The 461,373-nt window shown below is 70.1% G+C and carries 350 protein-coding genes, 1 tRNA gene and 3 pseudogenes (2 of these 354 only partly in view); 189 read left to right on the top strand and 165 right to left on the bottom strand.

The genetic code is table 11. The features are described from left to right. The 3 genes in view from G6O69_RS32490 to G6O69_RS32480 are tightly spaced (at most 22 nt apart) and all read right to left on the bottom strand, a layout consistent with a single transcriptional unit that may run on beyond the window. Positions 1-195 carry the start of an acyl-CoA dehydrogenase family protein gene (locus tag G6O69_RS32490; protein WP_255215933.1) on the bottom strand. 1,050 nt of this gene lie to the left of the window's left edge, so the window shows 195 of its 1,245 coding nt (coding positions 1-195); the start codon lies at positions 193-195; its stop codon lies beyond the left edge, outside the window. 14 nt (positions 196-209) lie between these two features. Continuing rightward, on the bottom strand, positions 210-1,382 hold the full coding sequence (locus G6O69_RS32485) for an acyl-CoA dehydrogenase family protein (RefSeq protein WP_172307352.1): 1,173 nt from the start codon (positions 1,380-1,382) through the stop codon (positions 210-212). Between the two features lie 22 nt (positions 1,383-1,404). Further along, complete coding sequence (locus G6O69_RS32480; protein ID WP_172307351.1) at positions 1,405-3,429, bottom strand: hypothetical protein; 2,025 nt, start codon at positions 3,427-3,429, stop codon at positions 1,405-1,407. A gap of 259 nt (positions 3,430-3,688) precedes the next feature. Here G6O69_RS32480 and G6O69_RS32475 point away from each other — a divergent pair, with 259 nt between their 5' ends. Together G6O69_RS32475 and G6O69_RS32470 are read left to right on the top strand one after the other, a co-directional pair. Further along, positions 3,689-4,309, top strand: a complete 621-nt coding sequence (locus tag G6O69_RS32475) for a TetR/AcrR family transcriptional regulator (RefSeq protein WP_255215932.1) — start codon at positions 3,689-3,691, stop codon at positions 4,307-4,309. 383 nt (positions 4,310-4,692) lie between these two features. Next, complete coding sequence (locus G6O69_RS32470; protein WP_172307349.1) at positions 4,693-6,036, top strand: IS701 family transposase; 1,344 nt, start codon at positions 4,693-4,695, stop codon at positions 6,034-6,036. A gap of 69 nt (positions 6,037-6,105) precedes the next feature. On the opposite strand, the gene G6O69_RS32465 is transcribed toward G6O69_RS32470, so the two are convergent. Next, positions 6,106-6,936 carry a hypothetical protein gene (locus tag G6O69_RS32465; protein ID WP_172307348.1) on the bottom strand — a complete coding sequence of 277 codons (831 nt, stop codon included), beginning with the start codon at positions 6,934-6,936 and terminating at the stop codon, positions 6,106-6,108. Between G6O69_RS32465 and G6O69_RS32460 the strand changes: the two genes are divergently transcribed. Continuing rightward, positions 6,935-7,132, top strand: coding sequence for a hypothetical protein (locus G6O69_RS32460; protein ID WP_176397221.1), 198 nt, complete (start codon positions 6,935-6,937; stop codon positions 7,130-7,132). The two genes, G6O69_RS32465 and G6O69_RS32460, sit on opposite strands and share 2 nt — an antisense overlap. Here the strand turns inward: G6O69_RS32460 and G6O69_RS32455 are convergent. The 3 genes from G6O69_RS32455 to G6O69_RS32445 form a co-directional block, all read right to left on the bottom strand. After that, on the bottom strand, positions 7,122-8,516 hold the full coding sequence (locus tag G6O69_RS32455; RefSeq protein WP_172307347.1) for a DUF1552 domain-containing protein: 1,395 nt from the start codon (positions 8,514-8,516) through the stop codon (positions 7,122-7,124). The genes G6O69_RS32460 and G6O69_RS32455 overlap by 11 nt on opposite strands. A 2-nt stretch (positions 8,517-8,518) precedes the next feature. Next, a complete protein-coding gene (locus G6O69_RS32450) occupies positions 8,519-10,630 on the bottom strand; it encodes a DUF1592 domain-containing protein (protein ID WP_172307346.1) in 2,112 nt (703 codons plus the stop codon). Positions 10,631-10,827: 197 nt separating this feature from the next. After that, complete coding sequence (locus G6O69_RS32445) at positions 10,828-12,246, bottom strand: NlpC/P60 family protein (RefSeq protein ID WP_172307345.1); 1,419 nt, start codon at positions 12,244-12,246, stop codon at positions 10,828-10,830. A 121-nt stretch (positions 12,247-12,367) separates the two neighbouring features. Between G6O69_RS32445 and G6O69_RS32440 the strand changes: the two genes are divergently transcribed. Together G6O69_RS32440 and G6O69_RS32435 are read left to right on the top strand one after the other, a co-directional pair. Then, positions 12,368-12,868, top strand: a complete 501-nt coding sequence (locus tag G6O69_RS32440) for a hypothetical protein (RefSeq protein WP_172307344.1) — start codon at positions 12,368-12,370, stop codon at positions 12,866-12,868. Positions 12,869-13,350: 482 nt separating this feature from the next. After that, entirely contained in the window at positions 13,351-14,292 is a 942-nt protein-coding gene (locus G6O69_RS32435; protein WP_255215931.1) for a fibrinogen-like YCDxxxxGGGW domain-containing protein, read from the top strand. Between the two features lie 107 nt (positions 14,293-14,399). Here G6O69_RS32435 and G6O69_RS32430 read toward each other — a convergent pair whose 3' ends face one another. The 3 genes from G6O69_RS32430 to G6O69_RS32420 all read right to left on the bottom strand — a co-directional run bounded on the left by G6O69_RS32430 (position 14,400) and on the right by G6O69_RS32420 (position 17,463). Beyond that, on the bottom strand, positions 14,400-15,686 hold the full coding sequence (locus G6O69_RS32430; RefSeq protein WP_172307343.1) for a penicillin-insensitive murein endopeptidase: 1,287 nt from the start codon (positions 15,684-15,686) through the stop codon (positions 14,400-14,402). A 15-nt stretch (positions 15,687-15,701) separates the two neighbouring features. Beyond that, entirely contained in the window at positions 15,702-16,166 is a 465-nt protein-coding gene (locus G6O69_RS32425) for a hypothetical protein (protein ID WP_172307342.1), read from the bottom strand. A 79-nt stretch (positions 16,167-16,245) separates the two neighbouring features. Beyond that, entirely contained in the window at positions 16,246-17,463 is a 1,218-nt protein-coding gene (locus G6O69_RS32420) for an FIST N-terminal domain-containing protein (protein WP_172307341.1), read from the bottom strand. A 40-nt stretch (positions 17,464-17,503) separates the two neighbouring features. On the opposite strand from G6O69_RS32420, the gene G6O69_RS42500 reads away from it, so the two are divergent. Further along, positions 17,504-18,382 (top strand): methyltransferase domain-containing protein, encoded by an 879-nt coding sequence (locus G6O69_RS42500; protein WP_172307340.1) that lies wholly within the window; start codon positions 17,504-17,506, stop codon positions 18,380-18,382. Here the strand turns inward: G6O69_RS42500 and G6O69_RS32410 are convergent. Then, positions 18,375-19,547, bottom strand: a complete 1,173-nt coding sequence (locus G6O69_RS32410) for a S1 RNA-binding domain-containing protein (protein WP_172307339.1) — start codon at positions 19,545-19,547, stop codon at positions 18,375-18,377. The genes G6O69_RS42500 and G6O69_RS32410 overlap by 8 nt on opposite strands. Before the next feature lie 797 nt (positions 19,548-20,344). On the opposite strand from G6O69_RS32410, the gene G6O69_RS32405 reads away from it, so the two are divergent. Then, positions 20,345-21,235, top strand: a complete 891-nt coding sequence (locus tag G6O69_RS32405; protein WP_172307338.1) for a hypothetical protein — start codon at positions 20,345-20,347, stop codon at positions 21,233-21,235. 106 nt (positions 21,236-21,341) lie between these two features. On the opposite strand, the gene G6O69_RS32400 is transcribed toward G6O69_RS32405, so the two are convergent. From G6O69_RS32400 to G6O69_RS32370, 7 genes are all read right to left on the bottom strand, one after another. Next, on the bottom strand, positions 21,342-21,860 hold the full coding sequence (locus G6O69_RS32400; protein WP_172307337.1) for a tyrosine-protein phosphatase: 519 nt from the start codon (positions 21,858-21,860) through the stop codon (positions 21,342-21,344). Positions 21,861-21,862: 2 nt separating this feature from the next. Next, positions 21,863-22,552 (bottom strand): ATP-binding cassette domain-containing protein, encoded by a 690-nt coding sequence (locus tag G6O69_RS32395; RefSeq protein WP_172307336.1) that lies wholly within the window; start codon positions 22,550-22,552, stop codon positions 21,863-21,865. A gap of 18 nt (positions 22,553-22,570) precedes the next feature. After that, on the bottom strand, positions 22,571-22,966 hold the full coding sequence (locus tag G6O69_RS32390) for a hypothetical protein (protein WP_172307335.1): 396 nt from the start codon (positions 22,964-22,966) through the stop codon (positions 22,571-22,573). Positions 22,967-23,045: 79 nt separating this feature from the next. Further along, positions 23,046-23,543, bottom strand: coding sequence for a hypothetical protein (locus G6O69_RS32385; RefSeq protein ID WP_172307334.1), 498 nt, complete (start codon positions 23,541-23,543; stop codon positions 23,046-23,048). Between the two features lie 26 nt (positions 23,544-23,569). Continuing rightward, a complete protein-coding gene (locus G6O69_RS32380) occupies positions 23,570-24,178 on the bottom strand; it encodes a hypothetical protein (RefSeq protein WP_172307333.1) in 609 nt (202 codons plus the stop codon). Then, positions 24,175-24,813, bottom strand: a complete 639-nt coding sequence (locus G6O69_RS32375) for a hypothetical protein (protein ID WP_172307332.1) — start codon at positions 24,811-24,813, stop codon at positions 24,175-24,177. The genes G6O69_RS32380 and G6O69_RS32375 overlap by 4 nt, the downstream gene beginning before the upstream one ends. Positions 24,814-25,545: 732 nt before the next feature. Then, positions 25,546-27,018 carry a serine/threonine-protein kinase gene (locus tag G6O69_RS32370; protein ID WP_176397220.1) on the bottom strand — a complete coding sequence of 491 codons (1,473 nt, stop codon included), beginning with the start codon at positions 27,016-27,018 and terminating at the stop codon, positions 25,546-25,548. 224 nt (positions 27,019-27,242) lie between these two features. Here G6O69_RS32370 and icmF point away from each other — a divergent pair, with 224 nt between their 5' ends. Then, on the top strand, positions 27,243-30,578 hold the full coding sequence (icmF, locus tag G6O69_RS32365; protein WP_172307330.1) for a fused isobutyryl-CoA mutase/GTPase IcmF: 3,336 nt from the start codon (positions 27,243-27,245) through the stop codon (positions 30,576-30,578). 167 nt (positions 30,579-30,745) lie between these two features. Here icmF and G6O69_RS32360 read toward each other — a convergent pair whose 3' ends face one another. Next, positions 30,746-32,350: a hypothetical protein gene (locus G6O69_RS32360; protein WP_172301281.1), complete on the bottom strand. Its 1,605-nt coding sequence runs from the start codon at positions 32,348-32,350 to the stop codon at positions 30,746-30,748. Between the two features lie 159 nt (positions 32,351-32,509). Here G6O69_RS32360 and G6O69_RS32355 point away from each other — a divergent pair, with 159 nt between their 5' ends. Continuing rightward, complete coding sequence (locus G6O69_RS32355; RefSeq protein ID WP_172307329.1) at positions 32,510-34,348, top strand: DUF2330 domain-containing protein; 1,839 nt, start codon at positions 32,510-32,512, stop codon at positions 34,346-34,348. An 88-nt stretch (positions 34,349-34,436) separates the two neighbouring features. Here G6O69_RS32355 and tsaB read toward each other — a convergent pair whose 3' ends face one another. Both tsaB and rseP read right to left on the bottom strand, forming a co-directional pair. After that, the gene (tsaB, locus tag G6O69_RS32350) at positions 34,437-35,189 is read right to left on the bottom strand and encodes a tRNA (adenosine(37)-N6)-threonylcarbamoyltransferase complex dimerization subunit type 1 TsaB (RefSeq protein ID WP_172307328.1); all 753 of its coding nucleotides are present in this window, start codon (positions 35,187-35,189) and stop codon (positions 34,437-34,439) included. Between the two features lie 4 nt (positions 35,190-35,193). Then, positions 35,194-36,864 (bottom strand): RIP metalloprotease RseP, encoded by a 1,671-nt coding sequence (gene rseP, locus G6O69_RS32345; protein ID WP_172307327.1) that lies wholly within the window; start codon positions 36,862-36,864, stop codon positions 35,194-35,196. Positions 36,865-37,024: 160 nt separating this feature from the next. On the opposite strand from rseP, the gene G6O69_RS32340 reads away from it, so the two are divergent. Both G6O69_RS32340 and G6O69_RS32335 read left to right on the top strand, forming a co-directional pair. Then, positions 37,025-37,654: an MXAN_5187 C-terminal domain-containing protein gene (locus G6O69_RS32340; protein WP_172307326.1), complete on the top strand. Its 630-nt coding sequence runs from the start codon at positions 37,025-37,027 to the stop codon at positions 37,652-37,654. A gap of 90 nt (positions 37,655-37,744) precedes the next feature. Continuing rightward, positions 37,745-38,494, top strand: a complete 750-nt coding sequence (locus G6O69_RS32335) for a PA14 domain-containing protein (RefSeq protein ID WP_172307325.1) — start codon at positions 37,745-37,747, stop codon at positions 38,492-38,494. A gap of 82 nt (positions 38,495-38,576) precedes the next feature. Here G6O69_RS32335 and G6O69_RS32330 read toward each other — a convergent pair whose 3' ends face one another. Next, the gene (locus tag G6O69_RS32330; RefSeq protein WP_172307324.1) at positions 38,577-39,302 is read right to left on the bottom strand and encodes a dienelactone hydrolase family protein; all 726 of its coding nucleotides are present in this window, start codon (positions 39,300-39,302) and stop codon (positions 38,577-38,579) included. 108 nt (positions 39,303-39,410) lie between these two features. On the opposite strand from G6O69_RS32330, the gene G6O69_RS32325 reads away from it, so the two are divergent. After that, complete coding sequence (locus G6O69_RS32325) at positions 39,411-40,340, top strand: M14 family metallocarboxypeptidase (RefSeq protein ID WP_172307323.1); 930 nt, start codon at positions 39,411-39,413, stop codon at positions 40,338-40,340. Positions 40,341-40,364: 24 nt separating this feature from the next. On the opposite strand, the gene G6O69_RS32320 is transcribed toward G6O69_RS32325, so the two are convergent. Genes G6O69_RS32320 through G6O69_RS42490 form a run of 3 tightly spaced genes read right to left on the bottom strand, consistent with a single transcriptional unit; the run spans position 40,365 to position 45,645 of the window. Continuing rightward, positions 40,365-41,684 (bottom strand): hypothetical protein, encoded by a 1,320-nt coding sequence (locus tag G6O69_RS32320; RefSeq protein ID WP_172307322.1) that lies wholly within the window; start codon positions 41,682-41,684, stop codon positions 40,365-40,367. Next, on the bottom strand, positions 41,681-43,054 hold the full coding sequence (gene bioA / locus G6O69_RS42495) for an adenosylmethionine--8-amino-7-oxononanoate transaminase (protein ID WP_172307321.1): 1,374 nt from the start codon (positions 43,052-43,054) through the stop codon (positions 41,681-41,683). Before bioA ends, G6O69_RS32320 begins: the two co-directional genes overlap by 4 nt. Next, on the bottom strand, positions 43,051-45,645 hold the full coding sequence (locus G6O69_RS42490; RefSeq protein ID WP_172307320.1) for a serine/threonine-protein kinase: 2,595 nt from the start codon (positions 45,643-45,645) through the stop codon (positions 43,051-43,053). Before G6O69_RS42490 ends, bioA begins: the two co-directional genes overlap by 4 nt. Before the next feature lie 242 nt (positions 45,646-45,887). Here G6O69_RS42490 and G6O69_RS32305 point away from each other — a divergent pair, with 242 nt between their 5' ends. The 12 genes from G6O69_RS32305 to G6O69_RS32250 all read left to right on the top strand — a co-directional run bounded on the left by G6O69_RS32305 (position 45,888) and on the right by G6O69_RS32250 (position 58,516). Continuing rightward, entirely contained in the window at positions 45,888-46,370 is a 483-nt protein-coding gene (locus tag G6O69_RS32305; RefSeq protein WP_172307319.1) for a hypothetical protein, read from the top strand. A gap of 203 nt (positions 46,371-46,573) precedes the next feature. Then, positions 46,574-47,026, top strand: a complete 453-nt coding sequence (locus tag G6O69_RS32300) for a winged helix-turn-helix domain-containing protein (RefSeq protein WP_172307318.1) — start codon at positions 46,574-46,576, stop codon at positions 47,024-47,026. A 103-nt stretch (positions 47,027-47,129) separates the two neighbouring features. Further along, complete coding sequence (locus G6O69_RS32295) at positions 47,130-47,552, top strand: hypothetical protein (RefSeq protein ID WP_172307317.1); 423 nt, start codon at positions 47,130-47,132, stop codon at positions 47,550-47,552. Between the two features lies 1 nt (position 47,553). Next, a complete protein-coding gene (locus G6O69_RS32290; RefSeq protein ID WP_172307316.1) occupies positions 47,554-49,275 on the top strand; it encodes a sigma 54-interacting transcriptional regulator in 1,722 nt (573 codons plus the stop codon). A 6-nt stretch (positions 49,276-49,281) separates the two neighbouring features. Beyond that, positions 49,282-52,347: a tetratricopeptide repeat protein gene (locus G6O69_RS32285; RefSeq protein WP_172307315.1), complete on the top strand. Its 3,066-nt coding sequence runs from the start codon at positions 49,282-49,284 to the stop codon at positions 52,345-52,347. Then, positions 52,344-52,829: a hypothetical protein gene (locus tag G6O69_RS32280; protein ID WP_172307314.1), complete on the top strand. Its 486-nt coding sequence runs from the start codon at positions 52,344-52,346 to the stop codon at positions 52,827-52,829. Before G6O69_RS32285 ends, G6O69_RS32280 begins: the two co-directional genes overlap by 4 nt. 72 nt (positions 52,830-52,901) lie before the next feature. Continuing rightward, on the top strand, positions 52,902-53,300 hold the full coding sequence (locus G6O69_RS32275) for an acyl-CoA thioesterase (protein ID WP_172307313.1): 399 nt from the start codon (positions 52,902-52,904) through the stop codon (positions 53,298-53,300). Between the two features lie 79 nt (positions 53,301-53,379). Then, entirely contained in the window at positions 53,380-53,532 is a 153-nt protein-coding gene (locus tag G6O69_RS32270; protein WP_172307312.1) for a hypothetical protein, read from the top strand. An 88-nt stretch (positions 53,533-53,620) separates the two neighbouring features. Beyond that, complete coding sequence (locus tag G6O69_RS32265) at positions 53,621-54,550, top strand: hypothetical protein (protein WP_176397219.1); 930 nt, start codon at positions 53,621-53,623, stop codon at positions 54,548-54,550. Positions 54,551-55,415: 865 nt separating this feature from the next. Then, a complete protein-coding gene (gene argB / locus G6O69_RS32260; protein WP_172307310.1) occupies positions 55,416-56,243 on the top strand; it encodes an acetylglutamate kinase in 828 nt (275 codons plus the stop codon). Positions 56,244-56,324: 81 nt separating this feature from the next. Beyond that, complete coding sequence (locus G6O69_RS32255) at positions 56,325-57,623, top strand: hemolysin family protein (protein ID WP_172307309.1); 1,299 nt, start codon at positions 56,325-56,327, stop codon at positions 57,621-57,623. A 158-nt stretch (positions 57,624-57,781) separates the two neighbouring features. Then, positions 57,782-58,516 carry an MYXO-CTERM sorting domain-containing protein gene (locus G6O69_RS32250; RefSeq protein WP_176397218.1) on the top strand — a complete coding sequence of 245 codons (735 nt, stop codon included), beginning with the start codon at positions 57,782-57,784 and terminating at the stop codon, positions 58,514-58,516. A 96-nt stretch (positions 58,517-58,612) separates the two neighbouring features. Here G6O69_RS32250 and G6O69_RS32245 read toward each other — a convergent pair whose 3' ends face one another. The 4 genes from G6O69_RS32245 to G6O69_RS32230 form a co-directional block, all read right to left on the bottom strand. Then, positions 58,613-59,362, bottom strand: coding sequence for a glutathione S-transferase family protein (locus G6O69_RS32245; RefSeq protein ID WP_172307307.1), 750 nt, complete (start codon positions 59,360-59,362; stop codon positions 58,613-58,615). Positions 59,363-59,519: 157 nt separating this feature from the next. Beyond that, a complete protein-coding gene (gene nadE, locus G6O69_RS32240) occupies positions 59,520-60,515 on the bottom strand; it encodes an NAD(+) synthase (protein WP_172307306.1) in 996 nt (331 codons plus the stop codon). Between the two features lie 238 nt (positions 60,516-60,753). Continuing rightward, on the bottom strand, positions 60,754-62,811 hold the full coding sequence (locus G6O69_RS42485) for an ATP-dependent helicase (protein ID WP_172307305.1): 2,058 nt from the start codon (positions 62,809-62,811) through the stop codon (positions 60,754-60,756). 16 nt (positions 62,812-62,827) lie between these two features. After that, the gene (locus G6O69_RS32230) at positions 62,828-65,515 is read right to left on the bottom strand and encodes a DPP IV N-terminal domain-containing protein (RefSeq protein ID WP_255215927.1); all 2,688 of its coding nucleotides are present in this window, start codon (positions 65,513-65,515) and stop codon (positions 62,828-62,830) included. Here G6O69_RS32230 and G6O69_RS32225 point away from each other — a divergent pair. From G6O69_RS32225 to G6O69_RS32205, 5 genes are all read left to right on the top strand, one after another. After that, the gene (locus G6O69_RS32225) at positions 65,514-65,981 is read left to right on the top strand and encodes a hypothetical protein (protein WP_172307304.1); all 468 of its coding nucleotides are present in this window, start codon (positions 65,514-65,516) and stop codon (positions 65,979-65,981) included. The genes G6O69_RS32230 and G6O69_RS32225 overlap by 2 nt on opposite strands. 112 nt (positions 65,982-66,093) lie before the next feature. Then, positions 66,094-66,387: a phosphopantetheine-binding protein gene (locus G6O69_RS32220; RefSeq protein ID WP_172307303.1), complete on the top strand. Its 294-nt coding sequence runs from the start codon at positions 66,094-66,096 to the stop codon at positions 66,385-66,387. After that, positions 66,384-66,638 carry an acyl carrier protein gene (locus tag G6O69_RS32215; protein WP_172307302.1) on the top strand — a complete coding sequence of 85 codons (255 nt, stop codon included), beginning with the start codon at positions 66,384-66,386 and terminating at the stop codon, positions 66,636-66,638. The genes G6O69_RS32220 and G6O69_RS32215 overlap by 4 nt, the downstream gene beginning before the upstream one ends. An 18-nt stretch (positions 66,639-66,656) precedes the next feature. Further along, on the top strand, positions 66,657-68,531 hold the full coding sequence (locus G6O69_RS32210; protein WP_172307301.1) for an AMP-binding protein: 1,875 nt from the start codon (positions 66,657-66,659) through the stop codon (positions 68,529-68,531). Then, positions 68,528-69,268, top strand: a complete 741-nt coding sequence (locus tag G6O69_RS32205) for a glycosyltransferase family 2 protein (protein ID WP_172307300.1) — start codon at positions 68,528-68,530, stop codon at positions 69,266-69,268. The genes G6O69_RS32210 and G6O69_RS32205 overlap by 4 nt, the downstream gene beginning before the upstream one ends. 32 nt (positions 69,269-69,300) lie before the next feature. Here the strand turns inward: G6O69_RS32205 and G6O69_RS32200 are convergent, their stop codons facing one another. Further along, the gene (locus tag G6O69_RS32200) at positions 69,301-69,798 is read right to left on the bottom strand and encodes a hypothetical protein (RefSeq protein WP_172307299.1); all 498 of its coding nucleotides are present in this window, start codon (positions 69,796-69,798) and stop codon (positions 69,301-69,303) included. A 108-nt stretch (positions 69,799-69,906) separates the two neighbouring features. After that, the gene (locus G6O69_RS32195; protein WP_172307298.1) at positions 69,907-70,881 is read right to left on the bottom strand and encodes an alpha/beta hydrolase-fold protein; all 975 of its coding nucleotides are present in this window, start codon (positions 70,879-70,881) and stop codon (positions 69,907-69,909) included. Positions 70,882-71,011: 130 nt separating this feature from the next. Between G6O69_RS32195 and G6O69_RS32190 the strand changes: the two genes are divergently transcribed. From G6O69_RS32190 to G6O69_RS32160, 7 genes are all read left to right on the top strand, one after another. After that, positions 71,012-72,061: a lipid A biosynthesis acyltransferase gene (locus G6O69_RS32190; RefSeq protein ID WP_172307297.1), complete on the top strand. Its 1,050-nt coding sequence runs from the start codon at positions 71,012-71,014 to the stop codon at positions 72,059-72,061. Continuing rightward, the gene (locus G6O69_RS32185; protein ID WP_172307296.1) at positions 72,058-73,617 is read left to right on the top strand and encodes an aromatic amino acid ammonia-lyase; all 1,560 of its coding nucleotides are present in this window, start codon (positions 72,058-72,060) and stop codon (positions 73,615-73,617) included. The genes G6O69_RS32190 and G6O69_RS32185 overlap by 4 nt, the downstream gene beginning before the upstream one ends. A gap of 8 nt (positions 73,618-73,625) precedes the next feature. Continuing rightward, the gene (locus G6O69_RS32180; RefSeq protein ID WP_172307295.1) at positions 73,626-74,354 is read left to right on the top strand and encodes an outer membrane lipoprotein carrier protein LolA; all 729 of its coding nucleotides are present in this window, start codon (positions 73,626-73,628) and stop codon (positions 74,352-74,354) included. A 98-nt stretch (positions 74,355-74,452) separates the two neighbouring features. After that, the gene (locus G6O69_RS32175; RefSeq protein ID WP_172307294.1) at positions 74,453-75,397 is read left to right on the top strand and encodes a hypothetical protein; all 945 of its coding nucleotides are present in this window, start codon (positions 74,453-74,455) and stop codon (positions 75,395-75,397) included. A gap of 35 nt (positions 75,398-75,432) precedes the next feature. Next, positions 75,433-76,443 carry a 3'(2'),5'-bisphosphate nucleotidase gene (locus G6O69_RS32170; RefSeq protein WP_172307293.1) on the top strand — a complete coding sequence of 337 codons (1,011 nt, stop codon included), beginning with the start codon at positions 75,433-75,435 and terminating at the stop codon, positions 76,441-76,443. A gap of 182 nt (positions 76,444-76,625) precedes the next feature. Next, positions 76,626-77,744 carry a hypothetical protein gene (locus G6O69_RS32165; RefSeq protein WP_172307292.1) on the top strand — a complete coding sequence of 373 codons (1,119 nt, stop codon included), beginning with the start codon at positions 76,626-76,628 and terminating at the stop codon, positions 77,742-77,744. 32 nt (positions 77,745-77,776) lie between these two features. Further along, positions 77,777-78,667, top strand: a complete 891-nt coding sequence (locus G6O69_RS32160; RefSeq protein ID WP_172307291.1) for an oxygenase MpaB family protein — start codon at positions 77,777-77,779, stop codon at positions 78,665-78,667. 39 nt (positions 78,668-78,706) lie between these two features. On the opposite strand, the gene G6O69_RS32155 is transcribed toward G6O69_RS32160, so the two are convergent. Next, complete coding sequence (locus G6O69_RS32155) at positions 78,707-79,945, bottom strand: ATP-grasp domain-containing protein (protein ID WP_172307290.1); 1,239 nt, start codon at positions 79,943-79,945, stop codon at positions 78,707-78,709. Positions 79,946-80,025: 80 nt separating this feature from the next. Between G6O69_RS32155 and G6O69_RS32150 the strand changes: the two genes are divergently transcribed. From G6O69_RS32150 to glgA, 9 genes are all read left to right on the top strand, one after another. After that, positions 80,026-81,240 (top strand): ATP-grasp domain-containing protein, encoded by a 1,215-nt coding sequence (locus G6O69_RS32150; RefSeq protein ID WP_172307289.1) that lies wholly within the window; start codon positions 80,026-80,028, stop codon positions 81,238-81,240. A gap of 145 nt (positions 81,241-81,385) precedes the next feature. Further along, the gene (locus tag G6O69_RS32145) at positions 81,386-82,558 is read left to right on the top strand and encodes a hypothetical protein (protein WP_217909954.1); all 1,173 of its coding nucleotides are present in this window, start codon (positions 81,386-81,388) and stop codon (positions 82,556-82,558) included. Positions 82,559-82,592: 34 nt separating this feature from the next. Continuing rightward, positions 82,593-83,609, top strand: coding sequence for a hypothetical protein (locus tag G6O69_RS32140; protein ID WP_172307287.1), 1,017 nt, complete (start codon positions 82,593-82,595; stop codon positions 83,607-83,609). Continuing rightward, a complete protein-coding gene (locus tag G6O69_RS42480) occupies positions 83,606-84,817 on the top strand; it encodes an alpha/beta hydrolase-fold protein (protein WP_172307286.1) in 1,212 nt (403 codons plus the stop codon). Before G6O69_RS32140 ends, G6O69_RS42480 begins: the two co-directional genes overlap by 4 nt. Positions 84,818-84,879: 62 nt before the next feature. Continuing rightward, on the top strand, positions 84,880-86,136 hold the full coding sequence (locus G6O69_RS32130) for a hypothetical protein (RefSeq protein ID WP_172307285.1): 1,257 nt from the start codon (positions 84,880-84,882) through the stop codon (positions 86,134-86,136). Beyond that, positions 86,136-86,873, top strand: coding sequence for an alpha/beta hydrolase-fold protein (locus G6O69_RS32125; protein ID WP_172307284.1), 738 nt, complete (start codon positions 86,136-86,138; stop codon positions 86,871-86,873). The genes G6O69_RS32130 and G6O69_RS32125 overlap by 1 nt, the downstream gene beginning before the upstream one ends. 128 nt (positions 86,874-87,001) lie before the next feature. Continuing rightward, the gene (locus G6O69_RS32120; RefSeq protein ID WP_172307283.1) at positions 87,002-88,024 is read left to right on the top strand and encodes a hypothetical protein; all 1,023 of its coding nucleotides are present in this window, start codon (positions 87,002-87,004) and stop codon (positions 88,022-88,024) included. Positions 88,025-88,034: 10 nt separating this feature from the next. After that, positions 88,035-89,435 (top strand): glucose-1-phosphate adenylyltransferase, encoded by a 1,401-nt coding sequence (gene glgC, locus G6O69_RS32115; protein WP_172307282.1) that lies wholly within the window; start codon positions 88,035-88,037, stop codon positions 89,433-89,435. A 69-nt stretch (positions 89,436-89,504) separates the two neighbouring features. Next, complete coding sequence (glgA, locus tag G6O69_RS32110) at positions 89,505-90,950, top strand: glycogen synthase GlgA (protein WP_172307281.1); 1,446 nt, start codon at positions 89,505-89,507, stop codon at positions 90,948-90,950. A 327-nt stretch (positions 90,951-91,277) separates the two neighbouring features. Here the strand turns inward: glgA and G6O69_RS32105 are convergent, their stop codons facing one another. After that, entirely contained in the window at positions 91,278-92,492 is a 1,215-nt protein-coding gene (locus G6O69_RS32105; protein WP_172307280.1) for a cytochrome P450, read from the bottom strand. Positions 92,493-92,574: 82 nt separating this feature from the next. On the opposite strand from G6O69_RS32105, the gene G6O69_RS32100 reads away from it, so the two are divergent. From G6O69_RS32100 to G6O69_RS32060, 9 genes are all read left to right on the top strand, one after another. Then, positions 92,575-93,279, top strand: coding sequence for a TetR/AcrR family transcriptional regulator (locus G6O69_RS32100; RefSeq protein ID WP_346017111.1), 705 nt, complete (start codon positions 92,575-92,577; stop codon positions 93,277-93,279). Between the two features lie 65 nt (positions 93,280-93,344). Further along, complete coding sequence (locus G6O69_RS32095) at positions 93,345-95,801, top strand: MMPL family transporter (RefSeq protein WP_172307278.1); 2,457 nt, start codon at positions 93,345-93,347, stop codon at positions 95,799-95,801. Next, positions 95,801-96,532: a DUF3261 domain-containing protein gene (locus G6O69_RS32090; RefSeq protein WP_172307277.1), complete on the top strand. Its 732-nt coding sequence runs from the start codon at positions 95,801-95,803 to the stop codon at positions 96,530-96,532. The genes G6O69_RS32095 and G6O69_RS32090 overlap by 1 nt, the downstream gene beginning before the upstream one ends. An 87-nt stretch (positions 96,533-96,619) precedes the next feature. Further along, positions 96,620-97,822 (top strand): beta-ketoacyl-ACP synthase, encoded by a 1,203-nt coding sequence (locus G6O69_RS32085; RefSeq protein ID WP_172307276.1) that lies wholly within the window; start codon positions 96,620-96,622, stop codon positions 97,820-97,822. Continuing rightward, a complete protein-coding gene (locus G6O69_RS32080; RefSeq protein WP_172307275.1) occupies positions 97,819-98,700 on the top strand; it encodes a beta-ketoacyl synthase chain length factor in 882 nt (293 codons plus the stop codon). Before G6O69_RS32085 ends, G6O69_RS32080 begins: the two co-directional genes overlap by 4 nt. Next, on the top strand, positions 98,697-99,182 hold the full coding sequence (locus G6O69_RS32075; RefSeq protein WP_172307274.1) for a hypothetical protein: 486 nt from the start codon (positions 98,697-98,699) through the stop codon (positions 99,180-99,182). Before G6O69_RS32080 ends, G6O69_RS32075 begins: the two co-directional genes overlap by 4 nt. Then, positions 99,179-99,937, top strand: a complete 759-nt coding sequence (fabG, locus tag G6O69_RS32070) for a 3-oxoacyl-ACP reductase FabG (protein WP_172307273.1) — start codon at positions 99,179-99,181, stop codon at positions 99,935-99,937. The genes G6O69_RS32075 and fabG overlap by 4 nt, the downstream gene beginning before the upstream one ends. After that, positions 99,934-101,166 (top strand): beta-ketoacyl-ACP synthase, encoded by a 1,233-nt coding sequence (locus G6O69_RS32065; protein WP_172307272.1) that lies wholly within the window; start codon positions 99,934-99,936, stop codon positions 101,164-101,166. Before fabG ends, G6O69_RS32065 begins: the two co-directional genes overlap by 4 nt. A gap of 97 nt (positions 101,167-101,263) precedes the next feature. After that, the gene (locus G6O69_RS32060) at positions 101,264-102,472 is read left to right on the top strand and encodes an FAD-dependent oxidoreductase (protein ID WP_172307271.1); all 1,209 of its coding nucleotides are present in this window, start codon (positions 101,264-101,266) and stop codon (positions 102,470-102,472) included. Between the two features lie 24 nt (positions 102,473-102,496). Here the strand turns inward: G6O69_RS32060 and G6O69_RS32055 are convergent, their stop codons facing one another. Both G6O69_RS32055 and G6O69_RS32050 read right to left on the bottom strand, forming a co-directional pair. Further along, positions 102,497-103,630 (bottom strand): STAS domain-containing protein, encoded by a 1,134-nt coding sequence (locus G6O69_RS32055; RefSeq protein ID WP_172307270.1) that lies wholly within the window; start codon positions 103,628-103,630, stop codon positions 102,497-102,499. 184 nt (positions 103,631-103,814) lie between these two features. Beyond that, positions 103,815-104,609, bottom strand: a complete 795-nt coding sequence (locus G6O69_RS32050; protein WP_172307269.1) for a lysophospholipid acyltransferase family protein — start codon at positions 104,607-104,609, stop codon at positions 103,815-103,817. A 281-nt stretch (positions 104,610-104,890) separates the two neighbouring features. Between G6O69_RS32050 and G6O69_RS32045 the strand changes: the two genes are divergently transcribed. Next, positions 104,891-106,153 carry an FG-GAP-like repeat-containing protein gene (locus G6O69_RS32045; protein ID WP_172307268.1) on the top strand — a complete coding sequence of 421 codons (1,263 nt, stop codon included), beginning with the start codon at positions 104,891-104,893 and terminating at the stop codon, positions 106,151-106,153. A gap of 37 nt (positions 106,154-106,190) precedes the next feature. Here the strand turns inward: G6O69_RS32045 and G6O69_RS32040 are convergent, their stop codons facing one another. Both G6O69_RS32040 and G6O69_RS32035 read right to left on the bottom strand, forming a co-directional pair. Further along, complete coding sequence (locus tag G6O69_RS32040) at positions 106,191-111,074, bottom strand: hypothetical protein (RefSeq protein WP_172307267.1); 4,884 nt, start codon at positions 111,072-111,074, stop codon at positions 106,191-106,193. After that, positions 111,053-112,768: an ATP-binding protein gene (locus G6O69_RS32035; RefSeq protein WP_172307266.1), complete on the bottom strand. Its 1,716-nt coding sequence runs from the start codon at positions 112,766-112,768 to the stop codon at positions 111,053-111,055. Before G6O69_RS32035 ends, G6O69_RS32040 begins: the two co-directional genes overlap by 22 nt. Before the next feature lie 70 nt (positions 112,769-112,838). On the opposite strand from G6O69_RS32035, the gene G6O69_RS32030 reads away from it, so the two are divergent. Then, positions 112,839-114,662: a CRTAC1 family protein gene (locus G6O69_RS32030; RefSeq protein ID WP_172307265.1), complete on the top strand. Its 1,824-nt coding sequence runs from the start codon at positions 112,839-112,841 to the stop codon at positions 114,660-114,662. A 91-nt stretch (positions 114,663-114,753) separates the two neighbouring features. Here G6O69_RS32030 and G6O69_RS32025 read toward each other — a convergent pair whose 3' ends face one another. Next, positions 114,754-115,788, bottom strand: coding sequence for a hypothetical protein (locus tag G6O69_RS32025; protein ID WP_176397217.1), 1,035 nt, complete (start codon positions 115,786-115,788; stop codon positions 114,754-114,756). Positions 115,789-115,939: 151 nt separating this feature from the next. Further along, positions 115,940-117,352 carry a DUF4397 domain-containing protein gene (locus G6O69_RS32020; RefSeq protein ID WP_255215926.1) on the bottom strand — a complete coding sequence of 471 codons (1,413 nt, stop codon included), beginning with the start codon at positions 117,350-117,352 and terminating at the stop codon, positions 115,940-115,942. A gap of 166 nt (positions 117,353-117,518) precedes the next feature. Between G6O69_RS32020 and G6O69_RS32015 the strand changes: the two genes are divergently transcribed. From G6O69_RS32015 to G6O69_RS32000, 4 genes are all read left to right on the top strand, one after another. After that, positions 117,519-118,823 (top strand): acyltransferase, encoded by a 1,305-nt coding sequence (locus G6O69_RS32015; protein ID WP_172307262.1) that lies wholly within the window; start codon positions 117,519-117,521, stop codon positions 118,821-118,823. Further along, positions 118,820-120,760 (top strand): hypothetical protein, encoded by a 1,941-nt coding sequence (locus tag G6O69_RS32010; RefSeq protein WP_172307261.1) that lies wholly within the window; start codon positions 118,820-118,822, stop codon positions 120,758-120,760. The genes G6O69_RS32015 and G6O69_RS32010 overlap by 4 nt, the downstream gene beginning before the upstream one ends. 77 nt (positions 120,761-120,837) lie before the next feature. Then, positions 120,838-121,836, top strand: a complete 999-nt coding sequence (locus tag G6O69_RS32005; protein WP_172307260.1) for a glutathione S-transferase family protein — start codon at positions 120,838-120,840, stop codon at positions 121,834-121,836. Positions 121,837-121,894: 58 nt separating this feature from the next. Then, on the top strand, positions 121,895-122,401 hold the full coding sequence (locus tag G6O69_RS32000) for a hypothetical protein (RefSeq protein ID WP_176397216.1): 507 nt from the start codon (positions 121,895-121,897) through the stop codon (positions 122,399-122,401). 261 nt (positions 122,402-122,662) lie between these two features. On the opposite strand, the gene G6O69_RS31995 is transcribed toward G6O69_RS32000, so the two are convergent. Then, complete coding sequence (locus G6O69_RS31995; RefSeq protein ID WP_172307259.1) at positions 122,663-124,357, bottom strand: hypothetical protein; 1,695 nt, start codon at positions 124,355-124,357, stop codon at positions 122,663-122,665. 238 nt (positions 124,358-124,595) lie between these two features. Between G6O69_RS31995 and G6O69_RS31990 the strand changes: the two genes are divergently transcribed. Next, positions 124,596-125,279, top strand: coding sequence for a TerB family tellurite resistance protein (locus G6O69_RS31990; protein WP_172307258.1), 684 nt, complete (start codon positions 124,596-124,598; stop codon positions 125,277-125,279). Positions 125,280-125,673: 394 nt separating this feature from the next. On the opposite strand, the gene G6O69_RS31985 is transcribed toward G6O69_RS31990, so the two are convergent. The 4 genes and pseudogenes from G6O69_RS31985 to G6O69_RS31970 form a co-directional block, all read right to left on the bottom strand. After that, entirely contained in the window at positions 125,674-128,118 is a 2,445-nt protein-coding gene (locus tag G6O69_RS31985; RefSeq protein ID WP_172307257.1) for a WD40 repeat domain-containing protein, read from the bottom strand. 223 nt (positions 128,119-128,341) lie between these two features. Further along, positions 128,342-129,625: a citrate synthase gene (locus G6O69_RS31980; protein ID WP_172307256.1), complete on the bottom strand. Its 1,284-nt coding sequence runs from the start codon at positions 129,623-129,625 to the stop codon at positions 128,342-128,344. Between the two features lie 1,596 nt (positions 129,626-131,221). Then, positions 131,222-131,470: pseudogene (locus G6O69_RS42475) on the bottom strand (DUF167 domain-containing protein); the annotation flags it as partial. A 45-nt stretch (positions 131,471-131,515) separates the two neighbouring features. Next, positions 131,516-132,805, bottom strand: a complete 1,290-nt coding sequence (locus G6O69_RS31970) for an alanine racemase (protein WP_172307255.1) — start codon at positions 132,803-132,805, stop codon at positions 131,516-131,518. A 33-nt stretch (positions 132,806-132,838) separates the two neighbouring features. Here G6O69_RS31970 and G6O69_RS31965 point away from each other — a divergent pair, with 33 nt between their 5' ends. From G6O69_RS31965 to G6O69_RS31945, 5 genes are all read left to right on the top strand, one after another. Then, positions 132,839-134,026, top strand: a complete 1,188-nt coding sequence (locus G6O69_RS31965) for an alanine--glyoxylate aminotransferase family protein (protein ID WP_255215925.1) — start codon at positions 132,839-132,841, stop codon at positions 134,024-134,026. Beyond that, positions 133,974-135,068 carry a hypothetical protein gene (locus tag G6O69_RS31960; protein ID WP_176397215.1) on the top strand — a complete coding sequence of 365 codons (1,095 nt, stop codon included), beginning with the start codon at positions 133,974-133,976 and terminating at the stop codon, positions 135,066-135,068. The genes G6O69_RS31965 and G6O69_RS31960 overlap by 53 nt, the downstream gene beginning before the upstream one ends. Positions 135,069-135,159: 91 nt before the next feature. Then, a complete protein-coding gene (locus tag G6O69_RS31955) occupies positions 135,160-136,647 on the top strand; it encodes a (2Fe-2S)-binding protein (protein WP_172307253.1) in 1,488 nt (495 codons plus the stop codon). Further along, positions 136,644-136,994: a (2Fe-2S)-binding protein gene (locus G6O69_RS31950; protein WP_172307252.1), complete on the top strand. Its 351-nt coding sequence runs from the start codon at positions 136,644-136,646 to the stop codon at positions 136,992-136,994. The genes G6O69_RS31955 and G6O69_RS31950 overlap by 4 nt, the downstream gene beginning before the upstream one ends. Further along, a complete protein-coding gene (locus G6O69_RS31945) occupies positions 136,991-138,235 on the top strand; it encodes an FAD-binding oxidoreductase (protein WP_346017110.1) in 1,245 nt (414 codons plus the stop codon). The genes G6O69_RS31950 and G6O69_RS31945 overlap by 4 nt, the downstream gene beginning before the upstream one ends. 45 nt (positions 138,236-138,280) lie before the next feature. Here the strand turns inward: G6O69_RS31945 and G6O69_RS41705 are convergent, their stop codons facing one another. After that, positions 138,281-141,124, bottom strand: a complete 2,844-nt coding sequence (locus tag G6O69_RS41705; RefSeq protein ID WP_172307251.1) for a serine/threonine-protein kinase — start codon at positions 141,122-141,124, stop codon at positions 138,281-138,283. Between the two features lie 425 nt (positions 141,125-141,549). Between G6O69_RS41705 and G6O69_RS31935 the strand changes: the two genes are divergently transcribed. After that, complete coding sequence (locus G6O69_RS31935; protein ID WP_172307250.1) at positions 141,550-142,020, top strand: hypothetical protein; 471 nt, start codon at positions 141,550-141,552, stop codon at positions 142,018-142,020. A gap of 89 nt (positions 142,021-142,109) precedes the next feature. On the opposite strand, the gene G6O69_RS31930 is transcribed toward G6O69_RS31935, so the two are convergent. Genes G6O69_RS31930 through G6O69_RS31920 form a run of 3 tightly spaced genes read right to left on the bottom strand, consistent with a single transcriptional unit; the run spans position 142,110 to position 144,338 of the window. Beyond that, complete coding sequence (locus G6O69_RS31930) at positions 142,110-142,934, bottom strand: glutathione S-transferase C-terminal domain-containing protein (RefSeq protein WP_172307249.1); 825 nt, start codon at positions 142,932-142,934, stop codon at positions 142,110-142,112. A 16-nt stretch (positions 142,935-142,950) separates the two neighbouring features. Beyond that, the gene (locus G6O69_RS31925) at positions 142,951-143,676 is read right to left on the bottom strand and encodes a YggS family pyridoxal phosphate-dependent enzyme (protein WP_346017109.1); all 726 of its coding nucleotides are present in this window, start codon (positions 143,674-143,676) and stop codon (positions 142,951-142,953) included. Next, a complete protein-coding gene (locus G6O69_RS31920; protein WP_172308379.1) occupies positions 143,673-144,338 on the bottom strand; it encodes a Maf family protein in 666 nt (221 codons plus the stop codon). The genes G6O69_RS31925 and G6O69_RS31920 overlap by 4 nt, the downstream gene beginning before the upstream one ends. A 76-nt stretch (positions 144,339-144,414) precedes the next feature. On the opposite strand from G6O69_RS31920, the gene G6O69_RS31915 reads away from it, so the two are divergent. From G6O69_RS31915 to ruvA, 8 genes are all read left to right on the top strand, one after another. After that, positions 144,415-145,332 (top strand): hypothetical protein, encoded by a 918-nt coding sequence (locus G6O69_RS31915; RefSeq protein ID WP_172307248.1) that lies wholly within the window; start codon positions 144,415-144,417, stop codon positions 145,330-145,332. A gap of 82 nt (positions 145,333-145,414) precedes the next feature. Beyond that, complete coding sequence (locus G6O69_RS31910; protein WP_172307247.1) at positions 145,415-146,884, top strand: DUF4397 domain-containing protein; 1,470 nt, start codon at positions 145,415-145,417, stop codon at positions 146,882-146,884. A 142-nt stretch (positions 146,885-147,026) separates the two neighbouring features. Beyond that, positions 147,027-148,532 carry a DUF4397 domain-containing protein gene (locus tag G6O69_RS31905; RefSeq protein WP_172307246.1) on the top strand — a complete coding sequence of 502 codons (1,506 nt, stop codon included), beginning with the start codon at positions 147,027-147,029 and terminating at the stop codon, positions 148,530-148,532. Between the two features lie 129 nt (positions 148,533-148,661). Further along, positions 148,662-150,542, top strand: a complete 1,881-nt coding sequence (locus tag G6O69_RS31900) for an Ig-like domain-containing protein (protein ID WP_172307245.1) — start codon at positions 148,662-148,664, stop codon at positions 150,540-150,542. A 39-nt stretch (positions 150,543-150,581) separates the two neighbouring features. Then, positions 150,582-152,831, top strand: a complete 2,250-nt coding sequence (locus G6O69_RS31895; RefSeq protein ID WP_172307244.1) for an ATP-dependent RecD-like DNA helicase — start codon at positions 150,582-150,584, stop codon at positions 152,829-152,831. Between the two features lie 26 nt (positions 152,832-152,857). After that, the gene (locus G6O69_RS31890; protein ID WP_172307243.1) at positions 152,858-153,607 is read left to right on the top strand and encodes a YebC/PmpR family DNA-binding transcriptional regulator; all 750 of its coding nucleotides are present in this window, start codon (positions 152,858-152,860) and stop codon (positions 153,605-153,607) included. Continuing rightward, positions 153,604-154,191, top strand: a complete 588-nt coding sequence (gene ruvC / locus G6O69_RS31885) for a crossover junction endodeoxyribonuclease RuvC (RefSeq protein WP_172307242.1) — start codon at positions 153,604-153,606, stop codon at positions 154,189-154,191. The genes G6O69_RS31890 and ruvC overlap by 4 nt, the downstream gene beginning before the upstream one ends. Further along, positions 154,191-154,844, top strand: a complete 654-nt coding sequence (gene ruvA / locus G6O69_RS31880; protein WP_172307241.1) for a Holliday junction branch migration protein RuvA — start codon at positions 154,191-154,193, stop codon at positions 154,842-154,844. The genes ruvC and ruvA overlap by 1 nt, the downstream gene beginning before the upstream one ends. A 14-nt stretch (positions 154,845-154,858) precedes the next feature. Here ruvA and G6O69_RS31875 read toward each other — a convergent pair whose 3' ends face one another. Next, positions 154,859-155,656 carry a thioesterase family protein gene (locus tag G6O69_RS31875; protein ID WP_172307240.1) on the bottom strand — a complete coding sequence of 266 codons (798 nt, stop codon included), beginning with the start codon at positions 155,654-155,656 and terminating at the stop codon, positions 154,859-154,861. A gap of 17 nt (positions 155,657-155,673) precedes the next feature. Between G6O69_RS31875 and G6O69_RS31870 the strand changes: the two genes are divergently transcribed. Further along, entirely contained in the window at positions 155,674-156,291 is a 618-nt protein-coding gene (locus tag G6O69_RS31870; protein ID WP_172307239.1) for a TetR/AcrR family transcriptional regulator, read from the top strand. Between the two features lie 170 nt (positions 156,292-156,461). Here the strand turns inward: G6O69_RS31870 and G6O69_RS31865 are convergent, their stop codons facing one another. The 8 genes from G6O69_RS31865 to G6O69_RS31830 all read right to left on the bottom strand — a co-directional run bounded on the left by G6O69_RS31865 (position 156,462) and on the right by G6O69_RS31830 (position 166,516). Then, positions 156,462-158,636 carry a hypothetical protein gene (locus tag G6O69_RS31865; protein WP_172307238.1) on the bottom strand — a complete coding sequence of 725 codons (2,175 nt, stop codon included), beginning with the start codon at positions 158,634-158,636 and terminating at the stop codon, positions 156,462-156,464. 68 nt (positions 158,637-158,704) lie between these two features. Beyond that, positions 158,705-159,802, bottom strand: a complete 1,098-nt coding sequence (locus G6O69_RS31860) for a leucine-rich repeat domain-containing protein (RefSeq protein WP_172307237.1) — start codon at positions 159,800-159,802, stop codon at positions 158,705-158,707. 92 nt (positions 159,803-159,894) lie between these two features. Next, the gene (locus tag G6O69_RS31855) at positions 159,895-160,845 is read right to left on the bottom strand and encodes an ATP-binding protein (RefSeq protein WP_176397213.1); all 951 of its coding nucleotides are present in this window, start codon (positions 160,843-160,845) and stop codon (positions 159,895-159,897) included. 232 nt (positions 160,846-161,077) lie between these two features. Continuing rightward, a complete protein-coding gene (locus tag G6O69_RS31850; RefSeq protein ID WP_217909953.1) occupies positions 161,078-162,319 on the bottom strand; it encodes a GAK system CofD-like protein in 1,242 nt (413 codons plus the stop codon). A gap of 45 nt (positions 162,320-162,364) precedes the next feature. Then, a complete protein-coding gene (locus G6O69_RS31845; protein ID WP_172307235.1) occupies positions 162,365-163,555 on the bottom strand; it encodes an HprK-related kinase B in 1,191 nt (396 codons plus the stop codon). Further along, positions 163,552-164,478: a GAK system ATP-grasp enzyme gene (locus G6O69_RS31840; protein WP_172307234.1), complete on the bottom strand. Its 927-nt coding sequence runs from the start codon at positions 164,476-164,478 to the stop codon at positions 163,552-163,554. Before G6O69_RS31840 ends, G6O69_RS31845 begins: the two co-directional genes overlap by 4 nt. Before the next feature lie 62 nt (positions 164,479-164,540). Continuing rightward, entirely contained in the window at positions 164,541-166,244 is a 1,704-nt protein-coding gene (locus G6O69_RS31835; protein WP_172307233.1) for a PhoU domain-containing protein, read from the bottom strand. After that, entirely contained in the window at positions 166,241-166,516 is a 276-nt protein-coding gene (locus G6O69_RS31830) for an amphi-Trp domain-containing protein (RefSeq protein ID WP_172307232.1), read from the bottom strand. Before G6O69_RS31830 ends, G6O69_RS31835 begins: the two co-directional genes overlap by 4 nt. Positions 166,517-166,643: 127 nt before the next feature. On the opposite strand from G6O69_RS31830, the gene G6O69_RS31825 reads away from it, so the two are divergent. From G6O69_RS31825 to G6O69_RS31815, 3 genes are read left to right on the top strand one after another with little or no spacing between them, the layout of a single operon-like run. Next, on the top strand, positions 166,644-167,045 hold the full coding sequence (locus G6O69_RS31825; protein ID WP_172307231.1) for a co-chaperone GroES family protein: 402 nt from the start codon (positions 166,644-166,646) through the stop codon (positions 167,043-167,045). A 56-nt stretch (positions 167,046-167,101) separates the two neighbouring features. Continuing rightward, positions 167,102-169,762, top strand: coding sequence for a S49 family peptidase (locus G6O69_RS31820; protein WP_172307230.1), 2,661 nt, complete (start codon positions 167,102-167,104; stop codon positions 169,760-169,762). Next, positions 169,759-170,811: an SUMF1/EgtB/PvdO family nonheme iron enzyme gene (locus G6O69_RS31815; protein ID WP_172307229.1), complete on the top strand. Its 1,053-nt coding sequence runs from the start codon at positions 169,759-169,761 to the stop codon at positions 170,809-170,811. The genes G6O69_RS31820 and G6O69_RS31815 overlap by 4 nt, the downstream gene beginning before the upstream one ends. Before the next feature lie 76 nt (positions 170,812-170,887). Here G6O69_RS31815 and G6O69_RS31810 read toward each other — a convergent pair whose 3' ends face one another. From G6O69_RS31810 to G6O69_RS31800, 3 genes are all read right to left on the bottom strand, one after another. Next, on the bottom strand, positions 170,888-171,493 hold the full coding sequence (locus G6O69_RS31810; protein WP_172307228.1) for a hypothetical protein: 606 nt from the start codon (positions 171,491-171,493) through the stop codon (positions 170,888-170,890). 167 nt (positions 171,494-171,660) lie between these two features. After that, a complete protein-coding gene (locus G6O69_RS31805; protein WP_172307227.1) occupies positions 171,661-172,257 on the bottom strand; it encodes a hypothetical protein in 597 nt (198 codons plus the stop codon). Between the two features lie 79 nt (positions 172,258-172,336). Continuing rightward, positions 172,337-172,789 carry a DUF192 domain-containing protein gene (locus G6O69_RS31800; RefSeq protein WP_172307226.1) on the bottom strand — a complete coding sequence of 151 codons (453 nt, stop codon included), beginning with the start codon at positions 172,787-172,789 and terminating at the stop codon, positions 172,337-172,339. 110 nt (positions 172,790-172,899) lie between these two features. Here G6O69_RS31800 and G6O69_RS31795 point away from each other — a divergent pair, with 110 nt between their 5' ends. Genes G6O69_RS31795 through G6O69_RS31770 form a run of 6 tightly spaced genes read left to right on the top strand, consistent with a single transcriptional unit; the run spans position 172,900 to position 180,660 of the window. Further along, entirely contained in the window at positions 172,900-173,295 is a 396-nt protein-coding gene (locus tag G6O69_RS31795; protein WP_172307225.1) for a DUF4150 domain-containing protein, read from the top strand. Then, positions 173,292-175,628 (top strand): type VI secretion system tip protein TssI/VgrG, encoded by a 2,337-nt coding sequence (tssI, locus tag G6O69_RS31790; protein WP_172307224.1) that lies wholly within the window; start codon positions 173,292-173,294, stop codon positions 175,626-175,628. The genes G6O69_RS31795 and tssI (G6O69_RS31790) overlap by 4 nt, the downstream gene beginning before the upstream one ends. Beyond that, the gene (locus G6O69_RS31785) at positions 175,625-178,354 is read left to right on the top strand and encodes a DUF2169 domain-containing protein (protein ID WP_172307223.1); all 2,730 of its coding nucleotides are present in this window, start codon (positions 175,625-175,627) and stop codon (positions 178,352-178,354) included. The genes tssI (G6O69_RS31790) and G6O69_RS31785 overlap by 4 nt, the downstream gene beginning before the upstream one ends. Next, on the top strand, positions 178,351-179,442 hold the full coding sequence (locus G6O69_RS31780) for a pentapeptide repeat-containing protein (protein WP_172307222.1): 1,092 nt from the start codon (positions 178,351-178,353) through the stop codon (positions 179,440-179,442). The genes G6O69_RS31785 and G6O69_RS31780 overlap by 4 nt, the downstream gene beginning before the upstream one ends. A 2-nt stretch (positions 179,443-179,444) precedes the next feature. Continuing rightward, a complete protein-coding gene (locus tag G6O69_RS31775; protein ID WP_172307221.1) occupies positions 179,445-180,128 on the top strand; it encodes a DUF3540 domain-containing protein in 684 nt (227 codons plus the stop codon). Positions 180,129-180,174: 46 nt separating this feature from the next. Next, positions 180,175-180,660 (top strand): DUF3592 domain-containing protein, encoded by a 486-nt coding sequence (locus G6O69_RS31770; RefSeq protein WP_172307220.1) that lies wholly within the window; start codon positions 180,175-180,177, stop codon positions 180,658-180,660. Between the two features lie 158 nt (positions 180,661-180,818). Here G6O69_RS31770 and G6O69_RS31765 read toward each other — a convergent pair whose 3' ends face one another. The 4 genes from G6O69_RS31765 to G6O69_RS31750 form a co-directional block, all read right to left on the bottom strand. Next, complete coding sequence (locus tag G6O69_RS31765; protein ID WP_255215924.1) at positions 180,819-183,149, bottom strand: di-heme oxidoredictase family protein; 2,331 nt, start codon at positions 183,147-183,149, stop codon at positions 180,819-180,821. Between the two features lie 21 nt (positions 183,150-183,170). Continuing rightward, the gene (locus tag G6O69_RS31760; RefSeq protein ID WP_172307218.1) at positions 183,171-184,169 is read right to left on the bottom strand and encodes a hypothetical protein; all 999 of its coding nucleotides are present in this window, start codon (positions 184,167-184,169) and stop codon (positions 183,171-183,173) included. A 310-nt stretch (positions 184,170-184,479) separates the two neighbouring features. Next, positions 184,480-185,820, bottom strand: coding sequence for an Ig-like domain-containing protein (locus tag G6O69_RS31755; protein WP_172307217.1), 1,341 nt, complete (start codon positions 185,818-185,820; stop codon positions 184,480-184,482). Between the two features lie 15 nt (positions 185,821-185,835). Further along, positions 185,836-188,559 (bottom strand): serine/threonine-protein kinase, encoded by a 2,724-nt coding sequence (locus tag G6O69_RS31750; protein WP_217909952.1) that lies wholly within the window; start codon positions 188,557-188,559, stop codon positions 185,836-185,838. A 277-nt stretch (positions 188,560-188,836) separates the two neighbouring features. Between G6O69_RS31750 and G6O69_RS31745 the strand changes: the two genes are divergently transcribed. The 4 genes from G6O69_RS31745 (at position 188,837) to G6O69_RS31730 (ending at position 193,452) form a co-directional block, all read left to right on the top strand. Continuing rightward, positions 188,837-189,874, top strand: coding sequence for an SUMF1/EgtB/PvdO family nonheme iron enzyme (locus G6O69_RS31745; protein ID WP_176397212.1), 1,038 nt, complete (start codon positions 188,837-188,839; stop codon positions 189,872-189,874). Positions 189,875-189,982: 108 nt separating this feature from the next. Then, on the top strand, positions 189,983-190,264 hold the full coding sequence (locus G6O69_RS31740) for a hypothetical protein (RefSeq protein ID WP_176397211.1): 282 nt from the start codon (positions 189,983-189,985) through the stop codon (positions 190,262-190,264). Positions 190,265-190,377: 113 nt separating this feature from the next. After that, positions 190,378-192,033 carry a hypothetical protein gene (locus G6O69_RS31735; RefSeq protein ID WP_176397210.1) on the top strand — a complete coding sequence of 552 codons (1,656 nt, stop codon included), beginning with the start codon at positions 190,378-190,380 and terminating at the stop codon, positions 192,031-192,033. 171 nt (positions 192,034-192,204) lie between these two features. Then, on the top strand, positions 192,205-193,452 hold the full coding sequence (locus G6O69_RS31730) for an adenylate/guanylate cyclase domain-containing protein (RefSeq protein ID WP_172307212.1): 1,248 nt from the start codon (positions 192,205-192,207) through the stop codon (positions 193,450-193,452). Here G6O69_RS31730 and G6O69_RS31725 read toward each other — a convergent pair. Together G6O69_RS31725 and G6O69_RS31720 are read right to left on the bottom strand one after the other, a co-directional pair. After that, a complete protein-coding gene (locus tag G6O69_RS31725) occupies positions 193,392-194,588 on the bottom strand; it encodes an STM4014 family protein (protein WP_172307211.1) in 1,197 nt (398 codons plus the stop codon). The two genes, G6O69_RS31730 and G6O69_RS31725, sit on opposite strands and share 61 nt — an antisense overlap. A gap of 60 nt (positions 194,589-194,648) precedes the next feature. Continuing rightward, the gene (locus G6O69_RS31720; protein ID WP_172307210.1) at positions 194,649-195,974 is read right to left on the bottom strand and encodes a WGR domain-containing protein; all 1,326 of its coding nucleotides are present in this window, start codon (positions 195,972-195,974) and stop codon (positions 194,649-194,651) included. 184 nt (positions 195,975-196,158) lie between these two features. Between G6O69_RS31720 and G6O69_RS31715 the strand changes: the two genes are divergently transcribed. The 3 genes from G6O69_RS31715 (at position 196,159) to G6O69_RS31705 (ending at position 198,844) form a co-directional block, all read left to right on the top strand. Beyond that, complete coding sequence (locus tag G6O69_RS31715) at positions 196,159-197,730, top strand: hypothetical protein (RefSeq protein ID WP_172307209.1); 1,572 nt, start codon at positions 196,159-196,161, stop codon at positions 197,728-197,730. Between the two features lie 101 nt (positions 197,731-197,831). Then, complete coding sequence (locus G6O69_RS31710) at positions 197,832-198,455, top strand: hypothetical protein (RefSeq protein ID WP_172307208.1); 624 nt, start codon at positions 197,832-197,834, stop codon at positions 198,453-198,455. 65 nt (positions 198,456-198,520) lie between these two features. After that, on the top strand, positions 198,521-198,844 hold the full coding sequence (locus tag G6O69_RS31705) for a hypothetical protein (protein WP_172307207.1): 324 nt from the start codon (positions 198,521-198,523) through the stop codon (positions 198,842-198,844). 37 nt (positions 198,845-198,881) lie between these two features. Here G6O69_RS31705 and G6O69_RS31700 read toward each other — a convergent pair whose 3' ends face one another. Both G6O69_RS31700 and G6O69_RS31695 read right to left on the bottom strand, forming a co-directional pair. Further along, the gene (locus G6O69_RS31700) at positions 198,882-200,810 is read right to left on the bottom strand and encodes a patatin-like phospholipase family protein (RefSeq protein ID WP_172307206.1); all 1,929 of its coding nucleotides are present in this window, start codon (positions 200,808-200,810) and stop codon (positions 198,882-198,884) included. Next, on the bottom strand, positions 200,807-201,829 hold the full coding sequence (locus tag G6O69_RS31695) for a hypothetical protein (RefSeq protein ID WP_172307205.1): 1,023 nt from the start codon (positions 201,827-201,829) through the stop codon (positions 200,807-200,809). Before G6O69_RS31695 ends, G6O69_RS31700 begins: the two co-directional genes overlap by 4 nt. Positions 201,830-201,911: 82 nt before the next feature. Here G6O69_RS31695 and G6O69_RS31690 point away from each other — a divergent pair, with 82 nt between their 5' ends. Continuing rightward, a complete protein-coding gene (locus G6O69_RS31690) occupies positions 201,912-203,261 on the top strand; it encodes a hypothetical protein (protein WP_172307204.1) in 1,350 nt (449 codons plus the stop codon). Between the two features lie 56 nt (positions 203,262-203,317). Here the strand turns inward: G6O69_RS31690 and G6O69_RS31685 are convergent, their stop codons facing one another. Further along, entirely contained in the window at positions 203,318-204,163 is an 846-nt protein-coding gene (locus G6O69_RS31685; protein WP_172307203.1) for an SDR family NAD(P)-dependent oxidoreductase, read from the bottom strand. A 2-nt stretch (positions 204,164-204,165) separates the two neighbouring features. Further along, a complete protein-coding gene (locus G6O69_RS31680) occupies positions 204,166-205,029 on the bottom strand; it encodes an SDR family oxidoreductase (RefSeq protein ID WP_172307202.1) in 864 nt (287 codons plus the stop codon). A gap of 629 nt (positions 205,030-205,658) precedes the next feature. Here G6O69_RS31680 and G6O69_RS31675 point away from each other — a divergent pair. Further along, complete coding sequence (locus tag G6O69_RS31675; protein WP_176397209.1) at positions 205,659-206,360, top strand: hypothetical protein; 702 nt, start codon at positions 205,659-205,661, stop codon at positions 206,358-206,360. 328 nt (positions 206,361-206,688) lie between these two features. Further along, complete coding sequence (gene rsgA, locus G6O69_RS31670; protein ID WP_172307200.1) at positions 206,689-207,783, top strand: ribosome small subunit-dependent GTPase A; 1,095 nt, start codon at positions 206,689-206,691, stop codon at positions 207,781-207,783. 66 nt (positions 207,784-207,849) lie between these two features. Here rsgA and G6O69_RS31665 read toward each other — a convergent pair whose 3' ends face one another. Together G6O69_RS31665 and G6O69_RS31660 are read right to left on the bottom strand one after the other, a co-directional pair. Then, positions 207,850-208,731 carry an acyltransferase gene (locus G6O69_RS31665; RefSeq protein WP_172307199.1) on the bottom strand — a complete coding sequence of 294 codons (882 nt, stop codon included), beginning with the start codon at positions 208,729-208,731 and terminating at the stop codon, positions 207,850-207,852. Beyond that, positions 208,728-209,726 (bottom strand): ketoacyl-ACP synthase III, encoded by a 999-nt coding sequence (locus G6O69_RS31660; RefSeq protein WP_172307198.1) that lies wholly within the window; start codon positions 209,724-209,726, stop codon positions 208,728-208,730. Before G6O69_RS31660 ends, G6O69_RS31665 begins: the two co-directional genes overlap by 4 nt. Positions 209,727-209,854: 128 nt before the next feature. On the opposite strand from G6O69_RS31660, the gene G6O69_RS31655 reads away from it, so the two are divergent. After that, complete coding sequence (locus G6O69_RS31655) at positions 209,855-213,796, top strand: serine/threonine-protein kinase (protein ID WP_176397208.1); 3,942 nt, start codon at positions 209,855-209,857, stop codon at positions 213,794-213,796. 70 nt (positions 213,797-213,866) lie between these two features. On the opposite strand, the gene G6O69_RS31650 is transcribed toward G6O69_RS31655, so the two are convergent. From G6O69_RS31650 to G6O69_RS31590, 13 genes are all read right to left on the bottom strand, one after another. Then, positions 213,867-214,334 carry a GatB/YqeY domain-containing protein gene (locus G6O69_RS31650; protein ID WP_172307196.1) on the bottom strand — a complete coding sequence of 156 codons (468 nt, stop codon included), beginning with the start codon at positions 214,332-214,334 and terminating at the stop codon, positions 213,867-213,869. Positions 214,335-214,371: 37 nt separating this feature from the next. Further along, the gene (locus G6O69_RS31645) at positions 214,372-214,704 is read right to left on the bottom strand and encodes a hypothetical protein (RefSeq protein ID WP_172307195.1); all 333 of its coding nucleotides are present in this window, start codon (positions 214,702-214,704) and stop codon (positions 214,372-214,374) included. Between the two features lie 77 nt (positions 214,705-214,781). After that, positions 214,782-215,945 (bottom strand): hypothetical protein, encoded by a 1,164-nt coding sequence (locus tag G6O69_RS31640; RefSeq protein WP_172307194.1) that lies wholly within the window; start codon positions 215,943-215,945, stop codon positions 214,782-214,784. 230 nt (positions 215,946-216,175) lie between these two features. After that, a complete protein-coding gene (locus G6O69_RS31635) occupies positions 216,176-218,050 on the bottom strand; it encodes a Na(+)/H(+) antiporter subunit D (protein ID WP_172307193.1) in 1,875 nt (624 codons plus the stop codon). After that, positions 218,047-218,361: a hypothetical protein gene (locus G6O69_RS31630; protein ID WP_172307192.1), complete on the bottom strand. Its 315-nt coding sequence runs from the start codon at positions 218,359-218,361 to the stop codon at positions 218,047-218,049. The genes G6O69_RS31635 and G6O69_RS31630 overlap by 4 nt, the downstream gene beginning before the upstream one ends. A gap of 49 nt (positions 218,362-218,410) precedes the next feature. Beyond that, on the bottom strand, positions 218,411-220,012 hold the full coding sequence (locus tag G6O69_RS31625; RefSeq protein WP_172307191.1) for a proton-conducting transporter membrane subunit: 1,602 nt from the start codon (positions 220,010-220,012) through the stop codon (positions 218,411-218,413). Position 220,013: 1 nt separating this feature from the next. Then, positions 220,014-221,561, bottom strand: a complete 1,548-nt coding sequence (locus G6O69_RS31620) for a monovalent cation/H+ antiporter subunit D family protein (RefSeq protein ID WP_172307190.1) — start codon at positions 221,559-221,561, stop codon at positions 220,014-220,016. An 8-nt stretch (positions 221,562-221,569) separates the two neighbouring features. Continuing rightward, a complete protein-coding gene (locus G6O69_RS31615; RefSeq protein WP_172307189.1) occupies positions 221,570-221,959 on the bottom strand; it encodes a cation:proton antiporter subunit C in 390 nt (129 codons plus the stop codon). Continuing rightward, on the bottom strand, positions 221,959-222,447 hold the full coding sequence (locus tag G6O69_RS31610) for a Na(+)/H(+) antiporter subunit B (RefSeq protein WP_217909951.1): 489 nt from the start codon (positions 222,445-222,447) through the stop codon (positions 221,959-221,961). The genes G6O69_RS31615 and G6O69_RS31610 overlap by 1 nt, the downstream gene beginning before the upstream one ends. 9 nt (positions 222,448-222,456) lie before the next feature. Then, entirely contained in the window at positions 222,457-223,131 is a 675-nt protein-coding gene (locus G6O69_RS31605; protein ID WP_172307188.1) for a DUF4040 domain-containing protein, read from the bottom strand. Further along, positions 223,113-223,787 (bottom strand): monovalent cation/H(+) antiporter subunit G, encoded by a 675-nt coding sequence (gene mnhG, locus G6O69_RS31600; protein ID WP_176397207.1) that lies wholly within the window; start codon positions 223,785-223,787, stop codon positions 223,113-223,115. Before mnhG ends, G6O69_RS31605 begins: the two co-directional genes overlap by 19 nt. After that, on the bottom strand, positions 223,787-224,131 hold the full coding sequence (locus G6O69_RS42470; RefSeq protein ID WP_217909950.1) for a monovalent cation/H+ antiporter complex subunit F: 345 nt from the start codon (positions 224,129-224,131) through the stop codon (positions 223,787-223,789). The genes mnhG and G6O69_RS42470 overlap by 1 nt, the downstream gene beginning before the upstream one ends. Then, entirely contained in the window at positions 224,128-224,817 is a 690-nt protein-coding gene (locus G6O69_RS31590) for a Na+/H+ antiporter subunit E (RefSeq protein WP_176397206.1), read from the bottom strand. The genes G6O69_RS42470 and G6O69_RS31590 overlap by 4 nt, the downstream gene beginning before the upstream one ends. Positions 224,818-224,821: 4 nt before the next feature. Here G6O69_RS31590 and G6O69_RS42465 point away from each other — a divergent pair, with 4 nt between their 5' ends. Next, complete coding sequence (locus G6O69_RS42465; protein WP_172307186.1) at positions 224,822-227,629, top strand: Smr/MutS family protein; 2,808 nt, start codon at positions 224,822-224,824, stop codon at positions 227,627-227,629. Positions 227,630-227,886: 257 nt separating this feature from the next. On the opposite strand, the gene G6O69_RS31580 is transcribed toward G6O69_RS42465, so the two are convergent. Continuing rightward, positions 227,887-229,146 carry an FxLYD domain-containing protein gene (locus tag G6O69_RS31580; RefSeq protein ID WP_172307185.1) on the bottom strand — a complete coding sequence of 420 codons (1,260 nt, stop codon included), beginning with the start codon at positions 229,144-229,146 and terminating at the stop codon, positions 227,887-227,889. Positions 229,147-229,582: 436 nt separating this feature from the next. Here G6O69_RS31580 and G6O69_RS31575 point away from each other — a divergent pair, with 436 nt between their 5' ends. After that, entirely contained in the window at positions 229,583-231,181 is a 1,599-nt protein-coding gene (locus G6O69_RS31575; protein ID WP_172302564.1) for an IS1182 family transposase, read from the top strand. Between the two features lie 215 nt (positions 231,182-231,396). Here the strand turns inward: G6O69_RS31575 and G6O69_RS31570 are convergent, their stop codons facing one another. Then, a complete protein-coding gene (locus G6O69_RS31570; protein ID WP_176397205.1) occupies positions 231,397-231,573 on the bottom strand; it encodes a hypothetical protein in 177 nt (58 codons plus the stop codon). A 305-nt stretch (positions 231,574-231,878) separates the two neighbouring features. On the opposite strand from G6O69_RS31570, the gene G6O69_RS42460 reads away from it, so the two are divergent. After that, on the top strand, positions 231,879-232,592 hold the full coding sequence (locus G6O69_RS42460; RefSeq protein WP_172307183.1) for a DUF6444 domain-containing protein: 714 nt from the start codon (positions 231,879-231,881) through the stop codon (positions 232,590-232,592). 409 nt (positions 232,593-233,001) lie between these two features. Here G6O69_RS42460 and G6O69_RS31560 read toward each other — a convergent pair whose 3' ends face one another. Next, complete coding sequence (locus G6O69_RS31560) at positions 233,002-234,318, bottom strand: hypothetical protein (RefSeq protein ID WP_172307182.1); 1,317 nt, start codon at positions 234,316-234,318, stop codon at positions 233,002-233,004. A gap of 3 nt (positions 234,319-234,321) precedes the next feature. Here G6O69_RS31560 and G6O69_RS31555 point away from each other — a divergent pair, with 3 nt between their 5' ends. Further along, positions 234,322-234,492, top strand: coding sequence for a hypothetical protein (locus G6O69_RS31555; protein WP_176397204.1), 171 nt, complete (start codon positions 234,322-234,324; stop codon positions 234,490-234,492). Positions 234,493-234,769: 277 nt separating this feature from the next. On the opposite strand, the gene G6O69_RS31550 is transcribed toward G6O69_RS31555, so the two are convergent. Then, on the bottom strand, positions 234,770-236,647 hold the full coding sequence (locus tag G6O69_RS31550) for a hypothetical protein (RefSeq protein ID WP_172307181.1): 1,878 nt from the start codon (positions 236,645-236,647) through the stop codon (positions 234,770-234,772). A 423-nt stretch (positions 236,648-237,070) separates the two neighbouring features. Here G6O69_RS31550 and G6O69_RS31545 point away from each other — a divergent pair, with 423 nt between their 5' ends. Then, positions 237,071-237,916 (top strand): transposase, encoded by an 846-nt coding sequence (locus tag G6O69_RS31545; RefSeq protein WP_172307180.1) that lies wholly within the window; start codon positions 237,071-237,073, stop codon positions 237,914-237,916. 234 nt (positions 237,917-238,150) lie between these two features. On the opposite strand, the gene G6O69_RS31540 is transcribed toward G6O69_RS31545, so the two are convergent. The 3 genes from G6O69_RS31540 to G6O69_RS31530 form a co-directional block, all read right to left on the bottom strand. After that, entirely contained in the window at positions 238,151-239,131 is a 981-nt protein-coding gene (locus tag G6O69_RS31540) for a hypothetical protein (protein ID WP_217909949.1), read from the bottom strand. A gap of 78 nt (positions 239,132-239,209) precedes the next feature. Further along, the gene (locus tag G6O69_RS31535) at positions 239,210-240,985 is read right to left on the bottom strand and encodes a hypothetical protein (protein ID WP_172307178.1); all 1,776 of its coding nucleotides are present in this window, start codon (positions 240,983-240,985) and stop codon (positions 239,210-239,212) included. A 101-nt stretch (positions 240,986-241,086) separates the two neighbouring features. Further along, positions 241,087-242,094: a Gfo/Idh/MocA family oxidoreductase gene (locus G6O69_RS31530; protein WP_172307177.1), complete on the bottom strand. Its 1,008-nt coding sequence runs from the start codon at positions 242,092-242,094 to the stop codon at positions 241,087-241,089. Between the two features lie 509 nt (positions 242,095-242,603). On the opposite strand from G6O69_RS31530, the gene sppA reads away from it, so the two are divergent. The 3 genes from sppA to G6O69_RS31515 all read left to right on the top strand — a co-directional run bounded on the left by sppA (position 242,604) and on the right by G6O69_RS31515 (position 246,848). Further along, on the top strand, positions 242,604-245,273 hold the full coding sequence (sppA, locus tag G6O69_RS31525) for a signal peptide peptidase SppA (RefSeq protein ID WP_172307176.1): 2,670 nt from the start codon (positions 242,604-242,606) through the stop codon (positions 245,271-245,273). A gap of 23 nt (positions 245,274-245,296) precedes the next feature. Next, complete coding sequence (locus G6O69_RS31520; RefSeq protein WP_172307175.1) at positions 245,297-246,019, top strand: TerB family tellurite resistance protein; 723 nt, start codon at positions 245,297-245,299, stop codon at positions 246,017-246,019. Positions 246,020-246,086: 67 nt separating this feature from the next. Further along, entirely contained in the window at positions 246,087-246,848 is a 762-nt protein-coding gene (locus tag G6O69_RS31515) for a hypothetical protein (protein WP_176397203.1), read from the top strand. Between the two features lie 15 nt (positions 246,849-246,863). On the opposite strand, the gene G6O69_RS31510 is transcribed toward G6O69_RS31515, so the two are convergent. Together G6O69_RS31510 and G6O69_RS31505 are read right to left on the bottom strand one after the other, a co-directional pair. After that, positions 246,864-247,511: a hypothetical protein gene (locus G6O69_RS31510; protein WP_172307173.1), complete on the bottom strand. Its 648-nt coding sequence runs from the start codon at positions 247,509-247,511 to the stop codon at positions 246,864-246,866. Positions 247,512-247,583: 72 nt separating this feature from the next. Continuing rightward, entirely contained in the window at positions 247,584-249,515 is a 1,932-nt protein-coding gene (locus tag G6O69_RS31505) for a hypothetical protein (protein ID WP_172307172.1), read from the bottom strand. 158 nt (positions 249,516-249,673) lie between these two features. On the opposite strand from G6O69_RS31505, the gene G6O69_RS31500 reads away from it, so the two are divergent. From G6O69_RS31500 to G6O69_RS31490, 3 genes are all read left to right on the top strand, one after another. After that, positions 249,674-250,465, top strand: coding sequence for an N-acetylmuramoyl-L-alanine amidase (locus G6O69_RS31500; RefSeq protein WP_172307171.1), 792 nt, complete (start codon positions 249,674-249,676; stop codon positions 250,463-250,465). A gap of 993 nt (positions 250,466-251,458) precedes the next feature. Further along, complete coding sequence (locus tag G6O69_RS31495) at positions 251,459-253,414, top strand: alpha/beta hydrolase (protein WP_172307170.1); 1,956 nt, start codon at positions 251,459-251,461, stop codon at positions 253,412-253,414. A 138-nt stretch (positions 253,415-253,552) separates the two neighbouring features. Further along, positions 253,553-254,677 carry a peptidoglycan-binding protein gene (locus tag G6O69_RS31490; protein ID WP_172307169.1) on the top strand — a complete coding sequence of 375 codons (1,125 nt, stop codon included), beginning with the start codon at positions 253,553-253,555 and terminating at the stop codon, positions 254,675-254,677. Between the two features lie 192 nt (positions 254,678-254,869). Here the strand turns inward: G6O69_RS31490 and G6O69_RS31485 are convergent, their stop codons facing one another. Beyond that, positions 254,870-256,195, bottom strand: coding sequence for a CHAP domain-containing protein (locus G6O69_RS31485; RefSeq protein ID WP_172307168.1), 1,326 nt, complete (start codon positions 256,193-256,195; stop codon positions 254,870-254,872). A gap of 146 nt (positions 256,196-256,341) precedes the next feature. Between G6O69_RS31485 and G6O69_RS31480 the strand changes: the two genes are divergently transcribed. From G6O69_RS31480 to G6O69_RS31450, 7 genes are all read left to right on the top strand, one after another. Then, a complete protein-coding gene (locus G6O69_RS31480; protein WP_172307167.1) occupies positions 256,342-257,622 on the top strand; it encodes a hypothetical protein in 1,281 nt (426 codons plus the stop codon). Next, positions 257,619-262,214 carry an RHS repeat-associated core domain-containing protein gene (locus G6O69_RS31475; RefSeq protein WP_172307166.1) on the top strand — a complete coding sequence of 1,532 codons (4,596 nt, stop codon included), beginning with the start codon at positions 257,619-257,621 and terminating at the stop codon, positions 262,212-262,214. Before G6O69_RS31480 ends, G6O69_RS31475 begins: the two co-directional genes overlap by 4 nt. 14 nt (positions 262,215-262,228) lie before the next feature. Then, entirely contained in the window at positions 262,229-262,921 is a 693-nt protein-coding gene (locus G6O69_RS31470; protein WP_172307165.1) for a pentapeptide repeat-containing protein, read from the top strand. A gap of 79 nt (positions 262,922-263,000) precedes the next feature. Then, positions 263,001-263,645, top strand: a complete 645-nt coding sequence (locus tag G6O69_RS31465; protein WP_172307164.1) for a hypothetical protein — start codon at positions 263,001-263,003, stop codon at positions 263,643-263,645. An 11-nt stretch (positions 263,646-263,656) separates the two neighbouring features. Then, positions 263,657-266,341: a type VI secretion system tip protein TssI/VgrG gene (gene tssI / locus G6O69_RS31460; protein WP_172307163.1), complete on the top strand. Its 2,685-nt coding sequence runs from the start codon at positions 263,657-263,659 to the stop codon at positions 266,339-266,341. Positions 266,342-266,422: 81 nt separating this feature from the next. Continuing rightward, on the top strand, positions 266,423-267,892 hold the full coding sequence (locus G6O69_RS31455) for a serine hydrolase domain-containing protein (protein WP_172307162.1): 1,470 nt from the start codon (positions 266,423-266,425) through the stop codon (positions 267,890-267,892). A gap of 138 nt (positions 267,893-268,030) precedes the next feature. Beyond that, on the top strand, positions 268,031-269,236 hold the full coding sequence (locus G6O69_RS31450; RefSeq protein WP_176397202.1) for an alpha/beta hydrolase fold domain-containing protein: 1,206 nt from the start codon (positions 268,031-268,033) through the stop codon (positions 269,234-269,236). A gap of 170 nt (positions 269,237-269,406) precedes the next feature. Here G6O69_RS31450 and G6O69_RS41700 read toward each other — a convergent pair whose 3' ends face one another. The 11 genes from G6O69_RS41700 to G6O69_RS31395 form a co-directional block, all read right to left on the bottom strand. Next, positions 269,407-271,332: a hypothetical protein gene (locus G6O69_RS41700; protein ID WP_172307160.1), complete on the bottom strand. Its 1,926-nt coding sequence runs from the start codon at positions 271,330-271,332 to the stop codon at positions 269,407-269,409. Then, positions 271,329-272,180 carry a UbiA family prenyltransferase gene (locus G6O69_RS31440; protein ID WP_172307159.1) on the bottom strand — a complete coding sequence of 284 codons (852 nt, stop codon included), beginning with the start codon at positions 272,178-272,180 and terminating at the stop codon, positions 271,329-271,331. Before G6O69_RS31440 ends, G6O69_RS41700 begins: the two co-directional genes overlap by 4 nt. Positions 272,181-272,247: 67 nt before the next feature. After that, positions 272,248-273,612, bottom strand: a complete 1,365-nt coding sequence (locus G6O69_RS31435) for a response regulator (protein ID WP_172307158.1) — start codon at positions 273,610-273,612, stop codon at positions 272,248-272,250. A 676-nt stretch (positions 273,613-274,288) separates the two neighbouring features. Continuing rightward, entirely contained in the window at positions 274,289-276,304 is a 2,016-nt protein-coding gene (locus G6O69_RS31430; protein ID WP_172307157.1) for a hypothetical protein, read from the bottom strand. Positions 276,305-276,675: 371 nt separating this feature from the next. Then, the gene (locus G6O69_RS31425) at positions 276,676-277,845 is read right to left on the bottom strand and encodes a geranylgeranyl reductase family protein (protein WP_172307156.1); all 1,170 of its coding nucleotides are present in this window, start codon (positions 277,843-277,845) and stop codon (positions 276,676-276,678) included. A 13-nt stretch (positions 277,846-277,858) separates the two neighbouring features. After that, positions 277,859-279,748 (bottom strand): serine/threonine protein kinase, encoded by a 1,890-nt coding sequence (locus tag G6O69_RS31420; protein ID WP_176397201.1) that lies wholly within the window; start codon positions 279,746-279,748, stop codon positions 277,859-277,861. Positions 279,749-279,801: 53 nt separating this feature from the next. Continuing rightward, on the bottom strand, positions 279,802-282,261 hold the full coding sequence (locus G6O69_RS31415) for a protein kinase (RefSeq protein WP_176397200.1): 2,460 nt from the start codon (positions 282,259-282,261) through the stop codon (positions 279,802-279,804). Positions 282,262-282,486: 225 nt separating this feature from the next. Further along, positions 282,487-283,056: a GAF domain-containing protein gene (locus G6O69_RS31410; RefSeq protein WP_172307154.1), complete on the bottom strand. Its 570-nt coding sequence runs from the start codon at positions 283,054-283,056 to the stop codon at positions 282,487-282,489. A 131-nt stretch (positions 283,057-283,187) separates the two neighbouring features. Further along, complete coding sequence (locus tag G6O69_RS31405; RefSeq protein WP_172307153.1) at positions 283,188-284,462, bottom strand: DUF1501 domain-containing protein; 1,275 nt, start codon at positions 284,460-284,462, stop codon at positions 283,188-283,190. A 16-nt stretch (positions 284,463-284,478) separates the two neighbouring features. Further along, positions 284,479-286,794 (bottom strand): DUF1588 domain-containing protein, encoded by a 2,316-nt coding sequence (locus G6O69_RS31400; protein WP_172307152.1) that lies wholly within the window; start codon positions 286,792-286,794, stop codon positions 284,479-284,481. A 94-nt stretch (positions 286,795-286,888) separates the two neighbouring features. Next, positions 286,889-288,094 (bottom strand): hypothetical protein, encoded by a 1,206-nt coding sequence (locus tag G6O69_RS31395; RefSeq protein WP_172301279.1) that lies wholly within the window; start codon positions 288,092-288,094, stop codon positions 286,889-286,891. 388 nt (positions 288,095-288,482) lie between these two features. Between G6O69_RS31395 and G6O69_RS31390 the strand changes: the two genes are divergently transcribed. The 3 genes from G6O69_RS31390 to G6O69_RS31380 all read left to right on the top strand — a co-directional run bounded on the left by G6O69_RS31390 (position 288,483) and on the right by G6O69_RS31380 (position 292,962). Next, positions 288,483-289,955 carry a CapA family protein gene (locus tag G6O69_RS31390; protein ID WP_172307151.1) on the top strand — a complete coding sequence of 491 codons (1,473 nt, stop codon included), beginning with the start codon at positions 288,483-288,485 and terminating at the stop codon, positions 289,953-289,955. A gap of 60 nt (positions 289,956-290,015) precedes the next feature. Next, positions 290,016-291,200: a HEAT repeat domain-containing protein gene (locus G6O69_RS31385; protein WP_172307150.1), complete on the top strand. Its 1,185-nt coding sequence runs from the start codon at positions 290,016-290,018 to the stop codon at positions 291,198-291,200. Between the two features lie 223 nt (positions 291,201-291,423). Then, entirely contained in the window at positions 291,424-292,962 is a 1,539-nt protein-coding gene (locus G6O69_RS31380) for a hypothetical protein (protein WP_176397199.1), read from the top strand. Between the two features lie 228 nt (positions 292,963-293,190). Here G6O69_RS31380 and G6O69_RS31375 read toward each other — a convergent pair whose 3' ends face one another. Further along, entirely contained in the window at positions 293,191-299,157 is a 5,967-nt protein-coding gene (locus G6O69_RS31375; RefSeq protein ID WP_172307148.1) for an alpha-2-macroglobulin family protein, read from the bottom strand. A gap of 102 nt (positions 299,158-299,259) precedes the next feature. Further along, complete coding sequence (locus G6O69_RS31370; protein ID WP_172307147.1) at positions 299,260-301,101, bottom strand: UbiD family decarboxylase; 1,842 nt, start codon at positions 301,099-301,101, stop codon at positions 299,260-299,262. Between the two features lie 106 nt (positions 301,102-301,207). Between G6O69_RS31370 and G6O69_RS31365 the strand changes: the two genes are divergently transcribed. Then, positions 301,208-302,347: an SUMF1/EgtB/PvdO family nonheme iron enzyme gene (locus tag G6O69_RS31365; RefSeq protein WP_217909948.1), complete on the top strand. Its 1,140-nt coding sequence runs from the start codon at positions 301,208-301,210 to the stop codon at positions 302,345-302,347. A gap of 82 nt (positions 302,348-302,429) precedes the next feature. On the opposite strand, the gene G6O69_RS31360 is transcribed toward G6O69_RS31365, so the two are convergent. Next, positions 302,430-303,542, bottom strand: coding sequence for a hypothetical protein (locus G6O69_RS31360; protein WP_172307146.1), 1,113 nt, complete (start codon positions 303,540-303,542; stop codon positions 302,430-302,432). 23 nt (positions 303,543-303,565) lie between these two features. Between G6O69_RS31360 and G6O69_RS31355 the strand changes: the two genes are divergently transcribed. The 3 genes from G6O69_RS31355 to G6O69_RS31345 all read left to right on the top strand — a co-directional run bounded on the left by G6O69_RS31355 (position 303,566) and on the right by G6O69_RS31345 (position 307,938). Next, positions 303,566-304,117 carry a DUF3575 domain-containing protein gene (locus G6O69_RS31355; RefSeq protein ID WP_176397198.1) on the top strand — a complete coding sequence of 184 codons (552 nt, stop codon included), beginning with the start codon at positions 303,566-303,568 and terminating at the stop codon, positions 304,115-304,117. A gap of 180 nt (positions 304,118-304,297) precedes the next feature. After that, a complete protein-coding gene (locus tag G6O69_RS31350) occupies positions 304,298-305,497 on the top strand; it encodes a pectin acetylesterase-family hydrolase (RefSeq protein ID WP_172307144.1) in 1,200 nt (399 codons plus the stop codon). A 173-nt stretch (positions 305,498-305,670) separates the two neighbouring features. After that, positions 305,671-307,938 (top strand): vWA domain-containing protein, encoded by a 2,268-nt coding sequence (locus G6O69_RS31345; protein WP_172307143.1) that lies wholly within the window; start codon positions 305,671-305,673, stop codon positions 307,936-307,938. Here G6O69_RS31345 and G6O69_RS31340 read toward each other — a convergent pair whose 3' ends face one another. Further along, positions 307,939-309,174, bottom strand: coding sequence for a hypothetical protein (locus G6O69_RS31340; protein ID WP_172307142.1), 1,236 nt, complete (start codon positions 309,172-309,174; stop codon positions 307,939-307,941). 122 nt (positions 309,175-309,296) lie between these two features. Here G6O69_RS31340 and G6O69_RS31335 point away from each other — a divergent pair, with 122 nt between their 5' ends. Then, on the top strand, positions 309,297-310,784 hold the full coding sequence (locus tag G6O69_RS31335) for a leucyl aminopeptidase family protein (RefSeq protein ID WP_346017108.1): 1,488 nt from the start codon (positions 309,297-309,299) through the stop codon (positions 310,782-310,784). 241 nt (positions 310,785-311,025) lie between these two features. After that, positions 311,026-313,629 (top strand): M1 family metallopeptidase, encoded by a 2,604-nt coding sequence (locus tag G6O69_RS31330; RefSeq protein ID WP_172307141.1) that lies wholly within the window; start codon positions 311,026-311,028, stop codon positions 313,627-313,629. Between the two features lie 42 nt (positions 313,630-313,671). On the opposite strand, the gene G6O69_RS31325 is transcribed toward G6O69_RS31330, so the two are convergent. Together G6O69_RS31325 and G6O69_RS31320 are read right to left on the bottom strand one after the other, a co-directional pair. Further along, entirely contained in the window at positions 313,672-315,549 is a 1,878-nt protein-coding gene (locus G6O69_RS31325; RefSeq protein ID WP_172307140.1) for a lysyl oxidase family protein, read from the bottom strand. A 102-nt stretch (positions 315,550-315,651) separates the two neighbouring features. Beyond that, complete coding sequence (locus G6O69_RS31320; protein WP_172307139.1) at positions 315,652-316,812, bottom strand: hypothetical protein; 1,161 nt, start codon at positions 316,810-316,812, stop codon at positions 315,652-315,654. Positions 316,813-316,848: 36 nt separating this feature from the next. Between G6O69_RS31320 and G6O69_RS31315 the strand changes: the two genes are divergently transcribed. Further along, the gene (locus G6O69_RS31315) at positions 316,849-317,127 is read left to right on the top strand and encodes a hypothetical protein (RefSeq protein ID WP_176397197.1); all 279 of its coding nucleotides are present in this window, start codon (positions 316,849-316,851) and stop codon (positions 317,125-317,127) included. 88 nt (positions 317,128-317,215) lie between these two features. Here G6O69_RS31315 and G6O69_RS31310 read toward each other — a convergent pair whose 3' ends face one another. Then, entirely contained in the window at positions 317,216-317,689 is a 474-nt protein-coding gene (locus G6O69_RS31310; protein WP_172307138.1) for a DUF2505 family protein, read from the bottom strand. 93 nt (positions 317,690-317,782) lie between these two features. Between G6O69_RS31310 and G6O69_RS31305 the strand changes: the two genes are divergently transcribed. Next, on the top strand, positions 317,783-319,075 hold the full coding sequence (locus tag G6O69_RS31305; protein WP_172307137.1) for a CoA transferase: 1,293 nt from the start codon (positions 317,783-317,785) through the stop codon (positions 319,073-319,075). A 93-nt stretch (positions 319,076-319,168) separates the two neighbouring features. Next, positions 319,169-319,789, top strand: coding sequence for a hypothetical protein (locus tag G6O69_RS31300; RefSeq protein ID WP_172307136.1), 621 nt, complete (start codon positions 319,169-319,171; stop codon positions 319,787-319,789). Between the two features lie 30 nt (positions 319,790-319,819). Here the strand turns inward: G6O69_RS31300 and G6O69_RS31295 are convergent, their stop codons facing one another. Both G6O69_RS31295 and G6O69_RS31290 read right to left on the bottom strand, forming a co-directional pair. Further along, a complete protein-coding gene (locus G6O69_RS31295; RefSeq protein ID WP_172307135.1) occupies positions 319,820-321,322 on the bottom strand; it encodes an NAD(P)/FAD-dependent oxidoreductase in 1,503 nt (500 codons plus the stop codon). A gap of 54 nt (positions 321,323-321,376) precedes the next feature. Next, entirely contained in the window at positions 321,377-321,985 is a 609-nt protein-coding gene (locus G6O69_RS31290) for a DUF924 family protein (protein WP_172307134.1), read from the bottom strand. A 92-nt stretch (positions 321,986-322,077) separates the two neighbouring features. Between G6O69_RS31290 and G6O69_RS31285 the strand changes: the two genes are divergently transcribed. After that, complete coding sequence (locus tag G6O69_RS31285) at positions 322,078-324,411, top strand: FG-GAP-like repeat-containing protein (protein WP_172307133.1); 2,334 nt, start codon at positions 322,078-322,080, stop codon at positions 324,409-324,411. 90 nt (positions 324,412-324,501) lie between these two features. Here G6O69_RS31285 and G6O69_RS31280 read toward each other — a convergent pair whose 3' ends face one another. Both G6O69_RS31280 and G6O69_RS31275 read right to left on the bottom strand, forming a co-directional pair. Then, a complete protein-coding gene (locus G6O69_RS31280; RefSeq protein ID WP_172307132.1) occupies positions 324,502-325,452 on the bottom strand; it encodes a hypothetical protein in 951 nt (316 codons plus the stop codon). A gap of 220 nt (positions 325,453-325,672) precedes the next feature. Further along, complete coding sequence (locus G6O69_RS31275) at positions 325,673-326,875, bottom strand: aminotransferase class I/II-fold pyridoxal phosphate-dependent enzyme (protein WP_172307131.1); 1,203 nt, start codon at positions 326,873-326,875, stop codon at positions 325,673-325,675. A 258-nt stretch (positions 326,876-327,133) separates the two neighbouring features. Here G6O69_RS31275 and G6O69_RS31270 point away from each other — a divergent pair, with 258 nt between their 5' ends. From G6O69_RS31270 to G6O69_RS31240, 7 genes are all read left to right on the top strand, one after another. After that, positions 327,134-328,210, top strand: coding sequence for a hypothetical protein (locus tag G6O69_RS31270; protein WP_172307130.1), 1,077 nt, complete (start codon positions 327,134-327,136; stop codon positions 328,208-328,210). Positions 328,211-328,396: 186 nt separating this feature from the next. Further along, a complete protein-coding gene (gene mdh, locus G6O69_RS31265; protein WP_172307129.1) occupies positions 328,397-329,344 on the top strand; it encodes a malate dehydrogenase in 948 nt (315 codons plus the stop codon). Positions 329,345-329,378: 34 nt separating this feature from the next. Further along, on the top strand, positions 329,379-330,575 hold the full coding sequence (gene sucC / locus G6O69_RS31260; protein ID WP_172307128.1) for an ADP-forming succinate--CoA ligase subunit beta: 1,197 nt from the start codon (positions 329,379-329,381) through the stop codon (positions 330,573-330,575). Continuing rightward, positions 330,572-331,447 carry a succinate--CoA ligase subunit alpha gene (gene sucD, locus G6O69_RS31255; protein ID WP_172307127.1) on the top strand — a complete coding sequence of 292 codons (876 nt, stop codon included), beginning with the start codon at positions 330,572-330,574 and terminating at the stop codon, positions 331,445-331,447. The genes sucC and sucD overlap by 4 nt, the downstream gene beginning before the upstream one ends. A 115-nt stretch (positions 331,448-331,562) precedes the next feature. Next, positions 331,563-332,045, top strand: a complete 483-nt coding sequence (locus G6O69_RS31250) for a PepSY domain-containing protein (RefSeq protein WP_176397196.1) — start codon at positions 331,563-331,565, stop codon at positions 332,043-332,045. Positions 332,046-332,216: 171 nt separating this feature from the next. Continuing rightward, a complete protein-coding gene (locus G6O69_RS31245) occupies positions 332,217-334,307 on the top strand; it encodes a GNAT family N-acetyltransferase (RefSeq protein WP_176397195.1) in 2,091 nt (696 codons plus the stop codon). After that, positions 334,304-334,786, top strand: coding sequence for an ASCH domain-containing protein (locus tag G6O69_RS31240; RefSeq protein ID WP_172307124.1), 483 nt, complete (start codon positions 334,304-334,306; stop codon positions 334,784-334,786). Before G6O69_RS31245 ends, G6O69_RS31240 begins: the two co-directional genes overlap by 4 nt. Positions 334,787-334,804: 18 nt before the next feature. Here the strand turns inward: G6O69_RS31240 and G6O69_RS31235 are convergent, their stop codons facing one another. Continuing rightward, positions 334,805-336,082, bottom strand: coding sequence for a homospermidine synthase (locus tag G6O69_RS31235; protein ID WP_172307123.1), 1,278 nt, complete (start codon positions 336,080-336,082; stop codon positions 334,805-334,807). A 56-nt stretch (positions 336,083-336,138) separates the two neighbouring features. Here G6O69_RS31235 and G6O69_RS31230 point away from each other — a divergent pair, with 56 nt between their 5' ends. Beyond that, the gene (locus G6O69_RS31230) at positions 336,139-337,083 is read left to right on the top strand and encodes a methyltransferase domain-containing protein (protein WP_172307122.1); all 945 of its coding nucleotides are present in this window, start codon (positions 336,139-336,141) and stop codon (positions 337,081-337,083) included. Further along, complete coding sequence (locus tag G6O69_RS31225; RefSeq protein WP_172307121.1) at positions 337,080-338,141, top strand: hypothetical protein; 1,062 nt, start codon at positions 337,080-337,082, stop codon at positions 338,139-338,141. The genes G6O69_RS31230 and G6O69_RS31225 overlap by 4 nt, the downstream gene beginning before the upstream one ends. 9 nt (positions 338,142-338,150) lie before the next feature. Here G6O69_RS31225 and G6O69_RS31220 read toward each other — a convergent pair whose 3' ends face one another. Both G6O69_RS31220 and G6O69_RS31215 read right to left on the bottom strand, forming a co-directional pair. Further along, on the bottom strand, positions 338,151-340,949 hold the full coding sequence (locus G6O69_RS31220; RefSeq protein WP_172307120.1) for a tetratricopeptide repeat protein: 2,799 nt from the start codon (positions 340,947-340,949) through the stop codon (positions 338,151-338,153). Positions 340,950-341,060: 111 nt separating this feature from the next. Further along, the gene (locus G6O69_RS31215; RefSeq protein WP_172307119.1) at positions 341,061-342,374 is read right to left on the bottom strand and encodes a hypothetical protein; all 1,314 of its coding nucleotides are present in this window, start codon (positions 342,372-342,374) and stop codon (positions 341,061-341,063) included. A 644-nt stretch (positions 342,375-343,018) separates the two neighbouring features. On the opposite strand from G6O69_RS31215, the gene G6O69_RS31210 reads away from it, so the two are divergent. The 7 genes from G6O69_RS31210 to phoU all read left to right on the top strand — a co-directional run bounded on the left by G6O69_RS31210 (position 343,019) and on the right by phoU (position 351,075). Then, positions 343,019-344,476: a MiaB/RimO family radical SAM methylthiotransferase gene (locus G6O69_RS31210; RefSeq protein WP_172307118.1), complete on the top strand. Its 1,458-nt coding sequence runs from the start codon at positions 343,019-343,021 to the stop codon at positions 344,474-344,476. 38 nt (positions 344,477-344,514) lie between these two features. Then, complete coding sequence (locus G6O69_RS31205; protein ID WP_172307117.1) at positions 344,515-345,255, top strand: response regulator transcription factor; 741 nt, start codon at positions 344,515-344,517, stop codon at positions 345,253-345,255. An 88-nt stretch (positions 345,256-345,343) separates the two neighbouring features. Then, on the top strand, positions 345,344-347,230 hold the full coding sequence (locus G6O69_RS31200; protein ID WP_172307116.1) for an ATP-binding protein: 1,887 nt from the start codon (positions 345,344-345,346) through the stop codon (positions 347,228-347,230). Between the two features lie 330 nt (positions 347,231-347,560). Then, the gene (gene pstC / locus G6O69_RS31195) at positions 347,561-348,475 is read left to right on the top strand and encodes a phosphate ABC transporter permease subunit PstC (RefSeq protein ID WP_172307115.1); all 915 of its coding nucleotides are present in this window, start codon (positions 347,561-347,563) and stop codon (positions 348,473-348,475) included. Further along, a complete protein-coding gene (locus tag G6O69_RS31190) occupies positions 348,472-349,287 on the top strand; it encodes an ABC transporter permease subunit (protein ID WP_172307114.1) in 816 nt (271 codons plus the stop codon). The genes pstC and G6O69_RS31190 overlap by 4 nt, the downstream gene beginning before the upstream one ends. After that, on the top strand, positions 349,284-350,045 hold the full coding sequence (locus G6O69_RS31185; RefSeq protein ID WP_172307113.1) for a phosphate ABC transporter ATP-binding protein: 762 nt from the start codon (positions 349,284-349,286) through the stop codon (positions 350,043-350,045). Before G6O69_RS31190 ends, G6O69_RS31185 begins: the two co-directional genes overlap by 4 nt. A 292-nt stretch (positions 350,046-350,337) precedes the next feature. After that, positions 350,338-351,075 (top strand): phosphate signaling complex protein PhoU, encoded by a 738-nt coding sequence (gene phoU, locus G6O69_RS31180; RefSeq protein WP_172307112.1) that lies wholly within the window; start codon positions 350,338-350,340, stop codon positions 351,073-351,075. Positions 351,076-351,219: 144 nt separating this feature from the next. On the opposite strand, the gene G6O69_RS31175 is transcribed toward phoU, so the two are convergent. Further along, a complete protein-coding gene (locus tag G6O69_RS31175; RefSeq protein ID WP_172307111.1) occupies positions 351,220-352,098 on the bottom strand; it encodes a helix-turn-helix transcriptional regulator in 879 nt (292 codons plus the stop codon). 79 nt (positions 352,099-352,177) lie between these two features. On the opposite strand from G6O69_RS31175, the gene G6O69_RS31170 reads away from it, so the two are divergent. After that, the gene (locus G6O69_RS31170) at positions 352,178-352,444 is read left to right on the top strand and encodes a helix-turn-helix transcriptional regulator (RefSeq protein ID WP_172307110.1); all 267 of its coding nucleotides are present in this window, start codon (positions 352,178-352,180) and stop codon (positions 352,442-352,444) included. A gap of 40 nt (positions 352,445-352,484) precedes the next feature. Here the strand turns inward: G6O69_RS31170 and tsaA are convergent, their stop codons facing one another. Further along, entirely contained in the window at positions 352,485-353,177 is a 693-nt protein-coding gene (tsaA, locus tag G6O69_RS31165; protein WP_172307109.1) for a tRNA (N6-threonylcarbamoyladenosine(37)-N6)-methyltransferase TrmO, read from the bottom strand. Between the two features lie 251 nt (positions 353,178-353,428). Between tsaA and G6O69_RS31160 the strand changes: the two genes are divergently transcribed. Beyond that, positions 353,429-355,015, top strand: coding sequence for a protein kinase (locus G6O69_RS31160; protein ID WP_172307108.1), 1,587 nt, complete (start codon positions 353,429-353,431; stop codon positions 355,013-355,015). Between the two features lie 3 nt (positions 355,016-355,018). On the opposite strand, the gene G6O69_RS31155 is transcribed toward G6O69_RS31160, so the two are convergent. Beyond that, on the bottom strand, positions 355,019-356,128 hold the full coding sequence (locus G6O69_RS31155; RefSeq protein ID WP_172307107.1) for a hypothetical protein: 1,110 nt from the start codon (positions 356,126-356,128) through the stop codon (positions 355,019-355,021). On the opposite strand from G6O69_RS31155, the gene G6O69_RS31150 reads away from it, so the two are divergent. Beyond that, positions 356,127-356,906, top strand: coding sequence for a hypothetical protein (locus G6O69_RS31150; RefSeq protein WP_172307106.1), 780 nt, complete (start codon positions 356,127-356,129; stop codon positions 356,904-356,906). The two genes, G6O69_RS31155 and G6O69_RS31150, sit on opposite strands and share 2 nt — an antisense overlap. A 44-nt stretch (positions 356,907-356,950) precedes the next feature. On the opposite strand, the gene G6O69_RS31145 is transcribed toward G6O69_RS31150, so the two are convergent. After that, positions 356,951-359,008: a hypothetical protein gene (locus tag G6O69_RS31145; RefSeq protein WP_172307105.1), complete on the bottom strand. Its 2,058-nt coding sequence runs from the start codon at positions 359,006-359,008 to the stop codon at positions 356,951-356,953. A 73-nt stretch (positions 359,009-359,081) separates the two neighbouring features. Here G6O69_RS31145 and G6O69_RS31140 point away from each other — a divergent pair, with 73 nt between their 5' ends. The 3 genes from G6O69_RS31140 (at position 359,082) to G6O69_RS31130 (ending at position 361,370) form a co-directional block, all read left to right on the top strand. Further along, positions 359,082-359,960 (top strand): 5'-3' exonuclease H3TH domain-containing protein, encoded by an 879-nt coding sequence (locus G6O69_RS31140; protein ID WP_172307104.1) that lies wholly within the window; start codon positions 359,082-359,084, stop codon positions 359,958-359,960. Positions 359,961-360,071: 111 nt separating this feature from the next. Then, entirely contained in the window at positions 360,072-360,860 is a 789-nt protein-coding gene (locus G6O69_RS31135) for a hypothetical protein (protein ID WP_172307103.1), read from the top strand. 117 nt (positions 360,861-360,977) lie between these two features. Then, a complete protein-coding gene (locus G6O69_RS31130; protein WP_217909947.1) occupies positions 360,978-361,370 on the top strand; it encodes a thioredoxin domain-containing protein in 393 nt (130 codons plus the stop codon). Between the two features lie 7 nt (positions 361,371-361,377). Here G6O69_RS31130 and G6O69_RS31125 read toward each other — a convergent pair whose 3' ends face one another. Beyond that, on the bottom strand, positions 361,378-362,013 hold the full coding sequence (locus G6O69_RS31125) for a DUF2378 family protein (RefSeq protein WP_172307102.1): 636 nt from the start codon (positions 362,011-362,013) through the stop codon (positions 361,378-361,380). A 263-nt stretch (positions 362,014-362,276) separates the two neighbouring features. Continuing rightward, positions 362,277-363,224: a ferredoxin--NADP reductase gene (locus G6O69_RS31120; RefSeq protein WP_172307101.1), complete on the bottom strand. Its 948-nt coding sequence runs from the start codon at positions 363,222-363,224 to the stop codon at positions 362,277-362,279. A 105-nt stretch (positions 363,225-363,329) separates the two neighbouring features. On the opposite strand from G6O69_RS31120, the gene G6O69_RS31115 reads away from it, so the two are divergent. Further along, positions 363,330-364,835, top strand: a complete 1,506-nt coding sequence (locus tag G6O69_RS31115; protein WP_172307100.1) for an FAD-binding domain-containing protein — start codon at positions 363,330-363,332, stop codon at positions 364,833-364,835. A 70-nt stretch (positions 364,836-364,905) separates the two neighbouring features. On the opposite strand, the gene G6O69_RS31110 is transcribed toward G6O69_RS31115, so the two are convergent. The 3 genes from G6O69_RS31110 to queF all read right to left on the bottom strand — a co-directional run bounded on the left by G6O69_RS31110 (position 364,906) and on the right by queF (position 367,568). After that, positions 364,906-365,421 carry a FixH family protein gene (locus G6O69_RS31110; RefSeq protein WP_172307099.1) on the bottom strand — a complete coding sequence of 172 codons (516 nt, stop codon included), beginning with the start codon at positions 365,419-365,421 and terminating at the stop codon, positions 364,906-364,908. 298 nt (positions 365,422-365,719) lie between these two features. Continuing rightward, complete coding sequence (locus G6O69_RS31105; RefSeq protein ID WP_172307098.1) at positions 365,720-367,120, bottom strand: OmpA family protein; 1,401 nt, start codon at positions 367,118-367,120, stop codon at positions 365,720-365,722. Positions 367,121-367,205: 85 nt separating this feature from the next. Next, positions 367,206-367,568 carry a preQ(1) synthase gene (queF, locus tag G6O69_RS31100; protein WP_172307097.1) on the bottom strand — a complete coding sequence of 121 codons (363 nt, stop codon included), beginning with the start codon at positions 367,566-367,568 and terminating at the stop codon, positions 367,206-367,208. Positions 367,569-367,684: 116 nt separating this feature from the next. Here queF and G6O69_RS31095 point away from each other — a divergent pair. Then, a tRNA-His gene (locus G6O69_RS31095) sits at positions 367,685-367,758 on the top strand. Between the two features lie 111 nt (positions 367,759-367,869). On the opposite strand, the gene G6O69_RS31090 is transcribed toward G6O69_RS31095, so the two are convergent. Beyond that, a complete protein-coding gene (locus tag G6O69_RS31090) occupies positions 367,870-368,100 on the bottom strand; it encodes a hypothetical protein (RefSeq protein WP_172307096.1) in 231 nt (76 codons plus the stop codon). A gap of 613 nt (positions 368,101-368,713) precedes the next feature. On the opposite strand from G6O69_RS31090, the gene G6O69_RS31085 reads away from it, so the two are divergent. Next, positions 368,714-369,664: a glycoside hydrolase family 25 protein gene (locus G6O69_RS31085; RefSeq protein ID WP_172307095.1), complete on the top strand. Its 951-nt coding sequence runs from the start codon at positions 368,714-368,716 to the stop codon at positions 369,662-369,664. A gap of 94 nt (positions 369,665-369,758) precedes the next feature. On the opposite strand, the gene G6O69_RS31080 is transcribed toward G6O69_RS31085, so the two are convergent. Then, on the bottom strand, positions 369,759-370,631 hold the full coding sequence (locus G6O69_RS31080; protein ID WP_172307094.1) for a hypothetical protein: 873 nt from the start codon (positions 370,629-370,631) through the stop codon (positions 369,759-369,761). A 202-nt stretch (positions 370,632-370,833) separates the two neighbouring features. Here G6O69_RS31080 and G6O69_RS31075 point away from each other — a divergent pair, with 202 nt between their 5' ends. Then, positions 370,834-372,078: an MFS transporter gene (locus G6O69_RS31075; RefSeq protein ID WP_172307093.1), complete on the top strand. Its 1,245-nt coding sequence runs from the start codon at positions 370,834-370,836 to the stop codon at positions 372,076-372,078. A 19-nt stretch (positions 372,079-372,097) separates the two neighbouring features. On the opposite strand, the gene G6O69_RS31070 is transcribed toward G6O69_RS31075, so the two are convergent. The 3 genes from G6O69_RS31070 to G6O69_RS31060 are packed head-to-tail and all read right to left on the bottom strand — an operon-like array spanning position 372,098 to position 374,702. Beyond that, positions 372,098-372,952, bottom strand: coding sequence for a hypothetical protein (locus G6O69_RS31070; RefSeq protein WP_172307092.1), 855 nt, complete (start codon positions 372,950-372,952; stop codon positions 372,098-372,100). Next, complete coding sequence (locus G6O69_RS31065) at positions 372,945-373,505, bottom strand: RNA polymerase sigma factor (RefSeq protein ID WP_172307091.1); 561 nt, start codon at positions 373,503-373,505, stop codon at positions 372,945-372,947. The genes G6O69_RS31070 and G6O69_RS31065 overlap by 8 nt, the downstream gene beginning before the upstream one ends. A gap of 54 nt (positions 373,506-373,559) precedes the next feature. After that, a complete protein-coding gene (locus G6O69_RS31060) occupies positions 373,560-374,702 on the bottom strand; it encodes a hypothetical protein (RefSeq protein ID WP_172307090.1) in 1,143 nt (380 codons plus the stop codon). Positions 374,703-374,890: 188 nt separating this feature from the next. Here G6O69_RS31060 and G6O69_RS31055 point away from each other — a divergent pair, with 188 nt between their 5' ends. Beyond that, a complete protein-coding gene (locus G6O69_RS31055; RefSeq protein WP_172307089.1) occupies positions 374,891-375,610 on the top strand; it encodes a hypothetical protein in 720 nt (239 codons plus the stop codon). Between the two features lie 84 nt (positions 375,611-375,694). Here the strand turns inward: G6O69_RS31055 and G6O69_RS31050 are convergent, their stop codons facing one another. Next, the gene (locus G6O69_RS31050) at positions 375,695-376,156 is read right to left on the bottom strand and encodes a hypothetical protein (protein ID WP_172307088.1); all 462 of its coding nucleotides are present in this window, start codon (positions 376,154-376,156) and stop codon (positions 375,695-375,697) included. A 110-nt stretch (positions 376,157-376,266) separates the two neighbouring features. Here G6O69_RS31050 and G6O69_RS40765 point away from each other — a divergent pair, with 110 nt between their 5' ends. From G6O69_RS40765 to G6O69_RS31025, 5 genes are all read left to right on the top strand, one after another. After that, positions 376,267-378,015, top strand: a complete 1,749-nt coding sequence (locus G6O69_RS40765) for a serine/threonine-protein kinase (RefSeq protein ID WP_255215918.1) — start codon at positions 376,267-376,269, stop codon at positions 378,013-378,015. Then, positions 378,012-380,135 (top strand): hypothetical protein, encoded by a 2,124-nt coding sequence (locus tag G6O69_RS31040; RefSeq protein ID WP_176397194.1) that lies wholly within the window; start codon positions 378,012-378,014, stop codon positions 380,133-380,135. The genes G6O69_RS40765 and G6O69_RS31040 overlap by 4 nt, the downstream gene beginning before the upstream one ends. Positions 380,136-380,227: 92 nt before the next feature. Continuing rightward, complete coding sequence (locus G6O69_RS31035; protein ID WP_172307086.1) at positions 380,228-381,127, top strand: SUMF1/EgtB/PvdO family nonheme iron enzyme; 900 nt, start codon at positions 380,228-380,230, stop codon at positions 381,125-381,127. Positions 381,128-381,144: 17 nt separating this feature from the next. Next, on the top strand, positions 381,145-381,936 hold the full coding sequence (locus G6O69_RS31030) for a redoxin domain-containing protein (RefSeq protein WP_172307085.1): 792 nt from the start codon (positions 381,145-381,147) through the stop codon (positions 381,934-381,936). Between the two features lie 99 nt (positions 381,937-382,035). Next, positions 382,036-382,188 (top strand): hypothetical protein, encoded by a 153-nt coding sequence (locus G6O69_RS31025; RefSeq protein ID WP_176397193.1) that lies wholly within the window; start codon positions 382,036-382,038, stop codon positions 382,186-382,188. Here the strand turns inward: G6O69_RS31025 and G6O69_RS31020 are convergent. From G6O69_RS31020 to G6O69_RS31005, 4 genes are read right to left on the bottom strand one after another with little or no spacing between them, the layout of a single operon-like run. After that, positions 382,167-382,943: a hypothetical protein gene (locus G6O69_RS31020; protein WP_172307084.1), complete on the bottom strand. Its 777-nt coding sequence runs from the start codon at positions 382,941-382,943 to the stop codon at positions 382,167-382,169. The two genes, G6O69_RS31025 and G6O69_RS31020, sit on opposite strands and share 22 nt — an antisense overlap. 8 nt (positions 382,944-382,951) lie before the next feature. Then, positions 382,952-384,853: a DUF4150 domain-containing protein gene (locus tag G6O69_RS31015; RefSeq protein WP_172307083.1), complete on the bottom strand. Its 1,902-nt coding sequence runs from the start codon at positions 384,851-384,853 to the stop codon at positions 382,952-382,954. Positions 384,854-384,871: 18 nt separating this feature from the next. Then, a complete protein-coding gene (locus G6O69_RS31010; RefSeq protein WP_172307082.1) occupies positions 384,872-386,245 on the bottom strand; it encodes a hypothetical protein in 1,374 nt (457 codons plus the stop codon). A gap of 30 nt (positions 386,246-386,275) precedes the next feature. Further along, the gene (locus G6O69_RS31005) at positions 386,276-386,791 is read right to left on the bottom strand and encodes a DUF6484 domain-containing protein (protein WP_217909945.1); all 516 of its coding nucleotides are present in this window, start codon (positions 386,789-386,791) and stop codon (positions 386,276-386,278) included. Between the two features lie 58 nt (positions 386,792-386,849). Between G6O69_RS31005 and tssI (G6O69_RS31000) the strand changes: the two genes are divergently transcribed. Further along, a complete protein-coding gene (gene tssI, locus G6O69_RS31000) occupies positions 386,850-388,793 on the top strand; it encodes a type VI secretion system tip protein TssI/VgrG (RefSeq protein WP_172307081.1) in 1,944 nt (647 codons plus the stop codon). Here the strand turns inward: tssI (G6O69_RS31000) and G6O69_RS30995 are convergent. The 4 genes from G6O69_RS30995 to G6O69_RS30980 all read right to left on the bottom strand — a co-directional run bounded on the left by G6O69_RS30995 (position 388,786) and on the right by G6O69_RS30980 (position 392,378). Next, positions 388,786-389,736: an oxygenase MpaB family protein gene (locus G6O69_RS30995; RefSeq protein WP_176397192.1), complete on the bottom strand. Its 951-nt coding sequence runs from the start codon at positions 389,734-389,736 to the stop codon at positions 388,786-388,788. The two genes, tssI (G6O69_RS31000) and G6O69_RS30995, sit on opposite strands and share 8 nt — an antisense overlap. A gap of 84 nt (positions 389,737-389,820) precedes the next feature. After that, positions 389,821-390,732, bottom strand: coding sequence for an AraC family transcriptional regulator (locus G6O69_RS30990; protein ID WP_172307079.1), 912 nt, complete (start codon positions 390,730-390,732; stop codon positions 389,821-389,823). A gap of 58 nt (positions 390,733-390,790) precedes the next feature. Then, positions 390,791-391,543, bottom strand: a complete 753-nt coding sequence (locus G6O69_RS30985) for a hypothetical protein (protein WP_172307078.1) — start codon at positions 391,541-391,543, stop codon at positions 390,791-390,793. Positions 391,544-391,610: 67 nt separating this feature from the next. Further along, a complete protein-coding gene (locus tag G6O69_RS30980) occupies positions 391,611-392,378 on the bottom strand; it encodes a thioesterase (RefSeq protein ID WP_172307077.1) in 768 nt (255 codons plus the stop codon). 180 nt (positions 392,379-392,558) lie between these two features. Here G6O69_RS30980 and G6O69_RS30975 point away from each other — a divergent pair, with 180 nt between their 5' ends. From G6O69_RS30975 to G6O69_RS30945, 7 genes are all read left to right on the top strand, one after another. Further along, entirely contained in the window at positions 392,559-394,640 is a 2,082-nt protein-coding gene (locus G6O69_RS30975) for a serine/threonine-protein kinase (RefSeq protein WP_172307076.1), read from the top strand. Next, entirely contained in the window at positions 394,537-395,019 is a 483-nt protein-coding gene (locus G6O69_RS30970) for a hypothetical protein (RefSeq protein WP_172307075.1), read from the top strand. The genes G6O69_RS30975 and G6O69_RS30970 overlap by 104 nt, the downstream gene beginning before the upstream one ends. Positions 395,020-395,219: 200 nt before the next feature. Continuing rightward, the gene (locus tag G6O69_RS30965) at positions 395,220-396,914 is read left to right on the top strand and encodes an N-acetylmuramoyl-L-alanine amidase (RefSeq protein WP_172307074.1); all 1,695 of its coding nucleotides are present in this window, start codon (positions 395,220-395,222) and stop codon (positions 396,912-396,914) included. After that, the gene (locus G6O69_RS30960; RefSeq protein WP_172307073.1) at positions 396,911-398,140 is read left to right on the top strand and encodes an LpqB family beta-propeller domain-containing protein; all 1,230 of its coding nucleotides are present in this window, start codon (positions 396,911-396,913) and stop codon (positions 398,138-398,140) included. Before G6O69_RS30965 ends, G6O69_RS30960 begins: the two co-directional genes overlap by 4 nt. A 66-nt stretch (positions 398,141-398,206) precedes the next feature. Continuing rightward, on the top strand, positions 398,207-399,757 hold the full coding sequence (locus G6O69_RS30955) for an ATP-binding protein (RefSeq protein WP_346017107.1): 1,551 nt from the start codon (positions 398,207-398,209) through the stop codon (positions 399,755-399,757). Between the two features lie 419 nt (positions 399,758-400,176). Further along, positions 400,177-400,605: a hypothetical protein gene (locus G6O69_RS30950; RefSeq protein WP_172307071.1), complete on the top strand. Its 429-nt coding sequence runs from the start codon at positions 400,177-400,179 to the stop codon at positions 400,603-400,605. Further along, on the top strand, positions 400,602-401,462 hold the full coding sequence (locus tag G6O69_RS30945; RefSeq protein WP_172307070.1) for an STAS domain-containing protein: 861 nt from the start codon (positions 400,602-400,604) through the stop codon (positions 401,460-401,462). Before G6O69_RS30950 ends, G6O69_RS30945 begins: the two co-directional genes overlap by 4 nt. 66 nt (positions 401,463-401,528) lie before the next feature. Here the strand turns inward: G6O69_RS30945 and G6O69_RS30940 are convergent, their stop codons facing one another. Together G6O69_RS30940 and G6O69_RS30935 are read right to left on the bottom strand one after the other, a co-directional pair. Continuing rightward, complete coding sequence (locus G6O69_RS30940; protein WP_172307069.1) at positions 401,529-402,173, bottom strand: sterol desaturase family protein; 645 nt, start codon at positions 402,171-402,173, stop codon at positions 401,529-401,531. A gap of 291 nt (positions 402,174-402,464) precedes the next feature. Further along, positions 402,465-403,130: a tetratricopeptide repeat protein gene (locus G6O69_RS30935; RefSeq protein WP_172307068.1), complete on the bottom strand. Its 666-nt coding sequence runs from the start codon at positions 403,128-403,130 to the stop codon at positions 402,465-402,467. A gap of 73 nt (positions 403,131-403,203) precedes the next feature. Between G6O69_RS30935 and G6O69_RS30930 the strand changes: the two genes are divergently transcribed. From G6O69_RS30930 to msrB, 4 genes are all read left to right on the top strand, one after another. Then, positions 403,204-405,621 carry a hypothetical protein gene (locus tag G6O69_RS30930; protein WP_172307067.1) on the top strand — a complete coding sequence of 806 codons (2,418 nt, stop codon included), beginning with the start codon at positions 403,204-403,206 and terminating at the stop codon, positions 405,619-405,621. Further along, on the top strand, positions 405,581-406,492 hold the full coding sequence (locus G6O69_RS30925) for a sulfotransferase domain-containing protein (protein ID WP_172307066.1): 912 nt from the start codon (positions 405,581-405,583) through the stop codon (positions 406,490-406,492). Before G6O69_RS30930 ends, G6O69_RS30925 begins: the two co-directional genes overlap by 41 nt. Before the next feature lie 43 nt (positions 406,493-406,535). Then, a complete protein-coding gene (locus tag G6O69_RS30920; RefSeq protein ID WP_172307065.1) occupies positions 406,536-412,055 on the top strand; it encodes an AAA family ATPase in 5,520 nt (1,839 codons plus the stop codon). Between the two features lie 80 nt (positions 412,056-412,135). After that, positions 412,136-412,573 (top strand): peptide-methionine (R)-S-oxide reductase MsrB, encoded by a 438-nt coding sequence (gene msrB, locus G6O69_RS30915; RefSeq protein WP_172307064.1) that lies wholly within the window; start codon positions 412,136-412,138, stop codon positions 412,571-412,573. A 15-nt stretch (positions 412,574-412,588) separates the two neighbouring features. On the opposite strand, the gene G6O69_RS30910 is transcribed toward msrB, so the two are convergent. Next, entirely contained in the window at positions 412,589-413,662 is a 1,074-nt protein-coding gene (locus G6O69_RS30910; protein ID WP_172307063.1) for a hypothetical protein, read from the bottom strand. Between G6O69_RS30910 and G6O69_RS30905 the strand changes: the two genes are divergently transcribed. Beyond that, complete coding sequence (locus G6O69_RS30905; RefSeq protein WP_176397190.1) at positions 413,661-415,955, top strand: GNAT family N-acetyltransferase; 2,295 nt, start codon at positions 413,661-413,663, stop codon at positions 415,953-415,955. The two genes, G6O69_RS30910 and G6O69_RS30905, sit on opposite strands and share 2 nt — an antisense overlap. Positions 415,956-415,983: 28 nt before the next feature. After that, a complete protein-coding gene (locus G6O69_RS30900) occupies positions 415,984-418,416 on the top strand; it encodes a serine/threonine-protein kinase (protein WP_172307061.1) in 2,433 nt (810 codons plus the stop codon). Between the two features lie 66 nt (positions 418,417-418,482). Here G6O69_RS30900 and G6O69_RS30895 read toward each other — a convergent pair whose 3' ends face one another. From G6O69_RS30895 to G6O69_RS30880, 4 genes and pseudogenes are all read right to left on the bottom strand, one after another. Then, positions 418,483-418,929 (bottom strand): CoA-binding protein, encoded by a 447-nt coding sequence (locus G6O69_RS30895; protein ID WP_172307060.1) that lies wholly within the window; start codon positions 418,927-418,929, stop codon positions 418,483-418,485. 27 nt (positions 418,930-418,956) lie between these two features. After that, positions 418,957-419,847, bottom strand: a complete 891-nt coding sequence (locus tag G6O69_RS30890; protein ID WP_176397189.1) for a hypothetical protein — start codon at positions 419,845-419,847, stop codon at positions 418,957-418,959. Positions 419,848-419,874: 27 nt separating this feature from the next. Next, a complete protein-coding gene (locus tag G6O69_RS30885; RefSeq protein WP_172307059.1) occupies positions 419,875-421,392 on the bottom strand; it encodes an outer membrane beta-barrel protein in 1,518 nt (505 codons plus the stop codon). A gap of 82 nt (positions 421,393-421,474) precedes the next feature. Then, positions 421,475-422,302, bottom strand: a pseudogene (locus tag G6O69_RS30880) (neutral zinc metallopeptidase); the annotation flags it as partial. A 120-nt stretch (positions 422,303-422,422) separates the two neighbouring features. Here G6O69_RS30880 and G6O69_RS30875 point away from each other — a divergent pair. The 3 genes from G6O69_RS30875 (at position 422,423) to G6O69_RS30865 (ending at position 425,707) form a co-directional block, all read left to right on the top strand. Continuing rightward, positions 422,423-423,505 (top strand): NAD-dependent epimerase/dehydratase family protein, encoded by a 1,083-nt coding sequence (locus G6O69_RS30875; RefSeq protein ID WP_172307058.1) that lies wholly within the window; start codon positions 422,423-422,425, stop codon positions 423,503-423,505. 282 nt (positions 423,506-423,787) lie between these two features. Continuing rightward, entirely contained in the window at positions 423,788-424,888 is a 1,101-nt protein-coding gene (locus G6O69_RS30870; protein WP_172307057.1) for a hypothetical protein, read from the top strand. 63 nt (positions 424,889-424,951) lie between these two features. Then, entirely contained in the window at positions 424,952-425,707 is a 756-nt protein-coding gene (locus tag G6O69_RS30865) for a DUF1295 domain-containing protein (protein WP_172307056.1), read from the top strand. Between the two features lie 92 nt (positions 425,708-425,799). Here the strand turns inward: G6O69_RS30865 and G6O69_RS30860 are convergent, their stop codons facing one another. From G6O69_RS30860 to G6O69_RS30840, 5 genes are all read right to left on the bottom strand, one after another. Beyond that, positions 425,800-426,282: a helix-turn-helix transcriptional regulator gene (locus G6O69_RS30860; protein ID WP_172307055.1), complete on the bottom strand. Its 483-nt coding sequence runs from the start codon at positions 426,280-426,282 to the stop codon at positions 425,800-425,802. Positions 426,283-426,507: 225 nt separating this feature from the next. Further along, positions 426,508-427,119 (bottom strand): hypothetical protein, encoded by a 612-nt coding sequence (locus G6O69_RS30855; protein ID WP_172307054.1) that lies wholly within the window; start codon positions 427,117-427,119, stop codon positions 426,508-426,510. A gap of 171 nt (positions 427,120-427,290) precedes the next feature. Then, complete coding sequence (locus G6O69_RS30850) at positions 427,291-429,615, bottom strand: serine protein kinase PrkA (protein WP_172307053.1); 2,325 nt, start codon at positions 429,613-429,615, stop codon at positions 427,291-427,293. Between the two features lie 40 nt (positions 429,616-429,655). Then, positions 429,656-430,216, bottom strand: coding sequence for a protein-disulfide reductase DsbD family protein (locus tag G6O69_RS30845; RefSeq protein ID WP_172307052.1), 561 nt, complete (start codon positions 430,214-430,216; stop codon positions 429,656-429,658). Positions 430,217-430,235: 19 nt separating this feature from the next. After that, positions 430,236-433,328: a carboxypeptidase regulatory-like domain-containing protein gene (locus G6O69_RS30840; RefSeq protein WP_172307051.1), complete on the bottom strand. Its 3,093-nt coding sequence runs from the start codon at positions 433,326-433,328 to the stop codon at positions 430,236-430,238. A 404-nt stretch (positions 433,329-433,732) separates the two neighbouring features. On the opposite strand from G6O69_RS30840, the gene G6O69_RS30835 reads away from it, so the two are divergent. Next, positions 433,733-435,091, top strand: a complete 1,359-nt coding sequence (locus tag G6O69_RS30835; RefSeq protein WP_172307050.1) for a serine/threonine-protein kinase — start codon at positions 433,733-433,735, stop codon at positions 435,089-435,091. 16 nt (positions 435,092-435,107) lie between these two features. On the opposite strand, the gene G6O69_RS30830 is transcribed toward G6O69_RS30835, so the two are convergent. Continuing rightward, a complete protein-coding gene (locus G6O69_RS30830) occupies positions 435,108-435,584 on the bottom strand; it encodes a hypothetical protein (RefSeq protein ID WP_172307049.1) in 477 nt (158 codons plus the stop codon). Positions 435,585-436,463: 879 nt separating this feature from the next. On the opposite strand from G6O69_RS30830, the pseudogene G6O69_RS30825 reads away from it, so the two are divergent. Continuing rightward, positions 436,464-437,024, top strand: a pseudogene (locus tag G6O69_RS30825) (transposase); the annotation flags it as partial. Between the two features lie 189 nt (positions 437,025-437,213). Here the strand turns inward: G6O69_RS30825 and istB are convergent. Together istB and istA are read right to left on the bottom strand one after the other, a co-directional pair. Next, a complete protein-coding gene (gene istB, locus G6O69_RS30820) occupies positions 437,214-437,972 on the bottom strand; it encodes an IS21-like element helper ATPase IstB (protein WP_172301648.1) in 759 nt (252 codons plus the stop codon). Then, a complete protein-coding gene (gene istA / locus G6O69_RS30815; RefSeq protein WP_172301650.1) occupies positions 437,969-439,414 on the bottom strand; it encodes an IS21 family transposase in 1,446 nt (481 codons plus the stop codon). The genes istB and istA overlap by 4 nt, the downstream gene beginning before the upstream one ends. Positions 439,415-439,516: 102 nt before the next feature. Between istA and G6O69_RS30810 the strand changes: the two genes are divergently transcribed. Beyond that, entirely contained in the window at positions 439,517-440,551 is a 1,035-nt protein-coding gene (locus tag G6O69_RS30810; RefSeq protein ID WP_172307047.1) for a transposase, read from the top strand. Between the two features lie 246 nt (positions 440,552-440,797). Here the strand turns inward: G6O69_RS30810 and G6O69_RS30805 are convergent, their stop codons facing one another. From G6O69_RS30805 to G6O69_RS30785, 5 genes are all read right to left on the bottom strand, one after another. Continuing rightward, positions 440,798-441,598 (bottom strand): hypothetical protein, encoded by an 801-nt coding sequence (locus G6O69_RS30805; RefSeq protein WP_172307046.1) that lies wholly within the window; start codon positions 441,596-441,598, stop codon positions 440,798-440,800. A gap of 98 nt (positions 441,599-441,696) precedes the next feature. Continuing rightward, positions 441,697-442,350: a prepilin-type N-terminal cleavage/methylation domain-containing protein gene (locus tag G6O69_RS41695; protein WP_172307045.1), complete on the bottom strand. Its 654-nt coding sequence runs from the start codon at positions 442,348-442,350 to the stop codon at positions 441,697-441,699. Positions 442,351-442,427: 77 nt separating this feature from the next. Further along, complete coding sequence (locus G6O69_RS30795; protein ID WP_172307044.1) at positions 442,428-443,096, bottom strand: prepilin-type N-terminal cleavage/methylation domain-containing protein; 669 nt, start codon at positions 443,094-443,096, stop codon at positions 442,428-442,430. Between the two features lie 334 nt (positions 443,097-443,430). Continuing rightward, positions 443,431-444,849: a sigma-54 dependent transcriptional regulator gene (locus tag G6O69_RS30790; protein ID WP_346017106.1), complete on the bottom strand. Its 1,419-nt coding sequence runs from the start codon at positions 444,847-444,849 to the stop codon at positions 443,431-443,433. Positions 444,850-444,939: 90 nt separating this feature from the next. Then, positions 444,940-446,070 carry a class I SAM-dependent methyltransferase gene (locus tag G6O69_RS30785; RefSeq protein ID WP_172307043.1) on the bottom strand — a complete coding sequence of 377 codons (1,131 nt, stop codon included), beginning with the start codon at positions 446,068-446,070 and terminating at the stop codon, positions 444,940-444,942. 66 nt (positions 446,071-446,136) lie between these two features. Here G6O69_RS30785 and G6O69_RS30780 point away from each other — a divergent pair, with 66 nt between their 5' ends. From G6O69_RS30780 to G6O69_RS30765, 4 genes are all read left to right on the top strand, one after another. After that, the gene (locus tag G6O69_RS30780) at positions 446,137-447,117 is read left to right on the top strand and encodes a response regulator (protein WP_172307042.1); all 981 of its coding nucleotides are present in this window, start codon (positions 446,137-446,139) and stop codon (positions 447,115-447,117) included. A gap of 255 nt (positions 447,118-447,372) precedes the next feature. Then, positions 447,373-450,141: a valine--tRNA ligase gene (locus G6O69_RS30775; protein WP_172307041.1), complete on the top strand. Its 2,769-nt coding sequence runs from the start codon at positions 447,373-447,375 to the stop codon at positions 450,139-450,141. A 21-nt stretch (positions 450,142-450,162) separates the two neighbouring features. Next, complete coding sequence (locus tag G6O69_RS30770; protein ID WP_172307040.1) at positions 450,163-450,654, top strand: low molecular weight protein-tyrosine-phosphatase; 492 nt, start codon at positions 450,163-450,165, stop codon at positions 450,652-450,654. Positions 450,655-450,678: 24 nt separating this feature from the next. Continuing rightward, a complete protein-coding gene (locus G6O69_RS30765) occupies positions 450,679-451,593 on the top strand; it encodes a fructosamine kinase family protein (protein WP_172307039.1) in 915 nt (304 codons plus the stop codon). Here G6O69_RS30765 and G6O69_RS30760 read toward each other — a convergent pair. Both G6O69_RS30760 and G6O69_RS30755 read right to left on the bottom strand, forming a co-directional pair. Then, positions 451,585-452,868, bottom strand: coding sequence for an MYXO-CTERM sorting domain-containing protein (locus G6O69_RS30760; protein ID WP_172307038.1), 1,284 nt, complete (start codon positions 452,866-452,868; stop codon positions 451,585-451,587). The genes G6O69_RS30765 and G6O69_RS30760 overlap by 9 nt on opposite strands. A 64-nt stretch (positions 452,869-452,932) precedes the next feature. Continuing rightward, a complete protein-coding gene (locus G6O69_RS30755; protein WP_172307037.1) occupies positions 452,933-453,385 on the bottom strand; it encodes a thioesterase family protein in 453 nt (150 codons plus the stop codon). Between the two features lie 68 nt (positions 453,386-453,453). On the opposite strand from G6O69_RS30755, the gene iadA reads away from it, so the two are divergent. The 6 genes from iadA to G6O69_RS30725 all read left to right on the top strand — a co-directional run. After that, complete coding sequence (gene iadA, locus G6O69_RS30750; RefSeq protein ID WP_172307036.1) at positions 453,454-454,683, top strand: beta-aspartyl-peptidase; 1,230 nt, start codon at positions 453,454-453,456, stop codon at positions 454,681-454,683. Positions 454,684-454,737: 54 nt separating this feature from the next. After that, positions 454,738-455,055 (top strand): peptidylprolyl isomerase, encoded by a 318-nt coding sequence (locus G6O69_RS30745; protein ID WP_172307035.1) that lies wholly within the window; start codon positions 454,738-454,740, stop codon positions 455,053-455,055. Between the two features lie 95 nt (positions 455,056-455,150). Beyond that, entirely contained in the window at positions 455,151-455,990 is an 840-nt protein-coding gene (locus G6O69_RS30740; RefSeq protein WP_172307034.1) for a cyanophycinase, read from the top strand. Positions 455,991-456,131: 141 nt separating this feature from the next. Further along, positions 456,132-459,005 carry a cyanophycin synthetase gene (cphA, locus tag G6O69_RS30735; RefSeq protein WP_172307033.1) on the top strand — a complete coding sequence of 958 codons (2,874 nt, stop codon included), beginning with the start codon at positions 456,132-456,134 and terminating at the stop codon, positions 459,003-459,005. A gap of 9 nt (positions 459,006-459,014) precedes the next feature. Further along, positions 459,015-460,868, top strand: a complete 1,854-nt coding sequence (locus G6O69_RS30730) for a Mur ligase family protein (RefSeq protein ID WP_172307032.1) — start codon at positions 459,015-459,017, stop codon at positions 460,866-460,868. A 225-nt stretch (positions 460,869-461,093) separates the two neighbouring features. Continuing rightward, a protein-coding gene (locus G6O69_RS30725; protein WP_172307031.1) for a hypothetical protein crosses the window boundary here: on the top strand, positions 461,094-461,373 show its 5' end (the start). Its footprint extends 1,373 nt past the window's final position; only the first 280 of its 1,653 coding nucleotides appear in the window; its start codon is at positions 461,094-461,096; its stop codon lies off the right edge, out of view.

Here is a 461,373-nt window from a genome sequence, read left to right as displayed (position 1 = left end):
TCCGGCGCGGTAGGCCGCGGCTTGCCAGGTGCACAGATAGTCGAGCTGACGGCGCTCGGCGATCTCGAGCGGGCCTTGGGGCAGGGCGAAGTCGGGGCGTGGCGGGAGGTTGTCGCGCAGCCACGCCCGACAGTGCGCGGCGAAGGCCTCGCGGTCGTCTGGGTCGATCTTCAGGGCTTGCATCGTTGCGGTCATGTCTCGACCTGACTTCAGGCCTTGGCGGCGCGCACGAATTGGCGCTCGTCGAGGCCGAGCTTGCGGCCGATGATCTCGGCCATGATCTCGCTGGTCCCGCCAAAGATCCGCGTGACCCGGGCGTCGCGATACATGCGGGCGATTCGATACTCCTCCATGTAGCCGGCCCCGCCGTGGAGCTGGAGGCAGTCGTCGATGACTCGGCCCTCGAGCTCGGTGGTCAGCAGCTTGGCGCCGCTCGCGACCTCGGCCGAGAGCGCGCCGGCGTTGGCCAGCATCACGCAGTGGTCGATGTGGCTCTGGAGCGCGTCGATCTCGGCGCGCATGCGGGCGAGGCGAAAGCGGGGGCTCTGGAAGGTGCCCACGGGGCGGCCGAAGGCCTCGCGCTCCTTGACGAAGTCGAGGGTCAAGGAGAACGCGACCTGAGCGTGGGCGATCGAGCCAATTGCGATCTGCAGGCGCTCGACGGCGAGCGCCTGGGCCAGGTAGCGAAAGCCCGCGCGCGGGTCCCCGAGCACGTTTTGCTTGGGCACGACCACGTCGGAGAAGAACATCTCCGCGGTGTCCTGAGCGTCGAGGCCGAGCTTGTCGAGCTTGCGCCCGCGGGAGAAGCCCGGCATGTCGGCCTCGACGACGAACAGGCCGATCTCGTGCTTGGCCGCGCCGGTGCGCGCGGCGACGACGATGAGATCGGCGAGCAGGCCGTTGGAGATATAGGTCTTGGCGCCGTTGAGCAGCCAGTGGTCGCCGCGATCTTCGGCGTGGCTGCGCATGCCGGCGAGGTCCGAGCCGGCGGCGGGCTCGGACATGGCCACGGCGAGGATCTTCTCGCCGCTGATGGCGGGCGGGAGCCAGCGCTGCTTTTGCTCCTCGCTGCCGTGATGGCCGATATAGGGCCCGACCACGCGGGAGTGCAAGGTCAGGCACAGGCCAGGATCACCGTGGAGGTAGTTCTCCTCCTGGATGATCTGCTCGTAGCGCATGTCGTCGACGCCTGCGCCGCCGTAGTCCTCGGGCGCCCACATCAGCAGCAAGCCGTGGGCGCCCGCGTCCTCGAAGATCGCTCGATCGACGACCCCCTCCTGGCGCCAACGTGGGACGTTGGGCGCCGCGCGTGTCTGGAAGAACTTCCGGACCGAGGTTCGGAAGATTTCATGCTCGGGGTCGAAGATCGTGCGAGGCGTCATTTGTGGCACTGTAAGGCCCGAATTAGAGGGTCTTCATATACTCGATAATCGCCCAACGTTCATAATCGGTCAAGGTCTGCGTGAACTCGTGACCCTGGTTTCCGTTGCCGTAGAGGTGGCTGTTGAAGGTCATGCGCGACCGAATTTGCTTGTTCGTGATCGGCGGCGGCGACTGGTAGGCCAGCGAGTTGTACTTTGCGACCCAGTTGGCGATGTTGGCGAACAATACGTCGATCGTCGCCATGTCCTCGGAGCAGGGCAAGAAGGGATCGTTGAAGATCCAGTCGCTGCATTGCTTGTCGGTATATTTCCAGCCGAGCAGATCCCAGTCGTAAGAGTCGTGGCTGGGATCGTAGCCCTCGTTCGCCCCGAAGATGTTGCCCGAGGTGGTGTGGCGCTGCCACACGTCGGGGCGGGAGTCGGGGTCGAGCACGCCCCAGATGTCGGGCACGCTGCCGTTGTGGAAGAAGGGCGCGTTGCCCCACACGCCGTAGAGCGGCGGCGCCATGTAGCCGAAGGGCTCGATCCACTTGTTGGGGCCCTCGGGCGAGAAGATCGGACCGGTGCCCTTGTCGTAGGCGGCGCGCGGGACCCGGTTGAGCTCGCTGGTGATCAGATCGTCGGCGAAGCCCGGGTGATCGGGGCTCATGTCGTTGTAGGCCAAAAACGAGGTGTCCCAGGCCCGGCGCTTGCGCTCGTCGGCCATCAGCTCGACGCGCGCGGGGTCGGTGCCGATGGTCTCGGTCGGGGTGATCACGCCGGCGATGCCCTTGAGGCGCGGATCGGGCAGGTAGTCGGTGTCCTCGGCGTAGAGCGGCGAGTAGACCCCGTGACAGCTCGCGCACGAGCCGTTGCCCTCGGGCTTGGGGATCTCCGCGTTGCCGCCGAACTCCCATAGGTCGCGCTCGTGGAAGAGCACGGCCCCGAGCTCGGCGAGATCCTCGTCGATCTCATAGGGGTAGGTGGGCGGCGACATCGAGAGGAAGAAGTTGTCGATGTCTTCGAACTCGGCGGTCAGCGCCCGGCGCTCCTCGGCCGAGCGCAGCAAGTTGGCGATGCCAAAGGCCATCTCCGAGCGCACGTTGTCCGAGGACAGCGCGCCGTCCCAGAACTGACGGGTCTTGAACGCGCGGTACCACCAGTTGGGGGCCTTGGACATGCCGCCGGCGTGGGAGGGGAAGTACTCGAGCAGGCTCGGCGCGAACATCATCGTGTCCATGTCGAAGAGCGCCGGCAGGAGGTCGACGATGCCGATGGCGTCGGTCGTGCCGCGGCCCGTGCTCCAGGGGATCGGCGCGAGCATCGCGATGCTGAGGATCTCGTTGTTGCGGAACAGGTCCGAGGCGATCACGCCAGCGTCGTTGGCGTCGTTTGAGCGCCCCCAGTGGAAGTAGGCCTCGTTGTCGGTGCCCAGGCGCGAGTCGTGGCAAGACGAGCAGCTGACCGAGATCAGCCCGTTCCAATTGCCGCTCTCGTCTTGGCCCTGGAGGAAGCCCAGGGGCAGCTGGCCGCTGCCGCCGTTGGTCAGGTTGGGGTTCTCCCAGGGGTAGGGGTAGGGGTTGTCGTAGGGCGCCTCGGTCAGGCCGTAGCGCTTCATCACCTGCTCATCGAAGTCCGAGGGCGGGAGCAGGTAACCCCACAGCTGGTAGAGGGTGTAGAAGCCCTCGGCGGTCGAGAAGGGCTGAAAGTAGGGCCGACGCTCGATGTTGTACTGGCCGCGCTCGATGCTGTCGCGAAATTCGCCGCAGGTGGTCGGGTTCGGAGCGAGGTTCGAGACGTAGGGCGCGGGTGGGTCGTGCATGTCGACCCAAAAGGCGTTGAACTGCACGGCGGCGCTGGGGTTGGTGTTGACCCCAGGCACGACCAGGGTGCGCGCGTCGACGGGCAGGGGGGTCGCGTCGGGCTGGCCATCGCAGGCGGCCATCCACGGCGAGCGAATCTCCTGCTGGTCGAGGAGGGGAGGATCGTCGGCCTTGGCCGAGCTGGCGATCAGGGTGATTGGCGCGGCGATGAGCGCCGCTGTCCATACGGAGGGTCGAATCAACATGGGTCCACATCCCTTCAATGGAGCTGTCGGCGAGCAATGAGGGGTGGTCGACAGCTCTAAAACTTGTTGGTGACAAGCAAGTTAGAGAGGTGGTTTGACTGCTGTCAACAGGGAAAAGAGGGCGCTCGAATATCGCCGTTATCGCGGTTTTATAGGGTTCTGGGACGTTGTTTGAGGATGAACGTGATCACCGTTGCGCAGGTGTGGTCCGGGCTTTACTTGTCGTCGACAAGTTAAAGTGCGGTAAGAATCATCGGCTTTGGCGGGCAAGAAGCGGCGACAGAGTGAGCGGACTGCGCTGTCCGAGCAGGCGATGACGGAGGCCGCCGTGGGCTTGATCGTCGAGCGGGGGATCGCCGGCACGACCTTGGCCAGCATCGGCGAGCGATCGGGCTACTCCAGGGGTCTGGTCACGCACCGCTTCGGCTCCAAGGCGGGGCTCTTGGCCCACGTGCACGATAGCGTCGCGGCGCAGTGGCTCGAGCACGTCGAGCGCTGGGTCGACGGAGCCAGCGGCATCGCGGCGCTCCAGCGGGTCGCCGACGCGCTCTACGACTTCATCGTTCACGAGCCCGAGGAGCTGCGCGCGATGTACCTGCTGCGTTACGCGAGCATCGATCCGAGCGCCGAGTATCGGGCCAACGTCGCCAAGCTCAACGCCGCGCACATCCGGGCGCTGAGCGGGTGGATCGAGGAGGGACAGGCCCAAGGCGAGATCGCGGCGCAGATCGACCCTCGGCTCGCGGCGGAGCTCTTCGCCAGCGTGGTCGACGGGCTGCTCTATCGCTGGCTGGTCAGCCCCGAGATCCCGATCGAGGCGCTCCACCAGCTGCTGCGCGAGCACCTCGAGTCCTCGCTACAGGCCGAAGCCGAAGCCTAGGAGCCCGTGGTGGAACCCAGCGCGGCTCCTGGCGCCGGGTTTTTCGTCGAGGGCGCGAAGCCAAAACGCCGCTGTACCGGGCGTACTGCAAGTTTTGGCGACAAAGCCCTCGGCGAAAAGACCAAGCCAGGTGTCGTGTTGGGTTTCACCACGGGCTCCTAGAGCGGCAATCAGTTTGGAGGCGCGCTCTCAGGCACATCTGGGCGGCCCCGTGGTCTTTGTCGCTCGGCGCTCGCAGTGGGTCCACCACAGCTTCGGCCTCGCTCCTCGCCACGAGACCGCCCAGACGCACCTGAGAGCGCGCCTCCAAACTGATTGCCGCTCTAGGACTACTTGGTCATATGGGGATCGACAACGATCCCCGGCTGTGATCTGCTACGGGGGTGACTCCAGAACAAATCTCCCGGGTGGGGGCCGAACTCGAGGAGTTTCTCGGCTACATCACTCATCAGATGGGTCGCAGCGAGCGGCGCGAGGCCCTCGCCAACTACATGCGTGGGCTTCTCCTCGATGGCGAGCGCAAGAGCATGGTGCCCATCGCTCAGCGCCTCGCAGCCGCGCCCGGTGACAGCGAAGCCATCCGCCAGCAACTCCAGCAGGCGATCACGATCGCTAACTGGGACGAGTGGGAGCTGTTTCGCCGACTCGCCCTTCGCGTCGAGGACAAGCTCCCGGGCCTCGACGCCTTCGTCATCGACGACACCGGCTTCCCCAAGAAGGGCAAGCACTCCGTCGGGGTACAGCGTCAGTACTCGGGGACGATGGGCCGCCTCGACAATTGCCAGGTCGCAGCAAGCCTCCACCTCGCCAGCGAGGCGGGCGGCGCTTGCATCGGCATGCGCTTGTTTCTTCCCGAGGTCTGGGCCAACGACCCAAGGCGCCGGACCAAGGCAGGCGTCCCCGAGGAGCTCTCCCATCAAACGAAGCTCGAGCTCGGCCTCGGCATGCTCGACCGCGCCCTCGAGTGGGGGCTCGCGCCTCGACCGGTGCTCGCCGACGCGGCCTACGGCGACTCGACGGAATTCCGCAAGGGACTCGAAGAACGCGGGCTCCACTACGTACTGCGCATCTCCGGCAACGCGGTCGTATGGCCGCCAGGGACGTGCCCGAGCCCTCCTCCGTCCAAAGCTCCCGGCACCAAGGGGCGGCCACGAACAAAGTGGGTCTCCCCTGAAGGAGTCGAGCCCGTCTCGGTCGAAGAGCTGGCGAAGAACTTGCCTGCTAGGCGCTTCCGTCACGTCGAATGGCGCCACGGGACGCGCGGGCCTCAGCGGCGGCGCTTCGCGGTGCTACGCATCCGAACCGCGCACCGGCATCGGTCAGGGCACCCACCGGGTGAAGTGCAGTGGCTGCTGTGTGAGTGGTCCTACAAGAAGAAGGAGCCAACCGCGTTTTATTTGTCGAACTTGCCCGCGAAGACCACGGTCAAGAGGCTGGTCTACCTGGCCAAGCTTCGCTGGCGGATCGAACGGGACTACCAGGAGATGAAAGGGGAGCTCGGCCTCGACCACTTCGAGGGACGAACATGGCGAGGCTTCCACCACCACGTCGCCCTGGTCGCCGCAGCTCACGCCTTCCTCACGCTCCACCGCGTGATTTTTTCCCCGGAGGACCCGGAGGCGGAAAGCACAGCGAGCCGAGCCCGGGCTGACCATCCAGGCATTCCGAGCGTTACTACAAGTGGTCCTGCTTCACTTGCTGGGTCACTGTCCCATGTGCGGACGTGACATCGACCCACGGGGGCCACCGATCAGGCCCTCGCGGATGTGATCAAGTCGTACTAGGCGCCCGCGCACTCAGCCCTGGTCGGACCAGGGCGGCAGCAGGTAGCGATACTGGGCGACCTGGAGCTCGCCTTGGGTCGAGGGGTCCCAGCCTTCGATGAGCCGCAGTTGGCCGCCCTGGGCGACCCAGCGCCCGTCGAGCTCGTGGGTCTCGATGGCGTAGAGCACGGCGAGGATGCAGGGGCCCTCGCTCGCGCGCTCGATGTCACCGCGCGAGAGCAGCAGGCGATCGCCGGCGCCCTCGGTGCCCCGGACCTCGACGCGGACGGCCTCGGCCCCGCGCAGGCACACGAGCTCGCAGCCCCCGGGCTTGCGGGTGACCCGGGTCGGCCGCCAGCTCATGGTCCGCAGCTGGGCGGTCACGGTGGTCACCGCGTGGTTCTCGATCGCCTGGATCTGATCGGGGTTGCGGTGGCCGGGGGCGCGGGCGAAGCGGGCGTAGGTCAGGGTCGAGACGCTCTCGAGGTCGTCGGCCCCCGGCAGGTTGCTGGGCAGGAATTCCGCCGGCGCCTGGGTGACCAGGGCCAGCAGCCAGCGCGCGCTGGCCTCGACGCCCGTGGGCAGGCGCAGGTGCAAGCTCAGCGGGCGGCCCTGGCTGACCTCGAGCAGGGCGCGGGCGAGCTCGGGCTCGGGCTCGCCGCGCACGCCGAGCGCCTTGTCCTCGCTCCAGGCCGCGAGGATCTGCGCGCCGCCGAGGCGCAGGCGCGCGACGACCAGCTCGAGGCCGCGGGCCTGGTCGGCCCCGGTGTCGAGGTGAACGGCGAGCGCTGGCTCGAGGGTGACGCGGGCGCGGGCGTCGATCTCGACGCCCTCGTCGGTGTGAATCTCGATCTCGTCGGACATGCGCCGATCGATTGTCGGCCGCGGCGCTCGCAGAGGCCAGCCGGCGGCGCGCGCCGACCTCGAGGCGGGTCAGGACCGTGAGCAGCCCAAAATGAAGGCCAGCGCGCCTTCGAGTGCGTCGCTGGCCGTCATCGAGGACCGCTTGGTCATGCTCGACTTCGCTCGCGCCCCAGGGGCGCGCGTCTTCAGACCGTGAGCCCGGCGAGGGGCGCGATGCCGTCGTCGCCGAAGCTCGAGATGTCCACGCCGAGGGACTGGAGCATGGTGATGAACAGCTCCGAGACCTTGCCCTCGTCGAAGCTCAGGTGCTGGCCGTTGATGAACTGGCCGCCGGCGCTGCCGGCCAGGATGATCGGCATGTTGTAGTGGGAGTGGCTGTTGCCGTCCTCGATCTCGCTGGAGAAGTAGACCAGCGAGTTCTCGAGCAGGTTGGACTCGCCCTCGCTCACGCCGCGCATGCGGTCGAGCAGGTAGGCGAGCTGGGCGACCTCCCAGGTGTCGATGATCCGCAGCTGGTCGAGCTTGACGGGGTCGCTGCCGTGGTGGCTGATGTCGTGGTGCGAGGCGGGCACGCCGATGAAGTCGTAGTTGCGCCCGCTGCCGCCGTTGCTGAGCATGAAGCTGACCACGCGGGTCAGGTCGCAGGACATCGAGAGCACCATCAGGTCGAGCATCGCGCGGACGTGGCCGGTGACGTCCTGATAGGCGTAGGAGTAGGCGCTGGTGTCACACACGCCGGCCTCGGTCTCGATGCGCAGCTCGAGGTCGCGGATGCCGTCGAGGTACTGCTCGAGCTTCTGCCTGTCGGTGGCCCCGAGCTTGGACTGGAGGGCGGTCGCGTCCTCCTCGACGTAGTCGAGCACGCTGAGCCGGTAGGCGCGGCGGCGGGCGTTCTCCTCGGCGGTGGCCTGGGGATCGTAGCCGCCAAAGAGCAGGTCGAAGGCGACCTGGGGCGAGGTTAGCTTGGGCAGCGGGTTGGCCGAGTCGGCCCACGAGATGTTGCGCGAGTAGGCGCAGGAGTAGCCGCTGTCGCAGTTGCCGATGCTCGCCCCGCCGTCGATGCCGAGCTGCAAGCTGGCGATCGACGTGGTGTCGCCCAGGGCGTTGGCGTAGACCTGGTCCATCGAGATCCCGTTGACGATGTCGGTCTCGCTCTTGTTGGCGCTGCGGCAGGTCAAGAAGGCCGCGGTCCCGGCCGCGTGGTCGCCGGCGCCGTCGGGCTTGGCCGGGACGTTGTCGAGGCCGCTGAGCACGAGCACGTTTTGCTCGAGCATCAGATCGAAGAGCGGCTGGAGGATCGCCGTGGCCGCGTAGTCCGGGCCGGTGGTCGCCGGGACGAAGTCGTCCATGTCGATGCCGTTGGGCACGTAGAAGGCGACGAGGCGCAGCGGGTCGTCGCCGGGCTCGGCCTTGGCCGAGCGGATCCACCGGCTGCGCGGGGCGAGGGACTCGAAGAAGGGCAGGGCGACGGCCACTCCGGCCCCGCCCAAGAAGGCGCGGCGACCAAAGCGGTTGTCGAAGCCAGGACGCTGGGCGTAGCCGGGCTGGAGGTGGCGCTTGTTACGGAGTTGGAACTTCATGGTCAGTTACCCTCCTGCTCGCCGCGGCGCGCGGTGAACAGCTCGCTGGTGACGATGAGCTTGACGAGGTCGGGGAAGCGCATGGTGGTGGCGAACTCGGCCTCGATCTCGTCGAGGTAGGGGATGTCGTCGAGGGTCAACCCGCGCCCGAGGGCGTAGGTCATGGTCTTCTTCATGGTGCAGCGCGGGAACTCGGGGTCGTCGGCCATCAGCTCGGCCATGCCCAGGGCGTCGGCGAAGGCGTCGCCGTCCGTCGGCATCTCGCCGCTGGGGTCGATCTCGAGCCCCTTGTCGAGCAGGCGGTAGCGGCCGATCGGATCGTAGTTCTCGAAGGCCAGGCCGATCGGGTCGATCAGCGAGTGGCAGGACGCGCAGACCGGGTCGGAGCGGTGGGCGTCGAGCTGCTCGCGCATGGTCCCGGTCGCCTCGGGGTCGGGCTGGGGGATGTCGATGTCCGCCGGCGGCGGCGGCGGCGGCACGCACAGCAGCTGGTCGAGCACCCACTTGCCGCGCTTGACCGGCGAGGTGGTGATCGGGTGCGAGAGCACGGCCATCAACCCCGGGGTGGTCAAGAAGCCCGCGCGGGGCAGCGCGGAGATGTCGACCGCGACCGGCTCGGCGCCGACGGGGTCGAGGCCGTAGAGCGGGGCGAGGTTGTCGTCGATCATGGTCTGCGTGCCCGTGAGCAGCTCGGTCATCGGCCGCTCCTCGACGATGAAGGCGCGGAAGAAGCTCTGCATCTCGGCGCGCATCGACGCGCGGACCTCGTCGGTGAACTCGGGGAAGGTGACCGTGTCCTTGAACAGGTCGTCGAGGGCGCGGATGTACAGCCACTGCCCGGCGAAGTTCTCGACCAGGGCCTCGGACTTGGAGTCGGCGAGCATGCGGTCGACCTGCTGCTCGAGGACCTGCTGGTCCTGGAGCTTGCCCTCGCGGGCGAGGGCGAAGAGCTCGTCGTCGGGCATCGAGCTCCACAGGAAGTAGCTCAGCCGCGAGGCGAGCTCGTAGTCGCTCAGCGGGTGGGGCTCGAGATCCTCGGGGGTGGGGTCGAGCTCGACGCGGAAGATGAAGTGCGGCGAGGTCAGGGCCGCCGAGAGCACCAGGCGCAGCGCGTCCTCGAACTCGCCGCCCTCGGTCTCGACCGTGGCGTAGAGGCCCATCAGGTCGTCGACCTCCGCGGTGGTCAGCGGCCGGCGCCAGGCCCTGGTCACGAACTCGTCGATGACCTGGCGCAGGCAGGGATCCTCGCCGTCGACCCCGGGGTCGCAGGTCAGGATCATGTCGCGCAGGGGGTTGGGGATCGGGTCGTTGGGCCCCTCGATCTGCAGGTAGTCGACGTAGAGGTTGCGGTCGGTGTTGAGGTCGGCGTCGAGGGCGTCGTTGGTGAACACCACGGCGAGCTTGTGGACGCCGGCGTCGAGCTGGACCTCGACTTGGTGGACCTCGGCGAGCTCGCTCTCGGTCGCCGCGATGTCGGACTCGTAGACCACCTGGCTGTCGATGGTCATCTGCATGTGCGCGAGGTCGTCGCCCGACTGCGAGGCGTAGGCCCGGGTCTCGAACACGAAGGTCCCGTCGCCGGCGGCCTCGAAGGTCGAGAACACCTCGCCGTTCGACCACAGGTTCCAAAACCCGCCCGAGGCGCCGCCGACCGAGGCCTCTGCGTCGGCCTCGGCCTCCCAGGCGTGGAGCTCGGCGTCGGCGACGATGCGCAGGGCCTCGTCGACCAGGTTCTCGGCCGTGCGCGCGTAGAGCTCGAAGTGCAGGGGCGAGAGGCTCTGGACGTCGGAGATGTTGTCGAAGCCGTAGCTGTGCTCGTCGGCGGGGAACTCGTCTGCCGGGGAGACGTCGAGCATGCCGAAGAAGAGGTCGCGGACGGTGTTGTTGTACTCGGCGTTGTTGAGCCGGTGCATCGTCACGCGGCCGGGGTCGAGGAGGTCCTCGCTCTCGCCGGTGTCGTTGCCCTCGCTGCCCTCGGAGCCGCCGTCGGCCGTGGCCGCGTCGTCGGATGCCTCGTCGTCGCCGCCGGGCCCCGAGCCCGAGTAGCAGGCGGCGAGGGCGAAGGGCAGACAGAGCGCGGGGAGCAAGCTGCGGTCCACGGGTCGCTTGGCCATGGACGCGAGTGTGCAGAGCTCGCAGATGTGGAGCCAAGAACTTTTTGGTCGGCGGTATGTTTGGGATCCACGACTGCTCGATCGACGCGGGCGGAGCAGCTTTTGGGCGTCGGCAGACTGTGGGCTTGGAAAATCGCGTCTGCGAGCTCGCGGACTTCGAGGCTGGCTCGTGGTGCCGCGCGAAGCCGTCCCCTTGGCTATTCGAACACGGCGAGTCGAGTAATACGCTCGATGAAGGCCCGCCGCTCGCTCCCGCGGCCGAGCTCGAGGGTGGTCAGGGCGACGCGGCTGATCTGGTGGACCGTGTCTGCGCCGCCCGGGCAGGGCTCGAGCCACTCGCCGATCGCCGACACGCCGTAGTCGTGGCCGCCGTCCTCGCCGAGGTAGAGCATGATGTGCCCCGGCATGTAGAGCAGGACCACGCCCCGCTCGGCGGCCGCGTGGATCGCCTCGCGCTTGGCCTGCTCGTCGAGCTCGGAGACGTCGACGCTGCGCGTGCCGAGGCGCGACTGGACCGCGGAGTTGCGAGGCAGGCGGAGATCGAACTGCGCGAACAGGTCCATCAGGTAGCGCGAGCAGTCGCGCAGGCCAGCGCGCCCGCCCCAGCCGTAGGGATCGTCGAGCTGGGCGAGGGCCTGGGTGAAGAGCTGGCGGCGCGTGAAGGGCAGGGGGGCGTCGCCGGCCGCCACGCTGGCGGCCACCGGGGAGGCGGTCGGCCCCTCGGGGGTGGGCAGCAAGATGGCGCGGCTGCTGCCCTCGGCGAGAGGAAAGTGCGAGCCGGCGCGCAGGGGGAGCGCGTCGGTGAACAGCCACAGCTGGGGCAGGGCCGCGCGGGCGCGCAGCGCCTCGTCGCTCACGGCTGGACCGACGCTTTGTTGACCCGTGCTGTCCTCGGCGCGGATCCAGCCGACGCTGTGGCCGGCGTCGACGTAGAGCCAGCGCGCCTCGGGGCCGCGGGCGATCACGCGGACGAGCTCGCCGAGGTGCAAGGACGCGCAGCGGTTGCGATCGAAGTCGAGGTCGACGGGCTCGGTGTAGAGCCCGGCGGTGGTCGGCACGCACCAAAGCGGGGTCTCGCGCAGGACGTCGTGGACGCTGCCGCCCTCGGGGAGCAGCTCGGCGGCGCGGACCGTAGCCGCGGCCGCGGCCAGGGCCCCGGGGCTGGTCTCGACGTACTTGCCCTCGTCGACGCGCCCGCGCAGCCAGGCCAGGCGCTCGTCGAGCTCGGCGTGGACGTGGTCGGGGTCGGCCAGGCTGGGATCCGTGACCTCGCGCCAGCCCCCGGGCAGGGCGCGGACCTGGGCGGCGAGCTCGCGGCGCTCGTCGTCGTCGAGGAGCGGGCGATCGGCGGCCTCTGGGGGCAGCTTGGCCAGCCAAAACTCGGCCCGCTCGAGCTCGGGGCGGACATCTGGGGCGCGGGTCTCGGGGATGGGCGCGCTGGGGCAGTCGTCGGCGCTCGCGCGCGGGTCCGCGTCCTGCCCTGGGGCTGGCGCGTCATCGACGAAGGGCGCCGACTCGACGCGGGCGGACTCGGGCGTAGAGCCGCCACAGGCGCCCGAGAGCACGGCCAGGGCCGTGGCCAGGCGCCAGCGAGCAGCGCGGGGACGAGACGTCATACGCTTCGCGGACGCGGGCATGGTCGAGAAGATTCCGGGGACGCCGGCGGGCACTGGACGACCAGTATCACGGCCGCGCGGCTTTCTGGGTCATCTGCTCGGGGATCCCTAGGATGGCCGCGTGAAGGCGCTCGCGCAGCTGTGGGTCGGGGATGGGCCATCTTGGTGGTGGGCGGTCGCGGGCCTGGTCCTGGTGTTCCTCGGGCTGCGCCTCGGGGTGTGGTCTCAGCGGCGCCGAGAGGCCCGCAGGGCCCACCGCGCGCGCAAGGTGGGCAAGGAGGGCGCGCGGCGCAGCCAGCGAGCCCTGCGGCGCGCGGGCTACGAGATCCTCGAACTCGAGGTCCGCGGCTGGTCCGAGCTCGAGGTCGACGGTCGGCGGCGACGCTACGCGATCCGCGTCGACGCGCTGGTCAGTCGCGGCGGTCGTCGCTACGTGGCCGAGTTCAAGGCCCGCGAGCGGGGCGCGAGCCTGCGCAATCGAGACACGCGCCGCCAGCTGATCGAGTACGCCCTGGCCTTCCCCGACTGCGAGGCCGTGCTGCTCGTCGAGGGCGAGCGCGGGCGGGTGCAGGAGGTGCGCCTGCCCGCCGCGCAGCGCCTCGGGGCCCAGCGACGCACCTGACGACGTGCGGGAAAAAATCACAGACTCTGAGTGCAGGTCGTCGGCGCGGCCCCCTCGGGCCAGGCTGAACCGGCCTCACTGCGCTGATTTGTCTCGCTGTGTGGATTGATCTCGCTGTGCGGATTTGTCTCGTCGCGTCGAACCTGTCTCGTGGCACCCTCCTGGGGAGCGGCGGCGTGTCAGCGGCATGTAGCGACGGCTCCAGCCTGGGATGTGTGTCGCAGCCTGCGAGGCGTGCCCGCTGCGCAGCGACACGCAGCGCGCTCGCGTCTCTCCGCCATCGCGCCTGCTCATCGCGATGCTTTGACCTGGTTTGACCTCGCGCCCTCGACGTTGCAGGATATTCGCATTCATCGCGGACGTGATGACGCCAGCCCCATGTTTTGGGGTGGTGTCTGGGCTTCGTCGGTGCTCACGAGGAGGACGGCTGCGCGTCCGCGCTGTCTCGATCGACACATCATTCATTGTCAGGAGATACATCCATGAAGACCCATTATTTGATTGAGCTGGCGGCCATCGCGGCGCTGGTGACCTCGGCCTGTAGTGACGACGGCAACGCAGACACGACCGGAGAGGACATCGGCACCGAGACGGACACGGACACGACCGACACGAGCACGGAGACGACGACCGACACGGGGACGGAGACGGACACGACGACGGACACGGAGACGGAGACGGAGACGGGGACGGAGACCGACACGGACACGGGGACGGAGACCGACACGGAGACCGACACGGACACCGAGGGCGGGGCCTGCGTTGGCAACGACGGCACGAGCGAGGAGACGGCGGCGAGCTCTTGCCTGGAGATCCTCGAGAACGGCTGCTCCGTGGGGGATGGGAGCTACTGGGTGATGCCCGGCGAGGTGGCCTTCGAGACCAACTGCGACATGACCACGGACGGCGGCGGCTGGACCGAGATCTCGCTGCCGCACCTTTGCAACGGCGACCTGGTCACGACGATGACGGCGATCGAGGCCGCGGAGGAGGAGGGCATCGACGACGCCTGCCGGCCCTTCACCGCCGACGGGGCCGGAGACCACACTTATGTGTTCGACGTCGAGTTCCCGCCGACCTTCGAGGCCTTCTACCTGAGCGACTACTCGATGCGGGCCAACGGCGACGACCCCTCGGGGATCCTCGGGGCCCTGTTCACGCAGAGCGACTGGAACGACGCCAACGGCGGGACCGTGCAGGGCGACGTGTCCTTTGGCTCGGCCGACGACCTCGGCCCGGTGGTCAGTTATGGCTCCGAGAACGAGGAGGTCAATTGCGACAGCTGCGAGACCGTGTTCGCGAGCAATGACACCCCCTTCAGCGTGGGCGCGGCCTCGGCGAGCTTCCGCATCGGCTGGGGTGAGGCTGGGAGCGAGGACGAGGGCTGGTACCCCTGGTGGGCCGGTTCGGTCTACCTGCGCTGAGCGCATCGCCCTGAGCGAGGAGTCCGTGGAGGAGCCCGGCGCACTCGGGACGGCGTCGACGCCTCCATGGGCTCCCGCGCCTACGCTCGACGCCCTCTCGTGTGCGCTCAGGGTCGCGGAGTGACGTCCACGGGCAGCTTGCCCTCGACCCAGCGCAGGTGGACGTGGTCGGCGTGGGTCGGCCAGTAGCCGCGGTTGTCGGCGTGCAAGAAGCGCCTGCCCGGGCGGCGGTCGCCGACCTGCTCGTCGAAGGGCGCGAGCACGTTGGCGTCGTTGTGGACGAAGTAGGCGACCGCGTCGATCTCGAACACGATCTGCGCGAGGATGCGCAGGCGCTGGCTGGTCGCGGTCAGCGAGAGCTCGTCGTTGGGGTCCAGGCGGGGCTCTCGCTCGCCCTTGCCCTTGGGCTTGCTGGTCCACATCGAGACGCCGCGCTTGATGTGGCTCCACCACACCCGCGGGCGCCCGTCTTTGTCGGTGTCGGCGGGATCGAGGAGGTAGAGATCGGCGTCGACGCCGTGCTGGTGGGTCCAGTGATCCGAGATCTTGCCGCCGGTGACGTGGCTGATGTCGCCGACGCCCAGGGGCAGGCCCGTGCGCTGGCGGTACTCGGCGGCGATCTCGACCACGGACTCGATGGTCGAGACGGCCCCCCACTGGCGGTGCAGCGACTCCTCGGTGTTGGACTTGAACACCAGGTAGTCGCGGCCCGGGGTGATGTAGTCCGAGAGGTTGACCCAGCGCTCGCCGGCGACCCAGGCCTCGTGCTCACCGTGCGCGTCGGGGCCCTGGGCGAGGCCCCGAGGGGGCACGACGATGTGCAGATAGGCGAGCTGGGGGCCCTTTTTCTTGTCGCTGAGGGTGATGACGAGGTCGTAGCCGGCCAGCGGCCCGCGGCGCAGCTCGGCGCCGGGCTCCTCGCTGGCGAACTTGGCGAGCGCGGCCCACTCGCGGACCTGCTCGAAGCGGCCCTCGAGGTTGATCGCTCGGCCCTCGCGGTAGGCCTCGCGCAGCGCGGAGCCGGCGGGCAGGGGTCCGCGCGGGGTGTCGCGGGGGCGGAGCTTGATCTCGCTCGCGCGCAGGAGCTCGCGGGCCTCGTCGAGGCGCGCGGCGATCTGCTCGGCGTCGAGAGGGGCGCGGGCTTGATCGCCCGCGGGGTCGCGCTCGGACTCGTCCGACTCGCTGGGCTCGCCCTCGGGCGCCGCCGCTTGGGGCTGGGCCGCGGGCGGCGGGGGGCTGGCGAGGCGCTGTGCGAAGGCCTGGACCGTGGTGCGCACGGCGTTGGCTTCGCTCGCGGCCTCGTCTTCGCCGTCTTCGAGCAGCGGGTAGGCGCACGCGAGGCAGAGCAGGGGGAGCGCCCAACAAAGACGCCTCACTCGCTCGCCGCCACGCATGCGCTTCAATCTACCTCACTCGGCCTCGGTCTGGGCCGCCTCGTCGCTGGCCGCCGGCGCCGCAGCGCCCGACTCGCCCGGGTGGTTGATGGCGAAGTACGCAGACACCGCGGCGAGCAGGGGGAAGAGGAACCAAAGCGCCTTGCTCCACTCGGGCTTGCGGTTGAACACCGCGGGGGCCGCAGCGAAGAGCACCCAGATGAAGAGCTTGGGGTGCAGCCAACCAGGTAGGCCAGCTTGCATGGAGCGCACGCGGGCGAGCATGCCGAAGCCCGCGATGATGATCAGCAAGATGCCGACACCGTGGGTCGCAGCGAGCAGGGCGCGGGCTTTGTTGGTCTCCTTGGTGCCCCCGGAGATGCCGTGGAAGGCCCATCCGCCGAAGGCCATGAACACGAGGATGATGCCGAGGACGTGGAGCAGGTTGTAGAGCTGGTAGGAGAACATGTGGGTGGCCCGGGCGAAGGTTGCCGCGGGCACGGACGGGGCGCAAGCGGACAGATCGGCGCAGGGCGCCGCGCGCCGGGGGGAGCGGGCCGTGGGAGCAGCCGCGCGCCGCTCAGATCACCGTGGCGGGGCGCACCAACATGATCGCGCTGGTGTAGCCGTGCATGAAGGTGTGCCCCGAGATCGGCCCGATCTCTGCGTTGCAGAAGAAGCCGGCGATGGGCAGGCCAGGATCGAGGAGCTCGCGGATGGCGTTGCTGTCGTGGTCGGGCTCGCCGTAGAGGACCTCGCCGCGGCCGAGGCAGGAGAAGAGCAGGGCGACCTGAGGGCGCTCCGCGCGGCGATCGTAGGCGTAGTCCGCGAGGAGCTCGCGCAGCTCGTTGGCGGAGGTCTCGGCGTCGCGGACGTGGAATTGCACGACCGGGTTGCCCTGGAGCTCGGCGGCGACCCCGATGGCGCCGCTGGTCGGGTCGACGCCCACGAGGTTGCGAACCAGGAAGTCGCCCTGGTCGTAGACCTCGCGCTCGGTGGTCATGGACACGCCGATGAACAGGCTCGAGTGGGCGAGGGCGCGGTCTTCGGGGGGCAGCTCGTCGAGCAGCTGCTGGAGGACCTCGACGGAGGCGCGGCCGTCGAGCTCGTAGATCACGTTGCCCTGGCGGCGGGTGGCGAACAGCGGCGTGCCCACGGGGCGGCAGCCCTGGGCGACGATGGTGTCGACCTCGATGTTGCCGCGCATGGCCAGGCCGACCATGCCGCGGTGGTGGCAGGAGCGCTCGCAGAACATGCGGTGCTCTCCCGGGCGGCGCCCGCCGGACACGAGGCCGCCAATCTTGGCCCCGCCTGGGAACGCACGATCGAGGCTGGCGAGGAGCTCGGGGCCGCTCCAGGTGAAGGGATCCGGGAGCAAGATCAGGTGGGGATCGGGGCCGTCGGGGATGCCGATGGCTCGCAGCCAGCGCTCGCGCTCGGCTCGGGGATCGGCCGCGGGATCAGGCTCGGGGTCCGGGGTGCGCTCGCTGGGGATGTGGAAGGCGGTGAGCTCGACGCCCGGCAGGCGAGCGGCGGTGAGGGCCAGGCCGGGGCCCTCCTCGAGTTCGTGGCCGTCACCGATCACGCCCCCGGCGGTGCAGCCGAGCACCGTGGCCGAAGGGAAGCGATCGCGGAGCAAGGCAGGGAGCTCGTGCCAGCGGTGCTGGTGATCGCGGCTGACGAAGACGAGCAAGAGATCGGGGGCGTCGCCCTCGAGCTGGGACTGCAGCTCATCGGTGCTCTGCTCGATGGCGACCTCGAGGTCGTCCGCATCGCTGATGGCGGAAGCCCAACGCACGGGCGGAGGGTAGCAGGCACAAAGCGGGTATGCTCCCGCCGTGGCCGAGCGAACCCACGAGGTCCGAGTCCCGGGGCTCCCGCCCTGGGTCGAGCTGCGCAGGCTGCTCGGGCCGACCGCGCGTGGCGACGACGCTGGCGCTGGCTGGGAGCTGGCCGAGGCGGGCTCCGAGGCAGGTGCCACGCTGATCGAGGCGAGGGCGCAGCTGTCGACGGAGCTGGCGGCGGACCTGGCCGCGCGGCTGCGCGGTCTCGTCCTCGACGGTCGGCGCGTCGAGTGTGAGATCGAGCCCGAGCTGCGTCGCCCAGCGGTTCGCCGGGCGCGGACCGAGGACGCCCGTCGACGGCGCGCGACCACGCCGGGCTTCACGCGCGGCGGGGTGCGCCTCGATGAGGAGGGGCGCTGGTCGCTGACCCCCGAGGCGCTCGCGCTTCGCATGGCCCGCTGGGCGCGAGGCCGCCCCGTCGTCGACGCGGGCTGTGGCGTGGGTGGCAACGCCATCGCCTTCGCCCGGGAGGGGTGCCCGGTGGTGGCGCTCGAGCGCGACGCCGAGCGTCTGGCCATGGCGCGCCACAACGCGAAGGTCTACGGCGTCGCGGGCCGAGTGCGCTTCGTCCAGGGCGACGCCCTCGCCCTCGCGCCCGAGCACGGCGGCCCGGACACGCTGCTCTTCGTCGATCCGCCCTGGGGTCGAGAGGGCGCACGAGCCCGGCGCGAGCTCGCCGATCTCCCGCCTGTGGCCGAGCTCGCCGCGATCGCAAAAGATCGCTACGCCGCGCTGTGGGCCAAGCTCCCGCCCTCGGCGACCCCGGCGGAGCTGCTCGCCGGGGGCGGTGAGGTGCGGGCGCTCTTCGGCGAGGCCGAGGGCGACTACCGGCGGATCAAGTTCTTGCTCGCGAGCACCGCTGGCTTCAGTTGAGCTTCTGCTTGAGGAGCTCGCCGAAGCTGCCGAGGTCGGCTTTCTTGTCTTGCTTGCGCTGCTTGGCCCGGAACTGGTTGTAGTTGCTCCGGGCCTCGACCTCCTCGACCCGGCGGATCGAGTAGCGCGTGCGGCCCTTGTCGTCGCTGCCCATGGCGACCACGCGGATCTGCTTGCCGACCGGGAAGGCGCGGCGCGGGTCTCCGCCCGGGGGCAGGTCGAGCTCGCGGGTGGGCACGATGCCGGCGCCGGTGGCGGTCTCGATGAACACGCCAAAGGCCTCCACGCGCACGACCTCGGCGTCGACGACCGCTTGCTCGTTCTTGCCGGAGCCGCCGGCGTCGCCGGAGCCCTGGCTGGCCTGGCGCAGCGAGAGGCTGATGCGCGGGGGCTGATCCGGGGCGCCGACCTCGATGTTGAGGACCTTGACGCGGATCTGCTCGCCCACGGAGACCACGTCCTCGACGCGCTCGACCCGGCCGTGGCCGAGCTCCGAGATGTGGACCAGGCCCTCGGCCCCGCCGAGATCGACGAAGGCGCCGTAGGGCTGGATGGTCTGGACGGTGCCCTCGACGATGGCCCCCTCGCTGAGCGAGGCGAGCAGCTCTCGCCCGGCTTCGGCGCGCTGCTCCTGGAGCAGCGCCTTGCGCGAGACGATCACCGAGCGGCCGTTGTCGCGGACCTCGATGACCCGAAAGTCGAGGGTCTGGCCCTCGTAGATCGAGATGTCCGGGGTGTAAGAGATGTGCACGTGCGAGGCCGGGCAAAACGCGCGGGCTTTGCCGATGCTGACCTCGAGGCCGCCCTTGACCGCCTTGGTGACCGTGCCCGAGATCGGCGCCCCGGACTCGAGGGCGAGCTCGAGGTCGACGCCACCGGCGCCTGCGCCGAGGCGCGTGACCAGCTTGGGCTTGTCGCCGCCGCGGGCCACCGTGAGCCGCAGGCGGTCGCCGATGGCGACCTTGAGGTTGCCGTCGCGGTCCTCGAGTTCGTGGCGATCGATCTCGCCCTCCGAGCGGGTCCCGACGTCGACGAACACGACCTGTCGGCCAATCTGAACCACCGTGCCCTGGACGGACTCCCCGGGGGAGAGCTGGCGTCCGCCCGCGCTCCTGCCACCGCCGGATTGCTCGAAAAGGGCCGCGAAGTCTTCGTCCTCGACCATGGTCGTCGCTTCTATCACACCTGTGGGCGGCGTACAGGGGCGCGGGCAGCTCGCTGTCGATGGCCGCGCGGGAGGCTGGGGCGTCGTTTTGAGCCACCTAGGGGGTGCTCGGGCGCGGGGCTGCCAGTTCGGCGCGACTGGGGCAGCGCGGCGGGATCAGGCCGACCCGGATCGATGACGACCCGGATCCATGACGACCAGACTCGCGAAGAGTCACGGGGGCTCGGAGGGCAGAGGGGGAAACGAGCAGAGAGGGGAGGGGCTGGACGCGAGTGCGAGTGGACGCGAGGCGCCAGCGAGGGAGGGGGCCGGCGACGGGTGGTGGAGCTGGAGGCGAGCGCGAGGATCGGGTCGATGAGGACGCGTCGAGGAGCGCTCGCCGTGGTGGGAGGCGAGGTGAATCGATGCACATCGGCGCGAGTGAAAATCGAATCGATGCACTTCGACTCTCTCCAATATCGGACACATGAGTTCATCGCAGGCGCCGTCGGCTCGGATGGCGCTGGGTGGCGCTGCGTCGCGGATATATCCAAGATGTATCCAATTTTGGTGCCATCACTTGCGATCGCTAAAATCCGTGTCATCTTGTAGTAGGTCGGTGCGTGTCCCGTGGATCCGCCAGTCGGATTCGGTCGATACGAGACGGGTGTCCATCAAATCGATGATCAGTGCTCGGCCTCTGGGCCGAAGGAAGGACGGCGATGCAGGAAGCTCATCAACAGACGAATCACGAAACCACCACTACCACGGACTCCAGCGTTCGACTTTTTCGCCATCACATGCGGCCACATTGGGGCGTGGCCGTGCTGCTCTGGCAGCGCGACGGAAAGCGCGGCTATCAGTTCTCCGACGGCCGCCAGCGCGTGTTCAAGGAGGGCTTCTATCACCTCTTCAAGCCCGCGGTGGCGCCGGGAGACGGCAGCGCCAAGACGGTCGTTCGCCTGGCGCGGCTGGCCGGCGACGAGCAGGTCCTCGACAGCGGCCGGCGACTGCCGAGCCTGCGCGATCAGATCGGTCTATTCCGCGAGGACTACCCCGAGGGCTTCCACGGCGAGGCGTGGCAGGCCGATCACCGTGGCCTCGGCGCGAAGCGACGGCTCAAGCGTCACCGCGATCCCGCCATCGCCCAGGCCGTGGGCTTGTCGCGGGCCAAGCTCGGCGCCCTGGTCGAAGCCAAGGACTGGGCCGGAATTCACGAGCGCGTCCACGAGCTGCTCAAGGGCTCGGATCTGGTGCCGGCGCCCCACGCCAAGCGCTTCGCCGCGCTCGCCCCGAGCGCAGAGCTCGGTGAGGCGCTCTACGGCTGGCTCTACGGCGAGGAAGAGGGCCCGACGCGCTTCGCCCGGTTCGAGCGCGCGCTCGGCCGCAAGGTCTCGACCTGGCCGGTGATCTCGGCGATCGGCGCGCTGGTCGACCCCGAGGGGCACACCTGCGTGCGACCCAGCGTGTACCGCGTCCAGGCCAAGATGCTGCTGCCCAACTTCCAGGTCAGCGCGCGGCCCAACTGGCTGAGCTACAGCCGCTACCTGCACATGGCGAGCACCGTCTACGACGAGCTCGAGGCCGCCGGCCTGGCGCCCAACGATCTGCTCGACGTCTACGACTTCATCTGGCACACCCTGCGCCCCGCAGCCCAGGCCCGCCTCGGGGTCGACGCCAAGGCTGCGCCTGCGCGCAAGACCGGCTGAGTGCGCTCGCTGGGTGGGTCGACTCGCTGAGCGGGCCGACTCGCTGAGCGGGTCGACACGTCGAGCTGGGTCGAGGCGCTCGCGCCCGCGCCCAGCTCGACGCAGCTCAGCTCGGCGCTTCTTTGCGCAGCGCCTCGATGCTCGGCTCTGCGCCGTCTTCAATCCACTGCGCGTAGTGGCCGATGAAGGCGGCCTGGGCCGGGCTCTGCACGTAGTTGGGGTTGATGGCGCGAACCTCCGCGAGGGCCTCCTTGGGCCCGCGCCCGAGGGTGACCAGGCAGCAGGCGGCCACGGTCCCCGTGCGACCGAGGCCGCCGCGGCAGTGCAGCAGCGTCGGTCGGGTCTCGAGCTCCTCGACGATCGAGCGACACAGCGAGGCGCAGGCTCGCGGTGTGGGGATGCCCATGTCGGCGATTGGGAAGTGCACGACCTGAAAGCCCGCCTCGGCCACGGCCTCGGGGAGGACCTTGGTGGTCAGGTTGACCACGCGGGCGATTCCCTTCGAGCGCAGGAAGGTCAGATCATCGGTGAGCTCGCGGAGCAGCCCCGGGCGCGCCGATCCGGCCAGTCGTCCGGGGATGAACCAGCTGAAGCTGGCGAGTGATTCACGAGAGCGGCGACGCATGATCAAGTGCCCCATTGTAGGAAGCGGCGGGTTCGCGGATGGCGAGCCCGGCAAAAGAAGTCCTCGGTCGGGCCAGACTCGATGAGCGCGCCGTCGATCAACAAGGCGACGCGATCACCGATCTCCCGGGCCAAGGGGAGGTAGTGAGTGACGACGATCAGGGTCTTCCCGCGGCTTGCGAGCGCGCGCAGACCCGCTGTGATCTGCGCGGACCAGGGCTCGGGCAGCGAGAAGATCGGCTCGTCGAAGAGCAGCAGCGGCGCGGGCTCGCGCGCGACCAGGGCGAAGCTCAGGACGCGACGCAGGTGGTCGGGGACCGCGGCCAAGCTGCGGTCGAGGTTGGTCTGGAGGACGTCGCGCTCGCTGGCTTCGAGCAGCCAGCTGAGCTCCTCGACGGCGAGCAGCTCGCTGATCCGATCACGGGCGAAGCTCCCGTGCTGGTTGAGGCGGCGGCAGGTCTCGACCGAGACGTCGACCTCGCCTCGCCACCACAGGTTCTGGGGATCGGGAGGGGCGTCTAGAATGATGGCCTCGAGGGCGCGCAGCAAGGTGCTCTTGCCGCTGCCCCCGGGGCCAACGACACAGAGCACCTCGCCGGCGTTGACCTCGAGTTGGAGCTGAGGCAGCACGCAGCGCGGGCCCCAGCCGACGCTCAGCCCGCGCAGGGAGAGCATGGGTGGCTGTGTGTCCACGGTTGTCCTGGCTGGTGGCTAGATGGTCTCGGAGCCGGTGATCGAGCGCATCTTCATCAGCCCGAGGCCGAGGTTGGTGTCCGAGCGGCAGACCGCGACGACGACCACGGACTGCATGGACTTCACGCGCGCGAAGATGTGCACGAGGTTGGTGGACATCACGATGATCTCCTTGAAGTAGCGCTCGGTGGTCTCCACGCCACGGACGCGCTTGAAGGTGTTCTCGATCGTCGTGACGTTGTCGCCCTCGAACAGGTCCTTGGTCGCGGCCGAGACGAGGTCGAGGACCTCCTGCGGGTGGCTGTCGATGGTCTTGACGCCGAGCAGCATGCCGGTGGACATGTCGACGACGCCGCACGCGACGGCCTTGGGGACTTCTTTCATGGTCTTGGTCAGGATGGTTTCGACGCTCATGGGGTGCTCTCTCGTTCGGTGAAGGGTGGAGTCAGAGGTAGTCGGTGTTGGGACTTGGAAGCGGAGAAAGGGGGCTCGCTCAGCGCACGCGCAGCTGCTGGAGGCAAGAGCTCAGGCGGCTGTCCTCGGGCAGCAGCAGCGTGCAGGCCCGGCAGACCGCCTTGGCGGTCGCGAAGTCGCGGTTGGCGTAGGCCTGCATGGCGGCGGCGAAGAGGTGGGCGACGACGACGTCCTCGCTCGCCGACGAGCTGCGCTTGGCCGCGCGGTTGAGGTTGGCGCGGACCTGGGCCTCGACCTCGTCGTGCCACTCGCGGGCGAGGTCGGGGGCGGTGATGTGGTCGGCGGCGACGTCGAGCTGGCGCCGCCAGGTCTTGAGCACGCGCCCGCGGAAGTCGACGATGGTGACCAGCGCCGCCGGGTCGCCGGTGATCTCGGTCTGCACGGTCATCAGCCCGCGACCCGTGCGGATCAGCGAGGTCAGCCCCGGCCGCGAGGACGCGCTCGGCATGCTCGCCGGGGAGGGGGAGTAGGGCTGCTGGACGCTCGTGGACGTCTCGATCGCGGTCGCGGTGTTCATGAGGGCCTCGCTGGTGATCCGAGGGGTCAGTGGTGCAGTCGACGCCGCGCGGCGCGGCGCAGGGTCATGGCTTCGTGGAGGTGGGTACGCTCGCGCTCGCTGAGGGCCTCGAGGCGGGCGAGGCGGCGCAGCTCGACGCCGCCGTCCTGGCTGAGCTTGGCGAGCAGCGCGTCGGGCTCCTCGCTGCCCTCGAGCAGCTCGACGAGCTCGCTGCGCAGCGCGCTGAGCTCATCGCAGCGCGCGGCCGCCAGGGCCTGGCGCAGGTGCAGACGGATGCGGTTGCCGTAGAGCATGACCATCCCGCTCTGCATTCGCCCGGAGAACACGACCGTGAGGGTCATGCGGCCGTTCTCGAGCGTGTCGGTCTCGGCCAGCTCCTCGAGCGGCCACACGGCGACGCAGCTGTTTTTCGCGTTGAGCAGCACGCTGCGGTCGCGCTGGGACGCGCCGAGGCTCTCGAAGCAGGTGCTCGCGGCGCGGTTGAGGGCGGCGAAGCCCAGGGCGATGTCGTGCTTGGCGTTGCGCTCCCAGCTCCAGGCGATCAGCCCATCCGGCGCGATCGACAGGACGACCGCGCGCAGCCCCTCCATTGGGCCGATGATCTCGGCCAGGGCGCGATCGAGGCTGGGTTTCATTGGTCGCTGTCTCCGACGCTCGCGGTGATCTCGTCCTCGAGCAGGCGCAGGCGCAGGCGCTCGAGGTTGGCGGCGCACAGCAGGTCTCCGGGCAGGAGCTGCTCGCGCTGGCCGAGCAGCCGGCGGGCGCGCTCGCGGTCGCCCCCGAGGTAGGCCTCGACGGCCGCCCAGTCGAGCAGCTCGGTGGCCAGGCGACGGGCGCGGGTGAGCGCGTGGTCCTCCTGGACCTCGACCGGATCAATCTCTTCGATCAGGCGCTGCTTGGGCTCGCTGAACAGCTCCTGGAGCTCGCTGCGGATCGCCTCGAGCCGCTGCGCGCGGCCGGGGGAGGCGCCCCAGATGCTCTCGTCGACGAGCTCGCGCCAGGGGCTGCGGACGGTGTGCAGCTCGGTCGACCACAGCTCGGTGGTGATGCGCACGGGCAGGCGGGCGAGCAGGGTCAAGGCTGGATCTCCGCTCGCGCCGGGGAGCTCGGCGTGGGTCACCTGGCCGTCGCGCAGCCCGACCAGGCCGACCTCGAGGGCGCCAATCCACAGGCGGAGCCCGAGGTCGAGGCTCTGGAGCTCGGCGACGATCAGGTAGTCGACGAGGGTCGGGCGCTGGAAGCTTCCGGATACGTCGGCGTTGATGCTCATGATGATTCGTGACCGTCCTCGGCGGGAGGCGGGAGTTACCTAAGGATGATTGCGACTCGTGCCAAATAGAGTGTTGGCTCTTGGTACAGTCTGCAATCGTATGCCCCGTTTGGGCTATGGATTCAGGCTATCAGCTAGCTTTGTCACGATCAATGAGAGCTTGTCAGAAAAGTACGCCTCAGTGCATTTTTGTCGCGTATTGGCCAGTCTGAGGGAGCGAGCGTGTCTGGTGTATGCCCAATCTCGAGGATGGGCTATCTGTATAGGTGTGATGAATTGTTGGTTGCGTACTGCGTTTTATACAGAATCGGCCATGGACTTCGGTACATGACTGTGGACTTTGGAAACAGTGGGGAGCGGGCACAGCTCGCGACGCCCCGGCCTCGCGGCGGGGCCCAAATGGGGCATCGCGTGGCGTGAGCGCGACGAAAATGCGCTGCGTCGTGTCCTCGCGTGGTCCTAAACGCGCGCGGCGTTCGGGAGTGCCCGTCCGCGACACCAGCCGAGCGGCCACAGGCGCGAATTCAAAGCGAGGATCTTGCAGCCCTCGAGCCCGGCCCTGGTGGGCGGCTCTCGAATTCAACACAGGTGAGGGGCGCGCCGGGGCCTCGCCTGCGGCGAAGCGCGCGGCGAGTACAGGCCTCTCGCGCCGCGCTCGCCTGGGCGTGCGCGCGCTCGCAGCTGCTTGCCTGAGGGCGCGCGCTCGCGGGGCGAGCCCGTTAGTCGAACTCGTTAGTCGAGCTCGAGCTTGAGGTCGGCCGGCTTGAGATCGGGCAGCTGAGGCGCGGCCTCGGTCACGCTGGACGGACGCCACTTGCCCATGACCTCGATGTAGCCGTCCTTGCGCAAGATCAGCTCGTGGTCGATGTCGTCGCCGACGGGGACCTCGATGGTGCAGGGCGTCTCGCACTGAAAGTCGCCGTCGAGGAAGACCCGCGCGCCCTCGACGTTGGTCGTGATCGAGGCCCGGTTCTTGGGCAGCTCGTCGGCGTCGCTGGGATCGTCGGCGAGGGTCGGGGCGTCCTTGCGCGCGCGCTCGTCCTCGCGCTCCTCCACGCCGTGGTCACGATCGCCGCCGCCGAAGATCATCGCGCCGACGATCAGCACGAAGGCCAGGGCGAGGCCGCCGATGACCAGCTTGTTGACCACGCTCTGACCGCTGGGGAGCGGCGCGGACGGGCTCTTGCCGACGGTCGGGAGGTCGTTGACCGCGGAGATGGGCCCGGTGGAGTTGGCGCTGCGTCGCAGCGGGCTCTCGGGCGGCTGGCGGCCCTCGGCGCGGGCTCGCGCGGCGCCGATGCACTCACCGAGCAGCTCGGCGAAGCGACCGCAGTCTTGGATCCGCTTGTTGCGATCCTTGCGCAGCGCCATCATCAAGACCTTGACGGTCTCGCGGCAGCAGTGGCGCGGGGTCGGGACCTTGCTCTTGACGTGCTTGAGCATGGTCGCCATCGGCGACTCGGCCGAGAAGGGCGGGCGGCCCTCGATCATCTCGTAGAGGATGCAGCCGAGGGAGTAGATGTCGGTGCGGTGGTCGAGGGCGAGGCCGTTGCACTGCTCCGGCGACATGTACTGCGGGGTGCCAAACACCTCGCCAGCCTTGGTCAGCCGGGTGGCGTCGAGGCCACCGGCGATGCCGAAGTCGAGCACCTTGACGACGGTCGACACGCCGACGCTCTCGATGAAGATGTTGTCGGGCTTGAGGTCGCGGTGGAAGATGCCGTTCTCGTGGGCCTCGGACAGGCTCTCGGCGATCTGCCGGGCGTACTGGAGGGCCTCGATCTCGGGGATGCGTCCGCGCTCGAGCCGCTCGGCGAGGCTCTCGCCGGTGAGCAGCTCCATGACCATATAAGGTCGGCCGTCCTCGGCCTCGCCGTGCTCGAACACGCGAATGGTCGAGGGATGGCGCAGGCGCGTGGTGACCTCCATCTCGCGCCTGAAGCGGGTCAGGAACTTGCGGTCGGACAGGCACTCGCTGCGTACGACCTTGATCGCTACATCGCGATCGACCTGGGTGTCGTAGGCCTCATAGACCACCCCCATGCCGCCTTCGCCGATGATGCGACTGATCTGGTAACGGGAGGCGAGGGTGCGGCCAATGTCGTCGTTCACGGCCATCTCCATGCTCATGCTCGCGCCCGAGTGTTCTTCATCGAGCGCGAGCCGTCGCCGGCTCGCGGGCGGTCCTTTGGGTTGGTGTGCCATGCAGGCAGGTGTCGGGCCGACGCAGTGTATCCCAGGACGCCTGCTTGGCGTGGTCCCGGGGCGGAGGCGGTCGGCGCCGAATTCCGTGGCTGGGGTGTAGCGTGAAAACGCTTGCGCGCCAAGGTGGCGAAATTGCTTCCAAAGTGTGGAAACTGGCGTGACGTTGGGCGTGAATGGTCTTTGGCTGGCTTCGCGTGGGCTTGATCCGTACCCTGCCGGCGACCATGCCCAACGCCGCTGCGACCAGCCATAGCCCCAATCAGGCCCCAACCGAGCGCTATCAGGCCGCCAACAAGATTCGCGTGGTCACGGCGGCCGCGCTCTTCGACGGGCACGACGCGGCGATCAACGTGATGCGTCGGATTCTACAGGCCCAGGGGGCGGAGGTGATCCACCTCGGTCACAACCGTGGCGCCGCAGAGATCGTCGACGCCGCGATCCAGGAGGACGCCCAGGCCATCGCCGTGAGCTCGTACCAGGGCGGGCACATGGAGTTCTTCAAGTACATGGCGGACTTGTTGCGCGAGCGTGGTGCAGACCACGTGACGATCTGGGGCGGGGGCGGTGGCGTGATCGTGCCCCGGGAGATCGAGGCGCTGCATGCCTACGGCATCAGCCGCATCTTCTCGCCGGAGGACGGGCGCCGCTACGGCCTGGAGGGCATGATCGAGCTGATCATTCGTGGGGCGGACTTCTCCACGGCACCCGAGGATCCGCTCGCCGAGCTCGGGGCGCTCCTCGACGCAGGGGCCTCCAAGCAGGACGTGGTGCCTCGCCTCGCGCAGCTGATCTCGGTGATCGAGTCCGCGCACGCCAGCGAGGGCGAGGCGGCGCAGGCGTTGCTCCATGCGGTCCGCGAAGCCAAGTTGCCCTCGGTGCCCGTGCTTGGGCTCACCGGGACCGGCGGCGCGGGCAAGAGCTCGCTGACCGACGAGCTCGTGGCCCGCTTCGCGCGTGAGAACCCCGATCGCCGGATCGCCGTGATCTCCGTCGATCCCTCGCGCAGGCGCACGGGCGGGGCGCTGCTCGGCGACCGCATCCGCATGAACAGCCTGCGCCACCCGAACGTGTTCATGCGCAGCATGGCCACGCGCAGCTCCGGGGCCGAGCTCTCGGCGGCGACCCTCGACGCCGTCCGCCTGTGCAAGCTCGCCGGCTACGAGCTTGTCTTGGTCGAGACCTCGGGCATCGGCCAGGCCGACGCGGCCGTCGACGAGGTCGCGGACGTCTGCGCCTATGTGATGACCGCCGAGTACGGGGCCCAGAGCCAGCTCGAGAAGATCGAGATGCTCGACGTCGCGGACTTCGTGGTCATCAACAAGTACGAGCACAAGGGCAGCAAGGACGCGCTGCGAGACGTCCGCAAGCAGGTCCGGCGCAACCGCAACCTGTTTCACGAGGTCAGCGACGAGCAGCTCCCGGTGTTCGGTACCGTGGCCAGCCGCTTCAACGACAGCGGGGTCAACGGGCTCTACGCGGCGCTGTGCGGGCGCCTGAGCCAGGTCGCCGCGCCGGAGTGGACGTGCCGGATCCCCGCGGACCAGCAGGCCGTGGCCAGCGACACCCGCGACATCATCCCGCCCGAGCGCGTCCACTACCTCGCCGAGGTCGCGCACTCTGTCCGCGCCTACAAGGCGCGGGTCGACCAGCAGATCGAGATCGCGAGGACCCTCGAGCACCTGCGCCAGACCAGGGCCCTGGCCGCGGCCGCCGGGGTCGACGCCCTGTCGGCGGGCGAGGCCGGGGACTGGCTCGACGCAGAGATCGCCGCGGCCGAGGGTCGCCTCGACGGTGACGCTCGCCGGGCGCTGGCGCTGCTGCCCGAGCTGCGCGCCGAGTACGGCGCCGACGAGTACGTGGTCAAGATCCGCAACCGCGAGGTCCGCTACCCGACACACGTCACGACCTTGTCCGACAGCCGCGTCCCCCGGGTCGCGCTGCCGGCCGACGACGAGCCCGGCGCCACGCTGCGCTACATGCTGCTCGAGGGCCCGCCAGGCCACTTCCCCTACACCGGCGGCGTGTTCGCCTTCAAGCGCGAGGGCGAGGACCCCAAGCGGATGTTCGCCGGCGAGGGCGGCCCGGGGCGGACCAACGAGCGCTTCAAGTACCTGTCGGCGGGCGAGCCGGCCAAGCGCCTGTCGACGGCCTTCGACTCCGTGACCCTCTACGGCTGGGATCCGGAGCAGCGCCCCGACGTGTGGGGCAAGATCGGCGAGAGCGGTGTCTCGGTCTGCACCCTCGACGACGCCAAGGAGCTCTACGCGGGCTTCGACCTGTGCGCCCCGAGCACCTCGGTGTCGATGACGATCAACGGCCCGGCGCCGATCGTGCTCGCGCTGTTCATGAACGCGGCGATCGATCAGCAGGTCGAGCGCTTCGCCGCCGAGCACGGCCGAGCGCCCGCGGGTGAGGAGCTCGAGCAGCTGCGCGATCGCACCTTGGCGCAGGTCCGCGGCACGGTCCAGGCCGACATCCTCAAGGAGGATCAGGGCCAAAACACCTGCATCTTCTCGATCGAGTTCGCCCTGCGGATGATGGGCGACATCCAGGACTACTTCATCCGCAAGCGGGTGCAGAACTACTACTCGGTGTCGATCAGCGGCTACCACATCGCCGAGGCCGGGGCGAACCCGATCTCGCAGCTGGCCTTCACCTTGGCCAACGGCTTCACCTACGTCGAGTACTATCGCTCGCGGGGCATGGCCGTGAACGACTTCGCCCGCAACCTGAGCTTCTTCTTCTCCAACGGCCTCGACGCAGAGTACACGGTCATCGGTCGGGTCGCGCGGCGGATCTGGGCGATCGCGATGCGCGACCTCTACGGCGCCGACGAGCGCAGCCAGAAGTTCAAGTATCACATCCAGACCAGCGGGCGCTCGCTGCACGCCATGGAGGTCGACTTCAACGACATCCGCACGACCTTGCAGGCGCTGTTCGCCTACTACGACCACTGCAACAGCCTGCACACCAACGCCTACGACGAGGCCGTGACCACGCCGACGGAGGAGAGCGTGCGCCGGGCGATGGCGATCCAGATGATCATCACCAAGGAGCAGGGCCTGGCCAAGACCGAGAACGTGCTCCAGGGCAGCTATATCGTCGAGCAGCTCACGGAGCTCGTCGAGGAGGCGGTGCTCGACGAGTTCCTGCGCCTCGACGAGCGCGGCGGCGTGCTCGGGGCCATGGAGCGCCAGTACCAGCGCGGCAAGATCCAAGACGAGAGCCTCAAGTACGAGCGTCTCAAGCACACCGGCGAGCTGCCGATCGTTGGCGTGAACACCTTCATCAATCCGAACAAGAGCGCGGATCAGGAGGCCGACGGCCTCGAGCTCACGCGCGCCAGCGGCGACGAGAAGAACGCGCAGATCACCCGCCTGGAGGGGTTTCAGGACCGCCACGCCGACGAGAGCGCCGCGGCCCTCGCCCGCCTCGAGGCGGTCGCGCTCGCCGGCGGGAACATCTTCGAGTGTCTGATGGACGCGGTCCGGGTGTGCTCCCTGGGCCAGATCTCGAACAAGCTCTTCGAGGTCGGCGGCGAGTATCGCCGCAACATGTGATCCTAGAGCGGCGATCGGTTTGAATTCGCACCGCCAGGCACATCTTGGCGGCCCCGTGGTCGTTGTCGCTCGGCGCTCGCAGTGGGTCCACCACAGCTTCGGCCTCGCTCCTAGCCACGGAACCGCCAAGACGCACCTGACGGCGCGCCTTCAAACCGATCGCCGCTCTAGTCGCAAAGGTCGGCGGCCGGCTCGGGGACAGAGCCGTCGAAGCCCCGGACGAAGCGCCAAAAGGCCTGGAGCACCTCGAGCTGCTCGCCGCTCTCGCAGTAGAGGTGGCGCTCGAGCAGCTCGGTGCTCACGCTGCCGAGCGGCTCGATGTCGGCGTAGAGCGTGGCCATGGCCGCGCGCAGCTCGTCGACGCCCATGATCGCCGCGAGCCCGGCGAACACGGCCCGCCCGGTCCAGTAGGAGGCGTTGGGCGTGTCGCGGGCGAAGGGGTGGGCGTCGTAGAGCTCGGTCGGCGCGTCGTCCCAGTCGAAGGGCTCGACGGTGAAGCTCAGGCCCAAGGTGGTGTTGTACATGTCCCAGGCCTCGTCGATCCACCCGTCGGCGTAGGTCGCGGGGTGGACCCCGCGGGCCCACCAGCTGTGGAAGGCCTCGTGCTCGAGGTCGCTGGGCTTGGTGGTGAAGCCGCCGTCGTACTCCATGGAGCGCGCGCTGGCGCTGACGTAGCCGAGCATCGCCGGGTGGAGAAAGTCGCCGGTCGAGGTCACGAACTCGTCGATCGCGTCGAGCAGCCGGGCCTCGAGCGAGGTCAGGCTCTCGCCGGCGGTCTCGTGGCGGACGAGGGTGTAGGGGATGTCCTGGGCGTTGGCGGCCTGGTGGACGCCGGTGCTCGCGCTGATCTGCTCGCTGGGCACGACGATGATCAGCGGGGCCATGGCCGTGGTCGTGTCGGGGAACTCGAGCTTCCAGTCGTGCTCCGAGAATTCCTCGATCTCCGCGTTGCTCAGCAGCGTGTGGGGCACGCCCGCGTCCTCGAGGACCAGGTAGAGGGTCAGCGCCTGGCGATCGAAGGGCAAGTTGGCGGGCAGCCAGGACTCGAGGTAGCGGCCGGGGTTGAGGTCCGAGAGCCAGCTGTCGAAGTACAGGCGGTTGGGCGCTGTGCTCCACTCGAGGCCGCCGGCCTCCGGGGCGTCGGGGACGTCGAGGGCGTACTGCAAGGTCAAGGTGTGCTCGGTGCAGGGCTCGAGCTCGAACTCGAGGATCCGAAAGCCGTAGTCCAGGCCCTTGCCAAAGTCGTGACGCTGGGCCGCCGCGGGGTCGATGAATTGCTGGTCGAAGGTGCCGGCGTCGATGGTCTGACGGAGATCGAAGATCGGCATGCCGCCCTCGGGCCCGACCCGGAAGTCGACGCTGACCTCGGCGATGGCGTGCTGGCTGCCGAGGGAGAAGAAGATGGTGGCCTCGGTCGCCAGGATGTCGATGGGCGTGGCGAAGAGCCCGTCGATCTCGGTGGCTGGGGGCGCGTACTGGAAGGCGCCCTCGATGGAGCAGTCGAGGTTCTCGTCGCCGGTCTCACTGGAGTCGGAGTCGGTGCTGTCGGAGTCGCTGCTGTCGGAGTCGGAGTCGGAGTCGGAGTCGGTTTCGGTGCTGTCGGAGTCGCTGCTCGAGCCGGTCTCTTCCGTTCCCAGGGTGTCCTCGGTGCTCTCGCTGCCGATCTCATCGTCAACGTCACCGGCGGAGGGGTCTCCACAACCGCTCGAAAACGCGCAGGAGATCGAGAGCGAGAGGGAAGCTGTCTGGAAGGCGCGGTGCGTGACGCTCACGAGAGCACGGTAGCAAGCGGGGGCCGGGCCGTGGCGCATTTCATCGTGCGCGGGCCGGAGTGCACCCCATGCCTGATTTTTTCCAGGCCCGAGGGCTTTTTTTGATTCGGCCATGATCGACGCGCCTCGCTGGTGGCACCTGTGGGTTCAGAGGCCTCCATGATCACTCGCCGCCTACTGACTTGTCTCGCCGCCCCTGCCGCCCTCGCGCTCCCGCTGCTGCTCAACCCCTCCGCCGCGTCTGCCTGCGGGGGGACCTTCTGTGACACGGGGCCCACGTCCATGCCTGTCGACCAGACGGGGGAGAACATCCTCTTCGTCATCGACGGCAACATCGTCGAGGCCCACATCCAGATCCAGTACGACCCGGAGAACGACGCCGAGAAATTCGCGTGGGTGATCCCGATGACGGCGGTGCCGGAGTTTTCGGTCGGCTCGGAGACGCTGTTTCAAAACCTGCTCGCCGGCTCGGTGCCGACCTACGGCTTCAACACGGTCCAGGAGCCTTGCGGTGACTCTGGGGACGACTTGGGCGAGAGCACGAGCACCGGGGACGATGGGTGGGGCGACACCGGCACCGACGATGGGGGCGATACGGGCGGGCCGAACGTGATCCTCCAGCAGATCGTCGGCGCCTTCGAGGTCACGGTGCTCGAGGGCGGGACCGTGGAGGGGGTGATGCAGTGGCTGGACGCCAACGGCTACCAGCAAGACCCCGCGGCCGAGCCGATCCTCGGCGAGTACTTGAACGAGGGCCACCTCTTCGTCGCCCTCAAGCTCGCCTTCAACGCCGACGTCGACGAGATCCACCCGATCGTCTTGCGCTACGAGGGCAACGAGTCCTGCGTGCCGCTCCGCCTGACGCGGATCGCCGCCAGCGAGGACATGGACATCCGCGCCTTCGTGCTCGCCAACGGCCGAGCGGCGCCGACCAACTATCGCCACGTGATCGTCAACCCCTTGATGATCGACTGGATCAACTTCGCGGAGAACTACAAGGAGGTCGTGTCGATGGCCGTCGACGCGTTCGCGGCCGAGGGCAACGCCTTCGTGACCGAGTACGCCGGGACCAGCGGCGTGGTCTCCCAGGCCGGGCTCTACGAGGACAGCTGGGACGCCGCGCCTTTCGCCGAGCTCCAGGACACGCCCGAGAACACGATCGAGCTGCTCGAGAGCCAGGGCCTGGCCTACTGCTACGAGGGCCAGTGCGAGCTGCTCCACCCGCTCTTGCCGGCGCTCGTCGAGTCCTTCTTGCCCACGCCCGATGGGGTCGAGCCGGCGGACTTCTACGGCTGCCTGATCTGCTACGGCGGGCTGATCGACGAGGACGCCTGGGACGCGGCGGCGTTCTCGGCGGCCCTCGACGAGCGGATCATCGCGCCGGGCAAGCACGCCGTGGGGCTGCTCGACAGCTGGTCGTACCTGACCCGCATGTACACGACGATCTCGCCCAACGAGATGTACGAGGACCCGATCTTCCATGTGAACATGGATCTCCAGGACGTGCCGGCGATCCGCCAGGGCACGCACCGGCTGCTGTGCGAGGGCGGGGCCGAGTTCATCTTGCCCGACGGCCGCTCGGTCTACATGCCCGACCCCTTCGCGTGGCCGGAGATCTCCGGCGAGATGCCCTGGGAGCAAGAGGTCTCGCTCGCGGTGCAGGCGGGCCCCAACCAGGTGCTCAGCGATCGCACGGACACGATCAACCAGCTGCTCGACGCCTGGAACGCCGCGCACGGCTGGCCGCCCTCGGAGTCTGGGGACGGCGACGGCGACGGTGAGGGCGGGAGCGACGAGATCGGCGACGAGGGCGACAGCGGCGGTGACGACTCGGGCAACGACGGCACTGGCGGCGCCGGGATCGAGGATGGCGCCGCGAGCTGTGCGTGCTCGAGCGAAGGGCAGGGCGAGGGCCGCGTGGGCTGGGGCCTGCTGGGTCTGCTCGGCCTCGGCCTGGTTCGCCGGCGTCGGACCGCGCCTCGCTCGCGTGAAGTTTGACGCTTGGCTTCGTTATTAGGGTGACGCCCGCCGTCGTTCCCGGGGGGGAGGCGGCGGCGGGCGAGCATCCGCCTTGGCGGCGTCCGTATCAGACGAAGGGGCTGACGAAGACGGGGCGCTTGGGCTTGTTGACCCCCATCTCGGCGTAGCTCACCCGCAGGTAGGCGACGTCGAGGGCCTCGGGGCTGACGGCCTGGCCGCCGCGGGCCGCGGCCAGGGCGGCCCGCCACAGTCCGCGGGCGTCGGGCCCCGGGGCGAGCTGGCTGCGCGCGCGCAAGGCCGCGGGCAGCTGCTCGGCGTAGGGGCCGCAGCCCGGGCCGAAGGCGAGCACGCGCTCGTCGTCGAGGGCCGGGCCGAGCGCGCTGACGAGGCCCTCGAGCTCGATGACGCGCTCTTCGCCGGGGGGCAGCGGGCTCGGCAGGCCCTCGGCCCCGAGCTCGAAGAGCCCGCCGTAGACCTGCTTGCGCCGGGCGTCGAGCAGGGCGAGCACGCGCCCGCCGGGGCGCCCGCGGGGATCCGAGGCGGCGAGGGCGGCCAGGGTCGAGACCGGGGCGATCGACAGGCCGAGGCCGAGGGCGAGGCCTTTGGCGGTGGCCACGGCCACGCGCGAGCCCGTGAAGGTCCCCGGGCCGCGGCCGCAAGCGAGCATGGCGAGGTCGGCAGGGCGCAGGCCGGCGGTGGCCAGAGCCTCGGCGAGGCGCAGGTGCAGGCGCTCGGAGGTCTGGTTGGCGCCGTCCTCCCGCTCGTCGGCGACGGCGAGCGCACCGGTGTCGAGGTTACCCACGGCCACGCAGGTGCGCGGGGCCGAGGCGTCGAGGCAGAGCATCCAGCGAGCGGTCATGGGCTCAGTCCATCCAAAATCGGATCACGTCATTGCGCAGGGCGATGAGCATGAGCAGCAAGACGATCACGAGGCCGACCGCGCTGGCGATCTCGCGCGCGCGCTGGCCGAGGGGCTTGCGGCGCACGGCCTCGATGGTGAAGAAGAGCAGGTGCCCGCCGTCGAGGATCGGGATCGGCAGCAGGTTGACGAAGCCGAGGTTGAGGCTGATCAGCGCCATCAGCATCAAGAATTCGGTGGGCCCTTGCTCGGCGGCCGTCCCCGCGAACGCGAAGATCCCGACCACCGAGCTGAGCTCGTCGACGCCGCGCTGGAGCGTGACCATCTGGCGCAGGGCCGTCCACATCATCTCGAGCATGTAGACGCTCTCGTCCCAGGCCGCCCGCGTGGCGTAGGTGAAGCGCCCGCGGATCGGCTCGAGCTGGGGAGGCTGGCTGATCCCGTAGGGCTCGGCGCCGAAGTACAGGTAGGTGTACTCGGTCTTGTAGATGTCCTTGCGCGTGCGGATCTCTTGCTGGAGGGTGAGCTCGCGCGGCTCGTCGCCGACGGACTGGACGAGCAAGGTGACGGGCTCGTCCTTGAGGCGGTCGAGGATGTTGGCGACGGACTCCCAGCGGGTCACGGCCTGACCGCCGACCTCGAGTACGCGGTCGCCCGGGAGCAGGCCGGCGCGCGCGGCCGGAGAGTCGTGGGCGACGGCGCGGACGAAGGTGTTCGCGGGCAGCAGGCCCGTGGGCGAGGCGGCGGCCGTGGCCGCGTCGCCGAGGCCGGGGCGCGTGCGCGACTCGGGCCGCGGCAGCAGCTGGGCGTGGTTGCTCTCGAACCACAGCAAGGTCCCGAGCTGAAACTGCGTGGCCTTGGGCCGCAGGTAGGTCAGGCGGACGAGGGAGTCCGGGGGGTCGGCGATCAGCGCCTCGAGATCCTCGATGGTGCGCACGGGCTCGCCGTCGATGGAGGTGATCACGTCACCCGTGCGCAGGCCGCCGGCGTAGGCCGGGGACTCGGGATCCACGATGCCGATCTGCGGGGCATAGAAGTGCGCGTAGACGCCGAGCAGCCCGCGCGGCTCCGGGACGCCGAGGGCGTTTTCGAAGAAGCTGCGCCTCGGGGTCACGAAGCGCTCGACTCGCTTGCCCTGCTTCTCGATCTCCAGGCGCAGCTCGACGTCGGGCGAGGTCGCTACCTTGCTCTGCATCTCCTTCCACGAGCGCACGTCGTCGCCGTCGATCTCGACGATGCGATCGCCGGGCTCGAGGCCGGCGAGGGCGGCCGCGGAGCCGTCGAGGACCGTGCCGATCACCGGGGGCGGCTGCACGGCGTGGGTCAAAAAGAAGAAGAAGTAGAGTAGCAGCGGGAGCAGCAGGTTCGCGGCTGGCCCGGCGGCGAGGACGAAGTAGCGCGCCCACAGCGGCTTGCTGGACAGGGCGCGATCGCGGTCGGCCTCGGCGATCTCCTCGTAGGGGTTTTGGCCCAGCAAGGTGACGTAGCCGCCCAGAGGGATGGGGGCGAGACAGTATTCGGTCTCACCAACTCGGCGGCGCAGCAGCGGCGGGCCAAAACCCAGGGAGAACCGGCCAACCTTCACATCGACGAGCTTGGCGGCGAGCAGGTGGCCGAGTTCGTGGATGAAGATCAGCGGGCCGATCAGGAGGATGAAGGCGAAGATCTTGCTCATCGGGCCGCCGGGGGTCGATAGCACAGGCTAGCGCAGAGCGTCTGGCGCGGTCGGCGCGAAAGATTCTCGTGAAAGTGCGTGGATCACCCACCGGTGGCCCAGCGGTGCCGTGGGCTGTTAGCATCCCTCGGCGTTGGCCCGGCCCCAGAAGCAAGCCCCCGTGAGGGTCACACCGGACGACCTCGACGATCTCGAGGAGAGCATCGAGTTGCTCAAGGTCGCCTATGAGCGTTACTTCAACGGGGTCGATCGCATCCCGCCCGCCCGCGAGCACGACGCCGTCAAGCGGATGATCCGCGAGCTCACCAAGCGGACCAAGAGCACGACGGCGCTGCGCTTTCGCATGAACACCCTGCGCTCGCGCCTGGTCACCTACGAGCACTACTGGACGCGCATCCTGGGTCAGATCGAGCGCGGCACCTTCAAGCGAGTGCTCGCCGAGTCCGCGCGGCGCGAGCGTGAGTTCCTGGCCAAGCGCGCGGCGGAGGCCGAGGCGGAGGCCAAGAAGAGCGGGCAGCCGGCGCGCGCGGCGCGGGCTTCGGGTGGGTCTCGACACCAGCTCCCCGATGGCGTGGACGCCAAGCAGGCGCGCGAGCTCTACAAGCAGTTCGTGGCCGCCAAGAAGGCCGCGGGCGAGTCGACCTCCGGCTTGACCTACGGCAAGCTGGTCGACAGGCTTGCGCGTGAAGTGCCCCGGCTGCGCGAGCAGCATGGCGACAATTTCCGCTTCGAGGTCGCCTCGGTCGGCGGCAAGGTCCGGCTCCGGGCTCGCCGCAAGAAGGTTGGCTGAGCGAAGCTCGCTGAATCCACTCGACCCGGGGCCCGTCACACCGGCCCCCGAGAGCTCTCTCCCCCCAAGACGCCCCCTAGGACGCAAGACATGACTCGATCCTCTCTGACCTTGACCACCGCCTTCGTCGCGTTTGCCCTGGCGGGCTGCGCCAAGAACAAGGCCGACGACACGGAAAACCCCGACGACGCGGCGGCGAGCGACGGCGACGCGACGGACGACGACGGCACCGCGACCGCCAGCCGCGCCCGCGGCAGCACCTCCACCCGGGGCAGCGGCAGCAAGGCCGCCGCGCGGACCTCCCTCGAGGCCAAGAAGCCGCCGCGAACCACCCCCGACAGCAGCGAGGACGAGGACACGGGCCCCAACGGCTTGCTCGCCGAGGTCTTCACCCTCGACGAGGCCGATGGGCTGCCCGGCTTCGAGACCATCGGTGACCCCTCCGAGACCTTCGAGGTCGCGAGCATCGACTTCGACGAGGCCGAGGCCAGCGACGGCTTCCCCGGCGCGAGCTCGGCGACCGAGAACTACGGCATCCGCTTCACGGGCTGGCTCAACGTGGCCACCGAGGCCGAGTACGAGCTGTGCCTGCACAGCGACGACGGCTCGGCGCTGCTGCTCGAGGGCACCTTGGTCGTCGACAACGACGGCGTCCACGACGAGCCCGTCGAGGCCTGCGAGCTGGTCTACCTCGCGGCTGGCGAGTATCAGCTCGAGATCGACTACTTCCAGTCCACCGGCCCGCTCATGGCCATGCACTTCGCGTGGGCCATCGACGGCGGCGACAAGGTGATCGTCCCCACCGAGGTGCTGTTCAAGCCCGACGACGCGACCCGCTGAGCGGTCGATCGAACGACGCTGAAAAAGAGCGCGGCGCCCCTTGGGCGGCCGCGCTCTCTCGCGTTTGGGCCAGCGCGCGCGGCTACTCGTCGCGCAGGTGGGCCGCGAAGAAGGCGAGGATCCGCCGGCGGGCGTCCTCGGCGGAGGGCCCGTGATAGCCGCTGCCGCCGGTCGCCCAGCTCATGAAGCGAAAGATCGCCGGAACCTCGCGCAGATCGTGATCATTGAGGAAGGCGTGGCCGGCGTCGGGGTACTCGTGAACGTCGTGGGCGACGCCCGCCTCGCTCAAGATGCCCTCGAGGCGAGCCGCGCTCCCACGCAGGCCCTTGTCCTTGGCGCCGTAGCTGGCGACGATCGGGCAGGCGGTCTTCAGCTGGGTCTCCGCCTCTTCCATCAGCCCGCCATAGTTGACGCTCGACGCCGAGAAGCCGTGGCTGCGCGGGGCGAGGGCGAGGGCGAAGCCGCCTCCCAGACAAAAGCCGAGCACGGCGATCTTCTTGGTGCAGTCTTCGCGCGTCGCCAGCCACGCCCGCGTAGCCTCGACGTCCAAGAAGGCCTGGCCCTCGCCGCGGGTCACCGCGCGGGCGACCGCGATCATGCAGCGCAGGCCAGCCTTGCCGCGGTAGAGATCGGGGCCCGCGGCGAGGTAGCCCGCGCCGGCCAGCCACTTGGTCTGCGCGCGAAGATCGTGGCTCATGCCCAGGGCGTCGTGGAGCACGACCACGCCGGGCCATGGCCCCGCGCCCTCGGGTCGGGCCAGGCAGGCTTGGAGCGGTGGGCTGGCTCCGGGGATCTCGACCATCGTCATGACGAGCGTGCGCTGGAGCGTACACTCGGGTGTCGCGTGGCTGTGGTGCTGCGGTGCGCAGCTTTTGCCCCGCGTGACTCGCCGTGGCCGCTGTGTCACAGTCGCGGCGTGAGCGAGACAGGGACCCCCGAGCGCTTCTATCCCATCGGCACGCCTGGACAGCCGTGGACGGCCAGCGAGCGCGCGGCCTGGCGCGCGCGCCAGCGTGTCCAGCGAAGCTACGCCGAGGAGGTCCTGGCCAAGCTCGAGACCGTGGATCCGCGCTTTCGCGTCGTGAATTACGGGGCGCTGAGCGTGGATCCGCAGCGCTACCCGCTCTACGTGGTTCAGCCGGCGACCGAGCTCGCCGACGCGCCCTGGGTGCTGATCACCGGCGGCGTGCACGGCTACGAGACCAGCGGCGTGCAGGGAGCCCTGCGCTTCCTGGCGACCCGCGCGGCGAGCTACGCCGACCGGCTCAACCTGGTGATCGCGCCTTGCGTCAGCCCCTGGGGTTACGAGGTCATCAACCGCTGGAACCCCGACGCCATCGATCCCAACCGCTCCTTCGTGGCCGACAGCCCCGCCGAGGAGTGCGCGGCGCTCATGGCCATGCTCGCGGAGATCGGGGTCGACTTCCTCGTGCACATGGATCTGCACGAGACCACCGACAGCGACGAGCAGGAGTTTCGTCCGGCCCTCGCGGCGCGCGACGGCCAGGCCTTCGTGCCCGGCCACATCCCCGACGGCTTCTACACGGTGGGCGACACCGAGAACCCTCAGGCGGGCTTTCAGGCGGCGATCATCGCGGGCGTCGAGCAGGTCACGCATATCGCCGAGGCCGACGCGGCCAGTGAGATCATCGGCACCAAGATCAGCCAGCGCGGGGTGATCGACTACCCCCTCGACGCGCTCGGGCTGTGCGCGGGCCTGACCGAGGCGCGCTTCACCACGACCACGGAGGTCTACCCCGACAGCCCGCGGGCGACGGCGGAGATCTGCGACGCGGCCCAGGTCGCGGCGGTCTGCGCTGGCCTCGACTACGCCCTCGCTCACTGAGCGCGCCTGGGCAGGCCGGGCGGCTCAGCCGTCGATGCAGTCGACGCGGATCACCTGCGGGACGTCGTCGCTGCGATGGAGCAGCAGGTGGCCGACGCCGGCCTGCTCGAAGCCCGTCATCCCCTCGAGGGTGTGGAGCTCGAGCTCCGTCCACCGCGGCCAGCTCTCGGCGTCGATCAGCGGGATCGCCAGCAGGTTGTCCTCGTCCGCGGTCATCATCGCGCTCTCGCTGGCGAGCTGGACCAGGCGCCCGCGGCCGGGGGAGGGCACGAACTCGAGGGTCTGGAGGTAGTCGTCGCTGATCGTGTCCACACGCAGCAGGGCCTCGTCGGTGGACAGGGCCGCCGAGCGGGCGTGGAGCTGGATCGAGTAGGGGTCCTGGGACATCTCGACCAGGCCGAGGGGCACGCTGTCGCTCTGGACCCAGACGGCGCGGAAGGTCAGCAGGCGCGCGTCGGGGCCGCTTTGGGGCATGCGCAGGTCGAGGACCGAGAGGTCGGTGCTGCGTATGTCGGGGGTGGCGCCAAAGGGATCGGTGAAGGCGCGAACCTGGGAGAAGCCCACGCTCACCCGGCTGGCGGCGGGGAAGCGCGTGGTCCCGGCGGAGATGATGTCTTCGATGGTGTAGTTGAGCTCCGCGGCGCACAGCTCTGGATCCGAGGACAGGGCGCAGGGATCGAAGCTCAGCGTCCACGAGGTGAGGGCATCGAGGGTCTCGGGGTCGAAGGTCGCGAGCTCGAAGGCGAGCTCGGGGCCGTCGACGCACTCGGGCATGGCGAGCAGATAGGGGCGGCCCTCGATCAGCAGGAGCTCGCGCTGCCAGTCCCCGGGGCAGCCGCTGCCGCCACCGAAGGCGGGGAAGCTGTCGAGCTCGAGGTTGCTGGCGACGACCCCCTCGCCGACCTCGAGCGCGAGCAGGGCGACCGTGGCGGGGGTGTCGAGCAGGACCCACAGCGAGCGCTTCGCCACGCCCGCGCGCAGCTCGACCTGATCGGCGAAGCTGGGGGCGAGGTCGAGGAAGACGGTCGCGGTCTCATCCTCATCGGCGCTCGCGGGGACCCGGGCGATGGCGAGCTCGGGCTCGGTGGCGTTTTGCTTGTAGGCGCTGATCAGCGCCCAGCCGCCGGTGGTGCTCCCGCCGTCGGCGAGGTAGGCGTGGACGGCCTCGCCGAGCTCGAGGCGATCGTGGACGACGCTGACGCAGGCCTGATCCGTGGCGTCGACCTCGCTGAGGTCGAGGGGCCCGCGGGGGTCGCTCTCGCAGGCGCCGAGGCCCGCCGCGCAGCTGAGCACGAGCCGCGCGGGCGCCGGCCCTGGGACGGACGAGCGCCGGCGCGGGCTCATCGCGGGAGGACCTCGTCGATGATCTCGCTGGTGACGAGGGCGAGGCGCTCGAGCTCGTCGGGGCCGACGTTGAGTGGCGGCATCCAGTAGAGCGCGTCGTGGAGCGGGCGCAGGAGCACGTCGCGGGCCATGGCGGCCTCGCGCAGGGCGAGGCCGAGGCGGCCGTCGGCGGGGCCGCGCGCACGGTCGACGACGAAGGCGGCGACCAGGCCAGCCTGGCGGTGCGCGACCACCTGGGGGTGGCGCTCGGCGAGCTCGCGGCGCAGCCACGCCATGGCCTCGATGCGCTCGGGGAGCCTGGCGAGGGTCTGCTCCTCGTCGAACACGGCCAAGCTGGCCAGCGCGGCGGCGCAGGTAATCGGGTTGCCCGTGAAGGTGTGGCTGTGGGCGAAGCTGCGCTCGGGGCCGCCGTGAAAGTCGGCCTCGAAGCCCGCGCGGATCAGCGTCGCGGCCAGGGGCAGGGCGCCGCCGGACAGGCCCTTGCTCAGGCACAGGAGATCGGGGGCGAGCTCGGCCCACTCGCTGGCGAAGAGCCGGCCGGTGCGTCCGAAGCCCACGGCGATCTCGTCGGCGATCAGGTGGATGTCGAGGCGCCGGCAGGCCGCGGCCAGGCGGCGGTAGAAGCCCACGCCGGGCATGCGCATGCGACCGGCGCACTGGATCAGCGGCTCGACGATCAGCGCCGTGAGCTCGTCGGCGTGGGCCTCGAGCGTGGCGACGGCGCGCTCGGCCTCGGGGCTGTCGGCGCCGAGCTCGGGGCATGGCCCGCGAAAGTCGAGGTCTTCGTGCTCGTGGCGCGCGGGCTCGGGCGTGGGCAGGTAGAGCGCGTCGCTGAGCAGGGCGCCAAAGGGCTCGCGCCAGGCCGGGCTGCCGCAGACCGAAAGGGCGCCCAGGGTCTCGCCGTGGTAGCTGTTTTGCAGCGCCGCGAAGCGCCGCTTGTTGGTCTGGCCGCGGAGCACCCGGCTCTGGTAGCTGAGCTTGAGGGCGACCTCGATCGAGGCCGAGCCGCAGTCGCTGTAGAACACCTTGCCGTAAAAGGGGGCGTCCGCGTCGGGCTCGCGCGGGCCGAGCTCGAGCAGGCGCTCGGCGAGCTCGACGGCTGGCGCGTGGGTGAAGCCCGCGAACATCACGTGATCGAGGCGGGCGACCTGGTCCTGGATCGCCGCGACGATCCGCGGGTGGGCGTGGCCGTGGACCGAGGTCCACCACGAGCCGATGCCGTCGAGGATCCGTCGCCCGGACTCCTCGGTCAGCCACGCGCCGCGGGCCTCGACGATCGCCAGGGGCGGGACGCGCTCGAGGTCGCCGAAGTGCGTGGCGGGGTGCCAGAGCGCGGCGCGATCGCGCTCGACGAGGCTGGGCGCGCTCACGGGGCCTCCTCGGTGGCCGTGTCCGCGGCGCGCTCGCCGTCGCCGCCACGCGAGCGGCTCTGGCCGAACACCGGGCTGGACTCGAACTCGAGCACGTCCTCGTCCTCGTCTTCGGCCGCCGCGTCCTCGTCGGGGATCGCCAGCAGCCGGCGCAGGTCTCGGATCAAGGGCAGGTCGTCGTCGGCGTTTCGCCAGCGCTCGGCGGCGCGGCGGCGCTTGTCCTCGGCGGAGGTGCTGGAGCCGTAGGCCTCGTCGACCTGGGCGTCGATGAGCAGCGCCCAGGGATCCGCGGGGGTCTGCGCGACCAGGCCCTCGGCGAGGCGCCGCGCGGTGTTGAGGTTGCCGTCCTGGCCGGAGCACAGCGCCGAGGTGATGTCGAGCTGGCGCAGGTAGGTCTCGAAGGGAGCGGCTGCTTGGGTGATCACGCTGAGGTTGGCGCCGCGGATCAGGCACTCGCGGCTGTTGAGGTCGGCTTGTTGGTTGATGATCGCGCGCTCGAGGATCGACATCGCCCGCTGATCGTCGATGCCGCTCTGGGCCCGCAGCCACAGGCTGTGGACCAGGCCCGGCGAGATCGAGCCGCAGCGCGCGGGCGCGGGCTCGATCTGGAAGCGGTAGGCGTAGCCGCACCACATGTCGACGAGCTGGTGGAGGTGAGGGTGGGTGCCGCGGCTGATCGCGTAGCGATCCATGAGCGCGGCGGCGTCGCGCAGCCGACCCTGGTCGAGGAGCATGCGCACCGCGGGGCGAGGATCGAGGTCGGCGAGCGCCTCGGCCCAGCGCGCCGCGAGCTCGCGCTCGCCGATCAGCGCGTGGAAGTTGGCCGCGCGGGCGAGCACCAGGGGAGTCTGCGGGTGCGCCTCCAGGAGCTCGTCGAGGGTCGCGCGGGCCTCGTCGAACATGCCCAGGGCCAGGCGCAGGTCGACGCGCGCGAGCTGCCAGCGGGTCGCCAGGGCCGGGCCCTCGCTGAAGTCCGGGGGCGAGTCGAGCCGGCGCAAGGTGGTCTCGGCCTCGTAGAGCAGGGTGTCGCCGGGCTCGCGGGCGGCCTCGAGGCGGGGGAGCAGCGACTCGTAGATCGCCACCGGCAGCCAGCTCTCGGGCAGGCGGCTGACCGAGTCGGGATCGAGGAGGGCGCGCATCGGAGAGCTGATGCTGTAGCCCTCGGCGCAGGCGCGCAGGGCCTGCTCTTGCCACAGCGCGCTGCCGGTCCACTGCTCGGGGGTGTCGCCGGGCTCGTAGCCGGCGCGCTCGCAGTAGTCGAGGCGGCCGGGCTCGTCGTCGAGCTCGTGCTCGAGGGTCGCCCGCCAAAACACGACCGCGGCCGAGGTGGGGGCGCGCTGCTCGAGGCGCTCGATCAGCCGCCGCGCGGCCTCGAGGTCGCCCGTGTCGTAGGCGCGCACGAAGGCGTCGAGGTCGGCCGCGGCCACGGTGTCGGGCAGGCCGAACTCGCGGTGGCGCTCGTTGCCGCGGCTGAGCACCAGGGTCGCGGCGGCGGTGAGCACCGCGAGCACCGCGACGATGATCAGCCAGCGCCAGCGCCGGGCGAGCGGGGCCACGAAGTTGGCCGCGGCCGTGGCCGTGGGCGGGCGCCGCTCGGGGTCGTGGTCCATGCAGCGCGAGACCAGGAAGACCAGGTTCCAGGGCGCGTCCTTGCGCAGCGTCCGGATCGGCGCGGGCTTCTCGGACTTGAGCTTGACCAGAAACTGCTTGGCGTTGGGCGCCTCGATGGGCAGGCGCCCCGTGAGCATCTGGTAGAGCATCACGCCAAAGGAGTAGAGGTCGCTCTGGATCGTCGCGGGCGAGCCCTCCCACAGCTCCGGGGCCATGTAGGCCGGGCTGCCGAAGATCGTCCCGGCCTCGGTGCGGACGAGCGAGCGGGCCTCCGCCGGGTTGGGGCGCACGCCGGGGGTGGGCGCGTCGAAGCCCGCGACCCCGAAGTCCATGACGATGGCGCCGCGGTGGGTGAGCAGCACGTTGGCGGGCTTGAGGTCGCGGTGGACGATGCCCGCGTCGTGGGCCGCGGCCAGACCCGAGAGGATCTCGAAGCTGATCTCGCGGATCTCTCGCAGGGTCATCGGCGGATCGCCGAGCGGCACGTCGTCGGCCTCGAGGGCGCGGCTGGCCTCGATCAGGTCCTCGAGGGTCTGGCCCTGGAGGTACTCCATCGAGAAGAAGGGCAGGCTGTCGGCCTCGCCCGTGTCGTAGATGCGCACGACGTTGGGGTGCGTGACCGAGTGGGCGAGGGCGACCTCGCGGAGGAAGCGGCGCACGGTCTCGCGGCTCTTGGCGAGGTCCGGGCGCAGGACCTTGAGCGCGACTTGCTTCTTGAGCAGGCGATCGCTGGCCAGGAAGACCTCGCCCATGGAGCCGCTGCCGAGGCGACGCTCGAGGGTGTAGCGATCGTTGATGATCGCGCCTTCTTCCCAGACGCCAACCTTCGCGGGGGGCTCGTACTCGCTGCGGCCCTCGGTGAGCGACTCCGTGGCCGCGGCGACGTCCGCGCGCAGCGGCTTGCGGCCTGCTGGCGTACTGAGCTCCGCGGTTTGATCGGGCGGGAACACGCGACCCTTGATGTTAGCAGGACCTGTCACTTTGCTCCGATTTCCGAGCAATGGGAGGTGAGGTGTCGCAGGTGGAGGGGGGAGGGTCGGAGGTGGGTCAGGGTGGGCAAGGGGGGCGCGGAGAACTCCGGGGCGGGCTCGCGTGGGGCGGGGGGAAAGCCCCCTGGTGGGGGCGTGGAAGGCCCCCGAGACGCGCTCGTGGCAAAGCGGCTATCGTTGGCTCCCCGGCTGCCTCGGCCCTCGCCCCAGTCGCCGGCTCCAGGAGCACCGCCATGACCCGTCTTCGCTCGCGCCTCTCCCTGCTCTCCCTCACTTTCCTCAGCGCCGCCAGCGTCGGCTGTGTGCTCTATGTCGAGGACACACAGTGCGGGGAGTTCGCCTACGCCTACCAGGGCGATTGCTACTGCGAGGATGGTTACCAAGGAGACGATCCGCGTGGTGTCGGCTGTGATCCCGTGATGAGTTTCCTGATCACGGACGCCTGCGACGACGGCGCTGACATCGAGTGGAAGCTCTTCTCCGACGACCGCGACTGGACGTGGCCGACGGGCGACGACGTCTACCGGACGTCCGGTTTCGACGTCGACAATCGCGAGTACATCGTGTGCGAGCAAGGCGAGATCATCTGCTTTGGAGCCCAGGGAGCCGAGGGGCTGACCTGGGGCGTGGGCGTCGACTACTCCGAGAGCTGCGACGACTGCTGCTTCAGCTGTGGGAGCTACGAGCAAGATCTCGGGTTCTTGACTTGCAACTAGTGCGGGGTGTTCCGAAGCCGCGTTCCCGCATTGAACGCAGGCGCGAGGGCGCCCGCTTTGGGTGTTTTGAGCGTGAGTTCGGCCGTCTCGGGGCCGCCCACGCGAGCCCGGCGCGGCTTGGCAGATCGTCGAAGTGGTGGCATATTCCGCCCACATTTCGACCGCCACCGTGGCTCAGGATGACCGCGGGGATTGGACGATTCATGCTGGATATCGCCCGACTTCTCGAGAAAAAGCTGGCGGACAACCGCTCGGGGCTGCGCACGGCCGCGAAGCAGACCGTCGCCAAGGCCTCCCTCACCACGACCATCCGCGAGCTGCTCGCCAGCGAGGCGGGTGAAGCCATTCGCCAGCTGACGATCGGCGATCTGGAAGAGGCTCTGGTCCTCGCCGGAGGCGGCCCGCGGGCCGAGGCTCCGCGTCCCCGCGTGGTCGCCGTGACCTCGGCGGACAGCCAGAGCCGCGAAGAATTCATGTACCGACGGATTCTCGAGGTCCTCGCCGAGACGCCCGGGCTGACCATCGGCCAGCTCGCCAAGCAGATCGACGTCGACACCACGGAGCTGCGCGGCTACGTGTCCTGGATGCGCAGCAAGGGCAAGATCAGCAGCGTCGGCCGTGCTCGCGCGACGCGGTACTCTCTGGCCCCGGCCTGAACCCCGGCGAGCGGGCTGACTCGCCCGTCGCGGCGAGGATCGGATCGGCCTGATGCAGGCCCGGGCGCTGGACTCCGAGGGCGAGAGGCGGGATGCTCGTATCGTGCCCGGAGGAGCCCATCCGCCTGAAGAGCTGCTCGAGCAGGTCGCCGCGCTCAAGCACGATCTCGGCAAGTACGTGGCCTGGACCTCCGCCAACCTCGATGACGGGGTGTGGGAGGGGCCGGTGGAGGACGAGCTCGTGAGCGCGCTGCGGGCAGATCTGCTGCAGACCCGCAAGCACGGCGAGCGCTGCGAGGCGGCCTGGGAGGTCTGGCGAGCGCACCGTGCAGGGCTCCCCGAGGCGCTCGAGCCCGAGCTGGCGGCCGTCGAGCGAGCCGTCGCCAGCCTCGAGCGAGCGGGCCGAGCGCTGGCCGAGGACGATCGCCAGGCGCTCGCCGAGCAGCGTGGAGTGATCCGCGCAGCCCAGCAGGACATCCGCCTGCAGCTGCGCAGCCTCCACCGTCGCCTGCTCCGGGAGCGCTGAGATGTCGTCGATCCTGATCATCGACGACGAAGACAAGTACCTGGAGCTGTGCCGGCGCTTCATGCCGGAGCACGACTTCGTCGGCCCCGCGCGCAATTATCGCGAGGCGGCGCAGCTGCTCGCGCGCGAGCGTCGGCGCGTCGACCTGGTGCTCCTCGACGTCCACTTCGACATCCCCGAGGCCGATCTCCTGCCCGAGGACAAGGCCGCGCTGCTCGCCAAGGGCGATCGTCAGCGAGGCGTCGAGCGCCTGCGGCGATCGCAGGGCCTGCGGATCCTCGATCGCCTGCGCGGCCGCTACCCGGATCTGCCGGTGATCGTGATGACGGCCCTCGACGATCTGCCGCTCGAGGCCGACGCCGAGCGCCTTCACGCTGAGGACTACACCTACCTGCTCGACGACGAGTACCTCGACGCTCGCGCGCTCAAGGTTCAGGTCGAGGGCATCCTCGCCCGGGACCAGCGCCCGACCGAGGACGACGGGCCGTTTTATTGGGGCACCGCCGGGGCGATGGTCGACCTGCGGCGGCGGGCGGCGATCCTCGCCCGCGGCCAGCTGCCGATCATCATCCAGGGGGAGACCGGCACCGGCAAGAGCCTGCTCGCTCGCGAGTACATCCACCCGCACTCGGGGCGGACCGGACCCTTCGTCGCCGTGGATCTCTCGACGATCCCCTCGGAGCTCATGGGCGCGCACCTCTTTGGCGTGGTCAAGGGCGCCTACACCGGGGCGAGCAGCTCCCGCGAGGGCGTGCTCGCCCGGGCCCACGGCGGCACGCTCTTCCTCGACGAGATCGGCAACCTCTCGCTCGAGCTGCAAAAGTCGCTGCTCTTGGTGCTCCAGGAGGGCCGCTATCGGCCGATCGGCTCGGTCGAGGAGCGCGTCGCCGACGTCAAGTTGATGGTCGCGACCAACGAGAACCTGGCGCTGATGGTCCGCGAGGGCCGCTTCCGCGAGGACCTCTACATGCGCCTCAACCCGGCCACGGCGGTGACCCTGCCGAGCCTGCGCCAGCGTCGCGACGACTTCCAGCACCTGCTCGAGTTCTTCCTCGATCGCGTGTGCCAAGGCGGCTACAACCGCGACCTGCTCGAGCAGTACGCGGCCCAGCGCGGGCTGTGGATCCCCGAGCAGGGCGAGCGCGTGCGGATCAGCGTGGGCCGCAAGGTCCCGGCGCGCATGGACCTGCGGCGCATCCACCTGCTGCTCCACCAAAACAGCTACAAGCTGCTGCAAGACTTCGGCTGGCCGGGCAATTTTCGCCAGTTCGAGATGGTGCTCTCGAACCTGGTGACCTTCACCCTCGTCGAGCTCGTCGATCGCGTCGAGCAGATCGAGCCCGAGGCCGAGGCCGGAGAGATCGACGCGCGCCCGGACGTGATCGTGATCCAGCCGCGGACGATCCGCGACCTGCTGCGGCCCTTCGCCGAGGCCGGCCTCGACGCCGCGCCGGGGAGCGGAGAGGACGAGGCCGGGCTCGAGGAGGTCGACGGCGGCCTGAGCATGCGCATGCTCGTGGCCCCGGGCGAGTCCCTCAACGCGGTCAGCTGCGAGGTCGAGCGCCAGTACCTCGAGCGCCTCTACCTCCACTTTGGCGGCGACCTCTCGCGGGTCGCCGAGTTCTTGCTCGCGGACGCCGCGGCGGGTCGCAAGGTCCAGCTGCGCATGAACCAGCTGGGGATCAAGCTGCGCGCGCTCAAGCGCGGGCGGGCGGGGAGCTAGCAGGCGATGGCGACGCGGCGAGGGCAGGGCAGGGCAGGGCGGGGCCGCTTGGTCGCCCTCGGGCTGTGGCTCGGGCTGTCGGGTGCCGCGCTCACGGTCTCGGCCGCGCCCCCCCGCGACGAGCTGCCCGCGCCGGATCTCGACGAAGGCGGCGAGCTCCCCGGCCTCGAAGAGGGCGAAGAGGGCGAGGAGGGGACCGAGACTGGCGAGGCGCTCGATCCCGCCGCGATCGAGCAGCTGCGCGAACTCGAGTTCGCCGATCACCTCGGCCGGGCCCGTCGTGCGGCGCAGCAGCGCCGCTACACCGAGGCCATCGCCGAGTTCTCGGCGGCCCTCGACATCCACGACGGCGATCCGGAGGCCTTGCGTGGTCGGGCCCACGCGCACAAGGAGGCGACCCCCCAGGGCCGCTGCCCTCGCCTGGCCATCGAAGATCTGACCTTGCTCGAGGTCTACGATCCCCGCGGGCTGTGGCTGTCCGAGCGCCCGACCGCCGTGGCCTGGATGGGCGAGTGCGGCGACGTCTATGCGCAAGAGCGGCTCGCGATCGCCGAGGACCTCGTCGAGCTCGAGCTCGGTGAGCCCGGGCGCCCGGAGGACATCCGGGTGGTCGCCGCCTCGCTCCACGCGGCCGAGGCCGAGGTCGTGCGCAGCGACGCCCAGCGCCGCCGTCACCTCGAGGCCGCGATCGCCCAGCTGGTCGCCTACCGCGGCGAGTGCGAGCTTCAGGGCACGACGCCGATCCTGTCGGCGCTGCGCCTCGAGGGCGAGCTCTACCGCCTCAGCGAGCAGACCGAGGACGCCGTCGCCGCCTACGAGCGCGTGCTCGCCCTGCACCCCAGCGAGCGCGAGGCGGTCCGCGAGGCTCGCAAGTGGATCGACGAGCTGCAGATCCAGCTGGCCGTCGCCGAGATCCAGGAGCTCCAGGGCGGCGAGCCCACGCCCGAGGCCAAGGACGCTTACAACGGGGGCCTCGACGCCCTGCGCCGCGGCGACCTCGACCGCGCCGAGGCCATGCTCTCCCTCGCCGTCGAGAAGTCGCCCTGGTATCCGCGCGCGCACTACTTCCTGGGCGAGGTCTACGCCCGGCGCGAAGAATTCCCCGAGGCCGTCGAGTCGCTCAAGCGCGCCGTGGCCATGGAGCGCTACGACTACTCGGCGCACATGGCCCTGGGCCTGCTCTACAAAAAAGAGTTCTCCGGCGCCGAGGACGAGCAGGCGCGCATGCACCTCGACAAGGCCCTGCGCCTGCGCCCGGACCTGATCGTGCTCCACTTCCACCTCGGGGAGCTCTACGCGCGGACCGACAAGGAGCGGGCGATCGAGCACTTTCGCCGGTTCATCGAGCTCGGCGACGCCGACGATCCCAAGCGCGACGCGGCCCGCGAGGCGATCGACGCCCTCGAGCGCGAGGTCGAGGAGGCCGAGCCCTTCGTCCCCCCGCCGCCCCCCGACGACTTCTACCGCCTCGACCCCGGGCTCCACCGGCTGATCAGCGAGGCCTACGTGCTCGGGGCCGAGCACGGCGAGTGGGACCGGGCCGAGAAGCTGCTGATCCAGGCGCTCCAGCGCTACCCCTCCGAGCCCGCGCTGCTCAACATCCTCGCCCAGGTCGTCGACGCCCAGGGTCGCCAGGGCATGGCCCGCTCCTACTGGGAGAAGAGCCTGGCCGTCGACCCCAACCAGATGGAGGTCCACGAGCGCATCGGGCTGATGCTCGGCGACTCGGAGGAGGGGCTGATGCACCTGCGCCGCGCGGCCGAGCTCGGCTCGGTGATCGCCCGCTACCGCCTGGCCAAGCTGCTGTGGGACAAGCTCGAGCTGTGGCAGGCGAGCGAGGAGCTCGACGTCTACCTGCGCGAGGCCGGGCCCTACGACGTCTACTGGGACAGCGCCCAGGCCCTGCGCAAGCACATGGACGCGGTCTTCCTCAAGATCTACCTGGGCGCCGCCCTGGCCGCGTTGATCTTGCTCTCGATCCCTCTGGCCCTGGTCTGGCGCCGCGTCCGGGGCTCCTCGCTGCCCCAGCTGCTCGAGCGCGCGCCGACCAGCTTCCCGGAGGTCGCGCGCATCCTCAGCCTGATCCGCCACGAGATCCTCAAGCACAACACCGCGTTCTTGTCCGACGTCGGCCGGGCCCTCGAGATGGACGAGCCCGACGCCGAGGCCCGGGCCACGCTCCTCGCCCGGCGGCTGTTCGGGGACGACGGCAGCGTCGACCACGGCGGCGCCGGCTCGATGACCCGGGGTGAGCGGCGGGGGATCTACGGGCGCTTCTTGGGCTACGTCGGCGAGCTCGAGCAGGTCGCCCGCGCCCACGGCGTGACCTTGAACCTGCGCCGCAAGGACCCCACCTTCAAGGCCATGCTCCGCGCCTTCGACGAGGTCGCGGGCAAGGCCAACTGGCTGCGCCACCCCGGCGGGCTGCGAGCCAGCCGCAAGCTCGAGCTCGCCCGGGTGCTGCTGCGCGCCGGCGACGTGCTCGGGCGCAAGGCCTTCGACCAGCTCAGCGGGATCATCCGCGAGCTGTGCATCGCCAGCGTCGACGCCGAGTTCATCGCCGCGGTCTACGAAGAGGTCGCGACCGAGGACAAGTTCGCCAAGCTCGAGATCCGCCCGCTGGAGATCAGCGGGGAGGGCGAGCGCGTGCGCATCTTTCCCACGGATCTCCACGATATCCTCGCCAACGTGCTGCGCAATTCCCTGATGTCCTCGGCGATGTACGCCCAGCCGCCGATCGGCCTCGGCGTCGAGCTGGACACGGAGATCGACGACATCACGGGGCTGTCGACGCTGGCGATCCGCATCAAGGACCGCTCGCCGGAGCGGCTGACCAACGAGATGCTGCGCGGGCGCTACGTCGAGCGCGGCATGGGCATCACCGCCGACCTGCTCTCGCGCTACGACGGCTCGATCGCCGTCGAGCCCGAGGCCGGCTGGGAGAAGGCGGTGGTCCTGCGCTTCTTCGCGCTCGAGGACGAGGACGCCGTCGCCGCTGACGAGGCCCCGCGGGCCGAGGACCTCAGCGGCGCCCAGTCCGTCGGCGGCGCGATCACCCGGGGGATGACATGAGCAGCGACGCGCACGAGCCAGGCGAGCGACCGATCCGCGTGCTCGTCGTCGAGGACGGCGACGAGTACATCACCAACTTGACCACCTTCGTGGCCGAGGGCATCGACTACCGCCAGGCCAAGAGCGGCGGGCGGGCGTGCGAGATGCTGGCCGAGGTCGAGCCCGATCTCGTCTACCTCGACATGCGCTTCGATCGCACGCCGGTCGAGGAGCTGCTCGGGGACATGGTCCAGCTGACCGGGCGCTTCAACGGCGACATCGGCCGCGCGCGGCGCTTTCAGCAGGACAACCAGGGCCTGTTCATCCTCCGCGCCCTGCGCGACGCGGGCTTCCGCAAGCCGGTGATCCTGTCCTACGACTTTGGCGCGGAGGAGCGGCGCTTTCGCGCGCTCTCGGCCAAGGATCCGGCGCTCTTCTATTGCCCCGACTACGCCGACGCCAAGACCATCCGGCGGGCGATCCTCGCGGTCGTCCGCGGCTGATCCCACAGGGGGCGAGCTTCGCGGCGATCCTCGCGGTCGTCCGCGCCCAGAGCCCGAAGTAGGATGCCGACGATGTCGCCCAGCTTCGAGCTCGATCCCCAGCCTGCGATCCGCGTGACCATGATGCCGGCGGACACCAACGCCCACGGCACCATCTTCGGCGGCAAGATCCTCAGCCTCATCGACCAGGCCGGCGCGATCGCGGCGCACCGCATCGGGGTCGGCCGGGTGGTGACCGTAGCCATGCGCGAGTGTGTCTTCAAGCACCCGGTGCGGGTCGGTGACATCGTCAGCTGCTACGCCGACGTGCTGAAGGTGGGCAAGACCTCGATCACCGTATGCGTCCGGGTCGTGGCGCACCGGCCCACGGACGTGAAGCGCAGCGTCGAGGTCACCAAGGCCGAGGCGATCTATGTGCACATCGACGAGGCAGGGCGGCCGATCCCGATCGCCGAGGGTGAAGAAGTCTAGGAGCCCGTGGCTCTAGAACGGCAGCCAGAGCGGTTTGACTCGGTTGACGGCGCTGCGTCCGCTGGTCCAACCTCTCCGCATGCGTACTCTCTCCTCCCTGGTCATCGCCACCGCGCTCCTGTCCTTCACCACCGCCTGCGCCGAGCAAAAGGGCGAGAAGAAGGACGACAAGAAGGAAGAAAAAGCGGACGACAAGAAAGAAGACAAGAAGGACGCGGCCGCCAAGGAGTAGGTCCTCGAAGGACCCCGAGCGCGGGGTCTGGAAGGGGCGGGCGGAGACCGGGTAGGCTGCGCCCTCGTCTCGAGAGACGGCCATCCGCGTGCGTCTGCCCCTTCGTCACCCGCCCCCCAGCGCGCCTTCGCCGAGGCAGCGCTGTGAACATCTCGCGCTCCTCGCCGAGGCGGCGCGCGGCCTGCCGCTGGGTCCGGCCGCGCGTGCCTTGAGCGGCGCGCGAGGCCGCGGTCGCCACGGCAACGCGCTGCAGTGGCACCTGGGCCTCGAGCCCCACGACAGCGTCCCCGAGCCCGACTGGGAGGGGCGCATCGAGATCAAGCTGATCAGCGTCTGGCAGCTCGCCGATGGCCGCCTGGGCTGCGATCGCATCAAGGTCTGCGAGGTCGGGGTCGACCCCTGGCACAAGCTCAGCAACGTGCTCTTCGTGTTCGCCGATCGCCTGACCCGGGTGGTCCTCGGCCACCGCTTTTTTCATCTCGGCGCCGCCAGCCTCGACGCCCTCGCGCGCAGCTGGACGCTCGACCCACACTTTGGCCGCCCCGATCTCATGGTCGAGTCGCGCGAGGGCCCCGAGGGCATGTCACCGGCCTACTATCTGTCGCGGCGCTGGCTGAGTCAGGAGGGGCTGCTGCCCACGGAGCCGGTGCGCTTCGGCTACCGCTTCGACGCCAATTGGTGGCGGAGCGTGCGGGCCGAGTTCGCCGGCCGTGACCCGCTGCTCACGCTGGCGCGGGTCGATCATGGCGAGCAGGCGCCCTGCCCACGCTGCCGCGGGACCCTGCGGGCAGATCTCTCGCGGGTGTTCGAGGTCGGCTGGGCCCCTGCCACGCACGCCATGCCTCTGGGGGAGCGCTGCGCGCTGCGTGGCCACGCGCTCATCGATCCCCGCCGCCTGCCCGAGCCGGCCGCCTGCTCGGACGAGGAGCAATTCCTGGCCGTCGAGGGAGCGCTGCCCGAGCACCGGATCTGGCGCCTGGCCGATCGGGTGCGCGAGCCCGAGGATCACGGTCACTGAGCCGAGCGCGGCCACCAAGCGAGACGCACCGTGATTTGCGCGGTCCGCAACAACACGAAGGCCGGACACGAACCACTGCGGGGTGGCTCGTGACCGGCCTTCAAACACGGAGCCCAGGACGGGGACCAAACCGCCCTGGGCAAAGAATCAGCACCGACCTATGAAAGTGAGTCGCGTTAGCTCGAGGAAGTCAGGCTCAATTTAAGTTTGAAGCAGGCTAAGAGCGGCAGAAGCCAAGTGTATGAAGCCAGGTTCTGAAGCTAAGTGAGAAGCCAGGAGGAAGAAGCCAAGGTCTGAAGCCAAGTAGTGTCTCGGGACGAGGCGTCAGGTCAGTTCAAGTCGGGTCGAGCTCGGGCCAAACGAAGAAGGTTAGGGTGTCAGGCCAGAGCAAGTCAGTTGAAGAAAGGTCAAGACAGTAAGTCAGGTTCGTCGTCGAGACGCCCGCCCTAAATGCACTTGGCGGGCCACAAACGTAAATGTTTGAAAATTCTATGGTTATCCTTTCTCTCTATGCGTGAGATGCGCATGTGTTGGCCTAGGTATGACGTCGATGTCCGACAAAGCGGCGTGCGTAGCATGCGCGGCATGACATCGATGTCGTGGTCTCCGAGACCCGCGAGAGGTCGAGACCAGAAAAGATCGCGTCGGCAGCCTAGATGTCGGCTCCATGAGCTCCAAGTGCCCAATAAACGACGTTACTGGATCCTGGAGCGAGGGAGGACTCACATCAGACGGCGATGTACGCCGCCCGTAGCCGTGCTAGAGCGCCGCCCGCCCACTGACTTTGGTGCCGATCGTGCGCCAAAGCGCGCAAATTGATTCACGTGTGGGCCGCGCGCAGCTTGGCACGCGTGACGAGGCCACCATGAGCGACACTCGAGTGAAGGCAGTTCTCAAGTTTGGCGGTGAGGTCATCGCCGACGAGGCGCGCCTGAACGCGGTCCTCGAGGAGGTCGCGGCGCTGCGCGCTCGCGGCTGGCGCTTCGTCCTCTGCCATGGCGGCGGCCCGCAGGCGACGCAGCTCGGCGAGCGCCTGGGCCTCGAGGCGATCAAGGTCGCGGGCCAGCGGGTGACCGACGCCGCGACCTTGGACGTGGTCTGCCAGGCGATCGCCGGGGGCGTGTCCTGCCGCGTGGTGGCGGCCGCGCGAGCCCAGGGCGTGCCGGCCCTGGGTATCTCCGCTGGGGTCGTGCACGGTCAGCGGCGGCCCCCGGTGGCCGTCGCCAGCGAGGGTGGGCGGGTGGTCGACTACGGCTTCGTGGGTGACGTGACGGCCGTCGACGTCACCGCGATCGAGGCTTGCTGGGCCGCCGAGCGCACGCCGGTGCTCAACCCCATCGGTATCTGTGGTGAGCCAGCTGGTCTGTTGAACATCAACGCTGACACGGTCGCCGCCTCGGTGGCGATGGCCGTGGCTGCGGACCACCTGTTCTCGATGACCTCCGTGCCGGGCGTGCTCCGGGAGCGAAGCGAGCCGAGCTCGCGGATCCCGGCCCTGCGCGAGCCCGAGGCCCGCGCGGCGATCGCCTCTGGGGTCATCGCTGGCGGGATGATCCCCAAGGTCGAGGAGGCCCTGGCGGCCCTGGCCGGGGGGGTCGGCGCGGTCCACATCCTGGCCGCCGAGTCCGGCGCGCTGGCGGGTGAGGCGAACGCCGCGGGCAGTCGTGGCACGGTGTTGCTGCCCGCCTCGTGATAAAGTGAAGGGCCAAGTGAAGGCAGAGCCTCCTCTATATCCTCACGAGCAGCGGACCGCGCTCGCTGGCGAGGGCCAGCGATGAGTGAAGCCGACCTGCTCTCGCTTTTGATCTTCGTGCTGTGCCTGTTCGGCAGCATGTTCTTCTCTGGCAGCGAGACGGCGATCACCAGCTTCGGTGATCGCCGCGCGCGCCGAGCCAAGGAAGAGGGCGGCCGAGAGGGCAAGGTGCTCGGCTGGTGGGTCGACAGCCCGGTGACGGTGCTGTCGACGATCCTGCTGGGCAACAACATCACCAACACCTTGATGGGCGCCACGGCCACGGCCCTGGCGATCCGTCACCTCGAGAACACGCGCTGGGGCACCTGGGCGGTGCCCGTGGCCGTGGTCGTGACCACCGGCTTGCTGCTGGTCTTTGGCGAGATTGTCCCCAAGGCCCTCGGCAAGCTCTACAGCCGCCGCGCGACGATCCCCGTGCTCACCGCGCTGCGGCTGATGAACCGCCTGACCTACCCGGTGGTTTGGTTCCTGGCCAAGATCACCGAGCTGGTCATCCGTCGGGCGGCCGAGTCCCCCGACACCAGCGCGGCCAAGGTGACCTCCGGCGAGCTCGGCTACCTGGTCAAGGTCGCCGAGCGCGAGGGCTCGATCCCCGCCGAGCAGGCCGAGCTGCTCCAGCAGGTGTTCCGCTTCGAAGAAAAGATCGTCCGCGACATCATGGTCCCGGTCGATCGCGTGGTCGCGGTGGACCTCCAGTGGGACGTGGACAAGATCAAGCGCGTCGCCCACGCGACGGGCCACAGCCGCCTGCCGGTCTACGAGGGCGACCTCGACGACATCCGCGGCATCTTGCACATCAAGCAGATCGTCGGCCTCGAGCAGGCCCCCGCCGCGGAGCAGCGCGAGCAGCTGGTCAACCTGCTGCGCCAGCCCTTCTTCGTCAGCGAGAGCCTGCTCGTCCACGACCTGCTGCGCCGCTTCAAGGAGGAGCGCGTGCACCTGGCGATCGTCGTCGACGACGGCGGCGACACGGTCGGCGTCGTCACCCTCGAGGACGTGATCGAGCAGCTCGTCGGCCAGATCTTCGACGAGACCGACCGCGCCCCGCTCTACGCCCCGCTCGACAATGGCGTGCGCTATGTCGACGGCCAGGCCAGCTTGCAGACGATCAGCGAGGGCATGAACCTGGAGTTCGAGGACATCGACGGGGTCCACAGCGTCGGCGACCTGCTCACGCGCCTGGCCGGACAGATGCCCATCGCCGGCTCGGTCTTCGTGTGGGAGGGCGTTCGCTTCAAGGTCCTGGCGGCCGATGCTACGCGGATCATCCGGGTCAGCGTCGAGCGCGTCGAGGTCGAGGACGACGACGACGAGGACTGAGGTGACCTCGGCATGGCGTGACCTCGGCCGCGGCCTCGGCATCGGCATCGGCATCGGCATCGGCATCGGCCTCGGGGCCTGCGGCGCCAGGCCGAGGCTCAGAAGAAGAAACGCGCTCGGGATCATCGATCCACGGGCTTGGTGGCACAGCCAAAGACGTGCGTACACGGCTCGCGTTGACCCTCGGATTTTGCCTGCTTCCCACGATCGCCCTCGCCGGGACGGAGACGGGGACGGACACCGGTACCGACACCGACACCGACACCGACTCGGAGACGGGGACAGGGACGGGGGGCGAAACGGACACCGACGACTGGAGTGAGGAGGAGGGGGCCGAGTGTGGCAGCTGCACCTCGCCCCCCGGCGGACCCGTGTGGATCGAGAACCTGGAGGATGGCGCGGTCGTCAGCTCGCCCTTCGATGTCGACGTCGACGCGTCCTACTTTTGCTACTGCGACGACTGCGGCTGCAACTCCCAGCAGGTCGGGTACGTCCACCTCAGGGCGAACGGGGACACGATCGCCACGGGGGCGCCGCAGACCTTCGAGGTCGCGCTCTCTCCTGGGGAATACGAGCTGCTCGTCTACGTCGCCGAGGATGAGGACTACGCCTACTCGATACACTCCGACGCCATCTCGATCACGGTCATCGAGGGGGAGGGCGAGAGCGGGAGCGAAGGCGGGAGCGAGAGCGAGGGGCAGGGGAGCGAAGGCGAGAGCGGGAGTGATGGTGGGGGCGCCGACGGGGGCTCGGACGAGGGCGGCGGTGGCGGCTGCGGTGGCGGTGGTGGATGCTCGAGCAGCGAGGGCGGCCCCGCGGGGAGCTTGGGCCTGGGCCTGGGCCTGCTGCTCATGCTGCGGCGCCGCCGTCGTCGAGCGGGAGCGCCCAAGTGAGCGCGGACGACCACGGCCCCGAGCGCCCTCACCCGCGACGCTCGAGCTGTGCTCGAGGACCGCGAATGATGACGCTCTTTTGGCTCGGTCGCGTGCTCACGGTCGGTGTGCGGCGTACAGGCGATCTCGCCAGGCGACCAGCGCCGCGAAGCGCTCGGCGAGCTCGGGCCGCGTCCAGGTCCGGCGCGTGGCGGGCATGTCCGCGAAGGTACGCTCGAGCGGGAGGATGCCGTTGATGACCACCGCGGCGACGATGTCGGCGTAGCTCAGGGCGTCGCCCAGGAGGTGCTCGCCGTCGCCGAGGCTGGCTTCGACCGCCTCGCAGAAGCGAGAGACGGTCGCGGTGTGGGCCGCGATGGCGCTGGGATCGGTGTCGTACTTGCGGGCCAGAAAGCCGATACCCATGGCCGAGATACCGCGCATGGGCGCGCGCAGCGGGCCAGGGACCAGCGGGGGGACGAGCTCGACTTGGGCCTGCGTGTCCGCGTTCATGGCCGCGAGGACCAGGGCGCGCACGGACCTGAGGGCCTCGTCGCTCCGGCTCGCCCAGCGATCGATGGCCGGGTCGTGTTCGGCCGAAAAGAGCGGCGCCCCGCTGCCCACGGCCTCGGCGTGGCGGGCGATGGCGTCGGACTCGGTCCATACGCCGTGGGCGTCGATCAGCAGGGGCACCGAGGCCGGCCGCCCCGCGGGGCGCTTGCGGGCGCGCAGGCGCAGGGCCGGCTCGCCCAGCAAGGGCGTGTGCTCGCGGTAGCGGTAGGGCAGGCGGTGGTGCTCGACTGCCCAGCGCGCCTTCTCGGTCCAGGGAGAAAAGCTCAGTCCCCAAAAGGTCGCGGTCTCGGCCATCTCAGAGTCTGTGAATTTTTCCCGCACGTCGTCAGGTGCGTCGCTGGGCCGCGAGGCCTAGGAGCCGAAGGCATACCGGGTGTATTTCGAGGCTTCGGGACACCGGCATCGGGTCCAGAGGCGTGCATGGCGTTGTGGGGGAAAGATTCACAGACTCTCAGACCTCCGGGAGCGCGTTGTCGAGGACGCCGGCTTCGATGAGCGGCGCGCGGCTGCCCAGGCTGGGGCAGTTGGGGTTGGCCTTGTGCCGGGTCATCTTCTCGAGCGCGCGTGCCGACTCGAGGAAGGTCAGGGTCACCGCGTGGTTGCGGCGAAAGAGCGGCTCGGCGGCCTTGGCCAGGCGCTCGAGCTCCTGCTCGGGCAGCTCGGCGTCGCGCAGCAGCTCGGGGTGCTGGTCGAGGAAGCGGCTGAGGATCTCGATCGTCCCGACCTTGGTGTACTTGCCGGTCTCCCAGTCGATCCGGCTGTAGGTCCAGTCGACGCCGCTGAGCGCCCGGATCTCGTCCTCGTCGTTGTGGGCCTCGCCGACGCCGTGGAGGTCGGGGGAGGGCAGGGCGTCGATGATCGAGCGCGGCACGCCGAGGGCCTTGGCGAGCTGGTAGACCTCGCCCTTGGAGAGCATCGCTATCGGGTTGGTGTCGACCTCGCCGTCGCCGCCCTTTTGGTAGAAGCGCAGCCAGCGATCCTCGCACTCGTTGCCCGTGCCGTGGCGGATGCCGCCGCCGCCCATGCGGTTGAAGCCCCGGCCCACGGGCGCGCGCAGGCACGAGCGGATCGAGCCGAGCACCGTGGGATCCCGGCGCAGGCGGGCGTCGACCTCCTCGGTGTCGCGGCCGGCGGCGATCAACGCCGCGCGCATGTCCTTGGTCAGGGTGTCGAAGATCTCGGTCAGATCGAGCTCGATGAGCTGGACCCCGAAGGCCGCCGCGGCCTCGCGGGCGCGGTCGCGGGAGTCCGTCGACGAGTGGATGCTGGTGTAGACGGCGATGATCTGCTCGGGGCCGATGGCCTTGGACAGCAGCCCGAGCAAGGTCGCCGAGTCGACGCCGCCGCTGACGTCGAGCTCCGCGACCTTGGAGCCGACGTGGGCGTGGAAGCTGTGGATCGCGCGGACGCGATCGTCGATGAGTGCCTGCGGATCGAGGACGGGCATGTGGTCTCGCTTTCCGGGGCCGGGCCCCGAGATGATGTTAGTGTGAAGTCGACACTAAGCAAGGGGCGCGGCCAAATTTGTCTCGGCGGCATCATAGCCCCTGCGAGGGCGCCGCTGGGGGAGAGGTTGCGCGGGCGGGCGCCTGGGCGCAAAGCCACAGCCACAGCCGGGGAACCTGGGCGCCGGGCGTTGTCACCAGCCCGGTGGTGGTGGGGAGCGAACGCGGGCGCGCTCAGCCTCAGCCCTCGTCGCTGGGCTCGCGGGGGACCTCCTCGATCTCCCAGCGCTCGAACACCGGCGGCGAGAAGTCGAGCTCGGCCACGAAGCGGCTCGCTCGCAGGATCGTCGACGGTCCGTCGCGCCCCTCCTCGATGGTGGGGTAGAGCATGTAGAGCTCGTCGGCGGCCCGGGTCGCGGCGACATAGAAGAGCCGGCGCTCCTCCTCGAGGTCGCTGGCGCTGCGCAGGGCCTGGGCCATGGGGAAGCGGCCCTCGACCATCCACAGCACGAACACCACCGGCCACTCGAGGCCCTTGGCCTGGTGGATCGTGCTGAGGATCAGCTTGTCGTCGGGCTCGTCGCCGACGACCACGTTCTCGGCCGAGATGCCCTGGACCAGGGCGAGCTCGCTAAGGAACTCGGCGGCCTCGGGCCAGCGCTCGGCGAAGGTCGCGAGGTTGTCGAGGTCCTCGCGGCGGGCGTCGACGTTGGAGAAGGTGCGCTCGGCATAGTCGGCGTAGTGCTCCTCGACGACCAGGCGGATGGCCTTGCCGGGGCTGCGCCCGCCCGGGTCCTCGAGGCGCTCGAACAGCCCGGCGAGGCGCTCGAGGGCCGGTCGGGCTCGACCGTGGGCCTGCTCGGCCTCGGCGCGCAGCAGCGCGGGGATCGGCCCGCGCGGACCCATGGGGAGCTGGAGCGCGCGCCCCTCCTCGTCGACCTCACCGCTGAGCACGGCGGCGACGCGCTCGGCCGTGCGCGCGCCGATCCCCGGCCACAGCCGCAGCAGGCGCAGCCACGCCAGGCTGTCGCGCGGGTTCTCGCGCGCGCGCAGGTAGGCGACCACGTCCTTGATGTGCGCCTGCTCGAAGAAGCGCACGCCCGAGCGCACGGCGAAGGGGATGTTGCGCCGGGTGAGCTCGACCTGGAGCTCGAGGCTGTGCGCGTGGTTGCGGTAGAGCACGGCCATCTTGCGCAGCGGCAGGCCGTCTTCGTGGTGGAGCTCGAGCACGCGCTGGGCGACGAGCTCGGCCTGCTGGACCACGTCGCGCAGGGGGATCAGCGCGGGCTTCATGGCCGAGCGGCGCACGGCCTGGAGCTGCTTGGGGTGCTGCTCGCGGTTGAAGCGGATCGAGCGGTTGCTGAGCTCGAGGATCTCGGGGGTCGAGCGGTAGTTGATGGTCAGCTGGAGGACCTGGGCGTCGCGGTGGCGCAGGCGAAAGTCGTGGATCTGCGAGAAGTCGGCCCCGCGAAACGAGTAGATCGACTGGGCGTCGTCGCCGACGCAGGTCAAGCTGCGGTGGACCTTGGCCATCTCGTCGATCAGCGCGCCCTGGAGGGCGTTGATGTCCTGGTACTCGTCGACCAGCAGGTGCTGCCAGCGCTCGCGCAGCTGCTCGGCGACGCCGCTGCAGTCGGGGTTGCGCAGCAGCTCGAGCCACAGCGCCAGCAGGTCGTCGAAGTCGACCACGTTGAGCCGGCGCTTGCGCTCGCGGTAGCCCGCGATCACCCCCTCGATCAGATCGCTGAGCTCCAAGAAGCGGGTGAAGCGGCGCTCGATCAGCGCGGGGACGGTGTGCAAGGTGCCCGTGGCCAGGCCCGAGAGGTTGACGAGCAGCTTGGGGGTGGGGAAGCGCTTGCTGGTCAGGACCGGCTTGCCGAGCTCCTGGACCACGGTGGTCATCAGATCGCGGGCGTCCTCGGGATCGAGGATCCCAAAGTCCTTGCCGAGGCCGATGGCCTCGCCGTAGCGGCGCAGGATCCGGTTGCCGACGTGGTGGAAGGTGCCGGAGGCCGAGCGGCCCATGTCGACGCCGAGCAGGCCCTCGACGCGGCTGACCATCTCGCGCGCGGCCCGGTTGGTGAAGGTCACGAGCATGATCCGCTCGGGCGGGCAGCCGCCGGCGACGAGCTTGGCCACGCGGTAGGTCAGCGCGCGGGTCTTGCCCGTGCCTGCGCCGGCGAGCACCAGCAGCTCGCTCGCCGGCGCCTCGACCACCGCGCGCTGCTGGGGGTTGAGGTCGCGCTCGAGGTCGATCCTGGGCTTGGGCGAGCGGGTCTTGAGGCTGTACTTGACCACCGGGAGTCGAGTCGGGTTAGAGGTTCGCGCGCAGGAAGTCGAAGATCCGCCGCTCCATGTACACGCGGTCGGCGAGCTTGCGCGGCATGTGGCGCTCGTCGGGGTAGAGCTGGAGCTCGTAGTCCTTGCCGGCGCTGATCATCGCGTTGATCAACCGGGCGCTGTGGCGAAAGTGCACGTTCTCGTCGATCAGCCCGTGGACCAGGAGCAGCTCGCCGCGCAGGCCGTCGAGGTGGGCCATGACGCTCGAGCGCGCGTAGCCCTCGGGGTTCTCCTGGGGCAGGCCCATGTAGCGCTCGGTGTAGTGGGTGTCGTAGCCGTCCCAGTGCGTGACCGGGGCGCCGGCGATCGCGACCGAGAAAGTCTCGGGCGCGCGGGCCAGGGCCATCGCCGACATGTAGCCGCCGTAGCTCCAGCCGTAGATCGCCACGTGCTCCGGGTCGGCGAGGCCCTGGGCGACGAGCCACTCGACGCCGGCGACCTGATCGTCGACCTCGACGCTGCCCATGTCGTGGCGCAGGGCGCCTTCGAAGGCCAGGCCGCGCCGCGACGCGCCGCGGTTGTCGAGCTTGAACACCAGGTAGCCGTGGTCGCGCAGGTACTGGGCGCGCAGGTCGACGGTCATGCCCCAGCTCTGCGTGACCCGCTGGGCGTGGGGTCCCCCGTAGACGCTGATCACCGTGGGGTAGGGGCCCGGGCCGTGGACGGCCGGATCGGGCTGATAGATCGCGCCGTAGAGCGTGGTCTCGCCGTCGGCGGCCTTCAGCTCGACGAGCTTCGGGGGCTCGAGCGCGAGGGCGGCGACGCGCGGGTCGAGGGGGCTGTGCTCGCTGGGGTGCAAGGTGTGGATCTCCGCGCCGTCGTCGAGCTCGCGCAGCGTGACGCTGGGCGGGGTCTCGAGGTCCGAGCGGATGTCGACGAAGCGGGTGAAGGCGCGGTCGATGGCCACGCCGTGCATGCCCGGGGTCTCGGTGATCTTGCGCAGGCCCTGGCCGTCGAAGCCGACGACGTAGAGGTGGCGCTCGCGCGGGTCGTCCTTGGTCGCGGTGAAGAACACCCGCTGCCCGGCCTCGTCGACCTTGGCGCTCTCGACCATCCACTCGCCGGAGGTCAGCTGGCGCAGCTCTCGGCCGTCGGCGTCGTGGAGGTAGAGGTGGCGAAAGCCGGTCTTCTCCGAGGCCCACAAAAAGCCCCCGACCTGCTCGGGGTGGGCGGCGGCCGTGTCCGCGTCGAGCTCGAGGGGGATGAAGAGGTCGTGGAGGTTGATCCACACCTCGGAGGTCTCGGTCAGCAGGGTCTTGGCCGGGCCGCGGCCGCCCGCGTCGAAGCACAGCAGGCGCAGCTCGAGCTGGCGGCGATCCTCGATCTGCGCGCACAGCCGGCCGTCGGGCATCCAGTCGACGCGGGCGAGGTAGAAGTCCTCGGCGGGGTCGCTGGTCCACGCGCCGGCGCCCTCGGTCCAGGCCGCGGGGAGCTCGAGGTCGATCCAGCGGATTGAGCCGCCGCGGCTGGGGACCACGCCGAGGCGGACCCGGGCGTTGTCGTGACCGGCGAAGGGGTAGCCGTGGTCCTCCTGGGCGAGGCCGCCGACCTCGTCCTTGCCCTGGTGGACGATGCGATAGGCCGGGATGTGGGTCTCGTCGACCTCCACGAAGGCGATCGCCGAGCCGTCGGGGGACCACCAAAAGCCGTCGTGGCGACCCATCTCCTCGGCGGCGATGTACTCGGCGAGGCCGCGGGTCTTGCCGGCCTCGAGGCCCTTGGTGAGCTGCTTGGGCGCGGGCGGCTCGTCGCCCTCGGAGGCCGCCGCGGGCACGACCCACAGCTCGCCACCGCGGACGAAGGCGACCTGCTCACCGTCGGGGGAGAGCTTGGGCTGGAGCGCCGGGCGAGGGTCGTCGGCGGGCGCGTCGCCCTGGTCCGCGGACGCCTTGCCGACGAGCTTGCGCAGCTGGCCGTCGACGCCGTCCTGGACCCAGATCTCGCCGGTCATGGGGATCAGCATGCGGCCCTCGGCGCCCGCGCTGGGGTGCTCGGGGAAGGCGTACTGCGTGACTCCGAGGGCGCGCTGGCGCAGGCGCTCGCGGGCGAGCTTCTCTTCGGGCGAGAGCTTGTCCTCGCTGACCCCACCGTCGGGCGGGGAGACCACGCGGCGCGGCTCGGCGAGGGGATCTTGGTCGAGGTCGAGGGCGAAGAGCTCGCGGCTGAGGCTGTCGTCGGGGCTGTCGAGGAAGGTCAGCCAGCGGCCGTCGGGGGAGAAGCGCAGGGCCCCGGGCGTGGCCGTCCCGGGGAGGGGGTAGGTGGCGATGTCCTCGAGGGTGATCTTGCTGGTGGTCGGCATGCGCTCGGACTCCTCGCTGCCCGCGTCGGTGGCCGCGGTAGCATCGATAGCCTCGACGCCCGCGCGCGGGTCGTCGGCTGCGCGCGCGTCCTCGCCCGGGGGCTGGGCGGGCTGGCTACAGGCGAGGGCGGCGACAGCCAGGATCGCGGCGCCCGCCAGGCCCACGCGGCGGATGGTCGGGCCCATGGGGCGGGGGCGGTGGGCGGCGTCCATGCCGACGATGGTCGCAACGTGACCCGCGCCCGTCCAGGACGCTGGGTTCCACCACGGGCTCCTAGCGAAGGGCGCGCCATGAACGCTGAGCGGGGTCGAGCGGGGCCTCGCCTTGCGCTGGCGGGCCGCCGCGGGGTAGAGCCCCGCCATGGCCAGCTTGACCGATCAGCTCTTGCGCCCGGGGACCCGGGAGATCGTCGTCGACAGCTGCTGCGAGCTCGTCGGCCGCGAGGTCGAGGGCAAGCGGGGCTTCTCCGGCGCGGCGGTCAAGGCGGGCTTCGCCGTGGTCACGCGGGTCAAGCCGGGCTTCGTCCGCGAGGTCGTGAGCAAGCTTCTGCCCGAGTTCGCTGGCGCCCTCGAGCCGATCTACCAGCGCAGCGCCGAGGAGGTCGGGGAGGGTGCCGCCGAAGGGGCGGTCGCCGACGCCTTCGTGGCCCGGGTCACACGCGAGCGCGCGAGCGTGGCCGAGGCGCTGCTCGGGGTCACGGATCGCCGCATCGGCGACGCGCGCCCCTCGATCCGCAAGGCCTATGAGCGCCTGCGCCCCAACGCCCTCGACAACGTCGAGGCCGCGCTGCCAGGTCTGCTCACGGCGATTCGCCCACACCTGGATTGAATCCGTCGAATCTCGCGCCAGGGAGCCCGAGTGGCTCCTGCGTCAGCGCTCGGCGAGGACCCCGCGGGCTCCCTGGACTCCCCCGGATCCTGCCCGTAACATCCGCCCAGCCATGCCCGGGGACGCCGCAGCAGTGAACTCTCAAGCGCAGCTCGAGCTCGAGCTCAAGAAGCTGATCGTCGAGGCGCTCAAGCTCGAGGACACCTCCCCCGAGGACATCGACAGCGAGGAGCCCCTCGTCGGTGATGGCCTGGGTCTGGACTCCATCGACATCCTCGAGCTGGCCATGGCGATCCATCGTGCCTACGGGGTCAAGACCGGCTCGGACGACAGCCAAAACCGCGAGGTCTACGCTTCCGTGCGCACGCTGGCGGCCTTCATCCACGAGCAAAAGGCCAAGCAGTGACCCGCGAGCAGCTCTTCGAGCGCGTTCGCGAGATCATGGTCGAGCTCTTCGAGCTCGAGCCCGAGCAGGTCCAGCTCGAGGCCAGCGTGTTCGACGATCTCGATCTCGACAGCATCGACGCCATCGACCTCGTGGCCAAGCTCCAGCAGCTCACTGGGCAGCGCATTGAAGAGGAGCAGATGCGCGGCGTCCGACGTGTCGCCGACATCGTCGATCTGCTGGCCAACCAGCTCGCGGATCGCGCGTCCTGAGCGGCCCTCCTTCGTCCCATGACCGAACGACACCCCGTCCCGGGGCTCCCGCAGGCCTCTTCGTCCGTGTCGGTGGCGACCCTCGCGTCCGTCGTCGCGCCCCGCTTGGTCCGGGCACCCGGGCTCTCGCCGATCCTGGCGCACCACCAGCCGGAGGCGCCCGTGACCTTTGGCGCCGCCGGGATCCGCAGCGCCGAGCGCCTGCGCATCGACGTCGCTCGCGTCGCGGCGGTGCTCCCCTCCCAGGAGCCAGGCGGCGGTGACGAGCGCGAGATCCTCTGCGTCGCCAGCGATCGCTACCACTTCACGGTCGCCCTGCTCGCGGCCTGGCAGCGCGGCCACCGGGTCGCCCTGCCGCCCAACGCCCAGCCCGAGTTCTTGCGCGGCCTCGCCGAGGACCCGGCGATCTCGCTGGTCATCCACGACACCGACGAGATGACCGGGCTGGACCTGCGCCCGCTCCTGGCCGAGGAGACCCGGGCCACGCCGCCGGCCGAGCCCCTCGAGCTCGCGCCCCTCGCCGCGGATCGCCGCCTGGTCTCGATCTGGACGTCGGGGAGCACGGGGGAGCACCAGCGCCACGCCAAGACCGCGGGCCAGCTCTTCGCCGAGGCCCTGGTGCTCGCGGATCACTTTGGCCTCGCCGCGATCCCGGGCAGCCGCGGCGATCACAGCGATCGCGCGGGCGTGCGGGTGGTCGCCACGGTGCCCTCGCACCATATCTACGGCCTGCTCTTCTCGGTCCTGGTCCCGCTGGTCAGCGGCGGATCCTTCCTGCGCGAGACCCCGCTGCACGCGGGTGTCGTGCGCGCGGCGATCGTCGACAACCGCGCGGACGTGCTGGTCAGCGTGCCGGCGCACCTCCGCGCCCTGCGGATCCTCGATCCCGGGCAGCTCCCGCCGCTGGCGCGGGTGTTCTCCTCGGGCGCGGCCTTGCCCGCGGCGACGGCCGCCATGCTCGACGAGCGCTTCGACCTGGCGATCACCGAGATCCTCGGCTCGACCGAGACCGGCGGGATCGTCTGGCGGACCAGCGAGGGCGGGGCACCCGGGACATGGACGCCGCTGCCCCACGTGCGCGTGGACGTCGACCCCGAGGAAGACCAGGGCAGCCGCGGCCAGCTGCTTGTCGACTCGCCCTTCTTGCCCCCGGACGGCTCGCGCCCGTGGCGGACCGCCGATCGCGTCGAGCTGCTCGCCGGCGGCCGCCTGCGCCACCTCGGCCGCGTCGACGGGGTCGTGAAGATCGGCGGCAAGCGGATCGCCCTCGCCGAGATCGAGCGGCGCCTGCTGGCCATCGAAGGGGTCGAGGACGCGGCCGTCGGTGTCGTCGAGGTCGGGGGGGCGCGCGGTCAGGAGACCGTGGCCCTCGCCGTCGCGCCCGGGCTCTCGCCGGAGCTGCTGCGCCACGAGCTGCGGCGCTGGCTCGACCCCGTGGTCGTCCCTCGCCGCCTGCGCCTCGTCGACGCGCTGCCGCGCGAGGACAACGGCAAGCTCCCTCGGCGGCGGCTGCTCGAGGCCCTCGAGCAGCCCAAGCCCAAGGTTCGCAACCTCGAGTGCGCGCTGCTCGAGGCTGGCGACGACCAGGGCGCGGGGGCCTCGTGGGCCGAGTACGCGCTCTACGTCCCTCGCGACCTCTACGCGCTGCGCGGCCACTTCCGCAGCTTCCCCATCGTCCCTGGGGTGCTCGAGCTCGCGCTCGCGCGGGAGCAGGCGGTGGCTCGCTGGCCGCAGCTCGGGCGGCTGAGCTCGGCCCGGCGCCTCAAGTTCCTGCGCCCGCTGCGTCCTGGCGAGCGCCTCCAGATGAGCCTGCGCCGTCGCGGCCAGCGCGTCGACTTTCAGCTCTACCGCGGCGACGACAAGGTCGGCGTCGGCACGCTCGAGTTCGTGTGAGCACCTCGTCGGAGCAAGCGGGCGAATTTCGGCCCTGCGCCGTGATCCCCACCTACGACAACCCCGACACGGTGCGCGGGGTGGTCGAGGCCGTGCGCGCGCACCTGCCCGTGGTCCTGGTCGACGACGGCAGCGGCCCGGCCGGCCGCGAGGCGGTCGCTGGGATCGGTCGTGACGGCCTCGCCCACGTCCACCACCGCGAGCAAAACGGGGGCAAGGGGGCCGGGGTCACCACGGGCTTCGAGGTTGCCAGCGGGCTGGGCTACTCCCACGCCCTGCAGATCGACGCCGACGGCCAGCACGAGCTCGGTGACATCCCCACCTTCTTGGCGGCCGCCCGAGAGCAGCCCGAGGCCCTGGTCCTCGGCGCGCCGATCTACGACGAGAGCGCGCCCAAGGGTCGCCTGGTCGGCCGGCAGATCACCCGCTTTTGGACCAACATCGAGACCTACGGCCGGGTCATCGACGATCCAATGTGCGGCTTTCGGGTCTACCCGCTCACGCCCACGCTGCTCGCCGTCGCCGATCGCTGCGGCAAGCGCATGGACTTCGACATCGAGATCGCCGTGCGCCTGGTCTGGGCCGGGCTGCCGGTGCTCAACTTGCCGACCAAGGTCCGCTACCCCGAGGACGGGGTGTCACATTTTCACATGGTCCGCGACAACCTGCGGATCTCGTGGATGCACAGCAAGCTGGTCGTCGGGAGCTGGCTTCGCCTGCTTCGCCCGGGTTCCTAGGAGCCCTAGAGTTCCTAGGGTGAGCGGAGCGCTCAGGAGGCCTGGGCGAGGCCGTGGTGGTCGAGCTGGGCGAGGAAGGACTCGAGCAGCGCGCGGCGGTCGAGGAACATCAGGTGCTCGCCGATGAACTGGATCCCCTGCTCGGGGGTGGCCACGACCTTGTAGGGGTAGGGGGGCGGCGCTAGCCAGAACACCGTGGACAGCACGCCGCGGACGAAGGTCGAGTTGGTGGCGAGGGCGTAGGCGGCGGTGCTCTGGGCGAGCTGCTCTTTGTGATCCTCGAGCACCTTGGCCAGGGCCCGGCGCCGCGAAGCGTCCATGTTCTTGGTCTCTGGCGCGTAATAGAGCACGCCGATCTTGTGTCGAGTCGAGCGCGCCTGGATGTCGGCGGCGAGCTGGTCGAGGTGGGCGTGGTAGGCCTCGTCGTCGAGCTCGGGGCCGACATAGGCGCAATGCACCTGGCGATAATTGGCGAGCAGCCAGCCGTTGCCCGTGATCAGCTGCTCTGGCTCGAGGATTGATGCATTCATCGCCACGCTCCGAGTCTAGGCCCGCATGGGCCCCGGAGCCATGTTCGTATCGCAGCGCGCGAAAGTTGCGAGCTCGAGCAGAAGACTCGCAACATTTTGACCGGCCATTCAGCCGGCGGGGCTGCTCGCACGCTGAGCCGCGAGCACGCCAAACACCTCGGGGTCGCGCTCCAGCGCGAAGAAGCGGTCCTCCTCGAGTTCGCAGCTCGACTTGCGCATGTGCAGGCATAGGGCCACGGGGAAGAGCTGAGACCACGAGCGCCAGTCGTGGCCGCCGCGATACTCGATGTAATGGTGCGGAATCTGGGCTGCCTCGAGGTGCGCGTGAAATTTGCGGTTGCTCCGCAGCAGGCCGGGGAGGTCTCGTCGCCCAGCTCCGATCAAGAGCTGCGTGCCGTGGAGGTCCGCCGCGGTCTGGAGCTTGGCGAAGGGGTTCTCGGTCCGGGCGGTCTCGCGGGCGACCTCGGGCGGCCCGAACAGGCGCTCGTGGGGCATGCCGCGGAACATCTTGCCCTCGGCCAGGCGAGTGAAGCGCTGCTCGTCGAAGATCGGCGCGCTCAAGACCGTGGCCGAGGCGAAGGTCTCGCCGTGGTGCAAGGACGTGAACAAGGTCCCCGCGCCGCCCATGGAGATGCCCATCAGGTGGAGGTTCTCGCGGCCCGGGGCGATCGGGTAGCGGGCGCGGACCGTGGGGATCACGTCGTCGACGACATAGTCCTCGTAGGCGTGGGAGCCGTCGTACCAGTTGGCCCAAAAGCCGCGCTCGCCATTGGGCGCGACCATGATGAAGGGATCGAGGCGGCCGGCGAGGATCCACTCGTCGAAGGTCGCGGTGATCGCCGTCTTCTCGGCGAGCACGCGCTCGTCGTCGCCGCCTCCGTGGAGGAAAATCACCAAAGGCAGGGGGGTCTCGCCGTCCCAGCCGGGCGGGGTGTAGACGGAGTAGCCCATGCTTCGGCCCTCGGCGGGGCTGTCGAGGGTCTCGATGTGCACGCGCTCGGGGGCGCTGGGGCTGGCGCAGGCGCAGGCGAGGAGGGCGGCGCACGAGGAGGTGGCGAGGGCCGAAGAGGCGAGCCGGGGCATGGGCCATGTCATAACCAAGGCCGGGGCGGACGCACGCGGGGGCCCCGAGGCAGGGGAGCGGCTCGGCGCAGGGAGGCGTGGGCCCTCGCGCCGGCTCTGCGCCGTTGGCGCTGTGGACGCTGGGGCCACGATGGACCAAGGTCTCGCCGTGCCGGAGGCCCGATCAGCCGAGCTGTCTGCCACGCCCGGGTCGCAGGAGCCGAGCGCCGGCGTGGACGCGCTGGCCGTGCACCAGGCCGAGGCGGACGCGAAGGCCCGCGAGCGCGAGGCCTGGCTAGCCCGGCGTGAGCGAGGTTCGCGGGTGGGCATCCGCGCGCTGCTCGTGGTCACGCGCGTGCTCGGCCGCCGCGGCGGGCACCTGCTCCTGCGCGTGATCATCTTCTACTTCACGCTCTTCGCCCCCAAGCCGCGCCGGGCCTCGCGGGCCTGGCTCGCGCGCGTGCGCGGGGAGTCGAGCTTCTGGGCGGCCTACCGCCACTTCCTGCGCTTCGCCCAGGTCGCCCTCGATCGCGTGTTCTTCGTCCAGGGCCGCCTCGAACCCTTCGAGTTCGATCGTCAGGGCACGCAGCTGATGCACGAGCAAGTCCACAGCGGGCGCGGGGCGATCTTGCTGGGCGCGCACTTTGGCTCCTTCGAGGCCATGCGCGCCGCCGGGCGCAGCTCGAACCTGCCGATCAACATCCTCGCGCACAATCAAAACGCGCGGATGATCGCCACCTTCCTCGACGAGGTCAGCGGCGGGCGCTCGCAGGTCCGGGTGATCGAGATCGACCCCGAAGACCGGACCTACATCCTCACGGTCAAGGAGCGGATCGAGGCGGGGGAGCTGGTCGCGGTGCTCGGCGATCGTCTGGGCCTCAACGACCGCTGGGCCGACGCCGAGTTCTTTGGCGCCCCGGCGCGCTTCCCAACGGGCCCCTACATCATGGCGTCGGTGCTGCGCTGCCCGATCTTCACGGTCTTTGGCGTGTTCGAGGCCCCCAACCGCTACCGCCTGCGCTGTGAGCCCTTCGCCGAGCGCGTCGAGTTGCCCCGGGGCAAGCGCGACGAGGCTCTCGCGGCCTACGCCCAGCGCTTCGCCGCGCGCCTCGAGCACTACGCCGGCCAGGCCCCCGACAACTGGTTCAATTTCTACGACTTTTGGTACCACCCACCAACGCCCCCAGGAGAGCCGCATTGAGCCAGAGCGCCAAGCAAGCCAGCCGCGCCGCGACCGTCGAATTCGGGGCCGCGGCGATCACCGTGGACCAGGTCCTCGCCGTCGCCGATGGCCGCGCGAGGGTCTCGCTCTCGCGAGACCCCGCGTTTCGCCGCCGCCTCGGGGCCGGGGCCGCGCGCCTCGCTGAGCGCCTGGCCGCGGGCGAGCGCGTCTATGGGGTGACCACGGGCTTCGGTGAGTCCTGCGTCACCGACGTGCCCGCGGACGCCGTGTCGAGCCTGCCTCTGAACCTGCTGCGCTTCCACGGCTGCGGCACCGGGCGGATCCTCGACGAGGCAGAGGCCGCGGCCGTGGTCACGGCGCGCCTGGCCTCGCTGGTCGGCGGCTGGTCGGCGGTCCGCCCGGCCCTGGTCGAGCGCCTGGTCGCGCTCCTCGATCATCGCGCGCTGCCGCGGATCCCCGCCGAGGGCTCCGTGGGCGCGAGCGGTGACCTGACCCCGCTGAGCTACGTGGCCGCGCTGCTCGTGGGTGAGCGCGAGTGCAGCTTCGAGGGCCGGGTGCGCACGGCGGCCGAGGTCCACGCGGCCCTCGGCCTCGAGCCGCTGCGGCTGGTCCCCAAGGAGAGCCTGGCGATCATGAACGGGACGTCGGTGATGACCGGCCTGGTCTGCCTGGCCCTCGGTCGAGCGCGCCGTCTGGCCCGGCTGAGCGCGGCGCTGACCGCTGCCGCCAGCGACGCGATGCTCGGCAACCCCGCCCACTTCGACGCGCGGATCTTCGCCGCCAAGCCCCACCCCGGGCAGGCCGCCTACGCCGCCTGGGTCCGCGAGGATCTCGAGTACCGCCCCGGCCCGAGCTTCGAGGGCCGGATCCAGGACCGCTACTCGATCCGCTGCGCCCCCCACGTGGCCGGGGTGCTCCTCGACGCGCTGCCGTGGATGACCCAGTGGACCGAGACCGAGCTCAACGGGGCCAACGACAACCCGCTGATCGACCCCGAGAGCGGCGAGGCGCTCCACGGCGGCAACTTCTACGGCGGCCACGCCTGCTTCGTGGCCGACGGCCTCAAGAACCTGGTGGCCAACCTCGCCGACCTCCACGATCGCCAGCTCGCGCTGCTGTGCAGCTCGCAGACCAACAACGGCCTGCCCGAGAACCTCAACGGCCAGGGCGGGGCCGAGTGTGCGGCGCATCACGGCTTCAAGGCCATGCAGATCGCGGCCTCGGCGCTGGCGGCCGAGGCCTTGAAGAACACCATGCCGGCGAGCGTATTCAGCCGCAGTACCGAATGCCACAACCAGGACAAGGTCAGCATGGGGACGATCGCCGCCCGCGAGGCGCTGCGGGTCGTCGAGCTGACCGAGCAGGTGGTGGCGATCGTCGCGCTGGCTGCGGCCCAGGCCGTGGATCTGCGCGAGCGCGCGGGTGGTCGTTGCCACCCGCGGAGCCGGGCCCTGCGCGACGCGATCCGCGAGCGGGCGCCCTTCGTCGATCGGGATCGTCGCCAGGACGGCGACATCGCGGCGACGCTGGCGATGATCCGCAGCGCGGAGCTGCCCGAACACTTGCTGACCTGAGGTCCCCCATGTCCCGCACTCGTCCCGACTCCTCGAAGCCCTCGAAGATCGCGCGCGCCTCGCTGGTGGTCGCGCTGGCCGTGGCGGCGCTCCTGCCCACGCTCGCGCCGCGCACGAGCGAAGCGGCCCCCGCCGCCACCAAGAGCGCGAAGACCACCCCCACCCCCGACACGATCAGCATCGACGAGCTGCTGCGGGGCTTCGCCAAGATGCCCGGGCTCTACGCGGAGTTTCGCCAGGAGAGCCACATGGGCCTGCTCGCGGAGCCGCTCGTCGACGAGGGCACGCTGCACTTCGCCGACGGTCGCCTCGCCCGGCGGATCACCGCGCCCACGCCCTCGGTGGTCGTCATGGACGAGCGCGGCATCGAGTACGGCGACGGGCACACGAGCGAGCGCATCGACCTCGCGGGCAAGCCCGCCCTGCGCCAGTTCGTCGACGCCTTCACCAAGATCTTCGCCGGGGACGAGCCGGGCCTCGAGGCGCTCTACCGCGTCGAGATCACCGCAGGGCCCGCGGTCGAGGGCGGGCGCAGCTGGACGATGACCCTGACCCCCAAGGTCTCGCCCATGAAGGACATCATCGCCAAGGTCGAGGTCGAGGGCGTGGAGCTGGCCATCGCCAAGATGCGCGTGGTCGAGATCGGCGGCGACGAGACCATCAACTTCTTCTCGAAGGTCGACACCAAGCGGAAGTACAGCAAGGCCGAGAAGGCGGCGCTGTTCTCGGTTCAGTGAATCTGCGCACGTTTTTGGCCGCCAGTGCGTAGCGCTGGCCTCGGGTGGCACAGGTGCGCTAGGTATGGGCCACGCCCGCTCGCGCGGGCGATGCCGACATGGACACCGCCAACCTGCTCCAGTTGATCGAGACCGCCGTCGCCATCGAGGCGAAGGAGGGTCACCTCGCCCACTACCTCGCCGAGCGGGCCCAGTCGAAGGGGGCGTCCTTTGGGGACGAGCAGCGCGTCGAGGCCCTCGAGCTCTTCGAGGGCTATGTGCGCAGCGTCCCCAAGCTCCTCGCCAGCGCGCTGACCTCGTCCGTGGGCACGCCGGTCGAGGCGCTGATGGCCAAGGTCGTGCGCGCGGCCGCGGCCTACTGGGACGAGCCCGACGACCTCGTGCCCGACTCGCTGGGGATCCTCGGCCTGCTCGACGACGCCTACTACTCGCTGCGCATGCTCCAGCTGGTCTCCGAGCGCCTCCAGGCCGAGTCCGGCCAGGCGCTGATCGCCGAGGACCTCTCGGCCCTCGACGCGGTCGTCCGCGACATCCTGGGCGAGGTCGCCGACGCCCTCGACGACCTGGTGATCCTCTCCTTGTCCAACACCCCCGTCGACGAGCTGATCGCGACCTTGGACGAGCACGCCGGCTCCTTCCGCCTGGCCTCGGCCGAGACCTCGTTCACCGGCATGTCCGTCGAGGCCCTGGTGTCCGAGCGCCTGAGCTTCGCCCAGCCCGAAGACGGCGCGCTGGTCGACGAGATCGGCGAGGTCCTCGAGGCCCTCGGGCGCAGCTTGGCCGAGGGCTTCGCCGCGGCCGGCGGCTTCGATCTGCGCGCGGCGGTCCGGGGGGGCAGCGAGGCGCTCGAGCTCGTGTTGCGCCGCGCGATCCTCAGCGAGGGCGCGTCCGACGAGGCCGCCGAGGAGATCGACGAGGCCGACCTCGCCCTGGCGGTCTCGCTGCTGGTCGGCGCCGTGGTCCAGCGCGCCGCCCTCGGCGAAGCGGTCGACCGCGAGCTGGTCGTCGACTGCGTGCAGATCGTCCTCGAAGGCGTGAGCTGAGCGCTCTCGCGCGCGCTTCTGGTAAAACCGCGGCCATGTCCCTCGAGCGAGAGCGAAGCGTCGCCGTCGCGGCCGTGCGTACGGCCAGCCGTCTGTGTGCCAGTGTGCAGCGCCGCCTGGTCGCTGGTGCGACCCTGGCCAAGGGAGACCGCTCGCCGGTCACCGTGGCCGACTTCGGGGCCCAGGCCGTGGTCAGCCGGCTGCTCACCGACGCCTTCCCTGCGGATCCCCTGGTTGGAGAAGAGGACGCTGGGGCGCTGCGTCAGCCCGAACACCGCGCGCTGCTCCAGCAGGTCCGCGCGGGCGTCGAGGAGCAGCTGCCCGGCATGGGCGAAGGGGAGCTGCTCGCGGCCATCGATCGTGGGACTCACGCCGGCGGCGCGACGGGGCGCTTTTGGGTGCTCGATCCCATCGACGGCACCAAGGGCTTCCTGCGCCTCGAGCAGTACGCCGTCGCCCTCGCGCTGGTCGAGGACGGCCAGGTGGTGCTCGGGGTGTTGGGCTGTCCCAACCTTCCGCGGCGCGCGGACGCGCCCGAGGGCCCGCGCGGCTGCCTGTTTTTGGGGGTGCCTGGCGAGGGCGCCTGGCAGCTGGGCCTGGAGGCGGAAGAAGAGGACGCGGCGATCGCGGTCGATGGCCTCGGCGAGGCGAGCCGCGCCCGCTTTTGCGAATCCGTCGAATCGGGTCATACGGATCACTCGGACGCAGCGCGGATCGCCGAGCGTCTGGGCATTGATGCCCCGCCGCTGCGCATGGACAGCCAGTGCAAATATGCAGCGGTCGCCCGCGGGGATGCATCGATCTATCTGCGCCTACCAACCACGCGTGGCGGGGCGGAGCGCTATATCGAGCGGATCTGGGACCACGCCGCTGGTCTGGCGGTGATCGAGGGCGCTGGCGGCCGGGTCAGCGACGTCCACGGGCGGGCGCTCGACTTTGGGCGTGGACGCGGTTTGGAGGTCAACGAGGGCGTGATCGTGACCAATGGTGGGCTCCACGAGCGCGTGCTCGCGGCCGTCCAGGCGGTGATCGGTCGCTCGAGCTGATCGGTCGCGGTGTGCCCAGCCATGGGGCGGGCGTAGTGCGAATGAACGAGCTGTGTATCGTGTCTCTCCGTGCAATTTGCATATTGCAGGAGGCATGTTTCCATCTGTCGTCGTCGAAGCTTTTTGGTGTTTCGACATTTTAAATTCAAGCGTGAGGAACCCCGACTGCTACCGTCATTTTCATGATCGCTCGTTTTACATCGTCCAAATCCATCGTGTTCTCGACGTTGATCATCGCGTCGACGCTCGCTTGCTCCGATGACGGTGGCGCGGGCGAGGCCGCGAGCGGGTCGGAGAGCGAAGGCGAGTCGGGCGAGGACGACGTGGGGAGCAGCGAGTCGAGCGACTCGGAGTCGAGCGGATCTGGCTCGGGGGAGACGGCGAGCACGGATACGGACAGCGAGTCGGGGGAGGGCGAGACGGGAGAAGGCGAGACGGGAGAAGGCGAGACGGGAGAAGGCGAGAGCGAGGGCGAGTCGGGCGAAGGGGAGTCGGGCGAAGGGGAGTCGGGCGAAGGGGAGAGCGGCGAAGGGGAGACGGAAGGCGAGAGCGGGGAGGGCGAGAGCGGGGAGGGCGAGACCGAAGGGGAGACGGAAGGCGAGACCGAAGGGGGGACCGGCGAAGAGGTCGCGCCCTGGCTGCTCCACGTCCGCAACGACACGGAGCAGCTGGTCAAGATCGACGTCGAGACCGGCGACGAGACGGTGATCTGCGACTTCGAGGGGGACGTCAATTATCCCTCGATCACCTTCGGGATCGGCGGCGAGCTGTTTGGCTCGCGCGCGGGTCAAGAGCTGGACCTGATCGATCCTTGCACCTGCGAGGTCCAGTACATCGGCGACATGGGCTACACGGGGATCAACGGGATCACCGCCAACGGCCTCGAGATCCTCCGGCTCTATGGGATCTCGACGGATGCCGACGTGCTCTTGAACGTCGACACCACGACCGCGGACGCGCTCGAGGTCGGGATTGGCCTGGGCGTGGACTTTGGCTTCTCGGGCTCGACCTGGTCGAGTGACATCGTCGGGCTATTGGCGATCAACGCCAACAACGACGTGCTCTACGAGGTCGAGATCGTCAGCGGTCTCGCCACGGAGGTCGCCGATCTCGACGTCAATTTTGGGACCGTGGGGATCGAGTGGCATCCGGTCACGGGGGAGCTCTACGCGTGCACCAACAATCACCTCTACGCTGTCGACACGGAGACGGGGACGACCACGGAGATCGGCAACATGAACCACAGCTGTAACAATTTGGCGGCACCGTGGACGGCGGTGGCCTGCATCGACGCGCTCTGACCGCGGGGCGAGATCGTGTGACAATCGCCACCATGATCCTCCGACGCGACGGCAGCTGGGAGCGACGCATCGACGCCCTCGACCCGATCGAGGACTGCGAGGAGATCGTCGACATCCTCAGCAATCACGTGTTCCCCCTCGACGTGTTCGTGGCCACGGAGCTCGCGCAGCTGCGGACCTTCACGATCCCGACGATCAGCCGCCTGCTCCACGCGACCGGTGAGTACGAAAAGCGCGGGGGCAAGCGCGTCGACGACACCAAGTTGGTGCTCACGGAGATCTTCGATCCCGGCCTCGACACCGCAGCGGGGGCCGAGATGATCTCGCACCTCAACCGCATCCACGGGGTCTACCGGATCGCCAACGACGACTTCATCTACACGCTCTCGGTGTTCACGATAGACGTCGACGAGTGGCTCGCGCGCTGGGGCTGGCGAGCGATGCGGGCGAACGAGCGGGCGGCGCTCTACGAGCTCTATCGTCGCCTGGGAGAGCGCATGCAGATCCGCGATCTCCCGGCGACCTTCGCCGAGATGCTGGCCTGGAGGCGCGCCTACGAGGCTCGAGCGCAGCGCTACGATCCTGCCAACGAGGCGGTCGCCGACGGTCTGCTGCGGGCGCTGGCGGAGCTCGTGGGGCCGGCGAGGCCGCTGGTCTCGAGCGCGGTGCGGACGGCCTTCATCGGCGACGAGGCCCTGGCCATCCTCGGTCTCGAGCGGCCGGGGGCAGGCGTGCGGGCGGCGTGGACGGGCGCGCTGCGCCTGCGCCAGCGAGCGGGTCGACACCTCGCCACCTTTCAGACCCAGCGCTTTTGGGACTCGGCGATCTTCCGTCGCTCGCCGACCTACCCCGAGGGCTACGAGCGCATGCGCCTCGGTCCGAGCAAGCTCCTGGCTCGCTTCGACGCAGCTTCGGCGGCCTGAGCGGCCTGCTTCGGCGGCCTGAGCGGCCCGCTTCGGCGGCTATTGGGCGTAGAGCTTGATGTCGGTCGCCGCCGCGGCGCAGATCCGCCGGCAGGTGTCCCAGTCGCCGTGGCGGACCATCAGGTAGCCGTCGCTGACCAAGGTGGCCTTCCAGTCGCGCCGCGGCGTGCCCGGGCGCGAGAGCTGGTCTTCGACCAGGGCCCCGCCGATGCTGCGCTTGAAGCTCTCGAGCCCCTCGATGCGGGTGATCCGGCCGTTGCCCAGGGCGCGCTTGAAGATGACGCCGCAGTTGTACTTGCGCGCGGTCGAGGCCTCGAAGGCGTGCCAGCACGCGGCCCGAGCCCACTCGCGAAACAGGTCGATGTCGCCGGTGTAGTTCATCTGATCGACGAGGCGCGCGCCCCCGGGACGGCAGCCGATCTCGCCGAACACGGCCTCGCCCTTGGGCGTGTAGAACCACTCCATGTGCGTGAAGCCGTCGCCCATGTTCAGGGCGTCGAGGACCTGGCGCCCGAGCCTCGAGCCGGCGCGGATCTTGGGCTGCGCGAGGTCGCGGACCGTGATGATCACCGGGCTTATCCACTGCTGGCTGCGGGCCTCGAGCGGCTTGGGCAGGTACTGGGCGACGTTCTCGTAGATCGGCTCGCCCTCGACGCAGACCGTGTCGTGGGTGAACTCTTCGCCCTCGATGTACTCCTCGACGCTGAGCTCGCGGACGTGGGCCGTGGCCGCGATCGCGGCGTCGAGCTCGGCGCGGTCGCGGCAGGCGTAGGTGTCCGCGCTGCCGGCCCCGGCGATCGGTTTGAGGATCAGCGGCGAGCCGACGCGCTCGGCGGCCTCGCGCACGCGGGCGTCGCTGGCCCGGCGATCGTGGTCCCGGACGACGCGCTCGGATCGCGGCACGCGGACCCCGGCGGCGGCGACCCGCTCCTTCATCAGCTGCTTGTCGCGGAAGCCCTCGACGGTGTCGACGCTCATGCCGGGAATGCCCCAGCGCTCGCGCAGGCGGGCGGCGAGGACCACCGTGGGCTCCCAGTTGCTGAGCACGCGGTCGATGCTGCGGCCGCGCAGCCACGCGGAGCAGCGCGCGATCACGTCGTCCTCGTCGAGCAGGCGCGGGACCTCGAGGTAGGCGGAGAGGTAGCGCTCGAGCGAGGGGGGGAGGGCGGAGACGGGCGTGTCGCCGACGCCATAGACCTCGGCGCCGACCTCGGCCAGACCGCGGGTGAACTGTTGCATCTCCTGGGGGTAGGAGGGGCCGAGGAAGAGCACGCGCATGTCGCTAAGCTAGCCCGAACGCTCGAATGTCGATAGAGGGGGCTCGCTCCGCGGCGGCTTTCTCTGTAGCTTCTCGGCGCATGCGCACCGTCATCTTCGTCGCCCCCTTCCCCCTCGACACGACCATGCGCTTCGTCCGTGCGGCCTCTGCGCTGCCGGGCGTCCGACTCCTCGGTGTCATGCAGGAGCTGCCGCGCCCGGAGCAGCGCCACTACTTCTCCGATATCGCCGTGGTCCGCGACGGGCTCTCGCTCTCGGAGCTCTTCGAGGCCGTGGAGCTGCTGCGCCGCAAGCACGGCCAGCCGGCGCGGATCATCGGGGTGCTCGAGCCCATCCAAGAGATGATCGCGGCGGTCCGCGAGCGCTTTGGCATCCCGGGCACGGATCTCGCCACGGCCCAGCGCTTCCGCGACAAGGCCAAGATGAAGGATCACCTGCGCGCCGCCGGGATCCCCGTGGCCCGGCACCGACTGCTCACCAACCTCGACGACGCCATGTCCTTCGCCGGGGAGGTCGGCTTCCCCATGGTCCTCAAGCCCCCGGCGGGCATGGGCGCCAAGGCGACCTTTCGGGTCCGCGGGCGCGAGGAGCTGGTCGCGGCCCTGCGTGGCCTGGGTGCAGGGCCGCAGCGCCCCGTGCTGGCCGAGGAGTTTTTGCAGGGGGAGGAGGGCAGCTGCGATACGCTGCTCCTCGGCGGGGTGCCCAAGATGGTCTCGGTCTCCTGGTACCAGCCCAGCTGCCTCACGGCCCTCGAGAACCCGTGGATCCAGTGGTGCTGCGTGCTCCCCCGGGAGAACCAAGGGCAGGGCTTCGACGACATCAAGGCGCTGGCCGTGCAGACCAGCCGGGCCCTGGGCCTCGAGTCCGGCTTCACCCACATGGAGTGGTTCCGCCGGGCCGACGGCAGCCTGGCCGTCGGCGAGATCGCCCAGCGGCCCCCGGGCGCCCACATCACGCGGATGATCGGCCTGGCCTACGACATGGATCCCTACCGAATGTGGGTCCGGACCGTGGTCGACGAGCGCTTCGATGGCCCCTGGGAGCGGCGCTACGCCGTCGGTTGCGCCTTCTTGCGCGGCATCGGTCGCGGCCGCGTGGCCTCCGTGACCGGGGTCGCCGAGGCCAACGCGGCCGTCGGGGCGGCGGTGGTCGAGGCCCGCATGCCCACCCCGGGGATGCCCAAGAGCGACGCCTATGAAGGAGACGGCTACGCGATCGTCCGCGACCCGCGCACGTCCGTGGTCCAGGCGGCCCTCGGCACGATCATCGGCAAGGTGCGCGTGCGCTATGCCTGAGCGCGCCGTCGATCTTCGTGCAAGCTGACGCTTGGCGGCGGGGTGCCGCCCCGCTAGCCTGGCGAAGCTCCGCGAGCGCTGAGGTCCCATGCCCGTCGACGTCGTCTTCCTCGAGCCTTGTTTCCCCCGTAATCAGCGGGAATTCGTGCGTGCGCTCCATGCCGTGGGCGCGCGGGTGATCGGCGTCGGCGAGCGGCCCAAGGAAGCCCTCGACGAGCAGATGCGCCACTGGCTGACCCACTACGAGCAGGTCGGCAACGTGACCAGCCCCGAGCAGGTCATGGGCGCCCTGAGTGTGGTCCGCGACAAGGTCCGCATCGATCGCCTCGAGGCCACGGTCGAGGCCCACATGATGTGCGCGGCCAAGGTCCGCGAGGCTCTCGGCGTGCCCGGGACCAGCGTCCAGACCACCTTCTTGTGCCGCGACAAGCCGGCCATGAAAGAGGCCCTGCGCGCGGCCAAGGTGCCCTGCGCCCAGTCGATCGGCTCCGGTGACGTCGACGAGATCCGCAGCTTCGCGGCCGGCGTGGGCTTCCCGGTGATCGTCAAGCCGCGCGACGCCGCCGGGGCGGCGGCGACCTACCGCTGCGAGAACGTGGCCGAACTCGACGCGGCGCTGCGCGAGTGCGGCGTGGGCAGCGGCCGCAGCGTGGCCGTCGAGGAGTTCATCGAGGGCCACGAGGGCTTTTGGGACACGATCTGCGTGGGCGGCCAGGTCGTCCACGAGTTCGTCTGCCACTACTACCCCAACGTGCTCGAGGCCATGCGCACGCGCTGGATCAGCCCGCAGTTCATCTGCACCAACCGCGTGGACTCGGCCGATGGCTACGGCGAGATCAAGGCCATGGGCCGCCAGGTGATCGCGGCCCTGGGCATCGAGACCAGCGCCACGCACATGGAGTGGTTCTACGGGCCCAAGGGCCTCAAGTTCAGCGAGATCGGTTGCCGCCCGCCGGGCGTCGGCGCCTGGGATCTCTACTGCGCCGCCAACGACGTCGATCTCTACCGCGAGTGGGCCGAGGCGGTGGTCTGGCACACCCGCAAGCAGACGCTCTCGCGCCGCTTCTCGGCGGGGATCGTCGCCCTGCGCCCCGACCGTGACGGGCGGATCCTCGGCTACGAGGGGGTGGGCGAGATCGAGCGGGCCTTTGGTCAGTGGATCATCGACGCCCACTTCCCCCCGCCGGGTACGCCCACGCAGCCCGTCTCGGCCGGCTACATGGCCAACGCCTGGCTGCGCATGAAGCACCCCGACTACGACGAGCTGCGTCGCATGCTCGACGCCGCCGGCCGGACGATCCAGGTGCGCGCAGGCTGAGCGAAGACCGCTGCTCTGCTCGTTGCCTCCTCGAATGGCCTACCCCGATAGCAACCACGTGATCGCTGCCGCCGAATCATCCGCTCCCCTCCACACCCGCCGCGTGAAGGACGTCGTCCTGCTCGGCGCGCAGCGCTTCGACTCGACCCTGGGCGCGATCGTCCGCGGGCTGGACTGCGACGGGCCGATCGCGCTGATCACCGCCGGCTGGCGCGACCGCGAGGACGAGGACGAGGCCCTGCGCACGCACCTGGCCTGCGAGACCGTCAACTTGCGGCTCTACCACCGCACGCAGGACGTGTTCGCCCGCGACGTCGAGCTCGCCGAGGCCCACCGGGCCATGCAGATCGAGCTGCGCCACAAGCAGGACTTCTATCGCATCCGCCTCGAGCACGAGCTCGCCGCCAACCACGTCATCCGCCAGCGCCAGGCCCCGGCCAAGGTCCTGGCCGAGGAAGAGGCGGCGTCCATGGGCGCGATCCGCCTGCTCGACGGCTACCACCTGGCCCACTGCATGCGCGTCCGCGCCGAGTTCGAGCGCCAGGTCGAGCTCGAGACCCGGCCGGTGGTCGTCGAGCACCGCGCGCAGATCGCCGAGGCCCTCGCGGGCTGCCGGGGGATCGCCATCGCCGGCGGCCACGTGGCCTCGATGCTCAACCGCATGCGCCTGTTCGGCATCGACGAGCTCCTCGACGGCCAGGCCGTGTTCGCCTGGTCCGGGGGCGCCATGGCGATCAGCGAGCGGGTCGTGCTCTTCCACGACTCGCCGCCCCAGGGCCGCGGCGCCGCCGAGGTCCTCGCCTACGGCCTCGGCCTGGTCTCCGATCTCGTCGTGCTCCCGCACCCCGAGACCCGCCTGCGCCTCGACGACCCCGAGCGCGTCAGCCTGCTCGCCCGACGCTTCTCCCCGGCGCGCTGCCTGGCCTTCCCCGCGGGGGCGCACCTGACCGTCCGCGAGGACGAAGAGGGCGCGGCCCAGCTTCAAGCCAGCGGGCTGACCCAGCTGTGCGAAGACGGGGGCTGCGTGGGCTTCGAGGAGGTGGGGGCGTGACCGCGGCCGTACGCACCCTCCTCGCGGAGATCGCCAGCTTGCAGCGCGGTGAGGCCCTGGGCGGGGCCGAGGCGCCGGCGGACCAGAGCGATGGCGCGCGCGCGGCCCGGGTCCGCGCGCACATCGATGGCTGGCTCCAAGGTCGGACCGTGCCCGTCGTCGAGGGCAAGAACGCCAGCTTCTTTTGGCGCGGCGAGGCCGACGAGGTCCGCCTGCGCCACTTCATCTTCGGCCTCGAGACCTCCCAGCCCCTGGCCCGGGTCGAGGGCACGGACCTGTGGGGCCTCGACGTCGAGATCCCGCCGCGCTCGCGGGTCGAGTACAAGCTCGAGGTCCGCCGCGGCGACCACAACGAGTGGATCCGCGACCCCCTCAACCCGCATCTGGCCCGGGACCCCTTCGGGGCCAACTCGGTGCTCCAGGGCGCGGGCTACGAGATCCCCGAGTGGACGCGCCACGACCCCAAGGCGCGGCCCGGGACCCTCGAGCCCTTCACCATGCACAGCGAGGCCTTCGGGGCCCCGCGCAGCGGCCAGCTCTACCTCCCGCCCCGCTTCCGACGCACGCGCCAGTACCCGCTGCTGGTCGTCCACGACGGCTCGGACTACCTCAACTACGCGGGCATGAAGACCGTGCTCGACAACCTGATCGAGCGCCTCGAGATCCCCGAGCTGATCGCCGTGTTCGTCGACTCGCCGGATCGCCTGGTCGACTACGCGAACGACCCTCGCCACGCCCGCTTCATCACCGAGGAGCTGGCCGCCCGGGTCGTCGCGCGGCTGCCGGTCAGCGATCGCCCGCGCGCGCGCTGCCTGATGGGGGCGAGCTTCGGCGGGGTCGCGGCGCTGTCCACGGCGGTGCGCTACCCGGGCTTTTGGGGCCGGCTGCTGCTCCAGTCGGGCTCCTTCGCGTTCACCGACATCGGCCACCAAAACCACCGCGGCCCGGTCTTCAACCCCGTCGTCCGCTTCATGAACGCCTTCCGCGAGGCCCCCAAGGCGGTCAGCGAGCGGGTGTTCGTGAGCTGCGGGGTCTACGAGTCGCTGATCTACGAGAACCGCTCGCTGGTCCCGCTGCTCGACGAGACCGGCATGCAGGTGCGCTTCGTCGAGGCGCGCGACGGTCACAACTGGGAGAACTGGCGCGACCGCTCCCGCGAGGGCCTGTCTTGGCTCTTCCCTGGACCGTTGATGATGATCTACGAGTGAGAGGCTCCGCGCGAGTGTCGGAGCAGCAACGAGCACGAGAGAGCACCACCGAGTGAGGCATCATGGCTGAGAGCGTTCGCAAAATTGGTCTGTCCCTGGGCGCCGACCTGTGCTGGCCGGCTTGCTACGAGGCGATCATGCGCCGCCTCGACCTGCGTGTCCCGAGCCCCGTCCCCGGGGAGTCGGGCACGCTGCGCTTCGAGGTCGAGCGCGTGACCATCGAGCCCTACGATCTGCGCCAGCCCTGTAGCTACGACCTGGTCATCGACCGCCTCACGCACTGGTTCCACACCTCGCGGGAGTGGATCAAAAAGGCGGTGATCATGAACGACCTCTACGTGTTCAATAACCCGTGGTCGGTCCAGTCCATGGAGAAGCACACCGCCTACGCGGCGATGATGCACCTGGGCATGCCCGTGCCCGACACGTGGATGATCCCGCCCAAGTCCTACGCGACCACGAACCCGGACCTGCGGCCCACGCTGATGCGCTACGCCAGGCTCTTCGACATCGGCAAGCTCGGGCCCAAGCTCGGCTACCCGATGTTCGTCAAGCCCTACGACGGCGGGGGCTGGCGATCGGTGCGCAAGGTCGACGACGAGGCCGAGCTGCGCGCGGCCTACGAGGACAGCGGCGCCGACGTGATGCACGTGCAGGCCGGGATCCTGCCCCACGACGGCTTCGTGCGCAGCGTCGGCCTCGGACCGCAGGTCCGCCACGTCAGCTACGACCCCGACCAGCCGCTGCACGACCGCTACCGCATCCTCCACTACGAGGGCCTGGGCGAGGACGACCTCGAGACCCTGCGCAAGGTCACCCTGACCATCAACACCTTCTTTGGTTGGGAGTTCAACAGCTGCGAGTCGCTGCGTCAGGGCGGCGTCTGGCACCCCATGGACTTCGCCAACGCCTGCCCGGACTCGCAGGTCACGAGCCTGCACTACCACTTCCCGTGGCTGGTCAAGGCCTACATCCGCTGGAGCCTGTTTTGCGCGGCCACGGATCGCCCGATGCGGCGCACGCTGGACTGGGCGCCCTACTACGAGATCGCCGCCAGCGATCGCAGCTACGCGGAGAAGCTCGACGCTTATGGGGCGATCGCCGACGAGCGCCTCGAGACCGCGCGCTTCGAGGAATTTTGCGCCGAGCACCTCGGGGAGCTCGACGCCGTCGCGGCGGATTTCTTCGCCAGCGACGAGGCCCGCGCGGCCGTCCGCGACAAGGTCGCGGCGCTCTTCCCCAAGCACGAGATCGAAGAATTCACCGCGCTGTTTTGGGATCGCATCCAGCAGTGGCGGCGAGAAGAAGGCGAAGGCTGATGTTCGACAAGTCGACCTGGTATTCGGAGCGAATGCGGCGCGAGTCCACCCTCGCGCGTTGGGGCAGCTACGGCCAGCCCGTGCTGCTCTTCCCCACCGCGGGCGGCGACGCCGAGGAGATCGAGCGCTTCTTGATGATCCGCGCGCTCGCGCCCTTGATCGAGGCTGGGCGCATCAAGATCTACTCCTGCGACAGCGTCGCGGGCCGGGCGATGATCGAGCAAGAGGGAAGCCCTCAGCACCGCATGTGGCTGCTCGATCAGTTCCACCGCTACATCCGCCACGAGGTCGTGCCGGCGATCCGCGCCGACTGCAAGCGCGACGACATCCCGATCTGGACGGCGGGCTCGTCGATCGGCGCCTTCCATGCCGTCGCCGCGCTGTGCCGCTGGCCCAACGTCTTTCACCGGGCGATCGGGATGAGCGGGACCTGGAACATCCTGCGCTTCTTCAACTGCGGCCCGCACTACACCGAGGACTACTTCGTGTCCTCGCCCCTGCAATTCTTGCCGACCCTCAGCGGTCCGCACCTCGAGGAGCTGCGCAAGCGCTTCGTGCTCATCGCCTCGGGCGACGGCCGGGCCGAGGACATGGGCGAGAGCTGGGGCATCGCCAACGCCCTGGGGCGCATGGGCGTGCCCAACCGCGTCGATCCCTGGGGCCCCCAGTGGCACCACGATTGGCCGACCTGGCGCGAGATGCTGCCCAAGTATCTCGGCGAGTGGACGCAGGACTGAGGCGTCTGGCGGCCTGGTCCCGGGACGGGCGGCCCGTGTGTTGGCCGCTCGTCCGCCGTCGCCCCACGCCAAACATCCGAGATCATTGAAGGTCGCGGCTCGCAGGGCGCTTGCATCGAGCGAGCGCCGTGGCACCTCTGGACATCCTCGCCAGCGTGCACGAGAGCCTCGTGCATCTGCTGGTGGCGCTCCTGCGTCGGGAGCCCGAGGCGCTGCTCGCCATCTTTGCGCGGGCCCGGGGTGAGCTGCCAGGGAGAGTCACGCACGAGCGCCTGCCGTCTTTCGAACTCCCCGGCTTGCGCCGCCGGGCACATCGACGCGCGGCGGACCTGCTGATCTCCGTCGAGGGGAGGGGAGGCGAGACCGCGCTGGTCCTGGCCATCGAGGTCCAGGTCTGCGTCGACGCGGAGAAGCGCTGGCGTTGGTCGGAGCTGGCGGTGGCCGCGGCGGCCGAGTTTCGGGCCGAGGCACAGGTCGTCGTCTTTGCGCTCTCGCCCGCGCTGCGCCAGTGGATCCGTGGGCTCGCGGCCGGGATGAGCGTCGCGCCCGTGCTGGTGGAGCGTGAGCACGTGCCGCTGCTGACGAGTCTCGGGGACGCGCGGGGGCGTCCGCTCGCTACCCTCCTCGGCGCGCTCATGCATGCGAGGGGCGTCGCCCGAGCGGTGCAGGTGGCCGGTGCACGGGCCGCCCTGGTCGCCCTGAGCTGCCTCGACGAGCGGATGGGCGAGCGCTACGGTGTGCTCATGGCGGATATGTTCTCTGCGGACGTGCTCGAGCAGGCAAAGCGGTCGCTGCATCAGTCGAGCAGCCTTGGGACGCGGGAAGCGAGGGCGCTCGAGCGTATCGATGACTTCGTGCGCGAGAGCTACTCCTTCGTCTTCGGCCACCGCGAGGGGCAAAAGGAGGGCTTGGAGGCGGGGCGCCAAGCGGGTCACCAAGCGGGCAGGGCCTGGGCGACGCGGCGGGCTCTCTTCGACCTCCTGGCGCTACAGGGCGTGACCCTCGACGAGCCGCGCCGCGCAGCGATCGCCGCCGTGGAGGATCCGGAGACCCTCGAGGCCTGGTACGCCCTGGCTCGCGCTTCGAAGTGCGACCGGCTGGCCGAGATCTTTGACGAACTCGTGATACCCATCGACCCAGCCCCCTGTTAGGCTGGGCGCCATGGGGCCGGAGTTCCACGTAAACCGTACGCCGATCCTCGTGCTCGCTGGGGGGAAGGGCTCTCGCCTCGCGCCGCTCACCTGTCACCGGGCGAAGCCGGCGGTGCCCTTCGCGGGGCGCTATCGCATCGTCGACTTCGTGCTCTCCAATGTGATCAACTCGGGCTACCGCCGGGTCTACGTGTTGACCCAGTTCATGGCCTCGAGCCTGATCCGCCACATCAACCGCAACTGGCACCTCGACGGTATCCAGGAGTTCATCGAGATCGTGCCCGCGCAGATGCGCATGGGGCCGTCTTGGTACAAGGGCACCGCCGACGCGGTCTGGCAGAACGTCAACTTGCTCCACCAGACCCGCGCGGCGACCGTGGGCATCTTCAGCGGCGACCACATCTACAAGTTCGCCATCGATCAGATGCAGGCCCTGCACCAGGATTCCGGGGCCGACCTGACCATCGCCGGCTGGCCGGTGCCCATCGAGGAGGCCCACCAGTTTGGGGTCATGGAGATCGACGAGAGCGGTCGCCTGGTCAGCTTCCAGGAGAAGCCCAAGAACCCGCGGCCGATGCCCGGGGACCCCACGCGGGCCCTGGTCAGCATGGGCAACTACTTCTTCCGCCGCCAGCGCCTGATCGAGCTCCTGCGCGAGGACGCCGTCAACGAGGAGTCGGCCCACGACTTCGGCAAGAACATCATCCCTCGGCTGCTCGAGGGGGGCGGAAAGATCCAGGTCTACGACTTTGGGACCAACGAGGTGCCGGGGGAGCGCGGGGGCACGGTGCCCTACTGGCGCGACGTCGGCACCCTCGAGAGCTATTTCGCCGCCAACATGGAGGTCCGCGGCTCGCTGCCCGCGGTCAACCTCTACAACCGTCAGTGGCGCATCCGCACCGCGCAGCGCGACTATCCGCCGGCGCGCCTCGTCCGGCACTCGAGCGGCCACCCGCCGACCTCGGCCATCGACTCGCTGGTCTGCGAGGGGGCGATCGTCTCGAGCAGCGTCCTCGACCGCGTGATGCTCGGCTACGACACCTTCGTCCACCCGGGCTGTGAGCTCGAGGAGAGCGTGATCCTCTCGGGCTGCAACATCGGTGAGGGCGCCAAGCTGCGCCGGGTGCTGCTCGACAAGAACTGTCGGGTCGAGCCGGGCACGCAGATCGGCTTCGACCCCGAGGCCGATCGCGAGCGCTTCCCCTTCTTCACGAGCTCGGGGATCGTGGTCCTGCCCAAGGGCACGGTGGTCCCGCGCTCCGGCCCGATCCGCCTGACCTTCGACATGGCGGCGCTGATGCGTCGTGACCCCGACACCAAGGCGGCCATGCAGGCCTTCGAGGGGCGCTACGACGTCACCGACGTCACCCAACACAGCCATCACTCCTCCGGCCCTCGCTACGAGAGCTGAGCGACGAGGCGACGGGCTACCAGCCGACTCGAGCGGGTCCTGCGGCCCGACAACCGCGAAGCCGAAGCAATGCGTATCCTCCATGTCTCCAGTGAGTGCGCGCCCTGGGCCAAGTCCGGTGGCCTGGGCGATGTCGTCGGGGCGCTCCCCGACGCGCTGTGTCGGGCCGACGACGGGGTCCAGGCCGCCGTCGTCATGCCCTTTTATCGCAAGGCACAGGTCGCCCTGGCCAAGCGCGGGCTGGCGCCCTCGGACACGGGGATCGTCGCCGACGTCAGCCTCGGCCCGGCGACGGCGCGGGTTCGCTTCTTGCGCCTCGACCGACCCGGGCGCGCGCCGGTCTTCTTCGCGGCCAACGACGCCGCCTTCGGCCGCGACGGCCTCTACGGCTACGACGACGACTCGCTGCGCTTCATCTTGTTCAGCAAGGCCGTCGTCGGGGTGGCCCGCGAGCTGCTCGGCGCGCCGCCCCACGTGATCCACTGTCACGACTGGCACACGGGGCTGATCCCCGGGCTCGTCGCGACCAACGCCCGCGCTCTGCTTCCGGGCACGCGCACGGTGATGACCGTGCACAACCTGGCCTACCAGGGCATCTGTAGCAAGGAGCTGCTGCCGCTCACGGGTCTGTCGTGGGACGTCTTTCACCTCGACGCCTACGAGTGGTTCGACCACATCAACCTGCTCAAGGGCGGCATGGCCCTGGCCAACGCCGTGACCACGGTCAGCCCGACCTACGCCCGGGAGATCCAGACGCCGGAGTTCGGCGCCCAGCTCGACGGCTTCCTGCGCCGCCGCCGGGTGTTCGGGATCCTCAACGGCATCGACACCGAGGAGTGGGATCCGACCAGCGATCCGCATTTGGCCGCGCACTACGACGCCGATCATCTCGATGGGAAGCGCGCCGTCCGGGCGGCGCTGCTCCAGCGCTGCGGCTGGTCCGAGCAGCCCGAGGTGCCGGTGCTCGGCGTCGTCAGCCGGATGACCGCGCAAAAGGGCCTCGACCTGGTCCTCGCGCTGATCTCCGAGCTCTACGCTTTCCCCGCGCGCCTGGTGGTCCTGGGCACGGGCGTGCCCAGGCTCGAGGACGGCTTTCGCCTGGCTGCGCGCCACTACGGCCGCAACGTCCGCGCGCAGATCGCCTTCGACGTCCCGCTCTCCCACGCGCTGATCGCCGGCTGCGACGCGCTCTTGGTGCCCAGCCGCTTCGAGCCCTGCGGGCTCACGCAGATGTACGCCATGCGCTGCGGGACCGTGCCCATCGTCCACGCCACGGGCGGCCTCGCGGACACGGTCCGAGACCCCGGCGACGGCGGCCTCGCCGGCGGCGAGGGCACCGGCTTCGCCTTTGGTCACCCCACGGCCGTCGGCCTGCGCTGGGCCATCGGGCGGGCGGTGCGGATGTTTCGCGAGCACCCCGAGGGCTGGCGGACCATCCAGCGCACGGGGATGGCTCGGGACTGGAGCTGGTCGCGCTCGGCGGCCGACTACCTGCGCCTCTATCGTGCGCTCTGAACACGACGGCCGCGAGTGGTGTCGAGAGCGGGAGGCGGTCTCGCCTCCCGCCGGGGAACCCTCCCGAGGGCCCTAGGAGCCCGTGGTGAAACCCAACACGACACCTCGCTTGGTCCTTCCGCCGATGACGTTGTCGCCAAAACTTGCGGTACGCTCGGTACAGCGGCGTTTTGGCTTCGCGCCCTCGACGAAAACCCCAAGCGAGGTGTCGTGTTGGGTTTCACCACGGGCTCCTAGGGGCTCGCGCTCGAGGGGACGCTGGCCTGCGCCCGCGCGAGCCCTCGTCGAGGGGATCGCGCCCGCTCGTGCTGGTCGCAGGTCGCTCGCTCAGGCGCGTGAGTCGAAGCGCAGGGGCAGGCGCGCGAGCCCGCGCAGGTGGAAGTTGGGGTTCCACTCCAGCGGCCCCGGCTCGCGGGAGAAGGCCGGCAGACGCTCGAGGATCTCCTCGAAGGCGACCTTGCCCTCGAGCCGCGAGAGCGGGGCGCCCACGCAAAAGTGGATGCCAAAGCCAAAGGTCAGGTGCGCGGGGTTGCGGGTGATGTCGAAGCGCTCGGGGTCTTCGAAGCGCGCGGGGTCGTGGTTGGCCGAGTCCATCAGCACGCCGAGCTGGGCGCCGGCGGGCAAGGTCACGTCGCCCAGGGTGGTCTCGCGGGTGGTCGAGCGAGAGCCCATCACCGCTGGCGGACGGTAGCGCAGGGCCTCCTCGATGAACCCGGGGATCAGCGAGGGATCTTCGCGCAGCTGGGCCTCGACCTCGGGGTGGTTGAGCAGCTCGGCCGTGGCGTTGCCGATCAAGTTGGTGGTGGTCTCGTTGCCCGCGATCAGCAGCACGCTGGCCATGGTCAGGACCTCTTGGGGGCTGAGCTTGTCGTCCTCGACCTGGGCGCGCACGAGGTCGCTGAGCAGGTCGTTTTTTGGCTCCTCGACGCGCTCCTCGATCATCTCGCGGAAGAAGTCGGCGAGCTCGTAGCGGCTCTTGATGATCCGCTCGATCTCTGCTTCGCTGAACACGGCGTTGAAGTTGGAGCCGATCACGATGTCGTCGGACCAGCGCTTGAAGTCTGCCCGGCGCGAGGGATCGACGCCGAGCATCTCGGCGATCACGATCACCGGCAGCGGCACGGCGAAGTCGGCCATCATGTCGAAGCTGTCCTTCTCGAGGATCGCGTCGATGAGCTCACCGGTGATCTCGCGGACGCGGCCCTCGAGCCGGGCGATGGCCCGCGGGGTGAAGGCCACGCTGACCAGCTTGCGCAGGCGCGTGTGCGCTGGCGGATCCGAGGAGATCACGGAGTCGGTGCCGATGAGCAGGTTCATGCCATCGAGCAGCCGGGAATCTTTGAGCCGGGCACCCTCGGCCATGTGCGCCGACGAGAACAGCTCCGGGTTCTTGAGGACGCGCTGCACGTCCTCGTAGCGGCTGACGAGGTACATGCCGAACTCCGGCACGTGGACCGCGGCCCCACGCTCGCGCAAGGCGGCGTAGATCGGGAAGGGGTTGTCGTAGCTCGTGGGGGAGAAGAGTTCGTGGATGATGCTCATGGCGCATATCGCAACTTTTGGTTGCGTTCGGAGCCTGGCACGACCAAAGGGTCACAGCAATAAAAAGTTGCGATGCGTTTTGGTGTCGGATGCTAGCGTCCGCAGTCGCGGGCGGGTGATGAGCAAGAAGCGCCGAGTCGGAGAGAGCAGCAAGCGCAAGGTCGTCCGGGGCGAGCCAGTGATCCGCAAGGTGCTGGCGGCGACCCTGGAGGAGGTCGCGCGCGCCGGCTACCACGGGCTGCGCATCGAGGACGTGGCCACGCGCGCGGGGGTCAACAAGACCACCGTGTATCGGCGCTGGCCGACCAAGCAGGAGCTCGTCCGCGAGGCGCTCTTGTCGATCACCACCGAGGCCTTCACGGCGCCCAAGACGGGCTCGCTGCGCGGCGACATCGGGGCGATCGCCCATCGGACCGTCGAGTTGGCCCGCAAGCCCGAGTACCAGGGCCTGTTTCGGATCATGCTCTCGGGCGGGGACGACGACGAGCTCCGGGAGATCGTCGACGGGCTCCGCGACACGCTCGGGGGGATGCCGATGGAGGTGCTCGCCGCCGCCGAGGCGCGCGGAGAGATCGCCTCGGGCATCGACCCCATCATGGTCTTCGAGGTCCTCAGCGCGACGATCAATTGGTGGGTGTTCGTCCGCCGCAGCGGGGCCGAGGAGAGCCAGCTTCAGGCGCTGATCGAGCTCCTGCTCCACGGCCTGGTCGGCCCGCGGGACACCGCGAGGCCCATGGCCAAGACCAAGCCCAGGGCCAGGACAAAGGCCAAGACCAAGCCCAAGTGAGCGATACAGGGGCGGGCGCCGGGGTCGCGCAAAAGCTTCTGGCAATGCAGTAGACTCCGCGGCTCGTGACGAAGGCTCCCAAACCCCCCGCCTCGCGCTCGGGCCCGCGTTGGCTCCCGGTGGCCATTGGCGGGCTCTTGCTCGCGCTGATGGGCCTCTTTGTCGCCCTGCGCCTCGAGCTGACCACGGAGATCACCCACTTCCTGGCCGCCGGGGAGGACGCACGCCTGGCCAAGCTCAGCCGCCAGCTCGCCGAGTCGGAGCTGACCAAGACGACGATCCTGGTGGTCGGGGTCGATCGGGGTGGGGATGGGGACAGTGAGGGGGCGACCGAGCGGGCGATCGCGGCGGTGGACGAGCTCGCCGCGAGCCTGGCCGAGCACGAGGAGGTCGCCTGGGTGCGCTCCGGCTGGCGCGAGGACAACAGCCAGGCGATCTACGAGCTCTACTTTCCCAGGCGGGTCTACTTCACGGCTGGCGAGGCGGGGGCCCTCGAGGCGAGCCTGAGCGACGCGGGCCTCGAGGCCGCCGCCGAGGCGCTCCAGCGTCAGCTGCGGCTGCCCACGGCGGCGATGATCAAGCGCGTCGCGCCCGAAGATCCGCTGCTCCTCTACCCCGCGATCCTCGAGCGCCTCGAGCACGCCCGGGCGGGGCCGCTGAGCGTCCGCGACGGGCACTTCGTGACCGCCGAGGGCGACGCGGTGCTCTTCTTCGCCACGGTCCACTCGCCCTTCCAGGCCGCGCACCAAGGTCCACTCCAGGCCGAGATCTCCGAGCGCTTCGCGGCGATGCAGGCCGAGGACCCGGGGCTGAGCCTGCGCCAGAGCGGCGTGGGTCGCTTCGCGCTGAAGTCGGAGGCGCAGATCCGCGGGGACATCACACGGATCTCGACGATCGCCACCGTCGGGGTGCTCGCGCTCTTCTTGCTGCTCTTTCGCAGGCTTCGCCTGGTCTTGCTGCCGATGCTCCCGCTCGCCGCCGGAGTGCTCACGGCGACGACCCTGTGCCTGCTCTTCTTTGGGCGGATCCACGGGCTGACCCTGGCCTTTGGGGCCTCGCTGATCGGCGTGTGCATCGACTACCCGGTGCACCTGTTCAATCACCACGTGCTCGAGCCCGATCCCGAGGGCGCGGCGGGGGCGGCTCGGCGCGTGCGCCCGGGGCTGCTGCTCGGCGCGGCGACGACGGTCGCGGGCTTCGTGGGTCTGGGCTGGACGTCCTTCCCCGGGGTGCGGGAGATCGCCGTGTTCGCGGCCGCGGGCGTGGCCGCCGCCCTGGCCGCGACGCTGTGGCTGCTCCCCCCGCTGATGGGCGCCGCGCCCCCGCCGGTGGCGATCCAGCGCGAGCTGGCGCAGCGGGCAGGGGCCGTGGTCGAGGGCCTCGGCGCGCGCCGTCGGGCGCTGCTCGTCCTGCCGATCCTCGCGCTGATCCTGATCGCCGTGGCCGCGCCGCGGCTGCGCTTCGTCGATGATGTCTCCGCGCTGACCGAGCGCGACCCCCAGCTGCTCGCCGAGGACGAGGCCGTGCGCGAGCTGGTCTCGCGCATGGACGCGGGGCGCATGGTCGTGGCGATCGGCGACGACGACGAGCAGGCCCTGGCCAAGAACGACCGCGTCCACGCGGCTCTGGTCGCCGCGCGCGAGGCCGGGGAGCTGGCGGACTTTCAGTCGATGCACGAGCTGCTGTGGTCACAGGCGCGCCAGCGCGAGAACCTCGCGGCTTATGGCGAGCCGGAGGCGTTCATGGCCCGGCTCGACGCGGCCTATGCCGCGCATGGCTTCCGCGCTGGCGTGTTCTCGGGCTTCGGCGAGGCCCTCGAGGCGCAGCGCGCCGGCGAGGGGGCACCGCCGCTGGACTGGCCGACGCTGGCGGCCTCCCCCCTGGGCGACGCCGCGGCGTCCATGCGCGTCGAGCTCGACGGCCAGATCGGGATCCTCAGCTTGACCCGCGGCGTGGACGATCCCGAGGCCGTGGCCGCGCGCCTCGACGCCCTCGGCCTCGACGACGTGCACCTCTTCGATCAGCGCGCGCTGATGGCCGAGCTCTACGGTCGCCACCGCCGCTCGACCCTCGAGCTCGTCGGACTCGGGCTGTTCGCGGTGCTCGCGATGATCGGCCTGCGCTACCGCAAGCTCGGCCCGACGCTGGCGGCGTTCACCCCGGCGCTGCTGGCCGCGGGCACGACCGTCGCGCTGCTCGTCCTCGCCGGCTTCGAGCTGACCTTGCTACACGTGGTCTCGCTGCTCTTGGTGCTGAGCATGGGCGTGGACTATGGCGTCTTCCTGGTCGAGAGCCGGCACTCGCCCGGCGAGGTCGCGGCCACGGTGCTCAGCTTGATGGCTTGCTGCCTGTCGACGGTCCTGGCCTTTGGCCTGCTCGCGATGTCGAGCAACCCCGCCCTGCGGGCGATCGGGCTGACCACGGGGCTGGGCGTGCTGCTCAGCCTGGTGCTCGCGCCGACGGCCTTGATCTTGTTCACAGGCGCGGCGGCGGCCGAGGGTGCACACTCCGGGAAGAACTGATGCTGCGCGACGCGTGTAAATCGAAGGGCTCGAGGGCGTGTGCGCTCGCGCTGACCTTGCTGAGCTCGATGAGCCTGGGCTGCCGGACCAGCGGATCCGCTGACGCCCCCGGTAGCTCGAGCGCGAGCGAGCGGGCGGTCGCGGATGCGGACGAAGGGCAGGGGGCCGGCGAGGCCGAGCCGCCCGGCTACCCCGGAGAGCTGATCTCGACCACGGCGCTCACGGACGCGTTCTTGGTCCGCCAGAAGCTCTCGGGGCGCTACGGGGAGCGCAAGTTCTCCTTCGAGGCGGTGCTCCAGCTGCGCGATGGCCAGCTCACCGTGCTCGGGCTGACGCCCTTCGGGGCCAAGGCCTTCGTGCTCGAGCAGCGCGGCACCGAGGTCGACTTTCGCGCGCTGATCGATCGCGACATGCCCTTCCCGCCGGCGTTCATGCTCCAGGACATCCACCGCGTGTGGCTGTGGCATCACCGCCTGCCCTGGGGGGCGGGTCCGCCCGCCGAGGACCAGCCCGTGGTGGAGATCGCGGGGGAGCGCGTGCGTGAGGAGTGGTCCGAGGGAGTTTTGAATGCGCGCAGCTTCGAGCGCCTCGACGGCTCGCCGGCGGGGACGATCCGCGTGGAGTACGTGGGCGGGCAGCGAGAGGGGGCGCCGGCCGAGCGGGTGATCCTCGACAACGGCTGGTTCGGCTATCGGCTGGAGATCGAGACCGTCGAGTGGCGCTCGCTGTGATCTGAACACGCTCACAGCGACCCCGTCCAAGCCGCCTGTTCGAGCTGTTCAAGCTGTTGCGCCGCTGCTATTTTCGCCCGTCCATTCATGCGCTCAGGCGTCCCCATCACCGCATACTCGGCCTGCAACGGCCTGGGCCAGCACACCGAGGCCGTGCTCGACGGGCTCTTCGCCGGGCGCCGAGGCCTGCGCCCTGCCGAGTCGAGCTACGGCGTCAGCACCTGGCTGGGCGCGGTGCCCGAACCGCTGCCGGCGCTGATGCCCGCGGTCGCGCGCTTCGAGGGGCGGCAGGCTCGTATCGCGCAGCTGGCCACGCTGCCCCTGCTCGACGCCGTCGAGGCCGCCAAGAGCCGCTGGGGCGCCGAGCGCGTCGCCCTGATCGTGGGCACCAGCACCGCTGGCATCGCGGACAGTGAGCGCGCGTGGATCCACCACCGCGAGCACGGCCGGCTGCCCGAGGGCTACGACATCGCCCGCCAGCACGCCATCTACGCCTGCGTCCAGGTGATCCGCTCGCTCACGGGTGTCACCGGCCCGGGCTACGCCGTGTCCTCCGCCTGCTCGTCGAGCGGCAAGGTGTTCGCCTCGGCGCTGAGGCTGATGCGCGCGGGGATCGTCGACGCGGCGGTGGTCGGCGGGGTCGATAGCCTGTGCCAGATGACCGTGCGCGGCTTCGCCGGCCTCGAGGTGCTCTCGGCGGATCCCTGCCGGCCGTTCTCGAGCGAGCGCCAGGGCATCAACATCGGCGAGGGGGCCGGGCTGCTCTTGCTCGAGCGTGAGGCGCCCGCTGGTGGGGGCACTGGCGTGTCCTTGCTCGGCGTCGGCGAGAGCTCGGACGCCCACCACATGACGGCCCCGCACCCCGAGGGCCTGGGTGCGCGGATGGCGATGGCGCGCGCCCTCGACATGGCGGGGGTCCCGGCGCGCGAGGTCGATCAGATCAACGTTCACGGCACGGGCACCATCAAGAACGACGAGACCGAGGCCCGCGCCATCCGTGAGCTCTTCGCCGCCGGGCAGGACTCGCTGCCGCGCTCGCTGGCCGTCGTCGCCACCAAGGGCTACACGGGTCACATGCTCGGCGCCGCAGGAGCCACCGAGGCGATCTTCGCCTGCGCGACCATCGAGCGCGGGCAGCTGCCGGCGAGCGTTGGCGCGGACCCCATCGATCCCAGCTTGGGTGTCGAGCTCGACGCTCGCCCCCGCGACCGCGCCAGCCGGCGGGTGCTCAGCAACTCCCTGGCCTTCGGCGGCTCCAACGTCAGCGTGCTCTTGGGGGCCGAGGGATGAGCGAGCTGCGAGCGCGGATCCGCGGCGTCGGCTTGTGGGCCGCGCAGGCGCCGAGCTTCTCGGCCTGGGTGGACGCGGGCTGTCCCGAGCAGCTCGCGGACGCAGACGAGGCCGCCAGCGCCCTCCGCCCGCCGGCGAACCTGCTCCACCCGCGCCTGCGCCGGCGGACCAGCACGCTGACCCGCGCCGTGGTCACGGCCGTCGAGGCGGCCGCGGCCCAGGGCGGCGCGGACATCGGTGACGCCCGCTACGTGCTGGTGTCGAGCTACGGCGAGATCGAGACCACCGTCGACCTCCTCGGGCAGCTCAGCGCGTTTGGGGCACCGATCTCGCCGACCAAATTCCACAACAGCGTGCACAACACGGCCACCGGCTACCTGTCGATCGCCTCGGGCAACCACCGCAGCTCCACGGCCCTGTCCGGGGGCAGCCACGGCCTCGAGGTCGGCGTGCTCGAGGCCCTCGCGGGGCTCCAGGAGCCCGGGGCCGGCGATTGCTTGCTGCTCTTCGCCGAGGAGCAGCTGCCCGCGCCGATGGATCGCCCGGACTCGGATCCGACCTTCGCCGTGGCCTTCCACCTGTCGGCCGACGCCGGCGAGGCGACGCAGCCGGGCGCACTGGATGTCGAGCTTTGCCTCGTTCCTTCCTCGGGCGCCGCAGGTCCGGGCGCCGCAGGTCCGGGCGCCGCGGGTCGGGCAGGGGACTCCCTGGGATCGGTGTGGCAGGCCCTCTTGCCCTTGCTGCGCGGCCTGGCCGAGCTCGAGGCGGGCGGCGACGCGGTCTTTGCCCCCTTGGCCGTCGCGCCCGAGCCCGGCGTCGCGCTGCCCTGGCAGCTGCGCCTGTGCCGGCGGCCCAGCGCCTCCGAGAAGGCGTCATGAGCGAGGCGCCCCCCGTGGACGCAGGGCCGCCCTGGCCGCCCGTCGCCGAGCTCGTCCCCCACGAGCCGCCGATGCTGCTGATCGAGGCGGTCCTCGACTGGAGCCCGGAGCGCGCGAGGATCTCGGCGACGGTCCGGCCCGGCAGCCCCTTCGTGCACGAGGGCCGGCTCGAGGCGAGCTACTGCCTCGAGTACATGGCCCAGGCCATCGCCGCCGCCCGCGGCCTGCAGGTGCGGCTGAGCGGCGAGCCGCCGAGCATGGGCGTGCTCCTGGGCAGCCGCGAGCTTCGCCTCGAGGTCGAGAGCCTCGCGGTCGGGGACGCGCTCGAGCTCGTGGTCGAGCGCGTCTACGTCGAGGGCAAGCTCGGCAGCTACGCCTGTGAGACCTGGCGGGCCGGGCAGCGCGTCGCCTCGGCGACGATCAACGTGATGTCGGCGTCCGCCGAGGACCTCGCCGGCGGGGAGGGAGCGCAGTCGTCATGAGCGAAGAGCAAGGCAACGCGGACCACCAGGGCCCCGCGCGCTGGGCCCTGGTCACCGGGGCGAGCCGCGGGATCGGAGCGGCGATCGCCGAGCAGCTGGCCGCGGCCGGCTACGGGGTGATCATCAACTATCGCAGCAACCACGCGGCCGCCCAGGCCGTGCGCGCGCGCATCGAGGCGGCCGGGGGCGCCGTCGAGCTCGCGCCCTTCGACGTCGCCGACGCCGACGCCAGCGCGGCGGCCCTCGACGAGCTCCTGGCCAGCGGCAAGGACATCGCCGTGCTGGTGAACAACGCGGGCGTCAGCGCCGACGCGGCCTTCCCCGCCATGACCCGCGAGGCCTGGACCAAGGTCCTCGCCCCGAGCCTCGACGGCTTCTACAACGTCACCCAGCCCCTGGTCATGCCCATGGTCCGCCGCCGCTTCGGGCGGATCATCAGCATCAGCTCGGTCTCCGGGCTGATCGGCAACCGCGGCCAGGTCAACTACTCGGCGGCCAAGGCCGGGCTGATCGGGGCCACGCGCTCGCTGGCCCGGGAGCTCGCCAAGCGCAAGATCACCGTCAACGCCGTGGCCCCCGGGCTGATCGAGACCGAGATGAGCGCCCACGCCCCCGCCGACGAGATGGTCGAGCTGATCCCCATGCGCCGCCTCGGCGCGGCCGAGGAGGTCGCCAAGCTCGTGTGCTTCCTGGCCAGCGAAGACGCCGCGTACATCACCGGCCAGGTCATCGCGATCGACGGGGGGCTGACATGAGCGAGGCGCGGCGGGTCGTCGTCACTGGCATGGGCCTGTGCAGCCCGATCGGCAACGAGCTCGACGTGGTCAGCGAGGCGCTCCAGGTCGGCCGCGGGGGGATCCAGGCGGTGCCCGAGTGGCCGGCGCGCTACAAGATGAACACCGGCGTGGCGGGCCTGGTCGAGGGCGTGGAGCCGCGGCTCTACCCCCGGCGCAAGGTCAGGACCATGGGCCGCGTGGCCCTGCTCGCGGCCTTCGCCAGCGAGCAGGCGGTGAGCGACGCGGGCCTGGTCCGCGAGCAGCTGGCCGACGGGCGCGTGGGTCTGGCCTACGGCTCCACCCACGGATCCTCGTCCGAGACCGAGGCCTACTGCCGCGAGGTCTTCGCGCACGACAGCCTCCAGGGCATCGCTGGCAGCCAGTTCCTCAAGTTCATGAGCCACACCTGCGCCGCGAACCTCGCCGAGTTCATGGGCGTCCGCGGCCGAGTGCTGCCGACCTGCTCGGCCTGCACCAGCGGCAGCCAGGCCATCGGCGCGGCCTACGAGTCGATCCGCTACGGCATGGCCGACGTGATGATCGCCGGCGGGGCCGAGGAGGCCCACTTCATCCCCGCGGGCATCTTCGACGTGATGTTCGCGGCCTCGAGCAAGTTCAACGCCACCCCCGAGGCCACGCCGCGGCCCTTCGACGCGGCCCGCGACGGCGTGGTGATCGGCGAGGGCGCGGGGACCTTGGTGCTCGAGTCCTACGAGCACGCCCGGGCTCGTGGGGCGCGGATCCACGGCGAGCTGCTCGGCTACGCCACCAACTGCGACGGCATCCACCTGACCAACCCCTCGTGGGAGGGCATGGCGGCGTGCATGCAGCTCGGCCTCCAGGCCGCGCGCGTCGAGGCCAGCGACGTCGACTACGTCAACGCCCACGGCACGGCCACCGAGCTCGGGGACATCGCCGAGTCGCGCGCCACCGCCCACGTGCTCGGGGTGCACACCCCCGTGTCCACGCAAAAGAGCCACACCGGCCACACCCTGGGCGCCTGCGGGGCGCTCGAGGCCGTCTTCTCCCTGCTGATGATGCAGCGCGGCTTCATCGCGGCGAACCGCAACCTCGAGCGCGTCGACCCGCGCTGCGCGGGCCTCGACTATGTGCGAGGAGACGCGCGCGGCGCCAAGCTCGACGTGGTCATGAGCAACAATTTCGCCTTCGGTGGCATCAACACCAGCCTCGTCTTTCGGCGCGTCTGAGCGCTGACGAGCAGGCGAGCCTGGGTGCTCCATGGGGCCCTGGGCGCCCGCGATCCGCCTGCTACCCTCACTTTCCCGCCCCATCTCCATGACCTCCATGGTTCAGCTCGAAGACGTCATCGTGATCGGCGCCGGCCCAGCGGGCTCGGCCGCCGCCAACCTGCTCGCCCAGGCCGGCCATCGCGTGCTGGTCTTCGAGCGCGAGCACTTTCCTCGCTTCCACATCGGCGAGTCTCTGCTGCCCACGGAGCTGTCGAGCCTCGCCCGCCTCGGCGTCGACCTCGACGCGGTGCCCTGCTTGCGCAAGCGCGGCGCGGTGTTCATCGACGAGCGCGACGGTCGTCGGACCTCCTTCTCCTTCGACGAAGGCCTCCCCGGCACGCCTGGCCACGCCCACCAGGTCGAGCGCGCGACCTTCGACCACCTGCTGCTCCAGGCGGCCGAGCGCGCGGGGGCGCGGGTGCGCCAGGGTCATCGGGTCGTCGAGGTCGAGGTCGGCGATGACGCGGTCCGCGTGGTCGCGGAGACGACGGAGGGGGAGCCCACGCGGGTGGAGGCGCGGGCGCGCTACCTCGTCGACGCCAGCGGTCACAAGGCGCTGCTCGCCCGGCAGGCCAAGGCCATCGAGCCCTACCGCGACTTTGGTCGGGCCGCCGTGTTTCGCCGCTACACGGGCCTGCGTCCAGAGATCGCCGCCGAGCTCGAGGCGCGCGGAGAGATCATCATCAAGATCGTCGACGACGGCTGGATGTGGATGATCCCCCTGCTCGGCGGCCAGCTCAGCCTCGGCCTGGTCAAGGCCAGCGGCAAGGTCGAGGCGGCCACCTTGGACGCGGAGATCGCCGCCTCCGCGCTGATCCAGCGGCTGACGGCGGGCGCCGAGGCCTCGCCCGCGGCGTGCATCGGCAACTTCTCCTATCGCAACACCGCGCCCTACGGCCGGCGCTACGCCTGCATCGGCGACGCGGCCTGCTTCTTGGATCCGGTGTTCTCCTCGGGGATCGCCCTGGCCTTCGCCGGGGCCGAGGGCCTCGCCGAGCTCCTCGGACCGGCGCTCGCGGACGACCGGGAGGCCGAGGCCGAGCTCATGGCCCCTCTCGGCGAGCACATGGAGCGCGGCTACGAGGCCTTCCGCCGGTTCATCTATCGCTTCTATCACTCGGGCCTGGTCGACAACATCTTGCTCGCCGAGCGCCATGGCCACCAGGTGTTTCGCCAGGGCGTGATCTCGGTGCTCGCCGCCGACGTCTGGCGCGATGACAACCCCTTCCAGGACATGCTCCTGCGCGCTCGTCGGTGGCGCTGACTGGCCCGCTCGGCGAGCGCCTGCTCAGCGGGTCTGGTGTAGGCCGTCGGCGAGGCTGCGCAGGATCGTGATCTCGCCAAGGTCGAGCCCCGAGTGGATCAGCTCCTTGGCGAGCTGCGGGCGGATCCCCGAGATCATCGCCTTCGCCCCGAGCAGGCGCAGGGCGCCGAGCAGCTGACGCACGCGCTCGGGGCTGCGCCCGTCGACCATCGCGACGCCGGTCACGTCGAGGATCACTCGCCTGGCCCGGCGCGAGACCACGGCCTCGAGCAGCCGGCTCGTCAGCGAGTTTGCTTGGTCGTCATCGAAGGTGCCGATGATCGGGACCGCCAAGGTCCGGTCCCCGACGTCGAGGATCGGCGCCGACAAGGTCAGGATCTCCTGGCGCTGGCGCTCGACGAGCTCGAGGGTCGCGCTGAGCGAGTCGATGCGTTGGCTGCGGGCCTCGGCGAGCTGCTCGGCCTCGATGCGCGAGGTCTCGTCGGCGTGCTCGACGAGCACGCAGTGCTCCTTGGTCACGGGATCTTGGATGCGCTGGGCGACGATGCTGTGCCAGCGCTGGCCGGCCTGGGCGCGCACGCGGGTCAGGACCCGAGTGGTCTTCCCCGCGAGGGTCGCCGCGAGCAGGGCCTCGGCCTCGGCCCGATCCTCGAACCAATCGAGCCACGAGTCGGTCTCGCCGATGGCCTTGTCGACCTCGGCGTTTTTCGAGAGCAGGGCGCCCTCGCGGCCGACGAGCACGCGGATGAAGGCCGACTGCTGGGCCATGGCGAGCTTGCGCTGGACCAGGGGTGGGGCCGCGTCGTGGATCGGCATCGCCTGGTTGAGCAGGCCGTAGCCGCCCGAGGGCAGCGCCACGCCGCATAGATCGAGGAGCAGCAAGATGGGCTCACCCATCTGAAAGAAGGTCCACTCCTGGCTGATCCGCTTGCCGGCGGCGATCTGCTGCATGAGCAGGGCCGCACGCTCGATCTCCGACTCGGTTGCCTCCGAGGTCACGTCGCGGGCGTAGAGCTCCTCGGGACCGCTGGCCTGCCAGAGCTCGAGGGCAGGGGCGTTGGCCCAGCAGATCAGCAGCGTCTGGACGTCCAGCACCCAGCTCGGGAGCGGTGACTGCTGGAGCCCCGCCTCGCAGCTCGCAAAGTCGATGAGCTGCACCTCATTGGATGCTATGGGTCCCAACTGTCAGCGACACTATCGAAGTCAGCCGACATCCGTCAATGTAGTGACTGTTTCGTTGCTATCGGGATGGCCCGAGACTGGATATGGCCCAGCCCTGAAGCTGAGGCTGGGCGCGTCCTCGGGGGCGCGGGTCCGGAGATCAGCGCCGGGGATGGCTGCCTCAGTTTTCTGCACGGTTTCGAGCGACCGTGCGTTCACGTGCGGCTTCGAGGCGGACTGCGAGCATGTTGCGGAGCTCGGTGGTGAGCTCTCGAGAGCTGCGATTGGCCGTATCAATCATTGGTAGGACTTCGAGCTCGAATTCGGGCACACGCTTTGGCATGTCGTACCACTTGTCCCCCTTTTTCAGCACAGGTGGGTCATTGAGCACGAATATCGGCAAGATCGGGACGCCGGCACGGATCGCGGCCTCGGCTGCGCCCCGACGGAAGCGGTGTAGGCGCCAGGCCGGCGAGCGGGTCCCTTCGGGGAAGACCAGCACGCTCCGACCGGCGCGCAGGCGCTCGACGAAGATGTCGAGGACGGCCGTTTTGCCGAAGGTCTGGCCCTCGCCGTCGGGGCCCTTGAAGTCGCCGCTGGCCATGAAGATCCGGCGCAGGGAGGGGGACTTGAAGAGCGCGGCCTTGACCAGGACGACCACGCCCGGGAGCGAGGCCTTGATGAAGAGCACGTCGATCAGCGAGGGGTGATTGGCGACGATGACCTTGGGCCCCGGGGGGATCTTCGAGGTGTCGGGGAGCCGGTAGTGCATCAGGCCCAGGCGGGCCATGAAGCCGATGGCGAACGCGTAGGTCCGCATGAAGAAGCGATCGAGGGCCAGGCGCTGCTCGTCCGCGGGGAGGTGGCGGAGGCGGTGGCGCTCGATCGGCAGCAAGATCCAGGCGATGGCGCTGGCGCAGCCGTAGAAGATCAGGAAGGCCAGGCCCGACAGGGGGATGCGAAGGAAGCGAGGCACGGTGTTCGCGGCGATGATTTCACGGCCGCGGCCGGGGGCCAACCTCCCGGGGGGGGCGAGCGCGCCGGCGCGAAGCCGAGCGGGGGCGAAGGGGAGGGCCGAAGGGGGATGGGAGGGGCCGAAGGGGAGCTGCGCTGAGCGCGTCGTCGCCGGGACGAAGACAGCTCGGCTGGGTTCCACCACGGGCTCCTAGGGGATGAAATCTGCGTGCGTGAGTCCGTTAGTGATCGGCCCAGGGGTTTGATGAGACCATCAACCTGCCGCCCCCCCAGAGGTCCGCCATGTCCATGCCCCAGTTCTCCCGTGCTCCCCGCCTGATGCTCCCGAGCCTCGCCTGCGTCGCCCTCGCCGCCGGCTGCAACCGCGTCGCCGATGAGGGGGAGGAGGGCTTCGGCGATGATATTGGCGACGAGGTCGGCGAGGCCCCGGGCAGCGGCGGGGAGGTCAGCGAGAGCTGCTGGGACGAGGAGGTCCAGCCCGGAGAGCTGTGCCAGGTCCAGGATCCGCCCCAGGACGCGGGCATCGACCCCTGCTCGCTGAGCGTTGCCGACTTCGACGGCGACGGCCGCCCGGACCTCGCCGTGCCCAACTCCGACTGGCTGCTGCCCGCGGGCAGCGAGCACGTGACCAACGTGCTGCGCGGCTACGGCGACGGCAGCTTCGCCCCGACCGAGGCCCACGACGCGGGCGAGGAGCTGCCCGTGGGCCTCGCCGTGGGCGACTTCGACGGCGACGGGGACCTCGACATCGCCACGGCCAACAACCAGGCAAACGCGGCCTTCTTGGCCTTCAACGACGGCCAGATGGGCTTCGGCGCCGCCGTCGGTGAGTCCGTGGGCACGACGGCGAGCTCGATCGCGGCGGGGGACTTCGACGGTGACGGCCGCGATGACCTGGTCGTGACCACGAGCGAGGGCCTCGCGCTGCTGCGTGGCGGGCCCGGGGGCGCCGAGTGGATCGGCAGCCTCAGCGTCGGCGAGGGCGTCCCCATGCACGCCGAGCTCGTCGACATCGATCTCGACGGGAGCCTGGACCTCGTCACCTCGGTCGTCAACAACCTCGGCAGCGAGGGCCGGGTGGTGGTCTTTCACGGGGCGGGCGACGGCAGCTTCCCCGAGCAGGTCGAGTACGCGATCAGCAGCGATCCATGGTGGGTCACCACCGGCGACCTCAACATGGACGGGCACCTCGACCTCGTGGTCGCGGGCTACGGCGACGACTCGATCTCGGTGCTGCTCGGCAACAGCCAGGGCGCCTTCTTGGCGCCGACGCGCATCGAGGTGTGCGGGGGCCCGCAGTCCGTGGCGATCGGCGACATGAACAACGACGGCGCCGAGGACATCGTGGTCGGCTGCATGGGCACCAACCTGATCGAGATGTGGATCCAGGCCCCGGGCGGCGAATTCGAGCGCCGGCGCTGGTGGGGGACCGGGAGCACGCCGGTCTCGGTCCAGGTCGCCGACCTCAACATGGACGGGGTGCTCGACGTGGCCTGGGCCAACCAGTACGGCAACAGCGTGGGCACGGCGATGTCGCACCCCTGAGCGCGAGTAGCGGGCGTGGCGGGCCCGCTCCCGCCCGCTACTCGGTGAACGACTCGGTGAACGACTCGGTGAACGAGGCCGAGAGCAGGTGCGCCGCGTGGTGGGCGTGGAAGCGCAGCTCGTCCTCGTCGGTGACCGACTCGAGCCAGGTGTTGAGGGCGGTGTAGGCGGTCGAGGTCAGGAAGCTGATCCAGACCGGATCCGGGTCGTCCATGGCGCGGATGAAGTGCGGGTGGGCCTGGTCGAAGAGCACCTTGTCGTCGATGGACACGAGCTGCTCGCCCGGGCCGTCGAGGACGTCGATCTCGTCGAGGAGGCCCTCGCTCAGCAGCGCCTGGTCGCGCTCGCGGATCAGCCTGAGCTCGGCGCGGATGCGCTCGAGCACGCGGCCCACGGGGTCCTCGGGCGGGGCTTTGTCGGCGGCTGCTTCAGCAGTCGTGTCGGCAGTCGTTTTGGGGGTCGTGTCGGCGCCCTGGGGATCGGCCTCGTCGGCGAAGAGCGCCTCGCTGGCGCTGGGGAGTACGCCGGCGCCTGGGCGCTGCGTCCGTTGATCGGGGAGAGGCTGCTGGGCCTGGGGAGACTGCGGGGCGCTCGGTGAGGCGGGGGCGGGGTGCTCGTCCCACAGCCGCAGGTGGAGCAGCTCCGTGGGCCGGGCCTCGCGAGCGGCGTCGAGGGAGATCAGCCGCCCAGTGCCGAGCTTCAGCAGCGGGAGCTTGCACAGGCGCTGGTAGAGCCCCTTCGAGATCGCGTCGAAGCTCTCCCCGCTCCGCACGAGCGAGTCGAGGGTCAGCAGGGCGTCGCGCAGGAGAGCCGTGCGCAGGCCTCGGAGGCACGCGGCCTCGGGCGCCGAGAATGCGGCGCGATCGGGCCGCGCGAGGTCATCGCGGTGGTCCTCGAGCAGCTTGGAGTACAGGCGGATCACTCGGTTGGTCAGCAGCCGCGTCTGCGCGCCGCTGAACGCCGGCTCGGTGAAGCGGTCGTCGCAGGGGGCCCCGGACACGACGCCGCAGCAGGGCAGGGCGAGGTAGGGGCGAATGGTGGCGACGAGCTTGTCGCTGTCTCCACACGAGACGTCGGGGGGGAAGTGCCTGGACGCGGGGAGCCACAGCACGCCGCGCAGGCCCTGGCGCTCGACCGGGACCGAGACCAGCGCGTCGGGTGGGGCCTCGAGGGCCGGCAGCTGTGGGGCCTCGGCGCGGCGCTGGCGACCCTCGACGAAGTCGTGCCAGCGCGGGCTGTAGTCCTCGAGGCCGCCGAACATCGCCTCGGCCAGCTCTCGCGCGCCATCGTCGAGCAAGACCACGGGGAAGGGGGGCGCGAAGGCGAGGCCGAGATCGCGCTCGACGTAGTCGAAGCAGCCGCGCGCAGCGTAGCGCTCGCTGAGCTCGGCCAGCGAGCGCGGCTCACCGTCGAGGTCCTCGAAGAGGGGGAGCGCAGCGAAGCGTCGGCCGAGGGCGTCGAGGCGGCTGGGGTGCTGGCCGGCCCGGGGGCAGACGCGATCGAGGTAGACGCAGATCCACGCGCGGGCGAGCTCTCGCTCGTGGGCCTCGAGCTGGGCGTAGCCCTCGGCGAGGGCCGGGAGCAGGCGCTCGCGCAGGGTCATGGCCATGAACGCGCGCAGGGTCTTCATGCGCGTGCTCTGGGCATCGACGCCCGCGTAGTTGGTGTCGAGCTCGGCCTGCGCGTCGTCGACGATGCCGACCGCGGGCACGACCGCGAGCAGCCCGAGCCGCTGCACGCGTCGCCGCTGGTAGCACAAGGTCACGCTCATCTCCTCGGACAGGGCTGGCGCCCGCGGGGGGATCGCCAGCTCTCCGACGAAGCCCTCGGCGTCGAACTCGACGCTGATCATCCGCTCGCCCTCGGGGACGCGCAGCTGCTCCTCGGGGCGGGCCTGGAAGTCGGCGGCGCGGCGTCGCTCGTGGATCCAGTCGCTGGCCTCGATCAGGGCCGCGGCCCCGAACAGATGCGACAAGGCGAGTATATCGATGCGATCGAGGGCGAGGATCAGGCGCTCGTCGCCCATGTCCTCCATGTCACCCATGTCGGCGAGGGCGAGGCTGGCGTCGACGTAGGCGATCTCGTTGGTGCGCTGATAGTGGGCGTCGAGCTCGGCCAGGCTCAGAGGGGCGTCGCCGAGGCTGCGCAGCAGCGGGACGCCCTCGAAGCGCGGGTGGTGTTCGAGCAGGGGGAGGCGGGCGCCGTCGAGCTCGGCGCTGGGCGGCTGGGGCGGGCGCTCGGCGATCTCGAGCGTCCGCGCGTAGGTCGGGAGCTCGCCCGCGTCGAGCAGCAGCTCGACGGCGGCCTGGAGCGTGGTCGGGTGGAGCGCGGGGGCGAGCGCGACGAGCTGGGCGTAGGCCTCGACGGCCTGGGCGTGATCGTCGGGGCTGGCCTGACGCAGCGCTCGCCAGGCCGCATACATCGCGCTCGAGGCGAAGGGCGAGAGCGCGCAGGTCCACAGCAGCTGCCGCAGGCCCTGGTCGTGGACGTAGCCGCTCGCGCGCTCGGCCTCGCGGGTGAAGAGGTCGACGAGGGCGAGGTCGAGGGCGAGGCGCAGGGGGGTGCTCGGCCCATCGAGGCGCGTCCACTGCCCATCGACCGGGGCCTCGTCCCAGGCGACCGCGGCCGTGACCCCCGGCTGCCAGGTGTCGAGGTCGAGCCAGCACAGCCTGCGCTCGTCGACGATCAGCTCGACCCGGGCCGTGTGCTCCTGACCGATCTGCCAGCCGCGGGCCGCAGGCCTGGCGACGCCGACGAAGCCGCGCATGCCCGCGGACTCGAAGGCGCTCGTCCACTCGGCCTCGGGCCGCGTGGGCTCGCAGACCGGGCGCTCGAGGTATTCGAGGCGGCCGAGCTGGGCGAGGTAGGCCTGGCCATGGTCGCGCAGGGCCCCGTCCCCGAACACGCGCGAGAGCAGGCGCTGCTCGTGGGGCTGGAGGCGGAGCAGGAGCGCCTCGCTGGGGTGCGCTGGGAGCTCGGGATCGAGCCACAGCAGCTCGCCCCTGGCGTGGAACTCCGCGCTGAGATCGCTGAGCCCGACCTTGTCCCCGTTGATGGTGTAGAAGCGCAGCAACCGGGCGATGTCCTTCAAGGACAGGGGCGGCCCGAGCTGCTCGAGCAGCTGCCGGGCGCGCTCGCTGCCCCAGCCAAAGGCCACCAGCCAGCGCTGGGCGAAGCTGGCGTCGGCCAGGTGGGGCATCGCCTCCTCGATCACCCGCCGCTGGTCGGCACCCGCATCGTAGGCCCAGGCCGCGGCGAGGGCGGGGACCTGGGCCAGGGCGAGGTGCAGGCCCCTGGCGAGGGGGAGATCGAGCAGCGGCGCGTCGTAGCCGGGCGAGGTCCCAAAGGGGCCGCTGAGCACGAGCGCGACGCCGAGCTGGGCGAGGCCGAGATCGACGGTGGGCTTGAGGATGCACAGCAGGTGGTCGTCGACGACGATGCGCACGTCGTTATGACCCCCGGGGAACAAGGCGATCTCACCGGACACGCCGTGCTCGGGAGCGGCGAAGCGCTTGGACCTCCAGTTCCCCCGCGGGAGGCGATCGTCGTGCGCGCGGGCGCGCCAGGCCAGCCGCGCCCGCTCGTTTGCGAGCGCGGTCCGCAGCGCCTCGGTCACGTCGCGGTGCTCCGGGTGGACGCGGGCGAAGACCTCGCCCTGCTCGGGGCTGCGCATGTAGATGACCGGCTCCCAGCCCGGAGGGAGCTGCTTGCCGAAGTCCTCCGTGCTGACCATGATTTCGCGGCGCTCGGCGATGCAGATGGGGCTGATCCACTCGTGCTGGGTGGTCAGCCACAGATGGAGCTGGGCGAGCGTGCCGAGGGGGCCGGCGTCGGGGCGCAGCCACGAGGCGTCGGCGTGGCGCTGAAAATAGTCGCGCAGCACGCCATAGGCGAGCTTGGCGAGGAGGGTGACCTCGCCCGTGACGAAGGCGCCGTCGAGGAGCATCTGCGCGAGCTTGGCGAGGAGCGCCTCGGTGACGTCGCCGAGCGCCTCGAGCATGCGCTCGTAGGTTGGATCGTTGCGGACCACGTCCGCCTGCGAGACGTCCTTGCGCAGGCGCGGGGAGTCGACGACGAAGCGCAGGCCAGGGGGGAAGCGCTCGGCGGGCAGCTCGTGAGTGGTGATCCACACCCCGTTCGAGAGCAAGACCAGCTCGGCGGGGCGCTGGTGCTCCGTGAAGACATAGGCCGCGAGGCCGCGGAAGTCTTCGCGCTCGAAGGCGACCTCGGTGAGCTGCTCGCCGTGCGGGAGGCCGTGGCCGAGGTTGCGGCCGCGGAGCATGATCGTGGCGCGCGAGTACTTGCAGCGCTCGCGCAGCAGCCGCTCCTCGGGGAGGTCGGCCCCGGACAGCTGCATGGCGGCGCGGGCGAGCACGCCGGAGTGGAAGCGCTCGCGCAGGTGGATGTAGGTGGTTGGGTAGAAGTGGGGCGCGCAGGCCTCGTGGAGCAGGTCGCGGGCGGGGTCGTCGGCGGGGAGAGTCTCGACCACGTCGGGGCGGTCGGGGTAGAGCATGGCACGGACGACCGCCCCGCCCTTGCCCGCGCAGCTGACGACCCCGAGGAAGCGGGGATCGAGGGCCATGGCGGTGTTGCAGGCCAGGGCCAGGTTTCGCCGCGCGCTGAGGGTCGAGGTCTCGTGCTTGGCGAAGAGCGAGGTGTAGAGCTCGTCGAGGTCTTCCTTGGTCAGCGCGTCGCCGTCGAAGGCCACGCGCATGTCGTTGCTGTCGATGTCGAAGCGGAGCTCCTTGGCCCCGAGCTGCGTGGCGGCCTCGACGATCAGCAGCACGTAGCGGTGGTGCTCCGCGAGCTGGAACTGGCGTAGCTTGCTGCGGGCCTTGTCGCGGTCGAGGGAGAAGTCGCCGTCCGAGTCGAACTCGGCCGCGTTGGTCAGGTTCTCGATCAGCTCTGTGGCCTTGGACATCGCGCCTCTCGCTTGGACATGGCGGCGCTGGCCAGCGCCGAGTCTTGGGCGGGGGAGATCGCGCCCCCGTGGACGAAGAACAGCTTGATCAGCTGATAGGCCGCGAGCTCGACCTCGCGCTTGGCGAGGCCGAGCAGCGTGCGGACGGCGGGGTTGTCCGCGTCGACCACCAGGACGCGGCGGCGGCTGAACAGGCCCTTGGTGATCTCGCCGGCCTCGTCGACCGGGGTCAGCTCGCCGTACTCTCGCTGGCTGATCGCCACGCGCCCGGCGAGCGCGCTGCCGCTGCGCTCGAAGCAGCCAAAGCGACAGCCGCCGATCTTGTGCCCCGTGTCGTCGAGGATCTCGGCCACGGCCGTGGCCAGGGGCTGCCACCCGCGGCGCTCGGCGAGCGGGGGATCGGTGGGTATGAAGAAGCGCTCCTCGAGCCAGCGGCTGGCGCCGGCGTCCTCGCGCAGGGCGTCGAAGGCCGCGAGCATGGGCGCGAGGTCGGGGGCGCGGGCGAGCTCGGCGTGGCTCGAGGGGGTGACCCCCGCGTAGGTGGCGACGACGACCAGGTCCTGGGCCTCGGCGGCGTCGCTCAGCGGGCTGGGCTCGGCGCACAGCAGGAGATCGTCGCCGTCGCGCACGGCCCCGCGCAGCTCGTTCCAGGTGTAGACGCGTCCGCTGGGCGAGCGCGCGCAGGCCAGCTTGGCGGTGATCCGCGACAGCCCGGAGGCGCACAGGTGCCAGTGCGCGGCCTCGTAGAGCAGGTGCAGGCGCTCGGCGGCGGCGCCCGGCTCCCGCGGCCACTGTGCGCGCACGCAGGCGTCGAGCTCGGCGAACACGAGCTCGCGCAGCGGCCCATGGGCGAGCTCGACGAGGCGGGCGGCGACCTTGGCGTGGTGCGCGTCCTTGATCACGTCGTCGCGGGTCAAGGTGTGCTCGAGGTAGCGAGAGGACACCTTGAAGACCAGCCCGCGCAGCTGGGTCATGACGCTGTTGTGGCTGCCCTCGGCCTCGACCAGGGTCAGGCCGCCGTTGAAGTAGGCGTGGCGGGTGGGCGAGCCGGGCTCGTGGCCGAGGAAGATATGCGAGAACTCGTCGCGGTACTCGTGGCAGAGCGGGGCGTCGAGGCCGAAGGGCTCGGAGATCAGCGCGCCGTCGACCCAGACCTCGCCGTTGGCGTGGCGGCACCAGTAGCGGATGACCTCGCTGGCCCGGGCCACGAAGCGCTCGTAGTCCTCGCGCTTGCTCGACTTGATGATGCGGATGCTCGTGCCCTCGAGGGCCTGGTCGAGGCGCAGGCGCTTGAAGTTGCGCTGCTTGTCGAAGAGCACCCGCCAGGCCTCGCCAGCCCGGGCGGTGTCGACACAGACCGCGTCGGGCTCGATAGCGAACACCGACACGAAGCCGATGCCGAACTTGCCGATCTTGGTCATGTCGCCGTCTTTGGCCGAGGAGAACAGCCGCGTCAGCCGGCTGTCGATGATCTCGCGGTCCATGCCCTCGCCGGCGTCGACGATCGACACGACCATCGCGCCCTGATCCGGGTTGTCGGCGTTGGCTTCGAACTCGAAGCTGACCTCGACCTCGGCGCTGCCGGCGTCGAGCGCGTTTTGGATCAGCTCGCGGAAGAAGGACATCGGGTCGGCGAACTGGTTGACCAGCTCGTCGAGGGCGTCTCCGACATCGAGCGCTGCGGGGGAGGCCATGGCGCTCGACGGTAGCCCGACGGGGGGGCCCGCGTCGACCGGCGCGCGCGCGGGCTGCTAAGCTGTCGACATGTGTCATGTCCTCCGCCACGGCCTGGCGTGGGCCGGCCTCGGTCTTGGTCTCGGGGGATGCCTCGTCGCGCCGACGATAGAAGGCGGGGGCTGGGATGAAGGTGGGAGCTGGGATGACGACGCCGGCAGCGAAGGCTCGACGGCGCTCGACCACGGCGTCGAGTCGGACGGCCTGGAGGACGCCACTGGCCCGCAGGAGGGGCCGGGCTCGGGGGACATGGAGGACGGCGAGGTCACGCCCTCGGATCTCGGCTGTTGCACAGCTGAACAGGTCCTGTTCACCGAGGTCAGCGTGAGCGCGGGCATCGATCACAGCCACGGAGACGGCTTCCCGCTGCCCGGGGACTGCCTGATCGACACCTTGCTCCCGCCCAAGGAAAACTTCTTTTGCGCGATCGACTGGTCGACCGCCGGGGCGGCGGCAGGCGACGTCGACGGCGACGGCTGGGTCGATCTCTACGTCACCCGGTTGTTCGAGCCGGGCATCCTCTATCGCAACCGGGGCGACGGCAGCTTCGAGGACGCGACCGCCGAGTTTGGCCTCGCCGGCCTCGATCACCAAAGCGGCGCGAGCTGGGCGGACTTCGACAACGACGGGGACCTCGATCTCTACGTGAGCACCGTCGGGGATCTGCGCCATCGCCTGCTGATCAACTACGACGGCTGGTTCATCGACGAGGCGGGGCCGCGGGGCGCCTCGCTCGAGAGCGGGCACCCGCAGACGGGGACCAGCGTCGCGCCGGGCGACTACGACAACGACGGTTGGCTGGACCTCTACGTCGGCGACTGGCACACAAACGCGATCGGTGAGTTCCCGGCCCACGCGCGCCTGCTCCACAACCGCGGCGCCGCCGAGCCGGCGATCTTCGACGACCTGACGGAGGCGGCGGGGGTCGTCGTCGACGACGTCTATTTGGAGTCCTCCACCGAGACCCCGAGCGTGGGCACCTTCGTGCTCGGCGTGGCGTGGGCCGACCTCGACGGCGACGGCTGGGTCGAGCTCGTGCAGTCGGCGGACTTTGGCTGCTCGCGGCTGTTCTGGAACCAGGGCGAAGGCAGCTTCCTCGACGGGACCTTCGCCTCGGGGGTGGGCACGGATCGCGACGGCATGGGCACGGCGATCGCCGACTATGACCGCGACGGTGACCTCGACTGGTTCGTGACCTCGATCATGGGGCCCTATAACGACGGCAACCGGCTATACAGGAACCTCGGGGCCCGCCAGTTCGACGATCAGACCGACGCCCTCGGCGTGCGCGACGGCTTTTGGGCCTGGGGGGCGGTGTTCTTCGACCAGGACAACGACGGAGACCTCGATCTCGCGCTGACCAACGGCTGGCGGGCGACGCTGCACTTCGACGACCCGATCGTCTCGTGGACCAACGAAGGCGGGGTGATGGTCGAGAACCCCTCGACGCTGGGCCTCGCCGACACCGGACAGGGACGCGGGATGATCCGCTTCGACTATGATCGCGATGGGGACATCGATCTCTTCGTGGCCAATCAGGGCGGGGCGCCCAAGCTGTTTCGCAACGACACGATCACGGCCAACCACTGGTTGGAGGTCGAGCTACGCGGGACGAGCTCGAACCGCGACGGGCTCGGCGCGCGGGTCGAGATCGAGGTCGAGGGTGAGCGTCAGCTCCACGAGGTCGGCGCGGGCGACGTCAGCTACCTCGGCCACTCCGAGCGCGCCGCTCACTTCGGCCTCGGTCAGGCCGAGCAGGTCGGGCTGGTCCGCGTGACCTGGCCGGCGAGCGGCGTGGTGCAGGTGTTCACCGACCTGGCCGTGGATCAGCGGGTGCTGGTCGTCGAGGGCTGAGAGTCTGTGAATTCACAGACTCTGAGCTCGGCGCGGGCAAAGAAAAAGAGGGCTCGCGGTGGCGAGCCCTCTTCGGCGCCTTGGCGTGGACTCAGCAGGCTGCGCCGCAGTCGTCGGTCGCTTCGTCGACGCAGATGCTGTCCCAGTTGTTGTCGCAGCAGTAGGAGTCGAGGGCGCAGACGCAGTCGAGGATCGCGTCGACGTCACAGGTGCCCGCGCTGCCGCTCGTGCAACAGGTCCCCGAGGTGCACGAGCCGGTGTTGAGGCTCGTGCAGCTCGAGCATGTCGCGGTGCCGGTGGAGTAGGTGTCGGGGTCGACGGTCGCGCAGGACTGGTTGCCGTCGCAAACTTCGCCAGCGTCGATCACGCCGTTGCCGCAGCTCGAGCAGCCCGAGGTATCGAAGCCGCTGCAGTCGGCCGTGCAAGCCAGGCTGCCGCCGCTGAAGCCCTGGGTCGCGCAGGTCTCCCCGTCGAGGGCGCTGCCGTCACAGACCTCGTCGCCGCCGATCTGGTTGTTGCCGCAGGTGTAGGTGCAGGCGCTCTCGTCGAAGGCGTTGCAGCCCTCGACGCAGGCGAGGGTGCCTGCGTCGTAGCCCTGGCCGACGCAGTTGGCTCCGCCGAGGTTGCTGCCGTCGCACAGCTCGCCACCGTCGATGGCCCCGTTGCCGCAAGCTTCGCTCTCGCAGGCGCTGGCGTCGAAGGCCGTGCAGTCGTCGGCGCAGGCCAAGGTGCCGCTGTCGAAGCCCTGGCTGAGGCAGTCTTGATCGTCGAGGGCGTCGCCGTCACAGACCTCCCCGTCGTCGATCACTCCGTTGCCGCAGTTCTCCGAGTCGTCGGTGCTCTCTTCTCCGGAGGTGCTCTCTTCTCCGGAGGTGCTCTCCTCTCCGGAGGTGTCCGTGCTCGTCGTCTCCTCGGAGGTGTCCGTGCTCGTCGCGTCTTCGCCCTCGCTGCCGATCTCGTCGCTGGAGTCGTCGTCGTCTTCGGTGTTGTTACCCGCCGATGTCGAGAAGCCGCCGAAGCTCTCGGATTCGGCGTCTCCTGACGCGCAGCCAGATACAGCGACGAGGCTCGATACCAAAGAGATGAGAATCGAGCCTGAGCGGATTTGCGCGAGCGGTGAGGCCATGCGCAAATCCTACGAGCTTGGTCAGGGGAGGGACAAGTAAACGGGCGAAAAGAACTGTGTATCTTGGCTATGCGAGGTGGGTCTCGGGCTTTGCGCTGGTGAAATGTCGGTATCTCGCGACCCTGATATCCGAGCCCCTATTGGAGAGAAACTAGGGACAAATGGCGCCGCAGTCGTCGGTGGCTTCGCCGACGCAGATGCTGTCCCAGCCGTTGTTGCAGCAAAAGGAGTCGAGCGCGCAGACGCAGTCGAGGACCGCCTGGACGTCGCAGCTGCTCGCGTCGCCCGTCGAGCAGCAGGTCCCCGAAGAGCATTCACTCGTGTCGGTGGTGGTGCACTCGGAGCACGTGGCGCTGCCCGAAGAGTAGATCTCGGGATCGATCTCGGCGCAGGATTGATCACCGTCGCAGATCTCCTCGCCCTCGATCACGGCATCGCCGCAGGTCGAGCAAGACGTGCTGTCGAGGGCGCAGGTGTCCGAGCAGGCGAGGGTGCCGAAGTTGAAGCCGAGGGTCTCGCAACTCTGGTCATCAGGAACTGCGCCGTCGCAGTCCTCGCCCCACTGGAGCTCGCCATCCCCGCAGACGTCGGCGGGGATCGGCACGACCGAGCCGTCCGGCATGTGCGCGAGCATGAGCGCTGGCGCGCCACCCGACTCGGTGGTCAAGTAGAGGTCGATGAGGATCTCCGCGCCGAGATCGGGGACGCTGAAGGTGTGGTCGGGGACCTCGTCGTCGTCGACGTCGATCCCGAGATCCATGGCGCCCACGGGGGCAAGCAGGGGGGCGGTCGCGCCGAAGTCGAGGTTCTCGACCAGCAAGACAGGCGGATCCGCGAGCTGCCACATGTCGACCTGGCCAAGGTCGGGAGCTGCGTTCGAGACCTGGAAGAGCACGGTGTCCGCCTCGATGGCGCTGTCGTCGTCGACGAGCAGCATCACGGACAAGCTGGCCAGGTAGTCGTAGGCCGCCGCCGAGTACATCGTCTGCGCGGCGAGTTCGACCTCGACGCTGAGCACCGCGTCTTCGATTGGCTGGCCGGTGGCCGTAATCGATACCGTGTGCATGCCCTCGGGGACCTCGAGGTAGTTGGTGCCCGATTGGAAGGGGAGATCGGAGACGGCCGGAGCGTCGGCGTCGTCGATGTAGATGTCGACGTTGGGCGCGTCGAGGCCCGCGTGGAGCACCCGCAGCATCGCCATCTCGGGCGGCACGTCCGTGGTCTCCGAGGTGTCGGTGTCGGTGTCGGTGTCGGTGTCCGTGTCCGTCGAGCCGGAGTCGGTCTCGGTCGAGCCGGAGTCGGTCTCGGTCTCGGTCGAGCCGGAGTCGGTCTCGGTCGAGCCGGAGTCGGTCTCGCCGATGTCGTCGTCGGTGCTCGACTCGGAGTCGGTCCCGGAGCTGTCAGTCTCGGGGGTGCCGACATCGTCGGTGTTGGTCGTGGTGTCGTCGGAGCAAGCGAAGGCGGCGAAGCCGAAAACACATACACCAATCGTGAGGGGGAGGCGATGATTCGAGCGGTACATTGAAGCTATCCATGCGTGCGTCGTGGACATCCAGCTGTCCATGATGCGCGACTTTCACAGTTTAGGAGGACGGTTCGAGGACCGCCACAAAAACGTGCCAGTGACGGCTGGAAAATCTCCAGCCAGCCAGCCAGCTGCCAGGGCGTGCGCGCTTTTGCGCCTGATGCGCGATTTCTCCCGTCGGCCCCTTCTCGCCTATGCTCCCGCAATGTCCGAGGCCAAGGCCACGCGCTCGAGTGCCGCGAGCAGCCAGAACATCGCCTACATCGAAGGCCTCGATCACCTGCGCGGCTTCGCGGCCTTCATGGTGCTCTTCCACCACGGCTTTTGGGTCTCACTGGGCATGCACTACCCGCCGGCGGTGACGTGGAACAATTGGCCCAAGGCACAAAACCCCCTGTTCGCGCCAATCATCGAGACCCACGTGTTCGTGACGGTCTTCTTCATCGTCAGCGGGTTCATCTTCACGCTCGTGGGCTTCGGCAAGCAATTGGCCTACGGAAAGTACCTGCGCAACCGCGTGCTGCGGGTGATGCCGGTGTTCTTGACGGCGCTCTTCTTTGGCATCGCCTTGTTCCCCGATCGCTTCGAGTGGGACCGCTTCGTGACCACGGCGACGATCTTCGGGGACATGAGCGCGGCCAGCTTGCGCCTCCACCCGGTGACCACGGCGTTTTGGACCGTGGCCGTGGAGTTTCAGTTCTATCTGATCTTCCCCTTCTTGATCGCGATCATGACCCGCCAGGGGCCGCGGCCGCTGGTCTGGATGATCGCGCTGATGCTCGGCCTGCGCACCGTGGGCTTCTTCTTGGGCGACAGCATCCGCGACTTGCACTACTGGCACCTGATCCCCGGGCGCCTCGACGCCTTCTTGATCGGCATGCTCGGCGCGCGGATCTGGCTGCGCTGGCGCGACGACCCGCGGGCCGCCGCGCTCGGGCCCGGAGATCCGCTCAGCGCCGGCCTGGCCCGGGCCCTGCGCGAGCGCCCGTGGGCGAGCTTCGCCACGGCGATGGTCGTGCTCCTGGCCTGGGAGTGGTTCCTGAGCCAGAGCGGCGGCTACCCCAAGCAGGCGTGGTGGAAGATCTGGGCGCCCACCTGGGAGTCGCTGGTCTGTCTGCTCGCGGTCCTCGGCTACCTGGCCGTGGCCGGCAAGATCTGGGCGCCGATCAAGCGGACCTTCGCCTTCCTCGGGGACATGAGCTTCTCGACCTACATCTGTCACTTCATGATCGTCGGGCTGGTGATCGGCGATCCCCTCGACCGTGAGCACATGCCCGGGTTGATGCTGCCCTTTCACCAGTGGTGGCCGGGCATCCACCCCATGCTCGACGCCACCTTGAACACCCTGCTGCTGGCCTTCCCCGCGGCGATCCTGCTCTCGCTGCTCTTCTTCAACGCGGTCGAGCGGCCCTTCATGCGCCTGCGGACCCGCTACGTGTCCGACGTTGGCGTCGGCGTTGCCGCCAACGCTGCCGCCAACACCAGCGGTGGGGGAGGGAGCGCCTCGTGAGCGCCGCCCGACGCCTCGCCGCGCTCTTGATCGCGAACTCGCGCGAGCCGGAGGCCCCGGGCGAGACCCTGCGCTGGGCCGTGGGTCTGCTGGTCCTCGCCGTGGCCGCCGTGGCCCTGCGCTGGCCGGCCACGCGCATCGGCCCGATGAGCGACGACTACATGCAGTACGCCATGGTCGCGGGCATCTTCCCCGGCGACGGCTACGTGCCCTTCGATCTCTACGCCTTCTTGCGCCGCGGGCCGCTCATGATCGAGCACGTCGAGAAGGGCACGGCCCCGTGGTGGTCCGAGCCGGGGCTGCACGGCACCGTGTTTCGCCCGCTCTCGAGCCTGCTGCTGTCCATCGACCACTGGTTCCTGCCGGGGGCCCGGGCCTGGCACGCGCACTCGCAGCTGTGGTTCGGGGCCTCGATCGTCAGCTTTGGCCTGCTCGCGCGGGCGCTGCTGCCCCGCGGCCCGGCGCTGCTGGCCGTGCTGCTCTACGCCTGCGAGGCGGGCTTCGTCTCGCCCCTGGGTTGGCTGGCCAACCGCTGCGTGCTGGTCTGCGCGACCTTCGGGTTCGCGGCCTTTCGCGTGCACCTGCGCTGGCGGCGCGGGGAGGGCGGCCCCAAGATGGCGCGCTTCGGCCCGTGGCTCGAGGGCCTGCTCGTGGCCCTGACCATGACCGGAGGCGAGTACGGTCTGGCGATCTTGCCCTACATCCTGATGTGGGAGGTGGTCATGGGCGAGGGCGACTGGCGCACGCGCGGGCGCGGGCTGCTGCCCGCGCTGATCCCCACGCTGGCCTACCTCGCCGTGCACAAGGCCCTGGGCTACGGGACCTTCGGCGCCGACGTCTACGCGGACCCGGTCCACTCGCCGGCGGGGTGGTTCAAGTGGGCGGTCATGCGCATGCCCAAGCTGATGACCGGCGCGTTTTGGTCGGTCCCCGCGGCGACGATCCACGTGTTTCGGCACCCCGCGGCGGTGTGGTGGTACGAGCTCACGGTCCCGCCCAACCCGGTGCCCATGGACTACCACCGGATCCACGCGATCCTCGGCTGGCTGGGCGTGGCCGCGGCCGGGGCGAGCGTGGCCCTGGCGCGGGTGGCCCTGAGCGAGGATGAGCGCCGGACCATGCGGGCGCTGCTGCTCGGCGGGATCTTGGGGCTCTTGCCGGTGACCGTGGCGCCCTCGCACTCGCGGCTGCTGATCATGGTTCAGCCGGCGACTTGCGCCGTGGTCGCGCTGGTGCTCTTTGGCTGCGCGCGGCTGCTGTGGGCGCGCAAGTGGGCCCGCGGCCTGGCGCTGCTGCCGGCGGCGCTGGTCTTGTTCGGGCTCCACGTGCCCATGGATATCGCCTGGGGTCAGCGCTACATCCGGCACCTCGATGGCATGCAGGCGGGGAACATCCTCGCGTTCACCGAGGGCGACCTGCTTCAGCAGCCCCTCGAGGGCCGCGACGTCATCGTGCTCAACGCGCCGAGCCAGACCGCGGGGCTCTACGGCGAGTACGTGCTCCACCAAAACGGCGCGCCCACGCCCCGCAGCTGGCGTCCCCTGGCGCTGAGCGCCGAGTTCCCCATGGCCGCCTTCCGCCCGCAGGCCGACACCCTCGAGCTCACGGCGATCGCCGGGGGGGCGTGGATGTATACCGCCGGAGAGCTGTTCTTTCGCCGCGACGAGGCTCGGCTGCGCACCGGCGAGGTGCTCGAGTACCCCACGCTGCGCGTCGAGATCCTCGCCGACACCGACGACGGCCACCCCACCAAGGTCCGCTTTCGCTTCGCCCGCGACCTCGACGATCCGCAGTACCTGTTCATGATCTCGACGCCCAAGGGGTTGATGCGCTGGACCGTACCGCCGGTGGGGGGGCGCGGGGTCGTGCCCTTCGCGAGGCTGCCGCCGCCCGAGGACCCCGACGTGATCCTCATCCCGCCGGTCAAGCGCGACTGAGCGAGTGCGTCGCTCCGGGCGCGCGCCGGCGCGCTCGGGGTAACAGGCGCTCGTCGGTGGCGTAAGCTGGTCCCGCAATGGGACGGCTCGTAGACGGAGAGTGGACGACGCAGTGGTACGAACCCGACGAGGACGGCCGCTTCGTGCGGCCGCAGACGCACTTTCGTGGTCGGGTCAGCCGTGACGGGAGCACGCCCTTCGCCCCCAGCGATGGCCGCTATCACCTCTATGTATCGTGGGCCTGCCCGTGGGCGCACCGCACCTTGATCATGCGCGCCCTCCAGGGCCTCGAGCGCGCCATCGACATCTCGGTGGTCGATCACTACATGGGGGAGGATGGCTGGCGCTTCGATCCCTCGGTGCCCGGCGCGACGAAGGACGCGATCCTCGGCAGCCGTTATCTGCGCGAGGTCTACGTAGCCGCCGACGCCCACTACACCGGCCGGGTCACGGTGCCGGTGCTCTGGGATCGCGAGACCGGGACGGTGGTCAACAACGAGTCGCGCGAGCTCGCCCGCATGCTCGACCACGAGTTCGTCGCGCTCGCCGAGCACCCCATCGACCTCGCCCCGGCGGACACCTGCGCCGAGATCGAGGCGACCATCGACGCGATCTACGAGCCGATCAACAACGGCGTCTACAAGGCCGGCTTCGCCAGCTCGCAGGCGGCCTACGAGGAGGCCGTGGGCGAGCTCTTCGCGGCCCTGGATCACTGGGAGCAGGTCCTCGGGCGTCAGCGCTGGCTCGTCGGGGATCGGCCCAGTGAGGCGGACATCTTCTTGTTCACCACGCTGATCCGCTTCGACCTCGTCTATCACACCCACTTCAAGTGCAACCGCCGGCGGATCGTCGACTACCCCAACTCGTGGGGCTTCGTGCGCGAGCTCTACCAGGCCCCCGGGGTCGCGCAGACCTGCAACTTCGAGCACATCCGCAAGCACTACTATCGCAGCCACCCCAAGGTGAACCCCTCGCGGATCGTCGCCGTGGGTCCGCAGCTCGAGCTCGACTCGGCGCACGGGCGAGAGGCGGTCGGCGGGCTGGGCCTGGCCGAGCTGATCGCCAGCGGAAAGTGAAGCGAGGCCGAGGGAGGCGAGCGGTGCGCGAAAACGGGCGTTGGGCTATGCTCGGCCCATGCTTCGCACGTCACCACTCGTGATCTCGCTGTGCCTGTCCTTCTCGCTCGCTGGCTGCAAGCCGGCCGCGAAGGAGTCGGAGCCTGGGGGATCGGTGGACGCGCCCAAGTCCGACTCGAAGGCGGGAGAGAAGGAGGCGGAGGGGGGAGCCGCCGCTGAAGCCGAGGCTGGCGAGGCCGAGGCCGAAGCCGGAGAGGCGGACGCGGCGGGGGACGCTGGCGCAGGTGAGGCTGGATCTCCAGAAGGGGGCGAGGGGGGCGAAGGGGGCGAAGGGGGCGAAAGGGGCGAGGGGGGCGAAGACGAAGGCGTCGAGGTCGTCGACTGCAACGGCACGCCTTGTCAGGCGCCCAAGCGCTGCCTGAGCTACTACGGCATCGCAGGCCCCTCGGGCCCGACCTTCTACGCGTGCGAGCAACCCTGCGATCGCGCGGCCAAGGACTCGCGCTGCCCCGAGGGCACGCGCTGCACGACCATCGCGGACGGCCCCGGCGACGTCTGTCGCTGAGCGCGTGAAAATGCGTCGACTCGAGGCCGCGAGCGCGCCCTGGTGACGGCTCCAGATCTAGTGTGCGCGGCAGAGGACTTGAAGGGTCCCAGGCTTGGAGCACCGGCCGCTGACTTCGTTGCTCGTCAGTCATTTGTGCCCGACAAACTCCCTCCTCGCGCCTCGTCAGCAACCGGCGGTCCGGCGCCTGGGACCCTTCAAGTCCTCTGCCGCGCACACTAGAGACGGATGGGGCTCCTTCAGGAGCCCCATCCGCATTCGCTAGTTGGAGATGCAGTTGGTCAGCCAGGTCTCGCCGCGGCCAGTCGCCAGGTTGATGGGGATGACCAGCGTCGCAACGGGGAAGGACCCGCTGCAGGCCTCGGGGAAGGGCCCGAGGTAGATGTCCTGCCCGCCCAGGGTGCCAGGCTCGATCACCTGCCCAGGCTCGAGGATCGAGCTGTCGACGGAGTCCTCGATGTCCTCGATGCAGCCGGTGAAGGCCTCGTAGTTCTCGGGGATGGTGTTCTCCTCGGACACGCCGCAGCCGTCGATGATGCTGTCGACGATGCCCTGCCACTGATCCCCGAGGATCAAGAACACGTTGAAGCTCGGATCCGTGTTGAAGTTCGAGCCGTAGGCCCAGGTGTCGTAGCCCGGCAGGGCGTAGCCGACGCTGGAGCTGGCCTGGAGGATGTCGATGATCGGCCCGTTGGGATCCGCGGGCAGGAAGTAGTCGATCAGATCGTTGAGGATCAGGTTGTTGATGCTCTTGTCGAGGGCCGCGAAGGCGTCGCCGTACCACTCGTTGACGAGCTTGATGCGGATGTAGCTTTGGTTGAACAGGCCCAAGGTGACGCCAAACAGGCCAAAGCGCGCGGACACGCCCTTGCTCGCGGGCGCGTAGCCGAAGACGCCCTCGGCCTCGATCTGGGCGCGGGCGATGATGTAGGCGTTGACGGCGGCGACCGCCGGGGCGAGGCGGTCGCGGGTGAGCAGGGCGAGGCTCTCGCGGTTGGCCAGCCAGCCGTGGACCGTGGGCTCGAGGGCGCTGGCGGCGTCGAGGGCCGCGCTGAGCGTCGAGCCCACGAGTTCGAGCTGGTCGAGGTCGGCCTGGGTCGGCTCGCTCGCGGGGTCGAGGCCCGCGTAGAAGGCCTCGAGATCGTCGAGGGCCGCGGCGACCTCGTCGAGGGCGGGGGCGAGGGCGTCGTCGTCGGCGGTGGCGGCGATGCCAGCCTGCTCGAGCGCGGCGGTGGTCGGGTAGCCGTGGGGGACGGGGCGCAGGACGTCGTCGAGGTCGGCGATCTCGACGGCGGCGATCTCGGCCTGGGCGGCCTCGAGCTCGGCGACGGCGTCGGCGAGGAGTTGGTCGTCACCGCCGTCGGCCGCGAGCACCGCCAAGGCCGCGATGACGCTCGAGCCCAGGCCCCCGCCGAGCGTGGCGAAGCGCGGATCGATGGCGTCGTCGAGCACGGCGATCTCGCCCTCGACCTCGAGCAGCTCCCCGTCGACGGTGGCGCTGCAGCTGAGGTTCCAGGTCCCGAATTCGGGGAAGGCCCAGCCCTCGGCGGTCTCCTCGACGCCCTCGGCGGGGCTCAGCGCGTAGCTGAACGCGGGCTGCTCGGCGGCGGGGAGGCCGTCTTCGAGCAGGGCGCAGCTGGCAGAGAGGGCGCCCTCGTTGTCGGCCTCGAGGACGAGGTAGCTGCTCGGCAGCAGCGCGAGAGCCAGGCCCTCGGTGACGCCGTCGGTCTCGCCAGACTCGTCCGTGCCCTCGGTCCCAGCGTCGGCGCTGTCGGTCTCCGAGCCGTCAGTGTCGGCACTATCAGTGGAAGTGTCCGCCGAGTCACTCGAGTCCTCGGAGCCGCTCGCGCTCTCCTCGGCGGTCTCGTCCTCGCCCTCGCCCATGGTCTCGTCGGCCTCGTCGGTGCCTCCGCTGCTGTCGGAGCAGGCGAGGCTGAAGCTTGATAAAACGGCCAAATATAGCGATGCATGCAGGTTTCGCATGGCCGGAGTCTCGCACGGGGCCTGTGGCGAAGAGGTGACGCAGACGTCGGTCTGTGGTCAATGTCCCAGCAAAAACGGTGAACTAGCTCACTGAAAGTGGCCATCCCTACGGAGAGTGGGCACGTGCGCCCTGCGCCTGGATGGGCGCGCGTGCTTTGCTGGCGTCGGCGGTCGGAGCCAGGGGCGAAAGGCCCTATGCTTCGCGCGGAGCATGAGCCACGTCTGCCCCTACTGCCACGAGCGAGACCTCGAGACCGTGGCGTCCGTCCCCTACGTTCGGGGTCTGGTCGTCGCCTACACCGTGGGTGTCAAAAAGTTCATGGGCTGCCGCCGGTGCGTGCGGCGGGCCATCTACAAAGAGGTCGGCAAGTCCTCCGTGCTCGGCTGGTTCAGCATCACCGCAGCGGTGATCAACCCAGTCATGCTGACCTACGGCGCCGTCCGGGGGCTCTTCGTCCGCCCGAACCCGCAGGCGGTCCGCCGCGCGCTGGATCAGGCCGGTATTCCCGAAGACGGCATGCATATCGATCCCCTGCGCGTGGCCTATGGCCTCGCGGCGGCGATGATCGCCGCCGACGGCAAGCTCCAGGACGAAGAGGTCTCCGTCGCCATCGAGATCGGCCGCCAGCTGTTCACGGACTTCAGCGCCGATGACTTCTTCCGGGTGCTCAAGAACCACAAGGATCTGCCCGGGGTCGAGGAGCTGGCCTACCTGCTGGGGCAGATCCTCGAGGACAACGAGAAGGCGCTGATCTATCAGTACCTGGCCGAGATCGCGGCCTCGGATGGGGAGGTGGCGGACGAGGAGCAGGAGATGCTGGAGCGGGTGCGGTCGAACTTGGGGATCCGGGATCAGGCGGCGATGTCGATGGCTCGGCGGCAGTTGTCTGTTTGAGCCCCCCGCGGTGCGTCAGCAACTGGGGCCATGCACGTCCGTGGGGTGCTTTAGCCCCCCTCGGTGCGTCAGCAACTGGGGCCATGCACGTCCGTCCGCTCCGCGGACGAACGCCCCCTCTACGAGGGGGATGGGCTGGGTATGTAGTTGGCGGTGAGCACGTGGTGGCCCCCCAGAGGGGGGCCTGGTCTGCTTGGGGGAGCGGGGTCGCTTGGAGGCCTGGTCTGCTTGGGGGAGCCTGGTCTGCTTGGCAGGGTCTGCTTGGGGGGAGCAGGGTCTGCTTGGGGGGAGCAGGGTCTGCTTGGGGGAGCGGGGTCTGCTTGGGGGAGCCTGGTCTGCTTGGGGGAGCAGGGTCTGCTTGGGGGGAGCAGGGCCTGCTTGGGGGAGCGGGCTCCTAGGGGAGGTCGGTGCAGGTCTGGGCGACTTCTTCGTGTTCGGGGAAGGTGCGCAGGGTTTGGCAGGCGCGGTGGAGCCAGGCCTTTGTGGTGGTGTCCCATAGCCTGAGGGTGTTCTCGAAGCTGGCGGTGGCGAGGCGGGTGCCGTCGGGGGAGAAGGTCAGGAAGTAGAGGGGGCGGGTGTGGCCGCCGAAGGTTGCGATGGGTTGGCCGGTGGTGGCGCTCCAGAGCTTGGCGGTGCGGTCGTTGCCGGCGGTGGCGAAGCGCGTGCCGTCGGGGGAGAAGGCGATGGCGTTCACGAGCTTCTCGGGGTCGTAGTCGAGGGTGCTGGGGGGCGGGGTGAGGGGCTGGCCGGTGGTGAGGTCCCACAGCTGGATGCCGCCGTGGGTGGCGGCGGTGACGAGCTGGGTGCGATCGGGGGAGATGGCGACGGCCGTGAGCTCGCCGAGGGCGTCGAGGTGGAGAGCTGCGACGGCGCGCTTGCCGTCGGTGGTCCTCCAGTGGTTGAGCTCGCCCTTTTCTTCGATCGTGATGACCTGGCCGCCGTCGAGGGAGAAGGCCACGTCCAGCACGTCGTGGTGGTAGACGCCCTCGAGGGCCCTGATGGCGCGGCCGGTGGCCGTGTCCCAGAGGCCGGCGGCGCCGGCTGCGGTGGCGAGGTGGCTGCCGTCGGGAGAGAAGGCGAGCTTGCGGATCGGCTCTTGGTGGCCGGTGAGGGTCGAGATGTACTCGCCTGTGTTCGCGTTCCAAAGCCGCGCGCTCTCGTCGAAGCTGCCGGTGGCGAGCAGGCTGCCGTCGGGGGAGAAGGCCAGGGTCTGGACCTCTCCGCGATGGCCGTCGAGGGTGGCGATGAGCTGGCCGGTGTCGACGCGCCACAGCTTGGCGGTCTTGTCGAAGCTGCCGGTGGCGAGCAGGCTGCCGTCGGGAGAGAAGGCCAGGGCGTGGAGCGGGGCGCCGTGGCCGTCGAAGGTGGTGAGGAGCCGGCCGGTGGTGGCGTCCCATAGCTTCGCGCTCTTGTCCTCGCTGGCGGTGGCGACACGGCTGCCGTCGGGAGAGAAGGCCGCCGCGAGCACGGGGTCCGTGTGGGCGTCGAAGATGGTGCTGGGCTGGGCGGGGTCGATGGCCCACAGCCTGACGATGTCGCCGTTGGTGGTCGCGAAGCGCTCGCCCTCGGGAGAGACGGCCAGGGTCCAACGCCAGCTCGTGGTGTCGTCGTCGAGGGTCGTGACGAGGTGGCCCGTGCTCGCGTCCCACAGCCTGGCGGTGTTGTCGCTGCTGGTGGTGATGAGCAGGCTGCTGTCGGGCGTGAACGCGAGCGCGTGCACGCGATCGCTGTGCGCGTCGAGGGTAGCGATGAGCCCCTTGGTCCTCGCGTTCCACAGCTTGGCGGTGTTGTCGACGCTGGCGGTCGCGAGCCGCTCGCCGTCGGGAGAGAAGGCCAGGGTGGTCAAGGGCGCGAGGTGGCCGGTGAAGCTCGCGATCGAGTCGCCCGTGGCGGCGTCCCACAGCCTGGCGGTGTCGTCGAGGCTGGCGGTGGCGAGCCTTTTGCCGTCGGGGGAGAAGGCCACCTCGATCAGCGCTGCGCCGTGCCCCCGCGAGCTGGCGACTGGCTGGCCGGTGGGCACGGTCCATAGCCGTGCGAGCTTGTCTTCGCCCGCGGTGGCGAGCAGGCTGCCGTCGGGGGAGAAGGCCAGCGCGGTCACGCTCTCGAAGGGGGTGTCGATGGTTGCGAGCAGTCGGCCTGCCTCGGCGTCCCATAGCTTCACCGAGTCGAGGCTGGCAGTGGCGAGCAGGCTGCCTTGGGGGGAGAAGACCAGCGCGGGATCACTCGAGCTGGTCTGGTCGAGGCTGGCGAGGGGCTGACCGGTCTCGACCTTCCATGACTTCGTGGTTCCGTCGCTGCTGGCAGTGGCGAGCAGGCTGCCGTCGGGGGAGAAGGCCAGCGCGTTCACGTCGTTGGTGTGGCCGGCGAAGGTCGTGATCAGCTCGCCCGTCGAGGCGTCCCACAGCTTGGCGGTGTGGTCGTCGCTGGCGGTGGCGAGGCGCTCGCCGTCGGGGGAGAAGGCCAGCGCGTTCACGCCGAGGGCGTGACCGTCGAGGACCAGGCTGCGGCGCGCGTGGTTGAGGGCATCGACGAGGCCCGTCGTGGCCGCTGGGGGAGGGGGATCGTGGGCCGCGACCGACGCGATCGCGAGCACGAGGGCGTCGCGCTCGCGGCCGGGGGTCTCGGCCAGGAGCGAGGCGTGGCGTCCCTGCTCGCGCCGGAGCTGATCTTCCGTGATCGACGTGTGCGCGCGGAGCTTCGCCTGCGCGAGGGCACGAGGTTGTGAGCTCGCGCGAGCCGCCTGGAGCTGAACCAGCGCGAACCCGAGCGCGCCTGCCGAGATCAGGCTCGTGGCCCCGAGGAGCGAGAGTCGTCGCCGCTGTCGTCGCTGGTCGTTCATCCCGCGCGCTCTACCTCCCCGAAGGGCTCGACGAGTCTATCGGAGCGCGAGGTGCTGGCGGGGGGGCCACGCCGTGCCAAGGCGGCGCACGAGCGCGAGACGAGGGCTGTCTCGTGATGACGGTTGTGACACGAGCGCAGCCAGTCCGCGCGTTGGGGCGCTGAATTGAGAAGAGCCCCAGAGGAGGATCCTCGGGGGCTCTTCGCGCGCGTGAGCGCGGGGCTCAGCGCTCGTCGACGGGGACGTAGGGGCGCTCGTCGTAGCCGGTGTAGATCTGGCGGGGACGGGCGATCTTCTGCTCGGGGTCCTCGAGCATCTCCTTCCACTGCGCGAGCCAGCCGGCGGCGCGGGGGATGGCGAAGAGCACGGGGAAGAACTCGACCGGGAAGCCGATCGACTGGTAGATCAGGCCCGAGTAGAAGTCGACGTTGGGGTAGAGCTTGCGGCTCACGAAGAAGTCGTCGTCGAGGGCGATCTTCTCGAGCTCCAGGGCGATGTCGAGCAAGGGGTTCTTGCCGGTGACCTCGAAGACCTGGTGGGCGAGGCCCTTGATGATCCGCGCGCGCGGGTCGTAGTTCTTGTAGACCCGGTGGCCGAAGCCCATGAGCCGGCGCTCGCGCTTCTTCACGCCCTCGATGAAGGCGGGGATCTCGCTGACGCTGCCGATCTCGCGCAGCATGCGGAGCACGGCCTCGTTGGCGCCGCCGTGGAGCGGGCCGTAGAGCGCCGCGGAGGCGGCGGCCAGGGAGCAGTAGGGATCGGTCTCGGCCGAGCCCACGGCGCGGGCGGCACTGGCCGAGCAGTTCTGCTCGTGGTCGGCGTGCAGGATGAAGAGCACGTCGAGGGCACGCTCGATGATCGGGTCGGGCTTGTAGCGCGGCTCGGCCATGCGGAAGAGCATGTTCATGAAGTTGCCGGCGTAGCTGAGCTCGTTGTCCGGGTAGATGTAGGGCCGGCCGAGCATGTGCCGGTAACACCACGCGGCGATCGTCGGCATCTTGGCGATGATCTTGACGATGTGCTCGCGGCGGACCTTGGGGTCGCGGACCTTCTTGCTGTCGCCGTAGAAGGTCGACAAGGTGCCGAGCATCGAGACGACCTTGCCCATGGCGTGGGCGTCCCACTTGAAGCCCTCCATGCCACGGAGCACGTACTGGTGCACGTAGGTGTGGTGGGTGACCTCGTTGACCCAGCTGTCGAGCTCGCTCTTGGACGGGAGCTCGCCCCACAGCAGCAGGTACGCGACCTCGAGGAAGGTCGACTGCTCGGCGAGCTGCTCGATGGGGTAGCCGCGGTAGCGAAGGATGCCCTTGTCACCGTCGATCAAGGTGATCGACGAGCGGCAGGCGGCAGTGTTCTTGAAGGCTGGGTCGTAGACCATCAGCCCGAAGTCTTCTTCGTCGACCTTGATGTCTCGTAGGTCGATGGCCTTGACGGTGCCATCGTTGATGGCGAGTTCGTAGGTCTTTCCAGTTCGGTTGTCGGTGACTGTGAGCGTGTCCGCCATTGCAGCTCCGTGGGCTGCCCCGAGGGTCGTCGTTTCGCTGGCCGGTGGGGCGACGGCCGCGAGAGATAATGCGCAGGATGGATGGAGGCGTCGAGTGAAATCAGCGTCGCGTCAGGGATCGATGGCGGGCATGAAGACCTGCCAGCGATCCAGCGCAGTGTCGTCGCCGTCGACGCCACCGACCAGGAAGGTAGCACCAGTGGCGAGTGAAACGGAATGGCCTCCGTGCGCGCGTAGAGCGGAGCTCTCGGGCTCGGAGACACTCTCCTCGGACCGATCGATGCGGAACCACCGACTTTCGCCTTGCGCGTACAGCGCAAGGTCGTCTGCGAGCAGGAGAGGATCGGCCATGGCGACGGGCAAAAACCCGGAGACCAACGAGGTCTGCGCGCTGGCGGGATCGAGGAACAAGCCGGCGTCGCTGCTCAGATCGTCGAGCGTGCCGCCGACGCAGAGCACCCTGGACTGCTCGTCTGCGCCGGGCTCGTCGAGGCTGGGCCCGCGCAGGAGCGCGCAGGCGTGGCCCGTGAGCAGGCCGAGGTCTTCGCCAAAACCCTCGCCGGTGCTGGCGAGGACCGCGGGGGCGCCGGTGCTGTCTGCCTCGCCGCCGCCGACGATCAGCGCGTCGGCGATGGGATCGTCGGCGCTGGGCAGCCACAGCGCGACGGCGCCGGGGCGCGGGCGGTCGAGGGCGAAGTCGGCGACGGGGGCGGCGGCGAGGGTGCCCTCGTCGTCGACGAGGAGATCGATGGCCACGGCGTCGGTGTGCTCCCCACCCCCGAGCAGGTAGATCCGGGTCTGATCGGGATCGACGAGGACCGCGGCCCCGGGCAGCGGGCCGATCTCGTCGGAGCCGTCGACGCTGAGCTCGGTCCAGGTGTCGTCGCTGGGCTCGTAGCGCCAGGCCTGGGGGGCGAGGTCCTCGTAGGCGAGGCGGATCACGCCGCCGTCGGAGGCCGTGAACAGGCCGCCATCCTCGACGCCGAAGTCGACGCTGTCGGGGAGCCGGGCGCCGGTCTCGAGCTCGAGGGTGAAGTGGTTGAGCAGGTAGGTGTCGCCGTCGCTCTCGACCAGGAGCATGCCCCGGCCCGCGGCGACGGTCGCGAGCAGGTCGGGGTCGGGGGTCTCGAGGGCCTCGGGCCAGGTCGAGAGCCGCCCCGGCCGGGCCAAGAAGAGCGCCAGCGCGTCCTCCTCGACGCTCGCGGCCGTGGCGAAGCTCGGCGTCGAGCCCCAGGCGAGCAGGCTGTCGCCCTCGGCGAGGTAGAGCTCGAGCTGCTGGAGGGTCGTGCTCGGCTCACCCTCGAGCTCGAGGGTGAAGGAGGTGCCGTCGACGGCGAAGGTGTAGGGATCGCCGCCGGGGCGGAGGATCAAGCTGGCGTTGTCGGCCCGCTCGAGATCGCTGGTGTCCGCGGGGAGGAGCACGGTGATCGGCAGCTCGCGGGCCTCGGTGCACGCGGCCGGGCCGACGCTGGCGCTCAGGGTGAGGAGGCTCGCAAGCAGGGCGCTCGGCGATGAAGCGCCCGATCCCGATCCCGATCCCGCGTTGCTGTTGGTGGGCAGCTCGAGGCCGAGCTTGGCGAGGATCACCTCGCGGCCGAGGCCACAGATCTTCACGGTCTTGCGCTTGCCCGTCTGCCCGCGCAGGAGCTCGAGGTCTTCACGGCCGACGCCCAGGACCTTGCGCAGCAGTCGAAGCAGCGCCTCGTTGGCCTCGCCGTCCACCGGCGGCGCCTTGACGTGGATCTTGAGGCGATCGCCGTGGACCTTTCCGACCGCGTCCCGAGAGGCGCGGGGGACCGCCTGGACGTCTAGCTCGACGTCGCCGTCTGGGCGCAGGCGGAGCACTCGCGCACGATAAAGGGGGCGGAGGGGGACGTCAAAGCCCGAAGTTCAGGGCGAGGGGGCGCTCGCCCGGTGTCCAGCCGCGCCCACGGGCCCGCGGCCAACGCAGCGATCGCCGCGGATCCACAGCGCCTCGCGGTGGAGGTTGACGGTCGTGCACACGTGATCGGGGATCAGCAAGACCAGCTCGCCCAGCTCGGGTGCTGGCTCGGCGGGATCGGTGTGGGCGCAGGGGAGGTGCTCCTCGCTGGCGCCGAGGGGGCGCAGGTCTGGGTGGCCGAGGACCGCGCAGCTCGGTCGAGCGCCGGCGTCGGGGGTGATCGCCTTGCTCCCGGCGTCCAAGGTGACGCGCCCGGGGGCTGCGCTGATCACTCGGCTGGCCACGTAGGCGGCCTGGCGCAGGCCGATGTCCGCCGCCGCCGGGGCCGAGCGGAGATCGTCGAGGACGATGGTCCCGGGGGAGATCCGGTGGCGCCAGGGGCCGCTGGCCAGCGCGGGGTGGTCCAGGGCGTGGGCGTAGCTGTGGGTGCCCGAGGTCAGCAGCTCGAGGGTGGCGAGCTCGCTGCCGAGGCGCGCGCCGAGCTCTCGGGCGAGGGCGCAGAGCTGGTCGTAGCCGGCGAAGGCGGCCGCGCGCTCGTCCCAGCGCAGGTGCCCGTCGTAGCCGTGGAGCCCGGCGAGGGCGAGGCGGGGTGTCAGGGGCAGCTCGGTGTCGCGCCATGCAGCCGGCGGCGCGCCGGTGCGGGCCATGCCCAGGTCGACGTCGAGCAGCACCGGGAGCGGCCCGGGCCAGCCCAGCTCACCGGCCCAGCGGCCGAGGGCGTCGAGGTGCGCCGGGGAGTCGGCGAGCAAGGTCACCCGGGGGCGGGCGTCCGCGGCGTCCGCGGCGTGGGCGCGAAGCAAGGCCAGGGCGCCGGCGAGGGCGGCCCGCTGGAGCGGATAGGCGACGACGATGTCGATCGCTAGCTCGCGCTCGCGCTTCGTCATGGGGGGCCGAGCTGCCCAGGCCGCCCAAGTCTCGAGGGTGAGGGCGAGCTCGTCCAAGGTCGCGACCTTGAAGTGGCGCAGGCCCGCGCGGAGCATGCTGTCGACGACCACGGCCTGCTTGCTGGTCTTGAGGTGCGGGCGCCAGCGCTCGGCCGCGCCAAAGCGGGCGACGCTCGCCGCCAGGTTGTGCTCGAGGGCGTCGAGGTCGAGGACGAGCGCCGGAGTGATCAGCGTGTCGGTCAGCGGCGCGAGGGCCTGACGCAGGCGGGCGGCCTCGCGCCTCGCGGCCTCGGCGTCGGTCGCGACAGCGGCAGTGTTCACGAGATCGGCGCGCGGGCTCCCGGGCTCGGGCATGACCGGACGATAGGTTACAACCACCCCGAGATCATGCCTGCCCCCGAATTCCCGCCCTTCGAAGCCCCCCAACGCATCTTGATGGGCCCCGGCCCCAGCGACGTCCACCCGCGGGTGCTCGCGGCCATGGCCCGCCCGACCGTCGGCCACCTCGATCCGGCCTTCGTCGGCCTCATGGACGAGGTCAAGCAGCTGCTCCAGTACGCGATGCGCACGCAAAATCAGCTGACCTTCCCGATCTCGGCGCCGGGGTCGGCGGGCATGGAGGCCTGCCTGGTCAACCTCGTCGAGCCCGGCGACGGCGTGGTGGTCTGTCGCAACGGGGTGTTCGGCGGGCGCATGCGCAGCATCGTCGAGCGCTGCGGTGGCCGGGTGATCCCCGTCGACGACGCCTGGGGGGCGCCCGTGGATCCCGGCAAGGTCGAGGACGCGCTGAAGGCCAACCCCGACGCCAAGCTCGTCGCCTTCGTCCACGCCGAGACCTCGACGGGGGCGCTGTCCGACGCCAAGGCGCTGGCCGAGCTCGCCCACGCACACGGCTGCCTGGTGGTCGTCGACGCCGTCACCTCTCTGGGCGGGGTGCCCCTCGAGGTCGACGCCTGGGGGCTCGACGCCGTCTACTCGGGCTCGCAAAAGTGCCTGTCCTGCGCGCCGGGGCTCTCGCCCGTGTCCTTCTCGCAGCGGGTCATCGAGCGCGTGCAGGCCCGCTCCACCCCGGTCCAGAGTTGGTTCTTGGATCTCGGCCTGGTCATGGGCTACTGGGGCGGCGGGGCCAAGCGGGCCTACCACCACACGGCGCCGGTCAACGCGATCTACGGGCTCCACGAGGCCCTGCGCATGCTCGCCGAGGAGGGCCTCGAGGCCGCCTGGGCGCGCCACCGCCACCACCACCAGGCGCTGGCGGCGGGCCTCGAGGCCATCGGCCTGCCCCTGCGGGTCGCCGCCGAGCACCGCCTGCCTCAGCTCAACGTCGTCGAGCTGCCCGAGGGCTTCGACGAGGCCGCGGCGCGCCGGCGCCTGCTCGCCGACTACGGCCTCGAGGTCGGCGGCGGCCTCGGTGATCTCGCCGGCAAGGTCTGGCGCATCGGGCTGATGGGCTCGGCCTGCTCGCGGCGAAACGTGCTGGCTTGCCTCGCGGCGGTCGACGACGTGATGCGCGGCGCCCTCGATGGCGCCGGTCAGGGCCGCGGCGTCGCGGCGGCCCTGGCGACCTACGGCTGATCAATCCGAGCCGGCCGAGCCGACCGAGCCGACCGAGCCGACTGATCAATCCAAGCCGGTCGAGCCGGTCGAGCCGGTCGAGTCGACCCGCGCAGTGGCGCGGGGCTGGTACCATCGCGCGGTGCTGGCCTCGCGCATGTCCCTGGCGCTCTCGCTGACGCTGACCCTCGCCGCGGCCTGCTCGTCGGGCAACGTCAACCCCGCCCCAGGGGTCCGTGGTGAGACCCAAGACGACACGGCGGCCGTCGACGCGGGCGCGGCCCAGCCTCGGCCGAGCCCCGCGTCGAGCGAGGCGCGCGAGCTCCCCGAGGGGCTGCGCGTGCTGGTCACCGGCTTCAACGACTGGCGCGAGCTCGGCGAGCCGCCCAATGTCTGGCGCTGCCGCGACAACCCGAGCTGCCGCCTGCTCGTCGGCGACGAGCGCAGCGGGGGAGACGAGATGGCGTGGGAGGGCCCGCTCGTCGATCGTCTGCGCGCGGCGGCCCCCGGCGTCGAGTGGCGCTTCTCGACCTTGCCCGTGACCTGGGGGGTGTTCGCCGAGGTCCCGCGCGACGTCGACGTGATCGTCAACATCGGCCTGGGGATCTACGATCGCACCGACGCCCTCCAGCTCGAGGCCGGGGCCTTCGATCTACGGGCCGGCGCCGACGCCCTCGGCGAGGAGCGGCCCGGGCCGATCGGTCTGCCCCCAGGGATCTCCGGCGAGGTGCTGCCGGCCCCCGAGGGCAGCGCGATCCCGGGACAGATCGACGCGCTCGCGGGGGAGACCCTCGCGGGCTACGAGATCCTCGTCGCCCAGGCGCGGCGAGAGAACACCTACCTGTGCAACGAGACCCACTTCAACGCGCTCGCGGCCGTGCACGAGGCCGACCCGGGGCAGCGTCTGGGTGAGGTCTACTTCCTGCACATCCCCTACGCCGAGCAGGGCGACTACGACTCGCTGGCGGCCGGCGTGGCCGAGGTCGTGCTCGGGCTACTCTCCCAGCCCGAGTCGGGTCGAGGGGGAGGCCCAGCTGGCGCTGCGATCGCCGGTTCACTGTGACCGTGGGCGCGCGGCGATCGAGCCGGCGCGAGCACGAGGGCGGACGCGACGGGAGCGATTTTCGCGGGAAAACCTGCTAACAACGTGAGCCGTGAGCCGTGAGCGACCGCTGCTCGTGCCCGCCGGACCGCCCGGCTCGCCCGTTCATCTGCGCTTCGACGAGGCGCTGGTCGAAGCCCAGGCCACGGACACGCTGGCGACGGCGTTGATCGCCGCGGGCGCGCTGATGACCAGCCGCTCGGCGAAGTACAGGCGCCCGCGCGGACCCTACTGTCTCAGCGGCGACTGTGGCACCTGCCTGGTCCGCGTCGACGGCCGACCCAACGTCCGCGCCTGCACCACGGCGGTGCGCGAGGGCATGCGGGTGAGCTCGCAAAACAGCTACAAGCCGCGCCGCCTCGACCCCACGGCGATCGTCGATCACCTGTTCCCGGGGGGCATGGATCACCACCACCTCATGGTCCGCCCGCGCCTGGCCAACGAGCTGATGCAGGCCTTCGCCCGCAACCTCACCGGCTTTGGCGAGCTGCCCGAAGGCGTGGGCGAGCGGGCCTGCGAGCACGTCGATCATCACCTGCCGGTGGTCATCGTCGGCGCGGGCGCGGCCGGGCGCGCGGCGGCGGCGACCTTCGAGCGCCTCGGCGTGGATCACCTGGTCGTCGAGCGCCGCGATCGCGCGCAGCTCGAGGCCGCGCTGGCCGAGGGCGAGGCGCTCCCTGCTCAGCTGGTCGCTCGCTGCGGCGCCTTTGGCCTCTATCCGGGGCCGTGGTCGCCCGCGGGCGAGGTCCGGGCTGTGCTCGCGACCAGCGAGATCGATCGCCGTGTAGGCGTGAGCGGGGGCGGGGACGCGGGGGAGGGCGAAGAACTCGAGCGCCTGCGCAGCGTCCGGCCGCGCCACCTGATCTTCGCCACGGGCTCCCGGGATCCGATGATCCCCTTCGCCAACAACGACCTCCCGGGGATCGTCGCCGCGCGCGGGCTGATCCGGGCGCTGCGCCGGGCCGACGCGCGCATCGCTGGGCGCTGCGTGGTCGTGGGCGAGGGCGAGTGGGCCGAGACGCAGCGCGCGGCTCTCGACGCGCTGCGCAGCCCAGGCGCGCCCAGGGTCGAGTGCGTCGCCCCCGAGGACATCGAGCGGGCCGTGGGCGGCGATCGCCTCGAGGCGCTCTTGTGTCGCGGGGGGCGGATCAGCTGCGCGCTCCTGGCCGTGGCGGCGCGCCCGGCCGCGGCCCACGAGCTCCCGGCCATGGCCGGGGTCGAGCTGCGCTTCGACGGCGCGGGCTTTTGTGTGGTCCGCGAGGCGCAGGGGCGCTGCGGGAGCCTGGGCGCGACGAGCCTGTGGGCTTGCGGAGACCTGTGCGGCTTCATCGGCGACGGGGCGGCCGCGCGCGACGGGGCGCGGGTCGCCGAGGCCGTGGTCTCGGCCCTGGCCCTCGACGCGCCCAGCGACCGCGCCCGCCACTTCGTCCCCGTCGAGCCTCCGGCGCCCCCGGTCATGCGCGAGCGCCCGGTGGTCGGAGACGCCTTCGCCGATCCCGAGCCTGCGCCCGAGCCCGCTTCCGACGGAGGCCAGCCATGAGCGATCGCGTGTTCTTGTGCCGCTGCGAAGACGTGGCGCTGAGCGACCTCGACCACGCCCTCGCGGCGGGGCTCTCGACCATCGAAGAGATCAAGCGCTACACGGGCCTGGGCACCGGGCCGTGCCAGGGCAAGGAGTGCGTATCGGCCCTCGCTTGCGCGCTCGTTCGCCGGGGGATCGTCGCGCCCGAGCGCCTGCGCCCCTTCACCGCGCGGCCGCCCGTGGAGCAGGTCAGCTTCGGCGCCCTGGCCACGGTCCCCGATCCCTTCATCGATCCCTCGCCGCCGGAGCACGCCACGGGGGAGCCGGGAGGGGAGCCCTCGGGGGAGGAGGCCAGGGAGCCGTGAGCGTCGCCCTGGGCAGCCCGCGGGCCGAGCTCGCCGAGGAGCTCGACTTGTTGATCATCGGCGGGGGGATCATGGGCCTGTCGCTGGCCTACAACCTCGCCGAGCTCGCGGCCGCGCCGGCTGGGCGCGGGGCGAGCAAGCTCGGGACCATCGACCCGAACAAGATCGCGGTGGTCGAGCGCAGCTACCTGGTCTCGGGGGCCTCCGGGCGCAACGGCGGAGGCCTGCGCATGCAGTGGGGCGACGCCGGCAACGTCGCGCTGATGCGCGAGAGCATCGAGATCTGCCGCCACCTCGCCCAGCGCCTGAACATCAACCTGTGGTTTCGCCAGGGCGGCTATCTGTTCCTGGCGCGGACCGAGTCGGGCGAGCGTCGCCTGCACCGCAACGTGGCGATCCACGAGCAAGTCGGCGCGCCGACGCGCCTGCTCGCGGCCCGCGAGGCCCTCGAGCTCGTGCCCGAGCTCGACGTCTCCGAGGTCCGCGTGGCCGCCTTCAACCCCGAGGACGGCGTGGTCTTCCCCTGGCCGTTCGTGTGGGGCTACGCCGGCCAGGCGGTCGCTCGCGGGGTCAGCCTGCGCACGCACACCAGCGTCGAGTCCCTCGAACCCGCGTCCGGGAGCGGCTACGTGGCGCGCCTGTCCACGGGCGAGCGCGTGCGGGCGGCCCGGGTGATCAACGCGACCGGGGCCTGGAGCGTGGGCATCAACCGCGGCCTGGGCATCGAGCTGCCCAACCATCCCCACCGCCACGAGATCCTGTCGAGCGAGCCGCTCAAGCCCTTCTTGGATCCCCTCGTCGTCGACCTCGAGACCGGGCTGTACTTCTCGCAGAGCACCCGCGGCGAGATCGTCACCGGCATCACCATGCCCGATCCACCGGGCAAGCCCACGGCCGAGGGGGTCGAGCTCGGCTCGAGCCTGCGCTTTTTGTCCAACGTCTCGCGGGCGCTGATCCGCGTGCTGCCCGTGGCCCGTCACCTCTCGCCGCTGCGCCAGTGGTCGGGGCCCTACGACATCTCCCCCGACGGCGACGCGATGGTCGGGCCGAGCCCCGATCACCCGGCGCTGATCCAGGTGTGCGGGTTCACGGGTCACGGCTTCATGATGGCCCCCGCCGTGGGCCGCCTGCTCGCGCGCTGGCTGGTCCTCGGCGAGGCCCACCCGATGCTGACGCGCTGGGATCCCTGCCGCTTCCGCGACGGCCGGGCGGCGCGGCGCGAGGACATGATCATCGGCTGAGGCGCGCGCGGGAGCGGTTACTGGCTATGGGTTACTGGCTATGGGTTACTGGGGCTGAGACTCGGGCTTGGGCTGAAGCTCGGCGGGCGGCGGCTCGCTCAGCGGCACCTGGCGCAGGGCCTCGGCCTCGGTGCGAGCACGCTCGGCGAAGAGGCTGCGCCCGCGGGCGTCCTCGACCTCGGCGAGGGTCTCGTAGAGCAGGGGCAGCAGCCCGGCGGCGCGCTCGCCGGTGGCTTTGCCCTCCTCGAGGCCGTCCTGGCAGGCCCCGGCGGCGTCGCTCCACAGCGCCGCCTTGGCGAAGAGCCGGCAGCGACGCAGGTGCAGGCGGACGCGGGAGTAGTGCGGCTCGGGGTGGAGCCGATCATAGATCTCGAGGGCGCGATCGTAGGCCTCGCGGGCCTGCTCGTAGTCGCCGAGCTCCTGCCACATGCGCCCGATGTTGATCTGCGCGACGGCGAACTCGCTCGACTGGGTCCCGCTGTCGGCGACGAAGATCTCGGCCGCGCGCTGGAAGTCGACGAGGGCCTCCTGGTGCCGGCCACGCTTGGTGTTGACGTTGGCGATGGCCTGGAGGACCACGGCGATGTGCGGGGAGTCGGCGCCAAAGACCTGCTCGCGGATGTCGAGGGCCGCGCGCAGGGCTTCGTCGGCCTTCTCGAGGTCGCCGTCGAGGGTGTAGGCGTTACCGAGGTTGATGTAGACCGCGGCGAGCTTGGGGTGGGTCGGGCCGTAGACGTTCTTGTAGCGGGTCGCGGCCTCGCGCAGCAGGGTCTTGGCCTCGTCGTAGCGCTCGAGCGATCCGAGCGCGCCGCCGGTGTTGACCATCAGCAGCAAGGTGATCGGATCCTCCTCGCCAAAGACCTCGCGGGCGCGCTCGAGGGCGGACTGGTAGCGCTCGAGGCTCTCGGCGTACTTGCCGTCGCGGTGCAGCAGGGCCGCGTAGGCGTTGTCGTAGCGCAGCCACAGCTCGGGCTGGTCGCCGGCGCGGATGATCGCCGAGCTCGCGGCGAGGGTCCACGCCTTGCCCTCGATCGGGCGATCCTGGCGGTAGCCGATCGCGTGGATCAGCCGCGTCCACGCGCGGGCCTCTTGCTCGGGGTCATCGAGCTGCGCGGCGAGGCCGATGGCCTCGCGCAAGCTGGCCTCGCCGCCCTCGGCGTCGCCGGTCTCGAGCTGGGACTCGGCGAGCTCGAGCAGCGCGCGCAACAAGGTGCTCGGGTGATCGAGGCCGCGGGCGCGCTCGACCGCGCGCGACTGCAGGGGCAGGCTCTCGTCGAACTTGCTCAGCCGGGCGCGGGCGCGGGCGCGGTCGAGTTCGCTGTCGATGGCCGCGAGCTTCTCGAGGCTCAGGGCGTCGAGGACCTCGGGATCGGACTCGTCGCTGGCCTTGACCGTGGCGCAGACCGTCGGCCTGCGCAGACCCGAGGCCGCGCCCGTGGACCGCTCGACGACCTCGTCGTCGGCCTCGGTGAGCACGTCGACGAGGGCCGAGAAGTCTTGCCGGGCCTGATCGAGGCAGTCCATGCGCACGTCCATGAGCCGCTCGGACTGCTCGCCGACGACCTGTGTCGCCCGGCAGATCTCGGTGCGCTCGGCCGCCCAGGTCTCGGCCCAGACGTCGAGGGTCTGGATCACCCGCCTGGCCGAGTCGTTGGCGAAGGGCTTGCTCGACTCGGCGAACACGGTCTGGATGCGCTCGCGCTGGAGCTCGCCCCAGGACTCGTGGATCTCGTCCCCGACGCCGTCGCATAGATCGTCCTCGTCCTCCTGACCGAGGGCGAAGCCGAGCACGCCCGCGGCCACGCCGAGGAACACGAGGGCGATCAGCGTGACCCGTCGGCGCCGGCGCTTGGGGTCGCGCTGGAGCGCGTCGAGCAGGGCGCCCATGGACGGCCAGCGCTCGGCGGGCTGCGGGGCGAGGCCGCGGGCGATGACCTTGTGCACCCACAAGGGCACGGCGCGGGCGTTGCCCTCGCGCGGCGGCGGCGGGAGCTTGCCCGCGGTCATCTTGGCCAGGCGCTCGCGGCGATCGAGGCTCTCGAAGGGCAGGCGGCCGTAGAGCGCCTCGTAGAGGCTCACGCAAAAGGCGTACTGATCGGTGTAGGGCCCGAGGCGCAGGTCCATGTGCTGCTCGGGCGCCATGTAGGCGGGCGTGCCCACGAGCCGCCCGGCGACGGTCAGCTCGGCGTCGGCGTTCGACTGGATCTCCTCGATCAGCGCGTCCTCGGCCGTGCCGTCGATGGAGTCGCCGTCGATGGTCCGGCGGTGTCGATCGAGCTCCGCGCGCTCGGCCTCGCTGTCGGGCGCGGCGCGCTGGCTGTCCGCGCCGCGAGGGCGCTCCTTGGCCACGCCAAAGTCGGCCACGCGGACGTCCCCCTCCTTGCTGAGCAGCACGTTCGAGGGCTTGAAGTCGCGGTGGATGATGCCCGCCGCGTGCGCGGCCTCGAGGCCGCGCCCGGCCTGGATGAACTTGTCGAGCACGGCCCCCCAAGGCCGCGGGGCGTCGCGCAGCCACTCGCGCAGGTTCGTGCCCTCGACGAACTCCATCGCGATGTAGACCTGATCTTCGAACACGTCGACGTCGTGCACGGTCACGACGTTCGGGTGGCTGAGCCGCGCGAGGGCCTGGGCCTCGCGGAACAGTCGGCTGCGTCCCGAGGTGTTTGTCTCGTCGCCGCTCGCGTTGCGCAGCAGCTTGAGCGCGACCTTGCGGTTGAGCTTGGGATCGTAGGCCGCGCAGACCAGGCCCATGCCACCCATGCCGATCGAGTCGAGGATGATGTAGCGCCCGACGGTCGAACGGACGCGCGCCTCGCCCGGATCGCTGTCCAGGTCCGCGACCGTGTAGTTGGTCATCTGTGACCTGTCGAGCTTGGGCTCGGAGTCCATGAGCGCGACGCCATTGTATCGCGCGCTCGTGTTCGCACTCAGTGGCGCTGATTGCTCGAAAACACACACCCCAACCCACCGTTCCGGCCATGAGTAGAGGGATAATTTTCCTAATCTCTGACCTTTTTTTTCGTCACTGTGGAACACGATTTCAGTGACACTGAAAAGATGCACAAAAATGCGAATTTGGGCAAAGGGCGCAGTCTGGAGTAGGCTACAGCCCTATTTTTTTTCCATTTTGATCTGGCTTAAAATTGTAGTTTCACTCATATTTACTCCATAGTCCGAACGACGGAGACCCCTCCATGCGCAACACTACGCTCGCCCTCTCGCTCCTTCCTCTTCTCGCCCTCACCCCCGCCTGTGATGGCGCTGAGAACGCCCAAAGCGAGAGCTTTCGCGAGGCGGATGATGTGTGCATCGAGTTGAGTCAAGCTAGTGATGAAGATGACGAAGATGACGGTGACACCGTCATCTGGCAGCTCCTCGATATCGACGTCTATCACGGCGGCGGCGCCAACATCGGAGAGCTGGTGCTGAGCTTCGACGACGTCGGCATCTACGACGCCGAGGACAACCAGACCTGCGCGTTCGAGTTCACCAAGGGCGCCGCCACCTTGCGCGACCTCAACGCCAGCACCCCCGAGGACGAGGTGTTGTTCACGCTAGTGGGTGATCGCGTGTTCGCGGGTGAGGTCGACGTCCCCCGCCTGCGCGACAAGGACTGGCGGGAGTGGGACAAGCTGCAGCTCACCTACTCGGGCGCGGGGGTGTGGTGGGGCAACTACGAGGTCGTGGCACTCGAGGCGAACGTCGATCTCGAGCTGACCACCGACACGCGCAAGCTGCTGATCGCCGCGCTGCTCGACGGCCGCTGCGGCAGCGCAGGCCTCTAAATAGAAGCTTCTCGAGGAGAGCGAGAGCGGGGCGACCCCGAGATCGGCGCAGCCGGCCTCGGGGTTCGTCTTTTGGGCGGGGCGGACGCTCAGCGGGTCTCGTGCTGGCCGACGCGACAAGGCAGCGCGCGCCGACCACGGTGCTCGGCGAACATGCGCAGGACAAAGGCGCCGGAGGGCCGCGCGCGCAGCTGACGAGCGCGGGCCTCGAGCTCGCCGCCGAGGGCGTCGAGCTCGGGGATCCACGCGCCGTAGCCATCGCTGTGGCCGACGCCGAGGGCCAGGGAGGCGAGCGCGGCGAAGCTGAGATCGGCGGCGCTGAAGCGATCGCCGCACAGGAAGGGGCGGCCGTCATCGAGGCGGGCGTCGACCTCGTCGAACATGGCCGTGATGCGCGACCAGGCGCGCTGCGCTCGATCTTCGCGGACACCCAGGCGCTCGCGCAGGCCGACGCGGATCGCGGGCAGGCTCGCAATGAACACCCCCGCCTGGACGGGGCCGACGCTGCGGCGGGCGAGCTCGATGAGCAGGTCCGTGTGGGGCAGGAGCGTGTGATAGACGGCGACGCGGACGTCGGCGCCGAAGCGACCGCTGAAGTGGCGCTCGAGCTCGGCGGCCTCCGGTGTCCAAAACAGGTCGCGCTCGCGGTCGTTGGCCTGGACGTTGGCGAAGGCCAGGATCTCGCTCGAGTCGGTCAGCGCGCGCGCGCCGGTGATCAGCGCTGGCGTGGAGAAGCGCGTCGACTGGGGATCGGCCCGCCCGGCCTGCCGGGGGAGGAGCGCGGCGACCACCGCCGGGAAGTGCAGCATGGGCAGCTGGGGCCGCTCGACGTAGGGGAGGCTGAAGTAGTCGAGGGCCCAGCGAGCTTTTTCACAGTAGTGCGAGGGCCGGATGGTGATCAGTCGCCAGGTCATTGCGAGCCTCGGTGCCTCAACGTGACCCAAAGATCGCCGTGCCCACGCGGATCATCGTGGCGCCTTCTTCGATCGCAACCTCGAAGTCGGCGCTCATGCCCATGGACAGCTCGCCGAGGCTGACGCGCTCACGCGGGAGGCGGGGGCACAGCTCGTCGCGCAGGCGATCGCGAAGCTCTCGCAGCGCGCGAAACCACTGTCGGGTCTGCTCGGCGTCGCCGGCGGGAGGGATGATCATCAGGCCGCGGCAGCGGACCGCGCCGTGCTCGGTCCAGGCGCAGGCCTCGAGCAGCTCGGGCAGCGCGTCGATGGGGGCGCCGGCCTTTTGCGCCTCGCCGGCGATCGCCACCTCGAAGAGGATGTCCTGGACGCAGCCGGCCTCGTGGGCGCGGCGATCGATGGCGGAGATCAGCTCGCGGCGGTCGACCGTGTGGATCATCGCGGTCTTGGCGACGAGGTACTTGAGCTTGTTGGATTGGATCGCACCGATGTAGTGCCAGCTAGCTGGGAGCAGCCCTGGCCAGTCGTGCTGTTTGTCGCGCAGCTCCTGGGCGTAGTTCTCACCGAAGTCGCGCAGCCCGGCGGTGTGCGCGGCGATCAGCTTGGCGAGGGGCTGGCGCTTGCTGACACCGATCAGCCGGACATCGGGGCCCGGCCCGCGGCGCTCGATGGCCGCGGCCACGCGGGCCTCCACTGCGTGCAGGCGCTCGGCGATCGGATCGGAGGTTGGCGTGTCGGTCACTGCGTGGGTTCCTGGGCGAGGGCGTCGACGACCTGCGCGAGGGGCAGGCCGACGACGGAGGTGTAGCTGCCGTCGATGCGGGTGACCAGGGCTGCGGCGCGGCCTTGGATCGCGTAGCCGCCGGCCTTGTCCGTCCACTCGCCGGCGTCGAGGTGCGGCTCGATGAATTCGTCGAAGGCAGGGCCGACGAGCTCGCGCATGTGGACGGTCGTGGTCTCGACGAGCTCGCGCCGCCACAGCTCGGGTCGCCCGGGATCGCGGCGAGCGATGGCGCAGGCCGTGGTCACCTCGTGTGGCCGCCCGGCGCAGAGCTCTCGCAGCATCGCCCGGGCGTCGTCGCGGTCTCGGGGCTTGCCCAGGGGCGCCCGGGCGACGTCGAGCCACACGGTGGTGTCGGCGCTGAGCAGCACGAGAGGGACCTCGGTCGGCCCAGAGGCAGAGGTAGAGGCAGAGGTAGAGCCAGAAGCGAAGGCGCGCTCGAGCTCGAGCTTGGCGACGGCCAGCTCGAGCTTGGCGCTCGCGACCCTGCGCGCGTAGTCGACGGGGGCCTCGCCGGGCCGCCAGCGCTCGTCGCAGTCGACGGGCTGCTGCTCGAAGCGCAGCCCGGCCATGGTCAGGAGCTCGGCCCTGCGAGGGGAGGCCGAGGCGAGGATCAGCTCGATGGGGCGCGAGGCGGCGATGCGGACATGCTCGCTCGTGGATGGCGTCCGCGCAATCGGGCTCGGCTACACTTTCCCCATGTCAGCGCCCGCCCAGGCTTCGGTGCCCCCTCACATCCTCTTCGCCCTGCTCGGGGTGCCGCTCGCGGTCGGTTCCGCGCTGATGACCTCGTCTTCGCCGCCCTGCGCCCTCGAGCACGAGGGTCCGGTCGACGCGGTCACCCAGCCCGAGGCGGCGCAGCAGGACGTCCTGCGTGGGCTGTGGACGCGCTACGAGGGCCGCAAGGAGGGCGATCCCCTGCGCTTTTGGTACTTCCACGGCGAGGGCAAGGGTCTGTATCGCTACGGCAAGGTCGGCCTCGCCCACACGCACAGCTTCGACTACGCCGTCGACGGGGACGCGCTCGAGCTGCGCTTTCGCAAGCTCGGCGACACGCAGCGCACTCGCCTGCGCCTGGGTCGAGACGAGGACGGCCGACGCTGGATGAGCCTCGACGAGGATCCGCGTGAGCCAGGCGCACGCTACTACCTGGTCGATAGTGATCTCGACCTCGCCGCGGCCGCGGACTGCTGGCGAGGGCGGGGGGAGGGGGAGGGCGAGGGCGCAGACGCGAGCGCGGCGCTGGGCGATCGCCTGTGGATCGACTACCGCAACTATGCCACGGGTGGTGCGGGCTTCCACATGTATCAGCTCGCAGCCTCGGCCATGGACGGGCGCGGCGTGGGTTGGTTTCACCGCGGCGACTTCGACGACTGGACGACCGAGTCGCTGACCTACCGCATCGACGGCGATCAGATCGAGCTCTTCTTCGACCTGCGCGAGGAGCCCAACGTCACCGCCTTCGATCTGCGCGAGGTCGAGGGCGGGCGGGTGCTCGAGCTCGCCGAAGATCCGCGCGACTTCTGGGCGCGGCACCGCTATCGAGACGGCGGGCGTTCATTTGGTGCCCATGCCTTCGACCGGGTGATCGGCCTCGAGGCGCTGGACTGTCACTGAGTCGAGGTGAGGCGGCCGCGCCGCGTGGGGCTGCGCGAGAATTCGTCCCCAAAGCCAGGGGTCGATCTGGTAGTTGAGTGAAGTGCGCAACACGCAGACGCTCACCTCGTTCATCTCGCTGTCTCTGCTCGCGCTCGCGGCCTGCTCCGACGACGCCACCGGGAGCAGCGAGACACAGACGAGCACCGACGACGAGGTCGGGAGCTCGACGGACTCGGACACGGGGGAGAGCGAGACCGAGACGGACGAGAGCGAGACCGAGACCGACACGACGGACACGGACGAGAGCGAGACCACGGACCTGATGGGCAACGCCGCGCTGCGGGTGCTCAACGCCAGCCCCAACGCCGAGGCGGTCGACATCTACCTCGACGATGACGACTTGCCGCATATCTATGGCCTGTCCTTCCCGGGGAGCACCGGCTACGTCGAGGTCCCCTCGACGACCCAGCTGATGACCGTGACGGTTCAGGGGGTCCCCATCGACGAGGACGCGCTGAGCTTCGCGCTCGATCTGAGCGCCTACAGCTACTTCACCGCGGTGATCCATGGCTACGCGGACGGGCCCATGGGAATGCAGCTCGACGATCAGGCCGAAGCCGTCCCGGCCGCGCAGATGCGTTATCAGCAGTTCGTCCACGTCGCCCCCGACGTGGGGCAGGTCAACGTGTTCATGGCCGACGGGGATCTGGAGCCGCTGGTTCCAGACCTCGACTACACGGGCAGCCAGACCGTCGAGCTGCCCGTGGGCGCGCAGGATCTACTCCTCGACATCGACGGCGACGACGCCCCCGACCTGAGCTTCTCGGTCCCCGATCTCGGGGGGAACACCTTCATGTCGCTCTACGTGGTCAACGAGGTCGAAGAGGGCGCGGACGAGGATCGGGTGTTCTTGCTCGCGCAGCTCTTCGAGCTCTGGTCCAGCGAGGTCGTGCGCGTCGACGCCGACCGCTGTGGGGATGGGGTCATCGACGAGCTCGAATTTTGCGACGAGGTCGTCCCCTACGAGATGACCTGCGAGGACCTCGGCCTGCTCGGCGGGGCCTTGGGCTGCTCCGCCGACTGCATGGGCTTCGACTCCGGGCGTTGCTTCGACGTCGAATACTGCACCGACGATGCGCTGGCGATCCCCGACAGCGACGACGCGGGGGTGTCGCAGGAGCTGGTGATCGCCGACGCGGTCGGGGCATTCACCGAAATCAACATCTATCTCGACGTCAGCCACAGCTGGCTCAACGACCTCGACTTCGAGATTCAGAAAGACGGCGGGACCACGGTGCTGCTCGCCGATCACTTCCTGGCCCAGGACACCACCTCTTGTGGCGGTACCGACATGCTAGCGATCCTCGGCGACGCCGCGTCGATCTCGATCGTCGATGCCTGTGACGAAGAGGTCATGCCGGCGATTGACGGATATTTCATCCCGCAGGGCTCGCTGGCGGACTTCGACGGAGATGTGGCTCAAGGGACCTGGAAACTGTCCGTCAGCGACTCCGGGCTCGGCGACAGCGGCCAGGTCAACCATTGGTGTGTGCGTTTCGACCTCGAGTGAGTGGGGTGGCTAGCAGACTATTCAGGCTGGGTATGTAGCCATTGCGGTGCTCGGCACTGAATGACTGCTCTGGCTTTGCACAAATTGGCCCTCGGGTCGCCTTCCTCACCCCAAGTCGGCGTGAATCTGGTACGCATGAAAAATGCGTAAGAGCCTGATTGTTTTGCCGCTCTCGTTGGTCTTCCTCGCGTCCGCGTCCGCGTGCTCGGACGACGCGATTGGCGAGGACCTCGACACTTTGACGGACACTGACGACGAGGTCGGAGACACGGAGACCGACACGGCGGAGACCGAGACGAGTAGCACGGACACGGACACCGGCGAGACGGACACCGGCGAGACGGACACCGGCGAGACGGACACCGGCGAGACGGACACCGGCGAGACGGACACCGGCGAGACGGACACCGGACAGGTGGAGGGCGAGGCGGGCCTGCGGGTGCTCCACGCTGGCCTCGACGCGGGGGATGTCGACGTCTACCTCGACGGCGCGGACGATCCTCTGGTCGCGACGCTGCCCTTCGAGAGCGGGGTCGCGTACATCACGGTCGAGGCGGGCAGCCACACGATCGTCGTGACCCCGGCGGGGGGCGCCATCGAGGACGCGATGTTGACCACCGACATCGAGCTGCAGATGGACAGCGACTACTCCTTCGCCCTCTACGACTACCTGGCGAATTTCTCGGGCCTGCTGCTCGAGGACTCCTACGACGGTCCCGCCGAGGGCAACACCCTCTTCCAGATCTCACACGTGGCGCCGGACGTCGACCAGGTCGACCTCTACATGCTCAGCGAAGAGCCGATCCAGGCGCTGGTCTCGGACCTCGACTTTGGTGCGGCCCAGGTCGTCGAGGCGGCCGCTGGCGCGCTGCCGGTCGGGATCGACGTCGACGACGACCAGGTCCCGGACCTGACCTACACCCTGCCCGACTTCGGCGCGGACGTGCTCGTCGATCTCTACGTGGTCAACCAGGCCGACGAGGCCGTCGTGTTCTTGCTCGCGCAGCTCAGCGATGGCTCGGTCGTGCGGATCGACAGCGACGTCTGCGGAGACGGCGTGGCGCAGTACCTCGAGCTCTGCGACGGCGAGGACTTCAAGGAGCTGACCTGCGCGGACATGGGCAAGGCCAGCGGCGTGCTCACCTGCAACGCGGCCTGCGGCGTCGAGATCGACGCGTGCACGGACTACTACGAGTTTTGCTCCGAGGAGGTGCTCGACATCCCCGACAACGACCAGGATGGCGTGACCCAGGACATCGTGATCGCGGACGAGATCGGGACGGTCGGCGACATCGACGTCTACCTCGACGTCAGCCACACCTGGCTCAACGACCTCAACTTCGACCTCACCAAGGACGGCGGGACCAACGTGCTGATCGTCGATGGGTTCTTGGATCAGGACAACAGCAGCTGCGGCGGCGACGACATGATCGCGGTCCTCGACGACGAGGCCGCGACCTCGATCGTCAACGCCTGCGACACCGACATCGATCCGCCCGCGATCAACGGGACCTTCGCGCCCGAGGGGGCGCTCGCCGACTTCGACGGTGAGGCCGGCACGGGCACCTGGACGCTGCATGTCTACGACCAGTTCAACCAGGACACTGGTGACGTCAACCAGTGGTGCGTGCGCATCACGCCTGAGTGAGCCCTGCGCTCGCGCAGAGGCCGGCGTGGACCTTGGTCGCGCCGGCCTCGTCATTTGACTGAGCGCGAAAATTTCAAAAAAAAGTTCGAGCGCGCCGCACCGGCTCGGGCCGCGGGCCGAAGACAGGTCGTGGACCCGAGCGAGCCGAGCTTCGAACGCACTGCCTGTCCCTCTCGACCTGCCCTGGGCGCGCGCGGCCCTGCTCGGCCAGAGGGGGGTCCGGCGGCCTTCGCCGACTCGGGCGCGCGCAGGCGAGATGTCGGGGGAGCTCGCCTCGGGCTGGCTCGGGTCGGGCTGGCTCGACTGGGGCTGGGCGCGCTGGCGATCGCCGGGGCGTCGGCGGGCTGCGTCGACGCACCGCGGGTGGATCTCGACGGTCCGCAGGTGGTGGCCAGCGCGCTGGATGACGCGCCCGTCGAGGTCTCGGTGCTCCCCGAGCTGTGGGTCGAGCTCGACGAGGCGCTGGACCCCGACTCGATCCACGCCGGCGCGGTGGCCGTGGTCCCCTGGGAGGTGGTGGGCGACTGCTCGCTGAGCTTGCTGTGCGAGGAGGGGCAGTGCGCGCGCGGTCGCTGCTGGGTGGAGGCGCTGTCTTCGAGCGACCGCCGAGCCCTCGACGCCGGGACCTTCGCGGGCGGCGTGGCGCTGAGCTTCGCGCTCGGGGACGGAGGGAGCGATGGGCGAGGGGAGGGGGCGCGCCTGTCGGTTCGACCGCTGCGTCCGCTCGCGGCCCACACCCGCTACAGCCTGGTCCTGGGCGCGGCCGTGCGCGATCGCAGCGGCGCGGCCCTGGGCGGGCCGGGGGGCGAGCCGCAGGCCTGGGCGCGGGACTTCGTGACCGCGGCGGCGGGCAGCGCTGGCCCCGAGCCGCAGCTGGTCCAGCCCGCGCCGGGTCAGCGCGGCGTGCCCACCAACCTCGCGTGGGTCGACCTGGCCGTGTTCCCGCCGGTGCCGCTGCCCCAGGCCGAGGCCGAGCTGATCCTCGAGGCCGAAGACGGCGGCCCCCCGGCGCGCCTGGGCGAGGCCTCGACCTGCCCCGGCTGGGTCCCGGGGACCTGCCTGCGCACGCGCCCCTTGGCGCCGCTGCGGCCACAGACGCGCTATCGCCCGGCCGGGGGCAGCCTCGTCGACGCCGCGGGGCGCTCGGCCCTGACGCCGGCGGCCGAGCGCGAGACCTGGTTCGAGACCGGCGCGGGCGAGGACCTCGAGCTGCCGGCGCCCGCGCTCTCGTCGGGGCTGCGCGGGCGCTGCGTGGTGATAGCCCTCGACAGCGCCGAGCCCCTCGAGCTCGAGCTGGCGGTCGAGGGCGCCGTCCGGCGCGGGAGCGTGGCGGCCCCCGGTGGGCTGATCGGCCTGGCCGCCGCGGCCCGCAGCGAGGGCGAGGCGGTGCCCTGGACGCTCTCGGTCCGCGACCTCGCGGGCAACGCCGCGGCGTTCTCGGGGGCGCTCACGGCCGGGGCGAGCTTCGACCCCGAGCTGCCGGCGGTGGACATCACCGAGGTCCTCGCCAACCCCGCTGGTCCGGAGCCCGACGCCGAGTTCGTCGAGCTGCGCCTGTCGCCGGACGCCGCGGGGCCCGCGGAGCTCGGCGGCCTCGTGCTCAGCGATCTCGATCCCGCGAGCTTGGCCACGCTCTACGCCGCCGGCGAGACGATCCCCGGAGACACCTTGCCCGCGCTGAGCCTCGCGCCCGGGGAGCTCGCGCTGCTCGTGTCCAGCGGCTGGGCGCCGGGCCTGGGGGAGGACCCCGCGCCGCCCGCGGGCGCGGCGATCCTCGTCCTCGACGCCAGCTTGGCCAGCGGCGGGCTCAAGAACGCCGGCGAGGCGCTGAGCCTGTGGCGCCCCGGGCCAGCGGGGCCCCAGCTCGTGGCCAGCTACGGCGACTGGATCGACACCGGCGCCTCGGCCCACAACGGCCGCAGCGTGGTCGGAGAGGGCGGCGGCTGCGATCTCCCGGATCGCTGGCGCGCGCACCCGCAGGGCCGCTCGGGGCCGGGGCTGCTGCCCTGACTTTGCCAAGCCGGCCTGTGAATTGGATGCTCGGTCGACATGCCCGAACGACGCGGCGAGCCCCAGGAGCTCGAGCTGCTCGAGGGCGTGGTCGAGCGCACCGTCTACCACGACCTCGACTCACGCTGGACGGTGCTGCGCGTGCACGTCCAGGGCGAGGCCACGCTGGTCACCTTCGTGGGCCGCAGCCTCGGGGTCGAGGACGGCGCGGAGGTCAGCGCCCACGGGCGCTGGACGGTCCACCCCAGCCACGGGCGCCAGTTTCAGTTCGAGCACCTCAAGCTGCGCCAGCCGACCACCGAGACCCAGATCGTCGCGCGCCTCAAGACCTACCCGGGCATCAAGGACGTCATGGCCGAGCGCATCGTCAAGCGCTTCGGCACCGACACCCTGGACATCTTCGACAAGCAGCCGCGGCGCCTGCTCGAGGTCGCCGGCCTCGGGCAAAAGACCCTCGAGGCGATCACCGAGCACCACGACTCGCGCCAGGGCCCGATCGCCGGCCTCGAGAACCGCCTGCTCGAGCTCGAGGTCTCCCCGCGCCTGGGCAAGATCCTCCATGATCGCTACGGCGACGGGGCCATGGCGATGCTCGAGCACCACCCCTACCGCCTCGCCCGCGAGGTCCGGGGCATCGGCTTCGCGACCGCCGACAAGATCGCCCGGGCCCTGGGCGTCGACCTCGACAGCGACGAGCGCGTCGACGCGGGCATCGTCCACGCCCTCGAGCGCGCGCAAAACGAGGGCCACTGCGCGCTGCCGCCAAGGCAGCTGATCGAGCAGGCCCGCGCCGTGCTCGGCCTGCCGAGCGCCCGGGTGGAGACTGGCGTCGACCGGCTGATCGACGACGGCGAGCTCGTGCCGCGGCTGCGCCCGGCCGACGAGGGCCCCGAGGAGCTCTACTTCCTGCGCCGCTTCGACGTCGCCGAGGACAACCTCGTCGAGCACCTGCGCGGCCTGGCGATGAACCCCTGCGCGGCCTGGCCGGTGGGCGACCTGCCCGATCACCTCTCGCCGGGGCAGCGCCGCGCCGTCGAGGCCGTGGCTCGCTGCGGGGTCGTGATCCTCACCGGCGGCCCGGGCACGGGCAAGAGCACCGTGGTCGCCAACGTCATCGCCGTGGCCGCCGCGGCCGGCGAGGCGCTGATCCTCACCGCGCCCACGGGCCGGGCCGCCAAGCGCCTCGAGCAGACCACCGGCAAGTCCGCGAGCACGGTCCACCGCCTGCTCGAGGTCCGCCCGGAGTCCGGCGAGTTCAACTACTGCGCCAACAACCCACTCGACTCGGGCCTGGTCGTCGTCGACGAGAGCTCGATGCTCGACCTCGAGCTCGCCGAGTCACTGATCACCGCGCTGACCCCCAAAAATCGCCTTTTGCTCGTGGGCGACGCGGATCAGCTGCCCTCCGTGGGCCCCGGCAACGTGCTGCGCGACCTGATCCGCGCCGCCGAGCAGCTCGGGCCGACGGGGCCGATCCCCGTGGTCCGCCTCGACACGATCTTTCGCCAGCAAGAGGGCTCGACGATCGTCACCAACGCCCACCGGGTGCTCCACGGCGAGGCCCTGGTCCCCGATCAGCCCAGCCGCGGCAAGACCGGGGAGTTCTTCGTGCTCCGGGCCAGCGACGCCGAGCGCACCCACGCGCGGATCGTCGAGATGGCGGCCGAGCGCGTGCCCGCGGCCTACGGCCTCGATCCGATCGGCGAGATCCAGGTGCTGTGCCCGATGCACAAGGGCAAGGCCGGGACCGAGGCCTTCAACCTGGCGCTCCAGGCTCGCTACACCGGGGACAACGAGGGCCTCGAGATCCCGGGGCCGCGCGGCGCCGATGCGCGGCTGTTTCGCGTCGGGGATCGCGTCATGCAGATCCGCAACGACTACGACCGCGGGGTGTTCAACGGGGACATCGGCGTGGTCAGCCGGGTCAACCAAGGCGCCGGCGACATGACCGTCGACTTCGACGGGGTCTACGCCACCTACGCGCGCAAGGACCTGGGGTCGCTGCGCCTGGCCTACGCGATCTCGATCCACAAGAGCCAGGGCAGCGAGTTCCCGGCGGTGCTCATCCCCCTGCTCGGCGAGCACCACGTCATGCTGCGCCGCAACCTGCTCTATACGGCGATCACCCGGGCGCGGCGGCTGTGCGTGATCGTCGGGGACCCCCGGGCCATCGAGCGGGCGATCCGCCGGGCCGACGCCGCGCGCCGGTGGACGGGCCTGGCCGAGCGCACCGTGGCCTTCTTCGCGCCCCAGGGCGATCTCGGCGCGGTGATCGAATTCGAAGAATAGCCGCGGGGTGTGCTATCCAAGCGGCCATGTCGGGCCACAGCAAATGGTCGACCATCAAGCGCAAGAAGGGGGCGACCGACGCCGCCCGCGGCAAGGTGTTCACCAAGATCGCCCGCGAGATCATGGTCTCGGCCAAGATCGGCGGCGGCGACTCCGATGGCAACCCGCGCCTGCGCGCGGCCCTGCTCGCGGCTCGGGCCGCGAACATGCCCAAGGAGAATCAGGAGCGGGCGATCAAGAAGGGCCTCGGTGAGCTCGAGGGGGTCGACTACGAAGAGATCCTCTACGAGGGCCGCGGGCCCCAGGGCACGGCCTTCATCCTCGAGGTCCTGACCGACAACCGCAACCGCACGGTCCCCGAGCTGCGCCACGCCTTCAACAAGAACGGCGGCGAGATGGCGGCGAGCGGGGCGGCCACGTGGATGTTCGACCACAAGGGCGTGGTCGTGATCGCCAAGCACAAGATCGCCGAGAACGCGCTGATGGAGCGGGCCCTCGAGGCCGGCGCCGACGACGTCCAGGACGACGAGGACGTGTGGGTCGTGACCTGCGAGCCCGGCGAATTCTCCGGGCTCAGCGAGGCCCTCGAGGCCCTCGAGCCCGAGAGCGCGGAGATCCGCTGGCTGGTCAAGCCCGAGAACGCGCTGAGCTTCGCCGACGCGGACGCGGAGGCCATCGCGGGGCTGTGGGCCAAGCTCGACGAGCTCGACGACGTGCAAAAGGTCTACTGCAACGCCGACCTGCCCGACGAGGTCATGGAAGCGCACGGGCTGTGAGCGCGGTCGCCAGCTCGGGGGGCTCTCGACTCGCCTCGCCCGTGGCTGGCGAGCGGATCTTGGGGGTCGACCCGGGCACCCGGGTGGTCGGCTACGCCCTCGTCGACGTGCCCACGCCCGGGCGCTACGACTACCTCGAGTGCGGCGTGCTCCAGGTCCGTGCCAGCGACGACCTCCACGCGCGCCTGCTCGAGCTGGCCAGCGGGCTGCGCGAGCTGATCGCCGAGTTTCAGCCGACGACCCTGGCGATCGAGCAGGCCTTTCACGGCGTCAACGCTGCCAGCGCGCTCAAGCTGGCCGAGGCCCGCGGGGCGCTCAAGCTCGTCGCCCTCGAGAGCCGGCTGCGCGTCAGCGAGTACGCCCCGGCGATGATCAAGCGCGCCGTGGTCGGCCGCGGGCGCGCGACCAAGGCCGAGGTCCAGGCCCGCGTCCGCCTGCTGTGTCGGCTCAGCAAGATCCCCAAGCCCGACGCCGCCGACGCCCTGGCGATCGCGATCTGTCACGTGCAGGCCAGCCGCCTGCCCAACTTCGAATCCAAGACCCGCCCACGCTCACGGCGCGCGGGCAAGACCGGCAAGTCCTGATGATTGGTTGGCTGCAAGGAAAGGTCGTCCACCGCAACCCCGCGGCGGGCATCGTCATCGTCGAGTGTCAGGGGGTGGGCTGGGAGCTTCAGGTCTCCATCCAGACCCTGGCCAGCGTCCCCGCCGAGGGCGGGCGCGTGACCTTGTGGGTCCACACCCACGTGCGCGAGGACGTGATCGCGCTGTTCGGCTTCGCCGACGAGCTCGAGCGCAGCTTGTTCCGCATGCTGACCTCGGTGCCCAAGGTCGGCCCGCGCAACGCGGTCTCGGTGCTCGGTGGCTTCCCAGCCGTGGAGCTCGTCGAGTGCGTGGCGGCCCGCGACGCCGGCAAGCTGGTCAAGATCCCCGGGATCGGCAAGAAGACCGCCGAGCAGATCGTGCTGACCTTGGCCGACAAGGCCGTGACCATGCTCGAGCTCCTGCGCGTGCAGGGGCGGATCGCGGGCGAGGCCGCGCAGACCGAGCTGCCGCAGGTCGAGGAGAACGCGGAGTTCGGGGCCGAGGCCCGCGAAGTGCTGACCTCCCTGGGCTGGAAGGGCAAGGTCGTCGACAAGGCCCTGGCCAGCGTCGGCGAGGAGCTGGGGGACGCGGCCGGGAGCACGGATCTCGACGCGGTCGTGCGCGCGGCCCTGGCCAAGCTGATGGATCGCTAGGAGTTGCTGGCAGCTCAGGCGCCGGTCCAGCACGCGAGCTGGCGCGACTGGACGATCAGCTGGCCCTCGGCGTCGTGGACCAGGGCGTCCTCCTCGAGGAAGCCCCCGCCGACCTGGGTGGAGCTGGCGACGACGCCCATCGGCCCGGGGCAGGGGCGGCCGCGCACGTGGGCGGTGAGCTCGACGGTGGGGACCCAGCCCTTGGCTCCGAGCACGGTCCAGATCGCGGGCGCGGTGACGTCACAGGCGATCAGCGCGGTGAGCTGGTCGACGCGCGAGGCCTCGACGCTCGCGCGCAGCTCCGCCGTGGTCCGCGAGCGGTCACCTTCGGGGCTGAAGTTGAAGGTGTCGAGGTCGATGCGCAGCTTCATGCGCTCGGCGATGGCGGGCAGAGCTGGCGGTGGCCCCGAGACGGCCGGGGGCGCGAGCTTGGCCGTGCGCGGGTTCCAGGCCGGCGCGGCCGACCACTGCGGGCCGTCGAAGCCCTCGCGGTCGCCGAGCTTGGCGAGGATCGAGAGCACGGTGCGATCGCCTTGGATCGCCCGAGCGTGGAGGGAGTGGAAGCGCCGGCTGCTCCCGACCGGCTCGATCTCGAAGCGGATCGGGCCGACCGCGGCCTTGCGCAGGTAGTGGATGGTGATGCTGAAGAGATCGGGCTGAGCGCTGGCGGTCAGCGCCGCGGCGCCGGCGAGGGCGGCGAGGTAGCCACCGTGGGGGATGCCGTAGACCTCCCAGCCCGCGTGGACATCGGCCGTGACCGTGCGCTCGTCCTCGAGACGCGTTGCCAGCGCTTCTTCGATTTCATATGACATCGTCATATGACACTATCATGTTCGTGCCGCCCCGCAACGCCCCCCTGACGCGCGCTGACGTGGTCGCCGCGGCCGAGCGCCTCTTGGTCGAAGACGGCGCCGACGCGCTGTCGATGCGCCGGCTCGCGGCGGCGCTGGGGACCAGCTACCAGGTGGTGTACTCGCGGGTGGGAGACAAGGCGGCGGTGACGCGAGCGCTCCACGACGAGGGCTTCGCGCGGCTGACCGCCTGCGGCGAGGCCAGCATCGAGCGGGCGCGCGCGGACGGCCTGAGGCCCGCGCAGATCTTGGTCGAGCTGGGCCGCGCTTACCTGAACCTGGCCGCGTCTCACCCTGCGCTCTTCGATGTGATGTTCGGCGTGCCGATCCCCGACTTCACCCGGGACGAGGCCGCCCGCGCCGTCGCCCGCGAGGGTTTTCGGCGCACGTGGATCGTGGCCACGCGGATCTGGCTGGACGAGCACTACCCCACGCGACCGCGCCGCGCGGCCTCGCGCCTGGCCTGGCGGCTGTGGACGGCCGTGCATGGGATCACGGTGCTCCACATCGCGGGCCACGAGTGCCCCTCGGGGGACGCGGGTCGGGAGATCGAGGGGGTGATCAACCGGCTCTTGGTGGATCCGCCCGATCTCTAGGAGCCCGTGGTGAAACCCAACACGACACCTGGCTTGGTCTTTTCGCCGAAGGCTTTGTCGCCAAAACTTGCAGTACGCCCGGTACAGCGGCGTTTTGGCTTCGCGCCCTCGACAAAAATCCCGGCGCCAGGAGCCGCGCTGGGTTTCACCACGGACTCCTAGCGCGGGGATCAGGACGCGTAGGCGGCCTCGAGATCGAGGGTCTGGGCCGCCGGATGTCCGCGCAGCCCGTCGAGCTCGCGCAGCCACGCGTCGGGCGAGAGATGGGGGTAGGGGGCGAGGGCGCCGCGGGAGCGGACGCGTAGCTCGCGACAGGCGGCCTCGCGCAGCGGGCCGTCGGGGGTCCGGGCGAGGACGTCGAGGAGCTGTGAGAGCGTGCGCGGTGCTCCGTCGAGGTAGCGCCGCGCGCTGTCGAAGCGCGAGCGGTGCTCGCCCCACCAGCGCTCGGCGGCGGCCCTGCGCGCGTCGAGCTCTCCGCCCGGGTCGGGCCAGCCGGTCTGCTCCGCGAAGCCGTCGAGGGCCGGCGAAGCGAGCTCGGGATCCGCGGCCGCGCTCAGGCAGCGCTCGATGGCGCAGGGGTAGCCCGAGTGGCTCAGGGCGCGCAGCGAGGTGGGCGTGGGGGCGCCGAGCGAGGCGGCGAGGCCCTCGACCTCGGCCTGCGCGCCCAAGCCGGCAAAGAGCGCCGTGATCCGCGGGTAGCTGGGGTTGAGGGCGAGCTGCTTGCACAGCGTCCACGCGGTTTGGTTGTCGCAGACCAGGGCGGTCTCGATGGCCTGCCCGCGGACCTCGGGATCGGCGTCGAAGAGCGCGGTGCTCAGGCTCCCCTTGGCGCTGGGCAGGGCCGCGGTGACCTCGGGCCGGGCGAGCAGGCGCAGGCCGGCGCAGCGCAGCGCGGCGGAGGACGTGGCCAGGGCGCGGGCGACCAGCTCGCTCGGGGGCGGCTCCTCGAAGGCCTCGGCGAGGACGAGCCACTCGGCCCAGCTGGGCTTGCCCTCGCTCGCGCGCAGCCCCGCCATGAAGATCGCGCTGGCTTGGGGCGCGTCCCAGGACGCCAAGGTGCGCAGGGCGAGGGTCCGCAGCGCTGGCGAGAGCCCCTCGACCAGCGCGGGCAGCTGCTGGTGGGGCTCCCAGCGCTCGCTGTCGAGCAGGGCGAGGACGATGACGATGGCGCGGGGGTCCGCGTCTTCGAGGGGCTCGAGGCGCTCGATCAGCGTCTGCGGATCTTCGCAGCCGAGCACGCCGTGGTGCCCCTCCCAGGCGCTGTAGGTACTGGTCGAGGTCGCGGACGAACGACCCTCGCCGAGGCTGCGGTGGAGGGCGCTCAGGGCCTCGGCGCCCAGGCGGATATGCTCGTCGATGGGGTCCGCGGCCGGGCGAGCGGCGTCCGTGCTGGTCGCGGTGGCGTCGAGATCGGGGCCGTCGAGGGCGGTCGCTGGCTCGCGGTGAGCGGGGGAGAGAGGGGCAGGTGTCGAGGTCGGCGCGGGCGTCGACTCGAACACGCTCGGCGGGAGGCTCGGGGGCGCGAAGAGGCTCGCGGTGGCGGTGGCCTGGAGCTGGGGCACGCGCGCGGTGGTGTCGTCTCTCGGCGCGTCGGGGAGCTGGGCGGGAGGTTTGATGAATTCGGTGGCGTCCTCGGCCTCGGGAGAGGCGGGAGGCCTGATGAACACGGTGGCGTCCTCGCCCTCGGGAGAGGCGGGGGGCTCGAGGAACACGGTGGCGTCCTCGCCCTCGGCCGCAGACCTCTGGGCGGGATGTTTGATGAATTCGGTGGCGTCCTCGCCCTTGGTCGCAGGGAGCTGAGCGGGGCTGATGAATTCGGTGGCGTCCTCGCCCTCACCTCCGGTGGCGGGGAGTCGCGCGGGATCGATGAACTCGGTGGCGTCTTCCCCCTCACCTCCGGTGGCGGGGAGTCGCGCGGGATCGATGAACTCGGTGGCGTCTTCCCCTTCGGCGCCGGCGGCAGGGAGCAGGGCAGGGTCGACGAACTCGGTGGAGTCTTCCTCGTGCTCAGCGCGGGCGCCCGTGCTGTGCTGTCGCTGGGGGGCGTCGGCGTCTCGGGCGGCCCCCGGCGGCGGGGCGACGAACTCGGTGGCGTCCTCGCCCTCGGGAGACGCGGCGGCGGGTGGCTTGGGCGGCGGCACGACGCGGACGACCTCGGTCCTGTCCACGCTGCGTGCTCGCGGTCCCGTCGCGCGCTCGGGGGGCGCTGGCTCGAGCGGCTCGGGGGGGGCGTTGCGGGAGCGCTGGAGCGCGCGCACGCGCAGGCCCAGCCACAGGGCGACGCCCGCGAAGCCGAGCATGGCGACGAAGCTCGTGATGATGACGAGATGCTGGGAGTCGGGCACGTCGATTCGCTCCCCGGTTTACCACGGGCTGCGCTGGCGCAGGGCGAGCGTGTCGCCGGCGCGCGGCGTCATTGCTCCTGGGCTGCGGCCTCGCGCTTCCAGGCGTCGTCGAGGATCAGCGTGTAGGGCATCGCCAGCTCGAGCGCGCTGATCTGCTCGGAGCTGGCCGCGGTCCCCCGCAGATCGAGGGTCTGCAGCCCCTGCATCTTGGCGAGCGGCTCGATGTCTTCGAGCGGGGTGTCGGCCAGGCGCAGGACCTCGAGGCGCTCGAGGCCGAGCAGCGGGCGGATGTCGCTGACGCGGGTGCCATCGAGGGAGAGCTCGACCAGGCCGCCGAGCTTGGCGAGCTGACGGACGCTGCGGACCTGGGTGTTGTCGAGGCGCAAGGTGTTGAGCTTGCGGAGCTTGGCGATCGGCCGGAGATCGCGGACGCTGGTGTCGGCGAGATCGAGGACCTCGAGCTGCGAGAGCGCGCGCAGGGGCTCGAGATCGCGGATGTTGGTCTCGCTGGCGAGGAGCATGCGCATGCGCGTGGCCCCGGCGATGGGCTCGAGATCGGAGACGCCGGTGCCGCGGATGTCGAGGTGCTCGAGCGCGTCGAAGCCGGCGATCGGCTCGAGCTCGACGATGTAGGTGTCCCAGAGCACGAGGGTCTCGACGGCGTCGAGCTTGGCCAGGAGCTCGAGGTCGGTGAGCTGGGAGCCGCCGAGGTCGAGCTTGCGCAGGCCGCTGACCTCCTCGAGGGCCAGGGCGATGTCGGCCTGGCTGGCGCCGCGGCCGAGCTTGGTGATCGAGGGGCCGTCGAGGTCGAAGCGCTCGACGTCGACGTGCGCGGCGACGAGGGGGGCGTCGATTCGCTCTCGCGTGTAGCGATCCTCGCGCGCCGTGGCGACGCGAAACTCGGGGACCAAGGCGAAATTGACCGGCGGGTTGCGCAGCGCGGCGGGCTGGGCCTCACCCGCAGCCTGGGGGCCTCGGGCCGCGATCGCCTGCGGAGCAGCGGCCGGCTCGGAGGCCGGCGGCTCGGAGGCCGGCGGCTCGGAGGCCGGCGCGGGCTCGGGGCTGCTGGCCGCCGCCGCTGTCGGGGCGATCGCCGCGGGGGCGCAGGCGAGCAGGGGAGACGAGGCGAGCGCGAGCACGAGCGCGAGGGTGTGGGGGGTCGACATGAGAGGTGTGGCCACGCGCAGCGACCCAACGCAAGGCTAGCGCGAAAGTTCACCCGCGCAGGTGATCGAGCGGATATGGGCTGGCGCGCACACTAGTGTGCGCTGTAGATCATCTCGGCGATGCGGCAGCGAAGCTGCGGGTCGTCGAGGCGGCGGGGGCTCGAGCCCACGACGCGGGGGGTGGTGCTCAGCAGGCTGATCAGGGCGAGGCCGTGCTCGCGGGCCACGGTCCGCCCGACACCGTGGCGGGCGGCGAGGCCGTCGACGAGGCCGTCGAGGTGCGAGCCCGTGGCGATCTGAAAGAGATTGACGAAGCCGATCTGCGCGGGCCGGCAGGCCGGGCGTAGCCAGGACCAGGCCAGCTCGACGCGCTGCTGCTCCCAGGTCGCGCCGCGGGTGTGCACCGTGGAGCCGTCCCAGCAGGGCTGGCGGCGAATCCACGCGCCGAGGCCAGCTTCGTCCGCGAGCCGGCGACCGTCGAATTCCACGCGCAGCGAGGGGCACAGCCAGTGCACGCGCTCGAGCAGGGCCTCGACGTCGCGGCGGGTGGGCAGCTCGACGCCGCGCTCGCTGGCCTCGGGCCAGACCCGGACGCAGGTGCCGGTGCCCTCGCAGCCGCCTAGCAGCTCGGCGCGAGCGCGCAACTGCCCGCCCTCGAACACCCAGCGCCGCTGCTCCTGCGCGCGGCGGACCTCGATCTCGAGGCGCTGGGCGAGGCCGTTGACCCCCGATAGCCCGAGCCCGACGCCGCGCAGGTGGACGTGGACGCGGTCGCAGGCGCGCCGCGTCATCCTGCGCGTGGCGGCCGCGACGAGCGCTTCGTCGCGGATCCCCGGCCCGTCGTCAGCCACACAGAAGTGATCGTGGGCCATGCTGACGCGCAGCCGCGAGGCGAGGCCGGCGAGGTGAAGATCGATGACGTTGTCGATGATCTCGATGAGCAGCTGTAGCGCCCCCGACACGAAGTGTTCGGGCATGGCGGGCACGCCGGCCACGGCTGCGTGGTGTCGACATCCACGCGCGTCTTCGCCATCGTGCTCCATCGCGCTTCTCATTGGTGCGTTGGATCATTGTGATTGACGATACTGGGAGCGCAAGAAGTAAATCGTTATGTTTGATAATACTGAAACATTACAGTTGGACGTACGAGGAGAAATGCGGCAATCGACTGTAATAGTTACAGTGAGCTCAAAACAACGTCATCGCGGCTCGAAAACAACGCAGTGTCCCTACGACCAGGGCGCTGCGCCTTTGACCAGTGAGATGCTCAAATCGCTATACAAGCGACAGTAGCAGCTCGACGAGGCGGCGCGGCTCGATCAGCGGCGCGGTCTCTTCGCTGACGAGGGCGCTATCGATCACCTCGACACCCAGACGCTCGATCGCGGGGATGTCGAGGCCGCCAGCGTACTCACCGCGTTCGCTGTCGACGACCACGAAGTGGAGCAGGGCGTCGGTCGGGGTGTCCTCCCCGGCGTCGCGGCGCAGCTGCTCGAGGAGCACGCGGACCTGGTCGTGAGGGGCGAGTCCGAACTCCTCGGGGTCCTCGCCGCAGTTGGGCACGTAGACCTTGGGGCAGCCGGCGCGGGCGACGGCCGCTCCCACCCCGCGGGGCAGCAGGCAGGCCATCACCGACGTCCAGAAGCTGCCGACGGGGAAGCAGATCAGCTCGGCCTGATCGATGAGCTGGCCGGTGCGGTCGTCGATCTCGACCTCGGCGAGCTGCTCCGGGGCGGCGACGGTCTCGGTCAGCCGTAGCTCGCGGATCGGTGCGCTCAGCGGGGTCTCGCGCCCGGTGATCAGGTGCTGGCCGACGACCACGGTGCCGTCTTCGAGCTCCGCCGAGAGGTGCAGGTTGCTGTCGACGACGGGGCGGACGACGCCGCGGACGGCGACGAGCTTGGAGAACAAGAAGATGACCGCGTCGATGTCGCGGCGGTTGTTGAGGTAGCCGCCGGCGAGGATCAAGTTGCCCACGCTGGCCCCGCGCAGGTCGAAGGTCAGCGGCATGTGCTCGATGAAGTAGCCGAGGTGGTTGCGGATCAGCTTGCGCAGCGGCTGGGGCACGGCGGAGACCATGGGATCGTGGCCCGCGGCCATGTCGGCGAGGCGGTGGCGAAGATCGTGCTGGCTGGCGTCGTGGGGGAAGCGGGTGTCGAAGAGGCGGTAGACCTCGGGGTTGCCGCGCAGCGCCGTGTCGGCCAGGGCCATCAGCCGGTTGCGCAGATCGCCGACGGAGATCATCGGGAAGGCGTCGCGGAGCTTGGCCGAGCTCCCGCCCGAGTCGAAGGGGGTGATCAGGTGGATCGAGTTGTGGGTGAACTCGGTCAGCGCGCGGCTGGTCTTGCGCAGGGCCGAGCCGCCGGAGAAGAAGAGCACCGTGGGCCCGAGCTCGGGCGCGCGCAGGTAGCGAGCCAGGCGGATGGGATCGGGGACCAGCCGGGTCTGGGTCAAGGTGATCCGCCTGCGGCGCTCCGCGGGGATCGTGGACTCGGCGTCGGGGGTGTCCTCCATCATGTCGCTCGGGGACCGCCGCGCCCTGTCGGCGCGGCGGTCGGGGGACTATAGCCCGAGCAGCTCGAGGGCTGCGTTGCGACCTCGCTCGAAGTCGACGCCGCCGGCGAGCTCGAGCACCTCGACCCCGCGCAGGCGCTCGACGTAGCGCTGCGGATCGGGCTGAGCGAGGTCGAGGCCGGCCTCGAGATCCTCGCCGCGGGGCAGATAGAACACCCCTGCGGCCTTCATCAGCGCGGGCAGCAGCTCGAGGCGCTCGCTGACGTCGATGCGCCGGGGCTGGGTCGCGCCGCCCTCGCGCGACCAGTTGAGCAGGACCAGGCCGACGAGCTGCGCGCGCAGCACGAAGCGCTGGTTGGGGAAGCACTGGCCGATCAGCGCGTCGTACTTGTGCTCGAGCTGCCACAGCTCGCCGGGCTCGAGGGCCATGAAGCGCCGGCGCTCCTCGGGCTGGAGGATCGCCCCGAGGGCGGCGTTGTGGAGGATCGTCCCCGGGTTGATGCGCGGGTGCTTTGGCACGCCCTGCACGATCGGGGGCGCGCCCGGGTCATCGCTGGCGCCGGCGTGGATCATCACGCGGTCGTTGCTCAGGAAGTCGAGGCGGCGATCGTTCATCAAGTTGAGCGAGAGCGTCGACTTGCCCATGCCCGAGAACCCGGCGATGGCGATGGCCCGGGGCGGGTCCGCGTCACCGGGGCGCCCGCCGATCGCGACGGCGGCCGCGTGCCCGAGGATCGCCCCGTCGTGGAGCGCGCGCTGGATCATCCGGTTGTTGACGAAGTTGATCACCTGGTTGGGGTTGGCCGTGCACGGGCCGATGGCCAGGTGCTCGTCGCGGCCGAACAGGAACCACATCCCGGTGCGCAGCTTGTGGACCACGCGGCCGTCGGCGACGTCGAAGAAGGCCTCCTTGGGCCCGCGCACGCTCGGCTTGTACTCGCCGATGGTCATCTCGACGCCGGCGCCGAGATCCGGCGGGTCGGCCTGGAGCGCGCTGATCCGAGTCAGCGGCGCGCCCGCGGCCAGCGCGGCGAGATCGGGCTCGGGGCCCGCGCCGGGCAGGCGGCGAAAGTCGACGAAGTAGCGCTCGAGCTCGGCGATCAGCGCGGGTTCGTTGCTGTCGACCCAGACCGAGAAGCCGTCGAAGTCCCAGCCGGCGCCGGCGCAGCTCGGGTGCTCGCGGCGCAAGCTGGCGACGGCCTCGCTGACCGAGGACAGGGGGGCGCTCAGGGGGCTCACGAGGACACCTCCTGCTCGCTGCCGCTGTTGCGTTTGCCCTCGCGCAGGCAGGTCAGGGCGTAGTCGGCGTAGCGGGCGGCCGCGTCGACCTCGCATGCGTGGAGCAGGCCGCGGAAGCCTCCGAAGGCCGATACCTCGAACACCTTGGGGCCTTCGGCGGTCTCGACCACGTCCACGCAGGTGAAGTCGAGGTCGAAGAGCGCCTGGGCCCGGCGCGCGAGCTCGATGATCTCGGGGCTGGGGTCGTGGCGCTCGTACTTGCCGCCCTTGCTGGTCGAGGTCGACCACGAGCCGCCGCTGACCCGGGCGTAGGTCGCCAGGTACTCGCCGCCGAGGAAGACCACGCCGAGGTCGCGGCCGGGGATGTCGACGAACTTTTGCAGGTACATGACCTGATTGTCGGCCTGGAAGGCGGCGACGCGGGCGTCGAGCTCGGGGTCCTCGGCGCGCAGGATGACCATGCCGCGGGCCTTGGAGGTGTACAGCGGCTTGGCGACGGCGGCCCCGAAGCTGCGCACGATCTCGGCGGCCGCGCTGGCGCACTCGGTGACCTGCGTGGCGGGCATCGGGATGCCGCCGAGGCGCAGCTTGACCGTGCCCGAGAGCCGGTTGATCAGCGGGTACATCGACGCTGGCGGCGAGAACACCCGCACGCCGCGGTCGCCGAGGACCTGGAGGATGTCGACGCGGTCGAGGGCGTCGGGGGTGTAGTCGCGGGCGATCTTCTTGACGATCACGCCGTCGAGCTCGCTGAGGTCGTCGCCGCGATGAAGCACGCGGCCGGCCTCGAGGTCGAGGACGACCTCGTCCATCTCGATCAGCCGACGGTAGCCGGTCTTGGCTTCGACGGCGTCGAGGAGGCGCTGGGTCGACCAGCCGTCGGCGATGCCGATTACGCCGATGCGCGGGCTTGCTCGGGTCATGCTTGCGGTCCTCTTTTACTTGCGGGGGGGCGGGCTGAAGGATGGAAGGGAAGGGGGCGCGCTCAGGGGACGAGCGTGGCCTCGTCGAGGTGGAAGTCGGCCCACTGCTCGGGGGCCATGGGGTCGCGCTCGCCGGGGCTGTCGAGGGCGACGCCCGTGACCTGAGCGCGGAAGTCGAGCAGGCGCTCGAGCAGGTAGCGCGCGCGCAGGGCCATGGCCGCGGAGAACTCCGGGTCCATCTCGAAGCGCGTCGAGGTCAGCAGCGAGCGGGCCAGGCCCAGGGCCAGGCGGGCCTGGAAGCTGGCGTCGCCGTGGGCCGCGGCGAAGCCCTTGGCGTAGCGGAAGAACTCGCGGCTGACCTGATCGAGGCGCCGGCGCGGGCCCGGATCGAAGATCTTGAGCCGGAAGTTGGAGACGATCAGCACCGACACGTCCTGGAGGTAGTCGAAGGGCCGCGAGCGGTGGAGATCGATCAGGTGGACGCGGCGCTCGCCGAGGTTGACGATGATGTTGTCGGTGTTGAAGTCACCGTGGATCAGCACGCGGAAGGGCGCGTAGAGCTCGGCGTCCAGGCCCCGAGCCTGGCGCAGCAGCGCCTCGAAGCCGGGGATCTCGAGCGCGCCGATGCGCGCGGCGCAGGTCCGAAACTCGGGGTGGACCTTGAACACGTCGGGCAGCCGGCTGGCGACCTGGCGCATGAAGTTGGGCTTGCAGGCCACGGCCTCGAAGGTCCGCTCCCACACCCGGCCGACGGTCTCGGTGACCATCTTGTAGGCCGTGGCGCACACCCGGCCCTCGGCCTCGAGCATCACGCGCTGGAAGGTGGTGCCGCGCAGGTACTCGAGCAGCAGCGAGGCCTTGGGCCCGTGGTCGTGGTAGCCAAAGATCCGCGGGGGCAGGCCGGGCTCGAGCTGCTCCCAGCGCTCGAGGGCGAGCTTCTCCTCGAGCACCTTCTTGGTCCGCCCCTCCTTGAACACGACGGAGCGACCGCCCGAGTCCGTGGGGTGGACCATGCCGATGCGGCTGCCCGAGCGCGTCTCCCAGATGCCCTGGTAGTCGACGTCCTGAAGGTCGAGCTCGACCTCGGAGTTGGCCAGGGACTCCTCGAGGGCCTGGAACTCGCTGACCTTGAGCTTCTCGCCGACGGTCGCGAAGATCGCCGCCTCGCCGATGTTGAGCAGCGAGTCGCCGCTGCGCTCGAGGTAGCGGTAGATGAACAGGGTCGTGACCAGGTTCTCGGGCGAGTCGCCGGCGCGCAGGTCGTCCATGATCTGGCGGAACACCGCGTCGTAGAGCTCGTCGATCTCGAGCTCCGAGCGGCAGATCGCCAGGGCCAGGGACATGTCGCGGCGAAACAGCGCGTCCTCTACACCGGCGAGGGCCGTGAACAGCTCCTTGAAGAAGGGCTCCGGCTCGAAGCGGTGGAGGACCTCGAAGTCCGAGACGTACTGGAGCTGGCCGATGATGTTGACGGCGAAGTCGGCGATGCGCTCGAGGTTGTTTGTCGAGACGTTGATCGCTCGGATCAGGTCGACGGTGCCCTCGTCGAGCTCCTCGCTGGTGAGCAGGCGAAAACACTTGTTCTCGATCATGCTCTTGAGGTTGTCGACGTAGTCGTCGCGGGCGGCGATCTTGCCGATGCCCTCGGCGCGGGGATCGGTGAGCACTCGCTGGGTCTCCTCGAGCAGCTTGACGACCTCGAGCACGAGGAACTTGAAGTTCTCGCGCACGCCCGCGACGGCGATGGCTTCGCTGCTCGTGCTCATTCGTCGACCTTGATGGTCAGCGCGTCGGCGCCGGGCTCGGCTTCTTCGAGCTCGCGCCAGCCGAGCTTGATGGCCAGCTTGACCCGCCCGCCCTTGCGCTTGGCCCGGACCTGAAGCTCGAGCAGGCCGCTGGGCTCGAGATCGAAGAGCTGGTCGGCCGCGCCCAGCTGGATGTGACCGCGCTCGATACCAGCGGTGATCGCCCGCAGGTATTTGACGATCGATTGCTGATCCTGGACCGATTCGTGGCGAAAGTCGTCGTCCGCTGCCATGCTGCTCCCGCACCGCGTCTAGCAGGTATGACCCCGTCGGACCAGCCGGGCGGGGTCTGGACACAAGATCAGCGCGCAGCGCACTCCCCCCTGGCGCTCGCGGCGTTGACGGCTTGTAATGGGGGTGATGACAAGCGAGCCCCCGCCTCCGCCGCCGAAGGTCACGCGCCACGTCCAGCCCCTCGGGCCGCGCGTGCTGGTCCGCCTGATCAAAGACTCCGACCGCCTCGACTCGGGGCTCTTCCTGCCCGAGGGCGCCAAGGAGGCCGCGGGCCAGGCCCTGCTCGGCGAGGTCATCGAGGTCGCCCGGACGATGCCCAAGATGGAGCTCGATCTCGACGACGACGATGACGACGAGGACGGCGGCTTGGGCCTGGGCGAGAACGTCAGCGGCGTGCCCCTGGGCGCCAAGGTGCTCTTTGGCAAGCAGCGCGGGCTGGCGGTCCCCTGGGACGAGAGCCTGCGCATCGTCGACGTGCGTCACTTGCTGGCGATCGTCGAGGAGATCCCCGAGGAGGCGATGCAGTGAGCTCGCGGTCGCCGAGGACGCGCGCGCGCCCTCGCGCTTCGCTCGCGGACCGCGGTGTGTCCGCCTCGCGCGGGGTGACCGTGGGGCGCGGGATGATCGGGCTGCTCGGTCTGAGTGTCGCCAGTGTCACGCTCGCGCCACGCTCGGCTCTCGCCGCGGATCCCGTCGCCGAGCACCGCGAGGTCCACGACGGCGTGGATCGGGCGATCCACGATCGCTCCGGCGAAGGTGACGCGAGCAGCCTCGAGCTCAACCCGGCCCTGCTCAACTCGGTCTACGGCATCGACCTGACCGTGCTCGGCTACCAGACGGTCTACGACTTCGCCCGCGGGGCGGGCTTTGGGGCCTTCGCCTCGCTCAACCTCGGCTGGGGCTTTGCCCTGGGCTTCGGCGTCCAGGCGATGGAGCCGGGCTTTCGCGGCGACAATTTCGACTTCGACCTCGGCCACAACCGGCCGACGACCAAGCTCAGCTTCGGCCTCGCCGCGGGCGCGGGCGAGTGGGGGAGCATCGGCGTGGGCGTGCACGGCCTGCGTCGCTCGGGTCAGCGCCTGCGCGCGCCCGAGGTCGACCTCGGCGCGGTGTTTCGCCTGACCAACTACGCCAGCTTTGGCGCGGTCGCCCGCATGGGGCCGGCGGACCTGCGCGACTCGGGCTACCGCCCGGTGCTCGATCTCTCGGGCGAGCTCTCGCTGCGCCCGCTGGGCACGCGCTGGCTCGAGCTCGCGGGCGGGGTCACGGCCCGGGCCGACCAGAGCGAGGGCCGCGGCTTCGGCAACTTCGACGTCGGCCAGGATCTGCTGCCCTACGGCCGGGTGATCCTGCGCTATCAAGGCCTCGAGCTCGCCGGCGAGGTCCAGCAGGTCCAGACCGACCTCCTCGACGAGGACACGCTGGAGTTGATCGGGACGAGCACGGCCATGCGCGGCTCCGTGTCCCTGGCCGTGGCCTGGGACTATGGCGTCGTGGGCGTGGGCGTGCACGCGGGGCTCGGTGAGGCCGTCGACGGCGTGGCGATCAAGGCGCGCTTCACCAGCCAACGCCAGGGCCGGGCCTACTGGGGGCGGCTGGTCGACGTCGAGGCCATCGAACTCGGTGGGATCGGCAGCCAGCGCGGGCTGATCGCCACGCTGCGCGCCCTCGAGCGCGCCGAGGCGGCGGGCGATCGCGCGGTGATCCTGATCAAGGCCGACGGCTTCGGCCTCGGCTGGGGCGCCGGCCAGGAGCTGCGCGACGCCCTGCGGCGGGTCCGCGACGCCGGCGGCCACGTGTTCGCCTGGGCCGAGACCCCGAACCTGCGCGACTACTGGATCGCCAGCGTCGCCGAGCAGGTCTACACCCACCCCGCGGGCCACTTCTCCACGGTCGGCATCGGCTCGCGGCGACTCTACTTCAAGGACGCCCTGGCCAAGCTCGGCGTCGAGGTCGAGGCCGCGCACATCGAGGAGTACAAGAGCGCCCACGAGAACTTCACGCGCAACGATCGCAGCCCCGCCGACACGGAGCAGCGCGTGGCCCTGCTCGACGACACCTGGGAGGTGGTCGTCCACGACATCGCCCAGGCCCGCGGCCTGTCCAAGGCCAAGGTCCGCGAGCTGATCACCGCCTCCCCGCTGAGCCCCGAGGCCGCGCTCGCGGGCGGCCTCGCCGACGCGGTCATGCACCGCGACGAGATCGGCGAGAACATCGGCGAGGACATCGGGGCCAAGGTCTCGCTGCGCGAGTTCGGCCCGACCACGCCCGAGCGCGAGACCTGGGGCGTCGCGCCCTACCTGGCCGTGGTCCTGATCGAGGGCACGATCATCGACGGCAAGAGCCGCTACATCCCGCTGCTCGGCTTGCAGTACACCGGCGGTGACACGATCGCCGAGACCCTGCGTCAGCTGCGGGCCGACTCGGCCTGTAAGGGCATCGTGCTGCGCGTCGACAGCGGGGGCGGCTCGGCCTTCGCCAGCGAGGTCATGTGGCGCGAGGTTCAGCGCACCCACGCGGCTTGGGAGAAGGACAAGCGCGGCTCGCCAGCGATCGTCGTGTCGATGTCCGACGTCGCCGCGAGCGGCGGCTACTACGTGCCCGTGGCCGCCGACGAGATCTTCGCCGAGCCGCTGACGATCACCGGCTCGATCGGCGTGGTCTCGATGCACTTCGACGTGTCGGGGCTGATGGACATCCTCGGAGTCGGCATCGATCGCGTCGATCGCGGGAGCGAGGCCATCGACATGAACTCGATCTGGCAGCCCTGGTCGGAGGTCCAGCGCGAGAAGGTCCGCGAGGGCATCGAGCAGATCTACGCGCTCTTCCTCGAGCGCGTGGCCAAGGGGCGGGGCAAGACCGCGGACGAGGTCGACGCCGTGGCCCGCGGTCGGGTGTGGTCGGGCAAGCGCGCCAAGGACATCGGGCTGATCGACGAGTACGGCGGCCTGCGCGAGGCCCTGGCCGAGGTCCGCGCGCGCAGCGGGCAGCCCGGCTTTCGCGAGCTCGAGCTGCGCGTGCTCCCGCGCCGCCTGACCTTGGTCCAGCTGATCCTCCGCGGGGCGGGGTCCTTGGTGGTCGAGCCCGTCGAGCGGGCGGTGAGTGCCAAGGAGCGTGAGGCGCGGGAGGGCGAGGTCCTGCCCCAGCTGCTCGACGCGGCCGCGGCTCGCCTGCCGCTCTCGTTGCTTTTCTTGCCCCAAGACGAGGCGCTGACCATGATCCCTGGGGAGATCGAGATTGAATGAAGACTGAGATCACGAAGAGGTGGGCTGCTGTCCTGACGCTCGGGCTCGGGTTCGGGCTGTGGGGATGCACGGAGGTCGTCGAGGCGACGTCGAGCTCGGACGACAACGCGGGCAGCGAGTCGGACGCGGAGTCCGAGTCGGCAGGCGCCGACGAGATCGACGAGTCGGAGTCGAGCAGCGAGTCCGAGTCCGGGAGCGAGTCGGAGTCGAGCGGCGAGTCCGAGTCCGGGAGCGAGTCGGAGTCGAGCGGCGAGTCCGAGTCCGGGAGCGAGTCGGAGTCGAGCGGCGAGTCCGAGTCCGGGAGCGAGTCGGAGTCGAGCGGCGAGACCGGGTCCGAGGCCTGCGCAGACCTATGCGGCACGCCTGGCTGCGGGACCTGCCCCGACGCGCCGATGGTCGAGGGCGAGGGCTACCGCATCGATCGCACGGAGGTCAGCGTCGCGGACTACGCCCTGTTCATGGCCGCGGACGTCCAGCCCGAGTTCCTCGGCCCGGTCTGCGGCTGGAAGGTCGACTACGGCGGCTTCGAGCCCGAGGCCTGGGAGGATCAGCTCGATGACGACCACGACAAGCCGGTCGCTGGCGTCGACTGGTGCGACGCCGAGTCCTACTGTCGCTGGGCGCAAAAGCGGCTGTGCGCCGACGTCGGCGGGGACGCCCCGAGCTACGACGACCTCGAGGGCGACGACGACGAGTGGTTCCAGGCGTGCAGCGGCGGGGGCGACAACACCTATCCCTACGGCGACGACTACCAGCAGCTGGCCTGCAACGACGAGGCCCTGGGCGTCGGTGACGTGGTCCCGGGCGGCACGCTCCCGGCCTGCGAAGGCGGCCTCGACGGCCTCTACGACATGAGCGGGAACGTCTGGGAGTGGACGGCGGCCTGCGACGACGAGGACGGCCTCCAGGACCACGAGCAGTACTGCCGGCGACGCGGCGGCTCTTGGTACACCACCGATGACTCGCTGATGCGCTGCGGGGTCAAGAGCGGGCGGACCCGGGCGGCGCGCTCGAACAACATGGGCATCCGCTGCTGCGCGACGCCCTGAGCTCGCCCTCGCCAAAGGACAGCGCCCTCGCTGGCCGCGGTCGAGACCCGCGCGGCCGCGAGGGCGCTCGCCTCGCTCAATAGCAGACCGCGTCGGCGTCGAAGTAGGCGCTGTAGTTGGCGCCGAGGTTGCTGTCCCAGTAGCCGTTGGCCTCGGCGGCGACCTGGATGTCCCAGTCGTTGCGGTTGCCGAACTCGTCGTAGGCCCAGTAGAACAGGTGGTTCTCGATATCGGTGGGGTCGTCGCAGTGCCAGATGCCGCTCGAGTCGGGGGAGTCGCCGGGGACGTCGATCTCGTCGCAGATGTCCGCGTCCGAGGGCGAGCCGCCGGTCGGGCACCACACGCAGTTGCGCGGCCCCGAGTTGAGCAGGATGTAGGCGTCGCCGTTGCTGCCCGCGCTGGCGCCGATGAACGCGTCGTTGCCGTTGAGCGAGATGTAGATGTTGATGTCCTCGTCGGCGTAGTAGTCGCGCAGGTAGCCGCGGTAGGCCACGGTCAGCTTGGTGACGTGATCGCGGACGGGATCGAGGATCAGCTCGAAGGGGCCGGAGTAGGCGTAGTCGTACTCGCTGCAGATGTCGAAGTCGGGCGGGTAGTTGGAGGCCTGGGCCTGCGCGGGGAGGGCGAGCAGGGTGGAGATGGCGGTCAGGGTGAGGAGGGCACGGGACAGTCGGCTGGTCACGAATCCCATGTGCATCCGCGCGAGGGAGCGCGTCAAGCTAGACCTGCTGGACCTCGGGGGGGCGCTGTCGATGGCACGCGGAGGCCCTCGACGCGTCGCGAAGCTGCCGACGCGAGGGTGCGTCGGCAGCTTCGCGCGAGCCTCTGCAGCTGCGGTCGAGGCCAGGCTCAAAAGCAGGTCGCGTCGGCGTAGAAGTAGGCGCTGTAGTTGGCGCCGAAGTTGCTGTCCCAGTAGCCGCCGGCCTCGGCGGCGACCTGGATGTCCCAGTCGTTGCGGCTGCCGTATGCGTCGTAGGCCCAGTAGAACAAGTGGCTCTCGATGTCGGTTGGGTCTTCGCAGTGCCAGACGCCGCTCGAGCCCTCGGGGATCTCGATCTCCGCGCAGATCGGCGCGTCCCAGGGCGTGCCGCCGGTCGGGCACCACTCGCAGTCGCGCGGCCCCGAGTTGAGCAGGATGTAGGCGTCGTCGTTGCTGCCCGCGCTGGCGCCGATGAACGCGTCGTTGCCGTTGAGCGAGATGTAGATGTTGATGTCCTCGTCGGCGTAGTAGTCGCGCAGGTAGCCGCGATAGGCCACGGTCAGCTTGGCGATGCCGGTGCGGACGGGATCGAGGATCAGCTCGAAGGGGCCGGTGTAGGCGTAGTCGTACTCGCTGCAGACGTCGTAGTCGGGCGGGTAGTTGGAGGCCTGGGCCTGCGCGGGGAGGGCGAGCAGGGTGGCGATGGCGGTAAGGGTGAGGAGGGCAGGGGACAGTCGGCTGGTCACGAACCCCATGTGCATCCGCGCGAGGGAGCGCGTCAAGCTGAACCTCGGGCGGGGGCGGCGAGGGCAGCGAGCTGGCCGCTCACCACTGCACGCGCTGGCCGGCCGCGATGGCCACGCTGTCCGCCGGGAGCTCGAGCACCGCGTCGACGCTCACACCCTCGGCGATCACCGGGCAGCTCGCGCAGGGCTCGGCGCAGGGCTCGAGGCGCTCGACCGCGAGCACGAGCTCGTCGCGGATCAGCGCGACGTCGATGGCCTCCGTCAGGGCACAACCCCAGACCGGGAGCTCGCTGGCCGGGAGGTCGGGGATCAGCAGCAGGGCCTCGCGATCGCAGCGTCGATGCTTCCACCCGCGATCCCGCTCGACCGCCTCGTCCGCGAGCTCGGCGTCGAGCTCGAGCTCGAGCTCGACGATGGTCAGCGCGGTGGTGTCGAGGACCTGGGCGCGGATGTCTTCCTCGCAGACGGGTTCGGGCCCCGGGCAGGCGAAGAGGGCGAGGGAGAGCGTCGGCGCGAGGGCGAGCGAACGCATGGTGCACCTTACCTCTTTTGCAAGCCGACGAGCGCCCAGCGTGAAGTCTCGAGTCCGGCTCGTCACGCAAAGTGCAATGATCTATGATTCCGGCCTCGAAGGAGTCGTCAATGTTCGCCAACACGCAGATGATGGGTATGGACACGGGCTTCCCCGATGTCTGCCTCACGCCCTCGCCAGCGGGTCCTGTGCCCATCCCCTACCCGAACATCACGGCTGGGCCCATGGGCGTCCCCGCGGCCTATCGGGTCTTGTTCATGTACGCGCCGGCCCACAACATGGGCACCTCGATCCCAATGACCAATGGGGACAACCCTGGTGTGGCCACGGGCGTGGCATCGGGCATGGTCATGGGGCCCTCGCGGCACCTGACCGCGTCCTTCACCACCCTCGTCGGCGGTCTGCCGGCGACCCGGGTGACCAGCGCTTCTTTGCAAAATTCGACCAATTGCCCGGGCGTCCGCATCGTCCCGAGCCAGGTCAAGGTTTTGGTTCTGGCGCCATGAGTGACTCCGAAAATTCCGTCGCCCTTCGCTTTGACGCCAGCGCCGACGTCGACGGCACCTGGAAGATCGAGAACATGTCGATCCGCCAGCGCTTCAACGAGCCGGGCGCGGCGACGATCAAGCTGCACAGCCAGGATCTGATGGCCGAGCCGTCGCTGATGCTCGGGACCTCGGCCACGGTGGTGATCGAGCGGGCCGGGGCGATTCATGAATTCTCGGGTATCATCGAGCGCGTCGAGGACGGCGTGGGCACAGGCCACGAGCTCGTGGCCACCGTGACCATGGTCCCGGCGCTCGTCGCCCTGCGCCACCGGAAGAACAGCCGAATCTTCCAGGAGATGACGATCCCGGAGATCCTCGAGCAGGTCCTCGGCGAGGGCCTGGGGGCCTACGAGCGCGCGGTCGATCTCGGCTACCTGTCGGGCAAGTATTCGACGCAGGAGTACACGGTCCAGTATCAGGAGACGGACTTCGACTTCGTCCACCGGCTGATGGAGGAGCACGGCATCGGCTATCACTTCATCGACAGCGACGGCAAGGAGGTCATGACCCTCCACGACAGCGACGCGGTCTACGTCGACCTGCTCTCGCTCGGGAACTCCGACGGCATGCTGCCCCTGGTCAGCAGGGGCGACGACGCCGGGCTGACCGAGGACCTGCGCGAGTTTCGGCGCATGTCCAAGCTGCGCTCGACCGTGGTCCGGACCAAGGTGTTCAACTGGCTGTCGCCGAGTGCCGGCTACGACGGCGAGAGCGTCGAGGCCGCCGAGCTCGAGACCGCCAACGGCGCGAGCCTCGAGCCGGAGCGCGAAGAGTACATCCACGACGAGCCCAGCGGGCTGTCGAGCTACCGCAGCGCGGGGCTCGAGCCCGACGACGTCGATCACGATCTGGCGATCCGCCGCGCCGTCCACCAGCGCGACGCGATCCGCTGCGCCGGCGCGAGCACGGCGATCGCCATGGCCCCGGGGGCGCGCTTCGAGCTCCTCGATCACCCTCAGCCCGACATGGCGGATCAGTACGTGGTCGTCGCCGTTGAGCACCGCTACGGCTCGCACAGCCTCGGCGTGGACGGCTACTCCAACATCATCGAGTGCATCCCCTCGGAGGTCGAGTGGCGACCCGAGCGTCGGCGCAGGCGCCCGCGCATGCCCTCGCTACAGACCGCCACTGTGGTCGGCCCCGCCGGCGAGGAGATCCACACCGACGAGCACGGGCGCATCAAGGTCCAGTTTCACTGGGACCGCGAGGGGCAAAACGACGAGAACAGCTCGTGCTTCGTCCGCGTGGTCCAGCCCTGGGCCGGCAACGGCTGGGGCTTCGTGTTCTTGCCGCGGATCGGCATGGAGGTCGCGGTCAACTTCATCGAGGGCGACCCCGATCGCCCGATGGTCATGGGCTGCGTCTACAACGGCGACAACGTGCCGCCCTATGGGCTGCCCGGCGACAAGACCAAGAGCACGGTCAAGTCGAACAGCTCGCCTGGCGGCGGCGGCTTCAACGAGCTGCGCTTCGAGGACGCGTCTGGCTCCGAAGAGATCTTCATCCACGCCCAAAAGGACTTCAACGAGACCGTCCTCAACGACCACAACACGACCGTCGGCAACAACCAGACCAACAACGTCGACGTCGATCAGACCCAGACCGTCCACGGCAACCAAAGCGAGACGGTGGACGGCAACCAGGACATGTCCGTGGGCGGAAACCGCAGCGTGGTCGTCAGCGGGGACTTCTCCGAGGAGGTCTCGGGCTCCGAGTCTCGGACCGTGACCGGGAACGTGAGCGAGGACTTCGCGGCCAACGAGACGCGCACGGTCGCCGGTAACCACGCCGAGACCGTGACCGGCAACGTCGACCAGACCGTGAGCGGCAACGTCAGCCAGACCATCAGCGGCAACCTCACGGACACGGTCAGCGGCTCCATGTCCGAGACCATCACCGGTGGGATCACCACCACCACGCCCGCGAACCTGGCCGTGACCGCGGCCGGCGGCATCAACATGACCACGACCGGCTCGTTTTTGGTCAACGCGGCCGGTGGCTTCACGGTCCTCGCGCCCGGCGGGACCAAGACCGTGGACCAGGATTTTTGGTCCTTCGGCGGTGGTCAGGGCGCGATCTTTGGGTTTGCGATCGGCTACACCGGGGCCAAGGCAGAATACACCGGCGTCGCGATGGGCATGACGGGCATCAAGCTCGAGGTCACCGGCTTCAGCAACGGGCAGACTGGCGTGATCGTCAAGGACCGCGGCCTCGAGTTCGAGAACGCCGGGCTCGCGGCCTACGTCGCCGCGGCCAAGGTCTACAACGCCGCGATGAACATCATCGGATGAAGGTCATCAAACCTCAGCAGCTGGGCGTGCTCACGCGCTGCTTCGAGCACGGCCGGCGCTTCTACATGGGGGTCTCGGCCCTGGCCATGTTCCCCCTCGGCCGCACGGACACGCTCAGCCACGAGGTTGGGATGTGGAAGCTGGCGGCCGAGCGCCTCGGGGCCGAGGGCGCCCTCGACTATGCGATCCCCAAGTCGCGCGCCGAGTTCTTGCTCGGCGGGATCGCCTTCCCCCCGGGGGGACAGCCGGCCCCCGCGGTGCCGGTGCGCGCGAGCGTCGGCGGGCTTCAAAAGGACCTCGCCGTGTTCGGAGACCGGTTTTGGACCGGCGACTCGGCCACCGAGCCGCAGCCCTTCACGCAGATGGCGATCAACTGGGCCCACGCCTTTGGCGGCAAGGCGTACCCGCACAACCCCTTTGGCAAGGGCATCGACGAGGTCGAGCTCGACGGCTTCGCGGTCACGCCGCTGCCCAACGTCGAGGCCCCCCGCGAGCTGATCGACTCACCCAACGATCGCCCGCAGCCGGCTGGCTTTGGTCCCCTCGATCTCGCCTGGCCGCAGCGCCAGCGCCTCGCCGGGACCTACGACCAGGACTGGCTCGAGAACCTCTTTCCCGGCTACGCGCGCGACGTCGACTGGGAGATCCACAACATCGCCGCGCCGGATCAGCGCCGCGACGGCTTTTGGCAGGGGGGAGAGCGCTACCGCTTCGACAACCTCCATCCCAGCAAGGTCGTCGAGGGCGAGCTGCCGCGCTTTCGCGCGCGGGTGTTCATCAACCGCTCGCACGCGATCGGCGAGGCCCGGCCGCCCGGCCCGGATCTCAAGCAGATGGTCAAGCAGGTCCCGGCGCGGCTCGAGGAGATCCAGCTCGCGCTTCAGACCCTGTGGTTCTTCCCCGACGCCGAGCTCGGCGTGATGATCTGGTCGGGCTCGACGATCGTGGCCGAGGAGCTCGGCGAAGACATCGTCCACCTGCTCGTCGCGGCCGAGCACGACGACCGCCCGCGGCCGGTCGAGCACTACCTGAAGGTCGCCAGCGATCGCCTCGATCCCGAGACCGGCGCGCTGGCGATGCTGGTCGACGACGAGCTGCTGCCCGAGGGGCTCGGTGAGACCGAGTCGCCCCTCGACGAGGAGCTCGAGCTGTCGAAGTTCGAGAGCTTTCGCGGTCAGAACATGCGCCGCAGGCAGGTCGAGCTCGCCGAGGCCGGCCGGGCCGAGGTCGCCAGCCACGGCCTCGACCCGGACGTCCACGGCCCGCCGATCCCCGAGCCCGTCGACTTCAGCCCGCCTTCGCCAAAGCAGCTGCCCGCGCTGATCGAGGACATGAAGGCGAAAAAGGAGCAGCTCGACGTCGAGAGCAAGGCGAAGATCGCCAAGGCCCAGGCCGAGGTCGACGCGATCATCGACGACGCGGGGATCGATGACTTCACGAGCGAGACCCTGCACGAGGAGCAAAACCAGCCCGGACAGATCGGGCCGCCGACCTACACGGCCGCCGCGATCTTGAAGATGCTGCAAGACATGGCGGCGCAGACCCGGGCGACCGGCTACATCAACGACGAGATCGAGGAGATGATCGTCGACGAAGAGCTCTACGCCCAGTGGGAGGAGGCCGAGCGCGGGCAGCGGCAGGCCTACCACATGGGCGCGCACTTCCAGCAGCCCGCGCCGGCGATGCCGGCCGAGATGCGCGGGCCGACGCGGGCGCGCCTGCGCCAGGCGATCGCCGCGGGGGAGGACTTCACCAACCTCAACTTCACGGGCGCCAACCTCTCGCGCATGGACCTCAGGGGCGTCGACTTGTCGGGGGCCTACCTCGAGAGCGCCGACTTGAGCGACTCGAACCTCAGCGGCGCTCGCCTCGACGGGGCCGTGCTCGCCCACGCGAAGCTGACGAGGACGCGGCTCGAGGGCGCCTCGCTCGTCGACGTGAACCTCGGCAAGGCGAAGATCTCGGGGGCGATATTCACCGACGCCGATCTCAGCGAGGCGAACCTCTACGGGGCCAGGTTCGAGGAGAGCAGCTTGATCCGCGCCAAGCTGAAGGGGGCGAAGGTGGTCGAGCTGAGCCTCGAGCGCTGCGACGCGAGCGGCTGCTTCGCCGATGATCTGGTCTTCATCAAGGTCGAGCTGCGCGCGGTCAACCTGCGCCACGCCCGCCTCGATCGCACGCTGTGGCACGAGAACGACCTGCGCGGCTCCGCCTTCGACGGCGCGTCTTTGGTCTCGGCGACCTTCCTGGGCGTGGATATCCGCCAGGTTGGCTTTCGCGAGGCGAAGCTCGACAACGCCCGCTTCGTCGAGGACTGCAAGCTCGACGCTGTCGTGTTCAGCGGGGCGTCGATGCTCGGGACCTACTGTCGAGGCTTGCGCATGCGCGGCGCCGAGATCCGCCACGCGACCGTCGACGGCGCGGACTTCAGCGAGAGCGACCTGGCCGAGGCCAAGTTTTATCGAGTCGTCGCCCGCGGGGCGAGCTTCGAGATGGCGAACCTCCGCCAGGCCGAGATGATCTCCGGCAACTTCATGAACGCGAGCTTCGCCCGCGCGGTCATCGAGGGCGCGGACTTTCGGGCTGCCAACCTCTACGCCGCCGACATGGCCCGGGTCCGCAGCGACGCGGCGGTCCAGCTCGAGGACGCGCTGCTGACCAAGGTCCGCATCCACCCGCGCCTCGACGACCAGGTTGGCGCCGAGGGGGGAGGGGCGTCGACGTGAGCCACGGGATCGACGACCGCACCGACTGGGTGGTGCCGGAGACCGCCGAGGCCCTGGCCAGGCACGTCTACCGCGGGCTCGAGGCCGAAGGCTGGGACCTCTCGGGTCGGGACTTCGCGGGCATCGATCTACGCGGCGCGACCTTCAACAAGGTCGACCTGAGCGGCGCCGACCTGCGCCGCGCGGACCTGCGCGAGGCCACCTTCGTCGCCTGCAAGCTCGACGGCGCCCGTCTCGACGGGGCGAACCTGCACCTGACCACGCTCTACCAGTCGGGGCTCTCGGGCGCCGTGCTCAGCGGCGCGGACCTGACCCGCGCGCGGATGATCGAGCTCGACGCGAGCGAGGCGGACTTCAGCCAGACCGACGCGCGCCAGGCCCTGTTCGCCAAGTGCGGCCTCGAGCGGGCCAGGTTCACGGGCTCGCGCCTCGATCGCAACATCATCAGCGAGTGTCGGCTCGACGGCCTCGATCTGCGCGGCTGCAAGCTCGAGCAGGTCACCTTGATGAAGGCCGACCTGCGCCAGGTCTTGCTCGAGGGGGCGGAGCTCATCCAGCTGGTGCTCGTCGAGTCCGACCTCAGCGGCCTCGACCTGTCTGGCGCCACGCTGTGCCGGACCCAGTTCACCGAGTCCAAGCTCCAGGGCTGCAACTTCAGCGGCGCGGACTTGCGCAACGCCAACTTCAAGAGCGCGGACCTGGCCGGCGTCGTGCTGGCGAAGGCGAACGCCAGCAACGCCTTGTTCGTCGAGGCCGATCTGAGCGAGGCGGACCTGCGCGGTGCCAGGCTCGCGCAGTCGATCTTCATCGACGCCACGCTCGAGCGTGCGCGCTGCGGGGGCGCGGGCATGTATCAGTGCATCTTTCAGCGCGCGAAGTGTGCCCAGGCCTCCTTCGCTGGCGCGAACCTGACCTACGCCGACTTCTCCGAGGCCGACATCAGCGGGGCCGACTTCAGGGGCGCCCAGATGTTTCGCGCCAACCTCCACGCGGTCGACGACGCCGGCGCGCACATCCCCAACCGGGCCGTGACCCTCGGGACCGACCCCGAGCTCGCCGCGGCCCAAAACTGGAAGCCGAAGTATTAGCCATGCAAGCACGCGAACAAGACATCGAGCTCGTCAGTACGCCCTTCAGCACGAACCCGCGGGGGCATCAGGGCACGGCGCTGATCCTTGGTCAGGCCGATCAGGCGGAGGGCGGCGCGTGGTTGGTCGAGGACGCAGGTCAGCCGCGGGCGGCCAAGCGCGCCGCGAGCTGCCTGCTCGAGCCGGCGGTGGGCGACCAGGTGTGGATCGTGGTCGAGGGCGAGCGCTGCTACGTGCTCGCCGTGCTCGAGCGCGCCGCCGAGCAGACACCAGCGAGCTTGCGGATCGAGGGCGACGCGGCCTTGCATGTCGAGGGCCGCCTCGAGATCCACGCCGCGGACGACCTCCAGCTGCGCAGCGCGGCCGAGGTCGGCGTCGCCGGTGAGGCGCTCCAGGTCCAGGCTCGCACCGGCCGCGTGTTCGTGGGCGAGTGCAAGGCGGTGCTCCGTTCGTTGGTCACCCACGCGACCCGCTCGACCCTGGTCTCGAAGCTCGTCGAGACCCTCGCCGACCGCGTCCAGACCTCGAGCAAGACCTCGGCGCGCACGGTCGTCGAGATCGACGAGCTGCACGCGGGGGTCATCGATCATCGGGCCAGCGAGCTCGCCCAGCTGGCGGGGGACAAGGTGATCGTCAACGGCGGTGAGATCGCCAAGGTCGAGGCGGGACAGATCCACCTGGGCTGAGCGCGATCATGGACCGCGGTGGGATGCGCTTGCTATCGTCCCGGCGATGTCTGACGCGACCTTGCTGATCCTCGGCGGCCTCGAACTCGCGGGGATCGTCGGCGTGTTTGCGCTGTCTCGGCGAAACAAGGCCCGGCGAGCCGCAGGTCAGCCGCGCCCGCCCGTGCCCGTGCGCGTCGCCTCGGCTGTGCTCTTGCTCGCGGTCGTGATCGGCTTCCCTGCCGTGATCGTGCTGGCCTTCATCAACCCGAGCTTGCAGACCGAGCGGCTGCACGAGCGCCTCGTCGAAGAGGGCGTCCCGGCGACCGCGACGATCACCCGCGTGCAGGAGACGGGCACGGTCGTCAACAAGCAGCCGGAGGTCCAGGTCTCGGTCGAGGTTCAGCCCGAGGACGGGCCGGCCTTCGCCTCGCAGTCGACCTGGGTGTTCTCGGTCAGCGACACCCAGAGCTACTCGGCCGGGACCAAGGTGAAGGTGTTCTACGATCCCGAAGACCGCAGGGCGGTGGCGATCGTCGGCGTCGCCGACTAGGAGCCCGTGGTGAAACCCAGCGCGACACCTCGCTTGGTCTTTTCGCCGAGGGCTTTGTCGCCAAAACTGGCAGTACACCCGGTACAGCGGCGTTTTGGCTTCGCGCCCTCGACGAAAATCCCGGCGCCAGGAGCCGCGCTGGGTTCCACCACGGGCTCCTAGAGCGACTCGAGGAAGCTCAGCAGCAGCACGCGATCGTCGTCGCTCAGCCCCTCGAAGGCCACGCGCACCGCCTGCGCCTCACCGTCGTGGGCGAGGATCGCTGCCTCCACGGTGTCGGCCGAGCCGTCGTGCATGTAGGGCGCGCTCAGGCGCAAGCCCCAAAGCGGCGCGGTCCGGAACATCAGCTGCTCGGCGGCGAAGTCGACGATGCCCACGGCGCCCTCGGGGGCGACGACGTGGAGCAGGAAGTCGCTGTAGGCGCGCACGGGGCCGCTGACCCCGGGGAGCTCGACGACGTGGCAGCCGTCGCAGCCGACGGACTCGAACACGGCGAGGCCCTCGGGCAGCTCGGCGGCGGGCTCGGGGGCGGCGAGGCCGGCCATGAAGGTGGTCAGCGAGTTGATGTAGGCGGTGTCGACCTCGGGGTCCGGGATGTCGTCACCGTCGCTGAGCAGGCCGTAGCTGAAGCTGTCTTCTTCGGGGACGGTCAGGCCCATCTCCGCGCTCAGGGCGTCGCGGGCGAACTCTCGCAGGCTGGGGACCTGGGCCTTCCAGCCGAAGCGACCCAGGCGGCCGTCGGGGAGGAGATGGGCGACGCCGCGGATGCCGTCGCCGTCGAGGTCGTCGGGGTCGGCGTTGGCGAGGATGTCGTCGTCGGCGATGCCCTCGACGCGGCCGAGGCCGAGCAGCGAGGGGGTCTGGCGGGTCTCGAACACGTTTTGCGAGGGGTCGTGCTCGGGCCGCTCGGCCCCTGGGATCGCCAGGCGGTGGAGGATCGTGCCGTAGTCCGGGGCGATGAACTCGCCCTCCATGTCGATGGTGCCGTGGCGCATGACGTTGAGGTCGATGGGCCCGGCGCCGCCGATCACGGGATCGAAGTGGCAAGCGCGGCAGCTGTCGCCGTTGAAGGTGGGGCCGAGGCCGTCGACGATGTCGGCGTCACGGTCGAAGAGCGCGCGGCCGGCCTGCCACTGGGCGAGCATGGCCTCATTGGCGTGGATCTCCGGCTCGGGGCAGCCAGGGGTGCCAGTCGGCGGGATCACGGCGTCGGCCGGCAGCAGGCCCTCGCTGAACTGTTCGCGGCCGCCGAGGCTGGCGAGGAACTCGAGCAGGGCGTCGCGCTCGCTCTGGGGCAGGGCCTCGTAGGCGTCGCGCGAGCGCTGGGCCTCGCCGCCGTGCCAGAGGATCGCCTCGTCGAGGGTGTCCGCGCGGCCGTCGTGGAGGTAGGGGGCGACGGCGACGATGCCCCACAGCGGCTGGGTGCGGAACTCGGCGCCGGTGGCCACGCCCTGCTGCATGCCATCGGCCATGGCCTCGCCCATGTCGTGGAGCAGCAGGTCGGAGTAGAGCGGGACGAGGCCGCGGGGGCCCTCGAGGGTCGGCGCGTGGCAGTCGTCGCAGCCGATCTCGGCGAAGTTGGCCTGGCCGCGCAGCCCGAGCTCGTTGTCGCCGAGGTCTTCGGGCTCCGGGGCCGCGAGCAACATCGCGAAGGACACGAGGTCGAAGAGGTCCTCCGAGGGCATCTCGGGGTCGGGGGTGTCGTCGTCGTCGAAGAGCGGCTCGTCGGGGGCGGCGGCCTGGCGGAAGGCGAGCGCGGCCTCGGGGTCGATGGCGCGCAGGGCCGAGTCGGCGGCGCTCGAGGGCACGGGCAGCGCGGCCTTTTGGGCCTCGGTCAGCGGGTCGGTGGTGATCCCGAGGTGGTTGTTGAGCGGGCCGCGGATGAAGCCCTCGATGCTCACGGTCTGCGACTTGCGACCAAAGCGACCGACGAAGCCGCGGTCCCAGTTGGGCCGCCCGCTGATCCCGTCGCCGTCGGCGTCGTCCTCGTCGGCGTTGGCGAGGATCGAGCTCTCGGACAGCTCGGCGATCAGCCCGGTGCCGAAGAAGGGGATGGCGTTGCGGTGGGCGATGACGTTGACGCCCTCGTCGAGGCCCGGGCGCGTGGGCGCGCCGTTGAAGCCGAAGGAGGTGACCACGCCGCCGTGGCCCGTGGCCAGGAAGCTGCCGTCGTCGAGCTCGGTGCCGGTGAGGAAGAAGTCGCGGTAGCGCGGGCCGCTGCCGCCGAACACCGGGCGCTCGTGGCAGCTGGTGCAGAAGCTGACGTTGACCAGGGGGCCGAGGCCCTCGTCGGGGGCGAAGCGCCGGGTGGCGATCTGTTGTCCGCGCTCGAAGGTTGCCTGCTGCTCGGCGGTGGCCGTGGGCAGGATCGTGCCCATGGGTCCGTAGATGTCCTCGGCCAGCTCGGGCTCGGGATCGGGCTGGCAGGCGGCCAGGCCGATGAGGGCGAGGCTCGGGAGCAGGGCGTGACGCAGCGGAGCGGAGGACATGGCGGCGGGCATGGGAGGGCCTCAGGGCAAGTATTGAACGATCACCCCGGACCAGGGGGGCGAAAAGAGCAGGCTGCCGCCGACGCCAAAGCGGGCGCCGTCGGCCAGACCAAAGCTGCCGTGCAAGGTGTTGGGGCGGACGGAGCGATCGAGCAAGGTCCACTCGAAGCCGCCCGGGGCGACCTCGATGACGACGCCGTCGACGCCCACGGAGGTGGCCGTGCCGTCCTCGGCGACCCAGACGCCGTTGAGCCCGGGGAGCTCGCCGATCACCTCGCTGGTCCAGGCCTCGCCGTCGTAGCGGGCGATGACGCCGTTGGAGCGGCCGCCGACGGCGACGATCTCGTCCGGGCCGGTGCCCCACAGGCTGATGAGGTCGCGGGTCACCCCGGAGGGCTGCTGGACCCAGGCATCGCCATCGTAGTGGAAGATCACGCCCTGGTGGCCGACGGCGAACACGTTGTCGGGGCCGGTGCCCCAGACCTTGAGCAGGGCGTCGAACTCTCGGTCGGCGTCGGGCAGGGTCTCGAGGGACCAGGCGCTGCCGTCGAAGTGGGCGAGGACCGGCGCGTCGCCGGGGATGTCGCCGCCCACGGTCCACACGTCGGTCGCGCTCGAGCCCCAGATGCCCCACAGCGCGGCGCTGGTCCCCACGTTTTCGCTGGTCCAGCTGCCGTCGGCCGCCCGGTGACCCACGGTGCCCTCGTTGCCGGCGATCCACAGGTCCGAGCCGGTGCCGTAGACCCAGTTGATCAGGGGCATGTCGGCGGGGATCTCGGCCTCGACCCAGCCCTCGCCGTCGAAGCGGACCATGGCCCCGGCCTCTGGGTTGCCGCCGACGGCGTAGACCTCGTCGCGGCTCGGCCCCCACACGCTCAAAAAAGCGCCGACGCTCTCGTCGGTCTGCTCGCCGATGGTCCACTCGGGCTCGGACTTCGGCTTGTCGTCGGGGCAGGCGCTCAGGGCCAGAGGGGCCAGGAGCAGCGCCAGCCGGGCGGGGGCTTGGGGGAGGGCGGACATGGGGGCGGAGGGTAGCGCGGCCGATGGGGCGCTGATTGGGTGGTATCCCGAGGTGGGGATTTCGATCACTCGCCTCGGCCGATGGGGACGGCGGTGGCTCACGTGCGGGGTGTGCGCTGGTCACATGCGCGCGTCGGTGGGCCCGCTCCTAGGAGCCCGTGGTGGAACCCAGCGCGGCTCCTGGCGCCGGGCTTTTCGTCGAGGCCGCGGAGCCAAAACGCTGCTGTACCGGGCGTACTGCAAGTTTTGGCGACAAAGCCCTCGGCGAAAAGACCAAGCCAGGTGTCGTGTTGGGTTTCACCACGGGCTCCTAGCCCGGCGCGTAGTCGCCAGGCAGCGTCGAGTCGAGGCGGTCGAACTCGAAGTACTGGCCATAGTCCGGGTCGTAGCCGTCGGCATGGGACCCTTCAGGGACGGCGGCCCAGCACGACTCTTCAAACGCGGCCTCGCGGAGCATGCCCAGGTGCAGGGCGATGGTCCCGGGATCCTCGAGGTCGGACCAGGCCACGCGCAGCTCGACGAAGTCGCCGGAGGCAGCCACGTCGTCGCTGCCGGCGATCGGCCCGAAGCCGGGGTCGGTCCAGTCGGTCCCGCTCCACTCGAGGGCGCCGCCGTAGTCGTCGCTGGCCTTCCAGCGCAGGTGCCAGCGGGCCGAGAAGGGCAGCGCCGGCTGCTGGGTGTTGTAGGTGACGCCGGCCTCGGTCCCCGCGGCCCCGCCCAGGTAGGCGACGAACCAGTTTTGAGCGTCGTCCTCCGCGAGCGCCGGGCCGCGCATGCCCAGGTAGAGGTAGCTCTCGTCCCAGGCCACGTAGCCGGCGTGCTCGGCCGTCGAGGTCGAGAAGGTCTCGCCTGCGTCGAAGTCGTTGACGCCGTCGATGACGATGCTGTGGAAGTAGCGGACCGTGAAGCCTTCGTTGGTGGTGAAGTCGGCGGCCATGGCCGTGCCGCCGGCGTCGGTGACCTCGGCGAGCACGCGCAGCTCGTAGGTGGTGGCGCTCGCGAGATCGCCCGCGGGGGTGAGCGTGAAGGTGGTGTCGTCGCCGGAGCTCGGGGCCGCGGCCATCTGCACGCAGGTCGAGAACCCGTCGGCCGAGACCTGGACGCTGCCCGAGCAGCTGGTGTTGGCGGTGTTGGTGGTCAGCGTGGCCGCGTCCATGGCCGCGCTGAAGGTCACGCTGATCGTCGCGTCCGGGGCGACGCCGGCCTCGAGGTCCTGGGGATCCGTGGCGGCCACGAAGGGAACGCCCTCTTCTCCGGTGGTCGTCGACTCTGACTCGGAGGACTCTGACTCGGAGGATTCAGACCCGGAGGACTCGGACTCCGAAGCGCTCGAGTCCGACTCGGAGGACTCGGACCCGGAGGATTCGGACTCGGAGGACTCGGACTCGGAGGACTCGGACTCGGAGGACTCGGATTCGGACTCGGAAGATTCGGACTCGGACTCCGAAGAGGTGGTGTCGGCGGTGCTCGACTCGCCCTCGCTGGTGTCGTCGCTCGCGCTGCCAAAGGTCGCCACGCCCTCGGCGCTGGTCTCGGAGTCGGTCTCGGAGCCCGCGCCGATCTCATCGTCTCCGCCCTCGTCGTTACAGCCAGGGGCGATGAGCAGGCCGAGACCGAGGAGCAGGCTGGAGACCGAATTCACGCGACGCATCGCGCGATGGTAGCCCTATCCCTCCCAGATGGCCCAGCCGCCCGCGGTCCAGTCGTCCTCGGGCCCCGCAAAGGCGCCGAGCCAGCGCGCGTCGGGGTCGAAGAAGCCGTCGTCGGGGGGACCCGAGAGCCCTTTTGCGAGGGGAATCGGGCTCGCGGGGAGCATGCCCGCTGGGGGCGGCTGGCAGCTGGGGAAGCTGGGGGCGCCCGGGCTCGCGCGGGTGAGCACGCCGCGCTCGGGGCTGGCGAGCCAGGCGACCTCGTCGAGGCCCTCGTCGTCGTCGCGCTCGTCGAGCTCGGCGCCGGGCTGGTCGACGAGCGCGAGGCCAGAGAGCGTGGGGCTGGTGCCGAGGTCGCGGATGTCCAGGGCGTAGTCGAAGCCGCTGAGCAGCAGGCCGTGGAGCTCGGGGGCGGCGGCGCGGCGGATCAGCAGGGCGTAGCTCGGGGTCTTGGCCGCGTGCGCGCCGCAGGCCGTGGCGTTCCAGATCCGCGGGGCCGTGCGCGGCTCGACGCCGGCGCCGCGAGGATCGTTGTCGAACTCGAAGGCGTTGCTGGGCTCCTCGTCGTGTTCGGTCGCGGGCAGGTCGCGGACGAGGAGGTGCTGGAGCCGGCCCTGGTAGCCGTAGTCGAAGTCGAAGGCGTCGTCCCCGGGCTGGTCGCAGATCAGGTGCTTGGCGTCGACGGTCCCGCCGAAGAACTCGAAGCAGTCGTCGCTGGTCGCCCGGACCTGGATGTGGTCGAGGGTCGTGCCCCGGCCGACGCCGGCGAGGGTCAGGCCGTTGAGCTCGTTGGCGGGGGCGAGCTCGACCCCGGGATATTCGATGCGGACGTAGCGGAGCACGCCGCTGTCGTCCTCGGGGTCGTCGCCGCCGTAGCTTCCCCCGGCGAGGATGCCCTCGACGAGGCCGTGGATGGCGTGGCCGTCGGCGTCGCGGAGGTTGAGGGGGGCCTGGCCGAGGAGCACGACGCCGCCCCAGTCGCCGGCGCGGCGCTGGGTTGGCGGGCGGCTGCTGGTGAACACGATCGGGCGCTCGGGGGTGCCCTCGGCGACCAGCCGCGCCCCCGGCTCGACCACCAAGGTGCCCTTGGTCTCGCGGTCGCCGAGGATCGTGGTCCCGGGCTCGATGGTCAGGGTGACCCCGGTGGACACGCGGGCCTGGAAGCGCAGCAGGTAGTTGCGATCGCAGCGCAGGGTCGCGTCGGCCTCGATCTCCCCGCTGAGCTCGACCTGGGGCTTGTTGGGCGCGTCGCAGTCGCCAAAGCGCCCGCCGAGCGTGGCCTCGCCGGGCTGGGGCAGCGCGACCTCGGGCAGCCCGATGGATGCCTCGCTCGAGGGCGGGGCGCTGCGCGACGTGGGCACAGACCGATGGTTCGCGCGGTCGATGCTCGAGAGCACGATCGGCGTGAGCGAGACGACGCCCAGGGCGATGATCCCCCCGACCACCCAGGTGCGCGGGATGTCGGCGCGGCGCAGCAGCCCGCGGCGGATCGACGAGAGCTCCGGGTGGGCGCCGCTCGGCGTGGCGTCTTCGCGGGTGCGCTCGCTCGCGGGCAGGTAGCGAGGAGGCTCGCGCAGGGCGAGGCTGCCCCGGGCGATCGGCCCCTCGTTGACCGTGGCCTCGTCGGGATCCGGGCGCAGATACTCGCCGGATCCCAAGGTCCGCTCGCTCTGCTCGCCGCGGTAGGGCTCCCGCCACAGCTCGAGGGAGGGCAGGTCCCCCGAGCTCGGGGCGCCGACGATGCGCAGCAGCTCGGCGTCGATGCGGTTGCGCATCTGGGCGCGCTCGCTGGCGAAGGCCGCGGCGACCCGCTTGCCGATCGCCCGCGAGCTGGCGTCGAGGCCCTCGGTGTCCATGTAGACCTCGAGCTCGTGGCGAAAGAGCTCGGCGCTGGAGTAGCGCGCGGCGGCGTCGGGCTCCATGGCGCGGCGACAGATCTCGAGCAGCCGCGGCGGGAGCTCGGGGGCGTCCAGGGCCGGGAGCTCGTCGACGCTCAGCTGTCGGGCGATGCTCGCGGCCTGGGTGTCGCCCCATAGCCGCCGGCCAGACAAGAGCTCCCAGAGCATGACCCCGGCCGCGAACAGGTCGGCGCGGCGATCGAGGGCCTCGCCGCGGGCCTGCTGCGGGGACATGTAGGCCAGCTTGCCCTTGAGCCCGCTGCCCTCGGTGCGGGTGATCGCGCCGCTGGCCTTGGCGATGCCGAAGTCGACGAGCTTGATCTGCCCGTCGTAGGTGATGAACAGGTTCTGGGGCGAGACGTCGCGGTGGACGACGTCGAGGGGCGAGCCGTCGTAGTCGCGCAGCTCGTGGGCGTAGTGCAGGCCCTCGAGCATCTCGGTGATCACCCGCAGGCGCATGCCCAAGCTCATGGTCTCGCGGCGGAGCACGCGGCTGAGCGGCTGGCCGTCGAGGAACTCCATCGTGATGTAGGGGATCGGCCCCTCCTGGCCGACCTCGAAGGTCTGCACGACGTTGGGGTGATGCAGGCGCGCGGCCAGTCGGGCCTCGTCCATGAACATCGACAGGGCCTCGGGCTCGTCGAGGAGCGAGGCTCGCAGCTGCTTGGCGACCAGCAGCTTGTTGACCCCCGCGGCGCTGGTGACCACGGCGAGGTAGACGTCCGACATGCCGCCGTGGCCGATGGCGAAGAGCAGCTGGTGGCGACCCAGGGACACGGGGGGCCGCGCCATGGATGCGTTCGCGCCCGTGTCATGGCGCCGCTCTCGAGCTTCTTCGCGCACGTTCTCTCGGCCGTGGTGTGTCCATCGATTCGAATCGATTCGAACCGATGCGCCGCGAAGGTATGGGCCCGAGCGGACATGGGCAAGTCACATGTTGGCCATCGAATTGCCGAGTTTTGCCGCCTACGCGGCGTGGGCGTGTTGGCCCCAGTGATGGAGGAGTCCCACGCGAGGGTGGTGCGGCGAGCTGATCTCGTCTGGGTGTGCGCCAATCTGCGACATGGCGTGTGACATCGGCGGGTAGACCCAGGCGGCGCGAGAGACGTTCGCTCCTGCCATGCACGAAGGACGGGGCTATGGTCTACCGGTGCGGGCGCGAAGCGAGCGAGGACTGGCCAGGCTCTCGCTGGTGATGCTCCTCGGCGCGGGCTCCTTGCTCGGCTGCCACGACCCGGGCGCCGCGAGCAACGAGCCCGATGCGGTGGGCGCGAGCGAGGGCAGCGAGCTCGCGTGGGTCGCGGGTGAGCAGGGCGAGGCAGGCGAGGGGGAGGGTGCCGAGCCCGAGGACGATGGCAGCCACGACCTGCTCTGCCAGCAGGACCCCGAGGCCCCGGGCTGCCCGTGGGACCGCAACGCGACCAACTTCGTCGACGAGGGCGTGTGGGGGAACCACGATCCGAGCACCATGCCCCTGCCCGAGCCGGCCGGGCCCGAGCGCTGTCCCGACGACGCGGTGCTCGGCGAGATGATCGAGATCCCCGCGGGCGAGTTCGTGATGGGCTGCGACATCCGCAACAGCCAGCTGTGCGGTCAAAACGAGCGCAAGCTGACCACCGTGGAGCTGCCCGCCTTCGCCATCGATCGCACGGAGGTCACCCAGGCGGCCTACGAGCGCTGCATCGAGGCCGGCGTGTGCGAGGCGCCCGCGGCCGGGTTCTCGCCGGGCGAGGACTGCACGCACCCGGTGGTCAACGTCAGCTGGCAGCAGGCCGGGCAGTACTGCGCGTGGCTCGACAAGCGCCTGCCCACGGAGGCCGAGTGGGAGAAGGCCGCGCGCGGCGACGACGGGCGGCTCTTTCCCTGGGGAGACGAGGCTCCGACCTGCGAGCTCGCCAACTTCGAGGGCTGCGGCCTGCGTGCGCCGCAGCCGGTCGCCAGCCACCCGGCGGGGGCCAGCCCCTACGGGCTGATGGACATGGCCGGCAACGTGCGCGAGTGGGTCTTCGATCGTGAGGAGGGCCGCAAGCGCCAGCCCAAGCGGGGCATCCGCGGTGGGATGTTCACCGATCAGGCCACGCACATTCGTGCAGTCCGGCGCACCTGGGGGGACGTCAACGTGAGCGACATCGGGATCGGCTTTCGCTGCGCCAAGTGAGGCGCGCATCTGGTCGATCTGCGTCCGCGTGCCGGACGCCGCGCCTGTGCGCGGACGCGAGCGTCAGGGAGCGCACCCCTCGGAGGGCGAGTGCTGTACCATCACGCCATGCTTCGGCGAGGCCAAGAGCGAGCCAAAAGCGCGCGCGCATCATGGTGGTTGGTCGGTCTCGGCGTGGGGCTCTCGCTCGCAGCTTGCCGGGCGGAGGAGGCCGACTGCGAGGCCCTGGCGACTCATATCGCCAAGCTGGCCGAGGCCGAGGGCAAGGGCGGCCCGGGCTCGGCACTGGCCATCGAGGGGGACTGCAAGCAGCTGCGGCCGACCCGGAAGTTGGTCGAGTGCATGCAGGCCGCGCAGAGCCTGGCCGAGGTCGAGGCCTGCGGCGCATAGCTCGGTGAGCGGGGCTCACTTCTTCGCGAGTGGGTCCGCCGATGGGTCAGCCGCTCGGTCGCTGGGCTGGGCTGCGCTAGCCCCCGAAGCCCCATCCCTGCTAAATCTCGGGTATGCGCCAGCGCTCTTGGCTGCTCTTTGGATTACCACTCTTGGGCTGCCAGCCCGTGACCGAGGGAGTGCCCATCGCGGACGATACCGGGACGAGCAGCGAGGAGGTGGGCTGCATCGAGGGCCAGCTCGACTGCGCGTGCACACCCGAGGGCAGCTGCGACGCCGGCTTGGTCTGTGATGGCGCGCTGTGCATCTCCGAGGGCGAGGAGAGCAGCTCGAGCGGGGAGGACACGGGCACGGACACGGAGTCGGACAGCGAGGACACCGGGAGCTGCTCGGGGGAGGGGTGCCCCTGCGAGGCCGGGGCCAGCAGCTGTGATCCTGGGCTGAGCTGCGTCAACGGCGAGTGCGTCGACAGCTGCGGCAACGGGGCCCTCGACAACGGTGAGCAGTGTGACGACGGCAACGAGGCCGAGGGAGACGGCTGCGACAACGACTGCAGCTACACCGAGGTCCTCGCGATCTCGCTGGGCTATCAGTCGACCTGCGCGGTGATCGAGGGCGGGCGGCTGCGCTGCTGGGGCGACAACGCCTACGGTCAGCTGGGCTACGGGAACACCGCCGACATCGGCGACACCGAGACCCCGGCGAGCATCGACGACGTGATCTTGCCGGCGCCGATCGAGTTCGTCGACCTCGGGTCGCTGCACGCCTGCGGGGGCTTCGCCGACGGGGAGGTCTACTGCTGGGGGCAGAACTTTCACGGTCAGCTCGGCTACGGCAACGCGGGCCTCGACACTCATATTGGTGACGACGAGCTGATTGGTGAGCCCGGCCCCGTATCCGTGGGCGAGGATACGCTGAGCATGAGCCTGGGCGAGCACTTCGGCTGCGCGCGCCTGGACAACGCCAAGCTGCGCTGTTGGGGGCAGAACCTCTATGGGCAGCTCGGTCAGGGCAACCTGTTAAACATCGGTGACGACGAGCTCCCGAGCGACTCGGAGCTGCCTTTCATCGGCGCTGACGTCAGCGCGGTCTCGGCCGGTCGCTACCACGTCTGCGTGATCACCACGGACAGCCAGGCGCGCTGCTGGGGTCGAGGCAACAGCGGCCAGCTGGGCTACGGCGACAACGCGACCATCGGCGACAACGAGGCGCCCAGTAGCGCGGGCGACGTCTCGCTCTACCCCAATGGCGTCGAGGGGGTCCTCGCCCAGCTCTCGCTCGGCGAGGAATTCAGCTGCGCGCGCTTCTCCTCCGGCGAGGTCCTGTGCTGGGGCAAGGCAAACGAGGGCCAAGTCGGCCAGGGGAACAAAGAAGATTACGGCAACCAAGACGGGGAGCTGCCCTCGGCGCTCTCGCCGATCAGCCTCGGCGGCTCGGCCACGGCGATCGCCGCCGGGGGGCGCCACGTCTGCGCCCTGCTCGACTCCGGTCTCATCCGCTGCTGGGGCGCCAACGACTACGGCCAGCTCGGCCTCGGGAACGACGAGGACATCGGCGACGACGAGCTCCCGAGCGAGGCCCCGACCGTCGACGTCGGCGGGAGCGCGATCATGATCGCGGCCGGTCAGGACCACACCTGCGCCGTGCTCGAGACCTTCGAGGTGGTCTGCTGGGGCCGCAACCCGGACGGGCGCCTGGGCTACGGGCACACGGAGACCATCGGCGACGACGAATCTCCGGTGGTCGCCGGGACCATCGACCTGCTCTGAGCCGCGGCGACTCGAGGCGTGACCGTCGCTCCAGAGCGCTCTCGCAGCCCGTGGTGAATCCCTGCGTGCGACGGGTTGCTGGGCGCGGGACGCTGGCAGCCGGTGTCCGCCCATGCTGGGGACCTGGCGGACAGCCAGCCCAGAGTCTGGGCGATTGGCTACCATGGAGGCGTGCACCGCAGCGATGAGCTGAGCTCGATCTTGAAGGCCGAGCTCTCACCGCGCGCCGAGCTCCCTTACCTGGCGGCGGTGTGGATCTCCTTGTTCACCCACCTCGGGCTGCTCGTGCTCTTCGCGGTGTTCGAGATCTGGCCGATGGTCGCCTTCAACGTGTTGAGCATCACGCTCTTCGTGGTGGTCATGGCCCTCGTCCGTCGCGGCTGGGTGCGGCTCGGGATGGTCCTCGCGCTCGGCGAGGTGATCGTCCACCAGATCCTCGCGGTGTACTTCACGGGCTGGACCCCGGGCTTTCAGTACTACCTCCCGGTCGTCGGCGCGCTCCCGCTGATGCTCCCGCGGGTGTCCACGCGCCGGCAGATCCTCTCGGCCTGCGTGCCCGGGCTGGTGTTCGTGATCCTGATCTTCACCCACGACCCCGCGCCCCCGCACCCTTTCCCCGAGCCGATCGCCGTCGCCCTCGGCTACATCAACTTGCTGCTCGGCTTCGCCGCGTCGTGGACCTTCGTGTTCTACTTTCGCCGCGGCGCGGAGCTGGCCGAGGCTCAGCTCGCCGACGCCGTGCTGCGAGGCGAGCGGCTGCTGCGGGGGATCTTGCCGCCTTCGATCGTCGAGCGCCTGCGCGCCGGGGAGGTCGTGGCGGACTCCTTCGACGACGTCTCGATCTTGTTTTGCGACATCGTGGGCTTCACCCCGCTGGCCGAGCAAAAGTCCCCCGAGGCGCTGGTGCGCATGCTCGACGAGGTCTTCGCCGGCTTCGACGACCTCGTCGCGGCTCACGGCCTCGAGAAGATCAAGACCATCGGCGACGCCTACATGGTCGCGGCGGGGGTGCCCGAGCCGATCGAGGATCAGGCCCAGCGCCTCGCGGCGCTGGCCTTGGAGATCCGCGAGTCGGCCCTGGCCTACGCCGAGCGCGAGGGCGAGGCGCTCTCGCTGCGCCTGGGCATGCACCGCGGCCTGGCCGTCGCCGGGGTGATCGGCAAGACCAAGTTCGCCTATGACATCTGGGGGGACGCGGTGAACACCGCGGCGCGCATGGAGTCCCACGGCCAGCCCGGGCGGATCCACGTGTCGGCGGCGATGGCCGAGGCGCTGGGCGAGCGCTTCGAGCTCCACCCGCGCGGCGAGGTCGAGATCAAGGGCAAGGGCAAGATGCAGACCTTCTGGCTCGAGGGCGTTCAGTGTCCGCCCGTGCTGGCGGCCAACCAGCGCGGGGCCGCCATGATCTCCCACTCGTAGATGTCGAGGCCGTCGCGGGTCAGCCCCGGCAGCAGGTCGCCAAAGGCGTTGGCCTCGATCACGCGGTGGCCGACGAGGTCGCCCTCGAAGAGCAGGTCCACGCCCAGGTGCAGGCAGCGGTGCTGGGCGTGGACCCGGGCGCAGCTGGCCATGGCGGCGTCCCAGGCCGCGGGGTCGATCTGGGCGCGCAGGGCCTCCAGATCTCCGCGCGCGCCGCCCAGATGGAGGTTGGTGATCGGGTGGCGGCTGGTCCGGACCACGCAAAAGGCCGGCTCGCCGGCGATCACCACCACGCGCAGGTCGAAGCTGCGTCCGCCCAGGCGCGGCTTGGGGATCGCCCGCTCGATCTGCGTGCCCTGGGCCAGCAGCCAGGTCAGGAGCGCGTCCACGGACCCGCGGTCCTCGAGCCGCTGCAGGCGCAGCGAGTTGAAGCGGCCGGCGCGGCTGTTCTCCACGGTGGTCAGCAGCATGTCCCCGCGCCGCGGGAGGTAGCGGTAGAGCGCCACACAGGACGCCGAGGAGCCGCACGAGAGCTTGACGAAGACCGAGGGCCAGCGCAGCGCGACCATGGCCTCGCGCAGCTGATCGGGGGTCTGGGGGTCGAAGCCGGCGTGGACGGGGAGGGGATCGGGCACGGGCACCCCGGCGGCCGCGTAGCGCCGGCTGGTCGCGCGCTTGTCGAAGCACAGACGAAGATCCGGGATCGGGTTGAGCACGCGCCAGTGCGGGCGCGCGCGCAGCTGAGTCGCGAGGGCATCGAGGTAGCGCTCGAAGCCGAGGTGGTGCTGGCGCGGGGCGAGGATCTGCCCGTACTGGGGCGGGGCGGCGGCGAGCGCCTCGGGGCTGACGCGCTCGAAGTGTGGCGGCATTTGGGCCTCGGGCAGGGCCTGGACGGCCTCCCAGCCGAGCTCGAGCAGCGCCCGCTCGACCACGGGGGACTCTCCCGCCGAGTCGATGCGCACCCACAGCGCTTCCCCGCCGAGCGCCGCGTCGAGCTCGGCGAGGCGCTCGGGAGCGGCGATCAGCTCGGCGTGATCGACGACGATGGGCGCTGGCTGACCACGCCGACGCAGCGCCGCGCAAAAGCCCTGGGCGCGGCGGTTGTCGGCGTTGGCGATCAGCAGGTAGCGGGGCACTCGCTCACCGAAGACGCAGTCGCAGGCTCGTCGCCAAATCCGTCGGGCGCGCTGCGCTGCTCACTCGCCGACGACGCTGTAGTAGTAGTACTCGTCGTCATACTGGTCGGGGGTGCGCTGACGCCCGAGGTTGACCATCTCGCCGAGGGCTTTGTGCAGCGCGGAGACTTGCTCCCAGGGGACGTAGTTCTCGCTGAGGTCGAGGGACTTGAGGTGTTTGAAGCGCTTGGCGGCGGTGATGATCGCCTGGGCGCCGGGTTCGCGCATCGTCCCCATGGACAGGTCGACGCTCGCCAGCTGGTCGAGGATCTCGGAACTGGCGAGGGCCGCCGCGATCTCGTCTTGCATCTCGGAATTCTTGAGCCCGAGGTGCTTGAGGGCGGGCAGGGTCTTGGACGACCACAGCGCGTCGAGGGCGGAGACGTCGGTGGTCCCGCGGTAGTCCTCGCGACCGAACCACACCTCGAGGTGCGCGAGCTTGGGGGCCTTGGCCGTGGCGATCTGCTCGGCACACTCGCGCGGCAGACCGCCGGTCTCGATCTCGAGGCGCGTCAGCGCGCCGTGCTCGAAGTTGGTGATCGCCACCTCGCCGCCGCGGAGCCGCAGGGTCTGGAGGTTGGGCGCGGCCTGGAGCACGCGGCCGAGGTCGCCGATCGAGGTCCACGAGATCTCGGTGTCTTGGGGGTAGGAGAAGTCGCCGACGAAGAGATACTCGAGGGCGCTGCGATCGGTCTTGGCGAGGCTCTCGAGCCTGAAGTAGGGGTCTTCGAAGGATGGCAGGCCGAGGGTCAGGCGACGCAGGTAGCGGGACACGGGGGCCTCGAGCAGAGCCTCGAGGACCGCGTCGGGCTTGGGGCCGTCGTGGTCGTAGCTCGGCGCGGCGACCCGTGCCTCGACGACGTAGCCGGCCTCCCACTTGAGCCGGGCGACCTTGGAGAACTCTTTCTCGGCCATCAGCGCAGGTAGAGCGTCGCCGTAAAAGTGGGCCTGGTGGGCCGCGTCGAGCTCGTCGAGCTGCTTTTTGAACTTGCGCTTGCCGCTGCCCTTGGCGGCGTCCCAGGCCTGGAAGAGCACGATCCGCTCGCCCCAGGGGTCGCCCTTGCCCTGGAGCTCGTCGGCGAGCACCGCCCAGTCGTTGGCGTCGCGCCGCTCGCTGCCCGCCGGCTTGGCCGCCGAGGTGACCGCGACCTCCGCGTAGCCCTTGCTGGTCTTTTGGCGGATCTTCTTCTCGGCCTCGGCGGCGGCCTTCTCGTCGCTGGGGTAGCTCTTGGTCTGGGTGACGCCGTCGGTGCCCACCTTGCCGTAGCGGACCGTGAAGCTCGAACCTTCGACATTGATCTCCCAGAACTTGTAGGAGCGGGCGTCTTTGTACTCGAAGCGGCGCATCGCGGTGATGATGGCCTCAGTCGTGCGCGCAGTGCCAGAGAAAACGTCACTGCTCGTCTGAGTAGGCGAGCTGGCCTCGGGGCTGCTGGCGCATGCGGAGCCCTGCGCCGGTGATGGAGGCGTAACATGAAGCATGGCGCGTGCACTCGGTCTTCCTTCAGCGTGTCCATTGGTAGCGGGGCTGGTGGCTGGTCTGGTCGTTGGCTGCGGCGATCCTGACTCGGCCGGTGAGGGGTCAGAAGACGCGCTTGGAGAGACGCAGGGTGACGAGGCGGGGAGCGACGAGCTCGGTGACGATGGGCCGCAGGGAGAAGACGGGGGCGGGGGAGATGGACAAGGTGATGAACAGGGCGATGAAGGGGAGGGCGAGCCCAGCTGCGCCGAGCAGCCGGGGCCCTGGGACGCGGGCTACGCCCTGACCCGGGCCGACACCCCCGCTGGCGACCCCGCGCTCGGCCTGTCGATCCTGCTCGAGGAGGACTACGTCGCCTGCGGGATCCCCCTGAGCCTGTTCGGCATCGCCCAGACCTTCCTGGGCAAGTACACCCAGGGCGAGTCGCTGGACTGGCGCGCGGGCAAGAACGCCGACGTGCCCTACAGCTGGAACGTGATCACCTTCGAGGACGGCTCGGAGATGGTCGCGCCCAATTGCTTCAACTGCCACGGCGCCCAGCTCGACGGCGAGCTGGTCCTCGGCCTCGGGCGCACCGACGTCGACTTCACCCAGGACATGGGCACGGCGCTCGCGCTGATGCCTACTTTTCCGCCGCTGACCGAGGCGGGCGTGGCCTTCAACAAGATGATCGAGCGCTTCGAGGTCATCAGCCCGCCCGCGCAGATGCGGACGATCGGGACCAACCCGGCGATCATGTACGCGCTGGTCCTGGTCAACCACCGCAACCCGCTCACCTTGGCCTGGCTCGACGAGCCGATGGCCGAGCTGCCGCCGGAGATGATCCTCCCGGGCGACCCGCCGCCGTGGTGGCGGGTCAAGAAGAAGGCCGCCCACTTCGCCAACGGGATGTCGCGGGGTGACCACCGCGGCACGATGATCCTGGCCTCGTCGGTGTGCACCGACACGACCGCCGAGGCCTCGGTGATCCTCGACGACTTCGTGCACGTCAACGCCTACATCGAGAGCCTCGAAGCCCCGCTGTGGCAGGACTTCTCGGGTCCGGCGATCGATCAGGCCCTCGCCGAGCGCGGGCGCGAGGTGTTCGAGTGCAGCTGCGCGGGCTGCCACGGGACCTACGACGAGGACCCGGAGGTCGAGACCTATCCGAACCTGCTGATCCCCCTCGACGTGATCGGCACGGACTCGGCGATGGCGGCCTACGCCGCCGACCAGCTCGGCTACCTGACGCAGTGGTTCAACGCGTCCTACTACGGGCTGGTCACCGATCTCGTGACCAAGGATCCCTTCGCGGGCTACGTCGCGCCGCCCCTCGACGGCGTGTGGGCGACGGCGCCCTACTTTCACAACGGCTCGGTGCCGACGCTGGCCGCCGTCCTCGACAGCAGCGCGCGGCCTCGTTACTGGCGGCGCGTCGATGACGACAGCACCCACTACGACTGGAGCGCGCTGGGCTGGATCCACGAGGTCCTCGACTACGGCCAGAGCGAGGCGGCCCTCGATGAGCGGACGAGCATCTACGACACCGACCTCTTTGGTCACGGAAACGAAGGGCACGCCTTTGGCGACTCGCTCAGCGCCGAGGACCGGGCGGCGGTGATCGAGTACATCAAGACGATCTGAGCGCGGCGGGCCGCCGCGTGTTTTTGTGGTGGTTTTCGTGACGGGATCGGCGGCGCGGCGCACTATCTTCGAGGACGGGCCGAGCCCCGTACACAGCGAAGATGCCCACGCACCAAGGTCAGACGCAAACAGACATCACCCTCGCTGGCAGTCGCGGCAGCAGCGACTCGATCGTCGAGGGCACCAGCTTCGACTTCTCGGCGACCCACGCCTTGAGCGGGGCGCTCCAGGTCGAGGACCTCGCCGCCGGGACGGACCGCCAGTACACGGCCTATGAGCTCGTGGTCAGGGATCCGACGGGGGCGACCCTGGCGACCCTGGCCGCGCGCTACAAGGCCTGGGTCGACCGCGGCTCCGCCGAGGGCGCCAAGGACGTAGCGATCGACAGCGACTACGACCCCGCAGCAGCCGGGAGCTCGCCGAGCTGGCCGATCTCCGCCGCGACCGTCGCCGAGCGCAGCTGGAAGGTCGAGACCTTCGACGACGTGGGCAACCTCTTCGCCACGGCGCATGCGAGCTGGCAGGTGCGATCCACGGTCCAGGCCGGCGCGCGGGTGATCCAGACCGTCGTCGACCAGAGCGACGCGCTGCTGCGCGTGCACCTGGTCTATCTCGACGGCGACGTGGTCCTCCTCGACATGGTCGTGTCCATGACCGGCGGCGTGAGCGTGGCTGGGAGCATTAGCGCGGATCCGGCGGACGTCAGCGATCGCTTCACGCCCTGAGCGAGTCGCGGCACCGAGAGCAACGTTGCTTGCGCCACTGGCGCTTGCTGCGATAAGTGTGCCTCATGTTCTCCAAGTCCATCCCCGCTCTCGCAGCCGCAGCCTTGTTCCTGGTCGCCTGCTCCTCTCCGGAAGACAAGGCCAAGGAGGAGCTCGACGACTTCGAAAAGCTGGCCTGGGGGAAGTGCAAGGAGATCACCGAGGAGGCCGACGCCACGCCTGGGACCCACTACTGCTCGAAGGTGACCTCCATGGCCCTCGAGATGGCGCTGGAGGACACCGGCCTCGACGCGGCGGCGCAGAAGAAGGCCATCGAGGACTGGGCGAAGAGCAGCGAGTATGGGGCGTTCTATGCGGACGAGACCGCGCGCGAGGCCATCCCGGACTGAGTCCCGGACTGAGCTCCAGGTCTGAAGGGGCCGCGGCTCAGATCACCGCCAGGCTGAAGCTGGGCTCGAGCGGCGGCGTGGAGGTGACGCTGGCGAAGCTCAGCTGGCTCGGCGGCAGCCCCGAGGCGGTGGTGATCAGCGACTCGAAGCTGGGCGTGGTCGGGATCGCCGGGGGGTCGCTGAGGGTCACGGCCAAGGTCGCCCCCCTGAAAGCCACGAAGGCGCCGAGCTCGGCGAGGACGAGCTCGGCGTCGTCGCTCAGGCGCGGGAGGCCCGAAGGCGCGAGCTCGAAGCCGATGTGCACGCCGGCGGCGATCTCGATGGCGCCGGTGTCGAGGTTGACGCGCACGCGCCCCGGAGGATCCCCGAGCAGCGCGTCCCACATCATCTTGGCGTCGTCGATGGCGTCGAGGAGGGCCTGGGAGCTGGCGGCCTCGGCGGCGATGCGCGGGCCGGCGAACCAGGTGCCGGCGCCGGAGAATTTGGTGGTCGCGTTGTAGAACACCTGGGCGTACTGCTCGGCCCCGAGGGCGGCCTGGCGGTAGAGCATGATGTAGCCGCGGTAGTAGTCGAGGCTGCGCCAGTAGGGGTTGAGCAGGGCCGCGACCTTGAGCCAGTAGGGCACCGGGACCGAGTTGGGCAGGTGCGGCAAGGCCATGGGCTTGGGGATCGCCTGGGCGGCGAGGACCAGGCTCGCGCCCGCCGAGATCAGCACCGCGGAGGGCACGTCCTCGGTGAGCCCGCCGTCGAGCAGGCGCTCGTTGCCGATATAGGTGGCCATGAAGGGCGGCTGCGAGCCGCTGGCCATCAGGTTCTTGGCGATCAGGCCCGAGAGCAGCTGGACGCCCTCGCCCTCGTCGGCCGAGCTCGCGCCGACGATGGTCGGCTGGGCGAGCTCGCCGAGGTCGACGAAGTTGGTCGCCCAGGCCAGCCACCAGGTCAGGGGGATGTTGTTGACCACGGCGAAGAACACCCCCCAGCCGATGGTGTTCGAGTTGAGCAGCATCCGCATCAGCCCGCGGTCACCGAGCGCGGCATAGAAGGCGCCGATGAACGCGCCGGTGCTGGTGCCGGCGATGATGTCGATCGGTACCCCGGCGTCCTCGAGCTGCTCGATGAAGGGGATGCACACGTAGGACTGGGCCCCGGCGCCGCCGAGGGCGACGCCGACGCGGCGCTGGGTCACCGTCCGCGCCCAGCGGCTGAGGCTGCGCGTGGTGGCCTCGGGGGCGGGGAGCGGGGCCGTGGGGTCGCCCTCGAAGCGCAGGCGCAGGGCGTCGAGCGGCCAGGGGGCGGGGCGGAGGCGGACCGAGCTGTAGATCTGCGAGACCGCGGCGACCCAGCGGCGCAGCCACCGACGCAGGCGCTGCTCGGTGCGCGCGTGCTGGATGAAGTTCTGCAGCGCGGTGCCGGGGTCGGGGCCCGTGAAGATCGTGGTCAGCTCGACCAGCAAGTTACGCAGCAGCTGGACCTCGGGCATCGGCCCGAGCAAGGCCACGGGCTGGACCGGGACCACCGGGAGCACGCCCAGGATGGCCGGCAAATTGTCCCAGACCTCGGGGTCGTCGAAGAGGTAGTCGATGCTCGCTTCGCAGGGCAGGCCGACCATCGCGGCCCACAGCGCGGCGTTTTGCAGGCCCGTCGGGTCGACGCCGCTGGCCTCGATGAGGACCTGGTCGAAGCACAGGCCCCAGCGCTCGTTGAACACGATCAGCGCGTCGTGGACGTAGGTCTCGAGGTCGACGATCGGGGGGACGCGGATCTGCGTGGGGGGGCTGGACTGGGGCGGCAGGCCCGGGTCGTCCCAGACCACGTGGAGCACCCAGGTGAGGTCGTCGAGCTCGTCGCGGATGGTGGTCGCGAGCAGCTCGGTGAGCGCCGCGATCGGGAGCTCGCTGCGCTCGACCGCCTGGTCGACGAGGACCATGGTCATGGCCGCGCGGGTCAGCACCGGATAGTCGCTCATGCCTTCCCTCGCTTGCTGCGCTCGAGCGGGCCGAGGCTGCGGGCGAAGCCCGGGGTGGTCTGGATCATGCGCTCGACCGCGTCGCGGCTGAGCGCGACGGCGAGGCAGCGCTCGGCGCTTGCGGCCCAGGGCGTGGTCTGGGTGTCGGCGTCGGTCTCTTCTTTGGTCATCGGCGCGAAGAGATCGGGGCCGTCGAGCTCGCCGCTGCGCAGCGCGAGCAGCTGGCGCGCGACCGGGACGCGGAGCTCGCCGCTGAGCACGTAGTAGAGGCAGCGGGCGCGCTTGGTCTCCTGCTTGGCGGCGACGATGTCGCTGGCGGACAGCTCGTCCTCGTCCTGATCTTGATCCTGATTGGGCGAGGGCACGGGGATGAGCTCGTCGTCCGGGCTCGGGAGCTGGTCCTTGGCGTCGTCCTCGAGCTTGTCCTCGGTGCTGCCAAAGTCGTGCATCGGCGCGCTCTCGAGCAGGCGAAACAGGCTCTGGGGGCTCGCGCGGCCAAAGTCGACGGTCTGGCGCAGGGCCGCCACGATGTCCGGGGCGTGGACGATGGTCGGGAACATTGCGAGCAGGCGCTGGAGCAGGGCGCGGTCCGGCGTGGCCTCGAAGACCGCTGCGAAGCGCTCGGGGGCGAGCTCGAGCACCCACAGCGGACCCTTGCAGCGGCAGCTGATCGTCGGCAGCCCGCGGCGTAGCCACGCGCTGACGATGTCGCTGCGCCGGGCCCAGTCGTCGACCGCGCCCAGGCCAAAGAGCGAGCCGGGCCCGAGCTCCCAGGCGCCAGGGTGCTCCGCCGCCCGCGACGAGGACCAGGTCGCGTGGCCGTGGATGATCAGCCGCAGCGGGTGATCGGCGTCTGGGATCGCCTCGACGAAGAGCCGCGTGCGGTCGTCGTAGCGCGCCAGCGTGAGCGCCTCGGCCAGCGGGGCGAGCTCGTCGTCGGCCAGGCCATGGAGCATCGGGCAGGTCCGCAAGAAGCGGAGGACTTCGCCGGGTGAGGGCTTGGGAAGCTCGCTCGCCATCGCAGTGTGGCCCAAGTATAAACGCGGCGCCCCGCAGATCGAAGGCCGTCGAGCGCTTCGAGGGCCGGGTGGGGAGGTTGGAGTGAACCGCTACCTGACGACCAGCGAGCGCACCTTCTTGGCCATGGCGCGGGAGGTGACCATGAACCCGGTGGTGATGGTCCGCTGTAGCGGCCCGCTGCCGGTCCCGGCGTTGAGGCGGGCCCTGGTCGCCATCCAGGCCAAGCACCCTGCTCTGCGGGTGAAGGTGGTGCGGGGTGACAGGCCATGGTTCAGTGACCGAGAGGTCGGTCCAATTCCGCTGAAGGTGGTCGAGCGCCGCGACGACGAGCACTGGCGCGAGCTCGTCCGCGAGGAGCTCAACGTGCCCCACGCCGTCGAGGACGGCCCGCTGATCCGCTTCGTGCTCGTGCAGGGCGAAGCCGCCAGCGAGCTGATCTGCACCACGGATCACGTCAACGCCGACGGTCGCTCGGGCCTGTTCGTGCTCCGCGACGTGCTCCGGCTGATCGACGACCCCGAGCTGCGCCTGGTCCCCCTGCGCCCGCGCGGCTGCTTTGACGACTACCTGCCCCACGGCCCCTGGGACGGCCGCCTGCCGGACTCGCTGCGCGGGCTGTGGGCCGAACGCACGCGCTCGCTGCTCGCCCGGGTGGAGGCCCGCGGCCGCCGGGGCGTGCTCGGGGACCTGGGTGTCGTCGCCCGCGAGCCCCTCGAGCCGGCGCCGGCGGCGATCGAGCTCGTCCACCGCCGCGTCGACGCGGCGCGGGCCGAGGCCCTGGTTCGCGCCTGCCGATCCCGAGACAACACGGTGCTCTCGGCCCTGGTCGTCGCCTGCGCCCACGCGGGCGCAACCTTGGAGGACGAGGCCGCCTCCGGGCTGATCGGCTGCGTCACGCCGATCGACATTCGGTCCATGCTCTCGCCCTCCGTGGGCGACGACTTCGGGATCTTCGCCTGGGCCCCGACCTCGCTGCACCCGGTGGGCCCCGGCGCCGACTTTTGGGGCCTGGCCCGGCGGACCCGGCGGATCGTCCGGGCCTACCGCAGCATGCCCGCCCTCGCCGGCATGCGCCGGCTCCTCGACGCCATGGAGTTCGTCGAGGGCACGGCCTTCGCCGGGCTCTACGAGCAGCTCGGGCGCAACGTCCTCGACGGCCTGATGGTCGTCAGCAACCTCGGCCGGGTGTGGGTGCCCGAGCGCGTCGCCGGGGTCGAGGTCGAGGGCTTTGGCTTCTTTGCGATGATCCCCAACATCGACTTCGTGCTCGGCGTGCAGAGCTTTCGCGGGGTGCTGGAGCTCAACTATTGCTATTCGCCGCAGTGGATCCGCGGCGCGGCGGTCGAGGGCGTGGCGGATCGCGTGGAGGCGGTGCTCGACGCGGCGATCGGGCTGCCGGCGCGGGGGAGCGCGCGGCAGCTGAATTTCTAGCGCTCAGGCTCGCCTGCTGGGCTGGTCCGCCGAGCAGGCTCGCCGAATTGAGGTTCTCAGCTGCGAAAGATCCGCAGCATCTGCTGCTCCCACCACGTCTCGACCGCCGGCCCAAAGCTCAGCGCCGCGAGCCGAGCGTCGGGCCCCACGGCGTGGCGCAGCCGCGGTCGCCTGGCGATCGCCAGCTCGGCGACGCGCTCGCCGACGGCCTGGGGATCTGCGAACGGCGCGATCAGCCGCTGGGCCTGGGCGGTGTCGGCCTCGAGCCGCGCCCAGCTGCGCGCGTGGGGCGAGTCGGGGCCGGTCTCGACCTGGCGGTTGCGGCCAAAGATCTGCGTGGGGAACATACCCGGCTCGATCAGGCAGACGAACACGTTGTAGGGCAGCAGCTCGTAGCGCAGGGCCTCGGACCAGCCCTCGAGGGCGAACTTGCTGGCGCAGTAGGCCCCGTGCCCGGGGATCGCCCGGCGGCCCGCGGCGCTCGAGAGGTTGATGACCCGCCCCCATCGACGCTCGCGCATGGCCGGGACCAGGGCCTGGGTCAGGCCCACGAGGGCGAAGAAGTTGGTCTCGAACTGGGCGCGCAAGCTGGCCTCGTCGACGTCCTCGCAAAAGCCCGTGACCATGACGCCGGCGTTGTTGACGAGCACGTCCACGGCTCCGCGCTCGGCGAGCACGCGCGCGCACAGGGCCTCGCGCTGGTCGGCGTCGCAGACGTCGAGGGCGGCCAGCTCCACGCTGGCGTCGAAGCCCCGCTCGGCCAGGGCCGCGCGCAGGGCCTCGCCGCGATCGAGGTCGCGCATGCTCGCGATCACCTCGAAGCCGCGGGCGGCCAGGGCCACGCAGGCGCGCAGACCAAAGCCGCTCGATGAGCCGGTGACCAGGGCGACGCCGCGGCGCACGCTCAGCCTCGCTTTTGCACGTGCTCTTGGACCACGTCCATGAGCAGCTGGTAGACGGCGTGCATCTGCCCGCCGGTGAAGTCGATGATCGCGCTGTTGAACCACGCCCCGCGATCGCCCGCGAGCACCGAGACGAAGGCCGCGACCTCCTCCATGGTGTTCATGCGCCCCGCGGGGAACATGCGATCGTGGACGGCCTTGACCTCGCTCCAGATCTCCTCGGGAAAGATCCACTGCAAGGCCGCCGACTCCACCGTGCCGAACTTGAGCGCGTTGACCCGGTAGCCCTTGGGCCCGAGCTCGAGGGCGAGGTGGCGGACGTAGGTCTCGAGCGCGGCCTTGGACGCGGCGATCACCGAGAGGTTGGCGAGCAGCGACTCGTTGATCGCGTTGTCGAGGGCGAGGATCCGCGCCCCGGGGGCGAGGGCCTCGCGGCGCAGCAGGGCCTGGGTCCAGTACACGAAGGAGTGGGCCATGCTGTTGAAGGTCTTGGTGACCTGCTTGGGGTGCATCCACGCCTCGGGGTCGCCGCTGGCGAGCAGGCCCACGGAGGCGTTGGCGATCGAGTGCACGACGATGTGCACGCCCTCGCGGCCGACCTGCGCGAGCACGGCGTCGGCCTCGTCGTCGATCAGCTCGGGGCGACCGGCGTCGGCGATCAGCCAGCGCATCTCTCGGCCGGCGGCCTCGACCGCGCGCTCGACCTCTTCGGCGCCCTCGGGGTGGTTGCCGCGGTGCAGGCCCATGATGTCGAGGCCCGGGGTGTGGGCCAGGGCCTTGCAGATCGCCGCGCCGGCGCCAGAGGTGGCGCCGAGGATCAGCGCCCAGCGACCGGCGGGGGGCTGTGGTTGGTCGGGTTGGTTCATGGCTTTGCTTTGCTCGGCTTGGGCGCTGGACCGGCTGCGGTCATCGAGTGAAGCGATGATGGCACGGCGGCCCCGGGCGGCCAAGTTGGTCCGCGAGCTGGGTGTTGGGAGGTCGGCGCGCACGCTCCGGGGCGCAGTGCGAGGCCTCGAGCCTCAGGTCTTCGATGACGACTCGCGATGCGATGCGGCTCGACTCGGACCTGCTCGAGTCGAACCGCATCACGTAGCGAACCAAATCACGTCGCGAACCAAGGCGTGACGCGAGCGTCTCGAGGGGCCCCGGACTCGGCGCACCAAGGGCGCGGGTCATTCGTGCTCGGCGAGCTCCCGCTTCGTTGCCCACCGTCGACGCGCGTGTCGAGCGGGCCACGGCCTTGCCGCGAGCCTGTCGCGAGATGAGATGAAGCCGGGTGAGACGATGCCGGCGGCGATAACTTCGACGGGACCGGACCATTTTCATGGTGATGTGCACAATGAAGATTTGGTCGTCTGGGAGACAGTTGTGACGGCGATCATGAAAAGTTTCGCAGCGGGGAAATGACGCTGTAAGCCGAGGTCGCGCGGTTCGTAGGCGGCCCATGCGTTCAAAATCTTCCCCAATCTTGTGCCTCGCTTTGTCTCTGTGTGTCTTGGCCTGTGAAGATCCTGGCTCCGATGACACTGATGAGTCGAGCGATACTGGTGACACTGCCGATAGTGGAGACACCGCCGATGGTGGCGACTCCTCCGATGGTGGCGACACCACCGATGGTGGCGACACCACCGATGGTGGCGACACGACTGATACTGGCGGTAGCACCGATACGGGCGGCACCACGGATACTGGTGATACGAGCGATACGACCGAGGGGGGATCGCTGTGTAGCGACGCCTGCGCTGTCGTGAACGAGTGTGGCGGATCGAACTTCGACGAGTGCCTCGTCGAGTGCGAGGAGTTCCTCGCCGAGATCAGCGAACTCCCCGAGTGCGTCCCGCCCAACGAGGCTGTCTACGCTTGCATCGCTGGCCTCAGCTGCGAGGAGTACGACGCGCTGAACGCGGGCGAGTCTCCCTATCCCTGCGAGGACGAGATCGAGGGGCTGGGCGAGTGTGGCGACCCTGGCTGCGAGACCGCGGCCGGCGGTGCCATCGACGGGACGAGCTGCGAGTTCAGCTACCACTGCACCGGCGAGGAGACCTACAGCGTCGAGTGCAGCCAAGGCGAGGGCTGTAGCTGCGCGATCGATGGTGAGCCGGTGGCGAGCTGCGAGGACGCCTCGCTGGTGTGCTCGGAGGTCATGGGCGAGGGGGTCGTCGACGCCGTCAACGAGTGCTGCGGCTGGGAGCTCTGAGGTCGACATCGACCGCGCTTCACCTTCGAGCGCCCCGCCGCCGGGGCGCTCGAAGGTGCTGACGCTCGTCGCGTTGCACGAGACCTCGCTGTCGCTTGCACACCCGGCCGCGTCGAGTCACAGTGCTCGCGGATGACTGTCGTCGCCTGACCCACGCGCGAGCGAACCCTGCTCGCGCGTAGCCACGAACAAGCAGCGAGCCGTGCACGTGTACGGCTCGAGGCTGCTGTTTTCGCGTGAGCGGCGACCGCCCGAGGCCGAGTGAGCGATTGAGCTCTCGTCCGAACCCCGTGCCGCTCACCGAGATGCCTCGGGCGCGGTTGGGACGATGAGTAAAGATCCAGACGACAAAGACGACAAAGACGAGGGCGCCCTCGCGCGCCTCGGCTTCACCCCTCACTTCAGTCAACAATTCGAGCTTCACGCCACACCCGGTGCCATCCCGGGTCGGGTCGCGCGGGTCGAGCCCGCCGCCTGCACGCTGTTGAGCGCCGCGGGCCCGCTGCGGGCGAGCGTGCCCAAGCGCCTCGCCCGTCGCCGCCCGCCGGTGGTCGGCGACTGGGTGATCGCCCGCGAGGACGGCGGAGAGCTCCGTGTGCGCCGCGTCCTCGAGCGCGCGACGAGCCTGACCCGGCGGGCGGCTGGTCGCGAGGGGCGCCCGCAGGTCATCGCGGCCAACCTCGACCTCGTGATGATCGTCTGCGGCCTCGATCGCGACTTCAACCTCGGCCGGATCGAGCGCTGGCTGAGCCTGGTGCACGAGGGCGGCGCCCAGCCGGTGGTGCTCTTGAGCAAGGCCGGGCTCGTCTCCGAGGCGGAGCTCGGGCGTCGCGTCGAGGCGGTCGCGGGCGTGGCCCTCGGCGTGGAGGTCGTCACCTATGACCTGCTCACCGGTCTCGGCCTCGGGGCTCTCGAGGTGGCGCTCGCGGGGGGCCGGAGCCTCGCCTTCGTCGGCTCCTCTGGCGCTGGTAAGTCGACGCTCGTCAACTACCTGTGCGGGGAAGAGATCATGGCTACGGGGGAGATCAGCGCCGCTCACGGCAAGGGGCGGCACACGACCAGTCACCGCGAGCTCATCGTCCTCCCCGAGCGCGACGCGCTCGTCATCGACACGCCGGGGCTGCGCGAGGTCGGGCTGTGGGGGGCGGGACGAGGCGTGGATCAGACCTTCGCCGAGATCACCGAGATCGCCGAGGGCTGCCGCTTCTCCGACTGCACGCACACGCGCGAGCCGGGCTGCGCCGTCTTGGCGGCCCTCGAGCGCGAGGAGCTCGACCCGCGGCGCGTCGCTGCTCACGCTCGGCTATGCCGCGAGCGCGAGGCCACGGCGCGGCGCGCCAGCGAGCACGAGCGTCGCGCCCATGAGCGCAGCTTCGCCAAGCTCGTGCGCAGGACCCTCGCCGACAAGAAGCGCGACTCGTGACCCGCCGCGCGCGGACGAAGACCAGTGGAGCGCCTACGCTCGGCTGGTCTCGTTCGCGGCGGCGCTTCACTCGAATTGTTTCGCGCGATCGAGCGCACGCAGCAGCCGCGGGATCGCCACGCGGGCGCGCTGGATCGGCCCAGGCTGGAGCGCCCGCGGGTCGTTGCCCGGGGACAGGGCGTGGGCACAGGCCTCGTCGAGGAGCGCTTGCACGCGCTGCTGCACGCGCTCGTGGAGGGCGAGCAGGGCGTCGCGGTCGCCGAGCAGGCGGCGGCGCTCGTCCTCGGGGTAGACGGGGATCACTGGGGCGCCGACGATCTGGTGGACGCGGGCGCGAAAGGGGGGCGAGAAGGGGTAGGTCCCCAGCGGGCCGACGCCGGTCCACAGCGTGGCCTTGGAGTCGCCGGACAGGCCCAGGCGTCGGCGCAGAGCGTTGAGGCCGTCGCGGGCGGCGGCGTTGTCGAACAGGCCAAAGTAGGCCTCGTCGACCCCCGAGGCGGCCACGGGCACGACCTCGAGGCCGCGGGAGATCGCCAGGCGCAGGTAGCCGAGGCCGCGCCAGTCGACCTCGTAGCGGACCCAGCCGGGGCGCAGGCCCTCGCGCTCGCCGCCCGGGGCGAGGATCACGTGGCGGCCCTCGGCGATCGCGGCGTCGAGGATCGGGCCCTTGCCCGTGCTCCACTCGAGGCCCTCGGTCAGCCAGCGCAGGTAGGGCCACTTCATGAAGTCGTAGTGGACCAGGGCCAGGGGCAGGTAGCCCTGCTCGCGGTGGATCTCGGCGCCGAGCATGAACAGGTCCCAGGCCAGGGGGCGCCCGTGGTAGCCGACGACGATCTTGCACTCGTGGGTGCGCAGGTGCTCGAGGCCCTCGACGCTGTAGTTGAACCATCGCCGCCACGCGGCCATGGTCGCCAGCCAGTGGGCTTCGGTGAGGGGGTGGGTGCTCACGGCGTCTGCCCGACCTGATAGACCATACCGCCGTAGCTGATCCCGGAGCCCACGGCGACCATCAGCACGCGCTCGCCTCCGCGCAGCCGTCCGCTACGCCACAGGCGGTCGAGGCTCACGGGGATCGAGGCCGCGCCGACGCTGCCGATCTCGTGGACGACGCGGACGAGCTTGCGCGCCTCGACGCCGAGCTCACGAACGAGCAGATCGAGCATGCGGCCGTTGGGCTGGTGCGGGAGCACCCAGTCGATCTCGTCCATGGAGAGATCGGCCTGGCGCAGCGCTGTCTTTGCGCTCTCGAGCACGGCCTCGGTCGCCTCTTGGGTGATCTTCTTGTTGGATACACCGAAGCGGACGATCTCGCGCTGGCCGGTGAGCCCCGAGTGGGCGAGGGTGACGCTGCCTCGCAGGGCGCCGTCGTTGCGCAGCCACGACGAGCGCAGGCCCTCGTCGCCGCGCCCGGGGCCGATGATCACGGCCGCGGCCGCGTCGCCAAAGACCACGAAGGAGCGCGGATCCGCGGGCTCGAGGTGGCGGGACCACAGCTCGGAGACGACCACGCCGACGGGGTGCAGGCCGGTGGCCGCGCTGCGCGCTGCGACGTCGAGGGCGGTCAAGAAGCCGGTGCAGGCGTTGTTGAGGTCGATGCAGTCGCAGCTGCCGTGGAGGTCGAGGCGGTCCCCGATGGCGTTGGCCGTGGCCGGGAGCAGGGTGTCCCCGCCGGTGCAGTTGACCTGGATCAGGCGCGTGAGCGCGCTGGCCTCGAGGCCGGCGCGCTGGAGGGCGAGGCGCAGGGCGTCGGCGGCGAGGGAGGCGTGGCTCGTGCCAGCTTCGGCCCAGTGTCTGGTCTGGATGCCGGTGCGCTCGACGAGCTCCTCGGGGTCGCGCCCCGGGTATGCGCGCGCGCAGACCTCGGCTGTGGTGATCGCGGGCCCAGGCAGGACGCTGCCCGAGCCGAGGATGCGCATGGGGATCGCTGGACCGTCGGCGGTCATCGGGTCAGGGGATGATGGCACGGGCTCTGCGGGCGGCCAAGGCGGTCCTGGAGCCGGTCGCCTGGGGTTTTTTGGAGGCGGTCCTGGGAGGTCGGTCGCGGTGCGGCGAGGCGTTGCGACGCGCACACATGTTCGCCGCACAACGTGTATGCTCGAAGCAGTTCAGGCCCTTGTCGACCCACGGACATACGCCCGATCCCGACCTCCTGTCCCACGGCGAGGAGACGATCATCGAGCGCTTCGGCGGCCCCGGCACCCTCGACGGTGAGGACGAGCTGCTCGCCCAGATCAGCGAGCGCCACGGGCCGGGGGAGCAGCTCGGTCCCTACGAGATCCAGCTCAACCTCGGCGCCGGTGGCATGGGCGAGGTGTTCGCGGCGCGCCACACGGTCACCGACGAGGTGGTCGCGCTCAAGATGCTCTCGCGCACGACGCCGGGGCTGCTCTATCGTTTCAAGCGCGAATTCCGGGCTCTGGCGGACGTCTCGCACCGCAACCTCGTCAGCCTCGGCGAGCTGATCGTGCTCCCCAGCGGCACGGCCTTCTTCACCATGGAGCTGGTCGACGGCATGCCCTTCGTGACCTACGTGCGGCGCGAGGTCATGGCCGGGAGCTTGCCCAACATGGTTCGCCTGGGCCGGGCCTTTCGCCAGCTGGTCGCGGGCCTCGACCGCCTCCACCAGGCCGGCTGCGTCCACCGAGACATCAAGCCCTCGAACGTGCTGGTGACCCGCGAGGGCAGGGTGGTGATCCTCGACTTCGGCCTGGTCTCCGAGCTCGCGGAGCCCGACGAGGGCATCTCCCGCGACGGGCAGCTGCTGGGCACGCCGGCCTACATGGCGCCGGAGCAGGCCGCGATGAGCGAGGTCAGCCCGGCCTCCGACTTCTACGCCGTGGGCGTGCTGCTCTACGAGAGCCTGTGCGGGCGCCTGCCCTTCAAGGGCTCGCCCCTCGAGATCATGCTCGCGAAGCAGGATGGCGAGGCCCCGGATCCCGCCGAGCACGTCGCGGGCATCCCCTCGTCGCTGCGCACGCTGTGCCGCGAGGCGCTGGCGGTCGAGCCCGCGGACCGGCCCGACGCCAACACCTTGATCAGCGCCTTTGGCCGGCTGGCGGGGGGCTCGGGGCCGATCAGCGTGAGCGATCAGCTGCCCAACCTGCGGACGCGCAAGCCCTTCGTGGGGCGACGCAGCGAGCTCGGCCTGCTCAGCCGCGCCCTCGCCGACGTCCAGCTGTGCGGCGAGGCGGTCACGGTGCACGTGCACGGGGCCAGCGGCCACGGCAAGTCGGCGCTGATCAGCCGCTTTTTGTCCGAGGTCCGCCGCGGCGACGAGGCCCTGGTCTTGCGCGGGCGCTGCCTCGAGCGCGAGTCGGTGCCCTACAAGGGCGTGGACTCGGTGGTCGACGCGCTCTCGGCCCACCTGCGCCGGCGCCCGGAGGTCGAGCTCGCGGGCTTTCGCCCGCGCTACCTCGCGCCCCTGGTCCAGATCTTCCCGGTCCTCGCCGACGTCTGGAGCCTCCGCGGACGGCCGGTGCGGCGCTTCGAGCCGGGCGAGATGCGTCGCCTCGGCCTCGCGGCGCTGCGCGAGGTGTTCACCCGCCTCGCCGACGAGCGCCCCCTGGTCGTGCACATCGACGACTTTCAGTGGGCCGACGTCGACGGCGCCCGCCTGCTCAGCTCGCTGGTCCGCCCGCCGGATCCCCCGGCGATGCTGCTCCTGGTCTCGTTTCGTGACGAGCCCGAGAGCGAGCAACCCGAGGCGCTGCGCGAGCTGCTCTCGTCCGAGGCGCGCCTCGGTCGCGACCTCCGCGATATCGTCCTCCAGCCGCTGCCCGAGGACGACGCCAGGCGCCTCGCGGGCCTGCTCCTGGGCGCGGACCAGGCGGGGTCTCGGGCCAAGCGCGAGCAGGTCGAGAAGCGGGCGGCGGCCTACGCCCGCAGCGCCCGGGGCAACCCCTTTTATATCGGTCAGATGGTCCTCGACGCTGGCTCGACCGTCGGCGACACGCAGGCCGGAGACGATCGCATCGTCGCCCGGCGGATCGTCGCGCTCGCGCCCCAGGCTCGGCGCGTGCTGGCGATCGCTGCGGTCGCGGGCGGGCCCACGCCGATCCCCGTGGTCCGCCGCGTCTACGAGAGCCTGTCGGCCGACGAGTCCTGGGTCGAGGGCATCTCGGTGGTCGACGAGGTCATGGACCGCCTCGTCGAGCTCGACCTGGTCTCGATCCGCGACGAGATCGACAGCCAGGACAGCATGCTCGGCAGCTTGCCCGGCTCGACCCTCGACGCCGCGCACGGGCGCATCCGCGAGGTCATGGTCGGGGAGCTCGCCCCCGATGAGCTGCGTCGCGTTCACCTCGAGCTCGCCCGCGCCCTCGAGCACCTCGGCGGCGAGCCGGAGGCCCTGGCCGAGCACTACGAGTACGGCGGGGAGCCGCTCCAGGCCGCGGCCTTCGCCGAGGAGGCCGCGGAGCAGGCGGTCGAGAACCTGGCCTTTGGTCGCGCCGTCGAGCTCTACCGTCGGGCCCTCGAGCTCAGCGAGGCGGAGGGCGACCCCAAGCGGCGCCTGCGGCTGCGCGTGGCCCTGGCCACGCAGCTGGTCAACTTCGGCCACTCGAGCGAGGCCGGTCGGCTGCTGCGGACCCTCGCCGACGAGGTCGATCCTGCCCGCGCGCTGAGCTTCAAGTGCGAGGCCGCCGAGCAGCTGCTCCACGCCGGCCACCTCGAGGAGGGCCTCGCGCTCTCGGCCGAGGTGCTCGAGAAGAGCGACGAGCCCACGCCCAAGAGCACCTGGCGGACCATGCTGCGCTTCGTGTTCGGGCGCCTGCGCCTGTGGCTGCGCGGGATGAATTTCACGAAGCGGAGCGAGGACGAGGTCCCGGCCGCGACCCTCGAGCGCATCGACACCTTGATGACGATCTACCGCGGGCTGCTGCTGCACATCGAGCTGCACTCGTGGGTGCTCCACAACCGCCTGCTGCGCCTGACCCTCGACGCGGGCGAGCCGCGGCGCCTGGGGGCGATGCTCGCCTACGAGATGACGATGACGGCGGTGTTTGGCGGGCAGGGCAAGGTCCACGCCATGGCCAGCCAGGCGCGGGAGCTCGCCGCCGAGGTCAACGACCTCGAGCTCGATCGCGTGATCGACTTCCAGCGCGACATGGTCGACTACGCCCTCAACCGCTTCAGCGACGCCACGGATCAGCTCCGCGATCTGCTCCCGCGCCTCGAGGACGTGCCCGGGGCCGACTGGATCCGCTTCTCCTCGGTGCTGGTCTACTCGAGCCTGTGCACGATCACCGGGCGCTGGCGCGAGCTCTCGCGCAACCTGGCCCAGTGGCTGGCGGCGGCCCGGGACCGCGGCAACCTGCGCGAGGTCGTCGAGCTCGAGGCCTACGCCGCGCTGACCGAGCTGCACCGCGGAGACGTCCGCCAGGCTCGCTATCACATCGAGACCGGGCGCGCCGCCTGGCAGGCCACGCGCTACACCTTCACCGGCTTCACCATCGACCGCGCCGAGATCTTCTTGCTGCTCGGCGAGGGGGAGGGCGACAAGGCCCTCGCTCGGGTCGATCAACTGACCAACAGCGTGTGGCGATCGATGATCGCCCTCAACCCGGTGGTCAAGCGCTTCGTCGAGCAGCTCACCGCGCGCTGCCTCGCGCTGGCGGCCATGCGCCGGCCGACGGACACCCAGCTCCAGACTCGCCTGCGCAAGATCAGCAAGACCATGCGCAAGTCGAAGATCTCGCTCTACGTCGGCGAGGCCGTGCTCGCCGACGCCGCGCTGTGCTCGCTGGCCCGCGACGTGTCTGGTGCGCGCAAGCACTGGCGCGTGGCCGAGCTGCTCTTCGACGAGCACGGGATCCAGTGCCACCTCGCGGCCACGCGCTGGCAGCTCGCCCAGGTCACGGAGGGCGAGGAGTCCGAGCGCTTCGCCAAGCAGGCGCGGACCTACTTCGAGCTCAACGGGATCAACCAGCCCGAGGTCGTGGCTGGCTTGCTCGCGCCGAACATCGACATGCCGAACGCCGCCTTCGCTGCGACGATCGATGCTGAAGAAATCTGAGCTCCGCTGCGGGGCCGAACACAGCCGAGCCCAGCCGTGGTGACCACAGCTGGGCTCGCGCTCGATGCGTCTAGGACAGGACCTTCTCGGCCGCCTTGCGCGCGAGGTCACCGTCGACCTCGTCGCGGTGGTTCTTCATGATCAGCCCCATCAGCCGACCCATCTGCTTTTTGTCGGTGATGCCGTTGTCGGCGGCGAGCTTGGCCACGAGGGCGTCGGTGGCCGCCTCGTCGAGCTTCTTGGGCAGGAACTGGTCGCAAAACTCGAGCTCGAAGCGCGCCTCGGCGAGGGCCTCCTCGGCCCGCTCCCCGAGGCCCTCGAGCTCGGCGATGGTCTTGCGCACCTGCTTGGCGTAAGCGGCGACGGTCTCGAGCCACAGCTCGTCGGTCTCGGTCGCCCCCGAGCCCGACTTGAGCTCGGTGAGGACCTTGTTCTTGAGCATGCCGATGACCGTCTTGGTCGGCTCGTCGCGCTCGAGCCGAGCCTTGCGGAAGGCCTTGTCGATCTGCGCCTTGATGCCCTTGGCTGCGTCAGTCATGCGGCGCAGCGTAGTGGCTCGGCCAGCCCGGGGCAAATCAGATGTCGCGGCTGACGCTGCTGAGCGCGTCCATGAAGTGCGGGCGGATCGTGATCATGCTGGCGTGGATCGTGGCCAGCGGCCCGCGGACGATGGCGCCATTGGGGCTGAGGGTCTCGCCGTCGATGGTGTCGCCGTCGTCGATGACGATCTCGCGGACCCCGTTGGCGTGCTGGGTGACGGTCGCGCCCTCGTCGCTGTCGACCCAGGTCTGGCTGCCCGAGTCGGGGCTGGGGGCCGCGAGGGCGGCGCTGGGCAGGAGCAGGAGGGCGGCACACAGGGGGAGCAGCAGCGGCTTGGTCGGCTTGGTCGGCTTGGTCGACTTGGTCATGGGTTCTCCGTGGGGAGAGCGAACGGACCGGCGGCGCCGACGGTCTGCGCGAGCCGTGATTCTTCGCTCCGCCGGGCTCAATCGGAGGCGAGGCCGTGCTGACCGGAGGCGCCTTGCTCGATCTGGCCGCGAAGCGGGGGGTGGCGCAGCCCAAAGGCGTAGTTGATCTCTGCCGCTCCGGGTCGGTGGCCTTCGGACTGCACGAAGAAGGTCAGCCGAAGCATGGTGTGGGCTGGATCGGGCGCGTCGACGGCGTCGGCGCTGGCCGTGCGCAGAGCCGTGAGCACGCAGCGCTCGGCCGAGGCGTCGAGGCGGTGCTCGCCTTCGAGCTCGACCTCGGCCGAGGCGTCGGCGCGCCAGGTCAGATCGATGGCAGCGCGCTCGACCACGTCTGCGCCACGGCCCAGGGCCTGCTCGTAGCAGCGCTCGAGCTCGGGCCGGGCGGCGGCGATCAGTGCATGGTTTTGCTTGCGCGTCCGCAGCCCTGCCACCTGACTCGTCCAGCCACGCACGAGCACCCGGGCGGGGTGGAAGGGCTCGAAGGGCTTGCCGAAGAGCGAGGGCCCCTCGGCCCGGGGATCGCGGAAGAAGGCCTGGACGCGGGGATCGTCGGGCTTCGCCCAGGCGATGCGCTCGACCTCGATCTCGCGGACCATGCGATCGACCGTCGCCGCTCGGGTCCGACCCTCGCCGTGGTCGAGAGCCGCGATGGTCTGCTCGTTCAGCGCGCGCAGCTGTGTGTTGACGTCGGGAGGGGGTTGGGCGTCGCGGCGCAGGGCGTACTGACCGAGCAGCTCGTAGATCGCCTCGCGCTCACCGGCCGACTCGGGCAGCAGGGCCTCGTGCTTGACCAAGTAGCGCTCGAGCATGCGTTCGCCGCGGTCGAGGGCGTCGGTTCGAGCGTGGACGTCATGGCTGCCGAGCAACGACCAGGCGATCTGCTGGACCAGCAAGTTGCGGAGGTGATCGGCGCTGGGATCGCGGGGCAGGGAGAGCAGCAGCTGAGCGAAGAGCTGGGCGGCCTGCTCATAGTGGCCGGTGTTGAAGTCGTGGATCGCCAGGGCGTAGCGAGCCGAGCGCTCGCGGGCGACCCGGGCGTCCTCGCTGGGCGTAGCCTGGGCGGCCGCAGCCGCTGGATCGGAGGTCGATGCGCTCGGACCAGCTCGGCTCGCTACGCGCTGGGTCGCGGCGCAACCGAGTGTCGCCAAGCCGAGGATTCCCACGAAGATCTTGGAGGTCACCGCGACCAACGACGCGCGAGTGCCGGACTTGCATCGTGCGCGGAGGGAGGGACACAGCCACACGTGAGTTTCTCGCTAGATGCGCGTTCTGGCCGGTCTTTGCGGGTCGAGAGTGTGCGTGTTTTTTTGCGGCATGCAGAGGCACTGTGCGGCAGGCGAGACATATCGGCATGAAAAAGCCCGCCTCACCGAGCCGGTGGGGCGGGCTTCGCTGCCTCGACGAGGACTCGCTAGTCGCCGAACAAGTTGAGGACCAAGAAGGCGAGCAGCACGACGGTCAGCAGCAGCACCGTCCGGCCCACGCCCCAGGGGCGATAGCTGTTGTCTTCGCCCGCGGCGCGGCTGCCCGCGCCGAACTCCTTGGCGGCGATGCGCGGGAGAGCCTGGGTCGCGCCGCGGTGGAAGGGCTCGGCGGCCAGGAGCAGCGGGCGGAAGATCCACTGCCACAGCCCCGGGAACATGCGTCGATAGATCCAGTCGAAGTCCAGCGTGATCGTCAGCGTGCGCTTGAGCAGGCCGAGCAGCAGGAAGAAGGCCAGGCCCGAGAACAAGAGCAGCTGGAGCTGGTTGACGACGTGGGCGTAGTTGTAGGCGTGGTAGTGCTCGACCCCGGCGTTTTGCGGGTTGAAGGGCAAGAACTCGTAGAGCGGCCCGGGCACGATGCCGATCGCGACGCAGGCGAGCGAGAACAGCAGCATCGCCGCCTGCATGTTCTTGGGCGGGTCGAGCTTGCGATCGTCGTTGGCCGGCGCGGGCTTTTGAAAGAACACGAACCACGGGAACTTGATGCCCGCGTGGAGGAAGACGCCGGCCGAGGCGGCGACGAGCACGAACCAGGCGATGCTCGGGTGCAGGCCAAAGCTCGTGGCCCACACGGTCTCGCCGCTGGCGGTCAGCTCGGTCGGCGCCCACAGGTGGATCTGCGCCGAGGCGTCGGTGATCATCGACTTGGTCGTGAAGCCCGAAGTCAGCGGCATGGCGGAGATCGCCAGCGCGCCGATGATCCCGCACCACATGGTCACGGGCATGGCCTTGTAGAGCCCGCCGAGGTCCGTGCACTTGCGCTTGCCGGTCATGTAGAGCACGGAGCCGGCCGACATCAGCAGCAGGGCCTTGTAGATGATGTGCGCGAAGGCGTGGGCGGTGGCGCCGTTGACCGACAGCCCCGTCCCGATGCCGACCGCGCAGACCATGAACCCGACCTGGTTGACGATCGAGTAGGCGAGGATCCGCCGCATGTCGTTCTCGAGGATGGCGTAGACGATGCCGTAGACCGCCATCAGCGAGCCGACCCAGACCAGCACGTTGCAGCCGGCGAAGAGCACGATCAGCACGTAGACCGAGGTCTTGGTCGTGAACGCCGACAAGAACACGGTGCCCGAGGGCGAGGCCTCGGGGTAGGCGTCGGGCAGCCACGAGCCAAAGGGCGGGGCGCCGGCGTTGATCAGCACGCCGATCAGCATCAGCCAGGCCCCGGGGCTGTCGAGCTGGGGCAGGGTCCAGGGCGCGCCGCCGCGGGTAGTCAGGGCCACGGGGTCGTCGAGCGTGGCGCCCATGCTCATCTGTGGCAGGGCCAGCGAGCCGCCCGCGGTGACGTGCAGGGCGATGCCGGCCATGAGGATCGCGCCGCCCACGAGGTGGACGTTGACGTAGCGCCGACCGGCCTTGCGCGCAGCCTCGCCGCCGCCGGCCCATACGACCACCGTGGAGCCGATGGCCATGAGCTCCCAGAAGATGAACAGGGTCATCAGGTCGCCGGCGAAGGTCACCCCGATCGCGCTGCCGGCGTAGAGCATCGCGCCGCTGAGCTCGACCCGACGATCCTGGTTGTAGGCGAACAGCGCCCCGGCGAAGGCCATGATCGAGAAGATTGTGGCGAAGGCCCGGGTCGGGAGGTTGACCTGGGCGACGATCAGCCGATAGTCGAGCCACTCGAAGGCCAGGCGCTGGTCCGTGGGGAACATCCAGATCACCGCGAGGGTGACCAGGGGCGCGACCAGCGACCACATCTTGTGCAGCTTGCCGGGGCTCGAGGCGATCAGCAGGGCGCCGACGATCAGGTAAAAGCCCGGCGGCGTGTGGGTCAGGACCGAGAGCGCGCTCATTGCGAGAGCCTCCTGCCCTTTTGATCCCGGGTCGGGTCGAGGGGCGAGTGGTCGTAGTAGGTGTCGGGGCGCATGAGCAGCGCGCCGACCAGCTTCTTGCTGACCACGACCATGACCACGCAGCAGACGAAGCCGTAGATCGGGTAGAACTCGGGCCAGCCGTCGACGATGAAGTGGGCGGCGTGGTGGGGGTCGTGCTCGAGGATGTGGACGAGCTCGAGCAGCTTGGGATCGGCGAGCACGAGCAGGCCGAGCACGACGTAAAAGCCGATCCACAGCTTGCGGATGGTCTTGGGGTCTTCCAGGCTCATTTGGACCTCCAAGGCTGCGCAGGGGGCCGGGCGGGCTCGTGGCTGTGGTTCATTTGGGCATCGCCTCCGCGAGCATGCTGGCGTAGCCGGCGAAGAGGTCGGGCTGGAAAAACAAGAGCACGGTGGCCGCGGCCGTGCAGGTCAGGGCGAAGACGATCGGCAGCGGGGCCTCACCGTGGTCGTGGTGGTCGCCATGCTCGTCATGGCCGTCCGCGTGTTCACCCGCGTGCTCGTCGTCGTGCTCGTCGTCGTGGGCGTGCTCGTCGGGCGGGGCGCGGAGGAAGGCGCGGTAGACGATCGGCAGGAAGTAGGCGGCGTTGAGCAGCGTCGAGGTGCACAGCACGGCGATCGCAAACCCGTTCTCGGCCGTCCACGCGCCCTGCATCAGAAACCACTTCGAGATGAACCCGCCCGTGGGCGGCAGGCCGATCATCGACAAGGTGCCGACCGCGAACGCGCCCATGGTCCAAGGCATCTTGCGGCCGATGCCGTCGAGCTCGCTGATCTTGGTCTTGTGCGCGGCCGTGTAGATCGAGCCAGCGGCGAAGAACAAGGTGATCTTGCCGAAGGCGTGGGCGGCGATGTGCATGGCCGCGGCCTTGACCGAGACCGGCCACAGCAGCGCGGCGCCCAAGGTGATGTAGGACAGCTGCGAGATCGTCGAGTAGGCCAGGCGGCGCTTGAGGTTGTCCTGGAACAGGGCGATGAAGCTGGCGATCACGATGCTCGCGCCGGCCACGTAGACCAGCCACCCGCCCTGGCCGTAGAGCCGCAGCTGGTCGACGCCGATGATGTAGACCGAGATCTTGACCACCGAGAACACGCCGGCCTTGACCACGGCGACGGCGTGGAGCAGGGCCGAGACCGGGGTCGGGGCGACCATCGCGGCGGGCAGCCAGCGGTGCGCGGGCATCAGCGCGGCCTTGCCCACGCCGTAGACGTACATCGCAAAGATCAGCCCGAAGAGCCCCGGGGTCAGCACGCCCTCGGCCAAGGGCTGGGCGAACACGCCGCCTTGGGTGAAGTCCAAGGTGCCGGTGTAGACGTAGGTGGCGATCATCGCCGGGAGCATCAGGCACACGCTGGTGCCCATGAGGATGCCCAGGTAGACGCGGCCGGAGCGGAGCGCCTCGGGGGTGCCCTTGTGGGTGACGAGCGGGAAGGTGGCCAGGGACAGCGCCTCGTAGAACACGAAGAGCGTGAACATGTTGGCCGCGAAGGCGATGCCCATCACGCTGGCGATCGACAGGGCGAAGCACACGTAGAAGCGGGTCTGGTGCTTCTCGTTGTTCCCGCGCATGTAGCCGATCGAGTAGATCGAGTTGAGGATCCACAGCGAGCTGGCGATCAGCGCGTAGATCATGCCCAGGGGCTCGAGGTTGAAGGCCAGGGGCATGCCGGGCACGACCTCGGCCAGGGCCTCGGGCTCGCTCGGGGCGCTGCCCAGGAAGTTTGTCAGGTTGCCGACGACCCACAGCAGCGCGATGGCCGTGACCAGGGTCGTGGCCTCGCGCAGGTTGGGCCAGCGGTCGGCCATGGCGATCAAGAAGGCGCCGATCAGCGGGACCGCGATCGCAACCATGGGCGAGAGCTGGAGCTCCCAGGTCGGCAGGCCGGCGAGGCCGGCGAGGCCGGCGATCAGGGCCGTCATGTCAGGGTCCTCCTCCGAGCAACAAGTTGGCAGCCGCGGCGGCGCTGTTCGCCGTCCACGAGGCGTTGAGCCCGAAGAACACGCTCGCGGCGATCAGGATCCACATCGGGATCAGCATGGTCAGCGGCGCCTCCTTGATGGGCTTTTGGGGATCGTCGGGCTGCTTGAAGTAGATGATCTCGACCAGCCGCCACACGTAGATCAGGGCGAGCACGCCGCCCAGGAGCACGACCAGGGCGAGCAGCCAGTAGCCCTCGTTCATCGCGCCGACGACCAGGTACCACTTGGACACGAAGCCCGCGGTCATCGGCACGCCGATCAGTCCGCAGCCGCCGACGGTGAACGCGGCCATGGTCAGCGGCATGCGCCGGCCGAGGCCCTTGAAGTCCTCGACGCGGGTCCCACCCACGCGTAGGGCCACGGCCCCGCAGGCCATGAACATCCCGCCCTTGATCACCGCGTGGTTGAAGATGTGGATGACCGAGGCCGTGACCCCGGACTCGTTGGCCAGCGAGAAGCCGAGCACGATGTAGGCGATCTGGCCGACGCTCGAGTAGGCGAGGACCTTCTTGACGTCCATCTGGCGGATCGCCGCCAGCGAGGACACGATCACCCCGGCGCCCGCGCACAGCGCGAGGAAGTAGAGGTCCGCCGAGCTGTCGAACACGCCGCCGCCGTAGATCGTGAACACGAAGCGGAAGGTCATGTACACGCCGACCTTGGTCGCCGTGGCCGCGACCAGGGCCGAGACCGCCGAGGGCGCGTAGGTGTAGGCGTTGGGCAGCCAAAGATGCAGGGGGAAGAGCGCCATCTTGAGGCTGAGGCCGACCATCAAGAAGGCGAAGCTGACCAGCACGGTCTTGTTGTCGGCGAGCTCCCCGGCCGCGCGCATCTTCATGAGCTGGTCGTGCATGTCGGCCATGTTCAGCGTGCCCGTGAGCATCAGCAGGTAGCCGATGCCGAGCAGGATGAAGGTCGCGCCGATGCTCCCGAGGATCAGGTACTTGAGGCTGGCGGTCAGCGCCCGGCGGTCGCGCTCGCCGCCCAGGGCGATCAGCGTGTAGACCGTCAGCGAGCTGATCTCGAGCAGCACGTAGATGTTGAAGGTGTCGCCGGTGACCGTGATGCCCACGAGGCCGGCGAGGGCGAGCAGCCAGACCGCGTAGAAGAGGTGGTGGCGGTCCCGGGGGATCTCGGCGGCCACGCTCTGCTTGGCGTAGATCGTGGTCAAGAACCCGATCAGCGCGACCACGAGGATCACGTAGCCGTTGAGCGGGTCGACGCTGTAGCCGATGCCCCACTGCTCGGGCCACGAGCCCAGGCGGTAGACCAGGGGCGCGTCGCTCTGCTGGACCGTGAACAGCATCGCGGCCGCGCACAGCAAGGTCAGGCCGGTGATCAGCACGGACCACAGCCACGCGAGCACGCCGCCGCCGCGCTGGATCAGCCCGGTGAACAGGGACAGCAGCCCGCCGAAGAGCGGGAGGATCACGACCAGGACCGGGAGGTGGTCGCGGGCGAAGTCGGGGAGCGGGATCGGGAAGTCCATGGTCGCCTTCAGCTCGCCGCTTGCTCGTCGCGCATGTCGGCCGCGAGGATCTCGTCCTCTTCGATGGTCCCGTACTTGCGCTTGATGTTGACGATGATCGCCACCGCCACCGCGAGGGTGCTGACCGAGACGACGATCGCCGTCAGCATCAGCACGTGGGGCAGGGGGTTGTCGTAGGGCAGGTCCTTGGCCGCGTTGGTCCAGATCGGGGCGGTCCCCGGGGTGCCGTCGTGGGTGCGGACCACGCCCATGCTGACGTAGAACAAGAACACGCCGGTCTGGAACAGGCCGAGGGCGATCGCCTGCTTGAGCAGGTTGCGCTTGGCGATGACCCCGTAAAAGCCGATCATGATGATCACGATCGCCAGCCAGTAGTTGAAGTGGCCGAGGGCCTCCATCAAAGGCTCTCCTCTCCGGGGCGGATGGTCGAGCGCCGCTCGCTGATCTGGAGGTAGATGGTGACCATCACCGAGCACACGGTCAGACCGACGCCGTACTCGACCAGGCTCATGCCCAGGGCCTCACCGTCGCCGGCGCTGTTGCTGCGCAGCATGCCGTAGTCGAGGAAGGTGCCCCCGTAGAACACGCAGGCCAGGCCGACGCTGGCGTAGAGCAGCGCGCCCAGGGCCATGCAGGCGTCGATGATCGCCGGGGGGATCCGCCGGCGGAGCTCGTCGGCCCCGAACACCAGGCCGTAGAGGATGAAGGCCGCGGCGAGGATGACCCCGCCCTGGAAGCCGCCGCCGGGGCCGAGCTCGCCGTGGAGGATCACGTAGAAGCCGAAGATCAGGATGAAGGGGACGGTCATCTTGGCGACGACCCGCAGCAGCGTCTGCTGGCTCATCTGCGAGCCGGGCTTGCTGCCCTGCGTGTCGCCATAGTCCATGACAGGCATCTACTCGGCCTCCTGGGAGATGGTCGGTCCGGTTTCCTGGCGCCCGCTGGCGTCGGACACGGGCACGCCGAGTTCGCCCTCGCGGCGCCGGCGTAGGAGCAGCAACAAGCTGACCCCGGCCACGAAGATCACCGTGGTCTCGAACATGGTGTCGTAGCCGCGGTAGGCCGCGAGCAGCGAGGTCACGGTGTTGGGCACGTGGCCGTTGAAGTCGTCGGCGGGGTGCCCGTGGTGCGGGCTGCCCTGGCTGCGCGGGGCCGCGCTGGGGTGCTTGCCGACGCTCTGCTGGTAGAGCTCGGGGACTCGGTGGGTGTGGATCGGCGCGTCGGGGTCGCCGAAGCGCGGCATGTCGAGGGTGCCGTAGATCAGCACCAGGCCGGTGGCCACGCAGATCAGCAGGGCGGGGACGTGCACGCCGCGCTCGGCCTTGGAGAAGCGCTTGGTCCGGACCAGGGCCCCGAGCAGCAGGATCGTCGAGATCCCCGCGCCCACGGCCGCCTCGGTGAAGGCGACGTCGAGGGCGTGCATGTTGGTCCAGACCAGGGCCATCAGCAGGCTGTAGATGCCCGAGAGCACCGTGGCCGAGAACAAGCTGCGCACGGAGATCACGGCGATCGCCGTGGCCGCGACCAGCATCAGCAAGATGACGTCGACGATCAGGACTTGGTTGAGCATGGGTCGCCTTCCTCGTCGGCGTCTTCGGGTGCCCCGGCCGCTGCGTCGGGGCTGGGGTCGCTGGCTTGGTCGCTCGCGGCCGGCTCGGCCGAGGCGTCGCCTGCTTCGCTGGGGGCGGCTTCGCTGGGGGTGGCTTCGGGCTGGGGCTCGGCCGGCGGCTGACCTTCGATCTCGGCGCGATCGGGGTCGTCGTCGACGTCGAAGACCGCCGCCTCGGGCTCCTCGAGCCTCTCCGCGATGTCGCCGTCCACGGGGATCTCCGAGACCCGCGAGACCGCCGGGTCGTCTTCGACGGGGATCTGCGTGTGGCGATCGAGGCGCGCGGCCTTGGAGATCGCGTGCGTCGCGGTTGGCGCGGTCAGGAAGAGCAGCAAGCTGAGCAGCACGAGCTTGAGCAAGATGTTGGCCAGGCCGATGAGCTCGGTCCGCCAGTGCTCACCGCCGGCTCCCTCGGCCAGCCACAGGTCGAGGAACTCCTGGCCGGCGAAGAGCGCGAGGCCGAAGAGCACCAGGCCCTGAGCCAGCGTGTCCGACTTTCCCGCGGGATGGAGGCGCGAGTAGAAGTCGGGCATGCGCAGCACGCCGACGGAGCCCGTCAGCGCGAGCACGCAGCCCACGGCGATGCACAGCGTCCCGACGATCTCGAGCGGCCCCATCAGCTCAGCCTCCGATACTGGATGTATTTGAGGATCGCGATCGTGGCGACGAAGTTGACCAGCGCGTAGACGATGGAGGTGTCGAGGAAGAAGCTTGGGTTGCCGTTTTTGAGGTCCAAGAAGGCGATGCAGGCGACCAGGACCACGGTCTTGGTGCCCAGGGCGTTGATCGCCAAGATGCGATCGAAGACCGTGGGCCCGCGCAGGGCGCGGATCAGCAGGAGCAGGGCGCCGACGAGCAAGACGATGCAGGCGACGAAGACCACCGAGGAGGCCGCGGCGTGATCGCTGCCAGCTTCGGCGTGGGGCCCGGAGAGCAGGGCCAGGAGGAGGGGAGGGCTCACTGTTCTGGCGCTCCTTCTTGCGCGCTGTCCTGCACGCTGTCGCGGCCGTCGCCGCGATGTTGCTCGTCGCCGCTGGTGCCCTCGACGACCTTGACCCGCCGGTGCATCTCGCCGCTGAGCAGGTCCTCGGCGGCGGCCTTGGTCAGCGCGTGGACCAGGAGCTTGCCCTCGCCCACGTCGACGGTGACGGTGCCAGGGGTCAAGGTGATCGAGTTCATGTACGTTGCGAGGCCGTAGGGCGTGCGCAGCTCGTGGGGGACGACGATCATGTGGGGGCTGATGTCGAGCGCGCCGGGCTTCCACACCCGCTTGAGCACATCCCAATTGGCGAGCACGACCTGCCACATCAGCCAGGGCAGATAGAGGGCGGTGCGCGGCCAATAGTGGTAGGGCATGCCCTCGTCGTCGACGATACCCAGGCGCAGGGCGAGGAGCGTGACGAGCAGGCAACAGACCGCGCCGGCGAGCATCAAGAATCCGCTTTGGATCTGCCCGGAGAGCACCACATAGAAGGCGAACAGCGACACGAAGAGGAAGAAGGCGTTCTTCATGGGAGCTTCACCGAGGGCCACCGCCAAACGTGGCGAGAGCGTGGTCTTGACCCCAGCGAGGACGATGGTACGCCCGCGGGCCCCTCCAATGCTAGTGTCGATCCGCGGCCGAAACGGCTTGCAATCGAGGTGCATACTCGTGCGAAACTCCTCCCGAAGTCAGGCTCAACGTCGACGGTCCGCGCACCCTCGCTCGGTCGAACGACAAGCGCGCGCGCAAGCTGAAGACTCGAGCGGCGCGGACGTTCAGCTTGGCGCTTGGCTGGCCGAAGGACGGGGCCACGCGCTGCGCCACCTGGGCTGGCCACGGCTGATCCGTGCGCTCAGCGAGGGCCTGCGCATCGACTGGCTGCGCGCCCGGGTCCTCGATGAGCTCGAGGCCATGGAGGCGCTGATGGCCGGGGAGTCGGTGGCCGAGATCCGCGAGACGCGTGACCCCGCGGTGGCCGCAGCCCTGGATCGTCTGCCCGCGATCCGCCCAGAGACGTGCGCTGCGGCGGCGCGGCGGCGTTTTGACGAGCTCGATGGTTGCGCAGATCTGTGGGCCTGCGAGGGCGTGGCCGAGATCCTGCGTCCCGGTCTGGGCGAGCTCGAGGTTCTGGGTCCGAGCATCGCGGCGGCCCGCGGTGGTGGGGTGCTCTCGGTCTTCGAGTTGATCGCGGTGATCGAGCTGTGTCGCTGCGCGCAGGCCCTCGCCGAGGGTCTGCAAGCCAGCGCGGCGGTCGTGCCCACACCTTCGCAGCCCGCCGGCGAGCGAGCGCGCGGGCTCGCGGCCCTGCGCGCGCGGCTCTTCGATCGGCCTGACGCCGAGCCGCCGCAGGCCGGCGCGCTGCTGGCCACGATGGCGCGATCGATCGAGCGAGATCCGCCCGGCGGCGGCGATCCACGGCTGGCAGAGGGCGCGAGCCCGGCCCTGGGGCAAGCGCGCAAGCAGCTGCGCGCGCAGAGGCAGTCGTTGATCGCCAGGGCCGAGCGCAGCTTGCGGAGCGCCGAGCTCAACGAGGCGCTGCGTGACGGCTACTGGACCGAGCGCGACGGACGTGTGGTCTTTCCCGTGCGCAGCGACGCCCTGGGGGGCGTGCGCAGGCGCGGGGCGATCATTCATGGATCGTCGAGCACCGGCCAGACCTTCTTCGTGGAGCCAGCCGAGCTCGTCGAGGCCAACAACGCCATGCGCGAGGCCCAGCTCGAGGTCGCCCGCGTCGAGGCCGAGCTGCTCGCGGCGCTGACCGAGGCCGTGGTCGAGGAGGCCGACTCGCTCCTGCTCATGCAGCGGGCCTGCGTCGAGCTCGATCTCTGCGTCGCTCGCCTGGAGCTCGGCGATCGTCTCGAGGCCGTGCGCCCGCAGCTGATCGACGATCGCTCGCCGAGTGGGGCCGAGGACGAGGACGAGCTCGACGCCGCGCCGCCGATCTCGCTGACCTCGGCTCGCCACCCGCTGATGCTCCTCGACGATGTCGACGTGGTCCCCAACGACGTCGAGCTGGCCCGCGGCCACGCGCTGATCATCAGCGGCCCCAACGCGGGCGGCAAGACCGTGGCGCTCAAGACCCTGGGCCTGTGCGCGCTGATGGCCGCGGCCGGCCTGCGCCTGCCCTGCCGCCGGGCCAAGCTGCCGGTCTTTCGCCACCTGATCACCGACGTCGGCGACGACCAGTCGCTGACCGCCAACCTCTCGACCTTCTCGGCCCACATCGCCCACGTGCTCGAGGCGCTGGCGCTGGCGGCCGGCGACGGCCCCGGGACCTTGGTGCTCCTCGACGAGGTCGCCGTGGGCACGGACCCCGAGCAGGGCGCGGCGCTGGCCGAGTCCCTGCTCGTGGAGCTGGTCGAGCGCGGGGCCACGGCCATGGTCACGACCCACTACGACGGCCTCAAGCTGCTCGCGACCCGAGACCCGCGCTTTCACAACGCGGCCGTGGGCTTCGACCTCCAGCGCATGCTGCCGACCTTTCGCCTGAGCATGGGCGTGCCGGGGAGCTCGAGCGCGCTGGCGGTGGCGCGGCGCCTGGGCATGCCCGAGGCGGTGCTCGAGCGCGCCGAGGCCATCCTCGGCGACGAGGGCGTGCGCGTGGACGAGCTGCTGCGCGACATCGAGGCCGAGCGGACCTCGCTGGCCCGCACCCGCGAGCGCCTCGAGCGGGAGACCCAGCGCCTCGCGGCCCGCGATCGCGAGGTCCGCGGCCGCGAGCGCCGGGTGCTCGAGGGCGTGCGCAGCCGCAAGGCCAAGGCCTACACCTCGGCCATGGACCAGCTGCGCGCCCTCGAGCGCGAGCTCAAGCAGCGCCGCAAGGCCCTGCGCGAGATCCAGCCCGAGCGCGTCGAGGCGCTGCCGACCCGCGCGGAGCTCAGCGCCGACGCCCGCGCGACCCTCGAGGCCCACCGCGAGCAGCCCGAGGCGCCGCCGCCCGAGGACCGCGTGGATCCGCGGCGCCTGGCCGTGGGCGACAAGGTCCGCGTGCGCAGCATGAAGCAGGAGGGCGAGATCGTCGGGCTCAGCGGGCGACCGCCCAAGCGGGCCACGGTCCAGCTGCCGCTGCTGCGGACCACGGTCAAGATCAGCGACCTCGCCCCGGTCCGCGTCGAGGCGCCGCGGCGCAAGATCAAGGCGACCAAGGCCGCGCCGGTGCTCAACTTCGAGGCCGCGGTCACGGCCCAGGCGGCCTCGCACTTCGGCGAGGGCGCCGTGGCGATCAAGCGCAGCGTCGACAACGTGTTCGATCTTCGTGGCAAGCGCTTCGACGAGGCCGAGCGCGGGGTCGCCGACGCGGTCGCAGAGGGCCTCGCTCGTGATCAGGACGTGATCCTGATCCGCCACGGGCACGGGGGCGGGGCCGTGCGCAAGGCGGTGCGGGACTGCTTGGGGCGGCTCGCCAATGTCCGCGAATTTCGCCCGGGGCTCGCGGCGGAGGGGGGCGAGGCCGTGACCGTGGTCTGGATCGAGTAGCGCGGACGGGCTCCTAGCGCGGCAGGCTGTCCACGAAGCGTCGAACATCGCGGGGCGAGCTCAGCAGGTAGACCGCCTTCCCCATGGCGCGCGCCCGCTCGGCCCACGCCAAAACTCCAGGTTGAAGCGCTGCGCTGCGTAGCACAGATGGCTGGCTGTTTTGCGGCGGATCGGCGCCAGTGCGGGGCCTCGCAGGGCACGAAAAAAGGGCCATCTCGATGGCCCTCCTTTCGTGTCTTGGTTTCGTGTCCTGGAGGCTAGTCGTTCGCGACCCGACCCGAGACCCAGTACTCGAAGTGGTCGGGCTTGCTGGCGATCTCCATCGAGAGCGTCTGCCAGCGCGCCGAGCCGCCGGGGGAGAGAGTGTCGCCGTCGGCGTAGGCCGCCTGCGCGCCGAGCAGCGTGCCCTCGGCGTCGAAGGCCTGGATCACGACCTTGACGAACTTCGCGGGGACCTCGGCCTCGCTGATGACCTTGCCCTCGATCTTCCAGCCGTAGCGCTTGCGCTTGGGCGTGAGGGCTTCGACGCGCAGCCCCTTGACCTGCTCGGTCAGGTATTCGGCGCGCTCGGCCTCGTACTCGTAGCGGATCGAGGCGTGGGCGGGGGGATCGCTGATGAGGATCGTGACCGGAGCCCGGACGCCCGGGGCGACCTGATCGATCATCGAGTAGCCGGAGAAGGTGCCGACCTCGGCGCCCCCGTCGTCGAGGAGCACCGCCGTGACCTTGGGATCGGTGAGGTAGACCCCGGAGGTGTTCTCGACGTAGCCGACGGCCCAGAAGGTCTTCTTGTAGCCCTTGATCCGCGACTGGAAGGTGTAGGTCCCGGCCGGCGGGCCCGAGGCGTAGGAGCTGCGGGCGTAGACCTCGAGGTCGTCGAGGGCCCCCTCCCAGGTCAGCTTGCTGATGTCGCCGCCGGCGCGCCCGAGGCAGCGGGAGACGAAGGCCGAGACCGACTCGACCTGCGGCCGGAGCAGCGGGCACATCTCGAGCACGGCGGCGTCGGTGGTCTCGCTGCGCGGGAGAGCTGCGGCGGCGTCGAAGAGCTCGAGCTGCGAGATCGGACCCTCGCCGCCGGCCTTGACCAGCTCGAGCATCACCGCGACGCTCTCGTCGGGGCGCTCGAGATCGGAGTAGACCTTGGCCAGGGCGAAGCCGACGTAGGTGTTCTCGGCGTTGATGCCACCGGCGGCCTCGAGGCGCTGGCTCAGCGCGGCCTCGAGCTCGGGGGTCCAGGCCGGGTCGACCTGCATCGACTCGTCTTGGCGGGCCTCGGCGAGGGCGACGCCATATTCCCACAGCTGCTGCGGCGTGGAGGCTGGATCGAGGGCAGCCTCGCGCTGCTTGGCCAACGCGGCGCGGGCCTCGGCGAGCTCCGCCTCCTGGGCCTGCTGCGCCTCCTCGTCGGCCTTCTTGGCTTTGCTCTTGTTGACCGCGTCGAAGATGAACGAGCAGCCGGAGAGGCCGAAGCTCAAGCCGAGCAGGAGCGCCACACGTCGGGGTGAAGGATTCTTCATGGTGGGAAAACTACCGGTCAGAACCTGGAGGTCAACGCCCCGTGCGCATGTCAGGTACCCGGCCGCGAGGCCAGGGAGCCCGCCCCTCAGGAACCACCTCGAACGCTGAAAACGCCGTAATCCCTACCCTGTAGGTGTGGAAGAGGGAGTTGGTCTTTAGATCATGAGTTCATTTTCGCACGCAGAGCCAGCGCTATCGAGACATAGCCGAGTTTACTCATGTCGGCGCTCATGCGATCTGCGAGCGCGCAGGCGCAGGGCAGCGCTCGAGCCCACGGCGCACGCATGTGTCGATAGTCGACCGCGGGGACGCCGGACCCTTCCGTAGGTCTAGAGCGGCGATCAGTTTGAATTGTTAATAGATTCCGATCGCTTAGCGGCGCGGTTCGACAACGTCTGGCGGTCGTGATCCCGTAGGCCTCGCACGAGGCCACGCATGACGCTCCCCCGCTGGAACCCTCCCGTCACTCTGTCTCCCCGCGAAGCCCGCATCCGCAAGCGCGTCGGCAAGAAGCGCAAGCTGTTTGGCTTCCTGTGTGACCACCGGCTCGAGCTGTTCGACGACGACTTCCAAGCCGAACTCGAGCAGATGTACCGCGACACCGGAGCCGGGAAGAACCCGATGCCGCCCGCACTGCTCGCCATGGCCCTACTGCTTCAGGGCTACTCCAACGCGTCGGACTCGGAGGCCGTCGAACTCGCCGCTTGTGATGCTCGATGGCAGCTGGTCCTCGGCTGCCTTGGTTGCGATGACCCGCCGTTTTCCCAGGGCTCGCTGTTCAACTTCCGCGAGCGGCTCATCGCTCACGACATGGACCGCAAGCTGCTCGAGCGCACTCGGGAGCTCGCCAAGCGAACTGGCGCCTTCGACTTCAAGAAGCTGCCCAAGAAGCTCGACGTCGCCGTGGACTCGAGCCCGCTTCGAGGTGCGGGTCGGGTCGAGGACACCTTCAACCTCCTCGCTCACGCGGCGTGGAAGGTCGTGCTGTGCGTCGCCGAGCTACGCGCTCGACCGGCGGAGCTGCTTGTCGACGAGCTCGGCATCCCGCTGCTCGCGGAGCCGAGCATCAAGAAGGCGCTCGATATCGACTGGTCCAACCCTGCGGCCAAGAGCGCGGCGTTGAACCGTTTGCTCGGACAGATTGAGACGCTCGAACAGTGGGTCGAGACGAACCTGTCGAGCGAGAGCAGCAAGCCTCCGTTGCAAGACCAGCTCGCGCTACTCGAGCAGCTACGTGGACAGGATCTCGAGCCCGACCCCGACCGTGGAGGCCAGCGCATCAAGCGGGGCGTGGCGAAAGACCGGCGTGTGTCCGTCGAGGACCCCGACATGCGTCACGGTCGCAAGACCAAGACGAAGTCCTTCAACGGATACAAGCGCCACGTCGTCGTCAGTCTTCACACCAAGCTCATCCTCGCTGTGACGGTGGCTCCGGCGAACCAGCCGGAGAAAGACAGCCTCCCCACGCTCGTCGACCGAGTCGAACATCTGGGCCTCGAACTCGCGAGCCTGCACTTCGACCGGGGCTACATCGAGAGCTCGGACGTCCCCGAACTCGTGGCCAGCGGCGTCGAGGTCATCTGCAAGCCATGGCGGCAGTCCAACGGCGACAAATTCGCCAAGACCGACTTCAGCCTCGACTTCGCCAGCCAGACGGTGACCTGCCCAGGGGGACAGACCCAACCCATGCTCCTCGGCGAGAGCGCCCGCTTCGAGGCTGATGTCTGCAACGCCTGCGAGCTCAAGCCCAAGTGCACGACCTCGGACCGGGGCCGAGGCCTCCGAATCGCCGCCAACGAGCCGTTGCAAGCGAAACTACGGGTCCTCCAACGAGCACCGCGCGGACGCGCGCGACTGCGACAGCGCGTCGTCGTCGAGCATACGCTCGCTCATGTCGGCCAGCGCCAAGGCAACCGAGCTCGCTACCTCGGCATGCGCAAGAATGAGTACGACTCCACGCGAGCGGCAGTGCTCGTCAATCTGCAGGTCATCCAGCATGAGCTGGAGTGCCCGAAGCTGGCAAATGCGGCGTAGCTCACCGAATTCAAACTGGTCGCCGCTCTAGGAGCCCGTGGTGAAACCCAACACGACACCTCGCTTGGTCTTTTCGCCGAGGGCTTTGTCGCCAAAACTTGCAGTACGCCCGGTACAGCGGCGTTTTGGCTTCGCGCCCTCGACAAAAAGCCCGGCGCCAGGAGCCGCGCTGGGTTCCACCACGGAATCCTGAATACGCCCCTAAGTCATCGAGATCAAACAAGTTTCTGGAGCCCGGCTAGACCGTCTCCACCATGTCTCCACTCCCGACCGGCGAGTCGGGCGAAGGAAGTTCGAGGAGCTTGATCGCCCGCGGTCATGGGCAGCTCGAGCATCTCGATCTCGAGGGGCATCGCCTCGATGATCCGCCAGCGGACGGCGACCTCGAGCATGGTCTTGACCTGCCCGAGGAGCTTGTTGACGGTGCTGTTGGCGAGGTGCTTGCGCTGGCCCTTTGGTGTTCTTGACGGTGGTCGGCTTGTGCCGGTTGGCGTACACGTGTCCTTCGAGCGGAACTCCAGGTGCGGCAGCTGTGCTCAACGCCTTTCGGCATCAAGGCAAGGAAGACGAGATCGAGGGCCCCGACGGTCCGGTTAGCAACCTGCAGTGTAACCGTTCAGACCCCGAGAAAGTCGGTGTGACCGATCTCGCGACCGCAGGGATCGACATGCGACGACGGTCGTGATCAAACGGTCATGTGGGGGCTGATGAGAACGCGGAGCTACCGGACGCCGAGGTCCGGGACGCAACGCTCTCGGCCGCCGAGTTCGAGACCAAGCTCGCCGAGAAGGACGCCCGGATCGCCGAGCTCGAGGGCGAGGTCGCCCGGATCGCCGAACTCGAGGACAAGGTCGCCAAGCTCGAAGCCAAGATCGAGCAGCTGCTCGAGAAGCTCGGCCAAAACTCGAGCAACTCGCACCTGCCCCCGTCGAGCGACGGCCCCGGGGCCGGCAAGAACGAGCGCAAGCCCAAGTCGAAGGGCAAGCGCAAGCGCGGCGGTCAGAAGGGCCACCGCGGCGCGCACCGGGAGCTGCTGCCGCCCGAGCGCGTCGACGAGGTCATCGACCTGTTCCCCGAGGTCTGTCTGGACTGCGGTGTGACGCTGCCGCAGCTCGTCGACGACGAGCCGCGCCGTCATCAGCTGCTCGAGCTCGAGCCGAGCGGCCCCCACGTCACCGAGTTCCGTCGGCACGAAGTGGCGTGCAGCCGCTGCGGCGGCCGGACTCGCGTGTCGTGCCGCGAAGCGAAGATCCCCGCGTCGTCGTTCGGGCCGCGCCTGGTCGCCGTCGTGGTGATGCTGACTGGCGTCTACCTTCTGCTCGCACCTCGCCATGCGGGGCTCCAGCGAGGTCGATCCAGGAACTGGCAGGACACGCAAACCTCCAGACGACGCAGCGCTACATGCATCTGAGCCCTGCTGCGCTGGAGCGAGCGATCAAGCTGCTCGAACTTCCTGCTCCCGGTCTGCCGGCCGGGGATGGCGACATCGTGGAGACGCGTTGAAGCTTAGTTTGCAAAGCTGAGTGATATCGATGACTTACGGGCTCTTCTGAGTTTCCGTCGAGCTCGTCGAGCGAGCGACCATGTCGCGCGCATACCCGGGCGAGCCGGTCGTGGGTCCACCTCGCAACTTCGACGAGCTCCTCGGCCGTGGGTGACGCGTGGATAGTCCCATGTGCATGAAGCCCTTCTCCGGCTCATAGATTGCGCTTCGTCGGTCTCGATTGGGCCCATTGGGGACCTTAGCAGGGTCTCCCAGGTTTCGTGCCACGACTGTCCAAGCAAACTGGCGCCCGACTTCGCCGTTGGCTCGATCGCCGTCAGTCGGTGTCCGGTGGAAGGTCGCTCAGACCAACGGTGACCCGAGCATAGCCGTTGGTCGCCTTGACGGGCGGGAACGGGAGCGCCTCCTGGGGAACCGAGTAGTCCCACGTGAATTGGATGAGACTCTCTCCCTTGCGCTCCGCCAACTCGACGTTCATGGAGCTGCCCTGCGGGGGAGTCCCGATCAGACGCTTGATGGGGACGCGCCAGGTGTCGGAGCCGCCCCGGTGCACGGTCCACCACCCCGATTCATACTTACGCCTGGCCTTGGGCCCGACGAGTTCGAAGGTCACGTCGGCTTGCTCGGGCTCTCGCCAGCCATGGAACTTGAAGTACTCGGTCTTGATCTCGATCGAGCGCTGCTCGAGCTCGTGCCACGGCCAGCCGCCCCAGTGCTCCCTGAGCTGCTTGTCGTCGTAGATCTTCATGATCTCGCGGACCGGCTTTTTCCAGAAGCGAGGATTCTTGACCGAGATCGTCATCGCCCCCTCGGTCCGCGACCCGGCCCACTGCTTGGACTCTTGGTCGTGAAAGCTCTGTCCGCGCTTGGTCGGGGGGCCGAAGGTCTCGAATTTCCAGTTGAGGTTCTCCTCGACGTTCTCGCCGACGGCCTCGTTCTCGGCCGTGACTCGATCGTGGCCCGGGGCGAGGATGACTCCAGCGAAGTGGTATCCCCACCGGGTCGGGTTGTCGTAGCTGGCGACGATGGTGTAGGCGTCACCCACGCCTGGCATCGCGTAGCGGTTGATCCCTGCTTTCTCGTCCTCGGCGTCGGCCTGGTCCTCGTTCTTGCTCATGTACGCGTCCCTGTCCGAGCCCATCCAACCGAGGATCTCGGACCGGAACGTCGAAGGTTGAGCCGAGACCGCGCTCTCCTGGTCATCGCCATACTCGGCCTGCGCTGCGGGCTTGCCCTTGAGGCCCATGATCGTGTTCGCCGCCCGGCCGCAGTCACGGCTGAGACACTGCGGGTTCTTGCTATCCGGGAACCGAGCCGTGACTTCGACGAGACGCTCACCGTCGATCTCGATCGCGTTGCTCGTGTTCGTCGTCAGCTCGATACCACTGTCGATGGCGGCCAACTTGCGCTTCGCGCTCTTGACGATGGCCGTGGTCGCAAACAGGACCTTGGACCTCCGGTTCGCGGAGATGATCGAGTTTGTCAGGGTCTCGGACGTGTCGGACACCTTGATCGGGTAGTCGAGCCCAGCGAGCGCCGGTCCTGTGGCCGGGATCCCGATCTCGTCCCCGATCCAGAGCGTATCGGCGTCGAACGACGTGAACTCCGTGTAGGGTCGGGTCGCGCTGGCCACGGGTTGCCCGCAACTGTGGTCGAGGAGGGGGCGCGCCGAGCGACCTGCGCCGATCTGTTCGGCGACAGCGTGAGCATGGCCTTCAGGACCGAGCCCGGCGTCTCGGCTCAGGCCGGCGTGCTGCATGAGGTGGGCAGCCTCGTGGGCCGCGACCGTCAAGGGAGGATCGGGTGACGCGAAGGTCGTGGTTGTGCCCTCGGTGAACGCCTGAACCCCTCTGGCTTCGCAGCTTCGAGCTTCGACACGCCAGTCTCCCGGCAGTCTCGCCGAGGCCGGCCTCGATCCGTGAGCGATGCGGGAAGGACACGGACGTTCCGCCAAAGGGGCGCCGACGTGGACCGCTCGACCGAGGTACGAGTTGTGCGAGAGAACGCAGGGCCATACCTCGACCGTGACACGGCGAGCGAAGCCCGACAACGGCCGAATGGAGGGGGGAGGAGCCCATCGCAGCTCAGATCCCCGCGAGATGCAGGAGCATCGCCCGTTCTTCGTCCTTGGCCAGCGCGAGGAGCTCTCCCAGCCGCCCTCGCCAGCGCGCCTCGGATCCGGCATCCCCCCGCCACCGAGCCGCCTCGGCGCGAGCCCAGATCGCCTCGCGCCCGAGCCTCGACAGCTGATCAACGAACGCGAGGTCGAGCCAGACCTCGGCGTCCCCTTGCCACGCGCCCTGGCCGAGCAAGACGGCGCCGAGGTCGGGACAGTCCGGGGCCACCGGAAAGGACGAGAGCGCCGGGCGCTCCGCCTCGGCGAACTCGAGGTCCCGGGCGAGGCGGAGGTGCCAGGCCAGCGTCGCCGGGGTCCACCCGTCGCCGGCCTCGGTCGCCAGCGGGAGGCCGCTCGGCGTGGGCTCGTGCAGCTGCAGCGCGAGGGCGAGGTACCAGGTCGCGACCGCGAGCGCGTGGCGGTCGCTGCGTCCCTCGAGGTCGCTACGGAAGCGTCCGGCTCGAGCGAGGGCGCGCTGCCAGTCGCCGCTCGCCGCGAGCGCGCGCAGCTCGAGCTCGGCGAGCCGCTCGCGCTCGCCGACGGGCAGCGCGTCGCCCTGCGCGAGTCGAGCGTGGATCTCGTCGAGCACGGCCCGCGCGTCCCCGACGAGGATGCGCGGGCCGTGCAGGACCCAGGCGTCGGTCGCGTCGATGTGGCGGCCCGCGAGGGCGAGCGCGGCCCTCGCTTCGGAGGACGAGCCCCGGGCGATGAGCTCGACCGCGGCCTCCGCCGCGATCAGGCCCGCGAGCGCGCGCGAGCTCGCGCTGACCCCGTCGGCGGCGATCGTGGCTTCTGCCGCCCGGAGCATCGTCCCAGGGTCGTAGACGATGCCCGTCGTTCGCGGGACGTGAGCCGTGATGACCCCGCGCCCCGCCTGCAACAACCTCGGCGAGGGCGAGAGCTCGCGGCCGTGCGCGAGCGCTTCGAGCGTCGTCGGATCTCGAGCGACCGCCTGCGCCAGCACGGGCGAGCGTTCGCCGGCGTCGAGTCGCCCGAGCCAGGCCTCGGCCGTCGCGTCCCCGCGCGCGACCTCCCGAGCTGCGACCCAGCCGCGGTAGCCCGGGCCCTCGAGGGGTCCGAGCTCGGGGTCGATGGCGGCGCCCGTGCATGCGGCGAGCGCGACGCGGATCGCGTCGAGGTTGGCGTCGTCCTGGCCTCGCTGCCCGAGCGCGTCGGCGGCCTCGCGCAGGGCGGCCTCGCCGAGCTGCACCTCGTCGAGCAGGCACAGCCACGCCCCGCGCTCGAGCGCCGCGGGCCAGCTCGTCGGCGCGGTCGGGGACGCGCGCCACAGATCCCGGAGTCGCTCGAGCTGCCCGCGGCCCAGCGTCGCGCGAGCGACGAGCTCCGGGTGGCTCGTCGGCCGTCCGGCGTCCGGCCCCAGTCCGTCGGCGGCTGCACCGAGAGCGCCGGCGTGGACGAGATCGGGAGCGAGCTCGCCCGCGTCGAGCCCGAGGTCGACGAGCGCGTCCGCGTCGAGCAGCAGCCGCGCGGCCGCGGCATCGCGCGCGGCCGCGTCGACGCCCTGGCGCGAGGCATGCTCGAGCGCGATTCGGTCGCGGGCGTAGTCCGTGCGGGCGATGAACTCGAGCGCGGACCTGCGCGTCACCGGCGAGCGAAGCGAGGCGGCGACGCGGGGTCGAGCCCGGCAGTCGTCGAGGATGGCGATGTCGTCCCGCGCGTAGCGATGGCAGCGCTCGACCTCGGCGCGAGCGCGCTCGAGCTGGCGCTTCGGCGCGCGCCAGAGCACAGCGTAGGCGAGGCCGAGACCGAGGAGCGCGGCGCCGCTTCGCAGGGCGATGCGCCCACGTCGGCCGCGGGTTCGAGCGCTCGCCTCCGCGTCGGTCACCGCCCGATGCTAACTCGCGCTCTTCGCTTCGCCGAGAGCGATTGCACGCGTGTTCAGCAGCCCGAGCGCGGACGCACCCGGCCACGCCGGCCGGGTCCGCGCTCCGCCCCGTGGTCGGCTTGCCCGCCGAGTCCGCGGTGGTACCGTCGCCGAAGTGGCAACGTCGAAGTGGCAGCGTGCGTGTAGGAACTCCAAACGCATGAATTACGGGCCGTACTTAGCGCATGTCAGATGCATGGGGCGCGGCGCTGGGGACGCTTCCCGGGACCTCGGCAGGGACGAGAGGACGAGCGCGGCTTCGCTTCGAGCTCGCTCGGCGGGTGACTTGTCGGAACTGCGGGCGCCGCGTATTGACCCGCCGTTCTAGGACTACTTGGTCAGATGGGGATCGACAACGATCCCCGGCTGTGATCTGCTGCGGGGGTGACTCCAGAACAAATCTCCCGGGTGGGGGCCGAACTCGAGGAGTTTCTCGGCTACATCACTCATCAGATGGGTCGCAGCGAGCGGCGCGAGGCCCTCGCCAACTACATGCGTGGGCTTCTCCTCGATGGCGAGCGCAAGAGCATGGTGCCCATCGCTCAGCGCCTCGCAGCCGCGCCCGGTGACAGCGAAGCCATCCGCCAGCGACTCCAGCAGGCGATCACGATCGCTGATTGGGACGAGTGGGAGCTGTTTCGCCGACTCGCCCTGCGCGTCGAGGACAAGCTCCCGGGCCTCGACGCCTTCGTCATCGACGACACCGGCTTCCCCAAGAAGGGCAAGCACTCCGTCGGGGTACAGCGTCAGTACTCGGGGACGATGGGCCGCGTCGACAATTGCCAGGTCGCAGCAAGCCTCCACCTCGCCAGCGAGGCGGGCGGCGCTTGCATCGGCATGCGCCCAAGGCGCCGGACCAAGGCAGGCGTCCCCGAGGAGCTCTCCCATCAAACGAAGCTCGAGCTCGGCCTCGGCATGCTCGACCGCGCCCTCGGTAGGCGACGTGTAGAGGTCGAGCAGGCTGGTGGCGCGGCCGTCGGCCGGGAGCTCCTCGAGCACGCCGGTCACGCCGTCTCCGAGCCCGCAAAACACGTAGTTCGCCCCCGAGGTCGCATGCACGGTGAGCAGGGTCTGCTCGCCACAGGGGGCGTGGTTGTCGATGGTCTCGGGCGCGACGATCCGCGAGCCCTCGGCCCTTCTCCGTCCTCGACGCGCTCGTCGAGCTGCTGCGAGGCGTCCTCGACATCTTGGAGGTCGACGAGCTCCTCGAGGTCTTCGAGGTTCTCGTAGTCCTCGGGGGACTGATCACAGCCGATCAGGGCGACGCCAGTCGTGAGCAGGATGGAGAGCTCGAGTTGCTTGGTCATCATGCTCTCGTGGTTCCGACGGCAGGGCGCCAGATCACGACTGGATCGATTTTTTTCAGGTGCCCGACGGGGGGCGCGCGGCTGCGTAAGAGAGAGCAGACCCCGGACGAGATTGTCCGGGGCCTGCTCCCGACCGGGTTGCTCGACGTCGCTCAGACTACTGGCAGCCGTCCATCCACTTGACGAAGATCGTTTTGTAGTAGTGGTATGCGCCTGGCTCGCTGTTTCCGGTGAAGCGCATGTTGTCCCTGTCGGCGGTTCCGGCGCAGCTCTTGGCGCTGTTCGCATACATCTTCCAGGTAGCGACCGATCCCTCGGAGACCCAGTAGCTGAGCGAGGTGGACCACGACGAGTCCGAGTCTTCTTTCTTCAGCGCCTCGAACAAGGTGACGCCATCGCAAGACAGGACATGCTCCTTCGCGGCGCAGGCACCCGACCAGGGCGCCGAGCCGTACTCGGCGTAGACCTGATAGGAGCTCGCGGTCCGCTGGTGCGCGCCCCATGGATAGCTTTGTGTGGTGTACCAGATGTGGTTCTCGCAGGCGGATTGGTCTGCGACGAACTCCTCGATGAAGGGCAGGAAGGAGTTGAGCCATCCATATTTGCTGTTGAAGCCGGGCACGTCCGAGCAATAGCCAGTGGCCACAGGCACCGGCGGCTGACTGATCCCGACCTCGAGGACCTCCGCGGGCGCGACCCCCGGATCGAGCTCGCCGCGCTCGACGGCGGTGACGATCTCACTGGGCACCTTTTCGTCCTCGGGGGTGACAGCGTGCAGGAGCTCGGTCGGCGTCGCGTAGAGGTCGATCAGGCTGTCGGCGCGTCCGTCTGCCGGCAATTCCTCGAGCACCCCAGTCATGCCGTCTCCGAGCCCGCAAAACACGTAGGTCGCTCCTGAGGTCGCGTGCACGGTCAGGAGGGTCTGCTCGCCACAGGGAGCGTGATTGTCGATGGTCTCGGGCGCGACGACCCCGGAAGCCTCGAGCCACTCACCGTCCTCGTCGTCGTCGCGGTCGGCGAGCTGCATGGAATCGTCCTCGACGTACTCTAGGTCACCGTAATCTTCGAAAGATTTGTCACAGCCGACCAGCGCGATGCCGGCGGTGAGCAGCAGGGAGACCTTGATTTGCGTGGTCATCATGCTGCCGTAATACCGAGGGCGCGGATGTGGATGGTTGGTCGAGCTATTTTTTTACTTGGCTTCGTTGCGCGGCCTTCACGGCCAGTCCTGACCTTCGTAGGGAGCCACGATTACGGAGCGCCAGGGGTGGTAGGGGCCCATGTCGACGGGCTCGACCGTGCCGGGGTTGGCGGCGGTCGCCAGCACGTAGTCGGTGCCCTCGCCGCGCAGGGCGAAGTCGCCGAAGCGCGAGTAGCCCGGGCTACGCGAGGTCGTGCTCAGCACGGGGGTCAGCGCTTGGAAGCTGCCCTGGGGGTCGGTGTAGTCCATGATCCACAGCTGATTGCCCTCACCGTGGAGGCTGACGAAGGCGCGGGTGGGGAAGCTGGTCCACTGCGCATAGTTGGGGTACTCCGCGAACAGCGGCCAGCTGTCGGTGACCAGGTCATCGACGATGCGCACCAGCTCGATGTCGTAGCCGTCGTCGGCCCCCTGCAAGTTGAGCAGGGTCAGGCCGTCGACGCCGGGGCTGAAGGTGAAGATCTCTTGCTCGCCGGCGTCGGTGCCCAAGATCGGCTCGTAGCTGCCCAGCACTGGCCCGCGGTAGAGGCTGCCGTTCTCGCTCTGCATCGACAGCGTCTCGCCGTCGAACAGGCCGTAGTAGAGCGGCCCGGGGATCTCGATGGGGGTGACGCCGATGGCGTCGGGGCCGAGCTCGAGCCAGCGCAGCACCCGGTCGCTGCCGTCGATCTCCTGCCACAGACCGATCTGATCGGCGGCGCTGGCCCAACTGATAATACCGTGGGAGCCGGATCCGCTGATCGACATTTGCCCGTCCGGGCCGTCGATGTCGAACCACCACAGATCATTGCTCAAGTTGACGCCCTGTTCGAAGAGCAGCTCGGTGCCGGTGGGGCTCAGGTGCAGCCCGCTGGGAGAGCCGCTGCCGTGGTTTTGATTGATCGGCCCGAGAAAGCGCGGCGACTGCGAGGGATCGAGCAGGTCGACGACGTACATGCCCAGCACGCCGGATTCGGCGCCATGGACCGCCAGGGTCGAGAGATCGGCCGAGACCGCCTGCAGCGCGGGGAAGCTCAGGCTGTCTGCGAGCGTGGCCTGCGGGGTCAACAGCGCCGGCGTCCCTGGGCTGCCGTCGGCCTCGATGGGCACACGCCACAGCTGGTCGAGGCCCTCGAGATCGGTGCTCTTGACCACCCAGGCCTCGGAGCCAGGGAGCAGCACGCCCCCCTTCGCGCTGACGCCATCGAGGGCGAGGAACTGGTGGATCGCCGGCGGCTCGACGCCAAAGTCGGCGTAGCAGCTGCTGCTCTCGCTCGAGTTCTCCAGGGGCACGAAGCGGCCGTCGCTAGCGCTCTGCTGCGTCGGCTTCCACATCCCCGGTAGCAGGAGATCGAGGGTCGAGAGTGGATCCTCGACGTCGAGGCGCATGAAGAACAGGGCCCTGTCGTTGCTGTCGTCCTCGTGGACGACCTGAAAGAACGCCACGTTGGGGCTGTCGAGATCGGGATCGGGCTCGGTGTCCGTGCCCTCGGTGTCGGAGTCTTCGCTGCCGGAGCTGTCTGTCTCGGAGTCTTCGCTGCCCGAGCTACCCGAGCTGTCGGTGTCGGAGTCTTCGCTGCCGGAGCTGTCTGTCTCGGAGCTGTCTGTCTCGGAGCTGTCTGTCTCGGAGCTGTCTGTCTCGGAGCTCTCCGTACCCGTGCTGCTGGTGCCCGAGCTGTCCGTGTCCGAATTGTCCGTATCGGCGCTGTCCGTACTGTCCGTGTCCGTGTCCGTGTCCGTGTCCGTGCTGTCGATATCATCGCCCTGGCTGTCGGTTTCGATGCCGGGAGGCTCGACGCAGGCACAGGTCATGGCCAGAAGGAGGAGCCCTCGATGATCTCGATGCATGGCCCTAGATGACGAGGAACACGCGAGCCTTCATGGGTTTTTGTGCCCTTCGTGAGCGAGCGCGGCTACTCGAGCGCTGGGTCGGCGCTCAGATCGATCGCCAGCTCTGCGCCATCTTCGGCGATCGCGTCGAGGACCATGAGGTTGCCGAGCAGCTCGCGGGCGTCGCGGTGATCTCGGGCGTGGATCGCGGTGAAGAAGTCGAGCAGCTGGGCGCGAAAGGGATCGACCCGGGTGAACTCGAGCTCGCGGGCCAGCGCTCCGACCGGGCGGACCCAGACCTCACCATCGTCGCGGGTGCCGAGCGTCCCGACGCACTCGATCTCGCCGGACTCTCCGCTCAGGATCAGCTGGGGTTGGGCGCTGTGGGTGATCGCCACGCTCGCGTGAACCAGGACGCCGCCGCAGTCGATGCTGAGCTCGGCGGCCTGATCGACCTGATCGACGGCGAGGGGGGGCGTGGTCAGGCAGGTGACGCGGCTCGGCTCCTCGCCGCTGAACCAGCGCCCGAGATCGATGCAGTGCGTCCCGAGGGCGGAGACGGCCCAAAATCGCCCTTCGCCTCTCGCTCGCCAGCCGCTGGTCTTGGGGTCGGGCCAGGCCCAGCGCATCGAGATCGCGCGCAGGCGGCCGATGAGCGCGGGGTAGCGCTCGCGGACGGCGACGTGAGCGGGGTGGTAGCGAAGGTGATAGCCGACGCGCACGACCACGTCGCGGCGACGCGCGAGCATCAGCGCCTCGCGGCCGGCGTCGACGCTGGTGGCCAGGGGTTTTTCGACGAGCACATGGACGCCGCGCGCCGAGCAGCGCAGGAGCTGCTCGGTGTGAATCGGATCGGGTGTCGCGAGGACCACGGCGTCGCAGGTGCCCGCGTCGAGCATCGCGTCGAGGCCGATGTAGCTGCGCGTGTGATCGGGGACCTCGAGCTCGCGGCGATAGGTGTCGAGCTTGGCGTGGTCGCGCCCGCACACGCCGACCCAGCGACACGCGCCCTCGCGATCGAGGTGACGCAACGCGCGTCCATGGTAGTGCCCCGCGTTGCCGAGGCCGACGATGCCGATTCTGAGTCGCATGAAGGCGCCAGTCTACTCGGCGCCTTCACAGCCGGTGGGCTGGTCCGTGTGAGACCGCGAACGTCGGCTGGGCGGAAGCGGCCCGTCGGCCGAAGTGGTGCTCGGCGGAGCTTCCGGCGCCCGAGACGTCGCTGGTATCGCTGGGCGATAGTGGACCTGTTGGCAGCGTCGTGTTTCGAGTTGCGAATCTCGATCTTCGTCGAGCCAAGCGTTTGAGCACATGAGTCGCCAATCGCTCCGCCCGATGACGTCGACCCTGCTCTCGACGCCGCTCGCTTCGGCCTGCGAGGAAGAGGGGGCTCGACGATGACCTCCGCGCAGATCTCGACGACGAGGCGTCCACGAGCGACTCGCTCGGGCGGCGCTTGGGTCTCTCGTCGCAGCTCATCGGCGCCTCGTCGACGCCCGCGAGCCCCGCTCCGACCCCGGGGGGCTCGCCTTGGCGGGTGGCGAGGCCGTGGCTGTCGTTTGGATCGAGTCGCGCCGAACGCCCGTGTTATCCATGTCTCATGGCCCGGCGGCGCGCAGGCAGGGGAGGTGTCTCGGGGTCGCTCGCGGTGCTGCTCGCGATGGTGGCGATCGTGCTCGGCCTGGGCGCAGCGCTGGCGCCCGCGCCCTGCTGGGCGGGCAACGGCGGCGAGGCGCGCTCGATCCTGCGTGACGCCGACCGGCCCTACACGGTGGTGGCCGGGGAGGCCGACGCGAGCGCGGTGATCCAAAACCCCGCCAACCTCGGCTACCTCCAGGGCCTCAACGCCGTCATCGACATCGCGGTCAGCTCGCAGCTCAGCGGCCGGCGCAGCAGCGGGGTAGGGGCCTTCATGGCGCTGCCGCTGCCCTGGGACGTGCTCGCCATCGGCGTCGGCGTCCAGGCCATGTGGCGGACGCAAGACAGCGGAGATCCGACCGCCACGGCGATCGACAGCCCCTACGGCAAGCTCAGCCTGGCCGTGTCCGTGCCCTTGATGCGCTGGGCCCCGGGGCTGTCCGTGGGCCTGAGCTACGCGCGGCTGTTCTCGCCCAACAACCTGGTCGCGCGCGGGGCCAACACCGTCGATCTCGCGCTGAGCTGGCGGGCCAACCGCTACGTCAGCTTGGCCGTGGTCGCGCGCCACCTCAACGCGCCGCGCCTCGAGGGCGAGCGCTATCCCGTGACCCTCGACCCCGAGCTCGCCCTGCGCCCGCTGGGCACCCCGGTGCTCGAGTTCGCCGCTGGCGTGCGCACGAGCTTCCGTGGCCCCGACGCGCAGCTCTTCGGCTACCCCGCGGAGCCGCGGGTGCGCGTGCTCGTGGGCGGCCGGGGCTTTCGGGTGTTCGCCGACGCCGAGCTCATGGCCTACTACGACCTCGCGGAGCTCAGCGATCGCGAGGAGGCGGCGGTCCGGGTCAACCTCGGCGTGCAGTTCGACACCCCGCACTTCGGCGTGGCCGCGGGGCCGAGCTTCGCCCTGGGCACCCGCGGGGCCGAGCAGCCCCACGGCGCCGTCGCGCGGATCCGGGTCTCGCGGGAGCGCTACGAAGAGGTCCTACCCACGCGCCCGCGCCGGGTCACGCGCCTGTCCCTGGCTGGCAAGCGTGGCGATCGCGAGCTCGCGGAGCTGGTGTGGATCATCGACGACCTCGCGCGCCGCCGGGGCGGGGTGATCCTCGTGGAGCTCGCGGGCACGGGCTTTGGCCTGGCCCAGCTCGAGGAGCTGCGCGAGGCGCTGCTGCGCTTTCAGGGCGCGGGGGGCAAGGTCGCGGTCTATCTCGAGGGCGCCGACCTCTCGGACTACTTCCTGGCGGCGATCGCCGACCGGGTGATCGCCCACCCCGAACGCAAGCTGGCGATCGTCGGCTACTCGGCGCACACCTTCTACTGGGGCGAGCTCCTGGCGCGGCTCGGGGTCAAGGCCGAGTTCGTGCGCATCGCCGAGTACAAGGGATCGCCCGAGAAGCTCATGCGCAGCGGGCCCTCGGCGCCCGTGGCCGCGGCCAACCGCGCGCTGGTCACGGATCGCTGGAACCACGTCGTGCGCCTGGTCGCGCGGGCGCGGGCGCGTGACCCCTCGGTGGTCTCGGGCTGGATCGACGCCGCCCCCTGGTCCGCCGAGGCGGCCCGCCGGCGCGGGCTGGTCGATGAGCTCGCCTGGCCCGACGAACTCGACGCGCGCCTCGAGGCCTGGCTGGGCAGGCACCTGCGCATCGAGGCGCCGCCCAAGACTCCGGTGCGGCCAGAGGGCTGGCGAGATCCGGCGCACGTGGCCGTGCTCCACATCAACGGCGACCTGGTCGAGGGTCCCTCGCTGCACATCCCGCTCCTCGATCGGGACGTCGCGGGTGCCGAGACCCTGACTCGACAGATCGAGGCGCTGCGTGACGACAGCGACGTCAAGGCGATCGTCGTGCGCATCGACTCGGGGGGCGGCTCGGTCGCGGCCTCGCAGGCGATCGCCCGGGAGCTCGATCTGACCCGCGCGCAAAAGCCAGTGGTCGTGTCCATGGGCCGAGTCGCGGCCTCGGGCGGCTACTACGTGGCCACGGGCGGCGACTACATCTTCACCGACGCGACGACGATCACCGGGAGCATCGGGGTGTTCTATCCCGAGCTCGACCTCAGCGGGCTGCTCGAGAAGTTTGGCGTGGGCATCGACCAGATCTCGATCGGGGATCGCGCGACCATGGTCTCGAGCTGGCGGTCGCAGACGCCGGAGGATCGCGCGGCGATCCTCGCTGGCGTGCAGCAGCAGTACGACCGCTTCATCGAGCGCGTGGCCGCCGCGAGGGCCATGACTCCCGAGGAGGCCGACGCCGTGGCGCGAGGGCGGCTGTGGAGCGGGGTCCGGGCCATGGAGGTCGGGCTCGTCGATCGCTACGGTGGCATGCACGAGGCCGTCGCCCGGGCGGCCAAGATGGCGGGCCTGAGCGAGCAGCTCGCTGTGGTCCACTACCCCCCAAAGCCGACCCTGGTCGATCAGCTGCGCGCGCTCTTCGGGATCAACCTCGCCTTGCCCCTCGGGCGGACCGGCGGGGCCACGGGGGCCATGGGCATGGCGAGCGCCGATCCGCTCACGGGCCGGGCGCTGCGCTTCGCGGATCCGCTGCTGCGGGTCCTCGGGCGGGTCCCTGCGGCGCTGTGGCTGGCCGACGGGCCCGAGGCCATGGCCCTGGCGGAGGGCGAGCTCGAGTTCGAGGATTGAGCTCGACGCGCTACCATGCTGCCATGGCCGCCGAGCTCAGCCCGGAGCAAGAGTGGACGCTGATCACTTGTGGGCTGATCGCCCACGCCGACGACATGCTCGAGTTCGGCGAGTGGGATCAGATCCTGAACTTGATCGATGCGCGGGTGGAGGACGAGGCGATGCAGCCCTGGCTCGACATGCTCGGCGATCGCCGGGCCCTCGAGCGCCGCTTCCTCGAGCTCGAGCCGCCGCTGCCGGACTTCGCCGAGGTGCTGCTCGAGCAGGGCTGGCGCATGGCCCTGGCTGACGGCGCGGCGTCGGAGGTCGAGGCGGCGGTCCACGATCGTGTCGCCGAGCGCCTCGGGGTCTCGGCCGAGCGAGCCGCCGCGCTGCGGGCGGATTGGACCAAGGACGCGGCGGCCCGGGCCGAGCTGGTGATCGCCTTCGCCGCTGCCCTCGCCAACCTCGACGGGCGCATGGAGAGCGCCGAGGCAGCCCAGTTCGACTCGCTGCTCGAGCGCATGCCGGTGTCGGTGGCCCGCCGCGTGGAGCTGGCGGATCTGCTCTACGCGCCGCCCGAGCTCGGGGCGCTGGGGGATCGGCTGGTGGCGCTCGGGGCCGATGCTCGGCTCTCGGTGCTGCGGGACATCGCGCCGCTGGTCAGCGCCAGCCACAGCGGCGCGCGCGAGCGAGCGCTCTTCTTCGAGCTCGCGGAGCTCGCGGCCATCCCTGCGGAGCGCGCGGCGGCCTTGCTGCAAGTGTGAGCGCTCGCTGCCATCGAGTGGCACGGCCAGGTTGCCCGTGGGGGGACAAATACTGCACGATCCCCCCGTGCGGAGCTTTGGCTTGATCTGTGTGTGTGCGCTGACCATCGTCGGTTGCTCGACGGGCGAGGCCGACGACAGCGGCAACGGCTCGATCTTCACGACCTCGACGACGGCCACGACGGGCCCGGGGACCTCTGCTGGGGACACCGAGGAAGACGACGAAGAGGGCGAGGACGACGGCTCCTCGGACAGCGCCGACACCAGCGAGTCCTCGACCACCGCCGACGATCCGCTGTGCGGCAACGGGGTCAAGGAGTCAGGCGAGGAGTGCGACGGCAACGACCTCGGCGGGCTCAGCTGCATCGACTTTGGCCACGACAACGGCACGCTGCTGTGCGCCAACGACTGCACCTTGTTCTCCAACGCGTGCTCGACCTGCGGCGACGGCCAGCTCGCGGCCACCGAGGCCTGCGACGGCAACAACTTCGGCGGGCTGACCTGCACGGACCTCGGCTACGCCAGCGGCAGCCTGTCGTGCGCCTCCGACTGCTCGCAGGTGTTCGAGGACGGCTGCGAGGCCTCGGTGCAGTGCGGCAACGGGCTGATCGACGACGGTGAGGCCTGCGACGGCGGCAACCTCAACGGCGAGACCTGCCTGACGCAGGGTTTCGACGGCGGGAGCTTGTCGTGCAGCAACTGCGTGTTCGACACCACCGCCTGCACCATCGAGACCTGCGTGTCGCTGCTCGGCTCGTGCAACATCCTGCTCCAGGACTGCTGCGAGGGCCTGACCTGCGGGCTGCTGGTCTGCGTGCCCGAGGAGTAGGCGCGGGGGAGCGAGTCAGCGCGAGCGCCCGCCGTTGAGGTGGCGGCGCAGGTGATCGGTGCGCTGCTCGGCCACGGCCAGCGCCCGGCGCTGCTCGGCGAGCTCGCGCTCGAGCTCGTCGAGGCGCTTGCGCGCCGTCTCGTCGCGGGCGCGGAGATCCACGAGCTGGGCCTGGGCGAGGTCGTATTTCTCGCTCAGGGCGTCGCGCTCGCGCGTGCGGGCGCGGGCCTTGGTCCGCCACTCGTCCTGGGTCCGGCGCAGAGTGTCCCGCTCTCGCGTGAGCCGATCGATCTCGAGCAGCTGGGTCTGTAGCGCCTCGCCGAGGGCCTGGCCATCTGGGCCTGAGGCAGACGCCTGGGCCTGCGTGCGCCCGAGGGCCTCGAGGGCCGCCAGGGCTCGCTCGCTGGTGTCCTCGGCCTCGACCCTGGCGGCGCGCTCCCTGGCGAGGGCCGCCTCGAGCTCGGCGAGGCGGCCCTCGAGGGAGGCGCAGCGCTGGGCCTGGAGGTTGGCCTGGGCCTCGGCGCGGGCGATGGCCTGCGCGGCCTCAGCCGAGACCTCGGGTGTGGGCTTGGGCAGAGGTCGCCGCGCGGCCTCGAGGCTGGCGGCGAGGCGCGCCTGCAGAGCGTCGATACGAGCCTCGAGGTCGAGCGCCACCGGATCCACGGGTCGACTCTATCAGCGCCCCGGCGAGCGCGGTGCGCTGATAGACAGCATTTGTGGCGCGCGTCGCCGCGCTCAGGCGCACACGCGAGCGAGGGCGCGGACGAGGGCCTCGAGGGCGTCGACGCGCAGGCCCGAGAGATCGCGTCCGAGCTCGACCTGGGCGCCGGCTTCCCAAGCCCGCAGGTAGGCCGTGGAGAAGCTGCTCAGCGCGTCGAGGGGCGCGTCCCCCCAGGCTTCGAGGGCGCGGATGTCTCCGTGGACCCGGTGGGAGCGCGCGATCAGGTGAGCGGGGCGTTGGCCGCGGTCGCCGGGCTCGGCGAGCAGCTCGAAGATCGGATCGCTGCGCCCGGGCAGGCCGACGATCAGCTCGACGCGCACGCCCACCGTCTCGACGCGAGCGATGAAGTCGAAGGGCACGCCGTCGAGCTCGTCGCGGAGGTTCACGGCCACGCCGCGGGGACCCTCGACCTGCGTGGGGGGCGAGGTGTGCAGGCGCTCGGCCAGGCCCTCGAAGCAGGTGAGCAAGGCCGCGCGCCCGGTCTCGGGATCTCGCGCGGCGCTGGCCGAGGCGTCCTCGGGGCTATCTGGATCATCGGGGTCGCCGAGCTCGCCGAGTTCGAAGTCGCCGCCAAAGCCGGGGCCGGGGCCGAAGGGGTTGTGTCGCAGCTCGCGGTGCGGGGCGCCGGGCAGCAGGGTCTCGATGAAGAGCAGCGCGCCGACGCCGAGCATGAGCACCAGGTGTGGGCTCGAGAAGCCCAGCCCGGCGATCAGCATCAGCCCCAAGCTGACGCCGCGGACGCGATCTTCGGTCGAGACCAGGGCGGCGTAGACCGCGACGTGGAGGAAGAAGAGCCCCATCATCAGCGCCGCCGAGCGCAGCTCGTCGACGTAGGAGGGGTAGGGGACGCGGAAGCCGAGCAGCGACTCGAGCAGGCCGCCAAGGCCGTCCTCGAGCTCGCCGAAGCCCTGCTCGTAGAACAGATAGAACAAGGTGCTGGTGATCAGGCAGAGCACGCCGACGACGACCATCACCCACAGCTCGAGGCGCGGGCGGAGCAGGACCAGCAGGGTCATCGCGCTGACGACGATCGCCGCGCCGAGCCAGGGCACGAGGGCCGGGGGCACGAGCGCGCCGGACAGGGCCTCGGGGCCGGCGAGGGCCAGGCGCGTGAGCACCGGGAGCAGCAGCAGGGGCGCGATCCACCGGCGCTGGGGCGGGGCCATGCGCGTCCAGAAGGTCGCCATGCTCAGCGGCCAGCTGCCGAGCAGCAGCGCGCCGCCGAGGCTGGCCACCCAGCGCTCGCCCAGCCAGGGCGGGCCCATGTGCAGGGGGGCGAGGTGGGCCCCGATCAACAAGGCCGCGCCGGGCAGGGCGAGCGCGGCCGGGAGCGGGCGCAGCCGGCCGAGGCGAGGGTCCCGGGCCCAGCTCAGCGGCAAGGTCACCGCGAGCACCAGGCACAGCAGGGCCGAGAAGTGATGGAGGACGAACTCGCCGTGGTAGGCGAGGCCCAAGATGGTGACCCGCTGGTGCAGGCCCAGCCACAGCCCCACCGGCCAGATCAGCGCCAGGGCCACGGCGATCAGCGGGCGCTCGCGGACCAGCCAGATCGAGAACACGCCCGCGGTGATGAGCGCGGCGGCGAGCATGTAGATCTGCGGCGACTCGCTGGCCGCCGCCGCGAAGCGGTCGACCCGGGCGAGGCCGAGGGCGATGCTGGCCAGCACCTGCAAGATCCCGGCGATCAAGGCGATGTTCGCCACGCCCCAAGGGGCGCGCTCGCTGGCGCCCGGGGGGCGCTTGCGGCCCTCGTCGCCCTCGTGACCCTTCTCGTCGGAGGTCCGCTGCTGTCCGGGTTCGGCGCTCACCGTCGGCTCGGCCCCAGCGGCCCTGCGCTCGCGGCGGCCGTGGACGCTGAGTCTACTGGATTTAGCATCGAGGCGCCCAGTCGAGCAGCCGTCGAGACGCCCGTCGAGGCTCGCGCGCTCGGCCATGGTGCTGGCCATGGGCAGGGTGGCGCATCGGGTGGCGCATGATGACGGGATTGCTCGCTGGCCCACCGCTGGGACGTGCGCGGGCCAGCCTCGGCCCTGTGCGTTGCCGGCGCGACCCAAAGGCGCGACGCTTTTTTGGCGACCATCAGACAAAGTCCTACATGTAGGACATGAAACGTCGAGCCTTCCTCCTGGCCGCAGCCTCCACCGCCGGAACCGCGCTCTTGGCGCCCCGACGGAGCTGGGCCGCGCCGCGGCCGGTGACCGAGCAGCGCTTCCGCGTGGTGATCGACCCCGGTCACGGCGGTGAGAACGCCGGCTGCCATGCCCACGACGGGTCCGTGGACGAGAAGGCGCTGACCTTGGTGATGGCCCAGCGTCTGGCCGAGCGCCTCGTGGCGATCATGCCCCACGCCGAGGTCCTGCTGACCCGCGAGCGCGACGAGACCCTGCACCTCAACCAGCGCGTGGCCTTCGCCAACGACTGCGGCGCGGACCTGTTCTTGAGCCTGCACTGCAACGCCTCGCCGCACAGCGACCAGACCGGCTTCGAGACCTTCGTGCTCGACGCCGACGCCTCGAGCAAGGAGGCCGCGCTCACGGCCCAGCGCGAGAACGACGAGGGCTTCTCGCGGCCCGTGGGCGGCGAGGACGACGAGGTCGCGCAGATGCTCCGCGAGCTCGGCATGAGCGGCAACCGCCAGCAGGCCCTGCGCTTCGCCAAGGCGATCCAGGACGAGCAGGTCCGCCGCTTCCCCGAGCGTCCCAACCGCGGCGTTCGCCAGGCGGCCTTCGACGTGCTCAAGGGCGCGCGCATGCCCGCGGTGCTCCACGAGGTCGGGTTCTTGGACCACGCGGATGAGGGCGAGCTGCTGCGCAGCGAGGCTGGGCAGGCGCGGATCGTCGAGGGGCTGGCGCAGGCGACCTTGCGCTACTTCAACGAAGTGGCGCGGCGGGCTTGAGAGTGGGGGGCCGTGGCAGGCCCCGTGTTCTGCATCGAGGCAAGCTGGTGAGAGCGCGACTGGCCACGACCCCATGAGGGTGTTGGCGATCTCCGATGGCTCGATCGTGGCCACCATGAGCGCAGGCAATTGCGCTTCGTCCTCGGGAAATATGGGCTCATTGTGTCATGGCGGAACTGCCCATTTGGGATCGCCCCGCCAACGAGCTCACTCGAGTTGGGGGTTCACCGATATGTTTTGCAACCCTCTTCGTATATGTGTGCCGATTGAGATGCCGAAGTGAAACGAGGGGCGGCGTGCTTCACACTCAAAAGTCTGCTTGGTGAGCTCCCCCGCCTCGCAGTCGATCTCGATCGCGATCGACTCGCGCGCGTACTCGCCGAGCGCCCTCGCCCTTTGCGCTCGCGGTCCGCGGCGTCGCGATAGCGAGCCGAATTTCACGGTGGCGATGCCGCTACCGTGCAGGGTCTTTTACGGCCTGAGTCACACGTCCCGCGCGCTCGCGCGAGGTCACTCTACGCGAGCTTTTGATCACGCTGCGAAGACGCGATTGCACCTCGCGTCGTATCGATCGTGCGATCATCAACTTTGGAATTCGTAGCGCTTTCGCGGCGATCAAGCTTCGTTGCGTATGACACCGAACGCTTCGTGCAGCGAAACCATCGCTTCGTTGGGCGCGTCCCATGGTGACCTCGGGACACGCCCTTCGCACGAAACGACGAGGAGGACGGCGGGCCGCTTGACACCCCCAAACCCCCCCGTTATGGACGTGCCGAGACGTGAAGCATGTGGCTTCGGCCGCAGGCGCTTCACGTTCAAACGAACGGTCTAATCTTACGAGAACGCCGTTCTGAGCATGCCCTTGCTCCAAAATGATCTTTGGCGCATCCGGGCTCTCGCACCTTCCTCGCGTGCGATTGTGACACCAAACCTGGCCCAAGGCTGACTTCGGTCCTTGGGGGATAGAGAACGATGGCCCACCAACGCTTCATCATGACTCGTGCTTGCTTGCTGCTCCCTCTGCTCGTCGCCGCGTGCGACGACTCGACCGTAGCGAGCGAGACCTCGACGCTTCGATCCTCGGACGTCGACGATGCCTTCGACCCCAACGAGAGTCCCGAGGACTCCTTCACCGTGGTCGGCGCGCTGACGCCCGAGGCGTGGTCGTGGGGCGAGCTCGAGCTCCTCGAGGGACACCAGATGTTCCGCACCGAGGCCTACAACTATCGGACCGAAAAACTGCGTGCTTCCGACACGTTTCAGTCCTCGGATTACCCGCTGGGGACGTACTTCGGCGACCTCAACCAGGCGATCGTCGACACCTTCAACCTCGCCTACGGCAGCTCGTGCGTGGACGGCTCCTCGGACTGCGCCGAGCCCGGGCCGATGCGCCCCGAGGCGCGCTATGTCGTGCTGCACAAGGGGCCACAGACGGCCGAGGGCTCGTGCGACGCGAGCGCGCACGCCCCTGTGCTGCTCGTTCACGGCGCGCTGCAAGACGCCAACGTGTTCCTCTTCCCCAACGGGAACGACGGCAGCGGAGGGACCTTCGCCGGCGGTGAGCCGGTCGAGGGCCTCGTGCAGTCGCTGGAGGCCGAGGGCCGCTGCGTCTACGCGGTGACCTTTGGGAACTTCCACGGCGACAACTACAACCAGGCCATCCACGTCGCCAACGCGCTCGGCCGCGTGCGCCAGATCCACGGCGACCAACAGGTCGACGTCATCGCGTGGAGCAAGGGCGTCCTCGCCGTCGACACCTATCTCTCGAACGCCGCCGATTGGGAGGGCTTCGGCGCTGACTACTTCGACAGCGTCGCCGCGGCCCAAGCTGCCGAGGTGCCCCTCTATCGTGACGACGTGCGCGCCTACATCGCGCTCTCGGGTCCGCACGGAGGCATCGACCTCAACTTCCGTCACCCGATCCACACGCTGACCATCGCCAGCACCTCCTCGAACGCGCCGGTGGGCCGCGGACCCATGCCGTGGACCTTCTTCAGCGCCCTGCAGTGCGTGACCTGGGGCCCGGACTCGCCCTGGTACGACAACCCCTACGCGGCCTCGGTCTGCGAGGGTCGTGGGGGCACGTGGCCCGAGTACTTCGAGCGCATCTACGTGTCGAACCTCGACGGGCTCGACAGCGAGGGCAAGCCCGTGGCCACGTCTTCGCTGCGCGATCTCAACGTCGACAATGGCGTGTCCAACAGCGCCTTCGACTTCGACGAGTACAACATCTCGCTCTTCGGCAGCATCGACGAAGGCGGGAACCACGTCTCGCCCTACCAGGGCCAGCTCCAGGCCGCTCGCGACCTGCGGGACACCTACCCGATCCCCGACCGCACCTCGTACGCGTGGAGCTCGGTCGATCCGGACGAGGATCGCTACTTCCCCTGGCTCGACACCAAGCTGACCTACAACCCCTACAACATCTTCTTCGCCGCGGGCTACCTCGACGACGACGACCACACCAAGTGCCGCAACGCCGCGTTCGAGGACCACTCGGGCGAGTGCGCGGGCTACCACGCCTACACCTTGGGCGACTACAAGGAGGGTAGCGACGGGCTCGGCTACGCGCGCTACCGACTGCTCGAGGGCCTGGGCATCGAGGCCGCCGAGGCGATGGGCGGTCACTTCATCCGCCGCCTCGAGGAGAACGGACTCGACAGCCGGCTTCCCGCGCTCTTCGTCCTCTACGGCTCGGGGCCTGGCGCCGAGGGCACCGAGTTCGAGACCGACGGTCGCTCCTGTCCCACCTGCGACGGGCATAGCGACGGCGTGCTCTTCGAGAGCAGCGTCGCCGCGATCGACCAGCTCACGCAAGGCTGGACGGCCGCCGAGATCGCCGACAAGGCGACACAAGAGTCGCTGCCCCTCGGCCACCTCGAGATGGGCATCGACGCGAGCGCGCTCGCGCGGATCGAGTCCTATCTCGACGACATCGACGCGCAGTAGTCGGCTCGAGTCAAAGACGAGCCCCGTCTGCGCGCGCGCAGACGGGGCTTTTTTGGGGGCTTCGCAGGACCTCGACCCTCGGTCGGGCTCGGTGTTGGACCTCGACGCGCTCCGCGGCCCGGCGCTACCATCGTAGCGATGCTGCGCATCCGCTTCGCAGGGATCGACTACGCGGTCGAAGCCGCGTTCACCCGCGTCGGTCGCCCGCCGCCCGTGAACCTGCGCTCGTTGATCCGCCAGGCGATCCGCGATGGCCAGGCCCAGGGACTCGCCGCGCTCGCCTACGCCGAGCCCGTGGCCCCGTCGTGGCTCGACCTCGATCAGCTCGTCGAGATCGTCGTGCGCGAGATCGAGTCGGGCCGTCTGAGCGTCCGCGCCGAGCCGCTCCGGACGCCGCGCACGGGTCTGCCCGAGGACTTCGAGGCCCCCGAGAGCGAGCTCCCTTCCACGCGAGACGACGAGCTGGACGAGGAGGCCGACGACGTCCCGCGGATCTTGCGGGTCCGCATGACCGGGATGCTGTTCGAGACCGACAAGACCTTCCTCCTGCCCGACGCGATGCGCGGCATTCGTGGCCTCGTGAACCTCTACGTCGAGCAGATGGTCGTCGTCGTCACCGGGCACTGCGATCGGGTCGGCGACGCGAACTACAACCTGAGCCTGTCCAAGGAGCGGGCCCGCTCGATCGTCCACTATCTGCGCGACGAGATTGACGACTGGCTGGCCTGGTACACCTACCAGCCGCACGCCTCGGTCTGGGGGCTGCGCGAAGACCAGCACATGCTGTCGGCGATCATCGACGACGCGACGGCCCAGCCCTTCTACACCGGCGACGTCCATGGTTACTTCGATCAGGACACGCGCGACGCGGTCCAGCGCTACCAGATCGCGCGCGGACTCGCGGTTGACGGCGCCCCGGGCCCGCAGACGCGCGGCGCTCTGATCGCGGACTATATGCAGCTCGACGGGACCACGCTGCCCGAGGGCGCGCAGGTCGAGCTGCTCGGGTGTGGCGAGCACCACAACGAGGTCCCGACCGCCGACGGCGTCGACGAGCCCGAGAATCGGCGCGCGGAGATCTTCTTGTTCGACCCGGGGCCAGTCGAGCCCGCGGTCCCCGGCCAGTGCCCCGGCGGCGGGTGTGCGTACGAGACCTGGAAGGCCGAGACGACCGAGACCTACGACTTCAGGTTGGACAGCTTCGATGAGTGGCTGCCGATGAGCTTCGACCTGGCGATCCACGCGGGGGAAGCCGAGCACTAGTGTGCGCGGCAGAGGACTTGAAGGGCCCCAGGCTTGGAGCACCGGCCGCTGACTTCGTTGCTCGTCAGTCATTTGTGCCCGACAAACTCCCTCCTCGCGCCTCGTCAGCGACCGGCGGTCCGGCGCCTGGGACCCTTCAAGTCCTCTGGCGCGCACACTAGCTAATTGAAATCGCTGGTTTGAACAGAGCGCTCAGGTCGCCGCGAGGTCGAGCAGCTTGCCGCTGCGAAACTCGGCCATCATGTTGTTGATCTTGTCCCGGAGCAGCTCACAGTTCTTGATGTGGTTTGAGTTCGAGGGCTTGCCGTCGACATTCTGGAAGGTCAACAGCGGGCTATCGACATCGGCGAAGCCCTCGATCCGCCGCGGGTTCGAGGTCTTCTTGGGCGCGTGTGTCTGCTTGAATTTGAGCCGTGCGATGATCCCCTCGATGTCGCTGTCGCCCGTGGGGTTGGGCGCCTGCTCATCGATGGCCGTGCCCGAGGCCCCGCTGAGGAAGGGGCCCCCGTGCGGCTCCTCGACCATGTCTGGGTATTGGCCCGGTGGGTTGCCCGTCGGCGGCAAGTTGGCGCCCATCAAGCCCCAACGCGGGACCAGGACGCCGAGCTGCCGGGGCTTGCGGCCCTGGCCGCCGTCGGCCGTGACCCACAGCCCGTTGCCGTCTTTGGGGACGTGCAGCACGAGCCCGACGTGACCGTAGGTTGGGATCTTGTAGGGGTTGAGGGCGATGTAGGTGTCGCCGACGCTGGGGATGTATTCGTCGGTGCAGTAAAACCAAGCTGGGTTGCCCGGCCAGTGTATCGGCCCGACGTTGAAGGACCACCGGTTCGTGCTGTTGACCGCGTCCCCGTGGCGCATGATCAGCGGGTTGACGACGACGCAGGAGGTGCCCTGGGAGCCCTGGGGGAAGGGGTAGTAGCTGGCCCAGTTCCCCTGGCCCATGATCTTGCTCGGCGTCCCGACCTTTTCGCCGAACAGCCCAAGCGTCGACTTGCCGCTGGTGTTGAACGCGGGGATGATCTCGGCGGCGGCCGAGACGATCGCCTGACGGCGGACCGCCGTCGGATCGTCGATGACCTCCTGGATCGTGCGGTAGTGCTTCTTTCGCTGGACGATCATCGTTCGCTTCAGATCGTCCCCGCGGCTGCTCTTCAGGCGAAACACGAACGCTCCCTCGACCCGAGCCTCGAAGGTCGCCGAGAAGAAGCGCTCCATCTTCTTGGGCCCGACGGCCCGATGGATCACCGTCGGCGGGTTGCGGTTTTTCAAGAAGAAGTCGGGTTCGAGATTGTCGAGGTCTGGGCCGCGCTCGACGGTGATCTCGATGCGGACCGGCTCGACGCCCGCGGGCGTCGGGTTGGGCTCGGGGAAGGGTTGCTCCGTGCCGTCGCCCTGGGGCGGGTCGGGGTTCTTGAACACGTTCACGACCGGCATGCGGCTGCGCACGAGCCACTCGAGGCGGTAGGTCGTGTCGAGCCAGACGTACTGGAGATCTTCCTTCTTTTCGTAGAACGCCATGTCGTACCGCGACCGAGATGCTAGCGCGCTGGCCTGAGGACGGCGAGCGCCCGAACCCCGCGCCCGACCCCGGGCTCGGGCCGTTTCGACGAACTACTCGAGCTGCTACGCTCGCGTTCGCTCTCTCGAGCCGGGCCCCTCATGCCATGAAGCGCAAGTTCGAAACACTTCGAGCCACGCTCGAAGAGTTCGCCCAGCAGGATGAATTCTCGGTCCTGCTCCTCGGCTGCCGCGGTGGCGAGCTCGCGTTCGTGCTGCCCTTCTTGCAGGCCCTCGAGCAGTCGCTCCCGGGCCACCTCGTCGCCGTGTTCTCCCAGGACTTCATTGCCCCGGGCCCGTGGCTCGACGCGGTCGCCCACGCCGTGGCGATCCAGCTGGAGTACGCCGCCCCGGGCCGCGAGGAGCGGGGCGAAGCACCGGCGCCGCCGCTGCCCTACGTGATCTCCGACGCGCGCGCATCCCCCCGCGAGCGGCTCGCGGCGCTGCTGCGCTACCTGCCCTCGCTGCTGCCCGATCCGAGCGTGCATCGCATCCTCGTCGCCTTCACCCCGCTCGAGTGCCGCGACCTCGAGGCCTTCACCGACCTGATGGCCACTGTCATCCCCCACCCGGAGGTCCCTGGGTGGATGGCGCCCGTGCGCCTGGTCGTGTGGGACGAGCTCGACGTCGCCCGACTGTCGACGGGGTTGCGGTCCTGGCCGGCGCAGCGCGTGCTGGACTATCGCGAGGATTTTTCGACCCCGGCGCTGACCGACTCGCTGAGCGTCGACGCGGGCAATCGGGCGCTGTCCCTCGACGAGCGCATGGGCGCGCTGTTGCAGCTCGCTGGCCTCGACTACGCCTACGAGCGCCACGCCGCGGCCCTCGACAAGTACGCGCTCGCCCACGAGCACTACTTTCAGACCAGGCAGCCGGGCCTGCAGGCGCTGACCTTGCTCGGAGCCGGCGACACGCTGCACGCCGCCGGGGATCCGAAGTCCGCGAAGCTCCGCCTGCAGCAGGGCATCGCCGTGGCGATGGCCGACAAGAACCTCGCCGCCCTCGTCCCGCTGCTGCTGTCCGTGACCAAGGTCAGCCTCGCCCTGCGCGAGCTCGACGACGCGCGCAGCTACGCCGACTCGGGGACGCAGGTCGCGGCCGCGGCGATCAACCCCTTCGCCTACTGCGACTTTTTCAAGCTGCGCGGCGACGCCTTCGTCGGCCTCGGCCAGGATAGCGAGGCGCTCGCGGACTACGACAAGGCGCGCGAGCAGTGCCGACAAAACGAGTACCACGAGACCTGGCTCGCGGCCCTCGACGCCCAGATCCAGATCTACAGCCAGGCCAACATGGACGAGCAGCGCCGCGCCTGTGAGCACGAGCGGGCCGAGGTCGAGCAGCTCCAGCGCCTCAGCCCGCGCCACGCTCACCCAGGAGGTCGGGCGTGACCCGCGGTCGCGTCTCTCCGCCGAGCTCGCCGAGCGGACCGAGCTCGCGGCCCGCGTCGCGGCCCAACTCGCGCACACCCCCGCCCGCGCCGCCGCTGATCGGTCCGACGGGCAGCCCGACCCTCGACTGCATGGCCGACGCGGTCAACTCCGCGGTCGCGCCGTTTCAAAACGCGCCGCCGCCGGAGCAGGGCGCGGCCGGCTGGGTCGCCCAAGGCCTGGGCGGCGTGCTCGGGATCATGGGCGCGCCGCAGCAGCTGATCGACAACGCGTTCGCCGGGCTCACGGCCCCGATCGCCGCGATGTTCCCGTCGATGCCAGCGGTCACCTTGCTGGGCATGCATATCGGCATGCTGCACACGCACGCCCACCCGCCCTCGCTGATCCCGCCGGCCCCACCGATCCCGCTGCCGAGCATCGGCATGCTCGTCGGCGCCGGATCGATGGCCGTGCTCGGCTGCGGGATGCCGCTGGCCCGAGCCGGCGACATGGGGATCTCGGTGACCTGCGGCAGCCTGGCCCCGCCCTTCGAGGTGTTCACGGGCTCGAGCAACGTGTTCGTCGGCGGCGCTCGGGCGGCGCGGCTCCTGGACATCACCAAGCACTGCGACCCCACGACCATGGGTCCGTTCGGGATTGCCATGGGCATCGCCGGTGTCGCGGCCGGGGCCGCGGGGGCGATCGCCACGGGCCAGGCCGCCCAGGCTGCCCAGGCCGCCGCCGACGCGGCCGTGCTCGCCCTCAAGCTCCTCGCTGGCAAGGATCCGGGCCTGCCCCCGGGGATCGGCGCGCTCGTCGGTCCCCCGCTGCCGACCGTGATGATCGGCGGGTTCCCGTGCCCGCCGATCGGGGACATGGCGATCGGCGCCCTGATGAAGGGGATCAAGAAGCTCGTCGCCGCGGCCAAGAAGATGCGCGCGTCTCGGCGATCCAACGCCAACTGTGGCGACGGCTCGCACCCGATCTACCTGGTCACCGGCGAGAACTTCGATCACTTCACGGACTTTGTCTCGCCCGGCCTGTTCGCGTGGCGGCGGCGCTACACCACGGCTCACGCGGCGATCGACGGCCCGCTCGGCTACGGCTTTCGCCACCACTACCAGCGCCACCTCGACGTGCGCCTGCACCAGGCCACGTTCATTGACTGGGATGGGGTCGAGCTCGAGTTCCCGAAGTTCGAGGGCCCGCCGGGCTGCGGCCTCGACGAGCTGCGCGAGCACGGCTACGTCCTGCGCCGCGTGAGCCAGGGGCCGACGAGCGGGCGCTACGAGCTCTCGACCCCGGGTCAGCCGACCTTGGTCTTCGAGGGGGATCGCTTCACCGAGGCCTTGCCCCTCGTCGGCCTGCGCAGCGAGACGCATACGCTCGCGCTCGAGTACGACGCCGAGGGACGCCTCGCGGGGGCCGTCGACACCCCGCTCGGGTCGCGGACCTCGACCTGCTACCGACTGAGCTACGATCGCGCCGGGCGGCTGACGGCGCTGCACGAGCTCGGCTCGAGGCCGACCGCGCGCTTCACCTGCACCTACACCGAGGCCGGCGAGCTGCACCAAGCCCGCGACGCCTGCGACGGGGTCTGGACCTACGCCTACGACGCTGCCCACCGCTGGACTTCGCAGACCGATCCGCGCGGCTACAGCTACTCGTTTGGCTATGACGAAGACGGGCGCTGCGTGTCGGCCAGCGGCCAGGACGGGCTGTGGTCGGCGCAGGTCGAGTACCTCCCGGACAAGGGCATGACGCGCTACACCGAGGGAGAGGGCGCGGTCTGGGAGTACCACTACGACCTCGCCGGCTTCATCACCTCGATCGTCGCGCCCGACGGCGGCGAGCGGATCCGGTCCATCGGCAGGGACGGGCGCGTGCTGGCGGACACCGACGCCGGCGGCAGGACCCTGCGCTACACCTACGACGCCGACGGAGCTCCGCTCGCGCGCATCGACGAGTTCGGCCACGTGTTCCCGCCCGAGCACGAGGCCCCAGTCCTCGACGATCCCTTCCGCCGCGAGCTCCCGAGCACGGCCCTCGCTCGCAACTTCGCAGGCGCCCTGCGCCCCTGGCCCGAGGCGGTCTTCGGCGCGACCGGAGCCCTGCTGGAGATCCCTGCGCCGCTGCGCGGCCTGGCCCACCAGGTGTTTCGGCTTCGCCCCCGCGGGGCGCCCCAGGCCGCGCCGAAGACCCAGGTCATGCATGACGCGCTCGGACGCCCGGTCTACGCCGTCGAGGGCGCGCGCCGGGCCTGGCGGCGCAGCTACGACGAGTCGGGCAACGAGGTCGCGCGCGTCGATCGAGACGGCCATGTCTACCGCAGCGAGACCACGTCGTGGAACTTGATCGGCGCGCGCATCGATCCGCTCGGCAACACCTCGCGCTACGAGTACTCGAGCCTCGAGCAGCTGACCGCGCTCACCGATCCGCTGGGGAACACCTCGCGCTGGGACTACGATGCCTGTCGGCGGCTGACCCGAGTCTGGCGTTACGACCGCTTGCGCGACACCTACGAGTACGACGTCGGCGGCCACATGATCGCCAAGTACGACGGCGCCGACGCGCTCGTGTTTCGCAACGCCGCGTTCCACGACAACCACCTCGTCGCCAGGCGCGAGCTCGCCAGCGGCGGTGAGCACCGCTTCGACTACGACGCGCGCGGGCGGATGACCGAGGTCTCGACCGAGCGCCACGCGGTCACGCGGACCTTTTCCCCGATCGGCGAGCGGCTGCTCGACCTGCGCGATGGCGAGGGTCTCGAGCGCTGGGTCGACGACCACGGCGAGCGCGTCCGGATCCTCGATCGCTTCGAGTGGACGCTGCGCTGGGCTCGCGACGGCGCGCTCGAGCTGCGCGTTCCGAGCAAGGCCGCCGTCAGCCGCCTGCGCTACGCCAGCGACGGGGTCGTACTGATCGAGCGCGCCAACCAGACTCGCGAGTGGCAGCAGTACGACCACGAGGGGCGGCTCGAGGGCGTGATGACGTGCCGGGCCAACGCGCGCGGCGAGACCTTCGGCTGGGGCCGGCGCTACGCCTACTCCGGCGAGGGCGATCTGCTGGCGATCCAGGACTCGGTTCGCGGGAGCACGCGCTACGAGGTCGACGCAGCGCACCGGCTCGTCGCCGAGGCCCGACCCGATGGCGCGCGCGAGGCGTTCGTCCACGACGCGGCCAACAACCTGGTCCACAAGCGCGGGCTCTCGCGGCTTGCGATCGCTAGCCACAACCGGGCGAGCGCGTCGGCGACCGAGGTGTTCGAGTACGACGGTCGCGAGCGCCTCGCCACGCGCCGGCATCGCGACGGCGCCCAGACGAGCTACCGCTACGACAGCTTCGATCGGCTCGAGCGGCTCGAGCGGCGGGGGACAGGCGAGAGCGAGCCCGAGCTGGTGTGGCGCGCGGCCTACGACGCGATCGGGCGTAGGCTGTGGGTCGACGCCGGCGGACGCCGGCGCGAATTCTTCTGGGATGGCGACCGCCTCGCCGCCGAGGTCGACCCCGAGGGCCGCCTGCGCGTATATCTCTACTTCGGTCCCGACGCCCTCGTGCCCTCGGCGTTCATCGACTACGACTCGCGCGCGGCCGAGCCGGAGACCGGGCGCCTGTACCAGGTCTACAGCGACGGCGTCGGCCAGCCCCTGCATATCGAGGACGAGACCCGCGAGATCGTCTGGTGGCCGGCACAGACCGATCCCTGGGGGCTGATCACGGTCCACCAGTCCAGCACGGTCGAGTACAACCTGCGCTGGCCTGGGCACTACTACGACCCCGAGACCGGCCTGCACTACAACCGCCACCGCTACTACGACCCCGCGCTCGGCCGCTACCTGAGCCCCGATCCGCTCGGCTACGCCGGCAGCGAGACCAACCTCTACGCCTACGCGCCCAACCCCCTCGTTCAGGTCGACGTCCTCGGCCTGGCCCACGACGGTCAGGACGGCGACGCGACCCGGCGAAGCAGCAGCGACGACAACGAGGGGGCCGAGCCCGCCGAGACCCCGGCCCAGCGACGCGCGCGCCAGCGTGAGCAGATCGAGAAGATGAAGCGAGATCGGCGGCGCCGGATCGAGGCGGCGGAGCACGCGGAGATCGTCGACGGCAACCGCCAGGCCCGCGACAACGGCGAATTCGACGGCAGCCTGTCCCCCGACGACCGAGCCTACATCAACGACGAGACCGCGCTCTCGCGCGCCTCCGATCCCGACAAGCGCCTCGGGGACTCGTCCCCGGGCTCGACGATCGACGAGGCCCGGGCCATGCAGCACGCCGAGGACACGGGCCAGCTCCCGGGACCCGTCGATCGTTCGGTCCGCCCTGGCGCCGACGTCCGCACCGGGACCGGCGACGCCGAGCAGCACTACAGCATGAAGGGGGTGGTCCACCAGGATCATCCGGGCAGCCAGGCCCGGGCCGCCAAGGAGATCGACAACATGGCTGGCGACCGCCGCCGCGGCAGCGAACCCAACGGCGTGCTCATCGATCTCCGCCACAGCCCCGACCCTGTCGGCGACCGCCAGCGCCTCCAGGCCCACGCCAACCAGGTCAACGCCGACCTCAGCCGCGACGGCCACGACCCGATCGACGTCCGCTTCATCGATCCCTGACCGCTGATACCACCATGTTCACGACCAATGCACTCGAACTTCACCAGCGCTGGATCATCGGCGAGCCCGATGGCGTTCAGATCGCCGCACGCGACGTCGAGCTCGAACTCGAGACGCTCACCGACGCCAACCTGATCGGCGCCACCTTCCATGGCTGCACCTTCGTCAACCTCACGTTCGTCAACGTCGACTTCGGTGGCGGGAGCTTCGACGGCTGCGAGCTGCGCGGCTGCACCTTCGAGCGCTGCGTGCTGCGAGACCTACGCATGGATCGGTGCGCCCTCGTCGACTGCGCGTTCGCGGGCTCGGCCCTCCAGAGCCTCGGGTCGACGGGCTCGAGCTTCGAGCGCGTCGACTTCAGCGGCGCCGACCTGACCAAGGCCACCGCCTACGAGGCCCGCTTCGTCGAGACCCGCTTCGACGGGGCCAAGCTCAAGCGTACGAGCTTCATGAAGACGGCCCTGCGCGGGTGCAGCTTCGTCGGCGCCCTCGCCGAGCGCACGGACTTCTCGACCGCCGACCTGCGCGAGGCGGACTTCGATCAAATGGTCATCGACCACACACGCTTCACGCAGTGCGGGATGTGGGGCATCAAGGGGAAGCCCAAGTTCCCGCGCGCCGCCGTGATCGACGAGCCCGACCTATCCGAGGCATTTGACGGCAGCAAGATCGTGAGCCCCGATCAGGTCATCGCTGGGTGGAGCTGAAGGCTTCGCCCGACACCCCGGACGGCCATGCCCGGGGCGTGGTTTCGGTCGTTGCCGCGACCGGCTATGGTGACTGGGTATGGCAGACGCGCCCGAGACCTCGACGGCCGCGGCCGGCCCATCGCTGCCGGCCTCTGGAACGCCAACGCTCGATGAGCTGCTCGCCCACGCGGCGCGGTCCCAGGCCGCGTTGGTCGGCGGGGGCAGCCTGGTCGGCGAGTGCCTCGAAACCCATCACCCGCACCTCCCGCGGCGCGTGTTCGTCCGTGTCCGCGATCCCGATGGCGTACCGATCATGGCCTGGCTCCCGACCCTCGACGGCCTGCGCGTGCGCGTCGGCGATCGCGTGCTCCTGACCCGGCCAGACAACTGGCCCGAGCCGGTCGTCACCGGCGTGCTCGCGGGTCTCGGCGGGCCCAAGCCCGAGCCCGAGCCCGATCCCGAGGCAGAGCCCGCACGAGACGCCGAGCCGGGCCCCGAGCTGCAGCTGCAGGCCGGTGAGCGCCTGACCGTGCGGGGTCCCGAGGGCGCGGTGCTGCTGCGGATCGCGTCCACGACCCGCGGCCCCGAGCTGACCTTGCTCGACCGCGACGTCGACTTCGAGATCCCAGGGCGCTTGCGCCTCGGCGCTCAAAAGATCGAACTCCACGCCGGCGCGGGCGGCATCGACGTCCGCACCGAGGGCGACGCCGTCGTCCGTGGCCGCGTCATCCGACTCAACTGAGGGCGATCACCATGGCCGACGACATCGAAGATCAACTCCTCGATCAGGCTCGGGATGGCGCTGGCGAGGTCGCCGAGGGGCTCGCCGAGGGCGGATCCATCGAGGACATCGCCGAGTCTGCCGGCGCGAGCGCGGCCCAGCAGGCGGCTGAGTACGGGGTCCAGCAGGCGGCGCAACAGGGAGTCCCCGTCGGCGAGCTCGGGGAGGCCGCGAGCGAGCTCGCTCGAGCAGCGGCCGATGGCGAGCTGGAGGGGGCCGCGAGGGCGGCGGCCGCCATCGCTACGAACGTCGCCGCCGAGGCCTCGAGCTCCGGCGTGGGCTCGTCGATCCCAGAGGTCAGGAGCGCCGGCTCGATGGCCGAGCGTGCCGCCGAGGCTGCCTCGTCGGTCGTCGACATGCTGGCGGGGGACGAGATCATCGCGAAGGTCGCCTACTACGTCACCGTCGTCGACGGACCCGACGCCGAGTGGCAGCTTCGCCGCCTACACCTGCGCGAGGCCCTGTCCGAGCCCTACGTCGCGGTCATGGACATCGTCACGGACGAGCTGAGCGCCGACACGGACGCCCTGCTCGGCGCCAGCTGCGAGCTGACGATCCATCGCGGCGAGGTCGTGCGCACCATCGACGGATTGATCCATCAAGTCGAGTACATCGGTGTGCTGCATGATCGGCTCGAGGTCCGCGTGGAGATGGTCCCGGCGTTCTACCTGCTGCGTCAGCGCGTCGACACGCGGCTGTGGCAAGACGCGAGCGTGCCCGAGGTCGTCGAGGAGGTCCTCGCCGACGCGCTCGACGACTACCAGCGGGAGGTCGATGCTTCCGGGCTCACGGCCAGCTACCCCAAGCGGACCTACATCGTTCAGTACCACGAGAGCGACCTCGACTTCGTCAGCCGCCTGCTCGAGGAGGAGGGCATCACCTACCGCTTCGACCACGAGCGCGAAGAGGCCAGGGAGGTCCTGGTGCTCGAGGACAGCGTCGACAACTACCTCGACGTCGAGACCGTGGACGACAACCCCGAGCTGCACGTTCACGCCGAGCGTCCCGAGGAGGCCAGCGTCGAGACCGTCCAGCAGCTCGACTGGATCCGCGAGCTCAGCTCGACCGCGATCTATCAACGGACCTTCGACTGGATGACCCCTGTCGCCCCGGTCGAGTCCGACGTCGGCGCCGCCGACACCGACGAGCGCGGCTGGGCGCGCGAGGTCTACCACCACGGTCGCTTCGTCGAGGACGATCCTCAGCCGCGAACGATCCGCAAGCTCGACTACCGCAAGCGCCGCGACAAGATCGCCCGCGGCGTAGCGAACGTCACTGGGCTCTACCCCGGGCGCAAGTTCACCCTGGCCGACCACGAGCGCCCCGATCTCAATCAGGAGTATCTCGTGCGTAGCGCCGTCCACACCGCCGACTGTGCCGAGGTCATGGCGGGCGGCCAGCCGATGGGGCCGCGCTATCAGTGCCGCTTCGAGTGCATCGTGTTCGACCCGAACACGATCCCCTGGCCGGTCCCCGACACCCCGAGGCCGCGGATCTACGGGCCGCAGACCGCGATCGTCACCGGTCCCGACGGCGAGGAGATCCACACCGACGAGCACGGGCGCATCAAGGTCCGGTTCGACTGGGACCGGATCCGCGAGCTCAGCGACGACACCTCGATGTGGATCCGCGTCGCCCACAATTGGGCTGGGCCCGGGTTCGGGACGTTCTTCGTCCCGCGGATCGGCATGGAGGTCGTCGTCGAGTTCCTCGAGGGGGACCCGGCCAAGCCAATCGTGACCGGCTGCGTCTACAACGGCGACAACGCGATCAGCGTCGGGCTCCCGGACAACAAGACCCAAAGCACGATCCGAACGCGTAGCTCACCCGGCAGCGAGGGCTACAACGAGCTGCGCTTCGAGGACGCCGTCGGCAGCGAGGAGATCTTCGTCCACGCGCAGAAGGACTACAACGAGGTCGTCGAGAACTGCCACTCGACCAGCGTCGGCGCGGACCAGAGCAACAGCGTCAGCGGCAATCAAACGAACTCGGTCAGCAAGGATCAGACCGAGTCGGTCACCGGTGATCAGACGATGAGCGTCGACGGGAAGCGGACCAAGACCGTGACCGGAGACGAGTCCAATACGCTCGAGGCCAACCGCAGCACCCAGGTCCACGGTGACGAGCTGCTCGAGGTCATCGGGACGACCACGACGGTCTCGGGCAAGAAGGTCACGCTGCAATGCCGCGAGGACTACGAGCAGTCCGTGGGCGGCGCGAGCTCGATCTCCGTCAACGCCGGACCGGCAGGGCCGGGGGATGGTTCGATCTCCGCGGCGAACAATTTCGAGATCCGCGCGACGACGAAATTTGCCGTCAGCCAGGGGGGGGGAGCCGCGACGATCGTGCTCGAGGGGGGCGGCGCCTCGCACGGGACGAGCAAGAAATTCAATGTCTCGGCCGACAGCGATCTGATGCTGTCGAGCGGGACCAAGCTGTTGGCCGCCGGGGCTTCGAAGGTTCAGATCAGCCAGGGCGGGGCGGTCGTGACCCTCGAAGGTGGGAAGGTGTCGATCAGCGCGTCGGAGATCACCCTGAGCGCGGGCGGCAGCACGATCAAGGTCGATGGGAGCGGAGTAGCGATCTCCGGCGCAAAGGTCGACGTCGCGGCTTCGGGGGTTGCGAGCGTGACCGGGGCGATGGTCAAGGTCAACTGACCAGGGCTTCGCGTTGCTGTCGTGCGCGCTGCGAGGTGAATGGTCGATCGCCTCTGCACCGCGCGCTCGCTATGATTGCTCATGCGCTTCAAGTACTGTTTGCGCGAGCGGGCGACGGTCAGCTTCGTTGCCCTGGCCATGCTCGCGCTCTGGCTCGGCCCCATCGCGTGGGCAGCCGTCCCCGAGGGGGCGATCGATGAGGTCATCGATCGCGAGATGCCCTCGTCCGGCGCACCTGGGCTGGCTTACGCCGTCGTGAGCGAGGGCGAGATCGAGAAGGGCGGCGCGCGCGGTGTGGCAAGGCTCGGAGGCGACGAGGGGATCACCCCAGACACGCCCTTTTTGATCGGCTCGATCACCAAGAGCTTCACGGCGCTGGCCGTGATGCAGCTGGTGGAGGCGGGAGAGCTCGAGCTGGACGCCGAGCTGTCAGGGGTGCTCGGCGTGTTCTCGGATCGACCCGCTGGGTCGATCACGATCCGGCAGCTGCTCAGCCATACGAGCGGCTTTTCCACGCTGCAAGGGAACACCCCCTACGAGGATGGCGCCGGCGGGGGAGATGCGCTCGAGCGCCGAGTCGGCGTGTACGCTCAGTTGACGCCGGCCTACCTGCCTGGCGAGACGTGGGAGTACTCGAACGTCAACTACCAGATCCTCGGCCGCTTGATCGAGGTCGTCAGCGGGCAGGACTACGCGACCTATGTCGAGACCCACATCCTGGGTCCGATCGGCATGGCGCATGGCGTCGTCGCCGATGGCGAGGCGCACGAGCAGATGGCGACGGGGCACCTGCCGTGGTTCGGCAGCAAGCGCCCCCTGGTCGCGGGCAAGACCGATCGCGTCACCGCCCCCGCGGGGGGCGTCATCGCGAGCGCCAACGACCTCGCGCTCTACATGCAGGTCATGATGAACGGCGAGGACGATGTCCTCAGCGCGAGCGGCAAGGCCGAGATGTTGCGCCCAGCGAGCGAGGCGTCGCCATTTTATGGGCTCGGATGGTTCTTGGACGCCGAGCAGGGGAGCGCCTGGCACGAGGGCATGAGCCCCGGCTTCGAGACCATCGCAACGATGGTCCCGGCGGAGCAAAAAGGGGTCGTCGTGCTGGTGAACGCGGGCAGCGGCTTGGGCTTTGGGGAGACGCTCGAGCTCCGCATGGGCATCACCGCCACGGCCCTCGACCTGGACTACGATGGTGAGGGCAGCCGCTGGTCGCAAAAGGGCCTCTTCCTCGGGCTGACCATCGCGCCGATCGTGTTCTTGCTCTGCATCGTCTGGGCGTGGCGCGACCGTGAGGGGATTCGCGTCAAGACGGACGCGGGCGCCTTTGGCCTGTTCAGCTTGTGGTTTCCGCTGCTGACCACGCTGGGCGGGGCGTGGATCATCCTCGGCCTGGTGCCGAGGCTCTTCGGTGTCGCGCTGGCCACGCTTCGCCGCTTCCAGCCAGATTTCGTGTTGGTCCTCGTCGCGTCCGCCCTGAGCGGTGTGCTGTGGGCCGTGTTCAGGCTCGGCGTCGCCTACAGCGAGAAGCTGCGGTCGTCGAGTGGCCGTTGACCGCGAGCCTATCGGCGCAGCCGGTCGCGTCCCCCACGCAGCTTCATGCGTCGAGGCCTGTGACCCACGGTTGGTGGCCGTGGTCCTCCATCGTTGCGGGGGGACCCTATCGAAGCCTCGGGATCGCTATAGTTGAACATGTCCTCGAATCTCGCCGTGTCCACTTCACGCCTGTGCCTGTGCTCGTGCCTGGCGCTCTTCGCCTGCTCGGACGACAGCTCGACGGACGCGTCTTCGACCGCTGGCACCGAGTCGAGCGCCAGCACTGGTGGCGACGAGCTGAGCAGCGAGGGCGACTCGAGCGGCGAGGGCGACTCGAGCGGCGAGGGCGACTCGAGTGGCGACGGAGACTCGACCGGCGAAGACGACTCGACCAGTGACAGTGACGGCGACAGCGACTCGACGAGCGAGGGCGAAGAACCGCCGGCCCCGCTCGAGCTCCCGCCCTCCGACCCGCCGATCGACGTCCCCGAGGGCGTGCTCTTCTCCGCCGACCTGTCCTGCGGCCCGCACCCCGAGAACGTCTTCGACGTGTTCCTGCCCGCGAGCGACACGCCGACGGCGCTGGTCGTCTTCATCCATGGCGGCGGGTTCACGGGCGGCGACAAGTCCAGCGCCTACAGCGGTCAGGCCAGCAACATCGCCGCTTGGCTCGACGCCGGCGTGGCCTTCGCGACGATCAACTACCGCTTGCTCGAAGACGTCGACACCGAGGGCGTGATCAAGCCGCTCGGCGACAGCCGCTACTGTCTGCAGTTCATGCGCTACCACGCCGACAGCCTCAACATCGACGAGGACAGGGTCGCGGCCTACGGCGGCTCGGCCGGGGCCGGGACCTCGCTGTGGCTGGCGACCCACGACGACATGGCCGACGCTGCGAGCGAGGATCCCGTCGCCCGCGAGTCGACGCGCCTGCGCGCTGCTGGGGCCCTCGAGACCCAGGCGACCTACGATGTCGTGCGCTGGGAGGAGGTGTTCGAGCCCTACGGCCTGACGGTCGCGGACATGGTCATGGCCGGGCTCGAGCAGCGCCTGCTCTCGTTCTACGGCATGGACGATATCTCGCAGCTCGACGAGCCCGCGATCGTCGACTACCGCGCCGACGTCGACATGCTCGCGCTCATGGACGGGGCCGACGCGCCGCTGTGGATCCTCAGCGACAACCAACCCGAGGACCCGCCGCTCGACATCAGCCTGCTCTTTCACCACCCCTACCACGCGCGCACGGTCATGGATCGAGCGCTCGCGGTCGGGCTCGAGCAGGTCTCTTACATCCCGGTGCTCGGGATCGAGGATCAAAGCGGGATCGAGATCGTCGAGTACTTCATCTCCAAGCTGGAGTAGGGGCGCGCACTAGTGTGCGCGCCAGAGGACTTGAAGGGTCTCAGGCGCCGGACCGCCGGTTGCTGACGAGGCGCGAGGAGGGAGTTTGTCGGGCACAAATGACTGACGAGCAACGAAGTCAGCGGCCGGTGCTCCAAGCCTGGGGCCCTTCAAGTCCTCTGCCGCGCACACTAGTCGAAGCGATAGCCGTTCTCGATCCGAAAGTCCGCAGGGTGCGGCGCAGGCACGCGCATGAAGCCGACGCGGTCGCCCTCGACGGGCACCCGCTCGATGCGGCAGTCGGGGGTGCAGCGCAGGGTCTCGAGCCAGTGAAAGCGCAGCAGCAGGTCCGCCTGGGGGTCGCTGCCGCGCACCGCCACCTGGTTGACCCCGACCTCCAACTGGCCGCGGCCGTCGAGCAGCGCGGCGTCGAGGTTGACCCGGTAGATCAGGATCCCGTCGGCGAAGCCGGCCCGGGTCAGCAGCTGGGGCTGCTGGTCCCACCACGGGCTGTGCTCGTCCTTGCGGATCACCACCCAGCGCACGGCGTAGGTCTCGAGGTAGCGGCGGAAGGCGTCGAGGTCGTAGGGCGGCTTGCCGCCGGCGCGGCGAAACCAGTTGGCGTCGCTGTGCTCGATGTTGCGGACCACGAAGCCGCCGAGGACCTGGGCGTCGGTCCGCGCCATCACGTACTCGCCAAACACCTGGTTGTGGATCAGCCAGCGCCCGCGACCTTGGTTTTGGGCGTCGAGCTTGGTGATCAGCGCGAGGATCTGCTCCCAGTCGTCCTGGTCGTCGTAGCTGTAGGGCGGGATGAAGGCGTGGCCGAGGGTGTTCATGATCACCTCGCGGCCGTCCTCGAGGGTGCGGCTGCCTCGCATGTCGCCGGCGAAGAAATAGAGCACGTCGCGGCCGAGGTGCAGGGCGGCGAGGCCGGCGAGGATCAGCGCGAGGCCGCGCTGCTGGATGTTCAGGCCGCGCCAGGGTCGGCGGTTGAGGGTGTCGCGCAGCCACGAGGCGGCGGGGATGAGCGCGGCGAAGCCCAGGGGGAGGTTGTGGCGGTAGGGCTGGATCTGCGCGAAGGGGGTGTAGCGGCCCAGGTAGGTCAGCGCGGCCATGGTCGCGAGCAACACCAAAAAGGGCAGGCGGCGACGGTCGCCCGCGATCCGCCAGGCTCGCAGGCCGAGCAAGGCGGCGATCAGCGTGGCCGTGCGGACCGCCGTGCGCGGGCCGATCAGGCCCTGGCTGCCGGGGTCGTCGACCAGGCCGAGGGGGTCGTAGATCAGGTAGCGCAGGCCGCCCTGGGCGTAGAAGGCGGAGTCGAGCAGGTAGTGGACGAAGCGCAGGGCGACGAGCAGCCACCAGGCGTTGGCGGCCAGGGTGACCAGGGCGATCGCCCAGGTGATGGCGTGCGCTTTGAGGCTCATGCTGCGCTCGACGAGGGCGGCGCGCAGGTAGAGCGCGAGCATCGGGGCGACGAGCACGAAGAAGATGTAGGGGTGGATCAGGTGGCCCACGGCCATGGCCGCGGCGCAGCCGAGGGCGAAGATCGCCCGGCGGTCTTCGATCCACCGGTAGAAGAGCGCCAGGGGCAGCAGCGCGTAGAAGGCGACGAGCGAGTAGCTGATCGTGCCGATGAACCACATCCAGTGGGTGAAGGAGTCGAAGAACCACAGCGCGACGCCCAGGCCGGCGGCGCCCAGGGCGTCGCGGCGATCGCAGCGCAGCAGCCGGGCCGAGGCGTAGACGACGAAGGGCACGGACAGGTGCCCGGCGAGGACGAAGGCGTTGTAGGCCCGGCCCCAGGCGACGCCCAGGTGGGTCAGGGCCCAGGTCCACAGCTCCCAGGCTTTGACGTCGGCGTCGAAGAGCACGCCGTTGGGCGCCCCGGCGAGCAGGTAGGGGTCCCAGACCCAGGGCTTCCCCCAGCCGTCGAGGCCGGCGATCACCCGCTTGGCCTGGGTGGCGTGGGTCGAGAAGTCGCCGCGGTTGAAGGGGATCGTGGGGGGGATCAGGTTGTCGCCAAAGAAGTAGGCGACCAGGCACAGGTGGATGGCGAGCAGGGCGAGGGCGGCGAGCGCCGTGGGCAGGCGGCCGTCCGCTCGTGCCTCGCTCATGCCAGCGCCCCGATCGAGCCGATCGAGCCGATCATCGAGCCGGCCCAGCCCAGCCAGACCAGCAGGGTCTCGATCAGCATGACCACGCCGAGGATCATCCGGGTGCGGTTCCAGTAGCCCTCGACGTCGTCACCGGGGGCCACGCGCTGGAGGGCGGCGGCCCAGATGAAGGGCGCCAGCCACCACGCGAAGCACAGGCCGGCATAGAGCCCCGCGAGCGCGAGCATGACGCGGATCAGCGCGCGGGCGCGGGTCGGGCCGAGGACCACGGCGGTGGTTCGCACGCCGGCGGTCGCGTCGATCTCGCGATCGCGGAGCACCTGGATCGACTCGAACACCCCCGAGAACAGGCCGAGCTGCCCGAGCAGGAGCAGGCCCTCGGGGTGCCCCGGGGCCAGGCCGACGGCGGGCATGGCCACGCCCCAGGCGACCATGGCGAGCACGTCGACGAAGGGCAGGCGCTTGAGCTTGGCCGAGTAGGCCCAGCACACGCCGCCGCCGGCGAGCAGGGCGATGAGCAGGCCGCCGCCCCAGGCCACGGCCATGGCCAGCAAGAGCGCGAGCACGGCCAGCTGTGCGACCACGGCGGCGCCGCGGTGCTCCGCGAGGTAGCGGGTCTTGTCCTGCTCGCGGGTCGCCGCCGCGAGGTCGTCGTCGAGGTCGTGCCAGTCGTTGTTGAGGTAGACCAGCAAGTTGAGCAGGAAGGCGAAGCTCAGGCGGTAGGCGATCTCGGCGAGGCCGAGGTGGCAGGCCAGGGCGATCGCCAGGGCGCCAGCCATGTTGGCCATCTCGAGGCGGCGCAGCCGAAAGGACGCCACGTCGAAGAGGATCTTGAGCACCGGCGTCATCGGGGCGACATGTGCTACTAGCACACTTGGGATCGCCGCGAAAACCCGATTTATGGCTAGAGGGCTGCTATTGTGCAGTGCAGAGGAGCTGCTCGAGCACCCGGAGGACGCGCTCGAATTCGATGGGCTTTTGCATGAACGTGGTCTGTGGGCGGTCGAGCTGGGCGGCGAGCTCGGCCGCGCTCGCCGGCTGACCGCTCAAATAGAGGATCGGGAGCTTGGGGCGGGAGGCGCTGAGCCTGCGCCCGAGCTCGAAGCCGTCGAGATCGGGGAGGCGAAGATCGGAGATCAGCGCCGCGACTGGGCCCTCGTCCGCGGCGAGGCGCTGGGCCTCGCTGGCGTCGGCGGCCGCGAGCACGCGGTGACCCGCGCGGCGGAGGAGATCTGCGAGCGCGGCCCGGGTCAGGCCGTCGTCCTCGACCAGGAGCATGGCGGGGGAGGAGGCGCTGACCGGGCCCTCGCGCGGCTCGTCGGGCGTGGGGGCGGACCTGGGGAGCGCGGGTGCCTTGGCCTGGGGCTTGGCGGAGAGCTTGCGCAGCTGCTCGGTGATCTGGGCCCCCTCCATGGTGGCGTTGAGGATGTTGTCGAGGTGGCGCTGCAAGGGGCTGTCCGGGGGGATGCGCCGCAGCGCGAGGCTGGCCGTGCCGGAGATGGCCATGAGCAGGTTGTTGAAGTCGTGGGCGGCTCCGCGGGCCTGCCGCAGCTCGCCCTCGAGGTGTTGGCGATCGCTCGTGTCGTGGCACAAGACGACCCCGGCGATGACCTGGCCGGCGTCGTCGTGCACGGGCAGGGCGCGCAGCTCGTAGCGGGTGTCGCCGAGCAGGTGCTGCTCCTCTTTGCGCTGGCCGGCGAGGGCCGCCCGAAACAGGGGCTCGAGCGCACCAAAGTGCGCGGTCAAGATGGCCTGAAGATCGCGCTGGCCGGCCGAAGAGGACGCGCCGCCGACCGGGGAGACGTTGAGCTGGTGATCGACGATCAGCGCGACGCCCCGGGGGATGTTGCGCAGCGCGACCTCGTAGGCCCGCTCGGCGTGGGCGCGGCGGTCGGCCGCGAGGCGCTCGGCGGTGATGTCTCGCTGGGTGACGAGGAGCCAGCGCGCGTCGTTGGAGGCGAAGGGGGCGACGCGCAGCTCGAGCCAGCGGGTCTCCTCGTGGGCGGGATGCGAGACGTCGAGGGCGAGCTGGGTCGAGCTCCCGGTGGCTACGGACTCGATGCCCTCGAGGAGCGCCCTGGCCCGGGGATCGTCGATCTCGCGCCAGGTCTCGAGGTAGCTCTGGCCGGTCTGCGGGTAGTCGGGGCGGCTGGACTGCTGGCGCCAGGCGGCGTTTGTGGCGAGGACCTCACCGCGGGGGCACAAGACCGCGGCGGGGGTCGAGAGGGCGTCGAAGAGGGGCTGATGGTGCTCGAGGCGGGGCGCTTGAGTCGAACTCATTGGCTATACATGTCTGTGATAGTCACGGATGTTTATATTGTTGATGTGGTCATTTTTCACAAGCGCCAAGTGGACGAAAAATAATCGCACATCGGGGGGAGGAGCGAGAGGCCCTCCCACGAGGCAGGGGATGGCTGTGGATCCGAGGAGGGCGCCGGGGACCAAGATGCGCGGAGCGGAGGGCGCTCGGAGGCCGACCCGCGTGGACTGCGAGCGCCTACTGTGATGATTCTTTCGCCCCAAATAGCGAAGTTTGATTCATATGAACACCACGGCCCGCGGACCCCAGGGAAGATTGGATGCCGAGGCGCGAGCGCGGGCGAGGCGGAGCGGCCCTCAGGTGGTCCGCTTGGTGATCTCGAGGCTGTCGCCGCGGTAGCCCCAGGCCAGGGCGCGCTTGATCAGGGTGCTGCGATGCGCGCCCGCTGCGATCAACGCGCGCATGCCCTCCTGGACACCGAGGCGCGCGAGCGACGGCCAGATGATCGCCCGCTCGCAGGCACGCTGGTAGGCCCGGCACCACAGCTTCGGCCTCGCTCCTAGCCACGGAACCGCCCAGACGCACCTGAGGGCGCGCCTTCAAACCGATCGCCGCTCTAGGTGCAGTTCTGAGAACGCACATACGAGGATGTGGTGCGCCCTTGGGCTGAGCTCGCTCATGTCACTGCACCGTAGCTCAGCGGATCCCCAGGCGCTCGAGTCGCTCCGGCTCGATGCGCACCGCCGGCAGCGGCTCGCCTGCGAAGTACGACCCGATGAGGTCTTCGCGATGCAGCTCGGGAAGCGCGTCGAGGCCCAACAGGGGCCCGAGCGGCTTGCCGCGAGGACGAAGCGAGAACTGGCCCGCACTCGGCAGATCCACGTGATACCCGTTGCTTGCGACCGCATCGACGGATCCCTCGGTGGGCAGCAGCCACAGCCACGCGGCGTCGAGCGTGCGCCAGAAGGTGACCGCTGCCCCTCCGGAATCACCGAAGGCCCAACGCCAGCTCGGGTCGAAGCTCAGGGTCGTGGGTAGCGCGGCCAGGCGCCGCTCCGCGTCGGTGTCGGGCTGTCCATCTGGACTCCAGGCGAGGCGGGGGCCCGCGCTGGCGGAGCCCAGAAATAGCGCACCCGAGTCCTGTCGCCACGCGAGCTGGACGGGCCCGTCGCCCTCGAGCTCGACGAGCCAGTTCGCCCGCGTCTGGCCGCTGTCGATCTCGACGACCACGACGTGGCCCTCGGCGAGCAGCGCGAGCAACTTGCCCGATGGGTCGAACGCCGCCGGGCCCGGCGCGACCCTAGCTCGACCGAGGACCTCGCCTCGAAGGTCGAGCACGACCAACTCGTGACCGTCGCGGGCCAGCGCCAGGCCGAGCTCGGCGTCGAGCGTGGCGCGCAGGAGCGGGCCTGACACCGGCAGTCGGGCGCCCTCGCGTGCGTGTTCGTCCACGACGCGGACGCCGTCGCTGCGCGACCAAACTAGACCGCCGCGCTCACCCAAGATCCACTCGACGGCATCCCGCGAGCCCCCACCGATGTCCACGCGCGCGCCCTCATCCAGCGAGAGCACGGACCAGCGCTCGCCGCCGGCGCCGGGGCAGCGCAGAACCGCGAGCGAGTCTCCGCTCGGGACCTCGAACGCGCAGCTCTCGTCGCGCGCAGGCTCGCGGCGACACACGCTCGCTTCGTCGCGCCCGCGCCCGCACGCCCGCGTGGCGAGGCGAGGAGCTTGGTGCCCACCCCCGAGGACCCGAACCTCGGGTTCGAGGACGGGGACGCGGAACACTTCGCCGCTGCGGTACATGGCGCCGTCCTGCCCAGCGTGCGGGACGATCATCTGCCAGAGGAGCTCGTGGAGCTCGCCGTCATCGGTCATGACCCTCGTCAGGTCCTGGAGCTCGACCCACGCGATCGTCGAAGCGCCGCTCCAGGCTCGCGTTCGTCGCCACCCCTCGTCTGAGCTCGTGGCGCCGCTGCGTGAGCCCTCGACCCAGCTCATTCCCGATGTCGCCGAAGATCCGTCGTCGGGATTGGGGACCTCGCGCATGTCGAGGGTCCATGACCGATCGCGGGGCTGGTCGAGGGTCCCCGGATGCACGCGCAGCCATACCCAGCGTTGGTAGGGATCGGCGTAGGCGGCGACGAGTCGGTCGTCCGACGTTCGGCTCGGCCCCCAGAAGCTCCAGTCCAAAACCTGCTTGCCGGTGGACGCCGACAGCGCAGCTTCCGTGGCGGACGACGCGAACAGCAGGCCAAACTCGGACTCGCCGCGGCCGTTCGGCGACGCGAGGACCAGCGCGAGACCAGCGTCGCCCCAGACGAGATCGATCGCGTGGGCATTGGCGGCGCGGATTGGGAGCTCAGCGATCGCCGCGTTTCCCTGCACTCCCCACAGCTCGACGTGCTTCGCGTCGAGACAGCCGATCGCGACGAACGTGCCGTGCGGACTCGAGGCGACCGCGTCGGGTGTACATCCTGCGCGCGCGACCGTCTGCGAGCCCGGTCCCGGCGGGGACCCAGCTCCGAGCTCGACGATCGCGGTCCAGTCCGTGCAGGGAGCAGGCGGGCCCTCGTCCGGGAGCACGCCGCCGAAGTGACCCGTCTGGGCTGACCAGATCCCGCAACCCTCTGGCAATTCGGCGGCGACGTGGTGTCCGTCGGGGGAGAAGCGCCAGCTCGCAGGCGGAGGTGGCGGGCGACGGGCGATCAACTCCAACTCGACCGTTGACGGGGACGGCTCACCCACCGACGGTGAGGTCGCCTGCGTGTCCTCCCCGGCGGCAACAGGGGCGCTCCCCGCTGGTGCGTGGCACGCGAGCACGACGGTGATCGCGGCGAGTGGTCTGTAGGCCAACTTCGGAGGCGGCGACACGGGGGGCTCTTGTTGGTAGGCAGAGACCATGGTTCACGAGTTGCTCGAGAAACCTGGACAACATACCCGAAGTTCGCGGGCTGCCGGGTCGGGTCTGAGCGCCTACTGTGATGATTTTTTCGCCCCAAATAGCGAAGTTTGATTCATATGATCACCGCGGCCTTCGGGCTCAAATGAAGATGGCCAGCGCGGTCGTGGCGGAGCGGCCCTCAGGTGGTCCGTTTGGTGATCTCGAGGCTGTCGCCGCGGTAGCCCCAGGCCAGGGCGCGCTTGACCAGGGTGCTGCGATGCGCGCCCGCTGCGATCAACGCGCGCATGCCCTCCTGGACACCGAGGCGCGCGAGCGACGGCCAGATGATCGCCCGCTCGCAGGCACGCTGGTAGGCCCGGCAGGTGCGGGCGTCGAGGCCGGTGCCGGCCGAGAGGCCCGCGAGGGCGTGCTCGGCCGCGAGCTGGCCGCTGCGCAGGGCCTGCCAGATGCCCTCGCCGGACAGGGGATCGATGAAGCGGCCGGCGTCGCCGCAGGCGAGCACGCCGGGGCCGGCGGGAGGGCGCAGGTGGACGGCCAGGGGCAGCGACCAGATCCGGGCTCGATCGTGGAGGCGCGCGGCGGCGAAGCGCTCGGGGTGCCGGGCCACGAAGCGCTCGAGCAGGGCGCCGAGCTTGGCCCCGCCGCGCTCGAAGTGGTCGGCGCGCTGGTAGACGCCGACGTTGGCGAGGCCCTCGACGGGCGGGAAGGCCCAGCCGTAGCCGCAGGGGAGGTCGGCCTCGAAGTAGTGCTCGGACACGCCCTGGTCCGCGCCGAAGTCGACGCCTTCGTAGTAGCCGGTGATCGCCACGCCGAGGGCCCGGCCGCGCTCGTAGCTGCGGCCGAGGGCGGTCCAGGCCAGGGAGCCGGGGCCGTCGGCGGCGAGGGTGATCGGCGCGCACCAGCTGCGGTCGCGGGCATCGACGGCCCCGACCACGCGCCGCGCCGCGCCTGCGCCCTCGCTGATCAGGCGGCGGACCTTGAGGTCCTGGATGAGCTCGGCGCCGCTGGCTTCGAGGGCCTGGCGCAGGAGGTCGTCGAGGTGCAGGCGGGGCGTGATGTAGCCGCGCTCGTGGCCAAAGCTGCGCCCGACCCGGGCGCCGTCGGGGAGGATCGCGGCGGCGGCGTGGACGAGGGCGTGGGGGATCGTGGTCAGGGCCTCGGGGGTGTCGGTGAGCGCGTCGACGATGCGCGCGCCTTGGTTGGACACGGCGTCGCCGCAGGTCTTGGCCCGGGGGAAGCGCGCGCGATCGAGGACCTGGACGCGGGCTCCGGCTCGGGCGGCGGTGATCGCCGCCGCGCAGCCGGCAGGGCCCGCGCCGATCACCAGGATGTCGATGGCCTTGGACATGCGGCGCTCGAGGTCAGCGCAGCGCGCCGAAGCGGTCGACGACGTTCATGATGAAGCGCTGCTCGCCGGGGGCGATCTGCTCGTCGGCGCCGGCGATCGACCACAGGTCGGCGAGCACGCGCCGGCGGGTGGGCTCGTCGGTGCTGGCCGCGAGCTGGTCGGCGCAGCGCAGGGCGTGATCGAGGCGCGCGCCGTGGTCGCGCAGCTCCTTGAAGGTGTCGACGGCCTCGCGCAGGACCTCGCCGATCTCGGCCAGCGAGGCCTCGGGCATCCAGGCCTGGAGGCGGCCGGCGACGGCCTGCATCTCCCGAGGATCGAGGGCGCCGTCGCTGGCCTGGCCGAGGGCGAGGTAGATGAACGCGCAGGCGCGGATCCGTGGATCTCGGCGCAGACCAAAGCGCTCGACGAGCTCGTCGACGAAGCGCTGCTCGGCGGCGACGAGCTGGCCGTCGGCCGAGGCGATGGCGCGCAGATCCTCGAGCACGCGGGCGCGCTGGGCCGGGGGCAGGGCGTAGCCCAGCTGCTCGGCGCAGGCGTGGGTGCGCTCGCCCTCGAGCGCAGGTGGGAGCGCGCTGTACTCGGCGACGGTGGCCTTGAGCAGCAGGGCGAGGGCCTGCAGGGGCTGGCTGGGGGCCCAGGCGCGCAGCCTCGCGGCCAGGGTGCGGATCTCGACGGTGGTCAGCTGGCCGTCGGTGCTGTGGGCGAAGGCGATCAGCAAGAAGGCCAGGGAGGCCATGAGCGTCGGCCCGAGGTCGCCCTCGAGCTGGTCGACGGGGCGCGCGACGCTGTCGAGCTCGGGCAGGGTCTCGCGCCCGAGGCCCTCGATCATCATCGTGGCCTCGCGGGCGATGGGCTCGAGGATCTGCGTGGACGGGAAGGACTGCATGGGCGGCCCCGACTCGAGGGCGGCGCCGTGGCCCGCCGGCGTCTCGTGCTCGGCCGGTCCGTCCTCGCATTCGATGGCGAAGAGCGCCTGCTCGAAGGCCTGCATGTCGGCGAAGCGGTGCTCGGGCAGCTTGGCCAGCCCGCGCAAGAGCAGCGCGTCGATGGCCGGGGGCAGCGAGGGCAGGATCGAGCTCGGCCGCGGTGGAGGCTCTTGCACGTGCCTGGCCATGACCTCGAGGTAGTTGTTCCCGGGGAAGGGCCGGCGCCCGGTGAGCATCTCGAAGGCCACGCAGCACAGCGCGTAGAGGTCGGTGCGCCCGTCCACGGTCTCGCCCACGGCCTGCTCCGGGGCCATGTAGGACGCGGTCCCGAGCACCATCCCGGCCCGGGTCAGCGAGCGCTCGTGCTCGACCTTGGCCACGCCGAAGTCGAGCAGCTTGACGAAGTCGAGGGTGCCGCGGCGCTGGATCAGGTAGACGTTGCCCGGCTTGATGTCGCGGTGGACGACGCCCATGCGGTGGGCGGCGCCCAGGGCCCGGGCGATCTGAATCAGAATCTCGCGCGCCCGCGGCCAGGGCAGGGGACCCTCGCGGCGCAGCAAGGACGCGAGCTCGCGGCCCTCGAGCAGCTCCATGGCGAAGTAGGCGGTGCCGTCCTCGAGCTGGTCGACGTCGCTGATGTCGACGATGTTCTGGTGGCCGATGCTCGCGGTGGTCCTGGCCTCTCGCAAGAAGCGCTCGACCAGGGCGGCGTCGCGGGCGAGGCTGGGCGAGAGCACCTTGATCGCCACGGGCCGGGCCAAGGTGGCGTGCTGGCCGCGATAGACCGTGCCCATGCCGCCGGCGCCGAGGCGCTGGAAGATCTCATAGCGTCCGCCGAGGGTCTTACCGACCAGGGGATCGGCCGGCTCCAGGTCGAGCAGCGGCGGGGGACCCTCGGGGGGCAGGTTGGGCGGAGGCGGGGCCACGTCCGCGCAGCGTAGCAGGGCGAGCGGGTCCTCGGCAGGTGGACCGAGCACACGCGAGCTCGCGGCTCATTGGGCGCGCAATTGGGTCGTGGGGCTCACGAGGATCACAGCCCGGCGGTCGCGGCGAAGCGCACCCGCATTTCACCCAGGAGCTCGCGCTCGCGGGCGTCGATGAAGCCATCGGCGTTGGCGATGGCCTTGAGGTCGGCCATGATCTGCCGGGCCTGGACCAAGCTCATGCTCTCGGCGAGGCCCTCGGCCAGGGCGTAGGCGTGGCGCCAGCGGGCGGGCATGCCCTTGTGCTGCTCGAACTCGGCGAGGGCCCAGCGGACGAGGAGCTGGCGGGCGCTGGCCGAGGCCTGGGGCATCCACGGCTCGAGCTGCTGCTCCAGCTCGCGGAGCTCGCGGGCGTCGAGGGGCTCGCCGGTGTGGGTCAAGGTCATGTGCAGATAGGCCACCGCGTGGGCCTGGCTGTCGGCGTGGAGGTCCATGCGCTCCATGACCGCGACGATGAAGCGCTGGGCTGCTGGGGCCACGGGGCCCGAGCGTCCGGCGATCTCGTAGAGCTCGTAGGACAGCTCGATGGCCTTGGCCTGGGAGATGCCAGCCAGCGCCTGGGCCTCGTCGAGCACCCGGTTTTGGCGGGCCGCCTCGCCGGGCAGGCTCATCAGCCCCGTCCAGGTCTCGAGGGCGAGCTGGCGGACCTCGACGATCGGCCGCGTGCGATCCCAGGCGCCGAGGTGCTTGACCAGGCGATCCATGGGCAAGCTGGCCTTGCTGTTGGCCAGGGCGCCCGCCAGGCCGAGGAAGACGTAGGTGAGCGCGCCGATGTCGATGGCCTTGGGGGCGGGGCGGGGCGCCGAGGCCCGGGGCAGGGGCGCGTCGCCTCCCAGGGGAGTGCCGGGGCGGATGAGCACCGCGGTCCGCTGGGGTCGCCTGGGGGCCGAAGACGAGGCGGAGGCGCCCGAAGCCGACGCCGATGGATGAAAGGACGCGCTGGCGCTGGTCGAGGACGAGGGATGAAAGGACGCGCTCGAGCTCGTCGCGGCCGACGGAAGCGAAGCGGACGCGCTCGGGCTCCCATTGGCCGAGGTAGTGACCGAAGCCGCTGCCGAGCGCACGACCGAAGCTGCGGCCGAGGTCGCTGCCGAAGCCACCGTCGAGGTCGACGCGCTGGCGCTGGGCGAAGAGGCGGTGCTCGACGCGAGCAGGGAGGAAGAGGCGCTCGGCTTGGCCTGGGCGGCCTGCTGCGCCGCGAATTCGGGATCCACGCTGGGGATCTCCGGCGGCGGCTCGGTCATGACCATGGTCATCTGCGGGCGCCGGGGCGCCGGGCCGACCTGCGTGGCTTCCCTGGACTCGGGGGTGGAGGGGCGCTTTCGCGGGGGCGGAGGTGGAGGGGGTTTCGCCCGCGAGGCCCGGGGCGCGGCGGCCTTGGTGCTGCCGAGGTGCGGGGGGGCGCCCGGCGCCCGCGAGGAGGCAGGGCGGCCTGCTGCGGAGCTGGCGGAAGCGGAGCTGGCGGGGCGCCCGGGGCTGGCGGGGCGCCCGGGGCTGGCGGGGCGCCCGGGGCTGGCGGGGCGCCCGGGGCTGGCGGGCGCCGGGCGAGCCGCGGAGGGGGGTGCAGGGCGGGCGGCTGGGCTGGGCTGGGCTGGGCTGCGCCCCTGGGTGCTCTGGATCGTCAGGCGAGGCTGCACGCTCGGCCCCGCGGGGATGGCCGCGATCGCCTCGCCGAGGCTGGCCATGTCGGGGAAGCGCGCGTCGGGCTGCTTGGCCATGGCGCGGAGGATCACCGCCTCGACGGCCGCGGGGATGTTCGCGTCGGGGGCGACCTCGCGGGCCTTGGGTGGAGGATCGCCGAGCTGCATCTTGAGCACCCGCAGGGGATCCTCGTGGTCGAAGGGCAGCTGGCCGGTGAGCATTTCGAAGGCCATGCAGCCGACGGCGTAGACGTCGGTGCGGCCGTCGACCTTGGCGGCGCGGACCTGCTCCGGGGCCATGTAGGCCGCGGTCCCGAACACCATGCCCGCCTGGGTGAGCGCCTGGGCCCCCTCGATCTTGGCGATGCCGAAGTCGAGGACCTTGACGTGATCCGGCTGGCCCTCGCGCTCGATCAAGAACACGTTGTCGGGCTTCATGTCGCGGTGGATCACGCCCTTGGCGTGGGCGGCCGCGAGCGCGGCGGTGATCTGCAAGAGAACGTGGCGGGCCCGCGGCCAGGCCAGGCGAAGCTCGTCGCGCAAGACCGTGGCGAGCTCGCGGCCCTCGAGCAGCTCCATGACGAAGAACACCTGGCCGGCGCGGCTACGGCCGACGTCGAGGATCTCGACGACGTTCTCGTGCTCGACGGAGGCGGTGGCCTCGACCTCTCGCAAGAAGCGCTCGACCGTGTTCGCGTCGCGGGCGAGGTCGGGCTTGAGGATCTTCATCGCGACCCGTCGCCCGCTGTCCTTTTGTTGAGCGACGAAGACATCACCCATGCCCCCGTCTCCCAGACGGGAGACCAGGCTGTATCGATGCTTGGGGCGCAGCCGCTGCGGCTGGCGATCACCGGCTTCAGAACTCACCGCGCGAGAGGGTAGCAGGCCGCGGGGATGACTTCCCCAGCTGGCGGCCAGCCGGTCCGAGAGCGGGCTCATGCGCTGGCCCCAGAGACAGCCGAGATCGTGGCGTAGTCGGGAGATCTCGGGGGATGGGGCCCTGGCGAGGCTGGCGCAGCGATTCTGGGTGCGGCCTCGGATTCGTGCCGCCTGGGGGCAGGTGGCCCGGAGGTGGCCCGACGGTCGCCCGGGTCAGCGCGCGCCTTCGGCCAGGACCAGCCCCGCGCACTCCGAGAGCGAGGCCGCCAAGGTCCGCTCCCAGGCCCGCCAGCGCCGCTCGCCGCCGATGTGCTCGTGGCAGAGCACCCCGGCGAGCTCGCCGTGGATCAGCACGGGGGTGTCGAGCATGGCCCCGACCTGGTAGCGCTGGAGGTAGCTCGGCCCGAGTTGGCGGGTGCGGGGGTCGAGGTAGGCGTTCTCGGCCGCGATCACCTGGCCGGAGGAGATCGCCGTGAAATAGGCGGGGGCGGCCGCGCGCGGGACGACGACGCCGCGCTCGTGGCGTTCGTCGTCGAGCAGGTAGAGGTCCAGGCACTCGATCTGCCCGCGAGTGTCGTCGAAACGCCACAGCCCGACGCGGCCGACCTCGAGCATTCGCGCCGCCGACTCGGTCAGCTCGCCCAGGACCTCGCGCACGTCTCCTGCGCGCAGGGCCGCGTTGCCGAGCAGCGCGTCGAGCAGCCGGCGCTGCGGCTCGAGCAGCTTGCTGAAGTCCCCCGAGCGCACGGCGGCGAGGTACTCGGCTTCATCGAAGGCGGCCATGGCTACCCCTTCGAAGGTACCAGGTCTTCGGGTGGGACAAGCAGCAACGAAAAGCCCCGAAGCGCGAGCTCCGGGGCTTCGTGGCACGAAGTGTCCAGTTGTATCCGAGGAATGTCGGAGGAGAGCTGAGCTCAGCCGAGCAGGCCCTGGAGGATGTCCGTGGGCACGATGGGGTACATCGTCGCGTAGTCCGAGTCGACGATCCCGGCGAGCTCGCGCAGGGCGTAGTGCACGTGCTGGGGCTCGATGCGGACGCCCCCGTCGCTGATGCTCAGCGAGCTGGGGTCGACGTTCTCGGGCTTGAACTCCTCGGTGCTCGCGCCGACCACTCGGTTGCCGGTGATCCCGGCGCCCATGAGCATCATGCTGCTCACGGACCAGTGGTCCTTGCCCGCGTTGTCGTTGTAGCGCGGGGTCCGGCCGAAGTCGGAGCCGACGACGATGATCACGTTGTCGGCGACGCCCTGGGCCTCGGCCTCCTGCATGGCGAGGTCGATGCCCTCGAGCAGGGTCGAGAGCCGGGCGCCCTGGGCGTTGTCGTGATCGCCGTGGGTGTCGAAGCCGCCGTAGTTGAGGTTCACGGCGGTAGCGATCCCGGCGCGGTAGGCCGCGAGGGCGATCTGGGCCTGGCGGTGCAGGCTGTTGTCACCGAACTCGTCGGGCAGGTACTCCTGGAGGAGTTTGAGCTCGTTGGCGCCCGAGGTCGCGGTGAACATGGTGTTCATGGCCGAGGCCTCCACGGGCAGGCCGGCGCCGGCGAGCTGGTCGGCGCGCCGGGCCTCGCGGGTGGCGGCGATCAGCTCGGCGGCCTTGGCCGAGTGGAAGCCCGAGTTGGGGTCGCTGGGATCGACGCGGTCGGGGTAGGCGATGCGGCTGAGCGCGTTGACGTTACCGCTGCGGGTCCGGGCCACGAGGCCGGCGGTGAAGTCGTAGCCGCCGAAGCTCAGGTAGGACATGGGCAGCTCGGGCCCGACGTGCGCGGCGATCAGCGCCGCGAGGCTCGGGAAGCCCTCGACCAGGCGACCGCTCCAACAGTGGCGGACGCCGCTGTCGTGGCCGTTGGTCTGCATGTCGACGCCGTTTACGATCAGCAGATCCTGATAGTACTTCTCGAAGAAGGTCTGGTTGTATCCGACCGGGGCGTAGTTGATGTTGCCCGCGGTCAGGATCTCGTCCGTGAAGTAGGTGTTGATCGGGTCGACCGTCTCCTCGTTGGCGCGGCCCTTGGGGTCGCAGAGCATGGTCGGATCCCAGCCGCCGGCCGCGTTCACGAACATCCAAAACGGACCTTCGTAAGCCACGGGCTTGGGCGCGGGGCCGCTCAGACCGCGGTTGGCGATCGAGCTGCCGGGGATGACGGCGAGGCCGGCGAGGCCGGCGAGCTTGAAGAAATCTCGGCGATTCATCGGTGGCTCCTCCGTCCTACTCGTGCAGGAAGCGGTAGTCCGAGAGCATGTAGGACATGACTGCCATCCACGCTCGGATCGTGTAGTTGGGGTCTTGGGTGATGCGTTCGGCGTCGGACAGGGCTTGGTCCGACCAGAAGTCGGTGGTCGCCTGGCAGCTGCTGGGCAGGGCGGCCTCGTACTCGCCGAAGCCGATGCCGCGCTTGCCGTCGCGCCAGACCTCGAGGAAGAGCGCGTAGGTGCGGTCGATCTCGGGGTGGCCGATGTCGAGGCGCTCGCCGAGCAGGTGCCAGTGCAGGTACTGGATGTTGGCGCGGATGGCCTCGGTGACCGCGGGGATCTCGAAGCCGTTCTCGTCCTCGGGCTCGAAGCCGGGCTCGACGTAGGGGAAGAGCTTGCGGACCGCCGCGGCCTTGGTGAAGTCGCGGGCCGTGCTCCAGCACGCGACCTCGTTGGACATGCGGTCCGAGATGTTGGTCATGATGCCGTTGGGCGCGGTCATCCGCTCGATGATCGTGTCGGAGTCGATGCCTCCGTAGAAGATCCGATACTGATCGTAGTCGAGCAGGTAGATGTCGCTGTCGACCTCGCGCCGCCAGGGGTAGCCGGTGACCGCCTTGATCTTGCGGTGGAGCATCTCGGGCGTCAGCCAGCGCGCGGTGCCGAGGAAGGAGACCTCGTCCATGCGGTTGACGGCCTCGTCGCTCGCGGCCTGCTCTTCGCTCCACTCGGGGGTGAAGTTCTTGGCGCGGTAGTAGGGTCCCTGGATGATCTCCTTGATGACCACGCGCAGGTCGTACTCGGACTCGATGAAGGCCGCGGCGATGCGCTGGAGCTCGGCGTTTTGGACCTCGAAGGCGGTCAGTCGGCCGAGGTAGTCGAAGGCGTTGGGGTCCGAGGGCTCGCTGAGCGGGGCGTGGCCGGTCAGGCCCTGGAACACGATGTGGACCTGCGAGGCCGCGAAGCGCTGATCTTGGACGATCTGCTGGGCGAGCCACTGGGTGGCGTTGTACTGGTCACCCGAGGGCAGCTCGGCGTCGCCGAAGCCCGGGTGGAACATCTCGGCGTACCAGCCCTCCTCCGGGGGACGGTAGCGCCCGGACGAGTCCCAGTTCTGCAGCGCGCCGGCGACGGGGTCCATGGCCGCGTGACAAGCCGTGCAGTTGGAGTCCTCGCGCGTCGGGTTGAAGGAGGTGATCGCCGAGGGGTCGATCGGTCGCTCCGCGAGCTTGAGGATGTCCGTGGCCAGGAAGAACCGGAACACCATGCGCGAGCGATGGCGGTTGCGGTTGGTCGGCGTGGTCGGGAAGCGGTTGAGGAAGATGTGCGAGGTCAGCACGCCGGCGTGGGGGATGCCGGGGATCCGCGCCTCGCGGAACTCGTCGGGGTCGCCGGGGTCGTCGAACTGGACGTTGACGCCGTAGGTCTGCGCCGACCACGGGTTGACCACGGTGTAGTCGGCCGTGAGGATCTCCGTGAACGGGCGATCGTTGCGGACGACGTAGGCGACGAGCTCGGTGACCTCGCGGGCGACCGCGTCGTTGGCGTAGTTCTCCGCGGCCGCGCGCTCCGAGTCGTCCTCGATGGCGTCGAACCAGTAGGAGTCGGGGTAGTCGGTGCCGTCGAGCAGGTCGATGGCGTCGGAGTTGCTGAGGTACTTATCGACCAGGAAGTGATCGTTGTAGATCTCGACCAGGCGATCGTAGAACGCGTCCTCGCGGAGCAGGCCGTCGAGGGCGAGGGACAGGGCCTCCTCGCCGCCAGCGGCCACGGCGGCCTCTTCCTCGGCCGTCGGCACGCGCCCGGTCAGGTTGAGGCTGGCCTTGCGCAGGGTCTCGACCTCGTCGAGGAGCTCGACGTCGGCGAAGTACTCCTCGCCGATCGGCTTGTCCTCGCACTCGACGGGGTTCTCGATCCGATCGATGAGCTCGACGAAGGCGTCCCACTCGGGGCTCCCGCGCTCGAGCTGCACGCCGCCGCCGTGCTCGACGGTGGCGGTGGGCTTGACCAGCAGCCAGGGGTCACCCTCGTACTGGAGCTTGGCCATGCGCTCGACGGTGGCCAGGTTGGCCTCGAGGTAGCCGGTCCAGTCGGAGGACTGGAGCACGAATTGGCTGTCCTTCGCGGCGCCCTGAGGGTTGTGGCAGGTGATGCACTTCTGGGACAGGATCGGCGCCCAGATCTGCTCCTTGAAGTACTGCTCGAGGCTGACGCACTCCTCTTGCTCCTCGGGCTGGCAACCGACCATGGCGGTGGTTCCAAAACCCAGGGCGAAGAGCAGCGCGGCACCGACGGGCCTGAAGGCGCGTGCTCGCTTGTGCTGGCTGGTCATGGCTTGCTCGACAAAGGGTGGGGCTGGTGTGGGGTGGAGGGGCGGGGGAAATGAAATGAGCGCGGGTCGATGGTGTGGCCCGCTGGGGGAGGGCTCAGCCGGTGGTGTCGGTCTCGGTGCCGCCGGTGTCTTCGGTGCCGGTGTCGCCGGTGTCTTCGGTGGTGTCGGTCTCGCCGGTGTCACCGGAGTCGGTGGTCGTGCTCTCCTCGGAGGTGCCCTCGTCTTCGGAGTTGTCCTCGGTCACGCACTGACCCTCGTTGTAGAGGCAGGTCTCGCCCTCGCCGCAGCTCCCGCAGCTCCCGCCGCAGGAGTTGGAGCCGCACTGGCGGCCGTCACACTGGGGGACGCACAGGCAGGACAGGGCGTCGTCCTCGGGCGGGGCGTAGCCCTCGTCGCAGACGCAGCCCGGGGTGCCGTCGGACTCGCAGGTGCCGTGGCCCGAACACTCCTCGAGGTAGCAGTCGCCGGTCTTGAACGAGAAGGTGCCGAGGGCGTAGTTGAGCTCGCCGTCGCCGATCAGCACGCCCACGGACACGGGCTCGTCGAGGGCGGGGGCGAGGAAGGGGAGCACGTCGAAGGACAGCTGGTCGCCGGCCGAGTTGATCGACGCGGTCAGCGAGCCAGACGCGCAGCCCGTGGTCAGGCTGCCGCCCTCGAGCTGGACGACCTTGAAGCCGCAGTGGCCCTCTCCGTTGAGCACGCGCTGCGCACCCGAGTAGTCCCAGGCGGTGAGCACGACGTCGACGCGGTGGGTGCCGTCGAGCTCGAGGTCGAAGTGGAGGTTGTCGACGTGGCTGCCGGCGGGGCTCGAGGGCGAGCTCCCGAGCTCGGGCTCGAGCAGGGTCAAGGTGGGGAGCCCAGTGTCGGCCAGGGCCATGGCCCCGAGGTATTCGGGGTAGGCGCTCACGCCCGGGTAGGCCGTGGTCTGCTCGTTGGCCTGGACGAGCAGGCTGGTCCCGTCGACGTCGGCGTTGACGCTGACCACGGCGGGGAGGTCGAGGCGCAGGCCCTCGGGCTCGAGCAGCACGGCGCTGCCGCGCTGGGCGTAGTCGTTGACGCTGATGTCTCGGCCCACCTGGGTGAGCACGATCTCGGTCTCGGCTCGCAGCGCGCCTGCGGGGATCTCGACGGTGAAGCCCGCGCCTGACAACGACCCGCCTTCGGGGCCAATCAGCGCGCGGGCGAGCTCTTTGTCCTCTTCTTGGGCGCAAGCGCTGCCAGCGAGCCAGGCCACCCCCAAGGTGAGCGCAGAGCACAGCAGGACCCGAGCCGTCAAAGACGGGGACGACGACAATGCCATGCACAAGCAAATACACAGGTCGACGCCCGCCAGTCAAAGCGTTCTTTCGCGCGAGGCTTCAATGCAGGATGTTGATTTGGCGATCCGGATCTCAAACTCGGCGCCCTTGCGAATGTGTTGTGGTCCTCGGCCCGCAGCGCGGGGTGCCAATGGGGAGGGCAGGCCCAAGGGGAGAAGCGGGCGAGGATGGCCGCCGAGGGGACACGGGGGCGGAGGACCCGAGCGGACCCGCGGTCCGCGGTGGTGCAGTCGGGGGTCCCAGGCCCCTGCACGAATGACGCGAACCGAGTCCGCGCGGTGGATGAAAAAAAATTCTCGGGCCGCGGTCCTCGAGGACATCTCGTGAGCTGGGTGACGGCGGATACAGCGTCGATTAGACTGCGGCGTGATGCTCCGGCCAGCCAGCTTTGGGCTCGTGCTCGGTCCCGCGCTCGCGGTCGGCCTCGGCCCCGCCTGCGCCAAGCCGACATCGAGCGAGGAAGCCCAGTACGCCGAGCAGCCGGTCGCCGGTGCGACAGCGTCTCGAGCCGAAGAGGAGGTGGTTTCCGACGGCGAAGTCTCCTCGGGGGAAGCGGCCGCCAGCGCGGGCGCGGACAGCCTGGACACGCGTCCAGAGCCGCCCTGGGAGCCGACGGAGGACTATCTGCGCTTCTCGGGGGCCTGCGCCGAGGGTCCCCGGGCGACCTTCGCCTTTGGCGGGGATCTGCTGCTGCATCACGAACTCCAGACCCAGGCCTACGCGGCCTCTACAAGGGAGGGCGCCGCGGTGATCTGGGCGGGGATCGCCGATCTCCTGGCCGAGCCGCAGCTGACCTACCTCAACCTCGAGGGCCCGATGGCCCCCGGCCTCGACCGCGACTTCCTCGACGTCCCCGATCCCGGGCGGAGCTTCGATCGCGTGGTCTACAGCGGCTACCCGCGCTTCAACTATCACCCCTCGATCGCCAAGGATCTCGTGCGCGCGGGGATCGACATCGTGTCGACGGCCAACAACCACGCCCTCGATCGTGGATCCGTGGGCGTGGATCGAACCATCGCTGGGCTGCGCCAGGCCAAGCTCGACTTCGTGGGCACGCGCGAGGCTGGCGCGGACGAGCGCTGGTACACGATCACCGAGGTCGAGGGCATGAAGGTCGGGTGGGTGGCGTGCACCAACAACACCAACCAGATCCCCGACGATCTCGACCAGGTGATGCGCTGTGGCCGGGGGGCTGGGGTCGCCAAGGTCATCTCGCGTCTGCGTGCCACGGGGCGCTACGCCAAGCGAGCGCCCCTCGTCGACGCGGTCATCGTGACCCCGCACTGGGGGAAGGAGTACGTCCACGAGCCGCGGGAGAAGGAGCAGGTCCTCGCGCAGAAGTGGATCGACGCCGGGGCGCTGGCGGTGATCGGTAGCCATCCCCACGTGGTCCAGCCCTGGGAGAAGCGCGTCGCCGAGGACGGCCGCGAGGGCCTGGTGCTCTACTCGCTGGGCAATTTCGCCAGCCACCAGCCCGAGCTCCCGCGGCGCAGCTCGCTGCTGCTCTACGTGGAGCTCGTGCGCGTGCCGGCGGGGGAAGACGACGCGGGCGAGGTGCGGATCGCGGGCGTCCGCTATCTGCCCCTGCACGTGCGCGAAGACGGGGGCCGGTACTTCGTCGAGTCCGTCGATCGCGTGGGCGGGCCGGGGGACGCGCGGGCGCTGATCTCGAGGCTGCTCGGCCCCGCGAACCTGGTCCTGCCCGACGAGCAAAAGCGCGGCGACCCCCACTGCGATCCGGCGTGGCGCCCACACCCGATCCCCGAGTGGGCGGCGCAGGTGGAGCCCGCGGAGATCCCCGCGGGCGCGGGTACAGAGGCGACGGTGGAGCAGCCGGGCTAGGAGCCCGTGGTGGGGTCGACCACGCCCTGCTAGCCTGGCTCGGAGCGCAGCACCCAGGGCATGGCGAAGATCGGGATCGAGGAGCGCGTGGCGCTGTGGGTGGCGGGGTCGTCCTGGCGCTGGCTGAGAGAGCGGGGCGAGCGGAGGCTCTTCGTGGCGGCGCAGCGCGATCCTGCCGTGCTCGGGCGGCGGATCATGGAGCTCGGCAGCGAGTCGCCGAAGTGGCGGGCCGTCGCCAGCCAGGCGCTCCTTCATCAGGTCCTGGCGCCGATGACCTGGCCGGCGGCGCAGCGCGCCCCGGTGGACGCCTGGGGCTCTGCGCGCGAGGTCCTCGACGAGGCCGCCCGCGTCTGGGTCGAGGACGCGGCCTGGCCCGCGGTCATCGCTGCCCTCGACGCTGGGGGCGATCCTCAGGGGGAGCGGCTGGCGAGGGCGGCGGCGAACGCCTGCAGCGGATCCGATCGCGCGGATGTCCGCGCGGCCGTGATCGCGCGGATCATCCCCCGTCTGGAGCTCGACGCGGCCAGCAAGGCGATGCCCCCGGCGTCCGCCGTGATGGTCATGGCGGCGCTGCACTTTGGCGAGCGCGAGGCCATCCCAGCCCTGCGCGCGGCGCTGCTCGGGGCGCCCACGATCTGGCGTGATCGGATCCCCGCGCGCCTCGAGGCCTTTGGCTGCGCGGAGGCATGGCGCGCGCTCGCGAGCTATCACGGGCGCAGCGGCCCCGGAGCCTGGCGGGCCGCTCGCGCGGCGCGATCCCTGGCCTTGCTGCGCCTGGGATCCGAGGCCTTCGAGGGGGACGAGGCCGATCCCGAGCCCGGCGTGCGCGCCCTGGCCCTCGAGGCGATGGCCCACGGCAGCGGGCCCAAGCGACGCCGCGAGCGTTTGATCGCCGCGCTCGCCGACGAGGACGCCTTCGTGCGCTGGCGGGCGATCGCGCTGCTCGCTGGCTGCGAGGGCGAGGTCGTCGACGCGGCGCTGCGCGGGGTGCTCGACGACGGCCGCTCGAGCTCGCTCGAGCGGCGCGCGGCGAGCTTGGTGCTCTACGCCCGCGGGGATCAGCGCCTCGCCGATCAGGTCCACGGCTACGAGGCCTCGGTGGCCAGGGCCAAGGCGCGAGACCGGGCCGCGGCCACGCGCGACTGGGAGGCGCTGCGCGAGCTGATGCGTGGAGGCGCGAGCCGTCGCGAGAAGATCGACTCGGTCGTCGACGCCCTGATCGACGGCCTGCTCGGGGATCCTTGAGCTGGCGAGGAGTGAGCCAACGAACGTCGACGTCGTGACACGAGCCGGGAGATGATGCCATGATCCAACCGTGCTGCTTGGCCCGAAGCTCTGCGCGGTGCTCGTCGTCATGCTCGGGCTCGCGTGTCATCGTGAACAGCCAGAGACCCTCACAGCGCCGATACCGTCAGATTCTCCAACTCAATCGACACCGACCGAGGACACATCGCGCGCGAGCGCGGTTGTGGAGTGGACCCCGCTCGTCATTCGTGATGGCCCCCTGCGGATCATCGGACATGGTCCGGACCTCGCCTCGAGCATTGATGGCTGGCCGCGCCCACTCAGCCTCGCGGGTCTCGAGGCGAGAGGACCAACACCGCGGCTCGATTCGATCGCGCGTGACGAGCGAGTCGCCACTGGCTACGCTGTGGGTCCGAACGGCGACGTGTTTGTCGTCGTTCAGGCGATCAGTCCACGTTCGGGGTGGTACGACGCAGCCGTCCAACGGCGCGATGACGAAGACTGGCGGGCGGTCACGGTCGACACCGACCCGCTACTGGTTGACTACTACAGCGTGCTCTTCGTCCGAAGTGGAGCCGTGTTCGGGCTGCTCGCCCATGGACCCGACGCGAACGCGATCGATCTGTCGTCGCCCGCAGGTGCGAAGCAAGCCGAGCGAGCCATGGCCCAGGCGACGACCAGGTTCGTGCGCATCGCCGGTTCGTCGACAGCGACCACGCCCTCGATCCCGGATAATCGCGCTCTTACAGATGTCCGCGCATCCGCGAACGGAACAGTCCATGCTCTCGCAACTCCGCCCCTCGGTGGCGAGCGAGCCCAGACGCTGCCCGAGGTGCTCCGCTGGGCGCCTGACGCGAACCTACCCCAGCGCTCGCGGCTCCCCGGGCTCTCGTCCGGCGAACATCTTCACCTCTCGACATGTGGCGACGAGGTCATCGTGTTCGGTGATGGACGCTACCTCGCTCGGGAGCAGCGCGAAGGGTGGGTCAAAATCCCCGTCGAACTCCCGAACGATGAGCACCTGGCCGACGCGGGAGACAGGATTCACTCGGCCACATGCACGCCGGACGGTGAGCTGTGGCTCGCGTTGGATCACTCGACCTGGGGCCCCCGCATCCTCTTGCGCCGCCCCCCCGCGAGCAAGCGCTGGATGGTCGCGCGGGTACCTGCCCTGTCCGAAGAGTCGATCTCCGCGCGCCCATTCATCTACGAAGACGGCTGGGTCGAGGCGGAGTTCGAGGGTCACTACGAATTCCCGCGCTACGACGCGCTCGCGTGGGCAGACGGCCGCCTGTGGGTCCTCGCATCCTTCGGGCCGTTAGAGCACCCATTTCGCGGCGTGTACTCGAACATTCGGCGCAACGTCATCTACACAGTCGGCGAGATCGAGCGTGAGCCCGAGATCGCCACACCTCGATACGCCGACTGGGCCGTCGACTCGACAGGCGCGCAACAGGTCGGGGGCAGCTGTGATCCCTTCTGGATGGTGCTCGATCGAACAGGCCGCGCGGACGTCGTCGACGAAGCCAAGCGCGACGCGCTCGCGGAGTTATCGAGCGACCCGGAGGTCGTGGAGCTCCAGCTCCTCTATGTTGGCGAGCTCGACGGTCGTCGTGAGCTCGTCCTCCAGGCCCATGCCGAAGATCCACGAGCCGCCGAGGAGCTCGTCCGTCGCGTGAGCGAGATCCTCGGCCTCGAGCTCTTCGCCGACTGCCGCGTGCGGACGCCTGTCGAAGCGATCGCGGAATTTCGCCGCCTCTGACTCGATCGTGGCAGAAGCTAGAGCGGCAATCAGTTTGGAGGCGCGCGGCTCCTGGCGCCGCGGAAGGTGTCAATGAAAATGAGACAGCTTCGGGTTGGATTTAGTGTCCCGTTGCGGGACTCGCGTGGGTGTCGATGGTCTTGTTCGAACTCGGCGCTGCGCCGAGCATGTCGCGGTGACCGACCCTACGACCAGGTGCTCGGCCGTCGCGCCGTCGCGTTGCATGGCTCAGCGCACGCTGAGCCGCGTCGCGCTCGTCCGCGCGTAGATCTCGGGGTAGTACATCAGCTCGGCCGAGGCCGCGGGCATGACGTAGTCGCCCGGGGTGGTCGCGCGCAGGAACACGGTGGTCCGGTGCGTCCCCGGGGGCAGGTGGTCGGCGAAGATCAGCGCGCGATCGCGGTGGAGCTCCTGGTGGCTGACCCAGCCCGCGCGCGCGCCGGAGATCCGCATGGCGGCGCCGCCCTTGCCGAGCTCGAGGTCGACGGCCTCGAGGCCCGCGGGCAGGGGGAGCTCGGCGGCGAGGTAGTCGAGGGCGGCGCGGGACTCGAGCTCGACGTCGAGGGCGAGCAGGGTCCCGGGGGCGACGCTGGGGGCCTCGTCGAGGGGACCCTGCGCGCTGCGCAGCTGCCTGCGGATCGCCACGCCCTCGGCCTTGGCGGGGAGGTCCGTGGCCGTCGAGGCCCACTCGAGGCCGACGCGGTAGTACATGCGCCCGCTGCCGGCGCGCTCGAGGATCAGCTGATCCGCCCCGCCGCGGGCCGCCTGCGCGGCCCCGCCCTCGCCGTGGACGGCGGCGAGCAGCGCGTCCATGGCGGTGAAGCCGTCTTCGAAGCCAAAGCTGCGATCGTGGATCTGGATCGCGGCCACGGGCTGGTTGGCCAGCCACACCCGACCTTCGAAGTCGGGCGCCTCGGCCTCATAGACCGCGGCGTACTCGGCGAGGGCGAGCAACACGAGCGCGTTCTCCTGGGTGTTGGCCCAGCGCCCGCCCTGGCGCGCCGCGAGCAGGCCGCGGGCGAGCTTGGGGACCAGCGGGTGCTCGGGATCGATGGCGAGCATGGCCAGGGTCACCAGGGCGCTGCTGCGGACCTCGGTGTCCCAGTACCACGTCCAGGTCGGCCCACTGGTCTCGACCTTGGCCACGGCCTCGCGCTCGTCGATGTTGGCCTGGAGCTCGGTGAGCAGGCCGGGCAGGCGCGGGTCGTCGGCGTCGGTGTTGGCGATCGCCAGGTCGAGCATGGCCGCCGCGAACACGGGCAGGCGGTGGCGCTCGGCGTAGAGCTCGTCGAGGGCCTCCGGCGGCGCCGCGCCGCGCTCGGACAGGCTCCAGGCGATCAGCGCGGCCTCGATGGCCTGGTCCTCCGGGGGCGCCGTGCGGGCGAGCCAGGTCGAGAGCATGCGTCGCAGGTAGGACTCGGCGCGATCGAGCATGGGCTCGGGGACCTCGTAGCCGGCGCGCGCCGCCAAGGTGAGCACCCAGGTCGCGTAGGCGCTGGCGTAGGGCGCCTCCGTGGCGCCGCCGGGCCAGTAGGAGAAGCCGCCGCTGCTTAGCTGCATGGCGCGCAGGCGATCGACGCCGGCGCGGACGTAGGTCTTGGTGTCCTCGATGCCCAGGGGGTAGCCCTGCTCGGCGAGCTGGCCGAGGGGGACCAGGGGCAGCAGCGAGCTCGAGGTCTGCTCGACGCAGCCGTAGGGATAGCGGACCAGGTAGGCCACGGCGTCCTCGACCCCGCCGAGGATCGTCGAGCCCACGGACACGCTCAGGCCGCCGAAGTTGGGGTCGACCTGGGTGGGCAAGCGAAAGGGCAGCAGCGCGACCGAGTCCTCGCCGCCGAGGCTGCCGTAGACGGCGACGCGATCGCTGAGGGTGCGCTCGGCCTCGATGACCAGGGGCAGGCGCAGGGCGTCGTGCGCGGTCGCGTTGCCCTTCGCCGTGGGCGCGAGGCCGACCCGGACCTCGAGCTCGGGGGTGCCGGTTGCCAGGGCGCGGACCCGAAAGGGCACGCGGACCTGGGCGCCGGCGTCGACGCTCAGCTCGCTGGTGCCCTGGCCGACGAGCTCGAGCACGCCATCGGCCGCGAGCAGGTCGAGGGCGAGGCTGAGGCGGCCGGGGCCGGCGCGGAGGTTGTCGACGATCACGCCGACCTCCGCGCTGTCGCCCGGGCGCATCACCCTGGGCATGGCCAGGCGAACCACGAGCGGCTGGGTGACGCGCACGCGGGCGTCGGCCAGGCCAAAGCGCGGCTCGACCCGGGCGTCGGCGGCGTCGGGCAGGGGCGAGGAGACCACGGCGCTGAGCCGAAAGGTTGTCAGGTTGTCGGGCAGCTCGCCCTCGACGCGGGCGACCCCGTCTGCGCCGAGCTCGGCGTCACCGATGAAGATCGGCGCGCTCGAGAAATTTTGCCGGGCAGGGGCCGCGGGGCCGCCTGCGGCTGTGAGCGTGCCGCCGCCAAGGCCATAGGCAGAGCCCGAAGCCGAGCCTGATCCATAGCCCCTGCCCGGCGGGTGTTGGCGCCACTTGGGGTCGAAGGCCAGGGGCAGGTAGGGGTCGCCGCTGACCGCGAAGGGCAGGCTCAAGGCGGCGTAGCCGTGGGTGACGCTCAGCCCGGCCGAGAACGCGACGACGAAGGTCTCGACGAAGCTGGGCACGCGCGGGGGGGAGAGCGCGTGGATGGCCTCGTCGACGGCCCACACGCTGACGTGGCCGCGGGCTGGACGATCGAAGCGGTCGTGGGCGTGGACCTCGATGGGGATGGTCTGGCCGGTCTGGGCCTCCTCCGGGGCGACGATCGCGACCCGAAGCTCGCGCCCTTCGCTGCCGAGCTCGACGCTGGCCGCGGCTCGCTCCAAGCGCGGGAGGGGATGCGTCTTGTCTGGCGGCGCGACGGCGAAGACCTCGAAGTGGACACCGGGGACCCAGGCCTCGTCGACGCGCAGGCTGTGCTCGGCCCGGCCGTCCTGGAAGCGCAGCGGCCACAGCTCGTGGAGGCCGCCCTTGGCCAGGACCAGCACCCCGGCGCCCTCGGTCCAGGGGCTGCGCGCCTCGACGCGCAGGCTGTCGCCGACGCTGGGGCTGTCGTCGTCGAGGCTGAGGGTGAGGGAGTCGACCGAAGGCCGGGGGGCGTTGCGGTGAGGGTTGGGCTCGGGGACCCACAGCCAGGTCTCGATGCGCGGCTCGTAGCGCGCGCTGGATCGCTCGGACGCGGGCCCGCGGCCGCGGATCACGACCTCGTAGCTGCCGTGATCGAGGGCCTTGAAGTCGCAGCTGGCCTGGCCCTCGGCGTCGGTCTTGACCTCGCAGCGCGGGAGGGTCTTGCTGCGCCTTTGCCAGCCGACGAAGCGGCGCTCTCCGTCCTCGTTGGCGTACTCGGGCTCGGACCAGCTGCGGGTCAAGCTGACCTCGACGCTGCGCCCCGCCGCGGGGGTGCCGTCGTAGTCCAGGGTCCGCAGGGGCAGGTGGAGGTCGGCGCCGTAGTCCACGCGCCGCGGGCTGTGGCTGGCCAGGTAAAAGGGCGGGTGCATCCACACGCTGGCCTCGGCTCCGACCTCGCGGTTGCTGAGATCGGCGACGGCGACGCTGTGGGTGCATAGCGCGGGCACGTCGTCGTGGGTGGGGGTGGGGGTGAGCGAGTAGCTGTGGTGCCCGTCCTCGCCGACCTTGGTGTGGACCAGGCCCACGGCCGGGGCGCGCGTTCCATGGTGGAGGTTCGGCTGGGGGGCCGTGGACCAGCCGACCTCGACCCCGGGGGGGCGAAAGGCTCGGGGGCTGCACTCGGTCGTGGTCCGCAGCCGCGCCATGGGGACGCGGCCGCCGTAGTAGTAGCTGGCGTCGACGCTGATCGTCGTCGACTCGCCGTGGTGGAGATCGCCGTGCTCGCTCTGGGCGGTGACCTCGAACTCGGGGATCGGGAAGTCTTTGATCTGGAGGGTGGTCCTCGCGCTCGCGCCGAGCAGCTTGGCGTCGAGGTTGTAGTCGCCCAGCGAGGGGGACTCGGGGAGCTCGAGGGTCGCCCAGAACTTGCCGTGGGCCTTGGCGCGGACGCTGCGGCTGGCGATCAGCTCGCCGAGGCGGTCACGCAGCTCGATCTGCACCTCGGTCCCCGCGGGCAGCGGGCGCAGGCCGCTGAGCGCGTAGGGGCTGGCGATCGCCGCCCAGCCCATGGCCCGGACCTGCTCACCGCCCTGGTAGAGGCTGCGCTCGGTCATCAGCGCGGCGCGCACGGACTCGCCGGGGCGCAGCGCCTCGTTGGGGGGGGTGGTCTCGTGGGCGTGCAAGGAGGCGATCGAGAGGACCACCGAGTCGTCCCCGGCGCGGGCGCGCAAGAAGGCCTCGCTCGGGAGCTCGGCGCTGCTCGGCAGGCGCAGCAGGCCGTCGGCGTCGGTCTTCCCGAGCACGCGGCCGTCGCCTGGGTTGGCGTTTGCGGGCAGCAGCTCGAGCTGCGCGCCGGCGACGGGGCGATCGTCGTCGAGGCGCGCGACCCGGACGAGGCCGCCGGGCAGGGAGCCGAGGGCCACGATCCCGAGGTTGGTGATCTGCACGAGGGTGCGCTGGCTCGAGGGGAGGGCGCGGCCCTGGGCCCGGGGCAGGAGATCGTCGACGGCGACGTCGACCATGACCGTGGCCGGCTTGCCGCCGGTGTACTTGGCGAGGTCGATGGGCAGCGAGGACCAGCCATATTGACCGCTGTGGCTCAGGGGCACGATCGCCTCGACGATCCGGGCGTGATCCTTGGACGGCCAGCGCGGCTTGTGCCCGGTCCAGCGCTCGGTCAGGGCCACGGGCGCGTGGTCTCGATCGAAGACCGCCACGCGCACGGCCAGCGCCTCGACGTGGCGGCTGTCGACGCCGACCTCGAGCGGGCGATGGCTGGGCAGGGTGCCGCCGGGGCCGAGCTCGAGGCTCGGGGGCGGCTCGACGAATTGCACCTCGAAGCTGCGCTCGCCGGTGATGGCCTGGCCATGGACATCGCGCAGGCCGTCGTCGAGGGTGACCGTGTAGGTCTTGCCGCGCTCGAAGTCACCCCAGACCATCACGCCGCTGTAGGCGTCGAGGGCTTTGGGCGGCTCGGCGCTCCAGTCGTAGTCGCGGTCGACGGCCAGGCTGCCGCTGCCGTGCTCGCTCGGGCTCACGCGCACGCGCTTGGCCGAGGCGCGGGGCAGGGGGGCGGAGAAGCGCAGGTAGATCGGGCCGAGATCGCAGCCGTCGGCGTAGCGCTCGCGCTCGCACTCGAAGTGCGTGACCTCGACGCCTGGGGCGACGCGAAAGGAGAACGCGGCCGCGTTGGCCATGGGTCGCGGGCCGACCTTGCCGACGAGGCCTGCGTCGACGTGCACGACCACCTCGCTGCCGGCCGGCCAGCGCGTCGCCGGTCGGACCTCGAATTGTGGAGGGGTCTGCCAGGCGTCGGGCGCCGCGATCAGCTTGCGCACGCGGACGTCGACGGGGCGGCGCTGGCCGTTGGCGTCGATCGCCTCGGCCCGGGTGTGGCGGCGCAGCTCGGCCAGGCCGATCGCCTGGCTCGAGTAGAGCTCGACCGGGGTCTTCCAGTCGTAGTGCGCCTCTCGCTGGCTGTCGTCGCCATGCCCCATCTGGTGCTCCCAGGGCAGCGACATGCGCAGCTCGGGGCCCTCGGTGGCGAAGCGCCAGTCGAGGGCGACGTCCAGGTTGGGCCCGTCGACGGCCGCGAGCGAGGCGGTGAACTGCACGTGGAATTCGGTCGCCAGGGGCAGGGGCTGCGCGGGCTCGAAGACCAGGCGCGTGGGCTCGGCCCAGAACACCTCGCCCGGGATCGCGGGGGTGATCCGGAGGCCGGCCTGCTCGGGGGCGACGCGCTGCTTTTCACCCAGGGGGACCATGGCCCTGTTGAAGCGCAGCTGGATGTCCTGCTGCATGTTGGTCTCGCCGATCGGGCCGTAGTCGAGGACCTCGGGGGCGGGCAAGGTCGGGAGCTCGGGCGGCTCGGGGTCGCCAGAGCGGGCGCCCCCTTCGAGATCGAGGCCGCCGCCGCGCGAGGCCGCGAGGCTCGCGGGATCGAAGGCCTCGAGCACCTTGGTCTGGTCGTCGACGCGGGGCGCTCGCTCACCGAGGCGAGCGCCCGCCTTGCAGCCGAGGCCGAGGCTCGACAGGGCGATCAGGGCGATCAGGGCGATCAGATACAGCCACGAGGAGGACCAACGAGGCAGGCGGCACACGGGAGCAGCGTCACACCCGCGGCCTTCGCACGTCAATGACGTAGCAGGCACGGGCCCTGCGACGCCCTCGAGCCGTGGAAGTTCCCGGGCCTGTGCTCGCGCTCAGAGCAGGCCGTGGAGCGGGCCCGAGGGGGCGGCGAGCTCGTCGACGCGGCGGCTGACCTCGGGGTCCTCGACGAGCGGGGGCGCGTGCCAGGGCTTGATCCTGGCGTCGATGATCAGCGGCCCCGTGCAGCCCCAATGCTTGTGCTCGGTGAACGCCCCGACGCCGTGGACGTCGTGGCTGGGGTTGCAGCGGGTGAAGCCGACCCACAAGAAATTGTTCAGGGTCCGCGCGCAAAACTCCGCGTCGTCGACGAGCAGGAGCAGCGGGAAGCCGGCCAGGCGCGCGGCCTGGGGCTCGAGGCCGGCAGCGATGGCCTGTGCCGCGGCGTAGCCCTGGTCCGGGCTCGAGAAGGCCGGCCCGCGCACGGCCAGGACCCCGGGCATGACCACCCGAGGATCGCTGCACCCCGCGGGCAGCGAGAGATCGCTGGGCAGGGCGTCGGCCAGGGCCCGGCGCGGCGCCCCGCGGGCGGCGATGACCAGCTTGGAGCCGGCGTTGAGCCCCGTGCCCGAGTAGTCGAGGGTGTCGATGGTCGTGCGCGTATGAAAGTGGAGGTCGTGGGTCCAGTCGACCCGGGCGAGCAGGTGCTGGATGAACGCGGCCTCGTCGCTCACGTCGAGCTGCGGGTCGTCGTTGCCGTCGACGATCATCAAGACCTTGGCGAGCGAGGCCTGGTTGAAGCCGAGCAGGGCGTTGGCGATGGTCAGCAGCTCCTGGGGCCGGCCGGGCTTGTAGGGCACGTAGCGCTCGGAGCCGATCGCCAGCAGCAGGGGGTGGACGCCGGCCGCGTCGACGGCGTGCATGGCTCGCAGGCCGGGCACGGACGCGGGGACCATCGGCCCCGTGAGCGTGTGGATCAGCGCGCCGAAGCTCGTGTCCTCCTGGGGCGGGCGGCCGACCACGGTGAACGGCCAGATCGCCCCGGGGCGGTGGTGCACGGCCTCGACCCGCATCACCGGGAAGTCGTGGCGCAGCGAGTAGTAGCCGAGGTGATCGCCAAAGGGACCCTCGGGCTTGGTGCGCGTGGGATCGATGGTCCCCAAGATCGCGAAGTCGGCGTCAGCGAGCACGCGAAAGCCCTGGTGGGCGCGCACCCGGACCCGGCGGTTGGCGAGCATGCCCGCGAACACGAGCTCGGACAGGCCCTCGGGCAGGGGCATGACGGCGGCGAAGGTGTGCGCCGGCGGACCGCCCACGAAGATAGCGACTTTGAGCGCCTCGCCCCGGGCCGCGGCGCGCTGGTGATGGACCCCGATGCCGCGGTGGATCTGGTAGTGCAGCCCGACCTCGTCCTCGGCGTAGTCGTTGCCGGCGAGCTGGACGCGGTACATCCCGAGGTTGGCGGCCAGCGGCCGGGGGTCGTCGGGGTCTTCGCTGTAGACCTGGGGCAAGGTGATGAAGGGGCCGCCGTCGCCGGGCCAGCTGACGATCTGCGGGAGCTGATCGAGGCTGGTCCGGCAGCCGAGCACGGGCGCGCGCCCAAAGCTGGGGACGCGCCGCGGGAGCGAGCGCAGCCCGGCGAAGGGCAGGCGCCAGAAGCGAAGCGGCGCGCGCAGCACCGCCGTGGGGTCGGCCTTGGCGGCGATCGCCTGCTCGACCAGGCGCAGGCTGTCACGGAAGATGAAGCGGCTGCGCTCGAGCGTTCCGAACAGGTTGCAGACGGCGGGGAAGGGCGAGCCCTCGACGCGCTCGAAGAGCAGCGCGGGCCCGCCGGCGAGGTAGAGCCGGCGCTGGACCTCGGCCATGACCAGCTTTGGATCCATGGGCTGGGCGACGCGGACCAGGTGGCCGTGGCGCTCGAGATCGTCGACGCACTCGCGGAGGCTGCGGTAGCCCAAAGCGAGGCGTTGATAGCACGGCAGCGCCCGGCTTCCAGGCGCCGCGCGTGCCGCGAGCACTGCGGCTGGTTTGGAGGGGGCGAGGCTCGTGGTATGGAGGCCCGCGATGCGGCTTCGCTCGCGCAAATTCGTGGTCCTCGCTCCGCTCTCGCTGGCCTGCCTCGCGCTGGGCTGCAACGAAGGGGAGACTCAGCGGCCGGAGGTCGACGCTGGCGCCGAAGCCGGGCAAGCCGCGGCCGCGGAGCTGCCGGGGAGCCCAGAGGCTGGGGAGGCTGGGGAGGCTGGGGAGGCTGGCGAGGTCGAGCCCGCTGGCGAGGTCGAGCCCGCCGGCGAGCCCGAGCCCGAGCCGGTCAAGCTCGCCGCCCCCGATGGCACGCCGATGCTCGCTTGCGGCGACGGCCCGCCCGAGATGGCCTGCATCCCCGGTGGCGCGTTCATCCGTGGCTCCGACGACGGCCCGGAGAACACCCGACCGCGCGCGGACATCTGGATCCAGACGTTTTGGATGGATCTCAACGAGGTCACCAACGCCGAGTACGAGGCCTGCGAGAAGGCCGGCGAGTGCCCGAAGTCGGGGCCGCAATACCTCGACTTCGATCGCCCCGAGCAGCCGATCAACGGCGTCAGCTGGTTCGACGCCAGGGCCTACTGCGAGGCCCAGGGCAAGCGCCTGCCCTGGGAGGCCGAGTGGGAGAAGGCCGCCCGCGGGACCGACGGCCGGCTCTACCCCTGGGGTGACGAGCCCGCGACCTGCGAGCTGGCGATCATCAAGGGCGAGGCGGAGGGCCGGGGCTGCGGCTTGAAGAAGGCCGGCAAGAAGCCCGAGACCGGCCGCGTGTGGCCGGTCGGCTCGCGCCCGGCCACGCAGTTCGGGCTCTTCGACATGGCCGGCAACTCCTTCGAGTGGGTCGGCGACTGGTACACGCGCTCCTACGAGGAGTGCGGCGAGGGCTGCGTGGGCCTCAACCCCAAGGGCCCCTGCGAGGGCGAGGACGACTGCCCCGGCTACAAGCACAAGATCGTGCGCGGGGGCAGCTGGTACTGGGGGGCGGATCGCGCCACGACGATCTATCGCCGGCCGCACGTGCCCCGCAACCAGCCCTTCCACCACTTCGGCTTTCGCTGCGCCGCGGACCTCGATCAGGCCTCGCGGATCGTCGAGCTGCGGGCGGCCGAGGCCGACCTCGCCGAGTCGACGGCGGACGCGGACGAGGGGACCGAGGACTCCGCGCCCGCGCCGAAGTGAGGGCTGTCTTCGGCGCGCTCAGAGTCTGTGAATTTTTCCCGCACGTCGTCAGGTGCGTCGCGGGGGAGAGATTCACAGACCCTCAGTTGCGCGGGAACCCGAGCGGCTCGGCGCGCAAGAACACCTCGCTGGCGGTGTAGCCCGCGCGGGAGACGACGATCAGGTGCGTGCCGGCGTTGAGCTGGAGCACCTCGACGCCGTCGCCGTGGAGCTCCGGGTGCTCGACCCTCCCGCTGAGCTTGGGGTGGTGAAAGTCGACGACCCTGCGCTTGCCTCGCTCGGCGGCGACGTCGACGACCGTGATGCTGACCCCCTCGGGGGCGCGGGTCTCGAATTGCACGGCCTGGGTCTGGTCCAGCTCCAGGCGCAAGGTCCTGTACATGCCGGGCTCGAGATCCCACAGCGGGCCCATGGTCGTGTCCTCGCTACAGCGCAGCGAGACGTCGAGCCAGCGCTCCGACTCGATCGCGGTGACCGCATCTTCACGCAGGCCGGGATAGTAGTAGGCATTTTGCTCGAGGTACTGGAGCTCGAGCGCGTCGTAGTCGCGGTTCGTGAAGCGCTCGAGCGCCCGCTCGAGCTCGGGCGGCCCAGCCCCAGTGACCACCGTGTTGGCGATGGCGCGCACGGTGCTGGGGCCGCGGGCGGCGTTGAGGTAGGCCATGAAGTGCATGGCGACGTTGTAGTCGAGCTGCCCGTAGCGGTAGCCGGAGGAGGTGATCCACAGCAGCTCGCTGGGCACGGGGCTGCTGGATTGGGGGCGCCGCGAGCCCACGCCGGAGTAGAGCTCGGCGAGGCCCTCCTCCAAAAAGAGGCTGTTTTGGGCTTCGGCGTTGAGCACCGCGTGGACGATCTCGTGGGCCACGCTGTCGCCGGAGCCGATGATCACCCGGGTGCCAGGGTAGTAGCAGCCCAGCGCGGTCGAGCTGCACCAACTATCGAGATCATCCGTAATCCAGTAGAACCGAATGCGTTCCCCGTAGGGAACGGTCTTCGCCAGTGACGATTCGACGAAGCTCAGATGCTCTTCAAAGTAGGCCAGGGTGCCCTCGCACACCGGCTGCTCGAAATCTGGCGCGATCTCGAAGTGCTCGGTGCGGTAGCGGACCTCGGGGACCTCGGTGCAGGCAGCGAGGCTTCCCGTGCCAGCGAGGCCGCAGGCGATCAGCAGCGTGGTCATCACGCGGGAGGTCATGGCGAGCCCTCGCAGCCTGCGGGTTGTTCGCGCTCGCTTTCGCGCTGGCGCCTGCTCGTGCCCGGGCCCTGCGCCCGATCCCTGATCGCTTCGAACATCTGGATCCCCGCCCGTCGAATCAATTGATGCTCCAGGCGACGACGCTGAGCAACCGCGCCGGCGTCAATTTGGGCTATCGCCGCGCCTTTGGCCGCCACTTCAGCCTGGGCGCGAGCTTCGAGTACGTCTACCCCGACGTCGGCTACGGGCATATCCAGGCCCTCGGCCATACCCTCGAGGCGACCGGCTGGATCTCGCGGCCGTGGCTGGGTGTATATTTCTCGCTCAGCTTCACCGTGGGACAGAACTTCCTGTTCGGGGCGCCCAGCATCAACGCCGTGGCGCTCGGCGGCGGCGGATCCATGGGCTGGTCGTGGGACTTCCTCGATCACCTCAACCTCGGCATCGAAGGTGGCCTGCGGCGGATGAGCACGGTCAAGCAGGCGCCGCCGATCTGCAGCCGAGCCGAGCAGTGCATCATGTTGCGCGAGGAGTTCGTCCCTCGCTTCGCGCTGACTTTTGGCTACCGCTTTTGAGCCCCCGGGGACGTCTACGCCGCTGGCCGCTTGGACTTACAGGCCGAGGCCGAGCGGTGGCTCTTGGGGCCCGGGGAGCCGGGGGGGGCGCTCGCGGGGAGTGCGTGGATCGGCATTGGAGGCGGCTCCGCGCGGCGTAATTTGCTTGAGTGGCGCGGATCACAGCCATAGTATCGGTCCATGCCGGTTAAAAAGCTCGCTTGTCTTGGACTCCTGATTGGCCCCCTCCTCGCTGGATGTGGAGCGGAGGGCGCGGCCGACGATAGGGGCGAGAGCGCCGGCACCGAGGACTCGGGGAGCGAGGATGAAGTCGGCGAGACCGGCGAGACCGGCGAGACCGGTGAAGAGGGCGACACGGGCGAGACCGGGGACACGGGCGAGGTCGCCGATCCGCTGCCGGAGGCGCCGGTCGGCGAGTGGCTGTGGGTCGAGATCGAGGGCACCTTTTGCCGCGACGGCTCACCCGCGGGCCTGGGGGTGCGCTACGCCGAGAACAGCGACAAGCTGGCGATCTTCTTGGAGGGCGGCGGGGCCTGCTTCAACTCGCTGACCTGCACGCTCAACCCCTCGAGCATCGCCACGGGAAAATTCGATCCGGGGCCCTACTCGGGGGTGTTCGACGACGAGGAGGCCGACAACCCGCTGATGGAGCACAACTTCATCTACATGCCCTACTGCACGGGGGACGCGTTCATCGGCAGCGAGCCCGTGGGCAACGTCCCCGGCGGTCCCCAAGGTCAGCTCTTCGTCGGTCACGACAACGTCATCACCTCGCTCGAGCGCGTCGTCGACACCTTCCCCGAGCTCGATGACGTCGTGGTCCTGGGCATGAGCGGCGGCGGCTTCGGGGCCGCGTCGAACTACCACACCTTTGCGAGCTTCTTCCCCGACAACGACGTCGCGCTGATCGACGACTCCGGCCCGATCTTTCGCGACGAGTACCTCGCGCCCTGCCTCCAGCAGACCTTCCGCGACGTCTGGGGCGTGGACGACTCGCTGCCGCAGGACTGCGCGGACTGCTTTGGGGCCGACGGCGGCGGGCTGTGGAACTATCTGCCCTTCGTGGCCGAGAGGTACCCCAACGCGCCCAAGGGCATGATCTCCTCGGAGTCCGACGGGACAATCTCGACCTTCTTCGGCTTTGGCGCCAACGACTGCAGCGCCGTCGTGCCGAGCTTCCCGGAGTTCACCGAGGCGCTCTATGACCTGCGTGACAACGTGCTCGTCGAGCCGAGCTGGGGGACCTACTTCCTCGAGGGCAGCGACCACACCTACCTGGGCGGGAGCGACTTCTATGGCATCGAGGTCGATGGCGTGCTGCTCGTGGACTGGGTCGAAGACTTGGTCGACGGCGCGCCCAGCCACGTCAGCCCGCCCTGACCTGAGCTGAGCTGAGCTGAGCTGGCGCCGCGGGCACCGGGCGCCAGGGAGACCATGTGAGCCACATTGGTGACGACCTGGGCGTCAGCCTGCGGAGGCGCTGGCTCCAGCCTGTTCGAGCGCGCTCGACTTCGTGGTGACCACGAGGGAGGGGCGTGCGACGATTGGCGTGTATGGACAGGCTCTGGCAGGACCCCAAAAAGCGCCGCGTCGCGGCTCAGCTCGCCATGCTCGGGGCGATCGGCGTGGGCCTGCTCTCCGCCAACGACGAGTTCGCGCAGGCGGGTGGAGACTGCTTCACCGAGAACGAGTGCACCTTCAAGAAGCCCAACTTCATGATCGTGCTCGACTACTCGTCGTCGATGAGCGAGCCCTTCGGCGCCGCGGACGAGACCCGCTGGCAGGTGGCCGTGGACGCGATCACGGCGTTGATGACCACCAACGGCGGCTACTTCCAGGAGAACATGCGCGTCGGCCTGATGCGCTTCGGCCACGACGACGACCCCGACGTCTCGGGGACGACGATCCCCGGAGACAGCTCGGGGATCATCGACGGCCAGGCCCTCGACGTGCACTGGTACGACCGCGAGGGCGAGGATCAGAGCTACCTCGAGTGCAACGGCGAGGCGATCATCGCCGCCTTGCAGACCACCCCCGCGCCGCTTTGCCCCGGGGGCCCCGGGGCGTGCTCGGGCATCGGGACGTGGACCAAGGGCGCCATGGACTTCACGGCCGCGCTGATCGCCGAGAGCAAGGCCGCGCACCCCGAGGACACGGTCCCCGGCGACGAGCGCTTTTATGGGCTCATGGTGATCACCGACGGCGCATGGACGGCGGCCGAGGGCACCCCGGTGCTCTCTCCGCCCGAGGACAACCCGGCGATCACCGCCGCTGCGCTCTTCGACGGCCAGGGGATCCCGACCTACGTGGTCGCCGTGGCCGACGCGGGTGATCTGCCCTTCGCCAACGAGCTCGCCGAGGCCGGCGGGACCAACGAGTCGCTCGCGGCCGCCAACCCCACGGAGCTCTTCCAGGCCATGGGCGCGGTGGTCCAGGACATCGCCGATCAGGTCGTGGTCCCCGAGTGTACGGCGGGCCTGCCCCGGGTGATGGTCCTGCTCGACGCCTCCTCGTCGATGCTCAACGTCGGCGAGCAGCCCGGCGAGCCCGGTCAGACCGGTTGGGACCTCGCGCGCGAGGCTCTGGCCGCGGGGGACAACTCGCTCTTCGACGTCGAGGTCGAGAACCTCGGGCGACCCGTGGAAGACCTGATCCATCTCGGCCTCGCGGTGTTCGGGGGCGACGACCCGGCGGAGGAGCGGGTGCTGGTTCAGTACGGGCCGTGCATGCAGGACAACTTCGCCTGGGCCCTGGATCCATCGACCTCTTGCGCCGAGCCGGGCTGTGACGACCCCTGGGGCGGGCCGCCGATCCTCTGGAGCTTCGTCGACGGCAGCACGGTCTCGCCCTTCTTCGACCAGGCGACCCACAGCCACATGCCGGCCTGCGAGGCGGGCTTTCCCTTCTGCACGGGCTCGGGGACCTACACCCACCGCGGCCTCGAGCTCGTCTTCGACAACCTCCTGGCCTATCGCGCGGATCCGCCGGATCTCTACCCCGCCGACGAGGACACGCAGTACGTCAACGTGCTGATCACCGACGGCCAGTACAGCGGCTATTCGACGGACGCCCAGGTCCAGGGTGCCCTCGAGGCGCTCTTCGCCGAGGGCGTGGTCACCCATGTGATCGGCTTTGGCGACAACCTGGGCAGCGCCGAGGCCCAGCTGCAGCTGATGAACATGGCCGCGTGGGGATCCGGCGGGCAGCAGGGGCCCTTCGACGCCGACACCCAGGCGGAGCTGGAGGCCGCCCTCGGGGCGATCATCGAGGACATCGAATTCGACCCTTGCTGCGCCTTCAACGACTGCTCCGAGAACCCCGAGCCGACCACCGAGGAGCCGGATCCCGGCATGGACAGCTTTGGTACGGCGGACACGGCCGACAGCGCGGACACGGCCGACAGCGCGGACACGGCCGACGGCGCGGACACGGCCGACGGTGCCGACTCGGCCGAGGGCGCCGACTCGGCCGAGGGCGCCGACTCGGCCGAGGGCGCGGACTCTGCCGACGGCGCCGACTCGGCCGAGGGCGCCGACTCTGCCGAGGGCGCCGACTCGGGCTGGGAAGACGGCGGCTGGGAAGACGGGGACGGGACCGCGGGGGACTCGGCCGATGAGGTCGGGGAGGGGGGCGACGCGGGCTTTGGCGGCGAGTTCAACCCCAACGGCCGCGGCTGCGGCTGCGCCCTCGAGCAGGCGGACGCCGCGGGCGGCCGGGGTCGCGTCCCCTGGGCCCTGCTCGCGCTCTTTGGCCTCGCGGGGCTCCGCGGAGTCCGGGGCCAGACGCGGGGCAGCAGGCGCCGCGTCAGGAGCCCGCGGTGATCAGTTCTTGCCCCACAGCTGGCCAGTGAACACGAAGGCCATGACGATGGTCGGCAGGCCTGCGCTCACGTCGCGGCCGGTCCGCCAGCGGTGCTTGATGTTCCACTGGGGCAAGACCAGCAGGGTCGGCCGGTTGAAGCGCGGGTGCTTGTCGGGCCGGTCGTAGAAGATGTAGCCGATCTCCGGCCCGAGGCGGAATTGCGGGCCGTTGGGGTTGTCGATCACGTCGCCGGGCTCATAGACGCGATCGGGATAGAAGGGCATCACCGTGGTCGCCCGGGCGCCGGTCATCAGCGAGGAGTTGCGGGCGTTCTCGAAGTCGTGGATCCACAGCAGGTCGGTGTCGTTGTAGAGCACCCAGCCCTTGTTGGGGACCAGCGCGTCGATGCGGATCGCGTAGAAGAGGTCGTCGTCGCCGCGCAGGTTCAAGCTGTTGTAGTGGACCGTGGTCGTGCTGCGCAGGGCGAGGCCCTTGTAGCGGGCCTGGACCAGGGCTTCGAGCTCGATCTGGTGCCCGGTCGAGACGTAGTTCTTGCCCTCGTCGGCGAGGATGTCGAGGTTGGTCTCGGAGAAGTCGTCGTAGGGCGACTGGAACGACTGCATGTACTGGAAGGTCGAGAAATAGGCGACGTAGCTATAGGTCGCGCGCAGGCGGAACACCGCGGCGGGCTGGATCTGCAAGGTCGCGCCGACCAGGGCGATCGCCGGGCTGACCACCGGGCGGAAGAACACGCCGATGTTGCTGCCCTTGAGGAGCGCCTTGCTCTTGTCGTAGAGCCGATATTGGTAGCCGATCCACAGGCGCTCCTCGAGGCCGAGGGGGTTGATGCGCGGGGCCAGCAGGCTCGTATAGGTGATGCTGTGCCTGTCGCCGATGTCGACGGGGATCTGGATCTTCTTCTCGGGCGGGCGGGCCTCGCTGCCCTGCTCGGGATCGCTGGGCGCGGCCGCGGGGGCGCCCTCGGACAGGGCGGGCTCGGGCGGCGCGTCGGCGCTCGCGGCCTCGATCTCCTGCTCCTGCGCGGGTGCAGCCGCGTTCGCGGGCGCAAGCGCTTGCTCGGGTGCAGCGCCTTGCTCGGGGGAGAGCGCCGGCTCGGGCGTGGGTTGCTCGGGCGCGGCGCCCTGTTCGGGCGAGAGGGGTTCTTCGGGCGCAGCCTGGGCCGTCGCCGAGGTGGCGCTAGCGAGCAGACAAAATGAACACAGGAGCAGGGAGGACCAAGGATGCTTCACGGTCATGACCAACGCGGGCGAACCCAGGGCACGCTACGGTGAACGCCCGTCCTGCGTCAATCGAGTTGTTCGTGCGAATGAAATAAAGTGATTCCACGCCGTGCACTTTTTTGGGCATACTGCGGTCGGTGTCATCGATCGGCTTCGCAACTTCGACCAAGACGCTGCTCAAGGGAGCCAAGACCGTGATGGTCGTCGCTCCCCAGCGGGTCTTCACTAAAAACCGCCTCCCCAGCCTGCTCGGCAAGAAGAACGACGAGCTGGTGCTCGAGCTCGCCAAGGACGTCAAGCCGGGCGACCTCGGATCCGCGGGGACGACATTGACCGGACGAGAGCCGCGTCAGCTCGCTATTGGCATGCTTCCAAACGACGTTTCGAGGGCGAACTCGCCGACTCGTGCGGAGAGCGTGCGGCGTGTGATTGCGGCCTCGGGTGTCGCCAAGGGCAAAGGCAAGCTCGCGATTGTGCTGGTCGTCGACGACGAGGCCCACGTGCTCGCGCAGACCGTGGCGATCGGGCGCTGCTTTCCGCAGTTCTCGGGCAAGTCGAAGGCGCCCGGGTCCAGGCGCGTGCAGATCCTCGCCGTGGACGCCAAGGGCAAGCCCGTGAAGGCGCCTGCGCTGACTCACGCGATGCTCGCGGCGTCCCGCGACAGCGCCGAGCTCGTCGACACGCCCCCGAGCGAGCTCCACCCCGAGAGCTTCGCCGCCCGGGCCCGGGCCATGCTCGAGGACATCGCGGGCGTCGAGATCGAGGAGATCGTCGGAGACGAGCTGCTCGAGCACGGGCTCGGTGGGATTCACGCGGTGGGCCGCTGCGCGCTCTCTGCCCCGCGCATGTTCGTCGCGCGCTACAGTCCGGCGGAGCCCGGCGAGCGCCACGTGGCCCTGGTCGGCAAGGGCGTCACCTACGACACGGGCGGCCTGCACCTCAAGCCGCGCGGCGCCATGGAGGGCATGAAGTGCGACATGGGCGGAGCCGCGGCGGTGCTCGGCGCCTTCCGGGTGATCGCCGGAGCGGCGCCCGACTTCGCGGTCTCGCTGGTGCTGTGCATGGCCGAGAACGCCATCGGGCCGGCGGCCTACAAGCCCGACGACATCCTGACCATGCACTCGGGCAAGACCGTGGAGATCAACAACACCGACGCCGAGGGCCGGCTGCTCCTCGCCGACGGGGTCAGCTGGGCGGCGCGCGAGCTCGAGGCCGACACGATCTTCGACGCGGCGACGCTCACCGGCGCGCAGCTGATCTCCACGGGAGTCCTGCACGGGGCGGTCTACTGCAACGACGAGGCCCTCGAGCGCGCGGCGATCGCTGCCGGCCAGGCCTGCGGCGAGCTGGTCCACCCCTTGCCCTTCGCCCCCGAGTTCTACAAGCAGGAGTTCTCGAGCACGGTCGCGGACATGTGCAATTCCGTCCGCAACCGCATGAACGCCCAGTCTGCCTGCGCTGGGCAATTCGTCTACAACCACCTCGCGGGCACGAGCGCGCGCTGGCTCCATCTGGACCTCGCCGGGCCGGCCTTCCCCAAGGATCGCGGCACGGGCTACGGCGTGGCGGTGCTGGCCACGACGATCCTGGGGCTGAGCGAGCTCGATCCCGAGCCCGCGGCCTGAGAGCCGCGCTGGGCCTCACCACGGGCTCCTCGCCGCCGGTCTGCTTCGGGCCGAGCGGCGACGCGGGGCCGAGTTTTCCGGGAATTTGCCGAGTTCCCGGAGAGCTGGCCCGCGCGTGGGCGCGTCTGGCACGTTCTCGACCGCCCGCGGGGCAAAGTGGGGCAGCGCCGGGGCAAAGACGCGGGCGGCTGTCGCTGGATCGTGCCAGCGGCAGCCTTCCTTGCTAGTCTGGCCAGGTCCCGTGACCGATCGCCGTGACTCGTTGCGCTTCGCCTGCGCTCACCACCGCTGTGCTCACGCAGGCAGCTCCTCAGACTTCACCTTGCCCGGCGCGAAGTCTCACTATCCGCCGGACCTCGAGATCGAGCCGATCCATCTCGACATCGATCTCCAGGTCGACGTCGACGGTCGTCGGGCGCTCGGCAAGGTCACCCACACCCTGCGCTGGCGGGCCGCGGGGGCCCGGAGCCTCAGCCTGCACGCGGTCGATCTGCGCGAGCTGAGCGTCCGCGATCCGGCCGCGCCAGACGACGCCCCGGGGCTGCGCTGGCGCTACGACGGCGAGGTCATCCGGGTGCGCTGGGACGAGGGGGCCGCGCGCGACGAGACGCGCCAGCTCGAGATCCGCTACCGCGTGGTCGAGCCGTGCTCGGGGCTGTTGTTTTCGGGCCCGGCGAGCTTCGGCGAGGCCTGGCCGCAGGCGCCGCGCTTCGCCGCCACGGACCACGAGACCGAGCGCGCGCGCCACTGGCTGCCGACCATCGACCTGCCCGCGGTGCGCACCAGCTTGGCCTTTCACCTGCGCGCCGACGCGGACCTGACGATCCTCGCCAACGGCGTGCTCGAGCGCGAGGAGGTCCACGACGACGGGACCAAGACCGCGCACTGGCGCCTCGACCAGCCCTGCCCGAGCTACCTGGTCTGCTTTGCGATCGGCGAGTTCGTGCGCCTCGACGATGGCGAGTGCGATGGCGTCCCGCTGGCTTACTTTTGCAGCCACGAGCACGGCGTCGACCACCTCTCGCGGGCCTTTGGTGGGACCGCCGAGATCATGCGCTGGATGACGGCCAAGCTCGGCACGGCCTTCCCCTATCCCAAGTACTTCCAGTTCGCGCTGCCCCACTTTGGCGGGGCCATGGAGAACATCTCGCTGGTCAGCTGGGACGATCAGTTCCTGCTCGACGAGGCGCTGGCCGGGGAGTGGGGACAGCTCGTGGATCAGGTCAACGTCCACGAGATGGCGCACAGCTGGTTCGGCGATCTGATCGTCTGCCGCGACTACGCCCACGCCTGGCTCAAGGAGAGCTGGGCGACCTATATCGAGGTGTGCTGGTTCGAGGACGTGCTCGGCCGCGACGAGCAGCTCTACGAGCTGTGGCTCAACGCCCGCGCCTACTTCCGCGAGGCCGACAGCCGCTACAAGCGAGCGATCGTCACGCGCGAGTACAACAGCTCCTTCGATCTCTACGACATGCACCTGTACCCGGGCGGGGCGGCGCGCTTGCACACGCTGCGCTGCTGGCTCGGCGACGAGCTGTTCTGGGAGGGCGTGCACGCCTATATCCGCGACAACGCCGGCAAGGTGGTCGAGACCGAGGATCTGCGCCGGGCCTTCGAGCAGGTCAGCGGGCGCTCGCTGGTCGAGTTCTTCGAGCAGTGGATCTACAGCCCCGGCTACCCCCTGCTCGAGGTCGAGTTCGACTGGGACGATGAGCACCACCGCGGCGGGTTCACGATCAAGCAGGCCCAGCTCGACGCCAAGGCCGGCGTTGGCCTGTTTCGCTTCCCGCTGACCCTGGCGTGGACCGTCGACGGCGAGGAGGTCCGCAAGCAGGTGATGATCGAGCGTGAGCGCCACGCCTTCACCTTCGAGATGGACGGCGAGCCCGACATGGTCCGCGTCGACCCGGACTTCGAGGTCCTGCACAAGCTCGACTTCGACCCCGGCGACGACAAGCTCGAGGCTCAGCTCGTCGACGCGCCCGACGTGCTCGGGCGGATCCTCGCCGGCCGCGAGCTGGCCAAGAAGGGCAAGCCTGGGCTGATCCACAAGCTGCGCGAGCGCTGGTCGAGCGAGCCCTTTTGGGGCGTGCGCGTCGAGTGGGCCAAGGCCCTGGGCGAGGTCGGCTCGGGGGCGGCAGTCGAGGCCCTGGTCCACGCGCTGCGCGTGGAGGACGACCTGCGCGTGCTCGAGGGGCTGCTGCGCGCCTGCATCGACGTCCGCGATCCCGCCCTCGCCGAGGCCGTGCTCGAGCGCCTGCGCGCCGGCTTGCCCCATCGCGCGAGCATGGTCGCCTGGGAGGTGCTGGGCTCGCAGCGCGATCGCGCGCCCTTCGAGGCGATCGCTACGGCCAGCGCCGAGACCGGCTACAACGGCTTCGAGCAGAGCGGGGCGATGCGCGCGCTGGCGGCGACCCGCGACGCGCGGGCCCTCGATCTGCTGCTCGCGCACACGCAGGCGGGAGCGAGCTCCAACCGCGCCCGTCCGGCGGCGGCCCTGGCCCTCGGCCAGCTCGCGCGCCGCCTCGACAAGCGCGCCCGCGAGGCCGCCATCGAGCGCCTCGTCGACCTGTTGCGCGATCCCGTCCCGCGGGTTCAGTTGGCCGCCGTCTCGGGTCTCGATGCGGCCCGCGCGACCGAGGCGATCGCCGCGCTCGAGCGCTTCCGCGACCGCATCACGCACCAAGACGGCGTGCGCGTCGACCAGGTCCTGGCTTCGCTGCGCAAGGCGGAGGAGCCGCGTCTGGGCACGGCCGAGAAGGAGCTCGAGGAGCTGCGCGACAAGCTGCGCAAGCTCGAGGAGCGCCTCGAGAAGCTCGACGCCAAGGTCGAGGCGCAGGACTGAGCCCCGCCGAATTCTCGCCAGTGAACTGGCGAGCGCGCTCGCTCAGGGGGCGGGGATCTCGACCGGGAGCTCGAGGACGTTGTTGTCGACGTCGCGCTCGTTGACCATGGGCAGGGCGAAGTCCTCGCGCAGCGGGTTGAGGATGATGCGCAGCAGGTAGTCCCCGGGCTCGAGGCCGGTGATGTCGATCCACTGGCAGGGCAGCCCGGACTCGTAGAAGTCGGAGAAGCCGCGGCTGATGCCCTGGTTGGCGCAGTCGTACTTGGCGAGCTCGAAGGGCCACGCCCAGCTGATCGTGTCGAGCAGGCAAAAGGCCTGCTTGTGGCCGGTAGCGACCACGCTCTGGCCCTGGCTGTCGGTGAGCTCGTAGCGGGCGAACTCGTCGAAGTGGTAGTGCTCGTGGCAGTCGCTGTAGTGATAGATGTCGGGGTTGTTGACGGGCACGCCGAGGGCGAGGTCGCGGGCGCCGATGTTGGCGATCGGGACGGTGAAGAGCATGACCCGCCGCCAGCCCGCCGCGTCGACGCAGCCCTCGAGCAGCTCGCAGGTCTGCTCGGTGATCAGGATCTCGCTGAAGGTGAAGGGCTCGACGCCAGCGCCGTCGACGACGAGGTCGGGGGCGTTGCAGCCGAGCGGGCCGTTGCCTGGCTCGTCGGGGCTCGCGGGGGGCGACTCGAAGTCGAGGCCAGCCGCGGCCTCCTCGCAGCGATGGACGCCGGCCTCGAGCTGACCTTGGCTGCAACACAGCAGCGCGCCGGCACAGGCGGCGTCGCCCAGGCTCGGGTCACAGGCGCCGCCGAGCTCGGTCGTGCAGACCGTGGCGTCGGCGTAGGCGTGGACCGAGACCGAGTCGATGGCGGCCTCGAGCACGCCCTCGCCGAGGTCCGTCGCGGTGAGCCGCAGCCGGACGCCGGCGACGGCCGGCGCGTCACACAGCAGGTACTCCCGGGGCAGCCAGGCGTCGTGGGCGGCCGCGCTGGTCGGCTGCTCGAGGAGCTCGAGCAGGTGGAGGTCGTAGCCCTCGGGGGCCTCGTCGTTGGGGGTGAGCAGCTCGACGCGCAAGCTCGCGTCCACGCCCGGCTCGGAGCGGTAGAAGAAGCGGCTGAGGCGGACGCTCACGGCCCCGGTCGCGCCGGACAGGTCGAAGGCCGGGGAGGTCGCCCGGGTCTGGCCGCCGTCGACGTCGCCCTGGTCGGCGATGGCGTCGGGGTTTTGCCCGGTGAACAGGCAAGAAAAACCGCCAAAGCAGCGCCCCGGCTGGGCGCGGCGGGCAGGGTCGCCGTGGAGCGTGGGCACCGGATCTCCGCGCTCCCAGGCCCCCGTGGCCGCGTCGCCGTCGATGACCCAGCCGAGGTCTTCGTCGAAGCGATCGAAGAACACCGTCTCGCTCTCGCCGTCGCTGGCGGTGGTGAAGCTCCAGGTCTCGCTGGGCTCGGACTGCTGCGTGGGATCGTCGACCTCGAAGGCCTGGACGCGCCAGCTGTAGCTGCGCTCGTGGGCGAAGAGCAGCGGCCCGAGGCAGGGGCCGTCGTAGCCGTCCTGCTCGCCCTTCTTGCCCTCGGTGAGCTCGACGTCGTCGAGGAACACGCGGTAGCGCAGGGCGTCGCCGTCGGGGTCCTCGACGTTTTGCCAGCACAGCTGCATGTCGACGGGCTGATCGACCGCGCCATCGGCTGGGCTGATCAGGGTCGGCGCGGGGGGCAGGTGGTTTGTCCCCGTGTCGGCTTCCGTCCCTGTCTGGGTCTGGGTCTCGGTCTCGGTCTCGGTGGTCGAGCCGGCGCTCGCGCTCGAATCGCTCGAGCTGCTCCCGACCTCGTCGTCCCCGGATTGCTCGTCGCCGCTGCCGGGACAGGCTGCGAGCGAGAGCGCTCCGAGGACACCCAGGGCGCCGGTTACTCGCGCCGTGCGGGACGTGGGCACGGCAGGAGCATAGCGCCTCGCCATGAGCTCGCCCAGACACAGCGGATGGCGCGCCTCTGCATCGCGCGCACGAGGAGCCGCGCTGGGTTTCACCACGGGCTCCTAGATCTCGTCGGTGTCGATGCGCAGCACCCTGACGGCCGCGGCGGTGTCCTCGGGGTCGGTCTGGATCATCACCGCGATGTCGTCGCCGTAGGCCGAGGCGACGACGTGGCGGCGCGCGAAGTCGTCGACCCAGACGGTCTCCAGCGGAAGCTCGAGGGTCTTCCCGATCTCCCCCTCGGACCCGAGCTCGGCGACCACGAGGGTGGTCTCGGCGTAGGGCGAAGACTGCTCGAGGTCGGCGGTGCACTTCCACTTGGTGTCGTTGAGCTGCTCGATGTCGTAGACGTACTCGAAGTCGACGTTGGACACGACCCAGACCCCCCACAGCTGCCCGCCGCTGGTCTGGACGATCTGGTAGGCGTCGAATTCGATGCCCTTGGCCTGGACGTGGCAAGGCGGGCAGGCGGCCTCGGTGGTGGAGAAGACCTCGTCGCACAGCTCGGGGAGCTCGGGGGTGCCGGCGATGGGGTTCTCGCTCCAATTGTCGCTGTCGACGATGGACAGCAGGTTCAGCGGCTCGCCGGGGATGCGATGGAGCACGGCGATGGGCGTGTCTCCGCCGAGCGCGGGGCGGGGCGGCCGGGCCAAGAAGCCTGGATCGGCGTCGGGGGTGCCGACGGGCACGTTCGATTCGCCGTCGAGGCTCAGCAGCCAGCGCGCCTGGCCGCCGGACAGGTAAAAGCGCATGTAAAACGGCCGATCCCAGGCGTCGGTGCCCGCGTAGGGGCCGGACCCACCCCACACGCCGACTTGCTCCCACGACCACTCGCCGTCGGTCAGGCTCGCGTACTGCACGGGTCCCGCTCCCTGGCCCGTGTGAAATTGTGCGTGGAGCTGGCCGAGGCCGTCGGGGCGGACCTGAAAGGCGAAGTATCCGCTGAGGTCGTCGGGGAGCTCGACGGGGACCTTGTACCATTCTTCGCCGTCATTGTAGATATATCCTTCGTACCAATTGAGGTAGCGGTAGAGGCGCCCGTCGGGAGCCTGGCCGCTGAAATTGGTCCCGGGCAGATCGGAGAGCCAGTCGAAGTGCGCGCTCGATCCAGTCTGCTCGATGGTGAAGAACACGTCGTGGTCGTCGCCCAGGGAGCCCCACAGACGATCGCCATCCAGGGCGATCTGTGGGGCGTAGGCGTACATGATGTCGGGGCAGGACACGCGGACATCGGCGTCGACGGCCGCGTACGCGCGAGAATGCCCGCCTCGCGTCACCTCGCACCCGTCGTTGTCGTCGACGACGTCGACTTCGATCAGCCGAAGATTCGCGTCATCGGTCGCAATGTCGGAGGGAATGGCTTCACATCCAAAGGTGGGAGCCAGGAGAGAGGGGAGGGCGACGGCAAGGAGCGCGCGCCCGTGACGAACTACGGCGTGTCGGTGCATGTGCTTGACCCAGCGACCACGGTCGCGCCGTGGTTACTAGGTCTAGAGAAGTATCATGATAAATTCATCGCGCCAGGCGAATATCATTAAACTCCAATCGAGGCGGAGGCCCGCAGGTCTTCGCCGCGCGCGTCGTGGGTGGAGGTCACGAAGGCGTGACGAATGACGACGCGTATACTCAGCGCTTCGCTAGCTCGGCGCGGGTGAAGGCTGCTTCTTTGTCGGCGTTGCGCTCGAGGCCGGCTTTGATCTTGGCCTCGATGCGTTTGCCGACCACGGGGATCTTGAGCTCGATCTCGCCGCCAGTGATCAGCTCGCAGCGCTGCTCGCCGCGGGCCTCGACGCGGGTGTAGCCCTCGGCCCGGGCGCGCTTCTCCTGGCCGTGGATGGTCTGGCGCCAGCGCGCCGAGAGGCGGGCTGGATCGAACTCGAAGGTCATGGTCCGGTGGGTCTCGCCGCCGCCGAAGTGCGCCGGCTCCCACAGGTCGACGATCAGCACGAGGGTGTCGCCGCGCTGCTCGGTGCGCGCCTCGATCTTGTCTTGGCCCATGTGCCTCGACTTGCGCAGATGAAAGTCGGGATCCGCGAGCAGCTCGAACAGGCGCTGGGCGGGGGCGTCGTAGGTGCTGCGGGTCTCGAAGCGGGCCGTCATGCGACGAGATCTAGCAGCCCGCAAGAAGACCGCGCCCGCTGGTTTTGCCGTGGGGCGCACGCTGGGGGACTCGATCTCGGGTATGGTCTGCGCATGACCCATCCAAGCTCTCGCTCGGCGCTCACCGGGCTGCGCGTGCTCGAGCTCGGGCAGCTGATCGCGGCCCCCTTCGCGGGGGCGATGCTCGCGGGCTTTGGCGCGGAGGTCATCAAGGTCGAGCCTCCGGGCGCCGGGGATCCGCTGCGAAAGTGGCGGAAGCTGCACGCCGACGGGACCTCGCTGTGGTGGCGGAGCATGGCTCGAAACAAGCGCTCGATCGCCGTGGACCTCCGCGAGGAGCGTGGGCGGTGGATCATCCAAAACCTCGTCGCCAGCGGGCGCGTGGACGTCCTGATCGAGAATTTTCGGCCCGGGCGCATGGAGTCCTGGGGCCTGGGCTGGGAGCGCCTGCACGCCCTCGATCGTCGGCTGATCATGGTGCGGATCAGCGGCTACGGTCAGGACGGCCCCAAGGCCGCGGCGCCGGGCTTCGCCAACGTCGCGGAGGCGGTGGCGGGGCTGCGCTACCTGAGCGGTGAGCCCGGGCGCCCGCCGGTGCGCTCGGGGGTCAGCCTGGGCGATACGATCTCGGGGCTGCACGCGGCCTTTGGCGCGCTGGCGGCGGTCCAGGCTCGCGACGGTGGCCCCGGTCGCCGCGGCACCCACGAGGGCCAGCTGGTCGACGTGGCGCTGACCGAGAGCGTGTTCAACATGCTCGAGTCGCTGTTGCCCGAGTACAGCATGTTCGGCCACGTCCGCGAGCGCGCGGGCAGCAAGCTCGAGGGCGTGGTGCCCACGGGGACCTATCCTTGCGCGCCGGGGCCCGATGGCGAGGAGCGCTGGGTGGCGATCGGGGCCAACTCGGACTCGATGTTTCGCCGCCTGATGCAGGTGATCGCCCGCCCGGATCTCGGCGAGGATCCAAGTCTGGCCAGCAACGAGGGTCGCGTGCCCCGGGCGGACGCGCTCGACGAGGCGATCGCGGCGTGGACCCGCACGCAGACCGTCGAGGCTGCGCTCGCGGCTCTCGAGGCGGCCGAGGTCGCGGCGGGCCCGATCCAGAGCGTGGCCGACATCGCCGAGGATCCGCAGTTTCGCGCCCGGGGGATCCTCGAGGCCGCCCAGCTGCCCGACGGCGCGACCTTCGAGATCCCCGCGGTGGTCCCCAAGCTCTCGGCGACGCCGGGCGGCACGCGGTGGCTGGGCCCGGAGCTGGGCGAGCACACTCGGCCGGTGCTCGAGGAGCTGCTCGGCCTCGACGCGGACACGCTCGCGGAGCTCGCCGAGGCGGGCGTGATCGCTGGCCCGGGCCTGGGCGAGGATGAGTCCGAGGAGCCCAGCGCCTAGAGCGAGAGCGCCTAGAGCCGTGAGGGGGGGTGCTGTGGGCTCCTCGCCGTGCCGCGCCGACGCTCGATGCAGGCGCTTGGTAGAGTGGCGGCCATGATGACGGTGAATCGAGACGCTCTGTCCGCGACGCCCTCGCGCCTGGTGCTGGTCGCCGCGGCGCTCGCTCTGCTGGCCTGTGATCCGCCGGGAGCAGGCACCAAGAAGACCGACGCGAAGGCCCAGGGGGCGAAGGGGGGCAAGGCCGACAAGGGGGACAAGGCCGACGAGGGGGCGGCAGGGGAGGCCGAAGCAGGCGCGGCCGAAGCAGGCGCGGCTGGAGCAGGCGCCGCCGTCGAGCAGAGCCAGGGCGAGTGCATCGCGGCCTGCGACGCCGCCGAGAGCTCCGAGGACGACAAGGCCACCTGCCGCCTGCGCTGCAAGAACGCCCACGGCGGCGCCAAGGAGCCCACGGCGGTCGGCCGCTACATGGGCTGCTTCGACGGCTGCGCCGACAAGTCGGAGACGGACCGGGCGACCTGCGAGAAGAACTGCGCGGCCTCGGTGACCGCGGGCGCGGGCGCGCCGGAGGCGAGCAAGTGCGCGCGCAGCTGCCTCGAGAGCCTGGGGAGCTGCCTGGGCCCCTGCGAGGGCAAGGGCGAGGACGACCGCGCGACCTGCCAGCTCCAGTGCAAGTCGAGCGCCGACAAGTGCGTCGCTGGCTGCGACGCCGGCTGAGCTGGACGTGTCAGCAGGGCGCTCGCGCGCTCACTGGGCCGCCTGCGCGTCGGAGCCTCCGACGCTCGGGCGGCGCTTGCAAAACTCGATCGATCCGTCGTCGATCTTGGCCAGGCGCATCTCGAAGAGGTCGAGCAGGTAGTTTTGACGCGCGCGCCAGGGCGCCCGCGGGCCCTGCTTGGGCAGGAGGTCGATGGCGCGGCGGATGTAGCCCGAGCGCAGCTCCACGAAGGGAGGGTCGTCCGCCGAGGCGTCGTCGCGGCGGGGGACGATGTAGTCGGCGCCGCGGGCGTCGAGGGCCTCGAGCGCGCGGCAGACCCAGCGCGCGATCAGGTCGGACTTGAGGGTCCAAGACGCGTTGATGTAGCCGAAGGCCATGGCCATGTTCGGCAGCCCGCTGAACATCACCCCGCGGTAGGTGGTGGCCTGGCTGATGTCGAAGGGGCGGCCGTCGACGTGCAGCTGCATGTTGCCGAGGACCTGGAGCTCGAGGCCCGTGGCGGTGACGATGATGTCGGCCTCGAGCACGCGCCCGGACTCGAGCACGATGCCCTGCTCGGAGAAGCGCTCGATGTGATCGGTGACGACCTCGACGCGGCCCTCGCGGATCGCCGTGAACAGGTCGCCGCCCGGGGCGATGCACAGGCGCTCGTCCCAGGGCGAGTAGGGCGGGCTGAAGTGCTTGTCGATGTCGTAGCCCTCGGGCAGCTGGCGGCGCGTGGCCTCGAGGATGAGCTTGCGGGCGAGCTCGGGGAAGCGCTTGCAGAAGTTGTAGAGGGCCATGCCCACGAGCACGTTCTTCCAGCGCAGCAGGTCGTAGGCGAGCTGAGGGGGCAGCTGCTCGGGGAGGCGCTCGGCCAGGGGATCGACGGAGGTGCGGGGGAGGATGTAGGTCGGCGAGCGCTGGAGCATCGTGACCTCGGCGCCGCGCTCGGCCAGGGCGGGGACCAAGGTCACCGCGGTCGCGCCGCTGCCGATGACCACGACCCGCTTGCCGGCGCAGTCGAGATCCTCGGGCCACCGCTGCGGGTGGATCATGACGCCGCCGGCCGCGGTGAATGCGGACACGCCGGGGAAGTCGGGGGTGTAGCCGTGGTCGTAGCGGTAGTAGCCGGTGCAGGCGAACATGAAGCGGCAGCGCAGCGACAGGACCTCGCCGGTCTCGCGCACGCGGACTTCGACGGTCCAGGTGGCGGTCTCGCTCGACCATGACGCGCTGAGGACCTCGTGGCCAAAGCGAATGTGCCGGTCGATGCCGAACTCCCGGGCCGTGTCCTCGATGTAATTGCGGATGTCACCGCCGTCGGCGATGCTCTGCGCCTTGGTCCATGGGCGAAAGGAGAAGCCCAGGGTGTACATGTCCGAGTCCGAGCGGATGCCTGGGTAGCGAAACAGATCCCAGGTCCCGCCGATGGCTTCGCGGCGCTCGAGGATCAGGTAGCGCTTGTCGGGGTGCTCGGTCTGCAGGCGGTAGCCCGCGTTGATGCCCGAGAGCCCCGCACCGATCACCAACACATCGACGAACTCGCTCATGAACACCGTTATGGGCCATGGCTCCACGGTGGGCAAGGCCCGCGGGCGTGAGCCTCAGAAGCTCGAGTTGGGCTGCTCGAGGAAGGCGAGCTCCTCGGGGGTGGATTCGCGCCCGAGCAGGGCGTTGCGGTGGGGAAATCGGCCAAAGCGGGCGACGATGTCGCGGTGTCGAATGGCGAAGTCCACGTATGACGCAAAACGATCGCGGCGAGGGGTGTCGACCCCCGGCTCGGCGGCGACCTCGTCCGCGAGGGCGCGGACGAGCTGCACACAGCGTTCTTGATGCTCGAGCGCCTCGGCGTGCTCGAGGGGCATGTACATGAACAGGCGCTCGATGGGGCGCAGGGCTCGGTCGTCGCCGGCGGCGATGCCCTCGAGGGCGAGGGTGAGGGCGTGCTCGTCGGCCGCGTGGGTCTCGGGGTCACCGCGAAAGAGGTTGCGGGAGAATTGGTCGAGGACGATGATCACGGCCAGGCGGCCTCGAGGGCTGCGCGCCCAGTGGTCGAGCTCGCCAGCTTTGGCGCGGGCGCGGGTCTGGCCGAAGCGCGCGCGGATCTCCGCATCGAGGGCTGGGTCCTTCCCCCACCACAGGGCGTTGGCGCGCGCTCGATCATCGGGGAACCAGAAGCTCAGGATGTCCTCGGGGGTTGCTTGCTCGGCCATCGCCGGCTGTTTTAGCCCACGTGGGCGGCGATGCGAGCGAGCGCGAGCATCGCGCTTGAGATCCTGCGCAGGGCTGTGGTCCTGTGTCGGCCATGACTGCTCGCTTTCGCTTGGTTTCTCTTTCTTTGCCGACCTCCGCGCTCTTGGCTGCGCCGCTGTGCCTCGCCGCGTGCAAGGGGGACGATGGCCGCGCTGAGGCCAGCGACGACGAGGTCGGCCTCGAGTCGAGCGGATCGGACGAGAGCGAGAGCGAAGGCGAGAGCGCCGAGGACAGCTCGAGCTCGGGCACGACCCTCGACACCGAGGGGGGCGAGCCGGACCTGCCGCCCGAGTGTGACCCGACCTGCGAAGACGACGAGACCTGCATCGATGGGACGTGCTGCGCGGCCGAGTCGATCTGCGCTGGGGTCTGCTGCGGCGGCGACGAGGTGTGCTCCTTCGCCGAGTGCGTGGTCCCGGGCGAGGAGTGCATCGACGCCAGCGAGTGCCCAGACGACCACTACTGCGAGTACAGCCTCGGCGAGTCGGAGATGTCGAACGAGTGCCAGGGGACGACGATCCAGACCGGAAAGTGTCTGCCGAGCCCGCCGGACTGTCCCCCGGGGGAGGAGCCGGATCCCAACGAGGATCTGACCTGCCTGGCCGAGTGCGAGTACCACCCCGAGACCAGCTTCGCACCCGAGCTCAAGCACCACATCCCCGATCTCCATGTGATGATGGCGCCGATCGTCACGCAGCTCGACGACGACAACTGCGACGGCGCCGTGGACGAGCGCGACATCCCGGAGATCGTGTTCTCGAGCTTCGAGAGCAACCAGTACTCGGTCAACGGCACGCTCCACGCCTACTCGATCGTGGACGGCGCGCTGGTCTCGAAGTTCTCCATCAACCCTCAGAGCCCGCAGCTGCACCCCGGCGTGGAGCTGGCCTCGGGGGACGTGGGCGGCATGGCTGGCGCGGAGATCTTTGGCTGCGCGACCACGGGCCAGGTCCGCGCCTTCAACCCCGACGGCACGGAGCTGTGGACCTCGGACTACTCGGGGGGCTGCATCATGCCCTCGCTGGCCGACCTCGACCACGACGGCCAGGTGGAGGTGATCGTCCGTGGCGGTGTTCTCGACGCGCTCACGGGCACGCTCGAGGCGACCTTCCCGATCGCGCAGGTCTCGGTCCAGGTCCTCGACATCGACGGCGACGGCGACCTCGAGATCGCTGGGCCGCTCGCGGTGTTCGAGGCCGACGGGAGCACCAAGGCGATGACAGGGCTCACCGGCCGGTGGACGGCCGCGGCCGACATCAACCTCGACTTCAGCCCCGAGGTGGTCGTGGCCGACTTCGACACCCACCTGATGCACATCTATCACTGGGACGAGGCCAACCAGGAGATCGTCATCGATCGCCAGAACCTCGACATCAACGGGCCGCTCTCGCCCAGCCTGTGCGGCTCGGGCAGCGCCGGCTACACCCGCGGCGGCGGCCCGCCGACCATCGCCGACTTCAACGGCGACGGCACCCCCGACGTGGCGATCGCCGGTGGGGTTGGCTACGCGGTCATCGACGGGACCAAGATCCTCGATCCGAACATCGCCGACGCCGACGCTTTCTTGTGGATCCAGCAGACCCACGACTGCTCCTCGGCGGGCACCGGGAGCTCGGTGTTCGACTTCGACGGCGACGGCTCGGCGGAGGTCGTCTACTCCGACGAGTGGTATCTGCGGATCTACGAGGGCAGCACGGGGAACGTGCTCTGGCAGACCTGCAACACCACGGGGACCTTGCGCGAGCTGCCGGTGGTGGCCGACGTCGACAGTGACGGCCACGCGGACATCGTGGTCGTGTCCAACGACTACTCGTCGATCACCTGTGAGAGCACCAAGCAGACGGGGGTGCGCATCTTTGGTGACGAGCTCGGCAAGTGGGTGCGGACCCGCCGGATCTGGAACCAGCACCACTATCACGTCACCAACGTCAACGAGGACGCGACCATCCCCGCGCAAGAGCCCACCAACTGGCTGACGGAGGGGCTGAACAACTTTCGCCAGAACGTCCAGCCGGAGGGCGAGTTCTCGGCCCCGGATCTGGTCGTCGACATTCTGGCGAGCTGTCAGGGCGGCTACGAGGCCATCGCTCGGGTGCGCAACGTGGGGCAGGCCGCGGTCCCGCCCGGTGTGATCGTGGGCTTTTATGATGGAGATCCCGAGCAGGGGGGGACCTTGCTGGGCCAGAGCGTGACGACCAAGACCCTCTACCCGGCGGAGGCCGAGGACGTGGTGCTGAGCGGAGACCTGGTGCCCGAGGCGATTCAGGACGGGGACGAGGAACTGTGGGTGGTCGTCGACGACGGCATGCCGGAGCACGCCTGGCACGAGTGCCGGACCGACAACAACGTGCACCACGAAGAGGCTGGTTGCGGGTTGATCGGCTGAGGCTCCGCGCTTGAGCGGCGCTGCCAAGGCAGGCGCCCGTCGGATTCGACGGGCGCCTGTTCGTTCATTGGATGCCCTGTGGTTTGGTGGTCAGTGCTTCGAGGGGTAGGGCAAGGACGCGGCGCGGATCAGCCAGCGGGAGAGGGCGGGGAGGTCTCGACAGCCGTAGACCTGGGCGCGGATGTCGTCGTCGACGGGGGTGCCGCGCTCGTCGAGGATGCTGAAGATCGCCTTGCGCATGGTGTCGATGGCTTCGCGGCGGCTCTCTTTCCGGCCTTGCTCGCGGCCGCGCTCATGGCCCTGCTCGAGGCCTTCTTCGAGGCCGCGGCGGTGGCCGTGGACGTAGGGGGCGCTCTCCATCTCGAACTCGCTGAGCTCGTAGTCTTCGTCGGGGGGGAGCTGCTGGGCGATCTTGGTCATGGTGCTATCCGTCTGTGAACTAACCACGGTGATGAGATAGCAGCGCCTATGCTCGGCCGGCAACTCGAAGAGAGCCGTCAGGGCGGCCCGTGTGCTGGCCACGGCATGTTCGCCGCGCGAGTGCATCACCGCCGAGAGGACGGCAGCCTCGATGTTCTCGCGGGCGTCCTGGACGTCGCGGACGAGTCGGACGTGCTCGGGCAGGACGATCAGCGGGCGCAGCCAAGGTTCGTCGTCGAAGAGCTCGTGAGCCCAGCGCCGAACTTTTTCGGACGGGCTGATCACCATGGTCCACGCCCGGCAGGCGTGCCGGCTGCGGAGCCCCGCCCGGTAGATGTCCCAGGTGATGAGCTTGGAGAGGTCTGTCTTCGTCTGGGCCTCGATGATGAGGCCGTCGATGGCGCGCAGAGAGCCGTCGACTTCGGCCGAGGCGACGACGACCCAGTCTGCGGTCGGCTGGCGGCTGGGATCGGCGGGGTCGCTGAAGACCGTGGGGGCGGGCTGGAGCTCGTCGTGGCGACGCAGATGAAGTGGCGCACCGCAGCGGCTCGCCACCTCGAAGGCGAGGCGGGGGTTGTTGGCGAAGAGGGTGATGAGCCCGTTGTGAATGGGTCCTGGCATGTCCACCTCCCTGCGCGATGTGGCGGGCGAGGGCGCGGGGGAGGGGAGGGGCAAAGTCGGTCTTGGCCGGGGGTAGGGCTGGCTAAACGCTCGAATCCAAAATTGGTGGCCCGATAGCTGGACGGGCTCTGGGACGCTGAAAAGAGGTTGAAAATGGGGTGGCCAGGAATCGGGACGCGTCGTGCGGAGGAGGCGCGATGGCGGTGGTCGTCTCGGGGTCTCAGGACAGGGCGGCGTCGAGGTCGGCCCAGATATCCTCGGGGTCCTCGACGCCCACGCTCAGGCGCAGCAGCCCATCGACGATGCCGCGGGCGCGGCGGGTCTGCGCGTCGAGCTGGGCGTGGCTGGTCCGGGCGGGCGAGCAGATCAGGGTCTCGAGCCCGCCGAGGCTGGCGGCGTGAGTGCACAGGCGCACGCGCGCGAGGACCTCGGCGGCGCGCTCGGGCGCGGCGAGCTCGAAGGAGAGCATGGCCCCGCCGGCGTCCAGGGGTGCTGCCGCGAGGGCGTCGGGATCGAAGCCCGGCCAGTGCAGGGCGCGGACAGCCGCGTGGTCGCGGAGGCGCTGGGCGAGGATGGCCGCGTTGGCGCACTGCTGGGCCCAGCGCAGGGGCAAGGTCTGCAGGCCGCGGGCGAGCAGCCACGCCGCCTGGGGATCGATGCAGCAGCCCGTGCGCGCGAGGGTCGAGAAGCAGGCGTCGACGCGCTCGCGGTCGCCGATGATCACGCCCGCGACCACGTCGCCGTGGCCGTTGAGGTACTTGGTCGCGCTGTGAACCACGAGGCTGGCCCCGAGCGCGAGGGGGTGCTGGGCCATGCCGCCGGCGAAGGTCGCGTCGACGGCCAGGGGGACGCCGGCGCCTCGACACAGCGCCGCGAGCTCGCGGACTCGGGCCACGCCCATGAGCGGGTTGGTGATCGACTCGCACCAGACCAGGGCGGGCTCGCGGCCGGCGGCGGGATCCAGGCAGGCGGCGAGGCTGGCTGGGTCGCGCGCGTCGAAGCGGGTCGTCTCGATCCCGCGGGCGGGCAGCTCGTGGGCGATCAGCGACTCGACCCCGCCATAGACCACGTCCCCGCAGACGAAGCGCCCGCCGGGAGGGATCAGGGTCGTCAGCGCGGTGGCGATGGCGGCCATGCCCGAGGCGGTGAGCAGGGCCGCCTCGGCGCCCTCGAGGCGGGCGATGGCCGCGGCGGCCTCGCGGGTGGTGCTGGTGCCGAAGCGGCCGTAGACGTCGTGCTCGCGCAGGCCTCGGCCGCTGGCGAGCGCCTCGCCGCCGGGGCCCGCGAGGGGGAAGGTGCTGCTGCGATCGAGGGTCGGGGCGCTGCCTCGTGGGCGAAGCTCGGCGGGCGTTTGGCTGGGCGCGTCGGCCAGGCCGTGGCGCGGGTGGATCAGCAGCGTCGAGAGCGAGGGCCGGCGGCTCATCTTTGGATGATCACGCGGATCCGCTGGTGTGTCGATTGATCACGAAGCGTGTCGTCACGACCCGAGAACGCCCGCCACACCCGTGCAGGAACGGAGATTCAGGCTTTTTGTCGCAGGTGGTACGGCACCTGCAAGTCACTGAATGCGACGCACAAAACCGGCGGCACAGCGGCGACGAGCTGCGCAGCGCTTCGGCGCTCGAGAGCGCCTCGAGAGCCTGCGCCTTCGCCCTCCCGCCCCACACCAGACAGGAACTTCATGACCAAGACCACCCGCACCTTCACGCTCACGCTCACCTGCGCCTTCGCCCTCGGAGCGATCGCCGGCGGCTGTGTCGCCGAGGCCGACGCCAGCGAAGGCATGGCCAATCTCGACGACGCCACTCTCGTCCGCGCCCAGCCCCTCGACGCGCTCCCCGACCAGCTGCTCGACGAAGCGATCGTCGACGGTAGCTGCACCCTCGAGGCTCGGCCCGCGGCGATCGTCAGCGTGAGCCACCAGGTCGGCGACGAGGTCTCGCCGCAGCCCGCAAAGGTGCTCTGGCGTCACCTCGGAGAGGACGGCTGGGGCGAGGTTCACGAGGCCTTTTGCATCGACGAGGCGTGCACGCGCTTTTCGCTGGGCCACGGCCAGTCCGGCATGTTCGCGGTCGGGGCGTTCTCCTGTGACGCGGAGCAGCTCCAGCTGATCGAGGTCGGGATGACCGACGACGACTGCCACGTCGACACCGTCGAGATGAGCATGAACCTCGGCGAGCTCGCCCCGGCCTGCATGGGCCAGGGCGCGGTCGAGCGCGGCGACTCGCTCGGGGAGTTCACGGCGGCCGTCGGCCCGCGCTACGTCGGCGTGGGCCAGCTGGGCGAGCGCGAGCGGACCCCGAGCGCGCCGGAGTGGATCACCGACGAGCGCGAGCCGGGCGTCGGCGAGCCCTGGGTGACCGACGAGCGCGCGCGGCCGGAGGGCGAGCTCGAGATCGTGCCGCCTTGTGTCGGCGAGGCGCAGAGCCCCGCGGTCATCGCCTCGACCTCGATCATCACGGAGGGGGGCGTGGCCATGGCGACCTCCCCGGACGCGATCGCGATCAGCTACGAGGGCGGCCCCGAGGCGCCGATGGCCTGCCTCGACGAGGACTGCACGGCCTTCGTCGACGGCTGGGGTGACGCGGGGATCTACACCGTGAGCGTGGAGATTTGCAGCGAAGTGGTCACGCGCCGGGTCAAGGTCGTGAGTACGGACGAGTGCGGCGAGGTCCAGACCGAGTGGGTCGGGCTCTTCGTGCACGAGCAGGACTGCGAGGACGATCCCGATGAGAGCGGCAGCGAGGGGCGCAGCTGAGCCCCACATGGGCCCGGCGCGCCGCTGTCGCGTCGGAAGGGGGGCGCCGCGGGAGATCGCGCGGCGCCCCGTCGCGTTTTGTCGGGCTTGGCAGTAGGCGGCGCTGACTGGGCGATCTGCGGGCTTTGTCCCGGGCTATGGACGGACCCGGAAGCGAGCCGGTATACCGGCGGCGCCCAATCTCTCATGTCACGTCGCAACAAGATCACCGTCATTGGAGCTGGAAACGTCGGCGCTACCACGGCCCACTGGGCTGCCACGCGCCACCTCGGGGATGTCGTCCTCGTCGACATCAAGGAAGGGATGCCCCAGGGCAAGTCCCTCGATCTCGCCGAGTCCGCCCCCGCCATGGGCTTCGACCTCAAGCTCGTCGGCAGCAACGATTACGCCGCGACCGCCGGCTCCGACGTCGTGGTCATCACCGCCGGCGTGCCCCGCCGCAAGGACCCCAAGACCGGCGAGTACACCAGCCGCGACGAGCTCGTGGAGACCAACCGCAAGATCGTCGGCGCGGTCACCAAGGCCGTGGCCGAGCACTCGCCCGAGGCCGCGCTGATCTGCGTGGCCAACCCGCTCGACGCGATGTGCCACGTCACCTTCCACGAGTCGGGCTTCCCCAAGGAGCGCGTCATGGGCATGGCCGGCGTGCTCGACACCTCGCGCTACAAGACCTTCATCGCCATGGAGCTCGGCGTCAGCGTCGAGGACATCCACGGCATGGTCCTCGGCGGCCACGGTGACACCATGGTCCCGCTGCCCCGGCACACCTCCGTCGGCGGCATCCCGCTGACCGAGCTGATGCCCAAGGAGAAGATCGACGCGATCATCCAGCGCACGCGCAAGGGCGGCGGCGAGATCGTCGGCCTGCTCGGCTACTCGGGCTACTACGCCCCCGCGGCCTCGGCCTGCGTGATGGTCGAGTCGATCGTCCGCGACCGCAAGCGCGTGCTGCCCGTGGCGTGCATGTGCGAGGGCGAGTACGGCTACTCCGGCCTCTACCTCGGCGTGCCCGCGGTGCTCGGCGCCGGCGGTGTCGAGAAGATCATCGAGATGGAGCTCAACGCAGAAGAGAAGGCCATGCTCGACGTCTCGGCCAAGGCCGTGGAAGACGTGGTCAAGCTGCTCCCCTACTGAATCCGATTCCAGAGCTGGAACAGGAGTCCAAAGCATGAAGATCCACGAGTATCAGGCCAAGGAGCTGCTCCGCGACGCGGGCGTTCCGGTGCCGCTGTCTCAGGTCGCGTTCTCGGCCGAAGAGGCCCGGGTCGCCGCGGCCAAGTTGATCGACGAGACCGACAGCGAGGTCGTCGTCGTCAAGTCGCAGATCCACGCCGGCGGCCGCGGCAAGGGCCGCTTCAAGGAGCACCCCGAGCTCGGCGGCGTCAAGGTCGTCAAGGGCGCGGGCGCGGCCAAGGAGACCGCCGAGAAGATGTTCGGCAGCACCTTGGTCACGATCCAGACCGGGCCCGAGGGCAAGGTCGTCAACCGCCTGCTCATCGAGCAGGGCATGGACATCAAGCAGGAGCTCTACCTCGCCGCGACCCTCGATCGCGACACTGGTCGGGTCACGATCATGGCCTCGACCGAGGGCGGCATGGACATCGAGGAGGTCGCCGAGAGCCACCCCGAGAAGATCTTCAGGCGCTCCGTCGACCCGGCCTTCGGGCTCCAGGGCTTCGAGGCGCGCGAGATCGCCTACAAGCTCGGGCTCGACGGCAAGACCGCCCGCAAGATGGCGAGCTTCCTGGTCAAGTTCTACGACGCCTACGTCAAGTACGACTGTTCGCTGCTCGAGATCAACCCGCTGTTGATCACCGGCGCGGGTGATGTCTACGCCCTCGACGCCAAGGCGACCTTCGACGACAACGCGCTGTTCCGCCACAAGCACATCGAGGCGCTGCGCGACGAGGACGAGGAGGACCCGGCGGAGCTCGAGGCCAAGAACTGGGACCTCAGCTACGTCGCCCTCGACGGCACCATCGGCTGCATGGTCAACGGCGCCGGCCTGGCCATGGCGACCATGGACATCATCAAGTACTTCGGCGCCGAGCCGGCCAACTTCCTCGACGTCGGCGGCGGCGCCACCGAGGAGCGGGTCACCGCCGCGTTCAAGATCATCAGCAAGGATCCCAACCTCAAGGGCATCCTCGTCAACATCTTTGGCGGCATCATGAAGTGCGACACCATCGCCAAGGGCGTGATCGGTGCCGTCAAGGAGGTCGGCCTCGAGGTTCCGCTGGTCGTCCGCCTCGAGGGCACCAACGTCGACCTCGGCAAGAAGCTGCTCGGTGAGAGCGGCCTGAAGATCACCGCCGCCGGCTCGCTGCGCGAGGCGGCCCAGAAGATCGTGGAGATGACGAAGTGAGCGTTCTGGTCGACAAGAACACCAAGCTCCTGGTGCAGGGCATCACCGGCAAGACCGGTGAGTTCCACGCCAGGCTCTCGCTCGAGTACGGCACCCAGGTGGTCGCCGGCGCCGTCCCGGGTAAGGGCGGGCTCAAGGCCTGCGACGACCGCGTGCCGGTCTACGACACCGTCAAGGAGGCCGTGGAGAAGACCGGGGCCAACGCCTCGGTGGTCTTCGTGCCCCCGCCCTTCGCCGCCGACGCCATCATGGAGGCCGCCGACGCCGAGGTCCCGCTGATCATCGCGATCACCGAGGGCATCCCCGTCGCCGACATGATCGTGGTCAAGCGCTACCTCGAGGGCAAGAACAGCCGGTTGATCGGCCCCAACTGCCCCGGTGTGATCACCCCCGATCAGTGCCGCATCGGCATCATGCCCGGCTACATCCACAAGCCCGGCAAGATCGGCGTGGTCTCGCGCTCGGGCACGCTGACCTACGAGGCGGTCCACCAGCTGACCACCCTCGGCCTGGGTCAGACCACCGCCATCGGCATCGGCGGCGACCCGGTCAACGGCACCAACTTCGTCGACTGCCTCGAGCTCTTCAACGATGATCCGACCTGCGAGGGTATCGTGATGATCGGAGAGATCGGCGGCGCCGCCGAGGAGGCCGGCGCGGCCTTCATCAAGGAGAACGTCAAGAAGCCGGTGGTCGGCTTCATTGCTGGCGTCTCCGCCCCGCCCGGCAAGCGCATGGGCCACGCCGGTGCGATCATCTCCGGCGGCATGGGCACGGCCGAGGCCAAGCTCGAGGCGCTGCGCGAGGCTGGCGTGAAGATCGCCGACACGCCCTCGGACATCGGCTCGGCCATGGCCTCGCTGATGAGCTGATGAGCTGATGCGCTGAATCACCGGTCGCGAGACCGAGTGGAAGAGACCCCACGTCCCGAGCTTCGGGCGTGGGGTCTTGCTTTGCCCGCGGATCTGCTACACCTCGGCCTCGACCGTGGTCGCGCGCAAGACCTACTTCAAGCTCCACAACGCCCTGGGCCTGGCGCTGGCGGTGATCGTGGTGGTCTCGGCGAGCACCGGGGCCGTGCTGACCTTCCGTTCGCAGCTGGGCTTCGAGGCCCCGCGGGCGCCGGAGGTCGAGACGCACCTGCCCCTGGAGACGATCCTCGAGCGAGCGGTGGCGGCGGGGGACGGCTCGCCGGCGACCGATGTCGGGCTGCCCCTCGAGCCCACGGACCCCTACCACGTGTGGCTCGACGACGACGCGGAGACCGAGGTCTGGCTCGACGGCGCCGGCGAGGTGCTGGCGACGCGGGCGGGGGGCGAGGGGCTCACGCGCACGCTCTTCTTGCTGCACACCGGGGAGCTGCTCGGGGTGGTCGGGCAGGGGGTGATGCTCCTGGCGGCGCTGGGGTTGATGGGTTTGGCTTGGTCTGGGGTCGGGATGTGGTGGTCGCGGCGGCGAAAGAAGAGGTGAGCGGGATCGTTGGACGAGTCGCCCCGGGTGAGTGCCGAAGAGGAGGGGGAGGGGACTGAAGCCCCTCGCACAGGGATGGTTGATGTAGCCCAGCGGTGCATCGCGCACTAGCGAGGCGCAGGTGGCCAGGAACTAGGCCACCGGGGCCTGGCTGGCCAGGTCGGTATCGGCATGGTGGCTGACCTCCTCTCGAAGTCATGCTATTGGATGGGTATGGAAGAAAAGGTCGAGATCGTTCTCCTGCGGGAGTGCATGGAGCTCTTCGACGAGGTCGTCGTTCTCGGCGATCGCTTCAGGCAGAAGCTAGGGCTCTTTCCGAGAGAGGCTCTGAGAGAGAAGGCACTCGCTGGAGAGCTCTTTGTTGCGTGCGAGTCGGAGAAGCTGGTTGGCTATCTGCTCTTTCGTGTGAGCCGCAGGCACCCACGTCGGGCCACGATCATTCATCTGTGTGTCGAGCCGAGTTGCCGGGGGAGAGGCATCGCCCGCGCTCTGGTAGGCGAACTCGTGGCGCGAACTCGGGACCTCGACGGCATCCGCCTGTCGTGCAGGCGGGACTACGAAGAAAATCGGCTCTGGCCAAGACTGGGGTTTCGACTGCTGGAGGAGAAGCCTGGACGCGGAAAAGATGGTGCGCGTCTCAACATCTGGTGGCTAGGGCAGGGTTCACCTCTACTGTCCCGAGCTGCCGAGCTGATCGGTGATGTCAGCGTCGTAGTCGCCATGGACGCCATGGTGGTCTTCGATCTCGATGATGAGAACGAGGCAGGGACCGAGTCTCGAGCGCTTCAGAGCGACTGGCTTCGTGAGCAGCTGTGGCTGGTCGTCACCCCTGAGCTCAACACCGAGATCGACCGGCGGGAGGAACTGCAGGCACGAGAGCGCTCGCGGGCGCTCGCGCAGCGTTTCAGTGTGTTGGAGGCAGATCGGACCCGCTTCGACGACGCGCGGACGCGCTTGCTAGAGGTGCTTGGGCAGCCTCGTGATGAAAATGAGCGCTCCGATCTGCGCGAGCTCGCGTGGGCGGCGGCGGGCGCTGCGGAACACTTCGTCACGCGAGACGAGCGGTTGCTCGGGCTATCCTTGGAGATCGCAGACGCGGTGGAGCTGTCTGTTCTCCGCCCGAGCGCGCTCATTGTTGCGCTGGACGAACTCGCTCGTGAGTCGGCCTATCAGCCACGTCGCTTTGAAGGCTCTCGTCTCTTGGTGCGCTCGGTGCAGCCGAAAGAGGAGGGGCGACTGGTGGAGCACTACCTCGACTTTTCGAGCGGTGAGCGGCGTGCGGGGCTGTGTCAAAGGTTGCGAGAAGCCTTCGGCAGCGAGCCCGGTAGCGTGCGGGAGGTGAGCAAGGAGGAGGAGTCTCTGGTGCTCTATCGCTTTGTGGAGGAGGAAGACTCGTTAAAGGTCCCGTTGCTGCGGACGGGGCGCGGATCGCTGGCGAAGACGGTCCTTCGACACCTCCTTTCTTCTGTCGTTGCAGGCGGGGAGGGCCGGTCGATCGTGGTCACCGACCACGCGAGCCAGGAGGTGGAGGGCGCGCTCTTGGACACAGGCTTTCTTCGGCTCGATGGAGTCTGGGTCAAGCCAATCCTGCGCTATGTTGGTCCAGGGGAGGGCATTCGACCCCTTCTGGCCAAGTTGCCGCATGGCGCAGAGATTCTCGCGCGGGCTGCGGAGATCTTCGACGAGGGGCGGCCACATGCGCTACTCGAATTCGAGCGTAAACTCAGCCCTGCAAAATTCGAGGACCTCGACGAGGTCCCCCACTGGATCTTGCCGATCCAGCCGCATTGGGCGGCGCAGCTATTCGACACCAGGCTGGCTGAGCAAGATCTCTTCGGCCTTCCGCCCGAGCTCGGCTTCCGTCTCGAGAATGTCTACTACCGCTCGGCTCGAGGCAGCTTTGAGGCCCCTGCGCGAGTGCTGTGGTACGTGAGCAGGGGGAAGGGCAGCAGCTACGTGGATACTGGAGCGATCCGGGCGATGTCTTACCTCGACGAGGTTGTTGTCGGCACTCCCAAGCAGCTCTTCAGCCGCTTTCGCCGCCTGGGCATTTACCGCTGGAAGGATGTGCTCGGGGCGGCTGGTGGGGGCCTGGAAGGTAGGCTCATGGCGCTGCGCTTTTCGGGCACGGAGCTCTTGCCCAAAGCGATCCCCCTGCGTGAGGTCCGGGCGCGTATGGGCAAGGATTGGACCTTTCAGGGTCCGGTTCGGATCACGCGAGACCAGTTCTTCGACCTATACTTACCCACAACGTCGCCATGACTACGCCCAAGCAACCCGAGGAGGTCCTGCTCCTGAGCATCCACCCGCGCTACTCGGAGCTGATCCTCTCCGGTCACAAGACCATCGAGTTGCGCAAGCGGCGTCCTCGTCTACCTGCGGGCGCCCTCGTCTTGATGTACGCGTCGGCACCCGTGTGTGCGCTGGTGGGTGCCTTTGTTTTGGGAGGGGTGCTCGAGCGCAGGCCCCTCGATCTGTGGCAAGAGTATGGCTCTCAGACAGGGGTGAGTCGGGACGTCTTCGAGCGCTACTATGCCGACCGCGAAAAGGCCTTTGGGTTGCTGGTCGACCAGGTCAGGCCGCTCGAGGAGCGGGTCAGCCTGGGTGCTCTGCGCAAATGTTGGAAGCGCTTCCATCCGCCGCAGAGCTACCGCTATCTCTGGAACGGTCGCAGTGGCCTGGGTCTGCGCTTCGCCGACGAGACGGCCTACTTCACGCCAAGGCCGGTGTCTCAGGGCTGAAGCCAAGCTGAGGCCAGCTCAGACGCGTCGCTCGGACAGGGCTCGCGCCGGCGCGTGGGGATCCCAGATCACCTCGAGCGGCCCGAGCAGCTCCTGCGCGAGCGCGAGCAGGCGCTGGCTGTCCAGCTCCTCCGGCAGCCAGATCCCCGGCTCGAGCTCGCGCGCGAGCGTCCAGCCGGCGACGACGCCCGCCGCGACCTGCAGCAAGGTCGCGTTGGTACCCAGGGGGAGGGCGCGCTCGACCGGGGTGTCCCAGCCGATCCACAGCTCGCCGAGGCTGCGGCTGCACAGCAGGGCGCCCAGGCGGTTGCTGCCGCGGAGGTCGGAGCGCGCCGGGGGATAGAGGCGCGCGGTCGGCCACTGCTCGGGGCCGCGCTCGGGGACCTGGCGCAGCGAGGCCATGGCCGCAGGCGGGAGCCGGTAGATGTAGCCGAGCTCGACCAGCGGGTACATGGCGCCGAGGGTGACGAGCTCCTCGTGGGGGACCAGGAAGCCCTCGATCTGCTCGTGGCCGCAGCGGGCCTGGTAGCGGGCCTCGTGGGGCCTGTGGGCGAGGCTGCGGGACTCGCCGTCGACGGTGATCATGCTGTGGTCCTCGAGCAGCTCGGTGAGGCAGCTCCAGGGCGACCAGGTGCAGGCGAAGCGCTCGTCGGCGGGCGGGAGCGGGCCCTCGGTGGTCGTGCTGTCGACCTCGGTGAACAAGATCGCGTGGAGGTCGAGGTCGATCAGGCTGGGCGCGCGACCGCTGCGCTCGGCGAGCTCGCGCATGCCGGCGGCGACGACGAGGTTGATCAGCCCGGGGTTCATGCCCATGCAGACCAGGTGGACGCCGGCGTGGACGTCGGGAGGATCGAAGAGTTCGCGGGCGCGGATCATGGTCTGCGCACGCGGCGAGCCCGGCGGGGCCTCGGCCGGCCACACGTCGTAGGCGGTGCTCAGGTAGGAGGCGCCCTCGCTGGCGCAAGCCTCGACGCAGGCCCAGGTGCCGACCTCGGCGAACTCGAGGACCTCGTCGACGCGATGCTCGCGGACGAGGGCCGCGAGGTCCTCACCAGTGTCGACGCGCTGCGGGGGCAGCCAGCGCGCGTTGGCGGGGCGGGGGAGGGCGCGGAGATCATCGTCGGCATTGGGGACGTTGTCGTCGACGAGCAGGAGCTGATCGCCCGCGCCGAGCAACGCGCGGCCTCGGGGGTGGCGCTCGAGCAGCGCCAAGGTGGCCGAGGCGACCCCGCCAGCGGCGCCCAAGATCAGGATCCGGCGGCCGGCGTTTGCGGCGCGATCTGGAGCTGCACCCAAGGTGAGTTCGTGATATCGCGTCCGAGCGCCTCCGTCGAGGAGGCGCCCGAGCCATCGTGAGCGAGAACCAAGCCGTCGAAGAGCCGCCCTGCGGCGTGGCGATCCGCTACCTCCTCGATGAGGTGTTCGTGGACTGCCAGACCACGCATCAGCACGTGACGATCGCCCAGACCCGCGGCTACGGGCGGGCGCTCTTCCTCGATCACCTGATCCAGTCGGCGGAGAGCGACGAGTTCATCTATCACGAGGCGCTGATCCACCCGGCGATGACGATCCACGGCGACGTCCGCCGGGTGCTGGTCGCGGGCGCGGGAGAAGGGGCGAGCTTGCGCGAGCTCCTGCGCCACCGCGGGGTCGAGTCGATCGTCGCGGTCGATCTCGACCCCGAGGTCGTCGAGCTGTGCCGGACGCACCTGCCCAGCTGGCACCGCGGCTCCTTCGACGACCCCCGGGTCGAGCTGCGCTTCGAGGACATCCAGGCGACCCTGGCCAAGGCCGCGGACGGGAGCTGGGATCTGATCGTCCTCGACATCACCGAGCCCATCGACGAGGGCCCCGCGGCGGCGCTCTTTTGCCGCGAGTTCTTCGCCGAGGTCGCCCGGGTGCTCGCCGATGATGGCGTGGTGGTGCTCCAGGGCGGCGAGCTCGACCTCGCCGATCTCGACATCGCCCGAGACGTCCGCGCGACCTTGGCCGCGGTCTTCCCCTGGGTCGAGGTCGCGCACACCTTCGTGCCCTCCTTTCACTGCCTGTGGGGGTTCTTCCTGGCCGGCAAGCACGCGTTCGCATTGACGCCTGAGGACCTCGAAGCGCGCGTCGCCGAACTCTGCGGGCTCGCTGGGAACACCGGGAGCGGGGGCCTGCGCATGTACGACGCGCTGCGTCACCGCGCGGTGGTCGAGGCTCCGATCTACCTGCGCGAGGCCCTGGCGCAGTCCCCCGGCGAGGTCCTCAGCGCGGGCCAGTCGGCGCGACTGGTGCCCTACGAGCGGACACCATGAGCGGGCGTTGGTCGCGGACCAACCGGCTGATCGTCGCGGCGGCGCGGCGCCTGGGCGTCGAGGCCGAGGCGGTGGGCAGCGAGCACAGCGACTTCTTCATGCGCCTGCGCTGGCCGGAGGCGCCCGAGGGCCCGCGCACGGTGATCGTGTCCAAGACCCGCTCGCCCTTCCTGACCCAGGTCGCCCAGACCCTGAGCAACAACAAATTCCTGGCCCGGGAGCTGCTCGCCGCGCGCGGGCTGCCGATGGCCACCGGCCTGCTCCTCGACGAGTCCACGGATCCGCGCCGTGACGCCGGCGGATCCGCGCGCGCGCGAGACTTCTTCAAGCGTCACGGCGAGGTTGTGGTCAAGCCCAACTGGGGGAACCGCGGCCTGGGCGTGACCACGGGGATCGTCGAGTTCTCGGCCTTGCTGCGCGCCTTTGGTCGGGCCGTCGAGCTCGATCGCGACGAAGAGGTCCTGCTCGAGCCGCAGCTGGCCGGGGTGGATCTGCGCGTGGCGGTGATCGGCGGGGATCCGGTGGCTGCGGTCGAGATCCGCCGCCCGGTGCTGGTCGGCGACGGGCAGCGCAGCTTCGCTGGGCTGGTCGAGGCTCTCAACGTGGATCCGCGCCGGGGCAGCTGGGATCGCCCGGGCCTCGATCCCCTCGATCGCGTGGAGCTCGACGAGGTCGCCGAGCTGCTCGCGGTGAGCGGCCGCTCGCCCGCCGACGTGCCCGAGGCCGGCGCGCGCCTGGTGCTGCCCTTCGAGGAGGCCGAGGTCATCGATCGCAGCGACGCGCTGCACCATGGCTGGGGCGAGCTCGCGGCCACGGCCGCGCGGGCCCTGGGAGTCGACGTGGCCGGGGTGGACCTGCGCGGGCCGGCCTCTGAGCTGTTCGAACGCGGCCCTGCGCCCGAGGGCGCGACGCGCCTGCTCGAGGTCAACGTGCTCCCGGCGCTACATCTGCACGCGTTGCCGACCGAGGGCGAGGCGCGGCCGGTGTTCGAGGCCTTCGTCGCCTACTGCCTGCAGATGCCCGGCGCACCGCCGATCTGCGCCGACGTGCAGGTCTAAGAGCGCACACTAGAGCGGGTGTTCGTCGAGCCACGCGGCCAGGCGCGTGTCCGTGCTCGGATCGCCGTCGGCTAGCTCGGCGCGGGTCTGCTCGATGAGCCCGCGGGCGCTGGCCTGGGTGGTGCGCTCTGGGGTCGCCCACAGCACGTCGGCGAGGGCCAAGCGGGCGCCGGCGAGGCCGGGGGGATCGTCGACGTAGGCGCCCTCGCGGGCGAGGTCGCGCTCGAGCAGCGCGCGGGCCTGCTCGTGGTCGCCGAGGGAGAGGTTGGCCTTGGCCAGACCGGTGAGCGACGCGCTGAGCAGGGGATGGTGGGGGCCGAGGGCGGACTCGCGCAGGGCGAGGGCGCGGGCGAAGTAGTCGCGGGCGAGCTCGAAGTCCTCGGCCTCGAGGGCCAAGGTGCCGAGGTTGTTGAGGGTCGGCGCGAGGCTGGGGTGGCTCGAGCCCAGGGACTTCTCCTGAGTGGCCAGGGCGGCCTCGAGGTAGTCGCGGGCGAGGGCATGATCGCCGGCGCGCTGGGCCGCGGCGCCGATGTTGTGCAAGGTGTCGGCGACCAGGGGGTGGTCGGGGCCGAGGGCGTTGCGGCGGATGGTCAGCGCGCGCTCGAGGTAGGTGCGCGCCTGCTCGTACTCGTCTTCGCGCCCGGCCACGTTGCCCAGGGCGCTGAGGACCTCGGCCATGCCGGGGTGATCGGGGCCGAGCACGCGCTCGGTGATCGCCAAGGAGCGCTCGAGGTAGCGCTTGGCCTCGGCGGTGTCTCCGATCGCCATCGCGCTGAGGCCGAGGTTGTTGAGCGACTGGATGATCTGCGGGTGATCCTCGCCGAGGGCCTGCTCGCGCAGCGCCAGGGCCTGCTCGAGATCCGCACGCGCCTGTTCATAGTCGCCCGAGATGAAGCGTACGGTGCCGCGGTTGTTGAGGAACTGGGCCCTGAGCTCGGGGCTGCCGGCGGCCTGGGACAGGTAGTCGGCGTCCTCGAGCCAGCGCGGGGTGTCTTCGCTGCGGGCGAGGGCGTAGCCCACGACGTAGAGCAGCTTCGCGGCGGCCTCGGAGGCCTCGAAGAGCATGCCTTGAGACAGGGCGATGGCGTAGGCCTCGCGCAGCGCGGCCTCGGAGGCCTCGTACTCGCCGCGCTTTTGCTGGACCAGGCCCAGGCGCAGCCAGGCGCGGGCCTGGAGCGGCGGGTGGGAGAGGGCCCCCGCGCCCTCGCTGACCTCTCGGGCGATGGCCAGGGCCTCGTCGTACTCGCCGGCCTCCTGGCGAACCGAGGCCGCGGCGAGCCGGCGCTCGAGGGTGGTGACGGCCCTGGCGATGAGGGGATCTTCGGGCGGGGGGATCGCGGCCGTGAGCGCCTCGAGATCTTCGCAGCGCGCCAGCGGGGGCAGGCTGCGCGAGACCTGCACGGCCTTGGGGATCGTGCCCTCCTTGACCTGCTCGAGCACCTGCACGGTCTCGCTCAGGTGGGTCAGGCGCTCGTCGAGGCAGGCCATGCGCAGATCGAGGAGGGCGTCTGACTGCTCGCCGCGCTGGCTGGCCTCGCAGGCCTCGGTGCGCGTCTCGACCCAGCGCTGGGCGTAGTCGTCGAGGTTGTCCGCGACCCGGCCGAGGGTGTCCGCGGCGTAGGGGCGCTCGGTCGCCGCGAACGCGGCAGCGAGCGCGTCGCGGCGCTCGTCATCCCACACGCCGGCGAGCTTGTCGGCCGCGCCCGCGCAGACCTGGGCCTGGGCTTGGGCCGCGTGGACCACTCCCCAGCCAGCCGCGATGGCGATGGCGAGGGCGGAGGCCGCGAGCCAGCGCCGGCGGCGACGGACGAGGGGATCGTCGTGGAGCGCGGCGGTCAGGGCTTGCATCGAGGGGTAGCGGCGCTGGGGGTCCGCCGAGAGCCCCCGCAGCAGCCGCTTGCGCAGCCAGGCCGGGACCGTGGCGCTGCGCGGGGCCGGTCGGACCTTGGCCTCGTTGATCGCAAAGAGCAGCGTGGAGATGGTCTCGCCGGCGAAGGGGCGCTCGCCGTAGAGGGCCTCATGGAGCGCGATGCAAAACGCGAACTGATCGCTGCGGGCGTCGGCGGGTCGGCCCTCGAATTGCTCGGGGGCCATGAACGCGGGCGTCCCCAGGAGCGCGCCGGTCCGCGTCAGCGGGCTGCTCAGGGCGAGCTGGCTCGAGGTGATCTGCAGGCGCTCGATGGCGGCCGCGCGCGCCTCGGCCTCGTCCTCGTCGAGCTGCTCGTGGCCCTCGACGACGGCGCGGGCCAGGCCAAAGTCCATGACCCGGACGCGGCCGTCGTCGCCGACGATCACGTTCTCGGGCTTGAAGTCGCGGTGGACGAGGCCGGCCTCGTGGGCGGCGGCGAGACCTCGGGCTGCGGCGAGGAAGACGTCGAGGACCTCGGGCCAGGGCCGGGGGCGGGCGCGAGCGCGCATCCACTCGGCCAAGGTGGGGCCGGGAACGAACTCCATGGCGATGAAGAGCCGGCCGTCGTGGACGCCGACGTCGTGGACGGCGACGACGTTGGGATGATCGAGCTTGGCGAGGGCCTGGGCCTCGCGCTGGAGCCGGAGCTGGGCGGCCTCGTCGTCGCCCTGGTGATCGAGGAGCTTGACGGCGACCTTGCGATCGAGCTCTGGATCGTAGGCCGCGAGCACCACGCCCATGGCCCCCGCGCCGAGCTTGTGAAGAACGACGTAGCGGCCGATCTGCGCCCCCGGGCTGGGCAGCGGCTCGTCGGTGTCGCCCTCATCGAACTCGTCTCCCCTCGTCCACTGGACGGCGAGGCCCGTGATCTCGAGGGGATCCGGGTGTTGCTCGGCCACGACGAGAGAATAACAGCCATTGTACTGTGCACAGGACAATCGTCAGTGCACGCGAGGTGTCATGTTTGGGGTGTGAGTCCCCTGACCAGGCTGTCTCTCGGTGCGCTCGCGTCAGCGTGCCACCGCCGCGGGGCTCAGGCGCAGGCCCAGGACCAGCTGATCGGCGCGCACCTCCGCGGCGTGGATCTGTAGCGCCATGGCCTCTCCGGCGAGCTCGACCTCGGTACTGGCCGTGGTCTGCTCGACTAGCGAGAGCCCGCGGCGCACGGTCTTGCTGAAGAAGAGCCCCGCGCGGACCTTGAAGCTGCCGATCACGGCGTCGACCTTGGCCTGCTCGGCGCCGAGCTCGAGCGCGCTGCCCTCGACGCGCAGGACTGGGCGCCCACGCAGGACCACATGGGCGCACTCCTCGTCCATCTTCCACAGCAGCAGCTCGAGGGGATCCGCGGCCCCCTCGACCCAGCCGACGCCGGCGTAGAGCTCCCCGCGAGGATCGGCCTCGCCCTCGAGCGTCCAGCGACCGGGCAGCCGGCCGCTGCGGACCGCCTCGTTGGCGAGGGCCGCCGCGGCGTCGCCAGCGACGACGACCTGGATGAGGTTGGGGTGTAGATCGGCGGCGCGCGTGCGGGTCGTGCCGGTGACCGCGGGCAGCGGGGTGTCCACGGGCAAGGTCGTGCGCAGGTCGATGTCGAGGTAGCGCTCGCCAGAGCGCAGCGCGATCGCGGCGAGGGGCAGGGCCTCGGGGAGATCGAGTTCGAAGCGCACGAGCTCGCCGAGATCGTCGAGGAGCTCGCGACGCAAGCGCGCCGTGGCCTGGGTCATGAGCTCGTCGGTCAGCTCGCCCGCGAGCTCGCCCAAGGTGGCGTCGTCGAGGAGCATGCGCGCGGCGGCGGGCAGCTGCGCGCCGATCCACGCGCCGAGGCGCTTGCGGCCGGCGGCGTCGATGCTCGGCTCGAGGGCGATGATGTCGCTGCCTTCGAGGGCGACGATCAGCCGGCCTGAGCCGGGGTCGAGGCGCGGGCGGATGCGGGCGTCGACGTTGACGGTGAGCACGGAGCGCTTGCCCTGGGCCAGGCCGAGGAGCACGCGAAAGCCCAGCTCCCCGGTCGGGGCCGCCCGCGTGCGCACGCCGTCGACGCTCAGCGCGAGGCTGCCCAGGTTGGTCCCGGACACGGCCGGGAGCGGGAGCTTCAGCGTGGGCAGGTCGCCGAGCTCGCGGGCGATGGTCGCGTCGATCAGCTCGTAGGGGACGGAGAGACTGAGGTGCGCGGCTTGGGTCTCGGCGCGGACGCGCGCAGGGGAGGGCGCCGTCGCGTCCAAGAAGGCGTCGTAGCTCGAGTGGACCTTTTCACAAGGTGCCGCGCAGGCGGCCGTGGCGGACAGCGAGAGCGCGATCAGGGGCGCGAGCGCGGAGGCTTTGAGCACCGCCGGAGCTTATCAGCCGCACTGAATCCTCACGATTGTGCACCTTCCAATGTGGATACTCCTGGTCGATTGGACACGTACGGGGTGTCGGGTGCGATCTCGCCCCCACCGAAGATCTGCGTTCGAGGCGCGGTTTTGCCTGGTATTTGAGAAATCGCTGATAACGTCAGAAAATCAATGTTTCAAAATATCCGATGGACGAAGTTGATATGTGGATTACGCTAAAAATATCCGTGAAAATGTGTAATCATACAGTATCGTTGAAAATCGACAGATGCTGATGGGGTCCAGGATGGACCCGTAGACACGCGAGGAGAGCGCAAACCATGACCAGCACAGAGATTTCAAATCGACAGCCTGTTCACCTGAGGTGGGCGACGCGCGTGCAAGGAGGCTTTCGCGGCGTGAGCCGCCGGCTCGCCTCTGGCATCGAGCTCGCCCGGGCCGCGCGCCGTGGTGACCTCGCCCGGGTGATGATCTTCGCCGGCGAGCTGCGCCGCGGCTGACGGCGCCCGGGCCCGGACTGACGGCGCCCAGGCCAGGGCTGACGGCGCCCAGGCCAGGGCTGACGGCGCCCAGGCCAGGGCTGACGGCGCCCAGGCCGGCCGCTCGCGTTCACGGGCGGCTTTGGCCATACTCCCGCCATGCGCGTGGCGGTCGAGACCCACGGCTGTCGGCTCAACCAGGCCGAGAGCGACGCCATCGCCGAGCAGCTGCGCGCTCGCGGCCACGAGCTCGTCGAGGATCTCGAGCGCGCCGAGCTCTACCTGCTCAACAGCTGCGCGATCACGCATCGAGCGGACGCGGACGCGAGGGCGGCTCTGCGCCGGGCTCGGCGTCGCAACCCCGAGCTGCGCGCGGTGATCACCGGCTGTCACGCCAACGCCGAGGCCGAGACGCTGGCGGCCATGGCCGAGGTCGACGCGGTGATCGGCAACGTCGAGAAGCAGCGCCAGGGGATCGTCGAATTGCTCGAGGGCGTCCGCGGTCGCGGGGCGACGCCGGCGCTGGTCGCTGTCGAGGGCCTGACCCGCAAGCTGCGGCGCGAGCCCTGGGAGCTGCCCGCGGCCGTCGAGCCCGGGCGCACACGGCCGCTGCTCAAGGTCCAAGACGGCTGCGACTATCAGTGCAGCTTCTGCATCGTCCCCAGCGTGCGCGGGCGCAGCCGCAGCCTCGACGCGCTCGCCCTCGCCGGCCAGCTGCGGGCCCTCGTCGACGCCGGCCACCCGGAGGTCGTGCTGACCGGGGCGCACTTGGGGCTGTGGGGCCGGGACCTGGAGCGGGTCGCTGACGGGGGGGATGCACGGGGGAGCGCGCGGCGGCGGACGCTGGCCGATCTGATCGCGGCGCTGCGGGCAGCCGTCCCCGAGGCGCGCCTTCGCCTGGGCAGCGTCGATCCCCACGAGGTCGACGACGGTCTGATCGCCGCCCTCGCGGCCGGCGTCGATGCCAGCGGAGCCGGCCTGTGCCGCTACCTGCACCTGCCGGTTCAAAGCGGCGACGACGGCGTGCTGCGAGCGATGCGGCGGGCCCATCGCGTCGCCGACTTCGAGACCCTGGTGCCGCGGCTGCGCGCCCTCGCGCCAGGGATCGGCCTGGGCGTCGACGTGATCGTCGGCTTCCCCGGGGAGGACGACGCGGCCTTCGAGGCGACCTTGGAGCTGCTCACGCGCCTGGAGATCTCTTTTGCCCACGTGTTCACCTGGTCCGCGCGCGCCGGCACGGCGGCGGTCGAGCTCGGCGATCGCGTCTCGCCGGAGGTCGCCGCGGCGCGCAGCCAGGCGCTGCGCGAGCGGGTGGCGTGCAGCCGGCGCCGAGAGCTCGAGGCGCGGGTCGGGCAGATCACCTCTGCGGTGATCCTGCGCCGGCGGGCCCGACGAAGCGGCGCTCTGGTGGCGCTGAGCGAGGACCACTCGAAGCTGCTGATCGACAGCAGCGGGGGCAAAGACGGCTCCGACGCCTTGCTCGGCCGCAGGGCCTGGGTCCGCGTCGAGGGGGTCGTCGCCGGCCAGCTGCGCGCGAGCCTGCTCGATGTGAGCGAGCAGCGTGACGCGTCTGTGCCGCGACTCGGGGGGCGTGACTTGCCCTTGCCGACCTCGTGACTGACCTGTGACCGACCCATGCTAGACCCGCGCCGTCCATGCCGACCACCGTGCTGATCGTCGAAGACGAGCTCGACCTGCTCGATACGTTGGAGTTCAACCTCCAGCGCGAGGGCTACGCGACTCGCAGGGCAGCCAGCGGCAGGGCCGGCCTCGAGGCCGCGGCCCTCGATCCGGCGCCCGACCTGGTCCTGCTCGACCTGATGCTCCCCGACATCCCGGGCACCGAGGTCTGCCGCCAGCTGCGGGCCTCCGAGCGCACGCGCAGCACCCCGGTGATCATGCTGACCGCCCGCGGCGAAGAGGTCGATCGCGTGGTCGGCTTCGAGGTCGGCGCCGACGACTACGTGACCAAGCCCTTCTCCGTGCGCGAGCTGATGCTGCGCGTGCGGGCGATCCTGCGGCGCACCGGCGGCCAGAGCGAGGAGCCCACGCGCCTCGAGCACGGCAACCTCGAGGTCGATGTGGCCGGCCACCGCGTGTGGGTCGAGGGCGAAGAGATCCGCCTGACGGCCCTCGAGTTCCGCCTCCTGGCCACGCTGCTGTCCCGCGCGGGCCGAGTCCAGACCCGCGACACGCTGCTCGCCGATGTCTGGGGCATGCACGCCGGGCTGACCACGCGCACGGTCGACACCCACGTGACCCGGCTTCGCAAGAAGCTCGGCGACGAGGCCGGCGCCTACATCGAGACCCTGCGCGGTGTGGGCTATCGCTTCCGTGACGCCTCGGAGGGCAAGGGCTCGCCGAGCTCGGGCGACCCCGAGTCTGCCGCCCTCTGAGCTCGCTCGTCATGGCTCCTCCCTCGCCAAGTGCTCATGACCGCGCGGCGCTCGTCCGCGGGGTGTTTGGGTCGAGGAGCCCGCGTCCGTGAACCTCGGCTTTCGGGCCAAGTTCTTCATCTTCACCGTGCTCATCGTGGTCGCGGTCGACCTCGCCGCGGGCATTTATCTGCAATGGAAACTTCGGGTCGATCAGGAGGAGCGCATCGAGGCCGAGCTGTCTCGCCACGCTCGGGCGGCGCGCCAGCTGCTGGAGGCGGAGCCGATGCCCTGGGAGCCGGCGCGGATCGATCCCCTGGCCGATCGCCTCGGCGAGGCGATCGACGCCCGGGTGACGGTGATCGCCGCGAGCGGCCGGGTGCTCGGCGACTCCAAGCTCGGCCTCGCCGAGATAGCCGAGGTCGAGGATCACGACAACCGGCCGGAGGTCGTCGAGGCGCAGACCGACGCCTGCGGGCTGTCGCGGCGGCACAGCGAGACCCTCGACACGGACATGCTCTACTGCGCGATGATCGTCGGCGAGGGCGAGGGCGAGGGCTATGTCCGCGTGGCCACGCCCCTGCAGGCCGTCGACGAGAGCGTGGCTCGCTTGCGGGTGCTGCTGGTCGCCGCGGGCTTGCTCGCGGTCGCGCTCGCCATCGGCGTGGGCCTGCTGGTCTCGCGGCTGATGTACGGCCGGCTCAACGCGATGATGGAGGCGGCGCGCGCCATGGCTGAGGGCAAGGCAGGACAGCGCCTGCCGGTCAGCGCCGACGAGTTCGGCGGGCTGGCGGGGTCTTTCAACCGGGTGTCCGAGGAGCTCGCGCGCACGGTCAAGGAGCTGGCGACGGAGCGCGACCTGCTCGAGGCGGTGCTCCAGTCCATGGACGAGGCGGTGCTCGCCGTCGACGTCGAGCGGCGGATCATCGCGGTCAACCGCTCGGCCCGGGAGCTGCTCAACATCAGCCGGCACGCCCGCGGGCGCCTGCTGCTCGAGGTCGTGCGCATCCCTCAGCTCTCCGAGGCCCTCGACACCGCGCTCCAGGGCGAGTCGCGGAGCATCGACGTCAGCCTCGAGACCAGCGCGGGCGTCCGCCACCTGCTCGTCCGCGCGACCCCGCGGGGCGAGGGCTCGGGCGCGGTCTTGGTGATGCACGACGTCAGCGAGATCAGGCGGCTCGAGACCGTGCGCCGCGACTTCGTGGCCAACGTCTCTCACGAGCTGCGCACGCCGGTCAGCATCATCCAGGCGAACACCGAGACCCTGCTCTCGGGGGCGATCGAGCAGCCGGATCAGGCCCGGCGCTTCCTCGACGCCGTGCGCCGCAACGCCGAGCGCCTCGGCCAGCTGATCTCCGACCTCCTCGACATCTCGCGCATCGAGGCCGGCAAGTACAAGATCGACGCGCGGCCGATCTCCCTGGGCTCGGCGGCGCGCTCGGTCAACAAGGCGGTCAGCGAGGCCTGCCGGCGGCGCGGGGTGATGCTCGAGGTCGAGGTCGATCCCGAGCTGCGCGTGCGCGCGGATCCTGGGGCGCTCGAGCAGGTCCTGGTCAACCTCGTCGAGAACGCGATCAAGTACGGCCCCGAGGGCGGGCTGGTCGAGCTGATCGCGATCGAGCAGGGGGCGGTGGTCCGCATCGAGGTCCGCGACGAGGGCCCCGGGATCGCGCCGGATCATCGCCGCCGGGTGTTCGAGCGCTTCTATCGCGTCGACCCGGGCCGCTCGCGGGGCATGGGCGGCACCGGGCTGGGCCTGGCGATCGTCAAGAACCTGACCGAGGCGATGGGCGGGGACGTGGGGGTCGACCCTCGCGAGCCCACGGGATCGGTGTTCTGGGTGCGGCTGAGCAAGGCCTCCGGCGAGGACAGCAGGGCGGACGAAGACGCCAGCGAAGGCGCTGGTGTCAGCGCGGGCGGGGTGTCGGGGGACGTGCAGGAGGTCGCGCTGCGGGAGATCGCGCGCGCCGACCTGCGCGATGCCGCCGAGCTCTGAGCGATCAACCCCTACCCGCACAGGGGAGACCGTGAGGTCCACTCGTGTCCCGATCCGTGCACTCGCGGGGGCGTGGTGAAACCCAGCGCGACACCTCGCTTGGTCTCTCCGCCGATGGCGGCGTCGCCAAAACTCGCAGTACGCCTGGTACAGCGGCGTTTTGGCCTCGCGCCCGCGACGAAAAGCCCGGCGCGAGGAGCCGCGCTGGGTTCCACCACGCCCCGCTAGGCACGTCGTGACCGCGATGTTGGTGTTTGTCACGTGCTCGTCGCGGGTCTCGGACCATCTGCCATCGAAGGCTGGCGCGAAGCGGGTATGCTCGCAGGCCCCATGCCCCAGGCCTCCCTCCAGCCGAAGCGCTCAGGCGCTGGCCCACGCCCCTCACTGCGCGAGCAGGTGGGCGCGCGCGTGCCCCTGGCCTGCGCGCTGACCTCGGTCGTCGCGGTGGCTGCGCTCGGCTGGGCGCTGGTCGATGGCTCCGTCGACTTCTTCACGGAGGTCTCGCCAGGGTCGCTGCTCGCGGGCGAGTGGGATCCGGCCCAGGGTCGCTTTGGCCTGTGGCCGCTGCTGGCCGGGACCGCGTTGATCGCTGGCATCGCGCTGACGGTGGCGCTGCCCCTGGGCGTGCTCGCGGCGCTCTACCTGGCCGAGTTCGCCCCGCCGAGCCACCGCCACCTGCTCGAGCCGCTCTTCGAATTGCTCGCGGGGGTGCCGACGGTGGTCTACGGCTACCTGGCCCTGGTCGCCCTCACGCCGCTGCTCCAGCAGATCATCCCGGGCCTCGCCAGCTTCAACGCGCTCAGCCCTGGGGTCATCGTGGGCGTCATGCTCGTGCCGACCGTGGCCTCGCTCAGCACCAAGGCCCTGCGAGCGGTGCCCTGGGAGCTGCGCGAGGCGGCCTGGGCCCTGGGCGCGGGGGAGCTGCGGACGATCTCCAGGGTCGTGCTCCCGGGCGCCTCGGCAGGCATCGCGGCGGCGATCGCCTTGGCCATCGCGCGGGCCGTGGGCGAGACCATGATCGTGGCCCTGGCGGCGGGGCGCAGCGCGTGGGCGAGCCTCGATCCGCGCGTGCCCGCCGAGACGATGAGCGCGGCGATCGTCTGGGGGCGCGGTGAGGCGCTCGCGGGCGTGCCGGGCCACGGCGCGATCTTCGTGCTGGGGGCGCTCTTGCTGGCCTTCACCTTCGCGTTCAACACCGCGGCGAGCCGCATGATGCGGCGCCTCGAGGCGGGGGAGGGCGCGTGAGCGACTCGACCCGCGCGCTCGCCGAGCGTGGCTTTCGATGGTTGTGCGCGGGGGCTGCCCTCGCGCCGGTCGTGGTGTTCGCGGCCCTGCTCGCCCAGGCGCTGATCGTGGGCGTCGGGCTCGCAGACGCGGCCGCGCTCGACGGCCTGGGCCGGGCGGCGCTGGCCAGCGCCACGCTCGTCGCCCTGGCCGCGCTGATCGCCTTTCCCCTCGCCGTGAGCGTCGCGGTCTACATCCAGGAGTACGCCGACGCGCCGGGGGACGAGCGCGGCCAGGGCTTCGTCGCGCGCCTGGTCGTGGCCAGCGTCGAGGGCCTCGCCGGGGTGCCCTCGGTGATCTATGGGCTCCTGGGCCTGGCCGTGTTCGTGGGCCTGCGGGGGTCGGGGGCCGGGTCGCAGGCCGCTGGCTCCTTCGCCGGCGTGATGACCCTGGCCGCGCTGCTCATGCCCGTGATCGTCGCGTCGACTCGCCGGGCCCTGGCCGAGCTGCCCGCGGGCCTGCGCGAGGCGGGGCTGGCCCTCGGCGCGACGCGCTGGCAGGTGATCCGCAAGCTGGTCCTGCCCACGGCGATGCCGGGGATCCTCGGCGGCGCCGTCTCGGCCCTGGCGCGTGGCTTTGGCGAGGCCGCGCCCTTGCTGGTCCTCGGCCTCGTCGCGAGCGAGGCGCTGCCCGTATGGGTGTTCGCACGCAGCAGCTCGGCCGGAGGCGGCATCGCTGGGGTCGCCGCCTTGCTGGTGGTCGTCCTCGGCCTCGACGTCGTCGCGCTGCTGCTCGCCCGTCGGCGCGCTCGCACCCTCGGAGGTGCCGCATGAGCGCGACGCCAAAGATCCGCGTCCGTGGGCTCTCGGCCTGGTACGGCGCCGAGCAGGTCCTGCGCGACATCGACATGGACATCTCCGCGCGGGCGGTCACGGCGGTGATCGGCCCTTCGGGCTGCGGCAAGTCCACCTTCATCCGCTGCGTCAACCGCCTCCACGAGGTCAGCCCCGGCGCGCGCATGCGCGGGGAGATCCATCTCGAGGGCGAGGACGTGCTGGCGATCCCCCCGGCGCAGCTGCGGCGGCGCGTGGGCATGGTCTTTCAGGCGCCCAACCCTTTCCCCTCGATGTCGATCCGCGGCAACGTGCTCGCCGGCCTGCGCCTGGCTGGTGAGCGCGTGGGCCGGGACGAGGCCGACACCCTCGTCGAACAGGCGCTGCGCCGCGCCGCGCTGTGGGACGAGGTCCGGGATCGGCTGCGCGGCCGGCCCGAGTCGCTGTCTCTGGGCCAGCGCCAGCGCCTGTGCATCGCGCGGGCCCTGGCCATGCGCCCAGAGGTGGTCTTGATGGACGAGCCGTGCTCGGTCCTCGATCCGATGGCCGCGGCCACGATCGAGGATCTCTTGCGCGGCCTCCGTGAGCACTACACCGTGCTCATTGTCACCCACAACATGCAGCAAGCCGCGCGCGTCGCCCAGCGGACGGCCTTCTTCCTCGACGGTGAGCTGGTCGAGTACGACGAGACCGATCTGATCTTCACCGCGCCCTCGGACCGCCGGACCGAGGACTACATCACCGGTAAGTTCGGCTGAGCGCGGCCGCAGGGCGGCCTGGAGCTGCTGGCGCCCCTGCTGGCGTGAGCGAGGGGTTCGAGGTCGGCCGTCGGGATGGGCGTGGGGATGGGCGCAGGCCCGGGTTCACGCTGGATCAAAGCGTTGAATTTTGCCCCGGCGCCTCGCTCGCCGGGCGCCTTCGCGCTTTGCTGTGAACACGCCGTGACGACCCCGCGACGAGCTGAACGAGGCCCGTGATTGCCCTTGCGGAGCGCGGACGATGAGCACTAGAGTGATTCGACGTGCCCGTATCGGGGCGCGGAGATCCAAGATGGCAAGCGAGCGCGAGTCGAGGCACGAGGACAGCTTGGTGCGGGGAGCCCCCCTGCGCAGGCGCATCCATCGCGACTTCGAAAGTGAGCTGCGCACGCTCAACGAGAGCCTGCTGAGCATGGCGGGCCGCGTGGAGCAGATGATCGGCCAGGCCGTGCGCGCGCTCTTTGCCAAGGACGCCAACATCGCCCAGGCTGTGCGCGAGGCCGATCGCCTGGTCAACGCGGCCGAGATCCGCATCGACGGCCTGGTGCTCAAGATCCTCGCGCGGCGCCAGCCGATGGGCTCCGACCTGCGCTTCTTGACCCGCGCGCTCAAGATGGTCACGGACATCGAGCGCATCGGCGACCTGGCCGTGAACCTCGGCAAGCAGGCCATCGACCTCGCCGAGCTCTCTCCCCACGACGCGACCGTGCACCCGGCGATCGAGCGCATGGCCGAGGTCGTGCGTGCGATGATCGGTGACGCCCTCGACGCCTTCGTCGAGCGCGACGCCGAGGGGGCGCGGGAGGTGATCGAGCGCGACGACGAGGTCGACGAGCTCCACGACCAGGTCTACGAGGACGTCCTCGCCCAGATGATCGCCCACCCCGAGATGTTGCCCGTTGGGATCCGCGTGCAGGAGTGCGCGATGTACCTCGAGCGCATGGGTGACCACGCCTGCAACCTCGCCGAGCAGGTGGTGTTCTTGGTCCACGCCAAGGACATCCGCCACCCGCCCGAGCCGGGCGCCTGAGGACTTGAAGGGTCCCAGGCGCCGGACCGCCGGTTGCTGACGAGGCGCGGGGAGGGAGTTTGTCGGGCACAAATGACTGACGAGCAACGAAGTCAGCGGCCGGTGCTCCAAGCCTGGGGCCCTTCAAGTCCTCTGCCGCGAACACTAGCCGGCCTGGAGGGCGGCTCGCAGGGCGATCAGCTGGGTGCGCGAGCGTAGCCCGAGCTTGATCAACGCGGCGCGCAGGTGTCCGCGGATCGTGACGGCGTCGAGACCCAAGGCGGCGGCGGCGGCCTTGGTGTCGACGCCGCTGGCGAGGGTGTTGGCGATCTGGGCCTCGCGGCGGGTCAGGGCGCGGAGCTCGACGACGTCGGGTGGGTTGCGGCGGACGACGTAGTAGCGCCGGCCCTGGCCCTGGCGCTGTTCGAAGATCGACCAGCGCCCGGCGAAGAGCTCGGTCCACAGATCCAGGCGCCCTGCGTCGTCGCAGGGATGCTCGCGGACGAATTGCTCGAGGACCTCGTGGAGTCGGGCGAGGGGGTCGCTGGGCAGCTCGCCCAGCTTGGGGGTGGGGCGCTCGCTCAGACCCCGGGCGAGGCCCGGGAGCACGTGGACGGAGGCGCTGAGGTGTGCGGCGACGTGGGTCCAGATCAGGCGCTCGTTGGCAGAGATGGGCCGGGCCTGGGCGAGGCTGACGCCCACGCTCAGGCCACCGCCGCGCGGCTCGGGGCTACGAACCAAGAGCAGGTCGGCGGCCCCGAAGCTGGCGAAGATCTCGGGCAGGGGGGTGTCCTCCATGCGCAGCCCGAGCTCCGCGAGGCGCTCGCTGGTGGTCTTGGGCTCATAGGAGGCGGCGAGGAGCCCGTCGACGACCTCGTCGGGCAGCGCGGCACAGCTTCTGCGCAAGCCCTCGCCGAGGCGGGGGTCGTCGGCCCAGACCTCGCCGACGCGGGGCCGGCCGTCGACCTCGATCAGGTCATGAACATAGTAGTGCAGTGCATCTGCCGGGAGCGCGGACGAGGGCAGCCTGATGGTACTTGGCACAAAGGCGCCCGAAGACCTTTGGCGAGGACTGATGAATTCATCTGTCGGTTCCATCGGATTAACACTATAATGATCGTGCGTGGCTGATGACAACCTTGAAATCTTCACATCTGCTGTTGGCGACACAATCGTGCTGTCCGTTGCGGCGCCGCAATTGCCTGAAGTGCTGAGTGAGTCCGAATGTGCGGTTTCGCGCGCGCTCTTCGCAGGTCTGAACAACGCCGAGATCGCGGCGGTGAGAGGGACTGCGGTCAAGACCGTGGCAAATCAGCTCAACTCCGCCTACCACAAGCTCGGTGTGCGATCGAGAGATCAGTTGGTGGCACGCTTGCTCGGCCTCGAGTAGCGGCCCGCTGGCAGGTTCACCTCTTGTCTGGCGGTTCGGGTCACGTGTTTTGGGGGTCGAGGGTGGTCAGTTCGAATATCCAGACCACTCCGTCTTCCACCTCGAAGCGCAGGTTCACGTCGGCGATGACAGCCCCGTAGCTGCGCGTTGGATTGTTGCGCTGGTGGGCCGGTCGGGGGTCCCAGCGCAAGGTCGTGACAATTAGCTCGCGCAGCCACTCGGCGCGGGGGTGCTGGCTCAGAGCGTGCTCGGCAGTGGGGCGAAAGTGGACCTCGATGGGGAGCGGCGGCTCCCGGGCCCACTCGCAGTGCGCGTCGGGGCGCGACTCTGCCCACGGCAGGTAGGGCTTGATGTCGAGCACTGGCGTGTGGTCGACGAGGTCGCAGCCGCTGACGTAGAGGCGGTCGTCTTCGACGACGAGGAGCTCGACGAGGGACAAGGAGATCGGGTTGGGGCGATGGGGAGAGCGGGTCGCGAATACGCCGAGTCGAGCGGCGCCGCCGAGTCGAGGCGGGCGCACCGTCGGGCGCCAGCCCTCCTCGACCACGGCGTGCATCCAGGCGATCACCCAGATATGCGAGACGCCCTCGAGGCCGCGCAGGGCCTCGGCCGGGATGCGCTCGCGATCGAAGACGATGACCGACTCGGCGAGGGCGAGGCCGCTCTGTCGAGGAACGCCGAACTTCTCCGGCCAAGGCGAGCGCACGACACCAACGGGATCGATGCCGATCATCGCCGGGTCACCGTGGGCGCGAGGAGGGAGGGGGCGTTTGGGCTGGTCATGGTCGGGGTTCGACGGGGCAAAAGCGTACCGCGCGAAGTGCGGCACATGATGATGGGTGTTTTTCGCGCGAAGGCGCTGAGTGATCAATGAAGCGTGAAAAATGAGCGAGAACTGGCACGAAATTTAGATGGACCAAAGCTTGGGGGGGGGAACACTCGACGGTGGGGTCGAGAGGAGACGCTCGAATCCACGGAGCCGCGATGTCCGCCAGGGGAAGCCAGCCGAAAGCCAAGGACCTGCTCGACCCTGGGACCTTGGTGGGGTGCCGCTATCGCGTGGAGGCCCTGGTCAAGGAGCAGCCCCTCGGTGAGCTCTATCGCTGCCTGGACACGGTGGACGGCAGCCCGGTGCTCCTCGAGCGCCTGCGCCGGGAGTTCTCGGAGCCGGAGGTCCACACCCGGCTGTTCGAGACCCGGGGCAGCGCGGCCCTCGATGATCCGGCGATCGTCGACCTCGTCGACTATGGCGACGACATCGACGGGCGCATGTACCTGGTCACGGTGCCGGCGCGGGGTGCCGTGGCCCTCGACGAGCTGCACCGGCCGATGGACAGCGCGCGGGCCCTGGAGCTGCTCGAGGCCCTGGCCTTGGCGCTGAGCCGCGCGCACGAGCAAGGCCTGGTCCACGGGGCCATCGAGCCGGCGAACGTGCTCCTCGGCGGCGGATCGACCCCAGGGCGGATCTCGCTTCAAGGTTTTGGCCTGCTCCCGGCGCTGCACGCCGGGACGAAGAAGAGCCGCGCGCTGCCGCTGCTGGGGGCGCCGAGCTACGCACCCCCGGAGCTGGTCCGCGGTGAGGCCCTGGGTCCGAGCGCCGACGTCTACGGCCTCGGCGTGCTCTTGTGGGAGCTGCTGACTGGCGCGCCGCCCTTCGTGGGCCCGACCCTGCGCGTGCTCGACGATCAGCTCAACCGCGAGCTGCCCGAGCCCGACCCCGAGCTGATCGCCCCCGAGCTGGCCGCGCTGCTGCGGCGGATGCTGGCCAAGGATCCGCGAGCGCGCTTCGCCGACGCGGCCGCGGTGCTCGAAGAGATCCGCGCCCTGCGTCTGGCCGGCGTCGACACGCCCGCCCGCTCCTCCCAGGTGATGGCGGTCTCTGCCTTCGATCTCGCGCTCGAGCCCGATCCGAGCCTCGACACGAGCGAGCTGTGGACGCGCGGGGGCAGCGGAGAGGTCCTGGCCATGGACGAGCCGGAGGGCGAGGTCCGCGGCTTCGTGCCGGGTCGCGCTCGGCGTCGGGCGGTGATCGTCGCGACAGCCGCGGCCGTGCTCTTGGCCGTCGGTGGCTGGCTGGCCCACGACACAGACGCGGTGGTCGCCGCGCTGGGCGGGGACTCGAGCGCGGCGCTCCTGGCCGAGGGCCGCGAGGTCGCCGAGCGAGCCGAGGACGAGCGCGTCGCCGCCCTGGCGAAGGCCGCGGTGGGGGCGGACCTGGGGGCGCGTGGCGACGCCGATCTCGATGCGGGCGACGACGCCGACGAGGATCTCGAAGGCGAGGCCAGCGATGACCTCGAGGACACGATCGCGGGCCGACTTCGCCGCGGCAACTTCAACGCGCACAAGGGCGAGCTCTATCGCAGGGTCGGCCGGGTCTGCCTCGACGGCGACATGCGGCGCACGGTCAAGGTCTCGATCCGGGTCGACGAGCAGGGCGAGGTCGTGGGCGCCTCGGCCGGCAGCCTCGACTCGAGCAAGCTCGGCCGCTGCGTGCGTCGCCAGGCTCGAAAGCTGCGCTTCCCGGCCTCCGAAAAGGGCGGGCGCCACGAGTACACCCTGCGCTTGCGCTGACCCTCAGCCCTCGGGGGTGAATTCCTGGCAGGCCAGGTCGATGTTGTCGGTCAGCGCGGCCTGGACCGCCTGGGGCACCGAGTTGGCGCCGGAGCAGATGTCGGCGGTGAAGCCGTTGGTGCCGGTCTGGAGCCCGGCGAATTCGTAGAGCCGATCGGCGTGGAAGGCCGAGGCGCAGCTTTGCGGCTGACCGCAGATGTTCTCTCCGGCGTCGACGCTGGGGTCGCCCGCGATGACGATGGTCGAGACCCCAGCAGGGTCTCCGTCCTTGAGGGCGACCAGCGTGTCGTAGAGCACCGAGACCTGCTGGCCGCCGAAGTTGCAGCCGACCCCGCAGGTGTTGCCGCCGAGCTGATCGTACTCGCCGTAGTCGTCGACGTCGGACATGAACACGAGCACCAGCAGGGCATCGTCGCGCATGAACTGGCTGTCGTCGTTGCCCAGCAAGTTGAGCGCGGTGGTCAGCACGTGCTCGCAGCCCAGGGCCGCGCCGCCGCTGTTGCCGACGATGGTCGCGGCGTTTTGGAAGTGCGTGGCGATCTCGCTGGGGCTGTAGGTCTCGCTGTCGAACCACGGGTTTTGGTCGCTCCAGCCGTTGGGCACGACCCAGCCGTTGTCGTCGTCGCCGGTGACCCCGATGCGGTACTCGATACCGCCGCAGTTGAGGGCCTCGAGGGTCTCGACGATGCCCAAGAACGCGGAGGTGGCCTTGAGGGCGTTGATCTCCTCGATCATCGACAGCGAGCCGTCGAGGGCGAAGAGCATGTCGACCTTCTTGCAACCAGAGTCGCAAGGCTCGCCCTCGTCGCCGTCTTGCATCGAGTCGAGCTTGGGTCCGGTGGTCGCGCCCTCGGTGTCGCTCGAGCTGTCGTCGGAGCTGTTCTCGCCCTCGTCCTCGTCCTCGTCGCCGACGTCGTCACCAGCGTCGTCGACCGCGTTGGGGCCCGCGTTGACACAGGTCATGCTCAGGCAGGTCAGGCCGAGATCGCAGCCGCCGCCGCCCGTGCATGCGCAGCCTTCGGCGCCGACGGGGCACTCCTCGGCGCAGCCGCCCAACGCCGCACCAAAGCCAAAGGACGCCAATCCAGCGAGGGTCAGAGCAAGCTTGCGCATGGAGCGACGATACCAGGGCGAAGGGGGAGAGGGGGCTCTCCAGGCTCGAGGCGCGGCGCGCGTACTGGCCACGCGCGAGGCCTGGGGGCACACTGGCCCGGACCTGCGCGACCTCGCGCCCGAGCCCACCCTGCGGTGGAAGCTCGCTCGTCGAGCCTCGTTGAGCCCCTCGCCCGCCATGCCCGATCTGCGCTCCATGCTCCGTGTCCGCGTCGACCACCTGTTCTTTCTGGGTGGGGGGTTGGCGCTGCTGATCGCGGTCTTCGTGACCTGGAAGTTGCTGCGCCCCGAGGCGAGCGGGAACGAGCGCCCGGAGCAGGCGCGCGCCGAGCGAGACCTCGACGCGCGTCTCGACGATCTCCGCCGGGGATCCGGCGCGGATCGACACGAGCAGGGGCGGGCGCAGCCGCGCTTCATCCGGGGCTTCGCGCCCGGCGGTCAGTCGACGGAGCTGGCGGCGGGGAGCTTCGAGGCGCCGAGCCACGCCGACCCTGGTGACCTCGGCCCAGACGAGTCCATCGACGCCTTCAAGGCCGTCATGGACGAGCTCGAGGACCTGGCCGCCGCAGGCCACAACCTCGACGAGCGCGGCGAGCGAGAGCTCTACAACCGCGCGACGGGCTCGTTCACGAGCATGTCGATGTGGGTCGATCAGAGCGACCCTGCCCAGCGCGCGCTGATGGAGGACGCGCGCCAGCAGATGATGTCGCTGATGCGCGAGCTGGGCATCGAGCGGCCGAGCCGGGTCGAGACCTACGTGCCCGCGAACATGCGCTGATTGGCGCGCACACTAGGAGCCGCGCTGGGTTCCACCACGGGCTCCTAGAGCTTCACGCCCAGGCTCTTGCACTGCTTTTTGATCGCGTTGCGGCGGATCAGCGTGACCTTCTTGAGCGAGGCCTCGGCCTTGCCCTGACTGCCGAGCTTGCAGGCCGCGAGGGTCATGAGCTCGGCGGTCTTCGAGCGCTTCTTTTTGTTGTAGCTCGACGATGCGAGCTTGTAGGCCTCGCCCGCGCTGCCCTTTTTGTAGGCGGACTCGGCCTTGGTGTAGAGCGCGTCGGCGTCGAGGTTCGCGGTCGAAGCCTTGGGCTCGGGCTTGGACGCGGTGGTGGTGGTCGTCGTCGGCTTCGTGGCGGTGGACGTCGACTTCGAGCGCGACTTGGAGGCGCGGTTGCGTGGGCGTGGCTGGGGCGAGGGCGCCTTGGCGGCGACGCTGGGCTCGGGCCCCGTCTCGGTCTCGGTCTCGGTCTCTGTCTCGGCACCGGCCTCGGTCTCCGTCCCGGTCTCGACGCCCGTCTCGGTCCCGGTCGCGGCGTCGGCTTGCGGGTCTCGGGCCGCGAGCGGACCTGGCTGCGCCGCGTCGCTCGGCTCGGCCTGGACGAGGGGCTGAGCGTCGGCGACCTCGTCTTTGCCGCCGCCCTTCTTGGCGATGGCGAAGGCGGCCATCAGGGCGATCAGCGCGGCCGCGCCGACCCCGATGAGCACGAATTTCCGTCGTGAGGTGGGGGCCTCCTCGGGGGCCTGGGCGCTGGCGGCCAAGCGGGACTGGTGGAGGTCGACCTGGACCGTGGGCGCGTTCTCGCGTTCGACCTCGGCGACGAGCTCATCGGCGAGGCCGCTGATCAGCGAGGCCGTGTCCTGAGGGGCGACGGGCACCGGCGCACCCTCGGAGCGGCCGCGCATGGCCATGGACGGCTGGGGCACGACCGAGGCGGCCTGGGGAGAAGGAGAGAGGGCAGGGCTGTCGCGGCGAGCCGGCTGGGGGAGGCGGCCGGGGCGGGGCAGGCCACGGGGCTGCGAGACGCGGCTGATGGCCGTGTCTTGGGAGGGGAGCGGCGCTTCGTCGGGATCGTCGGGCCGCAGGATCACCGCGGGCGGCACGTAGGGCACGATCCGTCGACCCTCGTCCTCCTCGTCTTCGGAGGCGCCCGTGGTCGAGGGAGGCGGCGGCGCCATCGGAGACTTCGCCCGGGGCGCGGGCGGGGTCGAGGCGATCACCTTGGCGGCGCGCTCGCGGGAGAAGGCCAGCGTCGCCTCGTCTTCGCGCGGGTCGTCCTCGCTGGGGCTCCCGCTGCTGAGGTCGGCGCCGTGGCTGCTGCCGTCGGCATCGGAGAGCTCGGCGGCTTCACTGGGCGCAGGCTCGGTGGGCGCAGGCTCGGTGGGCGCAGGCTCGGTGGGCGCAGGCTCGGTGGGCGCAGGCTCGGGAGCGGAGTCGGGGGCGAGGGCGCTCGCGCCCAGGGCTGGATCCTCCGCCTTGGGGGCAGGATCCACGGGGGTCGACCCGCTCTGCTCGCTGCCCTTCGACTGGGCCGCGCGGATCTTGGCGAGCAGGGACGATGGCGGCGGCAGTGCCTGGCTGGTCTCGCCGGCGCCCTCGTCTTCGTCCTCATCGTCGAAGAGCCCCTCGTCGATGATCACCCTGGGCTTGGTCTCGGGCTCGGGCGTCTTGGCGGGAGCGGGGGTGGGTGCTGGCCCCTTGGCGGCGGGCGCTGGCCCTTTGGCGGCGGGCGCTGGCCCTTTGGCGGCGGGCGCTGGCCCTTTGGCTGCGGGCGCTGGCACGGACGCAGGCGCGGGGATCTTGGGCGGACCCTTGGCCCCCGCGACCGGCGGGGCCGGGGCCACCGGGGGCAGCAGCGGCGGCGGACCCTTGGGCGCGAGCCCGACCTTGGTGGTCTCGCCGAGCGAGGGCACGGCGAAGAGATCGTCGAGGTCGCCGCCAGCACCCTGCAGGTCCTTGGTGGGCACGCCGTGGATGGTCTTGGGTTGAGGGTGCGCGGAGTCGAAGGGCGGCACGCTCGGTGGATCACCGACGTCCTCCAAGGTCCGCTCGCTGCCCTCGCCCTGCCTGGCCTTCGGGTCTGATTCGTCGCGCTTCGCCACTAGCTCGTGCGATTGTAGCGCCTCGGGCGGCGGCGCGCTCGACCTGAGTGGTCAGGTCCGGCACAGTCTGGGGGTGCGAGTTCACCTCGTCGATGGCACCTATGAGCTCTTCCGCAGCTTCTATGGCGCACCGTCCGCAACCGCCCCCGACGGCCGAGAGGTCGGCGCGGCACGTGGGCTCATGCGATCGATGCTCGCCCTGCTCGAGGAGGACCAAACTAGCCACGTGGCCGTGGCCTTCGACCACGTGATCGAGTCTTTCCGTAATCAGCTATTCGAAGGCTACAAAACCGGCGATGGCATCGACCCCGATCTATGGGCACAATTTCCGCTCGCCGAGGCCGTGTGCGAGGCCCTGGGCATGGTCGTGTGGCCGATGGTCGAGTTCGAGGCCGACGACGCGCTGGCCACCGGGGCCGCCCGCTGGGCGGACGCGCAGGGGGTCGAGCAGGTGCTGCTGTGCTCCCCGGACAAGGACCTCGGGCAGTGCGTGCGCGGGGATCGGGTGGTGCTCTTCGATCGTCGCCGCGGCGAGGTCTATGACGACGCGGGCATCCGCGAGAAGTTCGGCGTGGCTCCGGCGTCGATCCCCGACCTGCTCGCGCTCGTGGGGGACAGCGCCGACGGCATCCCCGGGATCCCGCGCTGGGGCATGAAGTCGACGTCCAAGGTGCTCGAGGTCTATGGCCACCTCGACGCCATCCCCGACGACGCCGCGGACTGGAGCGTGAAGGTTCGTGGAGCCAAAGGCCTTGCCGAGCAGCTCGCCGACGCTCGCGCCGACGCCGAACTCTACCGGACCCTGGCGATGCTGCGCACCGACGTCCCCCTACCGGAGACCGAGGTCGAGGCGCTGCGCTGGCGGGGTGCTCGGCGCGAGCTGCTCGAGCCCCTGTGCGCCGCGCTGGGTGAGCGCCGGGTGATCGACCGGGTCTCGCTGTGGCAATCGTGATCCAGCTGACCAAGCGAGCGGCCGAGTCGCGCGAATTGCCGGTCTCTTGACAGATGATGCGCTCGGGCTAGTTTGGCGGCTCAGGAGCCCGTGGTGGCAGTTGAACCGACCGTGAACGAGCCAAGCGATCCCCGCAGCCGTCCCTTTGAAGGCCTCGATGACTTCGACGCCGACGCGCACGGCTGGGGAGGCGAGGTCGACCTCGACGACGAGCGGCCGACGAGCGGCCTCCAGGCCGATCCGAGCCAGAAAAAATGGATCATGGCCGGCTTTGGCGGCTGCGCGCTGGTGACGGTCGCCGTGGTCGCCCTGCTCATGGGTCGCAGCACGGGCACGGCCCAGGCTGCGACGGAGGAGCCCGCGGCAGAGGCGGTCGTCACCTCGGCCGCGACGGGTCTGGAAGATGGCCAGCAAGAGCCCGAGGTGGAGGCGCAGGCGGAGCAGGAGAGGGCGAACAAGGCCACCCTGGCCGCGACCACGCCTGCTGCGCGGGTCGCCGCCGTGACCAAGCCGCGCCCGAGCGCCTCGACACCCGAGGCCGAGACGTCGGCTGCGCAGGGCTCCGAGGCCAGCGCCAAGCCCACGTCGGCGCCTGCGGCAAAGCCGAGCACCAACTCCAGCACCAGCACCAACTCCAGCGCTTCGACCTCGAGCGCGAGCTCCAGTTCGACCAGCTCGAGCACCTCGGGCCAGGCCCGCCCCGCGTCCACGCCGCAGCCCGCGGAGCCTGCCGAGTCCCCGGCGCTCCCCGGCGCCGACGAGGACCTGCCCTCGAAGGCCTCGGACTTGCCCGACGTGGAGGGCTGGGACGACGCCGACGCGGCGGCCGAGGACGAGGACGAGGCCCCGGCGCCTGCCCCCGCGCCCGAAGAGCCCCCCAGCCTCGACGAGCCGGCCTGAGCGAGGCTGTTTGGCTCGAGCTGCTCAGCTCGAGCGTGGCGGGGCGCCGAGCCGTGTGCGCTCGCAAGGGGTGAGCGGGCTTTGCAGCGCCCCTGGGGCTGGCTATCGTCGCTGGCGATGAGCGAGGCGAAGGACCTGCCCTACGAGGATCTCGTCGACTCCGACGAGGTCGAGGCCCTGATGAGCGAAGACGGTGGCGCGGCGATCATCGACTTTTGGTCGCCGAGCTGCGGGCCGTGCATGGCGATGGCCAAGGACTTCGAGCACGTCGCCTCGCAGTTCGACTCCGACGAGGTCCGCTTTTGCAAGGTCAACACGACCAGCCACGGCTTCCTGGCCGCGCCCTTCAACATTCGCTCGGTGCCGACGATCCTCTTCGTGCTCGACGGCGAGGTCGTCGACGCGGTGGTCGGTCGCATGGACGCCAAGCGCCTGGGCGCGCGGGCGGAATGGCTGGTCAAGAAGCAGGAGCGCCGCGGCAAGGGGCTCCTGGGCCGGCTCTTCGGCTAGCAGGGCGTCAGCCCTCGAGGTCGTCCCAGCGGATGTCGACGACGCAGTTCATCTCGTCGATGACGGCGATCTGGTAGTCACCGCGGGCCTGACAAAAGGCGAGCGCGCCCTCGATCACCCCGAGGGACATGGACTCGACCACGAGCGAGGGGAAGCCCTCGTAGTGGTAGCGGTAGTAGCGGTCGCCCATGGACTCGCCGCTGACGTTGCCCAGGTTCGCGGACATGTTCCAGGCCTTGGGGCCGAGGGGGATCACGCGATCGGCGTAGGCCCCGAGCAGGCCAAAGACCACCTTCCCGGCCACGCTGCTGGCGAACTCGGGGTAGAAGCTGCGCCCGACCTCGCGCAGGCCCTCGCTGACCTGGCCCTCTCCAACGATCATCTCGCCGACGGTCGCGATGATCCGCAAGAAGTCGGTCCACGGGTAGTCGCGGAAGGGCACGAAGCGCTGGAGCTCCACCCCCGCGCGGGTGATGATCTCGTCCTCGTAGTACTCGGCCGGGGCCAGGCGCAGCGCCCGGTTGATGAACATGCCCTTGGTGGACGCCGCACCGGGGACCATCGCAACGATGGCGTCGATATCGACATCGAAGCGCGCACGCGGAGCGCGGAAGAGATGTTCGCTGGCCAAGGCGAGGCCCACGCCTTCTCCTACCACGGCCTCGGGTGAGCGAGCGAGCGCTAGGCCGAGCCTTTGTCATGCTCGACTCGTGCGTTGTCATGGCCTCGACTTGCTTGCGAGCCTGACTACAACACTAGCCGAATCACGCGGCGCTGATCCGCTCTGAGCATAATTCTTGGCATGACATTGAAATGATGCGTCGTGCCCACGCCGAGATCATGACGACAAATACTGGGTGCCACGACCCGCTCGCGCGGCCCGTGCAACCCGCCCATGTGCGCGAGTCAGGCGAGCGGAGGGAGCGGGGCGGGGGGGAGCAGAGCCTTGAGGCGGGTGAGTTCATCAGGGTCGCGCACGCGCAGCACGGGCTCGCTGTCGTATTGCTCGTAGTAGATCGTCGACTCGAGGCCGTCGTCGAAGCCCAGCGCGCGACGGATCTTGCGGTGGAAGGGGACGAAGCCGCGCGCCAAGGTGCGCTCGATGGTCATCGCTATCGTCCCGGTCAGCCCGCAGATGTAGATCACCGCGGAGTCGGGCCCGAGCGAGCCTGGCTCGACGCCGATCGCTCGCTCGGTCTGCTCGATGCGATCGGCCGCGAAGAAGTCCTCGACGCGGCCGCCGTAGCCGGTCCACTCGGGGGCCTCGTGGGGGCGGGAGACCGTGGGCAGGTAGTGCAGGCCGTGCTCTCGAGCGACGCGCTCGAGGTGCTCGCGGTAGCCGAGCTCGTTTGGGTAGCTGGCGCCGTGGAGGAGCACGTAGCGATCGAGGCGGGCCTTGGGGTCGGCGGCCAGATCGGCGTCGACGATCGAGGTGAAGGGGGCCAGGCCGGTGCCCGCGGCCACGAAGATCTTCAGGCGCGGATCGTCGGCGGCGACGGTGTCGTCGAGGGTGAACTTGCCGACCGCGCGCGTGGTCATGCACATGCGGTCGCCCGGCTTCATCTGCCACAAGAGGTGCGTGAGCGGGTTGTCGCTCTCGGGGTGGTTCACGTAGCGGATGTAGAAGTCGATGGTCCCGCGCTGCTGTGGCGCGGAGGCGATCGACATGGCCCGGCGGACGCTGCCGAGCTCGGGCTGGGCCTCGTTGTTGAGGCCCAAGGTCAGGTACTGCCCGGGCACGAACCACCGACCCTCGGGGATCGGCGTGTCGGGCTCGACCTTGAACACGGCGAGGTACTTGGACAGGTCCTCGCGCGCGACGAGGGTTGCGTTGTACTCCAGCGTTCGGGCCATCGAAGATGGATGGTACGCCTGTTCGAGGGCCAAAAAAAACCCTCACAGCGAGGCGCAGCCGCGAGACGCTGGCGCTCGGGTCGGCGATGATTCATGCAAGCGGCGATGACCACGGCCATCCCCGCGCTTCGAGTCAGGACCATCGGCGACGCCGAGGTGGCGCCTTCGGGGCGTTATGTGCTCTACTGGATGAGCGCGCACCGACGCGTGCGCTACAATTTCGCCCTTCAGCACGCCTGCTTTTGGGCGAAGCGGCTGGGCAAGCCCCTGCTGGTGCTCGAGGCCCTGCGCCTGGGTTATCCCTGGGCGAGCCAGCGTCTGCATCGCTTCGTGATCGAGGGCATGGCCGACAACGCCGAGCGCCTGTCCGAGGCGGGCGTGACCTACTTTCCCTACGTCGAGGACGAGCTCGACGCGGGCAAGGGCCTGCTCGCGGCCCTGGCCGAGCGGGCGTGCCTGGTGATCGGCGACGACTACCCGGCCTTCTTCATCCCGCGCATGCTCGCCGCCGCCGGCCGGGCGCTGCCCGTGCGCCTGGAGGTCGTCGACGCCAACGGGATCGTACCCCTGCGTGCGAGTGACAAGGCGTTCACGACGGCGCACTCGTTTCGGCGGTGGTTTCAAAAGCACGGCCCGGATCACCTGCTCGCGGGGCCGCAGGCCGAGCCGCTGACCAAGCTCCCCAAGGACCTGCGGCGCACGGTCAGGCTGCCGGCGGGGGTCGGCGAGCGCTGGCCCAAGCGCCAGGCCAAGGCGCTCGGGGGCAAGGGCCTCGACGCGTTGCTCGACGGCCTCGCCTTCGAACACGAGGTCCCGGCGGCGCCAGCGCGAGGCGGCGCGGCCGCCGGCGAGGCCCAGATGGAATCCTTCCTCGACGAGCGCCTGGATCGCTACGCCGACGGCCGCAATCACCCGGACGACGACGTCTCCAGCGGCCTCTCGCCCTGGCTGCACTTTGGCCACCTGGGCGCCCACGAGCTCGTCCACGCCGTCCTCGAGCGCGAGGCGTGGTCGCCCGACCGACTCGGAGATCCGCGCCAGACCAGGGGCAGCCGAGAGGGCTGGTGGGGCCTGAGCGCGGCTGCGGAGTCCTTCCTGGACGAGGCGGTGATCTGGCGCGAGATCGGCCAGCTCTTTTGCTGGCACCACCCCGAGGACTACATGCGCTACGCGTCGCTGCCGAGCTGGGCGCGGGAGACCCTGGAGGACCATCTCGACGACCCTCGCCCGGAGCGCTACGAGCTCGATGAGCTCGAGGCGGCCCGGACCGGAGACGAGATCTGGAACGCGGCCCAGCGCCAGCTGATCGAAGAGGGGCGCATCCACAACTATCTGCGCATGCTCTGGGGCAAGAAGATCCTCGAGTGGAGCGACGATCCCCGCCAGGCCATCGAGCGGATGATCCACCTCAACGACAAGTACGCCCTCGACGGCCGCGACCCCAACTCCTACAGCGGGATCTTCTGGGTCTGTGGCCGCTTCGACCGCGCCTGGGGGCCCGAGCGGCCGATCTACGGGAAGATTCGCTACATGAGCTCCGACAGCACGCGGCGCAAGCTCTCGATCTCGGACTATCTCGAGCGCTGGTCGGGGCAGGGGAGGCTGCTCTGAGCGTTCCGTGAACCAATGAAAAGAGGGCTCCCGGAAGGGGAGCCCTCTTCGCGCCTCATCAATGACCGGCTCAGTGGTGGTGGTGGCCGCCGGGCTCGTCCTCGTCGGCATCGCTGCCGCTGCCGATGGTCGACACGCGGAAGGCCAGCGAAGCGGTCTCGTACATGCCCTCGCCGACGGCGATGTCGAGGTCGATGTTCCACACGCCCTCTTCGGTGAGCACGACGTTGTCGAGGGCGTAAGCGCCGTCGCCGAGGTAGGAGACCTCGACCTCGCTCTGCATCGAGGTGTCGGCGCCGGGCATCCAGGCGTCGAGGAGCACGGTCGCGTTGGGGATGCCGCGGCCCTCGGCCTGGGGGTCGTTGGGGTCGTGGAAGCCGACGTGGAGGACCAGGTCGTTGCGGCCGGTGGTCAGCTCACCGCTGTCGCTGGACAGGACCAGGCGGAAGGCGCCGAGGTCGCTGTCGAAGCCCATGCCGTCCTGGAACTCGACCAGGTCGCGGAACTCGTCGGTCTCGCTCTCGGTGCAGGCGGCGAGGGGGGTGGCGAGGGCGAAGGCGAGGGCGGCGGCGGCGAGGCGGTTCATGGCGTGTCCTGTCGGGGGTGGTGAGCGGGGGTGCTCGGTGGGCGCACATGTATTCAAACCTCAGGTGGGCGGCCGGTCAACGAAAAAATGAAAGAAATTTGGCCACATGTAGGACAGTGTGGTGGCCATGTCCAAACGATGTTCTGGTTAGGTTTGATCGTTGGTACAAGTACGTAGGCATGATGCGCTCCGGGCGCTTTCCTGGAGAGATCCCTGTTGAGAGGGGAGCTTGGCCCACCAATGGGACAAGAAAAAAGGCCGCTCGAGGAGCGGCCTTTTTCGTGGTGCGATGTCTGCGCTAGACCATTTTGCGGCGTCGACGCAGGCCAAAGAAGCCGAGCAGCCCGAGCAGCCCGAGGCTGGCGCCCCCGCTGGGCTCGTCGATCGCGCAGCCCTTCTTGTTCGCGCCCGGCTCACCGTCGACGGGCGGCGGCCCATCGGAGGACGCGGCCGAGGACCCGCCAGCGGACGAGCCGCTGCCGGAGGACGAGCCACCCGAAGACGAGCTGCCGCCATCACCGTCGTCGTCGCTGCCGGCCGACCAGTCGCTGCCGCCACCTTCGCTACCGCCGAACTTCTCGTCGCGCTGGCGCTGCTGCTCGTCCTTGTACTTCACGTAGCTCTCGGGGAGCGCGGGGAGCTTTTGGATCATGCGCGGGCGGACATCGGAGAGCTTCTTCCACGCGCCCTGCGGGGGGATGTGGCCGCCGCCGGCGGGCTTTTGCACGCCGAGGATGTAGACCGCGCGGCGGTTGCGGACCTCGTCGACGCTGTCGCCGGTCTCGACCGCCAGGCCCTTCTCGCCCATGCCGGCGTAGTAGATCTCGCACCAGGCCCCGCGGTCGTAGAAGTACTTGGCGATGGCTTTGGCGCGGCTCTCCGACAGCTTCTTGTTGTCCGAGGCCTTCCCGACCGTGTCGGTGTAGCCGACGATGTAGAGCTGCGCCGAGAGGTTGCCGTTGACGGCCTCGTTGGCCTTGTCGAGGCCGGCGAGCTCGTGGGCGAGCACCGCGAAGGCCTCGGAGACCTTCCACTCCTCGTCGGACTTGATGTCGGACTTGCCCGAGTCGAAGGTCACCTCCTCGTGGGGGATGCCCACGGACCAGGGCACGCGGGTGTCCGTGTAGGAGAAGCCGCTGTCGTCGCTCGCGGTCACCTTGATCATGAACACCTCGTCGGAGGTGCTCCAGCTCAGCTCGAACTCCTCGCCGGCCTCGATCACCTGGTCGGTGACCAGCTGCTCGTCGACCATGTCGCCCTCGGTGTTGAACACCTGGAGCTCGAGGCTGGTCGCCGTGAAGGGCGTGCGGTAGCGGATCTTCTGGCGGTCGACGATGTCGTCGCGGCCGCTGAGCAGGACCAGCGGGTCCTTGTTGCCGCCGACGATCGGGCGCTGGATCGTGAACGAGCCCGAGGTGAAGGCCTCGTTGGCCTCGATGTCGATGTCGTAGTCGACCTGGCGATCGCCCTGCTTCCAGGTCACGCGCGCGGCCTTGTTGGCCTTGATGTTGATCGTCTTCTCGACCCCGCTGCCATCGGAGCCCTTGACCTTGATCTTGACCCCGGAGAGGTCCTCGTCGGAGGTCAGCTCGACCCAGGCTTCGCCCTTCTCGTCGGTCTGGCCCGAGTATTTCCAGTTGAAGCCGCCCAGCATCATCAGCAGGGCGAGCAGGGAGCTAGCGAGGGATGGGATGGCCATGGGGAGTGCTTGTCCTCTAGTCCTGGTGCGCGAGCGCGCCCGCGATTGTAACGGACGAGCTCGCGGGGTTGGGACCGCTGCGCGTTTAGGAGGCCTCGGCCTCGTGGCGAGCCTCGACGACGGTGTGGATGCCCCCGCGGACCATGAAGTCGCCCTCGACCACCATCCAGCGCGGCGAGATCGCGGCCACCAGATCGTCGAGGATCTGGTTGGTCACCGCCTCGTGGAAGGCACCCGTGTCACGGAAGGACCACAGGTAGAGCTTGAGGCTCTTGAGCTCCACGCAGCGCGCCGCCGGCGAGTAGCGGATGCGGATCGTCGCAAAGTCCGGCTGCCCGGTCTTGGGACACAGGCATGTGAACTCCGGGCAATCAAAGCGGATCTCATAGGCCCGCTCCGACCTCGGGTTGGGGAAGGTCTCTAGCTCCCGCGAGGGCTGGCTCGACACCCGCGGGGGTGTGCCCCGTGGGTGGCCTGCGGTCAAGTGTGAGCTAGGTTTCGTGCGCTGTGTTCGCCGGGTCTGGTGTCGGCTCGGGGGAGGTGGTAGTAAGCCCGCCCTACACGGCGGATTTAGCTCAGTCGGTTAGAGCGCCTGGTTGTGGTCCAGGAGGTCGTGGGTTCGAATCCCATAATCCGCCCATCCTAACTTATCGAGATCGCTGAGGTTTTTACCTCGGCGATTTTTCTTTGAGTCGCGCCCGAGGCGCTTTTGCGTCTGGCGTCCAGCCACAGCGCGCTTGACCCGCAGATCAGAGCTGGAGCTGGCTCAGGTAGGCGTCGTAGTTGTTGCTGATCGCCGTCAGCAGATCGCACAGGACGTCGGCCTCGTCCTCGCGCAGCGAGCCTTTGAGCACGCGCGTGGCCGCGTGCGCTCGCTTGGGATCCATGATCTTCCGAATGAAGGAGTCGAGGTTCTCCGTGCTTCGGGCCTGGTTGAGCCCGATCGAGTGCGTTGTCTGCAGCCGGTGGAAGAAGGGCATGGTTTTGTGGCTGCCGAGGTCAGTCGAGCCATGCGCTCACCGGTCTCCGAGCCAAATTCCTCGATGTAGATGGTTGGGACGCCGAGGTACATGCCTTGCTCGAGGGCGCCGCTGCGGATCCCGATCTGAGCCAGGCCAAACTGCTTGCGTCCAAACAGGCTCTTGATGAAATACATCTGGTTATAGCGGTTACCCTGGAAGTCTTTCAATCGGGTGAAGAAGCGAATGAGGTTATGTTTCTCTTCGCCGACGTGGACCTTCGACGCCTGATTGTATTGATCGAGGAGGATCGGATCCCCGATGGGAACGGGGATGAACCGATGCCTGGCGCCCTTGCGACTTCCGAGGCGATCGAGCAGGTATACGAGGTGCTCGTAGAGCTGCGCGGTCATGACGTGGTGGGGGTTGCGCTTGGCCGCGTCGATGGTTCGAAAGTTGTCGTCGCCGACCTGCCCTGGGCTGATCTTCGCCCCGCTATGTCTTTGGCCGCCACGGCATCCCGGCGGTCGAGCCCGACGAGGCGTTCGATGTTCTGGAGGGGGACGCGGCGCAAGCCGAGGGCTCCGGCTGATCGCGCTGCCCAGGGTCGGCGCGGTCCTGGTAGGCTGCGCCCATGGCTGATCTTCGAGATCCCTATCGGGGCGCCGACGCGAACAACACGACAAAGTCTTCGGCCTTTGGTGTTCAGGGCGTGGACGTCTCGCGCTACCAGGGCGACTACGACTGGGACCTGGCCATGGGCGCGGGCGAGGCCTGCTTTGGCTTCGCGCGGGCGAGCATCGGCTTTGGCGATACGGACTCGAAATTCATGGCCAACTGGAAGGCGATGGCCGATCGCGGGCTGCTGCGCGGGGCCTATCACTTCGCCTACCCCAAGTCCGTGGCGGCGGGGAAGAGCGTGGAAGACGACGCCCACGACGAGGCGCGCTACTACTGCGACACGCTGCGCGCGGCCGAGCAGTCCGTGCACGGCGGCAAGCCGATGTACGACGGCCGGACCTTGCCCCCGGTCTTGGACTACGAGCAAAAGTCGCCGTGGACGGCGGCGCAAAAGCGGGCGTGGATCACCCGCTGGATCCTCACCGTGCAAGAGGAGCTCCAGCGTGGGGTCATTCTCTATACGGGAGAGCACGTGTGGACCGAGGAGCTCGAGGGGGATCCGTGGCTGACGGGGCTGCCGCTGTGGGTCGCGCACTACACCGACACCGCCGCGCCAAAGATGGCCCCGTGGACCCGCTGGGTGCTGTGGCAGTGGAGCGGCGGGGGCGAGGCGGGGGATATCTACGAGAAGGTTCACGGCGCCTACTTCCCCGGGGACGAGAAGGCGGGCGCCGTCGACGTCGACGCGTTTTGGGGGAGCCACGAGGCGTTGACGTCGCTGGCGGATCCCCGCTGGGATCGTTGGCTGGTCGACGCCGATGGGACGATCGGGAAGAACCCCCACGCGGCCTTCTCGGTCACGGGGGAGCCGGTGGGAGAGCCCGCGAGTGTCGGCGAGGCCCTGGCCAAGCTTCGTCAGGCGCGAGCGTTGATCGATGAGGCGATCGCCTCGCTCGAGGGCTGAGAGTCCGTGATTCTTTCGCCCACGACGCCATGCACGCCTCCGGACCCCTTCACAGACTCTGAGCCCGAGCGAGGCGCGGCCCGAGCTGCGGGGCTCAGCTGTTGGGGTAGGCGACGATGCCGAAGCGGTAGGGCATCGGAAAGTCGGGGCAGTCGTCGACGAAGCGCCGAGCTTGCTCGACGATGACACGGAAGTTGAGGCTGTCCGCGCCCGCCCACGCGCCCACCTGGCCATCGGCGATCGTGAAGGACTCTCCTTGGGTGGTCACGACCATCGCTTGGCGATCGAGCTGGGCGCACACGTGCTCGACGGGCTCGCAGTCGATGGCTTCGATGTCGAGGAGCAGGGGGGCATAGTCGACCTCGAAGTCACCAAACTCGCTCGGGTCGAGGCTCGGGGCGTCGACGGCGATGAAGGAGAGCGGGAACTGTGAGAATGGATCATTGCGCACGCTTAGCCAGCGCGCCGTGTACATGACGCCGCCGAGGGCGATCGACAGCGGGAGCTCGAGGTAGCGGATCTCGACGGGTCCCCCGAGGTCGACTTCGGGCTTGATCCAGTCGCTGCCTGCCAAGACGATCTGGAGCTGCTGCTGATCGTCTCCACACTCGCTGAGGTCGATGACGTAGCCGCCCTCGGCGTCGCTGACCGAGGATTGTTCGCAGCTGAGCTCGACGTCGTAGCTCTCGGGGTCGAGGCCAATGACCTCGAACTCGGCGCTCACGCCCGGCTGCTCGCAGGTGATGACCTGGCCCATGTCGGGGTCGTCGGAGCCAGTGTCGAGGTCGTCGGAGCCAGTGTCGAGGTCGTCGGAGCTGGTCTCGGGATCGTCGGAGCTGGTCTCGGGAGCGTCGGTGCCGGTGTCGTCGTCGAGGGAGCCGATCGGGATCTCACCGGCGTTGCAGGCCAGGGACGCGAGGGTGGTGGCCAGCGCGAGGGTGAAGGCAGTCGAGTTCGAGCGTCGCATATATCCGAGTCGTGTCCGGACCCGAGCGCATCCGTCCGCGGGTGGTTGGGGCCCTTCGCTGTGGACCGCGCGTGTGCTGCGTGGACAGGGGAGAGGAGGGGCGCGGGCGCGGGCAGCGTCGATGGAGCGCGGGCTGTTCGCCCGCAGCGGGGCGTCGACGCGTCAGACAGCCGCGGCGTGGGCTCGTGGCGTAGACTGGGCCGTGGCCAACGCCCGCCTGGAGTCCGGCCCTGGGCCCGCAGGGGATTCCGCCCCCGCTTCGGCTCCCTCCGCTCGTCTGGATCGCAACCCCGCGCTGCTGTGCGGCATCCGGGCGGCCCAGATGGCGATGTTCCCGATCGCCGTGCTCAGCGTGTTCCTCCAGCGGGAGGTCGGCTTCTCCGTCACGCAGATCATGCTGCTGCAGGGGGTGTTCGGCCTGACGATGGTCTTGCTCGAATTCCCCTCGGGCTACCTCGCCGATCGCATCGGCTACCGGCGCTCGCTGATCTTCGCGTTCGTGCTGTGGACCTGCGCCTGGCCGATCTATGGCCTGATCCCGACGTGGAAGGGGGTGGTCTGCGCCGAGCTGCTGCTGGGGGTGGGCATGGCGCTGCTCTCGGGTTGCGACACGGCGCTGCTCTACGAGTCGCTGTGCGAGCGGGGCCGGGAGCACGAGTTCTCGCGCTGGGCGGGGCGCCAGACCTCGAGCGGACAGCTGGCCGAGGGCGCGGCGGCGCTGGTCGCCGGCTTGCTCTTCGCGGCCGCGGTCTGGGGCCCCTTCATCGCCCAGGCAGTGTCCTCGCTGCTGGGCCTGGGTCTGGCCCTGGCCCTCGTCGAGCCCGAGCGCGAGCGCCCGAGCTTCCACGACAGCCTCGGGCAGATCCGGACCATGGTCCGCCACGCCCTGCTCGAGCAGCGAGAGCTGCGGGCGGTGATGCTGACGGCGGTGATCCTCGGTCTGGCGTCCTTCATCCCGGTGTGGACCGTGCAGCTCTATGCCCTCGACGCCGGTCTGCCCGAGCCCTGGCTCGGACCGATGTGGGCGGTGGCCAACTTCACCGTCGCCGCGGCGGCGCTGGTCGGCCACCGGCTCTTCGCCCGCAGCTCGCTGAGGGCGGTGGCGCTGTGGTGCACGGCGCTGATCTGCGCCGGCTACCTCGGCCTCGGTCTGAGCCACGCGCTGTGGGGCTTCGTCTGCTACTACCTGCTGACGCTGATGCGCGGGCTCCACGGCCCGGTGCTCGGTCACCGCGAGCAGCAGCTGGTGCCCAGCCGCGACCGCGCCGGCTTCCTGTCGCTGCGCAGCATGTTGTTTCGACTGAGCTTTCTGGTGGTCGGCCCGGCGGTGGGGGTCGCCGTCGACGCTCGCGGCCAGCACCCGGTGATGCTGGCCCTGGCCGGAGGGTTCCTGGTCGCGGGGCTAGCCGCGGCGGTCATGCTCCGGCGGGCGTCCGTGGCCAGGTGAGAGCGGCCGGATCCGCGGCTCATCCCTGCGTGGGCTGTCGCGGCGAGGCGAGCTGTGGGCAGCGGGTGCGCAGCTTGGTGAGCTGCGGGGAGTCGGCGTGGTCGCGGGCGAAGCGACGCTCGCGGGTGCGGGCGGCGTCGAAGCGCTCGAGCGCGCAGAGGTTCTCGATCGTGAGCAGGTCTCGCTCCATGGCGAGGACGCCCTCGGGGTAGCGCTGCTCGTGGCGCTGGAGCTGCTCGAGGGCGGCCGCGGGCGACGAGGCTGCGCGGGCGGCTTCGAGCAGGGCGAGCTCTGCGGCGAGGTCCTCGGGGGAGCTGGCTCGGCTCGCGTAGCGAGCCAGGGGGGCCGCGGCTGGCTTGGCGGCGGCCTTCGGGGGCAGGGCGGCGGGCGGCTCGGAGGAGGGCGGGGGCGGCTGGACGGACGCGTCTTCGGGGGCTGGCTGGGCCTGGGGAGGGGCCGCTTGGTGAGCTGGAGGAGAGGCCGGCGCAGGGGAGCCGGTCTGGGACCGAGGGTCGAGGCTCGTCGCGGGGGGCGGCGAGATGGCCCGCGTCGCGAGCACGACCCCGCGCAAGCCGAGCAGGCCGCCGCCGGTCAGCGCGAGCGTGATCGCTACGACCTTCGCACCCCACGCGAGCTTCGCCGCGCCAGCGACCCCTCGCGCGCCGACCTCGAGGAGCTCGGCGGCGCCGATGTCCGGCTGGGGTCCCGCGTTTTGGGCGTCTGGCGGCGCGTCGAGCTCGACCTGCGGCCAGGGGCTGGCGGCCTCGAGCGCCGCGTAGACGCGGGCCTCGGCGCCGGGGGGAGGGCTGGCGTGGGCGCGCGCGGAGGCGAGCTTCGCCAGATCTCGGCGCAGCTGCTCGGGAAGCTCAGCCATGGTCTGCTCCGTAGTGCGCCGCCATCTCGCGGTTGATGTCCGCCCGAGCCCGGCGCAGGCGCGAGTACACGGTGTTGAGCTTGCAGCCGAGGGCGTCGGCGATCTCTGGGGCGCTCAGGCCCTCGAGCTCGGTCAGCACGAAGACCTCGCGGCGCCGCGGCTCGAGCCGCTCGATCGCCTCGGCGAGGGCGTCGAGGCGGCGGCGCTCGTCGAGCTGCTGGTCGAGGGCGACGCGGGGGGGCTCGCCGCGCTGGTCGAGGGCCTCGAGCTTGCGCTGGTGTCGGTGCTGGCGGCGGCGCTGCGCAGAGGCGACCCGGCGGGCGACCCCGTGGAGCCAGGCGCGGAAGGAGGCGCGCCCGCTCCAGGTGCCAAAGCGGCGCAGCACGATCATGAACACCTCCTGGGCCGCGTCCTCGAGGCTGGCTCGAGGGACGCCGTAGCGGGCCAGGGTCCGCCACGCATAGCCGAAGTGCGCCCGGTAGAGGGCGCTGAACTCTCGCTCTCGCTCGTCGACGGGCGCGAGAGAGGCGGCGGCTTGGGCACGCGGGGGCATGCTCTGGGGGACGTCACCACGAGTCGGGGGATCCGTCCCGCGGCGGACGAATTTTTATTTGTTCCTCGACGCGCCGGCGCGAGGTAGGCGCAGCTCGACGCCGAGGATGCCGCGTACGGTCAGCGGAGGCACGCGCTGGACGAGGAGATCGTCGACGACGAACTCGCCGCGGGTCAGGGGCGCGGCGAGCTCGAGGTCGAAGCCAAAGGCGAGGTGCTCGAGTGGCACCCAGGTGATCCCCTGGCTCAGGCGCAGGGCGACGTGGGGGATCGTGGCTCGTGTGGCGACGGGGAGGGTGTCGAGGCCGCGCGCGCGGAGCTGGCCGGCCTCGAGACCGGCGCACAGCGGAAGCTCGATGTGGCGACGCCCGGGGACGAAGCAGCCGAGGGCGCCGAGCAGCCACGCGTCGAAGCTGCCGCCGACCCCGTCGGATCGGGTGACGCTGCGGGGCACGACCCAGCGGGCGTCGGCGCCGGCCCGCCAGCGCTCGCCGAGCACGGCCAGGCCGCCGCCGATGGACGCGTAGGCGGTATTCGTGGGCCCGTAGCCGCCGCTGGGGAGGACGCGGGCGGCGAGCTGGAGCCCGCGTGCCTCGAGGCCTCGCGCTCGCCCGGGCTCGGCGCTTCGCGGCCTGGTAGGCGGGTCGAGGTCGAGGTCGAGGTCGAGGTCGGGCGCGGGAGGGGGCTCGCGCTCGGTTGGCCGCTGGGGAGCGGGCTCGGGCGGGCCGAGGGCGGGCCCGGGCCCGGGCTCGGGCTCGGGCTCGGGCTCTGGGACTGAGGGGGACGTGGGCGCCTCGGTCTTGGCGGGGAGGTTCAGGGCAGTGGCCACGGGATCGAGGGTGACCGCGATCACCAGCACCGCCGCGTCGGTCAGCAGCGAGCAGCTGCTCGCCCTGATCACGCGCGCGTGACTCTCTCGCCCGCGCACGAGGCTCAGCTCGAGCTCGAACTCATCGTTGCTCGGGGCGGCGACGAGCTGAGCGTGGACCTCGAGGGGCAGCTGGCCGGGGAGCAGGGGCGCGTCGAGCTCGGGGAGCCTGGCGTCGAGGCGCTCGCGGACCTCGTCGATGCTCGGACAGGCTGGAGGCCCCTGCCACTCGAGTTGGAGGCGACGGGGACGCTGAACAGCGGGAGCGAGGGGCTCCGCGGGCTGCTCGGGCGGGGCGAGCAAGGTCGCGAGCAGGGCGACGACACGCATGGACGCGGGTCGTTGTAGCGCCCATGCGAGGGCGCGGCCACAGCCACGGCCACGGCCACGTTCGGGGGTGTCGCCGAGGGGCGCTCGAGTGTGTTCGAGAATTGTCCGAGGCGAGGGATCGATGCGCGCGAGCTCGCGTCCATCCCCGCGCACCGAGACGGACTCGCTCGGTGCAGCGGACAAACACCATGCATACCCATCGATACACCATCACCGCTCTCGTGCTCGTCGGTCTCGCGGGGGTCACCGCCTGCGACGACGGTGTCGTGATCGTCCCCGACGATCCGACCACGACCGCGATCTACGAGACCCTCTCGACCCAGTGGTGGTCCTGGTCCTACGGGATCGAGGGCCAAGATCACCCCATCCTCGATCCAGACGGATCGTCTTGCGGTCTCGGAGACGTGAGCGACGAGCTCTTCTTTCTCGCGGGCACCGCTGGCGGGGCGGCCACGCGAAGCTGCCAGGTGCCCACGGGCAAGGCGCTGTTCTTTCCGCTGATCAACGGGGTGAACCTCAACCACCCCGACGATCCGCAGCTCCCGGCGGAGGACCTGGCCGCGGCGCTGGGCGGGGTCTTGGATCTGGCCTGCGACCTCGAGCTGAGCTTGGACGGGGCGCCGATGCTGACCGACTTCGACGACAACCGGGTGGCCGCGGGGCCCTTCGCCATGGAGGTGGTCAAGGGCCAGTTCAACGACGACCCGGAGGGGACCTTGCCCCCGGGGATCTACGACCCGACGGTCTCCGACGGCTACTGGGCCCTGGTCACGCCGCTCTCGCCGGGTGATCACGTGCTCGAGTTCGGCGGGAGCCTGTGCGTCGACGGGCAGCCGATCTTCACGACGCAGGTGACCTACAACCTCGCGGTCGGCGACTACTTTCCCAACGAGGTGTCCCTGGACTGAGAGCGGTGATCGCCTGGTGCGGTCGATCACCGCGAGCGCCCGCCACGATCGAGGTCGTGGGGCGTGCTCGGGTGGTCGGCTGCTTCAGGGCAGGCCGAGGACTTGGCGCTCCGAGAGCACGCGCTCGACGGTCCAGCGCTCGCGGTTGGGGCTGTAGTCGAGGCCCAAGGTGACGTCGAAGGTGCCCTGGCGCTCGCCGTAGGCGTCGCTCCGGGTCTCCCGCAGGCGGAGCTTGGCTTTGCAGCCCTTGCTGCCGAGGTGCTCGGCCTCGCACTGCTCCCCCGCGCAGCGGGCCGCGATGAAGTGCTCGAGGGCCTCGTCGCGGGCCGCGGTGGCGGCTGGGTTCTCACCACGCTGGAGGTCTGCGCAGGTGCTTTGATCGTCGACCCAGCCAAAGCCGAGGAGCAGGCCGACGCCGAGAGCGGCGAGCAGGAGCTCGCGCGGCCCGAGCCAGCGAGGGCCGCGGCGGCGAGCCAGCGAGGGCTGGACCAGGGCGGACCCGCAGTGTGGACAGGAATTGTCGCCTGGATCACAGCGCTGGGCCATGTCGAAGGATCTAGCATCGGCACCAGGGCGCGGCAAAAGCGACGCGCTTGGCCGTGCGTCGGCCTCGATCCCCGAGTGGCGCAAGGGCTGCTAGAGTCGGCCTCGACTCGATGTCCGGCGAGCCCTCCAACACACGCCTCGATCCTCTGGGCGAGGCTGCTCCGGCCTACGACGATTTCGAAGCGCGGCGCGCTCGAGCGGGCGTGGCGGCGGCGCTCTTTGGTCCGCCCGAGGGCGAGGGGGCCGAGACCGAGCGCATCGTGGTGGGTCGCTACCGCGTGGCCTCGCGCCTGGGTGCCGGTGGGATGGGCGTGGTCTACCGCGCCCACGACCCCGATCTCGATCGCCCGGTCGCGGTCAAGTTGCTGCATGCGGGCGCCGCCGACGACGACAAGGCGCGGGCCCGCATGCTCCGCGAGGCTCGCTCGCTGGCCAAGCTCTCGCACCCCAACGTGATCACGGTCTACGACGTGGGCGTCGAGGACGGGCAGGTGTTCGTGGCCATGGAGCTCGTCGCCGGGCGAGACCTGCGGCGCTGGCTCGCGGGGCGCTCGCGCGGGGACTGGCGCGAGATCCTCGAGGTCTTCCTCGCGGCCGGGCGCGGGCTGGAGGCCGCCCACGACGTGGGCCTGGTCCACCGCGACTTCAAGCCCGAGAACGTGCTGGTCGGCGACGACGGCCGGGTGCGGGTGCTCGACTTTGGCCTGGCGCGGGCGCGTCAGGCCGTGGACGTGCGCGCTGACGATGCGCCCGAAGGCGCGGCCAAAGACCAAGCCAAAGATGAAGCAGGAGATGAGTCGAGGGCGGTGACCGAGCGCTCGGGCGAGCTCGGCGACGTGCTGCTCGCCGAGGGCGAGACCTTGGAGGTCGAGGTGTCGCGGCGACAGCTCGCGCTCTCGGGTCACCTCACGGAGACCGGGGCGCTGATCGGGACGCCGCTGTACATGGCGCCGGAGCTCTACGCGGGCGAGGCCGCCGACGCGGCCAGCGATCAGTTCGCCTTTTGTGCCTCGCTCTACGAGGGCCTCTATGGCGCGCGGCCCTTTGGCGAGGACACGATCACCGGCCACATCGAGGCGGTCGCGGGCGGTCGAGTGGTCGCGCCACCGTCAGACTCGCCGGTCCCCCGGAGGCTGTGGCAGCTGATCGCCAAGGGCCTCGAGCCCACGGCCGGCGCGCGCCACCGTGACATGTCGACGCTGCTGAGCGCCCTCGCGGCCGAGCTCTCGGGCGCGCAGGTCGACGGCCACGCAGACGCTTCGAGCTGGCGCTGGCTGGGCATGGCGGCGCTGGGGCTGGTGATCGCGGCCGCGATGATCGCCGCGGCGCTCGGGCTCTTTGGGCCCGAGGAGCAGCGCCTCCCCGAGGAGCAGCCAGGGCTCGACGCGCCGCCTCGAGGCGAGGGCCCGCAGCCGTCCGCGGGGGAGGGCGGCGCAGGCTCCAGCCAGCCTCCGCCCGAAGCCGAGGGGGCGAGCGCCGCGGCGCTCGGCGAGGGCGCTGACGAGTCCGGGACGGGCGAGGGCGAGGACGAGGACGAGGACGGCGACACGGGGAACGAGGAGACCGGCACGGGAGCCGAGACACAGGCCGAGACCGACGCAGGCGTCGATGTTGGGGCTGGGGTCGGGGCTGGGGCTGGGGTTGGGGCCGAGGCGGAGCTCCACGGCTGGTGCCACCTCCACGAAGATCGCTACACGCTGCTGGCGCGGACGAGCCGGCGCAAGGCCACGGTTCGCGCCGACGGCACCTGCTTCGTATGCCGCGTCGAGCGGCGGCGCAGCCGGACGCGCAACTTCTCGCCCCGGGACTGCGCTGGCTACTCGCTGTGCGGACCCGCGAGCCCCGGAGAGTGCCAATGAAGCGCCTCATGTGCGCGCCAGTTCCCCGAGGGGGGTCCGCGTTGGCCTGGCTCCCGCGCTGGGCCTGGGCTGTGCTCGCGCTGGTGTGGCTGCTCTGCGCGCCTGGCCTCGCCCAGGCCGCCAAGCCCTACGGCGTGGTCACGGTGGACCTGCGCCCCGACGTGGGCGACGTGCCCACGCAGATCTGCGTGGTCTCCCAGGGCAAGGGCCCGCGCACGCGCGCGCGCCTGAGCGAGCTGTTGCTCGGTGAGGTCGAGGAGGGGGAGGGCGGCGCGGACACGCGAGAGGCGGCCGGGCTCGGCGGCGAGCTGGTCGTCGATCCGGCGGCCTGGGGGGGCGCCGCGGACGATCAGGTCTGCGAGGCCGGCGGCGCCTGCCTGCCGCGGGTCGAGCTGCCCTTCGCGGGCGCGGCCGCCGACGAGCTGTGGGTCGCGTGCACCTCCGACAGTCTGATCAGCGATCGCACCCCTCGCGATCCACGGATCTTGTTCATGATGCTCGAGCACCTCGAGGGCTCTCCGCCGCTGCTCGAGTCGGTCAAGCTCACCGGCGGCGTGGTCACCGTCGGCGTCCAGGCTGATCTCTCGCGCATCGTGGTCACGGCGCGCAGCCTCGGCGGTCACTACGACGCCCACGGCCGGGCCTACCGCGCCGAGGAGGGCAGCGACAGCAGCGAGCTCGTGGTCCTCCCGCTCGCGCCGCGCTGCCACGGGGTCGAGGTCGAGCTGCCTGGGGTGCGCCTGCGCGAGTCCGATCGTGATCGCCTGGTCCTGCGGGCCAACGACGCGAGCTTGGATCCCGACACCTGCGTGGGCCCGCTGCGCGGGACCTCGCGCATGCGCGTGGAGCTGCCCCGGGCCGAGGGCTTTGGCCACCTCGAGGTCGAGCTCCCGCCGACGGCCGACGAGCGGCCCACGGCCACGCGCTTCGCCGGGGACTGGGACAAGGCCTGGCCGGCCGGCAAGCTGCGCCTGTCGCCGCACCGCATCGCCTTCGTGTGGAGCCCCCCAGCCTGCGTGTGGGAGCGCGGCACCTGTCCGGGGGCTACCTTGGAGGGCGGGATTGCCTGCTCGGCCACGGCCCTCGACGACGGCAGCTGCCAGTACCTGTGCCCCGGCGAGGAGGGCGACGACGAGTGGGTCGAGCTCTCGACGCCGCTGGCCGTGAGCTTCGAAAAGAGCGCCCCGGATCAGCGCTGGACCGAGATCCTCCAGCGCCCCGGTCAGACCCTGGGCGCCTACGTCGACAGCGATCAGCTCTACCTCTCCGCCGACATCAGCGACTGGCGCACGGAGATCCCCGGCAGCCGGATCAGCCACGTGGAGCTCCTCGACCCCGACGGCGGCGTGCGGCGCTACGCGGTGGGCGACGGCGAGCTACGCCTGAGCGCGCGCGAGCAGAGCAAGCGCGACTCGCTGCAGATCCTCGCCCCCGGGGCGAGCTGCGATCCCCTGCGCTACCGGCTGATCGGTGATCGTCGCTACCGCGAGGGCTCGGCCGCGGTCAGCGAGGGGGCGGTCGAATTTGGCGACGTCCATCGCACGGCGCGGCTGTTGACCTTCAACCTGACCTTGGTCCAAGGCGGCGGCCTGGCCATGGCCCCGCAGCGCCCCGAGGAGGTCTCGAGCCCGGTCTACTTCATGGGCCTGGGCCAGCTCGCGGCCAATTTTCGCCCGCGAAACCCCCGTTTCTCGCGCCTCTCCTATGAGGCCCGGATCGGCGGGACCATCGGTCAGTGGGGCTTTTATGGCCCGGGCTCGATCGGTGAGGAGGAGCGCCGGGTCAGCGAGAAGGTCGCCTGGGCGCGGATCCTCTTCGAGCCCGCGCTCATCGTCGATGTCGTCCCGCCGCTGGCCTTGGGTGTGGGGGTGGGCGTGGGCGGATCGTGGCCGATCAACAACCGCGACGAGCCGAACACGGGCCGCTACACCTTCATCGTCTCGCCGAGCGCCCAGGCGCGGATCTCGATCAGGCGATGGATCTCGATCGTCGCCGAGGGTCGGGCGATCTTCCTCGAGCGCACCTTGGTCGCCACGGACATCATCGGGGACTCGGTGCGCTACGCGAGCTACCCCAACGTCTCGCTGATCGGTCTGTACGGTCTGATGTTCTCGTTTTGATCCGCGCAGCTGCTACCCTTGGCGTGATGCGGGGCAGTCGCGGGAGGGGCGTCGGGCTGGCGTCTGGACTGGCGCTCGGGTGGGGCTGCGCCATGCCTTCGGCGGAGATCGAGCTCCCGCCGGAGCCTCGCCCGGCGACCACGGCGGTCGCGGCTGCGCCCCCGGTGGCCGACAAGCCCAGCCTGGAGGGAGAAAACGAGCGCCTGCTCGTGCCCGAGGGCGTGTTCTTGATGGGGGCGACCGACGCGGATCTGCGCATGGCTCGGGAGCTGTGCCTGCGCTTTGGCGACGAGTGCCCGCTCGAGTGGTTTGCGAACGAGTACCCGCAGACCTCGGAGGCGGTCGGCGAATTTTGGATTGATCGCCTCGAGGTCAGCAACGCCGACTACAACGCCTGCGTCACCGCGGGGACCTGCGTGGGCGGCCGCGAGCGGGGCTGCCAGATCTACGAGGCGGCTCGAGATGCCTCCTCCCACAGCGCCTGGCGAGACCTCCGGCCGGCGGAGCTCGAGCCATTCTCGAGCCCGAGCCAGCCCGCGGTCTGCGTGACCAGGTCCGAGGCCGAGAGCTTCTGCGGCTGGCTCGGCGGGCGCCTGCCGACGCGGATCGAGTGGGAGAAGGCCGCGCGCGGGACCACGGGGCGGCCGTGGCCGTGGGGAGCGCAGGAGCCGAGCTGCGCCCGGGCGAACCACCTCGACGACCAGCTCGGCCCGGGCTGCGGCGTGCTGTCGACGGTCGCCGTGGGCAGCTTCCCCGAGGCGGCGAGCCCCTACGGCGCCCTCGACATGGCGGGCAACGCGGCGGAGTGGGTCGCCGCCGCGAAGGAGCAGGCCGGGGGCAAGGTGGCGATCGCGGCCAATGAAGACGAGATCCGGGGCGGGCACTGGGCCTCGGAGCCCGTTCACCTGCGAACGACCGAGAGCGGCTCCTTCAGCGCGGGGAGCCGGATGATCTACGTGGGCTTTCGCTGCGCCTACGACTCGCCGAGCTGACTGCTATCCTCGCGGGCATGCGTCTGCGAGCTCTCGCGTGGGGTCTGGCCGTCTCTTTGTCCTCGTCTGGCCTCTCGTTGGTCAGTGGCTGCGTCGGGGAGTCCGGCGGCCAAGACGAGGCGGCGGGCGACGACACGAGCGCGGGTGAAGAGGGGGAGGACGCGCAGGCCGAGTCGGATAGCGAGGGGGAGGGGGAGGGCGAGGAGACGGGGGAGGCCGAGACGGGCGGGGAGAGCGGCGACACCGATGGATCCGAGAGCGGTGAGCTCGAGTGCCCGGGGCCCTACGAGATCGCGCCGACCCCCGTCGACGCCAACCAGCCGGCCACGCCCACGCAGCCCGGCTCGACCTGGGCCTACTTCGAACTCGAGGACTTTCAGCCGCAAAGCTGCAACTTTGGCGAGGTCTACGGGCTCGAGACCTTCAAGGGCCAGGTGACCGTGGTCGTCCTGGTCCGCGCGACCTGTGAGATCTGCCAGGGCACCATGGTCAAGCTCGAACAGATGCGCGCGCAGCTGAGCCTGGAGGGCCACGACGTATGGTTCGTGGCGATCAATCAGGCGGGCTACGAGGCCGCGCAGCAGGAGCTCATCGATCGCGCCAGCTTCCCCCTGCTCCAGGACACGGCCGAGGTCGACGCCTGGGATCTGATGAACGAGCCCGGCCTCGGCACCGACGACGTCTACATCTACGACGCCGAGGGGATCTTGGACAGCTACTTCAACTACGCCGACGCCAACCCGAGCATCGATCTGAACACCGAGTCGGGCTGGGACACCGTCTACGAGGCGATCCTCGCCGCATTTTGATGGCCTGAATTGATCGTCGAGGCGGGCGAAGTTGCCCGGCTGCATCTCGCCGCTGACGAGGGCGAGGGGTCCCTGCGGCGGGCTCTGGCCTGCGCAGGGGTGAACCCAGGTGTCCTGCGTTTCGGTGTCGCCGACCTCGTCGTCGCCGGGGAGGGTCTGGTCGCCGCAGCCGAGCACGAGCAGCAGGCTCTATTGGTCGTCACGCGCGGAGTATGGACGACTCGCGGGGCTCAGCGGATGACCGCGAGCTGATCGACGTGATCCCAGTGCGTCCGCACGATGAACAGCCCGATCGACCAACCTTGCTCGCCCTCGCGGGTCTGCTGGCGCAAGGCCGGCTCGCCGGACCTGGTCACCGGCTCGAGCACGCGGCCGTCGCAGTGCAGGCGCAGCTCGAGGTCGCTGGGATCGATGTCGGCCAGCGCCCAGCCCGGCTCGCTCGAGAGCTCGGCGAACACGGCACGCAGCTGGGCGTGGATATCGGACAAGGTCAGGTCGTAGCAGCGCGCGAGGTCGGCGAACTTGTAGCCGCTCGCGGCGATCAGCGCGTCGACGGAGCCCGCGGCGAGGCCGGCGTGGATGACCTGGAGAAAGTCGAGCACGGCCTGGCGGCTGTGGCGGTCGCCAGCGAAGGGCGGGGCGCCCTCCCAGTACCACTGGCCCCAGGCGTGTTGGGCCTGGCCGACGTCGCTGATCTCGAGCGGGGCCACCGGGGGGACGCCCTCGGGGATGACCAGCTCGATGACCACGATCTCGTGCTCGTTCTCGGCCGAGGGCGAGACCCCGAGCTCGCCGAGGCACAAGGACACGCGCAGGCGCGGGGCGTCGCCGAGCTCGGTGATCCGCGCGCCGAGCTCGTTGTCACCGTTGACGACCCACTCGCTCATCGCCGGGACCGCGGACCAGGGGAAGCGGGCGGGGCCGGCGAGCACGGGGGCGCCGTTGAGCAGGATCTCGGCGGCGCAGTCTTGGGCCTCGGCGCGGATGTAGAAAGCGGGCTTGGGCATGGCGGCGGTCAACTCCGACGACGACGACGGCGCGGCGTCGTCTGGGCGGGCTTGGGCTTGGGATCGAACACGGGGCCCTCGGACAGGATGCCGCCTTCGATCAGGGTAATTTTCTTGGAGCCCAGGCTGCCAAAGATCTTGGACTCGACCTTGGCTTCGGTCTCGAGGCCGCTCCAGTGGATCTTGTGGTTGAGCTCGCAGGGGACGTTTTCGCCGATCGCAAACGAGGCTTCGACGGAGAGCGAAGCTTGGATGACGCCCTCGATGAACAGCCAGCGGTCACCGAGCTGGCCGGTGGCCGTGACCGCGCCGGTGATCTTGCCGGCCACGCCGAGCTCGGTCGGCTTGGGCTTGTCGGGCTCGGCCTCGGCGGACAGCGAGAGCGGGACCTCGCCCGTGATCGCGCCCTCGAGCACGCCGACCACCGCCCAGCTCGAGTCCTTGAAGAACTCGAGCCCCGCCGCGATGCCGACCTTGAGCTTGACCAAGGTCAGCTGGGCCTCGATCTTCCACCAACGGTAGACTCGCTGGTCGGTCCACTCCTTGGCGCCCCACTCGATGCTGAGGCTGCCGGTGAAGAACTCGACCTCGCAGACCGGCTTGACGCCGACCTTGAGGCCATCGATGTCGTCCATGATCGCGGCGAGCGCGTCGCGGCCGTGGACGATCAGCGCGATGATGTTGCCGATGTTGAGCTTGCTCGAGTAGTCCTCGCCGTTGCGCTCGAACACGAAGTTCTGGCTGGCCTTGGCCCTGAGCGCCTTGGCCCTGGCGACGCCCTCATTGTCCCACGCCGAAGGTTGGCGCGCGCCTTGAACCAGCGGCTCGCCGTTCTCGGACTTGACGGTGAGCGAAGGCGGCAGCGAGATGCTCAGCTTGTAGGTGTCGCCAGAGAACACCTCGACGGTGCGCGAGAGCTTGCGAAAGCCGGGGTTGAGGTTGGCGAGCACCCCGCAAGAGCCGATCTCGACGATATAGGTGTTCGTGGTCTTGGGCGAGAACCAAAAGTAGGCGAGCGCGCCGCCGATGGTCAGCCCCGTGGCGCTGACGAAGTCGACGCGCTTGCACTTGGCCTTGAACTTGATGTCGAGCTCGCCGTCCTTGGTGGTGGTCTTGCCCGTGGCGCGATCGGTGATCGCTACCTTTGGGTGACCCTTGCCGCAGGCGAAGCCGGGGCCGCCGCTGATCTTGATCGACAGCTCATCGGCGCCGAAGTCATCGGGGCCGGCGGTGAGCTGGATGTTCTTGGTGTAGGGCTTGTCCTTGGGGCCCTTGGCCAGGTTGTCCTTGATGTTGCCGTCGAAGGTGAATTCGAAGACCTTGCCCTTGCGCTTGTCTTCGTCCTTGGTGTGCCCGCAGCTGAAGCTGATCTTTTCGAAGTCGCAGGGGATCAGCTGCTTGGGCTTGGAGTTGCCGGGCCCGGTGGCCTGGAGCACCGCGGGCGGGCCGGCCTGCTGCTTGGCGACCGGCGGGGGCACCGTGGCCTGGGGGTTGGCGGCCGTGTTGACGGCTCCGCCGTTGTAGGTGGAGCCCGGGGCCGAGGCGCTGTTTTGGCCCATGAGGTCGCCGTGGCGGGCGACGCCCATGCCCTCGATGAACACGGTCATCGACCAGACCGTGAAGTAGCCCTTCCCGAGGATCTTCCCCGTGATCACGCTGCCGCCGAGGGTGCCGCCTTCGTCGCCGGTGCTCGTCGAGGTCTCGGACGCGTTCTCGAGGGCCGTGGGCTCGCCGTCGATGTGGACGGTCTTGCTGCCCTTGACCAGATCGATGGCGCGCAAGAAGTTGGTGTAGGGGATGGGCACGGGGCCCGGGGGCGGCGAGAGGCAGACGTCGAGGGGAGCGACGCCGAAGCCGTCGCTTCCGCGGTGCCAAAAGCCCATCTTTTCAGCGAAGACCGTCAGTGCCATGGTCGCTCCGGGGCCATGCTACATCAGCGGCATGCCGCGCTGGCAGTCGATCTCGGCGGCCGATGCGTCGAGGTTTGCGAGCTGGGCGCGGGCCGAGGCGCGGGTGTCGAGGATGAGCTGACCGGCGCTGCGCATGGCGGCCTCGATGGCGAGGGGCTGGAGGCGGCGAGTGGGGAGCTCGCGCATCCCCCAGCGCAGGCGCGCGCCGTCGAGGGGCTCGCCGCCGAGGAAGCGGGCGTTTTGGGGCTCGAGGTGGGGGCGCTGCCCAGACCACCACTCGCGGGCTGCGCCAGGATCGGGGAGGGGGAGGGCGAGGGCTGCGGGGGGCACGAGCTCCGCGTCGAGATTGTCGTCCTCGAGGGCTGGGAGGGCCTCGTCGGCGTCGGCCCCAAAGCGACCTTGGGCGCCGTCGTCGAGCCAGTAACCACGCTCGTCCTTGGGGAGGCCGGCGACGCAGCACAAAACCTCGCCAGCGAGGCGGGCGAGCGTGGGATGATCGAGGAGCTCGCAGGCGAGATCGACGGCTTCGAGGCGGCCGCTGAGCCCCGCGGCCCACAGCAGCGTGGGGCCAGGGCTCGCGCGCAGTGCCGCGAAGAGCTGGCGGTGGGCGTCCTCGTCGGCTTGGATCGCCAGCCAACACAGCGCCCGACGCCAAAGTTGCGCGCTCGCGGCGTCCTTGGGCGGTCCTTTGGCGCTGTAAAAATCACCCGCTGGCCCACGCGCGATGGCGCAGGCGACCTGCCACGAGCCCGGCAAGCCACGGATCAGCGCGCTCTCGATGGCGGCGGCGCGCAGGCGAGGATCGTCGTGCTCGAGCAGGGGGAGGAGCGCGCGCAGGGCCACGGCGGTCGTGCTGTGGCGGGCGAGCATCGCGGCCGCGCGCGCGACCTCGAGGTCGTCGTCGGCGAGCCAGTCGCACAGGCGGCGCTTGCCGTCGTAGCGCCGGGCGGCGAGGGCCTGGAGGCGCCCCGCGAGGGCCGGGCCCGAGACCTCGCCGAGGTCGCGGGCGAGCATGCGCCCGATGCCCTTGCGGTTGGCGATCTCGAAGGCCCGCGTCAGCCCCCAGCGGCCCTCTTCGCCGGCCTCTGCGATGGCCGCGAGCGCTGTTTCACGGGGCTGCTCGCGGGCGCCGAGGAGCACCGCCAAGGTCGCGGCGGCGGTGCGGTAGCGGTCGCCGTCGGGGCGGGCGAGGACCGGCGCGAGCAGTCGCTCGTAGACGGGCGCGCCGCCCACGGCCAGCGCCATGACGTTGGCCCGCAGGCGCTCTTCGGGGCCGGCTGCGGCCTCGGACAGGGTGAAGAGCGCAGAGTCGAGGCTGCGCTCCCAAGCCTCGAACAAGAATTCGGCCTGGGAGAGCAGCTCCTCTTGGACATCCCAAAGTAGCGCGGTCACGACAATGTCACGGGGCAGCGCGCGGGGAGCTCAGTTGATCTCGACGGAGCCGCCCTTGACCCGGTTGACCCCGCTCGAGCGGGTCTCGACGTAGGCGCCACGGATCACCACGCGGCCGTTGCGACGCAGCGTGATGCTGGCCTTGCCGCAGCGCAGGATGACCTCGTCGGCGCCCTCGAGCTCGACGCGGCGGCCGTCGATGCGCGCCTCGGTGGGGCCCCCGACCAAGTCGGAATCGGGGGCTGGCTGGAGCTCCAGGGGCGTTGGCGGCTGGAGCAGGCCAATGATGATCGGCGCGTCCGGGCGACCCTCGGCGAACACCAAGAGCACCTCGCGGCGCTCTGCGACAGCGCAGGCGAGGCTCGCGGCGTCGAAGGCGTGAGTGCTGCGCGCAGCGCAGGGTCCACCGGGATTTCCAGGAAAGTCGACTTCGGGGGAGCCGTCGGCGGCGACGGCCACGATCTGCCCGACGAGGGCGCCCGGAGCCGGGGCGGGGCCCCCGGGAGAGTCGGGAAATTCGATCAGCTCGCCTCGCGTCTGCGCCATCTTACTCACGGTGAGGCGGATTTTAGCAGCGCGCCTCGGGAAAGCATAGCGGTCCGTCGTGTCCCTCGCTATCCTCGCCCGCGATGAGGGCCTTGCGATGATCGGTCTGCCGCCAGTTCATTACGAGCTGAGCTTCTCCGAAGACGTTGGCGCTCCCTGGCGGGTGACGCGGGTGTGGATGGGCGAGTCGCTCAATGCACCTTATCGCGCAGTGATCGACGCCGAGACCGATGTCGACAGCGCCGAGACCGACGCCCTGCTCGGCGCCGACGCGACCTTGACCCTGGGACGCGGCGACACCGACTCCCGCGCCTTGTGTGGTGTGGTCGCCCGCGTCGAGTACCTCGGCATCGTCGACCATCACCTCGTCGCGCGCTTCGAGGTCGTGCCGGCCTTCGAACTCGCCAAGCAGCGCGTCGACTCGCGCATCTTCCAGCACGTCAGCGTCCAGGACATCCTGTCCGAGGTGCTCGGCGTCGCCCTCGGCGACTACGGGCGCAGCGTCGACCCTGGCAGCACCGCGCGGGGCAAGTCCGCGCGCGACTACTGCACGCAATACCGCGAGACCGACTTCGACTTTTGCTGCCGGCTGCTCGAGGAGGAGGGCATCTCCTACGAGTTCCTCCACGACGAGGGCTCGGGCCTCGAGACCCTGACCTTCCGCGACGCCAACGACCAGTACGCGCAGCTGCAAAACATCGACGGCAGCGCCGAGGTCCCGATCATCGCGACCAACCACGAGCAGGCCGACGTCGAGTCGATCCAGGCGATGGAGTGGGCGCGGCAGCTGACCTCGACGGCGACCTTGCGCCGCGACTTCGACTGGATGACCCCCAAGACCCTGCTGACCGAGACGGGCACGGGCAAGGACGATCGTGGGCGCATCCGCCGGGTCTACGGCCACGGCCAGCGCCGCTTCATCAGCGACGACCTCAGCGATCGGACCTTGGACCTGCGGGCCAGCAATGACATCCAGGGCACGGTGATCCGCGGCCAGAGCAACGTCACGGGCATGCGCCCGGGGCTGCGCTTCTCGGTCAGCGGCAACGAGCGCGGCGACATCGACGGCGAGTACGTGATCACCCGGGTGATCCACAGCGGCGCCCACAGCTACATCGCCGGCGACGACGGCGGCGGCCCGCTCTACGAGAACCAGTTCGAGTGCGTGCCCGCCGACGCGGAGATCCGCCCGGACGCGCACACGCCCAAGCCGCGGGTCCACGGCCCGCAGACGGCGATCGTCACCGGACCCGAGGGCGAGGAGATCCACGTCGACGAGTATGGGCGGATCCAGGTCCAGCTCTACTGGGAGGAGACCCCCACCTACGGCGCCAACTCGTCGTGCTGGATGCGGGTCTCGCAGAGCTGGGCGGGCCTCGGCTGGGGCACCCAGTTCATCCCGCGCATCAACATGGAGGTCGTGGTCGAGTTCCTCGAGGGCAACCCCGATCGCCCGCTGGTTACCGGCTGCGTCTACAACGGCGAGTTCCCGCCGCCCTTCGCCCTGCCCGAGAACAAGACCCAGACCGGCTGGCGGACCAACTCCTCGCCGGGCGGCGACGGCTTCAACGAGATCCGCTTCGAGGATCAGAAGAACGAAGAAGAGATCTACATCCACGGCCAAAAGGACTGGGTCGTGGAGATCGAGAACGATCACCGCGAGACCATCGGCCACGATGAGTTCTACGAGATCGGCAACGATCAGAGCGGCAAGATCGGCAACGATCAGACCATCGAGATCGGCAACGATCGCAGCGAGAGCATCGGCAACAACGTGACCGAGACCGTGGGCGCGGTCCGGACGGTGTCCTCGGGCGACAACATGAACTTCACCTCGGACGCCGAGACCTATATCGAGGCGGCCAACAAGATCACCATCAAGTGCGGGGCCTCCGAGATGACCATGGATAGCGGGGGCAACATCGTGCTCAAGGGCGCCAACTTGACCATCAAGGGCTCGGGCGCCGTGGTCGTCACGGGCGCCAAGGTCAGCGTCAACTGAGCGAGCCGATGTGCGGGCAGGCGAGGCCGGCGGGGGGATCCGCCTGGGCCTCGCCTTCGTGTTCGGCTGGCTGGTCCTCGGGGAAGGTCCCGAGATCCGAGAGGGTGTAGCCGTCTGGGTAGACGCTCGCAGCGAGGGCCTCGAGCTTGTCCGGGCTCGAGTCGGGGAGGGGGTCGCGGGCGCCGATGACCCGGCGCATGATGAAGGCGGCGAGTCGGCGCTCGAGCGCGCTCGGGACCCGCAGCCCGCAGGCTCGCAAGACGTCGGGATCCGCGACGCCCTCGAGGGCGAGGCGCAAGAAGGGCCGCAGCGGCCGGGGGGCGAGGCTCAAAAACCAGCTGGAGACGACCTTGGCCATGCGCTCGTTTTGTGGCTCGAAGGCGAACTGCTCGCGTTTGTAGCGGTCCCAAAAGCGCTCCATCGCCGCGACGGTGCCGGGGAACTCTCCACGTCCGCCATAGGCCCGGGTGATCTTGGCGTAGTGCAGGCGGATGGCCTCCCTCTCCTTGTCGATCAGCGGGCGCCAGCCAAAGCGCTCCGACATGCGGATCTGCGCGAGCGCGCCGTCGACCCCGACCGCGATGAAGTCCTCTTGGTGGATCGGGTAGCGTCGGTGCATGGCGTTGACGCGCTTCGCCGCCAGGTTGCCCTCGCCATGCTTGACGCCGTGCATGGCCACGGCCCGGGTGAACAAGGCGGTGTCGACCGCTCGCTTGGCCATGCGCCCCTCGACCTCGCCGGTTGCGGCCAGGATTCGTGACATGCGTGGCGCAGCGAAGGTGACCAAGAAGCCTTGATAGACCTGGGTGAACATGATCGACTGAAAGTCGGCGGCCGAGAGGCCGGCGATCTGTCGGTATTCGGTGGCGAGATCGAGGCGCTCAATCTCGCGTAGGCGCGCGAATTTGTCCTTCGTCCCCAGCCACTCTTTCTTGGTCGCCATCAGCACGCTCGAAAGCTAGGGCTGGCTCGCGGCCGTCGCCAGAGCAGATGCGACGCTGAAAATCGGCTTATCCTGCTTCGTCCATCAGGGCGCTGGGTCGCCCCGACCCGCGCGCCGGCGGCCGGCTCGCCAGGCGTGGGGGGTCTGGCCGTGCTCGCGCCGGAACACGCGAATGAAGTGGGTCACGTCGGCGTAGCCGACCTCCCGGGCGATGGTCTCGACGCTCGCGGGGGTCCCGAGCAGGCGCCGGCGGGCCTCGACCATGCGGTGCTCTCGGAGCCACTCGCCGATGGTCAGCCCGGTCTCCTTGCGGACGAGGCGAGACAGGTGCGAGGGGCTGCGTTTGACCGCGCTGGCGATGGCGTCGATGGTGAGCGACTCGGTGCAGTGGCGCTCGATGTGGGCCAAGGTCGCGCGGACGGTGGGGCTGGCGGTCAGCGGCGCCTGGGGGGCGTGGGCCTGCATGTGGCGAAAGAGCTCGATGAGCAGCAGGACCAGGACGGCCTGAGCGGCCGAGAGCGCCCCCCACTCGGGCTCGCTCAGCTCGCGGTCGAGGGTGTGGACGAGCTCGAGCACGCGCTCGAGGCGGGCGGGGCTGGGCCGCAGCTTCAGCAGGCCGCGGGCGATCAGGCTCTGCTGGGGGATCATGTGGTGGATCGAGGGCGTATCCGAGAGGTCGCCGGTGGGGATGTCCTCGAAGCGCTGAAAGGCCGCGGGATCGAAGGCGACCAGCCAGCCCGCGGCGTCGCCAGCGTTGAGCAGCTCGACGCGGCTGCCCGCGGGGATCAGGTGGATGTCGCCCTTTTCGAGCTCGATCGCCTCGATGTGCCGGGCGCTGCCGCTGCCGCGGGTGAGGATCAAGATCAGGTAGCAGGTCGGGACCGACTCGGCGTCGGGCCCCTCTGGCCCGAGCGAGGACAGGCTCAGGACGTGCAAGGGTCGCCCCCGCGCGCCCAGATCGTCGAGGGTGACCAGGCGGGGCTGGCTGGGGGACATGCGGGCTTGCTGGCGCTCGGCGTGGCCATGATAGCGCCCCGCTGCGCTCGGGGGCGGCTCAGCGGGCCGAGGCTGCGGGCAGCTGTGCTGGCGGCTCTTCGGGCGCCGGCTGAGCGCGCTCGGCGAGGGCGTGGAGCTCGGCGAAGGCCTCGCGCAGCTGAGCCTCGCGCTCACCGGATCGCCGCGCCCACAGCCGACGCCCGAGCAGCCAGCCCAGCGAAGCTCCGGTCGCGGCCATCAGGCCCATGAACAGCAAGAGCAGCGACTTGATGAGCACGGCCTCCAGGGGCAGCAGGGCCAAGAAGCCCGCGAAGCCGCCAAGGAAGCTCGCGGTGCCCACGGTGCTGCGCGCGTCCTTGGGCATGCGCTCGTCGACGCGCAGGCTGGTCTCGCCCTCGTGCTCGACGACGGTGAAGTGGACCCGCCTGGTGGTGGCCAGGGTCGTCGACCAGATCCGGGTCTCGCCGTGCTCGACGAGCTTGCCGGGATCACCGAGCCGTCGGCGCAGGACCTCGAGCATGCGCGCGTGGGTGGCAGGGCTGACCCGCCCGGGGACCGTGCGCTCGTAGAGCAGGTCGGTCTTGCCGCCCAGCCACCAGCTGGCCTGGTTGCGCTGGTCTCGAATCGCGAGCTCCGTGGTCGCGCGCCCGACGAGGGCCGGCGAGATACCGAGCTCGCTGACGACCTGCTCGAGCTCGGCTTGGGTCATCGCCTTGGCGTCGCCCGGCTCGAGCTCGCGGGCGTGGAGCTCGGCGACGCGCTCCAGGATGAGGCCGACCTCTCGCTCGTCGTAGCGGGTATCTTCGTGCACGTGGGGGCCAAAAGCGCGGGCTGGAGGGGGCTATTCCCGGGCTCGTATGCGGCGCGAGGTCTCGCGCTCAGCGGCTGGCGGCGGCGACCTGCGCGATGACCCAGCGCCGGCCTGCGGGCGAGCCGAGGTAGAAGTGGTCGCCCTCGTGCTGCGCCCAGGAGAAGCTCGCGCTGGTCTGGCGGCCCCAGGCCTGGAGCTCGCTGGCGAGCACGTGGGGGTCGTCGGTCCCGCCGAGGGCGCGCAGCGGGACGTCGAGGGCCGGCTGCTCGGAGAACTCGTAGGTCTCGTTGATGCTCAGGTCGCCGCGCAGGGCGGGGAGCGTCAGGGCGAGGAGCTCGGGCTCGGCGAGCAGCTGCTGGGGGATGCCGCCGTAGACCCGCTGGACCTCCTTGATGAACTCGCGATCGGGGAGCTGGTGGAGCGAGAGGGCGCGGCCGGTGCCCGGCGCCCGGCGGCCCGAGACCACGAGCGCGTGGGGCAGGGGCCGCTGCGTGCGACGAAGCTCGCGCATGGTCTCGAAGGCGAGCAGCGAGCCGAGGCTGTGGCCAAAGACGACCACGCGGTGCGCCGCGATCAGCGGTGAGAGGGCCTCGGCGAGGGCCTCGACCACCGGGCCGATGCGGGTCGCCGGGGGCTCGCGCAGCCGGGCCTCTCGCCCCGCGAGGCGGACCGCGAAGAGCTCCATGTTCTCGGGCAGATCGGCGAGCCAGGGGCGGAAGTTGGACGGGTTGCCCCCCGCGTGGTGCAGGCAGATCAGCTTGATGGGGGCGTCTGGCTTGGGCCGGGGGCGGGCGAGCCAGGTTCGGGTGAGCGCAGGAGCATCTTCGAAGCGCACGGCCGCAGGGTACCACCGGACCATTTCGGCAAAACCCGCATTTACTCGCGCCCGCGAGCTTTGGCTCTGCTACATCCGTGCATGAATCTTCGAGAGGGCGGACCGACGCGGTCCGGTCGAGGTGAGTCTGTCCCTGCGCAGCCCGCCTCAGAGGCCCAGACCCGTGCCCCTGCGACAGAGTTGATTGATCTCGGCGAGGGAGACATCGTCCTCGACGACGACCCCTTCGTCCCTGGCCCCGAGCTCCCCCCGCTGCGCGGGCGCTATCACCTGGAGGAGGTCCTCGCCCGCGGTGGGGTGGGGGTGATCTATCTCGCCAGGGATCTCGAGCGTGGTGAGCAGGTGGTCGTCAAGCTGCTCTCGATGACGACCTGCGGGGACCCCGTTCAGCGCGCGCGCCTCGAACTCGAGGCCAAGGCCACGGCGGGCATCGAGCACCCCAACATCGTCGATGTCCTCGACGCGGGGGTGCTCGGCTCCGGTCAGCCCTTCATGGTCCTCGAGCGCCTCGAGGGCGAGTCGCTGTCCGAGCTGCTCGCCCGAGACAAGCGGCTGCCGATGGCCGAGGCGCTCGAGCTGTGTGTCGAGATCGCCCGAGGGCTGGCGGCAGCGCACGCGCGGGAGATCGTCCACCGCGACGTGAAGCCTGCCAATGTCTTCTTGCTCGCCACGAAGGACTCGAACGGAGGAGAGGCGCTGGAGGGCGCGGGCGAAGAGGTGGCTTCGGACGAAGAGGGCGCCTCGGGAGAGGAGCGCGCTCCGGGAGGAGAGAGTGCCTCGGACGAAGAGGGCACTCCGGACGAAGAGGGCACTCCGGACGAAGAGGGCGCCTCAGACGAAGAGGGCACTTCGGACGAGGAGGACGCTCCAGAAGAAGAGGGTGCTCCAGGAGAAGAGGGTGCTCCAGGAGAAGAGGACGCTTCGGGAGAGGAGGACGCTTCGGGAGAGGAGGACGCTTCGGAAGAAGAAGACGCCTCGGAAGAAGAGGACGCTTCGGACGAGGAAGAAGCCTCGAACGAAAAGGGAACCTCGGGCGAAGAGGGTGCTGCGGACGAAGAAGAAGCCTCGAACGAAGAGGGCGCTTCGAAAGAAGAGGGCGCCTGGGGTGAGGAGCGTGCGGCGTCCGCCGCCAAGGCGACCGAAGCGCGCGAGGAGGGGTCTTCGGGCGAGCCGCGGCTGCGCCTCAAGCTGCTCGACTTCGGGACCGCGAGGATCCTCGACGAGCTCGTCATGGACACCCGGATCACACCCGAGGGCGACATCTTCGGCTCGCCCTTCTACATGGCGCCGGAGCAGTGCGAGGGCGGTGAGATCGACGCGCGCGTGGACATCTATTCGCTGGGCGCGACCTTGGTGCATCTGCTCACCGGGCGGCCGCCCTTCCTGGGTAAGAACATGGTCGAGATCATGGCCAAGCACGTGCAGCGAAAGCCGCCGACGCTGGCCGCCCGAGGGCTCGAGGTGCCGGCGGCGCTCGAGGAGCTGATCGCCCGCTGTCTGGCCAAGGCGCCCGAGGAGCGCTACGCGAACGCCGAGGCCCTGATCGTCGCGCTAGAGGGGGTTCGCGCGGCCTTGCCCGCCGATCCCGAGGCTGGGGAGAGCGCCAACGCGGAGGGGGACGAGGGGGGAGGAGAGGGGGCGACGACGCGGGGCGATCTGGACGCCGACAGCTCCGGTGTGCGGGACCGCGCTCCGCATGAGGCAGAGGAGACACAAAGGGGGGGCGCGGCCTCGAACCGGCGCGTCCAGCGGTCTTGGTATTCGTGGCTAATCATGCTCCTGCTAGCGATTTTGGCGGTGTTTTTAGGGCTCACCGCACACTGCGGACCCCCGCCTGCGCGGGGCACTAGCGGGGGGTCCGGGCACCCTGGCAGTGCGACTCGGGATGCGCTACGTTCCTCCAGCTACACGCGCAGCCGCTCTCGACGACTGAATTCCGTCGGTGACGCAGGCGCGAGCGAGGGAAGAGAGCGATCCGCAGTCCAAGTCACCTTCGTCACACCGTCGATCATGAGCCGTCAGGGTCATGGTGCGGTCGACGAGGGAGCGGATCGAATTGAGCTTCCGTCGTGCCCTCTTGGTGAGGCGAGTGCTGACCAAAGTGGGGCTGCGTCCGTCGTCGACGGCGTGAGCGCTGCGTGCAGCGAAGGAGAACCGCATGGGTCGAGGAAACCGTTCAGCAGCCAAACGCAGGCGCGAGGCCGATCGCGCACGACAAAAACAAGACAAAGCCGAGCGCAAGCGCCAGCGCAAGGCAACTAGCACCGGAGGCATCGAGATCGCCTCGGTCGAAGACATCCAGACGGTCGCGGTCAACACCGAGGTATCGGAGATCCGCGCCGACGGGACGGTGCTCAGTGGTGATGAAGATCTCCAGGCTGCTTCGAATGGTGAACCCTGCCGGCTCTTCGTCGGTGGACTGAGCTGGGAGACCAACTCTCAGGAGCTTCGCGAGGCCTTCGCCGATGTCGGCGACGTCATCGAGGCCACCGTGGTCCTCGACCGCGACACCGGCCGCTCGCGGGGCTTTGGCTTCGTGACCATGGGTAGCCGCAAACAAGCGATGGAGGCCATGCGCGGGCTCAACGGTACCGAGCTCGATGGTCGCTCGATCCGCATCGACATGGCGACCGAGCGCTGACATTGAGCGCTGAGCTCGTGTTGACGCGGTGCCTTCGCGTAAAACACGCGACATAACATCGTCTGAAAAGCTTGTAAGCAAAAAGGGGCCAGCTCGTGACTGTACGAGCTGGCCGTTTTTTTGGTTGACCCGTAAGTGGACCCAGGATACTTGAACACTGCGTCACACATGTAGGCAAAAAACCTACGGAGTCAGACACGATGCGCCGCCTGCACAAATCCTTCCTCCCCCTCGCCCTCATCACCCCTTTCATGATCACCGCGTGCGACGACGGCGATCGTGACTTCGATCCTGGCATCTCCGACGGCGACGGGGGCGCCGATGGCAGCGACACCGAGGGCTTCGAAACGGACACCAACGGCACCAGCGAGGACTCGCTGCCTGCGATGTTCGACGCCGCGAGCCTCGAGTTCGACGTGCCCTCGGAGCTGCTGCGCGCCATCGCCAGCGTCGAGACGCAGTGGCAGATGGTGCACGGCGTGGTCGAGTTCGACGGCAAGGAAGAGGTCGCGATCGGTCTGATGGGTCTACGCGGCGAGATGCTCGACGAGGGCGCCGCGCTGGCTGGGGTGAGCAAGGCCGACGCTGGCGGCGAGGAGCGCGAGAACATCCGCGCCGCCGCGGCGCTGCTCTCGTCCATGGCCGACCAGTACGGCGTCGCGGACCGCAACGACCTTCAGGCCTGGGCGCCGGTGCTCGCCGAGTACAGCGGCATCGAGCAGGAGATCGGCCAGCAGGCCTACATCAACGACGAGGTCATGGCGGCCGCGGCTGGCGTGGGTCTGACCGCCGACGACGAGCGCGAGGTGGTCTACGACGGTGACGAGCCGCTGACCGTCGCCGAGGGCCCCGACTACGCGAAGGCCATCTGGCGGGCCTCGCCCAACTACAGCACGCGGCCCTCGGGCAGCTCGGGCGACCCCTCGATGGTCATCATCCACACCTGCGAGGGCACCTATAGCGGCTGCTGGTCGTGGCTGACCAACTCCGCCGCTGGCGTCAGCGCGCACTACGTGGTCAACAACACCGGCTCCGAGATCTCGCAGCTGGTCGAGGAGTCCAAGAAGGCCTGGCACATCGGGGCCAAGTACGACTGCACGAACAACAGCAGCGTCGACTGTGCCCTCGACGGCCTGAGCAGCAACAACTTCACCATCGGCATCGAGCACGCCGGCTACAGCAGCCAGGCGAGCTGGGACGGTGGGGTGATCGACGCCTCGGCCGAGCTGGTCTGCGACATCACCAAGGACAACGACATCGCGCGGGACAAGTACCACATCGTGGGCCACGGGCAGCTTCAGCCCTACAACCGCACCGATCCCGGAGAGGCCTGGCCGTGGGACGACTACCTGGCGCTGATCAACGACTACTGCGGTGACGGTGTCGATCCGGAGCCGGATCCCGATCCGGAGCCGGATCCCGATCCCGATCCCGATCCCGATCCCGATCCCGAGCCCTCCGACGGCGACGTCTCGATCATCATCGACAGCAACGACAGCCTCAACGGCTCCGACGCCGAGATGAACGTCTCGAGCAACTGGGTGTCCTCGAGCGGCCCGACCGACTACGAGACCGGCTACTGGTGGCGCTCGACCGAGGCCACCTCCGACGCCGCCGTGTTCAAGTTCTACCTCGAGGAGGCCGCCGAGCTCACCGTCGAGGCCTGGTGGACCTCGGGCACCAACCGCTCCGTCGCGGCGCCCTTCCTGATCTACAACGCCTCCGAGGAGAAGATCGGCACGGTCAAGGCCAACCAGCAAGAAGGTGGTGGCGAGTGGAACACCCTCGGGACCTACCAGTTCGAGGCCGGCTGGAACCACGTCGACCTGTCCTGCTGGGCGACCTCCGGCTACGTGGTCGTCGCCGACGCCATCCGCGTGACCTCGGCCCAGTGAGCACCACGAAGCATCGTGAGGAGGGGAGCCGGCGACGGCTCCCCTTTCTTCTCTCTGCGCTCCTGCCGATCTGCTCTGCGTCGGCCTGCGGCCAGGGATCCAAGTCGAGCGAGTCGTCTGCGCAGGCGCGAGCTGGGCAGGACGCCGCCGCCGGTGGCGAGGCTGCGCCTGCCGACCTGGGCCCGCCGGCTTGCGGCCAGGTGGCCTACGTGGCCAGCGAGGGGGGCAGCCAGCACATCGAGCTCGTCCCCGCGTCCGGCGGTGAGGCGCGTGTGATGCCCGCGGTCATGGCCGGGGAGGGCTGGAGGGACTTCCCCGCCGAGGTCTCGCCGGACGGACGCAGCTTGCTGGTGCTCAGCGCCTTCGCGCTGCCCGAGGGCAAGTCCAGCGATCGCTTCGCGCTCGTCGAGCTCGACAGCGCGGCCGATCCCAAGCTGGTCGGGCCCGAGGGCGCGTCGCTGCGCAACCCGAGCTGGTCGCCCGACGGGCGCTGGCTCGCCTATGAGAGCGACGCCAGCAGCTTTCGCGACATCTACCGTCTCGAGCTCGCGTCGGGGGCGACGCTGCGCCTGACCAACGATCCTCAGGGCAACTTCGAGCCGGCGATCTCTCCCGAGGGCGGGCGGATCGCCTTCGTGTCGAGCCGGGATGGCAACGCCGAGATCTATGTCATGAGCGCCGATGGAGGCGACCCGCGGCGGCTGACGCGGAGCAAGGGAGACGACTCCGAGCCTGCGTGGTCTCCCGACGGCGCGCGCCTTGCCTTCCTCAGCGCGCGAGACCGCGCCAGGGGGATCGATGTATTCGTCATGGGCGCCGAGGGAGAGGACCCAAAGCCGCTGCTCGCGAACGCGCGCGAGGGAGGAATCATCGCCAGTGATCTCGCGTGGTCTCCGGATGGGACACGGCTGGCCTTCGCCGAGCTCGCGTCGAAGGGCAAGGGGGGCGCGGTGGTGATCGTCGACGTCGAACACGGGACGGAGATCGTGCGTACCAGCACGGGCAAGGTCGATGAACAGCCTGTATGGTCGTCTGATGGGCACCACGTGGCGTTCTCGAGCGGCCATCAGGATCATGTACGGATAATGCGCATGACGGTCGAGGGGGGCGCGGTCGAGGCGCTCACGGCCGAGGGGCTCCACTGGCTCCCGCGGTGGATCGCCGATTCGCATTGCCCGCATGCTGCGCCTTTGCGCGCACCTCGAGCTGTGAGCGATCAGGGCTGAGCTGCGCGAGCCGACCTCGGGGTCGGGCGCGAGGAGCGTTGCGACGCTCGCCCCAACTGCGCGACCATGGGGCCTGGAGGTCACTTGGCTATGGACGGCGCCAATGAGATGCAGGGAGTCAATACGGGTGATTTGAGAGCGCGAGAGATCGAGCGAGCTCGATTCTTCGAACTCTCGCTCGATTTGTTGTGTGTGGCCGGACTCGACGGCTACTTCAAAGAGATCAACCCGTCTTTCTCCAGGGTGCTCGGCTACTCGGAGGCCGAGCTGCTCGCGCAGCCGCTGATCGACTTCGTGCACCCGGAGGATCGCGCGGACACCAGTCATGCCTTCGAGCGCCTGGCCGGCGGGGAGCCGCTGATCGACTTCGAGAACCGCTATCGCTGCAAGGACGGCGAGCTGCGGACCCTCGAGTGGCGCGCCGTGGTCGACTCGCCCGGCGAGCAGATCCACGCCATCGCGCGCGATGTGACCGAGCAGCACGGCCTGCGCGCGCAGCTGCTCCAGTCGCAGAAGCTCGAAGCGGTCGGCCAGCTGGCTGGCGGCTTGGCGCACGACTTCAATAATCTGATGCTGGCGATCATCGCCAACGCTTCTTTTGCGCGGGAGCACGAGGCGGTCACCGGCGAGCTCGAGGAGTACGTCTGCGAGATCGAGCAGGCGGCCAAGCGCGCGGCCGACCTGACCCGTCAGCTGCTGGCCTTCAGCCGCCGGCGCACGATGAAGCGCGAGCCCGTGGATCTCAACGCCCTGGTCACCGAGCTCCACCGGATGCTGCGCCGGCTGATCCCCGAGAGCGTCGAGCTGGTGTTCGAGCCGACCTTTGGGATCCCGCTGATCGAGGGCGACCTCAGCCAGCTCGAGCAGGTCCTGGTCAACCTCTGCCTCAACGCCCGGGACGCGATGCCCGAGGGCGGGCGGATCGTGGTCAGCACGGGCTACGCGGGGACGCCGGAGCGCGAGGATCGATCGTGGCTGCGGCTGCGCGTGGCCGACAACGGCTCGGGCATGGTCCCGGAGATCCGCGAGCGCGTGTTCGAGCCCTTCTTCACCACCAAGAAGAAGGGCGAGGGCACCGGCCTTGGCCTGGCCATGGCCTACGGGATCGTCGAGCAGCACGGCGGCTCGATCAGCGTGGAGTCGACGCCGGACGAGGGCTCGGTCTTCGAGATCGAGCTGCCGGTCACCAAGGGCGCGCGCAGGAAGACCAAGCCCGCGCGGCGAGCCGAGGCGCCGGGCGGCAGCGAGACCGTGCTGATCGCCGAGGACGAAGAGATCGTCCGCAAGGTCATCTCGGGCATGCTGCGGCGCAACGGCTACGCGGTGATCAACACGGCCGACGGCAACGCGGCGCTGCGCGCTTACGAGGAGCACCGCGAGGAGATCGCCATGGTGCTCGTCGACGTGGTCATGCCGGGGATGAGCGGCCCCGAGCTGGCGGCGGCGCTGCGCGTGCTCGATCCCGAACTCCCCGTGCTCTTCACCAGCGGCTACAACCAGGACGGTCGTTTGCGCGACATCCTGCCCGAAGGCGCGCGCCTGCTCGACAAGCCCTTCCAGGAGTCGGAGCTGCTGCGGCGGGTCCGACAGGTGCTCGATCACAAGCCAACCGACTGACGGCCCACTGGCTTCGCGGGCCGCGACTCGGCCGTGATGTCGGGGCGGTCACGAGAGCGCTCGGCGGGCCGCTGCGCTGCGCAGACTGCCTGGTCAGCATGGCGCCTCGTGCCCGCGATTGCGCGCGTGAATGGCGTTATGGGGTCAGGGCCAAAGAGGCGCGAAGCGAAGCTGTATTTGTGGTGTGTGATGCAGCGGATCCTACAGTCGGGCAGACTCTCGGTAATGCACACACCAGACCTTGGTTTGGGCGCCGTCTGGACGCGCCCGAGCGGATTTGGCGCGGCCCTCGTGGCTGTGAACCTCGCTTTCGCGGCCTCCCTCGCGGCGATATTCTGCATGCCTGGGTCACCCAGGCAGGACGACACATCGTGGTAGTGCTCAAAAAATCGACCGATACAAAGACTGGAATCTCGGTAGTGCGGACGGGGGATCTGGTCGAGACCTACAACATCATGGGCAAGAAGATCCACGTGGTCGACGCCTCGCGGGCCGGCGAGGGGATCATGATCCACCGGTGGTTCGCCGAGGTCTTCGACGACGAGATCAAGGAGGTCCTCGGCGGACACTTTGCCGATGAGTTCATCGCCAGGGGCTGCGCGCTGCTGCTCGCGGATCTGTCCGAGTGGGAGGTCAGCTGGGACGGGGTCAACGACTGGCTGCGCGACGACTTGATGCCGCGGCTCTACGCTGCGGGCCTGCGCCACCTCGCCGTGGTGGTCGCGCCCACCGAGGTCACGGAGTCGAACCGCTTCGCGGCGGAGCGCTTCAGCACCGAGAACCCGGGGGTCGACTCGTCCTTCTACTCGGAGGAGGCGGCGGTCGAGTGGCTGAAAAAGCAACCATGAGCGCGGCGCAGGCAGCTCGTGGGCGCGAGTGGTTGCGCGAGCTCCTCGACAGCTTGCGCCAGGGCGTGATCCTCTACGATCTCGACGGCCGCCTCGTCGACCTCAACGCCCGCGCGCGCGAGCTGCTGGGCCTCGACGCGGACACGGTCTCGCGCCTGGCGATGACCGAGGTCGAGCTCGGTGAGCGCGCCGAGAGCCACCCGATCCCCCCGCTCGCGCGGCTGTGGCCGGCGATCCTCGGCGGCGAGCACAAGCGCAGCAACTTCGAGGCCGCGGGCCCGGTGGTCGACCTCGAGTTCCTCGGCGATCGCGTGACCATCGGGGGCGAGCCCTTCGTGCGCATCGAGCTGCGTGACGACACCATCCACCGGCGCTCCACGAAGGCGCTGATGGACAGCAAAAAGCAGCTCGAGCAGGGCGTGCTGGTGCGGACGCGCGAGCTTCAGGCCAAGATGCGGCTGATCGAGCAGCAGCAGCAGGAGCTGCGCGAGCTCTCGACCCCAGTGATCCAGGTCTGGGAGGGGATCTTGGTGCTCCCGCTGATCGGCGAGGTCGACCACGAGCGGGCGACGCAGGTCACGGAGAGCATCCTCGCGGCGATCGTGCGCACCTCCTCGCGGCAGGTGATCATCGATCTGACCGGGGTGCCCTCCCTCGACGAGGAGGCCTCGGCGGCGCTCTTGCGGACCATCGAGGCCGTCCGTCTGCTCGGCGGGGACTCCTCGCTCACGGGCATCTCGCCGGCGATCGCGAGGGCGCTCGTGCGTGGCGACCTCGAGCTGACGGACTCGGTGCGGATCTTCGCGAACCTTCAGGCGGCGCTGAAGGCCGCGATGAACCGACAGCGAGGCCGCTGAGCCCGGGGGGGGCGTCAGCGGCCTTTTGCTGGCTGCCAGGGGCAGCAGGGCTGGCTGCGGGGTCGCTCAGCGCCGGCCGTCGCGGGGCACGGTGCCGAACACATAGTCCCAAAGCGGCGACGAGACCCCGAAGTACTGCTCGTGATCCTTGAAGTGGTGGAGCATGTGGTGGCGACGCAGCATCCGCCCCCAGCGCGTGCGCGCCCTGCCGGCGTGGGTCCACCAGTGGGTCATGTCGTACCAGAGGTAGCCGATAGCGAAGCCCGCGAAGGAGGGCAGGGCGACCTCGTAGCCGAAGAGCAGCCAGGCGAGGCCCCAAAACAGCCCGGCCGGCACGGCGCTGGCCCCCGGGGGCATGACGAGGCGGTAGAGGTCGTTGGGGTAGATGTGGTGGTAGCCGTGGATGATGTAGTGCAGGCGCGGCAGGCCTTGGTAGTGGAAGGCCACCCGGTGCAGCCAGTACTCGGCGAAGGACCACACGAACACGCCGAGGAACACGAGCCCGACGATCGCGCCAGCGCTCAGCGAGGTGGAGGTCGCGCTGAGGTAGAGGACCCACAGCACGATCGGCCCGTAGACCAACAAGGGCACGCTGCCGTGGCAGCGCGAGAAGAATTCGAAGAAGTCGCTCTCGAAGTAGCGGCTGGAGCCCTTGCGGTGGATCTCGTAGCCAGGGTTACTCAGCTCGTCGCTGGAATGCTTGGACTGCATGGCTGAAAACTCGGCGTTGGCAGAACAGCACCAAACGCCGCTTGGCGCAAGCTCGCGCGGTCACAGATGGCTTTTTGCGGGCTTGGGCTCGACCTCGGGTCGGCTCACAATGGGCGCGCGTCGAGGCACGCAAGCGGGTGTTCATGCTCACGATTCTCGAGGTCGACGATCAATGGGCCGGCGCCGGCGCCGTGGGGCTGGCTGCGTGGTCCCCGATGCGCTGGTCGTCGAGCGCGTGGTGACCTCGCGGCGCTCGCCGGAGCCGCTCGCCGAGCGCTGAGCCGCTCGGGCTCAGTTCGAATCCGCGAGGGTGTCCTCGAGCTCGCCGAGCAGCGACTCGGCCTCGGGCAGCTCGCCGCCGGCGAGCGCGAGGGCCTGGCGGGCGAGCTCGAGGCTGTCGGCGTAGCGCCCGAGGTTGCGCAAGGTCCTGGCCTTGGCGAGCACGAGGAGCTCCTGATCCTCGTCGCTCTCGGTGCGCTCGAGCTGGGCCTCGAAGGCGTCGAGAGCGTCGAGAGCGGCCTGGCTGCGACCTTGGCCGAGCATGGCGTCGACGAGGTCGAGGACGAGGTCGCTGGTCTGGTGCTCGACGAGGCTCAGGGCCGAGGCGTACTCGTCCTCGGCGGCCTCGTAGTCGCCGCGCTCGAAGTAGTAGTCGCCGGCGGTCCGGTGCCACAGCACCAGGGCGCGCTCGTCTTCGGGGTCGGCCCCCTCGAGCAGCTCGGCCGAGGCTTCGAAGCGCTTCATCTTGAGCAGCGCGTGGGCGAGGAGCATGCGCGCGGGGAAGTTGTCGGGGGCGTGCTCGAGGTAGTCGCGGCAGCGTCGCTCGAGCAGCGAGTGGGCGCCGCGCTCGAAGGCCGCGACGGCTTGCTTCCAGATCTCTTGCGTGCTCGTGCTCTCTAGCATGGTCGACTCGCTGCGGCCGAGGATAGCGCCGCAGCCGTGCTTGCGTATGGCCATTTGATCAGCTGATTTCGTGGGCGCGCCGACGCTCCTGGGTGCACGTCGCGCGCATGCCGGGCATACTCGCCACGTGTCGGCCGTGCTGACCTGGCTGCGTCGTGTGTCCGCAGAGCCCGCCTTGCGCCGGCGCGCGCTGCTCTTCGTGCTGACCCTGGCGCTGAGCTTCGTGCCCATGGCGGGGACCTTGGGCTACTTCTCGGGGCTGATCCTGGCGCCGATCCTCAGCTTGCTGGCGGCGGCGGCGGGCGTCGACGCCGTGCGGGCGGTGCGTGAGCGCGCGCCCCAGGGGACCATCGGCAGGGACGTGCTGTGGCAAGTCGCCGGGCTGGCCGGGCGGGATCTCGCGTGGCTCGTGGGGATCGCCCTGGGCGTTCTCACCCTCGGCGCGCTGTGGAACCGCAACTGCGATCTCCTCGGCGGGGCGCTCTACTTCCTGCTCGGCCCCGCGCTCTCGGGCCTGCTCGGGCTGAGCGCGGGGATCGTCGGTGGGGTGGTGGTCGGTGACCAGCGCGAGCGCAGGACCCAGCTGCTCGTGGCCTGGGTGCCGTTCGCGTTTTGTGTGGTCGTCGGTCTCGCGCGGCTCTACTTCGCGCCGGTGGTCTACGCCTACGATCCCTTCTTTGGCTGGTACGCCGGGCCGATCTACGACGAGAGCATCGCGATCGGCCCGCGCTACCTGCTGTTTCGCGCCTACAACCTGCTCGTCGCCGGCGGGGCGTGGTCGCTGCTGCGCGCCGGGGTCAACGGCCAGCTGCGCCTGCGCCTGCGCTGGCTGCTGGTGGACGCCCGCGCCCGCGCGCGCACGCTGCTCGCCGCGCTGCTCTTGCTCGTCGGCGGGGCGGTCGGCCTCAGCGGCGCGCGCTGGGGGTTCACGGCCAACCGCGAGAGCATCGCCGCGGTCCTGTCGGCGACCTACGAGACCGAGCACTTCGTCATCCACTACGTCCCGACCTCGCTCACCGCCCGCGAGATCGTGATGGTCGCCGCCGAGCACGAGTTCGCCTGGCACGACCTCGAGGCCAAGCTCGGCGTCGCGCCGACGCGCAAGGTCGAGAGCTTCGTGTTCGAAAACGGCAAGCAGCGCCAGGGCCTGCTCGGCGCGGATCGGGTCGAGGTCGCGCCGCCCTGGCGCCAGCAGATGTACCTCAGCCACCGGATCTGGCCGCACCCGGTCATGCCCCACGAACTCGGCCACGCGTTCATGGGCGACGTCGGGGATCCGGTGTTTGGGCTGCCCCTCAACCGCCGGGGCTTCAACGGCGCGCTGGTCGAGGGCGTGCCCACGGCCCTCGCGCCGCGGCCGGCCGACAACCTCGGGCCGCACGAGCAAGCGGCGATCCTCGATCGCCTCGACAAGCGCCCGCCGCTCGCGGCGATCATGGGCGCGGGCTTTTACGGCGCGGCGGCGAGCCGCGCCTACACGGCGGCGGGATCGTTCGTGCTGTGGCTGGCGCAGACCCGCGGCTGGGCCGTGGTCGCCGAGCTCTACGCGAACGCCGGCGATTTTCAGGCGAGCACGGGTGAGGACTTGGTCACGCTCGAGGCCCAGTGGCTGCGCTTCTTGCGGGGCATCGAGCTGCGCCAGCAGGACATCGACGCGCAGGCCCAGCGCTTCGAGCGAGCGTCGGTGTTCCGCCGACCCTGCGCCCACCGGGTGGCGCGCCTGCGTGTCGAGGCGGCGCGGGCACGGCTGCAAGAAGACCGCGGGCAGGCGCTCGCCGCCCAGCGAACCTTGTGCAGCATCGAGCCCGAGTATCCCGCCCACGTGCTCGGCCTCGCCGAGATGCTCGCGCAGTGGGGGGCCGTCGACGAGGCCGCGCAGGCCCTCGATGCCCTCGCCGCCCGCGACGAGCTGACCTCGCCGCTGCGCGCGAAGATCGAAGAGCAGCGCGGAGACACCGCGCTGCTCGCGGGGGAGCTCGAGCTGGCGGGGCAGCACTACCGGGCGGCCCTGGCGTTTGGGCTGTCCGAAGCCGCGCGCCGTGTCCTTCAGATCAAGCTGCGCGCGAGCGAAGATCCGGCGCTCGCGCGCGAGGTGCTCGACTACTTCGGGCCGTTCGAACTCGAGCCCAAGACCACTGCGTACGCCGTAGATCGCCTGTGGACGGCGCTGCGCATCCGCGAGCTGCCGGGGCACTTCACCCTGGGCCGCTACCTCGTGGCCAGGCAGCTGCTCAACTATGCCGCGCCTGCGCAGGCCCTCGAGGTCCTCGCGGCCGAGTCTGCCGGTGAGCCGGAGCTGTGGACCACGGAGCTGCGCCGGGCGGACGCGTGGGCGCGGGTTTCGGCCCTGGTCCAGACTGGCCGGTGGGCCGAAGCCCAGGCGGTGCTCGATCGTCTCGAGGTGCTAGCCGAGGGGGAGGGGCACCGCATGGAGGTCGAGCAGTGGCGAGCGCGCATCGACTTCTTCAGGGGATGGTTCGCAGCTCAGAATGTAGAATTGCCGGGTGAGCGAGGACGACACGGAGGGGGGCGCGCCCTGGATTGATCTCGAGGCCCAAGGCCAGCTGAGCTGGCGCGAGGGGGACATCGTGATCTCGGTGCCGCCCAAGAGCGGGACGACCTGGATGATGAACATCGTGCATCAGCTGCGCACGGGCGGCGATGGCGAGTTCGAGGACATCTACGTCGAGGTCCCATGGTTGGAGTTGGTCGAGGGGCCCGGGCAGACCAGGGAGGAGCGGCTGCGTCGCTGGGACGCGCTGCCCCGCGAGCGCCGGCGCGCGTTCAAGACCCACGCCGCGCCGCCCATGGTGCCCTACGTGGCTCCGGACGCCGGCGGCCCTGCGGTTCAGTACGTGGTCGTGATGCGCAGCCCCGAGGAGGCGGCGGTGTCCATGCGCCCCTTCCTCGCCTCGCACACCCAGGCCTTCCACGAGCTGTGGGGCATGGACGAGATGCACTACGACAGCTTCGCGACCTTCTTCACCGAGATCGTCGAGGGCATCGGCCTGGGCCGGGCCTTCTTCGAGTTCCTGGCCAGCTGGTGGCCGCTGCGCGACCAGCCCAACGTCGAGCTGATCCACTTCTCCGCGCTCAAGCGCGACCCCGAGGGCACGATCCGATCACTCGCCGAGAAGCTGGGCTTCAGCCTCGACGCGGCCCAGTGGCGCCGGGTCCTCGAGCACGTCTCCTTCGCGTGGATGAAGGCCAACCACCGCAAGTTCGACATGCAGGACGTGGCGCAGGTGCCCATCCTGAAAGCGGGCGGGATGGTCCGCAAGGGCCAGGTCGGCAAGGCTCACGAGGAGGGGATGACCGAGGCCTTCGCGGCGCGCTTGCGAGCGTTCAGCGAGGGGATCATCGATGATCCCGTGGCCCTGAGCTGGCTCTACGGCGGTGGCGCCACGACCTCCTGAAAGAGACCTCGGCAGCTTCACAGCTGCGGATACGATAGAGACCTTGTCCGTCCCGCTCGCTGGTTTCAAGACCCTTCACCTGCTGCGCGCGTCCGCGAGGACCCGCGTCTACAAGGCAGAGCGCGTCCGCGATCGTCGGCGGGTGATCGCCAAGGTCTTCGAGGTCGAGGACGAGTCGATGGAGGCCCGGGTCGAGCACGAGCTGCGCGTGCTCGAGGCTCTCGACGTCGACGGGGTCGTCGAGGCTCTGGGGGTCGAGCGCGCGGGGCGGGAGCTCGTGCTCTTGCTCGACTATGTCGCGGGCCAGGACCTCGCCCAGCTCGCCGGCGGCCAGCCCCTGGGCGTCGAGCGCTTCTTGAGCATCGCCTCGAGCCTGGCCAGGATCCTCGCCGAGGTCCACGCCAAGCGCATCGTCCACCGCGACATCAAGCCGAGCAACGTGCTGATCGAGCACGGCAGCGGGCGGGTGGTGCTCGCGGACTTCGGGATCTCGGTGCTGCTCGAGCAAGAGCGCCGCCACGCGGACACGCCCGAGGTGCTGCTCGGCACGCTGCCCTATATCTCGCCCGAGCAGACCGGTCGGCTGCGCCGCGAGGTCGACTTTCGCAGCGACCTCTACTCCCTCGGCGTGACCTTCTACGAGCTGCTGACCGGGCGCCTGCCCTTCGAGGCCTCGAGCGCCCTCGAGGTCGTCCACGCCCACCTCGCGCGGGTGCCCGAGTCGCCGAGCAGGCGCGTCGCGGAGGTCCCCGAGCAGCTCTCGGCGATGGTCATGAAGCTGCTCGCCAAGGCGCCCGAGCACCGCTACCAGTCTGCCCGGGGGCTGCTCGCGGATCTCGAGCGCTTCAGCGCGGCGTGGGCTCGCGGGGATCGAGGTGCGCGCTTCGAGCTCGCGCGCGAGGATCGCTCGCTGGTCCTCCAGCTGCCTCACCAGCTCTACGGCCGCGAGCGCGAGCGGGCGATCCTGCGCGAGGAGCTGAGCGCGGCGATCCGCGAGAGCTCGCGCCGCGTCGTCCTGGTCAGCGGCGCGCCCGGGAGCGGGCGCTCGGCGCTGCTCGCCGACGTCGACAAGGGCTTCAGCGGCCGCGTTCGGCTGCTCATGGGCAAGTTCGAGGAGCTCGGCAGCGACGCGTCCTACGCCGCGATCGTCCGCGCCTTCTCGGCGCACCTCGAGCAGATCCTCGCGCTCGACGACGAGGGCCTGGCGCGCTGGCGCGAGCGCCTGTCGAGCGCGCTGGGCTCCGTCGCGGGGGTGCTGACCGAGCTCGTCCCCGCGCTCGGGCTGATCCTCGGCGAGCGCGAGGCCGTGCCGACGCTGCCGCCGGCCGAGGCGCTGCGCAGGCTGCATCTGGCCTTTGGTCGCCTGGTCACGGCGCTGATGGGCGACGAGCCGCTGATCCTCGCCTTCGATGATCTCCAGTGGGCCGACGGCGCGAGCTTGGGGCTGCTGCTCGCGCTGCTCGAGGGCCGCGGTCCCTTGCTCCTCCTGATCGGCTGGCGCCACGAGCAGGGGCACGTCGGCCGGGCCTACCAGGAGCTCCAGGACGTCGAGGGGCCGCTGGGCACGGAGCTCGTCAGGGCGATCGATCGGCGCAGGCGATCGCTGCGGCGGATCGAGCTCGGGCCGCTGGATCGCGCGAGCTTGGTCCAGCTGCTCGTCGACAGCCTCGGCCGCGCGCCCGAGGAGCTCGAGGTGCTCGTCGCCTACCTCGAGCGCAAGACCGGCAAGCGCCCGCAGCTGGTCCGCCAGCTGCTGCTCTTGCTCGCCGACGAGGGCCTGCTGCGGCCCGAGGCCGAGGGCTGGACCTGGGACATGGAGGCCCTGTCCGAGCTGTCGATCCCCGAGGACGCCCTCGAGATGCTCATGGCTCGCCTCGATCGCCTGGGCGACGAGAACCGGGCGGTGCTCGAGTTCATGGCCTGCGCCGGCGAGCGCTTCGATCCGGGGGTGTTGCTCGCCGACTTCGAGGGGCTCGAGACCCTCGCGCTGATGGGACGCGGGGGTCGCTTCGCGGCGCTGTCGCTGCTCGAGCGCGACGGCTTCATCGACGGGATCGGCCAGGAGTTTCGCTTCGCCCACACGCGGCTGCACAGCCACGTCTACGCGGAGATCGCGGGCGATCGACGCCGGCGCATGCACCGGGCGATCGGCCGCTGGCTGCACGGCCAGGGCGACGACGTCCGGCTCTTCGAGCTCGTCGATCAGCTCAACGCGAGCTTCCCCGCTGGAGATGGGGCGGGGGCGTTCAGCGACGAAGACCGCCGGGAGCTCGCCGCGAACAACCTGCGCGCGGGCGACCGCGCCCTCGCGGCCGGGGTCTGGCAGGCCGCGCGGCGCTACTACGAGCGCGCCGTCGAGGGCGGGCGGCTGCGCGGCGAGCTGGGCTTCCAGGCGCGCTTTGGCCTGGCCCAGTCGCAGCACCTGATGGGTGACTTCGAGGCGGCCGCGCGGCTCTTCGAGGCGCTGGTCGGCGAGGCCCCGGGGGTCGTCGCCCAGACCGCCGTGCTCTCGCGCTGGATCCGGGTGCTCGCCCACACGGGCGAGGCCGCGCGCGGCATCGACATCGGGATCGAGGCGCTGCGCGGCTTTGGCCTCGAGGTCCCGGAGGTGCGCGAGGTGGGCGAGCTGGCGGCGGCGCTGGGGGAGCGGGTCGCCGAATTGGACCTTCGGGTGCTCTTCACCCTGGCCCCGGTCCGCGACGAGCGGGCGCTCGCGATCATGCAGCTGCTGCATGGGCTCAACACCCAGTCCTTCTCCGTCGACCGCGGGCTGTTCATCCACCTGACCCTCGCGCACCTCGAGCTGCTGCTGCGCGAGGGCTACCACAGCTCGGCGCTCGGGGTGCTGCACAACGTCGCCTTCGTGCTCACGGGGCTCCAGGCCTTCGACGCCGCCCGGCGGCTGTGCATCATCGGCCAGGGACTGGTCGAGGCGCGGGGGGCGGAGATCGGGGATCAGCTGCTCGCCGATCGTGCGTGGATGCTCTTCGTGGCCCCCTGCTTCAACCCCTTCGCCGAGATCATCGAGCTGATCGCGGGCGCGCACCAGCGGGCCGTGGAGGTGGGCGAGCGCCTCGACGCGACCTTCAAGGGCGGGATCGGGCTGATCATCGCGTTCGAGGCGGGGATCAACCTGGCGGATACCCGCGCGCTCTTCGAGCGCTTCCACGCCGCGCACCCCGACTGGTGCTCGCGCAGCATGATGACGGTCGCGGGCGGCTCGCGGTGGATCCTCGAGCAGCTCGCGGGGCCCTTCGAGGGGGACCAGGCGTGGCTGCCCGAGATGGCGCCCTGGGGCGACGAGGAGGTCCCGCCGCAGATCCAGTATGGCGCGGCGATCAACCGGATGTGGGCGGCGATGCTCCTGTGCGAGCACGAGCGGGCGTGGGTCGAGGCCGAGCGCCTGGCCGAGGACAGCGAGGTCGTGCTCTTTGGCAGCTGGGCCGAGCCCCGCTTCGCGCTCTTCGATATGGTGCTCTGCGCCGAGCGGATCTGGGTGCAGGGCGAGGACCCGGGCGGGCAGCTGCGCGCCCGGATCGAGCGACGCCTGGAGACGGGGCGGCGCTGGGCTGGTCACGGGCCGGCGAATTTCGGGGCGATCGTCGACATCATGCTCGGGGAGCTGGCCGCCCTCGATGGCGAGCACGGCCAGGCCACAGGGCACTACGAGCAGGCGCGCAAGCGAGCGGGGGAGCGCGGCCGGATCTACCTCGAGGCCATGGCCAGCCTGCGCCTGGCGGCCCTCGCCGAGCGTGAGGGCTGGGACGTGGTCCGCGAGGGGGCGCTGCGCTCGGCCCTCGACTGCTTCGAGCGCTGGGGGGCGTGGCTGGCCGCCGAGCGCGTCGAGGACAGGCTCGGGAGCAGCCTGGGGCGCCGAGGCATGAGCAGGGAGCAGAGCGCGACCCGGACCCCGCTGACGGGGGAGTCCTCCGGCCGCGACCTGCCCTCCCTCGACCTCGCGGCGATCCTCGCCACGGTCCAGACCATCAGCGAGGACCTGCGCCTCGAGGAGGTCCTCACCCGGGTGCTCGACAGCGTGGTCGGCAGCGCCGGTGCGGACCGTGGACTGCTCTTGCTCGAGCTCGACGGCGCGCTGCGGGTGGTCGCCGAGGGCAGCGAGGGCTTGACCTGGGCGCTGCTCGACGAGCCGCTGACCCTCGCGGACGCCCAGGAGCAGATCCCCGCGGCGATCGTCCACTACGTGTCGCGCACGGGCGCGTCCCTGGTCGTCGACGACGCCCTCGAGGAGCCGCGCTTCGCCAGCGATCCCTATATTCGGCGCACGGGCGTGCGCGCGCTGCTGTGCATGCCGATCGTCAAGCAGCGCGCGCGGGTGGGCGTGCTCGTGCTCGAGAACCGGCTCCAGGCGGGGGCCTTCTCCGAGGCTCGGCTCGAGACGGCGAGGATCCTCATCGCCCAGGCGGCGAGCATCCTCGACAACGCGCGGCTCTACGCCGAGCTCGCGCGCAGCGAGGCCCAGTGGCGCTCGCTCGTCGACGGCGCCCCCGATGTGATCACCTTGCTCGACGAGCAGGGGGTGATCGAGTTCATCAATCACCTGGGCGCCTTTGGTGTCGACCCCGAGGGGCTGATCGGCCTGCGCCCCGAGGACATCCTCGATCCGGCCTCGATCCCGCGCTGGCGCGAGGCGATCAGCGAGGTGCTCGGGACCGGGGACGTCTGCGAGGTCGAGCTCAGCTTGGCGCTGGGCGACAACCCTGCGCGGTGGTTCACGACCCACCTGGCGCCGATCCGCGTTGAGGGCCGGCCGATCCGGGTGCTGTCGATCGCCAGGGACATCACCGAGCGCAAGCGCTTCGATCTCCAGGTCCGTCAGCAGCAGCGCCTCGAGTCGATCGGCACGCTGGCGGCGGGCGTCGCCCACGAGATCAACAACCCCGTGCAGGGCATCCTCAACTACGCGGAGCTGATCAGCGAGCGCTCCGACGACGCCGAGACGGTGCTCGAGTTCTCCCGGGAGATCACCGCCGAGTCCCAGCGCGTCGCGACCATCGTCCGCAACCTGCTGGTCTTCGCCCGCCAGGAGCGCGAGCTGAGCTTCGAGGAGGCCGACGTCGCGGTCCTGCTCGAGTCGACGCTCTCGCTGGTTCGTTCGGTGATCCGCAAGGACGCGATCGAGCTGAGCGTGGAGATCGAGGCCGGGGTCGCCCAGGTCCGCTGCCGACCGCAGCAGATCCGTCAGGTGATCATGAACCTGGTGACCAACGCGCGCGACGCCCTCAACGATCGCTACCCCGACTACGACGCCGACAAGCGCCTGGCGATCCGCGTACGCATGGTGTCGCGGTCCTCGGAGGAGGCGCCGGAGGAGCTCGAGGGCTGGGTGCAGATCGTCGTCGAGGACCACGGCGGGGGGATCCCCGAGCAGGTCCGGGCGCACATCTTCGATCCTTTCTTCACCACCAAAGGCCGGGATCAGGGCACGGGGCTGGGCCTGTCGGTCAGCCACGGCATCGTCGTCGAGCACGGCGGGGTCCTGCGCGTGGAGACGGCGGTCGGCGAGGGGACCCGCTTCTTCATCGAGCTGCCGGGCGTCGGCTAGGAGCCCGTGCGAGGCCAGCGCCGTGTCCGGAGGCGCCGCGGGGCTTGGGTCGGCAGGGCGCATGGGGCAGACTCGGGCTGATGTCCGACGGTGACGACGCGAAGCGGGGTGAGGACTACTGGCGCGAGCAGTTGACGCCGATGCAGTTTCAGGTCGCTCGCAACGGCGGGACCGAGCGCGCGTTCACGGGGGAGTACTGGAACACCAAGACCCCGGGGCGCTATCGCTGCGTGTGCTGCGGGACCGAGCTGTTCTCGTCGACGGACAAGTACGACTCCGGCAGCGGCTGGCCGAGCTTCACCCAGCCCGCCGCGGGCGGGGCCGTGGCCACGCGCAGCGATCACAGCCACGGGATGGTCCGCACCGAGGTGCTGTGCAAGCGCTGCGACGCCCACCTCGGCCACGTCTTCCCCGACGGCCCGGGGCCCGAGGGGCTGCGCTACTGCATCAACTCGGCCTCGCTGAAGCTCGAGCCCGAGTCGAAGCCCGAGGGCGAGTCGAAGCCCGACGCCGAGTAGCTCGCTCGACCGCGCTCAGCTCGACGCGCCCTCGGAGCTGGCGCCCGCGCCCTCGGCGGTGTGAAAGCCCGCCGCGCTGGGGTCCTCGAGCTTTTCGTCCTTGCGCAGCTGAAGCACCCAGCTGAGCAGGCTGAACCAAAAGGGCGCGCCCAAGGTGGTGGCGAGCACGGTGATGCCGAAGCCGATCAGCTTCATCAGCCAGCCGACGATGTCCTTGGGCGGGTGGCGGCGATCCAGAGGATCGTTGGACCAGCCCAGGGGGAAGCTGTCGATGGCCCGCAGGGTCTCGAGCTGGGCGACGAGCTGCTCGTTGTCGACGCTGGGCTGCCCCGACTGGTCCGCCTGGTCCGACTGGTCGGGTTGCTCGGGCTGATCCGGTTGCCCCGACTGTTCGGCTTGCCCCGACTGTTCGGCTTGCCCCGACTGTTCGGTCGAGGTGTCGGCCTCGAAGCCCACGGCCTGCTGGACCACGGCCATGCGCAGGTCCGAGTCTTCCCACAGGGCGTTGGCGAACATCAGGCTGTCGACGTTGGCGACGAAGGTCAGCGCCACGGCGAAGCCAAAGGCCGCGAGCTGAGCGCGGCGTGAGTACCAGCTGCTCAGTCGGTTCATCGAGGCGTTGAACCACCGCGCGATGGCCTGCTCGGCCTCGCGGATGTCGCCGCGGGACTCGGCGGTGAGGTTGAGCAGGACCTGGCGCAGGGGAGGCGACTCCTCGATGGCCTCGACCATGCGCCGCAGCTCGAGCAAGTTGCGCGGGCGGTGGCGATCCTGGCGCTCGTCGGGGCGCGCGAGGATCTCGAGGAGCACCGCGGTGAAGGTCTCTGGCGGGATATGGTCTGGGGTGCGCTTGCCGGGCGCGAGGCCGCGGATCAGCGGGTGCGCGAGCAGGGAGCGGGCGATGCCCTGCTCGCGGCCGTCGACCTCCCAGGTGTCGCCGAGCATGTCCTCGAGCCAGGTGCCCAGGGCGCGCGCGCGGGTCGAGAACAAATTGGCGAATCCCTCGGTGACGGAGGTGATCACCAGGCTCATCAGCGCGTAGAGGAAGATCATCCCCAAGGCGACGTCGAGGATAGAGTCTTGAAACATGGGCCCTCGCTGGCGAGGTTATCACTCCGGGGCGGCGATCGGTCGGCGTTCCGAGGGCTCGCCAGGGGGTGGCGAGGCTGCTACATGGCGGCTGCGCATGCCGTCGAGCCCGACCATCGGCGAGGGCCACCGCCGCCTGTTCTTGCTGCGTGGCGAGGCAGGGCAGACCTGCGCCGAGGTCGGCGCGATGCTGGGAGCGGATGGGGGTGGGGGTGGCGAGGGGGAGGGGGATGGTGAGGGGGAGGGGGAGGGGAAAGATGACGCGGAGCTGCCTTCGTTGCTGTGGATCTCGGACAGCGCTCCGCCCGAGGCCGAGGCCGCGACCTGGCGCTGCGCCTGGGCGTGGACGCGTCCGCGAGGGCTGGCGGCGCGCCTGGGCCAGGCCTTCGACGTGGTGGTGATCGACGCCCACGAGGGCCTCGACGCCGACGTGCTCGGGCAGGCGCAGGGGCTGGTCTGGGGCGGCGGCGCGCTGATCTTGAGGCTGGCGCGCGGGGGCGACTCGGGGGCGGGGACAGGGCGCTCACTGGCCAAGCTGGCGGCCTACCCCTACGGCCGCGAGGACGTCGGGCGGCGCTTCGAGGCGCATGTCCTCGCGGCCCTCGAGCCGTGGCGGGCGCGGGAGCCCGGGCGGCTGCGGGCGTCTGCGTGGCGCCTGGAAGGTGCGCGCGGCAACGCCGGGCAGCGCGAGGTCGTCGCGCGCTTGTGCGCGAGCTGGTCGCGGCCGGGCCCGCCGAGCCGGAGCTTGCTGCTCGCGGATCGCGGTCGCGGCAAGTCCAGCGCGCTCGGCCTGGCCCTGCGCGAGTACGCCGCGTGTCGGGGGAGCGCGGGGGAGGCGGGGGCAGCGGAGGGCGGCCAGGAGATGGGAGAGCGCGGCCCGCTGATCGTCACCGCGGCCGTCGAGGCTGCCGCGGCGGAGGTCCTGCGCTTCGCCGGTGAGGCGGCGCGCTTCGAGCCCGTGTCCGCGCTGCTCGAGCGTCCCCTGAGCGCGGGGGTGCTGGTCGTCGACGAGGCGGCGCAGCTGCCCGTGCCCTTGCTGCGCCGCCTGGTCAGCGCTCACCCGGGCGTCCCGATCGCCTTTGCGACCACGGTCCATGGCTACGAGGGGACCGGCCGCGGCTTTTGCCTGCGCTTCGAGCCGTGGCTGCGGCGCCAGGCCCAGGGGGTCGAGCGCCTGCGCCTGGACGAGCCGATCCGCTGGGCGGCCGACGACCCGCTCGAGCGGGCGATCTTCGCGGCGCTGCTCCTCGACGCCGCGCCGGCCGAGCTCGAAGCGGCGGAGCTCGAGCCCAGCGGAGGCGAGCTCGCGGGCCTCGTCACGCGCAGGCTCGACCGCGACGCCCTGGCGGGCGACCTCCCGCGCCTGCGCGCGCTCTTTGGCCTGCTCGTCCAGGCGCACTACCGGACCACGCCGGGCGACCTCCAGCGCCTGCTCGACGCCCCCAACCTCGAGGTCCACGCGGCCGAGCTCGACGGGCGGATCGTGGCTGCGACCTTGGTCGCCGAGGAGGGCGGGCTGCCCCCGGAGCTGGTCGCGGACGCGCTCGCGGGCAAGACCCGGCTGCGGGCCCACGCCCTCGCCGACGCGCTGGTCGCCCACCTCGGTCACCCCGAAGCTGGCGCCATGATCATGCGCCGCAGCGTGCGAATCGCGGTCCATCCGCGGCTGCGTCGGCGCGGCGTGGCGACCCGGCTGATCGAGCACGTGCACGCCGACGGGGCGACGCCTCCGGTGGCGCTCTTCGGCACGCTCTTTGGCGCGAGCGCGGGGGTCATCGCGCTGCGCCGCAGCTTGGGCTACGCGCTGGTGCGCGTGGGGGCGTCTCGAGGCGCGCGCACGGGCGAGCCCTCGGTGCTGATGTTGCGCCCGCAGACCCCCGCAGGCGAGGCGCTGGTCGCCGCGCTGCGCTGGGAGCTTGCCCACGAGCTCGACGTCCAGCTCGCGCTCTTGCAGGCCGACGAGGGCGTGCCTCTGAACCCGGAGCTGGTCGCGGCCGTGCGCGAGGGCCTGCCCTGCGTCCCGCCCTGGCGTCCAGCCGAGCGCAGGCGCCTGGTGAGGGCCTACGCCCACGGGCCGCGGACCTTCGAGTCCGTCGCGACAGCGCTGCGCGAGGAGCTGGCGCAGCTGGATCTCGACCTGCTCCCCCCGAGCTGGCGCGAAGTGATCGTGGGTCGGGCCGTGTCACTGCGCGCCTGGCGGGACGTGGCGCGCGCGGCCGGTCTCCCCGATGTTCGCGCGGCCATGCGAATCATGCGAAGGGGAGTTCGTCTGCTGGTCGCGAGCGATCCTTGATAGCCTCGGTGCCAGACGAGCTGCCACGATGCACCGATCCGATGCATACGCCGCGTGGGAGGACCTCGGCACGCAGACCCTGGTCCAGGGCGAGGAGGAGTCGGGCGAGGACAGCACCCCCGGTGACCCGCCCGCGCTCGATCCCCTCGGCCTGTCCCGCGGTAGCCGCAACCTTGGGCGATACCTGCTCCTGGGTCGCCTCGGCCGCGGCGGCATGGGGGTGGTCTACGCGGCCTACGATCAGGAGCTCGATCGCAAGGTCGCGATCAAGGTGCTCCACGCCCAGTCCAAGAACGCCGAGCACCGCCTCGTCCGCGAGGCCCAGGCCATGGCTCGGATCTCGCACCCGAACGTCGCGCAGATCCACGAGATCGGCTTTTTGGAGGGCAAGCGCTTCGTGGTCATGGAGTTCGTCGAGGGCGAGACGCTGCGCCGCTGGCAGAGACGAACGCGGCGCACGCGAGGGGAGATCCTCGCGGTCTTCATCGCCGCGGGGCGCGGGCTGGCGGCGGTCCACGACAAGGGCCTGGTCCACCGCGACTTCAAGCCCGAGAACGTGATGATCGCCGAGGACGGGCGGGTGCTGGTCATGGACTTCGGCCTCGCCCACGGCGCGGGGGAGCGCGTCGACGCCCCCAGCGAGGGCGAGCGGGCGAGCGCGCTGGCGGACAAGATCACGATGACGGGCTCGGTGTTGGGGACGCCGGCTTATATGGCGCCCGAGCAGATCGAGGGCGCCCTCACCGACGCGCGCAGCGATCAGTTCAGCTTCTGCGTGAGCCTGTGGGAGGCGCTCCACAGCCGGCGGCCCTTCGTGGCCGCGCGGATCGACGAGATCTCGGCGGTGGTCGCCGCGGGCAAGCTCGAGTCGGCGCGGCGAGGCGAGGTGCCGGGCTGGATCAGCAAGACGCTGCGCCGTGGGCTGCGGGCCGATCCGGACGAGCGCTGGCCGTCGATGGCGGCCCTGCTCGGCGCCCTCGAGCGCGACCCCAAGCGGCGCCGCTGGCTCTTGGGCGGCCTGGCCGCGATCTGCCTGGTGTTCGCCGCGACGAGCTACCTCAGCGCGAGCAGGCGGGCGCCCGCGGCTCGGGCCGCGGCGATCACCCGGGCTGAGCTGTGGACCTGCGTCGAGGCAGGGCGCGAGATCGAGGCGGGATGGACCGACGAGACCCGCGAGACGCTGGCTCGGGGCTTCTCCGCGACGGGGCTGAGCTTCGCGGGCTCGGCCTGGGCGCGGACCCGGCGGTGGATGGACGACTACGCCGAGGCGTGGTCGCGCGCGCGCACCCAGGTCTGCGCCGATCGGCGCCTGGCCGAGGTCCGCCACGACAGCGGCGCCCTCGCCCGCGTCGAGGCCCGCGCGGCCTGCCTCGACGAGCGCCGCGAGCTCTTCGTCGGGCTGATCGACGCGTGGTCCGAGGTCGACGCCCAGACCGTGACCCTGGCCGCGCCCGCGGTCATGAGCTTGCCCGCCGTGTCCGGCTGCGAGGGTCCGAGCTGGGCGATGCAGCGGGTCAACCCGCCGGGGCAGGTGCGGGTCGAGGTCGAGGCCGCGCGCCGGGAGCTCGGCCGCGCGCGGGCGCTGGGCCTGGCCGGAAAATATGGCGACGGCCTGGCGGTCGCGCAGGTGGCCGTCGAGCAGGCGCGGGCCCTGGGCTGGCGCCCCCTCCAGGCCGAGGCCTGGCTGCTCGTCGGCGAGCTCCAAGATGAGCTCGGCGCCTACGAGGACGCCCGCGAGGCGCTGCGGGCGGCCTATGTCGCGGCCCTCGCGGGCGGCCACGACCTCGTCGCCCTCGAGGCCTGCGCGGGGCTGACCTTGGTCGTCGGCGACAAGCTCGAGGCGCCCGAGCTCGGCCTGCGCTGGGTCGAGGTCGGCGAGGCCCTGGCCGAGCGCCTCGCCCTCGGGGGGACGATCCACGCGGCCGAGCTGCTCTACGGTCGCGGGCTGCTCGAGGACCGCCTCGGCGACGACGAGCAGGCGCTGATCGCCATGCGTCGCGCCCTGGCCATCGAGCGCGCCGAGCTCGGCGACGCGCACCCGAGGGTCGCGCGGGCCTTCAACGGCGTGGGCGGGGTGCTCATGGATCTCGAGGACTTCGAGGGCGCCCTCGAGACCCAGCGGCGCTCGCTGGCGATCGTGGAGGAGAGCTTGGGCCCGGGGCACCCCGAGGTCGCGCGCTCCTTGCACAACACGGCGCTGGTCCTCTCTCGCCTGGGCAAGCACCGCGAGGCCCTCGCCCTGCAGCGCCGCGCGCTGGAGATCCGCGAGGCGGCCCTGGGCCCGGAGCACCCCGACGTGGCCGCGACCTACGGCGCCATGGGGGCGACCATGGCCGCGCTCGGAGACCTGTCCGCGGCCCGGGAATACCGGGCGCGCGCGCTGGAGATCCGCGAGCGCAGCCTGGGCGTCGATCACCCGCAGGTCCAGGCCACGCGCGAGGCCCTCGCCAAGTCGCCCTGATCGGGCCGCTCGGGTCGCCCTGCTCGGGTCGCCCTGCTCGGGTCGCCCTGCTCGGGTCCTGCGGGCTCAGGTGCGGCGCGGGCCGAGGCCAAAGGCGCGGTGGTCGGCCAGGGTGCAGCGATCCTGGACCACGCAGATGCCCGCGGCGATCAGCTGATTGGCAAATTCGTCGTGGCGGATCCCGCTTTGCAGCCACACGGTCGCGGGCCGCGGCTGCATCGCCAGGATGTCGTCGAGGTGCCCGGGCAAGAAGCCCGGGTGGCGAAACACGTCGACGATGTCGACCGGCTCGGCGATCTCGGCCAGGGCGCGGCGGAAGGGCTCGCCCCACTCGCGCAGGCGGTGGTGCAGGGGGTTGACCGGGATGATCCGGTAGCCCTGCTCGCGCAGGTAGTTGGGCACATAAAAGCCCGCGCGGCTCGGCTGGGTGGAGGCGCCGAGGACCGCGATGGTCCGGGCTTGCTCGAGGATGGTGCGCAGGCGGGGGGCGTCCGTGATCAGATCTGCGGTCATGGCGTGGCTCGCTCTCGCAGTGGCTGGCTACTGCCCGTTTTGGTGCCAGCCGCTCGGTGGCGGGCTGGAGGGGTGCTGGTGCGCCTGGGGCCGAGCGTGGCCGTGCTGTGGGTAGCCGGGCTGCTGGGGCTGTTGCTGATGCGCGTGGGGCTGTTGCTGATGCGCGTGGGGCTGTTGCTGGTGCGCGTGGGGCTGTTGCTGGTAGCTGGGCTGCTGCTGCTGGGGTGCCTGGGGGTGCTGCTGGTAGCCGGGCTGTTGCGGGTAGCCGGGCTGCTGTGGGTAGCCGGGCTGGTGCGCGTGGGGCTGCTGATAGCCGCGCTGCGGGTAGCCCTGCGGGGCGCCCTGGGGCCCCGACCACGGGACCTGAGCCCAGTGCCCCGCCTGAGGGGGCGGCTGCCAGCGCTGCTCGGCCGGGGCGGGCGCGTGGGTCTCGATCACGCTCCCGCAGTGCTCACAGCGCAGCTGCTCCCCTTCGAAGACGAGCTGCGCCGTCGTGGCCGCGCCGCAGGACTGGCAACGATGGGCGATCTGCGCCCGGCGATCGAGGCGATCGAGGCGCAGGTAGCGACGGCTCGCGCGGTGGATCCCCAGCGGCAGGCGATAGCGGGCGATGTCCTGGTGGAGCAGCAGCGTGGCCTGAGCCGGGGGGCAGCCCACGGCCGCCGCGAGCTCGTCGATGGTGAAGGCGTCGTGGGTGCGGATGAAGCCGACCATCTGCTGCTGGGTCTGGTCGCGGCGCTGGAGCTTGCGCGCGGCGTGCATGAGCAGCCCGCCGGGGATCGCAAACAAGGTGGCCAGGACCGTGAAGGTCCAGGCGATGTTGGGTTCGTTGTCGACGGCGGCCAGGGGCGTGCAGGCCAAGGACATGGCCGAGAGGGCCAGGAGGATCCAGGCGATGACCTTGAGCAGCGTGTGCACCGGTTGATCTTATACGAGTTGGCCGAGTCAGCGCTCGGCGCGACCAAACCAAAAGTCCCACCACCCGGTCATGGCCATGAAGACGGTGTGCTGGTTGCTGGCGAGGGGGCGGTCGTCGTCGCCCGTGAACTCGGCGTGGTAGAAAAAGCCGTCCTCGGCCGTGGAGTGATCGTAGCGGTACTCGGCGCGGAGCAGCAGGTGGTCCCACAGGCGCAAGTTCGCGCTGAAGGTCCCGGACAAGAGCCACTGATCGACGCCAAAGAAGCGCCCGTCGCGGTCCCACGAGGCCTCCGGGCGCACGGCCAGGTCGATGCGCGCGTTGTCGCGGTCGAACACGGTGCCTCGCAAGAAGAGCGCGCCGCCGGTGTAGAGCGACTGCTGCTCGCGCGCGCGGCCGGGCCGGTCGACGCCGAGATCCCAGACCCCGGCGACGCTGAAGTGATCGTCGAAGTCCCAGCTGGCCCAGGTGTCCCAGTAGACCAACCAGTCCTGGGGGGCGAGGTCGGTGCTCTCGGGGCCGAAGTAGACGTTTGTCGAGACGGTGAGGTTGCTGGGGCCGGTGCGCGGGGGTCCGACCTCGCGCGAGGGTCGGGCCCAGGTCAGCTGGACGAGGCCGCTGGGCACGGCGTTGAGGTCGGCGTAGCTCTGGAAGCCGTTGACGAACCACCCGGCGATCTCGACGTTGCCGGGCAGCTCCTGGACGATCTTCGCGCCGGCCAGGTAGTAGGGCACGACGTTGCTCTCCCAGCTCGTCGTGTAGTTCCAGTTGTTGGCCGTCCAAAACGAGCCGACGCCCATGGGGCCCTCGAACACGCCGGCGCCCAGGGAGGTCTTGGTCTTGCGGATGCGAAAGCCCGCGTTGGCCAGGGCGATGTGCTTGAAGACCTCGGCGCCAGCGTACTTGCCGTCGGGGCCGCCGGGGATCGGCTCGGCCGAGGTCAGGGCATCGACGGCCGCGCCGGCGTGCAGGCCGAGCTCGAACCACCACGGCTCGCTGTCGTTGACGCGGTGGCGGACGAAGGCGCCCACGGCGTTGACGGCGAGCTCGTGCAGGCGCGGGCTGGTGTACATGCCGCGGTAGATGTGGTTGTCGGGCCAGTTCGACGAGAAGCCGTAGGAGAGGTCGACGAAGAGCTCGGCCTGCCAGGTCTTGGGGGGGGCGGCGTCGGCCATGGCGCCGTCGCTCGCGGGGCTGAGGGCTGGCCCGGACGCGCCGGCGTCGACGGTCTCGCTGGATGCGGGGGCTTCGGCGGGCTCGCTGGCGGCGGGGACGGCCACTTGCACGCGCTCGGCGGGGGCGGGGGCGCTCGGCTGGGCGGCGGCAGCGGGCTCGCTGGGCGTGGGGTCGTCTGGGCTGGCCGCGGGCGCGTCAGGGCTGGCAGCGGGCGCCTCGGGGCCGGCAGGAGGGGCGTCAGAGCTGTCGGCGGGCGCGGGGGCGTCCGCGTCGACAGCAGCCTCGGGGGCGGTCGTGGGTGAGGCTGTGCTCGCTTCGGGGGGGAGCTCGGGGGGCGCGAAGCCGACTGTCAGCGCGAGTGCGAGGACCATCGAGATCTGCATACCACGCGATCGCGCGAGCATGGCGGCGTCGCGCGGGCGCTCGCTCGCGCTCGCAGGGCGCCCGAGCTGATCAGCCGTCGAGCGTCGCGGCGGAGAAGGTGTCGCAGTGGCGAGGGTCGCCGCTGTCGTAGCCGCGCCGAAACCAGCGTACGCGCTGGGCAGAGGTCCCGTGGGTGAAGCTCTCGGGGGTGACGACGCCCTTGGCCTGGCGCTGCAGGCGATCGTCGCCGATGGCCGCGGCGGCGGTCAGGGCCTCGTCGACGTCGCCGATCTCCAGCAGGCCGCGGGCGCCAGCGTCGTGGGCCCAGACGCCGGCGTAGCAGTCCGCCTGAAGCTCGAGGCGGACGGAGAGGCCCTCGGCGCCGCGCTGGTCGCCGGCGGCGGCCTGCTCGACGCGGCGGCTGGTCCCGTCGAGGGTCTGGATGTGATGGCCGATCTCGTGGGCGATGACGTAGGCTTGGGCGAAGTCCCCGCCCGCGCCAAGGCGATCGCGCAAGGCCTGGTAGAAGGACAGGTCGATGTAGACCTGCTGATCCCCGGGGCAATAAAAGGGCCCCGTCGCGGCGTCGCCGTAGCCACAGGCCGTGCGCGTGGAGCCGGTGAAGAGCACGAGCTTGGCGCGGCGATAGTCGGGCAGGGCGCGCGACCAGCTGTCTTGGATGTCGTCGAGCACGAAGCCGACGAAGGCGGCCTGCTCGTCGTCGGGGGCCGACCCCGCGCCTCCCTCGAGCTCGGCGGCGCGCTGGGCCACGCCGCCGAAAAATTGGAAGCCCAGGTAGGCGAGGACGACCACGATGACCCCGGCCCAGCCAAAGCGGCTGTGCACGATCATCAGCAAGAGCGTGATCGGCAGGCCGCCGCCGCCGGAGGGCCCGTCTCCGCGGCGGTCGATGAGATCTGAGCTGCGGTGGTCGGGATCCTAACGCACGCGCTGAGCGTGGGTCCGCCGAGCGAGGATGGCAAGGGCTGTGATCCGGGCCAAGGCGCGCGGCCCCGGGGCGCACTAGAGTCCGGCCCGATGCGCACCACCAGCGTGGTAACCGGCGCCAGCGGGCACCTCGGCGCCAACGTCGTGCGGGCCCTGATCGCCCGCGGCGATCGGGTCAGGGTCCTCGTCCACCGCAGCAGCGCGGCCCTCGCGGAGCTCGACGGTCAGCTCGAGATCGTCGCGGGCAGCGTCACCGATCTCGAGAGCTTGCGGGTGGCCTTCGCGGGCGCCGATCGTGTCTATCACCTGGCCGCGGTGATCTCGATGGTCGGCGATCCCGGGGGTCGCATGCAGGCCGTCAACGTCGAGGGCACGGCCAAGGTGGCGACCGCGTGCCGAGAGCTCGGGGTCGGGCGCATGGTCCACTGCAGCTCGGTCCACGCCTACGACCAGCACCCCCTCGACGAGGTCCTCGACGAGGGCCGGCCGCAGATCGCAGAGGATCCGAGCTGCACCGCCTACGACCGCAGCAAGGCCCTGAGCGAGCGGGTCGTCCGCGAGGCGGTCGCGGCTGGCCTCGACGCGGTGATCGTCAACCCCACGGGGGTGATCGGTCCGGTCGACTTTGGGCCGTCGCGGCTGGGCGAGGTGTTGATCAACCTGGCCACGGGCCGGCTGCCGGCGCTGCTCGAAGGTGGCTTCGACTTCGTCGACGTCCGTGACGTGGCCTTGGGTGCCTTGGCCGCGGGGGAGCGCGGGCGAGCGGGGGAGGGCTACATCCTCGCGGGCTCGTGGCACAGCCTCGTCGAGCTCGCGGCCCACGTGGAGGCCGTATGTGGGCGGCGCGCGCCTTCGATGGTCTCGCCGATGTGGCTGGCGCGGGTGGGGGTCCCCTTCGCCGAGGCGCTCGCCAAGCTCAGCGAGCGTGAACCCCTCGTTACCCACGAGTCTTTGGACGTGCTCTTGTCGCATCGCTCGATCTCGAGTGCCAAGGCGCGGGAGGAGCTCGGCTACAGCACCCGCTCGCTGCGAGAGACCGTCACGGACGCGCTGGCTTGGTTCGAGGCGCGCGGTGATCTGGCGCCCCCTCATGGTCTCGCTGGAATGCTGTCCTCGCTCAATCTCGATCTGAACGTTGTCAGCGACCTGGGCGCTCGCCTGCGTGGGCGCTAGGAGCCCGTGGTGACATCCCCCTCGGCTGGCAGCGCGTCACTGGATCTCGACTTGCGCGCATGCAGTCGCGCGAGCCTCTCGTCGCTGTGCTCGGCGCTCTGACCCGAGCTCGCGGCGACGCGCTGGCTGTATCCATCCGCGGGTCGCGTCGTCGAGAGCTGGACACAATGCGCGACCGAGAGTCTTCGTCGCCAAGACCCTCGACGCTGTTAGCATATCGGCGTGTTATCTCGCAGGGCAGCGTTGGGGGCACTCGCGCTCGTCGCCTGTTCGAGGGAGGACATGTTCAAGCTGAAGGTCCATCACCAGATCCGTCGCCGGGTGGCCCTGACGCTCGCGCCACGCGACGCGTGCCTGGCCTTCGTCGCGCGCTACCCCGGCTACTTCCGCGACGGCGAGAACGGGACGGGGGCCTGGGCCAGGGGCCTCGGCCTGCGCGAGCGCTGGTTCATGACGAACCTCGCGCAGAGCTTGGTCTGGGCCTGGGTCGAGCACGAGATGCAGGCGCTGGCGCCCCTGGCGGAGGACTTCGACGCGCTCGCCTGCGCCGCGATCGCGGTGCTGCGCAGCAAGACCCGCAACCAGCTCGAGATCGACCTCGACAGCGAAGACTCGGCGCGGAGGTGGCTCTACGCCACGCGCGAGGACGAGGGCTTCGAGGAAGAGGTCTTCGCGCGGCTGGTCCGTGGCGCGAGCAATTGCGACGGCCAAAACCATCTCCTCCAGCTGCTCATCGAGCCGTGGTATCGCGCCGCGCTCGTCGGTGGAAACCAGGGCCACAAGCTGCTGGCGGTCGAGGTGCCCGGTGTCTTTCGGCCGGTCTTCGTCGACGGCTGGTCCAACCTGCCGCCCTTCGTGCTCGGCGCCGAGGGGCCCTTTCATACCTACGCGCAGCTGCGAGAGCGGCCCGAGTCGGTCGTGCTCGGCGTCCAGGGTAGGCCCTTGATGTCGATGGATCAGTACGAGGAGGCCGGGGGCACGCCGATCACCTTGTCTCCGCGGCGAGACGCCCCGTGCAGGACCTGGGACTTCGAACTCGAGCCGCCCGCCCTCGACGCGGCCAGCCTCGACGCCCTCGCCGACCCCTGGCAGATCTTTCTCTACGCCCGGGTGCTCCACCTCTTCGATGACCCGCGGGCCGCTGCGCTCTACGAGCGCGCGCTGAACCTGGGGCCGTGCGAGTTCGGCGGGTCGTCCGGGCGCGACGCCTTCGTGTGCGAGGTCAGCCGGGAGATGCTGGTGCGTCGGGAGCCGTGGGCGAGCGAGGACGACCACCCCTCGCCGCCGCCCGAGATCGAGGACGGCTCCCCGCAGCCGCAGCCGCAGCCCGCGGGCGACGGCCAGCGCCCAGGCAAACGCGAGCTCCGCGGCGGCATGGGCTGAGCTTGGGCCGAGCTCGAGCTGGCCGCGCCACGTGGCGGGGGCTCGTGGTACATCGAAGGGCCGATGTCTGACAGCCCGGAGATCCATCGCCTCGCAACCTTGATCTTGCTGGCCCTCGGCGTGGTCACGATGCTCGCGCTCGGCTTCATCACCGCGCCCTACGGTCGCCACACCAGCGAGCGCTGGGGGCCGACGATCCCCGCGCGCCTGGGCTGGATCATCATGGAGTCCCCGGCGGTGCTCGTGTTCGCGTGGATCTACATGCAGGGCCAGCACCGCTTCGAGCTCGCGCCGCTGGCTTTGCTGGGCATGTGGCAATTTCACTATGTCCAGCGCACCTACGTGTTCCCCTTCCGCACGCGCAGCGACAGGCGCATGCCGGTGCTGGTCTGCCTGCTCGCGCTGCTCTTTCAGCTGCTCAACGCCTACGTCAACGCGCGCTGGATCTCGCACTGGGGGGACTATGGCGCGTGGACTGGCGACTGGCGGCTGTGGCTGGGGGCGGGGCTGTTCTTCGTCGGCTGGGGGATCAACTTCAAGGCCGACACCATGCTGATCGCCCTGCGCAAGCCCGGCGAGGACGGCTACAAGATCCCCCGGGGCTGGCTCTACGAGTACGTGTCTTGCCCCAACTACCTCGGTGAGATCCTCGAGTGGCTGGGCTGGGCGCTCGCGACCTGGTCGCTGCCGGGGCTGGCCTTCGCCTTCTACACGATCGCCAACATCGGACCGCGCGCGCTCGACAACCATCGCTGGTATCGCCGGACCTTCGCCGACTACCCCGAGCAGCGCCGGGCGCTGATCCCATTCGTGCTCTGAGCGAGAGCGGGCGGGACTGGAGAGGCGCCTCGCCGTGTGCGGGGCGAGGCGCCTGGTGACCGGCTCGAGGGATCGACTCGCGCTGTCGTTGTTCACTCGATTCGACGGGTGATGTCCTCGGGCCCGGCGCGGTGGCGAGAGTCGTCGCCGTGCTCGTCGCCAGCGGCGAGGTCGGAGCGGGTCGTGTCCGCGTGGGCGCCCAGCTGCAAGGACAGGCGCAGCAGGGCCTCGCGGGTGCCCACGCCGACCTTGGCGAAGACATTGTGCAGGTGCCACTTGACGGTGGCGCGGCTGATCCCGAGCTGACGCGCGAGCGCGCTGTTGTCCCTGCCGGCGAGCACACCTTCGAGCACGTCGCGCTCGCGCGGCGTGAGGCCGTGGCGACGAACCAGGCGATCGATCGCCCAGGCCAGGCGCGCGGGGGCGTCCCCCTCGTCGAGCTGGCGGAGCACGGCGTAGCCGAGCGCCTCGAGCACGGCGGTGATCCGCGAGGCGTCCTTGTCGGCCTCGACGCTGATGAGCACCTCGGTCTTGGTCTGCGCCGGCTTGCTAGTGGTCTGTTGCGTATTTTCCATGGTCGAGGCCCCAAGATGGGGGCGGGGTCGCGGACCGTCAGTGACGCCGTAGCCACGGCGGCGTCGCGTGACGAACCGTGACGAGTCGTGAGCAGCGCGGTGGGGGAGCAGGCACGACCCGTGACAGGGGCAACCATCCCGAGGTCGAGCCGCGCGGCCCACGTTGCGGTCGGAGCTCGCAGCCGAACGCAGGATCCTGCTTGGCGAGCCGCCGCCGCGGCAGGATCAGCGAGCGAAGCGGACGCCCTCGAACCAGGCCGTGATCGCGTCCGCGTGGGCCGGCCACAGCTCGGCCTGGCCCTCGGCCGAGATCGCCAGCACGCGATCACCGATCAACGCCACGCGCTCGCGCTTGCGGATCTCTCCCAGGCGGCCGTGCGTGGCCTCGAGCTCCGCCTCCCAGCCGTGGGCGCCCGCGAGCACGATCGGGCTGTCGCGCAGATACTCGACGTGCTCGAAGAAGGCCTCGTTGTCGGCGCGGTAGAGGGTCATCAGCAGGGTCTCGGGATCGGTGCGCTGCTGACGGGGCTGGCGGTGGGTCTTGGCCGAGAAGAAGAGCAGCTCGCGGGGGTCTTCGCGGCGGCAGCGGACGGCCACGGCGGCGGCCGAGTCCTCGCCGTGCTGCTCCTCGAGGCACTCCCAACCCTCACCCGTGGGGATCGGCGCCGAGATCCGCCCGTCGGCGGACACGAAGCGCCCCGGCGCCTGGGGCAGGGGCTCGAAGCTGTCCGCGGGGGCGGGCGCCGGGCTCGAGGCGTCCGCCTGGGGATCGTCGACCTTGCAAGCCGGCAGGGCGAGCAGGGCGAGCAGGGCGAGCAGGGGAGCGCTGGCGTTCACCACGGGCTCCTAGGAGCCCGTGGTGGAACCCAGCGCGGCTCCTGGCGCCGGGTTTTTCGTCGAGGGCGCGAAGCCAAAACGCCGCTGTACCGGGCGTACTGCAAGTTTTGGCGACAAAGCCTTCGGCGAAAAGACCAAGCGGGGTGTCGTGTTGGGTTTCACCACGGGCTCCTAGTACCGGTGCTTGCTGAGCTGCACGAGGGTCTCCTTGAGGGAGTCGTGCGTGTGGCGATCGCGGCGCTCGTTGGTCCCTGCGACGTCGTGCTCGCCGAGCAAGACCTCGACGGCGAGCTTGGCCTTGTCGCGCTCGGCCTGGCTGAGGTCGAACTCCGACGGCCGGTCCTCGGTGAGCAGCTCGAGCATGTACTGAATGCCCTTGCGCACCGTGTCCTTTTGCTGGCGGTAGTACTCCTCGCGCATGCGCCCGAAGTAGTCGGGAAAGATCGCCTCGTAGTTGGGCTCTTCGTTGGGGTGGCTCAGCGCCCACGCGCCGATCCGCCCGAGCAGGTCCTTGCGGAAGCCGGCGCCGGGGTTTGGATCCATGGCGCGCTCGAGCTCGGCCATGAATTTTTCGTCGGGGTCGAGGAGCTGGCCGGTGACCTCGTCGAAGATGCGCTCGCCCTTGACGTGGTGGCTGGCGTGGAAGACGTACTTGCGGAAGAGCTCGAGGTAGCGGGCCTCGTCGACGAGGCCGAGGGCCTCGCGGACCTCCCAGTCCGAGAGCGAGAGCCAGCGCTCGAAGGCCAGCTCGGTGATCGAGTTGGCGCCGTCGAGCTGGTGAAAGCCCGCGTTGGCCTCGAGGTGCATCCAGCGGTGGTTGATGCGGTCGGCCAGGTAGACGCGGAGCTCGTCGAACACGCGCGGGACGGTGACGCAGCGCGCGTTGGTGGGCAGGTCCGAGGCCGCGGCCATGAGCACGTTCTTGAGGTCGCGGACGCTGGCCCCGAAGCTGCCCTCGTAGTCGCCCAGGGGGTAGTCGGAGCCCTCGACGCGGACCACGGCGTGGTCGTAGCGCTCGGTGTACATCTGGGGCACGGCGGCCAGGAGCTCGCGGGCCTCCTCGCTGCTCAGGCCCTCGGGGATCCGCCCGTAGGCGTAGAGGTCGGCCTTTTGCAGCGGCGTGAGCTTGTCGAGGACCTTGCGCAGCTTCTCGGAGTACTTGCTCGCGTCGGGCCGCCGCAGCCGGGTCATCACCCCCCACAGCGCCAAGATCCGCGGCACGTGGGGCGCGATGTGGACCCCGCGGAGCATGTCGCCGACCTGCTCCTGATAGATCTTGCGCTCGACGCGGTAGTCGAGCAGGTAGGGCACGGGGATGAGATCGAGGCGCGCGCGAAAGCTCTGATACTCGGCCGAGCGCAGCGCTCGAAACTCGAGCAGGTTGATGTCGTTGGCCGAGCCCGTGAACACGGTGTCGAGGCCGAGCAGCAGGTGGTCGAGGACCACGCGCGCGCTCTCGGTGGCCGTGAGCAGGTACTTGTAGTGCTCGTAGGGCCGCTTGAGCAGGTCCGAGAAGTTGAGCACGCCGCGCTGGGCGTCGACGAGGTCGCCCTGGGTGCCGTAGAGCACCTGACCGGCGACGGAGGCCGGGAGGTGGGCGAAGGCGCGGTCGCCGGTGACCGGGAAGGAGCGCGCGTCGACGGTCTGCTTGGGCTCGACGTCGACCAGGCCCGTGCGATAGGTGCGGCTGAGGTAGAGGCGCTCGACCTGGACGTGCTTGTAGACCTCGGCGAGGTCGCCCTGGTAGGCGGTCAGCAGCGCGTCGAAGATCTTGCGGTTGCGGGCCGAGAGCTCGCCGTTGCGGATCGTCCACGGGACCACGAAGTCCTCGTCGTCGGCGAAGAGCTCGGCGAGCAGCTCCTGGCGCGCGGCGAGGGGGATCAAGAACAGCGGGTGGTCCTTGTTCTCGTCGATCAGCCGGGCCTCGATGTCGTCGCTCTCGAGCCGGGCGAAGGTCTCCTCGCCGAGGGCGTCGAGCAGCGGCGCGGAGCCGAAGCCGATGCCGCCGCCGGCGACGCGGCGGGTGGGGAACACCCAGGCGAAGCGGTAGAGCAGGCCGTCCTCCGTGTGCGAGTAGGCCTCGAGGCCGGCCTGGAGGCACTCGAGCAGGGTGCTCTTGGCGCTGCCGTTGGGCCCGTGCAGGAGGATCAGCGAGTCGATCCGCCCGAGCCGACAAAAGCCGTCGAGGACCTCGTAGAGATCGGTCTGGGCGCGCTCTTGGCCGACCAGGCGCGGGCCGTCGTCGAACTCGCGGTCGAACAGGCGAAAGCGCTTGGCCGGGCCCTGAGGCGTGCGCACGTCCTCGCGCCCGAAGTACTCGAGGGCGTCGCGGACGTACTGGGCGCTGTTGCGGGCGTGGAGCTTGGGCGACTCGAGCAGCAGCTCGAACCACTCGTCGAAGCTCAGCAGCCGCCGGGTGGCGGCGAACTCCTCGGCGACTTGGGTGGCGAGACGCTCGAGGCGTTCGGTTGCGGGGGGGCGCTTCGATTCGGGCATGAAGATCCTGTGCGCGGCTGACCGCCTCCCGCGGTGGGGCTCACTTGACCGCGACGGTGAACTCGAGCTTCTCGGTCTTGGGCGCGCAGGCCTCGTCCTGACACACGGCGAACTTGAACTCGCCGGTGAAGGTCTTGTCGCCGGCCTCGCTGGGCGTGAAGCTCAGGGCGAACTCGCAGTTCTCCTCGTCGAGCTCGACCGCGTCGTCCTTGCCGAGCTTGGCCTTGGCCACGGTCACCCCGGCGGGCGGCTCGACCTGGAGCTTGGTGGGGTACTCCAGGTTCATGTGCCAGGTCTCGGCCGGGATCACGCGGATGCTGACCTGGCCCTCTTCGCCGACCTTGCCCTCGCTGGGCTCGATCTGGAGGGTGTAGGCCTTGTCCTCGGGGGAGGCGCCGGGCTTCTCGGCGACCTTTTGCTCGCCCTCGACGGGGGCGCCAGCGATGGGGCCCTCGGCCTCGGGCGCGGCCACGGCGTCGGTCTTGGCGGCGTCCCCATCCTTGCCCTTGGCGGCCTCGTCACCCTTGTTGTTGGCGCAGGCGGGCAGCGCGAGGAGGACACAGGCGAGCAGGGGGAGTCCTTTGAGCTTGGTCTGGGTCATGGCGCGAAGCGAGTACACCTCATGGCCTCTCGAAGCGCAACTGGACGTCCTTGGTGAGCTCGCCGCGGAGCACGTCGGTCTCGAAGTCTTCGATGGGCGCTAGCCCCGCAGCGCGCGCCTCGGGGGGCGTCGCGCTCAATCGAATGTCCCCTGGCGGGACGCCATCGATGCGCCAGCGTCCGCGCCCGTCACTGCGAGCCTCGCCCAGGAGCTCACCGGAGCTCGAGCGCGCGCGGATCGTCGCGTTGACGACCGGATCGCCGATATCGTCGTCGATCACCCCGGCGATCGAGCCGCCCTCGGTGAGCTCCACGGTGAGCTCCACGCGGCCGCTGCCGTCGTCGCGCAGGCTCGCGCTGCGCCCGACCCAACCCGGCGCGCTGATCTCGAGGTCGAGCTCGCCGACGAGGCGATCGAGCACGGCGCGGCCCTTGGCGTCGGTGGTCGCGGACATGTGGCCGGCGTGGAGGGTGGCCCCCTCGATGGGGTCGCCGCGCAGGGCAGAGCGCACGAGCACGTCGGCTTGCCAGCCCGAGACGAGCACGAGATCGCCGGCCGCGGGCTCGTCGGGCCCAACCTGGGCGCGGGTCTCCACGGGCACGTAGTCCCCGTGTTCGAACTCGAGCTCGACCTTGCCAGGGCCGAGGGCGTCGAAGCGATAGCCGCCCTTGTCGTCGGTCCAGGTCACCTGCGCCGGCGACAGGCCGTCGAGGGGGCGCAGGGCGACCTCGACGTCGGCGATCGGTCGGCCGTTGCCGTCGACCACGCGGCCGTCGAGGGTCTCGCGGGCGGGCTCGAGCTCGACGTCGAGATCGACGGGGCTGTCGCCGAGCTGGATCTCGACGAGCTTGGGGATCAGCCCGCGGCCGCGGAGGATCAGCTTTTGGGGCCCGCGGCGGTAGCCCGCGTCGAACACCCCGCGCTCGTCCGTGGTCAGGATCAGCCCGTCGCCGAGATCGATCTGCACGCCCGCGATCGGGTTTTGGTTGGCAGATCGAACCACGCCGGTCAGCGGCACGCCCTCGCGCAGGCGCAGGGTCACGCCCTCGCGGATCTCCCCGGAGCGCAGGTCGAAGGTCTGGACGGCCGAGGCCGCGTGGCCGCGATGCACGGCCCACAGCCGGTGCTCACCGGGGAGCAGGAGGTCGAGCTCGAAGCGCCCGTACTCATCGCTGCGCACGCCGACGAGGCCCACGCCGACGTCGTCCTCGGGGAAGAGCGGGATGTCGGGGACCTCGCCCTTGGTCACGCCCAGGCTGCCATCGGCGGCGCCGATGGCCACGGCGAAGAGGCGCTGGCGGGTGTCGCCCTCGCCGACGCTGAACGCCGCCTCGCTGTCGAGCATGACCTCGGCGCCGGGGACCGGGCGATCGTCCTCGTCGAGGACCACGCCGCTGATCCGCGCGGGGCGAGCGAGCACGAGGGTCTGCTCGTCGAGGCCCTCGGCGCCGACGAAGCCCTCGGAGCCGACCTCGACCTCGACGGGCTCTGGGGGCAAGAAGCCGTCGGCGTCGGCGTGGAGATAGTAGGGCCCGGGGACCACGGGGCCGACCTCGGCGCGGCCCTCCTCGTCGGTCTGGGCGATCTTTTGCAGCATGCCGAGCTGGCCGTAGCCCAAGGTCACGCGCGCCCCGGGGACGGGGGCGCCCTCGGGATCGACGACGCGCACGGGCACGCGAAAGGCCGGGACCAGGGCGAGGTTGACCCGCAGATCCGGGGTCACGTTCTCGAGCGGGACCGAGGCGTACTCCTGGCCGCCGGCCGTGGCCGGCGGGACCACGATCTCGACGCCGTAGATGCCATCGGGGAGGCGCTCGAACACGAAGCTGCCGTCCGCCTCCAGGGGCTGCTCGATGGCCGGCCAGACCGACGAGCCCTCGAGGCGGACCTTGGCTCGGGCGATGCGCTCGGGGGAGCCCACGGCGGCGCCCTCGAGATCGATGAGCGCGTCGAGGACCATCAGCACCTGATCTTCGGGGGCGATGGCCTCGACCACCGAGAGCGCGTAGCCGGGGGCGATGGCGCGCAGGCTCAGCGGGCCGCGGGGCAAGGTCGTGAATTCGAAGCGGCCCTCGGCGTCGCTGCGCGTGCGCCACGGCTCGGGCTCGTCGAGGTTGGGGATCGGCATGGCCTGGACGCGGACGTCGGCGAGCGGCTGGCCGCGGGCGTCGAGGGTCTGGCCGGCCACGCGCAGGCCCGGGCCGAGGGCGACCGTGGGCAGCTGGACGACGCGCGCCGCGGGGTCGGGGACGGCCCCCTCGTCCGCGGGGGGGATCTCGGCTGCGACCAATCCGCGCAGGTGGCCGTCGATGAGCAGCTCGACGTGGACCGTGCCCGAGAGCGCGGGCTCGCTGAGCACGAGTTCGAAGCGCCCCTCGTCGTCGCAGGTGATCTCCTCGGTGACGAGCTGGCCGTCTCGCCAAGCGCGCGCGTGGCAGCTGCCGGGGAGGGGAGGGAGGAGCTCGTGCGGAGGGAGCTCGGCGAGCAAGGCGGCGAGCTCGGGATCGTCTCCGGCCGACTCGCTGATCTCGGGATCGCTCGCTTCGGGATCGGCCAGATCCGCGGCGTCGTCGCCCGATTCCTCGGTAGATTCCTCTCCGGATTGGTCTCCGGCTTGGTCTCCGGCTTCATTGGGAGATTCACCGTCTCGGGGCTCACCCTTTCGAGTCTCGTTGTCTTCTGGGTCACCCCCGTCAGAGTCGTTGTCACCCAACTCACCGCCAGACGTCTCGGTATTGTCAGCCTCGCCAGCGTCCTCGCTGTCGTCGTCCTCGCTGTCTCCTCCTTCTTCTCGGGGGACCTCGCGGAGGACTCGGCCGCGGATGCGCGCGGCGGTGGCCGAAGTCGCCATATCTCGCGCTGTCGGCTGCTGCTCGCCCTCGGCCTCGCCCTGCTCGCCGGCCGCTGGCGCGCGCCCCATCCAGCTGACTACGGCCAGCCCCACACAGGCGAGGAGCACGACGAGGGCTACGAGCAGCGCGCGACGCCGTGGAGCCTGGGCGCCCTCGGGTGCCTGCGTGTCTCGAGCCTGGGCTTGCGCCTCGGGCTCCCCGGCCGCGGAGCTCTCCTCTGAGGAGGGGGCGCTATCGCGAGGATCCTGGGCGTCGCTCACCGCGAGACCCTAACAGCCCGTGGTGAAACCGACCACGGTCACGAGCAGGCCGCAGGGGAGCGATGTCGGCGGCTCGAAGCTACCCCATCCCCCGCGCGGTGGCGTGCGCAGTGCTTCGAACATGGAACGATTGTCGCGGGCGCGCTAGCGAGTTCGAAAGGTCGATATCGACGAGCTGGGAATTGGTCACACCCCATGCACGCGGGGGCTCCTGCAATCGCGCAGACCTCGTTGGGGAAAAATGCCTCTATCGTAGTGGAAACGCGCTCGAGACAGGGCTATATCGCCACTGAAAGGCGTCGCGCAATGGGCGCTAACCATGCGAAGGGGGCGCCGAAAAGCGTGAGCATCTCTGTCCTCTCGGCCAGGCGACAGTCGATAGTTCGTGGTATCCACTCGATGACGTGGCTGCCCGTCTGCGACCGGTCGAGGCCCCCGATGAGCGAGCTGCATGCTCGACCACCGGCGGGCCAGGGCGTGATCCCGGGCGGGATGGGGAGGCCAGCGTCATGGTGATCGCGGAGCGCTACGAGCTCCTCGCGCGCATCGGCAAGGGCGCGAGCGGATCGGTCTATCGGGCCTTCGACAGGACCCTGGACCGCGAGGTCGCGCTCAAGCTCCTGCAGCCGGGCGAGCTCGAGGGGGCGGAGCGCGAGGCTCGAGTCCTCGCCAAGATCGCCCACCGCAACGTCGTCACCATCCACGACTTCGGGCGCTCGGACGGGCTGCGCTACCTGGTGCTCGAGCTGCTCGATGGCCGCAGCTTCGGCGAGTGGCTGCTCGATCGTCCATCGACGACGGAGCTGCTCGAGGTGTTCTGCGAGGCCGGCCGCGGGCTCGCGGCGGCGCACCGGGCTGGCCTGGTCCACAGGGACTTCAAGCCCAGCAACGCGATCTTGACCGACGAGGGCCGCGTCGTCGTCATCGACTTTGGGCTCGCGCGCGACCTCGACGGCCTGCGCGACGAGCAGCAGCGCTCCGAGTTCGTCGAGGGCACGCTCGCCTATATGGCGCCGGAGCGGCTCGCGGGCAGCTCGAGCGACGCGCGCAGCGATCAGTTCTCGTTTTGCGTGGTGCTCTGGGAGGCGCTGGTCGGCCGCAACCCCTTCTCGGGCGCGGATCCGCTGGCGCGCTACCGGGCGGTTCGCCGCGGGCCGCAGGGCAGCTCGCCGGCCCTGGACACGCAGCTGCGGGGCATCCTCACCCGCGGGCTGAGCTTCGATCCCTGCGCGCGCTTCGAGTCCATGGACGATCTGATCGTCGCGCTCGAGCGCCCGCGCGTGGCTCCGCGTCGAGACCTCCAGCGCCCGCTGCTGACGGCGCTGGCGATCGCCGCGACCTTCGTGATCGGCTGGGGCTTCGCGCCCGAGGCCCCAACCCTCGAGATCGCCCACGCCGACTATAAATTCCTCGCGGTCATGAAGGTCGTCGAGTCTGCGCGCGAGCAGGCCGAGGCGGGCGAAGCGATGCTCGCCGTCGACGAGGTCGCCAGCGCCCGTCGCATGTTGCTCGAGCTGACCTCCGAGGGCAGCGCGGAGTACTGTGCCTTTGGCGAGGCCGTGGCCCCGCTCGGGGACGTGCTGGTCGAAAACGGAGACTATGAGCTCGCGCGGCTGATGTACGCGACCGCGATCCGCCACTATGAAGACTGTGGCAAGCCGACGAAGGCGCTCTTCGAGCGCAAGATGGTCGCGCGCTCGCTGTCTTTGTCCAAGTCGGGGACCAAGCCCGACGACAACTTCCCGGCAGTCCCGCGGGAGTAGTCGCGGAGGCAGGGGCTCAGCCCTGCCCATCGCTGCAGCCGCCCTCTGCGCTGTTGTTGCAGAGCACGAGCTCTCCCGGGCACTCGCCGTCTCCAGCCATATAGGGCACGCAGCCGCCCGAGGTGCAGCACATCGCGTCCTCCTGACCGGTGCTCGGGCCGAAAAAGCAGTAGCCATGGCTGCAGGCGTCGTCGAGGGGGATATAAGGGGTGACGGCGCCGGTGAGCGGATCGACCTCGCCATGCTCGACATAGAAAGGATAGCTGCCCGAGGCGCACGCAGCGTCAGCTTTCAAGGTCGTGCTCCGCTCGCTCCAGCATACATTGGCGCGGAGCACGGGGGCCTCGCTGGGCGCGAAGGTGCAGGCCCGAGGGATCGATGTGCACAGATAGCGCCCGCTGCTCGCCCCCGTGGCCAGCTTTGCGCCCATGCCGAGGCCGAGGCCGACGAGCGCCGCCAGTGAGACATGAAATAACCTACTGTGAATAGTCATGTAATGACGGTACAGGCATTTGCCTTGTCTGTCTTGTCTTTAAAATCGATGGCTGTATTTGTTGATATCCATGTGGCTGTATTCCCCGCGTCACGCCTGCCTGGCGCGAGTTTCTTCGCATTTGGGAAAATCTGCGCGAAGACGCGTCAGTCATGTCTGAAGGGGATAATTCGAGGTCTTTAACCCCACCTGACCCGAACTGATACGGTGAGCTGACCCGCGCTCGGGTCTCAGCCCCGCCCGATGAAGTGTATGGATATATGGAATTGCATATCCATACTACTGGCGGATCCCAACACTGGCGGGGGGCGGATGTGATCGGCGAATGCCATGATGTTTGCACTGGAAGTGTGGCTTAAATCAACGGTTGAAATATATGTACTCTCAATCTCGAGGGATGAGGTGAGTGTCTACGGGGTCGTGAACGCTAGCGATATGAATTGGCACCATATGCCCACTGTGGCGCCGAGCCACGCGCCGCGCAGGAGGACAGGCATGGAAACACTGACTCCCGAAGGGATTCTGCTCCCGAAGGGATCTTGCGCGGGTCTTTGGCAGGAGCCGTTGCTCCGAGAGGTGGACCGCGGCCTGTTCGGCGGAAGCCTTCCCACCCCTGCGCTCTCGCCGGGTGGCGGGCGACCAACATGATGGAGCAGCCTAGCCGGCTCGGTGCTCGGCGCGGGCCCCTTCCACTCGAGCGGCCTGCTCTACGTCGGCGAGCGACATGCCGTTGCTCGCGGGCGAGGAGCGTTTTCATGTCTGCCTTTGCCGCTCTAGAGCGGCGATCAGTTTGAATTGTTAATAGATTCCGATCGCTTAGCGGCGCGGTTCGACAACGTCTGGCGGTCGTGATCCCGTAGGCCTCGCACGAGGCCACGCATGACGCTCCCCCGCTGGAACCCTCCCGTCACTCTGTCTCCCCGCGAAGCCCGCATCCGCAAGCGCGTCGGCAAGAAGCGCAAGCTGTTTGGCTTCCTGTGTGACCACCGGCTCGAGCTGTTCGACGACGACTTCCAAGCCGAACTCGAGCAGATGTACCGCGACACCGGAGCCGGGAAGAACCCGATGCCGCCCGCACTGCTCGCCATGGCCCTACTGCTTCAGGGCTACTCCAACGCGTCGGACTCGGAGGCCGTCGAACTCGCCGCCTGTGATGCTCGATGGCAGCTGGTCCTCGGCTGCCTTGGTTGCGATGACCCGCCGTTTTCCCAGGGCGCGCTGTTCAACTTCCGCGAGCGGCTCATCGCTCACGACATGGACCGCAAGCTGCTCGAGCGCACTCGGGAGCTCGCCAAGCGAACTGGCGCCTTCGACTTCAAGAAGCTGCCCAAGAAGCTCGACGTCGCCGTGGACTCGAGCCCGCTTCGAGGTGCGGGTCGGGTCGAGGACACCTTCAACCTCCTCGCTCACGCGGCGTGGAAGGTCGTGCTGTGCGTCGCCGAGCTACGCGCTCGACCGGCGGAGCTGCTCGTCGACGAGCTCGGTTGATCAGCGTCAATTATTTTTTCCGATTGGCGACGATTATTCCTGCCGGTGCGAGACTTGCGCGTCCCCGTGCACGGCGACCTCGCGCGCGGGGTAGTTGTCGTTCGGGCAGTTGTCGCAGCCCGGTGTAGTTGTCGTCGGGCGTCAGCCCTTCTTGCGCCCCTTGGCCTTCTCGGTCCGGTAGCTGGGCACGTTGAATTCCAGGATCACCGAGTGGTGCACGAGCCGGTCGATCGCGGCCGAGGTCGCCATCTTGTTGTTGAAGATCCGGTCCCACTCGCTGAAGACCAGGTTGCTCGTCAGCGCCGTCGAGCGTCGCTCGTAGCGCTCGGCCAGCAGGGTGAAGAGGACCTCGGCCTCCTCGGCCGACTGCTTGACGTAGCCGATGTCGTCGAGGATCACGAGCTCGAAGTTGTCGAGCCGACGCAGCTTCCGGGGCAGCTCCAGATCTCGCTTGGCCGCGAGCAGCTCCTGGATCAGCGAGTAGGTCGGCGTCCACAGCACCGAGCGGCCCTGCTCGACGAGGGCGTGGCCGAGGGCCGCGAGGGCGTGGCTCTTGCCGACGCCGGGCAGGCCGAAGGCCAGCACGTTGATCGCCTCGTCGAGGAAGTCGCCGGCTTGCAGCTCGCGGAGCTTGCGGACCACCGGTCGCGGCAGCCGCTTGTCGTCGAGGGTCTCGAAGGTCTTGCCGACGCTGAGCTTCGAGGCCCGGCGCAGGCGAGCGACTCGGCGAGCGTGGCGGGCCTCGGCCTCGAGGTCCAGGACCTCGGCGATCGTCGCCAGCGCTGGCTCGTGGCCGTCGGTGACCAGGCGCGGGACCAGCTCCTCGGCCGCGGTCGTCAGCTTGAAGCTGCGCAGCAGCGTGGTGATCTGCTCGGCGTGGGCGGGGGGTCGAGGGTTCACGCCGCACCTCCGAGCAGCTCGTCGTAGACGCCCAGATCGGGCTCGCCGACCTCGAGCTGCGGGACCTCGGACTCCGTGGGCTGGACCCGCTGCTTGACCGTCGCGTAGTCGAAGGGCGCGCCGGCCTCGAGCAGCTGCGCGAGTTCGGCCTCGACCGTCGACTCCATCGTCATCGCCGCGAGGTGCAAGATCCTCACGTAGTCGACGTGGCCGCGCCCGGGTCGAGCGCGCTCGAGCGCGTCGTAGGCCCGGCGGAAGATCAGCGAGGGGTACAGCTCCTCGCGGAAGCAGTAGTTGGGGAAGGCCCCGGGCTTGCGCACCAAGGAGGCGATCACGTGGCGGTAGTCGATGCGGTGCGCGCCTTCGCCTCGCAGCCGCGGGAAGGTCTCGACCACCTCACCGCCGTAGCGCAGCTCGACCTCGTTGGCGTGCAGCCGGACCTCGACCTGGTGGCCGATCAGCTGCGAAGGCACCGAGTAGATCCGCCCCCGCACCTTGATCGTGCTCCAGCGCCGGACCTTCGGCGTCTCGGTCGTGTAGGTCGGCACCGGCTTGATCGGCAGCGGCCTCAGCAAGGGGCTCTCGAGCTCGAGCTTCGCCGTGACGTGCTGGTTGTGCTCGCGCTCGAGGGTCTGCTGGACGAAGCGCTCGTAATCCTCGACGCTGGCGAAGTCCCGGCTGCCCCGCAAGATCAGCGCCTGCTTCAGCAGCTTTTTGGTTCGCCGATGCCGGACCTCGACCGCGCCGTTTTCGTGCGACTTGCCCACGTTGATGCGCCGGACCGTCTCGATGCCCAGATGCGTGCACGCGTCCGCGAAGCGCTTGTTGAGGCTCCGGCCCCGCGCCTTCTTCAGCTCGTGCGTCGCCGCCGACATGTTGTCGAGGGTCAGCTTCCGCGGCACCCCGCCCAGGGCCCACAGTGCCCGCTGGAGCCCCTCGACCAGCGCCTCGTAGCTCTCCGACAGCGCCACGCAGGCCCAGGTCCACGCGCTCGCGACCAGGACCAGCTCGAAGAGCAGGTGGCGGAAGGGCTCGCCCGCGATCGTCACCTGCAGCTCGTTGCAGTTGGTGAAGTCCAGCGCCGCTTCCTCGCCGGGCGGGTGCTCTTGCTGGAAGTAGACCTCCTTGTCTGGTCCGTGCAGCGCTCGCCAGTCCCGGACCCGCCGCTGCATCGTCCGCAGCTGGCCCTGGTTGAAGCGCTCGGGCTTCTCCTCGATCAGCTGCTTCAGCAGCGTCTTGGCTTCGAGCTCGCCCTCCTTGTCCCGCTCGAGCAGCGGGACGATCTTCTCCTCCCACACCCCCTCGAAGGGATCCTTGCGCGTCCGCCAGTGCCGCGGCTCCTTGGTCTGCGAGGGCAGTGGCCCGCTCTGCCACTTCCGCGCCGACCTCACGCTCATTCCCGCCGCCGCTGCTGCGGCCTGCTGTGTCTTGCCTTGGTTCATCTTGCTCCGTAGCAGCCGTACTTGCTCGTCCGTGACCACGTGGGGGCTCCTGCTCCCCAGCGTCCCACGCGCGTTCTGGCTGGCTCGGACCGGCAGGTTTAGTTGTCGTCGACCGGCAAAAGTTATTGTCGTCGATCACTCGGCATCCCGCTGCTCGCGGAGCCGAGCATCAAGAAGGCGCTCGATATCGACTGGTCCAACCCTGCGGCCAAGAGCGCGGCGTTGAACCGTTTGCTCGGACAGATTGAGACGCTCGAACAGTGGGTCGAGACGAACCTGTCGAGCGAGAGCAGCAAGCCTCCGTTGCAAGACCAGCTCGCGCTACTCGAGCAGCTACGTGGACAGGATCTCGAGCCCGACCCCGACCGCGGAGGCCAGCGCATCAAGCGGGGCGTGGCGAAAGACCGGCGTGTGTCCGTCGAGGACCCCGACATGCGTCACGGTCGCAAGACCAAGACGAAGTCCTTCAACGGATACAAGCGCCACGTCGTCGTCAGTCTTCACACCAAGCTCATCCTCGCTGTGACGGTGGCTCCGGCGAACCAGCCGGAGAAAGACAGCCTCCCCACGCTCGTCGACCGAGTCGAACATCTGGGCCTCGAACTCGCGAGCCTGCACTTCGACCGGGGCTACATCGAGAGCTCGGACGTCCCCGAACTCGTGGCCAGCGGCGTCGAGGTCATCTGCAAGCCATGGCGGCAGTCCAACGGCGACAAATTCGCCAAGACCGACTTCAGCCTCGACTTCGCCAGCCAGACGGTGACCTGCCCAGGGGGACAGACCCAACCCATGCTCCTCGGCGAGAGCGCCCGCTTCGAGGCTGATGTCTGCAACGCCTGCGAGCTCAAGCCCAAGTGCACGACCTCGGACCGGGGCCGAGGCCTCCGAATCGCCGCCAACGAGCCGTTGCAAGCGAAACTACGGGTCCTCCAACGAGCACCGCGCGGACGCGCGCGACTGCGACAGCGCGTCGTCGTCGAGCATACGCTCGCTCATGTCGGCCAGCGCCAAGGCAACCGAGCTCGCTACCTCGGCATACGCAAGAATGAGTACGACTCCACGCGAGCGGCAGTGCTCGTCAATCTGCAGGTCATCCAGCATGAGCTGGAGTGCCCGAAGCTGGCAAATGCGGCGTAGCTCACCGAATTCAAACTGGTCGCCGCTCTAGGAGCCCGTGGTGGAACCCAGCGCGGCTCCTGGCGCCGGAATTTTCGTCGAGGGCGCGAAGCCAAAACGCCGCTGTACCGGGCGTACTACAAGTTTTGGCGACAAAGCCCTCGGCGAAAAGACCAAGCCAGGTGTCGTGTTGGGTTTCACCACGGGCTCCTAGGGGTCTCGCGTCAGGGGAGGGCCGCGGTGGTCGGCCCCGGGGCCGGCGGTGGCTCAGTGCTCCTCGATGAGCGCGAACAGATCCGGAGGGATGTAGGGATACTCGGCCCGGTGCGTGGCCTCGAACTGCGCGCGGGTCTTCTCGATGGCCTCGAAGCCAGCCTCGCCGATCAGCGCCTGGAGCTTGATCTTGAGCAGCCGGCGGTGATCTTCGTCCTCGGCCTGGAGCAGCTGCTGCTCGAGGAACTGAATGTTGAGCTGGTCCGCGCCGCCCTCACTGACCAAGGTGGCGGCGAGCTGGCGGACCAGGGGCGGGGCGCCGAAGGCCGCGGACTTGCGGATCAGCGCGACGCCCTCCTCCATGGCCTGCTCGCGCTCGGCCTCGTCGTAGCCGGGGGTGGTCTGCACGTCGCGGGTCAGCAGCATGCCGAGGGCGAAGAGCAGCTCGTGGTCCTCGGGGAAGGCCTCGACCCCGCGGCGATAGAGGGTCACGGCGCGGTCGACCATCTCGTAGTTGATGGCCTCGCCGCTGTAGATGAAGACCACGCCGCCCCAGGCGTAGGGCTTGCGAAAGCGCGGGGCGAGGCTGTAGATGGCCTCGAGGTACTCGATGATCCACGCGTAGTTGGTGGCCCCGGTGCGCTCGCCGGTGAAGATCACCGCGCGGATCCAGATCAGGTCGGCGAGGGCCTCGCGGTAGCCGAGGCTCATGGCCTCGAGGTGCTGCGGCGGGGGCAGGTAGTAGACGTCGGCGTCGCGGGGGAAGGCGTCGCGGTCGAGGCGGACGAAGCCGTGGCTGAGCGCGGTCAGCCCGGTCAGAGTCACGAAGAGCAGCGCGAGCAGGATCCTGCGCACGCCGAGAGTCTACACCGCTTCGAACGAAGAAGCGGCCGCCGGGACGAGCCGGCGACCGCTGCTGCGTAGGCCCCTGTGCGGGGCGTGGGCGCCGAGGCTTACTCGACCTCGTCCTTGACGTACTGACCGGCGGCACCGTTGACGCCCTGCTGGTCGGCCGCGCCGCTGCGCTCGAAGGTCGAGTAGATCAGGTCACCGTCGAGATCGCCGAAGGCCTGGGCGGTGAACTGGCAGCGCCCGTAGCCGGTGGTCTCGTTCACGGCCTTGTAGTTGTAGTGGTAGTAGTGGCCCTGCTCCTGGAGGTAGTTCAGGCCGTTCCACACGTCGTTGTCGTTCCACTCGGCGATGTCGTAGTAGCCGCCGCCACCGCCGCCGGTGGCCGGGACGCAGCGCCCGCCGGGGCCGTCGTTGCAGTCGGTACCGAAGTCCGGGGTCACGCCGGCCTCGCCGCCGCCGGGGGTATCCTCCATGTGGGGGCAGCGGTGCGGCGCCATCTCTTCGATCAGACCGCCGTCACCGATGAAGCCAGTCGCGCCGCGCTGAGCGTGCTCCGCCTTGAAGAAGGCCGAGCTGGCGTCGAAGAGCTTGGCGAGCTGAACCTTGGCCTCGGAGGTCTTGGCCTTGCGCATGTACTTTTGCAGGGCCGGGATGGCGACGACGGCGAGGATGCCCAAAATCGCGACCACGATCATGAGCTCGATGAGCGTGAAACCGCGGGCGTTCTTCAGCTGCTTTTTGATGTCGATGTGCATTGTCTGGTCCTTGTTGTGTGGCTGTGGCTGGCCGGTAGCTTGGTGTCGAGTCGTGTCTCGGGTTTGCGGGGGGGGGCTCACTCCCCGAAGTTGCTGTCACCCATCGAGACGTCGGTGGTGAAGTGAGCCGTGGTGAATTCCCAGTAGGTGCCGTCGCGGTCGAAGTCGCACTTGGCGAAGGCGTAAAACCAGTCGCGGGCGTAGAAGCGCTCGAGCTGCTCGCCCCCGGCGGGGAAGACCTCGCTCGCCAGGGCGTAGGCCGGCGGCTCGTCGCCGTACTCGCCGTTGGTGCCGTCGCCGGAGATCACCCCGTAGGCGCACCAGCTGTGCCCGCCCTCGGGCATGAAGTTGAGCACGTCGAAGCCGTGCTCGACTCCGCCGGCGCGGAAGTAAGGCGTGTCGATGGCGACAGAGTCCCGGCTGAAGCCCTCGTCGGAGATCGCCCACTGAATGACCCCGTCCTTGCTGGCCAGCTCGCTGGGCGCCACCGGGTAGGTGTCGTCTTCGTCGACCGAGGTCGAGGCGTAGTGGCCGTAGCGTGAGAGGAGGGTGTTCTCTCGCAGCGCGATGTTGGACAGGTCGCCGATGACCTCGGTCCGTCGCGCGCTGCGGACATTCTTGGTGTATCCGACGATCGCGAGGGCGGCCATGATGCCCAGGATTGCGACCACGGTGAGCAGCTCGATGAGCGTGAAACCACGTTGGTTCGCGGTGACGCTGGAGGGCTGCTGGAGTCGGGACCTCATGGTTGCGTCGTGGTGTTTAGCAGGGCTCATGCCGGTTTCCTCCGATATGAAAAACGAGTGATTTCAGACAGTTGTGCCGTGTGCTAGCGCCCGAGGGGGAGCCGTAGCCGCAGAATGTCGTCTGAGCTCGGACCATCTGTGACCGAGAGCTCAAAATTGTCGCTCGTTTTGTTTGTTTTGGTCACTTTGTTACTGACCATGTCGGATGTCGGCATGGTCGGGAGATCATACATCTGTCCCAAGGGACACGCGAGTTGTACGCGACCCGGTGTCATGGACGTATGAGAGCCCACGAAGAGCGATATCGCGCTGCCCTTTTCGGGCTCACAGACTCTCAGTCGTCGTCGCCGCGACCGACCTCGATGCCGAGCTTCTTGAGGCGGTAGCGCATCGATCGAAAGCTGATGTTGAGCAGCTCGGCGGCGCGCTTGCGGACGCCGCCGGCTTGATCGAGGGCCGCGAGGATCAAGGAGCGCTCGAGGTCGGCGAGGGCGGCGTCGAGGTCGAGGCCCTCGGGGGGGAAGCGCTCGGGGACGACATCGTTGGTCCGGGTCTGGGGGCGGCGATCGGGGAAGTGGGCCGCGCTGAGCATGCTGGTCGACTCGAGGGCCACGGCGCGCTCGATCAGGTTCTCGAGCTCGCGGACGTTGCCGGGGTAGTCGTAGGTCAGCAGCCAGTCGAGGGCCTCGGGGCCGATGGCGTCGAGGTTGCGCTTCATCTCGCGGTTGAAGCGATCGAAGAAGCGGGCGGCGAGCAGGGGGATGTCCTCGCTGCGGTGGCGCAGGGGCGGGAGGACCACGCGGACGACGTCGAGGCGGAAGTAGAGGTCCGAGCGGAACTCGCCCGACTCGACCGCGGCCTCGAGGTCGCGATTGGTGGCGGCGACCACCCGGCAGTCGACCGAGAGCTCCTTGCTGCCGCCGACCGGCCGGATGCTCCGCTCTTGGAGCACGCGCAGCAGCTTGACCTGCATGGTCACGTCGAGCTCGCCGATCTCGTCCAGAAACAAGGTCCCGCCCTCGGCGATCTCGAACACGCCGCGGCGGTCGGCGGCCGCCCCCGTGAACGCGCCCTTGACGTGTCCGAAGAGCTCGGATTCCATCAGCTGCTCGGGGATCGCCCCGCAGTTGACCGGGACGAAGGGGCCCTCGGCGCGATCGGAGAGCTTGTGCAGGGCCCGAGCGACGAGCTCCTTGCCGGTGCCCGACTCGCCGCGGATCAGCACGTTGGTGCGCGTGGGCGCGACCCGGCGGACGAGGTCGAAGACCTTCTGCATGGCCTCGGAGCGCCCGATCATCCGGTCGAGGGTGTGCACGCCGTCGAGGGCGTCGCGCAGCCTCCGGTTCTCGCTGCGCAGGGCCCTGCGCTCGAGGGCGCGCTGGACCACGACGAGGATCTCGTCGACCTTGAACGGCTTGATCAGGTAGTCGTAGGCGCCGAGCTTCATGGCCTCGACGGCGGTGTCCGTCGTGGCGTAGGCGGTGATCATGATGACCTGGGGCGGGGTGTCGCGCTCACGAGCGTGGCGCAGCACCTCCATGCCCGGGATCCCGGGCATGGTCAGATCGGTGATCACGATGTCGTAGCCGAGGTTGTCCTCGTCGTCGTTGAGGATGCGCAGGGCGTCGGCGCCGGACTTGGCCGTGGTGACCTGATGTCCGGCTCGGCCGAGGCAGACGGCGAGGAATTCACGCATGCCGACCTCGTCGTCGACGACCAGGATGCGCCCGGGGAGCTGATCCGTGTCCGCCACTGGTCGAAGCTTACAACCTCGCTCGACCGCCGCGCGAACGGGCGCGACAGCGCTCGCGCGCCTCGGCCCGGGCTCGAGGTTCACAGACTCTCAGGTGCGGGTGCCCGGGCTCGAGCCGAGGGCGGCGAGGCTCGAGGTCAGCGAGGAGCGCTGTGGTCCGCCGGCGCGCAGGCTCGGGTCGGCCCGGTGGAGGCGGCGGAGCTCGACCAGCAGCTGCGCGCCGAAGCGACGGATGATGCCCATGTCACGCAGGCGCCACTCGAGCTTCGAGAGGGCCCACCCAACGAGGGGGATCTGGAGCGCGGCGTTATGCGGGATGACCACGCCAAGCCCATGTGCGCGCACGAATTCGAGCTCGGGCGGCAAAAAGCGCATGAACCTCGGGAGCGTGTCCCAGCGCGTGAGGCCGTAGCGATCGCCGAGGATCATGCGCCGCCGCGAGACCACGGTGATCGGGTTGCGGATGCCTTCGACGATCCCTCGCAAGCTGCGCGGGTTGGCGATCTGCACGAACACCGTGCCACCGTCCGCGGTCACCCGCGCGGCTTCGCGCAGCAGCTGTCGAGACAGGCGCTCCGAGGTCTCGGTGTCGTAGCCGAGGTGCGGGAAGGTTCGCAGGCAGTAGACGACGTCGACGCTCGCGTCGCGGTGTTCGCGGAGCCGGAGCACTGGCTGGCCATCCTCTTCTTCGTCTTCGGGGAGCCTGAGCTTGCCGTCCGCGTCGAGGAACTCGCCGGCCGGCAAGAAGCCCGACTCCTCGGCGATCTTCATGGGGATCTGCTCGAGCGCACCTTTTTCGACGACCGTGAGCTGGTCGCCGGCCCGCTCGCGGACCCACCCGGCGATCTCGGGGCTGCCGTGGCCGAGGTCGAGGACCCGCGCCCCGCAGACGTGGCCAAGGAGGACGTCGCCGATCAGGCTGTCGACCAGCCTGGTCCACTCGTTGCTGCTGGCGTGGGGCCCCGCGAGGTTGTCCGCGGACAGGCCGGCCGAGGACAGGCTGGCCGTCGAGGTCGAGGCCCCGGCGGGGCGCAGTCGCCCCGAGCCGGACTCGGCCGCCCGCGCGCGCAGGTCGATGGGCTTGTCGATGCTCATCCGAGCAGCGGCCTCCTGAAGGCGCGCGAGGTCGCCGCTGCGCTCCTCGGGGGGCGTCGAGGCTGCCGAGTCCGGGGGACCCTCGTCGGTGGCGGCCTGCTTTGGCCGCTTCGTTGACCCGCTCACGTGGGCCATGGTACGCCTTTGCAGGCCAATTTCGGCGGCAACACCAACGTTTCGAGGGACCCGTACATGCCCATCAAGATCCTTGCGATCGACGATTCCAAGACGATGCGCTTGGCCATCAAGATCACCTTTGCGGCAGAGGACGCCAAGGTGACCGCTGTGAGCAAGGGGTCCGAGGCCGTCGCGCGCGCCAAGCAAATGCAGGCCGACGTGGTCCTCGTCGACCACAACCTCGCCCCCGGTGAGCCCAGCGGCTTCGAAGTCGTGCAGGCGCTCAAGTCCAACCCCGCGACCGCCAGCATCCCCGTGATCATGCTGATCCCCGCCAAGGGGCAGATCGGCGAGGCCGACGTGACGGCGGCAGGCGCCGACGGCTACATCGGCAAGCCCTTCGACACGCAGGAGCTGATCGACAAGGTCGGCGCTGCGCTCGGGCGCGGCGCGGCCAAGGCTCCAGCGGCGGCTCGCCCTGCGCGCGCCCCCGTGGCTCGCCCCCCGGCGGCAGCCAAGCCCCCCGTGGCGGCTCGACCCCCAGCAGCGGCCAAGCCCCCCGGTGCTCGCCCTCCGGCGGCGGCGCGTCCCCCAGGGGCACGTCCCCCGGCGGCGGCCAAGCCTCCCGGCGCCCGTCCGCCAGGGACGGCCCGGCCTCCGGCGGCGGCCAAGCCCGCGGCGGCCCCCCGGCCCAAGCCCGCGGCGGCGCCCCGGCCCAAGCCGGCCGCGCCCGCGCGACCCACTCCGGCGCCGACCCCCGCGGCTCGGCCGACCCCGGCGGCTCGCCCGAGCCCGGCAGCCCGGCCGACTTCTGCGCCTGCTGGGGCGATCCCCGTCGCGGTGCCGATCCCCTTCACCGCCGCGAGCTCGGCCACGCCCGGCATGCTCGAGCGCATCCGTGCCGCCGCGGCTGGCAGCGAGGCGGCGGCCGGGCTCGACCCCGCGGCCGTGCAGGCCCTGCTCCAGCTCAGCCAAGAGGTCGTCGAGCAGGTCGTGTGGGAGGTCGTGCCCGACCTCGCCGAAGAGCTGATCAAACAACAGGCAGCTCAGCGCTGAGGCAACAGGCAGCTCAGCGCTGAGGCAACAGGCAGCTCAGCGCTGAGGCAACAGGCAGCTCAGCGCTGAGGCGGCGATCTCGCTGGGCGCCTCGTTTTTCGAGCGCCCGCGTCCCCCGAGAGAGCTCGCACCCGTTGGGTGCGAGCTTTCGCACGTTAGGCGATCCCCGGCACGCACGGGCGTGTGCAACCCGTCCGCGGCTGTGGCAGGTTTCGCTCCCGCCCGCGCCAAAAGGCGCGGCCCGAGAGTGCAGCGATGACCAGTTCGAATGAGTTCGCCAAGGTCTACGAGTCCGCCCAGGTCGAAGGTCGCCTCTACGACCGCTGGCGAGAGCGCGGCTACTTCCAGCCCCACGAGGGCGAGGGCCCCCACTTCACCGTCGTCCTCCCGCCGCCCAACGTCACCGGTCGCCTGCACATGGGCCACGCGCTCACGGCCACGATCGAGGACACGCTGGTTCGCTGGCATCGCATGCGTGGCGCTCGAGCGCTGTGGCTCCCGGGCACGGACCACGCCGGCATCGCCACCCAGGTCATGGTCGAGCGCGAGCTCGCCAAGGAGGGGACCAGCCGCCTCGAGGTCGGGCGCGAGGTCTTCCTCGAGCGGACCTGGAAGTGGAAGGAGGAGCACGGCGGGATCATCGATCGCCAGCACGAGCAGCTCGGCGCGTCCTTGGACTGGAGCCGCTACCGCTTCACCATGGACGAGGTGTCCTCGCGGGCCGTCCGCGAGGCCTTCGTGCGCCTCCACGAGCAGGGGCTGATCTACCGCGACTACCGGCTGATCAACTGGGACTGGGGCTCGCAGACGGCGCTCTCGGATCTCGAGGTCGAGCACAGCGAGGTCGAAGGTTCGCTGTGGCACATCGCCTATCCGATCGCGGAAGGCGAGGGGGCGCAGGGCGAGCGCCTGGTCGTCGCGACCACGCGCCCCGAGACCATGCTCGGCGACACGGCCGTGGCCGTGCACCCCGACGACGAGCGCTACAGCCACCTCATCGGCAAGCACGTCGAGCTCCCGCTGAGCGGGCGCAAGATCCCGATCATCGCCGACGACATCCTCGTCAAGATGGGCTTTGGGACCGGCGCCGTGAAGGTGACCCCGGCCCACGATCCCAACGACTTCGAGACCGGCAAGCGCCACGACCTCGCGCTCATCCAGGTCATCGACTTCGACGGCAAGATCCAGGCCCCGGCGCCGGACGAGTACGTTGGTCTGAGCGTGGCCGAGGCCCGCAAGGCCGTGCTCGCCGATCTCGACGCCCAGGGCCTGCTCGTCGAGACCAAGAAGCACACCCTGGCGATCGGCCGTAGCCAGCGCTCGGGGGTGATCGTCGAGCCGCTGCCCTCGACCCAGTGGTACGTGCAGGTCGGGCCGATGGCCGAGAAGGCCCTGGCGGCCGTGCGCGACGGTCGGACGCGCATCTACCCGGAGCACCGGACCGCCGACTACTACCGCTGGATGGAGAACATCCGCGACTGGTGCATCTCTCGCCAGCTGTGGTGGGGGCACCGGATCCCGGCCTGGCACTGCGCCGAATGCCAGGGCATCACCGTCACCCGCGAGGATCCCAGCGCCTGCTCCCACTGTGGGAGCGCGGACATCCACCAGGACGAGGACGTCCTCGACACCTGGTTCAGCTCGGGCCTGTGGCCGCTGACCACCCTGGGCTGGCCGGCCGAGGACAACCAGCTGGCGCGCTTTTACCCGACCTCGCTGATGGAGACGGGCTGGGACATCCTGTTCTTCTGGGTCGCGCGGATGATGATGTTCGGCCTGCACTTCACCGGCGAGGTGCCCTTCGAGAACATCTATCTGCACTCCATGGTGCTCGGCGAAGACGGCCAGAAGATGTCCAAGACCAAGGGCAACGTCGTCGACCCGGTCGAGCTGATCGACGCCTATGGGGCCGACGCGCTGCGCTTTTACCTGTGCACGATGGCCGGCCAGGAGACCGGGATCGTGTTCAGCCGGGCGCGGGTCGAGGGCTACCGCAACTTCTGCAACAAGCTGTGGAACGCCGCCCGCTTCGCGAGCATGAAGCTCGAGGGCCTCGACCTGCCGCGCTGGCGCGCCGAGATCCTCGAGACCGAGGGGGGGCTCGAGCGCCTGAGCATCGCCGATCGCTGGATCCTCGGCCGCGCCCTCGGCCTGGCCCGAGAGTTCGCCGGTCAGCTCGGCGACTGGCGCCTGGATCTGGCCGCCCACGCGGCCTACCAGTTCGTGTGGCGCGAGCTGTGCGACTGGTACATCGAGCTGGCCAAGCGTCGCCTGGCCGAGGACGCCGACCCCGACGAGCGCCAGGCCACCCAGGGCACCCTGGCCACGGTCTTCGACCTGGTCCTGCGCATCCTCCATCCGATGATCCCCTTCATCACCGAGGAGATCTGGCAGCGCCTGCCCCGGCCCGAGGGCGCGGGCGACAGCCTGATGCTCGCGCAGTGGCCGTTGCTCCCCGCGGGGGGGACGAGTGAGGGCGAGGGCGCGACCACACCCGGTCCGGTCGCCAACGCCGTGGCCGTGCTCGAGGACGCGGGCGTGGTCGAGGCGAGCGGCGACGTCGAGCGGCTGATCGCCGTGGTCACCACCCACCGCATGCTCAAGGCCGAGTCCAAGATCTCTCCGGCCCAGGGCGTCGACGTGCTCGTGCGCAGCGACGACCCGGCGGTCCGCGCCTCGCTCGAGCGCGTGCGCGAGGCCGCGGCCTTCGTCGGCCGCATGCAGTCGCTGAAGATCCTCGGCGCCGCCGACGAGCTGCCCAAGGCCTGCTCCGTGGCGGTGGTCGCCGGGATCGAGGTCGGCCTGCCCCTCGAGGGCCTCGTCGACCTCGACGAGGAGCGCAAGCGCCTGGCCAAGGAGATCGCCAAGAAGGACAAGCAGCTGACGGCCCTCGACAAGAAGCTGCAAAACGCGGGCTTCCTCGAGCGCGCCCCGGCGGAGGTCGTGGCCAAGGAGCGCGAGCGCCACGCCGAGCTCGGCGACAGCCTGGCCAAGCAGCGCGCGCTGCTCGAGCGGATCAGCTGAGCCGGGGAGGGGAGGACGACCATGGCTAGCGAACCCGCGCTCTCGGTCTGCTTCGTCTGCCTGGGCAACATCTGCCGCTCGCCCACGGCCGAGGGGGTGTTCATCCACCTCGTCGAGGCCGCGGGTCTGAGCGGGCGAGTGCGCATCGACAGCGCGGGCACCGGGGGGTGGCACGCGGGCGAGCGCGCTGATCGTCGCGCGCGCCTCGAGGGCCAGCGCCGCGGCATCGCGCTGCCGAGCTTGGCCCGCGAGGTTCAGCCCGAGGACTTCGCGGACTTCGACTGGCTGCTGGCCATGGACCGCGCCAACTTGCGCGACCTCGAGGCCATGGCGCCCGCCGGCGCGCGGGCGAAGCTCGCCTTGTTCCGCAGCTTCGACCCCCAGGCGCCCGAGGGCGCCGAGGTCCCCGATCCCTACTACGGCGGGGATGAGGGCTTCGCCGAGGTCTTCGACATGTGCGAGGCGGCGGCGGCCGGCCTGCTCGAGCGCCTGCGACCGGAGCTCGAGCGATGAGGCCACTGCGATGAGGCCGCTGCGATGAACCTCGACGCCCGCCTCGCGGGGCCGCTGACGGCGACGTTGGGGGCCGGCGTCGCCAGGGCGCGGGCGATCGCCGGCGGCTCGATCAACGCCGCCTGGGCGGTGACCTTGAGCGACGGCCGCGAGGTCTTCGTCAAGGCCCGGAGCTCAAGCGGCGCGCCGGCGGAGATGTTCGCCGCCGAAGTCCACGGTCTCGAGTGGCTGCGCGCGGCCATCTCGGAGCTCGGGTCGGCGTTCGGGGATGTCCAGCTTCGCGTCCCCGAGGTCCTGGCCTGTGATCCGCGGGGGCGCTTTTTGGTGCTCGAGCTGCTCGAGCCCGGCCCGGCCAAGCGCGACTTCGACGAGCGCCTCGGCCGTGGCCTGGCGGCGCTGCACCGCAGCGGGGCGGCGTTGCCAGGCTTTGGCCTCGAGCAGGACAATTTCATCGGCAGCCTCGAGCAGCGCAACGCCCCGGCCGCGGCTGGCGAGGACTGGCCGAGCTTCTATCGTGAGCGCCGCCTCGCGCCCCTGGTCGCGCTGGCGGCCGAGCAGGGCCTGGTCGACGCGCGCTTGCGCCGGGCCTTCGAGCTGCTCTATGCCCGCCTCGAGGATCGCTGTGGTCCCCCCGAGCCGCCCGCGCGGCTACACGGGGACCTGTGGGCCGGCAACCTCCACCGCGACGCGCAGGGGCTGCCGGCGCTGATCGACCCGGCGGTCTACGCCGGGCACCGCGAGGTCGACCTCGCGATGATGCGCCTGTTTGGTGGGTTCTCGCCGCGGGTGTTCGCGGCCTACGAAGAGGCCTACCCGCTGTCCCCCGGGGCGGAGGCGCGGGTCGACCTCTACCAGCTCTACCCGCTGCTGGTTCACGCGGTGCTCTTTGGCGCGAGCTACCTCGACGCGGTGGTCGGCGCCCTGGCCCGCCTACTTTGAGGCGTGCTGGCGGCGACGACGGCGGACGAGGCCGAGCAGGCCGAGGCCGAGCACGGCCGCGACCGATCCCTTGGGATCGTCGGTCGTCGAGCAGTCGCAGCCCGTGCTCTGGCAGGCGGGGTCCTCGGGGTCGATCTCGAGGCTCTCGCCGTCGCGGGGCAAGGCGATCCACGACATGTCCACGCTCGCGACGAGGTCGCCGATGGCGGCCTCCATGGTTGCCTGACGGGCCTCGGGCTCGTCGGGGGCCTCGCGGCAGCTGTCCTCGAGCAGCATGAAGTCCTGGATCTCACCGCTGGGCGCGACGCGCAGGTTTCCGCGGGTCACGGACCACTCGACTGGAAAACCGAAGATGCGCCGGCCCTTGTCGTCGCGGGCCAGGGCCGCGATCGCCACGGGGCTCGTCCACTCGCGCTCTTCGGTGTCGTCGTCGAGATAGATCGGGACGAGCTCGAGGCTGGTGATCTGGTCGACCGAGACCGCCTCGACCGCGGGCAGGTCGAAGGCGTGGCCGTTGACGTCGAGGGTGGCCTCGTCGATGCGCGTGCCCGTGGGGATCGTGCCGAGGAGGTACTGGCTCAGTGAGTCGGCGTCGGGGTCGGTGTCTTGGAGGTATTCGTAGTGCGCCGGGAGCGAGAGCGCCGCGGCCGAGGAGGAGAAGCGGACCTCCTGACGTGGGTCGGCGCTCGGCTGGGTGAGCACGGGTCGCAGACCAAAGGTCCCGTCGGCGACGACTCGGGTCGGGCTCAGGGGCAAGGCGACGTCGTCGGGGAAGCTACCCGCGGGTCCGGGGGAGACCATGGACAGACCAAAGGTAGGGTCCATCTCGTTGATCCAGCCAGCCGCGGCCTCGTCGGCGGAGACGCCGATCATGGTCCAGCTGTCCGCGGGGACCTCGGACAGCTGGCCCTCGAACTGCGGGCAGGCCTCGAGCAGCGCGGGAAACTCGACGGCGCCGGAGCCCGCTTGGGTGACCTCGAAGATCCCGTCTTCGTACTCGAGCACACCGCTGGCGCCAAGGACCACGCACTCGTCGCGGAAGGCCTGGTCGCGTATGGTGCTCCTCGCCCCCGGGGAGACGCTGAAGTCGGTGCCGACCAACACTCGCTTGTTGTCGAAGCCCATGCGATCGGGGAGGTCGTCGAAGACGAAGCTCCAGTGGTGGTTGTCGCTGTACTCGTAGTAGTCGCAGCCGCTGATACCGGCGGCGGCGATGGTGCCGAGGATGAGCGTGGTGGCGAGAGGAGTCTTCGAGCTCAGTCTTTTCAATCGCATGGCGCGATCGTAGCAGGCTCGCGAGCGCGCTTCGACGCGCAGTCTTTGAGATGTGCTCGCGGCTTCAGGCGCCCGCGCCGTCTTGGCCGTCGGTGTCGAGCTCTTCGACCCAAGGTGCCATGGCCACGCGGAAGCCTTCGCCCCAAGGTCGTGGCGCCAGCGTGTCGCGGTCGACATGGACGACGGTCCGCGTGCCTCGGGCGTGGTCGATGTCGCGGTCCATCGGCAGCATGCGCACGCCGAACACCAACGAGGTCCGACCGATGCGTTCGATGCCGACGCGGATCCGCACCTTGCCGACGCCGCGGACGGGCGAGAGGTAGTCGACGGCGTTGTGGCGCACGAGGTGGAATTGCTCGGGGCGCGAGGAGTCTTGGAAGGCGCCCCAGCCCACGTCCATCCAAAACGCGCCCACGGCCCGCTCGAAGAGCAGGGGGTAGCGGGCGTTATGGAGGATGTTGAAGGGGTCGAGGTCGTCGAAGTAGATGCCGAAGACGGACTCGTGGAAGCGGCGCATGATCGGGGGGGGAGAGCAGAGGGAGAGAGCAGGGGGGGGAAGTCCCGCGATGGTTGTACACTCCGCCGATGGCCGCCGCACCCGAGCTGCTCTTGTTGCAAAACGCCGAGCTCTTCGACCCTGCGCCTCAGGGGCGCCGCGACTTGCTGATCGCGGGCGGTCGCGTGGTCGCCATCGCCGAGCGCCTGGATCCGCTGCCCGCGAGCTTGGCCCACGAGGTCGTCGATCTCGAGGGCGCCACGCTCGCGCCGGGGCTGATCGACGCCCACGTCCACGTCACTGGCGGCGGTGGTGAGGCCGGCTACAGCTCGCGGGTCCCGGCGCTGACCCTCTCGCAGCTGACGCGCGCGGGCGTGACCTCGGTGGTCGGGCTGCTCGGCACCGACGCGGTGACCCGAACCATGCGCGAGCTCCTCGCGCACACCCGGGCGCTGCGTGCCGAGGGCCTGGGCGCGTGGTGCTGGACCGGCAACTACGAGGTCCCGGTCAAGACCTTCACGGGCAGCGTGCGCGACGACATGGTCTTCCTCGAGGCGGTGATCGGCGTGGGCGAGCTGGCGATCAGTGATCACCGCTCCTCGCAGCCGACCTTCGACGAGTTCCTGCGCGTGGCCGCCGACGTCCACGTGGGCGGGCTGATGACCGGCAAGGCCGGCGTGCTGCACCTGCACCTGGGCGACGGCGAGCGCGGCCTGGGGATGGTCCGCGACGCCCTCGACCGCAGCGAGCTGCCGGCGCGGGTCTTTCATCCGACGCACATCAATCGCAACCATGCGCTCTTCGAGGAGGCCCAGGCGCTGGTCCGGGATCGAGGCGAGCGCGCGCCCTTCGTGGACCTCACCGCCTTCCCGGCCGACGACGTCGGCGATGGGCTGAGCGCCGCCGCTGGCATCGCCGCGTGGAAGCGCGCCGGGCTGAGCTTCTCGCGGCTGACCTGCTCCTCCGACGGGGGCGGCTGCATGCCTCACTTCGACGACGAGGGCCAGGTACATGGCTTTGGCGTCGGTCAGTCCACGACCTTGCTCGAGACCCTGCGCGAGGCCGTTGGCGAGCACGGCCTGAGCTTGGCCGAGCTCTTGCCTTTGTTCACCAGCAACGTGGCCGGGCTGCTGCGCCTGGCCAAGGGGCGGGTGGCGGTCGGCGGCGACGCCGACTTGATGATCCTCGACGCGAAGCTGAACCTACAGGGGCTCCTGGCCGGCGGCCGGTGGATGATCCGCGCGGGCGAGCCGGTGACCTGGGGCGCCTTCGAGCAGCCTGCATCGGGTCATTCATCGGATCATTCATCGGATCATTGAGCTCGGCTCGGGTGGGCGCGCTCGGGCGGGGCGCGGGCGTGGTAGAAGAGGCCCATGTCCACCGTCCGCGCATCGCACATCCTGCTCATGTACAAGGGATCCGCCCGGTCCACGGCGACCCGCAGCAAGGAGGAGGCCCAGCAGCAGATCCAGGGCCTCGCCCAGGAGATCGCCGGCGGCTCCGACTTTGGTGCGCTCGCCAAGCAGCACTCGGACTGCCCGAGTGGCGCAAAGGGCGGAGATCTCGGCAGCTTCGGCAAGGGCCAGATGGTGCCCGAATTCGAGCAGGCAGCCTTCTCCATGGGCGTCGGTGATGTCAGCGGCGTGATCGAGACGTCCTTTGGCTATCACCTCATCAAGCGCACCGGCTGAGCCGCGCAGCTGGCTCCACTTGCCAGCGCGACCTCCCTGAGCGACACACTGCCTGGGCGCGACCTCAACCAAGCGCGCTCAGGCAGTGTTTTTGCGTGTCCCCCGCTAAAGTTCAGGACCAAAATCGTCGCGGCTGGATCGTCCCTGTCGGGGGCGCCGAAGAGAAGGACGGGGATCCGGTGATCCTGCGCCGCTTCGTCGAGATCAGCGGCGACGACGAGGCCCGCATCGCGGTGATCCCCACGGCCTCGCGCCTCGACGACACCGGCGATCGCTACGTCCGCTTGTTCTCCGAGCTCGGGGCCGGTGATGCGCGCTCCCTCGACTACAAGCGCCGCGAGGACGCCGACCACCCCGAGTGGCTCGCCTACCTGCGCGAGGCCACGGGCGTGTTCTTGACGGGGGGCAACCAGCTGCGGATCTCGACGATCCTCGGGGGCACGGACGTCGCCCGGGCGATCCGCATGGTCAACGCCAGGGGCGTCCCCGTGGGCGGGACCTCGGCCGGGGCGGCGATCCTCTCGGAGCACATGATCGCCTTCGGCAAGTCCGGGGCGAGCCCGCGGGCCGGCATGGTCTCGCTGGCGCCGGGCTTCGGCCTGACCAACCGCGTGGTCATCGACCAGCACTTTCGTCAGCGCGACCGCATCGGTCGGCTGCTCGCGGCCCTGGCCTATAACCCCTTCGCCGTCGGCGTCGGCCTCGACGAGGACACGGCGGCCTTCATCGACGGCGACGACTGCATCGAGGTCACGGGCAGCGGGGCGATCACCATCGTCGACGCCAGCCAGCTCGAGCACTCGTCCATGGGCGCGGCCGAGGACGGCGACAGCATCTGCATGACGGGGATTCGCCTGCATATCCTGACCGAGGGCAGCCGCTACGACCTCCACGCGCGGATCGCCACCCCGCCCGGGGCGAGCAGCGAGAGCTGATCTCCGGCTGCTCACCCGGCTTCTCGCCCGTCCTCCGGCGCGCCAGAGGGTGCCCGCGACCGTGCGTCGGGGCTCGACTTTGCGGCGCTTGCTCGGTCATTCTTGGCCACGGCCCCGATCCATGGGCGGGGCGGCGTCGCCATGAAGATCCTCGAACAACGCACCTACCGCGGCCCCAACCTCTACGCGCACTTCCCCGTGATGCGCCTGCGCCTCGATCTCGGCGAGCTCGAGCGCTGGCCGAGCGCCAAGATCCCCGGCTTCGTGGACGGGCTGCTCGCGGCGCTCCCGAGCTTGCAGGAGCACGGCTGCTCCTACGGCAGCGAGGGCGGCTTCGTCCGCCGGCTGCGCGAGGACGAGGGCACCTGGCTCGGCCACGTGCTCGAGCACGTCGCGCTGGAGATCCAAAACACGGCCGCCGCGGACGTGTCCTTTGGCAAGACCCGAGGGGCCGGCAAGGAGGGCGAGTACTTCGTCGTCTACGAGTATCAAGAGGAGCGCGTGGGCGAGGCCGCGGGCAAGCTCGCGCTGCGCCTGCTGCACTCGCTGCTGCCCGAAGACCTCCAGCCCGAGTCCGCGCGCGGCGACGACGAGTTCGACTTCCAAGAGAAACTCGAGGAGCTGATCGCCTTCGCCCAGCGCCGCCAGCTCGGGCCGTCGACGGCCTCGCTGGTCCGCGCCGCCGAGGCCCGCGACATCCCCTGGCTGCGCCTCAACGACTACTCGCTGGTCCAGTTCGGCCACGGCCGCTACCAAAAGCGGATCCAGGCCACGGTGACCTCGGAGACCCGGCACATCGCCGTCGAGATCGCCTCGGACAAGGAGGAGACCAACGGGATCCTCGCCGACCTCGGGCTGCCGGTGCCCCGCCAATACCTGGTCCGCAGCGCCAGCCGGGCGGTGAGCGTGGCCGAGCGCCTGGGCTACCCCGTGGTCGTCAAGCCGCTCGACGCCAACCACGGCCGCGGCGTGTCGATCAACCTCGGCGACGCCGAGGCGGTCAGCGTGGCCTTCGACAAGGCCCGCGAGCACGGGCGCACGGTGATCGTCGAGACCTTCATCGCCGGCTTCGATCACCGCATGCTGGTCGTCGACGGCAAGCTCGTGGCCGTGGCCAAGCGCGTGCCCGGCCACGTGGTCGGCGACGGCGAGCACAGCGTCGAGCAGCTGATCGAGCTCGTCAACTCGGATCCGCGCCGCGGCATCGGCCACGAGAAGGTGCTCACGCGCATCGAGCTCGACCACCAGGCCACGCGCCTGCTCGCCCTGGCCGGCAAGTCCAAGGACACGGTGCTCGCCGCCGGCGAGGTGTTCTACCTGCGGTCCACGGGCAACCTGTCCACGGGCGGCACGGCCATCGACATGACCGACGTCGTCCACCCGGACAACCGCGAGATGGCCCAGCGCGCGGCCTCGGCCATCGGCCTCGACGTCGCCGGCATCGACTTCATCACCCCGGACATCTCGCGCAGCTATCGCGACGTCGGCGGGGCGATCTGCGAGGTCAACGCGGCCCCGGGCTTTCGCATGCACGTGGCCCCGACCGAGGGCACGCCGCGCGACGTCGCCGGGCCGGTCATGGACATGCTCTTCGCCCCGGGCGCGCCCACGCGCATCCCGATCGCCTCGATCACCGGGACCAACGGCAAGACCACGGTCAGCCGCATGCTCGCCCACATCCTCAAGATGTCGGGGCACACCGTGGGCCTGACGACCACCGACGGCGTCTACATCGACGGCGAGAAGACCGTGGCCGGCGACATGACCGGGCCGACCTCGGCGCGCATGGTCCTGCGTGATCCCAGCGTCGACGCGGCGGTGCTCGAGACGGCGCGCGGCGGGCTGCTGCGCGCGGGCCTTGGCTACCGGCGCAACAACGTCGGCTGCGTGCTCAACGTCGCCGCCGACCACCTCGGCCTCGGGGGCATCGACACCGTCGAGCAGCTCGCGGCGCTCAAGCGCATCGTCGTCGAGGTCAGCCGCGACTGCGCGGTGCTCAACGCCGACGACGAGCTGTGCCTGAAGATGGCCGACTACAGCCAGGCCAAGCGCATCGCCTACGTGACCAAAAACCCCAAGCACGAGCTCGTCCGCGAGCACATCCGCGCGGGCGGGGCGGCCTGCGTGCTCGAGGACGGCATCAACGGGCAGATGATCACGATCTACGACAAGGGCACGCACATCCCCTTGCTGTGGACCCACCTGATCCCGGCCACGCTCGAGGGCAAGGCGCTGTTCAACGTGCAAAACTCGATGTTCGCCGCGCTCATGGCCTGGGTCATGGACGTGAAGATCGAGAATATCCGCATGGGCCTGCGGACCTTCGACACCACCTTCTTCCAGGCCCCGGGGCGGCTCAACGTGTTCGACGAGCTGCCCTTCAAGGTGATCTTGGACTACGGCCACAACCCGGCTGCGGTCGCGGCGATGAGCGAGACCGCGGGGCGCATGGACGTGCTCGGTCGCCGCCTGGTCGTGCTCGCGGCCCCGGGCGACCGCCGCGACGAGGACATCGTGGGCATCGCCGCCCACGCGGCCACGACCTTCGACCACTTCGTGCTCCGTCGCGACGATCGCCTGCGCGGTCGCGAGCCAGGCGAGGTCACGGCGCTGCTGCGCCGCGGTCTCGAGCAGGCCGGGGTCGCTAGCGATCGCGTCACGGTGATCGAGGACGAGCAGGAGGCGGTGGAGGCAGCCCTGGCCATGGGCGGGCGCGACGACCTGCTGGTGATCTTCGGCGACGACATCACCCGTTGTTGGAAACAGATCGTCCGCTTCGGCGGCGGGGACGAGCGCGATCCCAACGTGCCCTCGGGCAGCTCGGTGCGGGCCGGGTCGATCGGGAACCTGGCCGCCCCGCGGCGCGGGGGCGAGGCCGTGAGCGTGGTGGCTGCCGCGGTCGAGGACGCGGAGATCGAGCCCGTCCGCGATTCGGCCAGGCGCGGCGTGTCCCGCAGCAAGGACCTGATCGTCGACGAGCGTGGCGTTCGCCTCGCTCGGGAAGAGAACGACTAGGAGGCCGCGGTGCCCGAGGTCCTGGACTCGAGGCGGCTGACCGGCCCAAACCTCTTCGACGTCGAGGCGGGCGCGGTCGCCGAGCTGCGCTTCGCCCCCGGCGAGGACGAGGCCGCGGTCGAGGTCTTCCTCGCGCGCTGGCGGGCGGTCCTCGAGGCGGGCCTGGAGGTGCTGGGCTGGACCGGCCGCGCCCACGTCCGTCGCTTCGTCGACGCGCAGGGGCGCGAAGGCGCCTCGGTGATGGTCACCGCTCCGGTCGACCGGCTCTACGCGACCACCGAGCTCAACGAGTGGGCGATCGCGCTGGCGGCGGGTGAGGTGCCCGAGGAGGAGGGCGACGAGCCCGCGCTGGCGGGCATCGCCTCGGCGGCCGCGGCCGAGCAGGGCGAGCGCCCCGGGGCCCTCGCCCTGGTCGAGGCCGCCGAGGCGCAGGGTGTCCCCTGGCTCATCGACGACGAGCAGCTGTCCTTGGGCTACCACGACGAGGCGCGCAGCTGGCCGCTGGGTCCCGGGGCCGAGGCCCTGCCCGCGCCGGCGTCGGTGGACTGGGCCGGCTTCCCGATCTCGCGGGGGGCGGGCGCCCGCGTGGGTCGTCGTGGCGCCGGGGCGCTGACGGTCATCACGGGGACCAACGGCAAGACCACGACGACGCGGATGCTCGTCCGCATGGCACGGCGCGCGGGCTTGCGCGTGGCCAACACCTCGACGGACGGGCTCTTCGTCGACGAGGCGCTGGTCGAGGCCGGGGACTGGACGGGGCCCGGCGGGGCGCGGAGCCTGCTGCGGCGCCCGGGCCTCGATCTCGCCGTGCTCGAGACGGCCCGCGGCGGCCTGCTGCGCCGCGGCCTGGGCGTGCGCCGCTGCGCGGTCTCGGTGATCACCAACGTCGCGCGCGACCACCTGGGCGAGTACGGCATCGTCGATCTCGAGGGGATGGCCGCGGCCAAGGGGATCGTGGCTCGGGCCACGGATCCCCAGGGGCGGATCGTCCTCAGTGCCGACAGCCCGGCGCTGGTCGAGTGGGCGAAGCCGCGGATCCGGGACGCTGGTCAGGAGAGCAGGGGGGACAGGGACGAGGCGCTGCCGGCTCCTGTGATCTGGATCTCTCTCGACCCGAGCTCACCGCTGTTGAGCGCGCACCTCGAGGCCGGCGGAGAGGTCTGGACGGTGCTCGACGGCTGGCTCGCGCGCAGCATCGAGGGGGGCACGCGCAAGCTGGTGCCAGTCGAGGACATGCCCTCGAGCTTCGGCGGGCGGGCGCGGCACAACATCGCCAACGCGATGGCGGCGGCCGCGGCGGCCTGGGCCCTGGGCATCGACGAGCGGGCGATCGTCAGCGCCCTGCTCGAGTTCGGCGCGCGCCCGGAGGACAACCCCGGCCGCGCGCGGCTGTGGGCCGTACCCCTCGGTGAGGGTCAGGGATCCGCGAGCGTGCTCGTGGATTTCGCCCACAACCTCGCGGGCGTCGAGGCGATCGCCGAGCTCGTCGCTGGCCTGGTGGAAGAGCGGGGGTGTCGGCCCCCTGTGCTGTGCTTTGGCATGGCCGGCGACCGTGGAGACGACGAGCTGCGCGCCCTCGGGGCGGCGCTCGTGCGCGGCTATCACCCGCGGGCCGTGGTCTTGCGCGAGCAGCACGAGTACCTGCGCGGACGTGAGGTCGGCGAGGTCCCGGCGCGCCTCGGCGAGGGCCTGATCACGGCGGGTTTCGAGCCTGGAGGGATCTCGATGGCCGAGGGTGAGATCGAGTCCCTGGAGCGCGCCCTGGCCACGTGTGTGCCCGGGGACGTGGTCGTGCTCCTGGTGCATACGCAGCGCGAGGTCGTGCGCGAGTGGCTGCACGAGCGCGGGGCGAGGCTCGAATAGGACGACTATCGTCTCAGCACCCTGATCCGTCTCACGGCCGTCATGGATTGCGCTTCGCCGCGCCTGGGGCTCTTGGTACAAGCGGACAATGTCTCGAGCGATCGAGGTCGACGCACCCACGCCCTCAGGCCCGACTGGTGCGTCGGCGGAGAGTGACCTCCCAGTTCTCGGTCTCCACCTCGAGCTCTCACTCACCGGGGCTTCGGCCAGGCTCGAGCGGTCGCTGTGAGGGACGCTTCGGCGCAGTCAAAACCCTCCGGAGAGCGCGGGAGCGACGCGGGAGGGGAGCGCGGCCCGAGCCGCCTGGTCGTCATCGAGGTCCTGGTCTTCGTGCTGTCGAGCGCCTATTTGGGCTGGCGAAGCGCGTCACGGCTGATCGCCGCGTGGGCCTTCTCGACGGACGACGCCTTCATCAGCTTGCGCTACGCCCGGCACCTGCTCGCGGGCCACGGGCTGGTCTGGAACGTCGGTGGCCCGCGGGTCGAGGGCTACTCCAACCTCTCTT

The organism is Pseudenhygromyxa sp. WMMC2535, assembly GCF_011083025.2.
Note: the sequence above shows the minus strand (reverse complement) of the source record. Positions and strands in the feature narration are given on the sequence as shown.

Bases quoted from the DNA above. Each gene is read 5' to 3' on its own strand.
- G6O69_RS32485 (WP_172307352.1), bottom strand. From the start codon at position 1,382: ATGACGCCTCGCACGATCTTCGACCCCGAGCATGAAATCTTCCGAACC.
- G6O69_RS32480 (WP_172307351.1), bottom strand. From the start codon at position 3,429: ATGTTGATTCGACCCTCCGTATGGACAGCGGCGCTCATCGCCGCGCCA.
- G6O69_RS32460 (WP_176397221.1), top strand. From the start codon at position 6,935: ATGCGCCGATCGATTGTCGGCCGCGGCGCTCGCAGAGGCCAGCCGGCG.
- G6O69_RS32465 (WP_172307348.1), bottom strand. From the start codon at position 6,936: ATGTCCGACGAGATCGAGATTCACACCGACGAGGGCGTCGAGATCGAC.
- G6O69_RS32455 (WP_172307347.1), bottom strand. From the start codon at position 8,516: ATGAAGTTCCAACTCCGTAACAAGCGCCACCTCCAGCCCGGCTACGCC.
- G6O69_RS32450 (WP_172307346.1), bottom strand. From the start codon at position 10,630: ATGGCCAAGCGACCCGTGGACCGCAGCTTGCTCCCCGCGCTCTGTCTG.
- G6O69_RS32445 (WP_172307345.1), bottom strand. From the start codon at position 12,246: ATGACGTCTCGTCCCCGCGCTGCTCGCTGGCGCCTGGCCACGGCCCTG.
- G6O69_RS32435 (WP_255215931.1), top strand. From the start codon at position 13,351: ATGAAGACCCATTATTTGATTGAGCTGGCGGCCATCGCGGCGCTGGTG.
- G6O69_RS32430 (WP_172307343.1), bottom strand. From the start codon at position 15,686: ATGCGTGGCGGCGAGCGAGTGAGGCGTCTTTGTTGGGCGCTCCCCCTG.
- G6O69_RS32410 (WP_172307339.1), bottom strand. From the start codon at position 19,547: ATGGTCGAGGACGAAGACTTCGCGGCCCTTTTCGAGCAATCCGGCGGT.
- G6O69_RS32400 (WP_172307337.1), bottom strand. From the start codon at position 21,860: ATGCGTCGCCGCTCTCGTGAATCACTCGCCAGCTTCAGCTGGTTCATC.
- G6O69_RS32390 (WP_172307335.1), bottom strand. From the start codon at position 22,966: ATGAGCGTCGAAACCATCCTGACCAAGACCATGAAAGAAGTCCCCAAG.
- G6O69_RS32385 (WP_172307334.1), bottom strand. From the start codon at position 23,543: ATGAACACCGCGACCGCGATCGAGACGTCCACGAGCGTCCAGCAGCCC.
- G6O69_RS32380 (WP_172307333.1), bottom strand. From the start codon at position 24,178: ATGAAACCCAGCCTCGATCGCGCCCTGGCCGAGATCATCGGCCCAATG.
- G6O69_RS32375 (WP_172307332.1), bottom strand. From the start codon at position 24,813: ATGAGCATCAACGCCGACGTATCCGGAAGCTTCCAGCGCCCGACCCTC.
- G6O69_RS32370 (WP_176397220.1), bottom strand. From the start codon at position 27,018: ATGGCACACCAACCCAAAGGACCGCCCGCGAGCCGGCGACGGCTCGCG.
- icmF (WP_172307330.1), top strand. From the start codon at position 27,243: ATGCCCAACGCCGCTGCGACCAGCCATAGCCCCAATCAGGCCCCAACC.
- G6O69_RS32355 (WP_172307329.1), top strand. From the start codon at position 32,510: ATGATCACTCGCCGCCTACTGACTTGTCTCGCCGCCCCTGCCGCCCTC.
- tsaB (WP_172307328.1), bottom strand. From the start codon at position 35,189: ATGACCGCTCGCTGGATGCTCTGCCTCGACGCCTCGGCCCCGCGCACC.
- rseP (WP_172307327.1), bottom strand. From the start codon at position 36,864: ATGAGCAAGATCTTCGCCTTCATCCTCCTGATCGGCCCGCTGATCTTC.
- G6O69_RS32335 (WP_172307325.1), top strand. From the start codon at position 37,745: ATGACTCGATCCTCTCTGACCTTGACCACCGCCTTCGTCGCGTTTGCC.
- G6O69_RS32330 (WP_172307324.1), bottom strand. From the start codon at position 39,302: ATGACGATGGTCGAGATCCCCGGAGCCAGCCCACCGCTCCAAGCCTGC.
- G6O69_RS32320 (WP_172307322.1), bottom strand. From the start codon at position 41,684: ATGAGCCCGCGCCGGCGCTCGTCCGTCCCAGGGCCGGCGCCCGCGCGG.
- G6O69_RS32305 (WP_172307319.1), top strand. From the start codon at position 45,888: ATGACCCGTCTTCGCTCGCGCCTCTCCCTGCTCTCCCTCACTTTCCTC.
- G6O69_RS32300 (WP_172307318.1), top strand. From the start codon at position 46,574: ATGCTGGATATCGCCCGACTTCTCGAGAAAAAGCTGGCGGACAACCGC.
- G6O69_RS32290 (WP_172307316.1), top strand. From the start codon at position 47,554: ATGTCGTCGATCCTGATCATCGACGACGAAGACAAGTACCTGGAGCTG.
- G6O69_RS32285 (WP_172307315.1), top strand. From the start codon at position 49,282: ATGGCGACGCGGCGAGGGCAGGGCAGGGCAGGGCGGGGCCGCTTGGTC.
- G6O69_RS32280 (WP_172307314.1), top strand. From the start codon at position 52,344: ATGAGCAGCGACGCGCACGAGCCAGGCGAGCGACCGATCCGCGTGCTC.
- G6O69_RS32275 (WP_172307313.1), top strand. From the start codon at position 52,902: ATGTCGCCCAGCTTCGAGCTCGATCCCCAGCCTGCGATCCGCGTGACC.
- G6O69_RS32270 (WP_172307312.1), top strand. From the start codon at position 53,380: ATGCGTACTCTCTCCTCCCTGGTCATCGCCACCGCGCTCCTGTCCTTC.
- argB (WP_172307310.1), top strand. From the start codon at position 55,416: ATGAGCGACACTCGAGTGAAGGCAGTTCTCAAGTTTGGCGGTGAGGTC.
- G6O69_RS32255 (WP_172307309.1), top strand. From the start codon at position 56,325: ATGAGTGAAGCCGACCTGCTCTCGCTTTTGATCTTCGTGCTGTGCCTG.
- G6O69_RS32245 (WP_172307307.1), bottom strand. From the start codon at position 59,362: ATGGCCGAGACCGCGACCTTTTGGGGACTGAGCTTTTCTCCCTGGACC.
- nadE (WP_172307306.1), bottom strand. From the start codon at position 60,515: ATGCCCGTCCTCGATCCGCAGGCACTCATCGACGATCGCGTCCGCGCG.
- G6O69_RS32225 (WP_172307304.1), top strand. From the start codon at position 65,514: ATGGCCAGCTTGACCGATCAGCTCTTGCGCCCGGGGACCCGGGAGATC.
- G6O69_RS32230 (WP_255215927.1), bottom strand. From the start codon at position 65,515: ATGGCGGGGCTCTACCCCGCGGCGGCCCGCCAGCGCAAGGCGAGGCCC.
- G6O69_RS32220 (WP_172307303.1), top strand. From the start codon at position 66,094: ATGCCCGGGGACGCCGCAGCAGTGAACTCTCAAGCGCAGCTCGAGCTC.
- G6O69_RS32210 (WP_172307301.1), top strand. From the start codon at position 66,657: ATGACCGAACGACACCCCGTCCCGGGGCTCCCGCAGGCCTCTTCGTCC.
- G6O69_RS32200 (WP_172307299.1), bottom strand. From the start codon at position 69,798: ATGAATGCATCAATCCTCGAGCCAGAGCAGCTGATCACGGGCAACGGC.
- G6O69_RS32195 (WP_172307298.1), bottom strand. From the start codon at position 70,881: ATGCCCCGGCTCGCCTCTTCGGCCCTCGCCACCTCCTCGTGCGCCGCC.
- G6O69_RS32190 (WP_172307297.1), top strand. From the start codon at position 71,012: ATGGACCAAGGTCTCGCCGTGCCGGAGGCCCGATCAGCCGAGCTGTCT.
- G6O69_RS32180 (WP_172307295.1), top strand. From the start codon at position 73,626: ATGTCCCGCACTCGTCCCGACTCCTCGAAGCCCTCGAAGATCGCGCGC.
- G6O69_RS32175 (WP_172307294.1), top strand. From the start codon at position 74,453: ATGGACACCGCCAACCTGCTCCAGTTGATCGAGACCGCCGTCGCCATC.
- G6O69_RS32170 (WP_172307293.1), top strand. From the start codon at position 75,433: ATGTCCCTCGAGCGAGAGCGAAGCGTCGCCGTCGCGGCCGTGCGTACG.
- G6O69_RS32165 (WP_172307292.1), top strand. From the start codon at position 76,626: ATGATCGCTCGTTTTACATCGTCCAAATCCATCGTGTTCTCGACGTTG.
- G6O69_RS32160 (WP_172307291.1), top strand. From the start codon at position 77,777: ATGATCCTCCGACGCGACGGCAGCTGGGAGCGACGCATCGACGCCCTC.
- G6O69_RS32155 (WP_172307290.1), bottom strand. From the start codon at position 79,945: ATGCGCGTGCTCTTCCTCGGCCCCTCCTACCCCCAGGAGATGCAACAG.
- G6O69_RS32150 (WP_172307289.1), top strand. From the start codon at position 80,026: ATGCGCACCGTCATCTTCGTCGCCCCCTTCCCCCTCGACACGACCATG.
- G6O69_RS32140 (WP_172307287.1), top strand. From the start codon at position 82,593: ATGGCCTACCCCGATAGCAACCACGTGATCGCTGCCGCCGAATCATCC.
- G6O69_RS32130 (WP_172307285.1), top strand. From the start codon at position 84,880: ATGGCTGAGAGCGTTCGCAAAATTGGTCTGTCCCTGGGCGCCGACCTG.
- G6O69_RS32125 (WP_172307284.1), top strand. From the start codon at position 86,136: ATGTTCGACAAGTCGACCTGGTATTCGGAGCGAATGCGGCGCGAGTCC.
- glgC (WP_172307282.1), top strand. From the start codon at position 88,035: ATGGGGCCGGAGTTCCACGTAAACCGTACGCCGATCCTCGTGCTCGCT.
- glgA (WP_172307281.1), top strand. From the start codon at position 89,505: ATGCGTATCCTCCATGTCTCCAGTGAGTGCGCGCCCTGGGCCAAGTCC.
- G6O69_RS32105 (WP_172307280.1), bottom strand. From the start codon at position 92,492: ATGAGCATCATCCACGAACTCTTCTCCCCCACGAGCTACGACAACCCC.
- G6O69_RS32090 (WP_172307277.1), top strand. From the start codon at position 95,801: ATGCTGCGCGACGCGTGTAAATCGAAGGGCTCGAGGGCGTGTGCGCTC.
- G6O69_RS32085 (WP_172307276.1), top strand. From the start codon at position 96,620: ATGCGCTCAGGCGTCCCCATCACCGCATACTCGGCCTGCAACGGCCTG.
- G6O69_RS32080 (WP_172307275.1), top strand. From the start codon at position 97,819: ATGAGCGAGCTGCGAGCGCGGATCCGCGGCGTCGGCTTGTGGGCCGCG.
- G6O69_RS32075 (WP_172307274.1), top strand. From the start codon at position 98,697: ATGAGCGAGGCGCCCCCCGTGGACGCAGGGCCGCCCTGGCCGCCCGTC.
- fabG (WP_172307273.1), top strand. From the start codon at position 99,179: ATGAGCGAAGAGCAAGGCAACGCGGACCACCAGGGCCCCGCGCGCTGG.
- G6O69_RS32065 (WP_172307272.1), top strand. From the start codon at position 99,934: ATGAGCGAGGCGCGGCGGGTCGTCGTCACTGGCATGGGCCTGTGCAGC.
- G6O69_RS32060 (WP_172307271.1), top strand. From the start codon at position 101,264: ATGGTTCAGCTCGAAGACGTCATCGTGATCGGCGCCGGCCCAGCGGGC.
- G6O69_RS32045 (WP_172307268.1), top strand. From the start codon at position 104,891: ATGTCCATGCCCCAGTTCTCCCGTGCTCCCCGCCTGATGCTCCCGAGC.
- G6O69_RS32040 (WP_172307267.1), bottom strand. From the start codon at position 111,074: ATGTCCAAGGCCACAGAGCTGATCGAGAACCTGACCAACGCGGCCGAG.
- G6O69_RS32035 (WP_172307266.1), bottom strand. From the start codon at position 112,768: ATGGCCTCCCCCGCAGCGCTCGATGTCGGAGACGCCCTCGACGAGCTG.
- G6O69_RS32030 (WP_172307265.1), top strand. From the start codon at position 112,839: ATGTGTCATGTCCTCCGCCACGGCCTGGCGTGGGCCGGCCTCGGTCTT.
- G6O69_RS32025 (WP_176397217.1), bottom strand. From the start codon at position 115,788: ATGGCCTCACCGCTCGCGCAAATCCGCTCAGGCTCGATTCTCATCTCT.
- G6O69_RS32020 (WP_255215926.1), bottom strand. From the start codon at position 117,352: ATGGACAGCTGGATGTCCACGACGCACGCATGGATAGCTTCAATGTAC.
- G6O69_RS32015 (WP_172307262.1), top strand. From the start codon at position 117,519: ATGTCCGAGGCCAAGGCCACGCGCTCGAGTGCCGCGAGCAGCCAGAAC.
- G6O69_RS32005 (WP_172307260.1), top strand. From the start codon at position 120,838: ATGGGACGGCTCGTAGACGGAGAGTGGACGACGCAGTGGTACGAACCC.
- G6O69_RS32000 (WP_176397216.1), top strand. From the start codon at position 121,895: ATGCTTCGCACGTCACCACTCGTGATCTCGCTGTGCCTGTCCTTCTCG.
- G6O69_RS31990 (WP_172307258.1), top strand. From the start codon at position 124,596: ATGAGCCACGTCTGCCCCTACTGCCACGAGCGAGACCTCGAGACCGTG.
- G6O69_RS31985 (WP_172307257.1), bottom strand. From the start codon at position 128,118: ATGAACGACCAGCGACGACAGCGGCGACGACTCTCGCTCCTCGGGGCC.
- G6O69_RS31980 (WP_172307256.1), bottom strand. From the start codon at position 129,625: ATGGCGGACACGCTCACAGTCACCGACAACCGAACTGGAAAGACCTAC.
- G6O69_RS31970 (WP_172307255.1), bottom strand. From the start codon at position 132,805: ATGCCCGAGCCCGGGAGCCCGCGCGCCGATCTCGTGAACACTGCCGCT.
- G6O69_RS31965 (WP_255215925.1), top strand. From the start codon at position 132,839: ATGCCTGCCCCCGAATTCCCGCCCTTCGAAGCCCCCCAACGCATCTTG.
- G6O69_RS31960 (WP_176397215.1), top strand. From the start codon at position 133,974: ATGGCGCCGGTCAGGGCCGCGGCGTCGCGGCGGCCCTGGCGACCTACG.
- G6O69_RS31950 (WP_172307252.1), top strand. From the start codon at position 136,644: ATGAGCGATCGCGTGTTCTTGTGCCGCTGCGAAGACGTGGCGCTGAGC.
- G6O69_RS41705 (WP_172307251.1), bottom strand. From the start codon at position 141,124: ATGGACTCCGAGCCCAAGCTCGACAGGTCACAGATGACCAACTACACG.
- G6O69_RS31930 (WP_172307249.1), bottom strand. From the start codon at position 142,934: ATGACCTGGCGACTGATCACCATCCGGCCCTCGCACTACTGTGAAAAA.
- G6O69_RS31915 (WP_172307248.1), top strand. From the start codon at position 144,415: ATGTCAGCGCCCGCCCAGGCTTCGGTGCCCCCTCACATCCTCTTCGCC.
- G6O69_RS31905 (WP_172307246.1), top strand. From the start codon at position 147,027: ATGCGTAAGAGCCTGATTGTTTTGCCGCTCTCGTTGGTCTTCCTCGCG.
- G6O69_RS31895 (WP_172307244.1), top strand. From the start codon at position 150,582: ATGCCCGAACGACGCGGCGAGCCCCAGGAGCTCGAGCTGCTCGAGGGC.
- G6O69_RS31890 (WP_172307243.1), top strand. From the start codon at position 152,858: ATGTCGGGCCACAGCAAATGGTCGACCATCAAGCGCAAGAAGGGGGCG.
- ruvA (WP_172307241.1), top strand. From the start codon at position 154,191: ATGATTGGTTGGCTGCAAGGAAAGGTCGTCCACCGCAACCCCGCGGCG.
- G6O69_RS31875 (WP_172307240.1), bottom strand. From the start codon at position 155,656: ATGTCATATGAAATCGAAGAAGCGCTGGCAACGCGTCTCGAGGACGAG.
- G6O69_RS31870 (WP_172307239.1), top strand. From the start codon at position 155,674: ATGTTCGTGCCGCCCCGCAACGCCCCCCTGACGCGCGCTGACGTGGTC.
- G6O69_RS31860 (WP_172307237.1), bottom strand. From the start codon at position 159,802: ATGTCGACCCCCCACACCCTCGCGCTCGTGCTCGCGCTCGCCTCGTCT.
- G6O69_RS31855 (WP_176397213.1), bottom strand. From the start codon at position 160,845: ATGGAGCACGATGGCGAAGACGCGCGTGGATGTCGACACCACGCAGCC.
- G6O69_RS31850 (WP_217909953.1), bottom strand. From the start codon at position 162,319: ATGATGGAGGACACCCCCGACGCCGAGTCCACGATCCCCGCGGAGCGC.
- G6O69_RS31840 (WP_172307234.1), bottom strand. From the start codon at position 164,478: ATGACCCGAGCAAGCCCGCGCATCGGCGTAATCGGCATCGCCGACGGC.
- G6O69_RS31835 (WP_172307233.1), bottom strand. From the start codon at position 166,244: ATGAGCACGAGCAGCGAAGCCATCGCCGTCGCGGGCGTGCGCGAGAAC.
- G6O69_RS31830 (WP_172307232.1), bottom strand. From the start codon at position 166,516: ATGGCAGCGGACGACGACTTTCGCCACGAATCGGTCCAGGATCAGCAA.
- G6O69_RS31825 (WP_172307231.1), top strand. From the start codon at position 166,644: ATGACAAGCGAGCCCCCGCCTCCGCCGCCGAAGGTCACGCGCCACGTC.
- G6O69_RS31815 (WP_172307229.1), top strand. From the start codon at position 169,759: ATGAAGACTGAGATCACGAAGAGGTGGGCTGCTGTCCTGACGCTCGGG.
- G6O69_RS31800 (WP_172307226.1), bottom strand. From the start codon at position 172,789: ATGCGTTCGCTCGCCCTCGCGCCGACGCTCTCCCTCGCCCTCTTCGCC.
- G6O69_RS31795 (WP_172307225.1), top strand. From the start codon at position 172,900: ATGTTCGCCAACACGCAGATGATGGGTATGGACACGGGCTTCCCCGAT.
- tssI (WP_172307224.1), top strand. From the start codon at position 173,292: ATGAGTGACTCCGAAAATTCCGTCGCCCTTCGCTTTGACGCCAGCGCC.
- G6O69_RS31785 (WP_172307223.1), top strand. From the start codon at position 175,625: ATGAAGGTCATCAAACCTCAGCAGCTGGGCGTGCTCACGCGCTGCTTC.
- G6O69_RS31775 (WP_172307221.1), top strand. From the start codon at position 179,445: ATGCAAGCACGCGAACAAGACATCGAGCTCGTCAGTACGCCCTTCAGC.
- G6O69_RS31770 (WP_172307220.1), top strand. From the start codon at position 180,175: ATGTCTGACGCGACCTTGCTGATCCTCGGCGGCCTCGAACTCGCGGGG.
- G6O69_RS31765 (WP_255215924.1), bottom strand. From the start codon at position 183,149: ATGTCCTCCGCTCCGCTGCGTCACGCCCTGCTCCCGAGCCTCGCCCTC.
- G6O69_RS31760 (WP_172307218.1), bottom strand. From the start codon at position 184,169: ATGTCCGCCCTCCCCCAAGCCCCCGCCCGGCTGGCGCTGCTCCTGGCC.
- G6O69_RS31755 (WP_172307217.1), bottom strand. From the start codon at position 185,820: ATGCGTCGCGTGAATTCGGTCTCCAGCCTGCTCCTCGGTCTCGGCCTG.
- G6O69_RS31745 (WP_176397212.1), top strand. From the start codon at position 188,837: ATGCACGAAGGACGGGGCTATGGTCTACCGGTGCGGGCGCGAAGCGAG.
- G6O69_RS31740 (WP_176397211.1), top strand. From the start codon at position 189,983: ATGCTTCGGCGAGGCCAAGAGCGAGCCAAAAGCGCGCGCGCATCATGG.
- G6O69_RS31735 (WP_176397210.1), top strand. From the start codon at position 190,378: ATGCGCCAGCGCTCTTGGCTGCTCTTTGGATTACCACTCTTGGGCTGC.
- G6O69_RS31720 (WP_172307210.1), bottom strand. From the start codon at position 195,974: ATGCGCCGCTTCGAGTACAAAGACGCCCGCTCCTACAAGTTCTGGGAG.
- G6O69_RS31710 (WP_172307208.1), top strand. From the start codon at position 197,832: ATGCCCACGCACCAAGGTCAGACGCAAACAGACATCACCCTCGCTGGC.
- G6O69_RS31705 (WP_172307207.1), top strand. From the start codon at position 198,521: ATGTTCTCCAAGTCCATCCCCGCTCTCGCAGCCGCAGCCTTGTTCCTG.
- G6O69_RS31700 (WP_172307206.1), bottom strand. From the start codon at position 200,810: ATGAGCGACTATCCGGTGCTGACCCGCGCGGCCATGACCATGGTCCTC.
- G6O69_RS31695 (WP_172307205.1), bottom strand. From the start codon at position 201,829: ATGGCGAGCGAGCTTCCCAAGCCCTCACCCGGCGAAGTCCTCCGCTTC.
- G6O69_RS31680 (WP_172307202.1), bottom strand. From the start codon at position 205,029: ATGAACCAACCCGACCAACCACAGCCCCCCGCCGGTCGCTGGGCGCTG.
- rsgA (WP_172307200.1), top strand. From the start codon at position 206,689: ATGAGTAAAGATCCAGACGACAAAGACGACAAAGACGAGGGCGCCCTC.
- G6O69_RS31660 (WP_172307198.1), bottom strand. From the start codon at position 209,726: ATGACCGCCGACGGTCCAGCGATCCCCATGCGCATCCTCGGCTCGGGC.
- G6O69_RS31655 (WP_176397208.1), top strand. From the start codon at position 209,855: ATGTTCGCCGCACAACGTGTATGCTCGAAGCAGTTCAGGCCCTTGTCG.
- G6O69_RS31650 (WP_172307196.1), bottom strand. From the start codon at position 214,334: ATGACTGACGCAGCCAAGGGCATCAAGGCGCAGATCGACAAGGCCTTC.
- G6O69_RS31645 (WP_172307195.1), bottom strand. From the start codon at position 214,704: ATGACCAAGTCGACCAAGCCGACCAAGCCGACCAAGCCGCTGCTGCTC.
- G6O69_RS31635 (WP_172307193.1), bottom strand. From the start codon at position 218,050: ATGAGCGCGCTCTCGGTCCTGACCCACACGCCGCCGGGCTTTTACCTG.
- G6O69_RS31630 (WP_172307192.1), bottom strand. From the start codon at position 218,361: ATGAGCCTGGAAGACCCCAAGACCATCCGCAAGCTGTGGATCGGCTTT.
- G6O69_RS31625 (WP_172307191.1), bottom strand. From the start codon at position 220,012: ATGACGGCCCTGATCGCCGGCCTCGCCGGCCTCGCCGGCCTGCCGACC.
- G6O69_RS31620 (WP_172307190.1), bottom strand. From the start codon at position 221,561: ATGGACTTCCCGATCCCGCTCCCCGACTTCGCCCGCGACCACCTCCCG.
- G6O69_RS31615 (WP_172307189.1), bottom strand. From the start codon at position 221,959: ATGGAGGCCCTCGGCCACTTCAACTACTGGCTGGCGATCGTGATCATC.
- G6O69_RS31610 (WP_217909951.1), bottom strand. From the start codon at position 222,447: ATGGACTATGGCGACACGCAGGGCAGCAAGCCCGGCTCGCAGATGAGC.
- G6O69_RS31605 (WP_172307188.1), bottom strand. From the start codon at position 223,131: ATGCTCAACCAAGTCCTGATCGTCGACGTCATCTTGCTGATGCTGGTC.
- mnhG (WP_176397207.1), bottom strand. From the start codon at position 223,787: ATGGGGCCGCTCGAGATCGTCGGGACGCTGTGCATCGCCGTGGGCTGC.
- G6O69_RS31590 (WP_176397206.1), bottom strand. From the start codon at position 224,817: ATGCACCTCGATTGCAAGCCGTTTCGGCCGCGGATCGACACTAGCATT.
- G6O69_RS31580 (WP_172307185.1), bottom strand. From the start codon at position 229,146: ATGAAGAATCCTTCACCCCGACGTGTGGCGCTCCTGCTCGGCTTGAGC.
- G6O69_RS31575 (WP_172302564.1), top strand. From the start codon at position 229,583: ATGACGCTCCCCCGCTGGAACCCTCCCGTCACTCTGTCTCCCCGCGAA.
- G6O69_RS31570 (WP_176397205.1), bottom strand. From the start codon at position 231,573: ATGCTCGAGGTCGCCGTCCGCTGGCGGATCATCGAGGCGATGCCCCTC.
- G6O69_RS31540 (WP_217909949.1), bottom strand. From the start codon at position 239,131: ATGACCACGCAAATCAAGGTCTCCCTGCTGCTCACCGCCGGCATCGCG.
- G6O69_RS31535 (WP_172307178.1), bottom strand. From the start codon at position 240,985: ATGACCTGTGCCTGCGTCGAGCCTCCCGGCATCGAAACCGACAGCCAG.
- G6O69_RS31530 (WP_172307177.1), bottom strand. From the start codon at position 242,094: ATGCGACTCAGAATCGGCATCGTCGGCCTCGGCAACGCGGGGCACTAC.
- sppA (WP_172307176.1), top strand. From the start codon at position 242,604: ATGGCCCGGCGGCGCGCAGGCAGGGGAGGTGTCTCGGGGTCGCTCGCG.
- G6O69_RS31520 (WP_172307175.1), top strand. From the start codon at position 245,297: ATGGCCGCCGAGCTCAGCCCGGAGCAAGAGTGGACGCTGATCACTTGT.
- G6O69_RS31505 (WP_172307172.1), bottom strand. From the start codon at position 249,515: ATGGCCAGCACCATGGCCGAGCGCGCGAGCCTCGACGGGCGTCTCGAC.
- G6O69_RS31500 (WP_172307171.1), top strand. From the start codon at position 249,674: ATGAAACGTCGAGCCTTCCTCCTGGCCGCAGCCTCCACCGCCGGAACC.
- G6O69_RS31495 (WP_172307170.1), top strand. From the start codon at position 251,459: ATGACTCGTGCTTGCTTGCTGCTCCCTCTGCTCGTCGCCGCGTGCGAC.
- G6O69_RS31490 (WP_172307169.1), top strand. From the start codon at position 253,553: ATGCTGCGCATCCGCTTCGCAGGGATCGACTACGCGGTCGAAGCCGCG.
- G6O69_RS31485 (WP_172307168.1), bottom strand. From the start codon at position 256,195: ATGGCGTTCTACGAAAAGAAGGAAGATCTCCAGTACGTCTGGCTCGAC.
- G6O69_RS31480 (WP_172307167.1), top strand. From the start codon at position 256,342: ATGAAGCGCAAGTTCGAAACACTTCGAGCCACGCTCGAAGAGTTCGCC.
- G6O69_RS31470 (WP_172307165.1), top strand. From the start codon at position 262,229: ATGTTCACGACCAATGCACTCGAACTTCACCAGCGCTGGATCATCGGC.
- G6O69_RS31465 (WP_172307164.1), top strand. From the start codon at position 263,001: ATGGCAGACGCGCCCGAGACCTCGACGGCCGCGGCCGGCCCATCGCTG.
- tssI (WP_172307163.1), top strand. From the start codon at position 263,657: ATGGCCGACGACATCGAAGATCAACTCCTCGATCAGGCTCGGGATGGC.
- G6O69_RS31455 (WP_172307162.1), top strand. From the start codon at position 266,423: ATGCGCTTCAAGTACTGTTTGCGCGAGCGGGCGACGGTCAGCTTCGTT.
- G6O69_RS31450 (WP_176397202.1), top strand. From the start codon at position 268,031: ATGTCCTCGAATCTCGCCGTGTCCACTTCACGCCTGTGCCTGTGCTCG.
- G6O69_RS41700 (WP_172307160.1), bottom strand. From the start codon at position 271,332: ATGAGCGAGGCACGAGCGGACGGCCGCCTGCCCACGGCGCTCGCCGCC.
- G6O69_RS31440 (WP_172307159.1), bottom strand. From the start codon at position 272,180: ATGACGCCGGTGCTCAAGATCCTCTTCGACGTGGCGTCCTTTCGGCTG.
- G6O69_RS31435 (WP_172307158.1), bottom strand. From the start codon at position 273,612: ATGAGTTCGACTCAAGCGCCCCGCCTCGAGCACCATCAGCCCCTCTTC.
- G6O69_RS31425 (WP_172307156.1), bottom strand. From the start codon at position 277,845: ATGTCCAAGGCCATCGACATCCTGGTGATCGGCGCGGGCCCTGCCGGC.
- G6O69_RS31410 (WP_172307154.1), bottom strand. From the start codon at position 283,056: ATGGCCGCCTTCGATGAAGCCGAGTACCTCGCCGCCGTGCGCTCGGGG.
- G6O69_RS31405 (WP_172307153.1), bottom strand. From the start codon at position 284,462: ATGAATCGCCGAGATTTCTTCAAGCTCGCCGGCCTCGCCGGCCTCGCC.
- G6O69_RS31400 (WP_172307152.1), bottom strand. From the start codon at position 286,794: ATGACCAGCCAGCACAAGCGAGCACGCGCCTTCAGGCCCGTCGGTGCC.
- G6O69_RS31395 (WP_172301279.1), bottom strand. From the start codon at position 288,094: ATGGCATTGTCGTCGTCCCCGTCTTTGACGGCTCGGGTCCTGCTGTGC.
- G6O69_RS31390 (WP_172307151.1), top strand. From the start codon at position 288,483: ATGCTCCGGCCAGCCAGCTTTGGGCTCGTGCTCGGTCCCGCGCTCGCG.
- G6O69_RS31385 (WP_172307150.1), top strand. From the start codon at position 290,016: ATGGCGAAGATCGGGATCGAGGAGCGCGTGGCGCTGTGGGTGGCGGGG.
- G6O69_RS31365 (WP_217909948.1), top strand. From the start codon at position 301,208: ATGCGGCTTCGCTCGCGCAAATTCGTGGTCCTCGCTCCGCTCTCGCTG.
- G6O69_RS31360 (WP_172307146.1), bottom strand. From the start codon at position 303,542: ATGACCTCCCGCGTGATGACCACGCTGCTGATCGCCTGCGGCCTCGCT.
- G6O69_RS31350 (WP_172307144.1), top strand. From the start codon at position 304,298: ATGCCGGTTAAAAAGCTCGCTTGTCTTGGACTCCTGATTGGCCCCCTC.
- G6O69_RS31345 (WP_172307143.1), top strand. From the start codon at position 305,671: ATGGACAGGCTCTGGCAGGACCCCAAAAAGCGCCGCGTCGCGGCTCAG.
- G6O69_RS31340 (WP_172307142.1), bottom strand. From the start codon at position 309,174: ATGACCGTGAAGCATCCTTGGTCCTCCCTGCTCCTGTGTTCATTTTGT.
- G6O69_RS31315 (WP_176397197.1), top strand. From the start codon at position 316,849: ATGCCCGCCTCGCGTCACCTCGCACCCGTCGTTGTCGTCGACGACGTC.
- G6O69_RS31310 (WP_172307138.1), bottom strand. From the start codon at position 317,689: ATGACGGCCCGCTTCGAGACCCGCAGCACCTACGACGCCCCCGCCCAG.
- G6O69_RS31305 (WP_172307137.1), top strand. From the start codon at position 317,783: ATGACCCATCCAAGCTCTCGCTCGGCGCTCACCGGGCTGCGCGTGCTC.
- G6O69_RS31300 (WP_172307136.1), top strand. From the start codon at position 319,169: ATGATGACGGTGAATCGAGACGCTCTGTCCGCGACGCCCTCGCGCCTG.
- G6O69_RS31295 (WP_172307135.1), bottom strand. From the start codon at position 321,322: ATGAGCGAGTTCGTCGATGTGTTGGTGATCGGTGCGGGGCTCTCGGGC.
- G6O69_RS31290 (WP_172307134.1), bottom strand. From the start codon at position 321,985: ATGGCCGAGCAAGCAACCCCCGAGGACATCCTGAGCTTCTGGTTCCCC.
- G6O69_RS31285 (WP_172307133.1), top strand. From the start codon at position 322,078: ATGACTGCTCGCTTTCGCTTGGTTTCTCTTTCTTTGCCGACCTCCGCG.
- G6O69_RS31280 (WP_172307132.1), bottom strand. From the start codon at position 325,452: ATGCCAGGACCCATTCACAACGGGCTCATCACCCTCTTCGCCAACAAC.
- G6O69_RS31275 (WP_172307131.1), bottom strand. From the start codon at position 326,875: ATGAGCCGCCGGCCCTCGCTCTCGACGCTGCTGATCCACCCGCGCCAC.
- G6O69_RS31270 (WP_172307130.1), top strand. From the start codon at position 327,134: ATGACCAAGACCACCCGCACCTTCACGCTCACGCTCACCTGCGCCTTC.
- mdh (WP_172307129.1), top strand. From the start codon at position 328,397: ATGTCACGTCGCAACAAGATCACCGTCATTGGAGCTGGAAACGTCGGC.
- sucC (WP_172307128.1), top strand. From the start codon at position 329,379: ATGAAGATCCACGAGTATCAGGCCAAGGAGCTGCTCCGCGACGCGGGC.
- G6O69_RS31245 (WP_176397195.1), top strand. From the start codon at position 332,217: ATGGTGGCTGACCTCCTCTCGAAGTCATGCTATTGGATGGGTATGGAA.
- G6O69_RS31240 (WP_172307124.1), top strand. From the start codon at position 334,304: ATGACTACGCCCAAGCAACCCGAGGAGGTCCTGCTCCTGAGCATCCAC.
- G6O69_RS31225 (WP_172307121.1), top strand. From the start codon at position 337,080: ATGAGCGGGCGTTGGTCGCGGACCAACCGGCTGATCGTCGCGGCGGCG.
- G6O69_RS31210 (WP_172307118.1), top strand. From the start codon at position 343,019: ATGCGCGTGGCGGTCGAGACCCACGGCTGTCGGCTCAACCAGGCCGAG.
- G6O69_RS31205 (WP_172307117.1), top strand. From the start codon at position 344,515: ATGCCGACCACCGTGCTGATCGTCGAAGACGAGCTCGACCTGCTCGAT.
- pstC (WP_172307115.1), top strand. From the start codon at position 347,561: ATGCCCCAGGCCTCCCTCCAGCCGAAGCGCTCAGGCGCTGGCCCACGC.
- G6O69_RS31185 (WP_172307113.1), top strand. From the start codon at position 349,284: ATGAGCGCGACGCCAAAGATCCGCGTCCGTGGGCTCTCGGCCTGGTAC.
- phoU (WP_172307112.1), top strand. From the start codon at position 350,338: ATGGCAAGCGAGCGCGAGTCGAGGCACGAGGACAGCTTGGTGCGGGGA.
- tsaA (WP_172307109.1), bottom strand. From the start codon at position 353,177: ATGATCGGCATCGATCCCGTTGGTGTCGTGCGCTCGCCTTGGCCGGAG.
- G6O69_RS31160 (WP_172307108.1), top strand. From the start codon at position 353,429: ATGTCCGCCAGGGGAAGCCAGCCGAAAGCCAAGGACCTGCTCGACCCT.
- G6O69_RS31150 (WP_172307106.1), top strand. From the start codon at position 356,127: ATGGAGCGACGATACCAGGGCGAAGGGGGAGAGGGGGCTCTCCAGGCT.
- G6O69_RS31155 (WP_172307107.1), bottom strand. From the start codon at position 356,128: ATGCGCAAGCTTGCTCTGACCCTCGCTGGATTGGCGTCCTTTGGCTTT.
- G6O69_RS31130 (WP_217909947.1), top strand. From the start codon at position 360,978: ATGAGCGAGGCGAAGGACCTGCCCTACGAGGATCTCGTCGACTCCGAC.
- G6O69_RS31120 (WP_172307101.1), bottom strand. From the start codon at position 363,224: ATGGCCCGAACGCTGGAGTACAACGCAACCCTCGTCGCGCGCGAGGAC.
- G6O69_RS31115 (WP_172307100.1), top strand. From the start codon at position 363,330: ATGACCACGGCCATCCCCGCGCTTCGAGTCAGGACCATCGGCGACGCC.
- G6O69_RS31110 (WP_172307099.1), bottom strand. From the start codon at position 365,421: ATGAACCGCCTCGCCGCCGCCGCCCTCGCCTTCGCCCTCGCCACCCCC.
- G6O69_RS31105 (WP_172307098.1), bottom strand. From the start codon at position 367,120: ATGGCCATCCCATCCCTCGCTAGCTCCCTGCTCGCCCTGCTGATGATG.
- G6O69_RS31090 (WP_172307096.1), bottom strand. From the start codon at position 368,100: ATGCCCTTCTTCCACCGGCTGCAGACAACGCACTCGATCGGGCTCAAC.
- G6O69_RS31085 (WP_172307095.1), top strand. From the start codon at position 368,714: ATGGCTGATCTTCGAGATCCCTATCGGGGCGCCGACGCGAACAACACG.
- G6O69_RS31080 (WP_172307094.1), bottom strand. From the start codon at position 370,631: ATGCGACGCTCGAACTCGACTGCCTTCACCCTCGCGCTGGCCACCACC.
- G6O69_RS31070 (WP_172307092.1), bottom strand. From the start codon at position 372,952: ATGGCTGAGCTTCCCGAGCAGCTGCGCCGAGATCTGGCGAAGCTCGCC.
- G6O69_RS31065 (WP_172307091.1), bottom strand. From the start codon at position 373,505: ATGCCCCCGCGTGCCCAAGCCGCCGCCTCTCTCGCGCCCGTCGACGAG.
- G6O69_RS31060 (WP_172307090.1), bottom strand. From the start codon at position 374,702: ATGCGTGTCGTCGCCCTGCTCGCGACCTTGCTCGCCCCGCCCGAGCAG.
- G6O69_RS31055 (WP_172307089.1), top strand. From the start codon at position 374,891: ATGCATACCCATCGATACACCATCACCGCTCTCGTGCTCGTCGGTCTC.
- G6O69_RS31050 (WP_172307088.1), bottom strand. From the start codon at position 376,156: ATGGCCCAGCGCTGTGATCCAGGCGACAATTCCTGTCCACACTGCGGG.
- G6O69_RS40765 (WP_255215918.1), top strand. From the start codon at position 376,267: ATGTCCGGCGAGCCCTCCAACACACGCCTCGATCCTCTGGGCGAGGCT.
- G6O69_RS31040 (WP_176397194.1), top strand. From the start codon at position 378,012: ATGAAGCGCCTCATGTGCGCGCCAGTTCCCCGAGGGGGGTCCGCGTTG.
- G6O69_RS31035 (WP_172307086.1), top strand. From the start codon at position 380,228: ATGCCTTCGGCGGAGATCGAGCTCCCGCCGGAGCCTCGCCCGGCGACC.
- G6O69_RS31030 (WP_172307085.1), top strand. From the start codon at position 381,145: ATGCGTCTGCGAGCTCTCGCGTGGGGTCTGGCCGTCTCTTTGTCCTCG.
- G6O69_RS31020 (WP_172307084.1), bottom strand. From the start codon at position 382,943: ATGCCCAAGCCCGCTTTCTACATCCGCGCCGAGGCCCAAGACTGCGCC.
- G6O69_RS31015 (WP_172307083.1), bottom strand. From the start codon at position 384,853: ATGGCACTGACGGTCTTCGCTGAAAAGATGGGCTTTTGGCACCGCGGA.
- G6O69_RS31005 (WP_217909945.1), bottom strand. From the start codon at position 386,791: ATGGCGCAGACGCGAGGCGAGCTGATCGAATTTCCCGACTCTCCCGGG.
- G6O69_RS30995 (WP_176397192.1), bottom strand. From the start codon at position 389,736: ATGGCGACCAAGAAAGAGTGGCTGGGGACGAAGGACAAATTCGCGCGC.
- G6O69_RS30990 (WP_172307079.1), bottom strand. From the start codon at position 390,732: ATGTCCCCCAGCCAGCCCCGCCTGGTCACCCTCGACGATCTGGGCGCG.
- G6O69_RS30970 (WP_172307075.1), top strand. From the start codon at position 394,537: ATGGGTCGAGGAAACCGTTCAGCAGCCAAACGCAGGCGCGAGGCCGAT.
- G6O69_RS30965 (WP_172307074.1), top strand. From the start codon at position 395,220: ATGCGCCGCCTGCACAAATCCTTCCTCCCCCTCGCCCTCATCACCCCT.
- G6O69_RS30955 (WP_346017107.1), top strand. From the start codon at position 398,207: ATGGGGCCTGGAGGTCACTTGGCTATGGACGGCGCCAATGAGATGCAG.
- G6O69_RS30945 (WP_172307070.1), top strand. From the start codon at position 400,602: ATGAGCGCGGCGCAGGCAGCTCGTGGGCGCGAGTGGTTGCGCGAGCTC.
- G6O69_RS30940 (WP_172307069.1), bottom strand. From the start codon at position 402,173: ATGCAGTCCAAGCATTCCAGCGACGAGCTGAGTAACCCTGGCTACGAG.
- G6O69_RS30935 (WP_172307068.1), bottom strand. From the start codon at position 403,130: ATGGCCATACGCAAGCACGGCTGCGGCGCTATCCTCGGCCGCAGCGAG.
- msrB (WP_172307064.1), top strand. From the start codon at position 412,136: ATGTCCGACGGTGACGACGCGAAGCGGGGTGAGGACTACTGGCGCGAG.
- G6O69_RS30905 (WP_176397190.1), top strand. From the start codon at position 413,661: ATGGGCCCTCGCTGGCGAGGTTATCACTCCGGGGCGGCGATCGGTCGG.
- G6O69_RS30910 (WP_172307063.1), bottom strand. From the start codon at position 413,662: ATGTTTCAAGACTCTATCCTCGACGTCGCCTTGGGGATGATCTTCCTC.
- G6O69_RS30900 (WP_172307061.1), top strand. From the start codon at position 415,984: ATGCACCGATCCGATGCATACGCCGCGTGGGAGGACCTCGGCACGCAG.
- G6O69_RS30895 (WP_172307060.1), bottom strand. From the start codon at position 418,929: ATGACCGCAGATCTGATCACGGACGCCCCCCGCCTGCGCACCATCCTC.
- G6O69_RS30885 (WP_172307059.1), bottom strand. From the start codon at position 421,392: ATGGTCCTCGCACTCGCGCTGACAGTCGGCTTCGCGCCCCCCGAGCTC.
- G6O69_RS30875 (WP_172307058.1), top strand. From the start codon at position 422,423: ATGCGCACCACCAGCGTGGTAACCGGCGCCAGCGGGCACCTCGGCGCC.
- G6O69_RS30870 (WP_172307057.1), top strand. From the start codon at position 423,788: ATGTTCAAGCTGAAGGTCCATCACCAGATCCGTCGCCGGGTGGCCCTG.
- G6O69_RS30865 (WP_172307056.1), top strand. From the start codon at position 424,952: ATGTCTGACAGCCCGGAGATCCATCGCCTCGCAACCTTGATCTTGCTG.
- G6O69_RS30860 (WP_172307055.1), bottom strand. From the start codon at position 426,282: ATGGAAAATACGCAACAGACCACTAGCAAGCCGGCGCAGACCAAGACC.
- G6O69_RS30850 (WP_172307053.1), bottom strand. From the start codon at position 429,615: ATGCCCGAATCGAAGCGCCCCCCCGCAACCGAACGCCTCGAGCGTCTC.
- G6O69_RS30845 (WP_172307052.1), bottom strand. From the start codon at position 430,216: ATGACCCAGACCAAGCTCAAAGGACTCCCCCTGCTCGCCTGTGTCCTC.
- G6O69_RS30830 (WP_172307049.1), bottom strand. From the start codon at position 435,584: ATGACTATTCACAGTAGGTTATTTCATGTCTCACTGGCGGCGCTCGTC.
- istA (WP_172301650.1), bottom strand. From the start codon at position 439,414: ATGAACCAAGGCAAGACACAGCAGGCCGCAGCAGCGGCGGCGGGAATG.
- G6O69_RS41695 (WP_172307045.1), bottom strand. From the start codon at position 442,350: ATGCACATCGACATCAAAAAGCAGCTGAAGAACGCCCGCGGTTTCACG.
- G6O69_RS30795 (WP_172307044.1), bottom strand. From the start codon at position 443,096: ATGAGGTCCCGACTCCAGCAGCCCTCCAGCGTCACCGCGAACCAACGT.
- G6O69_RS30780 (WP_172307042.1), top strand. From the start codon at position 446,137: ATGCCCATCAAGATCCTTGCGATCGACGATTCCAAGACGATGCGCTTG.
- G6O69_RS30775 (WP_172307041.1), top strand. From the start codon at position 447,373: ATGACCAGTTCGAATGAGTTCGCCAAGGTCTACGAGTCCGCCCAGGTC.
- G6O69_RS30770 (WP_172307040.1), top strand. From the start codon at position 450,163: ATGGCTAGCGAACCCGCGCTCTCGGTCTGCTTCGTCTGCCTGGGCAAC.
- G6O69_RS30765 (WP_172307039.1), top strand. From the start codon at position 450,679: ATGAACCTCGACGCCCGCCTCGCGGGGCCGCTGACGGCGACGTTGGGG.
- G6O69_RS30760 (WP_172307038.1), bottom strand. From the start codon at position 452,868: ATGCGATTGAAAAGACTGAGCTCGAAGACTCCTCTCGCCACCACGCTC.
- G6O69_RS30755 (WP_172307037.1), bottom strand. From the start codon at position 453,385: ATGCGCCGCTTCCACGAGTCCGTCTTCGGCATCTACTTCGACGACCTC.
- iadA (WP_172307036.1), top strand. From the start codon at position 453,454: ATGGCCGCCGCACCCGAGCTGCTCTTGTTGCAAAACGCCGAGCTCTTC.
- G6O69_RS30745 (WP_172307035.1), top strand. From the start codon at position 454,738: ATGTCCACCGTCCGCGCATCGCACATCCTGCTCATGTACAAGGGATCC.
- cphA (WP_172307033.1), top strand. From the start codon at position 456,132: ATGAAGATCCTCGAACAACGCACCTACCGCGGCCCCAACCTCTACGCG.